Here is a 427,783-nt window from a genome sequence, read left to right on the forward strand (position 1 = left end):
TGGCTGGTGTGCACCAAGTGGCATTAATAACCAACTCAAGCCTTGATGCTACTGCAGGTCTATTCACAAAAGTGAATGATGTTGGTAAGCAAATGGGCATGACCCAACAGCAAAGCCTGAATCTAGTCAAAACCATTAATATGGCCATTCAGACCGGTGGTGGATCAGCGGCTGCATCAGAAGCCGCAATTGTCCAGTTGACACAAGCATTGCAATCAGGCGTTTTGCGTGGTGATGAGTTCAACTCCATCATGGAGCAGGCTCCGGGTATCTCAAAAGCACTTGCCCAGTCACTTGGCGTGACCACTGGTGAGCTGCGTGCAATGGCAGGAGAGGGTCAGCTATCAGCCGAGAAAGTCATCCAGGCGTTACAGAAACAATCAGCATCGATTGAAGCTGATTACAACAAGTTTCCCACAACAATTGGTAACGCTCTACAGCGTATAGCTACATCGTGGCAAATCGTCATTGGTGAAATGGATCAGGCTAATGGTTCGAGTGCTGCCGTTGCTGACGCCTTGGTTACGGTGGCTGATAATCTTGGGATTATAAAGGTATTTTTAGATGATGTTGGTTTGGGGCTTGCTTCGCTAATTGGAGGTTTGCAAGGCGGGATAGACACCAACACCATTGATGCTTTTAAGAATGCCATATCTGCTGCTTATGATGCGGTTAAAGAGTTAGCATCCCAAGTATACGAGTTTGGCTCAAGCGTTCTTGATGTTCTTGATACATCAATAACGAGCACTCTATCGGTTTTTTCCTCGTTTACAGGAGGAGTTTCGTCTGCAGGTGAGCAAGTTAGCTTCTTGGAGAGAATTTTCCAAGGGTTGGGAATTACGCTTGGTTTTGTAAGCGATGGTCTTACAGCAATTGGTATTATCCTTAAAGTGGCGACAGGCAACTTCTTTATGCTTGCCTCTGCTGCAAATAGTGTTATGGCTGCACTTACCTGGGGCGATGTAAGCAAGCAGTTCGCCGCAAATGCTGATCTGATGAAGGATAAAGCTAAAGAGTATTATGCTGAGGCTGATCGTGAAGCTCAAAATTTTCAATCCAAAGGTGTTCAGCGCTTAAATGAGGCAGCTCAAACTCAAGGACAAAAAACTGCGGAACGATTAGCTCTATCTAAGCAGGAGTTGGAGCGATTACTTTCTGATCAGCAATCAGAAGTTGATGGGAAAAAAGCCACGGAGTCCGAAAAGATAAATGCTGTTCAAGCCTATGCCGAGGCTGCTATCAAGGCCAATGGCGGTGTCATGGACGGCGTAATGCAGGCCGATCTCTTGACTAAGGGCTATATCGTCACCATTGATGAGGCTGGCAAGGTTAGTGTTCAGGCTGGCCAGAGTGCAGAACAGGCGGCTGAAAGCGCTGCTAAAAAGGAAGAAGCTCTCAAGCTGGCCAAAGAAAATGTTAAGAAAGCCGATGAGGAGTATCTTGCATACCAGAAACAGGCCGCCGTTGAACGTGCGCTTCTAGAACAACAGATTGAGCAAGCCAAGAAGACTGGCGATCTAAATGCCTTAGCCTCCGCCCAATCCTCAATTAATGCCATTAACGCTAAAGAAGCAGAGTTGGCCAATAACCGTGATTTACGTATAGCTGAATTAAATAAAGCTAATGCTGGATCTGGCCAAGTGGCGGAAACAGCTTATTCAAGAGCATCTGCCGCTGCCAAGCTGTTTGGCGTGGATCTGGATGTTTCGCTAAATAAAGTTTCTAAGTCTTTTTCTAGTTCTGGAAACGAACTGGATGGACTTAAGACTAAGTTGGGTGAGGCAGGGTATACCGGTAAACAGGCTGGTGATGTTCTTTACCAAGCATGGGAAGAGTGGCTTAGTAAGGCGAAGAGTCAAGCTGAGATTGATGCGGCAAATGCCAAGATGCGTGAGTTTGAAGCGCAGGGTGTGTTCTCAACCAAGCAGGTTGAATTGGGTATTGTTGCAATAAAGAGAGCCACCTCTGAACTACCTGATGTCTTGGATGAAACAGGAAGGGCTTTCGAGCGGCTTGGCATTAAAACCAAAGAGCAACTTCGATTGTCAGCTCAAATGGCATTGGCTGATTTTGAAACAGTACGCCAGAGTGGCCAGGCTACTCAAGCGGATCTTCAAAAGGCTTATGAAAAGACAATTCAGCTGGCGTATGCCTCGGGTGATGCTCAAAGTATTGCTGCAGCAAATGCCAAAGCTGCCTCACTAGGCTTATCGATCCAGGTAAGTGAAACCGGCCAAGTTTCAGTAAAAGCCAATAATGCTGTAGAAGAAAGCTTACACCGTGTTCGCAATGCCACAGGTAATGCTGGTGATGGCTTTGATGATCTTGGCCGTAGAGGCGTTAGAGCGGGTAACGATACTACTGAAGCGTGGGAAGAGGCTCGCAAAGCAACGGAAGCAGCTATGGCTTCTCAGGGCAAGATGAAGGCATCCAAAACCGGAACAACCGCTAAACACGGGCTTTCTGTTGAAGAAATTGAACAGAGGCTTAAGGATATTGGTTATGAAGGTGATACCAAGCAAAAAGCCAAAGAGCTCTTCCAAGATGCTGAACCAGTGGCGGGTGGTTATTACAAATCTGCTTCCAATGAGTGGGTGAAGAGAAAGTATGGGACCACTGCCTACGACAACCAAAAGGCCCTTGGTAATGCGATGTATGTTATGGAGCAGATCGAGCGGCTGGAGCAATATGTTGGTAAGAATGGTAGATCAACCGGATTTAGCAGCCTGAATGACTACGCGCCGTCCACCCCATCATCACCATCAACTAAAGACTATGGTAAGGGTGGTGATAGTGTGAATTACAACATTCAATTCGGAGGTCAAACCCTATCCCTTACAGGCGATGCAAGCCAAAAGGATGTGATGACCAGCCTTGTAAACCAATTAAAAGGTATAGCGAAATCAACATGAAGCTCATTCGCTTAGCAACATCCGAAACCGTCCCATTAGAGGACGGTTTTTTATGGTCTGATGAATTCTCCTGGAAGGCCATTGAGCAGAATCAGGCCTATGCCATGGATGGCACTTTGCATATTCAGGAAGGCAAAAAGAAGTCGGGCCGACCTATTACTTTGCAACCGGCAGATCCGCAAATGGGCTGGATCAAGCTACGTGAACTACGGACTGTTTTGGAGTGGTCCAAGCTGCAGGAAGAAAATTTCAAACTGCAGTTTGAACAACCGCATGACAACCGACAATTCACCGTCAAATTTAACCACCAGGATGGGGCTTTAGAGGCTGCACCGGTGAAAGGAATTCCAGCGGTTTCGCTGGATGATTATTTTAATGTGACCTTGCGCTTTACGGAGTTAGACGATGGCGATTGAAACCAAAGACCTGGTGATTTATGAGTCAGAACGCTCATCTGATACACCGGATGGTGGAGGAAAATATAACGGGCAGGTTGTACAGGATGGTTTGAGTAACAACCTGTTTAATGATATTTCAGAGCTGGATCGAACCATGGGCGATGTGTCCATGCGCAAGATCTTCCCGGCGGTCACGACCGAAGACACGGATCTGCTGATGGGGGCAACTGTATTTGTATCTGAGTTACCTAAAGATCCAAATGTTTCAGCACTAATTTTCGGTACTGGCAGCTGGACTGACCAGCGCAGTGCTGCACAAGGCCGTGTAGAAAATTATTTGGGCAGAGGTGGTCAGATTGCCGGCACGCCACTGGATACCCAAGGCAAGGGGATGCGTGCGCTACAGTGTGTCATGTTCCCGGAAGAAGCGGAAAGTGCCGTAGGTGACACGATTATTCTGGTTTCAAACGAGGGTAAGCAAACAGAGCATGAGCAGTTTGTGCGAATCACCAAGGTTGAAACCCGAATTGCAATCATGATCATTGAAGATAAGCCAGTACAGTACAAGATTGCCACGTATACGCTGAACGATCCCCTGGATGCTGATTATGTCGGGCTATCGGCGCGTCAATGGTATTCCGGTGCAACATCAACCACGATCATTCGTGAAAGTGTTATTGCGGATACTGGGCTTTATTATTCCAGTACTCAGCTCAAAGAGGATGCCAGCGTAGGCGAGTATACGGTACAGGCACAAAGCATGTTCACCCAGATTATCCCATCAGCCCAGACTGAAACCCCAATTCTGGATATTGATGCAGCTGCAGAAAGTACAGTTCTGGTACCAGGTCGTGATGGCACCATCACAGCAACTTTCCAGGTGAATGTCGGTGTGAATCAAAACCTGTTTATTGGTTCCAGTGTCATGCCATCCAGCATGTCATTCACTTTGGCTGGCCAATCGATTTCTGATCAGGGTGGGCTGCTGAAAAATGCACAGGGCACACAAGTTGGAACGATTGATTATCAGCGCGGCCTGATCCAGTGGACCGCAAGTGCGTCAGCCGGAACTCATAATCTGAGTATTACATTCACGCCTGCAGCGACACCAAAACAGCGTGGTCAGTCCTTTGCCATTCCAGTGACTATTGCATCACAGTCGATGAACTTCACCGGTGTTCTAGTACCAAAACCATCAGCAGGTAGTTTATCAATCTCATATATGTCGCAAGGTCGATTCTATGAATTGCATGATGATGGTTCTGGTCAGTTAAAAGGCTCAAATGCATCCTTCGGTTCGGGGATCGTAAATTATGAGACCGGTACCTGGTTATTGACTACCGGTGCGCTGCCTGATGTGGATTCAGTGATTCTGCTGCAATGGGGAACGCCTATCACCACTTTTTCCCGGGCTAATCTTGCTGTAATGCCGGCAAAATTTGAGTTTGATCTTGAACAGGAAGGCTTGGCGGCCAGCAGTGTGGTGGTAACCTGGTTGCTTGAGGGGGTGGGAAAAACAGCCACTTCAAATGCACAAGGCAAGTTCACGGGGGATGCCACCGGTGAAATCAATTATGCATCAGGGAAGGGCTTTATCACACCGAATAAACTGCCGCAGAAAAGCACTGTTTTTACGATTAACTACAGCTATGGCACATCACTAACACAGCAAAAAACCGCACTGCCTGATGTGGATCAAAAGCTGATATTTACTATTGGTACAGGAACAGCAATACAACCAAACAGCGTTGAATTTTCTATGTTCCTGCGCTCAGAAGACAGCTCGGCATCTGCATTTAATGTGATTTTTCGAGACGTACCGGTCAATGCCAGTACCGGAAATATTATCAATGAGGCGGGGGAAATTGTAGGAACGGTTGTTTATGCCACTGGCGCGGTTGAAATGACACCTAAAGTAAAACAGACCAAACTGATTCCGCAGTATGAGCCGGTATCTTACACCCTGTATGGAGCTGCTTAATGTCCTTCTTTAACCTACCCAAAACATCGGGGTATGAGCGTAGAACTGTAGAGTTGGGTGCTTATGACAGCACCCTGATCAATATTAAATATCGCGATACATCCGGAGTGAATACAGGCTTAAAAACAATAACAGCTGACAAGTTGCGTCTCGATCTAACTACGGGCTTTGATGAGCAGATTATTGCCAACTCAGCACGTTTCAAGATCGGTTCAGATACTTTTGTTGAGCAAAACGGCACGCTGTATCGCAATATCAACCCAAGCAATGGCACCGGCACTGTCGCTGGCACTATTCAGCTGGGTACAGGTATTGTGAATATTGACTCATGGAGTCCAAATGTTGACAACACTATTTCACTTGAATCACTAACCACAACCACAGACCTGCCACCAATTAACCAGGTCAGCTTCAGAACACCAGTGATCCCGATTCGCAACGGATCATTGACCGTAGTGGTTTCATCACTTGAATATGGCCAATTGACCATTCGTGCTGATGAGGATGGGGTCATTGAAACGCCTGAAGCCCATGGGTCCATCAATTACATTAATGGCTTTGTTGATATTTTCTTTTATAAAAAGACATTACTAAATGAAGACAACCGGGCGGAGGTTGAGTCCCAACCATGGTATGACATTACGCTTGAATACAATGATGTGGGTGGCAGATTTATTAATGTGCCGGTTTGGGTGGATGCATCCTCGGTACGCTATAACGCAATTGCTTATACCTATATTCCGCTGGATTCATCAATTCTGGGCTTGTCTGCCACACGCTTGCCACTAGATGGACGTGTGCCAATTTTCCGTGTCGGTATGATCGGGATTGTCAGTGCGACCAAGATGCAGGAACTACCGAGTGCAATTGCGGGTACAACCTACAATCTGAATGATCAGCGGATTTCATGGCTAGAGCTTGAAGATGCCGAGGGTATCAAGGTGCCATTTGATCTATATGCGGTCGACTATGATTATGGGCGAGTCACATTGGGTGGTGATTTCAGCCTAACTGGTCTCACTGCACCACTAAAAGCCAAATACCGTTATCAGGATATGGGTTTGATCCGTGATGTGCAGATCAGTGGCCAGATCACATTCACCAAGCCACTTACCCATAACTATGATGCTCTTGATACGATTGTTGGTTCAGCATTGGTAATTGGTGATATGCAGTCACGCTACACACGTAAATTTGTGCAGCAGTCTTGGAACAATACTTGGGCAGATGAGGCAACCGGTGGCGGCATCTCGGCAAACTACAATGATGCTCTATATCCAATCACCGTGACCAACAAAGGCGCTATTCAAGAGCGCTGGGCACTGATATTTACTGATGCAACAAACTTCCGTTGTGTCGGGGAGTATTCCGGTCAAATCGGCACCGGTAGTGTGAATATTGATTTTGCACCAATCAACCCTGTGACTGGCTTGCCGTATTTCACAGTGAAAAAAGAAGGTTGGGGTGCAGGTTGGGCAAATGGTAACGTGCTGCGCTTTAATACTGTAGCTGCAAACTTTCCTGTTTGGGTGATTCGAACCGTGAAGCAGTCTGAACCAACATTAATATCAGATCAATTCCAAATCATGCTGCGCGGTGACATTGACCGCGTGGTTTAAAAGTTAAATCAAATATGGCCGCTTCAAGCGGTCTTTTTTATGAGTAAATAAAAATGGCAATGAAACAGACACAGACTAAATTATTTGATTTTTCTGACGTGGGTTTAGATTTTTGTGCGGGCTCAAAAACCCTATTTCCTGATCGTTTTAAAAAAATGTTGGCACTGGGCTATAACGAGCAGACTGTTTCAAGCGTGACCGTGGCAGGCAATCAAGTTACATTTACTTATGGTGGCACACATGGCTATGTTGCGGATCGTGTTTTAAAAGTCAATGCGCCTGAGCTTTTAAGCATCAATGGCGGCGAGTTCGTCATTGATAATGTGACTGCAAATACGGTCACAATGACGATTGATGGTGCGCCAACTTCTATGGCGGGCAATTTTACAACCAGGGTTGCTTCGCTTGGTTGGGGGCTTGTATATGAAAATGCAAACATTCACATCTATAAATTTAAAGCATTGGATGAGTCGGATTTATATTTAAGACTGTGTTTTCAAGATCAACCTACACGACGTAATTGTATAAGTCCATGTGTTGGTAAAACGGCTGACCTAGTTGCTGGAGCTATTACAGATGCAAACGCATTAGCAGAAAACAGATCTATTATGTCCCCTGCAGATGGATTTAAATGGGATTTTCAACATACCGCAGGAACAACTGAAAATAACAACACTTATTCGCAGGGCTTTACAAGATTCGGCGGAGCAATGGTGGTTGGTAGTCTATATCATCTCTGTGTTGCGTTTAATAACGGGTCTTCCACAAACAGTGGTCAGGGTGGTGGTCGTTTATCAGCTATTCTTCCTATCGCCTCTAATTACGCTAATCTACCGATAATGCTTGGGGAAATTTACGCGGCAGCAGGCAATGGCAACATCAACTACTTGCAAAATGCCGCAGCTTATCTTGGCAATATTCAGGTTGCCTTTGATTCATCATCATCAAATAGCCCGTCCACGTTTATTCATGCACCACAGGCAGCAAGCTCTTTTATTGAGGTTGATGAGTTTAATGCAACATCCGCACAACCAATGATGCTCTTTGAGCGCGCAACAAGACAGCATCTCGGATATGTTGCTGGTGGCTGTTATTTAGCTAAGTATGCAGCAGATGGTGCGCCATCAGTAGCAAAAGCAGATAACCCCCGAATGACAATGGAGATTGATTTCAGCAACAAAGTAGTAATCTCCCCAGTCAATTTAAGTGGTACTACATCCTCGTCTGCAGTCTATTTTGCAATGCCTTTGGAGGAGATAAAAATTGCTTAAAATTAATAGAGTGTTTTTTGGTGGATATGTGCCAAATAACGAGAGGTTGTCAGACTTAGGGTATTTAAAATTTAAAACCCATCGCCCTATTATTACCATGCTGACCCCAGATCAAGGTTTTGGTCGAATTAAAGGCACAACTAAAAAATTGGGCGAAAATTACTACCCAGTACCTGTCTGCTTATTTCGCAAAGATAATAGGCAATTGATTTGGGAAACATTATCAAAGCCTGATGGTACTTATGCATTTCGCAATATTGCAGTTGGGCTGGAATGTTTTGTAGTGGCCTTCGACCCAAACGAAGAATATAACGCAGTGATTTCAGATAAGGTGGTAGCCAAATGATCCAAACCTCTTTAGCTGCCGGACTGGTCCAACTTCAGGCACTGGCAAACTTTTTAGATCAAGGTAGCGCAAATGCTACCTTTGTTTTTTATGATGATGAAAAGCCTACTGATGTGAACGTAGCTCCAAATAATAGCGCGAGACTGGTTACATTGACGCTGCCTAAGCCCTCAATCAAACAGGTACATACCGATCATATAGAACTAAATCAGACGGACGCAGCTACGGTTATAAAGTCAGGTACCGCAGCTTGGGCACGTCTATTTAACGGTGAAGGGAAAGCAGTTGCTGACTTTGCAGTTGGATCTGATATCACATTGGCCAATCCTGATCTGGTGCTGGGCAGCACACTCATGATGAATTCACTGATCCTAAGACCATCAACATAAATGAGGTGGACATGTGTCGAACTATATTCCACCCGATGGCCACCAGGTAAACCTTAACTTTAAAGATCCCGTCACAGGCTCTACCGATCTCAATTTTGGTGGTGACGGTCAAAATCTCGCTTCTTTAGATGTTGTAGTTAATACACGGATTATTGCCGAGCTTAATGCAGTAAGTGATAGTAACGACGTATTGGATGTCCAGATTAATACGGGCTTTAATGCTGAGTTTAATGCTGTTACAGGGCGGTTTGCTCAGCTAGATGTACAGTTGCAAACCGGCTTTATAGCTGAATTCGCTGCAGTCCGAATTGATCAGTATTGTGCAGTGGATGCTGTGATTCAAACTGGATTTAATGCCCAGTTTGAAGCGTTATTCGATATCAATCATCTGGTGGGTGTGTCCTGTGGCTTCGATATGCGCTACCAGAAAGCGATTGCAGCCCTAAGTACTACAGAAATACCATGGGCCAGGCCAATATTAAGAGTCTCAAATGAGGCTCTTTTTTATGATCAGGGCCTGGTGATTTCCAATCAAACTCAGCTTGGATTTGATAAAGCAGGCAGTTTAAACCGGGCTGTCAGAATACTACATGAGCAGGCGACTGGCTTAAGTAGTGACCTGATTCTAGTCTGGGAAGAAGGTGAGAAACGCTTTATTCATCAGCGTTATGTGCATGAGGAATCGATCAAGTTACGTCATAACCGGCAGACTTTCTGGCAGGAAATGATTCGCCTGCGCAAGAACGTGACTTACTCGCATGAAGTCGCCCATGTCTTTGAAAAGCGATTCTCATTTGAATGGGATAAAGGCCTTGAGATTGTCACCAGGTCAGATTTGCCATGGGATAAAGCCAAAGCGATTCATTATCGCAAGCATCCAGTTTTACCTTGGCCAAAGCCTGAGCCTGAGTCATATCAGGGTAGTACAGATTTAAATTTTATCTGTCTCTGTCATGACGTCGACTCACATGATGTTGTTTTAAATTTTGGTGCAGATGACTGTATTCCAGCACTGCCGAACAGAAACTGGTGGTATATCGTGAATACATTAACAGCCGAGCGATTGGATACCGGCGAAAAAATAAAAGTGATTGATGGCACCTACAGTACCAGCCGATCCCAATGGTGCTGGACTTACTCCATTACCGTGGCTCATACGGAAAAAGACAAGCTGCAGCCAATTGATGGGCATCCGGTGATCCTGAAAGTCATGATCAATGGTTTTGAGCATCATATTCTGCTTGAGGATCCAGAGGAGACCCGTCGCTTTGCCAGTGTCCTTTACACTTACCCAGGGCGAAGCGTTACAGCGCTGAACTCGGATAAATATGGGCCTTTACGTTCGTTTATCCAGGATAACGAACGCACATCTGTTCAACTGGTGCAAGCTGAACTAGACCGGGCTAATGCCGGCACAGTCTTGGATTGGAAACTGATTGATGAGTTAGGCTGGATCGTACCAACTGAAAGCCTGAGTTATGCAGAACTTGCGCCAATTGATGCAATAAAGCAGGTGGTTGATGCAGGTGGTGGCTTTATCTATAGTCAAAAAGCAGGGAATACACTGACGATCTCACCCCGGTACCAGAAAGGTTATTGGGAGGCGATGACGGTGGATGATTACGATATTTTGCTATCTGAAAGCCTGGTGATGCAGCAGAACATCAAGAAAAACGATGAATATATTGCTGACTTTAATGCCATTACCGTAGTGAATAGTCGAAGTGGTGAAAGTCTGAAAGTACAGCAGCGTGGTACTTCGGGTGATGTGCCTTTAGAGACAGTAACCGGTCCATTATTTAATGTGGTATCGGGTGCGAGTTATGGCAAAAATGAATTGGTCAAAGCCAATATTCAGGAGCTGCACACTTTCTCGGATATTCCGGTCAGTCAGGAAACTGGCGAGATGCTACCTGGTAAAACCATTGCCTTCAATGGCCAGTGGTGGGGCGTGATTGATGGGGTGAGTGGCAGTTTCTCGCATGAAAAGGTCAATGAAACCATTACCGTGGAGCGCATCAGTCGTGACTAATCCTTTATTTGAACTGCGGAAGCTGCTTAATCCGACTCATGCAGAATATATCGGCACTATTACCTCGGTCAATCATCCTGAATACAGAGTGCAGATCGATGGGGGGTCGGGGCCGGTACTGTGCACATCAGGCACAATCTATAATTTAGGTGCCAGAGTTTTTATTGCAAACCAAGTTATTTTGCGACCTGCGCCAAGTGGGTCCCATTCAGAAATAGAAGTCTAAACTTAACCAAACAACGGCACCTTCGGGTGCTTTTTTATTACCAAAATTTAGGGGGCGCAATGTCGAATGACTATTCAACTGATCCACCGATAGCAACGGCAGGGCAGCTTATTGCTATTTCAGACAAGATTAATGATCTCGCCAAAAGCATGGATAAGTTAGCTGAAATGCCCCAAAAGCTTGACCGCATGAATATGCAGTTAGAGCAGCTCAATAAAGAGCATCAGCAAACCCGGAATGACTTAACTCAGACCCGGGATAATCTACAAGATGATCTGGATCGGGCTAAGTCAAACTTTAAAAGCGAGATTAAACAAGTCCGAAATGAGATTGATCCGAAGTTCAAAGAAATGGATATGCAGATCAGGGTGCTAAGTGAAAGCAAAACCAAGATTGATAACACCACAAGTCTTGTGCGCTTTGGCGGTATTTTTTTGGCTGGCTTGTTTGTTGTTGCTTGGAATACGCAGACGAGCAAAACAGACACGGTAAATACTCAAACCATGGCAAATAGCCAATCCATCCAAGTCCTTGAAAAACAATCTGACCAACTTTTAAGAACGGTTGAGGAAATCCGCAACAAACTTTATGAACGAAATATGAGAGAGGAAAAATGAAACTAATCCAAGAAAGTGCACTTCAGTACTTATCCGTAAAGCTCCCACTACTGGGGGCTTTTTTAATGCTTGCAGTTTTAGCACTACAGTGGGCATTAGACTTTAATTTTATCCCTGAACAATATGCGCCTTTTATCATTGGTACTGTATTGCCAGCCCTAAGCTGGGTAGGTCGTAAAATCGCACAGCCACAATTACACAATCAGTCCTTAGGTTTTGTCACAGTTACAGCAGGGCACAGTAATACAGACCCCGGTGCAGTAAACGGCAAAGTGAAAGAAGCAGATCTGGTTGTCAACTTCCGAAATGCAGTGACTCATTATTTGCGTGAGGCTGGATTACAGGTCAAGACCGATGGCACAGGCACCAAGAACGACCCATTGTCTGCTGCGGTAAAATTAATTCAAGGCTCAAGTGTGGCGGTTGAATTCCACATGAATGCTGCAACATCAAAACAGGCCAATGGCATTGAAACGATTGCATTGCCGAAAGACAAAAAGCTTGCTCAAGACTTATCCAAAGCTGTAGCCGATGCATTGGGCAGTCGTTTACGTGGTGACAATGGCTGGATTGATCAAAGTAAATCAGCACGTGGTCGATTGGCATACGTGAATGCTGGTGGTCTGATTGTAGAGCTTGGCTTTATCTCAAATGAAGATGAACTTGCTCGATTTAATGCGCGTTACTGGCTGGCTGCTAAGGCTGTGGCTAAAGTGCTGATCGATTATGAAAGTCGTAATTAAGACTTTATTGCTGTGCCTTCTTTTACCGGGCTGCACAGCTCATTCAATTACGACGAATGTGAATGTGGGGATATGTGTTGGAGTAATTTAAAAATTACTTCAGCTTCTCACTTTGCTTAAAACGGCATACTCACTCGCACACCCATCCCAATATTCAAAACAACTATGCCAGACAGCCCAGCCCGACCTCTTATCCCACGGCTCGGCAAATTTAATGCAATGCTTGATGTAGTGCTGTTCCCATGTTTTCATTATTATTCCTTCCATCCGTCTACAATATCAGCCCAATCCTGCATCATTTTTTTGCGGTCCGCTAGATACTTGGCATGGTTATACGACGCACGGGTTTTATTTTCATCAGCATGGGCCAACTGCGTTTCAATCCACTTTTCATCATAGCCAAGTTCATTGAGCAGGGTGGATGCTGTAGCGCGAAAGTCATGTGCTGTAACGTTCTGCATAATGTACTGTAGCGCTCTATTAATTGTGGTAGCTGGCATCATCCCGCCATTATAAACACCTTCAAAAACATATTTCTTACGGCCAGTGAGCTTCTTTTGTTTAAGTAAAAGTTGATAAACCTGTTCGGACATGGGTACTACATGAGTCCTATTTTTCTTGGTTAGGCGCATGCCTTTTTTAAGCTGTTCTCGGGTCTGTTTTTCAAAAGTAATAGTCCTTTCCTCAAAATCAATAAATGACCATTGAAGTCGGCGCACCTCAATTGTGCGAAGCATGGTATAGAACAAGAATAAAATAGAATTGACCGTCGACTCAGCACCGCCATAACTATCGATCCGCGCTCTAAATACTTTCCGCTCAGCCGGGCTTAACGGTCTTGCATGCTCTACGTCTGGTCGTGCAATAACTTCACGTACTGCATAGGTCGGATCATTCTCAGCTCTTAATGTCGCAATGGCATATCTCATCACAGAGCCAATCTTCTTTCTGTTTTCAATTGCTGTGACTTCACCAGTGCCACGGTTATCCTGACCCTTAACACGTTTCACTGTATTCTGCATAATTTTCAAAACATCAGCAGAGGTCACATCTTTAATATTTTTGTGGCCAATAACTTTATAGATATCCTTTTCCATCGCCCGATGAAAAGCATCAACATAGGTTTGAGATTTATCCTTTAGTCGATCCGCAGCATATTCCTTTGCTATAACCTCAAAACTGTTTTCATCACAAAGCATGGCGGCTTTTTCTTGCTGACGATGCACAGCTGGATCAATATTGTTTGCAAGTAGTGATTTGATTTCGTCTTGCTTTTGACGAGCTTCTGCTAAGCTTACGATAGGGTATTCACCAAGACTAATCATTGATGCCTTACCTGCATAACGATAGCGTACACGCCAAAGCTTTGTACCGGTCGAACGAACCTCAATACACAGTCCGCCTTGATCAGCAATACGGTATGCTTTTTCCATTGGTTTTAGTTTTTTTAGCTTGGTATCGTTAAGCATGTGAGTAACGCAAGTGATTAAATATTGTTACTCACTATATTACTCACAAAAGCGATTAATACAATTTAATTCTATTTTATGGTATTTAAGCCGAAACGCTTGATAATAAAGACATGAGGATTTTGATTTAATGGCATTTTACGGTATTTAATTATTATGATAATTCTCGACCATTAAAAGCATGAGCTTAACCTATTGAAATTAATGCACTTAACTGTGCTAAAGTTGTCCAGATCGTACTTTATTTGCGCTTATTGCAAGCACGGGTGTGACACGACTAAATCATTGATTTCATTGTGTGAAAATAAAGCACTATTCATCATAGCAAAAAATAGCCGTATTCGGCGCAACAATTTTGCTCAATTTATTTGCTTTAAAAGCATCTGTATCAACTGAAATAAAATTTTAATCATGATTTAAAGTAATAGACTTACTTAAAGAAACTTCAGGCTGTGTATTTTTTAGGGAAAAATTGATAAGTTAAAAATAATCAGCAATATTGATCTAAAGTTTGTTGAAAAAAGCATCACTTGAATAATAGAAATTTATATAGACTATGGTGTAGAAAGTATATTTAAAGAAAATGCCTCAAAATATTCACTGAGCAACTGCATGTTGCAGATCTCTGTTTGTCTCAGACCATAAGAAAACAGTCAATTTTTTAGCAACATATGGGTGTTTTTTAAACAAATACACGAAAAAGTAGCAAATTTTATATAAAAAACTATGTTTTTAATACACTTCTATAGGTGATTGCACTATTTAGGTGCGCTAAAAAATAAAGCAGAAATAAAATAAATGAAGAATGCCTGAATATAGTGCATTTAGTTTCTCAACTAGTATAATAGTCGCAAAGTATTTTTGTCACTTCATGATTTCTTATATAGATTTCAAGATTTTATCTATACTTTGAATAGTTGGTACGGTAATTGCTTAATGACTACCAACTACTAACACGCACGTAACGAGTGCAACAAAAATTCATCGGAGCAAAATGAGCATGGCGAACAAAGTCCTTCAACTCATCCAAGAAAGTGGCGCGAAATGGGTCGATTTCCGTTTTACGGATACTAAAGGTAAAGAACAACATGTGACTTACCCAGCAGATACAATCGACGAAGATACTTTTGAAGACGGTAAAATGTTCGACGGTTCTTCAATTGCTGGTTGGAAGGGCATCGAAGCATCTGACATGATTTTACGCCCAGATGCAGAAACCGGTTTCATCGACCCGTTCTTTGCCGAGCCTACAGTTGTTGTGACTTGTGATGTGATTGAGCCTTCTACAGGTCAGGGTTATGACCGTGACCCACGTTCGATTGCTCGCCGTGCTGAAGAATACCTAAAATCAACAGGTATTGGTGATACAGCATTCTTTGGCCCAGAACCAGAATTCTTCGTATTTGACGAAGTAAAATGGGAAATCGATATGTCTGGCGCGCGCCATACATTGATCGCTGAAGAAGCGGCCTGGTCAACCAACAATGACTACGAAGGTGGTAACTCTGGTCACCGTCCACGCGTAAAAGGTGGTTACTTCCCGGTTCCTCCAGTTGATTCTTCACATGATATGCGTGCAGATATGTGTGCCAAAATTGAAGACATCATGGGCCCAGGTCGTGTAGAGGTACATCACCATGAAGTTGCATCTTGCCAGTTGGAAATTGGTGTAAGCTTCAACACCATGGTTCGTAAAGCGGACGAAGTTCAACAGTTTAAATATGCGGTTTGGAACGTTGCGCATCAATATGCGAAAACAGCAACCTTTATGCCTAAACCAATGGTTGGCGATAACGGTTCTGGTATGCACGTTCACATGTCGATCTCTAAAGATGGCAAGAACCTGTTTGCTGGTGATGAATATGCAGGCCTTTCAGAAATGGCATTGTACTTCATTGGCGGTATTATCAAACATGCGCGTTCATTGAATGCATTAACCAACCCTTCTACAAACTCGTACAAGCGTCTGGTTCCGCATTTCGAAGCACCGATTATGCTGGCTTACTCAGCGCGTAACCGTTCTGCATCTATCCGTATTCCTTACGTGTCAAGCCCGAAAGGCAAGCGTATTGAAGCTCGCTTCCCAGATCCAATGATGAACCCGTACCTCGGTTTCGCGGCATTGTTGATGGCGGGTATCGACGGTATTCAAAACAAGATTCACCCAGGTGAAGCGGCTGACAAAAACCTGTACGATCTTCCTCCTGAAGAAGAAGCGAAAATCCCGACAGTGGCGCATAGCCTGGATATGGCGCTTGAAGCACTTGAAGCAGATCATGATTACCTGCTGAAAGGTGGCGTGTTCACGAAAGACATGCTTGATGCCTATATCGAACTTAAAACTGAAGAAGTGCGTCGTTTAAACACGACCACTCACCCAGTTGAATTCGAGATGTACTACAGCCTGTAATTCTTTCAAGAATTTCCCTGTAAAAAACCCGCGCATGTCGCGGGTTTTTTCTATACTGGGTTAATATAAAGCAAAGAATGTTGAATTAGATTGTTATGGCTAAACCACGTAAAAAACATACCGGATTTTTTCCTTGGAATGATCCTAAAGACCATACACAAGGTTTTAAGTTAAATTTTTCTGAAGTTACATATTTGGAAGTAGGGCATACCATTGAAGGTTATAAACAAGCACAGTTTGTTGAACTGAAAAATCCTGAACTGGCATTTACATTTGACTATCCAAAAGAGTTTTATTTAAGCGCTGAAGGCTTAATTTTAATTAAAACACCCCAAGGCAAATTTGAAGTGATTGCTAAAGCAGATAACTGTTAAACATGACGTATTTTTCTAAAAATCAGCATACCTTGATGCCCACTATGTCTGCTGAGCTAAAACCATGGCTGTATGCCTCAGGTTCTCTGACACAGCAATTGACCGGCTTGGCGCAGGGACAATTTCATGTTGAGCCTATTCAAGAGCATTTTCAGCGTTTAAGCTTCGCCAATGCCAAATGGATGCAGATGTCACATCAGCATACTTCCTGGGTGCGGGAAAGCTATCTCTATGGTTCAGAACAGTCGCCCTGGGTGAAAGCGAAGAGTATTTTTCCAATTTTAAGCCTGCAGAAAAAAGCCCGAATCTTTCAGCATATTGGGACTAAGCCAATTGGCTGGTTCCTGTTTCAACGGACGAATCCACTTTGCCAGCGTCGGGTCATTCTTTTAGAAGAGGGTTGGACGCGTCAGAGCTGCTATACTTGGCACGGCTGTAAATTTATCGTACAAGAAACATTTTTACCGGCATTTGAACACTTTATACAAAATTCAAGGGCTTGACTTTATATGGCAACTGCACAAGCAATAACCTGGCGTGAGCGTCTTGGCGCCTATTATTATCTTTGTCGTTTTGATAAACCGATTGGTACTGAACTGGTCTTTTGGCCAACCTTGTGGGCGTTATGGATCGCGGCTCAGGGGATGCCACGCATTGAAATTTTAATTCCCATGATTTTGGGTGTGATTTTTATGCGGGCGGCGGGTTGTGCCATCAATGATTTTGCTGACCGTAAAGTCGATGCGCATGTGGAGCGTACTAAAAACCGACCACTAGCGACCGGAGTCATCAGCGCCAAAGAAGCGGTGATGGTATTTCTGGTTTTGGTGGCTGCCAGCGCCTGTCTGCTATTTTTCTTGCCGATCGAAACTTTTTACTGGTCATTTGGGGCTTTGCTGTTAGCGTTTATTTATCCTTTTATGAAACGTTATACCCATTTGCCTCAGGTATTTTTGGGTGCAGCATTTTCCTGGGCCATACCCATGGCCTATACCGCTGTTGGGCAAACACCTGATCTGACTTGCTGGTTATTGTATTTTGGTAATCTGGCCTGGACTGTGGCCTACGATACTCAATATGCGATTGCAGACCGTGAATATGATTTAAAGATTGGAGTAAAATCAACCGCAATTCTGTTTGGTCGCTATGATATTCCAATCATTAGCACCTTGCAGGCGAGCAGTATTTTATTGATAGGTGCTGCACTTTGGCTGGAAAATTTATTGATTCCATTTGGCTTGTTAGCACTTTTGCTGGTTGCTGCTGATTTTATTTACCAATGGTTTAAAACTCGCGATAAAAATCCACAGCTATGTTTTTGGGCATTCCGTCATAACCGTTGGATTGGCCTCATTATTTTTGTGGGAATATTGTTTGCTCTAAGATAATTACCGTATGTCGGATAACAACAAAAGCATCCTATAAAGGATGCTTTTTTTATGATTAATTTTGAGTGATCTCGATTAAGAGATAGGGAATAACAATAAAAGGATAGAAATATGTAGAACAGTTATAAGAAATTGATGTTAGGTGTGCTGTGTTCCTCGGTACTATTTTTATCTGCGTGTAACGATGATGATAATGATTTCTTTGTCCCGCAGCCTCAGGTTTTTCTCGGTGAACAAACGTATACCCAAGATGTTATGTCTCAAGCATCAAGTATTCGGGTTATGCGCTATAACATGCCAAATGTACAGAATAGGACTGCAGAAGCTACTGCCTTGGTAATTTATCCGCGAACACAACAACCACGAGATGGTTGGCGTGTTGTTGTCTGGGAGCACGGTACAGTAGGGAGCGGTGATAGTTGTGCACCAAGTCGAAATACTTTTAACCCACGCTTTAAAGCCATGGCTGAGAGTCTGCTTGCCAAAGGCTATGTGATTGTTGCTCCTGATTATGAAGGATTGGGTACACAGGGCATTCATCCTTATTTACATTTAGAGAGTGCGGCACAATCTGCAATTTATGCAGTGAAAGGATTTAAGCAACAGCAAGGGAATAGATTTAATGGAGCTTGGGTTTCTGTGGGTCAATCACAAGGGGGGCATGCTTCGCTTGCAACGGCAGAATTTGCAGGAAATGATCCAAACTATAAGGCAGCGGTTGCTGCGGCACCAGCCTCCAGCCTAGGTTATATTATTGGTACAGTTGCCCCACAAGCTTTAAATCGATTAGTTTTGGGCGAGGGTGCTGGTGTTGTTCCGGCAGGAACTGCCAAAGCTGTGTATTCAGAATTACTTGCTTATGCAGCATATGTGGCAGTTGGAATTAAAGCTTATGAGCCAAATTTTGTATATCAGAATATTTTTGAATCCAGTGCAAAACTGGTTGCTGAGCGTGCAGAAGGAACCACTGGTGAAAATGGCTTGTGTCTAGGCGATTTAATGACAGAGTTTAGTGCAGATATCGATCAATGGTTGCGGCAGAATCCTGGAAGAACAGTAGCTGAATATCCGGGGTTGATAGATGCTTTTGATCAAAACAGATCTGTGAAAGAATTTTTGGTGGAGAACCAACCCGCGACTAAAAAAATCAGTGTACCAGTCATGATTATTCAGGGTAAGGAAGATATGGCAGTACCTTATGATGTTACAGATGTTTTGCAAAAGAATTTGGCAGCTTTGGGTACAGACGTGACTTTCCTAGGGGTTGAGGGCGCAGGACATACTCAAGCAATTGTAGAAAAGAATGCTGAACTGGTTGCATTTATTGAAGAGCATATGCCAGCTAAGTAAAGAATAGAGTTATTAAGATCTACAAAGGAGCTTCGGCTCCTTTTTTACAGTAAAACTTTTCAAAGACTTGAGCTATGACTTTATTTTGTTATATTGAGCAGTGCAATTAAGTGAAGAAATTAAAGTAGGTTTGTTATGTCTGAGCAGCCGCAGCCCCGCAGTGTTAAAAAGCTGGTAATTTTAGGTGCGCTGGTATTATGTATACCGATATTTTTGGTGAGTATGGCTTTTCTTGCGGTAAATAGTGATGCTAAAAATCAGGAAAAATATAAACAGCAGCAGGCAGAAATGATTGCGCGCATCGAAGCGCGAGAAGCTGCGGAAAAGCTCAAAGCAGAGCAAGATACAAATTCAACCCAAGCTGCATCCGAAAGCGCAGTAACCTTACCTTAAATTATCTCAAATCTCTTTGCAGTTGTCTGATGCTTGGAATCTGAGTGTATCGAATCACGGTATAGCCTGCTGCAATCAGCATAGCATCCCGTTCAGCATCTTCCTGCTCTTTGCCAATGTGGCTGGGATCATCCAGTTCAATAATGGCCAGTACATTATAGTCACGATCAAGCACCACAAAATCTGTAACTTTACGATTGAACTGATTACGCATGTTCATCTGGTCATGCGTAATCAAGGCGCTAAAGGCAACCTGAGCCAGAATATGATGATGAGGAAAGGCTTCTTTTAGGCGTGTAAACATCCTGCTTTCAAAAGCAGTAATCACACGCTTCGGATAGAATTTTTTTTGACGGGTGAACAGATGCGGGAAGAGCAGGCAAACTAACGCAAAAGTTGCCAGGCAGCCAATCACAAAAAATATAAACTGACTCAAATTAAACACAGATCACAAATAGGGAAGAATAAAAAAAACCCACTTCGCAATGAGTGGGTTTTTTCAGAATCTTGGCTCTCCCACCTGGGCTCGAACCAGGGACCTGCGGATTAACAGTCCGTCGCTCTACCGACTGAGCTATGGGAGAATAGATTGGCTCTCCAACCTGGGCTCGAACCAGGGACCTGCGGATTAACAGTCCGTCGCTCTACCGACTGAGCTATTGGAGAATCTGACAGCGATTATAGAGAGATTTAAAAAGGGGTCAAGGCACTTTTAGAAAAAAGCCGAAGAAATTGAATCAAGTGTTTTAAAAATAGTCGAAAAGGCTTGGAGTTCAAACTGTTATGTTTATGTAAACAGTCGGAGCAGTCAGATTGTTATCAGCCTTAATTTTTATAAGTGATCTGGCTCAGAGAATATAAGGTAGCTAATTGTATATACAGATATCACTACCGATCTCAATTTAAAAAAGCAGATATAAAAAAACCCACTTCGCAATGAGTGGGTTTTTTAGAATTTTGGCTCTTCCACCTGGGTTCGAACCAGGGACCTGCGGATTAACAGTCCGTCGCTCTACCGACTGAGCTATGGAAGAATAGATGGCTCTCCAACCTGGGCTCGAACCAGGGACCTGCGGATTAACAGTCCGTCGCTCTACCGACTGAGCTATTGGAGAATCTGATCGGCATTTTAGGCAGGAAACCCAAGGTCGTCAATCAATTAATGTAAAGAAATGAATTGTTTGCTTTATAAATATTCATTTGGGGCTTAAAAATAAAAAAATCACCCGAAATGGGTGATTTTTTAGCAAAGAAATAAAGAATTATTTCTCAACACCTGCAGGCTGACCTGCATATTTCGCATTTGCATAATCCCAGTTTACTAGGCTTTCCAGGAAAGTAGAGATGTATTTAGGACGTGCATTACGGAAGTCGATGTAATAAGCATGTTCCCAAACGTCAATCGTCAATACTGCAACTTTACCGTGCGCCATTGGCGTATCAGCATTTGAAGTTTTCATGATTGACAGTTGACCGTTTACTTGGTCAGCCACTAACCAAGCCCAACCTGAACCGAACTGAGTGGTTGCAGCAGCAGCAAATTCTTCAGCAAATTTTTCGTAAGAACCGAAAGCTTCATCAATTTTTGCAGCCAAAGTACCCGTTGCTTTACCGCCACCGTTTTTAGCCATACAGTTCCAGTAGAACGTGTGGTTCCAAACTTGAGCAGCGTTATTGAAAATACCTGCTTTAGACGCATCACCAGCAGTTGCTGTAATGATTTCTTCTAGAGTTTTGCCTTCAAGCTCAGTACCAGCGATCAGGTTGTTCAGGTTAACCACATAAGTATTGTGGTGTTTGTCGTGATGGTATTCTAAAGTTTCTTTGCTGATGTGTGGAGCAAGATCTTCGTAGCCATAAGGTAATGCTGGTAAAGTAATGGTTGTCATGTTCTCAATTCCTTGCATTTAGCTGGGTTTTAACAATAAGTGGCTTTATTGTAATAGATAATCGGACCAAATGGGCATTACGTATAAATAACAATACACAATAAATCCTGAAAATATATAAATAAAGCTCGTGGAAAATGCTGTCAGCGAGAATTAAATCGGATTGTTTAATTCGTAATAAGCATACTCAATATTAAACTGTTCTGAAATCGCTTTGGCCAGGCGCTGTACACCATATTTTTCAGTGGCATGATGGCCACAGGCATAATAATGTACATTCAGTTCCTGGGCTTCATAGAAGGTGCGTTCGCTCACTTCACCAGAAATATAAGCATCACACTCTTGTAGCGCTGCTTTATGAATATAATCCTGCGCACCACCGGTACAGAAACCGACTTTATGGATTTGAGTTTTGTCCGCAGGAAGATGAATTGCATCAAAGCCAAGTTTTTCTGAAACATGGTTTTTAAAATATTCAGGACGCATCGGTTGTTTTAAATAGCCAATATTGCCAATCGGATGGCGTTCACTCGGATCCAACTGTTCGATATTTTCCAGTTCTAATAAATCTGCAATCGCCGCATTATTGCCTAAAGTTGGATGACTGTCTAAAGGCAGATGATAGCCAACCAGAGAGATATCATTTTGAATTAAGGCTTTAATTCGTTTACCGCGCATACCAGTGATCGGATAGGCTTCACCTTTCCAGAAATAGCCATGATGAACCAGCAGTAAATCTGCGCCTTGCTCAATTGCCGCTTCGATCGCACTTTGCGAAGCACTCACGGCACACAGAATTTTATTGACCTCGGATTTACCTTCGATCTGCAAGCCATTCGGTGCATAGTCCTTAAATTCACGTGCTGCCAAAGTCTGTTCACACCACTGAATAATATCATTTAAATTCGCCATAAAATTCCTGTTCGTTTAAAAACTTGCCAATATTTATCTTTATATTTAATTGTAACTAAAGCTGCACAAAACTCTGTGGAATTTTTTGTGTTTAGTTATGTATTTCGCATTACAATAGAACACAAATTACTTAGTCATCAACGAATTAAAATATTTTAGAGGATAACAACGTGCGCCGCACCTTTACATGGTTACCCTGGGTGTTACTGATTTTGGTCATTATCGGTTTTTTGGGGTGGCAACAACTACAAAAACCAAAAGCACCGGTTGCACCAGATGGTGTCAAGATGCCTGCTGAAAAAGTAGAGCCGTTGATTGATACGTCGCGCTCAGGAGGCGTGGTCTCCTATAGTGCTGCGGTGAGAGTAGCAGCGCCGGCTGTAGTCAATATCTTTACCACTCAAAAAGTCAAACAGCAGGCTCATCCTTTGCTGACCGATCCGGTCTTCCGTGAGTTTTTTGGCGATCAGTTGCCTGACCAGTATGGACAAAGTCCGAATGAGAACAGTTTAGGTTCCGGGGTGATTGTACGTCCTGATGGTTATATCCTGACCAATAATCATGTGATTGCACAGGCAGACCAGATTGTGGTGGCATTGCAGGATGGACGACGTGCTGAAGCAAAAGTTGTGGGAATGGATCCAGATACCGATCTGGCAGTGATTAAAATTGAACTGGATCAATTACCCGTGTTGCCTTTTAAATTGAGTGGCAATGAAGTCGGTGACGTCGTTTTGGCCATTGGTAACCCATTTGGTGTGGGTCAAACCGTAACGCAAGGGATTATTTCAGCAACAGGGCGTTCAGATCTGGGCATTAATACCTATGAAGACTTTGTGCAAACCGACGCTGCAATTAACCCGGGAAATTCAGGCGGAGCCTTGATCGATGTCGCAGGTAACCTGATTGGGGTGAATACGGCAATTTTCTCGCAAACTGGTGGTTCACTGGGGATTGGTTTCGCCATTCCAGCCAAAATCTGCCAGCAGGTGATGAATGCTATTCTGAAAGATGGCCGTGTCGTTCGTGGCTGGTTAGGAATCAGTTTATTACCGACAGAACGTGATGATGTACTGCAACCTAAAGAGAAAGGGGTGACTGTCGCAGAAGTGCTGGCAGATGGACCGGCAGCGAAAGCGGGCATCCAGCGTGGCGACAAAATTATGAAAGTGAATGAGGAAGAGATTAGTTCGGCTTCGCATTTGATTAATTTTGTTGCCCTGCAAAAGCCGAATAGTACCATTCAGATTGAAGTAGAGCGTGCTGGAAAAACCATGATGCTGGATGTAGTAGTGACTGAGCGTAAAGCACAAAACAGTTCTTCCCAATATATTCCACTGCCCGGTCAGTAAGTTTCTATTTAAAAAATCCCTCTGCAGAGGGATTTTTTTTGCTTGTTATTTTTTAGTTACCTGATACAAAAATGAAATACGGCTTTTGGTTTAAATCATTTAACTTGATGAAATTACATCAAAAGAGAAAATAAAAAATGACTTTTATGACGGCGGATCAGGCCAAGGTTTTATCAGATGTGGCCAATTTAAATATTGAGGTCTATAAGCCGCGTCTAGCCAAGTTAATTGAAGAAAATGCAAAACAGGGCAATACCGCAGTCATTACTGTATTTCCCAAACATTTACCTTTGGAAGATATTCGGGCTTTATCAGCCGAGTTGACTGAACTGGGCTATAACGTACGTTTTGAAGTGCTGGAGTTTTATTATAGCTTTAATGTGTACTGGCTCTAGTGTGAATCTTCATTGAACTAAGGCTTATTTTGAGCCACTATTTTATTGGATCGGTCTGATTTGATCTTATGAGTGATCGGGCTGTATGTGATCAAAGATGCGAGTTTTTATAAGTAGGTGCTCAACTCTAAAAAACCCATCAGTTTTATTTTAGAATCATTATTGTAATGTACCGAGAATCTACAATTTCTCGGTACATATTCATTTGACGGATAGGCTGAGATCAGGGTAAGCAACTAAAATCAGCTGAGCTTTATTTAGCCTAAGTAACTTATGAATCATCTGCAAAATTAAATTGTGAGCTCATTTCTAAAACGGCTCAATTTCATCTGCAACCAAATTATTCCTCATTCACCTGATATTCCTGGATCACTTCAAGTGCCGCCCGAAATGCCTCCTGAGTTGCTGGTGCACCGCAATATGGCAGGCTATGGAGTAACACTTCCTGAATTTCCTCAACCGTCGCGCCGTTGTTAAGAGCGCCCCGAACATGGCCTTTTAATTCAGTGGGGCTTTTTTGAGCCGTAAGGAAAGCAATGGTAATTAAAGAACGATATTTACGTGGCAATACACCTTCACGTTGCCAGGTTGAACCCCAGGCATGTTCATTAATCCAGTCTTGTAGAGGCTGGGTAAAAGGCACGGTATTTTCCTGTGCACGTTTGACAAAGCTTTCGCCCATGACATCAGTACGCACTTTCAGGCCATTTTCATAATCTTGTTGTGACATGGTTTACCCTCAATTTTCTTATAGCTCTAGCTTAGTGCTTTTTATGCGAAATACCATCGTGCCATAGTCGTAAAAAAGTGGCTAAAAAGCCACTTGGAAAGGTTCTAAAGTGAAATATTCAACTACATCCCACTTTGGAATTTATGACACCTTTGGTCAAAGTTTGATTTAAGGCGAAGTTGAGTGTAAAGGATCGGTTTGAACAGAAGTATCGGTTCCTGTCGCATCTGCTTTACGGATATGGGGATTCTCCAGCTCCAATACTTCCTGTAAATGCAGATCAAAGACATCTGTCAGCATGCTGTCATAACGACGTGCATTATAGTGAAGCAGTTTTTCTGCTTCTCCATCATTAATAAAGCCATGTTGCTGTGCATCTGTCACATGCTCGGCAAAGCTTAAACCTTTAAACTGACCTTTGTTTTCAGCTTTTTTAAAGCGATCCCAAAGCTGTTCAATATCCAGTAGCAAAGCGAAAGTCGATTCCATGCGTCCAGTGACATCAGTTTCATGGGTATTGTAATAGACATGCTTTTTCAATACCTGACGGAATGCGTTATCTTCCATCATGCTATTTGCAACCTGCTGTTTAAGCTGGTCTGAGGGTTTGTGTACGGGACGGCCAAATGGGAAACATAACAGTTTGATCATGCCTGCTGCTGCACCGGCCGGGAAGTTAGCAAACAGATCATAAAATGCTTCCTGCGCTGTATAGAGTGACTTTTCTATTGCAAGCTGTGCATGCAAACGTTCAGCTTCAGTCTTTTTGCTATGCTCAAAATACTTCAGAATAGAGGAGGCAATAAACAGGTGAGCATGAATATCGGCGAGACGTCCGGACAGCATTTCTTTGCGTTTGATATCGCCTGCCAGCAAACCCAGACACATGTCTGCGGTTAAGGCAAAGTTGGCGCTCAGCCGGTTAATGACCTTGTAATAAGGTCGGGTAAACTCAACTGCACTTTGAGGTGCTGTACTTGAACCACCCGTAAATGCGTAGGCAAAGGAACGGGCGGTACGGTTAAAGGTATAACCCAGATGTTTAAACAGCAAATGATCAAAAGGGTTGAGTGCTGCTGCCGGGTCTTCAGCCTGTAAGAGTTGTAATTCTTCATAGAGATAAGGATGACAGCGCATTGAACCCTGACCGAAAATCATCAGGGAACGACTGAGAATATTTGCACCTTCAACGGTAATGGAGACTGGAATCGCCTGATAATAAGGTGCCAGAAAATTACGTGGCCCCATCTGAATGGCGCGGCCACCGACCACATCCATCCCGTGATTCACCACCTTACGCATTCCCTCTGTGGCATAGTATTTGGCAATCGCTGTCATTACAGCAGGCTTGCCGCCCTGATTAAGGCCACAAGTCACCAGATAACGGAAAGCTTCCAGCATATAGGTATCACTGGCAATTTCACTATTGGCTTCCTGAACACCTTCAAACTTGCCGACTGAAATTTTAAATTGTTGACGGATTCGGGAAAAAGCCCCGACATTTAAATAAGTCATTTCTGCCGCAGAAGTAGACAGTGCCGGTAGGGAAATGCCACGACCCACAGCCAGACATTCCATCAGCATGCGCCAGCCCTTACCGGCATTTTTTACGCCACCAATAATCCAGTCCAGAGGAATAAATACATCTTTACCTTCAACTGTACCATTCATGAATGGTGGGCCGGGATTATGACGAGGACCTACTTGGACCCCTTCGTGACTGGCAGGCAGCAGGGCACAGGTAATACCATATTCAGTCTGTTCGCCCAAAAGATGATCCGGGTCATACATTTTAAAGGCCAGACCTACTACTGTTGCAATGGGTGCCAGCGTAATCCAGCGTTTGGAAAAATTCATTCGCAAGCCTAGGACTTCCTGACCTTCAAACTGGCCGTAGCAGACCACGCCAGTATCGGGAATAGCGCCTGCATCAGAGCCCGCTTCCGGACTGGTCAGGCCGAAACAGGGAATTTCTTCACCTCGCGCCAGGCCCGGCAGGTAACGGTTTTTCTGTTCCTCAGTACCATAATGCAGCAATAGTTCACCCGGGCCGAGAGAGTTCGGTACCATGCAACTCACGGCCGTGGTGAGGGAGCGAGAGGAAATCTTGCTCATCACCCGGCTTTGAGCAAAAGAACTAAATGCGCGACCACCATATTCTTTGGGAATAATCAGGCCCAAAAAACCATGCTCCTTAATATATTGCCAGACATGATCAGGCAGCGCTTTCTGCTCGTGAATTTCCCATTCATCCAGCATGCTGCACAAGGTTTCAACTTCATTGTCCAGAAAAGCCTGTTCTTCTAGCGAGAGTTTTGGATAAGGATAGCTATTAAAGGTTTCCCAGTTCGGCGCACCCATAAACAGTTCTTTTTCCCACCAGCTGGTTCCGGAGTCCAGTGCTTCACGCTCTGTCGGACTGATGCTCGGCATGGCATTGGCCAGTGCTTTATAGGCCGGTCTGGAAATAAACGACATGCGCAGAGGGTCGATTATCACCACGAGGCTGATCAGGATGAGTGGGATACCAAGAATCAGTGACCACGGACTAAGAAAGGCACAGACCACTGACACGACCATCAGCACGATTGCACCCGCACTACGCGAGAGCTGAAAATAGAAAACTGCCCATAAACTCAGTAATAGCAGTAGCACAGCGAAAATAAATGACATTGTTATATTTCTCCAGATTTATACAACACCGGCTTTGTCTGGATTTCTCGGATATTTCACCACCGTTCATTCATTTTTAGTCGTTCGAGAATCAGACAGGTTTAGCATTGGATTTGTGAGAATGATCTTTTTAAGTATGGCAACGATATGTTTAAGTCTTGCATCTATTTTGAGGTTGTTGGAAAAATAATCAATCTTCAAGTGAGAACGCGCAAAGAAATGTGAAGATAAGTAATGACTTAATCTTTATCTAAAATAAAAAATGGGGTTTAACGCTCAGTAAAATTTTAATAATGGATATTAAAAAGCCCTCTACTGGAGAGTAATGCTGATCAGTTAAAGAATTTAGAAATAGACTCTTTAACTTTTTAGTCGTTCACGATGGAGTCTTAACTTTTTAAATCAAATATTTGTAAAACATTTGTTACTTTGGTTTTGCCCAAATGAGAAGCGAAACTTCGCAAGGAAGGCATCTTGTGATCCCTCACTGCAAAACTCGTCAGCCACTATCGACTCGTCAATTTGTCATGGAAACCATCATTTTTTTAATCTTGCGGTGCAATACACCTGATGCCTCAAACAGTTGCGGATGACTTTGCTATCTATCAAATATAATACTGAATTTAAAAAAGAAAATGCCAGTCAATTGCTTAACTGACTGGCATTACTCTACTTGAGAGGGCTTTTATTTCATTGGTTTAAACAGGACTAAACTTCAATGGCCTGAACAGCAATTTTCTTGGCAGGGTCAGTTTTACGACGCACTGCTGGAACCGGTTCGCCATAGTATTGACGATCGGCAAAGTAGCTTGAACGAACCATGGGTGCTGCCCAGATATTGCGGAAGCCCAGTTTTTGGCCATGTTCGGTATAACGTTCGAATTCTTCAGGGGTCACAAAGCGATCAATCGCTGCATGTTCTTTAGAAGGCTGTAGATACTGACCAATCGTCACATAGTCCACGCCGTGTGCATGTAAATCGTCAAGCAGGGCAAGCACTTCTTCTTCGGTTTCACCAATACCGACCATCAGACCACATTTGGTTGGAATGTCCGGGCAGTATTCTTTAAACATTTTCAGCAGGTTTAAAGAGTGCTGATAGTCAGAACCTGGACGCATGGCTTTATATAAACGCGGTACAGTTTCAATATTGTGGTTAAACACATCTGGCGGGCATTCAGTCATGATGCGCAGCGCGATATCCATACGGCCACGGAAGTCCGGCACCAGAATTTCCAGTAAGGTATTTGGGCTTAGAGTACGTGCTTCTTTAATACAATCCACAAAATGCTGCGCACCGCCATCCAGTAAATCATCACGGTCTACCGAAGTGATTACCGCATATTTCAAACCCAGGTTGGCAATGGTTTCGGCCATGTGGCGCGGTTCATCTGCATCCAATGCATTTGGCCGACCATGTGCTACATCGCAAAATGGACAGCGACGGGTACAGATATCACCCATAATCATAAAGGTTGCGGTACCGCCACCAAAACATTCAGGCAGGTTTGGACAGGCTGCTTCTTCACAGACAGTATGTAGTTTTTGCTCGCGAAGCGTTGTTTTAATCCGTTGTACTTCTTCCGGCGCTGCCATCTTTACGCGAATCCAGTCCGGCTTACGTGGTGTTTCAACCGTAGGGATCACTTTTACAGGAATACGAGCGACTTTCTCTGCGCCACGAAGTTTGACACCCTGTTCAGGTTTACGGTTTTCAGACATATTCAACTTTTCCACTGTTTTTGAAGGGGGAGATGATCAAAGATAGCGCGTTTATTATAACGAACTTAGCTATAAATAGGGCAAAAAGGGGTATTCATTTAAAAAATGTTCTCATCAACCAATATATGTGAGTTAAATACACAAAATCAACAGGATTTACGTCATAATAAGCAGGTAGATTAAAGTGAATTTTTTAATTTTGAGGAGCGTTGAATGCCACGTAAAAAAGAGGTCGTTAGTGGGACTTTCGTTAAATATGATGCGGTAGTTCTAGGTTCGGGCCCTGCGGGCGAAGGCGCGGCAATGAAACTTGCCAAATCTGGTAAGCGTGTTGCAATCGTTGAGATGCGTGAACAGCTAGGTGGTAACTGTACCCATGTAGGTACCATTCCAAGTAAAGCATTGCGTCAAACGGTATCCAGTATTATCCGTTATCAACGTGATCCACTGTTTCAGAAAGTTGGGGACTGGAAACAGTTCACCATGAAGCAAGTATTGCGTCATGCGCATAAAGTGATTCAACAACAAGTAGATACACATTCACGGTTCTATGACCGTAACAAGATCGATATCTATCATGGTCGAGCCTATGTTCAGGATCAAAATACTATTTTTGTATTTAGTCCAGATGGCATTAAAGAAACCTTGATGTTTAAGCAACTGGTCATTGCCAGCGGTTCGCGTCCGTATCGCCCAGAAATTCTTGATTTTAATCATCCACGTGTATTTGATTCAGATAAAATTCTGGATCTGGACTTTTCTATCCAGAAAATCATCATTTATGGCGCAGGTGTAATTGGCTGTGAATATGCATCGATTTTCATTGGTCTTGGGCATAAAGTTGATTTAATCAATACCCAGCACAAACTGTTAAGCTATCTGGATGATGAAATTTCCGATGCGCTGTCTTATCATTTGCGTGAACAAGGTGTGCTGATTCGTCACAATGAACAGATCGACTTTTTAGAAACATTTGATGATCATGTGGTGATGCACACGCAAAGCGGCAAAAAAATTAAAGCCGATGCAATTTTGTGGTGTAACGGCCGTTCAGGTAATACCGATGGTTTAGGGCTGGAAAATGTTGGCCTGAAACCAAACAGCCGTGGTCAGTTGACGGTAAATGATCAATACCAGACTGAAGTTGAAAATATCTATGCTGCCGGTGATGTAATCGGTTGGCCGTCGCTTGCATCTGCTGCTTATGACCAAGGTCGTTGCGCGGGTGCCAATATGAGTGGTGAGCCAGACGTTGCCCCCGTTACTGATATTCCAACCGGAATTTATACCATTCCCGAGATTTCTTCGATTGGTAAAACTGAGCAGCAGTTGACTGAAGAAAAAATTCCGTATGAAGTCGGTCAGGCCTCGTTCCGTCATTTGGCGCGTGCGCAAATTACCGGTGACACTATGGGCGAATTAAAGATTTTGTTCCATCGTGAAACGCTGGAAGTTTTGGGTGTACATTGCTTCGGTAATAATGCATCTGAAATTATCCACATTGGTCAGGCGGTGATGAACAGTCCAAACAACACGATCAAGTATTTTGTAGAAACCACGTTTAACTATCCGACCATGGCGGAAGCCTACCGTGTAGCGACGCTCAATGGTATGAATCGTTTATTCTAAGCGAGATGTTTGCCTTGGATTTAAAAACCCGTAAGTGAAGGCTTGCGGGTTTTTTGTTTTAAATGCTTTAAATCAGCTAGAAGATAAAGCATTAACCAATTCAATTCGGATGAAGATAAAGTTGATTAACTTGGTTTTTAAGCAGCCATTTTTCGGCATTCTTCTGCACAACGGCGACAGGCTTCTGCACATTGCTGACAATGTTCATGTTGGTGCTGACTGCATTCCTCTGCGCAATAATCACAAGCCTTGGCACACAGCTCGCAGATTTCCTGCATAAAAGGCGATTGCTTCTGCTCCATACGCGCGCAGAGCTGACAAATATCGGCACAATCCAGACAACGCTGGATGCATTCACGCATCATTTCTACATGTTCTTCTTTTAAGCAGGCAGCTGCACAAGCAGTACAGGTGAGGGAGCAGTTCATACAGGTTTGAACACAATCTGACAAATGACTGGTATTCATCTTTTTCTCCTTAAGGCGATAAACATATTCATGACTGAATACGCTAAGCAGAAAAAGGAAAACACACTAGGTTAATTAGGTGAGAAAAAGTAAAGAATAACTTGGTTATGTAAAAGGATATACGAAAGAATCTTATATTCATCAAGCTTGAAAAATAAAATTCACTCGAGCAGAACTGGCAATATTCCAAAAATAAAACACCGTTGAGGTGGTTAGTTCCTCAATGGGGAAAGTGTATACCTCGCTGATCTAATTATTCTGGAAGGCTGGATCGTCCTTTTTTTATTATGATGTTTCTCATTAATACAGGCGACTACCGGCAAGACTGATCCGTTTGAGTAAATGGTGCTGATCGGCTGGAAAAGGACGACTGGAATGTAAAGTCTCGGAATTTTCTTGTTCATGAGCATCTAAGAAAATTGCCGATTGAAACAAAATTAAAAAAGTAATGATCGAAAGTTTATAAATAACCTTGTATTTTTATTATTCTATTGATTATGAATCATTTAAGGTATTGTGCTGTGAATTGTGTTTATTTAGCTGAGTAAATTTCAGCAGTTTAATGCGCACAAAAGGCCTGATTAAAGTATTCAAACAGCTGCGGTGTCTGGATCCATAATGCCACCGACAGAGCAAATAAAAGCAAGAGCGCCACAGCAATCGAGATTTTGAGTATGAGCATAGAATCAGTCATGCACAATTTGCTCCTCATTGACCCAGAAATGTACCAATACGCCAAAAATGCTTAAGGCAATCGACAGCATCCAGACAGCATTATAATTACCACTCAAGTCATGATTGACTCCACCAAGATAACCACCGAAAAACGAGCCGACCTGATGGGTAAAAAACACGATACCGCTGAGCATGGTCAGGTATTTCACCCCGAACATATTCGCCACAATGCCGTTGGTGAGCGGAACGGTCGATAGCCAGAGTAATCCCATAATGACACCAAAGGCATAGACTGTCCATGTGCTCAGTGGCAGCATGAGAAAGGCAGTAATTGCGATCCCGCGTAAGCCATAGAGACCCATCAACAAATGCGGTTTGGAATATTTACCCCCGAGCCAGCCTGCAGTATAGGTGCCGACCACATTAAATAGACCCACCAATGCCAGAAAAATAGTCCCTGTGGTGGCATTAAAACCGTGATCAATCAGATAACCCGGCAGGTGAATGCCAATAAATACCACCTGGAAACCGCAGACAAAAAAGCCCATAGACAGAAACCAGAAGGGTTTATGATTTTTCACTACCAGCAGAATCTGTTTAAAACTGAGGGACACTTTATTGGGTGTAGATGCTGCATTTGGATGAATATACATTGGTGCTTTCAGCATCCAGGCCAGTGGTACAATCAGGGCAATCAAAATCGCACTGACCACCAATGCTCCTGACCAACCGACATTCTGTAACAGCAACAGGGTCGAAGGCAGCATGATAAACTGGCCAAAAGATCCGGCCGCACTGGCAATACCCATCGCCAGACTGCGTTTTTCTGGTGGTGCAGCACGTCCTACAGCAGACAGTAAAACCGGGAAAGATGTTGCAGACAGGGCCAGACCTAAAATCAGGCCCACACTCAGATTTAACAGCAGTCCAGTAGAACTGACCGCCATGAGTAGCAAGCCCACGGCATAGAGTGCCCCACCTACGGCAACGACAATCTTGCTGCCATATTTATCTGCGAAGGCTCCAGTAATGGGTTGTACTGCTCCCCAGATCAGGTTTTGCATGGCAATCGCCAAGCTAAAAACATTATGTCCCCAACCAAATTCATCACTCATCGGCACCAGATAAAGACCAAATGCATGACGTACGCCCAATGACAATGCCAGAATGATAGCGGAGCCAATCAGCATAAAAATAAGCGCTTTGGAAAATGGAGTATCGGACATAGGGTGAGCATGCAGATGAAATAAGCGCTTATGGTATTCGATTCAAGCTATGGAGGCGATAAAATAAAAATTAATCAAAAGATAAATTTTTTTTATCAATATTTTAAGCTTAAAAAAACGGCCGAAGCCGTTTTCCTAAAACCTGATCTTGAAATTAGAAACGCATCCCGAATCCTGCATAGGCCAGAATAGGATTGATTTCCACATCAGCTTTTGAGCTAATCAGGGTTTGTCCGGTATTTTCATTAATTACTGTAATTTTAGATTCATTTTTCAAATGGGCATAAGATACTGAACCAACTGCAAACCATTTCTCATTGAAATCATAAGTGAAGCCCACAGTCGCTACGGGAGCAAAGGCATCGGTAGCCTCAAGATCCACTTTCATTCTGCCAGTACTGTCCTTCATTTCCAAGGAAGCACCAGCATTCTGATTAATAATATTCTGGATCATATGACCTGCAGCAACGAGATCAGATTCAATGCCTTTATCCATTTCAAGCTCATTGAAATAAGCGTACATTAAGCCTACCCCTACATAAGGTCTGAATTTATTGACCCCGGTTTTACCAAAATGATACTGGAATTCAAAAGCAGGGGTCCAGGCACGTGCTTCTGCTGCTTTGCTAGACTGGGCTAGATCTGTAATTCTAATGTCATTAGCAAGATTCAAATTACCTGCAATCCCGCCTAATGGCGTTGCCACAGCGGCAAATGGCGCATAGATTGTGCCTTTGCCCTTGATATCGACCTTGGGAGGAATGCCGGCTTTCATTTCAAACGAAATATTATCGGTAAAATAGTAGTTGGACATAATGCCTAAGGTAGTGACATCATCGGCTTCCAGACCTGTTCCTGGATTATCCCATTCTGAAAGACCATATACGTAGGAATCTCCAGAAAGGCCACTAGATACTTTACCCCCAAATGCACCAATTAGTCTGACTAATCCTTCAACCACACGGTTTGGTTTGCGGTCGGGGTCAAGGTTGTCTATGACGGTTTGCGCCTGAATATCTCCAACTTTAGATTGATAGCCTTCATTAATCGCAGTATTGACACGAACAGGCTGTGCTTTACCTTGCGGCATGACATGCAAGGCACCGACTGATACAGAAAAGCGCTTAAAGCCATCTCCATCCTGCAGACTAAAATAAGGTGAATCTGCATGTGCAACCATAGGTAAAGTGGCTAGGCCTGCCATACATGCCAGCATTGTTTTCATTGATTTGGAACTCCATGTCCACTGTGTTTATTCGTTTTTCTAGTAAATTTATTATGTGAATTTCATTAAAAAATTCAGTTATAGAACAACAGGTCAAAGGTTAACCGTTGGTTAATATTTGTATCTATCGTATATTTTATGTTTTGTGGGATTGGGTTATTTAGATCAAACTACCTGAAAAATAGCTATTTAAGTCCATTATGCCCAGCTGGCCTTAGAAAACATTTGGTCTTTTTATCAGCATGTTTTTGATTTTGTATTTGACGCTCATGTTTGAGTTGAGACAAAGCACAGGGGGGGAAGTGGTTTGAGAATTGGCTAGTTTTTTTCTGCATGACTGCAGCCAGAAAAAGAGCTGGATGAATTTATCCTAGATCATGCTACCCAGTCACCTGAGTTTTTTTGTACAATAGGCACATATATTATTGAGTGAATCATATGAGCACCCAAACGCCTCCCCAAAAAAAGCCCCTAGTTAATTTGCCTTTTCCGATCAAGCAGGCAGAACAGAATGCAGCAGAAGAAGTTCTAGAAGATTTAAGACCAAGACCGCAGCGTTATGCTGACCGTACCTGGATGCCGCCACGCGGTACTCGTCGTTCAATGGGCAAGCGCTAATTGATCCAACTTAAAAAGCTATGATGAACCATGGCTTTTTTTGTGTGTAATATTTGGCATTTAAGTCATCACAATTTTATTGGTCTATTTGTTTTCCCGCAAAATACACTCTGAATCCTATTGAATTATCCATATTCTTTATTACTTTGAGCTGCTGCATTCAAGATCTAGAACATCGCATCGACAGGGAAGCTAAACGTTCGCCTGAGCTATTGCATGGCTTCTCCCCATAAAAAAAGCCAATTCAAAAATTGGCTTTCAGTCAGATCTGGTTAGCGAATAGTTTTACGTGCTTTATTTTCCGGTTTCGGTGGCGCAATTTCTCGTACTCCTTGCCATACATCAATAAAGTCTTTTTCATTGAGATTATATAGCTCAAGTAGCGCTAAAATTACACCACCAAACAGCATGCCGCCTTCTGAATGACTCTGGAAGTCGACCAGTTTAGTATTTAGGTTATGCAGAATATCTTCAATTTCAAAGACACGTTCCCGCCCATTGCTGTCGGTTGGATAGATCTGGGTATTTAAAATAATCCTCGCCAGACTTTTTTCATTTTCGGTCAATGGCAATTCTTCAATCAGCTCATCAGTCGCAGGATTTAAAATGACTGAATCGCGAAAAATCGTATGTAGGAAGTTTGCGCTTAATTTGGGTAGAGGCTTTTCCACAAAAGGGCGGAAAGATTGCGGGAAAATGACATTGCGTGAAATGCCTTTAAACATCGGTGCAATTTCTTCGACTTTATAACCTGCGATCCCGCATCCTAAAGACGTAATAAAATATTTATTTTTAGAATGGTTTTTGGTGTAAATCTTGAAGTCATCGATATAGTGCTGGATTTGTGACAGCGGCATTTGCTGCAAATGCTCGTTCATGGTTGGAATGGCATAGCTTTGACCCGACCAGCCACGACCGACGCCCATGACTGCACCAAAATGCTCAAGCGCTGTTCTTGCTGCGCCTGCGCTATGCTGACCCGCCAGATTGCTGCCAAAAACAAACACGGTATTTTCCGGAAGGGATTTAACAATATTTTCATCGTGATAGTGGTAAGTCATAATTGTCTATTCGAGGCCATCCTGATCTTCATGTTGCCTTTGATCGGGGTTGGGGTCAAGTAAAAAGCAGGGATGGCCTGAATGTTGAAAGACTGACTAAATATGAGAATTCTCAACATATTTCTCGACTGTCATCATCTGTTGGATTTCGGTATTTTGGCTATGGAATCTGCTCCGGCAAGTCTGAAATCTGCTAAAATTCCTGATCCGCATTCGAGTTGAGACATGTAGCTGTGACTGATAAGCAACCCTTTGAATTAGTAACCAGTTATCAACCCGCAGGTGATCAGCCACAGGCCATTGAAAAGCTGGTCAAGGGTATTGAACAGGGCTTTCATGATCAGCTTTTACTGGGCGTTACCGGGTCGGGTAAGACTTATACCATGGCCAATGTAATTGCACAGACCCAGCGTCCGACCATTGTCATGGCACATAACAAAACGCTGGCTGCACAGCTTTATGGCGAATTTAAAGCATTTTTCCCGAATAACGCCGTCGAGTATTTTGTCAGTTATTATGATTATTATCAGCCGGAAGCTTATGTGCCATCTTCAGATACTTTTATCGAGAAAGATGCCGCAATTAATGACCATATTGACCAGATGCGTCTTTCCGCGACCCGATCATTATTAGAACGTCGTGATGCAATTATTGTCGCATCAGTTTCTGCAATTTATGGTTTGGGTGATCCGAATGCCTACATGAGCATGTTGCTGCATGTGGTGGAAGGCGACCGCATTGGTCGTGATGACATTATCCGCCGTCTGGTCGAAATGCAGTATTCGCGTAATGAACTGGAATTCCTGCGCGGTACTTATCGTATTCGTGGGGAAATTATCGATATTTTTCCGGCAGAATCGGATCAGGATGCCATCCGGATTGAACTGTTTGATGATGAAGTCGACTCCATCCGCTGGTTTGATCCACTGACCGGAAAAATGGTGCGCAAAGTCCCGCGGGTGACGATTTATCCCAAAAGTCACTATGTCACGCCAAAAGACAATTTATCCCGCGCGATTGAAACCATTCGGGAAGAACTCAAAGAACGACTGGTGTTCTTTCGTGAAAATGACAAATTGCTGGAAGCGCAGCGGATTGAGCAGCGTACCCGTTATGATCTGGAAATGATGCAGCAGTTGGGCTATACCAATGGCATCGAAAACTACTCGCGTCATTTGTCTGGACGTCCTTCAGGCGAGGCACCGCCAACCTTGTTCGATTATATTCCCGATGATGCCTTGCTGATTATTGATGAATCGCATGTGACTGTGCCACAAATTGGTGCCATGTATAAAGGCGACCGTTCGCGCAAAGAAAATCTGGTGAATTACGGCTTCCGTTTGCCAAGCGCGCTAGATAACCGCCCGATGAAATTTGAAGAATGGGAACGCATTGTCCCGACCACCGTTTATGTCAGCGCAACGCCAGCACGTTATGAACTGGAAAAATCGCAGCAGATTGTCGAGCAGGTGGTACGTCCGACCGGTCTGATCGATCCTGAAATTGAAATTCGTCCGGTACTGACGCAAGTCGATGATGTACTTTCAGAAATTAATCTGCGTAAAGATATCAATGAGCGGGTACTGGTCACCACCTTGACCAAGCGCATGGCAGAAGACCTGACCTCTTATTTGAAAGAGTACGGGATTAAGGTCGCTTATTTACACTCGGATATCGACACCGTTGAGCGCGTCAAGATTATTCATGAGCTGCGTACTGGCGTACACGATGTGCTGGTCGGGATTAACCTGCTGCGTGAAGGTCTGGATATGCCGGAAGTGTCACTGGTTGCGATTCTGGATGCCGATAAAGAAGGTTTCCTGCGTTCTGAGCGTTCTCTCATTCAGACTATCGGGCGTGCTGCGCGTAACCTGAAAGGGAGGGCGATTTTGTATGCAGATCGAATAACTGACTCAATGCAAAAAGCCATTGATGAGACAGATCGACGTCGTGCCAAGCAGATTCAGTTTAATGAAGAGCATGGTATTATTCCGCGTAGCGCAGTCCGTCAGGTAATCAAGGAAATTGATACCGGTGAAATATTGGATGATGATTCTATTGAATTGAAAGCTTCTGATCAGGCGCGCGCGATCAGTGCAGATGAACGACATATCATGGCAGACCCGAAAATGTTTGCGAAGCATATTAACAAGCTTGAAAAGGAAATGCTGAAAGCCTCTAAAGAGTTACAGTTTGAGCAGGCTGCACGTCTGCGTGATGAAATTTTGCGCTTAAAAGCCCAGATGTTTGATTGATTTTTTTTACATGAAGTTTTATTTCGATGACCTAAAGTCAATCATAAACCAAACATAATGTAACAAATCAAGTGCTTGGATAAGGCTATTGTAAGAACAGAAAATTTTTAAATAAATATTTTGTGAACATATAATAGGTATTTTTATGACAACTCAAAATTCTTCAGGTAATGGATTGAAGCTGGCAAAAATTGCTGTGGGTAGTGCGGTTCTTCTTGGTTTTGGCGCGGCGACGATGGCCTATGCGCAAAATGAGCCATTAGCCACTGTTGAAAAAGTAGAACTGGACCGTTATTTGGGGACTTGGTATGAAGTGGCGCGCAAGCCTTTGTCTTTTCAAAATAAATGCGATCGTGATGTCACTGCAACCTATACCTTAAATGAAAATGGCAATATTGTGGTCGATAACCGCTGTATGAAAAAAGATGGTCAGCCCACCCAATCCTTGGGTGAGGCATTTGTGCAAGATCCACCGCAAAATACCAAATTAAAAGTCAGTTTCCTGCCCGAATTTATTCGCTGGATTCCGGTCGGGCGTGGCGATTATTGGGTCTTAAAACTGGATGAGAATTATCAAACCGTTCTGGTCGGTGAGCCTAAACGTAAATACATGTGGATACTGTCACGTAATCCGCAATTAGATAAAAATGTTGTAAACGAATATTTGCAATATGCACAGTCTGTGGGTTATGACCTGAGTGATGTGATTCATACCAAACAAACGCAAAGATAGAAATATCTTCTTAATCGAAACCATGCTTAGGCATGGTTTTTTATTTTTATGAGCAAAAATATATTTCAAAGTAGGGTAGTGATTTCACTTTAAATAGATGAAGCATCAAGCTTTCTAGTGTACTAATCGTTATAATGCCGGCGAATGAAAGTAGAGTTTGACTATGTATAAAGGCATTGCGTTATCTGTATTGGCCTCGGTGGTTTTCGGGGTGCTCTATGTATTTACGCCTTTCTTGCAGCCTTTAGATAGTGAACAGACCTTTGCCTGGCGCATGCTGGCCACGATTCCGTTTTTAACTGCCTTTATGTGGTGGTCGGGTGATCTGCAACATATCAGCAGTATCTTTAAGCGGGTTTTGCAGCAACCTGCCTTGTTGATCTGGCTGCTGATCAGCTCCCTGTTATGTACCACACAATTATGGCTGTTCTTGTGGGGCCCTATCAATGGTCGTGGCCTAGAAGTCTCACTCGGCTATTTTTTGTTGCCTCTGGTGATGGTGCTGGTCGGCTGTATGCTCTATAAAGAAAAATTGTCATCATTCCAGATGGTCGCTGTCGCTTTGGCGGTATTGGGTGTGGGGCATGAGATCTGGCGAATTGGTTCAATTGCATGGGAAACGGTCTATGTGGCTTTGGCCTATCCTTTGTATTTCTTCATGCGGCGTAAATTTGCTACGGATCATCTGGGGGGCTTCTGGTGGGATCTATTTCTGATTTTGCCCGCTGCATTTTATCTGGGTTTTATTTATAGCGACTCGATGCAGCTCATGTTAAATCATTCTCATTTAATCTGGGCAGTATTGGTATTGGGTTTTTTGAGCGCACTGGGACTCGGTAGCTATATTCTCGCCAGCCGATATTTACCCTTTGTGATCTTTGGATTGTTGAGTTATCTGGAACCTGTGCTGTTGGCCTTTGCCTCGATGGCTTTGGGGGAGCGTGTGGAAGCTGGCGAGTGGCTGACTTATATTCCAATTTGGCTTGCCGTATTGGTGCTGGTGATTGAAGGAATTCTGCATCTATTTAAGCAGCGTAAACAGCAATTAGCGCTTAAAAAAAATCTGGCAAACTATCAGGATCGACTAGACTCTTAAAATTAAAAAGAGATCGAATGAATAAACAACATTTAACAAATTTCTGCTCCGTACGGGAAAACGCATGCTTTTAAAATTTTTGAATGCAAAATCATTTAGCTAATTGCAACTATTTCCCAGATTTATAGTGAATATACGTTAAAAACCACTCGTCTCGGTGAGCTTTTGATTCAAAGTTGTCTCCAATTCCATTACAATTATGGGGTTTTGAAATTTATGCCTAGATTTACAATTAATTAGAGGACGTATCTGTGAGCAAAGACACTATCGTTGCCCTACATGCAGAGCACCAAGGTCGCTGGAAAAACCGTGAAGAACTTGCGGAACGCATGATTGCCCTTGTTGGTCAGTTATATCGTGAAAAAAATATTGTAGCTACAGTTTATGGTCGCTCTTTAATTAACCGTTCTGTGATTCAGATCTTGAAAGCACACCGCCGTACTCGCGTACTCGATGTTGAACTTTCGGTTGTAAATACATTCCCAATTCTTGAAGCATTGGCGAAAGTTGAGAACATCGGTTCTGCTGAAGTTGATCTAGGTAAACTTGCTGTTGAATTTAAAGAAAAAGGCGGCGACATCGATGCATTTGTTGCAGACGCTGTTAAATCTCTAGAAGGTAATGCTGCTGCTGTAGAACATAAAGACGTAGTTCTTTATGGTTTCGGTCGTATCGGTCGTATCCTGGCACGTTTGATGATTGGTCAATCAGGTCTGGGTCGCGGTCTTAGCCTGAAAGCAATCGTGGTTCGTAAATCATCTGATGGTGATTTGGAAAAACGTGCATCTCTACTGCGTCGTGACTCGATTCATGGCCCATTTGCAGGCACGATTTCTGTAGATGAAGAAAACGAAGCAATTATTGCAAACGGTAACTTCATTAAAGTGATCTATGCGTCTAATCCTTCTGAAGTGGATTACACAGCATATGGTATTAACAATGCACTTGTAATCGACAACACTGGTAAATGGCGTGATGCTGAAGGTCTTGCTCAACACCTCAAATGCCCGGGCGCTGCTCGTGTTATTTTGACTGCACCTGGTAAAGGTGACATGAAGAATGTGGTTTACGGTGTGAACCAGGCGGACATCCTTGCTGAAGATAGCATCATCTCTGCTGCAAGCTGTACGACTAACGCAATTACTCCAACACTGAAAGTATTGCATGATAAATACACCGTGTTAAATGGTCATGTTGAAACAGTTCACTCGTTCACAAACGACCAGAACTTGATCGATAACTACCATAAAGCGGACCGTCGTGGCCGTGCTGCAACATTGAACATGGTTATTACTGAAACTGGCGCAGCGAAAGCAGTTGCTAAAGCGCTGCCAGCACTTCAAGGTAAATTGACCGGTAATTCTGTACGTGTTCCTACGCCAAATGTATCACTTGCAATTCTTAACCTGACTTTAGGTCAAGACGTTGATCGTGATGAAGTGAATGAATACATTCGTCAGATTTCAATCGGTTCGATCCTTCAAGGTCAAATCGGTTATACCAACTCGACTGAAGTGGTCTCTTCTGACTTTATTGGTTCACGCACTGCAGGTGTATTTGACGCGCAAGCAACAATCACTTCAGGCAACCGTTTAACTGCTTATGTTTGGTACGATAATGAAGTGGGTTATAGCTGCCAGGTATTACGTATTGCTGAACAAATGGGCGGCGTAAGCTATCCTAAAGTTCCTGCAGAAACAAATGCATAATTTGTTGATGTAGTTTAAAAAAGAGTCTCTATGGAGGCTCTTTTTTTATACTTATTTTTTATTGAAGTCGGGTGGATTCGATTCAATCACGAAATGTAAATCAGCTTGCTGACGAAATATTAATCTGTTAGCTTACAAAGAGTAAGTATATTAAAATCAGTAAGTAATAAAATCCCGAGATAGATTTATGACAAATTATGCAATTAGTCCGTTACTAGGGCAGGTTTTATCAACTGAATGTCCATCACGTGAAATATTGGAACATCTTGCCAATAAATGGTCGGTCTTGGTGTTGCGTTGCCTGAGTGAAGGTGTGCATCGTTTTAGTGAACTGAAACAACGGATTGAAGGGGTGAGTGAAAAGATGCTCTCCCAGACTTTAAAAGTGCTGGAACAAGATGGTTTTGTGCTCAGAACGGTTTATCCGGTTGTGCCACCAAAAGTGGAATATCAGTTGACCATTACCGGTTCACAAGCTGCAGATAAAGTGATGCAAATGATTCACTGGATTGAACGTGGTTTACCAGAAATTTTAGAAAATAAACAACGTGTTGCCAAATAGAAGCTAAATTGCTTTTGGGGTAGCAAGAGATGAAAAAGTCAGAAAATCTGTTGGCTACTTTACTGGCAGTGTATGCAATCATTTTAGTTTTATGCATTGCGATTTATGCAATCTTCAAACTTTTAGATGTTGATATTGCTTTAGCGACCAATCTCTTGCTTTGGTCAGCAACGATCTTTGCACCGCTTGCAATATTAATGACCTATACCAGTTGGCGAGAGCAGAAAGGGGTAGAAGTAATTGCTAATTATTGTAAAGGACTAGTTATTCAACTTGTTGAGCTTGAGCATCTTAGTAATCAAATATGTAATTATTTAATTTATAAACCTGATCGAAATGAAAGTATAAAAATATTGAATAAAAAATTTATATCTATATTTAATGAGCAAGAAGATGCTTTTAAATTTTTAGGTAAAGCAATATCTGATGGAGAATTAAAAGACCAAATTAGGAGATTTCAAAATCAATGTTTGCTTAACTATGTAAGATATAACGCACTGGTTGGTAGTGAAAATTTGGAACGTATCGCGAATATTACACCTCAATTAGGTAGTATTCATCGAGAACAAAATTCTAATCTTAGAACAGAGTTAATGAAGTATGTACTTTACCAAAAGGAATAAACCGATCGATTTATTCCTTTGTGAATCAAGCATTTTGCATTTTCTTAAAATCCAAGCGATCAATCATTAAAATTCCAATCGAGAAAACTAAACCTAATACTACACATCCAATCCATTCAAAGTGTTGCCAAGCATAGACTGCACCAAGCGAACCTAAAGCGGCACCACTAAAGTAAATCGTCATATAGACTGCATTAATACGTGAACGCGATTTAAGATCAATCCGATAAACCAGATTCTGATTCAAAACATGGAAGGCTGTCAGACCAAAGTAGGCCATCAGCACACCAATCGCATAGATTACAATATTGTGCTGGGCAAAATATAAGGGCAGTGTAGAGCCGAACATCAGGACAATGCATAGCTTGGCGACCAGATTTTCTCTACCTTGTCCTACGGTTTTGCCTGACCAGCTTGATGAATAAATCCCGATCACGCCCAGTAAGCCAAATAACCCAATTTCGAAATCGGTGAAATAATAAGGTGTATTGCCTAATACAAAAGTCATCGAGGTAAAGATCATCGATAAAATTCCAAAACCCAAGGCGCCCGCACAGGCACGCCGGATTAAATGTGGATTCTGACCTGCAAGGCTAAACAAAGAGCGGTAAATGTCACCAATAGTTAAGCCTGCCTGAGCTTGAGTATCGGGTAGTTTTTTCCACATGAGTGCTGCAAAGAGCAAGGTGATCACACCGCTGGATAAATACACACCTTCCCAAGACCAGTAAGTGGAAACAAAGCCGGCAAAGGTACGTGACAGAATAATTCCCATCACCAACCCACTCATCAGCTTACCCACTGTAGCAGCGCTGGATTCAGGTGGGCTAATGGTCGATGCAAAAGGAATTAAGATCTGCGCCGAGATTGCGCCAAAGGTGGCACACAAGGTAAACAGATATAACATTGATAAAGTCGTACTGAATGAAAGCAATATCTGCGAAATGGCTGCAAAGACCATCAGGTTAACGATCAGTTTGCGTTTATTCAGAAAGTCTCCCAAAGGAACCAAAAGCATTAAGCCGAGGACATAACCAATCTGTGCAATCACCACGGCAAAACCGGCCTGACTGGTACTAATGCCCAGACTTTTCTCGATTGAATAGATCAGAGGCTGGTTAAAATAGGCAGAGCCTGCACATAAGCCACATGCCATTGCCATCAATAATACAAATTGTGATGACAATGGACTGACAGATTTCCTTTCTGAATTGCTCATAGGCCCGACTCTTTTAACATTGCCTGCACTATAGGCAGTTGCACGACAAAGCAGAAATAATTAAAAACAATCAAGTGATCATTAAAAAGTATATTAAAACAAAAGCATAGAGCTTAGTTTTGAAACTTATCAAAAATTAATGGCTGTTCAATAACATGACAGGATTAAATAAGCGATCTTCATGGAATAGCATATAAATATAGTCGAGAAATTCTTTAAAATATGGCAGAATATGGGGTTTTAAAGTTTTTAGAGGATTGGCAATATGCGCTTTGTTGATGAAGCAGTCATTACCGTAGAGGCTGGCGACGGTGGCAATGGCGTAGCCAGTTTTCGCCGTGAAAAATTCGTGCCATTTGGTGGTCCAGATGGTGGTGATGGTGGTCGTGGTGGCAGTATTTATATACAGGCTGACGACAACACCAGTACGCTAGTTGATTATCGTTATACACGTAAATTCCGTGCAGAACGAGCAAAAAATGGCCGTGGGGCGAACTGTGCTGGTCGTGGCGGTGAAGACACCGTATTAAAAGTTCCAGTCGGAACAACAATTGTAGATGTTGAGTCTGGCGACATTATTGGCGATTTGATCGAAGATGGTCAACGCGTGAAAGTGGCAGCAGGCGGTGACGGTGGTTTAGGAAATACGCACTTTAAATCATCGACCAACCGTTCACCACGTAAGTGTACGCATGGTCAAAAAGGCGAATTCCGTGAAATCCGTCTGGAGCTTAAAGTTCTGGCAGATGTGGGCTTGCTGGGTATGCCAAATGCGGGTAAATCAACCTTCATTCGTGCAGTATCGGCGGCAAAACCAAAAGTGGCAGATTATCCATTTACCACCATGGTGCCAAACCTGGGTGTGGTCGATGCCGATAGTCACCGTTCATTCGTGATGGCCGATATTCCGGGTCTGATTGAAGGTGCATCTGAAGGTGCAGGTCTGGGGATTCGCTTCCTGAAGCATCTGGCACGTACCCGTATCTTGTTACACATCGTTGATGTACAACCGATTGATGGCTCAGATCCGGCACATAATGCTAAAGCAATTATGAAAGAGTTAGAAAATTTCTCCCCAACACTTTCAAAACTGCCGATCGTATTGGTGCTGAATAAAGTCGACCAATTGGCTGAAGAAACACGTGAAGAATGGTGTACTCATATTCTTGAAGAATTGCAGTGGGAAGGCCCGGTTTTTGAAACTTCTGGCTTAACCGCTGAAGGTACCAAAGACGTGGTTTACTACCTGATGGATCAGATCGAAGAGCAGCGTGAACGCGAAGCTGAAGATCAAGAATATGCAGCAGAAATGAAAGCATTCCGTGATCAGCTTGAAGCTGAAACACGTGAACAAACCATCGCTGCAAAAGAAGCGTATCGTGAGATGCGTCGTCAGCAACGTCTTGCCGGTATTCTGGGCGACGATGAAGATGATGAAGATGGCGATGATGATAGTGATGTGGAAGTGTACTACGTACGCTAATCTCTGAGAGAAGAGTCTGAGGACAAGATGATAGAAGTGGTAGATGGGCAGCGTCAGCTCAAGGGTTGTAAACGAATCGTTGTTAAAATCGGATCATCTTTACTCACAGCAAACGGACAAGGTTTAGATTTAGATGCCATCTCGCACTGGGCGGGACAAATCGCAGATCTACACAATGCAGGACACGAGATTATTCTGGTGTCTTCCGGTGCTGTGGCTGAAGGTATGGTGCGAATGAAACTTGAGAATCGACCCACCGATCTACCCAGTCTTCAGGCTTGTGCTGCCATTGGTCAGATGGGCCTGATTCATACCTGGTCAAGCGTACTGGAGAAACACCAGATTCGAACGGCGCAGGTATTATTGACCCATGATGATCTGGCAGATCGCCGCCGCTATCTCAATTCATGTGATGCTTTGCAGAACCTGATTGACTGGCGCGTGATTCCGGTGATTAATGAAAATGATACCGTTTCTACCGATGAAATCCGCTTTGGTGATAACGACACGCTGGCTGCCATGGTGGCAGGTCAGGTGCATGCCGATCTTCTGATTATCTTAACCGATCAGGAAGGTATGTTTGACTCAGATCCACGCTCGAATCCAGATGCCAAACTGTTCCATACGGTACGTGCGATGGATGAGAGCCTGTTTGAGATGGCCGGTGGTGGTGGTAAATTTGGTCGCGGCGGCATGCTGACCAAAGTTCGTGCTGCACGACTGGCGGCAAAGTCCGGTTGTCCGACCTTAATTGCAAGCGGTGATAGTGATGCTGTGCTATCTCGTCTGATGTCTGGTGAATTGTTAGGAACCTTGTTTGTGACTGACAAAGATCGGATGACCGCGCATCAGCAATGGTTGGCAGCACACCTGCAAACGGCAGGTCGTTTGGTGATTGATGATGGTGCGGTAAAGGCCATTAAAGACAATCATCGTAGCTTGTTGCCTGTCGGCGTCAAAGCGGTTGAAGGACATTTTGAGCGCGGTGATGTGGTGGAATGTGTGGATACACAAGGTCACCGAATTGCAGTCGGTCGTGTTAACTTTAGTTCGCGTTCGGCAGATATTGTACGTGGTCTGGCTTCTGATAAAGTGCATCAGGTTTTAGGTGAAGCGCGTTCACTCGAGATGATTCACCGCAATCATATGGCGATTTACTAAGTCATTCAGATTTAAATTTCAATCATAAAAAATCCCGCTTTCGAGCGGGATTTTTTATGACATCTTAATGCGATTTATTTAATCCAGCCCATCAGGATTAATGGCGCAAACAGTGACTGATGAATAGTTAAAATAAACTGCATGAGTTTATCCTGATATTTCCACCACAATGGTAATCCAGCTAAATTTACTGTTATTGCAATCAGGAATGCACCCAGCATATCCATCGGAAAATGCACACCGACATAAACACGTGACCAAGCTACTAGCCAAGCTGTCCAGATTAGAATTCTTCCCAAATCACGTTGTGATGAAAAATAACAAGATAGGGCAATCCCACTAAAAATACTCATATGATTGCTGGGAAAAGAACCTGTAGGTGCATGTTCGATCAGGGTGCGACCAATATCTATTACAAACGGACGTGGGGTATTCAGGATCGCGGACAATACCTCGCTGATCGACAAGGTAATTGCTGTAAAAATAAATGCCTTGATAATGCCAATTTTTACTTCATAACTGCCACGGAACCAGGCAATAGCAAAAATCAGCAGAAAGAGATAAACCAGATCATGCGCAATCAGGGAGGCATAGTGGATCATCCAGATCGAGGCGTGTTCAGGTACATTTAGGATATGAAGCAGGTAAAGATTCAGTTGGTCAAGAGACATGAGCAGAGAGGATTGGTACAAATGTCCGTTACTCTAAACCGGTCAAACCTCAATTCCTACCTGAGTTTGTATGAATTTGTAGCCTTGATTATTAAAGAATATTCAAATGATAGAAAACCACCCAAAAGGGTGGTTCTTAAAAATCCGAATAATATGATGAAATCTTATTTAAACTGAATCGCACCATTGGCACTCACCGTCATTTGCGATTCACCCGCAGCAACTTCCTGCTCTGGAACAGCCATATCCGCCGATGCAGCTTTCATCATGGCCATACGCGGTACAGGTTGTGGTGAATAGTTATTGGTATTCAGATTTAAGTTTACCAGTTGATAACTCGGTTTGTTCCAAGCTTGAGTCAGGGCCTGTGCGCGTTGCTGGAAGTTTTTAGAGGCTTCAATCATCAGCTCATTTTCAACTTTTTTGCGCTTTTCGTCTGAAACTTTGAAGTTAATTGACTGGGTCTGGAAGTGCTGTTGTAATTCAGCAATCAGTTGAGACGCCGCTTTAAAATCTTTCGATTCCAGACGAATCTGGGCACGTCCACGCCATTCTTTCAATTTGCGGTTATCATTGTCATAAATAGGGTAAGTGCTTTGTGCGCCCGTCTCGATTTTCACAGTTGGATATTTGCGCGCTGTGGTAATGGCCTGATTCATTAGCTGGTTAATTTGTGTAGCCAATTCAGCTGGCTGTTTGTTGGATTTTTCAATATAAAGCACGGCATGCATTTCATCATTTGAGATTTCACGACTGGCCTCTGCTGAAAGATTCACAACATTGTAATTCAGCGATTCAGCCGGAGCTGCAAATGCGCCTGTGGCCAAGGTAGATGCAAGGATAAAACTGGTAAGTGCTAAGAGACGCATGAAATTGTCCTGTTTTTCTTAAAATTGGCCATCTAAGCCGTTGTTAAAATATTAAATCTCAATTGTGATCTTTTTACGAAATATTTGTGGTAAGAGTGTTAAATTTTCTTTCATTTTACACTCTTACTTGATTTATGTTTATCGTTAATAATTAAGTGCTTAATGGTGGATTTTAAGCTTTTTTGCCTGAATGTTAGCTGTGCTACAAAAAAGCATAAAAGAACCCGCTTTTCTTTCTGCTGTCACACTGTAAGATGATCATTCAGGTTATAGGTTGGTGTGATGTTTTTTTTCGATAAAGATTAGGACAAAATGCAACTGAAAGTTGTTTATTTTCCTGAAAAATTCGGTATCATCCGCCTCCTAGTTATTTAAATACAAACTGCTAGCTAGAACCTCTTTATAAAGCGCCGAGTCAAAGGACCAAACGTCACCAGACTTATTTCTTTCACCCATATCAGAGATGGTAATTCGATATGAGCGTTACTTCTGTAAACCCTGCCACCAATTCCACAAACGAATACTACTTGACTCGCCAAAGTCAGATGGAATCGAATGTGCGTAGTTATCCACGTAAATTACCGTTAGCGATAGCGAAAGCACAAGGTTGCTGGGTTACCGATGTTGAAGGTACTGAGTACCTTGATTGTTTAGCTGGGGCAGGGACGTTGGCATTGGGCCATAATCATCCTGCAGTCATTCAAAGTATCCAGGATACAATTGCAAGCGGCTTGCCATTGCATACACTGGATTTAACTACGCCTTTAAAAGATGCTTTTACTGAAGCACTTCTTTCTTATCTTCCAGGTGGTCAAGAAGAATACTGCTTGCAGTTCTGTGGCCCATCCGGTGCAGATGCAACAGAAGCAGCCATCAAACTTGCGAAAACCTTTACCGGTCGTAGCTCGGTGATCAGCTTCTCTGGTGGCTATCACGGTATGACGCATGGTGCATTGGCCATGACCGGTAACCTGTCTGCGAAAAACGCAGTTAACGGTTTGATGCCAGGCGTTCAATTCATGCCGTATCCGCATGAATACCGTTGCCCATTGGGTCTTGGTGGTGAAGCGGGTGTTGACGCTTTAACGTATTTCTTTGAAAACTTCATTGAAGATGTAGAAAGCGGCGTGACTAAACCGGCAGCTGTGATTCTTGAAGCAATTCAAGGGGAAGGCGGTGTGGTAACTGCACCTGTGAAATGGTTGAAGAAAATCCGTGAAGTGACTGAAAAGCACAACATCGTGTTGATTCTTGATGAAGTTCAAGCGGGCTTTGCACGTTCAGGTAAAATGTTTGCCTTTGAACATGCGGGCATCGAACCTGATGTGGTGGTGATGTCTAAAGCTGTTGGTGGTAGCTTGCCGCTCGCAGTACTCGGTATTAAACGTAAGTTTGATGCTTGGCAGCCAGCAGGTCATACCGGTACGTTCCGTGGTAACCAGTTGGCAATGGGTACAGGTCTTGCAACGATCAATACCATTAAAGAACAAAACCTGGCGCAAAATGCCCAAGAACGCGGTGATTTCCTGCAAGCTGAGATTAAAAAATTAGCTGCCGAATTCCCATGTATTGGTAACGTGCGCGGTCGCGGTTTGATGATTGGTGTTGAAATTGTGGACGAGCGCCAAAAGGCAGATCACATGGGTTCTTTACCTGCTGATGGTCAGTTGGCAGCAGCGATCCAGACGGCATGTTTCAACAATAAATTATTGCTTGAGAAAGGTGGTCGTAACGGTACGGTAATTCGTTTACTTTGCCCATTGATCATCACGCATGACGAATGTGTTGAAGTGATTGCTCGCTTTAAGAAAGCAGTTGCTGAAGCTCTTGTTGCAGTTCGAGGCGCATAATTCATGGTAGATTTTGCAGAACATCGTAAAGCTTTACTTTGTAATGATGCTGCATCCATCGCTGACTACCAGTCAGCCATGGATCAAGCGACCAAAGCGGTTGCAGCATGGTTGCAAAATGACAAAATGTACACGGGTGGCAGCATTAACGAGCTGCGCAGCGCGATTGCGTTTAATCCTTCTAAACAGGGGTTGGGTGTAGAGAAATCTTTAGAGCGTATGGTTGAACTTTTTCTGAATAAAAGTTTAAAAGTTCATCATCCGCATTCGCTTGCGCATTTGCATTGTCCAACCATGGTGACCAGCCAGATTGCGGAAGTACTGATTAACGCAACCAACCAGTCAATGGACTCATGGGATCAAAGCCCGGCCGGTTCATTGATGGAAGTTCAGTTAATCGATTGGTTACGTCAAAAAGTAGGCTATGGCGCAGGTCAGGCAGGCGTATTCACCTCTGGTGGTACACAGTCTAACCTGATGGGCGTACTGCTGGCACGTGATGCTTGCATCGCGAAAAACTGGAAAGACGAAAACGGTAAGCCGTGGTCGGTTCAACGTGATGGTATTCCTGCGGATGCGATGCGTAATGTCAAAGTCATCTGTTCTGAAAATGCACATTTCTCTGTGCAAAAGAACATGGCGATGATGGGCATGGGTTTCCAGTCAGTGGTGACTGTTCCTGTCGATGAAAATGCGCGCATGGACATGGACGCACTGGAAAAAACCATGGCACACCTTCAAAACGAAGGCAAAATCGTGGCATGTGTGGTGGCAACTGCGGGTACTACCGATGCAGGTGCAATCGATCCACTGAAGAAAGTCCGTGAAATCACCAACCAATATGGCGCGTGGATGCACATCGATGCAGCTTGGGGTGGTGCTTTAATTCTGTCTAATGATCATCGCGATATGTTAGATGGTATCGAGCTGTCTGATTCGATTACGCTCGATTTCCATAAGCATTATTTCCAGACCATTTCGTGTGGCGCGTTCTTGCTGAAAGACGAAGCAAACTATCGTTTCATGCATTATGAAGCGGAGTACTTGAACTCTGCCTATGATGAAGAACATGGTGTGCCGAACCTGGTATCGAAGTCACTACAAACCACGCGTCGTTTTGATGCGTTGAAATTGTGGATGACGGTTGAAGCATTAGGCGAAGAGCTTTATGGTTCGATGATCGATCACGGTGTTGGTTTGACGCGTGATGTGGCAGATTATATTAAAGTGACTGACGGTCTGGAGCTTCTGCTTGAGCCACAATTCGCTTCTGTGCTGTTCCGTGTGGTTCCAGCGGGCTATCCGGTTGAACTTTTAGATACACTGAACCAGAACGTGGCAGATGAGCTGTTTGCACGTGGTGAAGCGAATATTGGTGTGACGAAAGTCGCTCAGGTTCAATCCTTGAAAATGACGACTTTAAGCCCGGTTGCAACGCTGGATAACGTGAAGAACTTGCTGGCACTGGTGCTTGCAGAAGCGGATCGTATCAAAGATTCAATTGCTGATGGTACTTATACGCCACCCATTGCATAAGTGATGGTGGTGTGAAAAAAGGAGATCGAAATGATCTCCTTTTTTTATTTTTGAGTCATAGAATGATCAATTCTATAGGTAGATTCATCAGAAAAATACCGAGTATATGTACTTATTTTAAGCTGTTATAAAATCGTCATCTAATTATGTAACGCTAGGGAGCAGGATTTATCCTGAGTTCAGGTTTATAAAAATTGTTACATGTCATTGGTCTAAAATTTTTTATTGAAGTGAATGACAAAAAGAACTTAATCATTGAAATCCATAAAAATTTAATCAAGAAAAAACTGCTAGATTAAAAATCACTAAATCGTAATAAAGCTGTAACTTATCTGTCATATTCTAAAATCAAAATGCAGGTATCGAAAGAAGTACAAAACTGAATAAAAAGTGGCGTACTCCAAATTTGCATAAATGAGAGAGATACTAGAATGCGCTTTACAAATATAGCTTTAGCATTGGCAATAACCGGGGCAGCTGCTGTAACGACTGCACACGCAGCTCGTGACACCATTCAAATTGCAGGTTCTTCAACTGTACTTCCATATGCCAGTATCGTGGCGGAAGAATTCGGTAATACCTTCCCACAATTCAAAACACCAGTGGTCGGTTCTGGCGGTTCGTCAGGCGGTTTGAAGCAGTTCTGTAATGGCGTGGGTGATAACACCATTGATATCGCGAACTCTTCGCGTCAAATCAAATCTACCGAGCTGGCTGAATGTAAAAAGAACGGCGTTAACCAAGTATTAGAAATCAAAATCGGTTATGACGGTATCGTATTTGCTTCAAATGCCAATAAAGCGGCTTATAAGTTGCGTCCACAGCATGTCTTCGCTGCACTTGCTGCACAACTTCCATCAAATGGGAAAATGGTCGCCAATCCGTATACACGCTGGAACCAAATTGACAAAGCACTTCCGAATGAGCCGATCACGCTGGTGATTCCTGCTTCGAATCATGGTACGCGCGAAGTGTTCCAGGAGAAAATGGTGGATGCAGGTTGTGAATCGTATGCTGCAATTAAGTCTCTAGACAAAGATGCCAAGAAAAAAGCCTGTACCACATTCCGTAAAGATGGCCGTGTAGTTGAAATTGCAGGCGACTATACCGAAACACTGGCGCGTTTGAAAACTTCTCCAAGTGCAGTCGGGGTGTTTGGCCTAGGCTTCTATGACCAGAACCGTGACCGCTTACGTGTTGCAACTGTGAACAATGTAGCACCTTCTGAAAAAACGATTTTGAATGGTGCTTATCCGGTATCACGTCCATTGTTCTTCTACGTGAAAGGCGAACACTTGAAATCGATCAAAGGCCTACCACAGTTTACTGAATACTTCCTGAACAAGAAGGTATCTGGTAAGGGCTCTAAGCTGGAAAAAGCAGGTCTGATTTCAATGTCTGATAAAGAACGCGCAGCAGTCCTTGCAAATTTCAAGGCTGGTAAAGCGGTCATTGTAAAATAATCGATGATTTTGAAATCGCTGGTGGTAGGGTCAACCTACCATCGGCTTTTTGCGATAAACAAGTTTTTTCAAACCATGAAAATTGAGAAAACAGTGGAGAATACATGAATCTGCTACTTATAGGTGTGTTATTGGCCATTATGGCCATAGCCTATCAAATCGGATTAAGTAAAAGCCGTAACTTAGCAGGTAAGGGAAGCAATTCTGCAAACTTACACTCGCGTCCCGGATATTATGGTGCACTGGTTGCACTGTGGTGTGGTATCCCTGCGTTTTTAATTTTGATTGTTTGGAATATGGTTGAGCCAAGTTTTCTGGAGCAAGTGGTACTCAACCATTTGCCGCAGGATATTTCGGCCAATCTGGATCCGGCAAGTCTGGGCGTTGTTGTTGATCGCGTTCAGGCACTTGCCTCAGGTTTCGGTGTCAGTGATACACCTGCAGCCTATGAACTGGCCGCAGCAGAACAGTTAGCTAAATTTTCGACCATTGGGACTTTTGCCAAATTGGCAGTGGTGATTTCGGCTGCACTGGCAGGTCTGGTCTGGGCCAAAAAACGTATTAGCCAGGAATTCCGCGCACGTAACCAAGTCGAGAAAATGATTAATATCGGCTTGGCATTGTGTTCGGGTGTGGCAATTCTGACCACGCTCGGGATTGTCATGTCGATGTTTGGTGAAGCGATGCGCTTCTTCAGCTTCGTCAGTCCACTGGATTTCTTCTTTGGTACCGAATGGAACCCGGGTTTTAGTACTTCTGGCAGTGCCGAGGGCAGTTACGGTTTATTGCCATTGCTGTGGGGTACGCTCATGGTCAGTGCGATCGCACTTTTGGTTGCCGTACCGGTCGGTCTGATGATTGCGATCTATCTGGCAGAATATGCATCACCGCGCTTCCGCTCTTGGGCAAAACCGACCATTGAAGTGTTGGCGGGTATTCCTACGATTGTTTATGGTGTCTTTGCCTTGATGATCATCGGTCCATTTCTTAAAGCCATGGGTGCCATGGTCGGACTCGAAATTAATGCCACCAGTGCGTTGACCGCGGGTCTGGTGATGGGCATCATGATTATTCCATTCGTATCTTCTCTATCCGATGACATTATTACCCAGGTGCCACGTGCCTTACGTGATGGTTCTCTGGGGCTAGGTGCAACCAAATCTGAAACGATCCGTCAGGTGGTTTTACCTGCAGCTTTGCCGGGTATTATTGGTGCTTTCCTGTTGGCAGCATCCCGTGCGATTGGTGAAACCATGATCGTGGTACTTGCAGCGGGGAACAGTCCGCAGCTGCATGCCAATCCACTTGAAGCCGTATCTACGGTCACCATTACCATCGTCAATCAATTAACAGGTGATACCGACTTTGCCAGTCCGCAAGCACTGGTGGCCTTTGCCCTGGGACTGACCTTATTTGTGATTACCCTAGGTTTGAACATTGTTGCACTGATCATCGTGCGTAAATATCGTGAGCAATACGACTAATGAGTACTTCAAATACAACGCCTGTGGATCAGCGTGTTGATCCATCCGTCGCTGCCGAGCTGCGTGAAAAGCGTAAGAAGACCATTCAAAGCTCTTTGGGGCGACGTCATCGTAAAGAAAAAACATTCCGTCTATTTGGTTTCTCTGCGGTATTGGCCGGTCTGTTCTTTGTGGTATTGCTCTTCGGCAGTATTTTATCCAAAGGTTTGCCTGCCTTCTGGCAAAGCAGCATGAGTTTGCCGATTCATTTCGATCCGGCCATTGTAGAGATTGGTCCAAAACCCAAGCCAGCTGCGGGAGAGTCTCCGGCGCAGTTTGAAGAGCGTATGATTGCCTGGCAAATGGATGTCGGCATGGTGGACTGGGATGCACTGATCATCAACGGCATGATCGCCAGAGACAGCAAGCTGGAAAGTCAGCGTGATGAACTGGGTTATTTATATACCAGTTCTGAGGCTTATCGCTTACGTGACATGGTCATGAATGATCCAAGTCTGGTCGGTCAAAGCACAGAGGTTAAAATTCTGGCAGATGCCAATGTCGATGTCTGGCTGGCGGGTAATATTGATCGTTCGTTACCAGCAGAACAGCAACAACTCAGTCCTGAAGTACGCCAGGTGGCGGACGAGATGAAAGCCTCAGGTGTAATCGAAAACAGTTTCAATACTAATATTTTTACCAGCCCTGACTCGCGTAGTTCACCGGCAACATCAGGTCTGGCAGGCGCTTTCCTGGGCTCACTGTTCATGATGATGATCGTGATCTTTATCTCGATTCCAATTGGGGTGGCATCTGCGATCTATCTGGAAGAGTTTGCGCCGAAAAACTGGATTACCGATATTGTCGAAGTCAACATCAACAACCTGGCAGCAGTGCCATCGATTGTGTTTGGTTTGCTGGGTGCCGCGATCTTTATTGGCTGGATGCATTTACCGCTATCGGCCCCTCTGGTCGGTGGTCTGGTGCTGAGTCTGATGACTTTGCCAACTGTCATCATCACCACACGTGCATCGCTTAAAGCGGTTCCACCTTCGATTCGTCAGGCAGCGTTGGGCTTGGGTGCTTCACGACTACAAACGGTTTTTCATCATGTCTTGCCATTGGCTTTGCCGGGTATTTTAACTGGCGCCATTATCGGAGTTGCGCAGGCATTAGGGGAAACCGCACCATTGTTATTAATCGGGATGAGTGCTTTTGTTGCCAGCGTTCCAGCCACACCATTTGATCAGTCTACAGCGTTACCTGTGCAGATTTTCTTATGGCAGGGCAATGAGTTACGTAACTTCTTTGAAGGGCGTACCGCAGCAGCAATTATTGTACTTCTGGCCATGATGATCAGCTTGAACAGTCTGGCCATCTGGTTACGTAAAAAGTTTGAAGTCCGTTGGTAATAGGGGCAGAATCATGAACACAACTGTTATTCAAAACTCCTTAAAAAAGGATCAATCCGTGAATCCACAACAGACACAATTCACTAATGATGAGGCTACACAAAAGCCAGCAACATCGTTTGTCTCCCAATTCGATACGCAAAGTAGCAGCAAAAAAGATGAAAAGTCGACAAATGTGAAACTGAGTACATCTGATGTGCATGTGTACTATGGTGAAGCGGAAGCGATTAAAGGCATTGACCTGAACATTTATGAAAATGAAGTGATTGCTTTTATTGGGCCATCAGGCTGTGGTAAGTCAACCTTTCTGCGTACCCTAAACCGCATGAATGACACCATTGACAGTTGTCGTGTGACCGGTAAAGTCATGCTGGACAATCAGGACATTTATGATCCAAACCTGGATGTGGTCTTGCTACGTGCTCAAGTCGGTATGGTATTCCAGAAGCCCAACCCGTTTCCAAAGTCTATTTTTGACAACGTTTCTTACGGCCCGAAATTACATGGTCTTGCACGTGATAAATACGATCTTGAAGAAATTGTCGAAGGCAGTTTGCGTAAAGCCGGTTTGTGGGAAGAAGTAAAAGACCGTTTGAATCAGCCGGGAACAGGTTTGTCAGGTGGTCAGCAGCAACGTTTATGTATCGCGCGTACCATCGCAGTTTCGCCTGAAGTGATTCTGATGGATGAACCATGTTCTGCGCTGGATCCAATTGCAACAGCAAAAGTAGAAGAGCTGATTTCTGAGCTTTCAACTCAATATACCATTGCGATTGTAACCCACTCCATGCAACAGGCAGCGCGTGTATCTGACCGTACTGCGTATTTCCATCTGGGTGATTTAATTGAGGTGAATGCGACCGAGAAAGTCTTTACCCAACCAGACCATCAATTGACTGAAGCTTATATTACAGGGCGTTTTGGTTAATACGATTTTAAAAATAAATCTTTTAAAACAGAATCTTAGGGTTCTGTTTTTTGTTATGTTCTATAAGTTTTTTAAAATTTATAATGATAATGCAACAGACACCTGAATTTAAAGAAAAAGCTAAACTGACGCAAATCGCGATGAAAGATATGTTTCGAAGCCTATTCGGCACAGTATATACTCATCAATATTTTGGTTTAGTGATGGTGCTGTTTAGTATCATATTAGCCTTGATTGTCCCTTATGAAGGCTTGTTCATTACTTCACAAAGTCAGGGAATGACCAACTATCATCGTTGGCTCTATGACGTGTTTGTGATCGTGAATACTTTCTTGGGCTTTGTGATTTTTTATATGTTAAAGCATCAAAAATATAATATTGAAGTTAAACAAAAATGGCGTGTTTATATTACAGCACATGCTCAATTTAAATTTCATCGTTATCTAAAAGCACAAGAGAAGGGCAAGAAACCATTAATGCATACGCGTTTTGGTGAATACTTCTTTGTGCTTATTACGATCATTTTTTTTATTGCGGTATATTCATTGATGACCCCTTCGGGGACAAGTCATCGAGGTTTTATTATATTAACCTGGTGGCCAATGAATGCTTCGATTATAGCTGTAATCTATACACTTTTATTTATTTTGTATTTTCGTTTGTTCGCGATCCATGAAATTATGAATCAATATAAATTATTGATCCGTCGTGGACATGCTTGGCAACAAGATCAATAAATACTGTTGAAAAAATCAGAATTGACCTAATCTAAGGATATAAGCCGAATTAAATAGAGAATAGATTTTTTATGTTATTTCATAGTCCGAAACTGCCCGCTGAAATCCGTGTCAGTCATTTAAATGCGCGTATCAATGAACAACGAAAAAAAATAGCGCAAACGACTGGCTCTAAACTGGAGCTTTTGCAGTTGTCACAACAGCTGTCAAAAGAAGCACGTGCACGCAAGAAAACCAATCAAAAAATCTATGTCTTGGACTTTAAAGGCGATATGGCCGCTTCTGCGGTCGAAAGTTTACGTGAAGAAATTACCCTGATTTTATCCACGGCTAAAGCGGGTCGTGACCGTGTTGTGGTGCGTTTAGAAAGCCCGGGTGGTATGGTGCATGGCTACGGTCTGGCCGCTGCTCAACTGGTACGTTTACGTGATGCCGGTTTTCACTTGACCATCTGTGTCGATAAAGTAGCGGCCAGTGGCGGTTATATGATGGCGTGTATCGCAAATGAAGTTGTGTCTGCACCATTTGCGATTGTCGGTTCGATTGGGGTGGTGGCTCAAGTGCCTAACTTTAACCGTCTGCTGAAAGACAATAAAATCGACTTTGAACTCTATACCGCAGGCCAGTACAAACGTACCGTGACCATGTTTGGTGAAAACACCGAAGAAGGGAAGGCCAAGTTTGAAGAAGAGTTACAGCAAACGCATGCTTTATTCAAACATTTCGTAGAAAAATACCGTCCGCAGCTGAATGTGGAAAAAGTGGCAACCGGTGAGCATTGGTATGGTCGTGATGCACTGGATTTAAACTTGGTAGATAAACTGCAAACTTCAGATGAATATTTACTGCACTTGCTAACGCAACATGATGTTTATTCGATCCAGACCCGCAAGAAACCAACCTTGGGTGAAAAGCTGGGTTTACAGGCAGCGCAAATTGCGGATTCATTGATTCCGACTGTAATGAATAAGGTCATGGAAAGCTTAAGCAAAGCCAATGCAAATCTGGTACAGATGCGCGATCCTAAACTCTAATTCAGTTAAAATTGAATATATATTAAAGCTCACTGCGGTGAGCTTTTTTATGCCTTAAGTTATTGTTAGTATGCTATAAAAGATCTAATTCAATGCGTCTTTTACTGGCATGCTCACCCTTATTCTTGTTTTAGGTTTTCTGACTATTGCGATCTGTCCGATAGCATGTGCATTGTACGCTGAAGCCAAGTTACAAAATGAAGATCGAAAAAAAATTTTATTTTGGCTGGGTTTTATCCCGGGCACATGTCTCTTTATTCTATATGCTGTGTTAAAGCCAGATGATCCGCCTGTTATTCCATCGAAGGCATGTGGTGTGGTGCAGTCTTATCAGGTGCATAAAACTCGAGGTGGTAAGGAGTTTGAAGGTGTGATTATTCGCTTTGATGGTGCTCAATATAGTCGCCATTTACTCTTCGATCAGCATCTAGAGAAAATGCCGAAAGCTCAAAAGGTCTGCTTTGAATATTTAGATAAGTTCAAATATGCACATTTGTCAGAATCTAAGTTTGTTCAATGGATTGAACCGACTGAAATGCAAAACATCCCTACAGCTAATCGGATAAAATAAAGCATATTTTATTGTTAGAGCAGAAACATGGCTATAGCTGAAGCATATCTTGCAACACAAAACTGTTATTTTAATTACGAGTTTGAAGAATTGAACTTGGATGATTTCCCAGAAGAATTTTCTATTTCTCTACGTGGGATGATGTATAGACATGAAATTCAATATCCTGATGCAAGCTATTTTATTTATTACAGCGAAATGTTGACGGGTAATGAACTGCAAAAAATGAAAGATGACTGGATGCAATATTGCCCACTTTCATAAGTGAAAAATATGAATGTAATGAAATAGTTGATCACAAACCTTAATTCAATAAGATTTTGATTTTAAAAGCTCACTTCGGTGGGCTTTTTTGTAAGAGCATGAGACTACCCGTAAATATCGCGCCTAATGTGGCAAGCAAGATGTCTTTATGCGCATCCCAGCTATCACCTTGCTGTCCATTATAGTTCTCCGCTTCTTCGGGAGATAAGCCAATCGCGATCAACCATTCCAGCCATTCATAGATCATGCTACTGGCCACCACAAACTGAATCACTAGCAGGAAAATGACCACAGGTTTTTGCTGCGGCAACCAGACCTGAAACAGGCGATAGAAAATGGGGTAAAGGAGTAATCCGTAGGCCAGATGAACAAAACGGTCAAACATATTGCGTGACCAATGCATGACTTCATTCAGATGAAAGCCAAAAATCTGCTCAATCCACTGGTTATAAGGCACATAGGAATACAGATAGTGTGCAGCAATCACATGAACAAACAGGAAAAGGATATATAAATTAAAACTTAAAAAATTCAGCCCAATTTTATACAGACAGACCAGCAGCATGCTGATCATGAAAACCGTGCCGGCCTGATGCAAGAGATACGCTTCCAGTTCTAAAGGACGAATACTGGCAAGCAGAATCGCCAGAATTAAAATACCCATGCTCGCATAATGCTTGGCGGAAAGTCGCTGCTCAATCATGTCGTTATGATGAAATATCGTTTTTAGAATAAAACACATTATAAATAAAAAGGCGAAGCCTGAGCTTCGCCTTTTGGTCTTATTTTAAATTAGATTTTAGCAATCAGCTCAGCCACTTGTTTGGCCTGTTCAGCAGCATTACCTGTATAAGAAGCAGGTGTCATTTCAGCTAGACGCGCACGATCAGCAGCAGGAACCGCTTCTAACTCGTTACCGTTTACGAAATCAACCATCATGTCGCGAGTCATGGCCTGACCACGAGTCAGAGCTTTTAATTTTTCGTATGGTTTTTCAACGTTGTAACGACGCATTACAGTTTGAATCGGTTCAGCCAACACTTCTTGCGCATTGTCTAAGTCTTCGTTAATGCGCGCAGCATTGAGTTCAAGTTTGCCGATCCCTTTAGCACATGCTTCGAAAGCAATTAAGCTTTGTGCAAAACCAACACCCATGTTACGCAGCACAGTAGAGTCAGTCAGGTCACGCTGCCAGCGAGAAATTGGCAGTTTTTCCCCAAGGTGTGCAAGTACAGCATTGGCAAGACCCAAGTTACCTTCAGAGTTTTCGAAGTCAATCGGGTTTACTTTATGCGGCATGGTTGAAGAACCGACTTCGCCATCTTTTAGCTTTTGCTTGAAGAAACCAAGCGAGATATAACCCCAAACATCACGGTTAAAATCGATCAGAATAGTGTTGAAACGACGCAGGGCATCAAACAGTTCAGCCATGTAGTCATGTGGCTCGATTTGCGTGGTGTACGGGTTGAAATCTAGACCCAAAGATTCTACAAATGCTTGTGAATGTGCCGGCCAGTTGATGTCTGGATAAGCAGAATAGTGCGCATTGTAGTTACCTACTGCACCATTGATTTTGCCTAGAAGTTCAACATTTTTGAACTGTTTGATTTGACGTGCAAGGCGGTAAGCCACGTTCGCCATTTCTTTACCCAACGTCGTTGGGCTTGCAGTTTGACCATGCGTACGAGACAACATTGGCTGGTCAGCATGCTTTTCAGAAAGTGCAACAACTGAATCAATGATTTGCTGCATAGATGCAACCAGTACATCACGACCGCTTTTCAGCATCAAGGCATGTGACAGGTTGTTAATATCTTCAGAAGTACATGCAAAGTGAATGAATTCACCGGCATTTTTCAATTCATCGATATTGGCAATTTTTTCTTTCAGGAAATATTCAACCGCTTTAACGTCGTGGTTGGTGGTGCGTTCGATCTCTTTGATGCGATTGGCATCATCTTCAGAGAAATTGCTTACAATCGCATCAAGCGCTGCATTAGTTTCGCCTGAAAACGCCGGAACTTCAGTAATTTCCGGATGGTTCGCAAGCGCCTGTAACCAACGCACTTCAACAGTCACACGAGCATGGATTAAACCAAACTCAGAAAGAAAGGGACGTAGAGCATCACATTTGCTCGCGTAACGTCCATCTAGTGGAGAAAGTGCAGTTAAAGCGTTCATATCGATTCCTTAGATTTTGGAATTAAACGTAAAACGAAACACGTGCAGTATCAGTTAAACCACCTGAAACTGTAAACGCGCCAGATTCTGAATATCTTTTAGCAACTTGCGTTTGCCAAATACCATGCCCCAGGAGCTGCCACCGAGCTGACGCCACAGGTGCGCCATTTGTAAACCGGTAAAGAGGGAAGCACGGATGCGGTTGGTGTGTCCGGCATCTTTAAAGGCTTCGGCATTGCCACGAACCATGATGCGCGGATTGATTGATCCCGCAGTATCGACATAGGTTTGAGCCAGATTGGCAATGATGCTGGGGTGCAGGTAATTGTTATCGAAAAAGGAAAGCTGTCTGAGAATTTTCTGTTGGGACTGTTCAATAATTTCAACAAATTTGGGATTGCTATAGACCTTCTTTTCTAATTGAAGAAGTGCCATGGCATAGCTCATTGGAAGTTTGGTGCTGGAAAGTTTTGGAATTCTGGATTTTGGCGAAGTATTGAAGGGTTGAATAATGCTGCTTTCTAATGTTTTTAAGCCTAAGGAAATATCGGCCAGTTGATTAAAAAAGTCTAGGGTCTGGGCATTTTCGTTATTGCCGGGACGAATATTGAGACTGGCTTTAATCAACTGTTCAAAATAAAAGTTACCGTTTTCACCAATACTTTGCTGACCACTCAATGCGGTCATATGGGTCAGCTGGGTGGCCTGAAACACACCCGCTAACGCCAAAGCGCGATTTTGACGAGTATTCAACGTTGTGGCTGGTTGAAATGGTAACTCCGTCATGCCGAATTCATCCTTTTATAAAATCAGGTTTAGGTGCATTGGTATGATGAATCACACCACCGCCTAAACAAACTTCACCTGAATAAAACACCACACTTTGACCTGGGGTCACTGCACGTTGTGGTTCATCAAACTCCACACGTACACCATTGGGTGATTCTGAATCTTGGTACACCGTACAGGCTTGATCAGTCTGACGGTAACGGGTTTTGGCCGAGCAACGGAAACCTGTTTCAGGAATATCCTGCTCGCCGGCCACCCAGTCAATCGCTTCACTCCAAAGCATGGTGCTTTGCATCAGTGGGTGCTCATGGCCTTGACCCACCACCAGACGATTGCCTTCGATATCTTTATGTAATACGAACCAGGCACCTTCCGCGACGCCTTTCATTCCGCCAATACCGATGCCGCCGCGTTGACCGAGCGTATAGTACATTAAGCCGTGATGATCACCAACCTCTTTACCGTCTTCCAGCACGATTTTTCCGGGTTGTGCCGGTAAATATTGCTTCAAGAAGTCATTAAATCGGCGTTCGCCAATAAAGCAGATCCCGGTCGAGTCTTTTTTCTTTGCCGTAGCAAGATCTAATTCTTCAGCGATTTTACGGACTTGCGGCTTTTCAATTTCACCGACAGGGAATAATGTCTTGTTAATTTCACGACCATGTACGGCATGCAGGAAATAGGTTTGATCCTTATTCTGATCAACACCACGTAAGAGTGGTGCGTATTCTTCACCGCGCGAATTGGTCATGGTTGCACCGCGACGACAGTAATGACCTGTGGCAATAAAGTCTGCACCCAAGTTCACCGCATGATCTAGAAAGGCACGGAATTTAATTTCTTTATTACATAAAATGTCTGGGTTTGGGGTACGGCCAGCCGCATATTCTGCTAAAAAATGCTCGAATACACGATCCCAATATTCCATGGCAAAGTTTGCGGTATGCAGTTTAATCCCGATTTTGTCGCAGACAGCCTGAGCATCGGCAAGGTCATCCATCGCCGTGCAATATTCTGTGCCGTCATCTTCTTCCCAGTTCTTCATGAAAAGACCTTCAACCTGATAACCTTGTTGAAGTAAAAGCGCAGCAGAAACAGATGAATCTACACCACCCGACATACCGACGATGACACGTTGTTGCATAGGATTAGGCATCCAAATTTGAAATTAAGGGAGAGTTTTGGTGCTCGTAAATGAGCGATAAAGGGTATTTTTGACCTGACAGGGCATCTTGCACGGCTTTAATCACCAGGGGACTACGGGCACGCGCCGATTCTTTCAGTTCGTCCAATGTCATCCAGACTGCGCCGACAATATCCGTATCTAAAGCGGCATTTGGGTCGTAGTCAGTGGATTTGGCTAAAAAGCAGAAACGAAAATAAGTACGATCCGGAAACATGGGCGGGGTATAGGTATACATCCCTAAAAGATGGGTCACTTCAACCGTATGTCCGGTCTCTTCCATGGTTTCACGAATTGCGGCTTCGATAATGGTTTCACCGCATTCCACATGACCTGCTGGCTGATTAAATACTGGGTGTGTCACAGCTTCTGTATGTTCTTCGACAAACAGGAATTTTCCGTCTTTTTCGATGACGGTTGCGACAGTGACGTGAGCAGTCCAAGCGGTCATAGAACAGCACCATGGATAAAGATGCACTATTGTATAAAATTTTGGGGTGTGTGGCTATGATGATCAGTTTTTTCTTTAAGGTGTTATCTCCTTTACATGTGAGAAATGGGAAATAAACCAAATATAATCAGTATCCCGCTCAATCAGATTATGAGTCATACATTTAATTAATCTGATTTTCTGCAGTCATTTTCAATCAATGTATCACGATAAGATTCATTCAAGTCGTGTTGCCAATGCTTAACATAAGCATCAACCCAGATGTAGCTCTCATTTTTGTCAATTTTAGTGGGTAAATATTGCTTATATTTTTGCAGAAAAACACCCATCCAACAGATTTGATTGATTTGAGCAATGTTTAAGTCTTCATCAAAACGATAAGACTTACCAATCGTTTGCTCATAGCCTCGAATCACAGCGATTTTTTCCAGTGTCGAAAATAGTAACTGTTGCGTTAATGGAGATAATTCAGATGAGGAGGCAATTTGGTACACTTTGGCATCGGACAACAATGTACCTACTATTCCTCGATTGGCATTTTTTAGTGCTTCACTATTTATGTCGGTTTGAGAGGCGAGTGAACAACTTGCCAAAAATATGAAACATAATGAACTAAGGGTTATTAATTTTTTTATACATGACATTGACTGGATCACCTAAGTATAGGCCTTGAGATTTTAATATTTGAATCATATTTGGATTGAAATCCTGTTTAAAAACATCAATAAACATATTTTTATTAATTGTAATCGGCCCTTTGTTATTTTGGATTAAAAACATATCTCTTGTAGCATCAACAATATTAATTTTATCAATCTGATTTTGTAGTTTCTTAGCTTTAATTAGAGCAGACTTTAATTGATCTTGGGTGTTTAAATAAGGAATATCTTTTACTTCATCAATGGTAAAAGTCGTAAGAAACCGAGCCTTAAACACAGCTTTTTGAAATTCAGCTACAATTTTAGGAGCTTCGCGCATCACATTTTTCATTAGATAGTTATGAAACTTTATATACATTTGAGTATGAAATGCAGGATCTGATAAATACCCTTCAGGCAAATTATTAGTATCCCATTCCATCCCAAACCTGATAGCTGTAAGTAACTCTATCTTATTTGTGATACTCGACCATTGATCTAAGCTCATCAAAAAGTTGTAAGGACGAGCAATATAGTAATTTCGTACTTTAATAACACTGTTGCATAATGGTTCTGAAAATTCACAGACTTTTTTTTCCTCTGGAAAGGCTTCCCAAATATTAGAATTTCCAGAAATGATGCGACTATAGGCAGAGGCTAATTTTGTGGTTTCCATCATTATTCCCATTTATTCATGGGTTGGGAAAAGTCAAAAACATGTAGATCGACTTGTTCGGATTTAATTCCTGTATGCAAGATTTTAGTAAAACCATCATGATCTGTAAAGCCGCTCTTTTCTTTCCCATCATTTGTTGTTAATAGATAAAAATATCCATTTACAGGTATATTGAATTTTTTATTTATGAGCTGGAACTTTAGTCCATGTTCTTCTACAGGAATAGGATTCTCTACGAAATTTTGGGTACTTGAATATAGGTTTCTTTTTTGTTGCAGAAAGGCATGTACAGTATGCTGAGAAGCTCCAACCACATGAACTTGCTTTGGCATTAAGATTGCCCCACAGCTAAAGTGATCACCTGCATAAGCCACTGCTTTCCCATCCATAATGACATGATCATGGCTTTTAATTAGTGTTGACCACATATTACATTTGGGACAAGCAAAACCATCACCAACTCTTAAGAAGGAGATCCCCATTTGGGTAATCCTGGACTGGCTTGCCATAACTATTCCACCGTGTGAAGTCGTGGAACCTTGAATGCCGAAAGGACGTGTCATCATTTAAATTCTTATTGGTATATTGTTAACATGAATAAAGATACTTTTAATAACAACGATATATTCAAAATATGAGAAACTAACTCGCTTTTATAGAAAAATTATTCATACTTTTATATTGGGTTTTTCTTGTAAGTATATATTTTTATTAAAATTGCTATAATGATAATTTATTATGTTTTAAGCATATCAGAAGCATGATGAACTTGGAATCATCATGCTGAAAATTTTGCTTTAGAGGATCTGCTTTAAATAATTTTTTTACTTGTAATTCCCCGATACCTTCACATAATTCTGCGCTGAATACGGTAAAAATGCTTTTTCTTTATCTGTCAGCGGACGCACTTTTTTCACAGGGCTGCCCACATACAAATAACCGCTTTCCAAAACCTTATTCGGTGGAACAAGCGAACCTGCACCAATCATTACATCATCTTCAACAATCACATCATCCAGAATAATCGTACCAATACCGACCAAAACACGATTGCCAATGGTACAACCATGTAATTTTACATGATGACCAATCGTGACATCCTCACCAATAATTAAAGGGGAGCCTTCAGGCTTGTCGGCTTTCTTGTGACTGACATGTAACATCGAATGATCTTGCACATTCGAGTTTTTACCAATCCGGATTGAATTGACATCACCCCGAATCACCGCAAAGGGCCAGACCGAAACATTTTCAGCTAGGACCACATCGCCGACTACAATTCCCATCGGATCGATATAACATGAAGTGTCAATCTGCGGGGTCGTGTCTAAATAAGAACGAATATTCTGGCTCATAGCGATCTGTCCGATAAATGATGAAGGATCATGTGCATAGTATAAAATAAAAAGCACCCATCTGAATGAGTGCTTTGGTCTTGGTTCAAGACTGAAATGGTCTGTTCAGACTTAGAACAAGTTGCTGAAGAACTGTTTGATATGGTCGAGCATACGCGCGAAGAAACCTGCTTCTTCAACTGCATTTAAAGCCACTAGCGGTTTTTCTGAAATGACTTTACCATCCAGAGTTGCAACATATTTACCGACAACTTGCCCCGGTTGTAATGGTGCAGTCAGTTTCGGTTGAACCACCAGCTGGGTTTTAATCGCATTGGCCTGACCTTTCGGCATGGTCACGTTAAAGTTTTCAGCAAGTCCGATTTGAACTTCATCTTCCTTACCGAACCAGACTTTGGCTTTAGCAAGTACCTGTTTAGCTGGTTGAACATTTTTGGTTTCGAAGTTTGCATAACCCCAAGCCAGCAATTCACGTGTCTGCGTTGCACGTTCCTGCATGGTGGGTGCACCAAAAATAACTGAAATCAAGCGAGTAGGGCCGCGTTTAGACGAGGTGGTCAAGCAGTACCCTGCTTCATTGGTATGACCAGTTTTTAAGCCATCTACACTTGGGTCGGTATACAGCAGGGCATTACGGTTACCTTGCTTGATGCCATTAAAGGTAAATTCTTTTTCAGCATAAATCGGATAATACTTGGAACTGTCTTTAATGATGTGCTGTGCCAGCGTTGCCATATCTTTGGCAGTCGAATAATGACCTTCAGCAGGCATACCGGTTGAATTGATAAAGCTGGTATTGGTCATGCCAATACGTTTGGCTTCCTGATTCATCATATGTGCAAAGGTACCCTCGTTCCCTGCAATATGTTCAGCCATGGCCTTAGATGCATCATTACCCGATTGAATAATAATTCCGCGCAGCATTTCAAGTGCAGTGGCCGTACCGTTTAAAGGCACATACATACATGATTCCGCGCTACTACCGCGACACCATGCTGACTCATTCATGCGAACCTGTTCATCTTCAGTGAGTTCACCGCTCAATAGTTTTTGTTCGATGATGTAGCTGGTCATCATCTTGGTCATTGAAGCAGGGGCTAATTTTTCATTTTCATTTTTTGAAGCGAGAAGTTGCCCTGTCTCATAGTCCATTAGCACGTAGGATTTATTATTCAATTCTGGTGGTGCAGATAGGACAGTTGCTGCAAAGCTAAAACTAGGAACTAATAATAATGCAGCAAGGGCAGTTTTTTGGGTCATTTCTAGTGGGTTCCTATATCTTGATGTAAGCACGAAGAGCCTAGCATTTTAGGATAAAGCTAGGCGGACTTCTATGGGAAACCCGGTCTTATTTCAAAAGTATTGTAAGTAATCGGCAGAAAAGCAGGTTAATTGTTATAGGTGGTTAATTCATTACAAATCACCTGATTTTTTTTCTTGCCAGCTTTCTTGGCATCAGATTGTGCTTCAGCCAGAATACTGCGGAAATCGTTCTGTTGAACCATCTGGTTTAAGCTTGCAACCGGATTGCGCTGACCTGGCATATATTCAGTCACCAGCTTGGTATAGCCCTGATTGAACTGTGACTTGTCCTTAACCATGCTCGGGCAGATTTCTGAAAGAACATAAATCGCAGCCAGTTCCTGCTTGGTCACTTGCTGGGTTGGCGTGACATTGATATTTTCATTGGCTGCAAATGCAGATGTTCCTAAAAGAGTCACGGCAGAAGCTACACAAAGTGTCATGGCTTGAAGTAATGGATATTTCATTAAAAAACTCAAAAAATAGATTTAGAACAATAATTTGCCTAGCTTAAACTTATTTTTGAAATTGAAAAGTGGGAAAATGTAGCGAAGCTGTAGAATTATGAAGAAATCTGTAAGAGAAAATAAGACGATGTTTACACCGTCTTATTTGAAGATTTATCTAGCTTAGCCCTGGTAATCCAGAATCTCTTCGCATACGGTTTTTTGTTCGTCAGTACTGGTTTGTTTTGCACCCTGACGAGCTTCTTCCAGTAAAGATTTATATTCGCTATCTGCCTGTAGTTTTTGATAGCTCATGCCTTTATCTGAGTAGTCTGCAAGATAAGACTGGATGAGAGTCTGAATAATGCTGTCTAATTTTGCATTTTGGCCAATCATAGCCGGGCAAACCTCAGCCATGACTTGTGCCGATGCGATGTCTTCTTTCACAATGGTATTGTTTTCGTCAACAGTCAGCTCGCTCGCCATAACTGAAGGAGAAACAGATACTGCCAGGCTTAAAGCGAAAGCACTAAATAAAGAGAATTTTTTAATCATCTTGAGCCACATATTTTAAAGATGGATGTCGAGCAGTAAATATATATAATTCCAGCACTAATACAATTAAATGTCCTAACCAGTCATTTTTTAGCGCGACGAGATTTTTCAGTGAATATTTTAGTTTCAAATGATGATGGTGTGTTTGCACCGGGTATTCAAGCATTGGCACAGGCTCTAAAACCTTTGGGGAGGATTGTTATTGTAGCGCCAGAAAGTGAGCGCAGTGGTTACTCCAGTGCTTTGACTCTGGACCGACCTTTACGCCCGATTCAGACTTCTCCCGATGTCTGGGCTGTCAATGGTACTCCGGCAGATTGTGTTTATCTGGCTATGAACGGCCTGTTTGACTTTGAATTTGATCTGGTGGTCAGCGGTATTAATAGTGGTGCCAATCTGGGGGATGATGTCTTGTATTCCGGTACAGTCGGGGCAGCCTTTGAAGGTCGCTTAAGTAAACATCCTGCTATTGCGGTGTCATTGAGTGGGCCGAATGTACGCAGCTATCAACACCCTCAGGATTATCAGCTGGCTGCCAACTGGGTACATGATTTTATTGCACGCGGTTTGCCGGTTCTTCCTGAGCGTCATATTTTTAATATCAATATTCCGGATATGGCTGAATTACAGGGTGAAAAAGTGACTTATCAAGGCCGCCGCCGTCAGTCGAAGCCCATCACCAGTCATGTTGACCCACGTGGTCGTCAGGTGTACTGGATTGGACTGTCTGGAGAAGCAGTAGCAGAACCCAAGCAAGGGTTGAGCGAGATTGACTCGGACTTCTTTGCTGTGGCCAATGGCTATGTCAGCATTACTCCGATTCAGATGGATGCCACCAACTATGAGGTTTTGCGGAATCTTCAAACACAATTGGCAGAAAATGCGTTCTCAGTGTTATAACTTTGTGAAAAACTCGCGATTGCAAGTATATTGCAGTAAAACTTTGCTAATCTTAACGGGATTTTGCAACCGTATAGATCTTAGAGAGGAAGATAATGTTCTTGGTGTTACCGAAATGTGTTGTTGCTTCGCCTGCAGCCCTGATTAAAACCCTAGTTTTATCAACCGTTGTTATTTCTACAGGAGTAATCACCGGTTGTGCAACCAAACCTCAAGTAAATAATGCGACGCGTTATGCGACAGCTCCTGATTTCTATACGGTACGTTCAGGAGATACATTGAGTGGGATCGCAGCACGTTATGGACTGAACTATATCAGTGTTGCCGAGATGAATGATATTGCTGCACCTTACCGGATTTATGTGGGACAGTCGATCCGCCTGAAAAATAATACCGTACGTCGCAGTACCAGCACGCAGGCAGTGACTCAGGCAGCCCCTATCCAGCGTCAAACGATTGCAGTACCAACACCGGCCCCAGTTACACCAGCGACCACCGTGCAGACTACACCGCGTGTGAGCACGCCGGCGCCAATGACACCCGTCTCTACTGCCGCGGGTTTAGGTTGGGTAAAACCGTCTAATGGCCCAGTTTTGCAGCAGTATAATCTGGCATCTAATATCAAAGGCACACGCTATAGCGGCAATGTCGGTGATCCGGTGTTTGCAGCAGCAGACGGGCAGGTGGTTTATGCCGCAGATGGCCTGAAAGAATATGGCAATCTGGTGTTGGTGAAGCATATTAATGGCTATATTACGGCTTATGCCCATAACAGCAAACTGGATGTAAAAAGCGGACAGAATGTAAAAGCGGGGCAAAAAATTGCAGAAATGGGTTCAACTGGTACAACGCGAACCATGCTTGAATTTCAGGTGCGCTTAGACGGCAAACCGATTAATCCAACTACAGTTTTACCAAACAATTAAATAAATAATGCAAAACGTGAATTTCGCCGTATAATACAATAAGTTGCTTTTATCAAATGATGAGGCATCTCATAAGTTTAGAGGGAAATTTATGTTAGATCAACTTCGAGCAATGGGTGTTTTTGCTTGTGTTGTAGAAAAAAACTCGTTTAGCGGTGCTGCCCGTGAATTAGGGATTACGACCAGCGCCGTGAGTCAACAAATTCGCTCATTAGAACATGATATGGAAGTGGTACTTTTAAATCGTTCAACGAGAAAGTTAAGTTTGACGGAAGCGGGACAAGCTTTTTTCTACAGTTGCCAGGAAATGCTATCTGCTGCAGAGCGCGGTAAAGTCCGAATCAATGAATTACGCGATGATCTTGTGGGTGAACTGCGCATTGTTGCTTTGCCAGAATTGTGCGCGAATCATGTGATTCCTGCACTTTCTCACTGGATGTCCGCACATCGTGGCCTGGCAGTACATCTGGAAACCAATAATCATGAGGTTGATTTGTTGGATGGGCGTATCGATATCGCCTTAAGATTTGAACAGAAAAATGATGAGCACAATCTTCAGGTGGTGCCATTGATGCAGATTGAGCAAATTCTGGTGGCGACACCGAGTTATATTAATCAGAGCACCATTATTTCACGTCCTGATGATCTTAAAAATCATGATGTGCTGCCTTTGACCCATATCAAAAATCATCAGTATTTCCAGTTTCAAAATGTCAATACTGCAGAAAAAGCCGATTTTGAATTGAAATCCCGTTTCAGTACCAATAATGGTCTGGTGGCAAAATCGATGTGCTTGCAGGGCAATGGGATTGCCAAGATTTTATATCTCGATGCGAAAAAAGACTTACTGAATGGCACTTTGGTTGAAGTTTTGCCTGAATGGCGACTTCCACCGATTACACTATATGCAGTCATGCCGAAACGTGAGCAACAACCGACAAAAATTCTTCGTTGCCTAGATACATTGAAACAATATTTTGACCAGATTTCTGGTGGGCGTATTTTACAAGCCGCATCATAAGATACAGAATATAAAAAAGCCGCTTTCAAGCGGCTTTTTTGTTTTTAAGCGCAGGGTTTAGGCCAAAAAAGCGTTGATCATTTTCACTAAACGCTCAATCAGCTGATCAGCCTGTTCCTGAGTAATGTTCAGGGTAGGCAACAGGCGAACCACATTACCGGCAGTCACATTGATGATGGTTTTGTATTCATCACGTGCAATTGCGACCAGCTCAGTACATTCTTTCGGTAATTCAATTCCGATCATCAGACCGAAACCACGCACGCTCACATTTTGATCGGCCAGTTTGTTGCGTAGCTGATCCACGATATAAGCGCCTTTTTCCGCAGCATTGGCGACGATATTTTCTTTTTGCATAATATCGAGAATGGTGTAGACCACACGTGAACCCAAAGCTGTACCACTATAAGTCGAACCATGATTACCGGCAGTTAATACACCTACACCACGACCTTGAGTCATGACGGCACCAATCGGGAAACCATTACCCAAGCCTTTGGCTGTGGTCAGTACATCAGGAATAATGCTGGTGTGCTGATAAGCAAAATATTTGCCCGTACGGCCATTCCCGGTTTGCACTTCGTCTAGCATCATCAACCAGTTGTGCTGGTTACAGATTTGACGAATCTCTTCAAGATAGCTGAAACCTTGAGGTGCGGTATTTACACCACCTTCACCCTGAATGGGCTCAACTAAAATGGCTACAATATCCGGATGATGAAGCGCTGCCTCTTCAATCGCTTCGAGATCACCAAAAGGTACACGAATAAAACCTTCGACCAGCGGGCCAAAGCCTTCCTGAACTTTTTTATTGCCTGTTGCAGAAAGGGTGGCCATGGTACGGCCATGGAAAGAACGATCCGCCACAATAATTTTGGGTGAAGCAATGCCTTGCATATGACCGAATTTACGTGCAATTTTGATTGCACCTTCATTTGATTCTGCGCCACTGTTGGAGAAGAATACTTCTTCCATGCCTGCAACTTCAGCCAGTTTCTGTGCGGCAGCGGTTTGCCAAGGCACTTCAAACAGGTTGCTGGTATGAATCAGGGTCGCTGCCTGTTCAGCAATCGCTTCGGCAATGATTGGATGTGCATGGCCCAAACCACATACTGCAATTCCGGTTAATGCATCTAAATACTCTGTACCATCTTCGGTATACAGATATGCACCTCGTCCTCGGACAAAGCTGATCGGTTGACGGCCAAATACAGGCATCAAGTGAGAAGGTTGATCAGTTTGTACCGGTGCGAGGGTAATATTATTCATGACTAACTCTTAACTGTTAGGTGGAAAGAAAAACTTATATAAGCAAAAACCCGCTCAGATTTAAAGGGTAATTGTAAATAAAATTGGAATTATTGCTTTAGACATACTGTTTTGTCTGGATTTGGGTATAATGCCAGACAGATGAGTTGAGGATTTATCAATGACTGAACAAGCACGCGATACCGAAGCGTTAATTCGTGACCAAATTGCTAAACATGCAGTACTTCTTTATATGAAAGGCACACCGCAATTTCCACAATGTGGTTTTTCTGCACGTGCAGTAGAAGCACTCAGTCAGATTGGTCGTCCGTTTGCTTATGTAAACATTCTGGAAAATCAGGACATTCGTGCGATGTTACCACAAATCGCCAACTGGCCGACATTTCCACAGCTTTGGATCAATGGTGAATTGATCGGTGGTAGCGATATCATGCTCGACATGTTCCAAAAAGGCGAATTAAAGCCTTTGGTTGAACAGTACAGTCCGGCGGCTGATGCTTAATTAAATTAAGATTTAAATCAAGCCAGATGTTAAAAAAGCGCTTCATTGAGAAGCGCTTTTTTTGTCTCTATTTTGCCTGGGGCAAGGTCAGGGTTAATCCTCTGTCGCTGCATCAGGCTTTTCAACTGTCGAAGCATTAGCTTCAACTTCAGTTTGTGGCTCGACGATTTGCTTCTTGTCTTTTTTCTTCTTCTTTTTTTTCTTTTTCTTCGGCACTTCGACCAGTTCGGCACCATCTTCAATCGCTTGCCAATAATCCAGCTGTGCCATCACTGCGGCATAGATTGAATTTTTGCTATAGCGACCTTTTTTATCCAAGGTACCGACAGGACGCGCCATCAGGATTTCCAGCGCCTGATCAATGGTATCAATCGCGTGAATATGGAACTGACCTTCTTCGACAGCAATGGTGACATCTTTACGCAGCATCAGATGCTGCATATTCTGACGTGGAATAATCACGCCTTGTTTGCCGGTCAGACCTTGCAGCTTGCAGGCATCAAAGAAACCTTCAATTTTGGCATTGACACCGCCCACTGGCTGTACTTGTCCCAACTGGTTCATAGAGCCGGTAATGGCCCAGGATTGATCAATCGGTAACTGGCTAATCGCCGAGAGCAGGGCAGACAGTTCCGCGACTGTGGCACTGTCACCATCGACCTGACCATAGCTTTGTTCAAAGGCCAGCGCAGCAGAGAAGTGCAGGGTCTGTTCACGACCAAAATGTGCTTTCAGGAAAGACGACATCAATAACACGCCTTTGGCATGCAAGGAGCCACCGAGTTCCACACTGCGCTCAATGTCGAGAATGTCACCACCCCCTTGATACACCGAAGCAGTCAGGCGTGAAGGAAGGCCAAATTCGACATCGGCATAATGAATTACCGACAAAGCATTAATCTGTCCCAGACGATGGCCACGGGTTTCGATTAGCTGTGTACCACGGGTCAGATCCTGCCAGTATAACTCACGCAAATAGCCTAAGCGATATTTACGATGATCGAGTGCAGTATTGATATGTTTTTCCGAGACCATCTTGTCACCGGCCTGAAAGGCATGATGATGCGCTTCACGAATCAGGTCACCCAAGGTCAGGGCATGTAATGATAGTGAGCTTTGGTCTTCGGCCTGACGGCTGGAATCTGTGAGCAGTGCAGCCAAAGCAGAACGGTCAAAAGGCAATAATTTATCCGATTGCACATAGTCGGCAATCAGCTGCATATAGGCCTGCTCGTTGTCGTCATTACGTTGTAATGTATCGGTAAAATCAGCACGGATTTTAAAGATGCTGCCTAGCTCCGGTTCAAGCTCTAGAATTTCATAATAAATTTCAGGCTCGGCCAGCAAGATCACTTTAATGTTCAATGGAATCGATGCCGGTTCAATTGAAATACTGCCGGTTAGCGTGATCATATGCTCAAGTGAAGACAGTTTTAAATGCCCGGATTTAAGCGCACGCTTCAAACCTTGCCATGCATAAGGCTGTTCCAGTAATTGTTCCGCTTCCAGCATCAGAAAGCCGCCATTGGCTTTATGCAACGTTCCCGGACGAATCAGGGTGAAGTCCGTGGTGATCGTGCCATTTTGGGTTAGCTGTTCCACATGGCCGAGTAAATTGTAATGTGTTGGAAAATCTTCAAAGATGACTGGCGCACCGCTATTCGGCTTGTGGGTAATAATCACGTTGGCCTGATAACGTGCCGGTACGCGGCTGAATAGTGCCGGGGTGAAATCATCCTCTTCCTGTTCCAGCACGATTTCGACATTATTGATAATATCTTCGGCATAATATTTTAGATAATGTTCCAAGCCTTGCACATGTTTGAACTTGGAGAGAATCTGTTCTACACGTGGCACCACCACCTGTTTGGCAATATCACGATTCAGAATCTGAACACGGTCGCGTGCATCATCTTCCAGATCACCCAGATGCAAACCCAGACGCTCCAGTTTTTTGTCCATATAGCGCATATTGGTCGCCAATTCGGCCCGATCCTGATTGCTCAGCGCATTCAGATCTTCCTGAGTCATTTCCTGTAATTTGTCATCAATCAGATGTACGGGAACAAAGCAGTGTTCATCGTGTCGCGAGATCAGTTTCAGATCGAGTTCTGCACCTTCTTTGGTGAGTTCGATCAGCGCCTGTTGCTGTTCATCGCCAGTTTCCTGGCGAATCATTTCAATGCGGTTGTGATAGGTTTCCGCAGTAAAACGGCGTTCGAGCTGTTTCAGAATGGTTTGCCAGCTTTGATTTAGCATGGCCTGAAATTTTGGACCTTGACCTGCGGGAAACTCCAATGCTATTGGCTGGCGCTGGTTTTGAAAGTTGTTGACGTAGACCCAGTCGTTTGGGGTTTCCATGGTTTTGGCATGCTGTTGCAGCAGGCGCTTCACCATGGTGCGTTTGCCCAAGCCAGCCGTACCCACGGCAAAAATATTATAGCCTGAATAAGGTAAGGCAATCCCGGCCTCTACCGAAGCCCGTGCGCGGTCTTGCCCCAAGAAATTATTCAGGGGCTTGATCCGTTTGGTCGACGCCGGAATTTTTTCTAGGTTTGGAATGTGCGTCAGTTGGGTGGATTTTAAGCGGGTATGCTCAAGGGTGTTGTGAATTTCGCTTTGTTCAAATGCCGAGATAAGTAAATCTGAGCGGATATTTTCTGGTGTTGTCGTATTGTTGCTGGCGATAGAAGAATTAATTTGATCGAGTCTCTGGGTCACTGTTGAAATCCAAAACGAAATATTACGTTGATAAGCGTTAAGGTATACAGATTTGCTTGGAAAATTCAAGCGAACATGTGGCTTTTGCCAGAAAATAAAAAACCGGAAATGTGATAAATATATAAATCTTGTTGAAAGATGCGCTATTACAGGATTGAATAGCAGCAATTGGTTTTTCCGCGGAAAATAATAAAGCAATGACAACACAAACGACGGGTTGGAAATCCGCATTTACAGCATTTTTAGATCGACGTGCCTTGATCATGCTGTTCTTGGGATTTTCGGCCGGTGTCCCGATTCTTCTGATTTTTTCCAGTCTGTCTTTATGGTTAGGTGAGGCCGGAATCAGCAAAAGTGCAGTCACTTTTTTTAGCTGGGCAGCATTGGGCTACTCGTTTAAATTCGTCTGGGCGCCACTCATTGATGAACTGCCAGTGCCTTTTCTGACCAAGGCTCTGGGACGCCGTCGAGCCTGGTTGCTGATTGCACAGATTCTGATTGTCTGCGCCATTTCCATTATGGCTTTTTCTGATCCGGCTTTGGGCGTAACTCATTTACAGCAAATGGCGCTGGGTGCAGTCCTGCTTGGCTTTTCTGCTGCAACGCAGGATATTGTGATTGATGCCTACCGGATTGAACTGGCGGAAACCCAGATGCAGACCGTCTTGGCTGCCACCTATAATGCCGGTTACCGGATCGGGATGATCGTGGCCGGTGCTGGTGCCTTGTTTCTGGCAGCCTATTTGGGAACAGCCAAAGGCAATTATATTTACGATGCCTGGAAATGGACTTATCTGGCCATGGCCGCGGTAATGCTGGTCGGAATTGTCACCACGCTCTGCATTCGGGAACCGCAGGTTGACCGTGTGCCTAAACATTATCTGCGCAGTGATTATTTCCGTTTAGTCGCAGTGTTTTTTGTCGCAGTGATCAGCTTTGTACTGAGCTATATCTATTCCGGCAATCTGGTCGTCAGTATTACCGAACAGTTCACCATTCAAGATACTTTTGCCTTGTTCTGCTTTGAAGCCTTACGCTTTATTGGTTCTGGTGCGATTGCCTTTGCCATTGGTGCAAGCTTGGTGAAAATGGGTGCAGTCAACAAGCAGATGGCCTATGAAACCTGGGTTAATCCGGTTGCAGACTTCTTTAGGCGCTATGGCTTAAAACTGGCATTGGTGCTGTTGTTATTGATCGGTTTTTATCGGGTTTCCGATATCATTGCCGGGGTCATTTCCAACGTCTTCTATCAGGACCTGAATTTCAGTAAAGAGCAGATTGCCGAAGCGGTCAAAGTCTATGGGGTGATTTTCTCTTTAATTGGTGGTTTTCTCGGTGGTTTACTGGCCCAGAAAATGAACATCATGAAACTGATGTTTGTCGGTGCCGTGCTGGCCTGTTCCACCAACCTGATTTTTATCGGACTGGTCAAGTCAGGTGAAAAACTGGCAGCTGTCGAAGTTAGGGTCGCTAATCAGGTTTATCAGGCAGAGACCGATGAAGTGGGTTACTGGAAGCTAGATGTACCGAGTGCTGTACTGGCGCAGAGCAAACAGCTACAAGTGTCAGCCGCTTATCTTAATGCAGATAATACCAATCAAGCGCCAGTGCAGGTCAGTATGCCGTATTTGACCGCACAACAGGGCAGTACCCAGTTACAGATCCTGCCAATTACCAGTGACAATACCCTCACCGCAGTTGAACAGGACAAGACTATTGTGGTGCGCGGCCAGTATGTCGGTAAAACACTAGAGCAGAATCAAAAAATTGTTTTGCAAATCAATGATCAGAATATTGAGGCAAAACTGGAAAGTGAAGGCGTATTTACTGCCGCGATTCCTGCGCAGCAACTGATTCAGTCACCCGCACATATTGTCAGTGCAGTCCTGATGCAAGATAGCCAGGCGCTTCAGCAAACCACACATGTTTATCAGGTCAATGATCAGCTCATCCCTGGCCAGAATCTGGATGTCGATATTCAGCCCTTGGCAGTGGTGGATGGCAACAGTTCAGATACAGTCGAAGTCAGTGGTAAGGTAATTAAACCTTATAGCGACAAGTGGCTTTATTTTGCGATTATTGTCGATAATCTGGCTGCTGGGCTGGCTGGTGCTGCGTTTATTGCATTCTTGTCGAGCTTGACCAGTGTGTCATTTACCGCTGTCCAATATGCGATTTTTAGCTCACTCATGACCCTGACCCCTAAGATTTTAGGCGGATATTCGGGTACTATAGTCACCAATATCGGTTATCCGAATTTCTTCCTGATGACCACTTTAATTGGGATTCCGATCCTGATTCTGGTGGTTTGGGTCGCAAAACTGCTCGGTGAACACCAACAACAATCTGTACAGAAGGATGATTAATATGCGCATGCTGCATACCATGTTACGTGTAGGCAATTTAGAACAATCTCTCAAGTTCTATATTGAAGTACTTGGCATGACTTTGCTTCGTAAGCGTGATTACGAAGAAGGCCGTTTTACCCTGGCTTTTGTCGGTTATGGCGATGAAGAAAATCACACCGTACTGGAACTGACGCATAACTGGGATACAGACAGCTATGAACTGGGCAATGCTTATGGTCATATTGCGATTGCAGTTGATGATGCTTACAAGGCGTGTGAAGAGATTAAAGCGCGTGGCGGTAATGTGGTGCGTGAAGCTGGCCCAATGAAAGGCGGTGTGACTGTCATTGCATTTGTAGAAGACCCAGATGGCTATAAAATCGAGCTGATCCAGCAAGACAACAATGCACGTAATAACTAAGTGTGACGTAGCGAGATATATGAAATGCATTCATGTATAGATGAAAATATTACATCAATCTGAGTGCATAGCATGGGCCCGGCATCTGTTAAGATAGCCGGGCATTTTTATATCAAACAATAAAATCTGAGGGATTATAGGGATATGCTTAAGTTCTTGGCATTGGATCGGTTTACGATACTGTTGTTTGTGATGGTTTTGCTGGCCAGTGTGCTGCCAGTTTCGGGGCAGGCGGCTGAAGTCTTTGGCTGGGTGACGACAGGCGCGATTGCCATCCTGTTTTTCCTGCACGGCGCCAAACTGTCCCGTGAAGCTGTGGTGCAAGGCATTATGCACTGGAAATTGCATACTTTAGTTTTTGCGCTAACTTTTGCCCTGTTTCCGATTCTCGGGCTTTTGGCCAAGCCGATTTTATTACCCATGCTCGGACAGGAACTGTATTGGGGCTTCCTGTTTATGTGTTTCCTGCCATCCACCGTGCAGTCCTCGATCGCCTTTACTTCAGTGGCTCATGGCAATGTCGCCGGAGCGGTATGTAGTGCCTCTTTTTCCAATCTGATTGGTATGTTTATCACCCCGGTATTGGTGGCATTTTTTATTTTAGGTCAATCTGAGCACGGGTTTGACCCAACCGCTTCGATTATCCAGATTACGCTGTTGTTATTGGTACCTTTTATCTTGGGGCAAATTTTACGTCCCTGGATTTATCCAAAAATGATGAAAATGCCAAAAATCGTCAAGTTCTTCGATCAAGGCTCAATTTTACTGGTGGTCTATGGTGCTTTTAGTAGCGCCGTAGTAGCGGGACTTTGGAATGAAGTCAGTCTCAGTACATTATTGCTGTTATTGCTAGCCTGTTCGGTGCTTTTGACCCTGGTGATGCTGTTGTCGCTGTATATCCCACGCTGGCTGGGTTTTAGTCGCGCTGACCAGAAGACGGTATTTTTCTGCGGTTCTAAAAAAACCCTGGCCAGTGGCGTGCCGATGGCACAAATTCTATTTATTGGCCAGCCACTGGGCATGATTGTCTTGCCGATCATGATTTTTCATCAGATTCAATTGATGGTTTGCGGGATTATTGCCAATGTGTGGGCCAAAGAGGCTGAGTTAGAAGCAGAAGAATAATTCGCATATTAAATTCATTTCACGTATAATAATGCCCACTTGTTGTGCTTAGCTCTGACGGTATCCGTCTCGGTGGGCCAAAAGAATGGTCTGTTGTGGTGTTGATCTGCATGAACTTTGTTCCTGCTTCCTCATTTGAGAGTGATCAATAGCGATGACAGCTAAACCTTCTTGAATCTAATGGAGTAATCGACCATGCGCGCCGATATTCACCCAAAATATGAAACTTTAGTTGCGACTTGTTCATGTGGTAACGTAATCGAAACTCGTTCAGCTGCTGGTAAAGAAACACTTTACCTAGACGTATGTTCAGCTTGCCACCCATTCTACACTGGTAAGCAAAAGAACGTTGACACTGGCGGTCGTATCGACAAGTTCAAACAACGTTTTGCTGGTATGTCACGTTCTGTTAAACGTTAATACCCAAAATAAAAGAAACGGGTCTCAAGCCCGTTTTTTTGTGCCTGCCATTTGGAAAGTAACCGCATGGCAGGCATATAACTATTTAATGCTCTTGTACATCAATCAGGTGATCGAGTTTTTTCTGGAAATAATCCCCTTGAATAAAGCGGGCATCAACATTCCAGGCATTGGCGAACAGGGTCATATCATTTAATTCGCGGACCAGAATATTCAGCGGTTTGATATCATTATAGCTGGTGATTTTTTCCTGCAGCTGCTCGACTCCAGTCTCGTTATTCAGCATCTGGGTCAAGCTGGAATGCAAGCTGACACCATCTATTTCCAGCTCACGCAGCAAATTCGGACTATACATCGATTGACCAAAATCACGCAGCGCAATCAGCGCGCCATGTTCATGCAGAACACGTAGATATTTCTGCGCATCCTGTTGATTCAGCAGAATATCTTCTTCAGAGAATTGCAGGATCAGCGGATGTCGGACTTTGCTGCGAATAATCGTAATCAGCTTGGAAATAAATTCCGGGAAGCTACGGTCTTTAAAGAGTACCGCACGGTTCAAATTCACGATTAAGGTCGCATCCGGATACTGGGTAATAAAGTTGTGCAACTGTTTACTGGCTTCAACCAGAATCCAGCGATCCAGTTTAATCGACAGCTCATCATCTTCATGCAGTTCAAGGAGTGTAGAAATATCCTGCCATTTATTCTCATAAATGAAGCCGCTGGTCACTTCATAAGTATAAAGGCGGGTATCTTCTTTATCATACAACTGCTGATATTTTAAATGGATTTCACCACGATCCAGACATTCACTCAAAGCTTTCAGGATATGAGGTGTCGCCGCAGGAATAGAGCTGACTGCTGGACTGATCGCCGCAACTGTTGGGCTTTCGATTGGTGTTTCAGCCACACTAAAATCGATCTGCGGCATTTCTAGAGATGGCTGGTTGCTCAGTGAAGCAGGAATATCCAGTACAAATTCAGGTGCTACTTCTGCTTGAGGTAAAGACGTAGAGAAGGCTCGTGCAATCAGTTCATTGCAGTGCGCTTCATCATTTAAACCCTGTTCCAGAACCACATAACCCATGCGTAAATTGAGCGGGAACGAATTTTGTCCCACTGTCACTAATTGTGGCTTGCTGAGTGCATTTAATCCGATCAGTTTGGATTCAAGAATTGCTTTGGAATCTGCCTGGAACAGACCGACAAGGACGTCATATTCCAGCTTGAATAATGGAACATGGGTTTGTTCTTTGAGGAATTCTTTAACAGCTTTGAAATATCCACTAAACGTCGTCCACTCAGACTGTAGAACTTCTGGTTCATAGGAACTTAAAGAGAAAGTTACCATGGCATTTACAGGTGCGGACTGTTTGGTTATTTCACGTTTAAGGAGCTGGAACGTACTCGGTTTTCCGGCTGGCTTCTCGGTATTGCCTGCTTGAGCCTGAGTATCAATAGTAATTTGTAGTGCATCTTCTTCAGCGCTGGATGGCAAGAATTCCAGTTTTAATGGCTTAGATGCGGCGACACGCGGATTAAGAGAGTGGATTTCAACCCGGCCTAAATCCACCTGGCCTTGAGAAATCTTTTTGAAACGTGTTTTAAAGTCGTTTAGATCAGAAGGTTGTAATAGATCTAGCAGCGGCAGGCCAATAATCTCGTCTTCACTTTGTAAGCCAAACAGTTTCAGATAGTCTGCATTGGCCTGAATATGAATCCCTTCTTGAATGGTTGCGATGGCACGATTACTATCTTCGACTAAGGATTGTGTCTGACTTTGTGCTGCTTCCAGTTCATTGAGCAAATGTTGCTGGGTCTGCGATACACGGCTAAATGACAATGCCCGAACCAGTCCCACATAAAAGCGTTCCAGGTAGTCAAAATTGAGAATGTCATAAATTCCTTTATGAATATACTGGGCATAGTGTTCAGCCTGATAGTCATCCGGTTTAAGCAAAATCATCGGCAGATGAGGCTGCTGGGAAAGACGCACCAGACTTAAGGCCTGTTCATATTTCAGATCATAAGCACGGCCAAAGATAATCAGATCCCAGTTAAAATTTAACTGTTTTTCAAAAGATTGCAAATCATCAAGCAGGACAGCATCAACCTGATAGTCATTGCTGGTCAGAAGATCACGGATTTGGTTATATCTAATTTGATTATCATCAATAATCAGTAAACGTGTTTCGGTACGTTTTAACTTTTTAGACAATAATGGATTTCTCACTTCAATGCTTCCCATAAATCATGATTTCTGCTTTCATTCATGTGCTGACCGATAAAGTTTTCTATCATTTCTTCTTCTTGATCATTCAATAATTCATAATCAAAACGGATAAAACTCTGCGTAATCAGTTGTGCTTTGGTCAGATAGATTTTTAATTCTTTCTGACCGAGGCGTAAATGAATGGTTTGTTTTTCCCTAAACATCTGTGAACCAGAGACAATCACACTGGTCGTGACCTGATCCAGTTGCGTCATTTTTACCAGCAGTGCAGGCTGATAATTGACATGATGGCGTTCGGTACGGCTATAAGCCGCGCAAGGGAATAATTCCTGAGCCAGAACTTCCAGACCAATTTCCAGACTCTTGTCGGTCGATTGCTTGATCCAGCGAATCACACCACCACGCCACTGGCGCTGTGATTTTTCCTGAACCAGAATAAATTCACCGGTTTTCAGATTGGCAGGGGTAATACCAGTCCATTTAATCCGGTAACCATTGACACTAATATCCAGAACTTCAGCACTATGAATCTGTTTGGTTTCGCGATCGAGGGCCTTGATGCTGCTAAAACCACTTGGAATGGCATTTTCCATTGAGCTGACAAAACTGCTTTCACTCTGGAAATTATAATTGGCCTCAAGTTCCAGGGTCTCGTTAAAGTTTTTACCTTTGGATAGATAAAAATGTGCCACCGTCAAGCCAAAGCAGATATTGATCTGGGCTGAATATTCATAACGTTCATGACGGCGTTCGATATTATTCGAGAGCAGATTGTAGATATGAAAATGTAGTGCAGGGGTCAGGAACAGTTTTTCATTACGCGACAGATACTGAGCATTTTTGCTTTGAGTATGGGTCAAATGTTCCATCAGATTCTGGGTGGAAATATAGAAGCTTGGCTGAAAATGTTCACCCTGATGCGAATTAAAGATCGGGGGGTGATCTTTGCTGGCATCCACCACATAGCGGGACAGTGTGGTTTCTTTCGGTAGAATCTGCACCAGTTTGGCCCAGTCAAAACTGCATAGGTACAGCCCCTGAATTTCTGCAGGGCGAATCTGATGGGTATTAAAAATATCCAGTAAAATCAGTTGAGCATAAGCATGTGCAATATTCTGGATCTCGTGCTGGGTGCCTAAAACCTGATTGATATTGCTTTGGTAGAAATTATTTTCGATTGCACATTCAAGCAGTTGATGTGCAGCCAACCATTGCCCCATATCCGGTGTGCTGTATAACATATGCTGTTGATATAACAGCAGGCTGAGCTGTTGCAAAGCATAATAAATCGACACCATACGCGCGGTTTGAATGCTTTTCTTTTTACCCAGAGAAAACAGGGAAAATTTTTGATGGGTCAGTTGATGATTACAGCGTTTGACGATATCAATATAAATTTTGGCAAAATGGCTACGCAGCAGCATGGCCAGTTCAATGATTTGATCGTTACGATCCGAAGTAATCAGCCCCTGATTGACAAAATGCTTTTCCAGACTGGTCAGAACATTTTCAAGGGTCGGATGCAAGACCTGAATCAGGTCAAAGCGCAGGGTTTCTGTGCATTTCAGCTCAGAAATTTCTAATAAGGCATTAAACAGGGATTTGGATGAATTTCCCAGTTGCAAAATTGAAATACCGGAAACCCACTCTTGCAAAGCTTTGGCAGTCGTCGGGCAAAAGCTCAGCTGATCCCGTGTGAGTTCCGTCGGTGTCTGAAAAATGTCGGACGTATGCTTGCTCATCTTTATTATTTAACTCAAAAATGTTGAAACCCCAAAAAGCGGTGTCTTATTGTTCTCGCCCGCTATTTCTCGAACCAGTTTAGGAACCAAATACCCCGGAAGGTTCGCTAAAACTTCAGTATAAATCTCATAAATGTCATCAGGTGGTAAATCAAAATGATGTGCACCTTTTACTTTATCAAGTACATGTAAATAATACGGCATCACCCCGGCATCAAACAAGCGATAGCTTAAATCTGTCAAAACCTGAGCAGAATCATTCACACCTTTTAATAAAACTGTCTGATTCAGCACAGTAATCTGTTCTTGAACCAACTGGTTCAAACGCTTGCAGGTGAAGTCATCCAGCTCCGATGCATGGTTGGAGTGTACCACCAGAATAATACGTAGCCTACTGTTTTTTAACATGCTAAGTAGCTCTTCGTCCACCCGGTTAGGGATCACAATGGGAACTCGTGAATGTATTCTTAAAAATTTGAGCTGTGGTAGAGATTCTAGCCGCTCGATCCAGAGTTGCAATTTCCGGTTGGATAAGGTCAGTGGATCACCACCGCTCAGAATCACTTCATTAATATCAGGCTGGCTTTGCAGATATTGCTTGATATTGATCCAGTCTTCATTTTTAGGCAGGTTGTCCTGATAAGGAAAATGCCGGCGGAAACAGTAACGACAATGCACGGCACAGGCACCGGTCAGCGTCAGCAAGAAACGCGATTTATATTTATGTAATACGCCGGGCTGCTGATTGGCCTGTTCTTCGCCCAAGGGATCGGTAACAAATCCCGGATAATCTTCCAGCTCCAGATGATGCGGCAGGACTTGTAACAGTAGCGGGTCTAAAGGATTGCCTGACTGTATTTTGCCGACAAAAGCACGTGGCACGCGTAATTTGAACTGTTCACTGGCCAAAATGGCACCTGAGAGCAGCTGCGCCGGTGCGAGTTGCAGCAGTTCAAGCAGTTCGTGCGGATCAGTAATCAGGTCGCTAAGCTGTGATTGCCAGTTTTGTTCTTGATATAAATAGTTTGTCATGCTGGAAGATTAACAGTAGAAGTGGGAGGGCAAGGCCAGAGGGTTGCAGTTTAACAGTTTGTCGAGAACCAGAATAATGCTGTGCGATAAAATTTGTCGTCATGACTATATGTCAAAAATGATGACAGCCGGATGGCATTTTAGCGTCCAGCAAGACATGAATAAACAAAGGATTTTCATGCCTGATGCTAACTTAGGCAGTGTGAAGGGCTGAAAGCGGAATTTTTCATTGCGGCGAGCGCCATTGCTCATTTAGAATACGTAACATTAAATGAATGTGCATGTGGCAACTTAATGTTCGTGTCAGACTTGCTAAATGACATTGCAACAGCCCTTAGCATCGATAGATTAAAGTTAGTAAGTTTGGAGTGCGCCAGTCATGGCCTATTATTCTACGAATGATTTCAAGTCAGGCCTTAAGGTTATGCTTGATGGCAACCCATGTTCAATCATGGAAAACGAATACGTAAAACCAGGTAAAGGCCAAGCTTTTAACCGCGTAAAATTACGTAACCTTAAATCAGGTAAAGTTCTGGAAAAAACTTTCAAATCAGGCGAGAACCTAGAAGCGGCTGATATCGTTGAAGTAGAAATGGAATACTTGTACAACGATGGCGAAATGTGGAACTTCATGGATCCTGTTACCTTTGAACAGATCGCAGCTGATAAAACAGCGATGAGCGAGGCTGCAAAATGGTTAAAAGACGATTCAAATGAAAAATGTACCATCATGTTGTTCAATGGCGTGCCTTTAAACGTGACTCCACCGAACTTCGTAGTACTTAAAATCGTTGAAACTGATCCAGGTGTTCGTGGTGATACTTCTGGCGGTGGCGGTAAGCCGGCGAAACTTGAAACAGGTGCTGTGGTACGTGTTCCATTATTCGTACAGCAAGAAGAAAGCGTTCGTGTAGACACCCGTACTGGTGATTATTTAGAACGTGCATAATGGTTTGAAAATAGACTATTATCGAGAGGGATGATTTAAATCATCCCTTTTTTTATGCCAAAGTCTTAGAGGAAAAGCAAAAGAACAGGCGTAAAGTCGCAAGGGAAAACAGCAGTACCTCGAACAACAACAATCACGCTGATTTGTATGCATCACAATATGAGGGATTGAATGGAAACTTTACAAAAGAAGTCGACGCTGACTTCGAAATTGATTTGGCTTTTGGTAGCCATTGTGGGTGCAGTCTCTTTTGGAGTGCTGGCACTGAGTCGGGGTGAGCATGTCAATGCAGTCTGGCTGGTACTTGCCGCCGCCTGTGTCTATAGCATTGCTTACCGTTTCTACAGTTTGTTTATCGCCACCAAAGTATTTGAGCTGAATGAACGCCGTTTAACGCCTGCGCATCGTCTGGCCGATGGTCTGGACTATGTGCCAACCAATAAAAGTGTTTTGTTTGGCCATCACTTTGCTGCAATTGCCGGTGCAGGCCCGCTGGTCGGTCCGATCCTGGCCGCGCAAATGGGTTATTTGCCCGGAACCATCTGGCTCTTGGTCGGTGTAGTACTGGCCGGTGCGGTACAGGATTTTCTGGTACTGTTTATTTCCACCCGTCGTGACGGTCGATCACTCGGTGAAATGGCCAAGCAGGAACTCGGCACCTTTGCCGGTATTATCGTCATGCTGGGTGCCTTGGGTGTAATGATTATCATCCTGGCTGTACTGGCACTGGTGGTCGTCAAAGCCTTGACCAATAGTCCGTGGGGTGTGTTCAGTATTGCTGCCACGATTCCGATTGCGATCTTTATGGGCGTGTATATGCGTTTTATCCGTCCGGGTAAAATTGCAGAAGTCTCGATTATTGGTTTTGTATTGATGATGCTCGGGATCATCTACGGTGAAAACATCGCGCAACATCCGTACTGGGGGCCGTTCTTCACACTATCGGGAACTGAGCTGACCTGGGCATTGATTATCTATGGATTTATTGCATCAGTATTGCCGGTGTGGCTGTTGCTTGCACCACGTGACTATCTATCCACTTTCTTGAAAATTGGTGTAATTGCGGGTCTGGCGATTGGTATTCTGTTTGCCATGCCTGAAATGAAACTGCCAGCGGTGACCAAGTTTATTGATGGTACAGGCCCGGTATTTGCAGGCTCCATGTTCCCATTCCTGTTTATTACCATTGCCTGTGGTGCTATTTCCGGTTTCCACGCCTTGGTCTCTTCGGGAACGACACCGAAACTGGTCAATAACGAACGCGATATCCGTGTGATCGGTTATGGCGGTATGTTGATGGAATCTTTTGTGGCGATCATGGCTTTGATCTGTGCCGCAGTTCTGGATCCGGGAATTTATTTTGCGATTAACTCGCCAGCCGCCTTACTCGGGACTACCGCAGAAAGTGCGGCAGAAGCAGTGCGTACCCTTGGTTTTGTGGTAACTCCTGAAGCCTTGACTTTATTGGCTCAAGAAGTCGGTGAAAACTCGATTCTGTCACGTACAGGTGGTGCACCGACTTTTGCGATTGGTATGGCGCATATCATCACGGAAATTTTTAATAGCCGTGAAATGATGGCGTTCTGGTATCACTTTGCGATTCTGTTTGAAGCTCTATTCATTCTGACAGCGGTAGATGCCGGTACGCGTGCCTGTCGCTTTATGGTGCAGGATACAGTCGGCATCGTGATTCCTGCGGTGAAAAACTCGCATAATTTCTTTGGTAACTTGCTGGGTACTGCGGTTGCAGTCGCAGGTTGGGGCTTCTTCGTCTATCAGGGCGTGGTCGATCCACTCGGCGGCATTAACAGCTTATGGCCGCTATTTGGTATTGGTAACCAGATTCTGGCTGCGATGGCGCTCATTCTCGGTACAGTCATTCTGTTCAAAATGAAAAAACAGAAATATGTCTGGGTCACCATTATCCCGACCGTTTTCCTGTTCATTACTTCCATGACTGCCGGCTGGCAGAAGATTTTCCACGAAAATCCGAAGATTGGTTTCCTGGCACAAGCTGATCGTTTCAATACGGCCATTGCCAATAATGAAATCCTGGCGCCGGCTAAAAGTATTGCAGAAATGCAGACTGTGGCCATGTCGAATCAGATTAATGCCGCACTTTGTGCCTTTTTTATGATCGTTGCTTTTGTGATGCTGTTCGCCGCGATTCGCGTGATTCGTCGTGCTTTAGCAGATCCGAATCCTTCTGTGCATGAAGCGGAAGCCATCTATCGCGATCCTGAAGACATTCAGCCAGCGAAAGGTCATTAAGGAGAGTCTTATGAATCTGAAATTTGCCAAAAGCGGAAAAACCATGATTTATAAAATCATCAAAATGACCGTGATGTCACAAAAGGATTTGATTCTGAATCCGAAAAACTGGTCACGTATTGCGACCTTGTGGCAACGCTTGCAGCAAAGTTTCCGCCTGATGGTTGGGGTGCCAGATTACCAGACCTATGTGGAGCATATGCGCAAGCATCATCCAGACCTGGAAGCGATGGACCCGAAAACATTTTATCGTCACTGTGTGGATTCGCGTTATCCATCGGCAGGCGGCGGGATGAAAAAGTGTCCGTGTTAATCATTGAGTAAAACAAGCGCCTTTCGGGGCGCTTTTTTATGCCTAAATATCGGTCTTAAAAATGGCCGAGCGAATGACCTCTCATTTCATTCACTCAGTTGTTTCAGAATATTCTTGATTCAAATCCAGGATAAAAATAAATCTGCATACCTTTTAAGTATGGTGTTTTAACTATCATAAATAAAATGTATACGAGGTATTAATACTCGCACTCGAAGAAAAAATGATTTCTTCTTGAACCGGTTTTTTTGCCTGTTTTCTATGTTGCCATTTTCTCCGTACTTGATAAAACCCACCTATTTTTATTTGAATTTTTGCCATTTTGTCGCGGGTATTCTCATTCAGTTACACAGATAGAGAATTGATCTTTTGGGGAAATTAAAATTTCAGTGTATGTTAATCCTAGACCGTGTTTTATTAGGAAAATTAGTGTGATCTGGGGCATGAAACAAAAGGAAAATAACGATACTGCACATCTCAATACTGTGCTTGAACAAAAGATTGCAAGTTATGCGCCCAAGATCCAGCATTTTTTTGAAGAGGTCAATGCCATCGTACTGGACAAGCAGGCCCAGACCAAGTTGGCGCTGTGCTGTCTGATTGCAGGTGGTCATGTTCTATTTGAGGATTTACCGGGTCTGGGGAAAACCACATTGGCGAGTAGTCTGGCACATCTGGCAGGGTTGAAGTTCCAGCGGATTCAATTTACCAACGATATGCTGGCCAGCGATGTCATCGGTATTAATATGTTTAACCAGAAAGAACATCAGTTCGAGTTTAAACAAGGCCCGATTTTCACCCAGATTTTACTGGCAGATGAAATTAACCGTTGTAGCCCCAAAACCCAGAGTGCCTTACTTGAAGCCATGGAAGAGGGTTATGCCACCATTGATGGCGTACGCTATGCCTTGCCAAAACCATTCTGGGTGATTGCCACACAGAACCCGCTGTTTCAAAGCGGCACTTATGCCTTGCCGGAATCGCAGCTGGATCGTTTTCTGATGCGTTTGTCTTTGGGTTATCCATCGCGTCATGCCGAGAAGCTGTTATTACAGCAGGAATCCCGTTTTGCCCTGATTGCCAGTCTGGCGCATATTTTTACTGAAGATGAAATTCTGGATCTGCAAAGTCTGGCGCATCAGGTCTTTATGAGTGAAGCGATTCAGGGATATCTGCTGGATCTGGCGGAAGAAACCCGCAAGAACCGTCATGGCCTGTCCACCCGTGGTTTATTGGCACTCAAGCGTGCAGCACAAGCGCATGCGCTGATTCAGCAACGTGCCTTTGTCACAGCGGATGACGTACAGGCCGTATTTGTGGCGGTGACTTCACATCGTCTGGGTTTGAGTGAAGCTGAAACTTTGAATGTCATGCAACAGGTTGCGGTCAGCTAAAGGAGTCCTCTCTTGGATAAAACCTGGCAAGAATGGCTGGCCAAACGCTTTCAATTTTCACAGCAGAAACAGCTCTCGCAGAAAGACGTCTTGGTATTTATTTATCAGCAGGGCTATCTGTATCTGGTGTTGATCTTGATCACCTTTGTGGCAGGGGTGAATTATGCCAACAATCTGATTTTAGGTTTCTGCTTTTTAATCAGTGCTGTGCTGTGTATCAGTTTTTATCTGACGTTTAAGCAGCTGCATGGCTTGAAGATTGAATTAATCGCGGATGAAGTGGGGCAGGTCGGACACAGTCTGAATCTGCAAATGTATTTTCAGCAGCAGCAAGTTCGACCACATTATTTGTATATTAAAGCTGGAAATCAGCTACACAAAGTTTATCTGAATGCACAGAAGCAGCAGTTTATCCTGCCATTTTATGCAGAGCAACGCGGTAAATTTGATTATCCCGTCATTCAAATATATTCGGTTTATCCTTTTGGATTGGTTCGGGCCTGGACTTATCTTTATCATCAGCATACTGCCTGGGTTGCGCCCAAAGCAGAAGTTTTTAGCGCAGAAAATAGATACCATCTGAACCGCTTTGAACCAGATATGGATGAATTTCGCGAACTGCGAAATTACCAGACTGGCGATTCCTTGCAGTCGGTATCCTGGAAGCAGTTTGCCCGAGGACAGGGCTTATATGTCAAGGTTTTTGAGCAGTATCAGGATGAACACAGTATCGAGATTCATTATGAACATATGCCGACGCAATCACATGAAGAAAAACTTGAATTTATGATGGGACTGATCGAGCAATGCGAGCAACAACAATGTGCTTATGCACTGCATTTGCCCCAAGCCGAATTGCCACAGGGTGCAGGTGAAGCGCAACTGCGTAAAGCCAAACAGTTATTGGCACAGGCCTAAGGCAGATAAAGCAATGATCAATGCAAAAATCCATACTTCGATTGTACTGACCTTGAGCCTGATTCTCATCGCCCAAATGGCATTTATTCCGGTCTTACTCAGCATTATTTTCGCCATCAGTATTCTGTGTATCTGGATTTATCTGAAACGTCAGCAGCCATTTCCTAAAATTGGCACCTTCTTGCTCACAGTTTTGGCACTGGGCAGTATTTATTTAAGTTATCAGAGCTTTATTGGTGTTGAAGCTGGAGTGGCAGTTTTATCGACATTTTTATTTGCCAAATCACTGGAAAGTAAAAACAGGCGTGACTTAATTATTTTGTTTAATTTTGCCCTGTTTGTCGCTGCCAGTTCATTTTTATACAGTCAGTCATTTGGCATGGCGATCGTGATTGTGCTGTGTTTAATCAGCTGTCTGATTGGCCTGTACCGGATTCAGACCAGCGAGTTTGAGCAGGAGCAGACCACCCAGCGTGCAGCATTACAACAGGATGCCAAGCATGTAGCGAAGTTTATCCTGTACGCCATTCCATTTTTCCTGCTGCTGTTTATTTTCTTCCCGCGTTTGCCACCACTTTGGCATATTCCCATCCCAGAAAATAAAGGCGTGACCGGTATTAGCGACAGCATGTCGCCTGGTGATATTGCTGAATTATCGCAGTCTAGTGCATTGGCTTTCCGGATTATCGGTGATGTCAGCAAACTCCCACCGCGTTCAGAGCTGTATTGGCGCGCCTTGGTACTGGATGAATATGATGGTCAACGCTGGACCAGCAGCTTCGTCAATCAGCAACCTTTAATGCGACAGCCCATGGATAGCTCGCCAGTGCCGGTTGGATGGAACTATCAATATCTGGCTGCGGATCCTTCGGTGTTCTGGATCATGGGGCTGGAAAAATCGATACCTGTAGAGCGCCGTTATTATAACCGTCAGGACTGGAGTATTGTACCGCGACGACTCACGCAACGCGTTGAACCGATTCCGCTGCAGTGGATGGGGACACAATATGATCCTCAGGCTGTAGGTCAATATCTTGCGCGAATCAATACCCAGGTACAGCGCAGATTGGATCCTCAAGCGCAGCAGCTGGCACAACGCCTATATATGCAAAGTGCTGAAGATCCACGCCGTTATGTGCAGAACGTTCTCAACTGGTATCAGCAGAATAACTTTGTTTATACCCTGAAACCGGGCCAGTTGGGACAAAACCGGATTGATGAATTTCTATTTAACTCCCGGCAAGGGTTTTGTGAGCATTATGCATCGAGTTTCGTCATGCTGATGCGTTATGTCGGGATTCCTGCACGTGTGGTGACTGGTTATCAGGGTGGGGAACTGGCACCGGATCGTAAGAGTTGGGAAGTCCGGCAACTGGATGCTCATGCCTGGACAGAAGTCTGGTTAGATCAGAAATGGCAGCGCTTTGATCCGACTGCCATGATTGCGCCGCAACGTATAGATGGCGGAATGCAAAACCTGCTGTCTCAAGATGAAAGAGTCTGGTCAAATAATTCGACCTGGACATCGCAGAATAATCAGTGGATGACCAAGATGCGGGTCTGGAGCGATTATGCCAGCTACCAGTGGCAAAGCAAGGTGGTGGGTTATAATGCAGAATCGCAACAGAACTGGCTATCAAAATTAGGTCTGAGTTCGGCTTATTCGAGTATTATCGTTTTGCTCGGCAGTATTGCACTACTGATTCTAGCCTATGGACTCAGAATTTATCTAAAAGCCCGACAGGCTCAATCCCCATTTGATCGTGCTATCCAACAGTTGAATCAATCTTTAGCTGACGATCTCAAAAAACAGCCTGCTGAAACTTTTCATCACTGGATGCAGCGTTTATCCCAACAGGTTAAGGTCGAAAATCAGTCTGCATTTATAGAGGCAATCCGGATTTTTGAAAAGTATCTTTATTCAGGAGCAGAACTTACTGATCAAGAATTGAAAAAATTCAAGGATTTGCTTAAAACTTGTGCTGACAGTTTGAAAATCAAATGAAAAGACTTGTCTTCAGTCAGAAAAATTTATAATATGCCATACATTCTAGGTGTATAGCTCAGTTGGTTAGAGCGCTACGTTGACATCGTAGAGGTCTCCAGTTCGAGTCTGGATATACCTACCAAGATTCAAAAAAGCCCATTCAAAGAATGGGCTTTTTTATGACTTAATTTTAATGTAATAAATTTAATTGTTTCATAAAGTCCAGCCTGCACTCAAAAATACAAAAAAATAGCAGGACTAAACTCTTAAAGCATATAAGGATTATGTCTGGTATTTTTTAGGTCATTTTAAAATCAAGATAAAATATATTTTATAAAAAATCTTTATTTAAACCTGACATATTTTAACTGAACTATTTAAAGTATCTAGTGTTCTGTATTCCGATCTAAAAAAATTTAAAGCATACTCCAAGGATGTTCATCTGGCTTCATTTTAACTCAGGATGCATAAGTGAAATATTCATTTATACAACAGGCTTTCACTGGCCCCGTGGATATCGTTGGGGATATTCATGGCGAGATTGCAGCACTGGAACAACTGATTCATGTATTGGGTTATGACCGGCACGGTCGTCATCCTGAACAGCGTAAACTGATTTTTGTTGGTGATCTGTGTGATCGGGGGCAGGATAGTGTCGCGGTGATCAAGCGGGTCAAACAGCTAGTAGATGAAGGCTATGCACAATGTGTCATTGGCAATCATGAATTGAACCTGTTGACCGATACTTTTCGGGAAGGCAATGGCTGGTTTTTTGGTTCACCGCATCAGGATGATCTGAAACCTTTTGATTCCATACAGGCTTCAGCCACAGACCGTAAGTGGATTCTGGATTTTTTAAATCGCTTGCCGGTGGCGCTCGAGTCTGAGCAGCTGCGTGTGGTACATGCCTGCTGGCATCAGCAATCCATTGATCGATTACGTGATTCTCATTTCAATTCGCTCAGAGAAGCCTATGCTAAATTCGTTGAGCATACAGCGCTGGATTTGCAAGCCTTAGGTATTAATGAATTAATACAGAATGAACAGCAACAATACCAACACCAGTTCAAAGACCCAGCTGCAACTTTACCTTTATTGCAACACCTCGCAGAAAAAGAGCTGCGTGAGCAGATGCATAATCCAATTCGGGTCATCACTTCAGGTGCAGAACAGATCGCGGTGCAACCCATTTACGCCGGTGGCCGATGGCGTATGATCGATCGGTTGCCATGGTGGGACAGTTATACCGATCAAATTCCAGTGATTACCGGACATTATTGGCGGAATTTTAAACCCACTGAAGAAAAAACCGGTTTACTCAAATCGATCGATGCACTGCAATGGTATGGACAACAGCAAAACGTATTTTGTGTAGACTATTCAGTGGGTAAACGATATCTCGATCGTCAACAGGGCATTGCGTTCAGACATCGGCTGGGTGCTTTAAGATTTCCAGACAATATTCTGATCTTTGAAGATGGCACCCATTACCTGGTTCAAGGGACTTAATCAGATAGAGTCTTCAGAAATTTTTCCCGGCAATTTGTTGGGATAAAAAAGCAGCCATTCAGGCTGCTATTTTTAGAAGATTGCAAGTTTATTCTGCTTCGATAATTTCATAATCATGGGTAATTTCAACGCCGCCATCCGAAAGCATTTTGCTGGCAGAGCAATACTTTTCTGCAGAAAGTTCTACGGCTTTTGCCACCTGTTTCTCTTTAATGGCTTTGCCTGTCACGACAAAATGTAAGTGAATTTTCGTGAAAACTGCCGGAATTGTATCCGCACGTTCAGCCTTTAACTCACAACGTACATCGCTAATATCCTGACGGGCTTTCTTCAAAATGGTCACAATATCAAAAGATGCACAGCCACCCAGACCGGTTAAAAGGAGTTCCATTGGACGGGGACCACGGTTTTCACCGCCATATTCCGCTGAACCATCCATAATGATGGTATGACCACTTTGAGTTTTTGCTTCAAAAGCAACATTCTCTAACCAATGAACGCTTGTTTGCATTGCAACTACCTAAAAAAAGCTATAAATTTGTCAAGTAACTGTACACTAACATAAATTGGGTTGATACGGAATTTCAATCCCACTGTGTGACAAGTTCACATTAGGTCTTGTGCGATCTATACATTATCCATATTCGGAACCGTAAGCATGACTTCAAACTTTTCACAATTGAGCACAGATGCGCTTTCTCCGGGGCAATTACCAGAATCCGTGAAAGCACTGTTAAAACGTGCATATATTAATCGTTATCCAAAACGTACTACGATCATTGATGCAGGATCAGAATCTAAATCTTTGTATTTGATTTTGAAGGGGTCTGTATCCATCATTCTTCGTGAAGATGATGATCGTGAGATTGTCGTGGCATATTTAAATCCAGGTGACTTTTTTGGGGAAATGGGTTTATTTGAGGTAAATCCACAACGTACTGCAGAAGTTCGTACACGTGATGTGTGTGAAATTGCTGAAATCACCTATGAAAATTTTCATGAAATCAGCAAGCAATATCCTGATCTGAGCTATGCGGTATTTGCTCAGCTGGTACGCCGTCTGAAAAATACCACACGTAAAGTGACTGATCTGGCATTCATTGATGTTTCAGGCCGTATTGCACGTTGCCTGATCGACTTGTCTTCTCAGCCTGAGGCGATGATTTTACCAAATGGCCGTCAGATTCGTATTACCCGTCAGGAAATTGGCCGTATTGTCGGTTGTTCCCGCGAAATGGTCGGCCGTGTACTGAAGACACTTGAAGAACAGGGTATGATTGAAACTGATGGTAAAGCCATTCTGATTTTCGATGTTTCTCTGGAGGAGCCAGAAACGGTCAGTGCCGGTGAGCTTGAAGACGAATAAGTCAAAAATAAAAAAAGCAAATCTTCTGATTTGCTTTTTTTATCCCTACTTTAAAAGCACAAATTCATTCGAACATAACAATTTGGCACAAGCTTTTTAGAAAAGATAATTTAAGTCCCCTTATCATTCCGATAGGCTATAGCGCATGTGATCGCAATAAACGACCGATAAATTTTAAGGATATTTTTTTATGCAGTTCAGACCATTGGCAGATACAGGCATTCTTTTGCCGGAAATTTGTTTGGGCACCATGACATTTGGTGAGCAAAACACACAGGAAGAGGCTTTTCAGCAACTGGATTATGCTTTGGATCAGGGAATGTATTTCTGGGATACTGCGGAAATGTATCCGGTTCCGCCGAAACCTGAAACCCAGGGTGCAACCGAGCGTATGATTGGTAACTGGATTGCCTCTCGCGGTGGCCGTGACCAACTTTTTCTGGCCTCAAAAATTGCCGGTCCTTCACAAGGCGGCAGTCATATCCGGGATGGCAGAACCCGTTTCGTTGCAGATGAAATTGCATCAGCGATTGACCAGTCCTTGGCACGTCTGCAAACCGATTATATCGATTTATATCAGCTGCACTGGCCGCAACGTCCAACCAATTTCTTTGGCAAGCTGGGCTATGGTAATGCAGAAGCGGCAGAAGATCGTGCAGTAACAGATCTGGAAGAAACCTTAACCGCTTTACATCAAGAGATTCAAAAAGGCCGCATTCGTTATATCGGCCTGTCCAATGAAACCCCATGGGGCACCATTAAATTTTTACATCTGGCTGAAAAACTCGGTTTATCTAAGTTTGTCAGTGTGCAAAATCCCTATAGCTTATTGAATCGTACTTATGAAATGGGCATGTCAGAAATTGCCAAATACGAAGGTGTAGGCCTGTTGGCTTATTCACCTTTGGCATTCGGTTATCTGACCGGTAAATTCCGTCATGGTGCGCGTCCTGCCAATGCTCGGGTTACTTTATATTCGCGCTTTAGCCGCTATAGCAATCCGGAAAGTGAATGGGCGACCGAACAATATGCACAACTGGCCGAGCAGCATGGTCTGACTTTGACGCAATTGGCTTTGGCCTTTATCAAACAGCAGTTCTTTGTAACCAGTACTATTATTGGGGCCACCAATCTGGATCAGTTAAAAGAAAATATTCAGGCCTTTGAAATCGATTTATCTGAAGACGTACTGAAAGGTATTGAAGCGATTCACTGTCAGCAGCCAAATCCGGCTCCATAATTTTTATCGTTATTTAGACGCACCCTTGATTGAGGGTGTTTTTTTATTGTTGATTACACGCTTATTTTAATGAAAAAGAGTATGGGAAAGGATCGTCAAATCCGCATAATTAAAACATCATCCATAAAAGATGCTCTTATAAAAATGAATCATGAAACTACTTTGTCCCAAACAAAAGTATGAGCGAAAGCCATACGGAAGTTGCTGAACTAATTTTTCTTTATCAGTGATAAGGCCATTAATCACCTCGAGTATTGATTCAAACTGAACAGAAACTCTCTGAAGTTCTTCATTTGGTAGAAGGGTTAGGACAGCATATGTAAGCCAATTTTGTTTTAAATTATCCCGATACAACTAAATAGCTTAATCAAGATGATGAGTTAGCGCTAGTCTTGGGGTCTCATTAAAAATTCTCTTTCGCTTACTTGAAATATGATTTGACTACACCAATATTATAATTGAAATCTGTATATTTTTTGATAATAAGTTTTTGAAAAATATACAAAAATAATTTGAAATCTGATTAATCGCACCCATATATCCATCAAGTAGAAAATTTGTTGTGAGGAATAACAAAAATGCGTTTTGAGAAATTTACCAATCGCCTGCAGCAAACCCTTTCCGATGCACAATCATTGGCCATGACTAAAGACCATAGCTCGATTGATGGGATTCATATTCTGGCCACCTTGATGGATGAAGCATCCAATGTCAGCTTGCTGCAGCAGGCCGGCGCCAATCTGCGTGAATTGCAAACCAAGCTGCAAACGGCCCTAAGTAATGCAGCAACCCTGAGCAATCCCTCCGCGGATATCAATCTCAGCCCTGAAGCGGCAAAAGTATTACATTTGGCAGACAGCTTCGCGCAAAAAGCCGGAGATGAGTTTCTATCTACAGATTGGGTACTGTTGGCGCTGGCAGAAACAGGTAACACAAAAACCTTATTAAACAGTGTTGGCCTAAAGGCAGAAACCTTAGGCCAGATCATTAATCAATTTCGAGGCGATGAAAAAGTCATGAGCAATAATCATGAAGATCAGCGTGATTCACTGAATAAGTACACCATTGATTTAACTGAACGTGCTTTGGCAGGCAAGCTTGATCCTGTGATTGGCCGTGATGATGAAATCCGCCGTACCATTCAGGTTCTGTCACGCCGCACCAAAAATAACCCGGTACTGATTGGTGAGCCGGGTGTGGGTAAAACGGCAATCGTCGAAGGTCTGGCACAGCGGATTATTAATGGTGAAGTACCTGAAGGACTGAAAGGTAAACGTGTTTTATCGCTGGACCTGGGATCTTTACTGGCCGGTGCCAAATACCGTGGTGAGTTTGAAGAACGCTTAAAAGCCGTTCTGAAAGATATTGCCAAACACGAAGGCGAAATCATCTTATTCATCGATGAGCTGCATACCTTGGTGGGTGCCGGTAAGGGTGATGGTGCGATGGACGCCGGTAACATGCTGAAACCGGCGCTGGCACGTGGCGAGCTGCGCTGTGTCGGTGCGACTACGCTGGATGAATATCGTCAGTATATTGAAAAAGATGCAGCGCTCGAGCGTCGTTTCCAGAAAGTCTTGGTGGATGAACCGAGTGTGGAAGACACCATTGCGATTCTGCGTGGTCTGAAAGACCGCTATGCAACGCATCACGGGGTACAGATTCTGGACTCTGCGATTATTGCTGCAGCGAAAATGTCACATCGTTATATCACCGATCGCCAGTTGCCGGATAAAGCCATCGACCTGATTGATGAAGCAGCATCACGCATTAAAATGGAACTCGACTCCAAACCAGAAGCTCTGGATAAACTGGAACGCCGTCTGATTCAGTTAAAAATGCAGCTGGAAGCGGTGAAAAAAGATGAAGACTCGGGTGCCAAAGCTGAGATTCAATATCTGTCTGACCAGATCGCCACGGTTGAAAAAGAATATCAGGACCTAGAAGAAATCTGGCGTGCCGACAAGGCGCTGGTCGAAGGCAATAAGGATGTACAGATCAAACTGGATCAGGCCCGTATTGCACTAGACAAGGCGCAACGTGAAGGTGATCTGGCTGAAGCAGCACGGTATCAATATGGCGTCATTCCAGAGTTACAAAAACAGCTGGAACGTATTGAAGCAGCTGAAGAAAGTGAGGCACCGAAACTGCTGCGTGACAAAGTCACCGACAATGAAATTGCCGAGGTGGTCAGTGCGGCCACCGGTATTCCTGTGGCGAAAATGTTGCAAGGTGAGCGTGACAAACTGCTGCATATGGAAGAGTTCCTGCATAACCGTGTGGTGGGGCAAGAAGAAGCCGTGGTGGCAGTATCGAATGCGGTACGCCGTTCACGTGCAGGTCTGTCAGACCCGAACCGTCCAAGTGGCTCGTTCCTGTTCCTGGGTCCAACGGGTGTGGGTAAAACAGAATTGACCAAAGCATTAGCCAACTTCTTGTTTGATAGTGACGATGCCATGATTCGTATTGATATGTCTGAATTCATGGAAAAACATTCGGTGAGCCGTTTGGTCGGTGCGCCTCCGGGCTATGTGGGTTATGAAGAAGGCGGGGTGCTGACGGAAGCGGTACGTCGTAAACCCTATAGCGTGATCTTGTTCGATGAAGTCGAAAAAGCGCATCCGGATGTGTTTAACATCTTGCTACAGGTGCTGGATGATGGTCGTTTAACTGACTCGCAAGGCCGGGTAGTGGACTTTAAAAACAGCGTGATCGTTATGACGTCGAACCTGGGTTCGCAGGATATGCGTGAACTGGGCGTTAATGCAACACGTGATGAAGTTCGTACAGTAGTGATGAATGCGGTCTCGGAACATTTCCGTCCGGAGTTTATTAACCGTATTGATGAACTGGTGGTCTTCCATGCGCTGGAAAAAGACCAGATTCGCGGTATTGCCGATATCCAGTTGAATCGCTTGCGTCAGCGCCTGGCAGAGCGTGATATGCGTCTGTCGGTAGATGACAGTGCTTTCGATCAGTTAATTGATGCCGGTTTCGATCCGCTGTATGGTGCGCGTCCGTTAAAACGTGCGATCCAGCAACGTATTGAAAATGGCCTGGCTCAAAAAATCCTTGCAGGGGAATTCCAGCCGGGTGATACGATTCTGGTCCAGGCCGAAGCGGGTGATTTAATCTTCGAGAAAATGAAAGTTAGCTAATATTGCCTGCCCTTTTAATTTTCAGAAAACCTAGCTTTGGCTAGGTTTTTTGATGGCTGACAATTCAGGTCATATCAGTAAAAAAATTGCTTAAAAGTGACAGCTATTTTTAATATTTTGTGATGAATATTATGTTTAAGTGATTTATTTGCAAAACAATTATCTTTATTTTTTAAGATTAACTATAATTTATGTTCAATAAAAATAGATAAATTCTGAGCAAAAACTATGTCGAAAATAGTATGGGGTGGAATTGGTGTCGTGGTGTTGGCGGGGGCTGTGAGCACGGGTAATTTATATGCAGATAAGAGCTTGAAAGCGCATTATCAACAAAATTTAAAACCAGCGCCGAACATTAGTGTGCAATATACTGACTACGCTATGGGGGCTCTACAAGGCACGGCCAAGTGGAGCATGAGCATTGTGCCAGACGCGTGTAATGCCAAAGAAAAATTAGTATTTAATGGTCAAGACCAAATTCAGCGTACCTGGAAAGGCTATACCATTCATTCTCAACTCGATTTAGCACAAGGACAGGGCGCATATGCTGAATTTTTTCAGCAACCTTTAAAAGTGACGACGCAAGTCAACTGGTTGGGTGTATCGACCACACAATTACAAACCCCTGTCATCGAAAAAAAAGAAGCAGGTTTATATACCAGAATTGACCCTATACAGATCAAGTTTCAGGCAAAACAGAGTCAGGGACAACATAAAATTTTAAATATGAGTTTTGATGTGCCAGAATTGTCTATTCGTGATCAGTCTGGAAATACACAACTCAAGGGTGTGCATTTTAAAACTAATCAGGCTCTGAATGCGCAGTATTTAGAACCGGGTTATTTCGAGTTCAATATTGTCAAAATGCAGCGCCAGGATGCTAAGGCAGAAGGCTCAGGACAACTGAAAGACCTGAGCTGGCGTATGGATACCCAACTGCATGAGCGTACAGTAGATGTTCAATCAAAATTTAAAATTGCCGAAATGGGCTTAAATAATGTCCCTGCGATGCAAGACTTAGAACTCAATTGGGAGCTCAAAGACTTACAGCGTCAAAAAATGCAGATATTATTTGATATTCTGCAAAAGCAAAATAACTCTTGTCTGGAAGCAGGAAATTTTGAAAAAGATGCGATACAAGCCATGCTGGCGGTGATTAATGATGGCTTCAAGTTTGAATCGAAGCAGAATCAGTTAAAGTTAGGCACAGGCAGTATTCAGGCAGATTTAGTCGGAAAAGTAATGCCAGGCCATCAAACCACCTTGGAAAGCTTGGCAAAAATGTTCCCAAATCTGTTAGAAGTGCAAACCAATATCAGTTTCAATAAACAGGTAGTAAAAACCTTCACTCATCATTATATGCGTGCCGCAGGTAAAAATATGTCCGATCAAGAGCTGGAGCAAATGCTGAGTGCGATGCAAGCTAATCAGCAAATTCAGCGAGATGGTGATGTGTTTAAACTATCCATACATTATCTGTATGGTGAAAAGAAGTTCTTAACTGCACAATAAGTTGTAAGTCGCTTTTTAACAGCGAATCTAAGAAGAAAAAGCCTGTTCAACTGAACAGGCTTTTGTTTTATCACAATCTAATACCAGTGATTACACTTTAGGATGGCCGATTTTCCAGGCACGGTGAATCTTCTGGTTACGCTTGAAATCAGGCCCAATGGTTTCTTGAGTAATTTCTTCGACATCATAGAACGCCAGAATTTCTTCATCCATCTCGAAACCACGATAGTTGTTCGAGAAGTACAGGGTACCATCGCTGGTTAAACGGTTCATGGCGCGTTTAAGCAAGGATAGATGGTCGCGCTGTACGTCAAACGTCCCGTAGAATTTTTTCGAGTTTGAGAAAGTGGGTGGATCAATAAAGATCAGCTCATATTGCTCATGACCTTCTTTGAGCCATTCAAAACAGTCAGATGCAAAGAACTGATGTTGTTCATCGGCGTGATCTACGGTTAAACCGTTCAGCACGAAGTTTTCCTTCGACCAGTTCAAATAGGTATTGGAAAGATCGACACTGGTGGTACTTGCAGCACCACCCAAGGCAGCATGTAGGCTCGCCGTAGAGGTATAGCTGTAGAGGTTCAGGAAGTGTTTGCCTTTGGCCTCACGGGCAATACGCAAACGCATTTGACGATGATCCAGGAACAGACCGGTATCCAGATAATCGGTCAGGTTAACCAGAATCTTGGCCTTACCTTCCTGTACGATAAAACGCTTCGATGCGGTACTTTGTTTGGTGTACTGGTTTTTACCTTCCTGACGTGCGCGGGTCTTGATAAAGATCGCATCACGGCCCAGACCGGTCACAGCGCGAATGGCTTGCAGTGCCAGGTTAAAACGTTTCTTGGCTTTTTCAGGGTCAATCGTTTTAGGTGGCGCATATTCTTGCACATGCAGGCGCTCACCATACAGATCCACCGCGACATTAAAATCTGGTAAATCAGCATCATACAGACGCAAACAGTGTATGCCTTCTTTGACAGCCCATTTTTTTAGTGCTTGCATATTCTTGGTCAGACGGTTGGCAAACTCCATTGCACCTTCAATCGCTTCAAATTGCTGAGGTTGCCAGTTTTCTAAAAATGGACGCACCACAGCCGCAGGTTTAACCGTACCAAAGCGGATATAGATCGGCAATTTACCATTCATCAAACGCAGGATTTGCGGATCATTAAAGGCCAGCACGTCAGCCTGTTCGACTTGAGAGGCAATCACCGCCGCTTTTTGATTCGGGAAATTCTTTTGCAGTAAAGCCGATAAACCAAGATATAAAGAACGGTTCTGCGCTTTATCACCGAGACGCTCACCATAAGGCGGGTTGGTCACGAAGAAGACTTTTTTGCCTTCAGCCTGAAAATCCGGCCAGTCATTTAAAGTACGCTCTTCGATCATGATATTGTCGAGAGCAGCTTCAAAACCTGCCGCGATGATATTTTGACGTGTCGCTTTTACAGCTTCCCAGTCTGCATCGAAGGCATAGAATTGCGGTAATGGATTTTCCATTGCCGCTTGGTGGCGTTCAGCTGCTTCAGCTTTAATGCCCATCCAGAGTTCATGGTCATGGCCATTCCAGCCATTAAAACCGAAACGACGCACCAGACCCGGCGCACGGTCGGTCAGGATCATCAGTGATTCAATAATAAAGGTACCTGAACCACACATTGGATCGACAATGATGTCTGGATTAATCTGTTTAAGTTGACCTTTTTGCAAAATCGCAGCAGCCAGATTTTCCTTGATTGGTGCATCGGTCATAAAGTGGCGATAACCACGTTTATGTAATGAATCGCCGGACAAGTCCAGGCAATAGGTATGCTCTTTCTTCCCTGCCAGAATATACATGGTAATTTCTGGCTGTTTGGTATCGATACTTGGGCGTTTACCTACAGCTTCCATGAAGGAATCTACGACACCATCTTTGGCACGCAAAGTTGCGAACTGGGTATTGACCTTGATGTCACGCTCGACATGCAAGCGAATGGCAAAGGTACTTTGTGGTGCAAAAATGAGCGACCAGTCAAAGCTGATTGCACCTTCATATAGCTCTTCTGCCACATCACGGGCATCGTGAGAAAATTCAATTTCATGGGTATGGATCGGCATGAGCACACGTGAAGCCAGACGTGACCACATGCAAATCCGATAAGCATTTTCCAGACTGCCTTTAAAGATTAAACGACCGGGAAAACGCTCAATATTCTGAACACCTAAGCCTTGTAGTTCTTCTTCTAATAAGGTTTCCAGACCATCGGCACAGGTGACCCAATAATTGCTTAAACGTGGAGAGGTATTCATATAATAGAGAGACCAAAAAAGATAAATAAAAAACTGCGCCAAGTTTACCGTATTTTTATATTGAAAGCTTTTTAAATTCTCTGAAAGGCCTTGCCGTGTACGCGTGAAAAATAATATTCACATGATAAATTGATGAACTGGTACGCATTTTGCTCTATACACAGCAAATCAGGCAGTCAGTCGGAGGAGAGCGATGGCTGCCTGATTCTGATTTTTCAATTTTATAATGGGGGTTAAAATGTTAGAGAATCAGTTACGCAACCATGACGCTTTTTCAGTGGCCACTTTAATTTATACACGTTTGAGACGTGTGTCAGGCCGGGTCGTGGATGCGCTTTATCTGGCAGAAAATCTGGACTATGCACGGCATGTGATTGAACTGGTAGAACAGACCCAAGATCCAGAGTTGCAGCGTTTAATCGAGCGTTTAAAACAGGTTTGGGATCTGCCTGTGGTTCGGCAGCAACAGTTTGAAAAATCTGCACATCTGCCACAGCAGGAGGTATTGGTCTCGGTTGAACCCGATCAGGACGATATCTACCGTGCACAGGTTGCACATCATTATATCGGTGCGCTGCGATAAAACGATGGGTGTGAATGTGCCAGACTGAAGCACCCATAATTTTGTACTGAAAGTCAGCAGGATGGAAAATGGTTAAATTATCTTATTGAAAAAATACATAGGAATTTCAATTTCTATTTTTATTATCGAGGTGGTTTTTGTACAAGTAGTCACATTGCCAACTACTCAGACTGGCCAATCTCTGTATAATATGTTGACTTAACGCATAAGGAATCTCTCATGCACTTGGCGGCATTGCATACACCGAGCCAGATTCAACTCAATAAAGAAGGTAATCTAAAACACTTCTTGACCATCGAAGGTCTTTCCAAAGAAACCCTGACAAAAATATTGGACACTGCGCAGTCCTTTTTTAATGACCAAAATCAGCTCATCACCAATAATTTGCTGGAAGGCAAAACGGTGATGAACCTGTTTTTCGAGAACTCTACCCGTACTCGCACTACTTTTGAAGCCGCTGCCAAGCGCCTTTCTGCCAACGTTCTGAATATCGATATTGCCCGTTCGAGTACCTCTAAAGGTGAAACCCTGCGTGACACCTTATGGAACCTTGAAGCGATGGCCGCCGATATTTTCGTGGTGCGTCATTCATCTTCAGGTGCGGCGCATTTTATTGCCAAAGATGTCTGTCCGACGGTGGCGATTATTAATGCCGGTGATGGCCGTCATGCGCATCCAACCCAGGCGATGCTGGACATGCTCACCATTCGCCGGGAAACCCATAAAAAATTTGAAGAGATGTCGATTGCCATTATTGGCGATATCAAACATTCACGTGTCGCGCGTTCAGATGTAGCGGCTTTGCAAACCTTAGGCTGCGAAGATATTCGGGTGATTGCACCAAATACCTTGCTGCCATACGGTTTTGAAGAATATGGTGATGGTATTCGTCTATTTAACAACATGGAAGATGGCATCAAAGATTGCGACGTGATCATTACCCTGCGTATTCAAAATGAGCGGATTGATTCTCCGGCACTGGCATCGCAAGCTGAATTCTACAAGATGTATGGCCTGAACAAAGAACGTTTAGCGATGGCAAAACCGGATTGTATCGTGATGCATCCGGGTCCAATGAACCGTGGGGTGGAGATTGACTCCAGTATTGCCGATGGACCGCAGTCGGTGATTCTGAATCAGGTGACCAATGGAATTGCGGTACGTATGGCGGTGTTGGCTTTGTCAATGCAGGGCCAGCTTCAGGAACAGGGTTTGATTGCAGCGATTGCGGGTTAAGGAATAAGTCATGACTATTGTAAAAATTGAAAATGTTCGTGTGCTCGATCCGATCCAAAACACTGATTCTGTTCAGACCGTGTATCTGGAAAATGGTAAGTTCGTTGCGGAAACGGCTGCTGTTTCTGAAACGATTGATGGTCAGGGCAAATGGTTGATGCCCACCATGGTCGATCTGTGTGCACGTTTACGGGAACCGGGTCAGCAACAACATGGCACCTTAAAATCTGAAGGTAAAGCAGCACGTGAAAATGGGATTTTGCACGTGTTTACACCACCAGATTCAAAGCCGATCGTGCAGGACAATGGCGCACTGATTCATGGTCTGGTTGAGAAAGCCATGCTGGACGGTGGTATTTATCTTGAAGTGATTGGTGCTCAAACCCAAGGCTTGCAAGGCCAGCAACCTGCCAATATGGCCGGTTTGAAAAAAGGCGGATGTACTGCGGTGTCCAATGCCAGTGCGCCTTTTGTCAATGATGACGTGGTACTACGTACCCTGGAATATGCTGCAGGTTTAGATCTGACTGTGGTGTTCTATGCAGAAGAGCCGCAAATTGCCAAAGATGGCTGTGTACATGAAGGCTTTATTGCCTCGCGTCAAGGCTTGCCGATGATTCCAGCACTTGCTGAAACCGTGGCAATTGCCAAATACCTGTTAATGATTGAAGTGACCAAAGTTCGTGCGCATTTCGGTTTATTATCTTGTGGTGCGTCAGTAGAGCTAATCCGGATTGCCAAAGAAAAAGGCTTGCCTGTCACCTGTGATGTGGCCATGCACCAATTACATCTGACCGATGCCTTAATTGACGGTTTTAATTCGCTGGCACATGTACGTCCGCCACTGCGTGCTGAACAAGACAAAGAATTGCTACGCCAAGGAGTAAAATCTGGGGTGATTGATGCGATTTGTACCCATCATGAACCGCTGAGCAGCTCTGCGAAAATGGCACCATTTGCTGAAACCCAGCCTGGCTTTAGCGCTTTTGATACTTATGTACCTTTTGGGATTCAACTGGTCAATGAAGGTTTGTTTACACCACTGGAATGGGTAGAAAAAGTGACTTTGGCTCCGGCACGTGTTGCACAAATGGCAGATCGCTGGGCAGACGAGGCGGGTTGGGTGCTGGTAGATCCAGAGCTAGAATGGACGCTGAACAAAGAAAGCATCGTGTCGCAAGGTAAAAATACCCCGCTGATCAATCAAAAAGTGCGAGCTAAAGTTTTAAAAACGTTCCTCGCTTAATAGATCCAGCTTTTATAAAAGTCAGCTTCGGCTGGCTTTTTTTGTTTTTGAATTCTGTGTCAGTAAAATGAGTACTCAACAAAAACAGTGAAACTTTATGATATTCATACAATTATTTACATTTTCAAAAAACTGGCATCGTTACACTGATTGAATATTAAACATTAGAAAAATCAAAAGAATGGTGACAATATGAATGTAGATCTGATGGAACGCTTAAAAAGCGATGTTACAGCGATTGTGCTACAAGGCGAAACCGAACATCTATTTGCCAAAGATCAGGCACTGAGTCAGTTCTATCCCATATTCTTAAGTATATTGCGTGCACGTCCTGCATGGATTGAAAGTTTAAGTCAGCAACTCAATCCAAAAATCCATGAACTGTTTAATGGAAATTCGGCACTCAAGCAGCAGTTTCTGGATCAACTTGATCAGAGCGCGCCACAAGATCAAATAGAGCAGACCCTGAATCGGGCCATTGTACCGACCCTCAATTTTTTACAGACCGAAGCCGGTGCTTCAAGTCCAGAAGCGATTAGTCATTTGCTGGAAACCCACGCCGACTCGATCCAGCGTGCATTACCTGTTTGGGCCGGATCGATTTTAGCGGCATTAGGTGTTTCTCCATTGGCGGGGCAGCATTTGAATCAGGCGCCTGAACTAGAACCAGAACATGCTGTTGTGGTACAGCAGCAGAAAAAAACCGGCTTTTTATGGCCGTTTATTATTTTTCTGATTCTGGCAGCTTTAATCCTGTTTTTTGTTCGTAGCTGTATGCAGGATGATGCTGAGGATTTGGCAAACTCCCAAACGACCCGTGCAGTTGCTGCAGCCCAACCCGCTTCTTTACAGTTGAGTACCGGCACTAATGGTGAAATTATCAGTTGTCAGTTACAGCTGAATAATCCCCAATATATGCAAATTTTGCAAACCGAGATTAAACAGATCTTTAATTATAATATTGGTTGTGGCGCGCTCAGCAGTGAGGTTTATCATTCGGAATTTATTGATCAGGATAGCATTCCTTCCGTTTTGAAACTGATTCAAGGCATGCCAAATGTCTCACTGGACTGGATTGGTAATCAGGTTGCTATACGTGCAGCGAGTAATGCAGAAGCAGAACGTCTGGCAACACAAATTCGTAATCTGGCCAAAAATGTCACTGTTGTGACTCAACAGCCGGTCAATAGGAGTGAGGCGATTCAGGCTGCCAATAGCGATGCAGAACAAGCATTGGCGAGTATCAAAACTGATCATGTTCAGGCCTTAGATGTTGCGACCGCACTAAATTTGCAGATTATTAATTTTGATAGCGCATCGACTGCCGTACCGGAAGTGAATAAATCGGTACTGGATCAGGCTGCTGCATTATTGCAGCGTGCACCGCATGTCATTCTTAAAGTCAAAGGACATACCGATGCACAGGGCAGTGAGGCTGAGAATAAAGTGCTGTCTGTGCAACGCGCGCAAGCAATTGTGGGTTATCTGATTGAAAAGGGTGTTGATCCTGCTCAGTTGCAAGCTGTAGGCATGGGAGAAGACCAGCCTGTTGAACCAAATGCAACATCTGCGGGACAGTTTCAGAACCGCCGCGTAGCTTTTGAAGTGGTTAATACTGAAACAGGTATTGTGCGTGAAGTGGATAGCGAGGGTGTTGTAGAAAAGAAAGCCAACTGAAATAATTTTCCAGATGAAAAAGGACGAATGATTCGTCCTTTTTATATGGCTTAAATTAAGAAAAGACCGGTGGACTATAGGTCAAAGTTCGGCCGAGGAACCAGAGTAAAAACAGCACCAGCGGGATATGAAAAACCAGTTGGGTCACGGTAAAACCGATCACATCTTTGGCCTTTAACTTCAGGATGCCCAGCATCGGCAACATAAAGAAAGGATTGATCAGATTAGGCAAGGCTTCGGCAGCATTATAAATCTGCACTGACCAGCCCAGATGAACTTTCAGATCATGCGCAGCCTGCATTACATAAGGGGCTTCAATAATCCATTTACCTCCACCGGAAGGAATGAAGAAACCCAGGATTGCCGAATAGAGACCCATCACGATAGCAAAGGTTTCCTGTGAAGCAATCGAAACGAAAAATTCGGCAATATAGTGTGATAGGGACAGATCGGCAGAATTCAGCGCATTGGTCATCATAAAGGCAATGCTGCCATATAAAGGAAACTGGATCAGCACACCCGAAATTGCTGGCACAGCCTTGGAAACGGCATTGAGAAAATTCCGTGGTGTGCCATGTAGTGCGACACCCAAAATCAGGAAGATAAAGTTATAGGTATTTAAACTGGAGATGGCCAGAATAGGATTGCTTTCGGAAAATTCGTTAAACATCCATACAGCACCTAGCACCACAATCAGAATACTTAAAATAGGTGAGTTTTCCAGCCAGTCGCCCGGACGTTTTGATGAAGATTCTTCCGGTTTTCCTTCTTCAATCTGAACCGGAAAATGTTCAATGGTTTTAATATGACTGCCTTTCGGCGCTGACCAGTAGGCAATGGCAATCGAGGCAATAATTAGAACCGCCGTCATGATCATGGATTGCGGCAGGAAAATCGTTTCGGTAAATGGAATGACACCGGTCAGATTGTAAATCGGTTCAGGCAGGCTGCTTTTATTGGCCTGTAATTGTGCAGCAGAGGAACTGATGCCGAGTGCCCAGGTGGCTCCCATCCCGATAATCGCTGCTGCGGCTGCAGCGCGGTAATCCATATTAAGTTCTTTACGTTGTGCCAGTGCAATCACGAGTAATGCAGTTAGAACTGTGCTCATGGCCCAGTTAATCAGGGAAATGAGCAGGCTGACTGTCGCGACCAATACAATCGCACCACGCCCTGAATGGGGCAGACATGCCATTTTTCGGATCAGAAGCTGCATTGGTTTTGAAACCGAAACCACATAACCGACCACGATCAGCATGCACATCTGCAAGGTAAAGGGAATCAGGCTCCAGAACCCGTCACCAAAGGAAATGGCAACGTCCTGTGCCGGCGCGCCAATTCCGATAGCGGCAATTGCGACAATGATGACACCGAGCAGGGCAAAAATATAAGAATCGGGAAACCATTTTTCTGACCAGTCACTGACGCGCAGGGCGAAGCGTTGTAAGATATTTTGTTCTGTTTGCATGATTAAAAACCATTTATTCTGCATTCATTTTTAAAATTAGAGTTTTCTTTGGTCGAAAAGAAACCCTTAAAATTTTTCATTTTAAGGGCCGGGAAAATCAAGCTGCTATTTTTTGTAAAGCCACACCCGTGACTTTCTGAATCTCCTCAAAACTGACCTCTGGTGCCAGCTCAACAAGTTGAATACCATCTGGAGTGACATCCAGCACACCTAAATCGGTAATGATCCGGTTGACCACAGCCTGTCCGGTAAGGGGCAGACTGCATTGCGCAACAATTTTAGGCGTGCCATCTTTGGCGCAGTGTTCCATCAACACCACGACTTTTTGTACCCCTGCGACCAGATCCATGGCACCGCCCATACCTTTGACTTTTTTGCCCGGAATCATCCAGTTGGCCAGATCGCCAGTTTCGGACACTTCCATGGCACCTAAAATGGCGATATTGACATGACCGCCACGGATCATGGCAAAGGAATCGGCACTGGAAAAGAAAGAAGCGCCCTTACGGGCAGTCACGGTCTGTTTACCGGCATTGATCAGGTCGGCATCGACGGTTTCAGCCGTTGGAAATTCGCCAATACCGAGCAAGCCATTTTCCGATTGCAGCCAGACATTGATATTTTCTGGAATGTAATTAGCAACCAGCGTTGGTAAACCAATCCCCAGGTTAACGTAGAAACCATCTTCCAGCTCTTGTGCAGCGCGCTGCGCCATTTGATTACGTGTCCAAGCCATGATCAAGCCTCCGCCTTTAAGGTCATCTGTTCAATACGTTTTTCCGGTTGAGTATTTAGGACTATCCGGTTCACATAAATACCGGGCAGATGAATGTCATCGGGATCAAGCTCACCAATCTCGACAATTTCTTCTACTTCAGCCACGGTGATTTTGCCAGCCATAGCGCAGACCGGATTAAAGTTTTGTGCAGTTTTACGGAAAATCAGATTACCGGCTTTATCAGCCTTATAGGCTTTGACCAAGGCAACATCGGCAGTCAAGGATTCTTCCAGAATATAAGACTTGCCATTAAACTCACGTACATCCTTGCCTTCAGCAATCACGGTTCCGACACCGGTGGCGGTATAAAAAGCCGGAATACCGGCACCGCCAGCACGTAATTTCTCCGCCAAGGTGCCTTGTGGGGTCAGTTCGACTTCCAGTTCGCCACTCAGGTATTGACGTTCGAATTCTTTATTCTCACCAACATAAGATGAAATCATTTTTTGAATCTGTTTGGTTTCCAGTAAAACGCCCAAACCAAAACCATCGACTCCGGCATTGTTGGAAATACAGGTCAGATTTTTGGCACCGGTCTGTTTCAATGCGGCAATCAATGCTTCCGGAATACCGCATAAACCAAAACCTCCGACTGCCAGTGTATGTCCATTCTGAACCACGCCGTCTAAAGCGGCCTCTGCACTGTCATAAACTTTATTTGACATTTTTTACCTCGATTTATTCTTGTCTTGCAGATTCCTTTTTGGTCAGGAAACTACTGATGTATATCCTTGAGGACTTGTATCGTGTCCGGGTATTGCTATTGTTAGGCACAGGCTTTTTGCCAATAGGCATTGGCATAATTGGAGGGATTATTGCGCTGCAACACCTCACTGATATTACGGCTGGCCTGCATCAGGGCATCCAGTTGAATACCGGTTTCAAAGCCCATATTCGAGAGCAGGTAATACAGGTCTTCAGTTGAAACATTGCCTGAAGCACCCTTGGCATAAGGACAGCCACCCAGACCGGCAATGGATGAATCAAATACCCGGATGCCTTGTAACAGCGACTGGTAAATATTGGCGATGGCCATGCCATAGGTATTATGGAAATGACCTGCCAAAACCTTGGTATCGATCTGAGCCAGGCAAGCATCCCAGACTTTTTGCACCCGATCCGGTGTGGCTGTACCAATGGTTTCACCCAACGACACTTCATAGCAGCCCATATCCAGCAAACGTTGGGTGACTTTGACCACCTGTTTCGGATCAATCGCACCTTCATAAGGGCAGTCCACCATACAGGACACATAACCGCGTACCCGAATATCATTGGCTTTGGCGGCCGCCATCACATCGGCAAACTTCTCCAAGCTTTCATCAATCGAGCAATTGATATTTTTGCGGGTAAAGCTTTCGGACGCTGCGGTAAAGACCGCAACTTCCTTGCAACCCACCGCCAGCGCTGCTTCAAAGCCCTTCAGGTTTGGGGTGAGTAAACTGAACTGAATATTTGGGTCTTTGGGCAAGCCGGCAAACAGCTGATCGCTGTCTGCCATTTGTGGCACCCATTTGGCTGAAACACAGGAACCGACTTCAATCGCCTGTAAACCGGTTTTCATCAGATCCAGAATCAGATTTTTCCGATCATCCAGCGTTAATGGCGTTTTTTCATTTTGCAGGCCATCGCGTGGCCCGACTTCTACAATTTTGACAAATTCGGTCATGCAACATCCTCCGTCAGTGGCTGGAACTCAAGCAGTTCATCACCGGCTTTGACCTGATCACCTTTCTGGAAATATGAACTGGCGATGATGCCGTCATGTGGTGCACGAATCGAGTATTCAATTTTCATCGCTTCCAGCGTCATCAAGACATCGTCTTTTTTGACCTTGTCATTGGCAGCGACCAGTACTTGCGTGATCACACCTGGCATTGGTGCAGTGAGGTTGTTTTCTGTCCCTTGATCATCATGCTGATCATAATCCGGCTGGATAGACTCGAATTTATGTGTCTGACCATTCTGGAACAGGGTAATGCCATGTTCAGTCTGGCTAAAGGCCAGTTTTTGCTGTTTGCCTGCCAGTTGCAAAGCTAAAGTATGTGCATCAATCAACTGACCTTGTAGCTGAATCTGCTGACCATTATAAGTGGCGATAAAACCTTGCTCTTGCGTACTGAACTGAACTTTAAGCATAATGCCATTGCGTTGTAATTGCACTGTATATGCATTTTGCTGATTCAGGCGCCAGAAAGCGTGTTGTTGCCAGACTGAGTTATTCGCAACCGGGTTTTGAGCTTGGCGTGATAATAATTCGATGAATGCAGCACTAACGATCAGTTCAGCATTGATCTCAGTCGAAGGTTTTAATAAGAACTCTTCTTCACGTTGAATCAGGCCGGTATCCAGATGGGCATTTTTAAACGAATCACACAGCACCAAACGGTCGAGGAATGCAATATTATTGCCCAAACCATCCACATGGAAATGGCCCAGGGCATGATGCATTTGCGTTAAAGCAGCTTCGCGGTTTTTGCCCCAGACAATCAGTTTGGCAATCATCGGATCATAATAGGTGCTGATTTCATCACCTTCGACAATGCCACTATCCACACGTACACAGTCATTTTGCTCTGGATAGTGTAAATAGCTGATCTGGCCAATCGCAGGAATAAAGCCTTTCTCTGGTTCTTCGGCATAGACACGTGCTTCCAGTGCATGCCCGTGGATCTGTAATTCATGCTGCTGTTTGGGTAAAGGCTCACCAAAAGCTACGCGCAGTTGCCATTCCACCAGATCCTGACCTGTAATCATTTCAGTGACCGGGTGCTCAACCTGCAAACGGGTATTCATTTCCATGAAATAGGCAGTACCATCTTGCTCGACGATAAACTCTACCGTACCGGCACCGACATAATCGACCGCACGTGCGGCATCAATCGCGGCCTGGCGCATCGCTTCAAGTTTGTCTTCTGGCATTTTTGGTGCAGGCGCTTCTTCAAGGACTTTTTGATGACGACGTTGTACCGAGCAATCACGTTCAAATAAATGCACATAATTGCCGTGGGTATCGCCAAAAACCTGTACTTCAATATGACGTGGCTGAATCACATAGCGTTCAATTAGCACATCTTCATTGCCAAAACTGGAACGCGCTTCGCTTTTACATGAAGCCAGCGAACTCAGAAAATCTTCACTGCGCTCGACCAGACGCATGCCTTTACCGCCACCGCCAGCACTGGCTTTGATTAGCACCGGATAGCCGATGCTGTCAGCCTGCTGTTTCAGGAAGTCGGCATCCTGATTGCTACCGTGATAGCCCGGGGTTAAAGGCACACCAGCTTTTTCCATCAACGCTTTAGAGGTGGCTTTGAGACCCATCGCCAAAATGGCATCGACAGGCGGGCCAATAAAGACAATATTATTGTCCTGACAGGCCAGGGCAAACTGGTCATTTTCCGACAAAAAGCCATAACCTGGGTGAATTGCTTGCGCACCGGTGTTTTTGGCCGCCTGAATAATACGTTCGATCTGTAAATAGCTTTGTGCTGCTGGCGATTCACCAATATAGATCGCTTCATCCGCCAGTTTGACATGCTGTGCCTGTGCATCGGCATCGGAGTATACGGCAACGGTGGCAATACCGAGTTTTTTTGCTGTACGAATCACACGGCAGGCAATTTCACCACGGTTGGCAATTAAAATCTTTTCAAACATCGTAGCATCCTTCTTGTTGTTATGCCGTGGTCTTGATCCAGGCCGGGCTTTGTTTGTTTAAAAATGCATTCAGTCCATTTTTCGCCTCATCTCCCTGGCGAATATGGGCAATATGCTGTGCTGTTTTAAGAAGTAAATCTTCGGTCAAAACCTGTTGGTCGACCAGTTGAATCAGTTGTTTTGAGGAATTTTGTGCAGCAGGGCCACCGAGTAACAGGGCTTCCACAATTTCATCAATTTTGCTGTCGAGCTGTTCCGGTGGAGTGACTTCATGCGCCAGTCCAATGGTTTTGGCCTGTTCCGCAGAAATTCGCTCGGCGGTCAGGAAATAACGTGAAGCCTGACGCGCACCAATCGCACGAATCACATACGGGCTGATGGTCGAAGGTGCCAGACCTAGGCGTACTTCAGAGGTGGCAAACTTGGCATCGGTGCTGGCCACGCAAATATCACAAGCTGATGCCAGACCCATACCACCGCCAAAAGCAATGCCATGCACCCGGGCGATGGTTGGCTGCTTTAAAGTCGCTAGGCTTTGCAGCATTTTCGCCAGTTTTAATGCATCTGCTTCGTTGTCTGCTTGAGAAGCCTGACCGGCCTGCTTCATCCAGTTCAGATCGGCACCAGCCGAAAAGCTTTTGCCGCGCCCTGCCAGAATCACCACACGTACATCATCACGGCTATTTAAAGACTGGAAGCAGCGATACAATTCTTCAATGACCTGAGTATTAAAGGCATTGTGCAGTTCAGCGCGATTAATCCAAACCGTTGCCACTTGATTTTGCTGTTCGAGCTGTAAAAATTGATATGTCATTTTTTTCACCTCTTACATGCGGAACACGCCAAACTTGGTCGGCTGGATTGGCGCATTCAGTGCCGCAGCTAAACTAAGACCTAACACTTCACGAGACTGGGCAGGGTCAATGACACCGTCATCCCATAAACGTGCAGAGGCATAATAAGGATGACCTTGGCGTTCGTACTGATCACGAATTGGCTGTTTAAACTGGTCTTCTTCTTCCGCAGACCAGTTAGCGCCTTTGGCTTCAATCTGATCACGTTTTAAGGTCGACAATACGCTGGAGGCCTGTTCACCGCCCATCACTGAAATACGTGAGTTTGGCCAAGTCCACATAAAGCGTGGTGAATACGCGCGGCCACACATACCATAGTTGCCGGCACCAAATGAGCCGCCAATCACCATGGTCAGTTTAGGCACATTGGCATTGGCCACAGCCATCACCAGTTTGGCGCCATTTTTGGCAATGCCTTCATTTTCATACTGGCGACCGACCATAAAGCCAGTGATATTCTGAATAAACAGCAGCGGAATATTGCGCTGACAGCAAAGTTCAATAAAATGCGCACCTTTTTGTGCAGATTCGGAAAACAGAATGCCGTTATTGGCAATAATCCCGACTGGCATACCGTATAGGCTGGCAAATCCGGTAATCAGAGTGGTACCAAATCGAGCCTTAAATTCATCAAAACGCGAACCATCGACAATCCGGGCAATCACTTCACGGACATCAAAAGGTTTACGCGAATCTGTTGGCACGATACCGTACAACTCTGAAGCATCAAACAAAGGTGCTTCCACCTGCTCAGGCAACGGATTTGGTTTTTTATTTAAATTGGCCACAATATTACGGGCAATTTCCAGGGCATGCTGGTCATTTTCAGCCAGATGATCGGCTACACCGGAGAGGCGAGTATGCACATCACCACCACCAAGGTCTTCACTGGAAACCACTTCACCGGTTGCAGCTTTGACCAGTGGCGGGCCACCGAGGAAAATGGTTCCCTGATTGCGCACAATAATAGTTTCATCCGACATGGCAGGCACATAGGCACCACCCGCCGTACAACTGCCCATCACCACAGCAATCTGGGCAATGCCTTGGCTCGACATACGCGCCTGATTATAGAAAATACGTCCGAAGTGATCACGATCCGGGAAGACTTCATCTTGTAGCGGCAAATAGGCACCGCCAGAATCGACCAGATAAATACAGGTCAAATGATTCTGCTCGGCAATTTCCTGAGCACGTAAATGTTTTTTCACGGTCAATGGATAATAAGTGCCACCTTTAACAGTCGCATCATTGGCAATAATCATGCAGGTCACGCCATTGACCTGACCAACGCCAGCGACCACGCCCGCAGCAGGCACATCGTCCTGATAGACCTGATAGGCAGCCAGTTGTCCAATTTCAATAAATGCCGTGCCAGGATCAATCAGATGATCAATACGTTCTCTGGCCAATAATTTACCGCGATCCAAATGTTTTTGACGGGCAGTTTCACCCCCACCCAAGGCAATTTTTTGGACTTTCTGTTTCAGGTCTTCGACCAGATTTTGCATCGCCGTCTGGTTGTTTTTAAATTCGTCGCTGCGAATATTAATTTTGCTCTTTAATTGATTCATGCCGAACATCCTTGTCTATTCTTGTGATTTATTTTTTAGGCAGTTTCATTAAACAGTTCGCGGCCAATCAGCATGCGGCGAATTTCTGAGGTGCCTGCGCCAATTTCATACAGTTTGGCATCGCGCCATAGACGTCCCGCAGCAAACTCGTTGATATAACCGTTGCCACCCAAGGTTTGAATGGTTTCGCCCGCCATCCAGGTGGCTTTTTCAGCTGCATATAAAATCGCACTGGCGGCATCTTTACGCAGGCTACGGCTATGCTCTGCCTTGTCACATTCTGCGCCAACTGCATAGACCAGGGCTTTACAGGCCAGCCAGGTTGAATACATGTCAGCAATTTTGCCCTGCATCAACTGGAATTCACCCAGCGCCTGACCAAACTGTTTACGGTCATGAATATACGGAATCACGGTATCCATACAGGCATCCATAATGCCGAGTGGGCCTGCACTTAAAACAGCACGTTCATAGTCCAGACCGCTCATCAGCACTTTGGTGCCATTGCCGACACCGCCGAGCACGTTTTCTTTTGGCACTGCGACATTGTCAAAAAATAGTGGATAAGTGTTTGAGCCACGCATGCCGAGTTTGTCTAGGTGCGTACCGTGACTAAACCCCGGCATATTTTTTTCAACCAGAAAAGCGGTCATGCCTTTGGCACCGGCTTGTAAATCGGTTTTTGCGTAGACCACCAGTACATCGGCATCGCCGCCATTGGTGATCCACATTTTCGAACCATTCAGCAGGTAATGATCACCTTTGTCTTCCGCTTTGAGTTTCATGCTGACCACATCGGATCCGGCATTGGGTTCGGACATGGCCAAGGCACCGACATAATCACCAGATACCAGTTTGGGCAGATAGCGCTGCTTTTGTTCTTCGCTGCCATTACGCTTAATCTGGTTTACACATAGGTTAGAATGTGCGCCATAGGACAAACCAATCGATGCTGAAGCACGGGAAATTTCCTGCATGGCAATGATGTGCGCCAGATAACCGAAATTTGAACCGCCATATTCCTCACTGACCGTCAGACCGAGCAGGCCCATCTCGCCAAATTTTTTCCAAAGGTGAGCAGGGAATTCATTGTCACGGTCCACTTGTTGAGCAATTGGAGCAATTTCCTTGGCGCAAAATGCAGCCACTGAATCACGAAGTGCAATAAGTGTTTCGTCCAAACCGAAATCCAAGCTTTGTAAATTCATTGTTCATCCATCCTGTGGTTCTATTTGTTGTATCCAAAAAAGCATTTTTGTTGTGCTTGTTATTTAACATACATCGAAAATTTAAAAAAGTGAATCAATATTCACAAAATGATTTACAATTCATTTTATCTTGTTGAGATTAATTTTATGAGTTATAAAAGATCATCATTGATGCAGGAACGAATGGAGCAAAATCGCTTGGCGATCTTGCAATCTGCTCGTGAGCTGATTACTCAAGGGGGCTTTAAAGAGGCGTCGATTCAGGCGATTGCAGAACGTGCAGGCGTTTCTACAGGCTTGGTATATCGATATTTCGAAAACAAGAATCAGATTTTGATTCAGGTTTTGTCAGAAGCAATTCGGCTTGAGATTGAGATTTTAAATCACATTGCTGCCTCGGATTTATCGCCAAAACAGAAATTGCAAAAATCTGTTACAACTTTTGTGAAGCGAGCCATGAACAGCCCACAGTTGGCGTATTCGCTGATGTTCGAACCGGTCGATCCGGAAATGGAACATGAGCGTTTTCACAGTAAACAGCTAATCAAGCAAAGCATTAAGGAAATTTTGGCTGAAGGAAAAGTCAATGGCGAGTTTGAATTTGAAGATTTAAATACCGCAGCGCTGGGTGTGGTTGGTTCCATGACCTTTGTGGTAATTGAACCTTTGAATCCATCTCGGAATATCAGGTTTGATCAAAATTATAAGGATCACTTTGTCAAACAGATTGCCGATTTTTGTGTCAACGCAGTACGTCGACAGGAGGGAGTAGCAGGAGCATAAAACACAAAAAACAGGCAGGAAGACAGGGTTGTCGTGGTCAAAAACAATTAATAGAGTTGAAAATCAGAATTACAAAGAATCAAGGAGATCGATTCAATGACACAAGTACGGTTAAGCTATGCCTACGGAACAAGCAGCCAACCCTTATTGGGCATGACAATTGGCGAAAAATTTGATCAGGCATGCGAACAGTATGCACATTCTGATGCAATCGTCAGCTTGCACCAGAATGTGCGTCTGAGCTATCAGCAGTTGCAGCAGCAAGTGAATGCTTTTGCCTGTAGTTTGCAAAAACTGGGCCTGAAAAAAGGTGACCGTCTGGCCATCTGGTCGCCGAACTGTGTGGAATGGACCATTACCCAGTTTGCTGCATTTAAGGCGGGAATTATTCTGGTGAACTTGAATCCAGCTTATAAAAGTAATGAACTGGAATATGTCTTAAACAAGGTCTCCTGTAAGGGACTGGTGATTGCAGCGCAGTTTAAAACCACTGACTATCAGGAAATTCTGACTAAAATTGCTCCTGAGCTAACACAGACTGAAAGTAAATTACTCAATGCAGAGCGTCTGCCGCATTTGAAGCATGTGATTAAAATTGATGAACAGGAACATCCGGGTCTACATCGTTTTCAGGACTTATTGGTGGAACCAAGCGCAAACGCCTTAGAAAAATTGCAGCAAATTTCGAGTGAATTGCAGTTTGATGAAACCATCAATATTCAGTTCACCTCGGGTACAACGGGGAATCCGAAAGGTACTATGTTGACCCATAACAATATTTTAAATAATGGCTATTTTGTCGGTGAAGCCATTCATTTAAGTCCAGAAGATCGGGTTTGTATTTCGGTACCACTGTTCCACTGCTTTGGTATGGTGATGGGAAATCTGGCCTGTATTACCCATGGTTCAGCCATGATTTATCCATCTGCCGTTTTCAATCCTCTGGAAACCCTCAAAGCCATTCAACAAGAAAAATGTACGGCGGCTTATGGGGTGCCGACCATGTTTATTGCCATTCTTGAGCATGAACAGTTTGATGAATTTGATCTGAGCAGTTTACGTACCGGCATTATGGCCGGCAGTCCATGTCCACAGGAAATCATGCAGCGTGTGATTGAGCGGATGCATATGTCAGATATCACCATTTGCTATGGCATGACTGAAACCGCACCGGTCAGTGCGCAAAGCTCTACCGCAGACTCTATTGAACAGCGTGTTACGACAGTCGGCCGGGTACATCCGCATCTGGAAGTGAAAATTGTCGATGAAGATGGCAAGGTGGTGCCGCGCGGACAACTCGGTGAACTCTGTGTGCGTGGTTATTCGGTGATGCTCGGTTATTGGGAAGATCAGGATAAAACTGCAGAAGTAATTGATAATGCGCGCTGGATGCATACGGGTGATATTGCTGAAATGGATGATGAAGGCTTTGTCAAAATCAAGGGGAGAATCAAGGATGTCGTCATTCGTGGCGGTGAAAACCTGTTCCCCAAAGAAATTGAAGACTTCCTTTATACCCATCCTGCGGTTTCAGATGTTCAGGTGATTGGTGTGCCAGATCATAAGTATGGTGAAGAACTCTGTGCCTGCATCATTTTGCATGAAAACGATCCGTGTACTGAAGAAACTATTCGCCAGTATTGTGCCGAGCATATCTCACACAATAAAGTGCCGCGCTATGTGCGTTTCTTCCATGAGTTCCCGATGACAGCTTCCGGTAAGGCGCAGAAGTTTAAATTACGTGAATTTATGCGTGAAGAGTTGAACTTAAAGGAAATAGCTTAAGTATTGTTTAGTTTTTGAGATTGGTGAATTCTTCAACTTTTTTATCATTAAAAAAAGTTGAAGAGAAACTATTAAGAAAAAGCGAAAGATCTGCACAGCCTCACTTAGAAAGAAAGATTTTAATTTTAACGTGTAGGCCATGCTTTGACTTTCGATGGGCTAAAAGTAAACAAAAGCCCTTTATTTTGCTGAAGGGACATCCATGTCCCTTCAGCAAAATGGCGACATTCATGTCGCCTGTCATGTGATTAGATTTAGGATAATGGTCGAAAATTTAAAACCTTTAGATGGAATCTTTATCAATATTGTAATAACTGATAAACCTAATGCTCTTTAGTCTGTTGAATGGTGTGAGGTAAAGTGAAAATATGGCAAAAAACTTCCATAGTGAACTCGTCGTCGCTAATTATGATGAGCACATCCGTAAATTGATTCCCGGCTATGAACTGGTACATCAGCAAATTGATGCCATCCTAACCACTCATTTACCCGAAATTGCCCATATATTGGTGGTTGGTTGCGGGACAGGCTATGAGCTATCTTATCTGTTGCAACGCCACCCAAACTGGACATTTACTGCAATTGATCCATCGGCGACTATGCTGGAACAGGCGCAGAAAAATATTGGGTTAGACCTGGGATCGCAGCGGATTCGTTTTATTCAGACAGATACACAAAGCTTAAATCAAGATAATCAGTTCGATGCGGCTCTAGCAATTTTGGTGGCACATTTTATTCCATCAGAAAATAAAACTGAATTTTTTCAGGATATATCCGATAGTCTTAAGACCGATGGAATCCTGTTAACCTATGACTTGATGCAACCTGAAAATAAAACTGAATTAAAAATCTTGCAAAAAATGGCACAGCAGACAGGACTCAGTATTCAACAAAGCGAAAAAATGCTTGAACGGTTACAGCAGGATTTTCATTTAATCTCTGCCCAAGATTTAGCAGCGCTTTTAACCAAAGTCGGATTTAAACATAGCAAAATTTACTGTCAAATCATGAATTATTATGGTTTTTTTATACAGAAATAAGCATAGCTAACTGAAACAGTTAACTAGAAATTTAAATATAAGATTCAAGGAAGTGTAAAAACAATGTCAGCCTACTATCGTTTCATCAACCGCGAACAGCATGCCGATGGCAGCAGCACTGCTTATTATGAATCTAATATTCATGCGCAAGGTGCATGGAATCCGCATGAGCAGCATATGGCGCCCGCGACTGGTATTATTTGTGCAGAACTGGAACAGTTTCAGCCACGTGCAGAGATGCGCATTGGCCGGGTGAGTCTGGATATCTTTGGACTGATTGCTTTTGGTGAATTTTCCATTACTACGCGCATGATTCGTCCGGGTAAAACCATCGAGCTTATTGAAGCAGAAATGTGTGCCAACGGGAAAACCTGTATTGTGGCACGTGCCTGGAAAATGATGACTTCGGATACCCGTGCGATCGCCGGTCTGGAAGATTTTCCGGTTCAGCACCCTGAAGACCTGCCGGTGTGGGAAGGGATGCGCTGCTGGCCAGGTGGTTATATTCAAAGTATTAATACCCGTGCCCATGTCGATCATCGTGCGGGCAAAGGTATCGTCTGGTTATCCAATGCCCTGGAAATGGTAGAAGGTCAGACGACCAGCGACTTTAGCCGTTTGATGGGAATGGTGGATACAGCCAATGGCGTGGTGCCGCGTCAGGATCCAAATGCGGGATGGGGCTTTCCAAATCTGGACTTGCAGATTCATTTGCATCGTTTACCTAAAGGCACATGGCTAGGACTAGAAGTGCTACAGCAATATGGTGAAGATGGCATTGGTTTAACCAGTGGAATTTTACATGATCTTCATGGGCCTTTTGGTCGCAGTGAGCAGATTTTAACCTTACGTAAATTTTAAAATCTGATTTACACAAAAGGACGAATTGCTTCGTCCTTTTTTTATTGGCATGCTGTGCGCAATTATTCAGGAAGATCAGCAGATGCGGATTAGTATTATTGGGGCAGGTCGAGTTGCCTTTCATCTTGCCCAAGGCTTAAATGGACAGCATGAGCTTGTACAAATCTATAGCCGCAGTTTTGCCAAGGCAGAACAGCTGGCATCTAAATTTAAGGCTCAGGCGATCAACGCTCCTGAATTACTGCATTCCGAAATTGATCTTTTAATCATTGCCGTCAGTGACCAATTCATTCGATCTGTCATCGAGCAGGTACATGCCTATCTTCCTGATGTGTTGATCGTACATACTTCTGGCAGTACCCACTTAAACGTTTTGCAGGATGTTCACCCACGTTCAGGCGTATTTTATCCTTTACAGACTTTTAGTCTGGAGCGTGACATCGACTGGTCAAATACGCCTTTATTTATTGAAGCGGATAATGCTGAAGATCAAGAAAAACTGCATGATCTAGCAAATAGCCTAAGCAATAGAGTCTATCACTATAGCTCTGAACAACGCTTAAGTTTGCATCTGGCCGCAGTATTTGCCTGTAATTTCAGTAATTATTGTTATGATATGGCCAAACAGATTGTAGATGCTGAGCAGGTCGATTTCAGTCTGCTGTATCCCTTAATACTAGAAACTGCCCATAAAGCCACAGAAAATGATCCAAGGCAAATGCAGACTGGCCCCGCCATGCGTGGTGATCAAAATATCCTAAATATGCATCAGCAGATGCTGGCGAATCGGCAGCGAGCAGATTTACAAAATGTCTATCAGTTGTTGAGCCAGCAAATTTTAGAACGTCATCAATAATAAATGCGCTGAATTTTTCAATCTGGATAAAAAATGGACATGGCATAAAGATGAAGGGCTGTTTTTCTTTTTAAGTTCGATTAGAGGTACAGTGCTCGTTAGTATATCTTTGATTGAAAGATAAAGTTTTTTTATAAAAAAGCGCTGAGATGTCAGCGCTTTTTTAGACCTAGATTAAGAAATTTTTTTAAAGATAAAGTCATTAATCTTGTGACCGGCTTCAATGCCGCGACGCTCAAACTTGGTTTGTGGACGCCAGTCAGGACGAGGATAGCTGTTGCCTTTACCTGCGAGGTTTTCCAGACGTGGACGTTCTTCCAAAACTTCAAGCATCCATTCTGCATATGGTTCCCAATCTGTTGCAGCATGGAAGGTGCCGCCCAGCTCCAGCTTTTGCTCAACCAGTGGCATACGTTCATGTGAAACAAAACGGCGTTTAAAATGACGTTTTTTCTGCCATGGATCAGGGAAGTAAAGCTGAACCGTATTGATACTATTGTCCGGCATTTCACGCAGCACTTGAATCGCATCGGCATCCAGTACGCGTAAGTTGGTTACGCCGGCCATACCTGCTTCATAGACACACTGCGCAATGCCTGGTACATGAACTTCAATCCCGACAAAATTACGCTCGGGATTGGCCTTGGCCATCAGCACCAGAGAACGGCCCATACCAAAACCGATTTCTACCGTTAAAGGACGCTCAGGATGTTCAAAGTGTTGACGTAAATCGCCCACCGGATATTCCAAAATTAAGTGACCATATTGTTCAAGCGCAGTACGTTGAGAGGTGTTCAGCGGCATTGAGCGGCGCATAAACGTCACGATTTCACGGTGCTCGCTTAAATTGTCCAGCTCCACGACTTGCTGGTCTAATTGATCGTTCGACATAACTTTGGCAAATCTAAAAATTCAGAATGCGGTATTTTAAGTCCTGAGCCGAGCAAGTCAAACTTTTCTCGGTATTTCTCCATAAAAATCGGCAAGATCTTCCAGATAAAATAAAAGAGCCAATTGAAGCTCTTTTATCCATCATTGTTCATCAGCTACTAAAACGGTCAATCAAGGTGCTGCTGGCTTCATTTAAACCAATCACCGTTACATCTATACCTTGGGCTTTGAACTTCTGAATCACGTTATTCAGCATATTCACTGAGGTCACATCCCAAATATGCGCATGGGTCAGATCTAGTTCAACATGTTCAAGCTTTTCTTTAAAATCAAAGAACTGATAGAACTTCTCTGAACTGCTAAAGAAAATCTGTCCAGAAATAAAGTAGCTGCGTGAATGAGCCGAATTCAAATGCGTATAGACATGTACGGTTCTTTCCAGTTTATTAATAAAGAACAGGGCAGAAAGTAGCACGCCAACAAATACACCCAGTGCCAGATTATGGGTGGCTAAAACCACCAGCACCACCGCAATCATAACCACATTAAATTCCAGCGGATGTTTATTGAATTGTTTGACTGAACCCCACTGGAAAGTGGTAAAGGCGACCATCACCATAATCGCCACCAAAGCCGCCATCGGAATATAAGCCAGCCAGTCTTTCAGAAACACCACCAGGCACAGCAAAAATACACCGGCAATCAGCGTTGATAAACGGGTTCGTGCACCGGAAGACACATTAATAATCGATTGACCGATCATGGCACAACCGGCCATGCCACCCATAAAACCACTGACAATATTGGCCATACCCTGACCACGACATTCCTGATGGCGGTCACCTTCAGTTCCGGTGACTTCATCAATTACAGTCGTGGTCATCATGCTTTCCAGCAAACCGACAGTCGCCAGCGTCAATGAATAAGGCAGTACAATTTGTAGGGTTTCCAGGTTGAGCGGAATCTCCGGCAGCAGGAACACTGGTAAGGTGTCCGGAAATTGCCCCAGATCACTCACGGTTCGCATATCTGCACCCAAGAACAGCGCCAGTCCACTCAGCACGATGATGCAAATTAGCGGAGAAGGAATGGCTTTACCAATTTTAGGCAGATAAGGAAATAGATAGATAATTGCCAGACCCATGGCAATAAACAGATAGCCCATCCCATTCATTTTTTGCATCTCGGGAAGCTGTGCGACAAAAATCAGAATTGCCAATGCATTCAAAAATCCATACACCACAGCTTGCGAAACAAAGCGCATCAACTTGGCCACTTTAAAATAACCGGCAATGACCTGAATAATTCCGGTCAGAATAGTCGCTACCAGCAGATATTGCAGTCCATGGTCTTTTACCAGCGTAATCATCAGCAGTGCCATCGCACCCGTAGCCGCTGAGATCATGGCAGGGCGGCCGCCAAAAAAAGCAATCGTCACAGCAATACAAAACGAAGCATAGAGACCGACCTGCGGATCGACGCCAGCAATTGCAGAGAAGGCAATCGACTCGGGAATTAAGGCCAGTCCAACCACCAAACCTGCGAGTACATCAGTCCGGACATTGGAAAACCATTCTTCTTTTTTAAGGCTAATCACGAAATATCATCTAAATTTGGAAAACCTGGGTATCTTAAACAGATGCGGTCAAAAATCTACAGAGATGGGCTTGAAAAAGCCGTTAATTTCCTGAATATTGAATGAGTAAATGTCCTGAGGGGCAGTTACGCTTTTTTGCAATTTACAGGTTTGATCACTTGAAAGTTTGACAGAAGCGATTTAAAACATAGAGAAGTATATAACAAGGATCAGAAATGAAGCTTTACTATTCGCCGGGTGCATGCTCACTGGCAGCTCATATTATTTTAAATGAAATTAATGTCGATTTTGATTTGGAACGTGTTGATTTAAAAACACATAAAACAGAGAAAGGTACGGATTATTACGAAATTAATCCTAAAGGCTATGTACCAGCCTTAGAAATTAATCCTGGTCTGATCCTGACAGAAAACGTAGCCATTTTACCTTTTCTGGCTCAACACGATCCAAAACAAGATCTGATTCCACCATCTGGAATGGGACGTGCCAAAGTTCTGGAATGGCTGGGTTATCTCAATTCAGAATTGCATGATGCTTATGCGGTGTTCTTTGGTGGCAAGTTATCCGATGATGAAAAGAAAAAAGCCTATGCAGAAGTCGATCGTCTATTAAGTTATATCGATAAAGCGATTGCTGAATCAGACAATGACTATCTGGTTGATGATAACTTTGGCCCAGCCGATGCTTATCTGTTTGTGTTGACCAATTGGTCGAATCATATTGAGCATGATTTAAGTCCGTATAAGAATATTATTCATATCCGCAATAAAGTCGCAGAGCGTCAGTCTGTACAGATTGCAATGCGAGATGAAGGTCTAATTCCATAAAATTTAAAAAAAAGCATAATTATTATGCTTTTTTTTTGACTTTCATTTAATAATTGCTATTGGAATAAATAAGATGAAGAGAATACTGAATTTAGTATTAAGTTTCGGTTTAACGGGAATGCTGGTTGCATGTAGTAGTGTTAAAAATCCAGAAAATGTAGCTCAAGAATATGTTACAGCAGCCTATAAAGGCGATTCAGAAAAAATGCTCTCTTATATTTATATACCTGAAAATGTTAAAGCCCAAGCAGGTTCTGAAGAAATGATTCAAGGCAAAATAAAAGCTGGCGCGGCAAAGGCTAAAGAGCAAGCTGAACGTAAAGGCGGAGTCAAAGAAATTAGTGTGGTAGACAAAAATATCGATGAAGCAAATGGAAAAGGACGGGTGACTATCGGAGTCAGCTTTAAAAATGAAGGCTCTAATTCTGTAACAGATCGAGTAAAACTTATCAAAAATGAAGATAAATGGAAAGTTGATTTATAATCGGTTTAGTTTGATTTTGGGCAGATTAGTTATTCTAATCTGCCTTTTTATTGGGTTTCCCCCCCAAGATACTATAAAGCAAGATAAACAGATTTATATGCCCGAGCACGCATTTCAAGTGGGTGATTGGATTGTTCGGGAAGGGGTGGGTTACGAAAGTTTTTTAATCAAAAAACTGAGTGGGAGTGAATACTCACATATTGGCGTGATTGCAGAAACTCAACCGAATATTTTGGTGGTGCATGCGACCACAGATGATGATCCCTCACATGTAAATCAAGTGATTCAATCAGATATCAGTGATTTTATTGACTCAAAACGAGCAAAAAAGTGGGCAGTTTATAGAGAAAGCAGTTTAGAGCCATATAAAAGAAAAGATATTGCTAGGGCCGTGACAAGGCAGGTAGGAGAGCAATTTATTTTAGGATCAAGAGGTGAGACGCATCGTTATTGCACTACGATTATTGCAGAGAAACTTCCATTGTCTTTACGTAATAAACTGGTCTGGAGCAAGATTGAATTGCCAGGCTTGCAGGGGGAGCTGCTTTTTCCTGATGCTTTATTAAAGCTTGAATCCGTCGAGCTGATTTATAAAAATAGATAATTTAGGATGAGTAAAAGCTAAATGATAGTCAAAGAATCATACAATCCTTTGACTACGATGAGATTTATTTAAAGAAATAACCAGTTTCCGGCGAGCTGGCATTGGCCATACGTTTGCGTGGCATACGGCCGGCCAGAAAAGCTTCACGGCCAGCTTCGACTGCTTTTTTCATGGCTGAGGCCATGAGTACCGGATTCTGTGCAGCCGCAATCGCCGTATTCATCAGTACACCATCACAGCCCAGTTCCATCGCAATTGCGGCATCACTTGCAGTACCAACACCGGCATCGACCAGTACAGGCACTTTGGCATTTTCTTTAATAATCGACAGGGTATGTGGATTGAGAATTCCCAAGCCCGAACCAATCAGGCTGCCCAAAGGCATAATTGCCACACAGCCCATGCTTTCCAGTTCTTGCGCCACGATTGGATCATCCGAAGTATAGACCATGATCTCAAAGCCATCGTCAATCAAGGTACGTGCAGCTTTCAGGGTTTCGGTCACATTCGGATATAAGGTCTTTTCATCGCCTAAAACTTCAAGCTTGACCAGATTATGGCCATCAAGGAGTTCGCGTGCCAGCATACAGGTGCGAACGGCACTATTGGCATCGAAACAACCTGCGGTATTTGGCAAAATGGTATATTTTTCCGGAGGAATGACTGACAGCAGATTCGGCTGATCTGGATGCTGTCCAATATTGACCCGACGAATCGCGACAGTAACAATCTCTGCGCCACTGGTTTGAATGGCTTGCTGAGTTTCATTTAAATCTTTATATTTGCCTGTGCCTACCAAAAGGCGAGACTGGAATTGGCGTGAACCAATCTGTAATAAATCTTGCATAATTGTCCCGAGTATTAGCCGCCACCGACCGCGTGAATAATTTCTATTTTGTCTGTATCGCAAATCGGCGTATCGCCTAATTTGCTTTTAGGAATAATCATTTCATTGACTTCAACTGCAAAACGCTTACCCTCAAGCGCCATACTCTGAATCAGTTCCAGCAGATTCTTGCAGTGAGTTTCCTGTTGTTCGCCATTGATATAAATCATCATTCTAGCTACCCTCCATGATTAAGTGATTTTCAGACTTATCTGGCGTATTTTAAAGCATTCCAAGCCAGAATTAACCATCCTGCAATCATTAAAGCACCACCAATTGGCGTAATTGCGCCTAATCCACGTGGTAAACCCAAGGCCATGATATACAGTGAACCAGAAAATAATAAAATACCGACCTGAATTAGCCAAAAACTCCATTGAATCGGGAGTGTCGGAATGACTTTCGCGAGCAAGGCCAGAATAAGCAAACCTAAGGCATGATAGAAAAAATAATCCGTTGCCGTTTGCCACCAGCCGAGCTGGGCTTCAGTCGCGCGCGCTTTTAAACCATGTGCACCAAAGGCACCGAGCATCACGGCAAGCGCCAAGTTGAGTGCTGAAATCGCAATCCACATTTGAATTGATCTTCCTGATAAAGTTTGCGCTCAACCTTAGCATAAATTCAAAATTCGGACATAAAAAAGCCTTCATCAAAGAAGGCTTTTTCAGATTAAATCAATAACAGAATTTGGTATTAATTGGAGGACATCGCCACTTTAATTTTTTCCATGGCATTTTTTTCGAGTTGGCGAATACGTTCCGCGGAAACGTTATATTCGGCGGCCAGCTCATGCAGGGTTGATTTCTCGTCATCTAGCCAGCGGCGCTGCAAGATATTACGTGAACGATCATCGAGCTGATCCATGGCTTCGTGCAGAGCAGAGGTACTTTGTTCCTCATAATCCTCATTTTCAATCAGACGGGCCGGATCATAACGGTTATCTTCAAGATATAAAGCCGGTGCAACATAAGTTGAACCTTCATCATCGTCATCGCCGGAAGCATCAAAAGCAGCATCATATGCCGTCAAACGGCCTTCCATCTCCAGAACTTGTTCTGGTGTGACATTTAAATCATTGGCAATCGACTGTGCTTCTGCGAGGGTCAACTTTTTCGATGATTTTTTCAGGCTACGCAGATTAAAAAACAGTTTACGTTGCGCTTTGGTGGTGGCGATTTTAACAATACGCCAGTTACGGATCACATATTCATGAATTTCCGCCTTAATCCAGTGCACAGCAAATGACACCAAACGTACGCCCATATTCGGGTCAAAACGTTTTACAGCTTTCATCAGACCCAGGTTGCCTTCCTGAATCAGGTCGCCTTGTGGCAGACCATAACCTGCATAACTGCGTGCAATATGCACCACAAAACGCAAATGTGACATGACCAGCATTTTTGCTGCATCTAAATCCTGGTCATAGTAATAGCGTTCAGCCAACTCTTTTTCTTGTTCGGCCGTTAAAATCGGAATCTGATTGACAGTGCTGATATAAGCACCGAGGTTGACCCCTGGCGCCGATAATGACAGGGGCATCAACTGATTGCGGCTGTCACTCATGTGTTCTCCTTGAAGTGCGGGATAACCCTAAACATAGGTTTTATCTTAATCCAATCTCTCCGCAAATAATGGATATTTGGGTAGAGAAATGTAAAAAAGTATACGAAACTAAGATAAACAGTTTAATTGAAAATTTTTAAGATTCAATCAAGTAGTGAAACTCTGAATCAGAAATTTTTCTTGACTCAAGCTTGAGTTGATGAATCTGGCAATAACGGCTGATATCCGTCTGACTATGTGGATCAGAGGATTTGAGCAAGAAAGTTTTCTGATTACCGGCCTTTAGTGCCCGTTTTAACATTAATAGCGGCATCGGGCAGGGTTTTCCTATGGCATCGATAAGACAATATTGCTCTGGATCTTGCGACATTAGGGTTTCATTCATATAGCAAAAAAATGACAATAAATAGTAACAAAGAAGCGTATAGAACCAAACTGCTTTAATAAAAATCACAATCTAAAAGAAGATATAAAGTCTTTTGACAATTTTCATGAAAAAAATAACTAAATCAAACAGAACATGCTAAAAAAAATCTATTAATTGTGATAAACCCATGTTAAGCTCGTTGCGTATTTGGGACTTTGAATAAACAAAGTGATTGTTTTTCACCCTATTACATAAATGGATGTAACCGGGATTTTGTTGATAGTTTTACAGAATGATTACAAGCTTAAAAATAATATTTTCAAACTTGTTTGCTCTGCTGTTTGCAACACCGGGTGGTCCTTCTTTTAGTTTCAATGAGGATTAACTTATGACAGCTGCTCGCGAACAAGGCGTAGTTAAGTGGTTTAACGATACTAAAGGCTTCGGCTTTATTCAACGTAACGGCGGTGATGACGTATTTGTTCATTTCCGTGCTATCCAAGGTGACGGCCACCGTTCACTTCGTGATGGTCAACGCGTTGAATTCAGTGTTGTTAAAGGCCAAAAAGGCTTTCAAGCTGAAGAAGTTCAACCATTAGACTAATCTTCGGATTAAGCTAAAAAGAAAACGCTCCAATATAACTTGGGGCGTTTTTTGTTTATACTATCCCCATCTTAGTGATTACCCAAGTAGAGCACCGCTTTATGTCATCTGGTTTTGAAACCTTAAATTTACATCCCAATCTAAAAAAAGCGATTGATGCTTTAGGCTTTACCACCATGACGCCTATCCAGCAGAAGGTTTTAAAATTCACGCTGGCAGGACATGATGCCATTGGCCGCGCACAGACAGGTACAGGTAAAACTGCAGCTTTTTTAATTAGTATCATGAATGATCTATTAAATAACCCAATTCAGGAGCAGCGTTATCGTGGTGAACCGCGTGCCCTGATTTTGGCACCGACCCGTGAACTGGCACTGCAAATTGAAAGCGATGCACAGGATCTGGCCAAATATGCCGGTCTCAATGTCGTGACTTTGCTGGGTGGTGTAGATTTTGACAAGCAAAAGAATCAACTAAATAAAGCACCTGTCGATATTATGGTCGCGACACCCGGTCGTTTGATCGATTTTGTCGAGCAAAAAGAAGTCTGGCTGGATCAGATTGAATTTCTGGTCATTGATGAAGCGGATCGTCTACTCGATATGGGCTTTATTCCTTCAGTGAAACGCATTGTGCGTTTTTCGCCGCGTAAGGAGCAACGTCAGACTTTAATGTTCTCTGCAACATTTAGCTATGATGTACTAAATTTGGCACAGCAATGGTTATTTGAACCGGTCACAGTTGAAATTGAACCGGAAAAGAAAACCAATGCCGATGTCGAGCAACGGGTGTATATGGTGGCTAAGGCCGATAAATATAAACTGTTGCAAGAAATCTTGCGTGATGAGCCGATTGAAAAGGTGATGATTTTCGCCAACCGTCGTGATCAGGTGCGTAAGCTTTATGATCATTTAAAACGTGATGGTTATAAGGTGGTCATGCTGTCTGGTGAGATTGCTCAAGACAAGCGTCTAAAAATGCTAGACCAGTTCAAAAATGGTAAGCACAACATTATGATTGCAACAGATGTTGCGGGTCGTGGTATTCATGTGGATGGTGTTTCACATGTGGTGAACTTCACTTTACCTGAACAGTCAGATGATTATGTACATCGTATTGGACGTACTGGCCGTGCGGGAACACGTGGTGTGAGTATTAGTTTCCTTGCCGAAGATGATGCGTTCTATCTACCAGAAATTGAGAAGGCGATTGGACAGAAATTGCCTTTAACTCGTCTGGAAGGTTATTGCTAATCCAGATTAAAAAAACCGCTCTTGAAGAGCGGTTTTTTTTATGACCATGTGATCTGGACTTATTTGGCCTGACAACGGAAAGTCAAAATGGTTTGATAGTCATCATTCTGGTTTAAACCAGTATTGGTGCCTGCGATATTCCCGAGAACGGTAGCTGCTGCCTGAATCATTTGTCCAGTCTGATCATCAACGACACCTTTTAATGCCCCGTTATAACCCGTCTTTTCATCGATAATAATCGCAGTAGCTTTCGAACCACAGGTTTTGCTGGCAGCATTAATGGCATTATTTTTAGCAGTTAGTTGATTTTTACCTAATCCGGTGACCTCAAACTGATTATTTTCTTTCTGAATTGCCAGTGAGGTTGGGTTGGAAGCGCAGGCAGTTAAAAGTAGAACTGAAGCTGCTAATCCGCTGATCGCAATTGTTTTTTTCATGATAAAATCTCGGGTGAAAACAGAATTAAGCTTATTTGAGCATAGTAAAGCGCACAGAATTTGGAGCTGTTGTATAAGTTTGGAAATTTTTAGTGTGACTCTATGCTAAAAAAGTAATTCAACTGAGTATTTCATTGATTAAAATAAAAATATTGTAATGTTCTTGAGTGATTTTTGCGGCTAAGTCGCGGTGAAGTTTATAGAGTATTACAGCTGGAATATGCTAATCTTGAAAACAGTTTTTAAGTATAGATCTACAAAGCAATGACGGAATCCGTGGTCGACATCGTTCATCAAAATATTCACCAACGTCAATCAATAGGACATTTGCTGGCACCGGCACCGAATGCAGAACAGCTGGAGCTGGCTTTTCAGGCGGCATTGACAGCACCGGATCATCATCGGTTGAAACCCACCACCTTTGTGGTGATACCTGATGCACAGCGTGAAGCATTTGGGGAGCTGTTGTCTCAGGCACTGGTCGATCTGGGTGAAACTGAAACGGCACAGATTGAACGGGTCAAGAATCATCCATTCCGTGCGCCACTATTGGTGCTGGCTTTAACGCGTTTGCAAGATCATCCTAAAGTTCCACATTTTGAACAGATTCTCAGTTCAGGTGCCGCCATACAGAATTTTCTGTTATCACTCCAGGTTCAGGGTTTCTCGACCATGTGGCGCAGTGGTGCTGTAGTCGAATCTGGCCTGTTTAAGCAGGCATTAGGAATTTCAAAAGATGATTTGGTCTCGGGTATTATTTATATTGGCACTGCAGCAAAAGCAATTCCAGCACGCGCAGAGATTCAGACCAGTAATTTTGTAAGTTATTGGAATCAGAACGGTTAATTTGCACGGTATAACAGGGTATTAAAAAATAACATGTCAGAATTAAATTTTTCAGCACTGGTCGAGCCGGTTGCAGTCGATCATAAGACCGCTTTAAGAGTCACGGTGTTGGGTGGGGGCAGTTTTGGTACCGCAATGGCCAATACTGCAGTGCGTAATGGTTGTAATACCATGATCTGGATTCGTGACGAAGCCGTTGCGGCAGATATTAATGCCACGCATATCAATAAACGTTATTTGCCCGATTTCCAGCTGGAAGAAAACTTACTGGCTGTGTCGGATCTGGAACTGGCTGTGCGTGATCGTGATATTATTTTAGTCGCGATTCCAAGTCATTCTTTTCGGGATGTCCTGCAACAAATCAAGCCTTTTATCACCTCACAAGCCGTGATTTCACTCACCAAAGGGATTGAAGCCAAAACTTTTAGCTTCATGAGTGATATTATTCGGGAAGTATTGCCAGAAGTGCCTTATGGAGTGTTGTCCGGGCCGAATCTCGCCAAGGAAATTGTGGCAGGTCAGCCGGCAGGAACCGTGATTGCCAGCGAATCTGAGCTGGTACGTTATGCCGTACAGCAAGCCTTACATAGTGCCTTGTTCCGTGTTTTTGCCAGTGATGATGTACATGGTGTAGAACTCGGTGGTGCCTTGAAAAATATCTATGCCGTCGCGATGGGGATGGCAGCCGCGTATAACGTGGGTGAAAATACCAAGAGTATGATCCTGACCCGTGCACTGGCCGAAATGAGCCGTTTTGCGGTAAAATTGGGCGCGAATCCGCTGACTTTCCTCGGGCTTTCCGGTGTGGGTGATTTATTTGCGACTTGTAGCAGTCCGCTGAGTCGTAATTATCAGGTTGGTTTTGCCTTGGGCAAAGGCAAGACTTTGGAGCAGGCTACTACTGAACTGGGTCAAACTGCAGAAGGGATCAATACCATCGTACAGGTCAAGGCGCGTTCCGAAGAACTGGATGTCTATATGCCAATTACTTCTGCCTTGTATGATGTGATTTTTGAAGGTGCACCACCACTCAGCATTGCATTGTCATTGATGAAAAACGGTCATCGCAGTGATGTGGAATTTGTCTTGCCACATCATCAAGTCTGATCTATAACACAAAGGGACTGTATGTGAATTGTCATATTGGCCAGTTATCATGCAGGCAAAAGAAAATAAGGAAACCCAATGCAACTGACTTTAGTGCGACATGGTGAGGCTGCTCCACCAGTCAATGGCAATGATAGCAAGCGTCCATTGACGGAGCGTGGTCATCAGCAGGCTGAGCAAACTGCACAGTTCTTAAAAAATATGATTAAACCTGAAGTATTTGTGGTCAGTCCCTTATTGCGTGCGCAGGAAACCCTGGCCCATCTGCAGCAGTATTTTCAAGATGTGCCGGTGGTGATCTGTAATGCGATTAAACCCGATGATGATGCCAAGGTCGCGGTTGAATGGTTGTCGCAACTGCCTTATGAATCGATTGCCGTGGTGTGTCATATGAATGTGGTGGCGCACATTTCTTCTATTTTGCTGGCGGAGTCTTTTCATCCCTATGCATTGGCAGAAGCACGTATCTATGCGCAGCCAGTCATTGCCGCGGGTTTGTCGACAACAGTTAAAAGTTTTATTCCTACATTATAAAAACCAATTAAAACGGTAGTACACAATCGATGTTGTATTTATGGATGCCTGAGGCCAATGGGGTTTGGCAATGGTCAACTGGGGAATTCTGGAATACTGCGGAAACACTTGAGCAGTTGATTCAGGAGATCCAGGCTCATCATGGCGAAGAAGCAGTAGTGTTTTTCCCGAGCCGTCATGTGCAAATTTTGCAGCAGACTTTGCCCAAGAGCCAATATAAAAAAATGGGCAATGAGGGCATCAAGTATCTGCTTGAAGAATATGTGGTGCTGCCCGTCGATGCCATGAAAGTGCTGCATCATTTTCAGCAGCCTGATCAGGTCAGTATTATGGGGGTTGCGAATTCGACCCTCGAGACCTTGCAGTATTCTCTCAACCTGATTCCCGTCAAGCTGGCGGCTTTGCTGCCAGACTTTTTGGTACTGCCAGTTCCTGAAGCCAATCAGCGGGTGATTACCCAAATTGGTGGGCGCTTGTTGGTACGAGAGGCAGAATATATCGGCCAGTCGCTGGATGATCTGAGTCTGTATCTGGATTATCAGCCCAAAGATTTGCATTATAAAGTCAGTAGTCTGAATCAGGATCAGTTAAGTAGCCTAGAAGCATTGGTCACACAGGAGCAGTTAGAATCTTTTCAGTATGTCCTTCCGGTATTGAAAAAACCTAAACAGCATGCGTTTAATGTATTGCCCAAAGCCAAATCTGAAGGTGCCATTTCCGGTTACTGGAAAGCATGCGCAGCTGTATTTCTGGGCATATTAATCTTACAGTTTAGTTATGATGCGGTGCGCTGGTATCAATATAAAAAAGTGGCAAATCAGACCGCTGCACAGGCCGTTGATCAGTTCAAGTACTGGTTTGGGCAAAATTATCCGGTCACTGAGCAGAATATCAAAAGCCAGTTTGAAGGGCAGTTGCGTCAAAGCCAGATCGCCGATACACAGGCATTACAGCTGATTAGTCGGATTGGACCAGTCTTGATGCAGAACCAGATTGTGGCACAACGGATCAATTATGATGCGTCTGTGTTGAGTATGGAGCTTAAAGCCAATTCATCAGATATGCTAAATGCATTGACCAAGCAATTGAGTCAGCAAGGCTTTAAAGTGGAGCTGGGGAATATTCAGGCCAGCGGAACAGGTGCCATTGGGCTGGTGAGGGTGCAATAATGAAAGCCATCGAAGCGCTACAAAATCGCATGGATCAATCTTTTGAAAAACTGAGGGATTATCTGGACAGTCTCTCGGCACGTGAACGGGTATTGGTGATTTTTACCACTATTTTTGTAGTTGTGGCTGCGGTCAGTTCAGCACTCTGGTATATGCATCAGGCAGCAGACACCCAGCAGAAACGTTTAAATCAGCTGAAAGATACCATTGTCTGGATGCAAAGTAATGCAGTCACCATAAAGCCTGCTGGAGACATGCAGCTGGATGCCGCAGAGAAAGTACAGCGGGTGGCACAGCAACAAGGTCTTTCGGTTGCATCCCAGCAAATAGATGGAAAAATTCAATTGGCGGTCATGCATGAAAATTATGCAGTTTTGGCAAACTTCCTGACTCAACTGGCACAAATGGGTCTAAGTGTTGAGAAAATGGAACTAAATAATGAAGCAGGACAGATTAAATTAACCGCGACCGTGCAATAAACGGTAAAAATAAAGATTTGCAAAGCATGGTTTTTTTGTCAGCCTATGCCTATAATATGCCGACTTAAAAAGCAGTAGACTTTTCTAGATATGTTGTATTCTCTAGCCCGCCCTTTGTTGTTTTCTTTAGCACCAGAGCGTGCACATGAGCTGACACTATCACTATTAAAATCATCCCATAAAATGGGCTTGATGCGTCAAAATGTTACTGCAAAACCTGTAACCTGTATGGGAATCGAATTTCCCAATCCAGTAGGGCTTGCGGCAGGTTTAGACAAAAATGGTGCTTATATTGATGCCCTTGCTGGTCAAGGTTTTGGTTTTATTGAAATTGGTACCATTACGCCGCGACCGCAAGCAGGCAACCCTCATCCGCGTTTGTTCCGTCTGCCGCAGGCCAAAGCTATTATTAACCGTATGGGCTTTAACAATGATGGCGTGGATCAGCTGGTTGAAAATGTCAAAGCGGCCAAATTTAAAGGCATTCTCGGTATCAATATCGGTAAAAACGCTGATACTCCGGTAGAAAAAGCAGTAGATGATTACCTCATCTGTTTAGAAAAAGTCTATAATTATGCTTCTTATATTACCGTCAACATTTCTTCTCCCAATACCAAAAACCTGCGCAGCCTGCAAAGTGGTGATGCACTGACCGAACTGCTGGAAACACTGAAGAAGCGTCAGCTTGAATTGGCTCAGGAATACCAGCATTATGTACCTTTGGTACTCAAAGTGGCGCCTGATCTGGATAACAGCGATATTACCTTTATTGCCAAACAGTTATTGCAATTCAAGATCGATGGCCTGATCGTGACTAATACCACACTGTCACGTGAAGGGGTGGAAGGTCTGGCGCATGCAGAGGAGGCAGGTGGTCTATCTGGCGCGCCAGTCTTTGAGAAAAGTACCGCATGTCTGGCTGCATTTGCTGCGGTATTAAAAGGACAAATTCCATTGATTGGTGTGGGTGGTATTCTTTCAGGTGTAGATGCTGCTGCCAAGAAACAGGCAGGCGCCAGCCTTGTACAAGTTTATAGTGGCCTCATCTATACCGGACCTAAACTTGTAAAAGATTGTGTAGACGCACTTTAAATCCTATGAATGCCATTGATATCTTTCTACTGATTATCTTGCTCATTGGAGGGCTCAACGGTTTGCGTCAAGGATTTATTAAAGCCTTTGCGAACTTAGTGGGATGGATCTTTGCCCTGATTGTTGCGGCAAAATATTCAACGCTACTTGCGCCGTCTATGGTTGCTCTGAGTACAGATCCAGTCGTACAAAAGATTGCGGCCTTCGCCTTTATCGTCCTGCTGATTGTAGTTCTGACCTGGATCGTTACTGCACTGTTGAACCGTATTTTAAAGAGTTTTAAACTGGGTCCTCTCAACCGTCTGGCGGGTGGTGTCTTTGGTAGCCTGAAAGGTTTGCTGATTGTCCTGATTACCATGCAGGGGATTGGCCCGTGGGTAGAAAGCTCACCGCACTGGAAACAGTCCAAGTTTATTCAAGCCTTATTGCCTTATGCGCCTTGGGCGACTCAAATGTCGAAAGAAGCCGCGAATGGCGCACTACAACATATCAAGCCTGAAGGGACATCGAAACCTTCAGCTTCATCATCTGAAACATCGTCCAAGTCTGGAGCTGCAGATGAGTCTACAAATAATCCTTTTTATTAATCCTAGCTTGTCTGCGAGGTTGCTATGTGTGGAGTAGTTGGTATAGCTGGTAAATCACCCGTTAACCAAATGTTGTTTGATGCATTAACGATGTTACAACATCGTGGACAAGATGCAGCTGGGATCGTGACATGTGATGAAGGACGTTTATTCCTGCGCAAAGATAATGGCATGGTGCGTGATGTATTTCATACCCGTCATATGCGTGCCTTGAAAGGAAATTACGGGATTGGTCATGTGCGTTATCCAACAGCCGGTTCATCGAGCAGTGCAGAAGCACAGCCATTTTATGTGAACTCGCCGTATGGAATTACCTTGGCGCATAACGGTAATTTGACCAATGCCGAAGAAATTCACGATGACCTGTTCAAAACTGACTTGCGTCATATGAACACGGATTCTGATTCAGAAGTGCTGCTAAACGTGCTAGCGCATGAATTGCAAAAACATGGCAAATTGGTGCCGACTTCGGAAGATATTTTCCATGCGGTAACACGTGTGCATGAGCGTTGTAAAGGCGCTTATGGTGTGGTAGCAATGATTACCGGACAAGGTCTGGTGGGCTTCCGTGATCCGAATGGTATCCGTCCACTGATTTACGGTTCACGTGAAACTGAACAGGGCATGGAATATATCATAGCTTCTGAATCGGTTGCGATTACTGCGCTGGGCTTCAAAGTTGAGCGTGATATTCAGCCAGGTGAAGCGGTATTTATCGATTTACAAGGTAATTTCTTTACCAAGCAATGTGCGAGCAATCCTGAATATCGTCCATGTATTTTTGAATATGTGTATTTTGCCCGTCCGGATGCCATTATTGATGGAATCTCGGTGTATAAAGCACGTCTGAAAATGGGTGAGAAGCTGGCGCAAAAAATTCTGCGCGAGTGGGGTGAAGAGCATGATATCGATGTGGTGATTCCGATTCCGGATACTTCACGTACTTCTGCATTGGAACTTGCCAATATGCTGGGTGTGAAATTCCGTGAAGGTTTCATGAAAAACCGTTATATCGGTCGTACTTTTATTATGCCAGGTCAGCAACTACGTAAAAAATCGGTACGTCAAAAACTGAACCCGGTTGAGCTTGAATTTAAGGGTAAAAACGTACTATTGGTCGATGACTCGATTGTGCGTGGTACGACCTGTAATGAAATTATCCAGATGGCACGTGATTCTGGTGCGAAAAAAGTCTTCTTTGCTTCCGCAGCACCGATGGTGAAATATCCAAACGTGTACGGTATCGATATGCCGGCAAAATCAGAGCTAATTGCCTCAGATCGTAGCGTTGAAGAAATTCGTGAAATTATTGGTGCAGACCGTTTGGTGTTCCAGGATCTGGAAGATTTAAAAGATGCAGTTCGAACCACCAAAGTGCCAGATCTGAAAGATTTTGACTGTTCGGTATTTGACGGCGTTTATGTCGCGGGTGGTATTGATGCGCAGTATCTGGATGATCTACAGCAAAAACGTAGTGACAGTGCCATGAAAGAAGGGAATTACATCGATGTGAATATCGATGCAGCTTCTGTGGATTTAACTGGCGTACGTGAAGTCTAAGCGCTTAAAATCATCATGAAAAAGCGGGAATTTCCCGCTTTTTTGTTTTATGATGAACCCATTGAAAATAATCTTAACTAGGGTTCTACATTGCGCAACGTAGGATATGATTTTATAAAAAACAAGAATATCGTATTGCCTGTAAGCTTCTGCTTGATTGCTGTGCTGTTAACTATTTTTATTATCAATACCGTTGTTGGTCTATTCGTTTTTTATGTTGATTCTACCCAGTCTATTTTCTGGCATATGCTCAGTCCTTATCTGATTGCTTTGCTGTTATGTGCCATGATGATCTCGGTCATCTATGAATTTTATCTTTTCCGGAATGGCGGTTATTCGCTGGCAAAACAGATGGGTGCGCGCCGTCTCAGCCCGATGGAAAGTATTCCTGAGGAAAGTGTGGCACTGCAAATTACCCAGCAGCTGGCCGATACCTTTTTAATTGAACCTCCGGCGGTGTATGTACTGCCCGATGAAGTTGGAGTTAATACGCTGACGGCGGGTTTTAGCCCGCGAGATACCGCGATTATTCTGACTTGGGGTGCGGTACAAACTCTGGATAAAGTCGAGCTGTATGGTTTACTCAGTCACGAATTTAATAAAATTCTGTCGGGTGAAACTGCGGAAAATACCCGCTTAAAAATTTTGTATAGCAGTTTAACCACCTTTAGCCAGTGGGGCAGCAAAATTGCCAAATCTGGTTTCTATCGAACTGGTATTCGACGTGAAAATAAGTTTGAAACCTTTTATGTCGCAATTGGCGCAGTAATCTGGCTGATTGGCAGTTTGGGGGTATTGATCACACGCTTTATTAAATATATTTCACTGGGTGGACGCACTTTTAAGAATGACCAGAAAACTCGCCGCCTGATTCAAAATGATGCCAATATCCAGACTTTACTCAGAATTCATGTGCATCATTCCGGTTCGCAAATCTATAGTGAATATGCCGAATCCATTTCCCATATGTGTTTTGCCAATTCCTTGAGTCCACAAAACTGGTTGAATATTCACCCAAATATTAATCAACGAATTTATGAATTAAATCCTGCCCTGATTCAGGATTTGCAGCTCGAGAACTTGAAGAAACTCAAGAATCAGCCTTTATTCAGTTTATTTCGTTCTCTGGAAGAAGTGGTGCCCGAGACTGCGATGAGCTGGAGTTCGCCACAGCCTCTGCCGTTGTTGCGTCTGTCGCCAATCAGTTTTGCGATTAAGGATGCGATTAAACCGCTGAATCCGGAGCTGCGGCTGAGTATGCCGCGTCCGGAGTTGCTCGAACGTGCATTGCAGACGGCGACCGGCTCGCGTGAAGTCATGGTCGCCATTTTGATGATTCGTCAATATCGTGAATTTATTCCGACTGAGGCTGAAGTGAGCCGCGCCATTGTAGATTCACTGCTGAATCTGGATGGGCGGGTGCATATTTCGATTTTCCAGCAAGCCTGCAAGAATATTGGCGGGATGCCCACCACAGTTGCACGTCAGTTTTTGATGAAACTGGCACGAATTATTCAGGAAGATGGTGAAATTGGCTTGCTTGATGCCTTATTGCTGGAATGTGTCAAATATGAACTGAATCTATTGCCCGCACATATTCCAACAGCTTTGGATGAAGTTAAGCCCCAGATTGTGCGTCTGATTGATGCCTTGTTGCATGTGCAGCAGATTAATAGCGGAAACCAGCTTGAGGTTCGCGAACGCATTTTAAACCGGATTTTGTCGGCTCGAGAATTGGACTTATACAATGAAATTTCTGATGAGCCGATTGATCTGGCGGAAATTCTGAATGATATTGCGGGACTTTTACTGCGTGAACGTCTCGGGATTTTGGGTATCGCAGAAGCCTGTTTGTGGAGCGACCGTATTGTGACTCAGGACGAACTGGATGTGATGGAACTGCTTTATTGGCGCTTGGGTTTTGAGGCAGAGCAGATTATTCAACAAATGTTGAAGAAAAACAGTTTAACCATTATGTAAAAAAGAAGACAACAATTCACAGTTTGAAACTGCATCTGTTATAACAGAGGCAGTGATTTAATTGCGTATTAAAAGTACAGTTTTTAGCAGGCAGATCGACTTTGTATTAGAATCCATCAGGATAAAAAAGAAAAGCGGAAAAAGTTCGGCAAAGTAGAGGCAATCCGGCTAAAATGTTCAGCCTGAAATTGGTGATGATGAAAAGATGATAGGGCATCAGCGTGACATACTGGCAACATTAGGAATTGATCTCTGGATTCCTAGGGACAGCGCATGTCAGCCACATCAGGTCTCGATCTGGCGTGATCAGGCTGCACCAGAATTTCACAGTGACATTGTCTTGCCTCAGTCCAAGCAGCCCGAGGTATTTACAGATCTATCAATTCCTGAGCCGGTTATTCAGCCCGAAGCTGAAGTCATGCCTGTGGTATCAGTGCCCACGCCAGTACTGGTTCAGGAACAGCGTGAAATCATACAAATTCTGCCATTTAGTTTGCAGATTTTAAGTCTGGCCCATTGCAGTATTGTGATTGATGCGACTGCAATGACTGAAGAAACCCAGAATTTATGGACGAATATCCAGCGTGCAGTGGTCAGCGAGTTTTGTGAGCTGAACTGGCCATTTCCTTGGGCCAATGTTCAGGATGGGCGCGGTGTGGACTCTTATATTCAGGGTTTTCTCGATGGGATGAGTGCCGAGAAAAATATTATTTTTTTGGGAACTGTACCTTATATTTCAAATAGTAAAATAATCCAGTTGGCTTCTTTACAGGAAATGCTAGATCAGCCAATTCTGAAAAAACGTTTATGGCAGTTTATGCAAAATAGGTCTGCCAGCTTGAAATAATATGAGTTTGGAATAAAAAATATGAAACAAAAAGTGGTTGTATTTAGTCAGATCGATGCTGATATTCAAAATAAACTTGAACAACATTATGATGTCGCTTATATACAACCCAAGTTAGGCGATGTGAACCGGCAGCTTTTGCAGGAGGTTCAGGATGCCGATGGCATGATTGGTGCAGGTCGATTGCTGAATCGTGACAATCTGGCGACTGCCACCCGGCTTAAAGTCATTTCTAGTGTCAGTGTCGGTTATGACAACTATGAACTTGATTATTTAAATGAAAAAAATATCTATCTCAGCCATACCCCGCATGTACTGACTGAAACCACGGCAGATCTGGCTTTTACATTGCTGATGTCTGCGGCACGTAAAGTGGCCTATCTGGATCACTGGACCAAACAAGGACAATGGCAGCGTACTGTTGGTGAAGCACAATTTGGTCTGGATATTTTTGGAAAAACTTTAGGTATTATCGGTCTGGGTCATATTGGAGCTGCAGTTGCACGTCGTGGTTTTTATGGTTTCAATATGAATATTTTGTACCATAACCGCCGTGAAAAACCAGAATTGGCCCAAGGCCTGAATGCACAGTATTCTGACTTAGATGAACTATTACAGCGTTCCGACTTTGTCGTTATTGCGGTTGACTTAAATGCTGATTCTAAAGCGCTGATTGCAGCGGCTGAGTTGGAAAAAATGCAACCACATGCGGTATTGGTGAATATTTCACGTGGCTCAGTCATTGATGAGCAGGCTTTAATTGACGCTTTAAAAGCCAAGCAGATTTTTGCTGCCGGTCTCGATGTCTATCAGAAAGAACCGCTAAAAGAATCAGAATTATTCCATTTGGATAATGTCGTTACCTTACCGCATGTGGGTTCGGCTACCGCCGCCACCCGTAAAAAAATGGCCGAATTGGCCTATCAGAATCTGGTGGATGCTTTAGAAGGGCGAGTGCCACGCTATGTGGTTAATCCTGAGTTTCAATAATATTAAATAACATTTTCTTGCGTATATGCCCATTTTTCAATGCTATATTCAAGGCAGCTTAGAACAATAGATTTAGAGATTTTTCATTGAAACGATTGGCGTTGGCGTGTGGCTTAACGATGTGCATGGTGACAGGGCATAGCTCTAGCCATGATTTTAATCAAGCGACTGCACACTTTTCTGTGCCTGATATTGGTACAGGCGTGGGTTTACTCGATCAGCAAAAAGAAAGAATGATCGGTGAAAAAGTCTATCGCGAAGTGCATAAGCAAATGCCAGTCATGCAGAATCCATGGCTGGAAGACCAGCTGCTGTCGGTATTTTCTCATATTCTCAGTCAGACTCAGTTACAACAGCCCATTGGTTTGCTGGTGATTAATGATCCACAAATTAATGCTTTTGCTGTGCCGGGAGGGCTGTTTGCTCTTAATGCTGGTTTAATCAATTCAGCCCGAAATATGGATGAAGTGGCGGGGGTGATGGCGCATGAAATTGCACATGTCACACAACGTCATTACAGTCGCTCTCAAGATGCTTTTAAGGGGCAGGGTTTGCTGGCATTGGCCGGAATTCTGGTCGGGGCATTGGTGGCCTCTCAGGCGGATGGTGATGCGGGTGCTGCGGTGATGATGGGTTCGCAAGCCGCGTTGATGGATAAACAGCTGACTTATAGTCGTAATCAGGAGCGTGAAGCAGACCGAATTGGCATGCAATATATGTATCGTTCGGGCTATAACCCGCATAGTATGGCTGACTTCTTCGAAGTCATGCATCGCTCGACCAGTCGCTTAAGCTTCCTGCCGGATTTCTGGTTCACCCATCCACTGACGACTGAGCGTATGAGTGAAGCACGTTTGCGTGCCAATCAGCTGCCTGCGGTCAAACCTAAGCTGAATGATCAGGACTTTGAGATTATCAAATGGTATAGCAGGGTGCTGTCTCGCCAGACCAGTGAGGAGCAGCTCAGTTTGATGAATCGGCAGAATAATTTTGCCGGTCAGCTTGCTTTGGCTGCCTACCAGATACAGCAAAGTGATTTTCAGGCCGCACAGGCTGCTTTAGATCAGGCGAAAAAGCATAACCAGATGCATCCTTTATTGGTCTTGTTTCAGACTGATATTTACTTAGGTCAGAACCAGTTGAATGCAGCGTTGAAAAGTGTGGCTTCGGCAGCGCGGATCATGCCGGAAAACCGCGCACTCAATTATAAATATGCAGAAGTCTTGATTCGTGCCCAGCAACCTGCTCAAGCTAAACAGATTGTACAAAAGTTTTTGAATGCCAATTCCCGCGATGTGAGTGGCTGGCGATTGATGCAGCTGGCGACCAATGCAGAGCCAGCATCGGCAATCAAGGCCGCCAATGTGCTGCGTTATCGTGCAGAAGTAGAATATTGGTCCGGTTATGAGGAAACCGCCATCAAGTCATTATTACATGCACAGCGTACAGCGAAAAATAATCAATCTTTATCGGCAACCATTAACCAACGCCTGAAACAGATGCAGCAGGCACGTCAATATAAAATTTAAGCCTTAGTCAGGTTTTAAGCTTTTTATATCAGGATGATATGGTCAGGATATACTGAATCGGGCTACAATCTTTTTTTAATGATCAGTGCGATTAAATCTGAAGCATGCTATGAAGAAAATATTATTGGGCATCTGTCTATTGGGGTGGAATTATGCGGTATTTGCTGCGAGTGCTGTTGAGTATGTAGATGCGGTAGAGCGTATTAATACTGACTATAAAAAGGAATCGCGTCAATTCTTGGGTGGTTTGAATCCGCAGCAACAAGGTTTTAGCACAGCACAGAATTCACATTTTTGTAGTATTGTGCAACGTTATGCCGATCGCTTATATCAGGCGGCTGACCAAAATCGTGCTTATCTGGATCGTCAGTTTCAGAAGATAACTAAACAGGATGTGATTATAGAAGTGAAATCTTCAAAAGAGATGCAATTGCTGAAACGTTATCAGGTTGACTGTTATTTGCAATAAGAATACGTTAAGAACTGTCTTTTATAAAAAGTCAGTTCAACGTTAAAGATCGAATATTAGAGAAGTGGGATTAAGCAAGTTTCGCTTTAATTTTAGCTGAAACTTGTGCAGGATCGGCGCGCCCGGCTATGAGCGGACGCAGAGAATTCATCACCTTACCCATATCTTTCATGCTAGTAGCTTCTTGCGCTGCAATCGTTTGCGCAATGATGGAATCAAGTTCTTCCTCAGTCATAGCTTCTGGTAGAAATTGAGATAACACCTCAACCTCGGCTTGTTCCTTACTAGCTAAATCTTCTCGACCAGCACCATCAAAGGCCTTGATCGATTCTTTACGTTGTTTAATTTGTTTTTCAATGACCGCAAGAACTTGAGCGTCGTCAAGTTCTTTGCGCTCATCGACTTCGATTTGCTTAATTGCCGCCTGTAGACCACGTATGACCGTCAGCTTGGACATTTCTTTTGCACGCATTGTTGCTTTCAAAACATCCGTGATTTGGTCTTTTAAAGTCGTCATTATTTAATCCAGGCAGTCAATCACAAATTAATCTTAGTAAAGGCGAGTCGTACGTACTGATTCACGTGCCAATTTCTTTTGGTAGCGTTTAACAGCAGCAGCTTTTTTGCGCTTACGTTCTTGAGTTGGTTTCTCGTAGAATTCACGCTTACGTACGTCAGCTAGAACACCCGCTTTTTCGCATGAACGTTTGAAACGACGGATAGCTACGTCTACTGGTTCGCCTTCTTTCAATTTAACTTGTGGCATGAAGAATCCTCATAAAGTTATGGATAAGATCGCAGGCCGAATGCCTGTGATCACAAGTGAAGGTCAGTATTTTACTCATTTACATCTCATACCACAAGCATATAATAGTGACTGCAATAGAATTGATACAGGTTATAGGCAGTTTAATGATCGTTTTAGGCTTGGAAACGTCGTGTGATGAAACAGGACTTGCGCTGTATGACAGCGAGTTGGGTTTACGCGGGCAGGTGCTTTATAGCCAGATTAAACTGCATGCAGAATATGGCGGTGTGGTTCCAGAGCTGGCGTCACGTGATCATGTGCGCAAGCTGATTCCTCTTTTAAATCAGCTACTGGAACAAAGTGGCGTGAAAAAATCAGAAATTGATGCCGTGGCTTATACCCGTGGGCCGGGTCTGATGGGTGCGCTCATGACTGGCGCACTGTTTGGTCGTACTTTGGCCTTTGCGCTAAATAAACCGGCGATTGGGGTGCACCATATGGAAGGCCATATGCTGGCGCCATTACTTTCTAAAACTCCACCGGAATTTCCGTTCGTGGCATTGCTGGTTTCTGGTGGTCATTCACAGTTGATGGCCGCTTATGGTATTGGCCAATATGAATTGCTTGGTGAATCGATTGACGATGCTGCCGGTGAAGCCTTTGATAAAGTCGCCAAAATGATGGGATTGCCATATCCAGGTGGTCCGAATATTTCTAAGCTTGCGGAACAAGGTGACCCTGCAGCCTTTGCTTTCCCACGTCCAATGCTGCATCAAGGCCTAGAGTTTTCATTCAGCGGTTTAAAAACTGCAGTTTCCGTTCAAATGAAAAAACTGGGTGATGAAAACCGTGATGCAGATATCGCAGCAAGTTTCCAGGAAGCGATTGTCGATACCTTGGTAAAAAAATCCGTGAAGGCATTGAAGCAGACTGGCTTAAAACGTCTGGTGATTGCAGGTGGTGTCAGTGCCAATAAACGTTTACGCGAACGTCTGGAAGCAGATTTGGCAAAAATCAAGGCAACGGTTTACTACGCTGAGCCAGCACTGTGTACCGATAATGGTGCGATGATTGCATTTGCAGGTTATCAGCGTCTGAAAGCAGGGCAGCAGGATGGCTTGGCGGTAACCACAACGCCACGTTGGCCGATGACGGAGTTAAAAAATCCTGAAGCGGTTTAAAGATAGATAGGAAAGGGGCGGAAAGCCTCTTTTTTATTGTCTTGGTTTTATTGAGTAGAAATTTTCAACAAATAATAAATTATTTTGACTCTGCCATAGTAAGTGTTTTCTTACAGATACCGTAAAATGGTTTAATCATATAGGAATCCCGCTCTATGATAGGCGGAATTAAGAATAAATTTAATTTTTTATAAAAGTGTACAAATAAAAAATATTTTTTATTTGTCTTATTTTTGATCATTTATGGTTTTAAATAAATAGAATAAAATTAAAATAGGGAGAGTGAGTGTTTTTATTGGTTATCTTCGCTTTTAAGCAAAGATTAGAGTAGTTTAAATGAATATATCTAAATATTTTTTTATTTTAGGTCTTGGTTTGTCTGCTATTGTTAGCTTTGAAACCCAAGCATACAATTATACATCAAAAGGGGTGGGTGCAGACAGAAGTAAAGCATGTAATCAAGCTGATGAGAAAATTCAACGTGGTTCGACTACTTCAGGTTGTATATGTTCAAATATTCAACAAACCTATTGGGTTTGTAAAATAAACTATGATAAGCCTAAGCCAGTTGTATATACTGCACCTCCGATTTATCAAGCACCTGCTCCTACACGACGCTCATATAATTTCAGTGCACCAGGTGTGTTATAAGTAAAAAAGGCACTATGTTTAACATAGTGCCTTTTAAACTTAAAAACCTGTTCCATTCGCTGGATCACATTTTTGCTTAAGAAATGTCATGGCATAGTTTACACGTGTCGCTATATCTTCACTTCCTAATGAAAAAATAGTGTATGGTTCATTATTTTTTAAGCGTATAGAAACAAGTTCTTTAGATTGTTTAACTTCTAAAACCTTTCCCCAATCAATTCCATTTTCGGTACTCCCTAGTCGTAAGTCAGGTCTTAGGGATACTACCGGTTCAACCATTGAACCACCATGATAAACTCTCAAAGATAAGCTATTATTATCATAATTTATTTTGCTAATACAACGATCAATAGTAGTTACGTTGGTAATTTTACTATAGCCTTCGAGTCGTGCTGATCCATCATGCTCATCAGCCATATCTGAAAAATATTTTTTTAAATCTCCAGATTGGATACCTTTGTCTGGTAATATAATCGTTAAAAATTTTTGTGCATTTGCTACAGTTTGCTCTGCTGCTATAAGTGGTGTTGTAAATAAAAAACAGCTGGACATAATAGTCAGAGACTTTAGGTAATTCATGTATAAAAAGCCAAATAAATAAATCGTTTTATTTTAAAATAAAACTCCTCTACTTTAAAGATTAGTATTTTTCTTTTTTTAGCAGTATTAGGTAATATATAAATACAACTTAAAAGCTTGATTTTTTGATTTTCAAATGAAGAAATATTTAATTTATATATCGTTCTTTACCACCACAGGTCTTTCTGCAGAATATGTAATGATTGGACCTCCTTCTGGAGAGTGGGGGCGAACCTATGGTGAAACTTATCAAAACTCGGTAAAACAAAAAGAAATTCAAAAACAGGTCGATTTGTTGGGTAAACACCGGACAGCAGAAGCTCAAAAAATGGTGGATCTTGCAGACGCAGCGCGTAAGGCAAGAGGTGAGAATACTGATTCAGTAATTAAAAATAATGATCAAAAAAAATCAGAAATTAAAAAAGAACAGTTAAGTTTAAGTGAAAAAGAAAAGGAGCTTAAACGTAAACTGGCTCAAGTCGAGAAAGAAGAGCAAGAAGCAAGAAAGAAAATTGAGTTATTACAATATCGTAATGCAGTACGTAATGGAACCAGTGTAGGTGCACTTCGTTGTGGGAGTTCAGGGCGTCCACGTGTGCATTTGGTGGGTGTAGTTGGACGTGCAACACGACCAGATCACGTGTATTCGGATTGCCGTTTGAAGCAGGTACAGTATCGTTGTCGTGGTGAAGGAAATTGGCAATTTTATACAAATAATTTATGGGTCTTAAGTAATGCATGTATTGGTATTGGTGATGACGTAATAGTAAATGTTCACTGTGATGCTGAACAAGTTGAAGTGCGACCAACACAATTTAGCTGTGATATTCACTAAGTTATATCCAGTAGCACAATATTCAGCTTTTATCTGTCAACTCATTTTATGAGGAATGGCAAATCTATGTATCATGTTTAGTTTCAAGGTTTTGATTAATAAGATATTGTTTTTCAAAGAAGTATTGGAGAATTTAAAAATAAAATGAATGATAAAGGGATCAAGAATGATTCGTCCTGCGACAATTGAAGATGTGGCAGTTATTGCACAAGCGCATGTGCAGAGCGGGCAAGAAACCTGTCAGCAGATGCTCTATCTACCTATTTTGGCGGAATATAAGCTAGATACACGGCTTGCTTTATGATTGCAGGTGCTCAAGCTCAATAACCATATTCTATTGGTTACAGAAGGAGCAGGGCATATTCAGGGCTTTATTGATGTTTCGCTAAGTGAAGCAAAAGGCATTGCCAAAATTATAGCGTTATATGTATTGAAAGCTGCATAAAAGCGTAGGATTGGTCGAGTCTTGTTTAAAGAGGCATTAAAAGATATTCACCCAATGCAATATCCATAGATTTTACTCAATGTTTATGATCAGAACCCAGTCTGTCAGTTTGATGAACATATGAGAGCAAAATGCATTACTGCTGAAGATGTTAGCAATGAAGGTAAAAATCTCAAGGTTCTACATATCTATGGGACCGCGATGCATTTGCTGATTTAGATGGTTTGATTTAGTAGATTCAGAGTAAAAATTGCATGATACACAAGATAAAAGACTCGGCTTTAAAAGTCCGAGTCAGGTATTATGGCAACAACATGGTGTTGCACTTCAAATGCGAATCTAAGAAGGCCCAAAGCGATATTTACGTTGAGCCTGATCTTTTGAATTTTCTATTGTTCCAGATTATTCAACTGAGTTGCCCCAATCCAGTGTTTCGAGAACTGATAAGCGGCACGGCCTGAGCGTTGACCGCGTGCCTGACACCAGCGCAAGGCTTCGGCTCGGGTTTCCGGGGTCAATTCCATCTCAGCCTTTTTAAGATAATGCTCTACAATTTCCAGATATAAATTCTGATCCATTGGATAAAAAGACAGCCATAAGCCGAAACGGTCAGATAGCGAAATCTTCTCTTCAATTGCTTCCTGAGGATGTAGCTCAGTATATTGCGGAACATCGACCCGGGTGACAGGCGTATTTTCATGCATAAATTCTGGCAGTAAATGGCGGCGGTTACTGGTCGCATAAATCACAAAATTACTCGAACCAGATTGCAAAGAACCATCCAAAACACTTTTTAAACTACGATAATTTTCATCTTCGGCATTAAAGGCCAGATCATCACAATAGACAATAAACTTTTCAGGACGGTCTGCAATCAGTTTTTGAATTTCCGGAAGTTCTGACAAGTCATCGCGTTCAATCTCAATCAGGCGTAAACCTTGCGCTGCGTATTCGGTCAGCAGGGCACGAACGATAGAGGATTTACCGGTGCCACGCGAACCAGTCAGCAAGACATCATTGGCAGGCAAGCCATTTAAGAACTGCAAAGTATTCTGGATGACTTTTTCTTTTTGTCGCTCAATCCCTTTTAAATCGGCCAGTTCCATCTGTCTAAGCTGATGAATGGGCTTGAGTTCACCCTGTTGCCATTTATAGGCATGTGCAGAAAAATCAGGAGCATGTTTCAGCTCGGGCAGGCTTTGCTGAAGTTGCAGCAGAACAGTCGAAAGGGTATTCAAGATATTGTCAGGTAACTCAATTTTCGCCATGATCTCAGCATTACAGATTTAAAATTATGTCTAGGATACTATCACCCTAAAATTCACAGTCAAAGCCTGAAAAGTGTGATAATTTGCTTAAAGCAGAGAATTTTCGCTATTGTTGTTATGAACAGATCGGTGCATATTTTCTACGCAGTGCAAGATGAATGAAAAATACAATATAGGGAAGAAGGCAGATGCTGTTTAAAGATTTTACTCAGGACATTAATCCACATCAGGCCTATCGTATTAAAAAACTCAAGCAGCAGCTGCAACAAGCTGAGTCCTATGAGGAATGGAAATATATTGCGCTAAAAATAGATGAAGAATCCGGGGCGCAAGAATGGAAATTCGACAATAGTTCTCCCTATTTTGATGCAGAAGTTATTGCGCATCGTTTGGGTAAATTAAGACGCTATAGACAACAGAAACGTACCCACGACCTGATGTATATTCTGCGCGAAGGTCTAAGTTACGATATCGCCAATATTGCCCATCCTTTATTGTTCACCGAAGCCTATGTCGGCACCAAAAGAATTATTGAAGATTATGTGGAGCAGGTTAGTCAGGGGCTGGCACATATCGCTTCAACAGACTGTAGCTGCTTAAATATGGAAGAAAAAATTGAATTTTTTAAAGGCTGTCAGCGTGCTTATGGTCAGCCAGCCTTGATGTTTTCCGGTGGCTCGACCTTGGGTCTGTTTCATACCGGTGTTTGTAAGGCCCTGATAGAGCAGGATTTATTGCCAAAGGTCATGTCAGGTTCAAGTGCAGGTGCCATCATGACGGCAATGCTGGGTGTATCCAAACCCTCGCAGTATGTCGATCTCTTGAAGGGACATAATTTCTTTCATGAGGCGTTTCATTTCCGAACCATGAGTGAATTGCTGAAAGGCAATGGAGGTCTGGCAGATGTCAAATATCTGAAAAAATTTCTGGTCGAAAATTTAGGCGATCTGACCTTTGAAGAAGCACTCAAAACCTCAGGTCTGCATATCAATATTGCTGTTGCCCCTTATGATTCAGCACAGGATGCCCGTATTTTAAATGCCTATACTTCTCCGGATGTGCTGGTCTGGAGTGCGGTCTTGGCCTCTTGTGCAGTCCCTATTCTGTTTCCGCCAGTACGTTTGACCAGTAAGCGTTATGATGGTGAATATACCCCTTATATGGGAGCAACACGTTGGGTCGATGGCAGTGTACGCAGTGATTTTCCACAGGAAAAAATGGCCCGGCTGTACAATATCAATTACACCATCGCCAGCCAGGTCAATCCGCATATCGTGCCATTTATGCAAGATGATGTCGCACGTTTCCGCAAAGGTACCTTAAGCTGGCCACAACGGATTGTACGCCGTCAGGGTGCGGTGATTACCAAAGGAATGATGGATTTTGCCCGGGAACATGCCGGAAGCTTGCCACCTGTACGCCGCATACTCGATCACGGCTATGGGGTGGTCGATCAGCGTTATTATGGCGATGTGAATATTGTCGGTAAATATAGCCTGCGCCACTATAGCTATATGCTGCAAAATCCACGGCCCTATCTCTTTAAAATCTTGCAGCGCGAAGGCGAACGGGCCACTTGGCCAAAAATTTCCTTAATCGAGACTCAGGAACGGGTGGGGAAAACTATTCAGCATTGTCTGGAACTGCTAAATTATCAATATACTGCTGATCCAAAGCCTGAATATATTGCAACCACTTAATTTAGATCATCTTGATACTTTCGATTTTCAACCAAGAACCAAAACCCGCAGTCTGGGTTTTGGCCGACGCCTGTATTATGCTGCGGGTCAGCCCGCATTCTGGCTAAAAACTCAAGTGTCGACTAAATCTGACAGCTCAATATCATCTCCGCATGCAGAGCTGGGCTGGCAGCAGGAGCTGAATTTTTATCAAACGCATAGCCGTTCGAGTGATCTGAACTTTTTCCTTCCCCATCAAATTATTCAACAGCCATTCACCATTCAACATGAACAATTTGAACAGGCTTTGATTCTGGTCGATGCACCAGCACATTTTCAGATCATGCCAGATCAACTTTCTGTAACGCAGATTCGACAACATTTGCTGCAAGCGGTAGAACCTTTACTCTGCCTGCAACAGCTGGGCTATTTACATGCGGATTTAAAGCGGGAGCATTTTGTTGATGCTCAGGGCAGGGTATGTCTGCTTGATTTTGAACAAGTGCAAGCTCTGGATCAGAAAGTGGATGAGCTGAATGCCACACCACGTTATATGGCACCGGAATTATTCCAAGGAAAAGCCAAAAGCTTGCAGAGCGAAGTTTATGCTTTGGGCGTGATTTTTTATGAATGGCTGAGTGGACAGCGCTTGCAGGCAACTGACTATCTGGATTGGGCGTTTTTACATTGTCAGCGCCTAAAAGTTGAGTTGCCTGAACAAATTCAGATTTTTGAAAAGTTGTTAGCGCTGATGCTAGGCAAGCAAAAACAGCATCGGTTGGCAGATTTTAAAGCGGTTAAACACTACTTAGTGACTGAAATCGAATGAGAAAAATACAATAAAATCGGGATTGTTTCTTATTTAATCAAACGAGTGTTTTTTTCTTATAAACGGCTTGTCAGCTGGAAATGATCTCTATAATATACACAGCCATTGGGGACGTGGCGAAATTGGTAGACGCACTGGATTTAGGTTCCAGCGCCGCGAGGTGTGAGAGTTCGAGTCTCTCCGTCCCCACCAATTTACTTAAGCAATTGAGTAAACTGGCCGAGTAGAGGATTGGTGTAATGGTAGCATGACGGTCTCCAAAACCGTTCGTCAAGGTTCGAGTCCTTGATCCTCTGCCAAAGTTTGAAAAAATCCAACGCTAAGTTGGTACCCCGATGGGGACGTGGCGAAATTGGTAGACGCACTGGATTTAGGTTCCAGCGCCGCGAGGTGTGAGAGTTCGAGTCTCTCCGTCCCCACCATCATATTAAAGCAAGGCTGATGCCTTGCTTTTTTATTGCCTGAAATTTATACCAGCTTTTTTAAGCTGTAAAATTTTGCTGTCTTTTACGCATAGGTTTAGTCTGTTAAAGAACGTTAGAAAACGGGTCAATGCTCAGGAAAGGGCAGAACTTCAGGAAACTTTGTTTTATTAGATGCAATAATTGATATTATCCAAGTCAGCTAAAGTCTAAATTTGAATATGTGATTCTCCTGTGGTGCGTATTGATTTGATCTGTCTCGATGAAACTAGGCGACAACAGTGCAAATAGGTCAGTATTTACACAATACTGAATTAATTGCTTAAATTTTGATATAAAAGTATTTTCCTGCTACAGAATTGCTTGTGAATCGGGTCTGATCGCTATAATATACACAGCCATGGGGATATGGCGGAATTGGTAGACGCACTGTGTTCAGGTCGCAGCGCCTTCTGGGCGTGAGAGTTCGAGTCTCTCTATCCCCACCATTATATTGAAGCAAGGCTAATGCCTTGCTTTTTTATTGCCTGAAATTTTATACAGCAATTTTCATTGATCTTATTCTTAAATCCTTATTTTGCTTGATAGAACGTGTGTGACGGAAGTTATATAAAAAGCATGGTTGCATTATTTTGAATGCCGAGGCCATAAAATATAAGGCTTGATCTGTAGTTTGTTTTTTATACATTTTGGTTTTTATGACACAAAATAAAGCTCAGACCTTTTAAAATACTGAATTTGTGGTTTCGTCTTCAAAGAGTCAAATTGTCTTGATAAATTTTATCAAAAGTAAAAAAATATAATTAACTGTTTAATTTCTAGCGGAATAGAATGTGATTGCTTGTAAAATCGCTTGTCAATGACGGTCTATCTCTATAATATACACAGCCATTGGGGACGTGGCGAAATTGGTAGACGCACTGGATTTAGGTTCCAGCGCCGCGAGGTGTGAGAGTTCGAGTCTCTCTGTCCCCACCAATTTACTTGAGCAATTGAGTAAACTGGCCGAGTAGAGGATTGGTGTAATGGTAGCATGACGGTCTCCAAAACCGTTCGTCAAGGTTCGAGTCCTTGATCCTCTGCCAAAGTTTGAAAAAATCCAACGCTAAGTTGGTACCCTGATGGGGACGTGGCGAAATTGGTAGACGCACTGGATTTAGGTTCCAGCGCCGCGAGGTGTGAGAGTTCGAGTCTCTCCGTCCCCACCATCATATTAAAGCAAGGCTGATGCCTTGCTTTTTTATTGCCTGAAATTTATTTAATCAAGATAAAAAGAAAAGTCCGTCGAAACGGACTAAAGATTGGAGAATAGAGTTGCTGAATCAGTGGAATAATTTATTTATTTTTCTGATTGAAAATAACCTGAATCAGGCTTTTAAATGATCTTCAAATTCCTCACCCAGCTGGATCGCGAGTGCATTGCCGGCCAGATCACAGGTGACCAGACCGTATTCTTTTTTGAAACTGAAACTGAAACCACGATCATCAGCCAGGGTGCGTACGGAATATCCTAATTTTTCTAACCATAGTCGAAATGCAATCAGATTTTTAGCTTTAACCACTTTTTTCACGAGATCACTCCTTCATCATTGTTCTATCTTAAATAAGGGTGAGAAATTTTGTTTTAAAGGGCAAATTCCCATATTTAATTAATTTAATCTAATTTGAATGTTTAGTGAACATCGTATGCTCGCTAAAGAAGCAGTTTATGACTTAAGTAAATGATTTTTATAATATTGAATAGGTTGTAACTAAATATTAAGTTTTTATAGCATGTAAATAAATTTAATTATACTTTAATTTCAAAGGTTTATTTTGCTATTGATCTAAATTTGAACTTTATCAACACCATAAAATGTAAGAATAGGGAATGCCGAAGCATCGGCATATTAAAGTTGCATTGATTATTTAATCGGATCATTAGCAGCTGCTGGTTTTCTGAGCTATCGTTTGAGATGCATGCCCTATACTATCAAAAATGTAATTCTTGAATTAAATACGATTGCCATGACTGAGCTGACGATTGAACACAATGTGAATCAGAAAATTGAATGGATGCAGCAACAGGGCTTAGATCCGGTTGCTGTGATGCTGGGACATGAGGACTGGTTGAATTTTACAGTGCAATCGAAAGTAGCCTATACGCCGTTTGGTAGTGCACGTCGTTATCAACCGGCCTTAGCTGGTTTGCTGCTGGTACGTGTTGACGAAATGCAGGCAGTGCGTGTCGTCACTCAAGACGAACTGGATGCTTATGCGCAAAGTCACCAGATTCTTTAATATGGATCTTTAACTCTAGAACTGATCCTTCAGGGTTCTCAAGCGCTGAAACTCTTCCACACTATCCGCACGCAGGAAAGGATTGGTTTGTAATTCATCTTCAATGCTGCTTGGCAGCGTGCACTGGCCTAACATACGCAAGCGTTCGATATGCTCGAAGCGTTCCAGAATTGCCTGATTGTCCGGTTCGACATGTTTGGCAAACTGGGCATTCGAGAGGGTGTATTCATGTGTGCAATAGACCTGCGTACGCGGCGGTAAGGCTGCCAGACGTGACAGTGAATGATACATCTGTGAATAAGTACCTTCAAAAACCCGGCCACAGCCCATGGCAAATAAAGTATCGCCACAGAACAGCACATCAATCGCATCAATGAAGTAAACGATATGGCCTAATGTATGGCCTGGTACTGCGATCACTTGAACATCTGCCCCATGAAAGCTGAACTGTTCTTCATGCTCAAGTGGATGCGTGATAAACGGAATTTTACTGAGTTCTGCACGCGGGCCATAAACAGGCAGATTTTGTCCCTGAATTAAGCCGGGCACACCGCCAATATGGTCTTTATGCCAGTGCGTTAACCAGATTTGACTTAAGGTTAAACCGTGTTCGGCACAATAATCTTGCACCAATCCTGCTTCGGTCGGGTCAATGACTGCGACCTGATGAGAAGCCGTATGTTCCAGCAACCAGATATAATTTTGCAGCGAGTTCTGGACATCAATACAGTGAATTTTAAAAGGCATCATAGCGCATCAAACCAAATGAAGATTGAGAATAAAGTAGCATAATTTCAGATGCTCTGGGCTTGCAGATATTATCTGCTCATCCGGGATAATTTTTGTTTATGTCCCATTTAAAAAATTATACGTCCGAATCATCAACGCTTACCGCCTTGCCAATGCTATAAAATTGTCCACCAGTCACATGATGAGTACTTTTCCATTCTTCACTCACTACATGATAATGTCAGTGACTGTCGCGGAAGACTGATCATCGGCATAGGCAGCAATCATCTTGCCAATAAACAGATCATGCATTTGCTGGTTATGCGGCCCGGGAATCAGCTCGCAGAGTATCCATGCAGCACAGCCTTGCCCAGAGAAATATCAAAACCAGAGAATTTAAATAACCTTAGGCCAGATGGTGCCAATTTTTCAGGTACATCATGCAGGCTCAGCCTACCCAGCCGATAGGATTTTTCTAGGAGAATACTTTGAAGATGGGGGTTGGTCATACCGCATCATTCACTATATTGATGTATTTAAGTGGCTAGATTAGTTAGATTATTAGCATATTCAAGTTCACTCTTGCAAAAAAGCTTTTAAACTAGAGATTGTGATATTGAGGACTTCAGAAAATGAAAATGTACCAGGTCGATGCGTTTACCACGGAACTGTTTAAAGGAAATCCAGCTGCGGTGATTGTGCTGGAGGACTGGCTCGAAGATGGACTGATGCAAAATATCGCCTTGGAAAATAATCTGTCTGAAACAGCTTTTGTGAAAATAATTGATGCAGAAAATTATGCTATTCGCTGGTTTACCCCGACCAAGGAGGTGGATTTTTGTGGTCATGCAACCTTGGCCAGCAGCTTTGTATTATTCAATCAATTTGGTACGGCAAAAACGATCCAGTTTCATGTGAAAGATCTGGGGATTTTTGTGGTTGATCAGGATACAGATGGCAAGATCAGAATGAACTTTCCAATTCGCCGCGCAGTAGCCGTCACAGAATATCCTGAGGCCTTAAGACAGGCATTGAGCAAACCGTTTAAGCAGGTTTATCTGAATGCACAAGGTTATATTGTCGAATATGAATCGGTACAGGATGTGCTAGATGAATCACCTGATTTTGAATTATTAAAACAATTAAATGGCAAGCGTACCGCGATTACTGCTCAGAATAACTTTTTAGATGTCGCGATTACCTCGCAAGATACACAATATGATTGTATTTCACGTTATTTTGCACCGAGTAACGGAATCAATGAAGACCCGGTCACAGGGTCTATTCACACCGGAATTGCGCCACTTTGGGCAGACAAACTGGGTAAAAATGAACTGGTCGCTTATCAGGCATCAGCGCGCGGTGGTGTACTTTATTGTGCTTTGCAAGATCAGGAACGAATTGAAATTTCGGGTTATGGCAAATTATATATGCAGGCTGAACTTTATCTTTAATCTCTGATTACATAGATATGCATGTCGTCAGGCAAGGCGGCATGTTATTTTAATGATTCAATTTAGAAAAGACTATTCAGAATAAGAATCATTCTCTAAAATGAGCGCGAATAAAAATTTACATTTAAAATCTGGATGAATAATGTTGGTACGTTATAAGAATTTAAGCTTGGCGATTTTGTTGTCGGGTTGTAGTGCGCTGAGTTTTGCACAACCTGTTTTGGTGAAAACTGAACAGAATGTGGAGGAATATCGTCTTGATAATGGTTTACGAATTATCCTGGCACCGAATGATAAAGAAAATAAAATTTTTATGAATATGGTGTATTTGACCGGTTCACTGAATGATCCTAAAGGAAAAGGTGGTCTGGCGCATCTGCTGGAACACTTGGCTTTTAAAGGCACTAAAAATGTCAAAGGTGATGAATTTCAGCGTCGGCTCGATCAATATACCTTAATGACCAATGCCAGTACCGACTATTATTCAACCAAATATACCAATGTCATTCGTCCTGAAAAAACGGCGCTCAGTGAAGTGATTTTTCTTGAAGCCGAGCGTATGGATCAGCTGGTTCTTCAGGAAAAATATGTACCGACCGAAATTGATATTGTAAAACGCGAACGCGAAATTCGTCTGGATCAGCCATTTTCAGTACTCATGGATCAGGTGTTTAAGTCGGCTTATGGCAATCAGTATTTGGGCCGTTTACCGATTGGTGATCTGAATGAGCTGCAATCCATCAATATGCAGGAATTGAACCAGTTTTACCGGAGCTGGTATGCACCGAATAATGCCTTTATGGTGATTTCAGGCAAGTTTGATAAGGCAGAAGTATTAAAGCAGATTGATAGCCATTTCAGTCCGATTCAATCGCGAAGTGTACCGGCGCAAGTGAAAGTTCCGGCTTTAAAACCTGAGCAGATTCAACAGCGTGAATTTACTGTGCAAAAGGGCAGTGATCTGGCCAAATTCAATATTTACCTGAATGGTCCGGATGAAAAGATCAAGACTGCTTTGGCTGTTTCGCCGACGCTCTATACCTTGCAACCGAGCGGGCATTTATATCAGAGCATGGTGGAAAGTGGAAAATCGACCATGGTGCAATCTAGCACCTGGTTAGATAAAGACTTTAATCTGGTGTTTATGGGCGCGATCTATGCACCCAATCATCAGCCAAAAACTGTGGAACAAAGTTTGATTCAAGGCGTAGAGCAAAGCCAGCCATTTACCGAGGCCGAATTAAACCGAGTTAAAAATCTGACCCGCAATCAGGCTGATAATATTAAAAATAGCGCGACTGCATTAGGTTCACGTTTAAGTGATTATGCCGTGGCTTATTCGGGTGACTGGAGCCAGTATTTTAAAGATCTGAATGCGATTGAAAACCTGAATGTGAGTCAGGTCAATCAGGTCTATAAAGGCTTTCTAAAACCTGAATATCGTATTTCTGGCAATATCCTGCCAACACCTGAAGATCAGAAAAAAGCGCAGGAAGTGACACAGACGGAAGCACCGAAAAAAACACTGGACCAACAGGTTGAGACTGAAGAGCCTTTAAAGGATGTCAGTGTTTATCAGGCGGAAGTGAAGCAGTATGTAGCGCAATCCAAGCAGTATTTATCTGCTAAGGACAAGCAGATTCAGCGTGGTAAGTTAAAAAATGGCATTAAATACGCGCTATTCCCAACCAATATTCGCGATGACAAGGTGTATGCCACAATTTCTCTGGATTTTGGGACTGCGCAAAGCCTGATGAATAAAGGCGAGATTCTGGATCTGACCGCGTATTTAATGCTGCGCTCATCGGAAAGCCAGAGCTTGCAGCAGATTGCTGACAAAATTATCGAAGTAGGCGGTTCAGCGACTGCCAGCCCATCGAGTAATGGCCTGAACATACAGATCAGTGCCAAAAAAGAGAAGTTTGCAGAGTTTTTCCAATATGTGGTTGATGTACTAAAAAACCCTGCATTTGAGCAAAGCCAGTTTGATTTGATCAAGGGTCAGACCTTATCCAGTCTGGATCGTCCTTATACCGAGCCAGATACAGTGTCGAGCCTGACTATGGCGCGAACCATTGAAGTGTATCAACCCGGTGACATTCGTTTCCATTTTGAACCTGAACTGGCCACCAGGCAGTTTAAAGCAGCCACTCGTGAGCAAGTGGTCGCTTTGTATCAGCAATTCTTTAAAACGCATCATGCACACATTGCAGTGACTGGGGAATTTCAGCCAAAATCTATACAGAAAATGCTGAAAAATAGTTTTGCGGACTGGAAAGCGGCACAGCCTTATGAACGCCTGAAATCAGAATATCGAAGCTATCCAGCCCAAAAAATTCATGCCTTGTCTGAACAACGTGAGTTCGGTAGTTATCAGGCATTGCTGACCTTCCCGGTGGGGGCAGACCATGCAGATGTACCTGCTTTACAAGTCTTTCGTCATATTCTGGGTGACTCTCAACTGTCTTCCCGTTTGGCTCAGGAATTACGTGAAAAAAATGCGCTGGTCTACGGTTTTAGTGCCCATGTTCAGTTTAATGAATGGGCCGATTCAGGTACTTTGGCACTGGGTGCCAATTATACCGCAGGTAAATCTGCACAGGTTTCTCAAACGGTGCATCAGGTACTCAATGAGCTGTTAACACGTGGTGTAACTGAACAGGAAGTGGAAGCGGCCAAAGCCAGCATTTTGAAAAAACGTGTCAATGCACTGGAAGATGATCGCCGTATTCACAGTATGTTGGTTCCTCAACTGGAAAAAGATCGTAAGCTGATTTACCGTGAAAAACGTGATCAGGCGATTGCCCAACTGACGAAAGCCGATATTGATGCCGTGATTAAAAAATACATCAAGCTGGATCAGTTGGTCGAAGTGATGGCTGATCAGTACGGTAAGCAAGTTAAAACATCATAGTGTTAATAAATAAAAAATCCTCTTACTTAAGGGGATTTTTTATTCTTCAATATAATTAAAAGCTCTAATTTAAGTTGCTTTTCTGGTAAGCAGGATTCTACTTAAAACGCCAGATAGCACAGCACTGGGTAAGTTCCACCAGAAAGTGGCAAAAAGAAACAGGAAAATCCCAGCTGATACTAATATTGCTCCAACAGCGATATCTTTATTAAAGGGAAGGTGAATAATATGTTGGTAATAATATGATGGGATTAAACTAGAAAAGATTGCTCAGCAAGTATAGAAAAGCCTATCTGACCCAGGACTCGTGATTATTTCCTTCCAGAACATATGTATTTTTCTTCTTTCTTTAAAAATCCAGACGCTTCTTATAATTTATAAAATGCTTTCGCATTCTCATAAAAAACTGGCTTTAACGCGTTTTCATCATAGTCCTGAACAATATCGCTAAAAGCATCAATGATATTCACGAGTGAGCTGCTGACACTGTCCATTGGAAAGTTGGAAGCAAACATCAGGCGTTCAGAACCAAAGCAATCTAAGGCATGCTGAATCAGGGGAGCTGCATGTTCCAATAATTCCTGTTTAGTTGCCAGCCGTTTCTGCTGATGAAAATCATGACCTAAAACGGGCATAAACAGGCCAGACATTTTAGTCGATACATTTTTGCACTCGGACAGTTCAGCCAGTTGATCTTGCCAACTTGAAAATATCTGGGCGCGATCTTGTTCGGTCTTGCCTGTAGCTTTGCCCACCTTGCCAAATAAGCCGGCAGGCGTACCGAGGTGATCTAGTGCGATGGGTGTTTTAGGAAAGGCTTTGGCCAGTGCAGTCACATCCGCAATCTGGCTCGAATAGACCCAGGCATCAAAACTTAAGTCTTGCTTGGCCAGTTCTTCAAATCCTTTCAGGAAGTTTTTATTACGGTAGAGATGTGGCTCATCGGTCCAGGCATGAATCCCTTTGTCTGGATGTACCGCAGCCATTTTACGAATCCCGCGAAATTTGGGAGAAGCTTCGCGATGCAATTCAATCAACTGTTTAAAGTTTTTCTGCCGCGGATCCGCCGTAGCGACAATGCCACCGAGCTGGATATTATGCTGATCAAAAGGAAGTCCGGCCACAAAACGGGTTTCATCAACCACGCCTGTACCTTTCTGATCATGCCAGCTGGCTTCAACATGCACAATTTGTTCGACTTCATAATGCCCTAGATCTTTGTTGTAGTTCGCAGGCAGATAAGGGGCGGTCAGATGCTCGGTCAGGCCAATGGTCTCAATCACATCTTTAGGTTTGAGCAGCCGCACCATTTTGTCCAGTAATTTAGGATATTTGCCAAACAGTTTTACGGCAAATGCTGCTGCGTGTGGGGTGTTGTACGGATCCCATTGGTGAATATGTGGGTCAATGATGGGAAAGGGAAGCTGCTGCATAGGATGTCTTGTTTTAGTGTATTTATTATTCAATTTATATGGGGCTAAAATCAGTTCGAAGTCAAGATGATAAATGACGACAAATAAAAAAGCCCCGAGGGGCTTTTCGTATTTTAATCAATGATCGTGCTTGTGATCATGGTTATGCTTGTTGGCATGAAACTCTTCATTGTGACGGAAACGCAAATAGTTTTCGAACTGTTCACAGTATTCATCATAGTTATCTTCCAGCATCATTTGGAATTGCTGCATAATATAAGACATCACCTGATCTTTGGCATCGCGCATTTCGTTGCCATCTTTAAAGTTATTCGCTGCCACCCAGGTATTGAAACGGGCAGTACCAAATAACATGGCTGCACTGACTTGACCGCGCTTATCACTCGGTTTTTCCTGCGAGCCTTTTTCTACACGACAAAACTCGTTGGCTTGTTGAATAAATTCATCAGCACGTTCAAAGAATGCCGCATTTAACGCTTCTTCTTCGGTTACATCGGTTGCTTCAATCTTTTGAACCATGAATTTTTCCTGACCATCATAAAATCTTAATGGCTAATTATAGGCAAAGCCTTGCAGAAACTAAACCTTTGCCTTAATCTAAAAATAGCCTAAGCATATAAAAGTGAATGCCATGCAGGATGCGATTGCAGTACAAAGTCTGAAAAGTGATATTGCCTTATTGCGCCAGAATATCTGGCCACCGGCAAATCTGGCCAATGTCGAAGGTCTGCCAATTTATTATGGAACCAAATCGCAGGTCGAAGAATATTACACCCAGTGGCTTGGTCTGATTGAAAGGGCGCAGGATCTGTTTCAACCTTTCATGGACGATGAAACCCTGGATGCTATCCATCTTCCCAGTCATTTAAACTTGCCGCTGTTTTATTTTCATGTTGACCGCATCAGGCTAAATAAAACCCGGGCCAAAGAATCTAAAACTTTCCGTGGGGTGGCCAGCCTGATTGAAAAATGCGGGCAGTTTGAACCTGAGCAGGTTGCAGCCATGCGACACTGGCTCGACAGTGACGATACCGCGGCTTTGGTGGCACACCGCGAATTTGTAGACTTACGTACTTATGTGTTTCAGCATGGTCAAAGTGAATATACACGCACCCGTTTTTATGTGAATGGTATCGTGCTGAGTGTCGAGCCACATTTTGAGCTGATCGATGCCCGTGATAAACCACGTAAGCAACGCAGTGATAGTTATAATGACCCTCTGGCCGATAATAATACCTGGAAAGTGTTTGGTAAATATCGCTAGCCCGGTTTTACCAGAAGGGTTTGGTATTTTCAGCAAACTGTTGTAAGCGAACAGCTGCCTCGGCAGATAAACGTTCTTGTTCAGCAGTCAGCCAGCCTAGCACAAACCAGGCTTTGCTATTTTGCTTGACATACGGTCTAAACAGTTCGTCTGCTACAAACAGGTCGTTATAATGCCCCAAGCTTTCCTGTAAGGGTTTTAGGGCTTTCAGATAAGTTTTTACATCCTTTTCAGGAAATAAGCTCTGTAAAAATTCTACGTTATAGCGCAAGCGTTTCACCCGTTTACGCGTGCGATGCCGCGATTCAATATCCAGTTCCTGATAGTTTTCGGCATCCTGACAAATTTGCTGATGTAACTTGCTCAAACCTTTACACAAAATTTTATGCGAAGATTTGGCTTTGCTATGCGTTTTTTCCTGACTAAAGCTGAGTAGTTGCAGTATCAAGTCCACTGTAGCTGAATGTCTGAACAGCGCGCTAATATCTGGCTGTTTTTGTCGGTGTGGTGGTAATTTTAATAAGGGTGAGCCGGCTTTTTCCAGTTGCGGAATCAGACTTTCTGCAAGGGCATCGCGATCTCGGGTAGAACCCAGTTGCTGAAAAATATCTCGCAGCTGTTCCGGCCATTCTGGCTGTACATGTTCAGTCACAGACTGGAAAATTTTAAAGGCACTGCGTAAGCGCCGGATCGCGACACGTGCCTGATGCACATGATCGCTGTTATAATGATCAGCGGCAATCGCAGTTGCATTCGGAAAAAGATGAGCCAGACAGTTGGCTACGATTTTCTTTAAAATAGTAGCAATCTGATCTTTCTGCTCAAGTTCTAATGGCAGCTGATGCTGCACAGGCAGACTTTCTTCACCCTGTAATAGGGCATAACCGCGTTCCGATTTACTCCGCGTATCCAGCCATAAATCATAACGTTGAATCCATGGCCGAATGAAATCAATCAATTCGCTCAATTGACCGGATTTTAGCTCAAATTCGACTTCATAAATATCAATGGCTTGATCCTTATGGCGAATTTCCCCTACATCAAAGGCAATCTCAATCTGGCTATTTTGATGTGTTTCGGTCAGCACATAACGCGCGACATCTGTTTCAAATTGCAGAATAAGCGGTATATCCAAATCGCCAAGCGCCTGTTTCAGGATTTTTTTTGCCGGTTTGTGTTTGCGATATAACTGAAAATCACAGCTTTCAGGTGGGCTTTTTAATGTATGTTCAAGTTCAAAACGTTCAAATTGCTGCTCAGTAGGTGCTTTCAGGGTTTGAATCCATTGCTGGTCTTCTAGACGTTGTCGCAAGGCGATTTGATTTTGTTGGAGTTGTTGTGCTTCAGTATCGAAGTAGCGCGCACATAAACGATGCCGAGTCGGCTGAAGCTTCTGGAAGTCCTGTTCAAATTGTGCACGTGACGGTGACGGAATCTGGAATTTAAGCTCTATTTCTGCCATCGGGTCATTCCTTCTCGATGTAGGTTATACAGATCAATATAGCTCAAAGATTAGCCACAGTGTGATGTGCTTCTGCAACGAAAAAAGCACGCCGTAGAGGGAGCGTGCTTTGAAATGTTCTTAAAGATATTTATTTGAGGAATTTACGGCTCACCAGGAACTGTTCTGTCGCCTCAAGCAGTTTCTGGGCATAGACTTCCTGTTTAGCAGTCAGCCAGCCTAATACAAACCAGTCACTCGCTTCCAGTTCAGTTTGCTGAATATACACTGCCGAAGAGGCCAAGGTTTGATATTCACCGGCTGCAAGTTGTGCATCATTCAGTGCTTTGCTGTACTTCTGCAAGTTTTTGACGTCATAGATTGTGGTTAAGATCGGAAAGCTGAATTTGAGTTCCTGAATCCGGCTTGCCAATTGATCCAGACTTTCAAAATTGTTAATTTCAGTCTGGTTCATCTGTTCTTGCAGCGCTTTATACTGTTGTTGCAGCGTGGTTTGTGCCGCAGTTTTTAAATCCAGAGCAGCATGTTCATCTTCAGTTAAACTAAAAGTCAATAACTCCAGATAATGATGCACATTTTGCGTTGATTTGACTAGATTGCCCAGTTTTTCCTGAGCATACAGAATATCTTTACTCAGATTTTCCGCAGTGGTTGGATTTTGCAGGAAGCTGGCCAAGCTGTTTTGCATATGCTGCAAATGTTGTAAATGCTCGAACTGCTGCTTAAAGGCAGCCATTTGATGTGCCCATTTGTCCGAAAGCTGCGGATGCCAGTCTTTAAACAGCAGTAAAGTGAGATATAGCTGATCCAGTGCCAGTTGAGCCTGCTGAATATGTTCCTGCTGTGCAACCTGAGCTGAAATCGCGGCGATATTTGGCAATAAATGTTGCATCTGCTGCGCAATCAGACTGCATAGGGTTTTACCAGCGCTGTCTTTTTTACTGATCTGGAACTCTTTGGCGAAGGTGGCCGGGCTCACGCGTTGTGAGGTGGCCAATAAATTACCAATTTCTGCCTTGCTGCGTACATCGAGCCAGAGCTGATATTTCTTGACCCATTCAAAACTGAATGCCAATAAATTGTGTATCAACCCACTTTTTAGCTCAAACTCGACTTCATGTACCTCTTGTTCAGCATTTCGGGTACGGATCTGCCCAATATCCAGACTGACTTCGATTTGTGTGTCTTGGTATTCAATTACACGCAAGGTGCGGGCAATATCGGTTTCGAATTGCAGTTGTAGCTGATCAGACTGATTGCCGAGCGCATGGCTCAGAATCGCCTGTGCTTCTGGGAACTGGGTATAAATACTTAAATCCAGTTCAGGAGATTCAGTTAATTCCCCCAGATCATGATTATGTTCAAAGCGTTCAATATGGCTTTTACCGGCAGCTTTCAGGGTTTGCACCCAGCGCGTACCTTCCAGACGCTGACGTAGTGCTACCCCGTGCTGGGCCAGTTGACGGTCGGCAGTATCATAATATTTGGCTTGAAGCTGGATCTGTTGAGACTTTTTCGGATCAAGTGCCTTGAGCAGCGCAGTGCGTCGTGCCGCAGGAATCTGGAACTTGAGTTCAACTTCAACCATAATGATTTTCCTATCTGTTTAGTACACGCCAGCATGTACTGATATTTTTCGCTTTAATGAGATGCTGAAAATTCGGCGGGCAATCGCCGCAATTATATTTTTAGATGTATGCGTGGCAGATTGTAACCAAAATCAAAATGCATGTAAGACTTGACCTGCATATAAAAATATTGAACAGGAATTTAAATATTGGCTTTGAGCTGTTAATAGGGTTGCAAAGCGAGAGGAATTGCGGCTTTGCTTGGAAAATATCTAAGAATATTCGAGCAAATCAAGAGACTGTTAATTGGCCAAAATATACGCTAAGGTAAAAGAAAACATCAGGACGATGAGAAATGAATGTACAAGTACAGCCAGAGAATACCCATGTGATCGCGCATCAACCCCAGATGCCGATTGGCAATTATCATGAGTTTTACCGCTTTTATTTGACCGAACACCGGCATATGGTCAGTCGCCGTTTACATGTCGCAGGTAGCAGTATCGGCCTATATTGTTTTACTCAAGCCATTCGTCAAGGCAAACCACGATATTTTGCTTATGGTTTGCTTTCGGGTTATGCCTGTGCCTGGATTGGCCATTTTATCTTTGAACGCAATAAACCGGCCAGTTTTAAACAGCCGGTGTATAGCTTTATTTCAGACTGGCGTATGTTTGCGGATGTCCTGCGTGGTCGTCTCAGTCTGCTTGATCGCAAATACGATAAGATTTCAAGTTAAACTCAGGTAACTTTCATCGGATTGTGTGGCTAGGGAACATGATCTTTCGATAAAAGACTTGCAAGTCGCCATTTATTATTCTATTAATTGTGTTATTGCTTATTCAGTTTGATGGAATTTGATCAAAAGTTATAGTTTACTGAATAAAACAGTTTTCCAAGCCTGGAGCGACCTTCTCCGGGCTTTTTTTATGTCTCTATTTTTTAAATAAATTTACTGACTTCGTTGCCATTATTGCGTAAATATTTATAGAACAAGTCATGCGGATCATACATAAAGAAAATGATCCTTTCTAGCTTTGAAACGTCTCCCCACAAACGTATTATTCAAAACTAGAAAGGATCGGGTGTCACCAACACAGGTATTTATTTTTCTGGTTATTTTCTGTGTCTAACGCTATTTAAGTCTCTTTGAGCTAATTGGGCCATCCCTGAAATTGGGTATTTTTTAATCTTTTTGAGTTTAATCTTAAAGAGGCTTAACAATATTGAAAATTTAAAGGTAAAAAAAACCGCTCTTAGAATTTTGCAACTTCTCCACCAAGTTATCTGCAAAATCCTAAAAGCGTTTGTCGGAGGGCGTAAGCATTAACACTTTATTATTTTTGTTATAAAGCGATTAAAACCCATATTTTATAGTCGGTATATCCCTGAAAATGGTGATATTTTAGATTTAACTGGAAAATTGCGCTAAAAAACTGCAAATCTGTTGCTACCCGGTCGCGGAAACAGCAGGACTGCGGCAATTAAACCGAGTTATGCCTATAATAGAGCCATTCTAGCAAGTGGCGAGCAAGATGCGCGGTTTATATTTAATTACCAATGATGATCCCGTAGAACTTTTATTGGCAAAACTGGAAGGCGCAATGGCCAATGGCGGCATTGCAGTATTGCAATATCGCCGTAAAAAAGTCGCCAAACAAGATCAAATTTACGAAATCGAGTATATGAAAGCCATGTGTGCTGAATATGGTGTGCTTTTTGTGATTAATGATGATCTTGAAATGGCCGTTAAATACGGGGTGGGTGTGCATTTGGGTCAGGATGACGGGTCTATTGTCGAGGCAGTTGCACGCTTGCCAAAAAATGTCTTGATTGGTCGTAGCTGTAATAACTCGCTTGAGCTGGCTGAACAGGCCATTGCCGATGGTGCAAACTATGTGGCATTTGGTGCCATCTATGCCACCGACAGTAAACCTGAAGCCGGTAATATTGGCTTGGAAACTTTAAAACTGGCCAAAGAGAAATTGAACGTGCCTTTATGTGCCATTGGCGGTTTAACGGTTGAAAATTCCAAAGAAGTCATTGAGTCAGGTGCGGATTATTGCGCCGTGATTAGTGATATATTGGGCTTGCCGATGAATGCCATTCCTGAACGTTTAGATGAATGGTCTGCGCTTTTTCAAGCTACAGCATAAAATTTTTTGATTGATTTAATTTTGAGTCGAGTGCCTTCATGAGCTTATCTCCAAAGCAAGAACAATTGTTCAAACAAGCCAATAAACATATTCCGGGTGGCGTCAACTCACCTGTACGCGCATTTAACGGCGTCGGTGGTACACCGGTCTTTATCGAAAAAGCCCAAGGCGCATATTTGTATGATGTAGACGGAAAACGTTATGTGGACTATGTCGGTTCATGGGGACCGATGATTCTGGGTCACGCCCATCCTGCGATTATTCAAGCCGTTCAACAGGCCGCAGTTGATGGCTTAAGCTTTGGTGCGCCAACAGTTCATGAAACCACGCTTGCCGATATTATTTGCGAGATCATGCCGTCGATTGAATTGGTACGTATGACCAACTCGGGCACGGAAGCCACCATGACAGCGATTCGTTTAGCGCGCGGTTATACCGGCCGTGACAAGATTGTAAAATTTGAAGGCTGCTACCATGGTCACTCAGACTCGCTTCTTGTAAAAGCAGGTTCGGGCTTGTTAACTAAAGGTGAGGGCGAAGCAACGTCTGCGGGTGTTCCAGCTGATTTTGCCAAGCATACCATCACACTTCCATACAATGACATTGCGACTTTAAAAGAATGCTTTGCCAAGTTTGGTGCTGAAATTGCCGGCGTGATTGTGGAGCCTGTGGCAGGCAACATGAATCTGGTGAAACCAATTGACGGTTTTCTGCAAGCGATTCGTGATGTTTGTGATGAGCATGGTTCAGTCTTTATCATCGATGAAGTGATGACCGGTTTCCGTGTTGGCTTAGGCGGTGCGCAGGCACATTATGGCGTAACTCCGGATTTAACCACATTGGGTAAAATTATTGGTGCAGGTCTGCCAGTCGGTGCCTTTGGCGGTAAACGTGAAGTGATGGAATGCATTGCGCCACTGGGTAAAGTGTATCAAGCAGGAACATTGTCGGGTAATCCATTGGCAATGCGTGCCGGGATTGAGATGTTCAAGCATCTTCGTGCTGAAGGTTTCTATGAAAACCTATCTGCGCAGTTGTCAAAACTTCTTGCAGGTTTACAAGCAGCAGCAGACGAGGCGGGCGTACCCTTTAAAACCCAACAGGTCGGTGGGATGTTTGGTCTGTACTTCACCGATCAGGAAGACATCACCAGCTTTGATTCGATGTTGAAATGTGATATCGATGCTTTTCGTAAATTTTTCCATGGCATGTTGAATCGGGGGGTGAATTTAGCACCTTCTGCATTCGAAGCTGGCTTCTTCTCGGCTGCACACAGCGATGAAGATATTGAATTTACCATTCAGGCTGCGATCGAGACTTTTGCTGAGATGAAAGCTTAAATTTTAATTTTTTTAAAATCCTCCCTCTTGCGAAGCGGTGCTTTTCACCTTTTTAAAGGAGGGAGTTTTATCTGTACAAATAATAAAATTTACTCCTCTTTTCCTTGCGCCATATCTGACTCAGGGTTAGGGGAGATTAAATTCTAAAATTAGGGATATTCATTCATGCAAACCAAACATTATTTGACTCTAAGTGATGCGGAATTTCTATTGGATCACGCCCATCAATATGCAATTCAGAACAGCTTCAATGTCAGTATTGCCTTAGTCGATGAAACGGGCAATTTGCTTGCGATGAAACGTATGGATGGTGCAGCACCGATGACTGCAAATCTGGCCATTGAAAAAGCCAGATGCTCGGCGATGAGTCGTCGTCCATCCAAGCTGTTTGAAGATATTATCAAAGGCGGGCAGATGGGCTTTCTGACTATGGAAAGTTTCTCGGGAATGCTGGAAGGTGGCGAACCGATTCTGTATCAAGGGCAATTAGTGGGTGCGATGGGTGTATCAGGTGTGAAATCATTTGAAGATGCAGAGATTGCGCAGGTGGCGATTAAGAAGTTTTTGGCGCAGCAGAGCTAGACATTATACGCTTGAGAATGTACTTATCTTCTCAAGTCTAAGTTAAAAATAACTATCGGATAAGATAGTGATGCTGTTGTTTAACCATTTCATTATATTCTGTCGAGTTATACAGCTCTAAACAGCTCATTAATATGGCTGGCCTTGCTTGATTTTTATATACCTCAGTTTTTGCTTTCATAGATTGGTTTATATATTCTTTCAAATTTTTATACGCGGGTTCTTCATATGCACCCTGTTGGAAATACCCGCCCATCGCTAGAGCAGCCTCAGAACTGAGGGATTGATCCTGAGCCCTCGTCAGACAATAACTAAAGCCAAAATTTTTGATATTGAGCTCATCCGCATTTGATATGGATGGAATTAAGTCTTTTGCATAACATGCACTTATCACTAGACAACTAAAAAGTACAGCAATTATTTTCATTATCTTAAATTCCAAAACAGAATATCTGTGGTTCTTAGGCTCGGTGTATCATGAATAAAGTAGCAACTATCTCCACAATCATTTCCATTCCATAAAGTGACATGTCCAGAAGCATCTCCCCAACCAGAGACTTTAAAAATAATAATTCCTTTTTTCCCTTTTAATTGTGATGATAAATCCTGGTTATTTTGAGGCTTGAAGGAGAGATCTGCAGTTCCTAAATTTTGTTCAACAAAGCTGATCATCTCGCGAACCCTAAGTAAATAAGGTTTATGATCAGCGCCTCTGACTTTATAACCTCTGGTTGACTGTTTAATTGGCATTCCGCCGTAGTTGAAAGATCTACTTAATCTTAAAGCACAAGCATTTGCGTATCCTGTAGGATTTTCTTGATATAAAGCCATAGCTTGACCTCCCACCATAGAATACACATCACTTGCTGACATTTTTACCGGATAATATTTCCATAATTCGGAAAATAAAGGTCTTTTTGCTTGTATGGTCGAAGACCGACCACCAGCCCTTGCAGTTATACTCACCATATTTAATATTCCGTATCAATTATTATAGTTTTTCCTTTAAAAATATTTTTAAGTACTCCCTTACCTTCAGTATCAATATCAAGTGAAATCGTAAATGGATGAAATGAGTTTATCTCAGAAGATTCTGGTTTTATTTCTATATCAATAGTATCTCCTCGTGCATAACCTGAAGTTTCTATATGCAAATTCAAGTCATCAAAAAATCTAGATTTTCTTTTTAGAAGAATAAGGTTATCTCCATAACTCCAATAAATATTATTAATGATCTTTTCTTCTTTTTCTTCAATGTATTTAGTAGCTGTATCTGATATTAATTGATCAATTTTACTTGAGACAATACCATTATTCATAACAGCCAAATCAGAAGTTTTTAGAAATTTTGAACCACAAGTTGATGTGTCTCCTGCCGCAACAATGCTTCTACCCAGGACGACTATAAAGCCTCGGTTAGAAGCAAGAGCTTTCGCTAGGACATTACATTTAGGACAATAATGTACCATTCCATCCAAATGCACAGCTTTTCCTTCCACCAGAAAGGAAGGGTCGCCAAAAGTAATGATTCCCCCATGATCGGTTTTACAGCCGACTGTTATTAATGCTCTCATTATTATTTGGTTATTATTTTTATTAAAGACCATAATAACATGACAATATAAAATGAAAGGTTTAGTTTAAAATTCATTTAATCAGTTTGTATATAATGACTGAATGTATCTGAATATAGATACAAGCATTTTTGCTTTTAATTTTTTAAATATAGCCCTGTTGACTTTTAAAGTATTGAGTAACCCTCAATCTGAGTTAGCATATACAGTTACGAAAAAGCCGACTGTCTGAAGCCAAAGAGTCTCCCATGCTGTACCCAATACCCAAAAAAATCCAACTTGCCCCATCTCAAGCCAAATGGCAGCTTGCATCGAACCAATCGGTTTTGGTCTTAGTCGGATTACAAAACTTGCGTATGCAACAGGGCATACAAGAAAGTGCACTCATGGCAAATTTGATTCAACTGACCAATAAAGCCAAAGCACTGGATATTCCCATTGTCGATTTATATGGTGATGACCTGATGCAGGGCATGCAACAGCTTGGTGAATATGCCTCCACGCATCCACAACTGATTTTTGCCGGGCAGGTCACACCGATGCTCAAGCAAATCTTACCGCATTTGATGAGTGTGACAGATCAAATTGGTGTGGTCGATGACGCGATCTTATTGGCCAATCAGGAACAGCATATTCAGTGGGTCGAAAATATTTCCAGTCAAGGTGTGCATCACTTAAATACTTATAGTCTGACCCGGTTGTGGGATTTAAGTGCGCCCTCAGACTATGTATTATCAACCAAAGGTATTATGTTGGCTGTGGCAGAACAGCTAGACATAGATGCTCTGGAGATTGATCCCTATGTCGATTTAAGAAATTATGGATTGGACTCTGTAGCTGTGGTGAGTTTGGTCGGTGTATGGCGTGCACATGGTGCCAATATTCGTTATGAAGATGTACGACAGCATCCGTCTTTGCATGAATTGGCAGGCTTCATTTTACAATCCTCAGGTTGATACGCTGCGATTGAGCATTTTTATGACCTAAATCGGAAATTTCATCAGCATTTACATAAAAGCGCATTGTAATTATGGGCGAAGCTTTCTATCATGGCCGCCTTGTTTTTCGCGATCAGCCTGGGATTGAACTTTGAGTAATTTTCTAACCGAACATCTGATACATCGTGATGACGATTTTATAGTCATCCACAAACCTGCAGGTTTACTCACAGTTCCCGGTAAAACAGAAGATTTACAAGATTGCCTGATTAACCGATTATTAAAAATAGAACCAAAAACCTTACTGATCCATCGACTGGATCGCGATACTTCCGGCATTCTCGTGTTTGGTCTCACAAAATGGGGACAAAAAACCATTTCCCGCCAGTTTCAGGAACGCCAGACCGACAAAACCTATCAGGCCGTGGTTGCCGGTACACTCGAAGGTGAAGGTAGCATTGAGGTGCCCGTGGTATATGACCCAAGCCGTCCGCCCTTACATATCGCAGATCCCGCACATAACAAGCCGGCCATCACGCATTGGCAGGCGATCGAACACTTTAATATTCAGGAACAAGCCGTGACTCGGGTGAAACTTACGCCAATTACCGGCCGTTCGCATCAGTTGCGTGTGCATATGCAATATCTGGGGCATCCGATTATCGGCGATACCTTATATGCGACACCTGAACAGCAACAGCTCAGCTCGCGTCTACATTTACATGCTGAACGTTTGAGTTTTTATCATCCTCAAACAGATCAGCTGGTCGAATTTTATTGTCCGGCGCCGTTCTAGGAAATACTTCTTGAATCGGCGTGAATTATGCTCACTTTTTAGTGGGCTTTATGTCAAAATACATTGCTTGAAGGTGTGAAATTTTGCTCCAATGACGTTTCGTGATTGAGCCTAATATTCATAATCTTGTACTTAAGATAAAGGTGGAAAAATTGCAGCAATTTGCTATTGGTCAACGTTGGTTATCAGATACTGAAACAGAACTCGGTTTAGGCGTTCTTATTGATGTTGATGAGCGGTCGGTTAGCATTTTATTCCCGAAAAGCGATGAAACTCGCGTCTATGCACGTAGCAATGCACCCTTATCTCGTATCGTATTTAATGTGAAAGATGAATTACAGGATCAGGAAGGAACCAAATGGATTGTAGAATCCGTGGAAGACCGCAATGGCGTGGTGCGTTATCACGTCATTCGTACCCTGGAAGATGGGACTGAAGAACGTAAATCGCTGAATGAAACCCGCATTGGTGCCACCATCCAGCTGTCCAAGCCTCTAGACCGTCTACTGGCCAGTCAGGTCGATTATAAAGAATGGTATGACTTGCGCATTGAAGCGCTGCTGATGCAGGCCAATATGCAAAGCAGTCCACTGCGCGGTTTGGTCGGTTCACGTGTCGGCCTGATTCCGCACCAGTTGTATATTGCGCATGAAGTCGGTCAGCGTTTTGCTCCGCGTGTATTACTGGCCGATGAAGTCGGTCTGGGTAAAACCATCGAAGCGGGTTTGATTATCCATCAACAGCTGAAAACTGGCCGTTCTGAACGCATCCTGATTTTAGTACCAGATTCGCTGCAATATCAGTGGATGATTGAGATGCGCCGTCGTTTCAATCTTGAGTTCTCGTTATTTGATTTGACCCGTACTGCATCAATCAAAGAGCATGATCCTGAACAAAACCCATTCCTGACCGAACAAAAAATTATTGCCTCTGTCGATTTGATGGTCGACCATGAAGATCTGCGTGAACAGGCGCTCGAAGCCGGTTTCGACTTGCTGGTGGTCGATGAAGCACATCATTTGATGTGGAGCGAAGAAGATGGCGGTAATGACCGTTATGATCTGGTCGAAGAACTGGCTGAACATACGCCGGGCGTATTGTTATTGACGGCAACACCGGAACAGCTCGGGGTAGAAAGTCACTTTGCACGCCTGCGTTTACTCGATCCGCAGCGCTTTAACTCGCTGGATCGTTTCCTGGATGAAGAAGCGCAATATCAGCACACCGCTAAAATTGCAGAAGTGTTGATGTCAAATCTGCCACTTGAAGCAGAACATTTGACTGCGATTGAGGCCTTGTTGGGTCATTCAATTGAAGATCATCCTGAGCAGCGTTTCCGTGCCATTCACGAACTTTTAGACCGTCATGGTACCGGTCGTATCCTGTTTCGTAATACGCGTGAAGCCATTCAGGGCTTCCCGGGTCGTGACTGTCAGCCGGCACCATTACCAGCACCGGAACACTGGTCGAAAGATGGTAAGTTGCGTGAGCAAATGTGGCCTGAAGAAGCCCAGCTCGATGGTGCATGGATGGAAGCCGATCCACGCGTGATGTGGCTGATGGAGCGTTTACGTACCGATCTTAAACACAAGAAAGTCTTACTGATTGCGCGTAGCGGGCCAGTGGTTGAAGCGCTGGAAAATGTACTTCGCTTACATGCCGGTATTCGTACCGCGATGTTCCATGAAGGCATGAGCTTGTTAGAGCGTGATCAGGCTGCCGCTTATTTTGCTGAAGATTCGTATGGCGCGCAGATTTTACTTTGTTCGGAAATTGGTTCAGAAGGGCGTAACTTCCAGTTTGCATCTGATTTAATTCTGTTCGATCTTCCTGCCAACCCGGACGTTTTAGAGCAGCGTATTGGCCGTTTAGATCGTATCGGTCAGGAAAACCGGATTCAGATTCATGTGCCTTATCTGGTGGGAACTGCGCAAGAACGTATGTTCCGCTGGTATAACGAAGCCTTGAATATTTTCGGCAATATTTCCCCAACTGCACAAACCTTGCAAGAAAACTTTATTGTTCGCTTGAAAGACTGTCTATTGGCAGACAAAGGTCAAGCGTTTGAAGACCTGCTGGAAGAAGTCAGCGTGCAACGTGAAGCGCTGGAAGCTGAATTGCAGGAAGGCCGTGACCGTTTGCTAGAGTACAACTCTTGCCGTCCGGTGGTAGCACAGGAAATTGTCAACGCACTTGAAGACTATGATGACAATACTACTTTGCCGATCTTCATGAAACGCTTTATGGCGTCCACGAATATTGACTTTGACGAGCAAAGTAACGGTACCGTGATCATCAAGCCAACAGATCAAATGCAGGTTCAAGGTTTGACGCTGGATGAAGAAGGCATCACTGCCACTTTCTATCGTGATCAGGCACAAATCCGCGAAGATGCGCAATACCTGACCCTGGAACATCCATTCACTGAAAGTGTGATGGAAATGATCAATACTCAAGGCTTTGGTAGCACCAACGTTGCGGTATTGAAATCTGCGGCACTGCCACAAGGTTCGGTATTGCTGGAAGTCTGGTTCAAGGTCGATGTGGTTGCACCGAAAGCATTGAACTTGCCATCAAGCCTGCCGCAACAATTGGTTCGTGTGTTATTAAGCGAGAAAGGTCAGGATCTTTCACAAAAAATTGCGCCAGAAATCCTGAAGCCGTATCTACACCATTTAGATGGCAACAGCTGCCGCCAGGTAGTGAAAGCACGTCGTGATGTGATTGAGGCACGTTATCAGCAAGCACTTGAACTGGCACGTAGTGCATTGCCAAACTTCAAGCAGCAAGCCAAAGAAGTGTATGGCAATAAATGGCAATATGAAATTGACCGTCTGACCTATCTGAAACAGTTTAATCCAAGTATCCGTGAAGATGAAATTTCACGTTTACAGAAGTTGCAGAAAGAAGGTCTCAGCCTACTGGATGGTTTATCTGTGACGCCAGAAGCCATTCAGGTGATGGTAGTCGTCAAGCCTTAAGTTTTAAGCAATTAAAAAATGCAGCTTTCGGGCTGCTTTTTTATGGCCGAAATTCGGCTTTTATATTGTTTTGGTCGGGGAATACTGGCCTGTCATTTTTCTTGTGTTTAAAATCAGTCTAACCAATAACCAGAAATAATAAACATGTCCAAAGCCTTTATTGGTCTGGGAGCCAAAACCACCCACGGTGGTATTGTGGTAGAAGGTGAGCCGTCTTTGATTATGAATGGCATCGCCGTACATTTAAATGGCATGACGCATTATTGTCCCAAATGCCAGACCATGGTCACCGCAATCTCCAGCGATTTATCTATTACTGTCAAAGGACGGGCAATGCTTATCGCAGGGGATAAGACCAGTTGCGGCGCGACTTTTCTAGCCATGCAGCATTTGACGGTATCGCAGAAATAAATCTTAAATTCGTTTAATAAAATAAGAAGAGCTGACTTCAAGGTCATGCTTTGAGCGTTTTGGCACTATCACATGACTTTTCAGATCAGTAAGCTCATCCGATGATTTCAGGATGAATACGCGCTGCGTTTGGAAAATAATGAAACAAGCCCTACATTTTACCCATGCCAATGGCATCCCTGCGGCAACCTATCAGAAATTTCTGGACTGTTTCCAGCCAGAATATGAGGTCAAAGCGATTCCCTTGATTGGCATGAAGTCGCAATATCCGATTACGCCAGACTGGCGCTATCTGGTCGATGAAGTCATTGCAGATATCGAGCAGCAATTTCCTCAGCAGCAGGTGGTGGGTCTTGGACATTCCTTTGGTGGTCTGGTGACTTTGATGGCAGCGTATCGACGTCCGGAACTGTTTTCCAAACTGTTAATTATGGATCCGCCATTTATTATTGGAAAAAACAGCGCCATGTTTGAACTGGTTAAAAAGCTGAATCTGAAAAGTATCGATCGCTATACACCTGCAGGAATTACGCTAAAACGCAAGGATCACTGGCCATCGAAACAGGCCGCAGTTGATGGACTCAGATCAAACCGCTTATTTAGCAATTTTGATGAGCAATGTTTTGCTGATTATATCGAGAGTGGCATTCAGCCAGAACCTGAACGCGGTGGGGTGACTTTGAGCATTCCAAAACAGGTAGAAGCGGAGATTTTCCGGACTGTACCGGCATGGTGGTGGCGTACGCCAAGACGACCACCTGAAGTGCCGATTCATCTGATGACTGCAGAGCAGAGCCAGTTTTATCAGCAGGGTTTGCCTCAAGGCATGCACAAGATTTATCGGATCGATTATTCAGTGGTCGAGGGCGGACATATGTTTCCGCTTGAGTATCCGGAAGAGACTGCAAAGGCGGTCAAAGCTCAACTTGTACTGTTGTAATCGTCATAAAAAAGAGACGACTGGTACCACTACTGTTCCACAATTTTAACTAGGCTATAGTTTGAATTGTATGGAGTAATAAAAGCAATTCGATAGTGTTTTTAAATATCTGATATTTATACTTGGATATTGCGCAGCCTCATCTTTCCTTTAAAAGTTTAAATGGATTTGTGCAGGCGCAACCCTACTTTGGAAAGCCCCAAAGTAGGCAAAAGTCTCTTATTACCCATACACGACGTCCTGTCGTGATAGGTAGTGTGTGGCATCCCTGCCACACGCGCGTAACTTAAAGCTAATCACTTTAACTTTGGGACAGTAATCCGTCTAGTACGTCTCTTTTTATATCATTTTACGCAAATTGGAAAATTAACGCAGCTGCGAATCTTCCAGATGGCGAGCGCCTTCCAGAATCATCCGAATCATGAGCATGGTCTGTTCGGCAATTTCCTGGCGGTCTTCAGCCGGCATGTCAATGACATTGGCCCCCATGTTAAACACCAGTTGAGTAATGGCTTTGGCGGCAATATCGGCATGTAATAACTTTCTATTATTCAGGCGTTCCAGACGAATCAAATCATCCTGCAATTCCTGCTGAAAATAATTTAACTGGCGTTCTACAGCCTGTTTATACGATTTTGAACCGGTATAACCTTCACGCAATAACAGGCTTAAATTGCCTTCATCTGCATCCAGCTGAGCAATAAAAATTTCGACCGAACTACGAATAATACTGCTTTGTCGGGAGGCTTTTAAGCGTGCTTCATGCAGAATCTGACGTAATACAATCCCGGCACGATCAATCAGCTCAATGGCCAGCTCATCAATATCTTTAAAATGACGATAGAAACTGTTTGGCGCAATACCGGCCTCACGTGCGACTTCGCGCAGGCTCAACGATGCAATACTTTTTTGTGGACCAATCAGGTTTAATGCTGCCTGAAACAGTTCTTCTTTGGTAATGGTGGCCTTGCGACCGACACTCCGTACGATAATCGGCTCATCAATGCTTTTCGATTGTAGTAGAGATGCGTCACTGCTTATTTTCATTGAAGGCTCGTTCATCAATAGGTTCATGCATGAATCGTTTGATTATAACCGAGCACGACAGGCTTGTGAAATGAATGGAAACAATACACATGTATATACAAATATATATACATGTGTATAATAATTCAAAACCTCAAGATGATGTCGATAACGATGCATGTACTCCAAAAACTTAAAATGCCGTTGAATGCACTGTCTGACAGTGTCGTCGATCAGCATGCGATTAATTTCTGGATTCAGAAACTCAATCCGATATGGTCGTTGAATCAGCCATTGGGCAAGATTGTGCACAAGGAAAATGCTGCACAGGATATGCTGAGTCTGAAAATTCAAGTGAATCGTTTATTTAAGTTTGGTAAAGCGGGGCAACACCATCCGGTCTATGTGGTGGTGAAGGGCATCCGTTATGAACGTAGCTATAGTTTGACCCATGTAGATGCCCAGCATGTGTTATTGACTGTGAAAAAAGTCCATGCCGGTAAAGTCAGCACCTGGTTTGCAGAGCAGGCGCAAGTGGGTGATGTCATCGAATTTGGTCAGCCTTATGGCGATATGACTGTGCCTCAGCAGGCGAGTCCACTGATCTTGCTTGCAGCAGGCAGCGGGATTACCCCAATGCTGAGCATGCTGGAAAGCCTGAGCAAAAAGGGTGAATTATCAACACCAGTGAGCTTGTGGTACTGGGTTAAAAAACATCAAGATGCAGCATTTAAAGCACGTTTCGAAGAACTTGCTCAGAAACATGCAAATTTCTCATTTCATGTTTATGCCACGCAAGAACAAGCTGCGGCAGCTCGTCTGAATGAAACTTATCTGACAGATTTGCAAAATCTGGAAAATAGCACGGTCTATTGCTGCGGCCCGTCAGGTTTTGTATCGACTGCAGAGCAGCTGTTTGCTTCAGCCAAAGAGTTTAAGGGTGAAGCCTTTAGCATGAGTCTGGCGGATCAATCCGATATCGGCTTTATTAATGTCACCCTGACTCAGTCGAAAAAAATTGTCAGTATTCCAAAAGGCCAGTCCATTTTGGTGAGTCTGGAACAACAAAATATCAAACCGACACATGGTTGCCGTATGGGCATTTGTAATAAATGCGCCTGCAATAAAGTGGAAGGTTCGACCAAGAATTTGGTAAACGGCGCACGAAATACTGAGCCAGGTAATCTGCTCAAAATTTGTGTTAACTCAGCGCAGACTGATCTAGTCATCGACCTATAAGCGAGTTTTATCCTATGAATATGCCAGTAAAATTTCAATATTTTAAAAATCCTAAAAACCGTGAATTATCACAAGTAGAACTCGATGAACTTGCACGTGAACTTGATGCGATCAAGCAAGAAGTGCTGGATGATTTAGGTGAAAAAGACGCGAAATATATCCGTCGTGTCTATTCAACCATCCGTTATTCATCAATTGCCGGTCGTGCGCTATTGTTTGCAGGCTGGTTCCCACCAGCATGGTTGCTAGGCACAGGTCTATTAGGCTTTGCCAAAATCATGGAAAACATGGAACTGGGTCACAATGTCATGCATGGTCAGTATGACTGGATGAATGATCCTAAAATGAATGGTCAGACCTATGAATGGGATATCGTAGGTACTTCGGATAACTGGCGTCAAACCCATAACTTTAAACATCATACTTATACCAATATTAAAGGTATGGATGATGATATCGGTTATGGTCTATTGCGTCTGTTCCCAGAACAGCGCTGGAAACCGGGTTATTTATTACAACCGATTTATGCGGTGCCATTCTGTTTGCTGTTCCAGTGGGGCGTGGCCATTCAGAACCTTGAATTGGGTAAATATTTCAAAGGTCGCAAAAGCAAAGAGCAGACCAAAGAAGAATGGCGCCCAATGCAGAACAAAATCGGTAAACAATTGTTTAAAGATTATGTGTTCTTTCCATTGATTGCAGGTCCTGCTGCTTTGCCAGTTTTGACGGGTAATATGGTGGCCAATGGTCTGCGTAATATCTGGACGTTCAGTATTATTTTCTGTGGCCACTTTACCAAAGATGTAGAGGTGTTCCCGAAATCGGTACTGCAAAATGAGAGCCGTGGTCACTGGTATATGCGCCAGATTCGTGGTTCATCTAACCTGACCGGTTCTGAAGCATTCCATATCTTGACGGGTCATTTAAGTCACCAGATTGAACATCATCTGTATCCTGATGTGCCTGCCCGTCGTTACCGCCAAATGGCGCCAAAAGTTCAGGCGGTGTGTGAAAAATATGGTTTGAACTACAACAATGCCAGTCTGGTAAAACAGTATGGCAGCGTAATCAAACGTATTGTGAAATATGCATTTCCGTTTAAGAAATAATATTTCTTAAAGCTAAAAACCACCTTATTTGAGGTGGTTTTTTTATGGATGAAGCTTATATTTAAACAAAAAAGTCTGGATGATTCAGTCATCAGATCTGCCTTAAAAGTATCATTGAGCGACAACTCATCTGTCATTTAAGTGCTTGTTAAAGATTATTATGGCGTATCAATAAAGCGGAAATTTTAAAGCCCTAATATGTCATTGAATCGGATGGTAGATTAATTTTTGGCAATTGCTGATCTTGTCCTTCCAGATAGCGTTGATGTGCCAAACTCAGCATTTCCTGATCTTCTTCGCTGTTACCATAGGCATAAATTTCAGCATAATCTTCCAGACGATATTTTTCTAAAATTCTCAGTTTCTTCTGCGCCTTACTACAATCTGGAGTCTGATAAAATCCTGTTATTTTTCCAGCTTTGATTTCAACTTCGCTACACAGTAAATCGATATTTAAATAGGTACAGACCGGTTTCAAGTATAAATCCAGTGATGCTGAAACCAGCGCGATCTCATGACCCAGTTGCTGATGTTGCCGAAGTTGCTGCAACAGTTTTGGATTAAACTTAAAGACCAGCTGCTGGGCATAGTCCTGCGCCAGTTGTAAAATTTCTTCTGCATCGCTGTCCTTAAACATGTTGCCATACAATTTTGGACGCATCGCATGGGCAGGGTACAGCTTCAGATAATAGGCCTGAATCCAGGGCAGGAGACGAATGCCGCGTCTTAAAATATGCCGTTTTTTCAAGGCATAGAAAATGAACCCGGTAAAACTGTCGTCTGTATACAGGGTGCCATCAAAATCAAATAAGGCTAGAGTTTTAGGTGTTTGATTTTGCGCATGCATGTTTGATATCGACCATCGACACGGGTGGCAAACCAGTTGGTATTGTAATCACGACTCAGTTTTGGTCCAGAAATGACCACTTCCGGCATGATTGCATACATCGGATCTTTGCCTGTTTTTTCCTGATAGAGCTTGCTGATCCCACGATAGGTCATGGTATCTTCAAAATCTTTCTCTTTTTCTTTCTTTAAATCGGCGCGGATTTGACGTTCGGTAATAATAAAATTATTTTTCGCAAATACACTAATCAGCTCACGCTCGGATTGACTCTTCTGCGAACGGATCGCGCCATCTTTGTTATAGAGTAATAAATCGCCATCCAGATCGAGTTCAGCTTCAGTTAAATCATTGAGCATGCTCTGAAAAGCGGCATTCCGGCTGGAATACATGCCCGAGTTATAGTCTGCAAAACGGTAGATCGGTTTGTCATAATCTGCAGGATACATCATCAGACGATGAATCCCGTAATATAGGCCGCCATATTGCGTATAGACATCGGAGCGTAAGGCTGCGATGTTGCCACCTTGACGTTTATATTCCTTGACATAACTAATATGCACTTGCATTGAACCCAAAGTGGTAATCGGATTCATTTTCTCGCCAATGTTCTGGCCGACCAGTTTTGCAGCACCGGTCAGTGCGCTGACATGGTAATGCTTCGACATATAGTCAAATATTTCACGATATAACTCATCTAATTCGCGTTCGGTTTTTACCCGGCGCATCTGGCTTAAATAGTTATCTTCTGGGCTTGGATGGTTCTTGAGTACTTCCTGGAAATATCCCGCAACTGTTCCACCGATTGCTTGTCCGAGTTTATCTTTGAATTTTTCTTCAAGACGATCCTGAACTTCTTTAACCGCTTTTTCTCCCAGACCTGGTACTGTAGGGTCTGCCACAAAATTGGATTCCTGATCGACCACGGCCACAATCGTGCAGACATTTTCCTTGGTTTGAGGAATACCCAACTGTTCGGTGATGTCGTAAATATCTTGTGCCCAGGACTCACGCTGATTTACCCGACTCGGAATTGCTTTACGAATATGTTCAACTTCAAGTGTCGGTTCATCATCTTTTGACCACCATGAGCCATTGCCACAGCCGGCAAGACCCAGAGAAAGTGCAAGTACAGACAATGACTTAACAGAAAAACAATCAGCAAAAGTTTTATTCATGGTGTGGTAAATTAATTGAAAAGATGAGCGAATAAGGCAGATGCAGTATACTATGCCCATCAAAAAAGTGATGAATTTATATGTATATTGGTCCATATCAACTGTCAAACAATTTGATTGTCGCCCCGATGGCAGGTGTGACTGACCGTCCGTTTAGAACCTTGTGCAAGTATTTTGGTGCAGGTCATGCGGTCAGTGAAATGATGACCTCAGACAAAACTTTGCGTATGAGCAAAAAAAGTCTTTACCGTGCCAATTTTGATGGGGAGCTGGCGCCTATCTCAGCCCAGATTGCCGGTTCAGATCCACAAGATCTCGCTGAGGCTGCGCGTTATCAGGTGGCCAATGGTGCACAAATTGTTGATATTAATATGGGCTGTCCAGCCAAAAAGGTCTGCAATCGATTAGCCGGTTCAGCCTTGCTACAGGATGAAGATTTAGTTGCCCGTATCTTGGATACTGTCGTGGCTGCGGTCGATGTGCCGGTAACTTTAAAAACCCGTCTGGGGTATTTAAATGGTCATGAAAATATCATGCGGGTGGCAAAACGTGCGGAAGATGCCGGAATTGCGGCGCTGGCTTTACATGGCCGTACCCGTGAAGATATGTATTTAAATACCGCCCGCTATTCACTCATTAAAGATGTAAAAGACATGTTGAATATTCCCGTGATTGCCAACGGAGATATTGACAGTCCTGAAAAAGCCAAATACGTACTGGATTATACCGGTGCAGATGCCATCATGATCGGACGTGCAGCACAAGGTCGTCCCTGGATTTTTCGTGAAATTGCCCATTATTTAAAAACTGGCCAATATCTGGATGCGCCGAGTATTACAGAAGTTAAGGATGTTCTATTGGGACATTTGGCTGAGCTATATGAGTTTTATGGCGAGTATTCCGGTTGCCGAATTTCCCGGAAACATATTGCCTGGTATACCAAAGGTCTGCGTTCAAGCAACGAGTTTCGTCAGGGCATGTATCAGGTAGAAAATACAGCTGATCAATATCGTGTAGTAGAAGATTATTTTAATACTTTACTTGAACATGGCTCAACCATGAGTGATGTTCAGGTCGAACAGGTCAATTTATTAGAGACCAAATGATGGCAGGCTAGTAGGAGGTAATCAAGAAATATGTTTTGTGTAGAAATACTACCTTTTTTATCTTGAGCGCGTCGATTTTAGCACGCTGTTTACACTTAAGCCGGTCAAATACATAGCACAACATTTTGTTGACTTAAACCGGACAGGACTTGGACATTGCTTACTTAAACTTGTTCTATGATGGATTCATCTAATATGAACAGGAGGTGATCCTTCTTGTTTGTAGTCATCACCAAGGGAGATCTGTAATGACAAATACCAATCGTCCAGTCACAGAATTTAGCCATAAAACGTCAACGGAATTGCCACAAGAACGCAGCGAAGGCTTAAATATAGATCCTACTGATGCCAATGCACGTCCGGATTTAAATACTCCTGAAAAAGATAATCCGAATGTGCCAGATATGAATGAAGGCAAAGATAATCTGGCTGCGACCAGTGCGGGTACAGTAGGTGGTACTGCTGTAGGGGCCGTTGCAGGTCTGGTCGGTGGTCCTCCAGGTGCAGTGGTGGGCGGCATTATCGGTGGTGTGGTTGGTGGCATTGCCGGTAATGATATTGCAACATCAGATCGCCAAAAACAGGCAGATAACTACCAGCATCCAGAAGTTCGAAGTGAGGCAGATAATTATCAGCATCCTGACCAGTTGATTGCCGAAGATAATTACTGGCGCGATGAGTATCATAATCGCCCGTATTTTAATGAAACGCGGAATACCTACAGCGATCTAGACTATGATCGTGACTATCGCGGCGCTTATCGTGTAGGTTATGAAAACCGTGCCATGTATGATCGTGATACAGATTTTGATCATGCGGAACCTGAACTACGGACCAAGTGGGAACAGGTGAAAGGTGAATCCCGCTTAAATTGGGAAGAAGCCAAGTTTGCAGTCAAAGATGCCTGGCATCGACTTACCCGCTAAGTCCGACTGAATAAAAAACCTCTCTAATTAGAGAGGTTTTTAATGTTGATAAATTTTAGAGATGTTTCATTTCCAGCACCAGCTGATTGATCAGATCGGATGCTTCCATTTCACGAATTTGTGCCACATTTGAGCCTGCCCAGAACGCGCCATAACCCTGATCACCATGCTCGGCTGCAGCAGCATGTAATTGCTTGGCCAGATCATAGGTATAAGGATAAGCCGGCACATCCAGACGTTCTGGTGTATCGACGTCCATATGCCAGTGGTTGATGATTCCACGAGCAGGGCGACCGGAAATACTGGCACTGACTTGAGTGAGTGGCTTGGAAAGCAGGGCTTTACGATAAGCCTCATTGGCATTGGACGATTTGCACTGTACAAATGCAGTGCCAAGTTGCACGGCATCGGCACCGAAATCCAGCATTTGTCTTGCCTGTTGGCCGTCCATAATCCCGCCTGCTGCCACAATCGGCAGGGAACAATGCTGTTTGATCAGTTTCACCAGATTAGAGGTTTTGACCGAAGCATCGAATTTGGTACTGAAAATTCCACGATGACCACCGGCTTCAATACCTTGGGCAATAATAATATCAATTCCGGCAGCTTCAATGGCTTTGGCTTCGGCAAAATTGGTCGCAGAAACCATGGTTAAAATTCCTGCCTGTTTTAAGGCTTGAATCTGATGCGGATGCGGAATGCCAAAATGAAAACTGACCGCCCGTGGTTTGGTTTTCAGCACCAGATTCAGGAAGTCATCATTGTCTTTAAAGCTCGGATAAATACAGTTTAAATGCTCGGGTGGCTGCGCCCCATATTCAATAAATTTATTTTTAAACTGTGCGATCCATGCCTGCGCGACAGCTTTATCTAGGGGCACACTGTCATGACAGAAAAAATTCACCTGAAAAGGGCAGTCTGTCAATTCTTGAGTTTTTAAAATCTGTTGTCGTGCTGCCTCGATACTGCTGGCTCCCAAACCGAGTGAACCCAAGCCGCCTTGATTGGACACTTCAGCTGCAAGTTCAGCTGTAGAGACACCTGCCATCGGCGCCAAGAAAATAGGATGTTTAATTCCGAGATTTTCTAATAAAGACATAGATTTGCTCCTTGTTATGTTTTTACTTTGCCCTTGAGTTCAAAATTAAGCAAATCATATTGGTTATTTTATTTTGAAATACTTAAACTTTGCTTAGCTGTCATTTACATTTCTCACGACACGCTATGTCGCTAGCCAGACAGATCAACTATAGCGCTGCAATTGAAGACTTTATAATAACATTTTGGTCAAATCTTTCTGAGCTCATGTCTGATCGTATCCGTGAAAAACTGCAAATTTTAGCCGATGCTGCCAAGTATGATGTGTCCTGTTCATCCAGTGGAAGTAATCGTAAAAATAAAGACAAAGGGGTAGGAAATACCGGCAATGGTATTTGTCATAGCTATACCGAAGATGGCCGCTGCGTTTCCTTGCTGAAAATTCTATTTTCCAATGTCTGTATTTTTGATTGCTCTTATTGTGTTTCGCGCCGTTCCAATGACGTCAAGCGAGCAGCATTTACCGTGCAGGAAGTGGTGGATTTGACCATGAACTTTTACCGCCGTAATTATATTGAAGGTCTGTTTTTAAGCTCGGGCATTTTCAAATCGGCGGATCACACCATGGAGCGGATGCTACAGGTAGTGAAAAAACTGCGACTGGAAGAAAACTTTAATGGCTATATTCATTTGAAAACCATTCCGGGTGCATCTCAGGAAATCATTACCGAAGCCGGACTATACGTAGACCGCATGAGTATTAATCTGGAAATGCCGACTGAATCCGGATTACAGAAATTTGCGCCTGAAAAAACCCATGCCGAAGTACAAAAAGATTTGGGGATTGTGCGGGATCGACTGATCCAGCTCAAAGATGAACGCAAATTGATTAAATCGGTGCCAAAATTTGTACCTGCCGGACAAACCACACAGATGGTGGTGGGCGCACACAGTGAAACTGACCAAGACATTATTTTAATGGCCGATCGGCATTACAAGGAATTTAAGCTGAAACGGGTGTATTTTTCCGGCTATATTCCGATTAATCCTGAAGAAAAAGCCTTACCGGTTGTCGGTTCAGCGCCGCCATTATTAAGAGAAAACCGTCTATATCAATCCGACTGGTTAATGCGTTTTTATGAATTTTCTGCCGATGAAATTGTCGATGACCAGCATCCGAATCTGGATCTGGATATTGATCCCAAACTCAGCTGGGCCTTGCGACATCCTGAAGCTTTTCCAGTTGATATTAACCATGCCGACTATAAAATGATTTTGCGTGTACCGGGTATTGGGGTAAGTTCGGCCAAAAAAATTGTACAGGCACGCCGTTTTGGTCAGATTCATATCGATCAGCTAAAACGCATGGGTGTGGCATATAACCGCGCACAGCATTTTATCCGCTGTGCTGATACGCCAAAATTTAAGAAAGATCAGCAATCGCATCAGATCCGTCAGCAAATTTTACAGTCTGGCCAATCTAAATATCTGCAGCAGCTTTCACCACAGCTTGGATTGGCATTCTGATGGCCTGTTACTGTTTTGATGGCAGCATGACCGGCTTGCTCAGTTGTGTATTTCGGGTTTTTGAGTTTAAGGAACTGAATGCCCGCATCACTGCCAATCCACAAGCACAAAATGGCCTGTTTGATGAATTTATTTATGTTAGCTCTAATGATGAGCATGGACAGCGGGTCTGGCAGGGGCTCAAGCAAAAAGTCTCCTCCAGCAGCTTGCGTACTTTTTACTATACTTTTCTGTCGGAACAAGAAGCAGCGTTTCAGATTCTATTTGATTTCGCGGTTTATGTATTTAAAAACCAGCGACCTGTCGATAAAGATTATGGTCATCATGCGGTTATCGGTATGTCGCAATGGGCCAAGCAAGTCGGACGGGAAAAGCACCGTATGGAGGCTTTTGTACGCTTTAAAAAGGCCAAGGATGGACTATTCCTGAGTCTGGTTAAGCCAGACTTTAATGTTCTACCGATTATTTCCCGACATTTTCAGGAGCGCTATCAGGATCAATCCTGGCTGATTTATGATGAGCTGCGCAATTACGGGATTTATTATGATTTAGAGCAGGTACATCAGGTCGAGATGAATGCTGAAGCAATTGATTCACAAATCCAGATTGGGCACAGTCAGTCATTCAGTATCGAACTGGATGATGATGAATGGTTGTATGATCAGCTCTGGAAAGATTATTTTAATAGTGTGAATATTCAGACACGTAACAATATGAAACTGCATATTCAATATGTACCGAAACGCTACTGGCGTTATATGAATGAGAAAACACTTTAAACAGTACATCTGGCATCTTTCAGGCATAATAAGCGTTTATATTTAGATTGAGTGCATAGATATGAAGGTATGGCTAACGTCATTGGCGCTGCTCATTGGATTAACAGCATGCTCGAAAGAGCCACAAAAACCGGTCGTCGATCCAGTCAAATATCAGGTTCAGACAGCGCAGGAATTGCAGCAACGTTTTGATGCACTCAATAGCCAATTGGCTCAGGATTTTCAGAAATTTAAAAAACTAGAAAGTATTGCTTTCTCACACCAGTTTCCTTTAGATGTGAACAATCTGCAAACTTTAAACCGTCATTTGGTCAGCAGTACGGCATTAAAACCAAGTAAAATTGCCTATTGCGATATGATGAATGCTTATTTTGCCGATATGTATCGTTTGGGGCATTATAATCTGGAACTGGTCGATGACATCCAATTGCCGAATGCTGCCAATGAAAATCTAAAAGACAATTTTTCGAATGCCGATCACTTCTATACTTTTATTCTGGATCGCTATACCACTTATCGTCAGGTTCAGCAGACCATGGGTTATGGTTGTAATTTAAAAGCCGCGCTTTAAATCTTAAAGATAAAAAAGCCCATCATTAAGATGGGCTTTTTAGTTTAAATAATTAACAACCTGTAATTTTTTCAGCTTGTGGTTTTTCTTCCGGGAAGAAAATTGGACGAAGTTTGACCCCAATACCATTACCGATAAAGGCAAACACCAGCCATAACCAGCCATGTAAACTGCCTGAAGCGATGCCACTGAAATACGCACCAATATTACAGCCATAAGCCAGGCGTGCACCATAGCCGAGCATGATGCCACCGACAACAGCAGCAATGAGCGAGCGTTTCGGAATGTTGAAATTCGGGGCAAACCTACCTGCCAGACTGGCTGCCAGCAAAGCACCGAGCATGATGCCAAAGTTCATCATCGAGGTAATATCAAACCACAACGACTCTGTAAGTGCTTTGGCATTGCCAGCTTTCTGCCAATAATCCCATGCAGTTACATCAACACCCACTAAAGTGGCGCCTTTTGCACCCCAAACTGCCAGGGCAGAAGTCACGCCCCAAGGACGACCTGCAAGTGCCAACGTCGCAAAGTTGAGCAGGGTCAGAATAATCCCGCCCCAAATCAGAGGCCATGGACCACGAATAAAGCGTTTCCAGCCTTGATGCTCACTGCTTGGTTCTACTTCCAGACGACCATGACGTTTCTTTTCGAAATAAACAGTCGCCGCAGCAATCAGTGCAAAAATAACAAAGCTCAGCAGCAATCCAGGCATCACCCCTAAACTCTGTACCAGAGAAATAGGTTCCAGATGCGGCAAAGCAAACCACCAGTCTAAGTGTGAGGTTGCAATCACAGAGCCGATACAGAAGAACAAGAGTGTTACCAGCATACGTGCACTACCACCACCCACGGTATACAGCGTACCCGATGCACAACCGCCACCGAGCTGCATGCCGATGCCGAAAATAAAGGCACCAATCATGACTGACATGGAAACAGGACTGACGTTACCTGTGACCGGGTTGCCAAACAATTCACCCGCACCTAAAGCGGGGAAGAATAACAATACTGCTAGAGCGAGCATAATCATTTGTGCACGCAGACCACGACCGCGACGTTCCTTGATAAAGACGCGCCAACTCGAGGTAAAACCAAATGAGGCATGGTACAGGGTCATGCCTAGCGCACCACCGATTAAAAATAACAGAGCCTGATTTAAGCCAACGATCTGATAGGCACCGATTGTACCGATTACAAGTAAAATAAAAGCCACCCAGACCGAAATATTCGACCGTTGGGAAGCAGCAGCAATGACTGACATGGGAGATTAAATTTTAAAAATAAAGGCTGGTATTCTACTGAATTTCAGCTTAAATGCAGCCCATTTTGGCCAATGAGTGAGTATTAAGTCATTCTTATAGTTGATAAGTTTTATCACTTTATCTGATTTGTGGGAGTGAATTATAAAAATAAATCTAATGGAACATCTCATTATTCTGTAATTCTCTACACTTAAGCAGCTTAAATAAATTGCAGATTTAATCGTATGGTTTTATGCCGATAGATCAGTATCGAGCATTTTTGAGTTTCTAGATTTTCAAATGAAGTACATAAAAAAGCCTGCAAATTGAATCGCAGGCTTTTTAAGCATTAAACTGAGAGCTAAAATCAGTTTTCAGCTTTTTCTCGAACATTGCCAGCACCTTCTTCAACCGCAGCTGCAGTGGCCGCAGTGGCTTTTCGTGCTACTTCAGCAGTAGCATCTGCTGCTCGAGACGTTGCAGCAGCAGCTTCGTCAGCTGCTTGAGCTGTATTTTCCGCTGCATTATCCAAGGCTCTTTCAGTGTCTACCGCAGCTTCACGGCTTGCATCTTGCATATCATGACCGGCTTGATCTGCTGCATTTTCTAAATGCTCACCTGTCGTTGCCCCGGTTTCAGGTGCTTTATCTTTGTTACAGCCGACCAAGGCAACAGTTGCCACTAAACCTAAAGCAATCATTAATTTATTCATCGAGTAATATCCCTTGTTGTTGTATAGCTGCCAACTAATTTAACAGTCATTTCTTAAAGTTTATGCTAGAAAATAGATCAAAATTTGTTGATTAACTGTAACTTTTTTCAATACTTATGCTGCTTTAACTCGCTCAGGACTTATTTAATAAGTTGTTTTAAGTGTATTAAATGAGTCAGATCCAGAAACTAAAAAATTTCTAATTTAATAAGCATTCAAGGATGATGGAGGTGAACAGGGTATATTATTAATCTTGCGATTTAAGTTGTCAGTCGTATAAAAAAGATGATTTTAAGCAATAAAATCCCAGTCATAAAAAAAGCCCGCAGGGTGCGGGCTTTTTAAAGAGAAAATTAGAGACCAGCAGAGGCTTTAAGCGCTTCCACTTTGTCGGTTTTTTCCCAAGTAAAGGCCGTATCAGAGCCTTCACGGCCAAAATGACCATAAGCCGCAGTCTGCTTATACATTGGCTGAATCAGATCCAGCATGCGGGTAATGCCATATGGGCGTAGGTCAAAGTGCTCACGAACCAAGGCAATAATCAATTCTTCAGATACTTTTGCAGTATTAAAAGTGTTGATTGAAATTGAAGTGGGTTCAGCAACACCAATTGCATAAGACACCTGGATTTCACACTTGTCTGCAAGACCAGCCGCAACGATATTTTTTGCTACATAACGCCCTGCATAGGCAGCAGAACGGTCAACCTTAGATGGATCTTTGCCAGAGAAAGCACCACCGCCATGACGCGCCATACCACCGTAGGTATCTACGATAATTTTACGACCTGTCAAACCACAGTCACCGACAGGGCCGCCAATCACGAACATACCCGTTGGGTTGATGTGGAATTTGGTCTCTGCATGGAACATATCGGCAGGAATGATTTTCTTCACGATTTCTTCAATCACAGCTTCTTTAAGATTGGCTTGTGAAATTTCAGGATCGTGTTGAGTCGACAAAACCACAGCATCTAAACGAACAGGTTTGCCATTTTCATAAGCAAAGGTCACTTGGCTTTTCGCATCTGGGCGTAACCAAGGCAAAGTTCCATTACGACGAAGCTCTGCTTGTTTTTCCATTAAGCGATGTGCATAGGTAATTGGCGCAGGCATTAAAACGTCAGTTTCACGGCTGGCATAACCAAACATCAAACCTTGGTCGCCGGCACCTTGATCTTCAGGTTTCTGACGGTCTACACCCTGAGCAATTTCAGGTGACTGTTTGCCAATCATGTTGATTACGGCACAGGTCGAACCATCAAAACCCAGATCAGAATGGTGATAACCAATACCGTTCACGGTATGGCGTACTACCGCTTCAAAATCGATATTGGCCGTCGTTGTGATTTCACCGGCAAGTACAACCGCACCTGTTTTTACAAGCGTTTCACAAGCAACCCGTGCATAAGGGTCTTCTTTTAAGATTGCATCCAAAATAGCGTCACTGATTTGGTCAGCCATTTTATCTGGATGGCCTTCGCTTACAGATTCCGAAGTAAATACAGCGTACTCGCGCATAGTCCTATCACAGTTAATTTTAAAGACCCGATATGTTACATCGAGTTGCGCTCTAGGACTAGCTTAACACGACAAAATTGGTCGAAATTGTTTCAAATTATTGTGTTTTTAATTGATTAATAGAATTAAAAAAATTGATATGTCGATTTAACCGTCATTGCTGATTTGGCAAGGAGCGACAAATTAATCCGGATTTTCCCAGATGTAGCAAAATTAAACAGTTATATTCTCGAATAAATTTTAAAAGATCGCTGATTGGAAAAATATAAAGCTAAAATCTGAGCGATTTTCAGGAAAGTGATCATTACATTAATACGCTCGCATGTGATTCAACATGATTCGACTAGCTGTATTGTGGTTGCATCGGCTTCTCTGCATATTAGGCCTAAGGTTTCACTACTGGCCGGTTAAGCATGGCCAAGATTCTTTTTGTATGGGCTTCTTGAAGTAAGGCTGTACGGAGATAAGTCATGATGTATCAAAAGGCATTTACCTTAATTGAGGTGATGATTGTACTGACGATGATAGCGATTTTAGCCACCATGGCGTTTATGAGCTATCAGGGCTATGTGGTACGTGCTCAACTGGCTGAAGTGTTTGAGCAGGCTGGCACATATCGAACTCAGTTCATTGCCTCAGGTCAGCATTGTGATGCTGGACGCGAGATTGGGGGGAATACACGATATATCGAAAAAGTGGTGATTAATGCAACATGCCGAATTGAGTTTAAGCTGCGACAGCAAGGCCTAGATGCAGCGATTCGGGGTAAATCAATTGCATTTGATGTCTATACGGGAAAATGCTTCTCGACCGATATTTATCAGCGCTATTTACCTAAAAGCTGCCAAGGGCGCTAAGCACGCTTGCTGCTTATGATTGAGCCTAAATAGATGTAAGCTTTTCATCTAAAAAATACATAGTTGATTGATCTATTGATAAGAATGAATCATCAATGCTTTCCATCATCAACGAGAAAATTATATGACACATCTCGCTTTGAACGGATGGAGCCGACTTTAGATTAAAAACGAAGTAACAGTCAATTCTAAAAAATCCAGGGTTGAAAAGCTCAATCAGACAACAATATGCTAACTATCATATCTAATAAATCCATCGCAAAAGTGACCAGAGAAAACAGAACTAGAGAGAAAAATGTGGAATAATTACCCGATAAGGAAATACAAGACTAATAAACTGATAAATGTTGTTGCTTAGTCTTTACCCCTCGCTGTTTTTTTAAGACAATAGACCATAGTTTTGAAAGTCTTTTCATCATTTCCTATTTCTGAATATTTTGGACTCTGATTTATGACAACCCCGCTTAATGAACGCCGTATTGCAAACGCAATTCGTGTATTGGCAATGGATGCTGTGCAAAAAGCAAACTCAGGACATCCAGGTGCTCCAATGGGGATGGCAGATATCGCTGATGTGGTTTGGCGTGAATTCCTGAACCACAACCCGACCAACCCGAATTGGGCTAACCGTGACCGTTTTGTATTGTCAAATGGCCATGGCTCTATGCTTCAATATGCACTGCTTCATTTAACGGGCTACGATCTTTCGATTGAAGATCTAAAAGCATTCCGTCAACTTCATTCTAAAACACCTGGTCACCCGGAATTGGGTTATGCACCCGGGATTGAAACGACGACTGGTCCTCTAGGTCAAGGGATCGCCAATGCTGTTGGTTTTGCGCTGGCTGAAAAAACCTTAGCCGCACAATTTAATAAAGATGACCTTCAGGTTGTGGATCACTTTACTTACTGCTTCCTGGGCGATGGCTGCCTGATGGAAGGTATTTCACATGAAGTGTGTTCATTGGCAGGTACCTTAGGTCTTGGTAAGTTAATTGCCTATTATGACGACAACGGTATCTCGATTGATGGTGAAGTGGAAGGCTGGTTCTCTGACGATACCGAACAACGTTTCTTGGCTTACGGCTGGCAAGTACTTAAAGTAGATGGTCATGATAGCGAAGCGCTTCGTGCTGCAACTTTAGCAGCTAAAGTTGAAACTGCTAAGCCAACCATCATTATCTGTAAAACAGTGATTGGTTTGGGTTCACCAAACAAGCAAGGTAAAGAAGACAGCCATGGTGCGCCACTCGGGCATGATGAAATTGTCTTGACGCGTGCAGCATTAGGCTGGACTGACGAAGCATTTGTTATTCCTGAAGATGTGTATGCAGCTTGGGATGCCAAAGACAAGGGCGCTAAAACTGAAGCAGCGTGGAATGAAACATTTGCTGCCTATGCTGCAAAATATCCGACTGAAGCGGCAGAGCTAAAACGCCGTATGTCAGGTGATTTGCCAGCAGACTTCGTTGCAAAAGCAGATGCCTATATCGCTGAAGTGAATGCTAAAGCTGAAACCATCGCGACACGTAAAGCAAGCCAAAATGCATTGCAAGCACTGGTTCCATTATTGCCAGAAGTGCTAGGCGGTTCTGCGGACTTGGCTGGTTCTAACCTGACGCTGTGGAAAGGTGCGCAAGGTGTACAAGACAATGCAGCAGGTAACTATGTGCATTATGGCGTGCGTGAATTCGGTATGACTGCAATCGCCAATGGTGTTGCGCTGCATGGCGGTTTTATTCCTTATGTGGCAACATTCCTGATGTTTATGGAATATGCACGTAATGCAGTACGTATGTCTGCCTTGATGAAGCAACGTGTGATTCATGTGTACACACATGACTCTATTGGTCTCGGTGAAGATGGTCCTACGCATCAGCCAATCGAGCAAATTGCATCTTTACGTGGTACACCAAACCTGAATACCTGGCGTCCATGTGACACCGTTGAAGCTGCAATTTCTTGGAAGTCTGCATTGACTCGTTCTGAGGGTCCGACAGCATTAATCTTCTCTCGTCAAAACTTAGCTTTCCAAACTCGTACTCAAACACAAATTGAGAACGCTGCGAAAGGTGGTTATGTATTGGCTGAAGAAAAAGGCGAATTAAAAGCGATTATTATTGCAACAGGTTCAGAGGTTGCTTTGGCAATGGAAGCTTATGCACAGCTTGAGGGCGTGCGTGTCGTGTCTATGCCATGTGCTGAAGAATTCATGAAGCAAGATGCAGCGTACCGTGAAGCAGTTCTTCCATCCAATATTCGTGCGCGTGTTGCGGTTGAAGCAGCGCATGTAGATTATTGGTGGAAATTCGTTGGTCTAGATGGTCGCGTAATTGGTATGAGTACTTATGGTGAATCTGCACCTGCAAAAGACTTGTTCCAGCACTTTGGTATTACCACTGAAGCCGTTGTTGCAGCAGTAAAAGAAATTACTGCTTAATCAGCCCTTTAAAAGTTTAAAATGGCGTCCCAGTTTTGGGGCGTCTTTTTGTTTTTTGGTCTTTTTAGCTCTGTTTTCATGTGACAAGAGTTGAAGAGTTCTCTTGATAATTGAATGCAAAAAGTGAGATGAACATGAGCTTGTACGAGCAAATTAGCGAAGAAATTACTCTGATGGATGCAGGCGAACAGAAATGGATCGGGCAGGATCTACCTCTTGAGGCCATGATGGCGGTTGAGTTAATGCTGCAAGAACTCGCGGAAGAAAAAGTCATCAAAGTCCGCCGTAAAAACCATGAAAAGACGACTGGCCTAAAACAGGTTGATCGTATTCTGGTTGAAAAACTGTAAAGCTAAAATACTAAAAAGTCCCTGATTGGGGCTTTTTTTATGCCAGATGATTTTTGTCTGGAAGTTGCTTATCAAAACCAGATGAGATAAAGATAAGCTTGTAACTCGCTATAGAACTCAGCATCCTATCGAAACGGCTTATATTGATGAAATAGGCAAAAGAAGTTGGTAAACATGAAAATAAATTCCCAGATTCAGATCAAATCTTTAGAGCAAATATCACAGTACCAATGGCTGCCTTTATGGCAAGAATATCAGGCTTTTTATCATGCGAAGATCTGTGATGAGGTCAGTGAAAATACCTGGGCGAAATTACACAGTACTGAGCTAGATTCGATGTATGGATTTGCTGCATTGCTTGATGAAAAAGTGGTGGGCATTGTACATGTGGTCGAGCATGACAGCAGTTGGACGCTACGACCTTATGCTTATTTGCAGGATTTATTTGTGCCTTCGCAGTATCGAGGTCAAGGTATCGCTTGCAAGTTGATTGAACAGGTTTATCAGGTGGCAGAACAGCGTAATTGTGACCGCGTTTACTGGCTCACGCATGAATCAAATCGTCAGGCACAAATGCTCTATGATAAAGTGGCCAAAAAGACCGGATTTATCCAGTACCGTATGGATTAATAATAGAAATTTAAAAAATAACTTACAAATTTATCGTTTCATCGCTGCAACAAAACGTTTTATCTTTAGAGATGTAAATATTTCTTAATTCTATACACTGAATAACATCCAAAACGAGAGATAAAAACATGAATTTCAAAACATTAGCATTAGGCTTAGCGGTTTCATCTGTAGCAACATTTTCTATTGCAAAACCAGTAACCTATACAATTGACCCGACCCATACTGCAGCCGTATTTAGCTGGGATCATTTCGGTTTTTCTACGCCATCTGGTAATTTCTCTGATATTCAGGGCAAAATCGTGGTGGACAATGAACAACCGGCAAAGTCAGCTGTGCATGTGACAATTCCAGTATCCAGTATTAATACCAACGTGACAGCTTTAGATGATCACTTAAAGAAAGCCGATTTCTTTGATGCAGCAAAATATCCAAACATCAGCTTTAAAAGTACCAAAGTAGAAACGCAGAACAAAAAGAACTTCAAAATTACTGGTGACTTAACTATTAAAGGCGTGACCAAACCTGTGGTATTGGATGCTGTTTTAAACAAACAGGCTGAACATCCAATGATGAAAGTTCCAGCAATTGGTTTCAATGCAACCACTTCATTTGACCGCTCTGCATTTGGTTTAGGAGCAAACGTACCGAGTGTGGGTGATAAAATTACTGTTCAGATTACCACTGAAGCCACTGTACCTGCGCCTACAAAGAAATAAGATTCTCTGTATGGATAGTATGAAAAAGCACCTGATTCAGGTGCTTTTTTATCGAATAAAATGACTTAGATCTAATCACGATTCAGAATCAGCAGACAGCCAAAACTGATAAAGATCCCGCCTGTAACTCCATCAATCCATTTGGCAAATTTTTGATAATAAGTCGTCATTTTCGGCATTGAAAAAATAATGGCTACAACCGTAAACCAGAGCAAACTTTCGATAAAGACCAGAGCTAAAAGAGAAGACTGTTCTGATAGTTTTGCATTAGGGCTAATCGCCAATGCAAATACGCTGCTAAAGTAAATCAGGGCTTTGGGGTTGGCCATGTTGGTGAAAAAACCTTGCAGCAATAATTTAAGATACGACGGCTGAACGATAGAAAGAGCTTCTGCTTTCGAATTTGTTAACGGTAGAGGTGTCTTAAAGCTCGACTTCAACATCAAACTGCCCAGATAGAGCAGATATAATCCACCCAATAGCATTAAGACCTGCTGTAACCAGACCATTTTCTGAAATAAAAAATGCAGGCCGCCAAGTGCACAAATTGACCAGACCAGAATGCTCAATGAAATACCGAGGGCTGCACATAAAGCATGCTTTCTGGACTGCCGGATGGCACTTTGGGTGACAAAGAAAAAGTCCGGCCCTGGACTAATCAGGGCGAAAAAATGAATCACGGCAATGCCGAATAATGCGCTCATAATGTTTCTACAGTCGAGAGGAAGAGTTTAGCCTGGAATGCATCTGAGACTAGGATACGATATTTAATTGCGCCAGATATTGCTCTAATACAGTTTGCGAGGTGGTTTCCAGTACAGGCGCAAACTGAAGATTGGCAGCGCGTAGTGCAGGAATATCAATTTTAGCCTGACTTAATTCACAGCTATGGCCAATCAGCCATTTTTCCAGACTATCACTGGCGACTTCAGGATGGAATTGTAGTGCCAGAATATTACTGCCTATACGAAAGGCCTGATTTGCATAAAGCTCAGTACTTGCCAGTAATTCAGCCTGTTCAGGTAGGTCAAAGGTATCACCGTGCCAATGTAGCACTTCAATATTTTCCAGATTTCGCAGTGGATTATTCTCGATAGCTGCAAGACTGAGCTTAGACCAGCCCATTTCTTTGCTCTGTCCTGCATAGACTTTGGCACCAAGCGCATGCGCAATCAATTGAGCACCCAGACAGATTCCTAAAGTGGGTAAATTCTTATCCAAACGTACTTTAAGCAGGTCTATTTCTGCTTGTAAGAAAGGAAAGTTTTCTGTTTCATAAACCCCAATTGGGCCACCGAGAATTACGGTTAAACCAGGATGTTCATAAGCCTTACGCAGGTCATCAATCCCGGCTTCAAAATAGCGGACACGTAGCCCCAGCTGATAAAATACATCTTCCCAAGCACCGAGGTCTTCAAAAGCGAGATGTTGGATTGCATATACAGTATCGGGGAAATGGTCCAGGTTCAGCATGGTCATTTAATCTAAAACGGGAAATATTTATTTAACGTCATTCTGTAAAAAAATAGAAGTCTTTTTAATCCCGTAATTTATGAAGCAAGATATTCTCAATCTGAATAGTGAATCCTGGTGCAGGGCTCTGAACCGGCTTTGTATCATTATGCAGCCCAATTTCATTTCCCACTAGAAAGGCAGTAGAGTAGAGGTGAATATAGAATAAAAAGACTGAGGAAGAAAAAATGCACAATATCTGTCTCTATATCGATAAAAAACGTATCAGTCCCTATGTCATGTCAGTTTACGTCGCTTTAAAAGAAAAAGGCCTGAATTTTCAGGAAAAAACGGTTGATCTAGATCAACTGGAACAACAAAGCATGGCATATCGCAGAATTTGCCCCAGTAGAAAAGTCCCTTGTCTGGTGATGGATGATTTTCATTTATTTGAATCTTGGGCGATTACAGAATATCTGGAAGATGCTTTTCCAGTGCCAGATTATCCAGCTTTATACCCCAGAGAGAGTCAGGCCAGAGCAAAATGCCGTGCAGTTCAGGCTTTAGTCAAAACTGATTTTATGGCAATCCGCCAGGCCATGCCTTCAGACTCAATCTTTGTTGCGCCTAAAGGACTTTTTATTGCATCAGCCGAAGTCTTGCAAGATATTCAGCGTTTATTGGCAGTCACAGAGAGCTTGCTCAGTGAACGCTGGCTGACTGAGCAGTGGTCAATTGCAGATTTTGATCTGGCCTTTATGCTGCATCGCCTGCTTAGCCAGCAGATTGAACTGCCTGATAAAATTCAGGTATATATCCAGCGAAATTTCCAGCGTGCTTCAGTTCAGGCGTGGCTAACAGAAAATGAAAAGCTCAAGCTTTAAGCTGCCAAAACTTATCAACTAGAGGATACAAAAAAGACTTAAATAGATAAAAATCAAGCGTAATATAAATCAGAACTGTGTGGAAAATTACGAGAAATAATGTCCTTGTTGCATCATTATTAAGGAGTGCGGGGTGGGGAATTCACATCATCATGAGCATAGTCATGTCACTGTGACTGCGAAAAATATCAAAAAATTATCGATTGCTCTGGCACTCACGACCAGTTTTTTAATTGTGGAACTTATTGCCGGCTTTTTGACGCAGAGTCTGGCCTTGCTTTCCGATGCCGCACATATGTTTACTGATGCTGCGGCACTGGCGATTGCACTGGTGGCCATCAAGATTGGGCAAAAACCGGCAGATAACAAACGCACGTTTGGCTATCAACGCTTTGAAATTCTGGCTGCCTTATTTAATGCCTTGATGCTCTTTGTGGTGGCGATTTATATTTTATTTGAAGCCTATCAACGTTTAAGCAATCCTCCAGAAATCCAGAGTCTGGGGATGATGGTTGTGGCGAGCTTAGGACTCATCATTAACCTGATTTCGATGAAAATTCTGGTGTCGAGTAGTCAGGAAAGTCTAAATATCAAAGGGGCTTATCTGGAGGTGCTGAGTGATGCATTGGGGTCAGTCGGCGTGATGATCGGGGCGCTGCTGATTTATTTTACTGGCTGGATGTGGGTAGATACACTGATTGCCGTATTGATCGGATTTTGGGTTTTGCCACGCACCTGGATTTTGCTCAAACAAAGTATCAATATTCTGCTGGAAGGAGTGCCAGATGAAATTGATATTGAAAAACTGCGTCATGATCTTTTAGCACTCGAAGGCGTACAAGATATTCATCAGCTTAAAGTCTGGGCGATTACTTCCAAAAAAGTCATGTTGACGGTACATTTGGTTGCACCGAATGTAGATTATCAGAAACTGCGTCATCAGGCTTTTGAAATGTTGAGCCATCAGCATCATATTACTGAAATGACTTTACAGATTGAGGCAGAAAATTGTCCACCGGAACAACGAGGGCATTCGACCCATCAGCACTGAAATATAATCATCTGAGCATCGCAGGGCTTAATTGTTTTTTAGAAGTGAACGGATGACATCCAAATAACTTGGTGGAGCATCGACATACTGACGCTCTCTTAACATTTGATGCATTTTCGCCAGCTTTTGATGCGGAACAGCGGCCATTAAATGATGTTCAATATGATAGTTTACATGAATCGGTGCCACAAAAGCCCGTGCCAGATAACCTGCGCGGGTTGTACGGGTATTGCTGAGGGCAGAATGACTGGTTTCCAGACCCGCATGTTCAGCCATTGCGCGAATACGGATAAATAAAGGGAATGGTGTGATATAAGCCAAAGGCCATAGCAAATACAGCTTAGGATGGCCACTGGCCCAAAGCACAGAGAAAATCGTGGCATTCGCGAGCAGCATACCTGAACTGTTTTTCAGCAGATTTTTGGCCAAATCTACCTTGCTACGATCACTACGTGGAATAGGTTTGGGATCGTTGGATACACTCCATTCCAGAAGCTCCAAATCCATCAATACCCGACCTGCCAGAAATTTAAGTCCAGATTGCCCGTTTAAGTCGCGAAAGAATTTTCGGAATAATGAGCTTTGAGTAATGGGGAAGTTTTTCACCAGGCCTAAATCCGGGTCGTCTGGTTGAGAGGTTTTAGCATGATGTTTCAAGTGATAAGGACGATATTTGCTGACCTCATTCCAGATTGGGCGTGCACACAGCCAATCGGTCAAATGTGTATTTAGCCATTTGGTTTTAAACAGGCTATGGTGTGAGGCATCGTGCATCAAAATCGCCATGGCCAGCTGACGACCTGCCAAAATCGCCAATGCCACTGCACACATTAAAACCTTTCCCCAAATGGGCAAATATTCCCAGCTATAGGCCACTGTACCGAAGGTCATCACAATCACAGCCCAAGTTGAAGCTATAGACCAAGCACCATGTAAGTCAGAAGTCGTGGTGAGTTCTTTAATTTCTTCGCGGCTAAAAAATTCGGTGACACTGAGCTTAGTGTTCATTGTTTTGCCTATAGCGTTCTTATCATTACTTTCAATATATTTGTCCTAAATATTACAGTCAATTTATTTTTGTGAATAAATATGAAATAAATTATACACCCTGATTGTTAAAATATTGCTGCCATAAAAATTGCCCCTGTTTTTCTATTTTACGAACCGCCCGCTCAAATTGTTGCCGAGCTTCGGCTTCTATCCATTCTGCAGGAAGTAGGGGATCGGCACGTAAACTAAATAAGGCAGATTTACCGAGATAGAAGGCGGTTTTTGCTGCATCAGATAAAGGCAAGCTTTGAGAGTAATCAAACCATTGATGAATGTCTTGATTCACCTCCAGATAAGTTTGATGTAAGGCTTGAACATCCCAAAGTGCACTGACATCTATTTCCTGATCTATCTCACTGACTTGAAAAAAACGTGCATCTGGATCTAATCCAAACTGGATTGCAGCCGTTTTTAATTCGGTTAAGCTCAGCATTAAGTTGTCTGGACGAATAAAAACATTCTGCTCCATTTCCTGAAAGCCATAATAACCTAGTGCTTTTTCCCGTTTGGATAATGCAGTGCGATCTACACGTCCCAAAGCACCGGTATAAACCAGTACATATTTTCCATTCCACGCGGTCGCCATTTGCATATTGGGATGCTTGTTTAAACTGATAAAAGAAGTATCAAATTTTTTTTCTAGCAATTGATACACGCCGCGCTCTACAGCTTGAATGATATTTTCCTGATTCAATCGGGCTACAGCAACTCGCAAACTATTGTGAGAAATGCTTAATAAGTCTGCTGCACATAGCATCTGTTTAATGCTGGCAGTAGAATTTTGAGACGCATATAACAAGTCTAAAACCAGATGACGGGCATTCAATTTATAAGTCATGAAATGATATCGTAATTAAAGGAATTGAAAGTTTTGAAGTTTTTTTACAATAGCACTTTGTTGTGAATAACCCAAAAAATGTCAGGGTGAAAGAGGATGAATAAGTGATTTGAGATATGCTTTTTATTAATGAATTTTTTTAAACACAATAAAAAAGCCCTTATCTTTCGATAAGGGCTTTTCGTATTCTGGAGCGGGAAAGGAGACTCGAACTCCCGACCCCAACCTTGGCAAGGTTATGCTCTACCAACTGAGCTATTCCCGCAATGAGATGAATTATAGAGAATTCCACAGCAGTGTCAACTCTCTATAAATCTGTTTGATTAATTAATCAGCACGGCGCCAAACCGTACCTTGACGGGTATCTTCAAGAACAACACCTTGATCAAGTAAAGATTGGCGGATTTCATCCGCACGCGAAAATTCTTTGGCTTTTTTGGCATCTTGACGCTGTTGAATTAAACCTTCAATTTGTTCAGGTGATAATCCTAGGGCTTCCTGACCAATATCAGATTTGAGAAATTCATCTGCATCTTGTTGTACCAGACCGAGAATATTGGTCAGATGGCGTAAAGTTGCGTAGTAGATTGCTGCCTGTTCCGCATTTTCTTCTTTCACGGCACGATTCAGTTCTTTGTTAATTTCAAACAACACTGCAATCGCTTCAGGTGTATTGAAATCATCACGCATGGCAGCATTAAAACGTTCAACCAAAGCATCATCCAAGGTTTCCACCAGATGGTCGCCATAAACCGCCTGATAGGTTTTAAATGAATGGTAGAAACGAGACAAAGTATTTTTCGCTTCTTTTAAGGCAACATCCGAATAGTTCACCGGACTGCGATAGTGTGAAGACACAATAAAGTAACGCACCACTTCCGGATGGAACTTTTCGATCACGTCGCGAATGGTGAAGAAATTGCCTAAAGACTTCGACATTTTCTCGCCATCGACATTAATGAATCCGGCATGCATCCAGTAATTCACATATTGTTCACCGGTTGCTGCTTCAGATTGTGCAATCTCATTTTCATGATGCGGGAAGGTCAAATCGGCACCGCCGCCATGAATGTCGAAATGATTGCCCAGGCAGCAGGTCGACATCGCTGAACATTCAATATGCCAACCCGGGCGGCCATTACCCCAAGGTGAAGGCCATGCAGGTTCATTTTCTTTGGCGTGTTTCCAGAGGACAAAGTCAAATGGATGTTTCTTTTGAACTTCGACATCAACACGTTCAGAAGCCCCAGCTTGCATATCTTCTAACTTGCGACCAGAAAGACGGCCATATTTGGCAAATTTCTCGACTTCAAAATAGACATCGCCATTATTAGATGGATATGCCGTGCCTTTGTCGACCAGATTGCCAATCATATCTTGCATTTGGTCAATATAGTCTGTGGCTTTAGGCGCAGCATCAGGCGGGAGACAGCCTAGTTTGGCAAAGTCTTCATTCATCGCATCAATAAAGCGGCCGGTCAACTCCGAGATACTTTCGCCATTTTCATTGGCACGTTTAATAATTTTGTCATCAATATCGGTAATATTGCGCACGTATTTGACTTTCCAGCCTTGGCTGCGCAGGAAACGGATAATATAGTCAAATGCAACCACTGTACGTGCGTGTCCAATATGACAGTAGTCATAGACGGTCATACCACAGACATACAAATCAATTTGACCTTCAACACGAGGTACGAATTCTACTTTTTTGCGTTGCTCTGAGTTATATAGAACAAATGGTTGCATAGCTGTTCAAAAGACTTCAAATAAAAGGATGAATCATCTTAACCTAAGCATAATTATTCATAAAGACAAAAGCGTAAAAAGCCTCAGATATTTAGCATAGTTAGGCAGAGATACTGATTGATAAAAAGGTGATTCTTGGACGGAAGTCAGAATATTGAGCTCAGCTTTACAGAACTAGTGTTTGCCAGGGAGATTAGGTGATATTGGGGTGAGTATGATCTCATTTGAACCCAGCTTATTAAGGAGAGAGTAGGCGTGTGTCGATAGAAAATAAAAAACAAGCATATTTTACAGCGTCAAAAATGAAGTAAATATAGAGGTGGAGATACCAGACTGCGTAAGTCACATACAATCAAGATATATTAAAAATCTGTCGAATCTTCTACATTTAGAAAGCTTGCAATTGCATAGCTATGCTAAAATTGCGAAAATTGTGCCCATCAAATGAGAGTTTTTCTCTGTCCTTAACGTAGGTAAACAGGCTTTGAATTCACAAAAAACAGCGAATCAACTCGATTTTCAGAAAGTCGCACTTGAAACACTGCGCATCGAAGAAAATGCATTACAGATTTTAGCCACACAGATTGATGGCCGTTTTAGCCGGGCCTGTGAAATTATTCTACAGTGTACTGGTCGTCTGGTAATTACCGGAATGGGCAAATCAGGTCATATTGGCCGTAAAATGGCGGCGACCTTTGCTTCGACCGGAACACCCTCATTCTTTATGCATCCGGGTGAAGCCGGTCATGGCGACTTGGGCATGCTGGTCGCGGGTGATGTGCTGATTGCGATTTCAAACTCAGGCAAGAGTGATGAGATCATGATGCTGATGCCACTCATCAAACATCTTGAAATTCCTTTAATTACCATTAGCGGCGATGAGCGTGGCCCAATGCCACAAAATGCCGATGTGGCTTTGACCCTGGGTAATATTCAGGAAGCCTGTCCGCTCGGGTTGGCACCCACCTCATCAACGACTGCCACCTTGGCCTTAGGCGATGCTTTGGCGGTGGCGTTACTGGATGCGCGTGGTTTTACTTCAGATGATTTCGCCCGCTCGCATCCCGCCGGAGCTTTGGGTAAGCGCCTGTTATTACATGTAAAACATCTGATGCGTACGGGTGATGATTTACCTAAAGTTTCACCAGATACCGCCATGAACAAAGTATTGTATGAAATTTCCAACAAACGTCTGGGATTGACCACGGTCGTAGATGCAAATGATGTCTTGCTGGGAATTTTTACCGATGGTGACTTGCGTCGTTTAATTGATAAACAGCAAGGTTTTGATGTCAATCTGGCAATTCAGGACGTGATGACCAAGAATCCGCTTACGATTTCTCAGGAAGCACGTGCAGTCGTGGCGCTGGAACGTATGAATGAACGTAAAATCAACCAGTTTGTAGTGGTTGATGAGGCCAATAAAGTGATTGGTGTGATTAGTATGCATGACCTGATTCAGGCTGGGGTAAATTAATAAATGGCATCTTATGTATTATTAGAGCAGGCACGTCATATTGCAGCACTGGTGCTTGATGTAGATGGTATTTTAAGTGATGGCTTTGTAACGCTGACCAATACTGGTGATGAAATCAAATCATTCGATATCCGCGATGGTCTGGGTATGAAACTGGTTCAGCAGGCTGGAATTAAGGTGATTATTATCACTGGCCGTAAAAGTAATATTGTCGAAAAACGGATGTCTGACCTGGGTGTGGATCTGGTCTATCAGGGCCGTGAAGATAAAGGCACAGCACTACGTGAAGCATGTGCACAGCTCAATATCGACCCTGAAGATTGCTTATATATGGGCGATGACTGGCCTGACTTATCTGCTTTTGCCATTGCTGGCATGAAAGTGACCGTACCGAATGGTCATGTCGAAGTTCGTCGCCGTGCAGACCTGGTGACTCAGGCGCTGGGTGGCCGTGGTGCAGTACGTGAAATCTGCGATATGCTGCTGATGTCCAAAGGCGTATACCAAGAGTTACTTGAAAAATATACTCGTGCGCCTTATTAATAAGTCATATCTTTTGGATTAAGTACACCGCTTATGGATACTAAAGTTTTATATATTACGGCTGTGATGATTGCCGCAATAAGTGGTGGTTATTATTATTACAGTGGCAAGGGCAATAAGCTGCAGACGGACTCCGCGCGCAGCATGACCTATTCCGCTCAAGATATTAACTTAACCCAGACAGATGAATCAGGTATGTTATCGGTTCGCGCCCAAGTGGATCGACTTGAGCAGAACCTGCAGCAACAGACCTCCAAACTGGAAAACCTGCAAGCTTCGACCTATGACAATGCTCAAGTCGATGCGACTTTCTCTGCCAAAATGGCGCATGGCTATGATGACAATACAAAAGTTGTACTCTCTCAAGAAGTGCTTGCCACCAAAATCATGCAAAATGGACAGTTAGAGTTCCGTACTGAGGAGCTGACGGCTTTTCCAAAAACACGTGAAATTGAAACTGATAAAACGGTGATCGTGGAGTCTCCACAGGCTGAATTTATCAGCCAGGGTCTTAAAGCCAATCTTAATGATGGTCAATACGAATTCTTTAATATTCGAGGAAAGTATGAACCAAATTCCTAAAGTCAAAATGATGCACACTTTCCTGAAGCGCACTGCGCTGGCGACTGTGATTGGACTTGCTTCAATCGCGGCCTTTGCCTTGCCATCTGACCGTAACCAGCCGATCACTTTACTGGCGGATCGCGCGACTTTTAATGAGCGTACTGGGGTGACGACCTATTCTGGCAATGTCATCATTGAACAGGGCACCATGAAGCTACAAGCCAATTCAATTGTGGCCAATCTGAACAATAAGCGCCAGATTAGCCTGATCACGGCTACCGGTAGCCCGACACAGTTCCAGCAAAAAGTAGATGCCTCCAAAGGTCTGACCAAAGGTCAGGCTCAGAAAATTGTCTACAATGCTGAAACCGGAATTATTACCCTGTCTGGTAATGCCTTATTGCAGCAGGATGGGGCCAGTATTCATGGTGCGACTTTAAAATATAGTATGAATAAAGGTGATGTTGAAGCGATTGGTACACCGAATAAAACCGGTTCAGCTGAAGGTCGCGTAAAAATTGTGATTCCACCATCAGCTTCACAATCCTTTCCAGGAGCACGTGATTAATGGAACAATCGCAGCAAGTTCAAACCTTGACCATCAAACATCTGGCGAAAAATTATAATAAGCGCTGGGTGGTGAAAGATGTGTCTTTTAGTATGGAAAGTGGCCAGATTGTCGGATTGCTCGGACCTAATGGTGCAGGTAAAACCACCAGCTTCTATATGGTCGTCGGTCTGGTACGTATGGATAAAGGTGAAATCTATCTGGATGATCTGGATCTTTCTGATCTGGCCATGCATGAACGGGCACGCAAGGGAATTGGCTATTTGCCGCAAGAAGCATCGATTTTCCGCAAGCTGACAATTTCACAAAATATTATGGCGATTCTGGAAACCCGCAAGGATTTGACCAAGGCTCAGCGTCAGCAACGTCTGGCGGAACTTTTGGCCGACTTTAAAATCACTCATATCAAAGATTCTTTAGGAATGAGTGTTTCCGGTGGTGAGCGACGCCGTGCCGAGATTGCTCGTGCATTGGCGGCAGATCCAAAATTTATGTTACTCGATGAGCCTTTTGCTGGTGTCGATCCGATTTCGGTTGGTGATATTAAAGATATCATCACCACTTTGAAAGATCGTGGGATTGGGGTATTGATTACCGATCATAATGTGCGTGAAACGCTGGCGATTTGTGAACATGCTTATATTGTGAGTGAGGGGGCATTGCTTGCTGAAGGTACGCCAGCTGAAATTCTGGCGAATGAGACCGTAAGAAAAGTTTATCTGGGTGATGATTTCACTGTTTAAATAATCCTGCTTTATATAAAACCCTGCATCAGACGCCAGTTGTCGGATGCAGGGTTTTTTTTGATCAAATCAAAGTGAAAAAGATTTCTTTTAAAGGGATTTGATCTATTGTTAGGCTAAAACAAGAAACATTACATAATTATGCGATTTAGGGCAGAACACTTTAAAAAAAATCAGGGGAAAACAGAATGAAAAAGAAGGAGATTAATTCTTCTTTTGCCTTTATCTGTGTCTTTGGGTCATGCAGAAAGCTCACCCCATTATTTTGCCAATCTCAAAAATGGTTTGGGTCAACTGATTGCACCCAAACCACACGGTCCGCACATACCATTGATATCACGTCGTTCGGTCATTATGCATTAGATACATCAAAAGAAGCTGAGCTGCCACAGATTACTCGTTCACAGTCAGGACAGCCAACTTTAAATCCTACGATCACAGCTGGTATTCCACAAAAAATGAATCTGGTGAGAGCCGTACACCGCGCAGTGCAGCGATGTCCTGAAATCCCCTAGAGTATTTCGACATTATCTGCGCAGGCCGCGAATATTGATATAGTGAGATCGGGTTATTATCCGTAGTTATCCGGTAGGATCGGAACGGGTGACCTCACTTCCGGTGAACGTAGACGACAAATGGTTTCTTTGAATGCCACCCAGATGCTGTATGACTTTGGCAAAATTAAAACCAATGTCAGTGTAGAAGAGGCCCGCTTGGCAGCAGATTCAGGGTATTGGATGGATTGTAGAAATTGCCAATTTACGTGCCCGTGCCGGGATCAGCAGTCAGGCTGACCCGATTCAGGCGCAGTCCAATCTGGAAGCAGCGCAATCGAATCTGACTGTACAGCGGACTCAATTAAGACAATATCCACAACGCTTGTGTACCTTGCTAGGATTTGATGTATCCACTGTTGAATGGGATTCCTTATCCGACCATCAGTCTCAAAGGCAGTCTAAGTCGGGCGATGAATGGGCGGAATCCAAATAATAATGAAGATGATGGCTTCAGTAATTCAGTCATGACTGAAGTGAGCAGTAATTTGTATCGGGGTGGTGCAACACGTTCACAGACCCGTGCCGTAAGCTATGCTGAAGAAGCTGCACGCGCACAGGTTAATACGGTCTATCTGGATGTGCTGGATCAGGTGCGCTTGATCCGCGAGCAAATTGAAAATAAACAAAAACAAATGGGAAGTTTATCCCAACGTCGAGCAACCACGGTACGCACCAAAGAGCTGTATCAAGAACAATATAAATTGGGTACCCGAACTGTAGTGGATTTGCTGAACGCCGAGCAAGCCATTCATACTGCCGCGCAGGAAATTGAATTGGCGCGCTATGACATCTATTCGGCGATTGTGCAATATATTCAGGTTACCGGCCGTACACGGGATATTTACGCGCTTAACCGTATTTCTATTCAGGGGTTTGAAGTTCAGCCATGAGTACTACAATAAATTATCAACCGTGGCTTAAAGCGGTTTTGAATATTGCCAGACATTACCGGATTGAACCTTCTGAGGAGCGGATTCGTCTGCAACTGGACTGGAACCAGCATCATGACATCGACGAGATGCTCAAAATTGTCAGCCGGCAGATTGGTTTAAATGTCCGTAAAAATAAATTTGACAGCAGCTTGCTGAATCCGTGGCGTTTGCCTTTGCTGGTGGAGTTTGAGAGTGGGGATGTGGGTGTGATTGAACGCATCGACACCCAAGCTAACGTCAGTATACAGCTCAGTGGCGATGAAGGCTTGTCTCAAAGTTTCACGGTTGAACAGTTAGAGACGGGCGTAAAGCATCTGTATGTTCTGCGTCCCGAATCTTCTGTGCCGGATGCGCGGGTGGATGAATATATCAAGCCGTTCGAGAAAAACTGGTTCTGGTCAATTGTCTTGAATGACTGGAAACGTTATATCGATGTCATGTTCGCCTCTTTAATCGCGAATATTCTGGCACTGGCCACGATTGTTTTCTCGATGAACGTGTATGACCGCGTGATTCCATCACAATCGATTCCTACCTTATGGGTTTTGGCTGGCGGTGTGCTGATTGCGGCAATTTTCGAGTTTGTTTTACGCGTCTCCCGAATCTATCTGTCAGACATTATTGGTAAACGTGCTGATCTGAAAATTTCGGATCGGGTATTTGGCCATTCTTTGCGCATCAAAAATAGTGAACGTTCCAAATCGACTGGTACCTTTATCTCGCAGATTCGGGAACTGGAAGGGGTACGCGAACTGGTCACTTCAACCACAGTGACTGCGATTGCCGACCTGTCATTTTTCTTCCTGTTCTTAGGGATTTTCTGGGTGATTGGCGGCAACCTGTTCTGGGTGATGCTGCTGGTGGTGCCACTGATGATTCTGCCTGGCATTCTGGCGCAGAAAAAACTGGCAGAACTGGCTCAGCTGGGCATGCGTGAATCTGCCATCCGTAATGCCTTGCTGGTAGAAGCCGTGCAAGGGATTGAAGATATCAAGCTGCTCAGAGCTGAAACACGCTTCCAGAATCAGTGGAACCATATGAATGAAGTTTCAGCCGATGTCAGCATGCAGCAACGTAAGATTGTGGGTTTGATGACGGCCTGGACCCAAAAAATCCAAGGCTTGACCTTTGCCATTGTGGTATTGGTCGGTGCTTTTGCGGTGATGGACGGCGAGATGACCACAGGTGCATTGGTGGCCTGTTCGATTCTGTCTTCACGAGTGCTGGCACCCATTTCACAAATTACTGGCGTGTTGGGTCGTCTGCAACAGGCCAAAGTGGCCAAAGCCGGTCTGGATGAGTTGATGAAAAAATCGGTCGATCAGCCGGATTATTCTCATTTGATTCATCGCCCAGCTCTGGATGGTCATTATGAACTCAGTGGTGTGGTATTCAAGTACGGCGAAGATGATCCAAAACCAAGCCTGATGATTCCAAAGCTTGAAATCAAACCGGGTGAAAAGATTGCGATTCTGGGCCGTAACGGTGCCGGGAAATCAACCTTGTTGCAGCTCTTGTCTGGTATGCAGACACCGTTACAGGGCAAGGTCAAGCTGGATGGTATTGACCTGACCCTGATTGATCCTTCAGATGTACGTCGTGATATGGGCTTGCTGAATCAGAACTCGCAGCTGTTTTATGGTTCGATTCGTGAAAATCTCAGCCTGGGTGCGCCCTTGGCCACCGATCAGCAAATTCTGGAAGCATTGCAAATCACCGGTGCATTCGCTTTTGTGCAGGAGAAAAAAGAAGGTCTGGATCATATCATTCTGGAAGGTGGTGTTGGTTTTTCTGGCGGTCAGCGTCAGGCGCTGTTGTTAACACGGTTATTGATCCGTCAACCGAAAATTCTACTGCTAGATGAACCTACTGCTGCGATTGATGATGTGTCAGAAAAGCAGTTGATTGATCATCTTAAAAGTTATTTGAGCCATCGTACCATGGTGGTTGCGACGCATCGCCGTGCGGTACTGGAGCTGGTGGATCGTATTATTGTGGTGAATGATGGGAAAACTGTCATGGATGGTCCACGAGATCAGATCCTGAATCAGTCACAGGGTGGCAATAAGCGGGTTGTTGGAGCAAGTGCATGAGTGAACTCAAAGAACTAAAACGTTCAAGCAAAGTCAGCTTTCAGGAACCACCTTTACCTAAATCGAGTGTCATTATCTGGATTGTCGGCATTGGTTTATTGGTATTGCTGATCTGGGCCTGGTTATTTAGCCTGGAAGAAGTCTCTACCGGTACGGGTAAAGTGATTCCATCTTCTAAAGAGCAGGTGGTTCAGTCTTTAGAAGGCGGTATTTTGACCACGCTCAATGTTAGAGAAGGTGAAATTGTAGAGCGCGGCCAAGTATTGGCTCAGCTCGACCCGACCCGTTTTGAATCCAATGTCGGTGAATCTGAATCCTTACTGATTTCATCACGTGCGACCTCAGCTCGCTTACGCGCGGAAGTGAGCGGTACGCCATTGGTATTTCCCGAAGAAGTCTTGAAATATCCAAAACTGGTGAAAGAAGAAACGGCACTGTATCAGTCACGTCGTGCCAATCTGGAGGAATCCGTGGCCGGTCTAGAACAGGCCTTGGTACTGGTACAGCAAGAACTGACGATGACTGAACCACTGGTCGCAAAAGGCGCTGCAAGTGAAGTAGAAGTGCTACGTTTAAAGCGTGAAGCCAATGATTTGCAAAACCAGATGAATGATGTGCGAAACCAGTATTTTGTGAAGGCACGTGAGGAACTGGCTAAAGCCAGTACCGATGTAGAAACCCAGCAACAGGTGGTACAGGGTAAATCGGATACCCTGAACCGGACGATTTTCAAATCACCAGTACGTGGTGTGGTCAAGGAAATTGACGTGATGACTTTGGGTGGTGTTATTCCACAAAATGGCAAATTGATGACCATCGTACCGCTGGATGAAAAATTGCTGGTCGAAGCGCGGATTTCACCACGTGATATTGCCTTTATCCGCCCAGATCAGGAAGCACTGGTCAAAATTACTGCTTATGATTATTCCATTTATGGCGGCCTGAAAGGTAAAGTGACGGTGATTTCACCAGATACCTTACGGGATGAAGTCAAGCAGGATCAGTTCTATTACCGGGTCTATATCCGCACCGAAAATGACAAACTGACCAATAAAGCTGGGCAGGAGTTTAATATCACCCCAGGTATGGTGGCCACGGTAGACATTCGCACCGGTTCAAAAACTGTCATGGATTATCTGATCAAGCCATTCAACAAGGCCAAAGAAGCCTTGCGGGAACGCTAATCTTTTCAGGCCATTGAGTCAAACAATCGAGTCAAATAGGGCCTCTCCATGGAGAGGCTTTTTATTTGTTGAAGTAAAGCAGGTATACTGCCAGGGTTCGATTTTAAAGCCTGAAGTTATGCCATATACGCTTGCCAGCCTGGTCAGTTTTGAGGAAGACATCAAAAAAAGCCGATTTCAGGCATTTGCGACCCCTGTAGAAAATGAACAGCAGGTCAAAGATTTTCTGGACGTTTATCGTGATCCAAGTACCACGCATCAATGCTGGGCCTGGAAAATTGGCCATCAGGTGCGCTTTAATGATGATGGTGAACCTTCAGGCACTGCGGGGCGCCCGATTCTCGCCACCATTGAAGGTAATGAACTGAGCAATGTACTGGTGCTGGTCAATCGCTGGTATGGCGGGATTAAACTCGGCACCGGAGGTTTGGTTCGTGCCTATGGCGGCTGCGCTGGACAATGCTTGCTGCTGGCAGACAAAATTGAACTGATTGAAAAGAAAAAAGTGCAATTTTTCTGTCAGTTTAATGAATGGGCCATTTTTCAGTATGAACTGAATCAGCAGCAAATCGATTATCAGGAAGACTATAGTGCCGAAGGCGTTCAGGTTCAGGCACAGTTGCAGAAGCATCAGATTGAAGCTTTTGCTTTAAAAATTCAGGATGTGACTCGTGGCCGTGAACAGCTCAAAATCATAGAAGAAGCGATAGATGACTGAAGCAGATCCATTACTGAAATATCGTGAGCAGCATAAACATCGCCTGAACTATATGCCTTGGCTATACTGGTCCTTAAAGGCGAAAAACCGTGGCTGGGCAGAAGCTTGGCAAAAAGAATATCAGGCTTATCTGATGGAAATGGAAACCGTCGAGATTGGTGAAAACTGTTTCATTTCGCCACTGGCACATATTTTTGCGGAACCGGGACGCAAGATCGTCATTGGCGATAATACCTTTATCGCCGCAGATTGCACCCTGCATGGCCCACTGGACATTGGCAATGAAGTGGCGATCAATCATCACTGTATTCTGGATGGTGGCCGGCTGGGGATTAAACTGCATGATCAGGTGCGTATCGCAGCGTATTGTCATCTGTATGCATTTGATCACGGTATGCAGCTAGAACAGCCAATTTATCAGCAAGCGGTACGCTCACAAGGCATCGAAATTGGCCGGGATGTCTGGCTCGGCGCACATGTCGGTATTAAAGATGGCGTTAAAATCGCAGATCAGGCCATTGTCGGAATGGACAGTATGGTCACCAAAGATGTCGAAGCACGGGCTATCGTTGCTGGGAATCCTGCAAGCTTTATTCGATACCGCAAATAAAGCTTTACACTCGGTAGATCTCTTTCATCAATCAGAAAATGATGGTTCTATTGATATTTAAATCCACGAGATATTAAAAGCCCTTTCTTCCTTTCGGATGAGAAGCAGTGCTTCGCAAGGGCATGAGCGGATTTTATAAAGACCTCTTCCTTATGCAACAGTATTGCTGACTTCCTAACAGCAAGAGGGAATTTCGCTGGTATAAATTAGAAAATGATTTTAAACGCATTTTAATGATCTGAATTTAAGTGTTTGGCCTAATGGCTGAATTATTCTTCTAATTATCGGTCAATCATATAAAAGTTAACATATTTCAATTCAAGCCTTACAGATTTTGCTGCACATTTTATAAAGCTTATGCTAAGTTAAAAATAACAAAGAAATTTTTATCATAAATAGAGAGGCTAAACATGAAACGTGTCATCGCCTGCATCGACTCTTCACCATGTATAAACGCGCTGGCAGACGCGGCTGCATGGATTGCCAAACAGACTGGACGTGAACTGGTTTTGTTACAGGTCTTGGATTATTACCCGGCCAGTTATCATCTGGGCGAAATCAGTGGGGTAATCGGGTTTGAAAGCAATGCCATGTTGCTGAAGGAATTGGCCGAGCTTGAACAAAAACAAAGCGAAATTGCCTTGGATTATAGCAATAATCTGCTGCAACATATTTCCGAGCGGATTTTAGCCGAACATGGTATTCAAACCACACATATTCAGGAAAAAGGGGATTTTCTGGAGCAAAGTTTCCAGATTCTTGAGCCGGATGATATCGCATTAATTGGATTGCTCGGTGAGCGCTCAGCTGAAAAGAATAAACCGATCGGCACCAATGTCGAGAATTTTATTCGTGGTGCCAATTGTACGGTCATGACCGTTGGGGAGCAGTTTAAACCGCCAACACGATTTATTTTTGCCTATGAATATTCTCCGACCTGTATCAAAATGATGAGACGGATTGCGGAAAGTGATCTGCTGCGTTTATTACAATGTCACCTGTTATATATTGGCGATCATGCCGAAATTTTAACTGAGCCGCTGCAATATCTGACTCAAGCGGGTCTAGATGTAGTGCCGCAATATCGCTATGGCGATGTCGCCGAGAATATTTTGACCTATCAACAGGAGATGGGTATTCAACTGATTGTTCTGGGCGCATTTAGTCACAGCAAAATCCATCAGTTTTTCCTCGGTAGTATTGCCACCACAATTTTCCGTAATTCCAAGGTGCCTTTACTGGTTGCAAAGTGAGGATTGCCTAAAAAGCAAACAAAATTAAAATTTAAACGTAAATTGTTACAGCTTGATTTAAAAATGATCAGAGTTATCCTCATATATTGTGGATAACTCTGTGGTTAATGTTTTTAAGTTAATGTTATATATAATAAATATGGCGCTGGGTAATTTTTGTTCTTCTGATTTTATTTGACAATCGCAAGTGCAAAACCATCATGTCCTTTACTGCCTACAGTCTGTAAAGCGGTACAAGACAAGATACGTGGATGATTTTGCAGCGCTTTAAACATGGCACGGATGCCTTCAATACTTGGCTTGTGATTGTCCGGATTGATAATCTCGCCTGCACGGATTACATTGTCCAGAAAAATAAGTGTACCTGAATGCGACAGATTTAAACTGAGTTCCAGATATTCCGGATAACTCTGTTTGTCTGCATCAATGAAGATAAAATCAAAAGCCTCGGTCTCTGCGGGTAGAGCTTTGAGTACATCTGCTGCACGACCACATTTCAGTTCAACAGTTTGCTTGAGCTGGGCACGGTCAATATTTTCCTGACCCATTGCCGCGTGGGTATCACGTCCTTCAATTGTCAGGATATAGCCATCATCGGGCAAAGCACGTGCCAACCACATGGTGCTGTATGCGGCAAATGTTCCGAGTTCCAGTACACGTTTACATTGATTCATCTGGATCAGCATCTGCAACAACATGCCTTGATTTGCTGCTACAGCCAGATGATCTGGCAGACCATGCGCAGCAGTATTTTCCAGAGTCTGATTCAGGATGGGATCTTCAGGAATTAAATGTGACTCAATGTAGTTGTCAATGTCTGTCCACATGTGTTGCATAGTTTTAGCACCATCAATTGCGATGGGTGCATTTTAAACTTTTCGCGGCATAGCGCAATTTATTGTGCTATAGCTGCTGTTTTTTTAGGCTATATAAAGTCTTAAATGAACTTTGTATAGCCGTTGTCATGACTTAGTAATTACACATTGAAGAATTTCGCCTCAGACTTGGCCCCCAGGTACGGTAACCTTGGGTATCGATGTGGATCTGACCAGAAGCATACATGCCGAGTCCCATATTCAGACTTTGACCATGTTGCGCCCAGAACTGGCACAGTTTGAACTTGGTATTTTCAATATAACTATAGTCTTGCGCTTGTGGATATTCTGGGCCAATACGAAAATCGATGGCAGAATTATACAGATGGCGTGAAGAATTGGCGCCACCGGCACACTGGTTTAAAGGCAGGTCACGATAGACGGAAGTGACTTCAAAATCAGTCAGGACATTGGCGGCTACTAAATATTTAAATACACGCAAGGTTGGAACCTGATTGGCCCATAATTCACGGCTTGGAATCATGTACTGTGAACGACCACATTTGGCCCAGTCTCGCGCGGTGCGCATTAATTCAAAACTGGGAATAATATTACCTACGCCATTGCGTTCCAGAAACACTTCGTACTCACGTACACGTGATAAATTATCCAGCGCAGAGACCCAGTGGGTATACAGATAAGGTACAGTTTTGGGTTGGACTTTGCGGTCGTATTGAACACGTTCTTGGGGAATATAAATCCGCTTTCCATCGGGCACGGTCTGTCCCGGTGGTTTTGTGGTCGTGGTACAACCCACAAAAACGAGAGGGATTACACACAGACTCAATAATCCCTTTGCAAAATTCTTCATTTATAGAAATCAGATATTTATAAATAGCGCCATTTTAGACTAAATATACGGAGAAATTTGGAGAATATTGCAATAAAATGTGTGGATTGAGTATAAAAAAGATCAGCATGTGCTGATCTTTTTTAACTGAAATTAATTACTTTTCAAGATATTGTAATTTGTCAGCTTTACCATTCCATTCTTCACGATCTGCTGGCTGGTCACCAATTTGTGTGATATTTGGCCATTTTTGCGACAGGTCAGCATTCAATTCAATAAATACTTCTTGGCCTTCTGGTAATTCATCTTCAGAGAAAATTGCATTCGCCGGACATTCAGGTTCGCATAAGGCACAATCGATGCACTCATCCGGGTTAATCACCAGGAAGTTAGGACCTTCATAGAAACAGTCTACAGGGCAAACTTCAACACAGTCTTGATATTTACATTTAATACAATTTTCAGTGACAACGAAGGTCATGGCGACAGCTACCTAAAAAATATGGTTCTATTTACGAATACTGTATTTTAGGCAAAAACAGGGGGAACTAACAATTCCTTTTATTGATATTTGTTATATATAGGGCTGTTAAATTTGAAAAAAGCCGGAATAGGGCTAAATTCAAGTATAAATCAGTGATAGACCCCATACGGGATGAGGTCTATGGCTCAGAGAATTACCCCGGCTGTTTGAGTAAATCTTTTAGTGCATATAATTGTGCTAAGGCTTCGCGTGGGCTCAGGTTGTCTACATCGATGTCCTCAAGTAATTCGAGAGCTGGAGATTCTTTCTCAATTTCGACAATACGTTCCACTGGCTCTACAATTTCCGGCAGTGCAAATAGATCATGTTGTAGACTCTTTGGTTTGACCAGTTGTTGCTTTTCCAGAATCTTTAAGCGGTTTTGTGCTTCTTTAATGACTGATGCCGGAATACCGGCAAGTTTCGCCACCTGTAAGCCATGACTCTGGCTGGCAGGGCCATGTTGTACCTTATGTAACAAAATCAGATTGCCATTCAGTTCTTTAGCCGTGACATGGTAGTTATCAATGCCGCTTTCTTTATCGAGTTCGGTCAGCTCAAAATAATGGGTTGCGAATAGACACAGGCATTGAATGCGTTTGCTCAGATCCAGCACACAGGCCCAGGCCAGAGACAGGCCATCATAGGTACTGGTGCCACGACCGACTTCATCCATTAGTACCAGCGACTGACTGGTGGCATGATGCAGAATTTGCGAAGTCTCGGTCATTTCCACCATAAAGGTCGATTTGCCAGTTGATAAATCATCGGCAGAACCAATACGGGTGAAAACCCGGTCAATAGGCCCTAAAGTCGCAGCTTGTGCAGGAACATAAGCCCCGCAATACGCCAGCAAGACGATCAATGCGGTCTGGCGCATAAAGGTCGATTTACCGCCCATATTGGGTCCGGTAATAATCGCCATGCGATGGGAAAAGTCCAGTCGCGTATCGTTCGGTGTAAAAGCAGTTTTGCTTAAAGCTTCCACCACCGGATGACGGCCAGCAGTGATACTTACACCGACTTCAGGGCTGAATTTTGGACGTGACCAGTTGCGTAAACGTGCCTGATGGGCAAAATTAGCAATCAGATCAATCTGGGCAATGGCGCTGCTCATCATCTGTAAATTGCCGATATCCTGACGTAGTTCATCCAGCAGCATTTCAAACAGCATTTTCTCACGGGCCAAAGCACGCGATTCGCTAGATAAGACTTTGTCTTCAAATGCTTTGAGTTCAGGCGTGATGTAGCGTTCGGCATTTTTCAGGGTTTGCCGGCGGATATAATGCTCGGGTGCCTGTTCGGCCTGTGTACGGGTCAATTCAATATAATAGCCACTGACACGATTGTAGCCAATTTTCAGTCCCGGAATGCCACTGGCTTCACGCTCTTTAATTTCCAAATCAATCAGGAACTGGCTGGCATGATCGCGAATCTGTCGCAATTCATCCAGTTCACTGTCAAAACCTTCTGCAATCACATTCCCATCACGCAGCAGGACGGGCGGATTTTCCACAATGGCGGACATCAGGCGTTGATGCAGACCATGGAAATCTCCGAGTTCTTCATTTAGCTGGATTAATAGCTCAGACTGTTGTTGACTGACAATCGGCTGTAGGGCATGGCGTAAAAATGGAATTTGCGCACAGGCCTGACGTAGTTGTACCAGATCCCGCGGTCGGGCACTGCCCAAAGCAATTCGGCTCAGGACACGTTCAATATCGCTAATTTCCTTAAGTACCAAACGTACAGGTGCTTCATGGAAACCTTGTAGCAGGGCCTGGATGGCATCTAAACGTTCATCCAGCAAGGCAGTGTCACGCAAAGGCTGCATCAGGGTGCGACTCAGCAAGCGTCCACCCATAGCCGTCTGGCAATCATTAATTAACTGAAACAGTGAAGTACCATGCTCAAATAAAGGCTCAATCAGTTCCAGATTGCGACGTGTCACTGGATCTAGGGCGATAAAGTCGGAACTCTGTTCTAGCTGAATCGAACGAATATGTGGTAAAGCGGTTTTCTGGGTTTCTTTGGCATAGTGAATCAGTGCCGCAGCGGCAGCTTTTGCCAACGGCAAATGATCAATCCCGAAACCGGAAAGTGTGCTGACGGCAAACTGGTCGCACAAGGTTTTTTGTGCATTGTTCAGGTTAAAGTCCACATTGGGACGCTTCGTCACGGAAATATCAAGTTGCTGCTTGAGTTGCTCGGTCAGCATCGGATCAGTGGTATTTTCATCCAGCAAAATTTCGCTTGGCATTAAGCGCGCCAGTTCAATCATGAGCTGGTTAAGATCATAATCCTGCTGCTGTACTTTAAATAAGCCGGCACTGAGATCGAGCAGTGCAATCCCGATCTGATTTTGCTGAATACATAAAGCCACCAGATTAGAGCTTTGATGTGCACCGAGCATGGCATCATCGGTCAGGGTGCCCGGGGTGATAATCCTTACCACGCCGCGCTCCATGGGAGCCTTACCGCGAGTGCTCTCGCCCTCACCAATCTGCTCACAGATCACCACCGTTTCGCCTTTTTTGACCAGACGGGCCAGATAGCCTTCGGCTGCATGGTAAGGCACACCTGCCATCGGGATCGGCTGACCATTGGCTTTACCGCGATGGGTCAGGGTAATGCCTAAAATTTTGGCTGCCTTGTGTGCATCTTCAAAGAACAGTTCATAAAAATCACCCATACGATAAAACATCAATGAGTGTGGATGCTGCACTTTCACCGACATGTATTGCTGCATCATGGGCGTTAAGGTAGAAAGATCAGCCATAATTTCCGAACTGGTCATTAAAAATAAATCCTTTCAACAAGAGAGAAATGCAAATACTGATAAGCAGCGTATGCACAAAAAATTAAAGCACATCTAAACAGATCTATAAAAATATTTTATCGAGGATCTGCTCAGGAGCATAGTGAATGAGGTCGCTTATCTTAGGGTGCTTTAAATCAAGATTGAAACAAGTCTATCAAATTTAATTTTTAGAAAGAAATGAAATTCCAGATGAATGTTTAAGTCATGCGACAGATCTGTCGGTCTGAGTTTTTATTCAGCATGATTTCCAATTTTAAAAAACAAACCACTGGATGTGAACATGCAGTGGTTGATTTAAATTAAGGGAATTGTTTATTCGGGATCATAAAGACCAAGGTCAGACAGGTGTAATCTGAGAATCCGGCGCAATTCCAATACAGCCTCAGGGGTTTCCTGAATGGAATGGCCACCCTTGATCACTTTACTGGATACCGCACCTTGCAAATAAGCACTTTCGTAGGAAACAATCCCATCACTCATCAGTTGAGGTTCTGTAGTATCTACGGTATTACCGATGATGGAGTGAAATTTGAAGCCGGTATAGGGCTGAATGTTTTTAGTCAGCACATTGAATTTCGAATTTTCACTCAAATCACTCGGGCCATTTTGAATCAGGTCATGTCCCAGTTCTTTGATAAATTCTTTTAATCCGATTTCGCCTTGTAAAGTATCAGCAAAGGCACCTAAAAATGCACCTGGAACCCGAATAATTTTACGCGCCAGTTTGGTATGCCAGCGATTGGCATATTCTGTGCCACGATGCGGTGTGGCCAAGAAAATCGCCCGACTAAAATTTGGAATCGGCTGCATTTGCAGGCGTGCTTGAAACAGCGGTTTATCCTTAAACTGTTCAATACGGGTATTTTGTACCAGTTTAAAAGCATCTTGGCTGATATCGGCATTGCTGACCATCAAACGGGCAATCACGCCGCCCATACTATGTCCGACCAGTACTGCATCTTTTTTAGCTGCGGCATTGTTCGCGACCTGGGCAAATCCTTGCTGAACCAGTGCATTGATTTGAAAACGGCTTTCCAGAATCGGCATGTTGGTAGAATAAAACACCTGCCAGACCTGAAAGTTTTCTCTTAGAACCGGATCACCCATAATATCGTTGGTCATACGAATCCAGGCTTCGGGGCTGCTGGCCAGACCATGGACCAATACCAGGATCTTCTTGTTCGGATTATAAGGTTCCAGCATATACAGGTGGGGCATGCTCAGACTATCATCCCGATCAATCAGGGTCAGATAGGCCAGACGCCCCAGATTGTTCTCGGCCAGCCATAAACCATAAGGTGCTGAAAAATTGGCTGCCAGAGCATATTCCTTAGAAGCGACCTTAATTTTTTCATATTTATAGGGATCATAGAGTTTCAGATGAAATTCGGAGGTCGATAAAATCTGTTCAGTACTATTGGCTGATTTAGGTACAGCGGTGATCGTGGTGGCCAGATATCGTGCTGCGTGGATATTGGGATTGATACCATTCGGATATTTGTGATTGAGTGGGTCAGTAATATATTTTTTATCTTTTTCGGATGGTTGCTGCTCCGGTAGAACCACTAAAAACTCTGAACCAAAACCGTCACGACGGGTAATTGAACGAAGCCCAGAGAAGTTCATGTTGTAGGTGGATAATAGTTGCTCAATGGGCTGGTTTTTCAGCTGCGGAAAATTTTCCAGATTAAGAGTGTATACACTTTCACCAACCTGAATCCGTTGGCCGGAACGCTTGGTTTCATAACGTTCAGCATAGCGTTGAATCAGATGAGCAATCGCCAGGTTATAAAAATCACGAATCTGAACCTGACGGTTGTCGAAAATACGGTCTTGCGGGGCACGCTCGGTTTTAAACAGGTAGGCATAACTATAACGAATGCTTTTATCCAGCATGCTGAGCTGCTGATCCAGACATTTCTGGATATTCTGTTTTTGCAGCTGTTGCTTTTCCTGAGATTGGGTCTTGCTCAAAACACTGGTGTTGCACTCGGCTGACTTGGCATTCTGTAAAGAATTGGCGAGATACAACTCACTTGCTGTAGAAAGTAATTGTTCATCTAAAATCTGGGGAATCTTTTTAAGATCCTTTACACATTCTTCGGGCTGGTCAATACAGATCTGGGCTTCACGCCCCGTCATGGACAACACATTTAGACTGGCTTCGCTCAGTTTGTCGCGCGTCAAAATACTGTCACGCTCATTGCTGAGTGTGACATTAAGTGCCTGTTCCTTAACACTGACCACCTGACAGCCGCTCAGCACGCTGGTGATGACTAAAGTGCACAGTATTAATCTTTTATTTATTTTTTCGTGCATAAAACCTTTCACTGAATTTAAGTTGTAAGTTTGGATAATGGTTTGTATTTTACTAATTTTTTCTCATAAAAATAGACCGCCGTAGCAGTCTATTTGTAATCAGAGAAAGAAGATAAATTTTGATTATGGCGTTTTAGGCGTTGCAGCAGCTGGAGCTTGATTTGCGGTTTGCAGAACTTGCCAAACATTCCAGCGACCTTGTTTCTCAATTTCCTGAATCAGACGGTCTGCCACTTCAGCTTCTTGCGGGTATTTCACTTTATAGTTTGCCAAGGTTTGAGCCGCATTTTTTTTCTGTTCCAGCGCAATATAATTATTGGCTGCAGCAAGATAGGCTTCCTGAACGCCAGCTTTCATGGCTTTGTCCAGATAAGGGATCGCTTCACGTTGACCGCCACCTTCGGACAGGCCAAAGCCGAACCAGAAGTTCACTTCAGGATCATCTTGGTTGATCTTAAGAATTCGTTGTGCATAGGTCAGGGATTTGGTGGTATAGACTGAACCCAGATCCAGATTACGTGCCATGACACTGGCTTTAAATGCACGTACCAGAACATCGAAAGAGGCATTTTCACGTGCAGCTAAAGTATCCAGCTGTTGAGTGACTTCACGCAGTTTGGCTTCAAAGCCACGACGTTCCTGACGATCGCTAAAACGTGGTGGATAATGACGTGCTTTACCTTCCACCATTTGCAGGAAATCATCAATCTCGGTGATGTCGATTTCATTGGTATTTGCCAGAGCCGCATAACGCATTGAACGTGTATTGCTGTCTACAATGGGAATAATCAGTTTATTGACATCCAAGGTTAATTGCTTGGATGGATCATTTGGATGAGTCACGACCATTTTGGTCACGGGTTGAGCCGCAGCTTTTTGCAAATGCACCTCAAACGGAGGTGGTTCATTATAATTGAATGGATTTAATGCATAAAATGGCGGACTTAATTCAGGTTCTACAAAAACCACTTGATCCACAGGTTTCTCAGCAGACTTCTGAGAGACGGTCGAACATGCAGTCATTGTGAATGCTAAACAAGCAAGTGCCAAGGGCTTAAAGGTCATAATATTCATCCATTCGTGTTATTTTTTAAAACAGCTAGTACAAAAATCACATGACCGTCAGTCTATGAAAACTCTAACGATCATGCAAGTAAATGCATGTTACAGAATTGAACGCTCTATTCAGGCTTTAGACTGACTGGTTTGAGCTTCACATTCACGGCGCGCTTCTTCCAGAATCTGTAATTCTTTTTTGCTTAAAGGCTGACCATCTTGTTGCTGTTTATTAAAGGTCGGATCCAGCAAAGAAAGACGGTTGCACAAGTTGTTCATGCGTTTTTCATTTTGCTGAATACGGTCCAGCAGAATGCGCATACCCTCCAGAATTGGATCAGACTGGTCTTCAGTTGCAGCATAGGGCTGGAAGCCGATACTTTCTGCATAATCACGACGACGGGTTTCTGCATCATCCTTCGGTTTATTTTTGGTAATAAAGCGTGCAGGGTTACCCACAGCCGTCGTGTTTTCAGGAACTGCTTTAGTCACGACCGCATTAGAACCGACCTTGGCATTTTTACCGACAGTAAATGGCCCTAAAATCTTGGCACCAGCGCCAACCACCACGCCATCTTCTAAAGTTGGATGGCGTTTGCCTTTATTCCAGGTCGTTCCACCCAAAGTCACCCCATGATAGAGGGTAACATCATCGCCAATTTCTGCAGTTTCCCCAATTACGACACCCATACCGTGATCAATAAAGAAACGACGGCCTATCTTGGCGCCCGGATGTATTTCAATACCAGTCGCAAAACGGCTAAATGAAGACAATGCACGTGCAGTTCCCTTACAGTCTTTGTTCCATAGCTCATGTGCCATGCGATGCATGATCAGCGCATGGATGCCAGGGTAAGTGGTTAAGACTTCTAAGGTATTGCGTGCTGCAGGATCGCGCGCAAAGACAGCTTGTATATCTTCTTTGAGCTGTTTTAGCATTAGATTTGATCCTCGTCCTGTGATGATATATGTGAAGATTTTTTCCACGTGCCGTTATTTAAGGCCTGAACGCGGCTGAAAATACCACGAAGTAAATGATATTCCATACGATCTAATTGTATACGTCCAAAGAGACGACGCAAGCGTAAAGGCAATAATCTTGGATTTTTTGGGTCCATAAATTCAATTTCGGCCAGCATTTTTTCCAAATGCGGATAGAACTGTTCCATCTGCGCATGATTCACCAAAGGCTCATCCCATTCCATTTCAATGCCATCAATGACTTGCATGGTTGCTTTAGCATCACGTGGTTGTTCAATCTGGCTCATGGCTGCCATGCGCATTTCATAGCAGATCACCTGAATGGCTTGAGCCACATTCAGTACGCCGTAATCGGTATTGACTGGAATGGTCAGGTGATAGTTGGCCATTGCCAGTTCTTCATTGGTCAGACCGCGGTCTTCACGGCCAAATAGAATTGCAACTTCTTGCTGCTCTTGTACCACGGCGCTCATGGCTTTTGTCGCAGCAGGGCGCACATCTAACAGCGGCCAGGGAATGGTACGGCTACGTGCGCTGGTACCGAATACAATCTGACAGTCTTTAATGGCATCTTCGAGCGTTTCTACAATCTCGATCTGCTCGATCAGGTCAGTTGCGCCTGCGGCCAGTGCATCAATATCCGGATGCGGATAGGTTTTTGGCGCCACCAGAACCAGCTTGGACAGGCCCATGGTTTTCATGGCGCGTAAAGCACTGCCGATGTTGGCAGGTAAAGTGGTATTGACCATGACAATACGCACATGGGAGAGATGTGCTGAAACAGCAGCATTGTCAATTTGACTCATGAGGATTCCAATTTAAAGGTTTTTTAAAGATCAGGATTTATGAATATTGTGGCTGGGATTCAGCCTGATACAGTTCCAGCGCATCGTCCATGCTCATGCCAGCAGGTGGTGGTGGAACATTGACCGGTTTGGCCTGTTCATAAGAAACAGCTTTGGCGGCTTTGGACTTGACCTGATATTCAATATGCAATGCTTCTTTACCAAAATAATCACGCAATTTAGCCAATAGTTCGTCCAGTGGTGCCACTTTCCAGTTGAGACCCAGATGAAGTTCAGTCGTAGCATAAGGATAGTCTAAATACAGAATTACCGGAATATGCGCTGACATGTCGATATTGGTATATGGTGTCAAAATCTGCTGCAAGTCACGACTCAGACTTTTACTGAAATGCTCGGCAGTTAGGGTGATTTTAATGCTGTTGGCACGCTTCTGGCGAATTTCATTCAGGCTAAAGGCTTTAGTAAGACGTCCCATTGGGCGGTCAAAGCCTTCACGCTCATAAATTTCACCTTCAATCACCACAACTTTATCCAGCTGGATAATCTCTTTAAAGCGGTTAAAACGTTCATGATTGGCTGAAATTTCAATACGCGCCGTACCATCATCCAGGGTCATCATCATCCGGTTCGGGAAGTTGGCAATATCCACCACCAGTCCTGCAAAGACGGTGGTGACACCACGGCGGGTCGGCGTCAGCTCATTGATCTGACTAGGTACAAAGGATTTCAGTTCATTACGATAGACATCAATCGGGTGGCCGGTGAGGTACAGGCCGAGGGTGTCTTTTTCACCTTTCAGGCGAACTTCATCCGCCCATGGCTTGACCGGTTTAGAGGGTTTGCGCTGAACTTCTTCCACTTCACCAAACAGATCCATGATGCCGGTTTCACGGTTGGAGCGCGCCTGTTCCGCAGCTTGCACCGCTTCAGGCAGTTGTGCCATCAGGTCGGCACGATCAATGCCTAAACAATCCAGCGCACCGGAGCGAATCAATGCTTCCAGGGTACGTTTATTGATTTTTTTCAGGTCAATACGATGACAGAAATCAAACAGGTCACGGAAAGGACCTTCTTGTGTACGCGCGTCAATCACTGATTGCATCGCAGCTTCACCGACACCTTTAATCGCACCCAGACCATAGACAATGGTTTGTTCATCCGTGGCATGGAACTGATACAGCGACATATTCACGGAAGGTGGTAAAACTTCCAGGTTATTCTTGCGACAGTCATCAATCAGGAATACCACGTTGTCGGTGTTCTGCATCTCCGAGGTCAACACCGCAGACAGGAATTCCGCCGGATAATGCGCTTTTAGCCATGCAGTCTGATAGGCAACCAAAGCATAGGCCGCAGCATGTGATTTGTTAAAGCCATAGCCGGCAAACTTTTCCATATAGTCGAAAATATGGTTGGCAGTGGCTTCATCAATGTCTTTTTTCGATGCACCTTCAATAAAGATCTGGCGCTGTTTGACCATCTCTTCCGGTTTTTTCTTACCCATGGCACGACGTAACAAGTCCGCGCCACCGAGGGTATAGCCGGCACAGTACTGTGCAGCCTGCATGACCTGTTCCTGATAGACCATAATCCCGTAGGTGGGTTCTAGTACGCCTTCAAGCAAGGGATGCAGATATTCAAAATCGCCTCCATGCATCCGGTGGATAAAGTCAGGAATCAGATCCATCGGGCCCGGACGGTACAGCGACACGAAGGCAATAATTTCTTCAAATTTGCTTGGGCGTGCCTCTTTCAGCATCTTCTTCATGCCCACAGATTCAAACTGGAATACCGCGGTGGTGTTGGCATTGGCAAAGACCAGATACGCATCTTTATCTTCCAGTGGAATATAGGCAATGTCTAGAGGCTTGTCAGATTTGATGCGTTTATTGATATTTTTAACCGCATCTTCAATCACGGTCAGGTTACGTAAACCCAAGAAGTCAAACTTTACCAGACCAGCAGATTCAACATCGTCTTTATCGAACTGTGCCACACGTGAACCGCCATCTGCATCACACATGACCGCAGAGAAATCGGTAATTTTGGTCGGCGAGATCACCACACCACCCGCATGTTTACCCGTATTCCGGGTAATGCCTTCCAGTTTGAGTGCCATTTCCCAGATTTCGGCTGCATCGTCGTTATCTGGATTGGAAGGGTTGGTTACAATATCTTTCAGCTGTGGTTCGGCTTCTAAGGATTCCAGCAGACTCAGGCCTAAAGGCTTGGTCGGGATCATTTTCGAGATACGATCGGCCAGACCATAAGATTTACCCAAGACACGCGCCACATCACGAATCGCACCTTTGGCCGCCATGGTACCGAAGGTGGCAATTTGCGAAACTGCATCACGGCCATAAGTACGCGCCACATAGTCAATCACGCGGTCACGACCTGCGATACAGAAATCGACGTCGAAATCGGGCATCGACACACGTTCCGGGTTCAAGAAACGTTCGAAGAGTAATTCATAACGTAGCGGATCAAGATCGGTGATTTTTAAGCTATAAGCCACCAGTGAGCCTGCACCTGAACCACGCCCAGGGCCTACTGGGACGCCGTTACTTTTCGACCACTGAATAAAGTCCATCACGATCAGAAAGTAGCCCGGAAACCCCATCGAGTTAATGATATTAATCTCGTACTCGATTCGCTCATCATAAGGCTTGCGAACTTCTGGCCAGTGTTCATCACGCTGTTCAGGTGGATACAGGAAATTCAGACGTTCTTCCAGACCTTCTTTGGACAAGTGTGCAAAGAAAGTATCAATGGTATGACCTTCAGGAATCGGATAATCCGGCAGAAAGTATTGACCCAGTCGCAATGTGACATTACAGCGTTTGGCAATGTGGTAAGTGTTCTCAATCGCAGAGGGAATATCCGAGAACAGCTCTGCCATTTCCTCTGCAGATTTAAAATATTGTTCAGGTGAATAGGTTTTAGGGCGGCGGTTATCCCCCAGTACATAACCATCGGCAATGCAGACTCGGGCTTCGTGGGCTTCATAATCATTGCGGGTCATGAAGTGCACGTCGTTATGTGCCACTACACCGATATTATATTTTTTGGCCAGTTTCACTGCTTCCAGAATAAAGTCATCTTCATCCGGACGGTTGGTGCGGGTCAGGGCGATATAAACGCGATTGCCGAATTTTTCGACCCATTCTTCCAGCAAGGGTTCCGCTTTTTGCGGATTTGAACTCATCAGCATCTTGCCGACATCGGAATGCATGCCGAGCAGGGCAATCATGTCCTCGGACTGGTTTAAAATCCATTGTTTTTGTACGCAGGGAATGTCTAATTGCTGACCACTGATAAAGCCTTCAGACACCAGTTCAGTCAGGTTACGCCAGCCTTTATTGGTCATCGCCAATAAGGTCATACGATGTTCGGCATCATTCAGGCGAATTTCAGAACCGAGGATCGGCTTGATGCCTTTGCCTAAGCATTTGCCATAGAACTTGACTGCGGCATGCAGGTTAGACAGATCCGTCAGCGCGAGGGCAGGCATCTGTTCTTTTTCGGCAGCTTTGACCAGGTCAGGTATCCGTACGATGGATTCAGTAATCGAAAATTCTGTATGAATACCAAGATGAACAAAGTGCATAGATGAGTCCCTGCTAAAACCATTAAATAGTTTAACATGGGATTTATTGTTTCAGTTTGAAAATGAGGGGAAATGCTGAACTTTTAGATTTTAATTAAATGTTGATTTGGGGCTTTGTTCATATCTATAACGAGATGGGATTGTTAACCGAAATTGAATTTCTGACTAGCGACATGGATGTCGCCAGTTGATCTGTGGCACAAGGAAGTATCATCAAGCCAACAGAAGATTTTTGTTACCTTGCATAGCAGTGCTTTCAAAAGTAAAAGAAGAATTTTAAATATTAGTAAGTTTATTCATGACATTATTTGAAAAATAGAATTTCGTTATTTTTACTTCAATTTTAACTTTGTAATATTTGTGCCTTACTTTTGACGGGGCAAAAGTAACAAAACCCCTTTGTTGATCTGATGGTACATCCCAGTACCACAGATCAACGGGCGACTTCCTGTCGCCATGGCACGTATCAAATAGTTGCAGGACTTTACTTTGAAATAATGAGAAAGGGTTCGTAAGTATTAAAAACAATAAAAACTAGATTAACGAAGTCGGGACAACCAGTCCCCCAGACTTTGTACAATCTGTACCAAAATCAATAACACAATCACCGTCATGATCACCACAGAGGTATCGAAACGCTGATAACCGTAAGAAATGGCCAGATCACCGATACCGCCGGCACCGACAGCACCCGCCATTGCTGTTGCACCAATCAAGCTGATGGTGGCAGTGGTCAGGTTCAGAATCAGTGAACTACGTGCTTCAGGTAAGACAAACTTGAAGATAATCTGCATTGGGGTTGCACCCATCGCTTGCGCAGATTCAATAATGCCTTCATTCACTTCCAGTAATGAGGTTTCAACCAAGCGACCAATATAAGGGCCGACATAAATAGTCAGTGGTACAATTGCGGCCCAAGTACCAATTGAAGTGCCGACCAAAAACTTGGTCAGCGGAATAACGGCAATCAGTAGAATAATAAATGGTAGTGAACGTAGCGCATTGACAATCGGATTGAGACCGTGATAAATCACACGATTTTGCAAGATGCCGTTAGGACGCGTCACCACTAAAGTAATTGCCTGAATAAAACCCCAGATACAGCCAAACAGCATTGCGAAGAACACCATATGAAAGGTTTCTTGCAGCGCTGTCACAAATTGATCCATCGACAGCGAGCTTTTCCAGAACGGCGCAGTAATTGTCGTCAGCCACTGTACAATTAAATCTCTCATGCCTGTACTCCTGCTTGATCTACCTGTACGCCGTTATCTTTCAGATATTGCACTGCAGCGCTAATCTCTGCGGAATCACCCAGGAGCTGAATAAACATCTGACCAATCACCGAACCATTAATTTCGGTCATGTTGGCAAACAGGATATTTAAACTGATATCAAACTGTTTAATCACGGCCTGAATCACCGTTTCCTGAGCCGAGCTGCCAAGGAATTTTAAACAATAAATACTGTGATGATTCTGGTTTTCCAGATTATTCAGAATATTGACCGGCAAATGTTGCTGAAGCACGGTTTGAATAAAATTTTTGGTGGTCGGGTGTTGCGGCTGACTGAAGATCTGTAGCGTGCTGCCGGTTTCAATCACATCACCTTTTTCCATCACAGCGACATAATCACAGACGGTTTCAATTACATCCATTTCATGAGTGACCATGACAATGGTAATACCTTGCTCTTGATTGATTTTTTTGAGTAATTGCAGAACTGATTTGGTGGTTTGTGGATCGAGTGCCGAAGTCGCTTCATCACAAAGTAAAATCTTGGGATGGTTGGCAAGGGCACGGGCAATCCCGACGCGCTGTTTTTGACCACCAGACAATTCATCCGGAAAAGCCTGCCGTTTATGTTTCAGGTCAATAAAATCTAATAATTCTTCGAGGCGTTTTTCCCGTTCAGCCTTGCTCCAGCCCAGAAGCTTCATAGGCATTTCGATATTGGCCGCCACGGTTTTGGTTTGCATTAAATTAAAATGCTGGAAAATCATGCCGATATTGGCACGTTCTTGACGCAATGTTTTGGCATCGAGTGCGGTAAAATCTGTTCCATTAATGATAATCTGACCTGAGCTTGGACGCTCAAGTAAATTAATCAGACGGATGAGGGTACTTTTACCGGCACCACTATAACCGATGATGCCAAAAATACTGCCGGTTGGAATCGATAGATTAATCTGATTCAAGGCATGCAAGGTTTGACCCTTAAGCTCATACTGTTTTGAAATATCTTTAAATTCAATCATAGTGTCAAAAACTGCATCACGGATAAAAAAACAGGCAAGAAATCGTCCTTGCCTGTTCTACAAGAGTATTATAGTACTATTTTGATTCAGTTAAATACGTCACCGGCTTGTTTACTGCAACTTTAGTGCCACCAAAATTTTCATCGACATACGCCTGAACTGCTGGCGTATGATACAAGGCACCTACTTTTTGCAGTACAGGATCCGTTTGACGATCTGCTGCAACCGCTAATACGTTTACATTCATTTTTGTGCTTTGATCAATTGGCTCATAGTAAACCGCATCTTTTAATACGTTTAAACCGCCTTCCATTGCCAGCGTATTGCCTAGCACAATCGCATCAACTTCATCTTTTACACGGACTGCAGTTGCCATTTGAATGGGTTTGATCACGATTTTTTTTGCATTTTCAGCCACATCAGCTGTTGTGCCTTTTACATTGTCAAAGCCAGCTTTTAATTTGACCAGACCTGCCGATTGTAAAAGTAATAACGCGCGTGATTCATTTGCACCGTCGTTTGGAATGGCAATGGTTGCACCTGTTTTAAACTCATTCAAAGATTTTACTTTGCTTGAGTAAATTCCCATTGGTTCTAAATAGGTGGTAGACAATGGTGCAATTTTTGCTGTATTGGCATCATTATACGCAACCATATAGGCATATGACTGGAATGCATTGACATCGATTTCTTTATTGGCAACGGCTGTGTTCATTGACACATAGTCAGTGAAATTTTTCACATCAAGTTTAATGCCGGCTGCTTTGGTTTCAGGTAATGTGGCGATATAGCGCCATACATCTGCATCTGAACCGGTCGATGCCATGGTTACGGTTTGAAGGCCATTCGCATCTTTGGCTTGTGCTGCATCATTGGCAGGCGCTTCTTGTTTGCCACACCCAGTCAAAGTTAATACAGAGGCACTCAATAAAACGCCAAGTAATTTTTTCATGAAATTTTCCTAATTTTAATCTTGCCTAGAGTATAAGCATTTTTAAATCGTGTTAAATAAGATTTTTATACGATCTAAGTATGTGTCCTGATCGTTGTTGGTGCTGGCCTTAAACTAAAAGATCCAAGCCTACAGCAATTGTTCTGGTGAACGCGATCAAGTCAGAAATGCCACAAACCTGATTGTAAATGATCTATTTTGGAGAGAAAAATAGATAGTTTATAAGCACATGAAGTAGTTTGAGCATTCTGGGATTGTCGATATCATAGCAATAAATCTATATTCGATATACTGGATAGCAAAGCCTTGTTTAGCTCTTTAATTGAATAAAAAACCAAGTTGTTTTATAAAAATATTAATTAAAACAATATTTTATTTATAGTAGGGATGTGGTTTTTAGGGGGGTGTTTAAATAGTGAGCTTTATAAGATTTTATCCAATCTAAATCATAAAAATGGATATATATGATTTATTGATGGAATCAAAGTAGCGTTGCGCTGTTCTAGACATCAGGGTGTTATCTCGATTCAGCTTCTTTGGGAAATAGCACATAACTTCATCGTCTGTGCATATTTGGATAAATGGGTCGGTGTCGGCGTCTTGCTATTAGATTTGCATAAATTTATTAGGGATGAGCATACAGTTTTTGTCAAAAATTTAGGTAATTTCAAAAGGTTGCATTGAGGGGCTTAGGTAACGCCGAGTTTAAGGAGTTATATAAAGCTTTGAATAAGTTGCATGAGGAAATCACCTATGCTTTAGATATAAAAAATTGAAGTAGATGTTCAAACTTATAACGATAAATTCCCATATTTGTATGACTATTGCCAATAATTTCTTGAAAATAAAGAAAATTATGAAAAACTAGCTAAAAATTACCTTATTGCAAAATAAGAAAACCCCGCACTCAGCGGGGTTTTTACTTAATCAAATGAATGGTTAAGCATTTTCACGAGCAATCGCACGGTAACCAATATCTTTACGGTATTGAACACCATCAAAAGTCACTTTTTGACAAAGCTCGAGCGCTTTTGCTTGCGCTTCACCAATGGTATTACCGAGTGCAGTCACACAAAGTACACGACCACCAGCCGTTACGATGTCACCATTCTCAAGTGCTTTCGTACCTGCATGGAATACTTTCGCATCTGCCATTTCTGTGTCTAAACCAGAAATTACATCACCATTGCTAGAAGTTTCTGGATAGCCTTTAGATGCAAGTACGATACCTACAGTTTTACGTTCATCCCATTCAGCTTCTTTCGGTAAATTACCGTCTAAGCCTGCTTGAACCAAATCCACTAAAGATGATTTTAAACGCATCATGATTGGTTGAGTTTCAGGGTCGCCAAAACGGCAGTTGAACTCGATCACTTTCGGTTGACCTTGTTCATCAATCATCAAGCCAGCGTACAAGAAACCAGTATAAACGTGACCGTCTTTTTTCATACCTTCAACGGTAGGACGCATCACTTCATTCATGGTTTTTTCAAATACATCCGCAGTCACAACAGGCGCAGGCGAGTAAGCACCCATACCACCCGTGTTTGGACCTTGGTCGCCTTCAAAGATACGTTTGTGATCTTGTGAAGTCGCCATAGGTAAGATGTTGTCGCCATCAATCATACAAATGAAAGATGCTTCTTCGCCTGCAAGGAATTCTTCAATTACAACGCGAGAACCTGCATCGCCAAATTTGTTGCCTGCAAGCATGTCATCGATCGCATCAAATGCTTCTTGATTGGTCATGGCAACGATCACACCTTTGCCCGCAGCAAGACCGTCGGCCTTAATGACGATCGGCGCACCATTTTTTTCAACAAATGCTTTCGCAGCATCTACTTCTGTAAATACATCGTAAAACGCAGTTGGAATGTTGTGGCGTTTTAAGAAATGTTTCGCGAAAGCTTTAGAGCCTTCAAGCTGCGCAGCAAATTGAGTTGGACCCCAAATTTTTACACCCGCTTCACGGCAAGCATCAACGACACCGTTTACCAATGGAGCTTCTGGGCCGACAATGACAAGCTCAACGGCATTGTTTTTTGCGAAATCGATAATCGCAGCATTGTCTAAAATACTTAAATTTACGTTTTCACATTTATTTTCAGTGGCTGTACCTGCGTTGCCCGGAGCAACAAAGACTTTTGCAACTTTATCGTCTTGTGCGATTTTCCATGCAAGTGCATGTTCACGACCGCCATTACCCAAAACTAAAATATTCATCTAAAAATCCCTCAAAAGAATAGAATCCCACCTTGCGAAGCCATGCTTCTCACCCTGTAAAAAAGAAGGGCTTCACGAATAAAAATGTCCCTTTATTTGTGAAAAGTCCCCCTTTTTACAAAGGGGGATTTAGGGGGATTAATAAATACGACTTTGAATCAATTAGTGACGGAAATGACGCATGCCAGTGAACACCATCGCAATACCTGCTTCGTCAGCAGCCGCAATGGTTTCTTCGTCACGCATAGAACCACCCGGCTGGATAATGCATTTGATACCCACTTTAGCGGCGTTATCAATACCATCACGGAATGGGAAGAATGCGTCAGACGCCATGACAGCACCCTCAACCACCAAGCCAGCATGTTCAGCTTTAATTGCAGCAATACGAGCAGAGTTAACACGGCTCATTTGACCTGCGCCAACACCAATGGTTTGACGGTTTTTCGCATAAACAATCGCATTAGATTTCACGTATTTTGCGACTTTCCAAGCAAAGATCATGTCATCGATTTCTTGTTCAGTCGGAGCGCGCTTGGTCACCACTTTAAGATCAGCTTTAGTAATCATGCCCAAGTCTTGATCTTGTACTAACAAGCCGCCATTCACGCGTTTGTAATCAAGTTGCGATTGACGTGCATCGATTGCTGGAAGTTCACCGCAAACTAAAACACGTACGTTTTTCTTCGCACCAGTCACTTCAAGTACGCCATCAGCAATACTTGGTGCAATGATCACTTCAACGAATTGACGCTCAACAATCGCTTGTGCAGTTGCAACGTCTAATTCACGGTTGAATGCAATGATGCCGCCAAATGCAGATTCGGGATCTGTTGCATACGCAAGGTCATAAGCCGCTTGAATGCCGTCTAAAGACACTGCAACGCCACATGGGTTTGCGTGCTTAACGATTACACAAGCAGGTTTCGCAAAAGATTTAACACATTCAAGTGCAGCGTCTGTGTCTGCAATGTTGTTATAAGAGAGTTCTTTACCTTGAAGCTGTTTCGCAGTAGAAACAGATGCTTCTGTCGCTGTGTCTTCAACGTAGAACGCAGCAGACTGGTGCGGGTTTTCGCCGTAACGAAGATCTTGAACTTTGTTCAATTGTGTATTGAAGGTACGTGCAAACTTGTCCGCTTCACCTTCTTGTTTGCCTACGCGAGCGCCAAGGTAAGATGCGATCATGCCGTCATATTGTGCAGTATGTTCAAATGCTTTTACTGCAAGGTCGAAACGAGTCGCATGCGATAAAGCGCCTTCAGCTTTAAGCTCAGCTACAACAGTGGCATAGTCAGAAGCATTCACCACGATGCCTACAGATGCATGGTTTTTTGCCGCAGCGCGAACCATGGTAGGGCCACCGATGTCGATGTTTTCAATCGCATCAGCCAGTGAACAGTTTGGTTTTGCTACAGTTGCAGCAAATGGATAAAGGTTTACAACGACTAAATCAATAGCATCAATGTTGTGTTCAGCCATCACAGCTTCGTCTAGACCACGACGAGCCAGAATACCACCATGAATTTTAGGATGTAGCGTTTTTACACGGCCGTCCATCATCTCTGGGAAACCAGTATGCTCTGAAACTTCAACTACAGCCACACTATTGTCTTTCAACAATTTGTAGGTACCACCTGTAGATAAAATTTCTACCCCTAGAGCAGCAAGTTCTTGTGCAAATTCAACAATACCAGTCTTGTCAGACACAGAGATTAAAGCGCGTTTAATAGTCATGATCTTCGTCACAGTTTTCAAGGAACAGAATAAAACAAAATCAGCAATTTACAGGTTAAAAAAAATGCCTGCGGAAGCCGCAAGCATTTTATCATTTATTCACTCATTAAACCGTGAGCTTTTAACTTTTTACGTAAAGTACCACGGTTGAGTCCGAGAATCTCGGCAGCACGTGTTTGGTTACCACGTGTATATTCTAGAACTACAGATAGAAGAGGTTTCTCCATTTCTGCTAGCACCATGTCGTATACCTGAGATGGTTGCTCGCCCTGTAGTTGCGCAAAATAATGGCGAACTGCGCGATCTACGTGGATACGTAAAGCAACATCAGATTGTGCAGTAAAAATAGGAGATTTGCTATTCATGCGAATTAATCCGAAAAACAAATATCGCTTGGGTAAAGCGATATAAAAAGTGGTCTAAAATTGAAATGAACTCCGCTTTAGATCCTAAAACTGGAGTTCTAAAACTTAATCATTGCATTGAGCCAATAGCTTGACACATCTCAACGTTTTGGTCGAAAAATAAGCGTAACAATAGTTAAAGTTTTGTTACTGACCAAAATCAAAACAAAAAAATCTGCACGATACGCAATAAATTTTATAGCGCATTAGGCAAGACTGTATTTGTTGTGAAAAAGTAGCGAGGAGTTGCAGCACATAGCTTTCGTGGCGCGTATCATACCATTGTCTAAGCAAAAGTGAGCAAGAAAACTGCATTTTTTTTAACTTTTTTTAATTTTTTAATGCTTTCTATTCAGATTAAGGGCGAATTATTTCCAAACTATAGCGATCAAAGCTTTTACGATCGACAGGAAGCTCAAATTTGAATTTAAATGGACTGTTTTTCGGGATACGTTCAATATTGACCAGACTTTCAATCAGATACTCTTTGGCAGACAGGTTATAAGTCGCAACAACTTCACCGCGCTGTTCCAGATTGATTTTTAAAATCGGTAAAGCCAGGCTACGGTCATGGAAGTTGATCAGCTCACCGCTAAATTCAGTTTTCTTGTGACTGGTTGCCTTGATCTTGACTTTATTGACCTGAATCAGCGTGTAGTATTTTTCCAGATTGGAACAATTAAACACCTCGCATACATTGTTAAAGGCCAGACTCATGATATGACTATTTTTGATGTATTGCGGATTAAACCAGAAAAACTGGAACAGCAATACGCCAAATAGCATCAGGTTCAAGATGCTCCAGCCAATATAATACATTGGCCCACGGTATATCTGTTTTTCTGCCTGATCTTCCCAGTTCATGCTCGGCAGTACCGAGATAGGTTCGGTACTGAAATAGTTCAGATTGTTTAAATAGGTTTCCAGATCGATATTTGAATGTTCAACTTTCTGATCGAAAATATATAAAAGACTGTGCGTATTTTGCTGTTGATCGCGACCATATACAGGTGGGTTATATCGAGAATAGGTTTGATCCTGAGACGCTGAGGTAGTGACCGAGTTTTGGGCTTCGGCCACCAGATGCGATAAGGCATTAAATGAAGTGGTACATTTGGGACAGCAAACCATACCCTGCGCAATGGTGAGTTGAGCAACTGTGACCTTGTAGGTGGTGGAACAGGTAGGGCAATGGGTTCGTTTGTCACTCATAAACTATTTGTAGACTCATTCATTCTTATGGCGTTTACCCGAGATACGGCACCAGTGCTCGTCTCGTTTTTCTACTTCTAATATATCAAAATAATTTGAGTAAATGCTAGTAACATCAGCAACTTGCTCTTCGATAACTCCGGCAAGTGCGAACTGTCCCTCAGATTTAATTAAAGTTGCGAACTCAGGAGCCAACATCATTAGTGGCGCAGCCAAAATATTGGCAACAAATACGTCAGCCTTGGTAGTGCCGAGTTCATCTCTAAATTCTTCTGGCAGGCCGACATAAAGTTTGTCCAGTACACCATTCAGTTCAGCATTTTGCTGGGTGGCCAGAACTGCTTGTGGGTCAATATCAGTGGCATATGCTTTTTTAGCACCTAAGAGCAGGGCAGCTACCGCGAGAATGCCTGAACCACAGCCATAATCGATGACGATTTTGTCTTTAACGTCAATTTTGCCGAGCCATTGTAAGCACAAGAATGTAGAGGCGTGGTTCCCTGTACCGAATGCCAGACCCGGATCAAGCTTGATATTGACTGCATCGGCTTCAGGTGCTTGCATCCATTCCGGTACAATCCAGTATTTTTCAGCAATCTGGATTGGCTCATACGCATCCATCCAGGTGCGTTCCCAAGCCTGATCTTCAATGAATTCGTACTTGATCGGCGCTTCTGGCATTTGCGCACCAATAAAGGTTTCTAGTGCAGCAACGTCAATTTCTTCGCCTTCTTCCTGTGCATAAATACCAGTCACAATCACTTTATTCCAGAGTGGTGTTTCGCCTGGAAGTGGTTCCAGCAAATCCTGGTTTTCAGCATCATCCAGGGTCACACTCACTGCGCCTAGTGAGCTGAGTAATGTCTCAGTATAATCGACCTGAGCTTGTTCAACCGTAATATGAATTTGTAACCACTTCACAGAAATAACCTTTATACATTTTTCAAAAAGCTATTGTAACGGAAGTTCAGACACAACGCTGCTATCTTCTTGATGCATACCCAAAATAAAAAGGATGCCGAAGCACCCTGTATAAAGCTCTATAAAGACTTATGAAACCTTAGAGAGAAGAGGTGTTCTGTCTAATGGTGCAAAGCGGTTAAGCAGTAGACCAAAAATGGCAGCAAAAATATACATGAAGATTGAATAAACCGCGGCAGGCATGGCCACAGCAGTGCTGGACATCACGGTCAGGGCAATGGTCATGGCTAATGTGCTGTTGTGAATGCCGATTTCAAAGGCACTGGCCCGTGCCTGAGCGGTATCTATATTCATTAAGCGGGGGACAAAATAGCCGATGGTCAGGCTGAAAATACAGAACAATGCCGTGGCGACACCGACCTGAGACAGATATTCGGCAATATTGGTGCGTTCACTATAGATGGCCCCGACAATAATCAGAATCAAGAATATGACTGCAAAAATACGCAGCGGTCTATTCAGTTTTTCAGTCAGGCGTGGTGCATGATGTCGAATCAGCATACCAATCGCGACAGGAATAATAATGATGCCAAACACCTGAAGAATTTTACCAAGCTGGAGTGTGATCTGCTGGCTGTCCTGCATGAAATGCATAATCGAAAAATTAACGATCAACGGTAAGGTTAAGGCTGCAATCACTGAATTAATCGCAGTCAGGGTGATGTTGAGTGCCAGATCACCTTTGAAAAGATAGCTAAACAGATTGGCCGTACTGCCGCCAGGTGAGGCAGCTAACAGCATCAGACCCACGGCAAGAAGTGGAGGCAGGGCCAAAACTTTACACAGGATAAATGCAATACCGACCAATAAGACCAGTTGGCAAAATAATGCGACTAAAACAGCTTTAGGATGTTGGGTGACCCGGGCGAAATCTTTGAGGGTAAGTTCGAGACCTAAACCCACCATAATAATCGCGAGCGCAAGCGGCAGTAAAATCGTAATAATGCCAGAATCCATCTGTCATGCTCCTTGTTAAAAATTATTTTAATACTTTTGCTTTTCTTAGGAAAAGCATACAGCTTTATCGCAGACTCAGCCAAATAAATTACAAATCCGATAAACGATTTTTATGGCGATAAGCGATATATTGGCGACTCATCATTACCCCGAAAATAGTCGCAAAACTATACATGACAATGGTGTAAATGCCGGCCGGAATTGCCATAGTGACATCGCCTAAGACCGAAATCGCAATGGTGATCGCAATCGCCGTATTATGAATGCCGATTTCAAAGGTACAGGCCCGTGCCATTTTTTCTGGAATACCCATCAGTAGCGGAATGCAATAACCAATAAACAGGCTGGAAAAACATAAAATCACAGTAGCTAAACCAATACTGGAAAAATATTCAAAGAGATTAAAACGATCTCTAAAAACGGCAAATATCAAGAGTATGCTTAAAAAACTAATTGAAACGAAGCGCATCGATTTGCTGACGGTAATGGATAAATGTGGAAATTTGGCTCGAAGCAGCATCCCGATGATCACGGGGATCAGGGTAATTAAAAACACCTGTATCATTTTTTCAACTGGAAATGTCACAGTCGAGTCGTGACTCATAAAGTATTGTAATGAGAGATTGATAATAAAGGGCAGGGTGAAAATAGAAATGATGGTATTGATGGCAGTCAGGGTGATATTCAGTGCGACATCGCCTTTATACAGATAGCTAAACAGGTTGGCGGTTGGGCCTCCTGGTGAAGCGGCCAGAAGCATTAAACCTACTGCGAGTAAAGGAGCTAAGTCCAGAATCAGGCAAATAAAGAAAGCAATACTGGTCAACAGCACGAGCTGTGTAAATAGGGCAATAAAAATGACTTTAGGATAGCGGCTTAAGCGCAGGAAATCCTTGATTTTTAATTCGAGTCCCAGCCCCATCATCATGATTGCCAATGTAATAGGCAAAAAAAAGTTAAAAAACCCCGAATCCATGAAAAATCCTTTTTATTATTGATTTTTAGATAGATTTTAAGTGTAGCGGAGCTGAATAAATAAGCAATATAAAACGGGCAAAATGTATTCACTTTGCCCGTCAAAGCTTTTACTTGAAATGTAAGCTATTTAGAGCTATGACAGCTTACATGCCTGGCTGAGTTTGCATTTGCGCATCAGGCGGAGTCTGTTGGTCATTCATTGGTTGCTACATTTGCGGCTGGCTCATTTGTGGTTGCATTGGCTGACTGTGCATTTGGGATTGTCCCTGAGGGCGTGGCGGCATAAAGCCTAAAGCACATTTACCTTTGACTTCGGTTCCATTAATGGTGGCGGTGGTCGCGCTACTATTGCCACTACAGGTACTCATGAGTTCAGCTTCATCACCTTTGATTAAAGCGTTTTTTGATGAAGCGAAAAACTGTGGCTCACAGGTTCCATTCCAGATAATGCCTCGATGAGCAAAACTGACTTGAGCACCTTGGGTTTTGCCTTTACAAACCTGTTGATACTTTTGCGCATTATAAGTGGTTTCGACCTTATCATTTGCTGAGGCTGCAAATGGCGCAAAACATAAACCACACAGAACAGTTGAGAGAAAAATATTCTTATTCATCAGTTATACCTTTGTTTGTAATGTAAGCAGTATATAGCTTAAAAAATACTCAAAATTAAACAGTGTAAATCGAGTAATTTTCTGAACTTATATGTTTAATTTATATAGTCCCTCTGCAAAGTTAAATTACAGTGCTTGATTCTTGTACAGGATGATTCATTTTTTATCTCAGGATAAATTCGACTGAATCTGTCTACTTTAGAATGAAATTTGCTATAATACTCAGCTATCCTTTTTTATCTCTCAATTACCACTATGCATTATCCTAAAGTATACGATGTCATTGTTATCGGTGGCGGTCACGCCGGTACAGAAGCAGCTCTGGCTGCAGCGCGTATGGGTCGACAGACTTTACTCTTAACTCATAACATTGAGACTTTAGGGCAGATGAGCTGTAACCCGGCCATCGGTGGTATTGGTAAATCGCACTTGGTGCGTGAAATTGATGCCTTGGGCGGTGCAATGGCACTGGCTGCCGACAAAGGCGGTATTCAGTTCCGTATTTTGAACTCGCGTAAAGGTGCAGCAGTTCGTGCAACACGTGCGCAGGCAGACCGTGTCCGTTTTAAAGCGGCAATTCGTGAAACCTTAGAGAATCAGGCGAACTTGGATATTTTCCAGCAAGCGGCTGATGACCTGATTGTTGAAGGCGATACCGTCAAAGGTGTGGTTACCCAAATGGGCATTCGTTTTGATGCCAAAACTGTGGTGTTGACTGCGGGTACATTCTTGGGCGGCGTAATTCACGTTGGTCTGGAAAAATCCAGTGGTGGTCGTGCCGGTGATCCGCCGTCGATTTCATTGGCAGCACGTTTGCGCGAATTGAATTTACCTGTGGGGCGTTTAAAAACCGGTACACCACCGCGTATCGATGCACGTTCGGTCGACTTTTCTGTAATGACACCGCAGCCGGGTGATTTCCCATCTCCAACCATGTCGTTTATGGGCGATGCGTCTATGCATCCGGAACAGGTGAACTGCTATATCACGCATACCAATGAACGTACGCATGAGATTATTCGCGGTGGTCTAGATCGCTCACCGATGTATACCGGTAAAATTGAAGGTGTAGGGCCGCGTTATTGCCCATCAATTGAAGACAAGATTCACCGTTTTGCCGATAAAGACTCGCATCAAGTATTCTTGGAACCGGAAGGTCTGGATACGCACGAGCTTTATCCAAATGGTATTTCAACTTCATTGCCATTTGATGTGCAGTTTGAGTTAGTTCGCTCAATCCGTGGTATGGAAAATGCGCATATTTTGCGTCCAGGCTACGCCATTGAATACGACTATTTCAACCCGCAAGCGTTGAAATTTACCCTTGAAACCAAAGCGATTAATAACCTGTATTTTGCTGGTCAAATTAATGGAACCACTGGTTATGAAGAAGCAGGTGCACAAGGTTTGCTGGCAGGTTTAAATGCTGCACGTCGTGCCTGGGATCAAGAGCAGTGGACACCAAAACGCGATGAAGCCTATATGGGTGTATTGGTAGATGACCTGATTACGTTAGGCACCAAAGAACCGTACCGTATGTTTACCTCACGTGCTGAATATCGTTTGATGTTACGTGAAGACAATGCTGACCAGCGTTTAACTGCGATCGGTCGTGAATTGGGTCTGGTCGATGATGCACGTTGGGCGGTTTACTGCGAAAAAATGGAAGCAGTTGAAAAAGAAACCGGTCGTTTGCAGCATCTTTGGGCGGCTCCAAACAATCCGATGGGCAAGAAATTCGTTGAGATGACTGGCGCAGATTTATCTAAAGAATGTTCAGCGATCGATCTTTTGAAACGTCCAAATATTTCATTTGCGCAAATTGCCGAGTTAACCGGTTCTGATGTATCTGCGCAGGTCGGTGATCAGATTGAAATCGCAGTGAAATATGCGGGTTATATCAACCGTCAGCATGAAGATGTGGCACAAATGAAACGTCTTGAAGAAACCCGTATTCCAGGCGACTTCGATTATGACATCGTGTCAGGTCTGTCGCGTGAAATCACGTTGAAACTGAAGGATGTACGTCCTGAAACATTGGCGCAAGCCAGCCGTATTCCGGGTGTGACGCCTGCGGCTGTTCAATTGGTGATGATTACGATTCGTAAGAATGCACAAACGAAAAAATCTGCTTAAGAATACAGTGTGAAAAAGCCCGCGCAATGCGGGCTTTTTATCGGCTGATATTTTTGTATAAGTCTCGGCTATCATTCAATTATAAATAACTACTATTTAACTAAATGCCTTATTTATAAAGATAATAAAAATTATTAAGATGTAAAAAGTCTATAAATTTTAACTTTTAGGTCTAATGGAAAGGGTATTGAGCCAAGTTGATGAACTTAAATCCGACTATTGTCGTGGTATTTCTCTGACCAGATTAGGATAAGAATAGGGGGAATAGGATCGTCAGGCTATCAAACGATTTATAGGTTATTGATGGAGATCAATCATGATACAGCCTTATAGTGAAAAATTACGAAAAATATTGACGATTTTCTTGTGCTTTTGGGTGGCATTTTTTGAGGGTTTCGATCTTCAGGCTCCTGGAATTGCAGCAAAAGGAATTGCGGCAAGCTTTGCTTTAGATCAGGTTCAGATGGGCTATGTGTTTAGTCTGGGCGTCTTTGGAATGCTCTTTGGTGCATTCTTTGGTGGATGTATCGCGGATTATTTGGGACAAAAGAAAGTCCTGATGTTGTCTGTGGCTATTTTTGGTGTGTTCATGTCGCTGACTGCAATTGCACCGAGCATCGAGGTTTTATATGCTGCGCGTTTCTTGACCGGTTTGGGTCTGGGTGCTGCAATGCCGACCATGATTTCCGTGGTTGGAGATGAAGCAACTGAAGCCAATCGCGGTAAGCTCAATAGCTTGATGTATTGTGGCCTGCCTGTCGGTGCTATTTTTGTCGCCGGTTTGGCTATGCTGCTTCCAGATATTCAATGGCAGACTTTATTTTTGATTGGTGGTTTAACGCCTTTAGCGCTTCTCCCTTTTATGGGCTTTATTCTTAAGGATCAGCCTAAAGCAGCGGTAGCGCAAAAAAGATCTGGCGAAGCTGTACCGGGCATGGTCGAGGTTTTGTTCAAGCAACAACAGTATAAAAATACAGTGCCGCTTTGGGTGGGTTTCTTTTTTACCTTGATGATCAACTATATTCTGATTAGCTGGTTGCCTAATTTGCTGATGGAACAAGGCTTGCAAAAACAGCAGGCATTTCTGGTGATGCTGGTGTTTCAGGTGGGCGCGGTGATTGGAACCTTGAGTTTGGGTTATTTGCTAGATCGTTTAAAATTGTGGCAAATGGCAGCCATTATTTACAGCGGCTTATTTGTTGCCTTGGTTTTGTTGTTCACCAGTACTTCGATTCCGCTATTAATTTTAGCCGGGGTGATGGGTGGGATCTTTTCTACAGGTGGTCAATCTATTCTGTATGGCATCTCACCGATTTTTTATTCAGGTGCAGGTAAAGTTACAGGCGTGGGCAGCGCCATTTCTTTAGGCCGTTTAGGTGCCATGACCGGTCCGTTATTAACCGGAAAAATTTTGGCATTAGGTTTGGGAACTACAGGTATCCTTATGGCAAGTTTACCTGCGGTGGTTGTATCAGCGGTAGCGGTCACGGCACTGTCACGTTATAAGGCAGCTCATAAATAAGCCAATTTTGTGCTTTTTTCGCTACTAAAAAGGAATCTACGGATTCCTTTGTTATGGCTCATATTTTAATTGAGTAAAATCGGCAGATAAAATTTGCTAAAATAGATGGATAGCAAACAGACTGATTTTTATATGCCTTACCAACTGATCGAACTCGATATTCAGGCCGCCGATAATATTGCCTGTCCACATTGCCAGCAGAACATTATTGACTGGACTGAAGAACAATATGTACAGCCATGTGAACATACTTTATTTATTGCCATGGATATTGGCTTTGAATATATGACCGATGAATTTGAGCATAGCATGCCGCGTTCGGTAGATGATCTGCATGCCAATGACGATCAGGTGAATATGTTTGATGAAATTACCGCCAGTACTTATTCAGACTATCTGATCTTAAAGTCAGACTTGGGCGCAGCAGGTTATTCGCGTTATATCGGCTTAACTGTTTAACTCATCTCAGTATAAAAAAGCACCCGAAGGTGCTTTTATAGATTAGCTTGGACTTTCGATTTCTTCTTCTACCTCATCATCGGCCGTATCCATACCGAGTTCTTTGAGCTTGCGGGTCAGCGTGTTACGGCCCCAGCCCAAAAGTTCAGCTGCATGACGTTTACGGCCACGGGTCTGTTGTAATGCAGCATTGATCAGAGTGCGTTCGAACATCGGAGTGGCAGCATCCAGAAGTTTCATTTCGCCATTTTTGAGCTTTTGCATCGCCCATTGACCCAGCAATTCATCCCAGTGCTGTGGACCCACTTGGTTTAAGTTTGGAATTGGTGAGCCTAAATCTAAATCTTGAATTGGGATTTGTTTCAGCTCAGGTGGTAGGTCTTCTGGATAGACTTCACGACCTGTGATCATCACGGTCAGCCAGCGACAGGTATTTTCAAGTTGACGCACATTACCTTGCCACGGCAGTTTTTGCATATATTCCTGGGTTTCAGGACGCAAAATTTTGGGATTAACGCCGAGTTCTTTACCAGCACGTGCCAGGAAGTGCTGCGCCAGCATCGGAATGTCTTCACTGCGATGTGCCAGTTTTGGAATGTGAATCCGAATCACATTCAGGCGGTGATACAAGTCTTCACGGAAACGGCCGTCATGTACCAGTTTTTCCAGATCCTGATGTGTCGCTGCCACGATACGCACATCGACCTTAACTGGAATATGACCGCCAACACGGTAGAACTCGCCATCGGCCAAAACACGCAATAAACGGGTTTGGGTTTCAAAAGGCATGTCGCCAATTTCATCCAGAAACAGCGTGCCGCCGTTGGCCTGTTCAAAACGACCTTGACGCTGGGTATTGGCACCGGTAAATGCACCTTTTTCGTGACCAAAAAGTTCGGTTTCGATCAGGTCTTTTGGAATAGCTGCCATATTGAGGGCAATAAAGGGCTTTGCACTACGCGGTGAATGGCGGTGCAAGGCATGTGCCACCAATTCTTTCCCTGTACCGGACTCACCATTAATGAGTACAGTAATATGCGATTGCGCTAAACGGCCGATGGCGCGAAACACTTCCTGCATGGCGGGAGATTCACCGATAATTTCAGTCGATTGAATCGGCGGGGCAACTTTTGCTGATTCTTGTTGTTGCAGCTTGGTAATATGCAAAATCGCACGATTGACCAGTGCCAGCGCTTCATCAATATCAAAAGGCTTTGGCAGATATTCAAAAGCACCAGTTTGATAACTTGATACAGCAGACTCTAGGTCTGAATGCGCCGTCATAATAATCACAGGCAGGTCAGGATAATTGTGTTTGACCTTACCCAAGAAGGTGAGTCCATCAATCCCCGGCATACGGATATCGGTCAGAATCACATCTGGTGCATCAACACTGAGTTGATCTAGTGCGGATTGTGCTTCTTCAAAGCTGGTCACGTCCAAGCCTTCTTCTTTAAAGGTTTTTTCCAGTACCCAGCGCATGGCACGATCGTCATCAATCACCCATATTTTATTTCGCGACATGATTCGACTCCCAAGGTAAATATAAGCTAAACACGGTTTTTCCAGCCACGGACTGACATTCAATCATGCCGTTATGCTGATGAATAATATTTTGAGCAATACTGAGACCCAGTCCGGTACCTTTGGCGCGACTGGTGACCAGTGGATAAAACACAGATTCGATAATGTCTTCGGGGACCCCAGGGCCATTGTCTTCAATATCAATGCGTACCACAGAGCGATGAATTGCCCCGTTAATGGTAAATAGGCGCTGAATCCGGGTTCTTAAAACCAGTTCAGGCTGGTGATCGACAAAAAACTCTTTGTTCTCGGTCATGGCCTGTACTGCATTGGCGCAAATATTCAAGATCACCTGAATCAGTTGATCACGGTCTGCCAGCACTTCAGGTAAGGACAGGTCATAATCCCGAATAATCTTGATTTTCTTTTTGCTTTGATTGGCGATGAGTGAGCGCACCCGCTCAAGTGGCTCATGTACATTTACCAGCTCATAGCTTGGCAGTTGGCGTGAACCGAGCATGGTGTCGGCCAGATTTCGGAGTCGATCGACTTCACTAATAATAATATCGGTAAATTCTTTGTATTGTGGATCATTCAGACTGCGAGCCAGAAGTTGTGTTGCCCCCCGAATTCCGCCGAGTGGATTCTTGATTTCGTGCGCGACACCACGAATCAGCTGGCGAGCCACTTGATGTTGCTGAATCAGGTTTTCTTCACGCGAAATTTTGAGCATGCGGTCGCGAGGATTGAGCTCGATTAACAACAGTGGGTGATAGGGCTTACCCAGATTTAGCTGAGAAACGGTGTAATCGACATGAATGTCCTTAAAGTTGACAATCAGTGTGGCTTCACGGCGCGTATAAGGTTGGCCTGTAGTTAAAGTGTTGTTCAGCGCTTCTTCAGTATTAAACTCATCGGTCGGATGTTGCAGAAGACCTAGTGCCGGACTTCCACTGGCGCGAAATAAGCTCACATCAAATAAGGCTTCGCAGGCAGAGTTGAGATAATAAATATTAAGATCGCGGTCTACCAATAAGATACACGTGGTCATATTGTCCACTAAAACACGATAGTCGATCGGAATAAGCTGATCCATTCGCGGTTTTTTTCCTGTATTAAAATGGCGCAATGGCATCTTCATAAAGCAATTTAATCAATTTTAAGTTCTGATTTGATGCAAGATGCACGCCAACTTTTATGACTAAAGCTTATTTATTGCGATGAAATGCAGAAATGTGCCACAGCGACACAATTCATCTTAGGTATAGCGGATTAAATTGAGGCTGTAAATCTAAAATGTTCTATTTTGGTGCGCGCGCAAATATGTTGTATATTTTATGGCGTTATTTTAGTGCATGATGCAAAGAGTCAGGTTTTCAACTATTTTTATGATGCGAAAAGACATACAATACGCGCATTCTAGTAGAGCGAAAATTCATGAAGTCCCCCAAAGTCGGTTTTGTATCTTTAGGTTGTCCTAAGGCATTGGTAGATTCTGAACGTATTTTAACCCAGTTAAAGACTGAAGGTTATGACGTCGCTTCGGATTATGACGGTGCTGATTTAGTTGTAGTAAATACCTGTGGTTTCATTGAATCCGCAGTGCAAGAATCGCTAGACGCGATTGGTGAGGCGATGAGCGCGAATGGTCGCGTTATCGTAACAGGCTGTCTAGGTAAAGACGAAGACAAGATTCGCCAGATGCATCCAAATGTCCTGAAAGTGACAGGTGCAGCGGCATATAAAGATGTTATGGATGCGGTTCATCAATACGTGCCTGAACCGCCAAAACACAATCCATTTATTGATTTAGTTCCAGAGCAAGGCATCCGCCTAACGCCTAAACATTATGCCTATTTGAAAATATCGGAAGGCTGCAACCATCGTTGTACTTTCTGTATTATTCCAAGCATGCGTGGTGATTTGGTCTCCCGTCCAGTTGGTTCTGTGCTTGAAGAAGCCGCAGCGCTGAAACGTGCCGGTGTTAAAGAAGTACTCGTTATCTCCCAGGATACTTCTGCTTACGGTCTGGACACCAAATACAAGCTGGATTTCTGGAACGGCCAGCCGGTGAAAACCAAATTCTATGACATGTGTGAAGCACTCGGTCAGTTGGGAATCTGGGTGCGTTTGCACTATGTTTATCCATATCCGCATGTCGATGCCGTGATTGACCTGATGGCTCAAGGCAAAATTCTACCTTATCTGGATATTCCATTTCAGCATGCGAGTCCAAAAATTCTCAAGCTGATGAAACGTCCTGCGCACAGTGAAAATACACTGGAGCGATTGAATATCTGGCGTGAAAAATGTCCTGATCTGGTTATCCGTTCAACATTTGTGGTGGGCTTCCCAGGTGAAACCGAAGAAGACTTCCAGATGCTGCTCGATTGGCTGAAACAAGCTCAATTGGATCGTGTAGGTTGCTTTACCTATTCACCAGTTGAAGGTGCGACAGCAAACGATTTGCCAGATCACGTTCCTGAAGAAATTAAACAAGAGCGTTATGAGCGTTTCATGCAGGTTCAGCAAGAAATCTCGGCAGCCAAACTCCAAAAACGTATTGGTCAGACCATGACCGTGCTGGTAGATGACCTGGAAGAAGAATTCCCGGTGGCAGTTGCGCGTTCTTATGCAGATGCACCTGAAATTGATGGCAATGTTTTTGTTGAAGATATCGATAAAAGCGTCATTAAGGCAGGGGATTTGCTTGAAGTCGAGATTACCGATGCAGACGAGTACGATCTGTATGCAAAACTCATTTCAGTCAAATCTGCTTAAGATTTTGAATTAAAAAAATTTAAATTGAATACTTTGGAGTTTGATGATGTTGGATTCTAAAAAGCCACGCTTTGGTCGCATCCTGTTAAAGCTTTCTGGTGAAGCACTGGCAGGCAATAAAGACATGGGAATCGATGCACAAGTGCTCGACCAGATGTCGCTTTCTATTGCGCACCTTGTGGGTTTAGGCGTACAAGTAGGTATCGTGGTTGGTGGTGGTAACCTGTACCGCGGTAGCCAGCTGCAAAAAGACGGTCTGGTTGGCCGGGTCACTGGCGACCAGATGGGTATGCTGGCAACCGTGATGAACGGTCTGGCATTACGCGATGCATTGGTACGCCGTAATATTAAAACCCGTTTGATGTCTGCACTGCCAATTGGTGCAGTGGTTGAGTCTTACTCAAGCCGTGATGCGATCCGTCACCTGACTCAGGGTGAAGTGTGTGTATTCGTGGCAGGTACAGGTAATCCATTCTTTACCACAGATACCGCAGCATGTTTGCGTGGTATTGAAATCGAATCAGATTTGATTTTGAAAGCCACTAAAGTCGATGGCGTATATAACAAAGATCCAAGCAAATATGACGATGCGGTTAAATATGACACATTGACTTTTGACCAGGTTCTGGACGAAAAGCTGGGTGTAATGGACTTAACTGCAATCTGTTTATGTCGTGATCACAATGTGCCGCTACAAGTATTCGATATGAATAAATCTGGCGCATTGCTTTCCGTTGTGATGGGTGAAAAAGAAGGGACTCACGTTACCAATTAATGACGTGAGCACCAAAGCACTTTATACTACACGCTAATTTAGTAATAACCTCTTTTCAAGAATTAAGTAAGGAAGATCATATGATTAACGATCTTAAAAAAGACAGCGAAGACCGTATGAACAAAACTCTAGAATCTCTAGAGCATGGTTTTGCAAAAGTTCGTACCGGTCGTGCGCATCCATCAATTTTAAATAACGTGATGGTTTCTTACTATGGTTCAGACGTTCCATTGAACCAGGTGGCAAACGTAGGTGTTGAAGATTCACGTACTTTGTTAATCCAGCCTTTCGAACGTTCAATGGTTTCTGCAATTGATAAAGCGATTCGTGAATCTGATTTGGGTCTGAACCCAATTACAGCAGATGCGATTCGTGTACCGATGGCTGCGTTAACTGAAGAAACGCGTCGTGACATGCAAAAAGTTGCGCGTAATGAAGCAGAAAATGCCAAAGTAGCGATCCGTAACATTCGCCGTGATGTATTGGGTGATATCAAAGCTTTGTTGAAAGAAAAAGAAATTTCTGAAGACGAAGAGCGTCGTGCTGCTGACGAAATCCAGAAAATTACCGACAAATTTGTTGCTGAAGTTGATAAGCGCTTGGCTGCGAAAGAAGCTGAATTGATGAAGGTCTAATTCATCGATGACCGTTGCTGAAGAAAATCCCCGTCTTCCGAAACATGTTGCCATCATTATGGATGGCAACAATCGTTTTGCCAAAAAAAATCAGATGCAGAAAGGTGATGGACACCGTGAAGGAAAAACGGTTCTGGATCCGATTGTTGAACACTGTAAAAAAAGAAATATCCAGGCTTTAACTGTATTTGCCTTTTCCAGTGAAAACTGGAATCGTCCACAGTTTGAAGTCGAATTGCTCATGAAGTTGCTGGTTGATACCATTCATGAACAATTACCCCGCATGGAAAAATTCAATATTGCCTTACGCTTTATCGGTGATCGCAGCCGTTTGTCCCCAGAATTACAGGGGCTTATGTTGCATGCCGAACAAAGGACTGCTAATTTCAATAGTATGACACTCACTATTGCAATCAGTTATGGTGGTATGTGGGATATGGCACAAGCTGCACAGCGAATTGCCAGCGATGTTTTAACAAATAAATTAGATCTTGATGCAATTGATACTGATGTATTTGGTCAATATGTCAGCCTCGGTGACTTACCAGCAGTTGATCTGCTGATTCGTACTGGCGGAGATTTCCGTCTGTCGAATTTTCTGTTATGGCAGGCAGCCTATGCAGAGCTTTATTTCACTGAGACGCTGTGGCCAGAATTTACCGTTGAAGAACTTGATGATGCACTTGCCGTATTTGGTGGGCGTGAACGTCGTTTCGGTAAAACATCAGAGCAGGTTCATCAGGAAAAACTTGAGAATTAATACATGTTTGAGCGGATTATAACCGCATTGGTGTTGGTAGCAGTTGTACTGAGCTGTATGTTTGCTACTGAATCACATTATCCAATGTTTGTATTGATGGTTCTTGCTGCTGGGGTTGCCGGTTATGAGTGGTTTAAACTCATGCCGCGAAAATTTAAGCAGGTCATCAAGCCCGTTGCATGGGGATATGGGGTGCTGACCGCGGCTCTATCAGCATTGGCATTGTATTTTGCTGAAGTCGCTTTGTTGTTATGGATGGCTTCTATTATTACCTGGTTACTCAGTATTTACTGGGTCAAGTCTTATCCTGAGTATGACGGCTGGTACAATACAAGCCTAAATGGCATTGGTGTAGTGCTGATTTCTGCTGCTGTCACCGCAATTTTCTCGGTTTGGCAAAGTTCACCGTGGTGGTTGATGTACCTGTTTTTACTGGTATGGGGCGCAGACAGCGGTGCGTATTTTGTTGGCCGTAAATTCGGTAGGAAAAAACTTGCACCAAATGTCAGCCCAAACAAATCTGTAGAAGGGCTGTATGGTGGTGTGATCACCTCAATGCTGATTGTGATTGCAGTTGCTTTGCTTTATCTGGAGATGACCTGGCCAGAACTTATTTTATTCCTGACCTTATCGGTGATCACGGTCTTCAGTTCAGTACTGGGAGATCTGTTTGAATCCATGATCAAACGACGTGCCGGTATTAAAGACTCGGGCCGTATTTTACCGGGTCATGGCGGGGTGCTGGATCGTATTGATTCTTTGCTTGCTGCAGCTCCAATCTTTGCGGCAGGTATTGCTGTTCTAAAACTTATTGGTGTAGATTTATAAATGTCACAAGCGGTTTGTATACTGGGTGCTACAGGTTCTATTGGTCAAAGTACTTTAAAAATCTTGCAGCGACATCCTGAAGCGTACTCGGTTTTTGCTGTAACCGCGCAAAGTCGTATTGCTGAACTGGTCAAGATTTGCCAGCAATACCGCCCTAAAGTGGCGGTGGTGCCTGCGGCAAAAGTGGATGAGTTTTCAAAACTCCTTCAGCAACATGGTCTGGCTGATATTGAAATTCTGCAAGATGAAGCCGGTTTAATTGCTGTGGCTGAACATGCGGATGTCGATATTGTCATGGCTGCCATTGTCGGTGCTGCCGGATTGTTGCCGACACTGGCTGCAGTAAAAGCAGGCAAGCGCGTACTGCTGGCCAATAAGGAAGCTTTGGTGATGTCCGGTGACCTCATGATGCAGGCTGCACGCGATCATGGTGCATTGTTGCTTCCGGTGGATTCCGAACACAATGCGATTTTCCAGTGTTTACCACAGCACTATTTTGAGGCAGAGCGTCATGGCAAGCCCAAGCTGGGTGTCTCGCAAATTTTGTTAACTGCATCTGGTGGGCCGTTTCTCAATCATAGTCTACAACAGCTTGAAGATGTGACGCCTGCACAGGCCTGCAAGCATCCCAACTGGTCAATGGGCCAAAAAATTTCGGTCGATTCAGCGACTTTAATGAATAAAGGTCTGGAATTGATCGAAGCCTGTCATTTGTTTGCAGTTCAAGAACAATTTGTTACAGTCGTGGTGCATCCACAGAGTATTATTCACTCCATGGTTCAATATGTAGATGGTTCAACTTTGGCACAAATGGGTAATCCGGATATGGGCACACCTATTGCACATGCATTGGCATGGCCTGAGCGAATCAGTACGCATGTACCACCCTTAGATCTGTTTATGCACTCGCAGCTTAACTTTCAGGAACCGGATGTGATTCGTTTTCCTGCATTAAAGTTGGCGCGTCAGGCGATGCAGAGCGGCGGGATTGCACCCACGATTTTAAATGCGGCCAATGAAATTGCAGTTGACGCATTTTTACATCAGCAAATTAGGTTTACCCAAATTCCTCAAGTGGTTGAGCATGTCCTGAATCAGATGGACAATCAGCCGGCAAATGATCTGGAGGCTATCTTGCAGGCAGATCAAATGGCACGAGGTTTATCACAGCAGTATGTTGTGAATAAAGGAAGTTAAGACATGAACGCCTTGTTTATTATTGCAGCCGCAATCCTGTTACTCGGTCCCTTAATTGCGATTCATGAGTTTGGTCACTATATTGTGGCGCGTAAACTGGGCGTTAAAGTGTTGGTCTATTCGATTGGTTTTGGACCAACGCTGTTAAAGTGGACCTCAAAAAAATCCGGCATTCAATATCAGCTATCCGCCTTACCTTTAGGCGGTTATGTGAAAATGCTGGATGAACGTGAAGGCAATGTTGCTGAAGAAGACTTGCCCAAAGCATTTAACCGTCAGCATCCCTGGAAACGGATTGCCATTGTGGCAGCGGGACCATTGATCAACCTCATTCTTGCGGTGCTGTTATTCTGGGTGCTGTTTTTACCGGCACAAGAGCAGCTGAATACCCGCGTTGGTAAAGTTTTACCAGATACGCCGGCTGCAACAGTACAAATGCAGCCGGGTGACAAAATTGTTGCTGTGGACGGGACTCCAGTCGAAACCTGGGAAAAACTGAGTTATGCGCTGGTGGATCGTGTGGGTGAAACCGGTGTAGTGTCTATTCAGGCAGAACGTGCCGGGGAAAACAAGCTGTTCCAGTTACCGATTCGGGACTATTTAAAAGACCAGAGTCAATCTCCGTTAGACAGTCTGGGCTTCTTGCCTTATCGACCGGAAATTCCGGCTGTGATTAGCAAGCTGACTGAAGATGGTGCAGCAATTCGCCAAGGCCTGAAGCAAGGTGACAAAATTCTGGCCATTGATGGTGTCCAGATGAAAGACTGGTTTGATGTGGTACAAATTGTACAGGCATCACCAGAAAAATTACTGAAGATGGATGTATTGCGCGAAAACCAGGTGGTGCAACTTGAAGTGATGCCACAGGGCAAGCGTGACAATATGGGCAATGTCACGGGTATGCTCGGTGTACAAAGTGATCCGGGTAAAATCTCGATTCCCGCAGAATATAAGCAGACCATTCACTACAATCCAGCTGAAGCACTGGTGATGGCATTTGATAAAACGGTGCACTTATCTTCGATGATTCTGAACTCGATTGTCAAAATGGTACGTGGCATGATTGGACTGGATAACTTATCTGGACCGATCACCATTGCCAAAGTCGCAGGACAAAGCGCAGAAATGGGTTGGGAAACTTTTATTTCCTTTATGGCGCTAATGAGTGTAAGTTTAGGAATATTAAATCTACTGCCGATTCCAATGCTTGATGGCGGACATCTGGTTTACTATTTTGTTGAATTAATTCGTGGTAAACCTGTTTCCGAACAAATACAATTGGTTGGACTAAAAATTGGTATGGTACTGCTCGGCAGTATGATGCTTCTGGCATTATTTAATGATTTTATGCGTTTATAACAACGTAGATGGAATAAATTAACAGCGGAAAAGACTGGCATGCAGCACACACATTTATTTATGCCTCTGGCACTCGTTAGTGCAATGGCAGTAGCACAACAAGTATATGCAGCAGATGAATTCATTGTACAAGATATAAAATTTGATGGATTAGTACGTTTAACTCCTGAGAATGTGTATGGCCTCGTGCCAATTAACAGTGGTGATCGGGTCAATGATCCGGTCATTGCCAATGCCATTCGCAGCTTGTATGCATCAGGATTATTTGATGACATCAAAGCTGTTCAGCAAGGCAATACGCTGGTTTTTCAGGTAGTGGAACGTCCGGTCATTTCGAAAATCGAACTGAAAGGCAACAAGCTGATTCCAAAGGAAGCACTTGAAGACGGCCTGAAAAAAATGGGTCTGGCTGAAGGTGAAGTGCTGAAAAAATCTGCTTTGCAGACAGTTGAAACTGAGCTTGAACAGCAATACATGCAGCAAGGTCGATATGATGCAGATGTGACGGTGACGACGACAGCACGACCGAATAACCGGGTTGAGCTGCTGATTGATTTTATTGAAGGTAAAGCTGCTAAAGTTTTTGATATCAATATTATTGGTAATACTGTTTTTAAAGAATCAGATATCAAGCAGGCATTTGCTGTTAAAGAAAGTAGCTGGAATTCAGTGATTTCACGTAATGACCGTTATGCACGTGAAAAAATGGCAGCAAGTCTTGAAGCTTTACGTGCCATGTATCTGAATAAAGGTTATATCAACTTTAATATCACCAATTCCAGTTTGAACCTGAGTGAAGATAAAAAGAATGTCTTTATTGAAGTTTCTGTAGATGAAGGTGAGCAGTTTAAATTTGGTCAAACCAAATATTTAGGTGATGCACTTTATCAAACTGAAGAGTTGCAGGCCTTACAGTTATTTAAACAGGGCGAAACTTATTCTCAGGAAAAAGTAAACGCGGTTAAGCAACTATTGCAGCGTAAGTATGGTAATGCCGGTTACTACTATGCAGAAGTGAATGTTGTTCCTCAAATTAATAATGAAACCAAGTTGGTGGATTTAAATTATTATATTAATCCAGGTCAGCAAGTTACAGTACGACGTATTAATTTTACCGGTAACACCAAAACTGGCGATGAAGTATTACGTCGTGAAATGCGCCAGATGGAAGGTGCGCTTGCCAGTAATGAAAAGATTGATCTGTCCAAAGTCCGTCTGGAACGTACTGGTTTCTTTAAAACAGTAGATATCAAACCTGCACGTATTCCAGGTTCACCCGATCAGGTAGATCTAAATGTTGCCGTTGAAGAGCAGCATTCGGGTACCAGTACTCTGGCTGTCGGTTTCTCGCAAAGTGGCGGTGTGACCTTCCAGGCAGGTTTAAGTCAAACCAACTTCCTGGGAACCGGTAATAGCGTATCGATCGACCTGTCACGTTCTGAAACCCAAGATTACTATAACCTGAGTGTGATGGACCCATACTTCACCATTGATGGTGTACGTCGCGGCTATAACATGTACTACCGTAAAACCAAGCTCGATGATAACTATAACGTCAACAACTATGTCACAGATAGTTTAGGTGGTGGAATCAACTTCGGTTATCCAATTGATGAAAACCAGAGTGTTAGCTTAGGCCTAAATGTCGACAATACTGAAGTAACGACTGGTAATGGTGTTTCCACCTATGTTCGTGATTACCTATTAGCAAATGACGGTAAGTCAATAGGCCAAAGTCCTTACTGTATCGACAATGCTGATCCTTGTAAAACTGATTTAAAATCAGACCGCTTTCAAGGTGAATTTTTAACATATAACTTAAACTTAGGCTGGTCTTACAATACTTTAAACCGTCCAATGTTTCCGACGACAGGAATGTCACATCGTGTCAATGCTGAAATAGCCTTGCCAGGTAGTGATGTTGAATATCAAAAAGTGACTTATGATGCTCAGGCTTTCTTCCCGCTAGGCAAAGATTTTGTGCTGCGCGGTTATGGGAAGTTGGGCTATGGTAATGACTTACCATTCTATAAAAACTTCTATGCTGGCGGTTTTGGTTCAGTGCGTGGTTATGAAAACAGTACTTTAGGTCCAAAATATGACAGTGTCTATGCAGAAAATGCAGGCATTAGTGACTTTGATCTAGAGGAGGTTGGTGGTAATGCATTGGTTCAGTTTGGTACTGAACTGGTACTGCCAGTGCCATTTAAAGGCGATTGGGCACGTCAGGTACGTCCAGTGATTTTTGCCGAAGGTGCACAAGTTTTCGATACAAACTGCGATGTTTCACAATCTGGTGACTTACGTCAATATTGTAAAGATAACTTCGGTTTCGATGCAGGCAATATGCGCTATAGCGTCGGTGCGGGTTTCACCTGGATTACCATGATTGGCCCATTGTCACTGAGCTATGCTTATCCGTTGAATAAGAAAGATGGTGATGAAACTAAAAACATCCAGTTCGAAATCGGCCGTACTTTCTAAGATTATTAGCTAATCCTGAATATAGATTTTGCTCATGAAGTTGCGAGGCTTTATGAGCAAATTTTTTTGAATGAGTAAGAATATGAAAAAAATGATCATGGCGATGAGCCTGGCTTTGGCAAGTGTTGCACCGTTAACTCAAGCAGCTGGTATTGGTGTGATTGACTTGGAGCGTGTTGTTGAAGGCAGTACTTATCTGAAACAGCAAAACACGGCATTTCAACAAAAAATTCAGCCACAAACCAGCAAGATTGAACAACTCAGTAAAGAGCTGGAAGCTTTGCAGCAGCGTGCTCAGTCTAATACCAAACTGAGCGATGCTGAAAAGCAGAAGATGTCTACGCAATATCAGGCCAAATTTCAGGAATTGAATCAGTTGCAACAATCTGTGCAGAATAATGTTCAAAGTTCGATTCAGCAGATTCGGACGGTATTTGATGCACGTGTAAAGCAAATTGCTGAACAATTGCGTAAAGAAAATAACCTGGATGTGGTTTTAAATAAAAATTCAGCACTTGCTTATGATGCTAAATATGATTTAACTGATAAAATGATTCAAAAGGTTAATGCAATTAAGTAATCAATGAATCATCAACAGCTTCAGTTAGCTGACCTTGCTCGCCTGGTTCAAGGCGAGTGCGTAGGTCAGGCAGATTTGCGTTTGAGCGCTTTGGCCAGTCTTGAGCATGCGACATCGCAAGATTTGGCATTCGTCAATGCAGACAAATATGTAGAGCAAGCCAATCAAAGTCGGGCGGCTGCTTTAATTGTCACGGCTGAACTGAAACAACAAATAACGTCACATCAAAACTTTATTGTTGTTGCAAATCCTTATCTGGCTTTTGCGATCCTGACCCATGTATTTGAGAAAAAAAATACCCAGCGTGGTATCGAAAGTACTGCTCAAATTCATCCTTCAGCGATCATCGCCGATGATGCGTATATTGGACACTATGTGGTGATTGGCGAGCATTGTGTTGTGGGCGCCAATACCGTGATTCAGCCTCATGTACATGTCGATAATGATGTGGAAATCGGTCAGGACTGTTTTATTGATGCGCATGTGACGCTGACGGGTGGCGCCAAAATTGGCAATCGCGTTCGTATTCATGCCAATACCGTGATTGGCAGCGAAGGTTTTGGTTTTGCACCTTATCAAGGTAAATGGCATCGTATTGCCCAGCTTGGTTCTGTGCGTATTGCTGATGATGTGCGTATCGGGTCAAACTGTAGTATAGACCGCGGTGCATTGGATGATACGATTTTGCAACAGGGTGTGATTATTGATAATCTTGTGCAAATCGCGCATAACGTCAAGATTGGTGCCAATACCGCACTCGCAGCAAAATGCGGAATCGCCGGAAGCACTACAATTGGCAAAAACTGTGTATTTGCAGGTGCGGTGGGGGTAGTAGGCCACATTAATATCGCAGATAATGTCACAATTACTGGCATGTCAATGGTGACAAAAAATATTTCTGAGGCGGGCAGTTATTCTTCTGGCACACCTATGTTGGAAAGTTTGCACTGGAAACGTGCTGCTGTGCGTTTTAAACAATTAGCAGATGTGCCATTGACCCAGGTGATGAAACGACTAGATCATATGCAATCTCAAATTGAGTCCATTGAATCAACATTTAAGTTGCGTAAATAATTATGATGACAGAGTCGAATTTGCCTACATTCACGAAACCTGAATTGCCAATGAATATTCAAAAGATTCGTGAATATTTGCCCCATCGTTATCCATTTTTATTGGTTGATCGCGTGGTCGAGATTACCGAAAATGGCATTGTTGGTTATAAAAACGTCTCAATTAATGAAGAGTTTTTGCAAGGCCATTTCCCGAATTATCCAATTATGCCGGGTGTGCTGATTGTTGAAGCACTGGCACAAATCTCGGGAATTCTGGGTTTTGTGATGAACAATGAAACACCAAGTGCGGGTTCATTGTTCCTTTTTGCCGGTGCGGAGAAGGTTAGGTTTAAAAAACAGGTGGTTGCAGGCGATCAATTGGTATTAAAAGCTGAATTGGTGATGCAAAAGCGCGGCATTTACAAATATAATTGTATTGCCACTGTAGATGGCGTCGTCGCAACAACCGCGGAAATTATGGTTTCGCATCAAAAAGTCGAGCAGGCATGAGCAATAATCCCCTTATTCATCCAACTGCCATTATTGACGCATCAGCAGTCATCGCTGCTGATGTAGAAATTGGTCCATACTGTATCATTGGGCCAAACGTCACTATTGGTGCGGGTAGCAAACTTCATTCACATGTAGTGGTGGGTGGCTATACGCGTATAGGTGAATATAATGAAATTTTCCAGTTCGCCAGTGTAGGCGAGGTTTGTCAGGATCTTAAGTATGCCGGTGAAGAAACCTGGCTTGAGATTGGCGATCACAACAAGATCCGTGAGCATTGTAGTTTGCATCGTGGTACCGTTCAGGATCAGGGTTTAACCAAGATTGGCAGTCATAATCTTCTAATGGTCAACACGCATATTGCCCATGACTGCATGGTCGGTGATCACAATATCTTTGCCAATAATGTCGGTGTGGCTGGACATGTTCATGTCGGGGATTATGTGGTCATTGGTGGAAACTCAGGGATTCATCAATTCTGCAAGATTGACTCTTATAGCATGATTGGCGGAGCATCACTGATTTTGAAAGATGTGCCGGCCTATGTGATGGTGTCAGGTAATCCTGCGCACGCTTTTGCTATGAATATTGAGGGAATGCGTCGTAAGGGCTGGTCTAAGGCCATAATTGACGGTTTGCGTACTGCCTTTAAACTGATTTATAAATCAGGTTTAACCACTCAGGAAGCAATCGAGCAGATTCGTAAAGATATCTTGCCGGAAGTTACCGAAGCACAACGTTTGATTGATTCTCTTGAACAATCCAAGCGTGGTATTGTGCGCTAAAATATTTCAAGTAAAAAAAGACACCTTTAAGGTGTCTTTTTTATTGCTGAATTAAGGGTTATCTAGAAGATTATTACTTAAAAAATTTAGCTTCTTCAGATTGCGGGTAATTACTGAGTAATTTGTTCTTGTACTGGGTGGCAATGGCCGGTTTTTGCTCGACGTCCTTGCTAATGTTATGCAGTTGATAAAGCGCACGCGAAGCACGGGTCGACTTTGGATAGCGGTCTGCCACAATGGTGTAATTGCGTTTTGCTTCTTCAAAATTTGGCGGATCGATGGCCAGATTGAATTCTGCTAACCAGAAATAGGCATTGCTGATATACACACTATTCGGATTGTTTTTAATAAAGTTCTGCATGGGTGCAATGGCTTTGGCTGCACCGCCATTTTTATAGGCATCTAAGGCTACTGTATAGGCTGCTTTGTCCAGCTCGGTGGGCTGTTGTCCGCTGCTCGCTGTATTGATCTCATTCGCATTTAAACTGGGAGAACTATCCTGTGGGTTGTCCTCCGTTGGGTTTTCTTCAGCCGGTTCAATTTTTTGCTGTAACAGTTCCAGGCGCTGATCGAGATCGGCATAGCGATTGGTCAGTTCGCTTTTCAGTTGGGCAATTTCATTTTCCTGTTCTTCCATTTTGCCGCGCAAGATCCGCAGATCACTTTCCAGTTGCTGGTTTTTTTGCATAATCTGCCAGCTGGTATTGGTTTGCACAGGTGTCGATACGCCGGCAGAACTCGCAGACTGGGTATTCATTGACGCTTGATTGGCAGTCTGGCTCAAGCCACGCGATTCAATTGGAATATTGGCAAATAGCGGTGTGGTAAAGAGTGCTGTCACTGCACACAATACGGTCTTTTTAAACATCATAAAATTTCCATAATTCTTTGTGAGATACGTATCCGCTGCTCATCTTTTAAAGAAGATCATTCATATACATTGCACACATTAAAAACGGCATTTTTAGAAATTGCAACAAGGTTTTACAAAGATCATGCGAATCTGGGTGTTGATGGATTGATTATGAAGATCGCTTGAAAATCAGCAGAAATATTAATATTGTTTTTAAAATAATCAAACGGATAGCTTGATGGATTATTTTAAGGAACAAAGCTTGCAACTTGATTAAAAATCTCTATACTCTGTTTTTGTAATGGTAGCCCTGCTGGTTACTTCGCAATTGTACTCTATGAACCCCGCCAGGACCGGAAGGTAGCAACGGTAATAGAACTATGATGTGCCGGAGCTTTGCTGGTAGGGTTGCCACCATATTTTTAAATAATAAAAACATTTTATCCCAGCCTATTAATCTCAAAGCTCACTTCTAATATCAGCTAATTTTTAATATTTTATTATCCCGATAATTCGTTCTGCTAGCGAACTGATTTTCTCATTTTAAGATCAATCTGCAAACACTTTTGTAGTGGGTCTATTAATGAATCTGAATACAAATTAATCTTCCACTTTATGGTTAATCGCCTTAATAATCGTATCCATTTCAAAACCACGGTACATCAGAAAACGGATCTGTTTGGCCTTGAGCTTCGGATCTTTAGTAACTTCCGCCCCATATTTTTTGACTTTCAGCGCATAGGCTTGCTGCACCCAGTCAGTTTCTTTCAGTTCTTCTGCGATTAAAGCCGTATCAACTTTCTTGTTTTTTAATTTCATTTTAATCTGATTGGGGCCTTTGCCTTTACGCTTTTGGCTCGACAGCATGGTTTCTGCGACACGCTGATCACTCTGATAATTCTCTCGTGATAATTCTTCAACTAATTCCAGCACTTCATCGCGATCCTCTGCATATAGGCATAGCTTCTCGATCAGTTCGGCTTTGGCATATTCCTTGCGGGTCAGTACGGCAAAGGCATACGAACGCAAACGCGAGCCAGTTAAGCCCGGTTTTTTCTTTTCATCATCAAGGGTATCAAACAGGCGCTCTTCTGAGTCGAAAGTGGGTTTTTGTTTCAATGTGTTTTGCTGGGTCGCTTGATCATCAGCATCGCCAAATTGCTGTTTTAAAGTTTCATAATCGAGCAGTTTGCTGAATTTTGCCTCTGACATCTTTCTCTCGCATTTTATCATCTACCCATAATAACAAAACGCCCCGTAGGGCGCTGTGTCGTGATGTTTAAAGACTAGGCAAATAATAGATTAGGCATCTAAAAGATCTGCTTCTTCTTTATTATCTTCTTCAGTGATCACGGCTTTGGTCAGCAGTTGCTCGCGAATCAGCTTTTCAATGGTTTGTGCCATTTCTTTATGCTCTTCCAGATAACGGATGGTATTGTTCTTACCTTGGCCAATTTTGTCGCCTTGATAAGAATACCACGCACCGGCTTTCTGCACGATTTCTTGCTGTACAGCAAGATCGATCAATTCACCTAGATGGTTCACGCCTTTGCCGTACAGAATCTGGAACAGCGCTTCTCTAAATGGAGGTGCCATTTTGTTTTTCACGACTTTGACTTTGGTTTCAGAACCAACGATCTCGTCACCTTCTTTCACCTGACCAATACGACGGATGTCTAGACGTACAGATGCATAGAACTTCAATGCGTTACCGCCAGTCGTGGTTTCCGGGCTACCGAACATGACACCAATCTTCATACGAATCTGGTTAATGAAGATCACCATACAGTTGGAACGCTTGGCATTACCGGTGATTTTACGCAGTGCCTGGCTCATCAAACGGGCTTGCAGACCCATATGCGAGTCACCCATTTCGCCTTCAATTTCCGCACGTGGCGTTAGAGCAGCTACAGAATCGACCACGATCATGTCAATTGCACCAGAGCGTACCAGCATATCTGCGATTTCAAGCGCCTGTTCACCGTGATCGGGTTGCGATACCAGCAGGTTGTCGATATCTACGCCAAGCTTACGCGCATATTGCGGATCAAGTGCATGTTCGGCATCGATAAATGCACATGTACCACCGGCTTTTTGACATTCTGCAATTGCTTGCAGGGTCATCGTGGTTTTACCTGATGATTCAGGACCATAAATCTCGACGATACGGCCCTTCGGTAGGCCACCAATACCGAGTGCGATATCCAGGGTTAAAGAACCTGTAGATACAGCTTCAACAGCCTGAACGGTATTGTCACCAAGACGCATGACTGTATTTTTACCAAACTGTTTTTCAATCTGGCTTAAGGCAGCATTAAGCGCCTTGTTTTTATTCTCATCCATCTTACAACCTCAATACGATGTCACTCAGTTAGTACTCAAGTGGATGTCTTAAATTAGAGCTTTGTTCCACAGGCGTATAGTGACAGAATTTTCCCTAGTGTTCTATCAATGTCAGCGCATGTACGACACATTCTGACGCTTGAATTTAATCGTCATTATACGACCATGACTGATCAAAACTCTGACTATTTTCATTTTTAAATTTACTGATATCCCGGCGATCTTTCTTACTTGGACGATGATCGGGACGAGCTAGATTATGCAACTTTCTTTGTGAGGTAATCAATTCCCGTCGAGCAATACTGACTTCGGTTTCTTCATACAGTTTTTGTGCCACAGGTGCGGGCCCACGAACATCGGAAAGTTCTTTCACCAGGACGGTTTTCTTGTCGATGCCTTGCTGAATCGTCAGTTCCATGCCAACACGAACTTCGCGTGATACTTTGACACGTTCACCATTGTGGTGGACTTTACCACCTTCAATTGCATGTTTGGCAATGGAACGGGTCTTGAAAAACCGTGCTGCCCAAAGCCATTTGTCTATACGCATGCCTACCGCATCTTCGGGTAAAGACGATTTACGCATATTTTTTCTCTACCTCAGCCTGATTTAAATAAGTGATTAAATCTGTTAATTGGTGCAGCATCGGATAATTGCAAGTCTCGCGTGCGACTTTGGCCGAAGAGGGTTGCTGGATACTGAGCAGGTTTTCAATCCCGTAGGCTTTGGCCCCATTCAGGACTTTTTCAGTATCATCAATAAAATAAGCATGTTGCGGATCGAAGGGATGCATGGCGTTCAAGCCTTGCCAGAATTCAACAAATTCTTTGGCGTGCCCAATCGTTTCTGAACTGACAATCACATCAAAATAATGGCTTAAATTTAAGTGATCCAATTTAAAGGCCAGTCCGGCACAATCGGCATTGGTGGCCAGCCAGATCGGGTAGCCATTCGTTTTCAGATAATCCAGTAATTCGAGACAATACGGGCGTAAAGCGACTTTGTCTTTATGTTCAATCTGCATCGCCAGAACATCAACTTCGACTTTAGCCGTCCAGAAGCGTGAGGAGTACCAGTTTAGGGTATGATTATGTTCCTGATAGAATGCGGAGAGGGTCGCCTGACTGTGTTCCATGCTACAGCCATGTGTGGCAGCATAACGCACAGGCAGCAACTCATTCCAGATGAAATCATCGTAGGCAAGATCAAGTAAAGTTCCATCCATATCGAAAATTATGGTAGGTTTTTCAGAGCATTTTGACATATTTAGGTTTTCTATGTTTAAAGCAATAGCAGCACCACAAGATCCGATGATTTTGCAGTTTGTGCCCATTTTGACACAAGCCTGTGAAATTTTGCGAGAAGAATATCAGCGTTATTGTTCTGGTGCGGCTTTTGATGTCATCCAAAAAAATGATAATTCTCCGGTAACTCAGGCAGACTTAAGGGTCAATACTTTTCTAACTCAGGCTTTGGCAGATATTTCAGACTTGCCTTTATTGTCAGAAGAAGGAAAAGAACATGAGCGTCGTTCATGGCCAGAATTCTGGTTATTAGATCCGCTAGACGGCACCAAGGAGTTTTTGCATCAGCGGCCTGAATTCACCATCAATTTGAGTTTGGTTCGTGGAAGTTTGACGACTTTTGCCATATTGGCAGTACCAGAACAGCAAATGATTTATTTCTGTGCAGAGCAGGGGCTACCTTATAAATATGACCTTCAGCGAGATACGTGGTTTGGCTATGAAGCAGCGCCAACAGACCAAAGAATTGCGATTGGTCTGAGTCAAAGTAGCCAGCAGAAACCGAAATATGTCGACTATTTACAGCATCTGGCCAAACTTACCGAATATACAGAGTTCAAAGCGGGCAGCGCCTACAAGTTTTGTATGATGCTGGAAGATCAGGTGGATATCTATCCACGTTTTCATCCGACTTCGGAATGGGACACTAGTGCTGGTCAATGTATGCTGGAACGGATTGGTGGTGGTTTGGTCGATTTAAAAGGACGGCCATTTATTTATAATCATCGCGATACCTTGCTCAATGGCGGATTTATTGCCTATAAAAATAATAATATGAAAAATATTGCATTACAGGCGGTGGCTGACATGCAGGCCGAGCATTGAGCAAAATCCTGAGCATGGTATAGTGATGATTAACTCATTACCAATCCAGTTGGCTGTCACGTGTCCCTGAAACTGCTTCCACCGAGTATGTTAAGTGCAATTGATTTATTGCCTGATGTACAGACGCCTGTCACCTTATTCACACGCCATTCGGTTCGTGAAGATGTTCCGGGTCAAGGTCTGGCAGGTTATGACCTGCAATTGACTGGTCAGGGGCGGGATCTGGCACAGGAATGGGGCGCTTATCTGGCTGATCAGACAGATCGTGTAATTCATCACTGTATTTCGAGCCCGATCCAGCGCTGTATTGATACTGCTGCGCTCATGATTGAAGGTGCGGATGCGGTTACCCCTGAGCAGAATACCCATCGTATTGAAATTATCGAACAGGGATTGCTGGTCGAGCCGGGCAGTTTTGTGCTGGATATTCAAAAAGCCGGTCCTTATTTTGCCAAGCAGGGCGCTCTCGGTTTTGTGAACAGTTTTGTGAATAATGCCTTGCCGGGGATGAAACAGCCGATTCATGGTGTGGTGGATGTGCTGGAACTGATTTATAACACCCATCCGCAAAATAAGTATGGGCTGAGTCTGGCGGTCAGTCATGACACGATTCTGGCAGCGATGATTGCCGTAATGTCCGGGCGTCAGGACATCAGCCGAGAAGACTGGCCCAAAATGATGGAAGGTCTGTTTGTCTGGTTCGAGGGCGATGTTTTTCTGGAATCAAAACTGAAATGGATCTGGCGTGGTCAGGTACATGAGCTGGATATTGCTGATTTTAAGCGTTCCCAGTAATTTTAATTCAATAGGTATTCATTTATCATAAAGGAAGCCCAATCGCAGATATGATTGGGCTTTTTACATATAGGTCTGTTTTTTTCTAAATATTGGCTTTTAAACGCTGAGGATAGGCATTGAGATCAAGCAGGTCACCTGTATCATTCAGCGGCCAAAGAGGACTATTGACTGGAACCTGTTGCTGATGAATGCGACTATATTTGTCGGCGGCGATCAGTGTTGCGATGTCATGTTCCGGAAGGCTGTAAGCTGTAACGACTTGTTGGGGATAGCGGGTGCGTATATAAAAATCTACTTCATTTTCACCCTTATATCGGGCAAAGATATATTCTACTGCGGGCAAATACACACCATAGCCTAACCAGGCATCTACGCCTTGAGATGCCTGAAGTTCAGCAGTGCCTTTCATATTGGAAATCACCCGGCCTAAAATGTCTTTTTCACCTTGGGTCTTAAAGTATTCAATATATTGCTGTTCGATTGCTAGAAACTTCTCTAAAGATGGTAAATATTTTGTAATCATGGTTTTTACTCCCTTCACAGCCAGCAAAATAGTGACAAGCTTAAAATTATAGTGATGTAAGCAATATGATTTAGAATACCATAATTTTTATATGGGATTGTATCAGAGTAAAAAATTGAAAATAAAAATGAGAAACATACAGAATCAGTTTTTAGCAGACACAAAAAAAGCCCTAAAAAGGGCTTTTTTCATTGCAACAAATTAGTTAGCTAATGCTTTAACTTGTGCGTTCAAGCGGCTCTTGTGACGAGCTGCTTTGTTTTTATGGATGATGCCTTTGTCAGCCATGCGGTCGATTACTGGAACAAGCGTTTTGTACGCTTCAGTAGCAACAGCATAGTCATTAGTGCCGATAGCAGCTAATGTACGTTTAAGATAGGTACGAACCATAGAACGCAAGCTTGCGTTGTGTTTGCGTGCTTTAACGTTTTGACGAGCACGTTTTTTAGCTTGAGCAGAGTTTGCCACTCGTGCACTCCTTGAAATAGATTGGTCTGGGCGGGCTGAAACTCAACTGAAAACCATCATCAGAGGAATTATCACCAGCCCGTAAACAAGTGCCATATTTTGATTAAACTGAGCACCGAAGTCAAGTCTTGACATGCTTTGACAACATTTTAGATGCAGAAAAATTCTAAAGAAAACGTTAGATTAGTATTCTACCTAGGAGATCGTATAAAAAATGACTAAATCGCTGATTCATCCCATCGTCATAGGTGCCACCGGTTTGGTGGGAAAACAACTCTTAAAACGTCTGCAAGACGAGCCAACTTGCCAGCATATTACTGCAGTGGTCAGAAAATATCAAAATGATCTGGATAGTTTGGATAAAGTCCAGCAATTGGTACTTGAAGATTTTCTGATGCTGAATGATCAGGATGTCAGCGAGCACAGTCACGGTTTTAGCTGTTTGGGCAGTACCATGAAACAAGCCGGATCCAAGCAGGCCTTTTATAATATTGATTATACTATTAATGCCCATTTTGCCGAATTGCTGCAACAGACTTCAGCGCATTACTTGCTGTTGAGTGCGATGGGCGCCAACTCCCAGTCTCATTTTTATTATAATCAGGTTAAAGGCCAGCTAGAAGAATATGTACAGACCTTGAGTCTGGATAAAATCAGCCTGATTCGGCCTTCATTATTAATTGGCGAACGTCCCGAGCAGCGTTTTTTGGAGGATGCCGCACAGCAGGTTTATCATAAAATATCGCGTTTTATTCCGGATAGTTTTGCGTATAAGCCAGTGACAGCCGATCAGGTGGCTCATACTATGGTCGAGGCCGCGCTAACTCAGACGGTAAAATTTGAAATTTATGATAATTTACGCATACAAAAAATGAAATGAGGGGAAAACACCGTGTCTACAGCAGCATTTGTCACCTGTGACTTGTTAGATGATCATCCAGACCTAGAGCTTCAGGTGGTGACACCTTGCCTGGACGGTAAATTTTTTAAGAGTTATGGGGCGCGCAAAACCTTTGGCGGTCAGATTGTGACAGTAAAATGTTTTGAAGATAACTCACGGGTGAAAGAGTTATTGGCCACAGATGGAACGGGCAAGGTACTGGTGGTCGATGGCGGTGCATCGATGCGCTGTGCCTTGATGGGTGACCTGATTGCGGAATCTGCGGTCAAAAATCACTGGAATGGTGTGATTATTTATGGTTGTGTGCGTGATGTCGATGCGATTGCTGAATTAGACCTTGGTGTACATGCATTGGCGGCTATTCCACAGAAGAGCAATCGCAAGGGCGTGGGTGAGGTGGATATCACCCTCTGTTTTGGTGGAGTCACGTTTAATGCTGGCGATTATGTCTATGCAGACAATAATGGCATTGTGGTCTCTAAAACAGCCTTAGTGGCTTAATTGGCCAAGTGCTACATTAAAGAATAACAACAAAACTGATCTATACCGCGAAAGACAGGATGCTTAGATTCTGTCTTTCAGTTGAATAAAACAAAAACAGGAAAATATTATGTTGGGTCATCAAATTAAAGTTGCACAAGCTTTGGCCTCTGCAGTCGCTCAAGGTGGACGTGGCATGGTCGGTACACCATTTCCGAATCAGCCTGAAAAAGCCTTAAAGCTCTATGAATATGAGGGTTCGCCATTTTGTCGCCGGGTGCGTGAAGTCATGACTTTGCTGAATCTGGATTATGAAGTCTATCCATGTCCACGGGGTGGTACTCATTTTCGTCCCGAAGTTCAGCAATTAGGCGGAAAACTCCAGTTTCCATTTCTGGTAGATGAAAATACGGGCGATCGACTTTATGAATCGCAAGATATTATTCATCATCTGTTCAAGCACTATGGCAAAACAGGCAAGACACCCAAAAAATATGCTCACTATCCCAAAATTCCGGTGGCTGCAATTGCTGGCACAGTCATCAACGGTTTACGCGGAGGAATGGTGAATCCCAAGATCAAGGATCGGCCAACACCTGAACAGTTACTAGAATTATGGGGTTTTGAGGCCAGTCCTTATACCCGGATCGTACGCGCCGTGTTGAGTGAGCTGGAAGTTCCCTTTATTTTTCACAATGTCGCCAAAGAACGCTGGCAGGATTATGGGCCAGCCAAGTTGCGCTTAAGACCGGGGAAATATGAACCACTACCAGGCGGGAAGCGTGAACATTTATTTGAAATGATGGGAAATAATATTCAGGTTCCTTATCTGGTCGATCCAAATACAGGCGTGAATATGTTTGAATCAGCTGAGATTGTAAAATATTTAAAACAGCAATACGGCGCCGCTTAAAATATTCAGCCTATTAAAACTCTAAAATTGTGCTTAAGAAATGCCATTCACTGCGTAGATGGCATTTTTTTATGCTGGTTTTAAGCAGACGGTATTTAGAATATCCCTATGAGGCTAGAAAGAAATAGCATAAAAATGAAATAAATCATGATTTTTAGAGTTTTTTTGGTTATATTTTACTCTTCAAGGTGACATAACAATAAATATAAGGGGCGTGCTTATGACAGCACTAGAGGCAGTCTTGCCAGTACCTGTATTAATCGTTGAAGATGAGTATGTCATTCAACGACGTTTAAAAATTATATTAACCAATTTGGGCTATAGCGAAGATGTTCTGCTCTTTGCCAATAATCTTAAAGAAGCATATTTCATTTTAAAACAACAGCCGATTTCACTGGCATTAGTCGATTTGGGGCTGCCGGATGGAAGTGGGATTTCGATTATTGAAAAAATTCGCGAAAATGACGCACAAACTCTGATTTTGGTGGTTTCGGCCTGGAGTACGCAGAACAGTTTATTTACCGCAATTCAGGCGGGTGCCACCGGTTATGTATTAAAAGAACGCGATGATGTGGAGGTCACTTTGGCGATCCGCAGTATTTTACGGGGTGGCGCGCCAATTGATCCTTTTATTGCGCGGGAAATTCTCAAGCAGATTTCTATACCTGCTTCATCACCACCAGTCGAACGCAACCACTCGGATGCCGAGCAGGAAGTGCTGACCCATCGGGAAAAAGAAATTCTGTCACTGGTCGCACAAGGCCTGAGTAATCGAGAGATTGCCGAGCAACTTTGTGTGTCACGTTATACCGTCGAAAGTCATATCAAGCATATTTACCGGAAACTGTCCGTCAGTCGGCGTACCAAGGCAGTCAGTACCGCACGGCATTTAGGAATTCTGTGATGCATCCAGCTCGTTCTGGAAGCAGGCAGCGACAGAGATTGCAATGGATCGGTATTTTGCTCTTTTGCTGCTGGCTGTGTCTGTTAAGTGGTATGAGTCAGGCGCAAGACCATTTTCAGGTCAATGATCTCTGTGATGTAAAGATTGACTACATTCAAAAGGTTCAGGTGCAAAATCCTAGCCAGATGCCTGCATCTGGCTGGCAAAGTGTCAGTTTACCGGATAACTGGCAGCGTAACTGGAAAGATTATCATGGTGGGGCCTGGTATAAAATTGTTTGGAACTGGTCATGCCAAGACAATATTCGTCTTGCAGAACCGATTGCCTTTTCCATTGATTATATTAATTCGGCCGGCGCCGTGTTCCTGAATGGTGATTTACTCTGGTCAGATCAACACCTGCAAGAGCCATTGTCAAAAAGTTGGAATATGCCGCGTTACTGGATTTTGCCCATCAGTGGCTTAAACAAGGGCAGTAATGAAATTCTGGTTTATGTACAGGGTTATAGTTTTCAGAACGCCGGACTGGGTAAAATTGAATTTAATAATGTGCTGGTCAATAGCCAGAAGTATTTAGGCGAAATCTGGGATCGCCGCACGCTGTTTCAGATGAATATGATTTTCTCAGCAATGATTGGGATCATCTGCTTCATTGTCTGGCAATTTCGACGTTCAGAAACCACCTTTGGCTGGCTGGCACTCAGTTCATTCCTATGGATTCTGTTTATTTCCAATGTACTGACCACAGAAAGCTTTCCGTTTCGCTCCAGCATCGCGGCCAGCAAAGCCAATATGCTTTGTTTTATTGCCTATATCCACTGTTTTAGTCTGTATTTGATCCGCTTTTTAAAACAGAGATTTAAGTATGTGGAGCGGGGATTTATCCTGATCACGCTTTTATTTGCTCTGCTGATTGTGATGAGTTCCTTGGATTATCTGGGGCAGGTACTGGGCACAGCATTTATTTTCTATGTGGGATTATTTATAAGCTGTATTATTTATGTGAGCTATCACGCACTTAAAACCCGCAATGGGGAATATCTTTTCCTGATGCTGTGTCTGTGGGGGATTTTGTTATGTGTAATCGTAGATCTGATCATTTTAAGTCAAACGGCAATTAGTGATTTTTCACCTTTATCACCCTATACCTCACCGATTATTACCCTGTTTGTGGTACTGATTATGGCCACGCGGTTGAATCGTAATGTCAGGAAAATCGAAAAATTTAATAGCCAGCTAGAACGTAAAGTCCAGCAGGTCGGCGCTGATCTGAATAAAAGCCTGAACGATAAACATCAACTGGAGCTGGATAATGTCCGCTTACAGGAGCGGATTAACTTATCGCATGAACTGCATGACGGGCTAGGAGGCTCGATTGTGCGCTCTATGATTCTGGTCGATCAGAGTACTGACAGCATTCCCAACCGACAGTTTCTTTCCATGCTGAAATTGCTCAGAGATGATCTCAGACAAATCATTGATAGTGGTTCGTCTATCGAAAATAAAGTACCGGAAACCCCACTACTCTGGATTGCCCCGGTACGTTATCGTTTTACCCAGTTGCTGGAAGAGATAAATATTGAGGTTGAATGGTTATTTCCAAAAGTCTGGCAGCGTGAACCGACCGCATTGCAATGTTTGACCCTGATTCGGGTGGTCGAAGAAAGTCTGACCAATATCATTAAGCACAGTCAGGCCAGTCAGGCGAAAGTCAGTCTGGAATATTTTCTGCCACATCAACTCACCTTAAGTATTCAGGACAATGGCGTTGGGTTTGATGCTGAAATAGTGCAAAAAAATGGTCTGAGTATTGGGATGCGCAGCATGAAAATGCGGGTCGAACGTATGGGAGGCGTGTTTCAGATTGAGTCTGAGAAAGGGCATACAGTGATTCAGGTCGTATTAGAACTCTATCAACCCTAATCTTTGCAAATAAAAAGAGGATTATTTAATCCTCTTTTTATTTGGCTTTAGCTTAGAATTAGTCTTGTTCTGCTGGCGGAACCAGCATCAGTACCGCATCATTTAATAATGCCGCGACATCTTCCAGAATATCTTCATCAGCGAAGTTTTCATCGAGCAATATGGTTTCACCGTCTGCAAGCTGCTTGAGTTTTGTGGTAAATGCCTCAGAGATCTCAATCCCTTCACCATTGGCCCAGAACAGAACATCGCCGTCTGCTTCAGTGTAGAGCAGGCGTGAAGCCGGTTCGAGCATCAGGCTATAACCCCGATCCAGTGCTTCTTCCAGATCACCTGTACCGATTTCTTCTGCTTCTGGAAGGTTCTCTGGATATTTGGGTTCTGACATTAAAGTCATAATGGCATCTTCTAAAACATTCGAATTATGCAGTTGCTGCATGATCTGTTCTTTTAGATATTCCAGCTCATTGCCGCTGACTTCACCAATGGCTCCGACCTGGTCACGAATAATATCAACCAGTGGATTGCGTAAACTTTCATTCTCAGAAAATTTATCACCAACACGGTCCATCATATCGCTCACATTTGGCATACGGAAGCCAAAGGAAAAGGTTAGACAATCATCTTCTGCAACGCCGTAATGCGCCAAACCAGGTGGCACATACAGCAAGTCGCCAGGTGCCAGAACTTCGTCAAAATTCACCTCAATTTCAGGCAATAATTTCAGTGGCTGACCCGGAACCAATGCAGTTTCGGCATCACACATTTGTCCGAGCTGCCAGCTACGATGCCCGTAGCCTTGTACCAAAAAGACATCGTAAAAATCAAAGTGCTTTCCTACAGAGCCGCCTTGAGGTGCATAAGACACCATGATGTCATCGCGGCGCCATTGCGGAATAAACGGGAACTTTTTCCACATTTCCGACAGGTCAAATGAATAATGATCTACCGCCTGAACCAAAAGTGTCCACAGCTTGGGCATTTTCTGAAAATCAGCTTTAAGTAAAGGCGAAGATTTCACGCTCCACTGATTCGGATCGCGATCTTTTTGCTTGATTAAACGCGCAGTGACATGTTCCTCAAGCGCAAGTTCCATCACGTCGTCAGGTTCAAGCAGATTGGCGATTTCAGGCATCGCATTACGCACCAGTAACGGTTTTTTTTGCCAGTATTCACTCAAAAATTGTTCAGCGGTGATTCCGCCTAAAACGTCTAAAGGTTGAGACATAGATTACAGCCTGAATTAAGGGGAGATTAAGGAACTAAAATTTTCAATTCACGAAGAATGTGACACAGCTTGATCATCGGCATGCCCATCAAAGTGGTCTGGTCTTGCCCGATCATTTTTTCAAACAGGCTGATGCCGAGGCTTTCACATTTGAAACTGCCGGCACAATGCAGTGGCTGTTCAATCGTGACATAGCGTTCAATTTCGGCTTTGGACAGTTTACGGAACTTGACTTTATAGTGCTCGACCAGCGTTCGTTCATAACCAGTAGCCTGCTGTTGCACACTGAGTGCAGTACTGAAATAGACAATCTTGTCCGAATTGGCCTGTAACTGGCGAATGGCTTTTTCAGGAGTTAAAGGTTTGCCAATAAAAATATCTGGTGCGCCTTCACGCCATGCCACCTGATCCGAACCAATCACAATCGCTTCAGGATTTTTCTCAGCAATATATTTGGCTTTCTCAAAAGCCAGCCGCTTGGCCAAATCATCTGCGTGATTTTCACCGCGAGGAGACTCATCGATATCCGGTACTAGAGAAATATAATCAATATGCAGGCGATCCATCAACTCTTTACGGGTTTGGCTGGAGGATGCCAAAATAATCTGTACAGCATTCATTAGACAGCATATTCCTCAAGAATATTTAAAGGTACATAAGACAGCACCGCTTTATGGCAGGCTTGCAGCTTGATCGGGGGGGCTTGACCTGCTTCATAGGCTTCGACCCAGCGTGTCACGCAGAGGCACCAGAAATCACCGGGTTGCAGGCCAGGGAAGTCCAGCTCTGGCAAAGGTGTGATCAGGTCATTGCCCACTTTTTGCGAGAAATTGAGAAATTCCGACGTCATCTGCGCGCATACCGTATGCTGCCCCAGATCAGTGGTCGCAGTATGGCAAAAGCCATTGCGGAAATAACCGGTAATCGGATCGAAGCAGCAGCTTGATAAAGGCTCACCTAACACGTTCAAACGGTTAAGATTTGGATCAGGATGTATCGACATAGGCACTGAATCTAAAAGAAGCTTTTTTCTATCATAACAAAACTTTGGCATTCAGAATGTTTTCTGCAAAAGATGCTAACCTTTTTCTGCATAATCATTTAAAATCGGCTGGTTTTAATATCTATAAAGTGAGCTCTACATGAACTTTCAGCGTATGACTGACCTCGATTTAGCAGGTAAACGTGTTCTGATCCGTGAAGATTTAAACGTTCCTGTTAAAAATGGTGTGATCACCAGCGATGCGCGTCTTCGTGCAGCATTGCCAACCATTCAGGCAGCAGTTGAAAAAGGCGCTGCAGTGATGGTGTATTCTCACCTTGGTCGTCCGGTTGAAGGTGAGCCTAAAGCTGAACAATCGCTTGCACCTGTAGCGGCTTACTTGACTGAAGCTTTGGGTCAAGACGTAAAATTATTGACCGACTACCTAGATGGCGTTGAGGTTCAGCCGGGTCAAGTTGTGTTACTTGAGAACTGCCGTTTTAACGTTGGTGAAAAGAAAAACAATCCTGAACTTGCTGCAAAATATGCAGCGCTGTGTGATGTATTCGTGATGGATGCATTCGGTACAGCGCACCGTGCAGAAGCATCGACTGAAGGCGTAGCGCGTTTAGCCAAAGTAGCTGCGGCAGGTCCATTGCTTGCAGCTGAACTTGATGCACTAGGCCGTGCACTTAAGACACCTGAAAAGCCAATGGTGGCAATTGTTGCTGGTTCTAAAGTATCGACTAAACTTGATGTGTTGACTTCACTGTCTGACATCTGCGATCAATTGATCGTGGGTGGTGGTATTGCCAATACTTTCCTTGCTGCGGCAGGCTATAACGTTGGTAAGTCACTGTGTGAAAAAGATCTGATCGATACTGCAAAAGCCATTGCTGCAAAAGTATCAGTGCCACTTCCAACTGACGTTGTGGTTGCCGATGCCTCTGAAATCAACTTTGAAGATTTCCTGGGTTCATTGGCTGCTGCGAAAGCAACTGTGAAAAATGTTGCCGATGTTGCTGATAACGACATGATTCTGGATGTAGGTCCAGAAACGGCGAAAGCATTTGCAGAAATCCTGAAAACCTCTAAAACCATTCTCTGGAATGGCCCGGTGGGTGTATTTGAAGTCGATCAATTCGGTGAAGGTACCAAAACTTTATCTTTAGCGATTGCTGAATCTGCCGGTTTCTCGATCGCGGGTGGTGGTGACACATTAGCTGCAATCGACAAGTACGAAGTAGCAGATAAAATTGGCTATATTTCTACGGGTGGTGGTGCATTCCTCGAATTCGTTGAAGGTAAAACCCTTCCTGCAGTTGCTGTACTCTTAGAACGTGCTTGATTGCATCTTTTAAGGTGAAAAAAAAGCTGGCGTATGCCAGCTTTTTTTATGTCTATTTTTTGACAAAGATAGATTCTCCTTCATGGCTTCGTCATGAAAATGCAATAAATCTGTCATAAGATGCAGTCATTAAATCACCAAATGATGAGATCACGTGATGAAAAAACAGTTAACTTTGGCGGCTTTATTCGCTGCATCATTGGCACTGACTGCATGTGCGAAACAGGAAAATGCACCGGTCGCTGAAACAGAAAGCTCGGCAGCAGTGGCCAATGAGACTATAACGCCAGAGCAGAAAGCAGCCATTGATGCTATTGACCAGCCAGTTTTAGATGAAAAAAATACCGATATTCCAGCTGAAATTGCCAATGCGCCAGCAGATGAAGCAACTGCAGACCAGTCAGTTACAGCGACTTCTGAGCCTGTAGCACCTTAATCCAGTGCATGTGAGATAAAATCCCTGCAAAAGCAGGGATTTTTTTTAAATAGTGTTATTTGTTGCTGAATTGAAACCTTTGAACATGTAGAATATGTGGCATTCACTGGGAGGATATTATGGCTCTTATTTCATTGCGCCAGCTCTTGGATCACGCCGGCGAACATGCTTACGGCGTACCAGCATTTAACGTAAACAACTTAGAACAAATGCGTGCAATTATGCTTGCAGCAGATGCAACCAATTCACCTGTTATCGTACAAGCATCTGCGGGTGCGCGTAAATATGCAGGCGCTCCGTTCTTGCGTCACCTGATTTTGGCTGCAATTGAAGAATGGCCACATATTCCAGTGGTAATGCACCAAGACCACGGAACCAGCCCTGACATTTGCCAACGTTCAATCCAGCTCGGCTTTTCATCAGTGATGATGGACGGCTCACTTGGTGAAGATGGCAAAACCCCAACTTCATACGAATACAACGTTGATGTGACTCGTCGTACGGTTCAGATGGCACATGCATGTGGCGTTTCTGTAGAAGGTGAGATCGGTTGTTTAGGTAGCCTTGAAACAGGTATGGCGGGTGAAGAAGATGGCGTAGGCGCAGAAGGCGTACTTGATCATTCTCAACTTCTGACTTCAGTTGAAGAAGCACGTAGTTTCGTTGCAGATACCAATGTGGATGCGCTGGCGATTGCTGTAGGTACTTCACACGGTGCGTACAAATTTACGCGTCCACCTACAGGCGATATTCTGGCGATTGACCGCATTAAAGAAATTCATGCGGCACTTCCAAATACGCATTTGGTTATGCACGGTTCAAGCTCTGTGCCACAAGAGTGGTTGGCAGTAATTAACCAGTATGGCGGCGACATCAAGGAAACTTATGGTGTTCCGGTTGAGCAGCTGGTTGAAGCGATCAAACATGGCGTGCGTAAAATCAACATCGATACTGACTTGCGTTTAGCATCTACAGGTGCAATGCGTCGTATGATGGCAGAAAAACCAAGCGAATTCGATCCTCGTAAATTCTTCAGCGCAACGGTTGATGCCATGAAGCAAATCTGTGTAGACCGTTATGAAGCATTTGGTACTGCCGGTAATGCAGACAAGATTCGCCCAATTTCTTTAGAGAAAATGGTGTCGTACTATAATAAATAATTCCCAGTGAATCATTTATAGAAAAAGCCCACAGCGAATGTGGGCTTTTTTGTAGACTGATAAAGATCAAGAATAAGAGCAGCATATGGAACTGATTTTCGCAGCAGCGCTGTGTAGCGTTGTGGTCTCAATATTATTAAAAGTCGCCAAAAACAGAGGGCTGAGTCCGATCCACATGATTAGCTGGAATTATGCCACCGCCAGCTTGTTGTGCTTTTTCTGGTTCAAGCCGGATATCCAGCATATTTCGCCAAGCCAGACACCATGGTTGCTTATTCTGGCATTGGGTATTTTACTTCCAAGTGTATTTCTGTTTCTGGCTAAAGCCTTGGAAAGCGCTGGAATTTTAAAAACAGAAATTGCCCAGCGGCTTTCTGTAGTCTTGTCACTGGCGGCGGCTTATTTTATTTTTCAGGAACAGTTTAATCAGCTGAAAATACTCGGTATTGCCCTAGGTATTGGCGCAGTGCTGTGTATTTTATTTTCACATCGGCAAGGATCAGGCCAGGGTAATCAGGGCATGTTGTATCTGGGGCTAGTCTGGGTGGGTTATGCACTGATTGATGTATTATTAAAATATACAACCAGTTTAGGTCTGCAGTTCGCCGTTGCACTCAATCTGATGTTTATTTGCGCTCTGATCATATCGATGGGCTATCTGCTGTTTAAATATAAAAGCTTGGGGTCGATACAGAATATCGGCGCTGGTCTGTTATTGGGTGTGCTGAATTTTGCCAATATTGCGTTTTATGTCAAAGCCCATATGCTGCTCAAGGATTCGCCGGCAATTGTCTTTGCTGGCATGAATATTCTGGTGGTGGTTTTGGGGGTAATTGCAGGTGTGATGTTCTTTAAAGAGCGACTCAAACCTGCAAGTGCCGCGGGTTTACTGCTAGGTCTCACTAGTGTGATTTGCCTAGCTTATGCAATGTCTGCTTGACATAAGAAGATGCAAATTCAATCGGATGTCGCAGCAGGTCGCCTGCTTCGGCCAGTCCAAGCAGTAAACCCGCCTGTTGGCAGTCAGGACAGTGCGGATAACGATGCTGTTGATCTTGGTAGTGTTGGAGATAAATTTTATCGCAATGATGGCATGCAAATTTCAGGGATTTGGAGGTAAGGAGCGACATAGATGACCTCTATTGTTATTCTATTGGATGACAATTAAATAAAGCAAAAAATAGGCCCGAACTGATATGGAAAGGGGCGCCTGGCCCCTTTTATAGCATAAGATCCTTACAGTTTGGTGAAAATGTCTTCAGCGGGTAGACGTGATTTCGGCAGTTTGGCATTGAAGTCATTTTCACTGCGATAACCCAAAGTCAGCAAGACAGAAGGAATTAAACCCTGTTCTGCGAGTTGTAATTCTTCACTAATTATCTCTTCATCAAAGCCGCCAATTGGTGTGGCATCGACACCTTCAATTCCGGCAGCCAACAGCATCTGACCGAGCGCAATAAAGGTCTGATTTTCAGCCCAGCGCTGAATGTCACCTTTTTCATTACGATAATAATGAATATAGCCTGCACGGGTGTTTTTCTGACCTTCTTTGGCCGATTCATCTTTAAAACGCCCGCTGAGATCATCGCGATTCAGTAAGTTTTCCAGATGCAGCTCATTAATATCGGCTTTGGTGCAAAATAAAATAGTATGCGAAGAATCCAGAACTTTGGGTGCATTGTAGGCATAAGTACCGATCAAGGCTTTGGCAATGCGCTGTTTGGCGGCATCATGATCGGCAATAAAAAAATGCCAAGGCTGAATATTGATCGAAGAGGGTGCCAGACGCAAAATTTCTAATAAGCGCTCGAACTGTTCTGCCGGGATTTTCTTGCTAGGATCATAGGCTTTAGTGGTATAGCGGGTTTGTGTGATCTTGAGTAAATCCATCAATGGACTCCAATCTTTTTAAATAAACAGCGAGTAGAAGTTTTAAATATATACATTTTTCACATACCCTGATTATTACAATAAAAAAGCATCAGGCAAAGCCTGTTCTGAAATGATCTTGAGTTGGATTCAAGCAAAACTTAGAGTTAAATCAGATTAAAACCCAGTTTTTGTCTATTGGCACTTTTAAGTGAGAAGCGTTTAATAAGAGACATCGCCGGCAACATGAAAATAGGTTAGCGGATGCAAGTCACCAATTATTTTAAACACAAACTGAAAACCCAGCAGCAAATCGGCTTATGGATTGGACTGGCGGATGCCTATGGCACCGAGATTGCGGCAAATGCAGGCTATGACTGGCTGCTGATTGATGGTGAGCATGCGCCCAGTGATTTGAGAACGACTTTGTCGCAACTGCAAAGTATTGCTGCTTATCCCTCGCAAGCAGTGGTACGACCGCCCATTGGTAGCGTGCAACTGATCAAGCAACTCCTCGATATCGGTGCACAGACGCTGTTGATTCCGATGGTAGAAACCGTGGAACAGGCCGAACTCATGGTCAAGGCAGTCCGTTATCCACCTGAAGGGATTCGTGGCGTTGGTGCTGCACTGGCACGTGCCACCCGCTGGAACAGCATTCCAAATTATTATCAGACTGCACATGAAGAAATCTGTCTATTAATCCAGATTGAATCGGTCACAGGACTGGAAAATCTGGATGCTATTCTTCAGATCGACGGGATTGATGGGGTATTTATTGGTGCCGTTGATCTGTCTGCCACTATGGGTTATCAAGGTGATCCGAATCATCCTGAAGTACAAAAAGCTGTAATTGATGCAATTCAGCGGATTCGTGCAGCTGGCAAGGCTGCAGGGATTTTGTCGACCCAGCATGAAGTGACGCAAAAATATATCGAACTTGGCACTGAGTTTGTTGCAGTAGGCGTTGATACCAGCGTTCTGATGAATTCATTGCGGGATTTGTTGGGAAAATATAAAACAGATATAAATGTAATTAAAACAAATACGGGATATTAATCATTTATCAGGTCTGAATGAATGGATTAGATAAGATTCTGAATGATTTTTAATCAGAACTTGTCTGCAATGATCTATTCATTCAAATCTAACAAGATGATTGTCTGTTTTTTGGCCTAACATAAGGCGTAATATGCTTCTTTCCTGAATGATGAGAAGAGCAGAACTGAACTTTTGCTGTCTGCTATTTGTTTTAATGGCCTTGTAGCAGCTGTGAATCATTTATAAAAGTGATATCTATCAAAGACAATTACCTTCATAAAATTTCTGCACAATCATTGTTTTAAAAATCAGGCAGGCATTATTTGTAATGACAATGTATGTTTGCTTTCATGAAAAATAAGGTGTATAGTGATAACACTTCGAGCGAGTATAGTTCTCGCTTTTATTATTTCTAGCTAATTGTGATTCACTTTTGGTTCAAGCCTTTGAGCTTGGATAACATCTAGTAACTACAGAATTATTATACAAATTTGGTTTTATTAATCTCTTTGTACAGTCACAAAAAGCTCATTTTATGAGTAATTATTTTGAATATTTTAAATGAATGGCATACCGCCACTGCCGTAAATGGTGGCGAAATTAATGTTAAACTGGTTCCGTTAAAGCGTAAACAAAACACTCAGGATGGTTTTATCTGGGTCGAAGTTGGAAAAATGATCCAGCTGCAAACTGGTGAAGAAATCCTGTTTAATCTTGATGGTAAAAGTTTCTATACCGGTGTAAACCAGCTTTATCGCTTGTGTTAAACAAATAGATGTCTTAAAAAAGTGGCCGATTAATATCGCCACTTTTTTAGTTTTAGGGTGTCAAAGCTTTGATTTTCCTGAATTTCTAGAATCTCTGCACGATCTTCTTTCCAGTCGCCGAGTACGATTCTTTTTTTCTGTCCTAGCTGGTGAATGGCTGCACGATGTGTATGGCCATGAATCAGAACATCTACATCTGTTAATGCCAACTCAACGGCCTGATCATTAACATCCATCACTTCATAGCTTTTAAACTGCTGCGCCTGATGACTTTGCTGACGAAAGCCATTGGCTAATTTTTTACGGAAAGACAGCGGTGTACGCTTTAATAAGCCTAGCAGAAGTGGATGCCGGATAATCTTTTTAAAGCGCTGATAAGCGATGTCATCGGTACACAGTGCATCACCATGTTCCAGGCGAAAACGTGTTCTTGCAATGTTCAGTTGGTCTATCTCAGGAAGCAGCTTTCCGCCAAATTGAGCTAAAAACTTGCTGCCGAGAACAAAATCCCGGTTGCCTGCCTGAAAATATACCTGATTGCCAGCCTGAATAAACTGTTTTAAGGCAGTGATAATTTCGTCCAGCCATGGGGCTGTATAGTCATCACCGATCCAGGCATTGAACCAGTCACCCAAAATATACAATCGGGTATTTTGATCTTGATATTCGGTCAATAAATCTAAAAACCCCCGAACAAGTCGAGGGTGATCAGGTGACAAATGTAAATCTGAGATAAACAGATAGGTCACGAATCTTTTCCTTTTATTCCTCTCTAGATCCCTCATTTATATGAGGGATTTTCCATTACACTGTTTTAAAGCATCGCTTTAAAACTCATAAAGAACGGAGAGGACGTTTTTTATTCAGAAATGATTTTTGCAGACTCAATAACTACATTTTCTAGTGGAACATCAGCGTGGTAGCCACGGTTGCCAGTACGAACGCCTTTAATTTCGTTGACAATGTCCATGCCGTCAGTCACTTTACCAAATACGGCATAACCCCAACCTTGTGCTGTTTTACCAGAATGGTTAAGGAATGCGTTGTTGCCAACGTTAATGAAGAATTGAGCAGATGCAGAATGTGGAGCTTGCGTACGCGCCATGGCAATTGTGCCCAAATCGTTAGTTAAGCCATTGTCTGCTTCATTTTCGATTGCATCACGGGTCGCTTTTTCTTTGAAGTTTTCATCCATACCACCACCCTGGATCATGAAACCATCAATTACACGGTGGAAAATTACGCCGTCATAAAAACCGTCACGCACATATTCTAAAAAGTTAGCCACTGTTTTAGGTGCTTTTTCAGCATTGAGTTCAAGAACAATACGACCTTTATTGGTGTTTAATTCGACTTGAGGAAAACTCATTGTGTAATCTCCTAATCATGGACGAGTGCCATGGTTTTTTCTGAATGAGTGAAGCATAAGCAAACTACAATCGACTAGGCAAGTAAAAACATTATTTTCTTTGTTAAAAGCATAAAAATAGTACCTTATTTATACGTTGATTTATCAAGGCATTTCAGATATTGCCCTATCAGGTACCCTATTTTGAATTGGCGTAAATTAATGATTTTACTGCTTGTACAAGCACTGATATTTTAGTTTCAGGCAACTCACCGTATTTTCATTTTTTAAAATGGGTGAATTGAAATCAAATACCCGAGTTAGCGGTTGAGAGATTATTCACCTCTAGTTAAACTAAGGAACTTTGATAATGAATATGCGTACAACCTGTGCGATTAAATATTCGTTAATCCCTTTTTAACTTTAGAAGTGAATGATTGATCATGAAGCCAAATGATGTTGTGACATCTCTGCCCGAGAACCCGACCCAAAAGAACAATGCAGTCGATTCAGTGCAGCAGCAAGAACAACAACCGGGCTTGGACTTTGTACGTCAGGTCATTACCGATGATTTAGCCGCTGGTCGTACCCAACAGATCGTCACGCGTTTTCCGCCTGAGCCAAATGGCTACTTACATATTGGCCATGTGAAAGCAATTTGCTTGAACTTTGGGATTGCTGAAGAATTCCAGGGTGTGTGTAATCTTCGTTTTGATGATACCAATCCGGATGCTGAAGAACAGGAATATGTTGATGGTATTGCCAATGATGTGAAATGGTTGGGCTTCCAGTGGGAGGGCGAGCCGCGCTATGCATCGAGCTATTTTGATCAACTTTATACATGGGCGGTTCAGCTGATTGAACAGGGTGATGCCTATGTGGATTTACAAAGCCCCGAAGACATCCGTTTAAACCGCGGTAACTTTGTCGAGCCGGGTAAGAACTCGCCACAACGTGATGCAACTGTTGCAGAGAATCTGGAACGTTTTGAGAAGATGCGTAGCGGTGAATATGCTGAAGGTCAGGCTGTTTTACGCGCTAAAATCGATATGACCTCACCGAACGTACATATGCGTGATCCGATCTTGTATCGTATCTTGCATTCAGCGCACCATCAGACGGGCGATACGTGGAAAATTTATCCAATGTACGACTATGCGCATCCATTGTCTGATGCGATTGAAGGCATTACCCACTCGCTTTGTACATTAGAGTTCCAGGATCACCGTCCGTTCTATGACTGGGTGGTGGCAAAGGTTAAATCACCATCTGTGCCACGTCAGTACGAATCTAGCCGTTTGAATGTGGATTACACTATCACCTCGAAACGTAAATTACGTAAACTGGTTGAAGGTGCTCATGTGAATGGTTGGGACGATCCACGTATGCCAACTGTAGTCGGTATGCGTCGCCGTGGTTTTACACCTGAAGGTCTGCGTGATTTCTGCCAGCGTGTCGGTGTATCGAAAGTGGATGGTAGTATTGTCGATGTCGCGATGCTGGAATATTGCATCCGCCAGTCTCTGGAAAATACCGCAGCGCGTGGTATGGCCGTGTTAAATCCACTGAAAGTGACCTTAAGCAACTTGCCAGCCGATATGGATCTGACCCATTCACGTCATCCGAACGTGGACATGGGCGAACGCGTGATTCCTTTAACCACTGAGCTGTTTATTGACCGTAAAGACTTTGAGGAAGAACCACCAAAAGGCTTTAAACGTCTGATTCCAGGTGGTGAAGTACGTTTACGTCATGCCTATGTGATCAAATGTGATGAAGTCATTAAAGATGAAAATGGTGAAGTGGTTGAGCTGAAATGTTCGATTGATCCTGAAACTTTGGGTAAGAACCCTGAAGGCCGCAAGGTGAAAGGCGTGGTTCACTGGGTATCTGCGACTAAAGGTGTGCCTGCCGAAGTCCGTATTTATGAACGTCTGTTCACTGAGTCGGATCCTGAAGTGGGTGATGACTTCCTGGCCAACCTGAACCCTGAATCATTAAAGGTGGTTCAAGCCGTGATTGAGCCGGCATTGGCGCAAGCTCAACCGGAAGATCGCTTCCAGTTTGAGCGTGAAGGTTACTTCGTTGCCGATCAATACGATCATAATAGCAAGAAACCAGTATTTAACCGTATTCTTGACTTGAAAGACAGTTTCAAGCCAGGCAAATAATCAGGTTTAAATCAGATATTAAAAGCCCAACTTCGGTTGGGCTTTTTCAATACAGCAGGGAAAATGCCATGATTGTGCGTGATAAAAACAATAGTATCGGTTTACTGTTTGCCTGGCAGGGCACAATTTTGCCTAAGGTATTGCCGGCTTTAGTCTTGGTGGTCTTTATTTCCGGCCTACTGGTCTATTTGAGTCAGGCACATTTTGTGAATCTTCCTGCCGTACCCGCAATCGGCTTTACCATTTTTGGTGTGATTCTTTCGATCTTTCTCAGCTTTAGAAATACGGCATGTTATGAGCGCTGGTGGGAAGGGCGCAAGCTCTGGGGAGCGCTAATCGCCACCACACGTCATTTATGCCGGGACAGCCATGTGCTGGATGATCAGACCCGCGAGGTCTTGTTATATCGCATGATGCTGTTTAGCCATCTGTTGCGTGACCGGCTCAGACAGCAAGTACAAAGTATTCAGCATTACCAAACAACCACGCATTTTGAAAATATGGCATTCGATCAGTTGCTCGTGCAAATCAATCCTTCACAATGGGTGCTGGAACAGATGCAAAAGGAGTTGGTTCAGCAATATAAGCAGGGCAACATCAGCGATATTATTTATAATAATTTGAATCAGCATACTGTGGCCTTGGGCAATATTCAGGCCGGTTGTGACCGGATACTGTCGACGCCATTGCCATTTTCTTATTCGGTACTGTTACATCGTGCAGTGTATTCGTTCTGTTTTATTTTACCTTTTAGTTTGCAGGCCAATCTGGGCCTGTGGACGCCGATTCTGGTCGGGTTGATTGCTTATATGCTCTTAGGCCTAGATGAGCTCAGTGCTGAGCTAGAAGAGCCTTTTGGGCTACAGGATAATGATCTGCCACTCGATTCAATGGTACGACTGGTAGAACGGGAAACCTTAAGCTCTTTGGGTAAAGGTTTACCTGAAGCGATTCAGGCCAAAAAAGGTTATTTAACCTGATCTGTTCCTTTTAATATCAAAGTTTAAACCCGAACTCAAAATTTCTTACTAACAAAAAATCATCGGCAGGCTGAGCTTTAAATTAACGATGTTTAAGATTAGTCAGGTCTGACACTTTCGTTTTAGCCTGATCTTGCAATTCACGGTATTGTTGCAAACGCAGATTGGCTTTATCTCTAAGCTTCTTCTTGATGTACAAGGCCAAGGCAAAACTCGTCGTGGTCAGGGTCAGGAACATGCTGTTCATGAAACTCATCATCGAGCTGATATAACCAATCGTGGTCAGGCGATTCATCATATAGATCACTTGCGGGCTGCTTTCTACGCCGGTAATCGCCCAAGTACACAGATGTTCGCAATTATTGATAATTAAATGATAATTATTTTCATGCATTCTGGAACGCATGCGACGCACAACTTTACGGCCTTTATATTTCGCTGAGTCATAATGTTGCACATGAATCGCTTTGCCATGACTGAATTTTTCAATAGAGGTTATTTCAATGGGGCGTTTCTTGAATAAATGTGCAAAGCCCGAATAATGAATAACACGACCACGTCCAGCGTATATCCCATGATGGGTATAACCGAAATGTTTAACCATAAGGTGCGCTCCTATGGGAAACCGTTTAGTCTGTTGCATATCAGAATTAAGCCATTTAAAAAAGCATTGTAGTTTAATAACAAGTGTACTGCCTTTTGCTAAATTAATCGACGCTTTGCTTGATTTTAGGCAGACAAGCAATAGGCGTATGCAGCAAGTGACTTGATCACCTGTATGGCAGAATTCAGATGAACATCTGTTCAGTAACACCTATAAATAGCCTAAGCTAACTTTTACATTTCAATAAAATCAGAAAAAGTGAGAGGAAGAAGTGTTCAGATTTATTACCAATTACTCAACAGAAGGCAGAAGGTTGTGTAGTCGGATTTATACAATTGAACTCTCTAAGTTTGGTTCTTCTTCAATGTAATTAAAGCGACAGATATAAAAAAAGCACCTGGTTACACAAGTGCTTTTTTTGATCAGGCTAGAGCCTTTGCCGATTACTGCAAGGGCAAGTGTTGAAGTTCATTCAGTTCCTTACGGCTATAGCCGCGTGATACAAGAACCTTTTTGATTCCGATGATGATCTCTTCATCAGTTGCTTTAGACAAAGCTTCAAGAAGCTGTTCATTTGTCTTGAAAGAGCAATCATTTTCTACACAAGCAATCTGATTCTTGTGTTCATTGTGTTGTTCCACAGAAAACAACTTTTGCCAAAAACTCATAGAGCCTTCATACAACAACCTAACATAGAGTGAAATATAGCCAATTAAATAAATAAAGCAATAGGACCTATGTGATAAAAGCAGCAGTTAGTCTTTAAAATTTCCGATTGAAGCTCAAAGAGCTAACGATATTTTTAGCTGTACAAATGATAATTTGTTATTAAGTTATTGATTTAAGATATAAAAAAAGGAATTTCGAAAAACTCCTTTTTTGTAACAAGAAAATAAATTGAAACAAATTCTTTATCTTCTTTCTAACAATACGCCCGTTTCTACATGGTGCGTATATGGAAATTGATCAAACATAGCGAATTTGCTGATTTTATGGGTTTGAGACAACTGTTTCAGATTGTCATGCAATGTGTCTGGATTGCAAGAAATGTAAATAATGCGTTGGAAGCGCTGTAATAGTTTAAGCGTTTCATCATCAATACCGGCACGCGGTGGATCGACAAATACCGTATCAAAGTCATAAGTCGCAAGATCAATATTGGCTTCTTGCAGGCGGCGGAAAACACGCTCGCCGTTGTAAGCTTGGGTGAACTCTTCTGCAGAAAGACGCGCGACCTGAATATTCTCAATCTGGTTTTGCTCAATATTCCACTCAGCCGCATAGACTGAAGATTTGGCTAACTCGGTTGCCAGAACACGGCGGAACTTGGTCGAGAGTGGCAGGGTAAAGTTACCATTACCACAATATAATTCCAGCAAATCTTGATCAGATTGCTCTGCCGCATCACATGCCCATTCCAGCATGTTTTGGCAGACTTGGGCATTCGGCTGGGTAAAGCTGCTTTCGATCTGTTTGTATTGATAGGTACGATTAAAAACAGAAAGTTCTTCCACCACATACTCATCAGACAGGACAAACTTCTGTCCACGGCTGCGGCCAATTAACTTGATATTTAACTGTTCTGCCAGTGCTTTGGCTGCCGGTTCCCAGCTTTCATCCAGTTTACGATGATAAATCAGAGAAACCAGAACCTGACCACTTAAGGTCGCCAGAAAATGTACCTCAAACAGACGTATCGATAATAACGGATCTGCTTTGAGCGCTTGCAGCAATTTAGGCATCAACTGATTGATACTGAGGTCTGCAACCGGAAATTCATCAATGCGGATGACTTTTTTCTGTTGATCTTCATTGCGCTCGAACATGGCATAGAACATGTCATCCTCAGTATGCCAGATCCGAAATTCAGCACGCATGCGGAAATATTTTTCAGGAGACTGGAATACTTCGAGGGCAGGTGGTTGATATTCGGCAAACTGAGCGCTGATGCGTTCAATTTTGGCATCGAGTTGTTGCTGATAAGATGAAGTCATATGCAGTAAGAAGTCGCAAATATTTTAAAGCGCAAATGGTAGCAAATAATTGCTGATCTGCCTAAGCCTATTGTGGCTGAGCGGCTTTAAAAACTGCATAAAAAAGACCAAACCCTCTGAGGAGAAAAATTTGGCCGTAAAGAGGAAATCATGAACAGAAAAATGCCAAGATGATTCGATTAATTTAGAGATGACTCATCGTCATCAAACTGGCATTGCCACCAGCTGCTGCCGTATTGATGCTAATGGCCCGTTCAAGCACCAATCGCTCCACCGGAATGTCATGATTGCCTGAGTTTAAATGCGTGATTCCTACAATGGGGCCTTTTCGAGCCGCAATACGCTTCTGTAAATCAATCAATTTCGCAGCATCACCATGATGTAATACAGCATCAAATTCCCCACTTTCAATGTCTTGAATCACTTTGAATCGGGCAGCAACTGCTTTTGGCATTGTTTGTAGATATTTCAGCACAAAAGTATTTTCAGCCAATACTGCAGGGCGACTGCCGACCGATAAAATGGCCAAAATTTGCTGAATCTGGTCTTGCTCGGTGTGCGCCAAAGATAGAACACTTTCACGTGGCAAGATCATGTACTGGTTTTCTTCGCCGGTTGGACCTTGCAAACTAAAGCTTTGTCCGGTCGCAATCTGGCTGGGTGCTTTTAAGGAGATTGTGGGGAAAGTTTTAGAGGCCCAAGCCTTAAATTCCTGGACTGGTTTGTGTTCAATAGGGGCTTGATCAGATCGCATGGCATAAGGCTGCGCCAGTTTCTTCTCGGAAAGCTGCTGCATTAAACGGTAGATGTAAAGCGGCCCACCAGCTTTAGGGCCAGTACCGGACAAGCCTTCACCACCGAAAGGCTGAACACCCACAACTGCACCGACGATATTACGGTTGATATACAAGTTACCGACTTCTGCTCGCGCAATCACGGTTTGTATGGTTTCATCAATACGTGTGTGTAAGCCCATGGTCAGACCATAGCCTTTGCTGTTGATCTGTTCCAATAACTGTTCCAGTTCACCATATTTATAGCTGATCAGATGCAGCACCGGACCAAAGACTTCACGCTCCAGATCGTTCAGGTTTGGAAGTTCAATCAATGTTGGCGGAATAAAGGTGCCTTGGGTTAATTCAGTCTCATCTTGGTCAAACATCAGTTGATGGACTTTGTGACCTTTGCTGCGCATCTGCTGAATATGCGTCTGAATATTTTGCTGGGCCTCAAGATCAATCACCGGACCAATATCGGTTTTTAATAAAATCGGATTGCCGACTCTTAACTGCTGCATGGCACCTTTGAGCATCGTGCGCACAGCATCCAGGTTATCTTCTTGCACACAGAGCACACGCAAAGCAGAACAACGCTGGCCGGCACTGTCATAGGCAGAATTAACCACATCAAGCACCACTTGCTCAGTTAATGCAGATGAATCGACAATCATGGCATTTTGACCGCCGGTTTCAGCAATCAGGGTCACACTTTCGCCAAACTGGTTCAGACGTTCTGCTACAGTTTTTTGCAGAATATGGGCGACCTCGGTTGAGCCGGTAAACATGATACCCTGAATGCGTGAATCTGCACTGAGCTGCGCACCAATGCTTTCACCTTGACCCGGCAAGAGCTGTAAGACGTCTTGCGGAATGCCCGCTTCCCATAAAATCTGCACCGCTTGTGCAGCAATCAGCGGGGTCTGTTCTGCCGGTTTGGCAATAACGGTATTGCCCGCGACCAGCGCTGCTGAAATCTGGCCGGTAAAAATTGCCAACGGGAAGTTCCATGGACTGATACACAGTACGGTACCCAAAGGTTGAATCTGTGTATTTTCAGCTAAATCCAACATCTGACCGGCATAGTAGCGCAAGAAATCTACCGCCTCCCGGACCTCGGCAATGGCATTGGAATAGGTTTTCCCAGCCTCACGGGACAGAATCACCATCAGTGTCAGCAAACGCTGTTCCATCAGATCCGCGGCTTTATTTAAGCAGGCTGCTCGCTCATTTTTTGGCAAATTGGCCCAGAAACCTTGTGCATTGACAGCTTGCGTTAAGGCAATTTCAGCCTGTTCCTGAGTCGCTTCATAGACTGTACCGACTACATCCTGATGTTGTGCCGGATTGATGATTTGCACTGCGTTACTTGTGTCGGTCACTGTAAACGCCGTTCCCATGGCTGCTGCCTGAAATTGTGTGTTTTTCAGGCTGGCAGCGACTTCATTTAAGGCGCTCAGCTCTGCATCATTGGCGAGATCCAGACCCGATGAGTTAATACGTGTGCCATACAGATCTTGCGGATAAGGAATATGCGGATGCTTGGCACCGATCATGACTTCCTGCTGTGCAGCTTTTAAAATCGTTTGTTGTGGATTCTCAATCAAATCTTCGATATTTAGGGTTTTGTCGGCAATCCGGTTGACAAAAGACGTATTTGCGCCATTTTCCAGCAAACGACGCACCAGATAAGCCAATAAGGTTTCATGATTGCCGACTGGCGCATAAATGCGACAAGGGACACCGAGTTTATTCGCCGATTTGTCGCCCACCACATTTTCATACAAGGGTTCGCCCATGCCATGCAGACACTGGAATTCATATTGACCCGCATAATACTGCTCAGGTTGCGCCAGTTGGTAAATCGTGGCCACCGTTTGTGCATTATGGGTGGCAAATTGCGGATAGATATAATCCGGTTCAGCCAATAATTTACGCGCACAGGCGATATAAGATAGATCGGTATGCACCTTACGAGTGAATACCGGATAGTCCGACATGCCTTCAATCTGTGCTTTCTTGATCTCGCTGTCCCAATAGGCACCTTTGACCAGACGAATCATCAGGCGTTTCTGACTACGTTTGGCCAGATCAACAATATAATCTACCACATAGAAACAGCGTTTTTGATAGGCTTGAATCACAAAGCCAATGCCTTTCCAGTCTTGTAATTGCGGCTCAAAACACAGGCGTTCAAGCAGTTGCAAGGAAATTTCCAGACGATCAGTTTCTTCGGCATCAATGTTTAAACCGATATTGTACTGTTTCGCCAAGACCGCGAGTTTAAGCATTTTTCCATACAGTTCATCATGTACCCGATCGACCTGCGCGCGCTGATAACGCGGATGCAGGGCAGAGAGTTTGATGGAAATGCCCGGGCCATCATAAACGTCTTTATCCTGCGAGGCTTGCCCGATGGCATGAATCGCTTGCTGATAATCCTGATAATAGCGTTCCGCATCCGGATCGGTCAGTGCTGCTTCACCAAGCATGTCATAGGAATAACGAAAGCCTTTTTCTTCCAGACGTTCTGCATTTTTCAGCGCCTCATCAATGGTTTCACCCGTCACAAACTGTTCGCCCATCATGCGCATGGCAACATCGACAGCCTTACGGATAATGCCGCGACCACTGCGCGCCAACATGCCGGTTAATAAACTGGACAGGCTTTTTTGCTGTGGGGTTTCCATTAATTTACCCGTCAGCATCAAGCCCCAGGCTGCGGCATTGACAAACATCAGCTGGCTTTGACCGAGATGTTCTTTCCAGTTGCCCTGATTGATCTTGTCGCGGATCAGCAGGTCACGCGTGGCTTTGTCTGGAATACGCAGCAAGGCTTCGGCCAGACACATCAGGGCAATGCCTTCCTGAGAAGATAGGGAAAATTCCTGTAATAATCCTTGTACGATGCCCGCTTTACCGCCTGAATTTTTACGTTCACGCAAGGAATGCGCCAGATCAAAGGCAAGCGCTTGAATCTTGTCACTGAGTTCGGAGGAAATTTCACTATGCAGCAAGAGTTCTTCGACGCATTCAGTTTCCGCACGGCGCCATGCAGTGTTGATACGTTGTTCGTATTCATTTTTATCTTTGAATTCGGCGATATAATTTGGCTGCTTCATGGCATCTGAACCATAGGTGGGGCTTAGTGTGGTCGGCATAGTGACATCCTGTACTGCTGCAATCAGATCTAGCGGGGCTAACGAGTTTTAATCTATAATCACAGAATATTTGACGAATATCTCACTATAGTTTTTACATTTTTTAGAGAATAATTCTAATGCAGCCTCCTTATTTAAGCCTAGACCGTATAGATATTCGTATCCTGAGTTTATTACAATCCGATGCCAAATTATCCAATATTAAACTGGCTGAACTGGTAAATTTATCGCCGACCGCGGCACTGGCGCGGGTGCAGAAACTGAGCAAAGAAGGCTATATTCTGGGCTACGAAGCCCGTCTGAATCCAAATCTGCTCAATAACGCTTTTGTGGTTTTTGTAGAGATTTTACTGGATAAAACCACACCGAATGTTTTAGATGAGTTTTCCCATGCAGTCCGGCAGATTCCAGAAATTATTGAATGTCATATGATCAGTGGCGGTTTCGATTTTGTGGTAAAAATCCGCTGCGCCAATATGGATGAATTCCGTAAAATTTCCGGGCAAATCTTATGGCAACTGCCCGGGATCAAGGAAACACGCAGTTATCCGGTGATGGAGGTGATTAAAGAAAGTCAGCAGATCCATCTAAAAATACCGGGAAAATCTAAATAATTTGTAGCGTATTAACGACTAATCTAAAAAACACAAAAGGGACTCGAAAGTCCCTTTTATTGTATTGAATATCCAGACTATTTTTTCATTTCAGCCATTTCTTTTTGATATTCAGCTTTGGCCATTTCAAAACGATGTACCACATCATCACTCGGTACCTTATCCACTAAGCTGACAATCACGATACTCAGGGTAGCCAGAATAAAACCGGGAATAATCTCGTACAGGCCGGTATCACCCATATAGTTTTTCCAGACGATTACCGTCACCGCACCGACCAGCATGCCGACAATCGCGCCGTTGAGGGTCATACGCTTCCAGAACAGAGACAAGATAATCAAGGGGCCAAATGCTGCACCAAAGCCTGCCCAGGCATAAGCCACCAGACCTAAAACCTTGCTGTTCGGATTAATCGCCAAGGCAATCGCAATTAACGCAATTACTAAAACCATAGCACGACCGACCCAGATCAGTTCTTTTTGCGAGGCATTTTTGCGCAGGAAGCTCTTGTATAAATCTTCAGTCAGGGTGGTTGAACAGACCAGAAGCTGACAGCTCAAGGTGCTCATAATCGCGGCCAGAATAGCTGCAAGTACGATGCCAGCGATCCATGGATTAAACAGGATTTTAGTCAATTCCATAAACACGGTTTCAGGGTTCTGGTTCACCACCGAGGCGAATGCTGGATTAACGGTGAAATAGGCAATCCCGATATAACCAGCTGCCACTGCGCCGCCCAGACACAGAATCATCCAGGTCATGCCAATACGGCGTGCAGCAGGAATGGTCTTCACTGAATCTGCTGCCATGAAGCGCACTAAAATATGTGGTTGACCAAAATAACCCAAACCCCAGGCCAGACTGGAAATAATCGCCACCACGCTTAAGCCTTCAAGCATACTGGACGCATGTGGACGGGCAGATTCAAGGATGACACTCACTTGCTGGCTATTGTCACCCAAGGCCAGGAAGGTAATGATCGGGGTCAGCAACAGTGCGAAGATCATCAAACCGGCCTGAAAAGTATCCGTCCAGCTGATTGCCAGAAAACCACCAATACACACATATAAAATTGTCGCCATCGCACCGATGATAAGCGCCGTGGTGTAATTCCAGCCGAACAGGCTTTCAAACAGGCGTGCACCTGCGACCATGCCCGAGGCACAATAAATTGCAAAGAACACCAGAATCACCAAGGCAGACAAGACCCGTAAAATGCGTTTGCGGTCGGAAAAACGGCTGGTGAAATAATCTGGCAGGGTCAGGGCATTATTCTGGTATTCGGTATGCGCCCGTAGACGACCTGCCACCAGTAACCAGTTTAGCCACGCTCCGATAATCAGGCCGATGGCAATCCAGGCTTCTGACAGGCCAGACAGGTAAATTGCGCCCGGAAGACCCATCAGCAGCCAGCCACTCATATCTGATGCACCTGCGGAAAGAGCTGTAACGACACTGCCCAGACTACGTCCACCTAAAATATATTCATCAAAATTGGAGGTTGCACGGTAAGCATATAAACCGATTGCAATCATGGCGATAATATAAAACATGAAGGTAATCAGGGTCGGATTTAAATAAGTCATAGGCAGGGCATCCTGTAAATATGGAAACCATCGTTCCAGATGATTTTTTGTACGGAGATCACAAGGCAGTGATTCAAGCACGGTTTAAAAATTACACTCTGTAACATTTACACAGCTTTTATGTATGTTTATTGTAAATACCAATTTAACTAGATGGAACTTAAGGAAAGTTAAGCCACTTAACACAGAGAGATAAAGTATTGGATTGAGGCAAAAGAAGCTAATTTAGAATAAGCAATTAAAATATTTAAATTTTAGCTTTTTATTTACATGATCTTACAAAACTCACAGCTTTACTGTATTGGTAATAAATATTAGCAAATTTAGGTTAAAGTCCTCCTATTCGCTCTGTATTTGTTTGCTCATATTGAGACCACACCAAATACGGTGCATCGCCAAGGTATTTTTTAGTGGACAATATGCTGCAAATCGAACCGACCCGCATTGAACGTGACTTATTGGGGGAAAAACAGATCCCATTACACAGCTATTATGGGATTCACACTTTACGTGCCATCGAAAATTTCCAGATTTCAGGATTGGCTATAGGGCAACAATCACATTTTATTCGTGCATTGGCTCAGGTCAAAAAAGCTTCGGCACAGACCAACCTGCATTTTCAAAAAATATCCGAGCAGACGAGTACTGCTATTCAAAGAGCCTGTAATGAATTGATTCAGCATCCTGAAAACTGGCAAGCGGCCTTTCCACTTGATCCTTATCAGGGCGGTGCTGGTACGTCAATTAATATGAATGCCAATGAAGTCATTGCTAATATCGCCTTAGAGATCTTGGGGCATCATAAAGGTGAGTATCACATCCTGCATCCGAATGATCATGTGAATACTTCGCAATCGACCAATGATGTCTATCCAACCGCTTTACGTTTGGCAACTTATAGCAGCCTGAATGAATTATTGGCAGTGCTGAAAGCACTGATTGACTGTTTATATACGAAGGCAGCCGAATTTCAGTATGTGATCAAGATGGGGCGTACCCAGTTGCAAGATGCCGTCCCGATGACCATGGAGCAGGAATTCCGGGCTTTTGCGACTTTATTAAAGGAAGATTTAAAACTGATTGAGCAGATGCGCCAGTTATTGCTGGAAGTCAATTTAGGTGCAACAGCGATCGGGACTGGGGTAAACACGCCGCCAGGTTATGCGACGCGAGTCGTCGAAACTTTGGCGCACCTGACGGGGCTGCCTTTAAAAGGTGCAGAAGATTATGTGGAGGCCACCAGTGATTGTGGTGTCTTTATTATCTTGTCGAGCAGTTTAAAACGCCTGGCAGTGAAACTGTCCAAAATCTGTAATGACTTGCGCTTGCTTAGCTCGGGACCACGTACAGGTCTGGCTGAAATTCGCTTACCGGAATTGCAAGCAGGCTCATCAATTATGCCGGCAAAAATCAATCCTGTGATTCCGGAAGTGGTCAATCAGATTGCCTTCCGGGTCATCGGTAATGATTTGACCATTACTATGGCAGCGGAAGCTGGGCAGTTACAACTGAATGTGATGGAACCTGTGATTGCCCTGACCATGAATGAGTCGATTCAATTGTTGACTCAAGGCATGCAAACCCTGAATCAGAAATGTATTGCTGGCATTCAGGCCAATGAAGAAATCTGTTTAAGTTCGGTCATGCGCAGTGTCGGGATTGTGACCTTACTTGAGCCGATTCTGGGGCATGCCAAATGTGATGAAATTGGTAAACAATGTATGCGTGAAAATAAAACCGTGCCGCAAGTGGTATTGGAACTCGGTTTATTAAGCGAAACACAATTAGAAGAAATCTTTGCATTTGAAAATCTGGTGTCTGAAATACCTGTAGCAGAGAGTCAGCTCGAACAGGTTTCTTGATAGCATAAATTGTCTTGAAACAGCTCAACTCAACTGATTGTTGTGATTTTGACAATTTGCCTCAAGTTCGATATGTGGATTTGAGGCATTTTCATCTAGACTAGGGTCTGAACTTTATTTGGCTAGGTAAATGGCGATGTTTGATAAAATCAGTGCATTATTTAAAACTAATAAACCGACTGCTGCACAGTTATATTTAGACGAGCAGAATATCCAGCATGTCGAAGGCACAGGTTATATCGTGGATGGCATTGACTTAAATCAGGAACTGGCCGCACGCTTAGAATATTTGTCCAATCGCCGTCTAAAACAGTTTGATGATTTAAAAGCTTTATACGACACCGCGATGCTGATCAATGAAAAGATTGATCTGGAAATTGCCCATCAGCGTTTTAATGTGACTTTGGGAAATACCGAAGAGAACCTGCTGCAATTTAAAATGATCCTCAAGAAGTTAAATGATTATTATCGTAACTTTCTGCGAGAGAAAAAATAAGTGTTAAAAGTGGCTTGAAATCGAAGCGTATGGATGTGGCAAGACTGCATAAAAATAACAAAATATCCTGAGATCATCGTGCTAGTATAAGCCTCAGGTTATTTAGACTTTAAAGCTATATCCATGTTCCAACAAGAAATTTCCCAACTCAATTTACCACAACTCAAAGCAGGCGAGAAACGCTGGTTAGGCAATCTGCAAGGTTCCTCGACGGCATTGTTGCTCAAAGAAATCGTGCAGCAGCAATCGCGTTTATTTATTGTGATTGCACGCAATAACCAGCATTTGGGTCAACTGGAAAGTGAACTGGAATTTTATGGGATTAAACCCACGATTTTTCCAGATTGGGAAATTTTGCCTTATGACCGCCTGTCTCCGCACCAGGATATTGTCTCGGAACGTCTGGCGATTTTATCCAATATGCCAAAAACTGGCGTGCTGTTACTTTCTGCCTCAACCTTGGCACAGCGTATCGCACCGACTTCATGGATTTTGGGTGAACATTTTGATATTCACGTCGGACAGAAATTCGATCTGGAACAACAGAAGAAAAAGCTGATTCAGGCCGGTTATCATCTGGTCGATACGGTTTATGATCCGGGTGAGTTTGCGGTACGCGGCAGTATCATGGATATTTATGCCTCGGGGCAGGAAGCACCGATTCGGATTGACCTGTTTGATGATGAAATTGAAAGCCTGAAATTTTTCGATTCCGAAACTCAGCGCACCACACAAAGTTTGCAACAGTTTACCGTATTGCCGGCACAGGAATTTCCGCTCAAGGAAGGCCGTGCGACGTTCCGTGACCGCTATGCCGAATTTTTCCCGACTGCCAATCCGAAGAAAAACCCGATCTATCTAGATGTGATCGAGGGCATTGTTTCACCGGGAATCGAGTTTTATTTGCCCTTGTTTTTCAGTGCTGAGGCCATGCAAGACCAAAGCTCACTTATTTCGTACTTACCAAAGAATGGCATTGTCATTACAGATCGGGCTTTAGACGAGAGTTTGACCCAATTCTGGCAAGATGTGGTGCGCCGTTATGAAGATCGCCGTCACAATGTTGATCAGCCGATCCTACCCCCAGACAGCCTGTTCTTTCAAACCAATCAGGTTCTGGAGCAGCTGAATCAATTTGCACGTATTATTGCCGCCCAAACGCCTTTTGACCAAAAAGCCGGCGTGTTGAACCTCGATACCCAGTTGCCACCACGTCTGCCTGTCGATCCAAAACGTGAAAAACCATTTATTGAAGTCAAAAAATATATCGATCAGGCCAATCATCCGGTGCTGCTGGTGGCCGAGAGTGCCGGACGCCGTGAAAGCTTAAAAGATGCGTTACGACCAAGTCTGGGTGATATTCCGACGGTTGATAACTTTGAGAGCTTTATCACCTCCCTGTATGCGATTGCGATTACCAATGCGCCTTTAGAGCGTGGTCTGGTGCTGACCGATCGTGTCAGCATTATTTCTGAAAACCAGCTCTATGAACATCGCGTGGTACAACGCCGCCGTAAACGTCAGCAGGAAGTTTCAGAAGAATTTCTGATTCGCAGTCTGACTGAACTGACCATGGGCGCGCCTGTGGTGCATATTGATTATGGAGTGGGGCGTTATGCCGGTCTGGTCACCTTAAGTATTGATGATCAGGATCATGAATTCTTGCAGCTGGATTATGCCGATGCGGCCAAAGTCTATGTGCCGGTGACCAATCTGCATTTAATCAGCCGATATAGCGGTGGTGATCCGGATCTGGCACCATTGCATAAGCTCGGGACAGATGCATGGAATAAAGCCAAACATAAAGCGCTGGAACAGATTCATGATGTTGCGGCCGAGTTGCTGCATATTCAGGCACGCCGTGTCTCTAAACCCGGCATCAGTTTTGAAATTGATCAAAGTCTGTACATGCAGTTTGCTAGTGGCTTTGCCTATGAAGAAACACTGGATCAGGCCAATGCGATTGAAGCCACGCTGCATGACATGCAACAAGCCAAACCGATGGATCGACTGGTCTGTGGTGATGTCGGCTTTGGTAAAACGGAAGTGGCGATGCGTGCTGCATTTGTTGCGGTACAGAATAACCGGCAGGTGGCGATTCTGGTGCCGACCACCTTGCTGGCACAGCAGCACTATGATTCATTCAAAGACCGCTTTGCCGATTGGCCGGTCCGGATTGAAGTGCTGTCACGTTTCGGTTCTTCCAAAGCACATACCAAGACCATTGACGACCTGATTGAAGGCAAAGTGGATATCGTGATTGGTACGCATAAAATTTTGCAGGAAAATGTCCAGTTTAAAAATCTTGGCCTGATGATTGTCGATGAAGAACATCGCTTCGGAGTACGTGACAAGGAGCGGATCAAGGCGATGCGTGCCGATGTGGATATGTTGACCCTGACAGCCACTCCAATTCCGCGTACACTAAATATGGCCTTTAGTGGCATGCGTGATCTATCGATTATTGCCACACCGCCGGCACGCCGTCTTGCGGTGAAAACCTTTGTGCAAGAACATACCGATGACACCATTAAAGAAGCGATTCTGCGTGAACTGTTGCGTGGTGGTCAGGTCTATTTCCTGCACAATGAAGTCGATACGATTGACCGTGCCGCCGAGCATATCCGTACATTGGTGCCGGAAGCGCGGGTGATTGTGGCCCACGGGCAGATGCGTGAACGTGAACTGGAGCAGGTCATGCAACAGTTCTATCATAAAGAATACAATGTTCTGGTGTGTTCGACCATTATTGAAACCGGGATTGATGTCCCGAATGCCAATACCATTTTGATTGAACGTGCAGACAAACTGGGCCTGGCACAATTACATCAGCTCCGTGGCCGAGTCGGGCGCTCGCATCATCAGGCCTATGCCTATTTAATGGTGCCGTCTTTAAAAGCCTTAAAAGGCGATGCCGAAAAACGTCTGGATGCGATCCAGCGTGCTTCGACCTTGGGGGCCGGATTTATGCTGGCCACCGAAGATCTGGAAATTCGCGGGGCAGGTGAATTACTCGGTGAACAGCAGAGCGGTTCAATGCAGGCGATTGGTTATAGCCTATATATGGAAATGCTGGAAAAAGCCACCAAAGCCATTCAAAAAGGTAAAACCCCAAACTTCGATGCACCCTTGTCATTGACCGCAGAAATTACCCTGCATATGCCAGCGCTCATTCCGGATGATTATCTCGGAGATGTGCATCAGCGTCTGTTGTTCTATAAGCGTATCAGTAATACTGATACTCAGGAAAAACTGGACAATATCCGGATGGAATTGATCGACCGTTTTGGCATACCGCCACAACCGGTCAAACAGCTCTTTGCCGTACATCAGATTCGTCTCAAAGCCGAGCAGCTTGGCATCACCAAAATTGATATTAGTGCTCAAGGTGGGCATGTGGAATTCGCGCCAGATACCCCGGTTCAGGCCATGACCATTATCCAGATGATGCAGAAACATCCAACCTATTTCCGGATGAATGGCGGGCAACGTCTTAAGGTCATGGTCATGCTGGAAGATTACCAAAAGCGGATTCAGTTTATTCAGGATTTGCTGGACAGTCTATTGAAAGAAGTGGGCTAATTTGATTTAGACTAAATCAGTTTAAAACTTCATGATACATTTCATTTTCATTGAAATTTTCAGGAATGATAAACCAGATTTTTTAATGAAATGTTCGAACAAATTCTCGTGATGCGCCTTGCAACAAATCATGAGAATTTGTCTTTAAACACATTGCTTTCAATATTCAGCTTCGGTTGGATATGTTAGTATTAGCCATCATTCTAATTTTGCATCATTTATAAAGATATGTTTAGTTTGCATCCACAACTTGCTCAAGATACTTTTTTTGTAGGCGACTTTCCTTTGTCAACATGTCGTTTGATGAATGATATGCAATTTCCCTGGCTGATCCTGATTCCACGTGTGCCGGGTGTCTCTGAATTATATGAATTGAGCCAAGCTGACCAAGAGCAGTTTTTACGTGAATCAAGCTGGTTATCAAGCCAGCTGGCACGTGTTTTCCGTGCGGATAAAATGAATGTCGCGGCATTGGGCAATATGGTTCCGCAATTGCATTTTCATCATGTGGTTCGTTATCAGAACGATGTAGCATGGCCGAAGCCTGTTTGGGGTACACCAGCTGTTCCTTATAGCAGTGAAGTATTAGCACATATGCGTCAAACACTCATGCTGGCGCTACGTGGTCAAGGCGATATGCCATTTGACTGGCGTATGGACTGATTAGCCCCAAGTATTCCGAGATCTATGAACGATTGCGGATTTCAGGGAGTGACTGAATGCAATTAGACGACTGGATTCAAAAAGAACCACAACAGTTTGAATATTTTCATCGCTTGATGGGCTATATCATGCTGTCTCTGGTTTTGGTCGTCTTTCATTACACTGAACCGGATACTCAGTATCAGCTCTTTGTTCCTGTGTTTTTATTCCTGATTTTATTGATTAGCTCGAAACTGTCGCGCTGGTTGATCTATCGCCATGATTATCGTATTCGGCGCAATGTTCTTTTTCTGATTGATGTTATTGTCATTGTAGTGGTTTTAGCCGCAGTACAGCTGGATTTGGTATTGTCCTTGCTGGGTTTGGTGGCAATACTCTATACCGCGATCAGTAATAAAATTTCATTGATGATGGCTTCTCTGGCCAGTCTGGTCGGGATCACCGTTTTTTATCTGGCCAATATTCTGGTCTTTGGTTTTGGGACTTATTTTGAACCGACAAGCAGTGAACTAACGGTTTTAGGCTTCATCTGCCTGATTACCTATTTTGGTGTCGGAAGTTTTTATCAGAGTGGTCGTGTGCAGTATATGACCCAGAAGAAAAATCATTATTTTGAACAGATGAACCGTTATATGGAATTTGCCAATCAGCTGAGTCGTTATGCGCCTGTGCAGTTGTGGCAATCCATCATGAAAGGTGAATCTGAAGCGAAAATTGAATATAAACGTAAAAAGTTAACAATTTTCTTCTCGGATATTCAAGGCTTTACAGAACTGTCTGAAACGCTTATTCCAGATGATTTAGCATTCTTGCTCAATGATTATTTGCGGCACATGACCGAAATCGCCAAAAATTATGAAGCGACTGTCGATAAATTTATGGGTGATGCCATCCTGATTTTCTTTGGTGATCCAAACTCTGAAGGCGTAGAGCAGGATGCCAAGAACTGTATGGAAATGGCGATTGCCATGCGTCAGCAAATGAAACTGCTGCGTGAGCGCTGGATTAAAATGGGTTATCCGCCACTGCATATCCGTATGGGTATTTCGACCGGTTATTGCCACGTCGGGAATTATGGTGCGACGCATCGGATGGCCTATACCATTGTAGGACGGGATGCCAATCTGGCAGCGCGCTTACAGAGTGCAGCTGAAGTGGATGAAATCCTGATTTCAGAAGATACTCATAATCTGATCAAAAATGATTATTTATGTGCGCCGAAGAAACCAATTTTCTTGAAAGGCATTAAAGCACCGGTAAGAACCTGGCAGCTAATGGAAAAATATGCATCGCAGAAAATTGAGTATCAACGTTGGTTCGACTATGAATATAAAGGCTTTCATTTACTGCTCAATCTGGACGAAGTACAAAACTTTGAATATCCAGAATTGATTCATGTACTGGAAAAAATGATTAAACGCATTGAAACTCAGCAGAAATTGACCAACTCTCAGGGCATCGTCAAGCTTAAACTTGAAGATGAAGTGATTGAGCATCTTCAACCACAAGACGAATTTGAATCACTCAAAGACTCCAAAATAATTTAATCATTCTCATAAATATAAAAAACCACGTCTAAGCGTGGTTTTTTATATGATCTTTCAAGAAAAATCTTAATGATTTTCCGAAGCGTGATTGATGGTGTATTTTGGAATTTCAATTTCCAGATCTTCATCGACCAGTGTGACCTGACAAGAAAGACGCGAATCAGGTTCCAGACCCCAAGCGCGATCCAGTAAATCTGCTTCTACATCATCCATTTCTTCGAGGCTGTCGAAGCCTTGACGTACCACAACGTGGCACGTTGTACATGCAGCTGACATATCGCAGGCATGTTCGATTTTAATGCCATTTTTGAGCAGGCTTTCGCACAGGTTGGCATTGTGTTCGACTTCAAACTCAGCACCTTCGGGGCAAATCTGCGCATGTGGAAGAACTTTAATACGTGGCATAGTCGTTACCTTAAATTAGTTTGAGTTTGACCAGTCGTCGAGTTTAGTGCCCTTAAGAGCGGCATCAATATGTTGATTCATACGTGCTGCTGCAAAAGCATCACTATGTATTTTAAGCTGTTCAACTGCAGATTCAATCGCTTTGATGTCTGAACCTTGAAGCTCGGTTTCAAGTTGTGCCTGTGCAGTTTGCAGTGCTGCCAGTTGCTCTTCAGTCAACAGAGCGGCATCTACTTTTAGTGCCTGAACCAGTGCTTCCAGCTCACGCTGGGCTTCAACTTTGGTTTCATTCAAATGACGCAGATTTTTATCTTCCTCGGCAAATTTATAACCGTCAAGCAACAGGCGCTCGGTATCTTCACCAGATAAGCCATAAGATGGCTTAATATCAATTTGCGCATGCACGCCAGATGTTGTTTCTTTGGCAGATACCGTCAACAAACCATCAGCATCGACCTGGAAAGTTACTTCGATACGTGCCTGACCGGCTGTCATTGGTGGAATGTTATGCAAGACAAAACGACCCAGACTACGACAATGTTCAACCAGATCACGTTCACCTTGAACCACATGGATCAACATGGCAGTCTGGCCATCTTGATAGGTAGTAAATTCCTGACGACGTGCTACAGGAATGGCAGTATTACGTGAAATCAGACGTTCCACCAGTCCGCCCATGGTTTCAAGACCAAGAGACAATGGGGTCACGTCTAATAACAATGAACCATCGGTTGAGTTGCCTATCAGTTGGTTTGCTGTAATCGATGCGCCAATGGCAACCACTTCATCCGGGTTAATCGTGCACAGCGGTTCTTGGCTAAATACGTCACCAACTGCTTTTTGTACGGCATAAGAACGGGTTGAGCCACCCACCAGAACCACATTTTGAATGTCATCCAGTTCAAGCTTGGCATCACGCATCACACGTTTACATACGCTGATGGTTTTGTCCAAAGCAACTTTAATGATTTCTTCAAAGGTTGGACGGTCAAGGTTTAAAACTTGATCGAGTAATTTGAGTTGAACTGAATCTGCATCAGACAAAGCTTCTTTGGCCTTACGTGCTGCCACAATAAAATGTGCATATTCAGCATCATCTAAAGTTTCGATGTTTAGCTGTTTCTTGGCCCATTTCAAAATTAAACGGTCCAGGTCATCACCACCGAGGGCAGTGTGGCCACCAGTCGCAAGCACTTCAAACACGCCTTGCGAAAAACGCAAAATCGAAACGTCGAAAGTACCGCCACCCAAGTCATAAATCACATAGTTGCGATCTGTACTCAAGTTGCTTTCCTGATCGAGGCCATAAGCCACAGCAGCAGCGGTTGGCTCATTCAATAAACGTAAAACATTCAAACCGGCAAGCTGGGCAGCATCTCGGGTTGCCTGACGCTGTGCTTCATCAAAATACGCTGGAACGGTAATCACTGCACCATTCACCGGATTTTTCAGACTTGCTTCAGCACGATCTTTGAGCTGCTTTAAAATTTCTGCAGAAATTTCAACCGGAGTTTTACGACCTTGTGCGGTTTCAAAAGCCGGCATTTCATTCGCTTCGCCGACCAAGGCATAAGGATGCTGGAATTTGATATCCGCTTGAGAGCGCCCCATGAAACGCTTGACTGAAACGATGGTATTTTTAGGATCGCTGGTAATAAAAGGCGCGGCTTCATTACCATATTGAGTCTGCTGTTCTGCATAATGCACGATAGAAGGAAGTAGCACACGACCTTGTTCGTCATTCAGCACTTTGGCTTTACCTGAAAGAACCGTGGCAACCAAAGAGTGGGTGGTGCCTAAATCGATACCAATCGCAATGCGGTGTTCATGTGGTGCACTTGATTGACCTGGTTCTGCAATTTGCAAGAGAGCCATAGTGTTACATCCTTTGCACGTTAAATATTAAAAATTAGAAATCATCATCAAGGTCAAAGCTGTCATCGTCCAGGAAGCGGTCTTCCGCCTTGTCGATATCTGCCATGACTTTAACAAAGAAGCGTAGTTTACGCACTGTATCGCGTGCTTCAGCCCAGTCTTCATCGGTATAGTCAATTTTAAACTCACGAACCAGACCGTCAATCCATTGCTGTACTTCAACTTTCAGTGAAGTTAAATCTTCAGCAGAGGTGGCATCGTCGAGTTGTTCACGAATTTCCAGAGCGTCCTGCAAGAATTCAAAATCACTGATCGATTGATCTAAGTGATAATCCTGTTTCTTGAGGGATAATAAATACGCTGCACGGCTATCGACCGCTGACAAAACTTTAAAAGCCTGATTGATATCACTTGATTTAATCAGGGCCTGATCTTTGTCTTCAGCTTTATCGGGATGATATTGTTGCTGTAACTTTAAAAATTCAGTTTTTAAAGTTGCCAAATCAATATCGAGTGCTACTGGAAGATTGAACAGCTCAAAATGATTCATGGGAGATGGGGTCCGCGATTAATGTGCAAAAATAACTGTATAAATGCAATTAAAACAGTGTGAAACACACTGTTTTAATGTCAAAAGAGAATAACTGCCGGGTTTATACAGTGAAGGATTCACCACAACCGCATTCGCCTTTTTTGTTGGGGTTGTTAAATTCAAAGCCTTCGTTCAAGCCGTTTTTAACATAGTCCATCTCCATACCTTCAAGATAAACCAGACTTTTCGGATCAATGAATACTTTAACCCCAAACTGCTCAAATGCTTGGTCATGTGTATCGACTTCGTCAACGAACTCGAGTACATAAGCCAGACCAGAACAGCCTGAAGTTTTCACACCAACGCGAATGCCTTCACCCTTACCGCGATTTTTTAAATAATTGCTGATATGAGTTGCAGCATTTTCAGTTAAATGGATCATGAAAACTCCGTTAAAATTTCAAAACGTGGAACAATTAAGCTTTAACTTTCTTGCTACGGTAGTCTTCTACAGCTGCTTTAATTGCATCTTCTGCAAGAACAGAGCAGTGTACTTTTACTGGTGGAAGTGCCAGTTCAGTTGCAATATCGATATTCTTGATTGCTTGAGCTTGATCCAAAGTTTTACCTTTGAGCCATTCAGTCACCAAAGAACTTGATGCGATTGCTGAACCACAACCATAGGTTTTAAAACGTGCTTCTTCAATTACGCCTGCATCGTTGACTTGAATCTGTAAACGCATCACGTCACCACATGCGGGTGCACCAACCATACCCGTACCAACGTTTTCAGCATTTTTATCTAAAACGCCAACATTACGAGGGTTTTCGTAATGATCAATTACTTTTTCGCTATAAGCCATGTTGCTTCTCCAAACCTCGGGGTCAGCCTTAGTATTATTAAATATGGGGGTTAAAAAACTTTTCTCAATGAGATAGCAACCGATTGGTCACTATCTCAGAATGAAGATTAGTGCTCAGCCCATTCAACTTTAGAAAGGTCGATACCTTCTTTAAACATATCCCAAAGCGGAGAAAGTTCACGTAACTTCTCAACAGCAGCTTTAGTGATACTCAATACATGGTCGATATCTTCTTCAGTGGTGTATTTACCAAAGCTGAAGCGGATCGAACTGTGTGCAAGCTCGTCTGAAAGACCCAATGCACGAAGTACATAAGAGGGTTCCAGTGTTGCAGAGGTACATGCTGAACCTGAAGATACCGCAGCATCTTTCAAGGCCATCATCAGTGATTCACCTTCAACAAAGTTGAAGCTGATATTCAAGTAGTTCGCTACGTTTTGTGTAGGATGACCATTCAAGAACACCTGTTCAAGGTCTTGTACGCCATTCCAAAGCTTGTCGCGAAGTACACGTAAGCGGGTTTGTTCAGCTTCCAGATTCTTGCCTGCAAGTTCGAATGCTTCACCCATCCCCACGATTTGATGCGTTGCCAGCGTACCTGAACGCATACCACGTTCATGACCGCCACCATGCATTTCAGCTTTAAGGCGTACACGTGGGCTACGACGTACAAACAGGGCACCAATACCTTTGGGGCCGTAGATCTTGTGCGCAGAGAAGCTCATCAGGTCTACTTTTAAAGTTGAAAGATCAATTTCAACTTTACCTGCCGCTTGTGCTGCATCGACATGGAAGAAAATTTTGTTGGCACGAGTGATTTCACCAATCGCTGCAACATCAGTAACCGTACCGATTTCGTTGTTCACCATCATCAGTGAAACCAGAATCGTATCTGGACGAATTTCTGCTTGAACCATTTCCGGAGTAATTAAACCGGTTTGCGGCTGTGGTTCAATATAGGTAATCTCAAAACCTTCAGACTCTAACTCACGGCACGTATCTAAAATTGCCTTGTGTTCGATTTTAGAGGTAATGATATGTTTACCTTTCGATGCATAGAAATGAGCCACACCTTTAAGCGCAAGGTTGTCTGATTCGGTTGCACCTGAAGTCCATACGATTTCACGTGGATCAGCTTTAATTAAATTAGCGACCTGTTCACGTGCATATTCAACTTTTTCTTCTGCTTGCCAGCCATAAGCATGTGAACGAGATGCAGCATTACCGAAGGTACCTTCGAATGTTAAACATTCCATCATACGTTCAGCAACCTGAGGATCTACCGGAGTCGTAGCTGCATAATCAAGATAAATCGGACGTTTCATGTCAAATACCTGTAACCGATAAAAGGGCTGAATCAAAGGATGCTGAATTTTGGCGTAATGACACTGTTTGTACATTGTCACGTGCAACCAGATCAGCAAGCGAGATTTTTGCTAAATAATCGGCAATGTGGTGGGAGAGTTCCTGCCATAAATCATGAGTCAAGCACATCGCACCATTCTGGCAGTTGCCTTTATGGTCACAGCGAGTCGCATCAACTGTTTCGTTTACAGCTTCGATAATTGCTAACACAGTAATTTCATCTGCATTACGTGCTAAATGGTATCCACCATTTGCTCCACGAACACTTGAAACTAAGCCATGGCGCTTGAGTTTCGCAAATAACTGCTCAAGATAGGCAACAGAAATAGTTTGACGTGCCGCAATTTCGGCGAGCGTAATCGTTTTTTCAGAAGGCTGCAAAGCTAGATCAAGTAGAGCAGTCACAGCGTAGCGACCGCGAGTGGTTAGGCGCATGATTCGATACACATGGTTAGACTAGATGTGTCGATTTTAAGAATCCCGACTAAATTAGTCAAGTTATTTTTAGTAGACCTTAGTGGGATTTAATTTTTTCATAATGAAAGATTTAGATACTGAGCCAATTATACACTAATAACGTAATCAAAAGTATGCTACTCAGGCCAAAAACAATATTAATGCGCTTTTGACGGCGTTCGATCCGTTTCAGGCGGTTTTTATACTGTTTGACTTCTACCTGCAAGGTATTGATCTTGGAACGCTGCTCTTCAATTTTCTTTAAGAGTGGTGCTATACGCTTTTTGGACGCAATAATTTCCGTTTCATCAGTGGGTGTTTCAGACAGCCAGTGTTTCCAGTCGGCTAATACTTTTGGCAAGCTGAATACGGTTAATAAATCACGAAATTCGTCTTTCAAAACCTGATGACCATCAATGCGCATACTACGAATGCTACGACGATTGCCAAAAATAAAAATTTTGATCAGATCGGGAAGTGTGGTACGCACATCCAGATCTACAATGCGACCCGGTGCTTTATGGTCAAATAAAAGACCATTTGTGGTGAATTGCACATAAAAGTCGAAATATGGAATATAGCTATTGATTTTAATCGAGATATTTTCATCTACAAACTTCTTGGCTTGTAATGCAACGACACGATCATGCTTGAGAATGAAGGTAAATATTGTTTCTAAAACAATTAACGTCATCGTAAGCAACAAATGCGGTTGATTTTGACTTTGTTGCGATTCGCTCATATACAACCAATCCTTACCTGAAATATAAAGTGAAAAAGCTTCCTGCCTGTGAAGAGATTTCAGGGTTAAATCAAATTAGACTTGAAATAAATTGCTTTGTAGAACAGTTTAGCAAATCTATCAAGTACTAAATTTGCTATTATGCAGTGATTTTGTAGAATAATTTATAATAATTGAGCAGAAAACAAACAGGAGCCGTGCACATGGACAAGTCAAAAACAGCACAAGACTCAGCTGAAGCTTTAAACCAGAAAACAATGAAAGCCAAGTCCAAATCTGCCTCGGAGCGCAAATCGGCTCTTGATTTTCGTAAATATACCAAACAGATCTGGCTGGCTGGACTGGGAGCATTTTCACGTGCCGAAGAAGAAGGCAATAAACTGTTTGACTCACTGGTCAAGGTTGGAGAAGAACTGGAGTCTAAAACTGCAGATATTGCAGATCAAACTGTAGAAAAGGTCTCAGAAAAGGCCAAAGAGTCGGTCACAGAGACCAAAGATAAAGTGGAAAAGCTGATCGACAACTCTGTTCATCACTCATTGAATCGTATAGGATTAGTCACACTCAAGGATGTACAACATTTGGAACGTTTAATCCTTCAGTTACATGCCAAAGTTGATCAGTTGACTGCGGAACAAGAAAAAATGCAGGAAGAATTGTCGAAAAAAACACAAATAAAATGACTTTATTTATTATTCAATGTTTTTTTCGCATATTTTTTGAAAAAAAAGAGGTTCTTAAGTATTGCGTTTATACCTAAAGCATTGCTATAAAGGCGTTATGGCATGTTAAACAAATTCTTGAACCTTAAATAAACGATATTAAGAGGACGTAATCTTCATGAATAAATCAGAATTAATTGATGCAATTGCAGAGAAAGGGGGATTATCTAAGGCTGACGCAGGTAAAGCTTTAGATGCTACAATTGCTTCTGTTACTGAAGCTTTAAAAGCGGGTGATACAGTTACTTTGGTCGGTTTTGGTACTTTCGGTGTAAAAGAACGTGCTGCACGTACTGGCCGTAACCCACAGACTGGCGCTACTCTTGAGATCAAAGCAAGCAAAGTGCCTAGCTTCAAAGCGGGTAAAGGCTTAAAAGACGCTGTAGCTTAAGCTTACCCAGCGATGAAACGCGCCTTCTTTGGCGCGTTTTTTATTGATAAAATAAATTGTGATGATTAACACATTCATTCAATGGGTATTTTCGGTTAAAATCCTTTGCAAATAAAATATTGGAATACTTATGGAAGCTTTTCGTAAAGTTATTAAGGGTTGGTTGGGTAAAGTTTTACTCGTTCTGTTTTTGACCCCGTTAGCGCTTGTAGGTATTGAAGGATATTTTAGCGGCGGGAGCTCTGATGCGGCAAAATCCGTGAACGGAACTGAAATATCTCAAAAAGAATTAGAGTCACTGACGAAATCATTTAAAGAACAATATCTCAGTTATGCCAATGGCGATGAAACCTTGCTGAATCAAAGCTTCATTGACCAGAAAGCCATGGATACTTTGGTTTCACGTACCTTATTGCTACAACAGGCAGAAGAATTAGGCATCAGCCTGAGTGACCAGCAAATTGTACAGATGATTGCCCAGCAGCCGACTTTCCAGCAAGATGGGAAGTTCTCTGATGCTTTATATGAGAACTATCTTAAATCAATTGGCATGACCAATCGTGCTTTAGTCGAAAGTTTGCGTAAAGATCATGCGCTGAAAATGCTGTCTTCGACATTCTTGGACTATCCACTGGTGAGTCCGGTCGAAATGCAGCAAATTGCCGATTTACAGACTGAACAGCGTCATATTCATATTTCCAGTATTAATCTGGACAGTTATAAACAAGATGTCAAAGTCAGCGATGCTGAAGTCGCTGCCTATTATGAACAGCACAAGGGATCGTTTACACAGCCGACCAGTGTCGATGTAGACTATGTGGTGTTGAAGCCAAGTGATATTCAAGCACAGGGTTTGGCAGTGACAGATGCTGAACTTCAGGAAGCGTATACAGCCTTTGTTGCGACACAAAAACAGGCAGTTAAACCAGAGGTGAAGCATATTTTGATTACGGCGGACAGTCGTAGTGATGCTGAAGCACAAAAACTGGCTGCAGAAGTGGCAGCGAAAATTAAAGCCGGTAACACTTTTGCACAGGCTGCAGCACAATATTCTGAAGATCCTGAATCCAAGTCTAAAGGCGGAGCAATTGCAGTCTATGAAACTGGCGTATTTGGTAGCACATTTGACCAGACTGTTAGCTCTTTAAAATCAGGTCAGGTCTCTGCTCCTGTGAAAACAGATTATGGCTATCATATTATTTCTGTGCAATCACCTGATGTGGCTGTGCCATCTTTTGAGTCACAAAAAGCACGTTTATCTGAAGAGGTTTTGGCTGCTAAAAAATCCAATGCATTCTCCGATACGGTGAATAGCTTGAATGATATGGTGGTGGGAAGTGATTCTCTGGAGGTTGTTACACAAGAAGTGAAAGGCGTGCAGGTTCAGAAAGCCCAAGGAGTAAAACTTTCAACCCGTGACCCAGTGTTGAGCGATGCCAACCTTAAAGTCAAACTGTTTAATGATGATGTCAAAAATGGTGATCGTAATGCTTCATCAAGCATTCAGTTGGCCAATGGTGATGTGGCCTGGATCAAGGTGCGTGACTATCATGCAGCTGGTGAACAAACACTGGCAGAAGCGAAACCGCGTGTTCAGGCTCAATTGATTGAAGACAAAGCCGCTGCTTTGGCAAAAGCAAAAATTCAGAAAGCTCTGGATGAGTTCAAAACCAAACCTGCTGCATCAGTCGCCAAAGGTGCTTTGATTTTTGAAGATGCTGGCGTGTATACCCGTGCTGAAGGTTTGCTAAAACGTGATGTACAACGTGCCGCTTTTAGTCTTCCGACACCAAAAGCAGGCCATTGGTCAGTGACCACAGCGAAAATGCCAAATGAGCTGGTCGTGGTTGCGGTATCAGAAGTAAAGAAAAACCCGGTGGATGTATTGAGTGCAGAGCAACGTAGTGAGTTGGTGAAGTTGTATCAGCAACTTCGTGGTCAGCAAGAATTTGATGACTATACGCGCTACCTGAAATCTCAGGCAAAAATCAAATAAGACGATCTTGAATAAAAAAACCAGCCTGCGGGCTGGTTTTTTATGCTCTAGCCAAATGAGGGTTTAAGCACGAATAATCAGTTCATAACCGGTATATTTACGCATATTGATTACACCGGTATCCAGAATTAAATACTGACCTTTAATACCCTGTAATTTGCCACGAATCACCGGAGTTTTATCCAGATTATGTGATTTAATCTTTTCTGGATATTGCTCGACCGGATAAATAAACTCGCGTGCCAATTCCTGCTCAAGCACTTCAATATTTTCATTAAACTCAAGATTCTGATTAAATTCTTCACGAATGCTTTGAATTTTAGGTGCAAATTCTTCTAACAGCTGTTCACGGACTTCAATCAGATTCAGTGGTTCTGCTTCACCTTTGAGCAGCTTGCGCCAGTCTGTTTTGTCTGCGACCTGCGTACCAAACATGACTTCCAATTTGCCAGAGAGGCGACGTGAGCCAACTTTCATAATCGGCAGGGCTTGGGTTGCGCCCTGATCCAGCCAGCGGGTCGGCATTTGGCTGGTACGGGTAATCCCGACCTTTAATGCACTGGAATTGGCTAGATAGACAATATGCGGTTGAAAGCAGACATTCTGGGCAAATTCATCTTCGCGGCAAGTGCCTAAATGATAATGACAGGTTTCTGGCTTCATGATGCACATATCACATGAAGCATTGGTCTTAAAACATTTAAAACAATGACCTTGCGAGAAAGATTTTGAGGTTTTATTGCCACAAGATACGCAATAAATCTTCCCCGTCCATTCAATCTCGATGTCTTGGCCTAAATTAAACGGAAGATCAATTTCTGCACGATCCAGAATTAATTTATACTCAACATTTGCCCGCTGTATCTGTTGATCAGTTACACTAAGGTCTTTGAGGCCGACATGCATTTTATGGCAAATGCCCTGAAGTTCCATAAAGATTACTCACTTAAATCATAAGGATGCAGTTATGGCTGAGCAGAATGTCATTACTTCAATGCTAGACGATTTCGCACAGGAACAGCCAATTCATACTGCTATTTGTATTGGGCAGGACTTAAGGCAAGTCCAGTTTCAGCCATCTATTCAATGGCACTATTTTAGCGTATCTGGCTTTTTAAATCTGCCTTTTCAGCAGCGTTATGACCTGGCTGTGGTAATGCTGGATACGATAGAAACCGAAAACTTGTCTGAACAGATCATGAGTCAAATCTTGGTGAAATTGCGTGATTTATTTGCTAAACGTCTGGTGGTGATCAGTCGGCTGCAAGATGAAAAACTATTGAGAGCTTTGGGGTTTACCCAGCTGATTGACAAGACCACGCACGGAGCGGATTTTGCGCTGTGGCAGTTTAATATTTTAACCTATAAGCATGTGCCCGACTGGTTTAACTCCAAGTTCTGGGCCAATCCGGAAAACTGGGATAAATTTCGCTGGTAAGCCTGTGCCTGCTTAATTGCAAATATTAACACAATCCTGCCTAGACAATATGAGAACAGACCGTATTCTGTAACTATGATGCATACAGGATATAGAGCATGACGAATCTGAGTAATATCGTGGAAATATTGGCCAAGCAGGCATTGGGTGGCGGGCAGTCTCAAAAGCGATCTTCACAGCAGGGTGGTCTGGCAGATATCCTGGGATCGGTATTGGGTCATTTGAATAAATCTCAGACTCAACAAGATCAGAGTCAACACAAGCAGAATCAGCAGAATCAAGCCGGCCAGCAGACCCGACAAAATGGTTTGGGTGCAATTTTAGGTTCAGTTCTCAGTCAGTTAGGTGGTGCAAATCGTCAAAGTACTGCTCAACCCCGTTCAGGATTGGGAGGAGGTTCGACTGGCAAAACCTTATTGATTGCTGTGCTACCTCTGGTACTGGCCTGGATTCAAAAACAGGGTGGTTTACAGGGTGCATTGGATAAGCTTAAAGGACAGGGGTTGAATAGTCAGGTTGATGACTGGGTGTCGACTGGCCCGGGTGAAAATGCCAATGTCGATCCGCAGCAGGTACAAAATCTGTTTGATGATCAGGAAATTGAAGAAGTTGCACAGCAAACTCATGCGCCTAAACAGGATGTGTATAGTGCAATTTCACAAGTCTTGCCGCAGATTATTGACTCACTTACGCCACAGGGTGAACAGACCAGTAAGCAGGAAGCCAATAATGATATTCAAAATGTCTTGAATATGGTCTCAGGGCTTCTCAAAAAATAAATTCCATCATGTAAAAATCCCGATTTGAGTCGGGATTTTTTAATGCTATGCAGACTTTAAAATCGCTAATCTAGGTTCAGGCTAAACAGCTGGTTAGAGTCACAGATTTTTTTGGCAATATAATGAGATTTTCGGGTACGAATTAAAATAATTTGCGATTGAAAACCCAGTTCACCAAACTCTGGCTCTACCTGTACATAATGCAGTTGCCCATATTCATCTCGAACCCGCGCTTGAGCAGAAAATCCAGGGCGGGCATTGCCACTTGAAATCGTTGCCAGACGGCCGAGCAAATTGACATTATTCTTTTTATATTTGGGTGGAATGACCTGATCCAGACAATGAATCATGAAAATCGTAAAAAAAGTGGCAATAATTAAAGCCGGAATAATCAGATAATAAGCCGGCAGAAACTCAAACTCCTGAGAATAGATCAGGAATTGTAAAACATAGCCAGCAAAGCTGAAATTCATCAGAAAGAAAAATACAATTAGAGTTTTGGAGAATTTGACATTCAACAGGTCTAATTGTTGAAAATTATAAGGTGAAATTTTTTGCAAAAATTTGCTGGATCTGAGTCCAAAATAGAAACCAATGGTTTTCACCACGCCAAACAAAATAATCGCCAATAAACTGAGATGAAAAGGCATCAGATTATAGTCTAGAAAAAATGCAGGCATGGTGAAGTCCGTTTTAGGTCTTATTCTGTGAGGTAAATTCCACCATCAGAATGCACGGTAATTTCTACTTTTTCAAGTGACTGACCTTGGCAAGGCCCGGAAATACATTCACCGCTTTCTACCAAAAACAGTGCACCATGCGTTGAACATTCAATAAATTCCTGATCACGATCCAAAAACTGGTTTTCCAGAAATTCCAGCTCGACTTGCAAATGCGGACACAGGTTTTGATAGGCATAAAAGGCTCCATCGCGCTGGGTAATAAAAATAATATCCCCATTCTCCAGTTCAAAAGCTCGGGCTTCACGCTCTGGAATATCTTCGGTCATACAAATTTTAAACATTAAGCACATTCCTTCTGAAAGTCTTGTAATAATGCCGTATAGTCTTCAATCGCTAAACGTGGGCCAAATTGCGAAACCACCTGACTGGAAATTAAAATCGCCAGTTCAGCCGCAGTTTTAAGACCTAGGTTGGCATTCAAGGCATACAGGAAAGCCCCGGCAAATGCATCACCGGCACCATTCGCATCTACTGCAGTAACTTTGCGGCCAGGCACTTTAAATGTATTGTCGTGATCCGAAATAAGTGCACCCTCGGCTGACAATGTAATGACAACGTGTTGACTGAGTGTTTTTAATTTAACTAGAGCCGCGTCAATATTATCGGTCTCTGTATACATCAGGGCTTCTTGCTGGTTACACAGCAACAGGTCGACACCTTCTGCAATCATTTCATCCAGACCGGCACGCGCATATTGCACCATGGCAGGATCCGATAAAGTTAAAGCAATTTTAACTCCGTTAGCGCGGGCAATTGCACGTGCCTGTTTGACGGCATGGCGTGCTGTTTCAGAAGTCGATAAATAACCTTCGATATATAGCCATTTCGCAGTATTTAGCGCACTAAAATCAATTTGTTGATCCGTGAGTTCAGCAGTAATACCTAGATAAGTATGCATGGTACGTTCAGAATCAGGACTCACCAGAACCATACAAGTTCCCGTTACACCTTCGCTGATCGACTGGATTGTGGTCTGAATGCCTGCATCATTTAAACCTTTCAGATAGATTTGCCCCAGTTCATCATTACCAACACGGCAACCATAAAATGCAGAACCGCCAAGTGCAGAAAATGCCACGGTAGTGTTGGCTGCTGAACCGCCTGAAGCCTGACCCTTATAAACTTGAGTCGCTTGAAGATTTTGATAAAGTCTGGCCTGAGTATCACCATCTGTCAGCTGCATGGTGCCTTTTTGCAAGTGATGTGCAGTTAAAAAGTCGTCAGACACTTTAAATTCTTGGTCAATCAGCGCATTACCAATTGCAAAAAGATCAACATTTGCCATGTTCAAATATCACATTAAAAATGAAAGTGCCAAGTTTACACGATTGCTTGGGATTGCTGTAGTTTGCTGAATCATTTTCAAATATTTTCCAAAAATGCTGTATTTTATTCAGTGACTATCTTTGGTCTAAGATTTGACTTATTTTTATGCACTACGTTGCTGTAGCATTGATTTAAGCATCAAATTTTATTTATAAGGATATATCGCGTTCGACATGATACTTTAAAGTCGTTCTGCGAAGATCATTCTTCACAATCATTTCAAATAGTGTGCGTATATGGATATTAAAATTGTAAAAGTTGAACAACTTCCTGACCAAGTCGAAACGCTAGCGACCCTTGCGCGTAAAGAAGGCTTAGATGTGTTGGATAAGTTAATTGAAGAATATCGCACCGGTAAAAACTGCTTTGCTCAAGCCAATGAACATTTACTGGTCGCGCATGATGGCAAAAAACTGATTGCCTGTGGTGGCCTAAACCAGCAATGGGGCGATAATGGCATTGAAGAGCGGATTGGTCGTGTGCGCCGTTTTTATGTCCATCCAAAATATCGGCTGCATGGGGTCGGTAAACAGCTTCTGGCTTATCTGGAACAGTTGGCAGCTCCGCATTATTCGGCCTTATGTCTGCAAACAGATACCCGACTGGCTGCCAGCTTCTATCAAAAACAGAATTATGTATTTGTGGAAAATAATCCAAGTTATAACTACTTCAAATATTTGATTTCGTGATCTTGCGGCTGTTGAGCCAGACTTAGCCAGTAAATTTGATGATTTAATTTTCAAATGATCAAGTTTACTTAATTCGATCAAAATCCTCGGTTTTCAACGTGAATAATTCAGATAACTAAAGCTATAATGTCCTTAGTTATTTTAATTAAAGCATTAGGAGATCGCATGACTGTAGATGTCACTGAAACCATTTCTCAAACTGTACATCCTGCGTTTCAGTTGTTACGTCAACAACATGTTGAAGCTTTAGACATTTTTGTGTCTGAATATAAACATAAAGTGACTGGTGCCACACATTATCACCTGGCGACCAATCACGATGAAAATGTCTTTCTGGTGGCGTTTCGTACCCAGCCGATGGATTCTAAAGGCGAAGCACATATTCTGGAACATACGGCACTTTGTGGTTCAGAAAAGTTCCCGGTGCGCGATCCATTCTTCCTGATGATCCGCCGTTCATTGAACACCTTCATGAATGCTTTTACTGCGGCAGACTGGACGGCTTATCCATTTGCAACGCAAAACAGCAAAGATTTTCAAAACCTGCTTGAAGTGTATATGGACGCGGCATTTGCTGCGAACCTGAATCCACTGGATTTTGCTCAGGAAGGCATTCGCATTGAACTGGAAAATGGCGAGCCAGTCTATAAAGGCGTGGTCTTTAATGAAATGAAAGGGGCGATGAGTTCGCCTTCAGACCAGCTTTATCATACGCTGGCGCATCATTTATATCCGCATACCACTTATCATTATAATTCTGGCGGTGATCCAAAAGATATTCCTGACTTAACTTACCAAGAGTTAGTCGATTTCTATAAGTCACATTATCATCCAAGTAATGCAGTCTTCATGACTTTTGGTAATCAATCTGCATTTGAACTGCAAGAACAGTTTGAAAAACTGGCATTGTCCAAATTTGAGCAAGGTCAGACCTTATATCCAACGCCTGAAACCCGTTTGACTGCACCATTGACTGTGACAGACAGCTATGCGGTCGATGCTGAAGATTTGCAGGACAAAACCTATCATGTGCTGTCATGGTTATTGCCAGAAGCCAGCGATATTAAACTGCGTTTGGGTATGCGTTTAGTCGAAGGGATTTTGCTGGAAGATTCAGCATCACCACTGCGTCATTATCTGGAAACCTGTGATTATGCACAGTCTAGTGGTCCATTTATGGGTGTGGATGATTCTAATTTTGAAATGACCTTCTACTGTGCGGTACAGGGTTCAAATCCTGAACATGCGGAAGAATTTAAAAATGGCGTGTTTAAAGTTTTAGAAGATGTCGCCTCTAAACCGGTCGATCAGAACATGGTCGATGCAATTTTGCATCAAATTGAATTGCATCAGCGTGAAATCAATGGGGATGGCACGCCTTATGGTCTGAGCCTGATTCTGAGCGGTTTGGGCAGTGCGATTCATCACCGTGATCCGGTGGAAGTCTGGGATGTGGATTCCGCGATTGCTGCGGTGAAAGAAGAACTGCAAGATCCAATGTGGTTATCCAACCTGATTCAAGAGCATCTGCTGGATAATCCGCATCGTGTACAACTGACCCTGGTTCCGGATGCGACCAAATCTGCCAAAGAAGCGGCCGATGAAAAAGCCCGTCTGGCTGAAATTGGCAAGAATCTGACCGAAGAGCAGAAAGCAGACATTATTGCCCAGACTGAAGCATTGAATGTGCGTCAGGATACACCGGATGACTTGAATTTATTGCCAAAAGTCGGTCTGGAAGATGTACCTGCGGAATTACAGATTGTTCAGGGCCAGTTACGCGAGATTATCTGTAATCAGGTCGATACGCCGTTGAACCTGTATCATGCCGGTACCAATGGTATTTATTATCAACAGGTTTTAGTGAATATTCCGGATGAAGTGGTGCAGTCGCCATACTTCAACCTGCTTTCGATCCTGATGGGCGAAGTCGGTGCGGGTGAATATGATTATCTGGAATTCCAGCAACTGCAAACTGCAGTAAGTGGCGGTCTGGGTATGGGCGCATCGCTGCGCTCTAAAGTCGATGACAAAAACAAGATCACGGCTTGGCTGACGCTGACCACCAAATCACTGGTGAATCATTTAGATGCCATTCGTCTGTTGAAAATCGGTTTTGAACAGCTACGTTTTGATGAAAAAGACCGTATTATTGAACTGTTACAACAGCGTAAAACACGTTGGCAGTCACGTGTTTCCGGTTCGGGGCATAGCTATGCGATGCAATCTGCATCTCGTCAGCACAGTGCCTTGGCATTGCGTGATTATCACAATACTGGTCTGGGTGCATTAAACTGGCTGATCGAGCTGGTCTCTAAAATTGAAAAAGATCCGGCTGAATATGATCTGCTGATTGACGAGTTAAAACGAATTCATCGTGTCTTGTTGCAAGCCCCGAAGCAGTTCCTGCTGGTGTGTGAAGAGCCGCAATCTGATAGCTTGATTGAAGAAATCCAGAATGTCTGGGACAAACTGGCGGTTGATCCTGCACCGGTTGCACTGACTCAAATCGAAAAAGTGACGCATGATCAGCATGAAGCCTGGTTAATTCAGGCCAATGTCCAGTTCTGCGCGGCTGCTTATCCGGCGGTCGAAGTGGCGCATCCTGATGCTGCTGCCTTGATGGTGCTGGCGGGTTATTTACGTAATGGCTTCCTGCACAGTGCAATCCGTGAAAAAGGTGGTGCTTATGGCGGTGGTGCCAGCTATGACGGCAATGCCTGTTCATTCCGTTTCTACAGCTACCGTGACCCGCGTCTGGCAGAAACCTTTCAGGACTTTGATGCCAGTATTCAGTGGTTACTCAATGCGCCGCAACAGCCGCATCAACTGGAAGAAGCGATTCTGGGTCTGATTGCCAGTATGGATAAACCGGGTTCACCAGCGGGCGAGGCAATCACTGCATGTTATGCCTATCTGCATCAGCGTACACCAGCATTCCGTAAGAAATTACGTGAGCGTCTGTTAAATGTCACACTGGATGATTTAAAGCGTGTTGCACAAACTTATCTGCTTGAGCAGCAGGCTACTAAGGCAGTCGTGGCGCCAGTGGCAAAACGTGAAACGCTGGAGCAGCTTGGTTTTGTAATTCAACAAGTTCTATAAATAAAAAAATGAGGATAAGGGATGGCGCTTAATTCGTTTAGGCGCTCAACTCTGCAGCTGAGCGTTGTGCTGGGCTGTACAGTTGGGACGCAAGTGAATGCGGAAGAAAAAATAGTGGTGAATAGTCCCATGCCGGCAACGGCTGAAGCCTGTGCAGCACTGGAAATCAGTGCAGAACGTCTGGCCTGTTATGATAGCTTGTTTAAAATAGCGATTATCGATAAGCCGGTGATCGTTTCTGAACGTCGTGCAGCAGTAGAAATTGCGCCTGAACCTGATAATTTAAAAGCCAGAATGGGACAAACCGTTTCTAATATTTATGCTTCTGAAGGATCAAAGCTGACACCAAATCTGTCTTTGCTGGATAGTCGCTGGGAATTGTCTCCGGAAAGTAAACTGGGTACCTGGAACATCCGTTCTTATCAGCCAATTTACCTGATGCCCGGTTTTTGGACTTCAAAGAAAAATGAATTACCCGAGAGTGAAAATCCCAACAATATAGAGACAGAGAAACAGAATCTCACCTCGACTGAAGCTAAGTTTCAACTGTCTTTAAAGACCAAGGCGGTTGAAAATATTCTGGGGAATAATGGGGATCTCTGGCTCGGTTATACTCAGTCTTCACGTTGGCAGGTCTATAACTCGGAAGAGTCACGTCCGTTTCGTGAAACCAATTATGAGCCCGAAGCAAGTTTTGTTTTGCGTACCAATTATGACCTTTTTGGTCTTAACTGGCGTATGTTGGGACTAACCATTAATCATCAGTCCAATGGCCGTTCTGACCCGTTGTCGCGTAGCTGGAACCGCGTCATGCTGAATCTGGGCTTTGAAAAAGACAATTTTGCCCTGATGGTTCGCCCTTGGTATCGCTTTGAAGAGAATCGTGACGACGATAACAATCCCGAGATCAAGAACTATATTGGACGCGGCGACATGACGGCTTTTTATCGTCATAACGAGCATGATTTTTCTTTAATGCTGCGTCATACCTTAAAAGGCGGAGATGACAATCGTGGTGCAGTCCAGTTCGACTGGTCATTCCCGATCAGTGGCCGTTTACGTGGTCAATTCCAGCTTTTTGATGGCTATGGCGAAAGTCTGATTGATTATAACCATCGTGCCACTTATGTGGGCTTGGGTGTTTCCTTAATGAACTGGTTCTAAGTTTCCAGGCTTCATCATTTTAGAATTAATATAAAAAAACCATGCTGTGGCATGGTTTTTTATTGGGTGGTTTAACCAATCTGGATTTCTGAAGGCGGATGTTTGATTCGGCTCTTTTTCGGGGTAGCAATGAAATAAGCTAAAGTCAGTGGCCCTAAACGCCCTGCAAACATTAACAGCATCAAAATAATCAAACTGGCAGGTTGCAGCTCTTCGGTTATTCCTCGGGTCAAGCCGACCGTGCAGGCTGCTGACACGGCTTCAAACAACAGATCGAGAAAGTCATGTTCAGGTTCCAGAATTAATAAACTCATAAAGCCCATCACAATTAAGGCCGCTGTAATACAGACCACGGCCAGTGCCTTAAACGTGGTTTTTTCGGGAATAGAATGATTAAACAGACGGATTTCATCTTCGCGTCTTAAAAAACTGATCACGCTAATCAATACAATAATAAACGTGCCGACTTTAATTCCGCCCGCCGTACTTAAGGAGCCGCCGCCAATAAACATCAGAAACATGGTGACGAGGGTCGATGCATCACTCATTTGCTCCATCGGTAAGCTATTAAAGCCTGAAGAGCGGGGAACAGTGGCATGGAACCAGGCATTTACGGCTTGATCGCTTAGACTCATCAGGCCCAGAGTTTGCGGATTAGAGGCTTCGAGTAGCCATAGTACAATAAACGCACTCAGATTGAGCCCCAGAATCGTCGAAAGAATGAGCTTGCTATTGGTACTTAACTTGCGCCAGCGTCTATGTTGCTTGACATCCATCAGCACCAGAAAGCCGATACCACCAATGATATACAGCATACTGATAGTAAAGGTGATCAGATACTGCCCTGAAAAGCTCATCAAGCTATTGGGAAAAAGTGAAAATCCACCATTATTGAACGCTGACACACTATAAAAGGCAGCATAAAAGAGCGCTTCACTGAACGGATATTCCCTGAGCCAGGACAAGGTCAGAATCAGCGTACCGATAGCTTCAAAAAACAGGGAATATAAAAATACCGCTTTAATGGTAAAACTGACTTTTTTCAGGCTGGTCTGGCCAATCGATTCCTGTGCCATGACTTGCTGTTTGAGCCCCATCTTGGGTGCCAGACTCATCACTGCCAGAATGGCAAAAGTCATAAAACCCAATCCACCGCATTGCAGCAGAAACATAATGACAACCTGGCCAAATACCGTATAGGCTTCACCGACATTCACTACGGACAGTCCGGTAATGGTCACCGCAGAAGTAGCCGTGAAAATGGCTTGCAACCAGCTGATATCACCCTGATGGGCAATAGGTAACATCAGTAGCAGTGAACCGATCAGGATTAATCCGAGAAAACCCAAGGCCAATAAACTCGGCGGGCTGAGATTAATGGTTCTATGTTGCTTTAAGTCAGAACTTCTCATAGCGCTTTAAAATATCTGGCGAGATGGCGTAAAGGCTCCAGTAATCCTTCAACCACAAGAATATCGCCTTCCTGCAGAATCAGGTCGGATGCGACCTGGTATTGCACCACTGATCCGCGCTTATGTAATAAGGTGGTGATTTCAGGGGCGTGCTTCATCAGCTGGTTGAGCGGCGTAGCATGATGATCGGCATGAATCTGAATTTTGACAATATAATGATCATCTTCCAGTGCCATATAACGACTGACCATTGGGTAGCTTAAAGACTGAGCCACACGCACGCCCATATCTTCTTCAGGATGAATGATTTTCTCGACATTGAGATGGGTCAGAATCATGTGATGAGATTTGGATTTGGCTTTTACCCAGATTTTTTTGACGCCCATATTTTTCAGGTGCAATACACACAAAATACTGGCTTCAATATCTTCTCCGATCGCCACGACTACGGCATCACAACGCTGTACATTCAGTTCATCCAGCACATGCTCATCGGTTGCATCGGCAATTACAGCATGGGTCAGTTGATCAGAAATATTTTCTACATATTTTTTATTCAGATCGATTCCGATCACTTCATGATTCAGACTGATCAGTTGCGTGGCCACAGTCGCACCAAAACTACCCAGCCCAATCACTGCAAATAATGCCATGAATATTGTCCTAACTATTTTTATTACATCTCAATTTTAGTGTAAGAGAATTTCGTAAAAATTGCGCTGCTATTCAGCAAGCTATGCCGAGATAAATAGTATGATCATGATTTTGAGTTGCACATAAAAAACCGCCTCGAAAGGCGGTCTATATTTTAACAATTACTTCAGGAAGCGCTGATAGCCCAGATTATTGGTAATTTCCTGATATGGATAGGTAATGGTTTCAAGGGTTTCAATCAAGCCATCCGGATTCTGCTGCGCATCGGTCGCCTCCAGACCCACCAGAACACGCCCTTCCGCAGCGCCGTGGTTACGGTAATGGAACAGGGTAATGTTATGCGTTGGGCCAAGACGTTCCAGGAACATTAATAAAGCACCAGGACGTTCTGGAAATTCCACCCGGAACAGGCGTTCATTTTCAATATCGGCATGACCACCAATCAGGTAACGAATATGCAGTTTTGCCACTTCATCATCAGACAGGTCATCGACGTCATACTGGAATTTTAGCGTTTCATAAATTTCCTGACGTTCTTTTTCACCATTTTTTAAGCTGATCCCAACAAATACTTGAGCAGCAGAGACATCACTGGCACGGTAATTAAATTCGGTAATATTGCGACCTTGCAAAGCGCGACAGAAGTTGAGGAATGAACCTTTCTGTTCTGGAATCGTCACGGCAAAAATCGCTTCTTTACGTTCACCGAGTTCGGTACGTTCGGCGATATAACGCAAACGGTCGAAGTTCATATTGGCACCGCATACAATCGACACCATATTTTTGCCTTCGATTTTATGTTCTTCGACATATTTTTTAATGCCGGCCAATGCCATAGCACCTGAGGGTTCGACAATGCTGCGGCATTCGTCATAAGTATCTTTAATGGCTGCACAAATTTCGTCGGTATTGACCAGTACCACATGTGGTTCTACGATCGGGCCAGAATTATCTGACTTTTGCAGGCGAATCACTTCAAATGGTTTTTCACCAATTTGTGCGACGGCTGTACCGTCAGCGAATAAACCCACAGAAGGTAAAATGACACGTTCATTGGCCTCTAAAGCTGCTTTTAAGCATGCCGATTCGTCATACTCCACCGGAATGACTTTGACATGCGGGGCAACATCACCCAGGTAGGCTGCCACACCTGCGATCAGGCCACCGCCACCTACCGCTACAAATACATAATCAACATCGCGCCATTGACGCAAGATTTCATTGGCAATGGTACCTTGACCCGCCATCACCAGCTCATCATCATAAGGCGGAATAAAAGTCATGCCATCTTCTTGAGCACGTTGAATTGCATATTTGTTGGCAACGTCGAATGAGTCACCATGTAAAACAACTTCACCCCCAAGGCGTTTTACCGCTTGGACTTTAATATCTGGTGTTGTTTTTGGCATTACGATAATGGCGCGAATACCCAATTTTTTACCTGATAATGCCACGCCTTGCGCATGGTTGCCTGCTGAAGCTGTGATGACACCACGTTCCAGTTGAGATTTCGGCAATTGACTAATGCGGTTATAGGCACCGCGTAGCTTGAATGAAAAAACCGGTTGTAAATCTTCACGTTTAAAGCGGATGTTATTATTGAGTCGTTCGCTAATTCGTGGTGCTGCTTCGAGTGGAGTTTCGATTGCAACATCGTAGACCGTTGCTTGTAATATTTGTCGAACCAAACGAGACAGCATGTTAATTTTCCATCTAACAGTTTAAAATAGGCGCTTATTGTAACAAACCATACGGCTTTGCGGTTCGAAAATACTGCAAAAGTCCAAAATAGTTGAGTGAAGCCATGAGTCTATATGCAACCCAAGATGAGAAAAAACAAGCAGCGGCCCGTGCTGCTCTGAAACACTTACCAAAAGGCGGCATTTTAGGCGTAGGTACCGGAAGTACGGTTAACTTTTTAATCGATTTATTGCCAGAACTTCAGTTAGAAGCGGCTGTGGCAAGTTCTGAAGCAACGGCGCAACGTCTTAAGAAGTTAGGCATTGAAGTGGTCGATATGAACTCTGTCGGCGGACTAGATGCTTATGTCGACGGCGCAGATGAAATTGATCGTCATTTACATATGATCAAAGGTGGTGGTGCAGCACTGACACGTGAAAAAATTGTGGCATCGATTGCGAAAAAATTTGTGTGTATTGTCGATGATTCAAAATGGGTCGGACAATTGGGACACGATTTCCCGCTGCCAGTTGAAGTGATTCCTATGGCACGTTCTGCGGTTGCACGTAAAATTGTCTCTTTGGGCGGTGATCCTGCATATCGTGAAGGTGTCGTGACTGACAATGGTAATGTGATTTTAGATGTGCATAATCTGAATATCTTAAATGCACTTGAGCTTGAAAAAACGCTCAACAACATTCCTGGCGTGGTCTGTAACGGAATTTTTGCGATTAATAAAGCGGACATCGCAATTGTGGCAACCAATGACGGTATTGAAGAACGTACTGCGGTTTAATCCTTTAATTTTATAAATTAAATTCCCCTAAATCTCCCTGAGCGAAGTTTTAAAGCACTGCTTTAGAACAAGTGCAAGAAGGGAGACTTTTAAAAGCCCCTCTTTGAAAAAGGAGGGTTAGGGAGGATTAAAAATAAAATCAATAAAATATGACCCCAAACCTCCCTGAAATCCAAATTACTCGAAAATTACGCGCAACACGCTTGAGACTGCGTGTAGAGCCAACGCAAATTAAATTAACTGTGCCGCAGTTTTGCACACAGCGCCAAGTTCAAGAATTTTTAAAACAATCAGAACAATGGCTGATTAAAACCTGGCAATCGCAGCAGGAAAAATTCCAAAAAATAGACCGAACGCTACCAACTGAGCTGCAGCTGTTTAATTTAAACGTACCAGTTCAGATTCATTATCAAAGCCAGAAACATAACTTTGTTTTCGATTCTGAGAAGTTACAGCTCTGTGTCAGTGATCGACATCCTGAAGAATATTTAACAGCTTTTGTCATCAGCTATGCCAAAGAACAGCTTCCCCTATATTTAAATCTTGTCTCACAGCAATGCAATCTGCCTTTTAAAAAGTGCAATATTCGCCAACCCAAAACCCGCTGGGGCAGTTGTTCTGCTCAGCATGACATTATGCTGAATAGTGCTTTGGTGCTATTTCCCGAAGAAATTACCCGTTATGTCGCGGTACATGAACTGGCACATACCCAATATTTTGATCATAGTTCACTTTTTTGGGCGGAAGTTCAGAAACATGATACAAATTTTCAACAGCATCGGAAAATGCTAAAAAATACGCCGTTGCCATATTGGTGGGAAGCTTAAAATTGAACTGAATAGAGAATGAGAGGGAAATAAAGGCTTAAAATAGCCTAAGCAATATAGATATTACTTTTCCATCTCTCTTTAATTTTGAAATTGTGTTCAGTACTTATAAAAAACCAGTAATCCCCGCTGAAACAGTTTAGAAAACCTCAACTTCCTGTCATACTACGCAGTTACGAAATGGAAACTTTGATTTGAGGTAGTGATCGTGATTACTGTTGGTATTGTCGGTGGTACAGGTTATACAGGCGTTGAATTGTTGCGTCTTTTACTACGACACCCAAATGTACAGGTGAATGTACTAACATCACGTACCGAAAATGGTCGCCGTGTAGATGACATGTTCCCAAGTTTACGCGGACATACCGATCTTCAATATTCAGATTTAAATATCGATGAACTTAAAAAATGTGATATCGTGTTTTTTGCAACGCCGCATGGTGTTGCCATGAAACATGCCGAAGCGCTTGTGGCTGCAAAGACCAAAGTCATTGACCTGGCTGCAGATTTCCGTTTACAAGATCTGCAACAGTTTGAAAAATGGTATGGCATGCAACATGCTTGTCCAGAACTGTTAAAAGACTCTGTTTACGGTTTATCTGAATTGAATCGTGAACAAATTAAACAGGCCAATGTAGTTGGAAACCCGGGTTGTTATCCAACCACGGTTCAGTTGGGTCTGGCGCCAGTATTAACATCAAGTGACGCATTAGTGAAACCTGAAAGCATTATTATTGATGCGAAATCAGGTGTGTCGGGTGCAGGTCGTAAAGCAAGCTTGGGCGGCATCTATACTGAAAATGCCGATAACTTTAAAGCCTATGGCGTAGCAGGTCACCGCCATCATCCTGAAATTGTCGAAGCTCTGGAAAATATCTCAGGTCAAAAAGATGTGTTTGATCACATTTTATTTGTTCCGCATTTGGTGCCAATGATCCGTGGTATGTTGTCGACCATCTACATCGATCTCACTGAAGCAGGACAAGCAGCAGATTTACAGGCATTGTATGAACAGTTCTATGCCAATGAAACTTTTGTCGATGTCATGCCAGCAGGCAGCTCACCAGAAACCCGTTCAGTGCGTGGTGCCAATCAGTTGCGTATAGCCTTGTACAAGCCGCAACCGACCAAGCTGGTAGTCCTGGTTGTACAGGATAACTTGGTGAAAGGTGCAGCAGGTCAGGCCGTACAAAACATGAACCTGATGTTCGGATTTGCCGAAGATGCTGGCTTAAATAATATTGGTTTATTACCATAAGAAACGTATTAGAACTTCACACACATTTAGATTTGGATTTAAATGTGTGTCTTGAATAAAGCAAACAAGAGATCAAAATGCCGAATAACGAGTCAAATACGACCATTCCTCAGGAACCAGCTGCAAAAAAATCTTTGATGAAAGGCAATACGCCCTTGGTCATTGGTGCGGCTGTATTGATCTTGAGCAGTGGTGTGCTCGGATATACCGTAGGACACCGTCAGGGTTTGACTGCGGCGGGTTATGATGCAGATGCAGAGCAACTGGTCGATGTGGTACAGACACAAAAAGCCAGTCTGGAAACATTAAATAAGAATCTGAATACTGCGGTTCAGGAGCGTGATCTGGCGGTGAGTAATGCCAATGATCTCTATCTGGCCATGACCAAGGCGCGTGATGAACAGGTGCAGGCTGAAAGTGTCGGAACCATTTATCGCGAGGTCTTACGTCAGCGTGGCGGTTTGGCTTTGGCCGTGCAAAACCTGTCGATTAAGCCTTTGCCTGAAAATGCCTTTGAATATCAGATTGATCTGGTTCAAGTTAGTCCGGGCAAAAGGCGTGCCTCCGGGAGTATTGAATTACGCTTGATTAAAGGGACTGAAATTCTGGTGGTGCCACTGGAAGACAAAAACTTTAATTTTGAAAATTATGAGCGTTTAACCGGTCGCTGGAGCATGCCAAAAGGCTTTAAGCCAGAATTTATTGAGATACGTCTCAGCGGTGCCAAACCGGTGATCCGTCGTTTTAGCTGGGAACAGGGCAAAGCAGTTGAAAATCAGTCTGCCGCCTTGTCAGAAATTCCGAAAACCGAAGCAAATGCAAATTAAGTGTGAAATATAAATCTTATGCCAAGCAATAAACGTCAAATGTGTTTAAGTGATATCAAAAATTCTTTTTATGAATCTGGAATTGTTGATTGGCATATCAGCCCGCGTTTAGCAAATGAACCTCTGGAAGGTGATGATTCTGACCTTGCTGTGCAGACTGCACCGCCAGAACTGAAACGTCCGCCCTTATATGCTGTCGTTTTAATGAACGACGACTATACCCCGATGGAATTTGTAATTGAAATTTTACAACAATACTTTGCAATGAATCTTGACCAAGCTACACAAGTAATGCTAACTGTACATTATGAAGGAAAGGGTGTAGCTGGGGTCTATCCTCGAGACATTGCGGAAACCAAAGCGAACCAAGTCAATAATTATGCTCGATCACAAGGTCATCCATTACTTTGCCAAATAGAGCCTAAAGATTAAGGGGGTTACATGCTCAGTCGTCAATTAGAAGTATCACTACGTTTGGCTGTCAGCATGGCTCGTCAAAAGAGACATGAGTTCCTGACCGTAGAACATTTATTATTAGCCTTGCTTGACAATGACTCTGCCGTAAATGCGCTTAAAGCATGTGGCGCAGACATTATCGTGTTGCGCAAGGAATTAGAAGAATACGTAGAACAGCATACCCCTAAGCTTGGTGAAAATAGTGATCAGGCACCACACCCAACAGAAAGTTTTGACCGGATCTTGCAGCGCGCGATTTTTCACGTGCAATCTAGCGGTGGTGATCGGACTGTAGAAGGTGCTGATATTCTGGTTGCGATGTATTCTGAGCGTGACTCATTTGCCGTCTATCTATTGAAACGTCATCAAATTAATCGCCTTACGCTAACTCAGTACCTGTCTCATGGTACGCGTAAAGAAGAAGTACAGGGTGAAGAAGAAATTGAAGACCTCGATGGTGAGTCTGCATCTTCAGCCAGTTCAGGTCCGCTTGAACTGTATACGACTAATCTCAATATCGAAGCGCAAAAGGGCAAGACCGATCCACTGATTGGTCGTGAAAAAGAAATTGAACGTGCCGCTCAAATTCTGTGCCGCCGCCGTAAAAATAACCCACTTCTTGTCGGTGATCCGGGGGTCGGTAAAACCTCGATTGCAGAAGGTTTGGCATGGTTGATCGTTAATGGTAAAGCGCCAAAACCACTCGAAAATGCTGAAATTTTCAGTCTGGATATTGGAGCATTGGTTGCCGGAACAAAATACCGTGGTGACTTTGAAAAACGCTTGAAACAGCTTTTAAATGCGCTGAAAAAGAAACCTGAAGCTGTGCTGTTTATTGATGAAATTCACATGATTATTGGTGCAGGCTCCAGTATGGGCAGCACCATGGATGCATCGAATCTGATCAAGCCTGCATTGGCCAATGGCACTTTACGTTGCATTGGTTCAACCACTTTTCAGGAATACCGTCAGGTCTTTGAAAAAGATCATGCTTTGTCACGCCGTTTCCAGAAAATCGATGTGAATGAGCCATCTATTTCTGAAACCATTGATATCCTACGTGGCTTGAAATCGAAGTTTGAAGATTTCCATCATGTGCAATATGACGATCAGGCATTGGTATCTGCGGTTGAACTTTCTGCGAAGTTCATCAATGACCGTTTCTTGCCAGATAAAGCCATTGACGTGATTGATGAAGCAGGTGCGCAGCGCCGTTTAAAAGCTGAACAAGATGACAGTTTGATCACGGTAGAAAACATCGAAGATATCGTGTCGAAAATTGCGCGTATACCACCAAAAACGGTCTCTAAAGATGACAAGAGCGTACTGGAAAATCTTGAGCGCGATCTGAAACGGGTGGTCTTTGGTCAGGATGAAGCGATCGAAGCTTTAGCGTCTGCCATTAAACTGTCTCGTGCCGGTTTGAAATCTCCAGATAAACCTGTGGGCAGCTTTGTTTTTGCTGGCCCAACCGGTGTCGGTAAAACCGAAGTGACCAAGCAGCTGGCTAAGCAGATGGGCGTAGAGCTGGTTCGCTTTGATATGTCCGAGTACATGGAACGCCACGCAGTGTCGCGTTTAATCGGTGCACCTCCGGGCTATGTCGGTTTTGATCAGGGTGGTTTGTTGACTGATGCGATCCATAAAAATCCACATTGTGTGCTATTGCTTGATGAGATCGAAAAAGCGCATCCAGATGTCTTTAACCTGTTATTGCAGATTATGGATCATGGTTCCTTGACTGACAATAACGGACGTAAATCGGATTTCCGTAATGTTGTCCTAGTCCTCACCACCAATATTGGTGCTGAAAGTATTTCACGTATTAGCATTGGCTTTATGGAACAGGACAATAGCAACGATAACCAGGAAGCGATGAAGAAAGCCTTCTCTCCGGAATTCCGTAACCGTCTTGACGGCGTGATTCAGTTCAAGGCATTGCCAAGCAGCATCATTGAAAATGTCGTGGATAAATTCCTGACCGAACTTCAAGCGCAACTTGATGATAAGAAAGTCATGCTGGAAGTGGATCAGAGTGCGCGTGAATGGATGTCAGAGCAAGGCTATGACCGTTTAATGGGCGCACGCCCAATGCAGCGTCTGATTCAGGAACACCTGAAAAAACCATTGGCAGAAATGATCCTGTTTGGTGAACTGGCTGAAAATGGCGGTAATGTTGCAGTGTCGGTGAAGAAAGAAAATGGTAAAGCTGTTGGCTTAAAACTTGAAGTCTTTGAAGACCAGACTGCTGAACCTGCTTAATCAATATGAAAAAATAAAACCCGTGCAAGCACGGGTTTTTTCATGCACTCATATTTTAAATCATCACATTCATTCATACAGTTCAAAAGACAAATCATGGATATTCAAATTACCAAGCTGCTCACCACTTTTTGCCTGTTTCTGGTCACGGCATTGATGGAAATTTTAGGCTGTTATTTTCCCTACCTGATTTTAAATCAGGGAAGAAGTCACTGGTTGTGGATTCCAACAGCTCTGGCTTTGGCGGCTTTCGTCTGGCTACTCACCTTGCATCCGGCTGCTTCTGGACGGATTTATGCCGCTTATGGTGGCATCTATATTTTTTCGGCGCTAATGTGGTTGCGCTTCGTTGATCAAGTCACACTGTCACGTTGGGATTTGCTTGGCGGGATGGTGGTAATACTGGGGGCACTGATTATAATTCTACAGCCGCAAGGTTTGGTGCGTTAGCAGGATATAACAGCAAACCTCATCAAAAAGAGGCAGCTATAGCGACCTCTTTGTTTTCTTGATGTTTTAATCCTGAATAAAAGCCAATATCTTATTTCTTTAGACTATTTCAATTTGCAATCTTTCTGGGAAATATCAGTTTTATAGGTTTGTGTTTGCGAGCTCAGGCTGAGCTCGACCTTGTATGGGTTTTCAATCTGATAGCGATGCTCAAAGAAAATCTCGCAATTATTGAGCAGATTATTACGGATCATTTTCATCACTTCTTTGCGGCCCAGATCTTTTTCAAATTGGCTAAAATCCGGTGTGGTGATTAAACCTTTCAATGTGGTTTTATTGGCACTTAACTGTAATTGTTCAATAATTGTATTCTGATCGATCTGTAAAGGTAAAGTTCTGGAATCTTCTGCACTGAGTACCGCGAGTAATTCATTCAGTTCAGCTTTTTTCTGAATTTTAAATTTGCTGTCAATAATATTTTTTTCTTGAAGATATTGGTCAAATTCAGAAGCATGAACGGAGAAGGTGGCACTGCTAAAACCTGCCAATAGTGCCAAGGCCCAATATTTATTTTGCATTGTATAACATCACTTTTTATTCCATTTCAATCATGATTATAAGAGCTGAGACAAAAAAAGCACCAGAGATTGGTGCTTAATTTGTGAAGATTCAGCTTTTAATTTAGTCTTTTTTCAGATTTTCATTAATCAGGAATTCAACCAGGGCTTTTTGTGCGTGCAAGCGATTTTCAGCTTCATCCCAAACCACGGCATTTTTATGGTCAAGCAAGTTTTCTGAAATTTCTTCGCCGCGGTGCGCAGGTAAGCAGTGCATAAACAAACAATCCGGATGCGCAAGATCCATCAGGCGTTCATTCACTTGATAGTCTGCAAAGGCTTTCTCACGGATTTTTTGTTCTTCTTCCTGGCCCATGCTTGCCCAAACGTCAGTCACAATCAGGTCAGCATTCACGGCTGCATCTTCCGCGGTATCGACCAGTTCAACACAATGCGCAAATTCAGACAGGAATTTTTCTTGTGGTTCATAACCTTTTGGCGCTGCAATTTTCAGATTAAAGCCCCACATGTGTGCTGCTTCAATATATGAATTACACATGTTGTTGCCATCACCGATCCAGGCAACAGTTTTACCTTCGATTGAGCCGCGTTGCTCTACATAGGTCTGCATGTCAGCAAGTAACTGGCAAGGATGGTGATCATCTGTTAAAGCATTAATCACAGGAACTTTTGAGTAAGATGCAAAACGTTCCACGATATCATGACCGAAAGTACGGATCATCACGATATCTAGCATGCTTGAGATCACGCGTGCAGAATCTTCAATCGGTTCACCGCGGCCTAACTGGGTATCGCGAGAAGACAGGAAAATTGCGCTACCACCAAATTGGCTCATGCCAGCTTCAAACGAAACACGCGTACGGGTACTCGATTTCTCAAAAATCATGCCCATCACTTTACCAACAAATGGTTGGAACACTTCATTGTTATGCTGTTTGCGCTTAAGCTCAATTGCGCGTTGCAAAATCTGGTTAAGTTCTAAAGTTGATAAATCGCGTAAGGTGAGAAAGTGACGGAGAGCCATTCGTTACTCCACAATAATTGCCGAAAAACTCGATCAACAATCAGTTGTTGGTTAGTTTAAGAAAAAATACGGAATCGGCTAATATACTATAAGCAATGAAAAATGCAAAAAAACTAGACTTTTTGATGACCGTCTAAAAAGCGATCCACACAATAACTGATGTATTTGTCGATTTCCTGATCATCTTCTTGTATGGAAATTCCCATCAGGATGCGCCATTCCAGATTACGCAAAATACCAAAATATAGCTGAGCCGAATATTGCGGATTTTCACAATGCAATAAGCCTTGTGCATCAGCCTGTTCTAAAGCAGTGGCAATCGCACTCTGGACATGTACAGGACCATGTTCATTAATATGCTGAGCCAGTTCTGGATTACGCTGACTCTGTTCCAGAACCAGACGCATAAAGGCTGAGTTTTCAGGTTGCATGATCTGATGATAAAAATTCAGCAAGGTGTGAACCAGATAACTACGAAAATCCAGTGCCATCAGTTCGATCGGAATGCTGATATCTTCAAAAAACTTGATACGACGATAATCACAGATGGCCTTAAACAAGCCTTCTTTATTGCCAAAGTACTTATAAATGGAGGCTTTGGAGCCACCTGCATGCTGAACAATATCATCGAGAGACACAGCATCATAACCCCGTTCCAGAAACAGCTCGGTTGCACTGTTCAGCAGCGCAATACAGCGCTCATGACCACGTTTGGTCTGCGGCAGGTCTTTGGCGAGCGGTTCTAGGACGAGGTCTTGCATAGGAGATAATACATCAACATGTCAATAAAGATTGAAATGCCATCATAGCAAATATATGTACATATTTCATAATTGCACCGCATAAGCGCAGTATTTGCCGGATTAGGTAAAGTAAAACTTAAAAATTTGACTAAAGTTTTAGAGTATTTGTTCTATCAGATTGTGGAATGAGCAAGTCAAATGAGTATACTCGAGTTTCAATAATTATAGCCAAGACTGTGGAAAAGGAAGATGACAGAACAAATGTCTGCAGGTCTAAGATTTAGACAAGCACTTGAAGTCGAGAAACCATTGCAAATTATGGGTACGGTAAATGCCTATGCTGCCATGATGGCCAAACAAGTCGGTTATAAAGCCATTTATTTATCAGGTGCGGGTGTCGCGAATTATTCTTATGGTTTGCCTGACCTGGGCATGACCAGTCTGGATAATGTTCTGGAAGATGTACGCAGGATTACAGAACGTGTTGATACACCTTTATTGGTCGATATCGATACCGGTTGGGGCGGCGCATTAAATATTGCCCGCACGATCAAACAGATGATTGCAGCTGGTGCAGCCGCAGTGCATATTGAAGATCAGGTGGCACAAAAGCGTTGTGGTCATCGTCCAAATAAAGAAATTGTGTCACAGCAGGAAATGGTCGATCGTATTAAAGCGGCGGTCGATGCGAAAACCGATGCAAACTTTGTGGTCATGGCGCGTACCGATGCGCTACAAAAAGAAGGCCTGCAAGCGGTGATTGATCGTGCTTGTGCCTGTGTTGAAGCGGGTGCAGATGCAATTTTTGCCGAAGCGATGACCGATATCACCATGTATCGCACCGTATGCGATGCAGTTGGTGTGCCAGTCTTGGCAAATATTACCGAATTTGGTGATACACCGTATTATACGGTAAATGAGTTGGCAGAGCAGGGGATTGGCATGGTGCTGTATCCATTATCAGCGACACGTGCCATGCAAAAGGCAGCCCTTGAAGTGATGCGTTCGGTGCGTGAACACGGCACTCAGGTGAATGTGCTGGATATTATGCAGCAACGCAAAGAACTCTACGAATTTTTAGATTATCACAGCTTCGAAGACACATTAGATAAACTGTTTAAACAGGAGAATTAAAAAAATGGCTGAAGGAAAAGTACTCACCGGCGCAGGATTGCGTGGACAAGTGGCAGGGAAAACTTCACTCTCAACTGTAGGCAAAAGTGGCGCAGGTCTGACCTATCGCGGTTATGACGTACAGGATCTGGCTGAACATTGCCAGTTTGAAGAAGTGGCTTATCTGATTTTCTTTGGCGAACTGCCAACTTCAGAGCAGTTAGTTGCCTATAAAGCCAAATTAAAATCTTTGCGCACGCTACCTCAAGCCTTAAAAGAAGTGCTAGAGCGTATTCCTGCCGATTCTCATCCGATGGATGTGATGCGTACTGGCGTGTCGATGCTGGGCAATCTTGAAACTGAACTGTCTTTTGAACAGCAACAGGATATTGCAGACCGTATTCTTGCCACTTTACCGGCAATTATCTGTTACTGGTATCGTTATAGCCATGACGGTGTGCGTATTGAAGAAAATACGGATGATGATTCAATCGGTGCACAGTTCCTGCATTTATTACGTGGCGAAAAGCCAAATGAACTGCATGAACAGGTGATGAATGTTTCTCTGATTCTATATGCAGAGCATGAATTTAATGCTTCGACCTTTACGGCGCGTGTATGTGCATCGACTTTATCTGACATGCATTCTTGTATTACCGGTGCAATCGGTTCCTTGCGTGGCCCTCTACATGGCGGTGCTAACGAAGCTGCAATGGATATGATCGAAAACTGGACTTCGCCTGAAGAAGCTGAACGTGAAATGCTGGGCATGCTGGAACGTAAAGAAAAAATTATGGGCTTCGGTCATGCGATTTATAAAGACAATGATCCGCGTAATGGCATCATCAAAATCTGGTCTGAGCGTTTAGCCAAAGATGTCGGTGATACGGTACTTTATCCGGTCTCAGTGCGCTGCGAAGAAGTGATGTGGCGTGAGAAGAAATTATTCTGTAATGCCGATTTCTTCCATGCTTCGGCTTATCACTTTATGGGCATTCCAACCAAGCTGTTTACCCCGATTTTTGTCATGTCACGTGTCACAGGTTGGGCAGCACATGTGATGGAACAGCGTGCAGACAACCGTATTATCCGTCCAAGCGCGGATTATACTGGGCCTGAACTGCGTAAAGTAGTACCGATCGCCGAGCGTTCTACAGCGGCTTAATATTTATTAATATCTTGAATAAAAAATAAGGTCTCAATCGAGACCTTATTTTTTATCGACTTAACAGGACTGGATCTTCAATGCTATAGCCTGTTTCAAAAGGAATCCCCAAATACTTGACTGTCACCAGCGTTTTATTCTGTTTAGGAACTTTATAGGCCTGGCTAATTTTTAGACCTTGCTGATAACTGACCGCTTGATGAGTCGGACTTTTTTGTGAGCCAGATTTTACTTGATATTGATAAGTCCATTTTGGCACTTTTTCTTGTGGATCGTACCAGGCAGCTGCCGTCCCTGTTGTGGTTTTTAAAATTTTAAGTTGTGGCTTTGAACTTTGAATCGGACTCAGTGGAACTAAACGTTTTTTGATTTTGGCAATGTCCTGATCAAACTTGCGACTGTCTTGGTCATAATCAATACGTTTGGTTTTTGGATTGATATATAAGGAGTTGACCTGAATCAACTGATTCGGTTTTGCGGATTTAAAATTATAATAATACAGCTGTGGCAAGCGCCCACGACCATCAAGGTAATGACGCATGACATAGAGCTTTTGCTCTTTGACTTCATAGCCTAGAATTTCAATATTTTGTGGGCCACCGACCGTAGCAAAAGCCAGACTGGGCAAGCCAAGAGGGAGCAGAAACAGCGCAGTTTTAATATTCATGGTTATTCTACCCGCAAAAAATAGATTAGCATTTGATCATGCTAATCTATCTTAAAATACAGTAGAAATAATGAAGCTTGTTGCGGCGTAATTATAAAACTAGATTAATGATTGAGTAGATTAATCATATCGTGTGCAACCACGGCAGACAGTTTATTCAGACGTTCGAGTGGAGTACCTTTCAAATAATACTGGAATTGATGCACTTGAGTACCATCATTAATTGCTACAAAAAAAGTCCCTTCCGGTTTCTCTGGTGTCGCACTACCACCGGGTTTAAGCAAACCTGTACAGGCAATAATCCAGTCTGCATCCCGGAACATCTTTTTACCCGCTTCTGCCAAGGCAACAGTAACTGGCATGGATTCGGCAGTGTAACTATTGATCAAAGTCTGGGGAATGTTTAATACCGAAGTTTTTACACCAACATCGTAGCAGACCAATCCGCCAGCCAGAATTTCGGCGCCGTCACTTTTACAGATGGAAAACTGGCTACATAGATATCCAGAGCTCGCACTTTCAATAAAGGCAATTTTTATATTTTTCTCTTCGAGTAAGTTGCAACAGGTCTTTATCATAGTCTCTATATTTTCTTTATGATCCGAGTGGTTTTAGCTTAATTTAGACAGATTTTTTCTGTCGTTCAACTCCGAGTATATTTATATTTTTATGAAAGTTAAAATTTTTCATGGATTAGTACAATTTGATACTGATTTGATCACAAAACCTGAGTGGTTAAAGCTTAGACTATTTTTTCAAATAGAGGTTTCTTCTCAAGCTGAACAGTGGTAAAAATAAAAATAAAGTGCTTAGTGAAAGTAGGGCGTTAGAATGAAAACCACAGTAAAATATGTAGTCTTAAAAAGTCTTGACTACCAATTGGGTACACCATTATTTCAGGAAGAAATTGATGCTGATGGTCAATATTTTGATCAGATTCCAAGCACGATTTCTTATCAGAATTTACAGTTCAAAGTAAAAAGCAAAGAGCTTAAACGTTTACATCTGGCTGAAGAGCAGGAAGATACCCAAACGATTATTGTTAAAGTTGTGAATATCTAAGATAAACCTTAAAGTGAATAAGCCTCTTTTTTTAAGAGGCTTATTATTTGGCTAACATTAAGTTAATAAAAGCTTTTTAAAAATAAAAAATTACCAAAATTAATATCAGTCTGATTGATAAATATCTTTTATTAAAATCAAGATAAATTGGAAACAACTTAGTCGTTATACGTGATTCAATGTTGCTTATCGTATGTTGGTTTATTAAAAAACTGTTTAGAACATTACCTTTTGCATGTTTTATTCCATTTTGAAGAATATTAATGCTTAGACTGAGTTATTGAATTTAAGCATAAATATCATAAGCATAGGTTTTTAATATATTTTACTTGATAATATATTGTTATTTTTTAAAATATTTTAAATGTCTTTTTTATATATTTTACTCAGGTTAAGTTATTCCTTTTATTGAATAATAAAAATTTCGAAACATATTATCTTTCATCATGTGTCTATTTTATTGGATAAAGTAATTTATGTTGCTTATTAATCTTGATTTCAACTACTTGGCTTACCATTTTTTACATTGAATTAATCCGTAACAGGTTATAGGTTGGAGAATTCTGAAAAATGCGTAGAGTAGATATTAAGTCGAAACTCTATCGGCTTTTAATTAATTTAAAGCAAATAGTAAGGAGTTACACCATGGCTAATAATCAACAGCAAGACCAACAGAAACAGCAACAACAGCAAAACCAACAAGGCACGCAAGATCAACAGCGTCAGCAAAACAACCAGCAAAACCCAAACCAGCAACAAAATAACCAGCAGCAACAACAGCCGCAGGGACAAAATAACCAACAACAGCGCGATCAGCAGCAACAACAGCAGCCACAGCGTAATCAGCAAAAAAACCAGCAATCTCAACAAGATCTGGAATAATCAACAGAACTAGCAGCCATAATAGAATTAACTAGCAGCGTGGGTATGATTCATAAGATCTGCCAAAACTGTAGCGTTAATTCTGTTTAAGCTGTACGTTCATAAAAAAACCGCCTGAATCAGGCGGTTTTTTTAGGGTAAAAATTTGGTTATAGACGTTAATCAGTATGAATTAACACTGGATATTGGCTTTCTGCTTATAAAAGCTTAAGGCATTGTCTAAATCTGTAAGCAGTCCTTTTTCTGTATATTCCTGAGGCATAAGTTTTAATAAAGCCGGCATATAACGAGTTTTATATTCTTTAGGATATTGTTCACAGAGTATGCGTGTTCTTTCTTCTGGACTAATACTGGAAGAATCTAGTTTGTCCAGATAAGCACTGAGTTGATTATCTGATTGTTCAAATTGGGCTTTGAGGGCTTGATCAGGTTCCGCTGAACTGTCGGCTTGCTGCTTTTGGCAGCCACTTATTGTCAGACTTATCAATAAAGTAATCAGTATACGATTTATCATGATGTCAAAATCTTGTTATTTGTCATATCAAAAATTATAGAGAGAAATAGCCAAAAAGAAAGCAGTCATCTACCAACTTTAGAAGAAGTCAAAAATTCCTGATATTCACATACAGTACAGCAACAGGGAATTTTATCCTAAAAAATGAACAAATTTATTGTTATGCATATTGATCTAAAGTGTCCATCTGTTTTCTCTTAAGCATAAAATTTAACGAATAAAATATATTTTGCCTAAATTAAAGCCATTCAATTAAGAAAAGTAACGCTTATTGCACATTTAGAAACATAGCCTCTATATATCACACACAGATTGACTGCTGGGCCAGTGATATCTTGGCTTCATTCCAAGAACTTAATGAAAATAATTAGAAAATCAGCACATTATAAAGCCTGCTTAATTTAGGAGAGTTAAGCAGGCTTTTTCTTGTTTATAAACACGGATTGCTCAATGAGAGCTTTTTACTTTAATTATTCTCTTTCACATAAGTTTTCATATACAACATAAAGCCTGAAAATTCTCTCAAGAGTGAAACATGAATAGATGGTATTTATATATCTCTTTTTATAAAAAGACAGGGCAAAGCTATGATGAGATGTATATGTGCATTTGGCATGGGCGTGATGGTAGGTTGTTGTTTTAAATCTTGCAAAGAAAAAATGTGTCATATGATGGGCAATGATCATTGTAAGAAGGATCAAAAGACTAAAAGTGAAGAGCCTGCACGAACTTAAATGCCAAAAACTTAACTTTGCTTGAATTGTGAAATGTATTCAGGCGGTTAAGTTATTACTCAGGTCGTGATCCGATTATTCCGTATCGAGTTATTGAGTCTTAAAATCAATACAAGCTTAATCACTGATTAAGCTTGTTACATTCAGGAGAAAAGCATGATCCAGTTTATATTTTGTTTATTTGGCCTTCATGGTGCGACTGAAATCAATTACACCTGTGATCATGAAGAGGTGAAAGAGTGTCGTGATTGCTTGAAAGATATTGAATAATGTTCCAATTCACCGGATGTATTAATGAAGCTCAATCCCCGTTCAATCATCACTTGGCGGGGGTTTTGTTTGTGGGTGAAATTTTTATAATAAAAATCCAAGATAACGATTGAACTCAACTGGATTTAAATGATACGGGTCACAATCTATACTTTATAAGAGTATGATTTAAATAGGATTACATGCCGATAAATGATTAAAATTGAGAACTAAAATAGTCGGATAAGAATATATTGCAAAATGCGATAATTTATATATACTAGAAATATAGCAAAATGCGATAAAATATATGCATGTGATCACCCACGCTCGAATTCTTGAAGCAACGCAAAAGTGGCCACAGGCTGGAACGGCATTAGATGGTTGGTATCGACTGATGAAGGCCAATCATCCTAAGGATTTTGCTGAAATGAAGAGACTCTTTCCCGCAGTAGATAAGGTTGGAAAGTTTCATGTATTCGATATCGGTGGAAACAAGCTTCGGCTGATTGCTGTGGTGATGTATCAGGCAAAACGCGTTTATATTCGCCATGTCTTGTCTCACCATGAATATGATAAAGGTCATTGGAAGGAAGGTTAGAATGAATGCAATGATTAAACAGGCCGTTGATCACTGGCGTTATGTTGCACCATTGCTCAGCAAGCCGGAAAATGAGGATGACTTTCATACACTAACTGAAGCCCTAGATGAGCTTTTGGACATTGTCGGTGATGATGAATCACATCCTTTAATGGGGCTTATTCATCAACTGGGTGATCTGGTTTCGGCGTATGAGCATGAACATCTACCCATGCCAGAAGGTGATGGACGAACGGCCTTGGCCTTGTTGATGGAGCAACACGGGCTTAGTCAAGCAGACTTGTCTGATGTCGCGACACAATCAGTAATTTCAGAAATATTGAATGGCAAACGTCAGCTGAATATCCGTCATATCAAGGCCTTGTCTGAGCGCTTTGATGTATCGGCAGATACTTTCTTTTAATCGATGCCCGCCTAAGCTGATATTTCCATGCTGTGCTGTCTAATCAGGTAGCGCTGCTCATTTGATTATTTAAATTTCAAGTGTCGTGAAAGGTGAGAGCGCCTCCAGAAAAGTTTGCTTTTCTAAAAAGTGAATGTGAAACATAAATAATATTGATGTTTAGGATCAGATGTCATATTTATTTCTTAATGGATCGATAAAGGAGATACACATGACCAATAAATCAGAGCAAGAATCAAATCCGCAAAAAGAATCTAATGATGATAAAGGCAATCAGGATTCGTATAAGGGCGTGAAGCCAGAGAAAAAACCCAATGCAGAACCGGAAAATCCATTGAGAGAACAAAAATAGCTCTTTCACATTTTAAAAGCCCTAACTTGCTTTAGGGCTTTTAGTTTTTCGACAACCGGTGATCTCTGGGTTTCGCTCTAAACTCATCTCTCATTTCAAAGAAAAACTCATGAGCTTGTTCATGATCGCAGCATAACCAATCATGGCGTGATTCTTCAGGAATCACAATAATCGAGCGCTTCTCGTCATCTGGATGGTGGAACTGTTTCATCAATAGGTGTTGATCGGAATTTATAGTCAGCATCGAAAATGATCTGATTTTTTCACCCTCAATGAGCACATCATCATAAATGGCTGCAACGGTAAAAGGATTGCCATCTTCACGTGAAATACCAAACCAGTGCGGTTTTCCATCGATATATTTAGGTTCATAGAAAGTATCCACGGGCACTAAAGCAAACTGGTTGTTTTTCCAGGCATGTCGAAAACTTGGCTTGGACGCTATTGTTTCAGTTCGGGCATTGTAAGTATGTCGACCATATTTTAATTCTTTCGCCCAAAAGGGAATCAGTCCGAAACGTGCAATATCTAACTCAAACCCCTCAGCACCTCGCATCATGATAGGAGCAGGTGCTAAGGGGTAAACATGTGATTTCATGTTCAATTCAAGTTGTTCTGCATGAAGGTCTAATAAAGAGAGCTGACTTTTTGAGGGGAATTCATAGTTTGAACACATGACCGACCTCTTTGCTTAGCATTCTGATCTGCGATAACAATTAAACTATAAGAATGATGACCTCAAAACAATTCGAAATCGTAAATGTAGTTGGGTCTGGAAACGGAATTTTTATGGTGAATATGAATGTAATTTTTCGCCAATGGATGAAAAATAATCTTCGATAAAATGAGCGCCCAGATTCCATTGCTATAGTTTTATTTCCAGTTTTGCCTCCTTTGCCTGAAGGAGCTATCTTTTGCGCAGAAAGGTCATGCTGCATTTTATCTTTTGTTTATTCGGTCTTCATGGTGTCACAGAAATCGAATGCCAAGCGGATGGTAAAGAAGCGAAAGTATGTCGTGACTGCTTGAAAGAAGAAAGGGTTACATAAACGGTAAGAAAAGCTTAAACATTCTTATCACTATTAATTCAGAATAGGCATTCACAATAAAACTCATAATTTTAGAGAATACAGAATGCCTAGAAATAATTATTTACCCGCTCTAGAACAAGTTTATGAGTTTTTAAAAGAACGTCCTGGCTTTAAAGAGAAAAGTGAGTTTGATAAGTCAGTAGAGTATTTTAGAACGCTGCACGAAGGAGAGCCTCAGGAATTTAAAGTCCAAGCATTCCATAACATTAGTGGTAAATTTGGAAATAAAGAAATACTGAGCATAAGTTCTGCACCTAAATTTACAGATAAAAACAGCTTCCTTAATTGGGTTGATATGCACATCAACAATTAGGCTTTGACGTTAGAACAGCTTATCCAATGGTCAGCTTTGTTATTTTCTACCCATACATTAATTAACATGGAGTACAAAAAACACTCTAAAGTGGGTTGGAAAACTACACGTTTGAATGCTAATTTTTGTATTCAAATCTGACAGTTAATGAGGTGAGCAATGAAGTTGTTGACTTTGTTTGGTGTAGGCGTAGCCGCAAGCTATTGTTATAAATCTATGAAAAATGGCAAGCTCGCTCTTTCCAGACCAAATTTTGATGAAAGTGTAAAACGATTTGTACTGCAAGAATTCGCAGCTTCGTAAGAATTAGATCTATTGGATTAAAGAGCTCATCATAGGATGGGCTTTTTTATTTCTCAGGCTTTTATGGAAAATGTTTATCTTTTGAATACAAAAAGCCTATCAGGGAGATAGGCTTCTTTTATTAATTCAACATAATATTATGAGTTTTTCTTATCCGCCTGATCTTTTTGATCATTTTGCTCTTTGGTTATAGGAGCTGGCTCTCCTTGATTCGGTTTTTGCTCTTGCTCATTTTGCTTGGGTTTGTTCTCAGTCGCATTATTAGAAAATTGATTGAAAGACGCTTTTTGAGCAGTATTTGTATTAACTAACATAAGTTTCTCAATTTTAATTGTCGAAGATTCGACTTGCCTAGAATGGTATATTAAAAGCACTTACAATGAGATGATTTAGAGATGCGAGTGTAGCGATATGTAGGATTCCGAGATTTATATCTTATTCATATTTCGGCATATTTTTGAATCATGGTGCAGGTAGATGATTTGTCTACTAAAGTGCGAAGTCAGTGGAATTATCGGATATTGCTTCGATACCTAAACTCCACAATGAGTATTTTAGTTCTAAAAATAGGCCTCTTAAATAGAGGATTGAAGATTTTAAATCAGTGGCTTAGCTATTTGGAGAGAAGATTTAAAGCGTGTTTTTATTTCAAAAGTATTCAATATTCCCGTAACTTTGCTTTATTAAGTATCAAAGGTGAATTGAAATAACTCCTTCTTAAAAATATTCCCATTTTTATCCGAGGTTGCTTTATAAAAATAGATTCATGTTTTTACGTATTGTAAATGCCTTTCAATATTGATTTTTTACTTTAGCCACATTTAGCCATAAACTTACGAAAATTTCGTGCCTTAGGGTGCACTCTACAAATTTTTTTAAAATATATTTTCTGTGGATTTGTAGACCTTTGAACAGCAAGTAAGGGCAATTCAATGCAATATGACGCAACTATTAGTATTTATAAGCCATTGAAGATGCAAGGGAATACAATCTAATGCAAGCACTTGCAATCAGTACCAGACTGGGAGGATTCTATTTTTTCTACTATGCGATTGTGGGCGCATTCATGCCGTTCTGGAGTCTGTATCTGGAAGATCAAGGCTTTAACTATCAGGAAATCGGTATTTTATCTTCTATTGCGATTCTCACTCGGTTTTTTGCGCCTTTTATTTGGGGCTGGATTGCAGATAAATCTGGTAAGCGCATGTTGCTGGTACGGATTGCCACCTGGATGGAAGCCTGTATCTGGTTGATGATGTTTATCATTCCTAACAGCTTTCAGTCAGTGGCTTTACTGATGCTGATTTTCAGCTTTTTTCAAAATGCGATTTTGGCACAATTTGAAGGCGTGACTCTATTCTGGCTCGGGGAAAAAAGAGCAGAACTTTATGGCAAAGTCCGGAAATGGGGTTCGGTTGGATTTATTATCGGTGTATTCGGCTTGGGCGCCATCTTTGAAATTATCAGCATTAGCATGCTTCCAGTTTTATTGCTGTGTATTTCATTTCTGGCTTTTCTCTGGTCTTTTAGCATTAAAGAACCTACGGCGGCGCCTACTGCACAGAAAAAGCTGGAAGCCCTCTGGCCGATTTTCAAGCGCCCGGTTGTATACAGTTTTTTTCTGATTGAACTGATCATGCTGTTTTCACATGCGCCGTTTTATAGTTTTTATAGTAATTATCTTAGTCAGGCGGGATTTAGTAGCAGTCAGATCGGACTGCTTTGGTCCATTGGGGTTATTGCCGAAATTATTATGTTTGCTTATGCTACCTTCTTTCTGACACGCTGGTCATGGCGTCATTTGGTGATACTTTGCCTGTTGATGACTGGCTTAAGATGGCTGATTGTAGGCGTATTTCCATCTGCATTTGTGGCACAATTTTTTGCCCAAACGATTCATGCCTTGAGTTTTGGTTTATTTCACATGATCGCCATGCGGGTTATTTTCCAGAATTTCTCTGCTGCACAGCAAGGCCGTGGACAGGCTTTATATAGCACCATGTGGGGCTTAGGCGTAGCAAGTGGCAGCATTCTGGCGGGCTATTATTGGGATAAAATTGGCGGAGAAACCATCTTTATGTTTGCCGCCGCATCGACTTTGTTTGGTTTGTTATTGATTTTTGGGTTGCCCAATAAAGTTGAGCAATCAAAGATATCTTCATGATGCCTCTGATGCTTAAAATTTAGATCCGAATTTTGGCGTACTGATTAACCCAAGGCTGTGCCTGTTCCAGTTGAGCAGCTAATTGCAATAGCCGGTCTTCACGGGCAAAGGGTGCAATAAACTGCGAACCGAGCGGCAGGTTTTGTTCATTCCAGTACAAGGGCACCGACATGGCCGGAAGCCCGGTAATATTGGCAAGTTGAGTAAAAGGTACCCATTTCAGGTTTTCTTTGACAATCTGATCGACCAGTTTACCTTGTGCCAGCAGATGGGCCTTACCTACACCCAATAAAGCCTTCAAAATTGGCTTCTGCCATGCAGGTGTTTTGACTTCGCCATTTTTCGGTGCGACGGTTGCGGTTGCAGGCGTCAGATACAGATCATAATCATCAAAGAAATGATTCATCTGGGTCACGTACTGGCCCCAGTTATTCAGGTTCTGGATATAATCAAGTGCGCTGGTTTTAGCTCCAAAAGCCGCCAGTGCTAAAGAGTCCAGTTCAAAATCCTTCGCTTTAGACGGGTAGCCTTTCTGGATTTCATCCAGCATAAATGAAAACTGGCTAAACCAGGTGGTAATAAAATCCTTGGCCAGTTGCATGCCATCGATGGCCGGACGGTCTTCAACCACCTCATGTCCCAAAAATTCCAGCAGTTTGGCCGTCTGTTCGATGGCTTTCACAGCATCCGGAGAGACAGGCGTGCCAATGGTAGAATGGGGATTAAAGGCAATTTTCAGTTTTTTCGGTGGTTGCTGAATCACATCCAGATAATGATGCTGTGGACGCTGAATCTTAAATAGCGAGCTGTGATCTTCACCATGCGTGGCATCCAGCATTGCAGCACTGTCCCGCACTGTTTTAGTCAGGACATGCTGAATCGCTGCACCATGCATGGCCTCACTCATTTGCGGCCCCCAGGGGGTACGGCCACGACTTGGTTTTAGACCAAACAGCCCGCAATATGAAGCGGGGATACGTATCGAACCGCCGCCATCGCCTGCACCCGCAATTGGTACAATGCCGGCAGCCACAGCAGAAGCCGAGCCACCCGATGAGCCGCCGCTATTATGTTGTAAATTCCATGGATTTTTACAGCTACCCCAGGCATCTGGTTCGGTAATCCCTTTAATGCCAAATTCAGGCGTATTGGTACGGCCAAAAGTGACAATTCCAGCTTTTTCCCAACGATTGACAATCTCGGCATTGGTTTCGGCAATATAACCGATCCGTTTTAAGCCCTGACAGCCATAAGAGGTTGGATAACCTGCATATTCCTGAAACAGGTCTTTGACCAGAAAAGGCACACCGGCAAAAGGTCCGGATAAATTCTGCTGGGTCCGTTTTAATGCATGCTCATGCATGGGAATAATAATAGCATTCAGTTCGGGATTGGCAATTGAGCTACGCTCTAAGGCAGCGGATAAAAGTTCACTGGAATGTACCTGTTTATTGGCGACCAGTTCAGCGAGTCCTAAACCGTCATATTGCAGATATTCTTCAAATTTCATAGCCATTCCCTAGCGTTCATGCTGTTTCAAGGTTGTAGATGATTTAAGCTTAAGATGCAAGTACCACCTGATTGCGCCCACGATGTTTGGCCTGATACAAGGCTTGATCTGCAATATTGATCAGGTTTTGCAGGTCTTGGGCCTGCGGTTCATTTTGATGAGTGATGCCCACACTCACGGTAATATACAGTGGCGAGCCATCTGATTGATGCATCGGGGTTTTTTCCACCAGATCACGAATTCGTTCTGCAATAAGACGTGCTTCTGATGGTTCGGTATTCCAGAGTAGTAGCACAAATTCTTCGCCACCAATCCGTGCAAACAGATCTTGAGCACGCAAATTGTTACGTACAATCTGCGCAAAGTGTTGTAAGACTTTATCACCGACATGATGGCCAAAATGATCGTTCAAGCGTTTGAAATAATCGATATCCAGCATGATGACTGAAAATTCCATCGTCTTGGCATATTGCAGTAAATATTCACCTTTCTGAAAGAAAAAATGACGATTCATGGTACGCGTTAGACTGTCGTGATTGGCCAGATACAAGACCCGTTTAAACAGCTCATTGCGGTTTTGACTAATAATACAAAGAATAAGCGGCGATAAGGCCAGCATAAACAGCCCGATCCGGAGCGAAATATAAATCGTAGAATCTGCCAAGGTGTCATGCGTTGTGGCATAAAACCGCGTCAGGCTGTAATAGGTCAGGATAATCACAAAAGCGTTGATCATGGTCATGGTAAACAGGCGATAGGTCAACGCAGCCCAGATCAGTGCAGCCAGAGGGTAGAGCATTGCACCCGGGCCTGCAAAAATATTGGTAATGATGACACAGGCCACGACTGAAGATGCAGGTAAAAAATAGCTGAAGTAATTACGTTTTTGACGACGGTTTTTAAATAAGTACTGCATGTCTTTTATTCTTGGGAATGCCAAGATTAAAGGAAGAAACACAATATAATTCACCATTTCACCGGTCCACCACAGACCAAAATCAATCCATAAATTTTCTTTGGTCATGAATGAATTGGGTAGATTGGGCAAGGTGATAACTGCAAAAGCCGCACTGGCCAGGCAGCCTGCAAAAGCGAAGATGCCAAATAAATGAACGAAGGTATAACCGGTATTATAGTATTTGTAATTAATCTTGAAATATCGAATAAAAAATATCGAAACAATAGTGCTGATCAGATTAGACAGGGTAAGAAACAGGCTTTGTAATAGGCTGTTTCCGGTGACCAGATCTGCAAACATAAAAGCACTGAATGCACCAAGCCAACCGCCCATATTGTTTAAATGTGGAAAGCGTAAGAACAGGGCTAACAAGGCAGCATTGGCCGGCCACAATAAGGCCAGGTACTCAATCGGTCTGGTTGCGATCCCAATAAAACAACAGACTAAAACAGCGAAAACACTGACAAAATAAGCATAGGTTTCATGATTTAACTGTTGTTCTGTTATTCGAGCTAATTGCAAATTTAAAATCCTATTCAAATTTCTAAGTGTGAATGATCACTTTGTTCAGTAACTAAGTTTGACCCAAAATATAATTTTATTGTTTGATTAATCTGTTATTAATACGAACTATTAAGATTCTTATATACGAAATATATACAAAAAAAGTCAGAAAAGAAATCCATGTTTTTAAACAATGTGATAAATAATTTCTGACTCTGTATTGAAATTGCGTTAGAGCGGGACACGATCCCAAAAAATATGATAATTTAGAATCAATTGTTAACAAGATGCCGGTAAATATGAAAAAAATATGTCTTAGCCTTATCTTACTCATGAGCTCACCTTGGCTAATGGCGACAGAAAATAAAAAACCAGCGAATGTTCCTGCTAAAGCTGCTGAAATCCCAAATACATTTACCGTGAAAACCCGGCCTGAAATTGTGGGGTTGTGGGGGATGGAAATTCCGGATAATAAAAAATGTATCGAATATTATAATTTTAAAAGCAATAATAATGTCGTAATTAAAAGTGGTGAAGAGTGGACTTCAGGATTATATGATTATCAGCCTGCACAGGATCCGACCGTTCAGATTCCCGCACTGATTCTTCAGGTTAAATATGATAATAATGAAAAAGACTGCTCAGGCAATCAGGTTGATCAATCCGGTGAAATTTCCCAGTATTTTGTGAAATGGCAAAATCCGTACACGATTAATTTCTGTGCCAATGACAAGGCCGAGCAATGCTTTGCCGTGCTCAGACGTGTATTACCATAAATGAATCATCAACATAAAAAAACCGCTGAATTTCAGCGGTTTTTTATAAGCTTTAAGCTTATTGAGTTTTGTCTTCAGCACCTTCTAGCTGTTTCAACAAATGTTTTTCCAGATAATGAATGTCCATCGCCTGTTTGCAGAAGTTTTTATCCTGAAGGATTAAATCTTTGTGCAAAGGAATGTTGGTTTTAACACCAGTCAAAATCATTTCTTCCAAGGCATTTCTCATGCGAGAAATAGACGTCTCACGGTCCTTGCCATGCGAAATCAGTTTGGCGATCATCGAATCATAATAGGGTGGAATGCTATAACCTGGATAAACATGTGAATCCAGGCGAATGCCCGCACCCCCTGGTGCATAAAAGTTTTCGATCTTGCCTGGTGAAGGTAAGAAGGTAGAGGGATCTTCTGCGTTAATACGGCATTCAATCGCATGCCCCAAAACCTTGACATCTTCTTGCTGGATATCGAGACCTAAACCACCCGCAATACGCAATTGCTGTTCAATAATATCAATACCCGTAACCATTTCTGTCACCGGATGTTCAACCTGAACACGCGTATTCATTTCAATAAAGAAGAATTCATCATCTTCAAACAAGAATTCGAAGGTACCCGCACCACGATATTGCATCAGCTTACATGCATTCACACAAGCTTCCAGAATGTCAGCACGTGCTTGCTCTGGCAAGTTTGGTGCTGGAGCTTCTTCCAGTACTTTTTGGTGGCGGCGCTGCAGCGAGCAGTCACGATCATACAGATGAATCGCATGGCCATTACCATCGGCGAGTACTTGTACTTCGACATGGCGTGGCTTTTGCAGGAAACGTTCCATATAGACCGTATCATCTCCAAACCACATTTCTGCATCACGCTGTGCAGCCTGAACTGATTCCAGCAGAGTATCGACATTTTCGACGATACGCATACCGCGACCGCCACCGCCAGAAGCAGCTTTGACGATCAGCGGGAAACCGATTTCTTTCGCTTCAGCCAAGGCATTGTTAGGGGTCACTGCATGGGCTGAACCTGGTACAGTCGGGACGCCGGCTTTACGCATGGCCATAATCGCAGAAACTTTGTTCCCCATTAAACGAATATGTTCAGGACGTGGACCAATAAAGATAAAACCAGAATTTTCTACGATTTCGGCAAATTCTGCATTTTCAGCGAGAAAACCATAACCAGGATGGATGGCATCTGCGCCAGTAATTTCAGCAGCTGTAATAATCGCAGGAATATTCAGATAGCTGTCACTGCTCGCACCCGGACCGATACACACGGCTTCATCACAGAAACGCAAATGCATCAGGTCTTTGTCTGCGTCAGAATAGACACCTACGGTTTTGATCCCTAAAGTTCTGCAAGCCCGGGTGATGCGTAAAGCAATTTCACCACGGTTTGCAATTAAAACTTTTTGCAACATTATAAATCCCCGGGGTGATTAAGCGCGGTAGCGGAAAAGTGGTTGGCCGAATTGAATCACTTCACCATTTTTCACTAGAATTTCTTCGATCACACCACTTTGAGTTGCTTCAATCGGGTTCATGATTTTCATGGCTTCGATAATACCTAAGGTATCACCCGCAGAAACGGTTTGACCCACTTTGACAAATGTCGCTTCGCCTGGGCTTGGTGCAGAGTAAAACACCCCAACCATTGGAGAGGTTTCAACAGCACCGCGCGGAGACTTCGCCGCAGGTACTTCAGCTGCAGGTGCAGGCATTGCAGGAACAGCCGCTGCAACCACTGGATTACGACGAGTTAATGCAATCGATTGATCGCCTTCTTTAACTTCGATCGCCTGTAAGTCAGATTCAATCATCAAGTCGATGAGTTTCTTGATTTTACGGATATCCATGAGACAGTATTCCTAATTAAGATTTTGTAGAAGATTGTATTTTTTCAATGACATAGTCGAGCGCAGCAGCATAGCCTTTTGCACCCAGACCACAGATCACGCCGATGGCTTTATCGGACAAGTACGAATGATGTCGAAATGCCTCGCGTGCATGGACGTTTGACAAATGGACTTCAATAAAAGGAATGGCGACACCAAGCAGGGCATCGCGAATCGCAACAGAGCTATGTGTCAATGCTGCCGGATTGATAATTATATATTGCACGCCGTCGAGTTGGGCTTGATGAATTCGGTCAACGATTGCGCCTTCCCAGTTGCTTTGGAAGGTATCGAGCTGTAATGTGGCCTGTTGAGCCTGAGCAGTCAGTTGCTGATTAATATCGCCAAGCGTAAGATGACCATAAACTTCTGGTTCGCGCTTTCCAAGCAAATTTAAATTCGGTCCATGAATAACCAAAATGGTCGAACTCATCCAGCATGCTCCAATTAAAAAGTATCGAGGTTTGTTTGCAAGATAGCTGCAAACTCTGCTTATTATTGCATGATTTTCTACATGACTATTTATAATTTCTTTGAATTGACGTAGAAAGCATATCCTAAACAGTGGCGCTATAATGAAAACTTTGCAGAGATTTGGCAATGTTAAAAAATTACAATTCGCAGGGTATTCAGATTGTTTTCATTGTAAACCCAATTGGCAAAAACAGTTAATATCCTTTATGTAACTGTATCTTCATGTTAAGGATCAGCTCTGCTGTTTGATCATATTTTAATCTTGCAAAAATTCATGTCTGGCCAAAACGATTAGGACATTCAATCGAGAGATCCTTGACTTGCGTGAGAGGATGACTAGCCTAACTTTGCCTTTAACCGTGCTTCCCTTAATGTCAAAATCTCATCTTGAAAAGATGGAGAAATACTTAAAAAGGCAAGATAAGACAATATGTTAATAAGCTTATTTTAATATTTTAGTCTGTGTTTTTATATGCATTTTATTACAAAATACCAGATAAAAATAAGTTACTTCAATTTAGAGATCAGTTTTATGTTCTGTTTCTAAATTTATAAAGCTGACTAAGAAACAGACATCGAATTTAAAGAGATTTATAGCGAAGGATTTGGAAAAATTTAGATTGTCGATATCTTGATGAAATGACGAATATGTTCATTTCAAAGCATTCTAAGTCGCTAGGCACAGGCGCATCTGATATCTAGATAGTGGCAAAAACACATATCTTTGTTGGTATTTTACACGCCACTCTCTTTGTAAAAAATCTCAGAAACAGCTTGTAGTCATGCATATGGAGCAGAGGTATGGGGCAAAAACATTAACTTCTTGAGCGAATATTTATATACTAAGGCGATCAGACTTGAGCCAGAAGTATTATGACACCTGCATGTAAACTCTTAAAAACTCAAAAAATTGAATATAGTATTCATGAATATGAACATGATGCCAATGCGAAAAGCTTTGGTTTAGAGGCTGCAGAAAAATTAGGATTACAAGTCGAAGAAGTCTTTAAAACGCTATTGGTAACGGATGAAAAACAGTATTTCGTTGCCGTGTTACCAGTCAATCATCAGCTTAATCTAAAAAAAGTAGCGGCAGCTTGTGGTTGCAAGAAACTGCAAATGGCAGATCCGAAACATGCCGAACGTTTAACCGGTTATCTGGTCGGTGGAATCAGTCCAATCGGACAAAAGAAGCGTTTAAAAACAGTCATTGATGTATCGGCAGAAAAGCTCAATAAAATATATGTGAGTGGCGGTAAAAGAGGCTTGGATATCGGACTGAAACCGGCTGATCTTGCCAAAGTGCTGAATGCACAGTTTGTCGATGTACTGGATGTATAAGGTCAAATTCCCCTGAAGATTTAAATGAATAGCGTTTGAAGTGATCTTTTTTTGGTCGGAAAAATCAGCAAATCATTTTATACCTTTGTATATTAGATCACGAATAAGCACAGCGGAAATGTGCGCAATAAAGAATTAAAAATAATAAAAATGATTATGCGGAGCATAAAGGATGAAAGTTCAAAATAAAAAATGGCCACAATTCTGTCTGACCTTATCTGCAATGGCGATGCTGTCTGCGTTTCCGAGTGTACAGGCCGCTTCTGCGCCTTCAGCTGCACCTGCCAATTCACAGCAGGTTTTCTTTGTCGGAAACAACTGGGATGGCACAGTGACTGTGATTCGTCCATCGGGTGATTTTGGCAAAATTGGCGTCATTAACATGATTCCTGACCGTAAAGAGCGTCTCAAAGAAATTCATTTCAATCCTATCAAGCTGATTGCCTATACCTATATTCAGGCCACAGCGGGTGAAGGTAATGATCAGTTGGTAGATGATATGTACTCGACGCCAGATGGTCAGTCCATCGTGGCATCGCGTCCAAGTTTCGCCGATGTGGTCTCTATTAATATCAAAACAGGCAAGATGAACTGGCGTACACCGGTTGAAGGTTTTCGCGCCGATCACATGGCGGTTTCGCCAGATGGTCAACGCGTGGCGGTGTCAGCATCTTCAGGCAATGTGGTACATGTCCTGGATATTCACACTGGCAAAGAGTTAGGGCGTTTTGCTACGGGTGATAAACCGCATGAAAATATCTACTTCGATGATGGTAACAAAATCCTGAACTCCGCGATTGGCAATGTTGAAACGTCAATGGATGCACAGTGGCAGGATTTCACCAAAGGAAAACGCTACATTAGCATCGCGGATGCCAATACCCATCAAGTGCTGAGAAAAATTGATTTCAGACCTGCACTCGATGCATTTGGTCGCAAGGATTTATCCAATTCAGTTCGACCAATGGTATTTAGCAAGGATGAAACGAAACTTTATGCCCAGGTTTCATTCTTTAATGGTCTGATTGAGTACGATCTGAATCAGAACAAGATTAGCCGGATCGGACAGCTCCCTGGTAGTGATAGTATCCCGAAAGACCGGACAAAATGGGTCAATGATTCGCGTCATCATGGTTTGTCAATCAGTGCTGATGGTGAAAAGCTCTGTGTTGCAGGAACCATGGATGACTATGCCACAATTGTAAATCGCAAGACGCTGACTGCGGGCAAATTGATTCCTGCCGGCAAACCCTATTGGGCAACGCGTAGTCCAGATGGTAAAAGCTGTGTGATTTCCGAAAGTGAAACCGATGTGGTGACCGTGATTGATTTTGCCACAGGGGATAAAGTGCTCAGTGTACCAGTTGGGAATCATCCACAACGTGTCCGGATCGGCTATGCACCAGTAGACTGGTCAACGCCGTAGTCGAGCAACGATACAGGCGGCGTTTTGATAAGAGCTGTCTTTATTGGGTTGAGGAGATCAAGATGAAAGATAAGACCGTTCTTTTATATCTCATCATCGGATTACTCTTGTTCGGCATTTTGGTGGCTATTGCTTACCAGATACGACAAGACATCTATCGGACTGATTTTGCCAATCAAGTCCAAGCCCATCGTGATCAGGTTGCCCGACTTGAAAAATCACCCAGCTATATGTCTCTGAGTTTTAAGAGCAATAGCCAAAATACACAGGCTGAACCAAATAATGTAGCTACAAAGCAAAGCCTATTGTTAAAGCAACAACAACAGTTATATCTAGACTTTGCTCAAATCATCAGTGCTTTAGGTCAGGGGCAACAACCAGATCCTAGACAGGTCAGTTTGCTGGTTAGTCTACAGCAGACGCTGGTAGAAGCTAAACTGGTGACTCGAGACGAGGCGAAAGCACAAATTGAGTTTCTGCTGAAAGTTCTGCCAGAAATGGATCATGAATTGCATCGGGCTTTGCGAACCTTAGAACAAATCCGAAGTTGACGAATTCAAGCCACGAAGATCTTTTATTATTTTAGATGTGAAAATTGCTTTCATAAAAAAGCCCAAATGAGAATTCAGGCGTTTAGATATAAGTATTGAAGACAGCGTACTTTTATAAACAATTCGCAGGCTTGGGTACGCCGGCCAAACGGCTTAAATGCCGCGCGACCAGACCCGTATTAAACTTTTCCTGAAGCATGGCATTGTTAATGTCAGCACTAACCGTTTTCATTAGGAATTTAATTAAGGGACGTGTGGCCGGTGAATGGCCAAACTGCTGATAGAACTGACGCACTGCTTGCAGAATTTCAAAATGCCACGGGGTTAAGTTCAGTTCCAGGTTATTGGCCAGGACTTGCGCGACTTCTTCATTCCAAATGGTGTAATCGATCAGATGACCATCTTGATCCAGTTCTAAATTCATATTTAACTCATTGATTATTTCATTGAAATACAGCGATTAAACCCGAGGCAAAGATCGGCAAAATCGGCAAAATCGAGAAGCTTGACCTGATCCGGCAAAGGCTGTGTCAAAAGCTCTGCATCATTTTCCAGCATGTAAATTTGCGGCAAATTTTGTAGAAATGAATGCTCCAGCTGTAATACGGCTTCACCCATCAGTACGATCTGATCACCTGGGGTATAAATTTGAGCGAGTTGTTTCAGAATCTGCGCCGTTGCCGCATAGTTCGATTGGATCAGATAAAGTGTGTGATTTGACATTTTATATATCCTTTATTCCTTACCAATACAGCACATGATCAAAGCCTTGAATAAACGCTGGGCTTAGCTCAATAAATTCAATCTCTTGTTCGTTCTGAGCCACAAAGGGCGAGTTCTGGTTTTTCTGTTCAATCAGAATTGGAGTCAGGTCATAAAACTCAAAACTGTCGACCATATTCGATGCCAGTTTAAAGGCATGTTGTAACTGATCAAATTGCAGTTCTGAGCGTAGAAGACTAAGGCCTGCACCTTGTAGCAGAACTTTCACTTCCGCACCAAATGTCGCCAAAACCATGGTCGCAGACAGGCTTTCATGCACTTGCAGGCTGGTCAGATTGGCTTGGGTTAATATAACAAGTACAGATTTCACACAAGATTCCTTGGAAAAGCAACACATTCTAAAAAATGGAACATCTAGAATTGAATCAGACGTTGTGAGGATTGAACAGCATCGGCAAGTTCACCTAAACCGACCAATTCAAAGGTATCCGCCAGATTATGCTGCTGAATATTGTGACGTTGAGCATTGTCCTGATCTGTAATCCCTCGCGCCAGTGCTGCACTTACACAGACCGGTAGGCGAATATTGAGTGCTTGCCAGGCATGTGTAAGATGACGTTGATCGTCGGGCACCCATTGCAGTGCATTTGCGACCGACACGCCGTCCTGATAAAAGAATACGCGGAATTCTTGGTTTTTGTTGTGTAATGCCTGCGCCAAACCAAGGGCATGCCAGGCATAAATAGAAGTTGGTGCGGAGGTAACAAGAATTAAGGTGCTCATCGAAATTCACTACAGGCTTGATCAATAGCAACAGCTTGATCTGGGCTTCATCAGAAAGTAGGTAGTATACAATGATTTTAGTGACGGGTGGATTAGGCTTTTTAGGCTCACATATTGCTTTAAGTCTGTTAGCACAAGGATTAGAGGTCATTGTGGTCGATAATTTGGCCAATGCCAATTTGCAGACGCTGGAGCGACTTGAATATATTTCCGGGATGTATGTGCCTTTTATCAAAATTGATATTCGCAATACGCCTGCATTAAACAAAGTATTTGAACAGCATTCGATTCAGGCTGTAGTACATGCTGCCAGTTTTAAGTCGCTAGAAGAATCAGTATTAAAACCCCTTGAATATTATAATGATAATGTCAGCTGTATTATGAGCTTAATGCGCGCCATGCAACGTACCGGCGTACGGCATCTGGTGCATTTATCCAGTCTGGCAGTCTATGGACAATCCGGTACGGATCTCAATGAAGATCTACCTTTTAACTATACTTATCCCAATCCCTATATTAAATCGCAACAGATGGTTGAGGAAATTATTCGGGATACTGTCAAAACAGATAACGAGTGGCGCATTGCCATCTTAAGACTATCTAATATTAGCGGCGCCTTCGAGCATGGTGTCCTAGGCGAGGCGGTGCCACCTTTACCGAAAAATATTGTGCCTTTGGCAATGCAGGTCGCTGCGCAGCAGCGCGAATATCTGGAATTACGCCGTCAGGCTTATACTGCGGATGGCACAGTAGAGCGGAGTTTTCTGCATGTGGCAGACAGTTGTGATGCGGTGATTAAATCCTTGCAGTGGCTATGGCAACAACAGGAATTAAAATGTGAAGCCTTCAATATTGCTGGAACGCTCATTTCGATACAGGATTTGTTGGATCAACTGGCAGAAGTGACCCAGTCTGTAATTAGAACAGTCGATGCCTTGCCTTATCCTCATGCAGAGCTTGACCAGCTAGGCGCGAATATTGAAAAGGCACAGCAGATTTTGCATTGGCAACCGCAGCGTTCACTGAAAAAGATGCTTGAGGATGAATGGCTATTTTATCAAAATATACTGAGAGGACAGTAAATGAGATAAGTAAAAAATATTTGATAATAATTATCATTTACATATTTAATATAATCGATTACTTTTAATTAATCTAGCAAAGTATCGTGATAGATGCTTTTAAAATCAGCGATATGTAAAAAATTGAGGTTGAACATGCAAACACGTATTGAACATGACACCATGGGCGAAGTGGCTGTACCGAGTGAGGCTTTATGGGGCGCTCAGACCCAGCGTAGCTTGCAAAACTTCAAGATCGGCAATGAACGCTTGCCACGGGCAATGATTGGTGCAATGGGACTGGTAAAAAAAGCTGCAGCCTTGACCAATGCTAAACTGGATCAGATTCCTCAAGAGCTGTCGGGCTATATTGTGGATGCAGCAGATGAGGTGATTAGCGGGCAGTGGGATAGCCAGTTTCCACTGGTGGTCTGGCAAACCGGTTCAGGCACGCAAAGTAATATGAACTGTAATGAGGTGATAGCCAATATTGCCAATCAAAAATTGGGCAATCATTTAGGTGCGCAAAAACCGGTTCATCCAAATGATCATGTCAACCGTGCCCAATCGACCAATGACTCTTTCCCGACTGCGATTCATGTCGCAGCGAGTTTGCAGATTAATCAACTTCTTATTCCAGCGCTTACCCGTCTACGTGATACCTTGCATGCAAAATCTTTAGCCTTTGCCGATATTGTCAAAATTGGCCGGACGCATTTACAGGATGCGACACCTTTAACCCTAGGTCAGGAATTTAGTGGTTATGTATCCCAACTTGATCATGGCTTGATTCGCTTACAGCAAGCTTTACTGGGTTTGTATGAATTGCCATTGGGCGGGACGGCTGTTGGTACAGGTCTAAATGCCCATCCTGATTATGCAGTTCAGGCCGCAGAAACACTGGAGAAGCTGACAGGTCTACCATTTGTCACTGCTCCGAATAAATTTGAAGCTTTGGCCGGCCGTGATGCTGCGGTATTTGCTTCAGGCGCATTAAAAACCCTTGCAGTCAGCCTAAATAAAATTGCCAACGATATTCGTTGGTTAGCCAGTGGGCCTCGTTGTGGATTTGGTGAACTGCGTATTCCTGAAAATGAGCCAGGTTCAAGCATTATGCCGGGTAAGGTCAATCCGACGCAAAGTGAAGCCATGACCATGGTGGTGGCGCAAGTGCTTGGAAATGACACCACGATTAATGTGGCAGGTGCATCGGGTAACTTTGAGCTGAATGTGTTTATGCCTGTGATTGCCTATAACTTACTGCAATCCATCCAGCTCTTGGGTGATGCCTGTAATAGTTTCAATGATCACTGCGCCGTAGGTATTGAGCCGAACCGTGACAAGATTGATCATTTCTTGCATGACTCATTAATGCTGGTCACTGCATTAAACCCGGTGATTGGTTACGAGAATGCAGCCAAGGTTGCCAAAACTGCCTATAAAGAAGCTAAAACCTTAAAGCAGGTGGCTGTTGAACTTGGTTTAGTCACGGCTGAACAGTTTGATGAGGTGGTACGTCCTGAACAGATGGTCTCACCAAATGTAAAATAAAGCGTTTAAGGCTTTTATTTTCAATCTTTCAGCCTGTTTTATCATGGAATCGTCAGCAGTGGTTTTTATCTCAGGCAGAGTTGCGTACAATAGATCTCGATGAGATTAACCACTGATGATTGTTTTATGCTTGATATTTATTTAACAGATGTTCAAAGAAAGGTGCAATTCAAGGATTATCCAGGTGAGCATCCTGTTAAATTTATTCTGAATTTTAAAAAGATTTTTCCAAGTGTCATGGAACTTCTTTTGCCGGTGCTTCCAGATGATGAAAATCTGGAAGAAATGTCTTGGGAGTCGACCAGCGGTGACTTTGAGACTTTCCAAATGTTGTTAACCGGTTGGGGCATTATTGAACTGCGTTTAAAGGCGATTAGCCAGTTTAAAGATAAAGCATTTGCGGATCGTTTGGTTAAACAAGCCCAGCAAAAGCGTAAGGACTATCAAAAGCAGCAGTCAAAACTAAGTACAGTTGAACTGGACTATCTGTTTATGCACGAAATGCATGCACTGATCGATGCAGAACTGGTTGAACTAGGTGAGAAATTCTATTTACCGACACTACGTGAGCTGTGGAAAAGTAAAGTATCAGCTCAAGTTTTGAATGCAAAATTTTAATTTAAGTTTATAGTTTTCATTGCTAAAAATTAGTCCTCCATTCTTGGGGGATTAATTTTATCTGTAGCCTAAGCTTTCCTTCATGATCGGAGATGCTTGGAAATAGCCTAAGCTATATTATTAGATTCTCTTTAACAGGGATCTTCAAAAAATAAACCTTATAAAAATAATGATTCCTAGAATTTCGCCCGAGAACAGAGCAAGATAGCCCACTATTTATCCTAAAGTATTTTCATTGGGCAGTAATTTTAACCTTTGTTTAAAAAATAGGTGAAAAGAATCAGTTTTAGCTAAAAAATATATAAAAATATCAAGCAAATAGCCTAGTAATTCTGTCTATTATTTTTTAAGGTATATAAGCTTTATTTTTAGATAAGCTAAAAGTTTAATTGATTAGCTATGCTTCACAAAAATAACTAAAGGTTCCAATTTTCCCGAAGATATATCCCAGGATTTTTAAAAATGTCGAATCAGTTTTTAGATTTAATTACTAAACGCCGTACTATTTATGCCATTGGCAAGAATATTGAACAATCTCCTGAACGTTTAACTGATTTAATTCAAACTGCAATTAAACAAAGTCCATCTGCTTTTAATTCTCAGTCTTCACGCGCCGTCATTTTATTCAACACAGAACATGAAAAGTTTTGGGGCATCGTTGCAGATAAATTAAAAAGTTATGCAAAAGATGAAGCAAGTGCAGCAAAAACCACTGCTAAAATGGCCAGCTTTGCTGCTGGTGTAGGTACGGTATTATTCTTTGAAGATCAAACAGTGGTACAAGCGTTGCAGGAGCAATTCCCGTCTTATGCGGATAACTTCCCTGTCTGGGCAGAGCATTCTACTGCGATTGCGCAATTTGCCACATGGACAGCATTACATACTGAAGGCCTAGGTGCATCTTTACAGCATTATAATCCGATAGTAGATGAGCAGGTGCATGCTGAGTGGGACATTCCAGCCAACTGGAAGCTTCGCGCACAGCTGGTCTTTGGTTCAATCGAAGGCGAAACACATGCCAAAGATTATCTTGCGGACGAAGAGCGTTTTAAAATTTTCAAATAAGCCTGAAATTCATATCTGCGCTTAAACAATTTTAAGCGCAGATATTTTAACATCTCGACGAAATCCTCATCAGCATTGCTAAAATTCAGTTAAAATAGCGTGCTAATGCAAATAAATGAGTAATATCGAATGTCGAAAAACACGCAAAATCTATCACCTTTACAAGAACTGATCGCAGAGCAAAAGTTACTTTGTGAAGAAGTAGGCTCAGCTTATGTTGAAGTCACGGGTGATGATGTTGTTGCTGTGGCCGTACATACCTTAAAGCAGGATCCGATAGTTGGTATTCGTAAAAAGCCTGAGACAGCGGAAAATATCAGCTGGTATATTTATGGCGGAGAACCTTCAAGTGAAGATGCTTTTGAAACGATGACCGTACGTGAATTACAGGACATCGCACCAGAAGTATTACCATATCTTGCTCTGGAAACAGGTTTTCGTTTCATGATTGATGCCGATGATTATGAAGATGTCTGGAAAGAAGAAATCTAAATGCTAAAAAAATCATCTTTCATTTGTGCAGGATTGTTATTCTTACTGAATAGCATGGTCTTTGCAGAACCACTTTCACAAAGTGCGTATGACCAGTTTATTTTAGAACAGACTAAAATCGTCAATGAAACCAAGCACATTTTAGATGAAGATGATCCAAAGGCCGATGCCAAAACCCAACGTCAGGCTTTCTGTAATCGACTGAAAGCCTATCAGGACATTCAAAAAGTTTCTGAAGAAAATAACAGTCTGGATATGGCGCCCATGATGGCTATGGTCGCCAAAAGTTTTCTTGATCGACAGGATCAGAGCCTGAGTAAATCAGGAATGACCACCACCGTATTCTGTAAAAATAGGGATGTTGAATAGGGCGAGTGGTACTTCTTCTCATCACGCATTAATGAAAATAAAGAGAATATTATTATTTTAATCTTGGCTGGATTTTGACCAAAAAATATCATCTTAAATAAGATGCATCTATCTGTAGGGTTTTTTGTAAAGTTAAACTAAAGTATAAACATGATTGTTACTCATTATCCCGGGGATATATCCGGGAAATAAGAAAATTGATAACTATAATTTAATAATTAAACTTTAATATTTTTCTAAGCTTTGTCGAGAGATCTTTTAATACTGCATAATATTGTTGCTTGATCATGTCACACATAAGCATTATAGAAATGACTTCATAACGAATAGCGTGAATTTTGTCTTCATACATAAATGAATGGTATTCCAAGCAGGGTAGTGAAGTTATATCTTATATTTATGCTACAAAACTAATCCTGTTGTATTTATAAAATAGCCTAAGTATTTTATATATTTTAGCAGCAGATCTCGCTGTTAATTTATTACATGCTCTAAAACGAAAAAAGGAGTGTATTTACAAATTTCTGTTATACAAAATAATGGGCTAACTTTGAAAAAGTAGTGGAAGGGTAATCTATTTGTTCTAGTATCATCCTTATTCTGAAATTAAAAATAAAATATGGGTGCGATTTCTCTTAATCCCAAGGCTATTTTAAAAATGTATTAGATCGTCTTTTATATTGATGGGGCATTTTTCTTTAATTCAAATTAATAATTAAGCTTTGAACACTTTTAATCTGATGATGAATTTAGCCTAAGCAAAATTGATCAATCTGCTATAAATAGCCTAAGCAAATTTTTTATTTTAAAAATTTGGCAATTGATTAATTTTCAATATCAACCCACTATTAACATTTAAATCAAGAAATCACGGAATTCTCAAATGATCCTTAACTATCAATTACACCATCATGAAACTTCAACAGTATCTCCAATGCTCTTTATTCATGGTTTATTTGGTAGTTTGAGTAATTTAGGAGTATTGGCTCGACATTTTTCTGAACAGAGAACCGTGATCCAAATTGATGTGCGTAATCATGGTCTTTCTGGTCATAGCTCTGATATTAACTATCAGCTCATGGCAGAAGATGTATTGGAAACTTTATCCAGTTTAAATGTTCATAAGTTTGTCGTTGTTGGACATTCTATGGGTGGGAAAATTACTATGAAACTGGCAGATTTAGCTCGTGAACAGACTGAAAAACTCATCGTGCTTGATATTACACCGATCCAATATCATGAAAGTCATCATGCTGAAATTTTTAAAGCCTTATTTGCAGTACAGCAAGCAAATGTTGCTTCACGACTGGAAGCAGCAAAAATTATGCGTAAATATATTCATGAAGAAATGGTGATTCAATTTTTATTAAAATCCTTTAATAAAGGGCAGTGGCTGTTTAATGTTCAGGCTTTATTTGATCATTATCCAGATATTATGGCTTGGGAAAAGGTCGAAAAAATTAATCGGCCAGCCTTATTTCTGCGTGGTGGTGATTCTTTTTATATCTCAAAACCAGAACATTTTGCAGCAATTAATGAACAGTTTTCTCAGGCAAAAATCGAAGTTATTGAAAATACCGGTCATTGGCTACATGGTGAAAAACCAGATGAAGTCATTAAACACATACAAGCCTTTCTTAATTAAGTAATATTTAAGGCTGTAATGTATATACTTGTAATTGACCTTCATGGATCAGTTGATGTGCCATCTCAGCAGTTTTCTTTAAACCGGGCATACGATATTCAGTATGTCCAAAATCTTTAATGGATTTCCAGCGGCCGCCCCAGGTCAAACCCACCGATTCAGCGACCTGACCATATAATTCATAACCGCGCATGGCCCAAGGATCACGTTCTGTAATGACTACTTTGCCATGCCGTTTAAAGGCAATATCTGCAGCCAATCCAAATTGATGATAACTCTGAAAGCCTTTAGCCTTGGTAATATTACTATCGGCTGCCAACGAATTTTGCCGTTCCGGACTCCGATAGCCTTCAAGTAAAACCAGCTCATAATCATGCTGTTCTTTCATGATTTTAAATACCATCAGTAAACGTTGCTTAAATCGTGGATTCATCTTACGCCATTTACGGTCTGCTGTACTGAGATCTGAATGCGTAAGCATTGCTGATCTATGAATATCTTCAAGATTTGAATTAAAGCTTTGTGCTGAAATAGCCGGATGATCTGGAAAATGCTCTTGTTGAAGGGCTTCTATAATGAGGCGGTCAGCAACTTCAGGCGGAGCTGTCAACATTTGCCCATCCAAAAGAGCATAAATTTGTGGATCAACTTTCCTTAAATATTCAGATTCAAATTTTCTGGCAGTTAAGGGCTGGGTAAAAGCGAGTAGCAAAATACTGCCAAATAATATTAATCCGGTAATCAAAATCCACCACTGCTGCACATACCAATGAGAATGCAGATGTTCAGGCGAGGCCGCCCGATAAAATTTACGTGAAAAATGTATTGCTTGAGTCAATTTCTGTTTACTTTGCGGAATGAATCTGAGAAAAACAGCCTGTATCCTTCGTCTAAATTCATAGGACAGCAGGGCGAACATTACCAAACTCATTAGGGTGAAGCTACTCAATATGATAAAAATCATAAGTGAAATACTTGATCTAGTTCAGATTCCAACCCAGTCTTTTCTTAAGCGATATAAATTGTACAACGGCGCAATTCTTTGCAAAGATTGCATTCAATTTTTCTGAAGTAAATACTTTTAAGTTTTTATTTTTATGAGCTTTCATGGTATTGATCTGAAAAATTTAATTAGGGTAAATGAATCGTAATATAAGCTTGCTCAGCAGGAGCGCTAATCAGATTCTGATATTGAGTAAAAATAGTTGTTTGTTCTGTCGATAAAGCATATTTAAAAGCGACAAAGCTGAATACTGCAAATAAAAACAGGAAAATTAAAATCCAGAAAAATGGTAATTCTCGATGAATTATATGTCTGATTTGATCGGGAAGTGCGGAAAAAGGAGAGAAGGCCGTTTTCTTAACTTTGAGATAATCAATCTGATCTCCGACTCGAGCCACCAAACTATTCAAATGTTCAATCGATTCAATCCGGTATTTTCCCTGAAAGCCTAATAATAGACAGTAATGATAAACCTCTAATACTGCCAGTCGATCCTTGTCTTTATGACGGATGTTTTCCAGATATTCAAAGAACTGATAGCCAGCCAGTTGTGAACCAAACAGACTTAATTGCAACGGGCTCAACATCCAGGAATTCTGCAAATCAAAAAAGCGCTCATCCTGTTGTGTGACAATCGTTTCGTCCAGTAAAGCACAATAGGCATATTTGGTATCTTGAATATCTTCAGCTAAAAATTGTACCTTACGTGCCTGGCTTTCAAATTGGCTGAGCATTTGCAAAACTTTCTCACGGAATAATTCTATATCAGCAGGTATGTAGTTATTTTTTATAAGAAAAATGATATAAAAACCATCATGCAATAAATCTAGCAAACTTGCCTTGTATAAGATATTGGTTTCGATAGCTTGTCTTGCTATATCGCCGATTCCGTTCTGATCCTCTTCAAACAGTGAAGAAGGATTATTTGTGATTGTATTCATTTGAATATTCATCCATTCATAACCGCAATGAGTTCAATCGCAATATCCTGAAACCCATTCGGGATATAAACACAAATTGCTTCTGAATCCAGCATACGCTGATACAGTTCATTATTTGGTTCGATCTCAAAATAATGAACACCGGATCGCACCGGAATTGCCGTAGGAACCTGCATAAGATGCTGCACTGGCACAGCAGGCAAAGCTGCAATTACACGTTGTTCAACATCGATGGTACTGCCGACCTTAAAACGGACCGGAACATGCGCAATCAGATTATGCGCTGGCATTACGCTACTCGATACAGCCAGATATAACCTGGTATTTCGGCTGATTTTGTCTGTTTCCAGACTCCCAATCCAATAGGATGGACGTGTTTCTTTTAAACTGATACTGATATAGCGATTCGAGATAATCGTATCGAGTAAATCTCTGAGAATAATATCCAGCTGATTAAAGCTGTCGTAAAGTTGATGGTGTTGATACTGTGGCAGTTGATCAATCTCATAAGCAGTCGAGAAGGTGAGTAAAGATCCAGTAAGTCGTAGCAGTTCCGCATATAGTCGTTCCGGATGAATTTGCGGATACTGCAAAATATGGTTCAAGCTTGCATGGGCTGTATTTAAGGTATTTACCAGCCAGAAAGAGACAATATCTCCCGAGCGAAATTCAATCAATTTCTGTTCATTTTCACGGTTATTGGATTGAATCGTCTTAATTTTGGCTCGAATGATATTTAAGCTTCGCTTTAAATTGTCTAGCAGATACTCACATGCCTGGATATGTAGAATGGGAGGAATAAACTTATGATTGAGAATAAAATTTCCTGAACTTTGTCTCTTGATTTGAGCAACCGGGATATATAAATAGCCATCCAGATGCTGTTGAGGTATTTGCCCGAGTTCAAATAGCTTAAATTCAGCACGACGGCGTAACAGGGTGATTTCTGCAGTCGTTGCATCGGTAAATAAGTCGTGGGTTGAGATTAACTGCGAGTGATAACGGCCAGCCTGAGTACTTTCGGCATGACTTACATTTTGTTTATTGGGTTGTAGCATCGGTAAAGCCAAATAAACCTGCATCTCTCCATGCAGGTTTAAAGCATCCAGTTGCACGGGTTCTGGTAATAAATCCTGTGCTGGTGCCTGATAAATTTCACCATCCTGCCAAATCATTTCAATTTTACTTAATGCCAGTATGTGCATATTGAACTGTGCTTCATCAAATTGGATGGACTGAATTCCATGAGCAAAAGGAAATGTCGCACGAATCATATGACTCAAACGTTGCTCATGATAAGCATCTTGTAATTGAAAATGTTGCGGTCTTAAAAATAGACCTTCGCCCCAAAGTACTTTTTCTGCTCTGAACATTTTAATATTTACCATTCATTCTTTGATTCATTATTGGTATGTACACCCAGTAATTCATGGACATGCTCTACAGGATTCTCATTTTTGATGACTTGAGCCAGCCATTCATGTAAGGGCAGCTGACTCCATTTAATTGTTTTTTGTAGCATATAGCTCACTGGGCTATGTGGTTCATTGATCTGAAAATACTGAGCAATCTCTTGTAATAACTGCATTGCCTGTTGACGATTGGCCAAATGGTTTTGGGCATGGGGCTGAAATTTATGCAGATTTGAATTTGCATGTGAGATATTCATCACAACTGCTTCCGAAGTATGAGGTTGTGGTGAGTTCACCTGATCTAATATTATTTCGGAAGGTTGCTCAAAAGTTTCGATTTTATAGATTCGCTTGATACTGGTGAATATTGCTTCGAGCTGAGAGTCTGTGGCTGCAAAACTTGGTGCATCCAGACCCAACAGTTGATCCAAAGTGGTTTTAAGTTTCTGCCACTCTGTCTGAATCTCCAAAAGATATTGATTATTTCGGCTCAGTATAGATTTGTCAGTATTTAGCAATAGTTGCTCAAAATATTCCAAGTCCTGAACAGGATCATTTTCAGAAGAATAATCCTGTTGTTTTAGCTGTATATTGCGCTGATGTAAAAGTGCTTCATATGTACTTAAACTATAAAAAGGTGCGGAGCTGACCAAAGGAATCTGTTTCATTAGTATGGGGAATTGTGCAATCAAACCTTGCAACAAACCCAAACGCTGATCAAGATTATCCTCTTCAATAACAGGATGTATCTCTAACCAGTAGCGCCTCAGACTTTGTTGGCTTAGTTCTAATCCTCGAGCAATACCTTCAAAACCATATAGATGACTCCATGCCTGAATGAGCCAAGTATATAATCGAATATCCTTGGTTTTTTCGCACAATAATTCAATTATTTTGTCATTCACAAATTGCCAATCCGCTTGTTTGGGTTCAGCGATCCAGTCACCTTGATCTAATAGGGGATCATCCCAAGTTTTGGCTTTTTTAATCGCATGAAAATCATTTGAAAATGAACAATCCACGCCACAGGACTGTTCAATAGAAATTCCTTGCAATAAATATTCAAATTTCAGTGTCATTTCTATACCCATTCTTATATTTATTTGTTTTTATTATTTATTTAATCTGATCATACAACATCAGCTGTATTGCTTTTAGAACGAGATTTTTTAACTGTTTTAATTTTTGGATCTACGCTGTAAAGGATTTCATTTTGCTGGACATCAATATGAATTAATTTAGGCAGCTTTTCTTCACTCATGGCCATAAGTATTTCTGTAGCCAAAGCAGGCAATATGGAAGCATTTAAAATATGATCAATATTACGTGCACCGCTATCAATTTCAGTACAGCGGCTGAGTAGTAGTTCAAGCACGTTTTCATTATAAGTAACTTGCATGGCATATTGCTGCTGGATGCGTTGGATAATCTTTGCCAGTTTATGCTGAATAATCCGGATTAACAGTTCATCGTGCAAAGGATAATAAGGCACGATCTGCATACGTCCTAGAAATGCCGGTTTAAATTGCTGATATAAGCTTGGTTTTAATTGATCTATCAAAGTATTGGCATCCGGCCAGTTTTCCCTAGGTTGATTTAAACAAGCCTGCATCATGGCACTGGAACCCACATTCGACGTCAGCAGAATCGTAGTGTTTTTAAAATCGATTAGTCGGCCTTCGCCATCTTCCAGCATTCCTTTGTCAAAGACCTGATAAAATAACTCCTGCACATCAGTATGCGCTTTTTCGATTTCATCCAGTAAAACTACGCTATATGGATTACGGCGCACAGCTTCCGTCAATACGCCTCCTTGACCGTAGCCGACATAACCTGGAGGCGCACCCTTTAAGGAAGATACAGTATGAGCTTCCTGATATTCCGACATATTCACCGTAATCAGATGTGACTCACCACCATATAATTCCTGCGCCAAGGCGAGGGCAGTTTCAGTTTTTCCTACACCACTTGGGCCAACTAACAAAAACACAGCTTGCGGTTTGTTCGGATCATCTAGTTGAGCTTTAGACGTTTTAATGCCTTGTACCAGCTGTTGTAATGCATCATCCTGGCCCATGACACGTTCTGATAATTTATCTTGGAGCGTTAATACTTGCTGGATCTCATTATTCATCATTTTTCCTACCGGAATTCCAGTCCAGTCTGAAATGATTTGGTTAATGATAAGCGTGTTCACACCTTCAAAGACCAATGGATCCTGAGCCTGAATCTGGGCTAAATGCCGGCGTAATGTTTTTATTTGATTCTGCTTCTCACTCTGTTCGGGTTGAGCCTGTAAGGATTTGATTTGCTGAATTAGCTCCAGTTCTTGCTGCCATTGGCATCTCAGCTGTGAAATTTCCTGTTCTAAGTTGGAAATTTTTTCTGATAATTTAATTAAACGCTCTTGATACATCAGGGGATCTTGATGCTCTTTGTGTAAAAGGCCATATTCCAGTTGAAAATTATGTAACTGTGCCTGTAAATGATCTAACTTGACCGGTTGCGAATTTTGGCTCAAAGCCACCCGTGCTGCTGCCGTATCCAAAACACTAATGGCTTTATCTGGTAATTGCCGCCCACTGATATAACGATGCGAATTACGTACCGCAGCAATAATGGCTTCATCATCAATGTGCAGCTGAAAATGTTGAGTCATGACCGGAATCATGGCCCGTAACATATTGATGGCCACTTCTTCAGTCGGTTCTTCTACTTTCACGACCTGAAAACGCCGACTAAGTGCAGCATCTTTTTCAAAATATTGTTTGTACTCAGCCCAAGTCGTTGCTGCAATGGTGCGTAGTTCACCACGTGCCAAAGCCGGTTTTAACAGATTGGCTGCATCATTCTGACCAGCCTGACCACCTGCACCAATCAAGGTATGGGCTTCATCAATAAATAAGATAATAGGATAACGACAAGACTGAACTTCCTGAATGATTTGTTTGAGTCGATTTTCAAATTCACCTTTGACACTGGCACCCGCTTGTAATAATCCAAGATCCAACATATGCAGCTCTACATTTTTAAGTGGATCAGGCACTTGATGGGTGGTAATTTTCAGTGCCAGTCCTTCTACAACGGCAGTCTTTCCTACTCCTGGCTCCCCAGTAAGAATAGGATTGTTTTGACGACGGCGCATCAGGATATCTAGCATCAAGCGGATTTCGAATTCACGACCAATCACTGGATCAATCTGGCCTAGGCGCGCTTTTTCAGTTAAATTTATTGTGTATTGATCGAGTGCTGGAGTTTTATTAAATTCTGGCTGTTGAGCGGGTGAATTTTCTTGTATGTTGCTGCAATGAATATGATCTGGGCTTTCAATACTTTGCTTACAGTGTTCTAAAAATTGGTGCTTCATGCTATCAATTGGAAATAGCTCAAATAATGCAGAGGCACGAATCGCAACTTGATATAGATGCGGTGCAGTAAGCAAAGCAACCAGTAAATGTCCACTCCGGATCATCGGATTTTTTTCTGCTGAAGCCAAAAGCCAGGCTTGTTCTAATACACGAATAATTGATTTAGCAAAGATAGGAGTGCGAGAATTCCCTTTATTCAGTTGTTGAATACTCAGACGAAGCTCATTAATCAGATTATCTTCATCAATTTTATATTTTTTCAGCAAGAACTTTATATCATTTAATTCATTTTGTTGTAGTAATTCTAAGAAAAAATGCTCAATTTCGATTTCATAATTTTGATTTTTAATGCAGGAGTTCGCCGATTTTTCAAGGCAGAGGCGCGCATGTCCGGATAATTTTGTAATCAAAATTTTTAAATTACTCATATTTTTCTCTTTTCAATATATAGCCTGATATTTTGGGAATTTATAGCTATATGATTCTTATTATTAAGTTTAATTTTTATTTATTTAAGTTTATCTATAGGCTGTCAAAATATTTTGATGCACTATTTTTGGCATATTCTACTCAAATCCAATAAAAAGTCTGCATTCATTGATCGGAATTTAGCAATTTTAGCAAATTACATAAATTTTTTAACTAAAACTCATTTTCGTATTGACTTTTTGTGATCATTTTTTGTTAAATCTACATCACGATTTTAAAATTATAAGAATAGAAAAATCATTTTTTAATATTCAAAAATAAAAAACAACAAAAAATGAGGCTCACTTTGAAAAACAATTTAAGTTTTATCGTATTGCTCATCTCAGGAATGGCACAGCTATGTTTTGCTCAAACTCACGCTGCAGAATTAAATCGATCATGTATCAAGGCCTATCCACAGGCAAAAGATGCTACTGATTTAGCACTGATCGGTTTATATCAGCAGCTATGCGACAAATCGGCGAAGAAAAATATTCCGCTACAGCATCAACTCAATACCCAAATCGCCAAGCGCTATGTCGAACTAGGATATAACCTGAAGGCATTGAATTTAATCGAGCAATTACATCAGCAGAATTACCATCATCAGGATTTGACTGATCTTGGTTTTTTGGCCGGTATTGGAATCTCTGCCGGAAGTTTAGAGCAGATGCGTAGTACAGAAGTTCGTGCTTTAAACGAATTTACCTATCCGCAAGCCAAATCACTGACTGAACATATTTATCTGGCACAACCCGCACCGAAATTTTCTGAATCTTCATCCCATATAGCGTTGAATTCGAAATCAAAACAGATAAAAACTAAGGCAAATACTACGCTAAAACAAAATGTTAATCTAAAGAAAAATAAAACATCGAGTAATAATACGAAAGTGAATACAGCAGCCATGAACAATAAGAAACCAGAAAATATAAGCACTCAAACCCATGGCCTCACTACCAATCCATTTGGATCATTAAAAAATAATTAACAAGGAAAATCATGATGGCTAAGCGTGAAAGTGTACAAAAAAAATTACAACGCATTCGGCCGCCGCGTGTGCAATTGACCTACGATGTTGAAGTCGGGGATGGCCGTGAAGTCAAAGAGTTGCCATTTGTGGTCGGAGTATTGGGAGACTTTTCAGCAGCCTCTGAACTGAAAAGCAGCAAGCTTAAAGATAAAAAATTTATCAATGTAGACCTCGAAAATATTGATGAGGTAATGCAGTCCTTAGCACCCCGTGCCAGTTTTCAGGTGGACAATAGTTTGACCGAAGAGGGCGGAAAAATTTCGGTAGATCTGATGTTCTATGCTATGGATGATTTCCTGCCGGAACAGGTAGTACAACAGGTTGAACCTTTGCGAAAACTGGTTGAAGCAAGAGAACGTTTAACTGATTTGCGCAATAAGATTTCCAATAATGAACGCCTGGAAGATTTGCTGGATGAAGTTTTAAAAAATACTGACCAAATTCAGAAAATGAGTGTGGAGGCAGACAGTGAATCATTCTAATGCTGCAATTGTCCCAGATGTATCTATTCAGGAATACTCGGTTCTGGATTCTATCGTTGAACGTAGTCGAATTGCCCGTACAGAAGAGGAACATGAACGTGCTAAAAGCCTGATTGGTGAATTGGCCAAGGAGGTTATGGCCGGTACGATTATAGTCTCTGAAAATATGACACTGGCTTTAGATAAACGTATTGCAGAAATTGATGCCTTAATTTCGACTCAGCTCAGTAAGGTTATGCATCACGAACAGTTTCAAAAAATCGAATCTACTTGGCGTGGACTATACTATTTTTGTCAGGAAACGCCATCACATTCTTTAATCAAGATTCGCATGCTGAATACCACTAAAAAAGAACTGGTTAAAGATTTTCAGAGTGCAACTGACTTTGATCAAAGTACATTATTTAAAAAAATATATGAAGAAGAATATGGTTCTTTTGGTGGAGCGCCTTATGCCACTTTAATTGGCGATTTTGAATTTGATCGCACACCGTCAGACCTGTATCTGCTAGAGCAGATTTCACATGTGGCAGCCGCCGCACATGCACCATTTATCTCTGCGGCAAGTCCTTCAATGTTTGGACTGGAAGCTTTTACCGACATCGATCGTCCACGCGATGTGTCCAAAATCTTTGAAACAGCTGAATATGTACAATGGCGTTCATTCAGAGAAAGTGACGATGCCCGTTATATGGCATTGACCATTCCGCGAGTATTAGGCCGTTTACCTTATCATCCGAAAGAAGGTACTGCGACAGCAGGCTTTAACTACGTGGAAGATGTTTCCGGTAAAAATCACAATGAATATCTCTGGATGAATGCTGCTTATGCTCTGGGTACACGGTTAACCAATGCCTTTGACATGCATGGCTGGTGTGCGGCAATTCGTGGTGTTGAAGGTGGCGGTCTGGTCGAAGGTCTACCAGTACATACATTTAAAACCAATGATGGGGAAGTCATTTTTAAATGTCCGACGGAAATTGCCATTACAGATCGTCGTGAAAAAGAACTCAGTGATCTTGGATTTATTCCGTTGGTACATTGTAAAAATACGGATTATGCTGCCTTTTTCGGCGCTCAATCTACACAAAAACCAAAGAAATATGCAAATGACCTGGCCAATGCCAATTCTGCATTATCAAGTCAAATTCAATATATTATGGCAGTTTCACGTATCGCCCATTATTTAAAAGCCATGATGCGTGACAAGGTGGGAAGCTTTGCATCAGCAGGAAATGTCGAAGCATTTCTAAATGATTGGCTGTCTCAATATGTACTCTTGGATGACGGCGCTTCACAGGAAGCCAAAGCACAGTATCCACTACGTGAGGCTTCTATCAAAGTTGTAGAAAATCCGGCAAAACCTGGACACTACAAGTCTGTGGTCTTTTTGAGACCACACTTTCAGCTAGACGAGTTGTCTGTCTCTTTGCGACTGGTCACTGAGCTGCCGCAGTCAAGCAATTAAAGCTGTTGGCAAAATTATAATAACGTTTATAACAATAGGAAAATTATTAAAAATGAAAGATATTTACGTCCAATTTCGAGGCAAATATAAAGTCGATGGTGAATCTCGTGATTCAGAACATAAAAGCTGGTTAGAAGTGAACTCTTGGTCTCACAATATTCGCCAGCCAAAATCGGCAACCTCTTCCAGTGTAGGTGGTCATACTGCAGAACGGGTTGAACATTCTGACATGATTTTTATGAAAGATCTGGATGCAACCAGCCCAAAACTTTGGGAAGCATGTTCAGCAGGTTATACCTTTGATGAAGTACAAATCGATTTTTATCGAGCGAATGGCGATAAACGCATTAAATATCTACAAATTAAATTAAAACATGTGTTGGTTTCACAAGTGACTCCAGTAGTGAATCAAGAAGGTGTTCCAACAGAAGCTTTTGGTCTGAAATATGCAGCAGTTGAATGGACTTATAATCAACAGGATATTAATGGCACGCAAAAAGGTGCAGTGACCAAGAAATGGTCATTGGCAAATAACACTGCATCTTATGCAGCATAATTTGCTCCTTTAGAGGCTGATCCTGATCAGCCTCTCTCAGAATATTTAAAATAATAAATAAAATTAGAAAATAACAATATGAATTTGGATCAGCTCCATCCTTACGGATTTAGAACAACATTATTTGACCGTCTCTTGCCTCAGAACCTAATGAGTGTACAAGGGCTTTCTTTGCAGGCCTTAAGAGAATCAGTCGCTACTGATCTGGAAGATCTATTAAATAGCCGCATGGCTAATCTGGAGGGCAGGGTTGATCGCTATGATCAGGTTAAAGGTTCCATTCTTCAATTTGGCATTATAGATTTTGTCGGTCTTTCAACGGCGAATCCACTGGATCGGGACAAAATCTGCCGTTCTATTGAGCAGTCTATTCATGTTCATGAACTACGTTTAAAACAAGTTAATGTAGAGATGCTGGTAGATGAGCAGAATATGGGAAGCTTGTGTTTGAGTATCCAAGCTTATTTAAATATTTATCCACTCTATGAGCCGGTGATTTTTGATGCTTTTCTCAACCCCACAACACAACAATACGTGATTTTGCCTAGAACATCAGCAGGTGTGCTGTGATTGAAGAATTATTACCGTATTATGAAAAACAATTACAGGAATTTGGACAACAATCACGAGAATTTGCCAAAAAATATCCGAAAATTGCTCAACGTCTTGCTCTCAATCAGGAGCAAATTGATGACCCGCATATTGAACGATTGATTCAGGCATTTTCACTCATTTCCGCCCGCATTGATAAAAAGTTACATGACAGCTACGAGGTATTCACTCGCTCTATTTTTGAGGTGATGTTTCCGCAGTATCTGAAACCTTTTCCAGCATGTTCAGTGGTCAGTTTTGAGGATTGCAATAAAATCCGACAGCTTAAAAGTAGCCAGCAGATTCCTAAAAAAACTGTACTAAAATCAAAAAGTACCCGTGGAGTACAATGCGAATATCGTACGGTAAAACAGGTTGAACTATTACCCATCGGATTAAAATCGCTCAGTTTTAAAACACATGCTTCGGCACATATTCATTTAAATCAGAACGCAACTCTAATCTTTGGTTTCGAGATTTTTAACCAGCAGCAACGACTGCTAGACCAACAAAAACTGCCGATTTATCTTGATGCAATTTCCAATCTCCCCTTGCAAGTACTGGATTGTATTTTTAAACCCGAGACCCGTTTTTCTATAAACACACAGACCCAAAAGATTGATATTGAAAATCCATTTGAGTTGCAGGGTTTTACTGAGACAGAAAGTGTATTACCAATCGATCAGCATACTCACCATGCTTATCGTTTATTAATTGAGTATTTTTGCTTTCCAGAGAAATTTAATTTTCTTGATTTGAATCTGAATTTTCTAAAAAACCTGAATATAGAAACTACAGAATTTGAATTAAAGATTCACTTTAAAATGAATCTGAATGATCAGGCAATGATCCGAAACTATTCAGAATTAAATAGCGCCAATTTCAAATTATTTGCAACTCCCATAGTGAATTTGTTCCCTAAACAGGCTGAACCACAGAAAATTGATCATCAACGCCTTGAATATTCACTCATAAGTGATATCCATCATCCTGAATATTTTCAGGTCTATGCAATCACTGAGATGAATATATTACGAGAAAAAAATGAAAAAAATCAGATGATTTTTTCAGTCTTACCTTTTTTTGCTATGAGTCATTATCATCAGGCAGATGGGCAGTTTTATTATCATCTACTCCCTGAGGACAATAATAACCGTACAGGACTAAAATATTCCATTATTTCAAAATCTTTAGAACCGCATCAAATTTCATCAGACTTTGTCAGTATCCAGTTACTATGCTGTAATCGGGATCTGCCTTATGAAAGTTACCATAAAGATCAAAACACCTTGTCTTTAAATGACAGTAGCTTGATGCGGAAGGCAACCTTAGTCAAAAGACCTAATTTACCCTATTATTTTGATCAAAAACTGCAGGAACAGTGGCGGATTATTTCGCACTTATCATTAAATAATCTATCTTTAATGCAAGGGGATGCGGTCAGCTATATTAAAGAATTACTTGAACTTTATAACTTGCCACAATCTAAAGAAAATCGCCTCATTATTAACTCAATTCAGACTGTACAATTTTCCCTGACGCAGAAACTGCGTGAGCATAAACCGTTTCCACTATTTGTACGTGGTGTCAAAGTTGAAATTCAGATTGATACCGAAATATTTCGGGGAGCTAGTCTCTATATATTTGTGCAGGTTTTAAATCATCTCTTTAATTTAAAGGTTCAGATGAATAGTTATGTAGACATGCACGTTATTGATTCAAAATCAAAACAGGAGTTATACCAATGCGTACAGCAGATTGGTGGCAAAAGGCTTCTGTAGTTGACCGGCTTTATCAGCAACCGACCAGCTTTGAATTTATTCAAGCCACGCGATTATTAAGGCATGCGCCTGAACAGAAAAACGAGCAGGAATGGAGTAAAGCCTTTCAATTTATCAGTTCACTGAATCTTAATTTTCCAGTCTCTGAAATTGAATCACTACAAACTCAAGATAAGAAAGTGCAGATAACCAATTTAATTGTTGGGCTAACTGGTATTCTGGGAGAATTGCCTTATATCTATACGGATAAAATTAAACAGGGCACACGGGCACAACGAGAAGAAAGCTTGCATTTTCTGGGATTATTCAATCATAAGCTTACTGCACAATATGTCGATGCCTGTCTGAATTATCACTTAGCCTTACGCTATGAAATTGAGCAGGAAAATCATTATCTGAACCTGCTACATGCTTTGAGTGGCTATATGAGTCAGCAGCATGAACAGCAGAATATAGATGATTATTTTGCTGAATTTTCAGGTTTGATGCAGGGTCAAAATAATACACATTATGCCTTAAACAGCGTCCTGTCCTGTATCTTTAAGTTTAACTTTCAGATCAATGAGTTCATTCCAGAAACCTTTCAGCTTAATGAACAGCAAAGAAGCTGTTTGGGAGAATCACGACCGGTTCGGCTGGGAATCAATAGTTTTTGTGGCGAAAGACTTGAGCAAATTGATGAAAAAATTGAAATTGAAATCGGCCCATTAAAACGTGAAGACTATCTGAATTTTTTATCTGAAGGGATCCATAGTGTCAAATTAAAAAAGATTCTTCAAATCTGGTGTAGCCCAACCTTATTGGTAGATCTCCGGCTGATTCTAGAAAAAGATGAATTATGTTCAGTCCAGCTCGGACAAGCGAATCCTATGGGTTTGGCAAAAGGGGCGGTATTGCTGGCCAATCAGGCGACACATAATACGCAAACGTGTTATAGCCTGATAGGAAGCCTGTCATGATCAAGCCTGTCATTCAGACTTTTGTAGGCTTATTTGTGCTTACGAGTGGTCTTGTCATTTATTACTGGAGAGACATTCAGTACGATCCATCCAATATAGAGTTGACATTGTATTTCGGTATTTTACCTTTACTACTTTGCCTGCTGTTATTTACACCTTATTTGATCTATAAAGCGCTAAAAAAGTATCAGCAAAGAAAACAAAAGCAGCAGGATCAAGCAAATTCATTGGCTCAAATACGGCAGCAAGATTCTGAAAATACAAAAGAAACCTTAAAGCCGATTGAAGATTACCCCCTTAATATTTTTTCAGCTGCGGCTTGGCACAGTTTTGGTGAAAATGCAGAAATTTTAGAGAAAATGATGCAGTTTAGTAGTCCAGAATTAGACCCCAAATTGCTGAATTATTTTGGTCTGCCGCTATTGGCATATCGTATTCATGCCATAGATTCATTGCTCGAAAAAGACCAGACTGAGCAAGGAATAATGACAAGCTTAAGTGGACGGCGGATTCAACACCTCATTCAAGATCAACTGGAGCAGCATCAGGAAAGCCTGAGCTTAATATCAAGACAGTTAAAACATTCTGCATTATTTTATGATCAGGAGCTGGCTTATCAATATCGAATGCATCCGGGATGGAGACAGAAAAATTACCAAGAAGATGAGAGTCACATTACACCTCTTACTACCGCACCAGTCGTTCGCTTAAATCGATTGAATCTTCATATTTTGTTAGCCGATCATTTGATTGATGATTGGAATGAAATATATCAGAAACAACTCTTAAGCCAGATTGAGCAGCAATATTCAATAATTCCTGCTCAGATTCATCTCCAGTTGCATTTCTTGCCAGCTGATCGTGCTTATTCCAACTGGTTGAATTTAATACAAGAGAGCGCAGGGCAATCCCATGAGGCCAGTCTTATCATCGTGGCAGATTCTGAAATTGATCAGGACTATCTCAATGATCAACTTTGGCAAAATGAACACTATATTGCGTCAGAATATGCTGCCAGCTGGTGTCTAGCTGCGCCTGAGTTAGAAATTGAAGGAATGATCCCGTTGCAAAGCCTGCAAGTAGCTAAGCATGTCACGCATTTGCAGGAATATCTGGCTCAGCATCAAGTTGATCTCTCTACTCAGCTAGAATGGCCTCAACCTTTTTTAGTCGTATTGGATGAAGTCACGCATTCCAAAAAAATGAAGAAAATACAAAAAAGTTTCGAAAATATTGACTTCGAACCAGATCATGTTGTTTATCCTAAAATTTATTTGGGGCATACGCAGCATTTAGCCACCGTTTTTGCTGCGATGTTGTCAGCACATCTAGTAGACAATGTCATTACAATAACCTATGGCCTACAACAAGAATCTACCTATTTATATTTTACCAATACAAAAAATGATCAACTCAATCAAAGCACATTAGTCGCTTAATTATTTATAAAAATTAAAATAAGAGATAACCGTGAATACACTATTTTATACAGTCTTGGGCTATGTCTGGCAGTACATTGGTAATCCTAAAGCGATGATGGCCTTATCTTTTTTAGTGGTCATTATTTCCATGAAGAATACGGTCGCTGATCGAGTCTTCTGGATTTTACTGTTGGTCTATGCTGCTATTTTAATAGGTTGGGGGATTTATGCATTTATCCAGCGTTATCGGTCTGCTAAACAGGACGAAAAAATTGCAACGGCCTTAGCTCAAAATACCGAGGCTGAAAGCAAGAATAATAAAGCAGAACTTCAGTTAATCAGTCAACAGGTCAAAGAGTCCATCCAGCTGATTCGTAAATCTAAACTGGGCGATTGCAAGGCTAATGCTGCACTCTATGAACTGCCTTGGTATATGGTGATTGGTCATCCTGAAGCAGGGAAAAGTTCTGCCATTTATCACTCAGGTCTACGCTTTCCATTTGAAGCAACCCATCAGAAAATGCGATCTGCCAGGCTCAATGGAACTCGAAACTGTAACTGGTTTTTTTCAACACAGGGTGTGTTGCTGGATACCGCTGGGCGGTATTCGGTCTATCCTGAAGACCATCCGGAATGGCTGGGATTTTTGAATATTCTCAAGAAAAATCGTGCTAAAGCCCCAGTGAATGGATTGATTGTGATGGTCAGTGTGGCCGAACTGGTCAACCAAAGTCCGGAGAAGTCTATGCAACTGGCCAAAAGTCTGCGGGCGCGTATACAGGATCTGACTGAACGTCTAGAGGTATTTGCTCCGGTTTATCTGGTATTTTCCAAGATGGATCTGATTGCCGGATTCACGGAGTTTTTTGATTGTTATCATGAGCAGGAATTTGATCAGGTTTGGGGTGCCACCTTGGCCTATGAACCAGCTTCCAGTGAAAATGCTGTTCAATTGTTTGAAAAGCATTTCAGTATTTTATATGACGGACTCAAAAATGTAAGTACGACCCACTTAACCCGTCGTCATTCGCAGCAGATATCACCCAGCGTGATGACCTTTCCTTTGGAATTTAAGAGTCTTAAACCAGTATTCAAGACCTTTATTGCAACCTTGTTTCAGGAAAATCCTTACCAATTTAAACCGGTTTTTCGTGGCTTTTATTTTACCAGTGCCTTACAGGAAGGCCAGATTGAAAGTCCAATGACAAAACAGATTGCTGAGGATTTTCATCTGATTCGCAGTGATGATGAAATTGCGCTATCCACTCCATCAACATCCCAGAATCAAGGTTATTTCCTGAAAAGCCTATTTTCTGAGGTCATCCTTAAAGATAAGCATCTGGTAAAGCAGCATATTAATCCGGCACGAAAACGTCAGCGCTTTATGGCTTTTACCGGAGCTTTACTCACAGTATCAATTGTATTGAGTATGTGGATATGGTCTTATCGCAATAACCAGCAGTTAATGGCTGAGGTTCAGGCTGACCTGAATAAGGTGGTGCTGATGCAGCAACAGTCAGGAACTGAACTGGCCACACAAATGGATGCATTATTAATCCTGCAAGCGCATTTACAACAGTTGGATCAATTTGATCAAAGGCTTCCATTCAAGTATCGTTTTGGTCTGTATCAAGGGCATCAGATCCGGGAAAAACTGCAAGCTGAATATTTGAAAGGAATTGAGCAATTAATCTTGCAGCCTACCCAGCAGAGTATTGCGGAATATCTACAACGGGTAAAACAGCATTCGGCGACTTTAAAAGAAAATCATATCAATGTACAAGTTCAGCTGGTTGCACAAGTTCAACAACTGGCCTTAGCGCCATCAGACCAAAATCCACAAGATGCCTATAATGCGCTTAAGACTTATTTGATGTTGAGCAACCGCCAATATATAGATTCAAGTCATTTGAGTGACCAGCTGACACGGTTCTGGCGAAACTGGCTTGATCAGCATCAGGGGCAGCAGCCACGTACCGAAATGTTGCAAAAGGCCGAACAATTACTCAGTTATGCCATGACCTTGACAGGTTCAAGTTCATTTCCTCTGCTTAATCCTGATACTGTTCTGGTGGAACAGACCCGTCAGGTTTTGTCAGCACTGACGACAGGCGTATCCGCACGTGACCGTGTGTATAACGAAATTAAAATGCGGGCTTCGGTACGTTTTCCAGCCTTAACCATCAAGCAGATGGTGGGGGAAAGTGCTCAAACAATAATGTTCGGAAGTTATGCCTTACCCGGTTTTTATAGCTATCAAGCCTGGAATGATTATGTACAACATGCCATAGATACGGCAGCTCAAAGCTCAACCGAAAGCAAAGACTGGGTATTGAATACCATCCAATCAGATGACCTGAGTTTCAGTGGGAGTCCGGAACAAATTCGACGCCAGCTGACTGAAATGTATAAAAAAGAATATATCAGTGAATGGCGTAAATTTTTAAATGCAATTCATTATGCCAAGACAACCGATTTTAATCAGCATACCCGTCAGATTGATATTCTGGGTGAGCCAGAAAACTCACCCATCCGCAAGGTCATTCAACGTGTAGCCCAAGAAACCAGCTGGGATAATCCTGTGGTGCAAGCTGAATTGGCAGTTCCACAAAAAGGTTTTATTGCCTGGTTTAAACGTAAAGTATTGCAACGTGATGATGTGAAACAGGCACAGAATTCTGCATCACATTTATCTCATGGCGTGATTTCTAAAGATTTTCAGTTGTTTTATCAGATTGTACGCTCGCGAGACGATCTGCAGAACCGGTCGCTGCTAGATGAGTATATGCAGTCGATGGCCAAGGTTCGAAGCCGTTTCAATGATTTAAAAAGTTCTGGCGATATTGGTCCTGCCAGCATGATCTTAGTCAAACAAACCATTGATGAGCAGAACTCTATCTTCAATATTATACAGAAATTTGTCGATGAAAAAATGTCGGTGGGAAGCAATGAGCTGGATCAACAGCTGATTAAAAAATTATTGAGTGTGCCGCTGACACGTTCCTTTGAAAGCCTGATGATTCCGGCCCAGGCTGAAATGAATAAATTATGGCAGATACAGGCCTATCAACCATTTAGTGGAAATTTGGCACAAAAATATCCGTTTAGCAGTCAGGCCAGTTTGCAGGCAAGCTCTCAGGAAATTAATCAGATTTTTGGTGAAAATGGCAGTATTGCACGTTTTGTCAAAGAGCATCTGGATCCTCTGGTGATCCGTCGCGGCTATAGTCTGACTTCAAAAACCTGGCAAGATTTAGGCATTAGTCTAAATCCTGCCTTTATTGCAAGTTTTCAGAATTATGTCGCACCGGTACATGGTCTGGCGACTGGAGAGTTAAACCATACCAATTCAAAAACCGTGAACCTCAATCAATCTAATTTTCAGTTTTATCCCTTAGAACAGTCTCACTTACTAGCGTATACCATTGATATTGATGGACAAAGAATGCTATTTGAAAATGGTGTTCAACAATGGGTGAATTTTATCTGGCCAAATCCTGGCACCATTCCGGGCGCGCGAATCACAGTAATCGATCTGGAAGGGAAGACCCATACCATATTTGATGAACCAGGTGAATATGGCATCAACCGCATGATTGATAATGCACAACGTACTCAAAAAGGCAATATTTTTGAAATGGTGTGGCGCAGCAAAGATTATCCTGAACTATTTGTGAAGACCCATTTCCGGCTGGTGAGTGGTAATAATTCAAGTTCTATCGGAGGTCAGCCAAATTATAGCAATTTGCAACTGGTAGATCAGATCGTCTCGAATAAATCGGTACGTGTGGTCGCTGCACAGCGTACTGCGGTGTCTGGACAAATAAATCAAACATCTATGCTTCCGGTAGGAAAAACAGGAGCGACGACGCCATGATCTTTTTAATCCAAAATAAATAAATAAATGTCAGATGAGCTTAACTCACGATATTAAACTATAAAAAACACATGGGGTAGAAACCTGAAATGAAAATAAAAAAAACCTGCTTAAAATTGAATTATATAAATAAAATCATAATTTTATTATCTATATGTTTAGGCGGCGGCGTACAGGCCCAATCCATTATTGTTGAAGGTGTTGTACCGAATGACAGCACACAACAGGAAATTTTGAATAAACTCTATGCAACTTATGGCCAGAAAAATGTGATAAATCGCATTCAGATCCGTCAAGTGACAGCACCAATTGGATGGTCGAATGCGGTAAATAAGGTGATTAATGATGATCTTAAAAAGGTAAAACAAGGTAAATTAACGGTCAAAGGGTCTAATATTCAGTTGATTGGTAAGGTTTTGAATCTTCATGAAATGGATATCACTACTAAAAAGTTTCAAGGTTTAATACCAGCAAATTATCATTTAAATGCACAGCTCACTGTAAATCAGGCAGAACAGCAGATTATTGATGCGGTATTAAAGAATCGCATTGTTGAATTTGAATCTGGTAGTGCGGTACTGGCAGCGTCCGGTGCAAAGATTCTGGATGAAATGGTCATAGCTTTAAATAAGGTGAGCGGAAAGAAGGTACGGATTATTGGACATACTGATAGTTCAGGTGACGCCAACAAAAATATAGTACTGAGTCAACAGCGCGCAGAAGCCGTAAAGAATTATTTAATCAGTAAAAATATAGCAGCTGAAAATTTAAGTGTTGATGGTTTAGGATCAACTCAACCTATAGCTGATAATTTAACAGCTGAAGGTCGTAAGAGAAATCGCAGGATTGAATTTGAAGTGCTTTAAAGCTTAGGTTGCTTGAGCAACATATCTATTTGTGGCTTACAGATTGATTTCGTATAATGTATATTATGTTAAATTGAGTGCATGATACTTTAAGTTCATCTATCTTCTTGTCCATAAAAGTTAATTTTGAAATTTTCAGTGGAAATTAAAGCTAATTATGAAATAAAACCCACTTTGGAAAAATTTCATTTTTAGCTTTATTGCCTTTTAGTATCAAAAGATCATTTTTTTTATAGAGGTATAACTCAACACCTCTATGAAGTTAATCTCATATTTTCTTTTCTTCAGATTAAATTTCTCATGCACTATTACGTCAGCTATTACATTTAGTGTGACCATGTTAGTTTGGCTGCTTCAACACCTTCATGTAATTTTACTGGTGTATCTTCTTGCTAATATATTTATTGACCCTGCCAAACCTGGTAAAGGCCTATCCTTATCTGAAGCATGATCTGCTAGAGATTCTAGCCCATATACATCTGGTAAATCATGAATAGTGTCTCTTTCAATGGGGTTTTCTGCTTTATCTTTATTATTTTCATAAGTTTGCAATATTGCTTCTTTTTCAAACTTTGCAATATCTAAAGCATTTTTCTGCTATTTATTAATCAGATAAATTTTTATGAATATAATAGACTTCCTTCATAAATCATTTTTCAACCAATTTAATTGTTTATCTTTCACCCAATCTAAATTGTATATGCCAGCAAGTAAATTAAACCGCAGGTTTAATCGTTTACGACGATTTCTATATACACAAGATAAAATCTTAAAACATTTCATCCTTCCAAATACATGCTCTACTTGAATTCGTCTACGACCAATCTCTTTATTTAACTTTTTTAATTCAGAATCTAGTTTTTCAGTTTTCTTTGCTTTAGATGGCATGAGGCATCCAAAACCCAATTTCTTTATCCCTAAATACCCCTTATCAACGATAAAAAAGGGCTTAAATTTTAATTTCCTCATGCTTTTTTTAAATATTTTAAAATCATGCATGCTTCCATGACTTCCACATACACTCAGTATTTCACCTGTTGTATAGTGCATAGATAGCTGAAATTTAAAGGTATGTCGCTTTTTTTTACCGCTATACCATTTCTTCTGTTTTTTTTGGACGTTGAACTAATATTTCAGTTGCATCAATCACAACAACTTCCCAATCCACTTCATCTCGATTAGGAAGTTGTTTTGGCAAGTTAAATTTTCCAGAACGGATTAAGGTATCTTCAATAACGCGTGTGATACGAATTGCACTCGTTTCAGATACACCGTAACTCATACCAAGATGGAAAAATGTTCGATATTCTCTCCAATATTCTATACATAAGAGCAAACGATCTTCCAACGGTAATTTATGTGGTCGTCCTTTACCAATATGACAAGGTAACTCCTTATTTAGCTCGGCCAACATGAGGTTAAATGTAGCCCAACTAACACCGGTAAGCCTACGAAACTTAACGCCTGATAATTTTTGAATATCTTTGAATTTCATCCAAGGATTATCCCTTGGATTAAATAATTTTGCTGATTAATTTAAGATCAAATAAATTGTACGTTTTTTGATTTATGACGGAAGTCTAATAATTATTAATTTATTCAATATATTCAGGTATTTAAATCAATACCAACTCATATCCTAAAAAGACATAAAAGCTATAATATAAATGATTGCTCAAAATTTGAGAGATAGAATGCTGTAAACCATAGGCGGTATTCTGTTCTATTAAGATTTAGACAATGGCGGCATCTAGTTTTACTTAAAATCATGTCAATCACAGCTCTATGAATAATTGATAAATCTCGAATACATTCTGTTATTAAATGTTGAGACCGAATGCATAAAGCTAGAAAGCCTCTAAGATATTTCTAAACTTTGTACAGAGAAAGGGAAAATATGAATAACTATCCTGAAACCCCTGCTTCAACTAAAACTCAAGATCATCAACCTGGTGTGCAAACCAAAATGGATCCTGCACCGGAAGTCATCAAACCGAATTATAAAAGTAGCGATAAACTTAAAGGTAAAATTGCCCTGATCACAGGTGGCGATAGCGGTATAGGCCGATCAGTCTCGGTCTTGTTTGCCCGTGAAGGTGCTGATATTGTGATTTGTTATCTGGATGAAGATCAGGATGCTCAAGATACCAAAAAGAGGAAGCCGAACGTATTGCCTGGTCTACTGTCAACAAGCAAGATGGCGGTGGCAAGAAAAGGAAAAAATCCCATTAATAATAGGAAGTTAGGGTAAAATCCTATGTTGAAAGCTCGGCGAAAAACCCTCTCATTACTGCGTATGAGAGGGTTTTTAATCTGAATCTTTAATATGTATTTTCTACGCGCTGTTGAGTCCATGCTGGCCAGAGCTTTTCCAGTGTTTGTTCAAATTCTGCATTCTCGGTTCGCCACTGCGGATTTTTGTCTTTATCAATAATCAGCGCACGAACCCCTTCAATAAAGTCGCCCTGCTCTAACCAGACATCCTGCAAGTCCCGTTCCAGTTGCATACATTTTTCTAGCGACAAATTCTGTCCGGCTTGCTGTAACTTCAGGCTGGTTTGCTTGGCCATAACCGGACGTTGCTGCAAAATTGCCAGCATTTTACTAGCCCATTCCTGATCGGTTGAATTACTTGTATGAGCAAGACTCTGTTCAATCTCCTTGAGGTTTGGATGGCCAAAATGCTGACTAATCAGATCTGCACGTTTTTGCAACTCGCTTTCTACCGGATGGGTAATGTACGCACTGATGATTTTTTGGATTTCAATCTGATTTAATACCGGTGCAGCAATCAATGCGGTTTCCAGTTCAGCAAAATTTTCACTCGGTACATGATAATCGACCAGATCCAGATATAGCGCATCACTGCTGCTGATCTGCTCCCCTGTCAACGCCATATAAATGCCTACATCATCCAGTCGGGAGAGAAAGTGGGTGGCTCCCACATCCGGGAAAAATCCAATCGCGGTTTCTGGCATGGCAAAGCGTGATTTTTCACTGCTCACTTTAATATGACAGGCTTGAGCCAGACCAAAGCCGCCGCCCAGAACATAACCATCCATCATCACGATGACAGCCTTTGGAAAATTGCGCAGTGTGCTCAGCATGCTATATTCAGTGGCAAAAAAATCCTGATATTGGGTATTGCCTGCCTGATAGCTGTCATACAGATAACGGATGTCTCCTCCGGCACAGAATGCCTTGGGACTGTTAGAATTGATCAGAATCGCTTGCACCGCTGGATCATGGCGCCACTGATCTAGTTGTGACTGAATCCCTTGAATCATCCGCAGGGTTAAGGCATTTAAATGACTGGTGCGGTCCAGGCTGATAATGCCTAAACGTCCTTGTACCCGAATCGCTAAATTATTTTCATCACTCATTTTATTTTCCTATTTTTGTTTTATTGATGGGTGAATTTGGCTGGGCGTTTTTCGACAAAAGCCTGCATGCCTTCCTTTTGATCAGCACCGGCAAAAATGGAATGGAATATCCGTCGTTCAAAGCGTAGACCTTCGGCCAGACTGACTTCAAAAGCCCGATTAATTGATTCTTTAATCATCATCACGGCCGTAAGCGACTTTTCAGCAATTTTTTCGGCAGCTTGCAGAGTTTGTTCTAGTAACTCTTCTTTGGCAAAGACACGTGCCACTAACCCACTTTGCTCGGCTTCTTGCGCGCCCATGTGACGTGCAGTCAGACACATTTCCATGGCTTTGGCTTTACCAATCGCCAAGGTTAAACGCTGGGTCCCGCCAATGCCGGGCAACACGCCTAAGGTAACTTCAGGCAAACCAAATTTTGCATTATCAGCGCAGTAAATAAAGTCGCACATCAATGCCAGCTCGCAACCACCACCCAAGGCATAGCCGCTCACTGCGGCAATTAAAGGTTTACGGCGCTGCGCAATCCGGTCGGCCAGACTAAAAAAATCGTCCAGATAAATTTGCGGAAAATTCAGATCTGCCATTTCTTTAATATCGGCACCAGCAGCAAAAGCTTTTTCCGAACCGGTAATCACGATACAACCAATTTCGGGGTCTTTTTCCAGCTGATCAAGAGCCTGATTGACCTCGACAATCAGCTGGTTATTCAGTGCATTTAACGCCTGAGGACGGTTTAAGGTAATCAGTCCAACACCGTTACGTTGTTCGAGTAAAATGGTTTGCCATTGCATGATAAAAATCCTTTTTAATTCCTTATAAACTGCGTGCAATCACCAGACGCTGAATATCGCTGGTGCCTTCATAGATCTGACAAATCCGCGCATCCCGATAGATGCGTTCAATCGGAAAATCTTTCAGATAGCCATAGCCACCAAAAATTTGTAGCGCCTTGGAACACACGCGTTCTGCCATTTCCGAAGCAAAGAGTTTGGCCATAGAGGCTTCGGTTAAACAGCTTTCACCTGCTTCCTTTTTACGTGCAGCAAAATGGACCAGTTGTCGCGCCGCTTCAATTTCGGTGGCCATGCTGGCCAGCCTGAACGAAATCGCCTGCTGTTCAAAAATCGGTTTGCCAAAGGCCACGCGATCATGTGCATAAACAGTCGCTTCTTCCAATGCAGCGCGGGCCAGACCCACTGCTTGTGCGGCAATGCCGATCCGTCCACCTTCCAGATTGGCCAAGGCAATTTTTAAGCCTTCACCTTCTGCACCGAGTCTTAAACTTTCATGAACGCGGACATCGGTTAAAGCAATCTGACAGGTATCCGAAGCATGCAGACCGAGTTTTTCTTCGACCCGAATCACTTCATAACCGGGCGTGTCGCGCGGCACTAAAAATGCACTCATGCCTTTTTTTCCCGCAGTTGGATCGGTCACGGCAAAGACAATAATCATCCCGGCATTATGACCCGAGGTAATAAACTGTTTGGCGCCATTGATAATGTAGTGATCGCCATCTTTCACGGCCCGGGTTTTAATCGCTGCAGCATCCGATCCGGTATGCGGTTCGGTCAGGGCGAAGGCACCAATCATTTGCCCTTGAGCCAAAGGTTTTAGAAACTGCTGCTTTTGCTGTTCCGTTCCAAACTTCAGAATCGGCACACACCCCACCGAGTTGTGTACGCTCATGATGGCGGACGTTGCACCATCTGCCGCTGCCACTTCTTCGAGGGCCAGTACATAAGCCAGCGTGCCTGTACCTGAACCGCCCCACTCTTCTGGAATCAGCATGCCTAAAAAACCTAGCTCACCCATTTGAGACAAGGTCTGTTTAGGAAATATGCCTTTTTGATCCCACTCGCCGGCAAAAGGTTTAATCTGTTCCTGAGCGAAGCTTTTGGCCATATCCTGAATCAGTTGTTGCTCTTCCGTAAATTGCATGGATGCTTCCTTCAATCTCTTTATTTAATATTTTTATTCAATCTGCTGGCTTTGGCTAGTTATGCGGTCTTTACCTGCTGCTTGTTGATTTCCTGATTACGCAGTAAGAAACGCTGAATCTTGCCACTCGGGGTTTTTGGCAATTCTGTGACGAATTCAATCAGGCGCGGATAGGCATGCGCAGACAAACGCTTTTTCACAAACTGGCCTAGTTCTTCTTCCAGATGAGATGAAGCTGCAAAGTTATTCGCCAGAATCACAAAGGCTTTAATCACTTCGGTACGTTCAGGATCAGGCACGCCAATGACTGCTGCTTCAATCACGGCATCATGTTCCAGCAAGGCACTTTCCACATCAAATGGCCCCACGCGATAGCCTGAGGTGGTAATGACATCATCACTACGTCCAACAAAGCTCATACTGCCATCAGCATGAATTTCCGCGGTATCACCGGTTAAATAGTAATGTCCAACAAAGGGCGATTTACGGCTTTCTTCATAACCCGAGAACCACATCATGGGTGATTGACTGATATCCACTGCCAGGACGCCCGGAACGTCAGCCGTTAATTCATGACCTTGTTCATCGACGACTGCAATCCGGTAACCCGGGCTGGCAAAGCCTGCCGAACCTGAACGGACCGGATGTTGTAGCGCATGATGATTACACACCACCATCCCGACTTCAGTCTGGCCATAATGGTCATAAATTGGCACATCCAGCACCTCTTTAAACCAGCGGATCACTTCCGGGTTTAAAGGTTCTCCAGCACTGCTGACCACGCGCAACTTGCCCCGTAGCTGTGCCATCTGTTCAGCATCTGCTGCCATCATCATGCGGTAAGCGGTCGGCGCACCGGCCAGATTGGTAATGCCATATTGCTTGACAATGTCGCAGACACTTTCGGCATTGAAACCACCCTCATAAAACAGGGTCGAGTGTCCGAGCAATAACGGGCCGGTAATCCCATAGTACAAACCATAAGCCCAGCCCGGATCAGCAATATTCCAGAAAGCATCATCTTCGGTTAGACCGATGGCATTGTGCATATAGCCAGCAAAAGCAATCAGGGCTTTAAGTGGAACTTTTAAGGGCTTGGCCGGTCCAGTGGTTCCAGAGGTAAACATCAATAAAAATGGCTCATCGATACTGAGCATTTCCAGTTCACAACCTTCAGCCTGGCGATTTAACACAGTCCAAAAACTGAGGTCCTGTGGATAACGCTCTGCCTCGGTTTCAACATGTACGGTGACGATCGTGGGACAAGCACTAAGATTGGATAGTTTCTCCCGATTCGCCAGATCAGTCACTACCAGCTTGCTTTGCGCCAGCTGAATGCGATGTTCAATAGCTTTGGGACCAAAGGCCGTAAATAAAGGTTGATACACTGCACCAATCCGCCAGGTCGCTAAAATGGTAATGATCAGCTCTGGAGTCCGCGGTAATAATCCGGAAACGCGGTCGCCTTTGCCAATGCCTTGAGATTTTAAAAAGTTGGCAAACTGGCTGGAATATTTCTTGAGTTCGCGAAAACTATACTGTTCTTTGCGGCCATCTTTACCGTACCAGTGTAAAGCAATTGCATCGGAGTCAGCATGGCGGTCGCAACATTCATAACAGGCGTTCAGCGCCTGCATCGAACCGGACAGATACTGCTTTGCCACTGCATCTAAATCAAAATTTTCAATTGTTTTTTGATAATCTAACATGTTAAACCTCAGCCTGAATTTATCGTTATTACTGACAAGGTATTGTTGATGAAGCGAATCCTTGCTCCATCTGGATATTTTAAGTTTTAAGCAGGTGGCGTGGTGTATTGATGCATGATGCTGGAAAAATCCAGATGCGCATCCCCTTCCTGACAAAGCTGTTGATAGAGTTTCTGCACCATGCTACCCAGAACCACCGGTTGGTCCACCTGTTGCGCTGCATCGACAGCCAGGCCCAAATCTTTAAGCATCAGCTGTGCTGCAAAACCATCGGTATAACCCCGTGATGACGGTGCATTGGCACAGATATCCGGCCAAGGATTATAGATTTCAGAACTCCAGCAACGTCCAGTGGAACTATTGATTACCCCGGCTAGTGCTTGCGGATCAATTCCCAGTTTGGCTCCAAGTGCCATGCCTTCTGCAACAGCAGTCATGGAAATCCCCAGAATCAGGTTATTACAGATTTTTGCAACCTGTCCTGTTCCTACAGCGCCACAATGCACCAGATTTTTGCCCATACAGTTGAGGACCGGTTTTACGGCCTCAAAGGTGGCATCGTCTGCACCCACCATAAAGGTCAAAGTTCCGTCTTTGGCGCCCAAAGTCCCGCCAGAGACTGGCGCATCACAGACGCGAATTTGCTTGGCCTGCGCTGCTGCGGCAACCTCCTGAATGGTTTGCGGGTCAATGGTACTGCTGTCGACACACAAACTGCCCGCCTGAAGCACGTTCAGAATACCGTGCTCACCGAGATAAACTTCACGTACATGCTTGGCTGCAGGTAACATGCTGACCACAATATCTGCCTGTTTTGCGGCCGCTTGTGGACTGTCACAAACGATACCACCCGCTTCGGCAAAATGCTGTAAAGCGACTTCACTCAAGTCATAACCAAAAACCTGATGCCCTGCCTTGAGCAGGTTCTGCGCCATCGAGCCACCCATGTTGCCCAAACCAATAAATGCAATCTTCATGCTGATGCTCCTTAGCGCAGGCTAATCGTGGTATTGACACCTGTGGTTTCCTGATCATCTTCAAACCAGCGGCTGGTAATGGTTTTGGTCTGGGTATAGAACTGCACTGCCTGCTTGCCATAAGGACCTAAATCCCCCAGTTTTGAACCACGCGAACCGGTAAAGCTGAAGAACGGCACAGGTACAGGAATTGGAATGTTAATACCGACCTGACCGATATCAATCTGGTGCTGGAATGTGCGTGCAGTATTGCCATTTTGGGTAAAGAGTCCAACGCCGTTACCGAATGGATTGGCATTAATCAGCTCAATCGCTTGTTCTAAAGTATCAACATGTATGATCGCCAGTACCGGACCGAAGACTTCTTCTTGATAAATGCGCATATCGGTCGTGACCTGATTAAAAATCGTTGGCCCGACAAAATTGCCTTTTTCATAACCCGGAACATTTACATCACGGCCATCCAGCAGCAGTTCAGCGTCCTGTTCAACGCCACTGTTAATTAAGTCTATGACACGGGCTTTGGCACGGGTCGAAATCACTGGCCCAACATCAGTATTCGGTTCATGCCCGGCATTCACCTTTAAGGTTTTGGTTTTAGCCACCAGTTCATCGACCCAGTGCTTGGTGTCCCCGACCATCACGGCCACCGAAAGCGCCATACAACGCTGACCGGCTGCACCAAATGCTGCACCGACCAACGCATTTAAGGTCTGTTCTTTATTGGCATCCGGCATCACCACGACATGGTTTTTCGCGCCCATCATCGACTGTACACGTTTACCGTGCTGGCCGGCCAGATTGTAGACATGCGTACCCACAGCGGTTGAACCGACAAAGGAAATGGCTTTGATGTCACGATGGGTACACAGCAGATCCACCACTTCTTTACCGCCATGCACTACATTCAGCACACCAGCAGGTACGCCTGCCTCAATTGCCAGTTCCACCAGCATCATGGTCGATAGCGGATCCTGTTCCGAGGGCTTTAAGACAAAGGTATTACCGCAGACAATCGCCATCGGGAACATCCACAGTGGAATCATCGCCGGAAAGTTAAACGGCGTAATTCCCGCACAAACACCGAGTGGTTGCTGCAAGGTATAGGTATCGACCCCACGTGCCACACCTTCAACATATTCCCCCATTTGTAGTGAACCAATAGAACAGGCATGCTCCACCACTTCTAAGCCACGCTGAATGTCACCTTCGGCATCAGCCAGGGTTTTGCCCTGTTCCGCCGTTAATACTTGGGCAATACTTTTTAAGTTAGTACGAATCAGATCCTGCAGCTTCAACATAATCCGCATACGTGCCTGAATCGGGGTTTGGCGCCAGCTGGCAAAGGCATTTTGTGCGGCAGCAATCGCGGCATTGACTTCTTCTGCAGTTGCAAATGGTACCTGACCCAAAACTTCTTGAGTGGCAGGGTTGATAATATCTTGCCAATGACTGGTTTTTGATTCGACAAATTCACCATTAATGAGGAGTTTTGCGGTGGTGAATCCGGTACTTTGCTGTGGATGATGAATGGCGTTCATGGTCGCTCCGTGCTGGTTTGTTATTGTCGTTGTGTCTGCCTTTACTGGCTGTTTTAAACGTATTATTTTTACGCTGTTTCAGTAGACTAACAAAGAACACTTTGACCACCAATAGAAATTGATGCACGATAGATGTGCAAATATGCACAGGGATTTAACAGGATGTTAAATAGAAGATGAAAGTAGATTGGGATCATTTACGTTTCTTTTTGGTTTTGGCACGTGCCAAAACGCTCACCAATGCAGCACGCTTGATTGGGGTGGAACACAGTACCGTGGCACGGCGGATTCAGGCGCTGGAAAACACCTTGGGTACTCAACTGTTTAAACGCGAAGCGACAGGGTATGAGCTGACCTCGGAAGGTCTGGCATTGGTGCCGCGTGTGGAACTGATGGAACAATCCTTTATCCAGATTGACAAACGCAACGATCCCTTGCAAGGCCGGGTGCGGATTGGTGCACCAGAAGGTTTTGGTACGGCATTTTTAGCGCGCTTACTGGCCGAGTTCTCCCAGCACTACCCTTTACTGACCATTGACCTGATTCCGGTGCCGAAAGCGATCAAACTTTCGCATCGTGAAGCCGATATTGTAATTGCGATTGACCGGCCCAAATCGGGCCCCTATATCATTACCCGTCTGTCGAATTACTGTCTAAAACTGTATGGCAGTCAGCATTATTTACAGAAAAATCCGCAAATTAAAAAACTGGAAGACCTCAAGCAGCACCGTTTTGTCGATTATATTGATGATCTGGTCTATAGCTCGGCCCTGTATTCGCTGGAACGTTTGCCGTTGCAAGTGACGGCCTGTTTTCGCAGTAACAGTATTCTGGCCCAGCAGATTGCGGTCAGTGCCGGTGCCGGACTGGCGATATTACCGAGATTTCTGGTGCATGATAAAACTGAGCTGGAAGAAGTCTTGAGTGATCAGGTGAATTTTACCCATACTTTCTGGATGCTCACGCTGGTCGATTTACAGCATGAACCAAAAATCAAACTGGTCTGGGACTTTCTGCGCAAACAGGCCGATGTCCAGCAAGAGCTGTTAATGGGCGCTTAGATTTAGATCACTTCTTTGAGCTAAACACGTATCGATACAGCAAATGAACGTATCACAACATTATTTTCCCTAGACCCTTGTTAAATTAACAGCCGATGAGTCGAATAATTTTAGAACAATTTAGGAAAATCATATGAAAATTCTGATCGTGCTGACCTCACATGACAGCTTGGGCGACACAGGCAAGAAAACCGGTTTCTGGCTGGAAGAACTGGCCGCCCCTTATTATACGTTTGTCGATGCAGGTGCTGAAGTCACCTTGGCCTCTCCCAAAGGTGGCCAGCCACCGTTAGATCCAAAAAGTAATGAAGCGGATGCCCAGACCAAAGCGACCGAGCGTTTTAAATCAGATACCTCAGCGATGCAGGATCTGTCTCAGACCCGAAAGCTGAGTGAAGTTTCGATTGCCGATTTTGATGCGGTATTTTATCCGGGTGGTCATGGACCCTTATGGGATCTGGCCGAAGACAGAGATTCAATTGCGCTGATCGAGCAAAGTTTACAGGCCAATAAACCGGTGGCTTTGGTCTGTCATGCACCCGGTGTGCTACGACATGTAAAAGGCCATAATGGTCAGCCGCTGGTCAAAGGCAAGTCCGTGACCGGTTTTAGTAATAGCGAAGAAGATGCGGTTGGCTTGACGGATATTGTACCTTTTCTGGTGGAAGACATGCTGAAAGAACATGGCGGCCAATACTCTAAAGCGGAGGATTGGCAGGTGCATGTCCAGCAAGATGGTTTATTGATTACGGGACAAAATCCGGCATCTTCTGCTGCAACCGCAAAAGCCTTACTGAAATTCGCGAAATAACAGCTAAACGCCCTCTTAATCGTTGATGTCTAAATGGAATAAAACCAATAAACTCCTGAATGGATTTTTCAGGAGTTTATGTTGAGAGAAATGAGATTTAACTGGCGGAAGCAATATGTTGAGCCAGCAGTTCCCGAAGTTTAAATTTCTGGATTTTCCCGGATGGGGTCATCGGAATTTCTTCCCAGACCTCTAAACGTTCCGGAATATACTGGATTGCCAGATTATGGGCTTTCAGGAAATCGACCAGATCCTTTAATGCCATGTGCGGCGCACCTTCTTTCAGCTTCACAATGGCACAGGCTTTTTCACCCAGTCGTTCATCTGCATAAGGAATTAAGGCCACGGTTGCCACATCTGGATGCAGATAGATCAAAGATTCAACTTCGGCCACCGGAATATTTTCACCACCGCGAATAACCACATCTTTTTTACGCCCGGCAATCCGGATATAACCCTGCTCATCTACATAAGCAATATCACCGGTATCAAACCAGTCATCCTCACTGGTTTCGTTTAAATGTGGGCGTTTCAGATAACCACCAAAATTCGAACAGCTCCGGATCATTAGCGTGCCGGATTGATGTGGTGCCAATTCCTCGCCATCATCGCCTACCACTTTGACTTCAACGCCAGGCAGCGGCAGACCGTCAGTATTAAATGAACGCTCATCATCATCTTCCGGACGAGTTGTAGTCACCGCACCACACTCGGTCATCCCCCAAGCGGAAATCACTTTCACACCGATGTTTTGACGTGCTTTTTGCACCAGCGTGCTTGGAATAGGTGCACCGGCACACAGGAATATTTTCAGACTATCTAAAGATTTGTGACTATTGAGTACCGCTTCAGACAAGTCATTTAAAAATGGTGTCGAAGCCATAGTGAAAGTCGCCTGATGCTTATGCATCAGCTCGATGGCCGTATTGACCTCCCAGACATCCAGCAATACCGCTTTGGCTTTTAACAGCACAGGCATAATCAGGCCATACATAAAACCGGTTTGATGCGCCATCGGTGATCCCATGAAAATCACATCATTCTGGTTTAAATGCAAACGCTTGGCATAAGGCACGATATTGGAAAATAAGGTATTCGCAGTATGCATCACCCCTTTGGGTTCGCCAGTGGTACCGGAGGTAAACACCAGTTGAGCAATATCATCAGCTGTGATGGTGACATCATTCAGGGTATTCAGGATTTGTGGATCTTGATCCAGTCCGTGGTTAAGCAATAAGTTTTCAAAACTGTTCTCGCCTTCACCACCGACGACAATAATCTGTTCCAGGCTCTCAATATTTTTCTGTAATTGATCGGCCAGTTTTTCATGGTCAAACTTACGAAATACTTTCGGTACGATAAAGACCTTACTTTCCGTATGTTTCAGCATGAATGAAAGCTCACGCTCTCGGAAAATCGGCATCAGCGGATTCAGGATGGCACCAATCCGGCGACACGCAATATACAATAGCGTAAACTCCCACCAATTGGGTAACTGGCAAGAAACGATATCCTGTTTCTGCACGCCTAAACGCTTCAGTCCCAAAGAGATTTTATTGGCTGTATGCAGCATTTCCCGGTAGCTAAAGCTTGTTTCAGACTGATCTTCAGTTTTATAACTGACCAAGGCCACTTTATCAGGATGTTGATGTACAGCTTCATTCAATGATTGAAGAATGGTCTTATTTAACCAATAACCTTGTTGCAACATTTTTTCCCGGCGTGGGGGTAAAAGAACCGCATCGAAATCCATTCCATAACTCCAATTTTATCATTATCTACCTGTTCTTTTGGTCAGACCGAACACTAGTCATCAACTCAAACATTGCAGATCTAAATTCTGCGATGCAGATGACACAAAATTCTATTTGAATCATCTGCACGATTGATCACGCACCCACATGATCTGTTTACATCAGGCAGGAACGGCTTTACGTCCGGCCTTTTTACGCGCAATAATGGTTTTCATGATCTGAGCTGTTCCGTCACCAATCTGGAAGCCGAGTACATCACGCATGCGCTGTTCCATCACACCACGGTCATATCCGGCATGACCAAAGGTCAATAAGCATTGATGAATCACGTCATAGGCCAGTTTTGGCCCCCACCATTTACACATTCCAGCTTCGGAAGTATGTGGCAGATGATTGTCTTTGAGCCATAAGGTTTGCAGACAGAGTAAACGCGCGGCTTCTACCTGGGTTTCATACTCGGCCAATGGATGCGATACGCCTTGAAATGCTGTTAAGGGCTGACCAAAGGCTTCACGTTGCGCCGCATATTCCCAGGCTTCAGCCAGACTGACACGTGCAACAGCCAGAACCTGTAAACCAATCAAGGCACGTGAAAAGTCAAAGCCTTGCATGACCTGCACAAAACCTTTGTTTTCATCACCTAAGCGATGATTGACCGGAACGCGAACATTATCAAAGAAGATTGAACCGCGACCAATGGCACGTTGCCCATGACAGTCAAAACGCGTGGTGCTAATGCCAGATAAATTCATGGGAACCAGGAGTGCTGTCACGCCATGCGCACCATCTTCATTGGCGCCAGTACGACCAAACACCACCGAAGCATCGGCCTGATCGGCAGCCGAAATCGAAGTCTTTTCGCCATTAATGATATATTCATCGCCGTCACGTTCGATTTTTAAACGCAGGTTGGCAGCATCTGAACCACCACGCGGCTCGGTCAAGGCAATCGAAAAAATTGCTTCACCGGCGGTCAGTTTCTTCAGCCACGGTTCAACCACTTCGGGTTGACCATGTTCCGCCAGAATCTGGCCATTTAGCGAAGCGAGCAGATTGATATAGGAAAAACTTAAATCCGCTTTGGCTACCGCTTCATGAATAATACCTGCTGCCAGGCGTCCCATGCCTTGGCCGCCATATTGTTCCGGAAGTTCCGGTGCAATAAAGCCCATCTCTCCCATTTTTTTGACCAGATCACGATCAAACACCCGACTTTGGTCGCGTTCTAAAAAACTGGGGGCAATATATTTTTGCGCAAACTTTTCAGCAGTTTCTGCTAAAAACTCTAAGTCTTCCGTGATATAAGGATTTTTAGTCATGCTATATCTTCCTTATTTATAAAATTTACGAAATTCAGGCTGGCGCTTTTCTTTGAGTGCATTGACGCCTTCACGCGATTCTTCCGTGTCGTAATACAGTTTTAGTGCATACATGCCCATACCGGCAATCCCCGCCTGATGTGCGGTATCCATATTGAAGCTACGTTTGGCAATGGCGATGGCTGTCGGACTACGCTGACAGATTTCTTCGGCCCAAGCCTGTACTTCAGCATCAAGTTGATCTGCAGGTACACATTTATTGGCAAGACCCATTGCAACCGCTTCTTGGCCTGTATAGCGACGGCACATATACCAGATTTCACGGGCTTTTTTCTCACCGACTACACGTGCTAAATACGCTGTGCCATAACCCGGATCGACTGAACCCATTTTCGGTCCCACCTGACCAAAAATGGCATTCTCTGAACAAATGGTCAGGTCACAAATAGTCGCCAAAACGTTACCGCCACCTATCGCATAACCTTGTACACGAGCGATCACCGGTTTAGGCACATCACGCATTGCGGTATGTAATTCTTCCATTGGCAAACCAATGGTGCCACGGCCATCATAGTTTCCATCATGCGCGGATTGATCCCCGCCGGTACAGAAAGCACGATCACCGGCGCCAGTCAGTACAATCGCACCCACTTCACGGTCATAGCCGGCCTTGTTTAAGGCTTTGATTAATTCATCACAGGTCGTACCACGAAAGGCATTCATTTTTTCTGGACGATTGATGGTGATCCAGGCTACACCGTTTTTCACTTCGTATAAGATATCTTCAAAAATCATTGTTATAACTTCCTGTATTTATCTATCTGACTTTATTTTTCATATTTTCTAGCAGTTTTTGCTTAACCACTCATGGTTAAACCACCCGAAACACTGAGTACTTGTCCAGTAATAAAACTGGCATCATCACTTAAAAAGAAGGCAATCGAAGAGGCTAAATCTTCAGGTTGACCTAAACGACCGAGTGGAATAGCACGAGTGAAAGCCTCACGTAATTTTTCTGGATTCGATGCACCTTCGGTGACACCTGCCAGTAAGGCTGTATCGGTTGGTCCCGGACAAATCACATTAATTTTAATGTTATGACGAGAATGTTCACGGGCCAGTGTTTTTGAGAATGAAAGCAGTCCGCCCTTACATGCAGCATAAACGGCTTCACCCGAAGAACCAACCCGCGCAGCATCAGAAGCAATGTTGACGATACTGCCAGAATTGCGCTCGACCATGCCTTTCAGAACGGCAAAGTGCATATTCAGCATGCCGACCAGATTAATCTGGATCAGCTTGTCCCATTCTTGCGGATTGGTTTTGACAAAAGGTTTGAAAATATCCCAACCGGCATTATTGACCAGTCCATCTATCGGGCCAAGCTCGGCTTCTACTTGCTGTACAGCCTGCTCGACCACATCGCGATCGGTAATATCACACTGCACCGCCAAAGCTTGATTATTGTGCTGATTAATGTCCTGAGCCAACTGTTCAGCGGCTGCAATATTCATATCAAAAATCGCAACTTTGGCACCTTCTTCCGCCAGACGGCGACAGGTTGCCGAACCAATTCCACCTGCGCCACCAGTCACGATGATTACTTTGTCCTTTAAGCCTTTCATTTAGCTCTCCTTGGTATATTTTTATCTGATTCTGATTAACTATTGTTCATATATCGCCTGTTATCACTAAAATAGGATTAGAATATTTTTATGTCAATATATTTACATAAATTAAAATTAAATATTTATTTAATCATTTAATATCAATAAATTAACTTTTTAACAGAATAAATACATTGACATATATTGACTTTGATCTTAACGTTTAGCATTAAAACACAGGCATGTGACAGCATAAAGAAAGATGTTGGAACGCCTACACAATCCAGAGAATGGAACGCTAAAAATGTAGACCATAAGCAACCTAAGCCTATATCGAACGTTTCCTCATCATAGAGCGATATAAAACGGAATTTGATTTCTAGCAGATACCTTTTAGGTATAATGCTTCTTATTTAAACGCTTTGATCAGGGTGATCTTTAAAATGAGTGATGCTCTACCAGGTAGTTATGATCAATCCTTGTACTCTGCCCACAATAGACTTTTTTTTAGACTGTTTCAGGTGGGCAATACCCTAGACCGCAAATGTTCAAATGAATTGGGGATTTCTCCTGTGCATTGGGCAGTATTGGGTGCCTTGTCTCGGCCACGAGTGCAATCCGGGATGTCCTTTTCTGACCTGACCGAATATCTTGGCGTGAGTCGTCAAAATCTGGATGCGGTTCTAAAACGGCTGGAACGCGATGGGCTGGTGCAACGCATTATTAGTGAACATGATCGACGCGCAAAGAATGTCGCCCTGACCAGCGAAGGCCTTAAAACCTGGGATAGTCTGCAAGATGATTTCTTTAATTTTTATGGACAGGCATTAAACACTTTGGCTTTTGATGATGTCATTACACTGATTCATCTTCTCAATAAAGTAAATGATGGTTTAAAAAGTATTCAGCTGCATCAACAAACAGATCAATAATAAAAAATAGAAATACGGTTTTAAAAGATGTAGATAAAAATGAGCCTGTGTCCAGGCTCATTTTTTTGCATTTAAATTAATTTAGGCCTTTTGAGGATCGTATTGACGGTCTTTGATGAAAATTCCAGATACTGCACCACATAAGAAATAGGCACCGCCCATGATCAGGAAGCCTAAACCGATTGATCTGCCACTTGCAGACAGCGTCAAGCCGGCACGTTGTAGTGCTTTTTTAATCGCTTCAATAGGGCCTGCACCTACGATGCGTGGCTCAATGCCAGCAGCTGCAGAAGACAGGATGCGAGAAAGGTTTTTAAGCCATACTGTTCCTGAACTTTTTCACTGCCGATCATCAGTGCTGCAACGCCGTCTTTGATTCCTGAGGCATTACCCGCAGTCACCACACCACCTTCAAACAGTGGTTTTAACTTGGATAATGCTTCAAATGTTGAAGATGCACGTGGATGCTCATCTTCAGTAATTTGTTTAGGTGGTAATTTGCGCCCTTGTGAAACTTCAATCGGGGTAATTTCACCTTCAAAGAAACCGGCTTCTTTCGCCGCCTGATATTTTGCCTGTGATGCAGCGGCGAAGGTATCTGCCTGTTCACGGCTAATGCCAAATTCTTCTGCAACATTGTCACCTGTTTCCGGCATGCTGTGTGCGCCAAACTGTTAACATCAGTGTTATTCCTTTAACTTTTTAATTAATGTGTAGTATGGACAAGTGGAAGGCCGAGCTGGACACGGCGACGCAACCACAGACTTGGACGGTAACGCTGATCACGGGTAATTGCAGTCATGCGATCCAGAATTTTCAGAATTTTTTCAGCACCCAGCACATCACCCCATTCAATAGGGCCATATGGATAGCCAAGGCCTAGTCTCACTGCGATATTGATATCTTCTACCGTTGCAACGCCTTGCTGGGCAATATCACAGCCGAGATTCACAATCATTGCCAAAGCACGTTGAGCCACAAAGCCGACGCTTTCCTGAATTACGCTGACGGTCATACCATCCAGATTGAAAATCGATTGGGCTGCTTTTATTAGCTCAGGTTGGGTGACAAAAGTTGGCATCAAGGTACGGTGTTTATTCAGACCATATAGCAGATCGATACACACCACTTGCTGAGGTGCCACATGATAACGAACAGCGGCTGATGTTGCATCTTCACCATAAGTGGCAATCAGGATTAAAGCCTCTGCTGAAGGTATCTCAGTTTGCTCAATCTGAATGTTGAACTGTTGCAGATATTGCTCAAGTGCCTGACGGTCTTCACTATATTCTGTGCCTAGCCAGACTGCTGGATATTGATCGAGTTTTTCAACCAATGCTGGAGCCACATCACCTACTTTGCTGCCCGAGGTGTAATCATAAAAACCTTTACCGGTTTTACGACCTAACTGCTTGGCAATAAAACGCTGACGGGTAATCACGCTTGGACGGTAACGTGCTTCTTCATAATACTGGTGATAAATCGATTCACTCACCGGATGCGAGACATCCATACCGGTCAGATCACCTAATTCAAACGGCCCCATCTTGAAACCGATTCCGTCACGGTAGATCCTGTCAATATCATAAAATGGTGTGACATTTTCATTCAGAATGGCATAGGCTTCGCTACCAAAGGCACGGCCGGCATGGTTAATGATAAACCCTGGCGTATCTTTAGCTTTGACCGGACGATGACCCATTTTTGTCGAGAGCTGGGTTAATGCTTCAATAATGTCAGCACGGGTGTTAAAGCCTTCAATCACTTCGACCACTTTCATGAGTGGTACCGGATTAAAGAAGTGATAACCGGCAACACGTTCTGGCTGCTTACAGTTGGCGGCGATTGCGCTAATCGACAATGAAGATGTATTGGATGCCAGAATCGCTTCTGGTTTTATAATTCCTTCCAGTTGCTGCATCAATTTTTGCTTGATTTCCAGATTTTCAATAATCGCTTCAACAATTAAGTCACAATCTTTCAGGTCTTCTAGCTGCTGCGCAGTCGACAGATGAGCAATATCTTCAGCGGCTTTTTCATGGCTGAATTTACCTTTATCTGCCAAGGTATTTAATGTTTTGGCCAGTTTGTCCTGTGCCTGTTCGGCTGCCCCTTCTTTGGCATCAAACAGTACAACATCATGACCAGACTGAATCGCGATCTGGGCAATACCTGCACCCATCGTGCCTACACCAATAATGCCAATTTTTTGAATCTGAATACTCATGCTTATCGTCCCTGATAATTCGGTTTACGTTTTTCAATAAAGGCCTGCATACCTTCTTTTTGATCTTCTGAAGAAAACAGCATCTGGAAAGACTTACGTTCCAGGCTAAGTCCAGCATTGAGCGGCACATCTTCGGCCAGTAATGCCACTTCCTTGATTTGTTCCAGTGCAATTGGCGGCATTTTTGCCAGACCTTCGGCCATCTTGATGGCAGTTGCAAGGGTTTCACTGTCCTCGGTCACTTGAGAGACCAGACCAATTTGATAAGCTTCCGGTGCAGGTATCAGACAACCGGTCATGATGATACGCATGGCATGAAATTTACCCACTGCACGAAATAAACGTTGAGTGCCCCCTGCCCCCGGCATCACGCCCACTTTCACTTCAGGTTGACCGAACTGGGCACTTTTTCCGGCAATAATAATGTCAGCATGCATCGCCAGTTCACAGCCACCACCCAGCGCATAACCATTGACTGCGGCAATGACAGGTTTAGAGCATTGTGCAATCGCCTGCCAGTAACGTTCGGTACGGCGCTGCATCATCTGGATGGTTTCAGCAGTGGCCAATTCTTTCAAGTCGGCACCCGCTGCAAAATCTGTTTCGCCCCCAGTGAGAATAATGGCACGGATATTTTCATCATCATTGAGTTGTAAAAAAGCAGCAGCAAGTTTCTGACGCACTTCTGTATTCAAGGCATTTTTTGCTTCAGGCCGATGAATTTTAACCATCGCCACATGCGTCGAGATTTGCTCGATTTGAACGACCTGTTCCATTAAAATCTCCATTTATTTTGTATAGCGAATTTTTCTTTTTTATAAAGCAGCTGCTTTTTCAGTAACTCAAACAGCTTTCTTGTTTAACTAGTCAATCAAGTTTTTTTAATCAAAATAGAGTAAAAGAACCTGTTTAATTTATGATTTTAAATCACTCATTTCGCACTACAGAATCAGTCTTTAAAATCAGTTCTGGTTTTTTTAATTAGATATGAGCAATAGAAAACCTGAAGATAAATTTACGTTAATAAGATATCCTGCATTCTTGAATGATTTTTTCTGCTGCACCCAACTGAAACATCAGAATCTGATCATTATTGAGTTAAAGCAAATAGAACTATCATCTCAAAAGTGCGTATAGAGTTAATATAATGACCACTATCAGGCTTACTCAAGTAGCTTTTTACAGATATGAATCACAGCAGCATCTGGCTGCCCAGAACCCATTTTAGCAGTACGTCAAAAAAACCATTTTCCGATTGTTATAAAATGTTTAAACGATCTATTCCTTGGTTGTTTGAGCATCAAATCAACGGCTTTTTATCAAAAATGCTAAAACCAGATTACACCCAAAACTGGGTTGGTTGACTAAATTAAAGCCAGCCAAAACTTACGAGCCAGCATCGCTGGCTCAATGTTGCCCTATCTTTAATTACAAAATGCTGCGATTCCGGTTTGAGCACGACCCAGAATCAAGGCATGTACATCGTGAGTACCTTCATAGGTATTCACCACTTCCAGATTGACCAGATGACGGGCTACGCCAAATTCATCAGAAATCCCGTTACCACCCATCATGTCACGTGCCAAGCGTGCAATATCCAGGGCCTTACCGCAGTTGTTGCGTTTGATCAATGATGTTCCTTCGACTGATGCAATACCTTCATCTTTCATACGACCAAAACGTAAGGCGACCTGTAAACCAAGAGCAATTTCAGTTTGCATGTCCGCCAGTTTCTTCTGGATCAGCTGATTTGCAGCGAGTGGTCGACCAAACTGTTTACGATCCATGGTGTACTGATGTGCGGTATGCCAGCAGAATTCTGCTGCCCCCATGGCACCCCAGGCAATGCCATAACGCGCACTATTCAAACAGGTAAATGGACCTTTTAGACCACGCACTTCCGGGAAGGCATTTTCTTCTGGAACAAAGACGTTATCCATCACGATTTCACCGGTGATCGAGGCACGTAAACCGACCTTGCCATGAATCGCAGGTGCAGACAGCCCTTCCCAACCTTTTTCCAGAATGAAACCGCGAATGTCACCGACATTACCCTCAGCAGAGACTTCTTTAGCCCAGACCACAAATACATCGGCTATTGGACTATTGGTAATCCACATTTTTGCGCCAGTTAAACGGTAACCACCATCGACTTTTTTGGCACGGCTAATCATGCTGCCCGGATCTGAACCATGATCTGGCTCAGTCAGACCGAAACAGCCAATATATTCACCGGTGGCCAATTTTGGTAAATACTTCTGTTTTTGCTCTTCAGAACCGAATTCGTTAATCGGCACCATTACCAGTGAACTCTGTACGCTGGCCATAGAGCGATAACCTGAATCGACACGCTCGACTTCACGCGCAATCAGACCATAGCTGACATAATTTAAACCGGCACCGCCGTACTGTTCAGGTATGGTTGGGCCCAGTAAACCAAGCTCACCCATTTCACGGAAAATAGTCGGATCGGTTTTTTCATGACGAAACTGTTCCAATACACGCGGCATCAGTTTGTCCTGACAATATGCTGCTGCCGCATCACGAATCATGCGCTCTTCTGAAGTCAGTTGTTGTTCGATTAAAAACGGGTCTTGCCAATCAAATCTAATTTTTGTCGTCATTTTAATATTTCCCTATTTTAAAATTATGTGTTTAGGCTGTTGCCTGTTTAATCATTTCACGTGCAATAATAATTTGTTGAATCTGGGTCGTTCCTTCGTATAAACGGAATAAACGCACATCACGGTAGAAACGTTCAATTGAATATTCACTGATATAACCTGCGCCACCATGGATTTGCAAGCAGCGATCAGCGACACGGCCACACATTTCAGTGGCAAACATTTTGGCGCAAGAGGCTTCCGTCGTCACATTCTGGCCGGCATCACGCTTACGTGCCGCATCCAGCACCATACATTTGGCTGCATAAATTTCAGCTTTTGAGTCGGCTAACATACCTTGAATCAGCTGAAAATTCGCAATCGGTTGGCCAAACTGTTTACGTTCAACCGCATAATTTAAGGCATCTTCCAGCATGCGTTCTGCCATACCCACGCTATAACCGGCAATATGCAAACGACCTTTGTCGAGTACGCGCATGGCCGTCTTAAAACCGATGCCTTCAACGCCACCAATCAGCTGGTCTTGATGCACACGGCAGTTGTCAAAAATCACATCACAGGTATAGGAACCATGTTGGCCCATTTTCTTGTCAATTTTGCCTAGACTCAAGCCCGGTGTGCCTGCTTCGACCAGAAATGCCGAAATACCGCTGGCACCTTTAATATCCGGATTGGTACGGGCCATGACCGTAAATGTCGTTGCACGCGGTGCATTGGTGATAAAACGTTTGGTGCCATTTAAAAGATAATAATCACCCTCTTTGACCGCACTGGCCTTTAAAGAGGCTGCATCAGAACCGGAATCTGGTTCAGTCAAACAGAAAGAGCCAATGATTTCGCCAGTTGCATAGCGTGGTAAATATTTCTGTTTTTGCTCTTCTGTTCCATCAATGATGATGCCGCTCGAACCGATGCCATTATTGGTTCCAATCAGAGAGCGAAATGCAGCCGAAGTTTGACCAAGCTCCATCGCAACCAGAATTTCCTCTTCCATGGTAATCCCGAGACCGCCGTATTCTTCAGGAATCGTCAGACCAAACAGTCCCAGTTTTTTCATCTGCTCCACAATATGTTCAGGAATAGCATTACTTTCTTCCACTTCATGCTCAAGAGGAACCAGCTCATTTTTGACAAAATCTCGAATCGTCGAGAGAAGTTGATCGAGCATTTCTGGATCGCGAATCATAGGAATCTCCATTTATATCGTCTGGGTAAATTCCTTTACCCTTTTATTTTTTGTTTCGTATTACGAAATAAATAACCATAAAATTAAGATTTCAGCAAGTGAATTCGTCAAAAAATTTATTTTTTATATAAAAACGAAATTTATCTGACTTTAAAATAGATTTAATATAAAATAATATTTCGCAATGCAAAATTATTATGTTTTTAAATTCTGATTTTTCGATGGTGTTTTTATGTGTTGAAAGCGTTCAGAACTCAATAAAACCCATTGTTTGATGAAAGGATTTATTTAAAAAGTAGACCCGCTATTTCGTGTAATTATTTACGTGTATGGCAACTTTTGGCGCACATCAGAGTAAAACTTTGTCATTATTTATCTATAATTTAATTGTTTTATTTTGTATCGTGAAATGAAGTTGCTATGATATTCCTTAATTTACTTTCTATTTCTGTAGACCATGACTAAAAATAAAACAGGTGAAATACCTAATTTTGATGAAATTCGCTTAGATCCAATCTCGCATATTCATCGCGAAAATAATCCACAGTTTATTGCCTCTATTGCCCGTGGCCTTGAGATTCTAAGATGTTTCTCTGCAACCAATCAGTTGTTGGGCAATCAAGAAATTGCACAAATGACCAATTTACCAAAACCAACTGTGGCGCGTATTACCAGCACTCTGGTTTCTTTAGGTTATTTAAAACAACTTCCAAATACGACTAAATATTTACTCGATGTCGGTGTGCTGGCTCTGGGCTATTCTGCGTTAAGCAATATCTCTGCACGAACTCAGGCTTATCCATTTATGGAAGAAATGTCACGCTATGCACAGGCGCCAGTGGCGATGGCAACACGTGACCGTCTCAATATGATTTACCTGGAAGTCGTACATACAGACACCACCTTAACCATGCGCCGTTCAGTGGGTTCAACCTTACCGATTCATTCGAGTGCCATGGGACGTGCCTGTCTGGCGGCCATGGAGGTAAAAGAACGTGAATATTTATTTGATGCCATTAAAAAAAGAAATGAAGATCAATGGACAACGATTAAACGAAATCTAGAACGCGCCATTCGCGATTATCAGGATTATGGTTATTGTTTATCCCTCGGAGACTGGGCGAAGGATGTGAACTCTGTAGCCGTTCCTTTGATTCATCCTAAACATGGTATTTTAACCTTTAACTGTGGTGCACCAAGTTACTTGTTAAATCAGGAAAAACTTGAAAATGAAATTGGACCGCGTCTGATTCATATGGTAAATAGTATTGCTATGAACCTGAATAATATATAAGGCTTTTATAAAGATCATAGGGCGATATAAATCGCCCTTTATTTTTTGATTATTCTTTAAATAGCTATTAAAAATCTTCATTTTATAAAAAGTAGGGCATCTCTTGTTGCCTGATTTTAACGTAATTTATGTATATGCAAAAAAGAGCCCATTCTGAAATGAGCTCTTTTACAGATTTTAATCTCAGCCAAAACTTGGCAGAAGTCCCTGTTTATTTCGCCACAAACTTGGCACGCGCAGCATGCAGTTTTTTATAGCTATCAATCAGGCGTAAATGACGATCCAGACCTTCAAGCTTCATACTGGTTTCGCTCAAACCATGGAAACGTACTGTGCCTTCAACTGAAGCCATAACCGCGTCCATACGTGCATCACCAAACATACGGCGGAAGTTATGTGCATAATCTTCCAGTTCCATCTCGTCATCAAGCAATACTTCAAGTACGACATTCATGCACTGGTAGAACAGGCCACGTTCAACGGTATTGGTATTGAACTGCAAGAACTGCTCAACCAGATCCTTGGCTTCTTCAAATTGTTGCAGCGCAAGATAAATTAACAATTTTAATTCTAGAATCGTTAATTGACCCCATTCGGTATTTTCATCGAATTCAACCCCGATCAAGGTTTTAATCTCGGTATAGTCATCCAGCTCACATTCTTCCAGACGCTCTACCAGCGCCTCAAGCTGTTCTTCATCCAGACGATGCAAGTTCAGGATATCTTCACGGAATGCCAAAGCCTTGTTGGTATTGTCCCAGATCAGATCTTCGACCAGATAGATTTCAGAATAGCCTGGCACCAGGATACGACAAGCCGTTGCACCTAAATGTTGATAAACCGCCATATAGGCTTCATGACCGAGCTCTTCCAGAATGCCGAATAAAGCTGCAGCTTCATCTGCATTGGAGTTTTGGCCATGGTTGGTGAAATCCCATTCCACAAATTCATGATCTGCTTTGGCACTAAAGAAACGCCAAGACACCACACCGCTTGAATCGATAAAGTGTTCAACATAGTTGTTCGGTTCAGTCACGGCATTTGAACTAAAGGTTGGTTTTGGCAGGTCATTCAGACCTTCAAAGCTACGACCTTGCAACAATTCAGTCAGGCTGCGTTCAAGTGCCACTTCAAAGTTTGGATGCGCACCAAAAGAGGCAAACACACCGCCGGTACGCGGGTTCATCAAGGTCACACACATTACCGGGAATTGACCGCCTAATGAGGCATCTTTGACCAGCACCGGGAAGCCCTGTTCCTCTAAACCTTTAATACCTTCAACGATTTTTGGATATTTCGCCAGCACCTGTTCAGGTACATCTGGTAAAGCCAGTTCACCTTCAATAATTTCACGCTTGACTGCACGTTCAAAGATTTCAGACAGACATTGCACCTGAGCTTCAGGCAAGGTATTCCCTGCACTCATCCCGTTACTCAAGTATAGATTTTCAATCAGATTCGATGGGAAATAAACCGTTTCACCGTCGGAGTGACGTACAAATGGCAGTGAACAGATACCACGTTCAGTATTGCCCGAGTTGGTGTCATAAAGATGCGTACCCAATAACTCATCTTCAGGATCATAAATTTCAAGCGTATATTCGTCTAAGACTTCCTGCGGAAGTTCGCCATTTGGACCCGGCTTAAACCATTTTTCATCCGGATAATGTACAAATTCTGCATTGGCAATGTCTTCACCCCAGAACTGGTCATTATAGAAAAAGTTACAGTTCAAGCGCTCGATGAACTCGCCCAGTGCAGATGCCAGCGCACTTTCCTTGGTTGACCCTTTACCATTGGTAAAGCACATTGGCGACTGTGCATCACGAATATGCAATGACCATACATTTGGTACGATGTTGCGCCATGATGCGATTTCAATCTTCATGCCCAGACCGGCCAGAATGGCAGACATATTGGCAATGGTTTCTTCCAAAGGCAGATCTTTGCCCGGAATGAACGTGCTGTTTGCAGAGGCCAGACTTGGCATTAACAAGGCTTGCGCATCGGCATCAATGCTTTCGACTTCTTCAATCACAAACTCAGGGCCAGTCTGGATCACTTTCTTGACCGTACAACGGTCAATCGAACGTAAAATGCCCTGGCGGTCTTTTTCTGAAATATCAGCCGGCAGCTCAACCTGAATTTTAAAAATCTGTTTATATCGGTTTTCAGGATCAACGATATTGTTTTGAGATAGGCGGATATTGTCGGTCGGAATATCCCGTGCTGCACAATATACTTTGACAAAGTAAGCTGCACAAAGTGCCGATGAGGCCAGAAAATAATCGAATGGACCGGGAGCGGAACCATCGCCTTTGTAACGAATCGGTTGATCGGCAATCACCGTGAAGTCATCAAATTTGGCTTCTTGGCGCAGATTGTCGAGATAATTGACCTTGATTTCCATGTGGACACCTAAATGTTCTTATGTGCCGCCATGGACAAATAAGATGCTGAATCTGAATGTACAAGCCGAATCACGCAGGAGAACTTGACTTAAAAATAAATCAGGGTAATAACGTAGTCATGAGACTACGGCGAACCCTTTAAGAATGGGCGCTATTATAGAGTCATTTGATGAAATTGATAACGTTTGTGAGTTTTTCCGCGATATTTTCTATAAAGCTAAGAAATAGGAACAACATGAATCAACACATTTAAAATTTGTGACGATCCATGTGTTGCTTTTAATATCGAATGAGCGCTTCTGATGTAGCTTTAAAATATGTATAGACAGATTAACAATAATTTCATCTTCTAAGCTTTAAGGCCTTAAAAATCATAGCTTAAACCGAATAAAGCCAGATTTCGCTGCTTGTCACCGTAGCGGTCATAGCCCCCCAGCAGATATTCGCCTGACACACTTAATTGAGGCAAGATTGCATAACTCAGTCCAGCAGACGCATAACGGAAGGCATGCTGTTTTTGGGTATCGCCCAGTTCTCCACCTTCATATTTGCCTTCATCATTAAAATAGCTACCTGCAGCAGTCAGACTGGCATTCACACGATCATTCAATTGATGGTTCAGATTCAGCGTATAAAAGGTATCGCCCTGATTGGCATAGGCCACATCATAAAGATAGGTCGATACGCTCGCGCCAATACTGGTTTTTTCATCCAGCATACGGCTGACATTTAAACCCAACTCATTACCGGTGGTGTTTTCGCCCCCTGGATAATAGTAGGTGGCATTCCAGAAATCCCAATCATAATGTTCCGAGCTGTGCGTATAACCGACCAGAAAATCATGCTCGAATTTATCGGTGCTATGCCCTCTGCGTCCTTGCACCTCAGCATAGGAATAACCCAATGTAGAACCCCAATAGCCCACATAAAAGTTGCCATAGGCCAAATTCAATCCTGCTTGTAGTGCAATATTATCGTCTTCCGGTGCATTGCTTAAACCGCGTGATACATATTTAGACACCACGCTCAGGTTGCCACTTGCTTGTATTTGATTGTTTTGAACGTCATTTGCAAAACTACAAATACTGGAAAATGTGACACAGCCGAAGAGCAAGGTTTGATTTAAGATTCTCATAAAATATAAAATTCTTTTTGGGTAAATTAAAAGGGCTGAAAACATGATGCAGCCCTACTTAAAGATCGATTAATATCAAAATATACAGCTTATTTTAACGCATAATTAATATAAGTTTATGCCTATTTCCACCTGTAAAATAGAAATTTCAAGCTTGGCTTGAGACTCGAGCTGCCCGATAAAACGGCGCAGTCGATGCAGCTAAAGCCGGATTTCCCCGAATATGATCTGCCAGTTTCTCGGCCATCATGATGGTAGTGGCATTCAAATTTCCGGTAATAATTAAGGGCATGATGGAAGCGTCAATGACTCTGAGACCCTGCATTTCATGTACCCGGCCATAACCGTCCACAACTGCCATATCATCCTCGCCCATTTTACAGCTAGAAGATGGGTGATATGCGGTTTCAGCATGATTACGCACAAACTCGTCAATCTGGGCATCTGTCTGTACAGCTTGACCCGGACTGATTTCTTCACCCCGATAAGGATCAAGTGCTGGCTGGTGCATAATTTCCCGGGTAATCCGGATGGCATCCCGGAATTCGCGCCAATCCTGCTCGGTACTCATATAGTTAAATAAAATACTTGGATGCTCAAACGGATCTTTGGATTTGAGTTGTATACGCCCGCGGGAGGGTGAACGCATCGAACCGACATGCGCCTGAAAACCATGCTCATGAATGGCATTGGTTCCATTATAGTTGATTGCAATCGGCAGGAAATGATACTGGATATTGGGCCACTCGAACTCGTCGGAAGAACGGATAAAGCCGCCTGCTTCAAACTGATTACTGGCGCCAATACCTGTGCCTAGAAATAACCATTCAGCACCAATCATCGGCTGGTTATACCACTTTAAGGCGGGATAGAGACTGACCGGTTTTTTACACTGGTATTGCAGGTACATTTCCAGATGATCCTGCAAGTTTTCGCCCACACCCGGCAAGTCCTGAACGACCGGAATGTCCAGACTTTTTAATAATGCGGCAGGACCCACACCTGAACGCTGCAAAATTTGCGGGGAAGCAATCGTCCCGGCACACAGCAGAACTTCTTTATCGGCAAAGACCTGAATGGGTTGTAAGGCATTTTGACCTTCAAAATATTCCACGCCAATCGCCTGCTTCTGGCTAAACAGAATTCTATTGGTCATGGCATGGGTAATAATAGTGAGATTGTCGCGCCCTTTGGCCATATCCAGATAACCGCGCGCGGTACTGGAACGGCGGCCTTGCGGAGTCACGGTACGATCCATCGGGCCAAAGCCTTCCTGCTGATAGCCATTTAAATCGTCCGTTCGTGGATAACCGGCCTGTACACCAGCTTCGATCATGGCATGAAACAGCTCATTATTATCATTTTTTGGTGTTGCGACTGAAACTGGCCCGGCATCGCCATGATAGTCATTGCCGCCAATATCGCGTGTTTCCGCCTTTTTATAATAGGGCAGACATTCTGCATAGCTCCAGTGTTCCAGACCTTTCAAGCTGGCCCACTGTTCCAGATCCATGGCATTGCCGCGGATATAACACATGCCATTAATCAGCGATGAGCCACCAAGGCCTTTACCACGTCCACATTCCATGCGGCGATTATTCATATGTGGTTCAGGATCGGTCAGATAGGCCCAGTTATAACGGCGTCCCTGTAAAGGATAAGCCAAGGCTGCCGGCATCTGGGTTCTAAAATCCAGACGATAATCCGGCCCGCCCGCCTCTAATAGCAAGACTTTGGTATCCGGATCCTCAGTCAATCGAGCAGCCAGCACATTTCCGGCCGAGCCTGCCCCGATAATAATATAATCGTAATTCATCAAGCGGAGACCTCCTTATGCGCTAAACACGGACTGGAATGGGCTCAATTCCACCTGAACCGATTTGGTCTGGGTATATTGCTGCAAAGTCACAATACCATTTTCACGTCCAACTCCTGAGTGTTTATAACCACCGACTGGCATTTCTGCTGGAGATTCGCCCCAGGTATTTATCCAGCAAATTCCGGCTTCAATCTGGTGAATGATACGATGCGCACGGGCAAGGTCAGGCGTGACAACACCCGCAGCCAGTCCGTACTCGGTCGCATTGGCACGGCGAATGACTTCCTCTTCAGAGTCATAGCTTAAAATGCTCATGACAGGCCCAAAGATCTCATGCTGGACGATACTCATATCATCCTGGCAGTCACTAAATACCGTGGGCAAGACGTAGGCACCTTTGGCCAAATCACCTTGTGTGGCACGGCCACCACCACAAAGTAATCGTGCCCCTTCGATTTTGCCCTGCTCGATAAATTTCAGTACTTTCTGCATATGCGCAAAACTAGAGACTGGCCCAAAATTGGTTTCCGGATCGAGCGGATCGCCTATACGGATATGAGGAATACGCTGCAAGATTTTTTCTTCAAAAGCCGCTTTTAAGGTATAGGGAATGAATACCCGGGTGCCGTTGGTACAGACCTGACCTGAGCTGTAAAAATTGGCCATCATGGCAATGTCAGCGGCAAGATCAAGATCGGCATCTTCACAGATAATCAGTGGGGATTTTCCACCGAGTTCCATGGTGACTTCTTTCAGACTCGAATCTGCTGCTTGTGCCATGACTTTTTTGCCCGTCGCAACACCACCAGTAAACGACACTTTGGCAATATCCTGATGCGCAGTTAAGTAACCTCCAATTTCGCCACTACCCGTCACGACATTAAACACACCATGCGGTACACCGGCTTCGGTATAAATCTCCGCCAGTTTGAGTGCGGTTAAAGGTGTTGTTTCACTGGCTTTGAAAATCATGGCATTGCCTGCTGCCAGTGCAGGTGCAGATTTCCATAGGGCAATCTGAATCGGATAGTTCCAGGCGCCAATGCCGGCCACAACACCCAAAGGTTCACGACGGGTATAAATAAATGAAGTCTCTCTCAGCGGAATTTGCTGTCCTTCGAGCGCAGGCAAGATTCCGGCATAATATTCGAGTACATCTGCACCAGTGGCAATATCTACTGTAGAGGTTTCGCTAAAGGCTTTGCCACTGTCGAGACTTTCAATACGCGCCAGTTCATCATTACGTTCGCGTAAAATAGCAACGGCTTTATTTAAAATCCGGGAGCGCTCGATCGCCGTCATTGCCGCCCAGACCTTCTGCCCTTTTTGTGCAGATTCGACGGCACGATCAATGTCTTCTTTGCTGCAGATCTGGATTTCCGCCAGGATCTCACCAGTTGCAGGGTTGATGCTTTCAAAGCTGCGATGCGATGTTGCATCGACATATTGGCCGTGAATATAAGGACGCTGTAAATGATAGGTAGTCACTGTAATTCCCTCGCCTATTTGTGTGATTTCAATTGCTGCTGGATAAACTGGCTACACAGTTCGATCGGCATTTCTGGATCAATCTCGCCACTGATCAGTGCTCCACGTAGCCAGAAACCATCAATCAGTGCAGCTAGCCCTTGTGCCGCTTTTTCTGCTTCTGATTTGGACAGCACTTTCATAAATTCGTGCTTGAGATTGGAATGTAAGCGGTAATGGTTAACCTGTTGCAACCGATGCAAGTCCGGTTGATGCAAGCTGCTCGCCCAAAATGCCAGCCAGACTTTCATAGCGGCCTTATTGGTTTGAGGTGCAGCAAAATTACCCCGTACAATGGCAAGCAAACGTTGCTCAGGTGTGGCATTCACCTGGGTCTGCATCTCTGCCACGGTTTTACCTAACTGCTGCAATAAATAACGCATTGTTGCTTCAATGAGGCCATTTTTCCCGCCAAAATAATGGCTTATGATGCCGGTCGAAACACCGGCACGTTGTGCAATCTGGCTGATTGAGGTTTCTGCAAAACCTAGTTCATTTACAGCAGCTAGGGTCGCGTCAATAAGCTGTTGACGGCGGATCGGTTGCATACCAACTTTTGGCATAAGACTAACCTGAATAACGAATCTATAAATCGGACTCATGCTGCAATAGCAGAATGAGGTAACATTAAAAAACGTTTTTTTAATTGAACGATCAATTAATAAAAATTATAGTGCCTAGCAACCTCAGATGTACAGCGCAGTTTGTTTTGGATTTGCAAATGTTTGTAATTGATTCGACTTTGACTCTTTAAGTGTCGAACCCTGTGTCAAATCGAACTGCGCTGTAAATCACATGACAATAAAACTACGGTCACAGATTTATGCAAAAGAAAACTGAACAAGTGCAGGATAGTCTGAATAAAGTGGTGTTTTATGTTTCAGCAACACTTATTCTGCTTTTTTCTCTCGTCACGATTTTATTCAATCAACAGGCCAATCTGGTCATCACCAATATTCTGAACTGGGTCAGTCGTACATTTAGCTGGTATTACCTGCTGGCTGCCACTTTGTATCTGGTGTTTATTATTTTTATTGCCTGTTCACGTTATGGGGAAATTAAATTAGGGCCTAAACATTCCAAGCCTGAATTTAGTTTATTAAGCTGGTCAGCCATGTTGTTTTCTGCCGGAATCGGGATTGACCTGATGTTCTTCTCGGTGGCGGAACCTCTCTCGCATTATATGAATCCACCCGTCGGTGAAGGCCAGACTTTCGAGGCGGCTCGCCAGTCCATGGTCTGGACCCTGTTCCACTATGGTTTAACTGGCTGGAGCATGTATGCACTGATAGGTGTGGCCCTGGGCTATTTCAGTTATCGTTATAACCTGCCACTGACCATCCGTTCAGCACTCTATCCGATTTTTGGTAAAAAGATTCATGGTCCGATTGGGCATACGGTCGATACTGCGGCAGTACTCGGCACGATTTTCGGTATTGCGACCACCTGCGGTATTGGTGTGGTCCAGCTCAATTACGGCCTGCATGTGCTGTTTGATTTACCGGAAAACCTGTGGGTACAGACCGGATTAATCGCAGTCGCGGTGATTATTACCATTATTTCTGTTGCATCCGGTGTCAATAAAGGCATCCGCGTCCTTTCAGAAATTAATATTTATGTCTCGATTGGCCTGTTACTGTTTATTTTAATGATGGGCAATACCGAATTCTTGCTGGCCGCCCTGATTCAGAACTTTGGTGACTATATCAGTCAGTTTCCAAAGCTGTCCTTAACCAGTTTTCCATTTGAGCAACCTAAAGAATGGATGAATAGCTGGACTTTGTTCTTCTGGGCCTGGTGGATTGCCTGGTCTCCTTTTGTCGGGCTGTTTCTGGCGCGTATTTCACGTGGACGAACCATCCGTGAGTTTGTCGCCGGCACCTTGATTATTCCCCTATTATTTACCCTGACCTGGTTATCTATTTTTGGTAATAGTGCACTCCATAGCGTCATGTTTGATGGCAATACTCAACTGGCGACCACAGTCCTGGAAAATCCGGCACATGGTTTCTATGACTTGCTGGCGCAATATCCTGGCTTTAGCTTTATCGCAGGGATCGCGACCATTACCGGTTTGTTGTTCTATGTCACTTCTGCGGATTCTGGCGCTTTGGTACTGGGGAATTTCACCACTAAATTTACCAATATCGAGCATGATTCACCGCGCTGGCTGAGTATTTTCTGGGCCATTGCGATTGGCTTGCTGACTTTGGCGATGCTGATGGCCAACGGTGTTACAGCCTTGCAAAACACCACCATTATTATGGGACTGCCTTTTAGCTTTGTGATTTTCTTTGTCATGGCGGGCCTGTATAAATCCCTGCGTCTGGAAGATTTCCGTCAGGCCAGTACCAGTATGAATGCGGCACCTGTGGTCGGAAACGTGGACATCTTTAACTGGAAAAAACGGCTGAGTCGGGTGATGTTACATCCAAGCCTGCCCCAGACCCGAAGCATGCTAAATGAGGTGTGCAAACCGGCTATTGAGGCTGTTGCAGCCGAACTCATCACTAAAGGTGTGCATGTTGATGTACAGGAAAAACCGGTAGAGGATGAACCGGAACTCTATCATCTGGATCTGATTATTCAGCTCGATGAAGAAGAAAATTTTGTTTATGAAATCTGGCCGGTGCGTTATGACACCCCAAACTTCAGTTCGCGCGGGAAACGTGCCAAACGTTATTACTATCGTCTGGAAAGCTATCTGTTTGAAGGTTCGCAAGGCAATGATCTGGTCGGTTATAGCAAGGAACAGGTCATTAACGACATTCTGGATAAATATGAACGTCATATGATGTATCTGCATATTAACCGTATCAGTCCGGGTACACGCCCGCTGTTTCCAGACCGTGAAAATTAATACCGTCCAAGGCCCTAGAAGGAATCGATAATGTCAGAAAGCTTACATGCCTTTGCCCTGTTCTTCTCTTTACTCAATCCATTTTTGATGAGTATTTATATGCTCGGAATTATCCGTAATTCCGAGGCCAAAGTCTTTAATATGGCATTGATTCAGGGCAGCCTGATCAGCTTTATTGTCTTTATCATTTTTGCCAAGACCGGTGAAGCCTTCTTTCAGGAAGTGCTGCATGTACGCTTTGAATCTTTCCAGATTTTTGGCGGTATCATTTTTCTGGTGATTGGTTATCGCTATGTCTTTGAAGGCGCCGATACCATTGGCGTGATGCGTGGGGCGCCTCATCATCTGGCAGGCACCATTGCCATGCCATTTATGATTGGCCCGGGCACCATTTCAGCGGCGGTGATTACCGGAATTCAGCTCAGTTTATGGCAAACCATGCTGGTGATTTTTCTTACCCTGTTTTTGACCTGCAGCCTGCTGATTCTAATGAAATATCTGCATGATCATTTACAGCATAAATACTCCAACTACATAGATTTATATGTGGATATTGTTGGCCGTGTTGCTGCGCTGCTGATCGGTACCATTGCGATAGACATGATCGTCACGGGCGTCAATGGAATTATCCAAAGTTAATGGTTGAATTAATCATATATAAAAAAGAGCGGACTAATCTCCGCTCTTTTCTTTACGCTTGTAACAGTTTCAAGTTTAAAACTTGAAAGACACACCAGCATAGGTCGAGAATCCTTCTCCTGGTGAAGAGCGTGCTTCATCCTTCCCTTGATCATTTAGGCCCGGGATGACCACAGCAGCATATTTTTCATCGGTGATATTCTTGAAATTGATCCAGGTTTTCCATGATTGGTGTTCTGGTGCATAACCGAGATCAATGCCCCAAATCTGGTAATCATCACTAAAGCGGCTATTGGCATAATCATGCGGCATTTTGGACGCATATTCGGTATTCACGCCGATATAAAAACCATTATGCATGGCATAACTGAGCTGTGCCTGATACAAATGTTTGGGAATCCCCGGCAACTGGTTTTCGCCAAACAGCGGATCATTTTTGTATTGGAAATCACTTAGTGTATAGGCCTGTTGCAAGCGTAATTCGCCATGTTTAAATTCATGCAATGGTGTATCCAAACTCAGTTCGACGCCTTGATGAATGGTTGGTGTGGCATTTGCTTCTACACTGATTCTTTCATTTTTGCTTGAACCCTCTCCATAATCCTTAATCATTTCAGACGTTAAAAGTTCATTTTTAACTTTGGAATAATAATAGCTGAGCGCCCAATCGCCAAAGCCTGATTGGCCACGTCCACCCAATTCCAATGTATTTGCAGTCTGGGTTTTTAATTGAATCGGAGCACGTACCCGACCTGAGGCAATTCCTTCATCAAAATAATAGGGAGATGACCATGCCATCGCCCAAGGATGAGCCGGTTCGATGCTGCGGCTTAAATTGGCAAACCACTGCACAGACTCATTCGGCTGATAAGTCATCCCGAGACGTGGGGCAAAATCCCACTCATACTGATTGATCTTAGGACTGGCAACTGGATAAGTCACTTCACTTTCACGATGGGCATAGACTGCTGCAAGACCCAGATCTAGGGAGAGCTGGTCATTGAGCGCCGTCTGCTGATCAAATTGCAATACATTGTCTGAACCACGATAGGTATAACGGCGCGTGACCGTATCTGCCGGATATGTTTGATTACCAATTTCTGTATTAAATCTTAAAGTTTCCGTTACACCACTGTTTGGACGATGGGTGGTACTGCGTAAGGCAATACGCCCCTGATGTTCCAGACCCAACAATTGATAGGGCTTTTCATACTGAATACGTGCAGTAATATCTTCATAATCGACATTGGTACGATAGCGACTTTCACGTAAGTCTAACGGATAATGATGATATGCCAGACTAGCAGTCAATTTTGCATCATCCTGTAAATTCCAGGTGGTGGTGTTGGCGAGCCAGGTACTGCCCGGCTGGATACGTTTGGCATCAATTCCTACAAAATTAGGATCAGCTACTTCAGGATTGTTTTTTAATTGTTCTTGCCTAATACGCCCCGGTGTCAGATGTTTGCTTTCGCGGTAACGGGCATAAAAACGGGTTTCAATGTCCGGGCTAATCTGGTAGCCGAGATTAAAAGCCAGGCCTTTGCCATCACCTTTGGCATGATCCTGAATTCCGTCAAACTGGTTACCTGTTAGCGCCAGATAATAATCCAGCTGATCCAGTTTACGGCCGGTACTGAACTGATATTTTTGATAACCATGACTGCCTGCCTCATACTTCAGTTCAGAACCATTCTGCTCGGCACCAGTCTTGCTTTTATAGTTAATCGCTCCGCCTAGCGCCAGCGCCCCCTGTTTAAAACCGTTTGCACCGCGATAGACGCCAACATGATCAATCCACCAAGGCTCTAGTAATTCATAAGCGGTGCCGCCCGGCCCGGTAAATGGAATGTCATCAATCAGCACAAAGGTACCAGAGGCATGCGCACCTGATGTCCGGTTAATACCCGAGCCACGGATAGACACTTTGGCGCCTTCATTGCCCGGGGATTGAGCATAGATACCGGGTTGCAGACGAAATACATCGGCATTATTTGCAATATGTTGATGTTCAAGCTGCTGGGCTGAAATAAAATTGGTTCCACCTGAGGTTTGCGCAAGCTCGGTCTGGTATTGCTGCTGCGGATCTGTCTGTTCAGCACTGACCACGATGGTGTTGAGTTGTTGCACAGGATGCTGGCTGCGAGATGTTTCAGCATAGACAGCACTGGAAAGAACTGAAAGGATCATCAAGCTTAGCGGTTTTTTGTTCAGCGGAATTGTTCTCGTGCTCATATCGGGTTTATACAATCCTGTATACATGATCCTAATCCTAGAGGGATTCTGGTTTTAAAAATTATGCTGTAGCATAAATGAACAATGCCGAATCAAGGCATTATTTTCTGCCAAAAAACTGACTGATCAGCGTATATTTTTTGATGTAATTTTGGTATTTTTTGATTATACAACTTGCAAGATAGCCACAACATCCTCACAAGTTCCAAGAACTTAATAATTAAGTATTTGATATTAAATAATATGCTATTTAATTCTGCACACATGTATTTCCAGTTGGCATAATGTAATACTGCGTTAAATTCATAGTGGACTAAACCAGTTACTTCATATTCAAAGCTCACTGAAATTGAGTAGCATATCGATTTGAATTAGCTCATAGCATCGTCTTGGATCGAGCCCACAGTCGTTTATATATTTTGAGAAAATTACTGAGCACTGGGTCTTGGATCTGGGCTAAAGGATAAATTTTGGATCAGACTCAACCTGACTCATATTCAAAAATTATTCACTCATTGAGCAGAAAAAGGGTGAAAACCGCGTGAACATAAAGTGATGCAAACAGCAACTGTTTCATTAAAACCTGCACATAGAATAAGCAGATATTTGGACTGAATAATATGCCAAACATTCCCGAACTTGCTGCTGACAATTCAAAAAATATAATTGAATAGCCTATTAAAGAGCTTTATTTTGTAAAATATAGGGAAAAGACCAAGAGTAATAAGATAAACAGAATCGCGGTGCAGCATTTCCAGAATGTCAGGGGATGACGCTCAATCACAGGACGTGAAACAGATTTTTTTAATTCAAGATCAGGCTGTTTCAAGTCATAGATAAATGCTGAAAGTGCCTCATAACGTTGCTCTGGACGAATTGACAGTGCTTTTTTAAAAATCGCATCCAAACCCTTGGGCAAATCCGGACGATATTCAGACAGTGAATGATAGCGTACCTTTTTTAATTTTTTTTCGGTCTTGCAGCGCGCCAGCTCTGTCCCATAAGGCAATTGCCGGGTCAATAAATAATAGCTCATCACTGCCAGTGAAAACTGATCTGATTTTACCGAGGGTGAGCGCCCTATAAAATACTCTGGTGCCATAAATGCCAACGTTCCCAAAGGCACATCTGCATGTTTAGGATTCAGTTCGACCAGCCCTCTAACTGCCGTCGATCCATAATCAATCAGTTTTACTTTCAAAGCATCAATCGGTTCAAGCAGCATGACATTTTCTGGCCGTACATCCTGATGCAGCATTTCAAGTCGATGCATGGCATTCAGTGCTTTGGCCACCTGTTCAATAATCGGAATCAGTTGTTTTAAACTTAAAGCAGTTTTTTGACGATGTAGCCATCGGTTTAAGCTTTCCCCTTGCAAGTATTCATAACTTTGAAATAAAAACTTTTTACTGCCTGTATGCGGATAGTAGTGCATCAGGTTTTCATGTTTTAAACGCTTGGATACCCAGTCTTCCAGCTGGAATTGTTCCACTGCTTTCAGGTCATCCTGCAAATCGACAGACAAGGTTTTAATGACCAGCTGAGCTTGTGTGGCTGCATCCTGCGCCAAATAGAGGCTGCTGCGATGATTTTGGTGCAGGATTTTATCAATTCGATAACCTTCAAACAGGTCGCCATGACTCAGCTGTTGCGGAAATAAAACATGGCTCTTGATATGAAAGGATTCCTCATCAGGCAACTGTTCCACTTTAATGATTTGAATGGTTAGATTATCATCACTACCCCGCTTTAAGGCCAGTTCGACTATAGACTTGGCAATGATATCCAGATGTTGTTGCTGTTGCAGCATCTCCGATATGAGCTGCATATCAATAAACTCATAGACACCATCCGTCATCAAGATAAAGAAATCATCTTCACATAATTCAAGCTGCTGATAATCGACATCGATACGATGGTCGGCACCCAGTGCACGACTTAAATAATGTTCTGTTGATGACAGGCAAACGCGGTGATCAGCCGTCAACTGTTCAATGGCTTGTATCTGAATGCGATAAATCCGGCTATCGCCTGCATGAAAGATATGTGCCCTGTTTTGTTTCAAAATCAGTGCACTAAAGGTGCAGATATAACCCCGGTCTTTATCAAAACGTCCGCGGCTTTGCTGGGTTTGTGCATACAACCAGGAATTGGTCGCACGAATGACCCGTGCTGCCGAAGTTTGGGTGCTCCATGCTTCCGAAGTCGAGTAATAATCCGATAAAAAACTGCTGACTGCAGTTTCTGCTGCAATATGACTGACATTGCTGCTGCTGATCCCGTCTGCTATTGCACAGGCAATGCCCTTACTGCTAAGCGCGTGACCTTCAGGAATATAGACCCCATGGAAATCCTGATTCTGTGCTTTGATTCCAGCGGAAGAATATTGCCCGACACTGATCTTTAATTTTTTATTCATTTTAAATACTCAAAAAGGGATCGAATTGACATTGCTGTCCCACAATTTTTCACAAGAGGAAGCTCATTTGAGCTTCCTCTTGTTTTATGGGTATTTTATCGGGTGAAAATAAAGCTTTTAAAGTTCTTCTTTCAAACAAATTCACTTGAATTATTC

At 43.1% G+C, this 427,783-nt stretch carries 392 protein-coding genes, 13 tRNA genes, 1 other RNA gene and 7 pseudogenes (1 of these 413 running past the window's edge); 227 read left to right on the forward strand and 186 right to left on the reverse strand.

Going from position 1 to position 427,783, the window contains the following annotated elements:
* The 11 genes in view from FTU45_RS00380 to FTU45_RS00425 are tightly spaced (at most 59 nt apart) and all read left to right on the forward strand, a layout consistent with a single transcriptional unit that may run on beyond the window.
* Positions 1-2,912, forward strand: the 3' portion of a protein-coding gene (locus FTU45_RS00380; RefSeq protein ID WP_180075717.1) for a tape measure protein. The gene continues 706 nt to the left of window position 1, outside the view; 2,912 of the gene's 3,618 nt are visible here — the last part of the coding sequence; the start codon falls outside the window, past its left edge; it ends in the stop codon at positions 2,910-2,912.
* Positions 2,909-3,328 carry a hypothetical protein gene (locus FTU45_RS00385; protein WP_180075718.1) on the forward strand — a complete coding sequence of 140 codons (420 nt, stop codon included), beginning with the start codon at positions 2,909-2,911 and terminating at the stop codon, positions 3,326-3,328. The genes FTU45_RS00380 and FTU45_RS00385 overlap by 4 nt, the downstream gene beginning before the upstream one ends.
* The gene (locus tag FTU45_RS00390; RefSeq protein WP_180075719.1) at positions 3,318-5,291 is read left to right on the forward strand and encodes a hypothetical protein; all 1,974 of its coding nucleotides are present in this window, start codon (positions 3,318-3,320) and stop codon (positions 5,289-5,291) included. The genes FTU45_RS00385 and FTU45_RS00390 overlap by 11 nt, the downstream gene beginning before the upstream one ends.
* Positions 5,291-6,910 carry a hypothetical protein gene (locus FTU45_RS00395; protein ID WP_180075720.1) on the forward strand — a complete coding sequence of 540 codons (1,620 nt, stop codon included), beginning with the start codon at positions 5,291-5,293 and terminating at the stop codon, positions 6,908-6,910. The genes FTU45_RS00390 and FTU45_RS00395 overlap by 1 nt, the downstream gene beginning before the upstream one ends.
* Positions 6,911-6,963: 53 nt before the next feature.
* Entirely contained in the window at positions 6,964-8,181 is a 1,218-nt protein-coding gene (locus tag FTU45_RS00400) for a hypothetical protein (protein ID WP_180075721.1), read from the forward strand.
* Positions 8,174-8,527, forward strand: coding sequence for a carboxypeptidase regulatory-like domain-containing protein (locus tag FTU45_RS00405; RefSeq protein ID WP_180075722.1), 354 nt, complete (start codon positions 8,174-8,176; stop codon positions 8,525-8,527). The genes FTU45_RS00400 and FTU45_RS00405 overlap by 8 nt, the downstream gene beginning before the upstream one ends.
* A complete protein-coding gene (locus FTU45_RS00410; RefSeq protein WP_180075723.1) occupies positions 8,524-8,916 on the forward strand; it encodes a hypothetical protein in 393 nt (130 codons plus the stop codon). The genes FTU45_RS00405 and FTU45_RS00410 overlap by 4 nt, the downstream gene beginning before the upstream one ends.
* A gap of 13 nt (positions 8,917-8,929) precedes the next feature.
* A complete protein-coding gene (locus FTU45_RS00415) occupies positions 8,930-10,948 on the forward strand; it encodes a hypothetical protein (RefSeq protein ID WP_180075724.1) in 2,019 nt (672 codons plus the stop codon).
* Positions 10,941-11,174 carry a hypothetical protein gene (locus FTU45_RS15400; RefSeq protein ID WP_373685727.1) on the forward strand — a complete coding sequence of 78 codons (234 nt, stop codon included), beginning with the start codon at positions 10,941-10,943 and terminating at the stop codon, positions 11,172-11,174. The genes FTU45_RS00415 and FTU45_RS15400 overlap by 8 nt, the downstream gene beginning before the upstream one ends.
* A 59-nt stretch (positions 11,175-11,233) precedes the next feature.
* Entirely contained in the window at positions 11,234-11,791 is a 558-nt protein-coding gene (locus tag FTU45_RS00420) for a hypothetical protein (RefSeq protein WP_180075725.1), read from the forward strand.
* Positions 11,788-12,534, forward strand: coding sequence for an N-acetylmuramoyl-L-alanine amidase (locus FTU45_RS00425; protein WP_180075726.1), 747 nt, complete (start codon positions 11,788-11,790; stop codon positions 12,532-12,534). Before FTU45_RS00420 ends, FTU45_RS00425 begins: the two co-directional genes overlap by 4 nt.
* 254 nt (positions 12,535-12,788) lie before the next feature.
* On the opposite strand, the gene FTU45_RS00430 is transcribed toward FTU45_RS00425, so the two are convergent.
* Positions 12,789-14,003, reverse strand: coding sequence for an integrase arm-type DNA-binding domain-containing protein (locus FTU45_RS00430; RefSeq protein ID WP_180075727.1), 1,215 nt, complete (start codon positions 14,001-14,003; stop codon positions 12,789-12,791).
* A gap of 994 nt (positions 14,004-14,997) precedes the next feature.
* On the opposite strand from FTU45_RS00430, the gene glnA reads away from it, so the two are divergent.
* The 6 genes from glnA to FTU45_RS00460 all read left to right on the forward strand — a co-directional run bounded on the left by glnA (position 14,998) and on the right by FTU45_RS00460 (position 19,918).
* Positions 14,998-16,413: a type I glutamate--ammonia ligase gene (gene glnA, locus FTU45_RS00435; RefSeq protein ID WP_171063330.1), complete on the forward strand. Its 1,416-nt coding sequence runs from the start codon at positions 14,998-15,000 to the stop codon at positions 16,411-16,413.
* 95 nt (positions 16,414-16,508) lie between these two features.
* Positions 16,509-16,787: a hypothetical protein gene (locus tag FTU45_RS00440; RefSeq protein ID WP_180075728.1), complete on the forward strand. Its 279-nt coding sequence runs from the start codon at positions 16,509-16,511 to the stop codon at positions 16,785-16,787.
* 35 nt (positions 16,788-16,822) lie between these two features.
* Positions 16,823-17,290 (forward strand): chorismate lyase, encoded by a 468-nt coding sequence (locus FTU45_RS00445; protein WP_034609065.1) that lies wholly within the window; start codon positions 16,823-16,825, stop codon positions 17,288-17,290.
* Between the two features lie 6 nt (positions 17,291-17,296).
* On the forward strand, positions 17,297-18,175 hold the full coding sequence (ubiA, locus tag FTU45_RS00450) for a 4-hydroxybenzoate octaprenyltransferase (RefSeq protein WP_005096418.1): 879 nt from the start codon (positions 17,297-17,299) through the stop codon (positions 18,173-18,175).
* Positions 18,176-18,310: 135 nt separating this feature from the next.
* Positions 18,311-19,525 (forward strand): alpha/beta fold hydrolase, encoded by a 1,215-nt coding sequence (locus FTU45_RS00455; protein WP_180075729.1) that lies wholly within the window; start codon positions 18,311-18,313, stop codon positions 19,523-19,525.
* A gap of 135 nt (positions 19,526-19,660) precedes the next feature.
* A complete protein-coding gene (locus FTU45_RS00460; RefSeq protein WP_005096421.1) occupies positions 19,661-19,918 on the forward strand; it encodes a hypothetical protein in 258 nt (85 codons plus the stop codon).
* Between the two features lies 1 nt (position 19,919).
* On the opposite strand, the gene FTU45_RS00465 is transcribed toward FTU45_RS00460, so the two are convergent.
* The 7 genes from FTU45_RS00465 to FTU45_RS00495 all read right to left on the reverse strand — a co-directional run bounded on the left by FTU45_RS00465 (position 19,920) and on the right by FTU45_RS00495 (position 22,719).
* Positions 19,920-20,363: a DUF2726 domain-containing protein gene (locus FTU45_RS00465; protein ID WP_005096422.1), complete on the reverse strand. Its 444-nt coding sequence runs from the start codon at positions 20,361-20,363 to the stop codon at positions 19,920-19,922.
* 63 nt (positions 20,364-20,426) lie between these two features.
* A tRNA-Asn gene (locus FTU45_RS00470) sits at positions 20,427-20,502 on the reverse strand.
* Positions 20,503-20,508: 6 nt separating this feature from the next.
* Positions 20,509-20,584 (reverse strand) — tRNA-Asn (locus tag FTU45_RS00475).
* Between the two features lie 292 nt (positions 20,585-20,876).
* Positions 20,877-20,952 (reverse strand) — tRNA-Asn (locus FTU45_RS00480).
* A gap of 5 nt (positions 20,953-20,957) precedes the next feature.
* Positions 20,958-21,033, reverse strand: a tRNA-Asn gene (locus FTU45_RS00485).
* Between the two features lie 147 nt (positions 21,034-21,180).
* Positions 21,181-21,807: a superoxide dismutase gene (locus tag FTU45_RS00490; protein WP_005096423.1), complete on the reverse strand. Its 627-nt coding sequence runs from the start codon at positions 21,805-21,807 to the stop codon at positions 21,181-21,183.
* Between the two features lie 153 nt (positions 21,808-21,960).
* Positions 21,961-22,719 carry a Nif3-like dinuclear metal center hexameric protein gene (locus FTU45_RS00495; protein ID WP_100328761.1) on the reverse strand — a complete coding sequence of 253 codons (759 nt, stop codon included), beginning with the start codon at positions 22,717-22,719 and terminating at the stop codon, positions 21,961-21,963.
* A gap of 170 nt (positions 22,720-22,889) precedes the next feature.
* Here FTU45_RS00495 and FTU45_RS00500 point away from each other — a divergent pair, with 170 nt between their 5' ends.
* Both FTU45_RS00500 and FTU45_RS00505 read left to right on the forward strand, forming a co-directional pair.
* A complete protein-coding gene (locus FTU45_RS00500; protein ID WP_005096426.1) occupies positions 22,890-24,071 on the forward strand; it encodes a trypsin-like peptidase domain-containing protein in 1,182 nt (393 codons plus the stop codon).
* 137 nt (positions 24,072-24,208) lie between these two features.
* Positions 24,209-24,466: a hypothetical protein gene (locus tag FTU45_RS00505; RefSeq protein WP_005096427.1), complete on the forward strand. Its 258-nt coding sequence runs from the start codon at positions 24,209-24,211 to the stop codon at positions 24,464-24,466.
* Between the two features lie 340 nt (positions 24,467-24,806).
* Here the strand turns inward: FTU45_RS00505 and FTU45_RS00510 are convergent, their stop codons facing one another.
* The 3 genes from FTU45_RS00510 to lipA form a co-directional block, all read right to left on the reverse strand.
* Positions 24,807-25,196, reverse strand: coding sequence for a carboxymuconolactone decarboxylase family protein (locus FTU45_RS00510; protein ID WP_005096428.1), 390 nt, complete (start codon positions 25,194-25,196; stop codon positions 24,807-24,809).
* Between the two features lie 168 nt (positions 25,197-25,364).
* Entirely contained in the window at positions 25,365-27,869 is a 2,505-nt protein-coding gene (locus FTU45_RS00515; RefSeq protein WP_180075730.1) for an acyl-CoA dehydrogenase, read from the reverse strand.
* A 708-nt stretch (positions 27,870-28,577) separates the two neighbouring features.
* The gene (lipA, locus tag FTU45_RS00520; RefSeq protein WP_180075731.1) at positions 28,578-29,591 is read right to left on the reverse strand and encodes a lipoyl synthase; all 1,014 of its coding nucleotides are present in this window, start codon (positions 29,589-29,591) and stop codon (positions 28,578-28,580) included.
* Between the two features lie 213 nt (positions 29,592-29,804).
* Here lipA and sthA point away from each other — a divergent pair, with 213 nt between their 5' ends.
* Positions 29,805-31,220: a Si-specific NAD(P)(+) transhydrogenase gene (gene sthA / locus FTU45_RS00525; protein WP_005096431.1), complete on the forward strand. Its 1,416-nt coding sequence runs from the start codon at positions 29,805-29,807 to the stop codon at positions 31,218-31,220.
* A gap of 137 nt (positions 31,221-31,357) precedes the next feature.
* Here sthA and FTU45_RS00530 read toward each other — a convergent pair whose 3' ends face one another.
* From FTU45_RS00530 to FTU45_RS00540, 5 genes and pseudogenes are all read right to left on the reverse strand, one after another.
* Positions 31,358-31,687, reverse strand: a complete 330-nt coding sequence (locus FTU45_RS00530) for a four-helix bundle copper-binding protein (RefSeq protein ID WP_180075732.1) — start codon at positions 31,685-31,687, stop codon at positions 31,358-31,360.
* A gap of 300 nt (positions 31,688-31,987) precedes the next feature.
* Positions 31,988-32,083, reverse strand: a pseudogene (locus tag FTU45_RS15405) (TauD/TfdA family dioxygenase); the annotation flags it as partial.
* 163 nt (positions 32,084-32,246) lie between these two features.
* Complete coding sequence (locus FTU45_RS15410; RefSeq protein ID WP_005096435.1) at positions 32,247-32,381, reverse strand: hypothetical protein; 135 nt, start codon at positions 32,379-32,381, stop codon at positions 32,247-32,249.
* Entirely contained in the window at positions 32,374-33,588 is a 1,215-nt protein-coding gene (locus FTU45_RS00535) for an MFS transporter (protein WP_005171778.1), read from the reverse strand. The genes FTU45_RS15410 and FTU45_RS00535 overlap by 8 nt, the downstream gene beginning before the upstream one ends.
* Positions 33,589-33,742: 154 nt before the next feature.
* Positions 33,743-34,813, reverse strand: a complete 1,071-nt coding sequence (locus FTU45_RS00540; protein ID WP_074383021.1) for an OmpW family protein — start codon at positions 34,811-34,813, stop codon at positions 33,743-33,745.
* Between the two features lie 438 nt (positions 34,814-35,251).
* Here FTU45_RS00540 and FTU45_RS00545 point away from each other — a divergent pair, with 438 nt between their 5' ends.
* Positions 35,252-35,431, forward strand: coding sequence for a hypothetical protein (locus tag FTU45_RS00545; RefSeq protein ID WP_074383020.1), 180 nt, complete (start codon positions 35,252-35,254; stop codon positions 35,429-35,431).
* Positions 35,432-35,703: 272 nt separating this feature from the next.
* Here the strand turns inward: FTU45_RS00545 and FTU45_RS00550 are convergent, their stop codons facing one another.
* Positions 35,704-36,492, reverse strand: coding sequence for a hypothetical protein (locus tag FTU45_RS00550; protein WP_180075733.1), 789 nt, complete (start codon positions 36,490-36,492; stop codon positions 35,704-35,706).
* A gap of 233 nt (positions 36,493-36,725) precedes the next feature.
* Between FTU45_RS00550 and uvrB the strand changes: the two genes are divergently transcribed.
* From uvrB to FTU45_RS15415, 6 genes are all read left to right on the forward strand, one after another.
* On the forward strand, positions 36,726-38,747 hold the full coding sequence (gene uvrB, locus FTU45_RS00555; RefSeq protein ID WP_005171773.1) for an excinuclease ABC subunit UvrB: 2,022 nt from the start codon (positions 36,726-36,728) through the stop codon (positions 38,745-38,747).
* Positions 38,748-38,892: 145 nt separating this feature from the next.
* Positions 38,893-39,480, forward strand: a complete 588-nt coding sequence (locus FTU45_RS00560; RefSeq protein ID WP_100328754.1) for a lipocalin family protein — start codon at positions 38,893-38,895, stop codon at positions 39,478-39,480.
* 163 nt (positions 39,481-39,643) lie between these two features.
* Complete coding sequence (rarD, locus tag FTU45_RS00565; RefSeq protein WP_074383018.1) at positions 39,644-40,576, forward strand: EamA family transporter RarD; 933 nt, start codon at positions 39,644-39,646, stop codon at positions 40,574-40,576.
* Between the two features lie 251 nt (positions 40,577-40,827).
* The gene (locus FTU45_RS00570) at positions 40,828-42,285 is read left to right on the forward strand and encodes a glyceraldehyde-3-phosphate dehydrogenase (protein WP_005096443.1); all 1,458 of its coding nucleotides are present in this window, start codon (positions 40,828-40,830) and stop codon (positions 42,283-42,285) included.
* A gap of 187 nt (positions 42,286-42,472) precedes the next feature.
* Entirely contained in the window at positions 42,473-42,847 is a 375-nt protein-coding gene (locus FTU45_RS00575) for a helix-turn-helix domain-containing protein (RefSeq protein ID WP_005171768.1), read from the forward strand.
* A gap of 29 nt (positions 42,848-42,876) precedes the next feature.
* The gene (locus FTU45_RS15415; protein WP_257223900.1) at positions 42,877-43,470 is read left to right on the forward strand and encodes a hypothetical protein; all 594 of its coding nucleotides are present in this window, start codon (positions 42,877-42,879) and stop codon (positions 43,468-43,470) included.
* Between the two features lie 25 nt (positions 43,471-43,495).
* Here FTU45_RS15415 and FTU45_RS00585 read toward each other — a convergent pair whose 3' ends face one another.
* Entirely contained in the window at positions 43,496-44,689 is a 1,194-nt protein-coding gene (locus FTU45_RS00585; RefSeq protein WP_180075734.1) for an MFS transporter, read from the reverse strand.
* Positions 44,690-44,954: 265 nt separating this feature from the next.
* Here FTU45_RS00585 and cgtA point away from each other — a divergent pair, with 265 nt between their 5' ends.
* A complete protein-coding gene (gene cgtA / locus FTU45_RS00590) occupies positions 44,955-46,172 on the forward strand; it encodes an Obg family GTPase CgtA (protein ID WP_005096448.1) in 1,218 nt (405 codons plus the stop codon).
* Positions 46,173-46,199: 27 nt separating this feature from the next.
* Positions 46,200-47,333 carry a glutamate 5-kinase gene (gene proB / locus FTU45_RS00595; protein ID WP_005096449.1) on the forward strand — a complete coding sequence of 378 codons (1,134 nt, stop codon included), beginning with the start codon at positions 46,200-46,202 and terminating at the stop codon, positions 47,331-47,333.
* A 74-nt stretch (positions 47,334-47,407) separates the two neighbouring features.
* Here proB and FTU45_RS00600 read toward each other — a convergent pair whose 3' ends face one another.
* Positions 47,408-48,004: a phosphatase PAP2 family protein gene (locus FTU45_RS00600; RefSeq protein ID WP_180075735.1), complete on the reverse strand. Its 597-nt coding sequence runs from the start codon at positions 48,002-48,004 to the stop codon at positions 47,408-47,410.
* A 164-nt stretch (positions 48,005-48,168) separates the two neighbouring features.
* Positions 48,169-48,873: an SIMPL domain-containing protein gene (locus FTU45_RS00605; protein ID WP_005096452.1), complete on the reverse strand. Its 705-nt coding sequence runs from the start codon at positions 48,871-48,873 to the stop codon at positions 48,169-48,171.
* A gap of 476 nt (positions 48,874-49,349) precedes the next feature.
* On the opposite strand from FTU45_RS00605, the gene FTU45_RS00610 reads away from it, so the two are divergent.
* The 10 genes from FTU45_RS00610 (at position 49,350) to FTU45_RS00655 (ending at position 60,131) form a co-directional block, all read left to right on the forward strand.
* A complete protein-coding gene (locus tag FTU45_RS00610; protein WP_005096454.1) occupies positions 49,350-50,723 on the forward strand; it encodes a diaminobutyrate--2-oxoglutarate transaminase in 1,374 nt (457 codons plus the stop codon).
* Positions 50,724-50,726: 3 nt separating this feature from the next.
* Positions 50,727-52,259, forward strand: a complete 1,533-nt coding sequence (locus FTU45_RS00615) for an aspartate aminotransferase family protein (RefSeq protein WP_005096455.1) — start codon at positions 50,727-50,729, stop codon at positions 52,257-52,259.
* A 431-nt stretch (positions 52,260-52,690) separates the two neighbouring features.
* On the forward strand, positions 52,691-53,722 hold the full coding sequence (locus tag FTU45_RS00620; RefSeq protein WP_180075736.1) for a substrate-binding domain-containing protein: 1,032 nt from the start codon (positions 52,691-52,693) through the stop codon (positions 53,720-53,722).
* Between the two features lie 104 nt (positions 53,723-53,826).
* Positions 53,827-55,206 carry a phosphate ABC transporter permease subunit PstC gene (gene pstC, locus FTU45_RS00625; RefSeq protein WP_005096457.1) on the forward strand — a complete coding sequence of 460 codons (1,380 nt, stop codon included), beginning with the start codon at positions 53,827-53,829 and terminating at the stop codon, positions 55,204-55,206.
* Positions 55,206-56,597 (forward strand): phosphate ABC transporter permease PstA, encoded by a 1,392-nt coding sequence (gene pstA / locus FTU45_RS00630; protein WP_180075737.1) that lies wholly within the window; start codon positions 55,206-55,208, stop codon positions 56,595-56,597. The genes pstC and pstA overlap by 1 nt, the downstream gene beginning before the upstream one ends.
* Before the next feature lie 13 nt (positions 56,598-56,610).
* Positions 56,611-57,525, forward strand: a complete 915-nt coding sequence (gene pstB, locus FTU45_RS00635; RefSeq protein WP_005171697.1) for a phosphate ABC transporter ATP-binding protein PstB — start codon at positions 56,611-56,613, stop codon at positions 57,523-57,525.
* A gap of 89 nt (positions 57,526-57,614) precedes the next feature.
* Positions 57,615-58,262 carry a hypothetical protein gene (locus FTU45_RS00640; protein ID WP_180075738.1) on the forward strand — a complete coding sequence of 216 codons (648 nt, stop codon included), beginning with the start codon at positions 57,615-57,617 and terminating at the stop codon, positions 58,260-58,262.
* A 71-nt stretch (positions 58,263-58,333) separates the two neighbouring features.
* Positions 58,334-59,296: a protease SohB gene (sohB, locus tag FTU45_RS00645; RefSeq protein WP_159138008.1), complete on the forward strand. Its 963-nt coding sequence runs from the start codon at positions 58,334-58,336 to the stop codon at positions 59,294-59,296.
* 109 nt (positions 59,297-59,405) lie between these two features.
* A complete protein-coding gene (locus tag FTU45_RS00650; protein ID WP_180075739.1) occupies positions 59,406-59,867 on the forward strand; it encodes a hypothetical protein in 462 nt (153 codons plus the stop codon).
* Positions 59,868-59,894: 27 nt separating this feature from the next.
* Positions 59,895-60,131, forward strand: coding sequence for a hypothetical protein (locus FTU45_RS00655; RefSeq protein WP_005096465.1), 237 nt, complete (start codon positions 59,895-59,897; stop codon positions 60,129-60,131).
* A 70-nt stretch (positions 60,132-60,201) separates the two neighbouring features.
* Here FTU45_RS00655 and FTU45_RS00660 read toward each other — a convergent pair whose 3' ends face one another.
* The 12 genes from FTU45_RS00660 to FTU45_RS00715 all read right to left on the reverse strand — a co-directional run bounded on the left by FTU45_RS00660 (position 60,202) and on the right by FTU45_RS00715 (position 69,707).
* Positions 60,202-60,834: a DUF2238 domain-containing protein gene (locus tag FTU45_RS00660; RefSeq protein ID WP_100328737.1), complete on the reverse strand. Its 633-nt coding sequence runs from the start codon at positions 60,832-60,834 to the stop codon at positions 60,202-60,204.
* An 89-nt stretch (positions 60,835-60,923) separates the two neighbouring features.
* Positions 60,924-62,312 carry an adenylosuccinate lyase gene (purB, locus tag FTU45_RS00665; protein WP_004730090.1) on the reverse strand — a complete coding sequence of 463 codons (1,389 nt, stop codon included), beginning with the start codon at positions 62,310-62,312 and terminating at the stop codon, positions 60,924-60,926.
* Positions 62,313-62,366: 54 nt separating this feature from the next.
* Complete coding sequence (hflD, locus tag FTU45_RS00670; RefSeq protein WP_005096468.1) at positions 62,367-63,098, reverse strand: high frequency lysogenization protein HflD; 732 nt, start codon at positions 63,096-63,098, stop codon at positions 62,367-62,369.
* A 7-nt stretch (positions 63,099-63,105) separates the two neighbouring features.
* The gene (gene mnmA / locus FTU45_RS00675) at positions 63,106-64,245 is read right to left on the reverse strand and encodes a tRNA 2-thiouridine(34) synthase MnmA (protein ID WP_005171681.1); all 1,140 of its coding nucleotides are present in this window, start codon (positions 64,243-64,245) and stop codon (positions 63,106-63,108) included.
* Positions 64,246-64,249: 4 nt separating this feature from the next.
* On the reverse strand, positions 64,250-64,735 hold the full coding sequence (locus FTU45_RS00680; RefSeq protein ID WP_100328733.1) for an NUDIX hydrolase: 486 nt from the start codon (positions 64,733-64,735) through the stop codon (positions 64,250-64,252).
* Positions 64,736-64,902: 167 nt separating this feature from the next.
* Complete coding sequence (locus tag FTU45_RS00685; RefSeq protein ID WP_225552801.1) at positions 64,903-65,328, reverse strand: hypothetical protein; 426 nt, start codon at positions 65,326-65,328, stop codon at positions 64,903-64,905.
* A gap of 19 nt (positions 65,329-65,347) precedes the next feature.
* Positions 65,348-66,049 carry a hypothetical protein gene (locus tag FTU45_RS00690; RefSeq protein ID WP_180000816.1) on the reverse strand — a complete coding sequence of 234 codons (702 nt, stop codon included), beginning with the start codon at positions 66,047-66,049 and terminating at the stop codon, positions 65,348-65,350.
* Positions 66,050-66,051: 2 nt separating this feature from the next.
* Positions 66,052-66,615, reverse strand: a complete 564-nt coding sequence (locus FTU45_RS00695) for a PAAR domain-containing protein (protein WP_257223908.1) — start codon at positions 66,613-66,615, stop codon at positions 66,052-66,054.
* Positions 66,616-66,873: 258 nt separating this feature from the next.
* Positions 66,874-67,404 carry a gamma carbonic anhydrase family protein gene (locus tag FTU45_RS00700; RefSeq protein ID WP_180075740.1) on the reverse strand — a complete coding sequence of 177 codons (531 nt, stop codon included), beginning with the start codon at positions 67,402-67,404 and terminating at the stop codon, positions 66,874-66,876.
* A gap of 111 nt (positions 67,405-67,515) precedes the next feature.
* Complete coding sequence (dacC, locus tag FTU45_RS00705) at positions 67,516-68,664, reverse strand: D-alanyl-D-alanine carboxypeptidase PBP5/6 (RefSeq protein ID WP_005096478.1); 1,149 nt, start codon at positions 68,662-68,664, stop codon at positions 67,516-67,518.
* Positions 68,665-68,792: 128 nt separating this feature from the next.
* On the reverse strand, positions 68,793-69,173 hold the full coding sequence (locus tag FTU45_RS00710) for an MCR_0457 family protein (RefSeq protein ID WP_159515932.1): 381 nt from the start codon (positions 69,171-69,173) through the stop codon (positions 68,793-68,795).
* 162 nt (positions 69,174-69,335) lie between these two features.
* Positions 69,336-69,707, reverse strand: a complete 372-nt coding sequence (locus tag FTU45_RS00715) for an MCR_0457 family protein (protein ID WP_005096482.1) — start codon at positions 69,705-69,707, stop codon at positions 69,336-69,338.
* Between the two features lie 111 nt (positions 69,708-69,818).
* Between FTU45_RS00715 and surE the strand changes: the two genes are divergently transcribed.
* The 3 genes from surE to FTU45_RS00730 all read left to right on the forward strand — a co-directional run bounded on the left by surE (position 69,819) and on the right by FTU45_RS00730 (position 72,554).
* A complete protein-coding gene (gene surE, locus FTU45_RS00720) occupies positions 69,819-70,607 on the forward strand; it encodes a 5'/3'-nucleotidase SurE (protein ID WP_100329817.1) in 789 nt (262 codons plus the stop codon).
* A 95-nt stretch (positions 70,608-70,702) separates the two neighbouring features.
* Positions 70,703-71,533 (forward strand): peptidoglycan DD-metalloendopeptidase family protein, encoded by an 831-nt coding sequence (locus FTU45_RS00725; protein ID WP_005096485.1) that lies wholly within the window; start codon positions 70,703-70,705, stop codon positions 71,531-71,533.
* A 91-nt stretch (positions 71,534-71,624) separates the two neighbouring features.
* The gene (locus tag FTU45_RS00730; protein ID WP_180075741.1) at positions 71,625-72,554 is read left to right on the forward strand and encodes a LysR family transcriptional regulator; all 930 of its coding nucleotides are present in this window, start codon (positions 71,625-71,627) and stop codon (positions 72,552-72,554) included.
* 57 nt (positions 72,555-72,611) lie between these two features.
* Here FTU45_RS00730 and FTU45_RS00735 read toward each other — a convergent pair whose 3' ends face one another.
* The gene (locus FTU45_RS00735; RefSeq protein ID WP_180075742.1) at positions 72,612-73,823 is read right to left on the reverse strand and encodes an aspartate aminotransferase family protein; all 1,212 of its coding nucleotides are present in this window, start codon (positions 73,821-73,823) and stop codon (positions 72,612-72,614) included.
* Positions 73,824-73,983: 160 nt separating this feature from the next.
* On the opposite strand from FTU45_RS00735, the gene grxD reads away from it, so the two are divergent.
* On the forward strand, positions 73,984-74,325 hold the full coding sequence (gene grxD / locus FTU45_RS00740; protein WP_004279738.1) for a Grx4 family monothiol glutaredoxin: 342 nt from the start codon (positions 73,984-73,986) through the stop codon (positions 74,323-74,325).
* Between the two features lie 93 nt (positions 74,326-74,418).
* Here the strand turns inward: grxD and FTU45_RS00745 are convergent, their stop codons facing one another.
* On the reverse strand, positions 74,419-77,046 hold the full coding sequence (locus FTU45_RS00745; RefSeq protein WP_180075743.1) for an ATP-binding protein: 2,628 nt from the start codon (positions 77,044-77,046) through the stop codon (positions 74,419-74,421).
* A 197-nt stretch (positions 77,047-77,243) separates the two neighbouring features.
* On the opposite strand from FTU45_RS00745, the gene FTU45_RS00750 reads away from it, so the two are divergent.
* The 4 genes from FTU45_RS00750 to rpmE all read left to right on the forward strand — a co-directional run bounded on the left by FTU45_RS00750 (position 77,244) and on the right by rpmE (position 81,360).
* Positions 77,244-79,412 carry an MFS transporter gene (locus tag FTU45_RS00750; protein WP_180075744.1) on the forward strand — a complete coding sequence of 723 codons (2,169 nt, stop codon included), beginning with the start codon at positions 77,244-77,246 and terminating at the stop codon, positions 79,410-79,412.
* Between the two features lies 1 nt (position 79,413).
* Positions 79,414-79,815: a lactoylglutathione lyase gene (gene gloA, locus FTU45_RS00755; protein ID WP_180075745.1), complete on the forward strand. Its 402-nt coding sequence runs from the start codon at positions 79,414-79,416 to the stop codon at positions 79,813-79,815.
* A 144-nt stretch (positions 79,816-79,959) separates the two neighbouring features.
* On the forward strand, positions 79,960-80,940 hold the full coding sequence (locus FTU45_RS00760) for a bile acid:sodium symporter family protein (RefSeq protein ID WP_180075746.1): 981 nt from the start codon (positions 79,960-79,962) through the stop codon (positions 80,938-80,940).
* Positions 80,941-81,135: 195 nt separating this feature from the next.
* Positions 81,136-81,360, forward strand: a complete 225-nt coding sequence (rpmE, locus tag FTU45_RS00765; RefSeq protein ID WP_005096496.1) for a 50S ribosomal protein L31 — start codon at positions 81,136-81,138, stop codon at positions 81,358-81,360.
* A gap of 85 nt (positions 81,361-81,445) precedes the next feature.
* Here the strand turns inward: rpmE and FTU45_RS00770 are convergent, their stop codons facing one another.
* The 3 genes from FTU45_RS00770 to epmB are packed head-to-tail and all read right to left on the reverse strand — an operon-like array spanning position 81,446 to position 86,370.
* Positions 81,446-83,611 carry an EAL domain-containing protein gene (locus tag FTU45_RS00770; protein ID WP_180075747.1) on the reverse strand — a complete coding sequence of 722 codons (2,166 nt, stop codon included), beginning with the start codon at positions 83,609-83,611 and terminating at the stop codon, positions 81,446-81,448.
* Positions 83,593-85,338, reverse strand: coding sequence for a GTPase (locus FTU45_RS00775; RefSeq protein WP_159515927.1), 1,746 nt, complete (start codon positions 85,336-85,338; stop codon positions 83,593-83,595). The genes FTU45_RS00770 and FTU45_RS00775 overlap by 19 nt, the downstream gene beginning before the upstream one ends.
* A gap of 9 nt (positions 85,339-85,347) precedes the next feature.
* A complete protein-coding gene (gene epmB, locus FTU45_RS00780; RefSeq protein WP_159137999.1) occupies positions 85,348-86,370 on the reverse strand; it encodes an EF-P beta-lysylation protein EpmB in 1,023 nt (340 codons plus the stop codon).
* A 379-nt stretch (positions 86,371-86,749) separates the two neighbouring features.
* Here epmB and efp point away from each other — a divergent pair, with 379 nt between their 5' ends.
* The 8 genes from efp to FTU45_RS00820 all read left to right on the forward strand — a co-directional run bounded on the left by efp (position 86,750) and on the right by FTU45_RS00820 (position 95,711).
* A complete protein-coding gene (gene efp / locus FTU45_RS00785) occupies positions 86,750-87,319 on the forward strand; it encodes an elongation factor P (RefSeq protein WP_005096501.1) in 570 nt (189 codons plus the stop codon).
* Positions 87,320-87,490: 171 nt separating this feature from the next.
* Positions 87,491-89,590, forward strand: coding sequence for a carbon starvation CstA family protein (locus FTU45_RS00790; protein ID WP_180075748.1), 2,100 nt, complete (start codon positions 87,491-87,493; stop codon positions 89,588-89,590).
* A gap of 10 nt (positions 89,591-89,600) precedes the next feature.
* Positions 89,601-89,903, forward strand: coding sequence for a YbdD/YjiX family protein (locus tag FTU45_RS00795; protein ID WP_005096505.1), 303 nt, complete (start codon positions 89,601-89,603; stop codon positions 89,901-89,903).
* Positions 89,904-90,334: 431 nt separating this feature from the next.
* Positions 90,335-91,297, forward strand: coding sequence for an AAA family ATPase (locus FTU45_RS00800; RefSeq protein ID WP_180075749.1), 963 nt, complete (start codon positions 90,335-90,337; stop codon positions 91,295-91,297).
* 12 nt (positions 91,298-91,309) lie between these two features.
* Positions 91,310-92,215 (forward strand): DUF58 domain-containing protein, encoded by a 906-nt coding sequence (locus FTU45_RS00805; RefSeq protein ID WP_005171639.1) that lies wholly within the window; start codon positions 91,310-91,312, stop codon positions 92,213-92,215.
* Between the two features lie 13 nt (positions 92,216-92,228).
* Positions 92,229-94,220 carry a DUF3488 and transglutaminase-like domain-containing protein gene (locus FTU45_RS00810; protein ID WP_180075750.1) on the forward strand — a complete coding sequence of 664 codons (1,992 nt, stop codon included), beginning with the start codon at positions 92,229-92,231 and terminating at the stop codon, positions 94,218-94,220.
* Positions 94,221-94,267: 47 nt separating this feature from the next.
* A tRNA-Val gene (locus FTU45_RS00815) sits at positions 94,268-94,344 on the forward strand.
* Between the two features lie 329 nt (positions 94,345-94,673).
* Positions 94,674-95,711, forward strand: a complete 1,038-nt coding sequence (locus tag FTU45_RS00820; RefSeq protein WP_180075751.1) for a metallophosphoesterase — start codon at positions 94,674-94,676, stop codon at positions 95,709-95,711.
* A gap of 88 nt (positions 95,712-95,799) precedes the next feature.
* Here FTU45_RS00820 and FTU45_RS00825 read toward each other — a convergent pair whose 3' ends face one another.
* A complete protein-coding gene (locus FTU45_RS00825) occupies positions 95,800-96,222 on the reverse strand; it encodes an OsmC family protein (RefSeq protein ID WP_005171632.1) in 423 nt (140 codons plus the stop codon).
* 147 nt (positions 96,223-96,369) lie between these two features.
* On the opposite strand from FTU45_RS00825, the gene crp reads away from it, so the two are divergent.
* The 4 genes from crp (at position 96,370) to FTU45_RS00845 (ending at position 102,987) form a co-directional block, all read left to right on the forward strand.
* Entirely contained in the window at positions 96,370-97,077 is a 708-nt protein-coding gene (gene crp, locus FTU45_RS00830; protein WP_005171629.1) for a cAMP-activated global transcriptional regulator CRP, read from the forward strand.
* Positions 97,078-97,267: 190 nt separating this feature from the next.
* On the forward strand, positions 97,268-98,317 hold the full coding sequence (locus tag FTU45_RS00835; protein ID WP_180075752.1) for an NADP(H)-dependent aldo-keto reductase: 1,050 nt from the start codon (positions 97,268-97,270) through the stop codon (positions 98,315-98,317).
* Between the two features lie 578 nt (positions 98,318-98,895).
* Positions 98,896-101,475, forward strand: a complete 2,580-nt coding sequence (gene clpB / locus FTU45_RS00840; RefSeq protein ID WP_180075753.1) for an ATP-dependent chaperone ClpB — start codon at positions 98,896-98,898, stop codon at positions 101,473-101,475.
* A 228-nt stretch (positions 101,476-101,703) separates the two neighbouring features.
* On the forward strand, positions 101,704-102,987 hold the full coding sequence (locus FTU45_RS00845; RefSeq protein ID WP_180075754.1) for a DUF945 family protein: 1,284 nt from the start codon (positions 101,704-101,706) through the stop codon (positions 102,985-102,987).
* Between the two features lie 90 nt (positions 102,988-103,077).
* Here FTU45_RS00845 and rlmKL read toward each other — a convergent pair whose 3' ends face one another.
* Positions 103,078-105,282 carry a bifunctional 23S rRNA (guanine(2069)-N(7))-methyltransferase RlmK/23S rRNA (guanine(2445)-N(2))-methyltransferase RlmL gene (gene rlmKL / locus FTU45_RS00850; RefSeq protein ID WP_159137941.1) on the reverse strand — a complete coding sequence of 735 codons (2,205 nt, stop codon included), beginning with the start codon at positions 105,280-105,282 and terminating at the stop codon, positions 103,078-103,080.
* 238 nt (positions 105,283-105,520) lie between these two features.
* On the opposite strand from rlmKL, the gene FTU45_RS00855 reads away from it, so the two are divergent.
* From FTU45_RS00855 to FTU45_RS00870, 4 genes are all read left to right on the forward strand, one after another.
* Positions 105,521-105,865: a hypothetical protein gene (locus FTU45_RS00855; protein WP_159137940.1), complete on the forward strand. Its 345-nt coding sequence runs from the start codon at positions 105,521-105,523 to the stop codon at positions 105,863-105,865.
* A 219-nt stretch (positions 105,866-106,084) separates the two neighbouring features.
* Positions 106,085-107,101 (forward strand): aspartate carbamoyltransferase catalytic subunit, encoded by a 1,017-nt coding sequence (locus FTU45_RS00860; protein WP_005171612.1) that lies wholly within the window; start codon positions 106,085-106,087, stop codon positions 107,099-107,101.
* 10 nt (positions 107,102-107,111) lie between these two features.
* On the forward strand, positions 107,112-108,347 hold the full coding sequence (locus FTU45_RS00865) for a dihydroorotase (RefSeq protein ID WP_100355093.1): 1,236 nt from the start codon (positions 107,112-107,114) through the stop codon (positions 108,345-108,347).
* A 192-nt stretch (positions 108,348-108,539) separates the two neighbouring features.
* Positions 108,540-110,024 (forward strand): OmpA family protein, encoded by a 1,485-nt coding sequence (locus FTU45_RS00870; RefSeq protein WP_100355092.1) that lies wholly within the window; start codon positions 108,540-108,542, stop codon positions 110,022-110,024.
* A 55-nt stretch (positions 110,025-110,079) separates the two neighbouring features.
* Here the strand turns inward: FTU45_RS00870 and FTU45_RS00875 are convergent, their stop codons facing one another.
* The 8 genes from FTU45_RS00875 to FTU45_RS00910 form a co-directional block, all read right to left on the reverse strand.
* Positions 110,080-111,492, reverse strand: a complete 1,413-nt coding sequence (locus FTU45_RS00875; protein ID WP_005096535.1) for a short-chain fatty acid transporter — start codon at positions 111,490-111,492, stop codon at positions 110,080-110,082.
* Positions 111,493-111,589: 97 nt separating this feature from the next.
* The gene (locus FTU45_RS00880; protein ID WP_005096536.1) at positions 111,590-112,228 is read right to left on the reverse strand and encodes a CoA transferase subunit B; all 639 of its coding nucleotides are present in this window, start codon (positions 112,226-112,228) and stop codon (positions 111,590-111,592) included.
* A 2-nt stretch (positions 112,229-112,230) separates the two neighbouring features.
* Positions 112,231-112,935, reverse strand: coding sequence for a CoA transferase subunit A (locus tag FTU45_RS00885; RefSeq protein WP_100535528.1), 705 nt, complete (start codon positions 112,933-112,935; stop codon positions 112,231-112,233).
* Between the two features lie 101 nt (positions 112,936-113,036).
* Complete coding sequence (locus tag FTU45_RS00890) at positions 113,037-113,939, reverse strand: hydroxymethylglutaryl-CoA lyase (protein ID WP_005171595.1); 903 nt, start codon at positions 113,937-113,939, stop codon at positions 113,037-113,039.
* Positions 113,936-115,930: an acetyl/propionyl/methylcrotonyl-CoA carboxylase subunit alpha gene (locus tag FTU45_RS00895; RefSeq protein ID WP_005096540.1), complete on the reverse strand. Its 1,995-nt coding sequence runs from the start codon at positions 115,928-115,930 to the stop codon at positions 113,936-113,938. The genes FTU45_RS00890 and FTU45_RS00895 overlap by 4 nt, the downstream gene beginning before the upstream one ends.
* A gap of 19 nt (positions 115,931-115,949) precedes the next feature.
* Complete coding sequence (locus FTU45_RS00900; RefSeq protein WP_074382975.1) at positions 115,950-116,744, reverse strand: enoyl-CoA hydratase/isomerase family protein; 795 nt, start codon at positions 116,742-116,744, stop codon at positions 115,950-115,952.
* A gap of 12 nt (positions 116,745-116,756) precedes the next feature.
* A complete protein-coding gene (locus FTU45_RS00905) occupies positions 116,757-118,358 on the reverse strand; it encodes a carboxyl transferase domain-containing protein (RefSeq protein WP_100355089.1) in 1,602 nt (533 codons plus the stop codon).
* A gap of 35 nt (positions 118,359-118,393) precedes the next feature.
* The gene (locus FTU45_RS00910; RefSeq protein WP_005096545.1) at positions 118,394-119,566 is read right to left on the reverse strand and encodes an isovaleryl-CoA dehydrogenase; all 1,173 of its coding nucleotides are present in this window, start codon (positions 119,564-119,566) and stop codon (positions 118,394-118,396) included.
* 147 nt (positions 119,567-119,713) lie between these two features.
* Here FTU45_RS00910 and FTU45_RS00915 point away from each other — a divergent pair, with 147 nt between their 5' ends.
* The 5 genes from FTU45_RS00915 (at position 119,714) to FTU45_RS00935 (ending at position 124,891) form a co-directional block, all read left to right on the forward strand.
* Positions 119,714-120,349: a TetR/AcrR family transcriptional regulator gene (locus tag FTU45_RS00915; RefSeq protein ID WP_035337915.1), complete on the forward strand. Its 636-nt coding sequence runs from the start codon at positions 119,714-119,716 to the stop codon at positions 120,347-120,349.
* A gap of 96 nt (positions 120,350-120,445) precedes the next feature.
* A complete protein-coding gene (locus FTU45_RS00920; protein WP_005171582.1) occupies positions 120,446-122,134 on the forward strand; it encodes an AMP-binding protein in 1,689 nt (562 codons plus the stop codon).
* A gap of 368 nt (positions 122,135-122,502) precedes the next feature.
* Positions 122,503-123,174 (forward strand): class I SAM-dependent methyltransferase, encoded by a 672-nt coding sequence (locus tag FTU45_RS00925; protein WP_100329794.1) that lies wholly within the window; start codon positions 122,503-122,505, stop codon positions 123,172-123,174.
* A 63-nt stretch (positions 123,175-123,237) separates the two neighbouring features.
* Complete coding sequence (locus FTU45_RS00930) at positions 123,238-124,035, forward strand: thioesterase family protein (protein ID WP_005096553.1); 798 nt, start codon at positions 123,238-123,240, stop codon at positions 124,033-124,035.
* A gap of 82 nt (positions 124,036-124,117) precedes the next feature.
* Positions 124,118-124,891, forward strand: a complete 774-nt coding sequence (locus FTU45_RS00935) for a Rossmann-like and DUF2520 domain-containing protein (protein ID WP_180075855.1) — start codon at positions 124,118-124,120, stop codon at positions 124,889-124,891.
* A 174-nt stretch (positions 124,892-125,065) separates the two neighbouring features.
* Here FTU45_RS00935 and trmB read toward each other — a convergent pair whose 3' ends face one another.
* A complete protein-coding gene (gene trmB, locus FTU45_RS00940; protein WP_100355085.1) occupies positions 125,066-125,782 on the reverse strand; it encodes a tRNA (guanosine(46)-N7)-methyltransferase TrmB in 717 nt (238 codons plus the stop codon).
* 151 nt (positions 125,783-125,933) lie between these two features.
* The gene (locus tag FTU45_RS00945; RefSeq protein ID WP_180075755.1) at positions 125,934-127,379 is read right to left on the reverse strand and encodes a SulP family inorganic anion transporter; all 1,446 of its coding nucleotides are present in this window, start codon (positions 127,377-127,379) and stop codon (positions 125,934-125,936) included.
* A gap of 215 nt (positions 127,380-127,594) precedes the next feature.
* On the opposite strand from FTU45_RS00945, the gene FTU45_RS00950 reads away from it, so the two are divergent.
* The 3 genes from FTU45_RS00950 to FTU45_RS00960 all read left to right on the forward strand — a co-directional run bounded on the left by FTU45_RS00950 (position 127,595) and on the right by FTU45_RS00960 (position 129,294).
* Positions 127,595-128,206: a glutathione binding-like protein gene (locus tag FTU45_RS00950; RefSeq protein WP_005171574.1), complete on the forward strand. Its 612-nt coding sequence runs from the start codon at positions 127,595-127,597 to the stop codon at positions 128,204-128,206.
* A gap of 73 nt (positions 128,207-128,279) precedes the next feature.
* A complete protein-coding gene (locus tag FTU45_RS00955) occupies positions 128,280-128,690 on the forward strand; it encodes a DUF4878 domain-containing protein (protein WP_100329791.1) in 411 nt (136 codons plus the stop codon).
* Between the two features lie 118 nt (positions 128,691-128,808).
* Positions 128,809-129,294, forward strand: a complete 486-nt coding sequence (locus FTU45_RS00960; protein WP_180039377.1) for a YiiX/YebB-like N1pC/P60 family cysteine hydrolase — start codon at positions 128,809-128,811, stop codon at positions 129,292-129,294.
* A gap of 64 nt (positions 129,295-129,358) precedes the next feature.
* Here the strand turns inward: FTU45_RS00960 and FTU45_RS00965 are convergent, their stop codons facing one another.
* The 5 genes from FTU45_RS00965 to FTU45_RS00985 form a co-directional block, all read right to left on the reverse strand.
* Positions 129,359-130,141 carry a thiazole synthase gene (locus tag FTU45_RS00965; protein ID WP_100329789.1) on the reverse strand — a complete coding sequence of 261 codons (783 nt, stop codon included), beginning with the start codon at positions 130,139-130,141 and terminating at the stop codon, positions 129,359-129,361.
* A gap of 14 nt (positions 130,142-130,155) precedes the next feature.
* Positions 130,156-130,353, reverse strand: coding sequence for a sulfur carrier protein ThiS (gene thiS, locus FTU45_RS00970; protein ID WP_100329788.1), 198 nt, complete (start codon positions 130,351-130,353; stop codon positions 130,156-130,158).
* Positions 130,354-130,388: 35 nt separating this feature from the next.
* Positions 130,389-130,754, reverse strand: coding sequence for a DUF423 domain-containing protein (locus tag FTU45_RS00975; RefSeq protein WP_005096565.1), 366 nt, complete (start codon positions 130,752-130,754; stop codon positions 130,389-130,391).
* Positions 130,755-130,873: 119 nt separating this feature from the next.
* Positions 130,874-131,743 carry an RNA polymerase sigma factor RpoH gene (gene rpoH, locus FTU45_RS00980; RefSeq protein ID WP_005096567.1) on the reverse strand — a complete coding sequence of 290 codons (870 nt, stop codon included), beginning with the start codon at positions 131,741-131,743 and terminating at the stop codon, positions 130,874-130,876.
* 136 nt (positions 131,744-131,879) lie between these two features.
* The gene (locus FTU45_RS00985; protein WP_225552730.1) at positions 131,880-132,113 is read right to left on the reverse strand and encodes a sulfurtransferase TusA family protein; all 234 of its coding nucleotides are present in this window, start codon (positions 132,111-132,113) and stop codon (positions 131,880-131,882) included.
* Positions 132,114-132,498: 385 nt separating this feature from the next.
* Here FTU45_RS00985 and FTU45_RS00990 point away from each other — a divergent pair, with 385 nt between their 5' ends.
* Positions 132,499-132,714, forward strand: a complete 216-nt coding sequence (locus FTU45_RS00990) for a cold-shock protein (protein ID WP_004280099.1) — start codon at positions 132,499-132,501, stop codon at positions 132,712-132,714.
* A gap of 101 nt (positions 132,715-132,815) precedes the next feature.
* On the forward strand, positions 132,816-133,967 hold the full coding sequence (gene rhlB, locus FTU45_RS00995) for an ATP-dependent RNA helicase RhlB (protein ID WP_005096570.1): 1,152 nt from the start codon (positions 132,816-132,818) through the stop codon (positions 133,965-133,967).
* Positions 133,968-134,026: 59 nt separating this feature from the next.
* On the opposite strand, the gene FTU45_RS01000 is transcribed toward rhlB, so the two are convergent.
* Positions 134,027-134,404 (reverse strand): hypothetical protein, encoded by a 378-nt coding sequence (locus tag FTU45_RS01000; protein ID WP_005096572.1) that lies wholly within the window; start codon positions 134,402-134,404, stop codon positions 134,027-134,029.
* 264 nt (positions 134,405-134,668) lie between these two features.
* On the opposite strand from FTU45_RS01000, the gene FTU45_RS01005 reads away from it, so the two are divergent.
* The 13 genes from FTU45_RS01005 (at position 134,669) to FTU45_RS01065 (ending at position 147,593) form a co-directional block, all read left to right on the forward strand.
* Positions 134,669-135,250 carry a nitroreductase family protein gene (locus FTU45_RS01005; RefSeq protein ID WP_074382970.1) on the forward strand — a complete coding sequence of 194 codons (582 nt, stop codon included), beginning with the start codon at positions 134,669-134,671 and terminating at the stop codon, positions 135,248-135,250.
* Positions 135,251-135,283: 33 nt separating this feature from the next.
* A complete protein-coding gene (locus tag FTU45_RS01010; RefSeq protein WP_074382969.1) occupies positions 135,284-136,357 on the forward strand; it encodes an NAD(P)H-dependent glycerol-3-phosphate dehydrogenase in 1,074 nt (357 codons plus the stop codon).
* A 78-nt stretch (positions 136,358-136,435) separates the two neighbouring features.
* Positions 136,436-136,891 carry a phosphohistidine phosphatase SixA gene (gene sixA, locus FTU45_RS01015; RefSeq protein ID WP_005096577.1) on the forward strand — a complete coding sequence of 152 codons (456 nt, stop codon included), beginning with the start codon at positions 136,436-136,438 and terminating at the stop codon, positions 136,889-136,891.
* Positions 136,892-136,920: 29 nt separating this feature from the next.
* A complete protein-coding gene (gspL, locus tag FTU45_RS01020) occupies positions 136,921-138,060 on the forward strand; it encodes a type II secretion system protein GspL (protein WP_180075757.1) in 1,140 nt (379 codons plus the stop codon).
* Entirely contained in the window at positions 138,060-138,539 is a 480-nt protein-coding gene (gene gspM / locus FTU45_RS01025; RefSeq protein ID WP_100355082.1) for a type II secretion system protein GspM, read from the forward strand. Before gspL ends, gspM begins: the two co-directional genes overlap by 1 nt.
* A gap of 90 nt (positions 138,540-138,629) precedes the next feature.
* Positions 138,630-139,631 carry a quinone-dependent dihydroorotate dehydrogenase gene (locus FTU45_RS01030; RefSeq protein ID WP_180075758.1) on the forward strand — a complete coding sequence of 334 codons (1,002 nt, stop codon included), beginning with the start codon at positions 138,630-138,632 and terminating at the stop codon, positions 139,629-139,631.
* 5 nt (positions 139,632-139,636) lie between these two features.
* A complete protein-coding gene (locus tag FTU45_RS01035) occupies positions 139,637-140,218 on the forward strand; it encodes a CvpA family protein (RefSeq protein ID WP_100329783.1) in 582 nt (193 codons plus the stop codon).
* 24 nt (positions 140,219-140,242) lie between these two features.
* Positions 140,243-141,778, forward strand: a complete 1,536-nt coding sequence (purF, locus tag FTU45_RS01040; protein ID WP_005096582.1) for an amidophosphoribosyltransferase — start codon at positions 140,243-140,245, stop codon at positions 141,776-141,778.
* A 90-nt stretch (positions 141,779-141,868) separates the two neighbouring features.
* On the forward strand, positions 141,869-143,758 hold the full coding sequence (locus tag FTU45_RS01045; RefSeq protein ID WP_100329782.1) for a M48 family metalloprotease: 1,890 nt from the start codon (positions 141,869-141,871) through the stop codon (positions 143,756-143,758).
* 205 nt (positions 143,759-143,963) lie between these two features.
* Positions 143,964-144,605 carry a hypothetical protein gene (locus FTU45_RS01050; protein WP_100329781.1) on the forward strand — a complete coding sequence of 214 codons (642 nt, stop codon included), beginning with the start codon at positions 143,964-143,966 and terminating at the stop codon, positions 144,603-144,605.
* Positions 144,606-144,626: 21 nt separating this feature from the next.
* Complete coding sequence (locus tag FTU45_RS01055; protein WP_180072090.1) at positions 144,627-145,595, forward strand: D-glycerate dehydrogenase; 969 nt, start codon at positions 144,627-144,629, stop codon at positions 145,593-145,595.
* Between the two features lie 86 nt (positions 145,596-145,681).
* Positions 145,682-147,124 (forward strand): M48 family metalloprotease, encoded by a 1,443-nt coding sequence (locus FTU45_RS01060; protein ID WP_218949392.1) that lies wholly within the window; start codon positions 145,682-145,684, stop codon positions 147,122-147,124.
* A gap of 109 nt (positions 147,125-147,233) precedes the next feature.
* Positions 147,234-147,593 carry a hypothetical protein gene (locus FTU45_RS01065; RefSeq protein WP_180075759.1) on the forward strand — a complete coding sequence of 120 codons (360 nt, stop codon included), beginning with the start codon at positions 147,234-147,236 and terminating at the stop codon, positions 147,591-147,593.
* A gap of 70 nt (positions 147,594-147,663) precedes the next feature.
* Here FTU45_RS01065 and FTU45_RS01070 read toward each other — a convergent pair whose 3' ends face one another.
* Positions 147,664-148,110: a GatB/YqeY domain-containing protein gene (locus tag FTU45_RS01070; RefSeq protein ID WP_004729943.1), complete on the reverse strand. Its 447-nt coding sequence runs from the start codon at positions 148,108-148,110 to the stop codon at positions 147,664-147,666.
* Between the two features lie 33 nt (positions 148,111-148,143).
* Entirely contained in the window at positions 148,144-148,359 is a 216-nt protein-coding gene (gene rpsU / locus FTU45_RS01075) for a 30S ribosomal protein S21 (RefSeq protein ID WP_001136722.1), read from the reverse strand.
* A gap of 146 nt (positions 148,360-148,505) precedes the next feature.
* Here rpsU and tsaD point away from each other — a divergent pair, with 146 nt between their 5' ends.
* Together tsaD and FTU45_RS01085 are read left to right on the forward strand one after the other, a co-directional pair.
* Positions 148,506-149,522: a tRNA (adenosine(37)-N6)-threonylcarbamoyltransferase complex transferase subunit TsaD gene (gene tsaD, locus FTU45_RS01080; RefSeq protein WP_180075760.1), complete on the forward strand. Its 1,017-nt coding sequence runs from the start codon at positions 148,506-148,508 to the stop codon at positions 149,520-149,522.
* 336 nt (positions 149,523-149,858) lie between these two features.
* Positions 149,859-150,173, forward strand: a complete 315-nt coding sequence (locus tag FTU45_RS01085) for a hypothetical protein (protein WP_141667071.1) — start codon at positions 149,859-149,861, stop codon at positions 150,171-150,173.
* Between the two features lie 39 nt (positions 150,174-150,212).
* Here FTU45_RS01085 and FTU45_RS01090 read toward each other — a convergent pair whose 3' ends face one another.
* Positions 150,213-150,752, reverse strand: coding sequence for a hypothetical protein (locus tag FTU45_RS01090; protein ID WP_074382963.1), 540 nt, complete (start codon positions 150,750-150,752; stop codon positions 150,213-150,215).
* 199 nt (positions 150,753-150,951) lie between these two features.
* Between FTU45_RS01090 and FTU45_RS01095 the strand changes: the two genes are divergently transcribed.
* Both FTU45_RS01095 and FTU45_RS01100 read left to right on the forward strand, forming a co-directional pair.
* Positions 150,952-151,587 (forward strand): hypothetical protein, encoded by a 636-nt coding sequence (locus FTU45_RS01095; RefSeq protein WP_074382962.1) that lies wholly within the window; start codon positions 150,952-150,954, stop codon positions 151,585-151,587.
* A gap of 166 nt (positions 151,588-151,753) precedes the next feature.
* A complete protein-coding gene (locus tag FTU45_RS01100; RefSeq protein WP_157797501.1) occupies positions 151,754-151,891 on the forward strand; it encodes a hypothetical protein in 138 nt (45 codons plus the stop codon).
* A gap of 530 nt (positions 151,892-152,421) precedes the next feature.
* Here the strand turns inward: FTU45_RS01100 and FTU45_RS01105 are convergent.
* Entirely contained in the window at positions 152,422-153,300 is an 879-nt protein-coding gene (locus FTU45_RS01105; RefSeq protein WP_100329777.1) for an ATP-binding protein, read from the reverse strand.
* 188 nt (positions 153,301-153,488) lie between these two features.
* On the opposite strand from FTU45_RS01105, the gene FTU45_RS01110 reads away from it, so the two are divergent.
* The 9 genes from FTU45_RS01110 (at position 153,489) to FTU45_RS01150 (ending at position 157,438) form a co-directional block, all read left to right on the forward strand.
* A complete protein-coding gene (locus FTU45_RS01110) occupies positions 153,489-155,000 on the forward strand; it encodes a DUF3336 domain-containing protein (RefSeq protein WP_074382960.1) in 1,512 nt (503 codons plus the stop codon).
* Complete coding sequence (locus FTU45_RS01115; RefSeq protein ID WP_159515899.1) at positions 154,987-155,808, forward strand: protein kinase; 822 nt, start codon at positions 154,987-154,989, stop codon at positions 155,806-155,808. Before FTU45_RS01110 ends, FTU45_RS01115 begins: the two co-directional genes overlap by 14 nt.
* Positions 155,809-155,915: 107 nt before the next feature.
* Positions 155,916-156,000 (forward strand) — tRNA-Leu (locus tag FTU45_RS01120).
* A gap of 33 nt (positions 156,001-156,033) precedes the next feature.
* Positions 156,034-156,107: transfer RNA gene (locus FTU45_RS01125), tRNA-Trp, on the forward strand.
* 38 nt (positions 156,108-156,145) lie between these two features.
* A tRNA-Leu gene (locus FTU45_RS01130) sits at positions 156,146-156,230 on the forward strand.
* A gap of 402 nt (positions 156,231-156,632) precedes the next feature.
* Positions 156,633-156,718: transfer RNA gene (locus FTU45_RS01135), tRNA-Leu, on the forward strand.
* 405 nt (positions 156,719-157,123) lie between these two features.
* Positions 157,124-157,208 (forward strand) — tRNA-Leu (locus FTU45_RS01140).
* Between the two features lie 33 nt (positions 157,209-157,241).
* A tRNA-Trp gene (locus FTU45_RS01145) sits at positions 157,242-157,315 on the forward strand.
* A 38-nt stretch (positions 157,316-157,353) separates the two neighbouring features.
* A tRNA-Leu gene (locus FTU45_RS01150) sits at positions 157,354-157,438 on the forward strand.
* Positions 157,439-157,597: 159 nt separating this feature from the next.
* Here FTU45_RS01150 and FTU45_RS01155 read toward each other — a convergent pair.
* A complete protein-coding gene (locus FTU45_RS01155; RefSeq protein ID WP_005096596.1) occupies positions 157,598-157,801 on the reverse strand; it encodes a hypothetical protein in 204 nt (67 codons plus the stop codon).
* A gap of 436 nt (positions 157,802-158,237) precedes the next feature.
* On the opposite strand from FTU45_RS01155, the gene FTU45_RS01160 reads away from it, so the two are divergent.
* Positions 158,238-158,510: a hypothetical protein gene (locus FTU45_RS01160; protein ID WP_074383176.1), complete on the forward strand. Its 273-nt coding sequence runs from the start codon at positions 158,238-158,240 to the stop codon at positions 158,508-158,510.
* Between the two features lie 15 nt (positions 158,511-158,525).
* On the opposite strand, the gene gloB is transcribed toward FTU45_RS01160, so the two are convergent.
* Together gloB and FTU45_RS15565 are read right to left on the reverse strand one after the other, a co-directional pair.
* A complete protein-coding gene (gene gloB / locus FTU45_RS01165) occupies positions 158,526-159,260 on the reverse strand; it encodes a hydroxyacylglutathione hydrolase (protein ID WP_074382958.1) in 735 nt (244 codons plus the stop codon).
* Positions 159,261-159,375: 115 nt separating this feature from the next.
* Positions 159,376-159,718: pseudogene (locus tag FTU45_RS15565) on the reverse strand (flavin reductase); the annotation flags it as partial.
* A gap of 153 nt (positions 159,719-159,871) precedes the next feature.
* Between FTU45_RS15565 and FTU45_RS01170 the strand changes: the two are divergent.
* Entirely contained in the window at positions 159,872-160,693 is an 822-nt protein-coding gene (locus tag FTU45_RS01170; protein ID WP_074382957.1) for a PhzF family phenazine biosynthesis protein, read from the forward strand.
* A 142-nt stretch (positions 160,694-160,835) separates the two neighbouring features.
* On the forward strand, positions 160,836-163,607 hold the full coding sequence (locus FTU45_RS01175; RefSeq protein ID WP_180075761.1) for a pitrilysin family protein: 2,772 nt from the start codon (positions 160,836-160,838) through the stop codon (positions 163,605-163,607).
* A gap of 368 nt (positions 163,608-163,975) precedes the next feature.
* On the opposite strand, the gene FTU45_RS01180 is transcribed toward FTU45_RS01175, so the two are convergent.
* Together FTU45_RS01180 and FTU45_RS01185 are read right to left on the reverse strand one after the other, a co-directional pair.
* Positions 163,976-165,040, reverse strand: coding sequence for an amidohydrolase (locus tag FTU45_RS01180; protein ID WP_180075762.1), 1,065 nt, complete (start codon positions 165,038-165,040; stop codon positions 163,976-163,978).
* Positions 165,041-165,157: 117 nt separating this feature from the next.
* Positions 165,158-165,559 (reverse strand): DUF3144 domain-containing protein, encoded by a 402-nt coding sequence (locus FTU45_RS01185; protein WP_005096603.1) that lies wholly within the window; start codon positions 165,557-165,559, stop codon positions 165,158-165,160.
* A 112-nt stretch (positions 165,560-165,671) separates the two neighbouring features.
* Here FTU45_RS01185 and FTU45_RS01190 point away from each other — a divergent pair, with 112 nt between their 5' ends.
* The gene (locus tag FTU45_RS01190; protein WP_100329818.1) at positions 165,672-166,304 is read left to right on the forward strand and encodes a hypothetical protein; all 633 of its coding nucleotides are present in this window, start codon (positions 165,672-165,674) and stop codon (positions 166,302-166,304) included.
* 7 nt (positions 166,305-166,311) lie between these two features.
* Here FTU45_RS01190 and FTU45_RS01195 read toward each other — a convergent pair whose 3' ends face one another.
* Entirely contained in the window at positions 166,312-167,766 is a 1,455-nt protein-coding gene (locus tag FTU45_RS01195) for a CYTH and CHAD domain-containing protein (RefSeq protein ID WP_180075763.1), read from the reverse strand.
* A 130-nt stretch (positions 167,767-167,896) separates the two neighbouring features.
* Positions 167,897-169,354, reverse strand: coding sequence for a CYTH domain-containing protein (locus FTU45_RS01200; RefSeq protein ID WP_180072562.1), 1,458 nt, complete (start codon positions 169,352-169,354; stop codon positions 167,897-167,899).
* Between the two features lie 335 nt (positions 169,355-169,689).
* On the opposite strand from FTU45_RS01200, the gene FTU45_RS01205 reads away from it, so the two are divergent.
* The 4 genes from FTU45_RS01205 (at position 169,690) to FTU45_RS01220 (ending at position 173,412) form a co-directional block, all read left to right on the forward strand.
* A complete protein-coding gene (locus FTU45_RS01205; protein ID WP_005171513.1) occupies positions 169,690-170,073 on the forward strand; it encodes a DUF962 domain-containing protein in 384 nt (127 codons plus the stop codon).
* Positions 170,074-170,869: 796 nt separating this feature from the next.
* Entirely contained in the window at positions 170,870-171,490 is a 621-nt protein-coding gene (thiE, locus tag FTU45_RS01210) for a thiamine phosphate synthase (protein ID WP_005171511.1), read from the forward strand.
* 38 nt (positions 171,491-171,528) lie between these two features.
* Positions 171,529-172,830 carry a glutamate-1-semialdehyde 2,1-aminomutase gene (hemL, locus tag FTU45_RS01215; protein WP_159515895.1) on the forward strand — a complete coding sequence of 434 codons (1,302 nt, stop codon included), beginning with the start codon at positions 171,529-171,531 and terminating at the stop codon, positions 172,828-172,830.
* Positions 172,831-172,995: 165 nt separating this feature from the next.
* A complete protein-coding gene (locus FTU45_RS01220; RefSeq protein ID WP_100355070.1) occupies positions 172,996-173,412 on the forward strand; it encodes a heme-binding protein in 417 nt (138 codons plus the stop codon).
* A 52-nt stretch (positions 173,413-173,464) separates the two neighbouring features.
* On the opposite strand, the gene FTU45_RS01225 is transcribed toward FTU45_RS01220, so the two are convergent.
* From FTU45_RS01225 to FTU45_RS01235, 3 genes are read right to left on the reverse strand one after another with little or no spacing between them, the layout of a single operon-like run.
* Positions 173,465-173,839: a hypothetical protein gene (locus FTU45_RS01225; protein ID WP_005171505.1), complete on the reverse strand. Its 375-nt coding sequence runs from the start codon at positions 173,837-173,839 to the stop codon at positions 173,465-173,467.
* Positions 173,839-174,381: a type VI secretion system amidase effector protein Tae4 gene (locus FTU45_RS01230; protein WP_005171502.1), complete on the reverse strand. Its 543-nt coding sequence runs from the start codon at positions 174,379-174,381 to the stop codon at positions 173,839-173,841. Before FTU45_RS01230 ends, FTU45_RS01225 begins: the two co-directional genes overlap by 1 nt.
* A 2-nt stretch (positions 174,382-174,383) precedes the next feature.
* Complete coding sequence (locus FTU45_RS01235; RefSeq protein ID WP_180075857.1) at positions 174,384-174,986, reverse strand: PAAR domain-containing protein; 603 nt, start codon at positions 174,984-174,986, stop codon at positions 174,384-174,386.
* A 248-nt stretch (positions 174,987-175,234) separates the two neighbouring features.
* On the opposite strand from FTU45_RS01235, the gene FTU45_RS01240 reads away from it, so the two are divergent.
* From FTU45_RS01240 to FTU45_RS01260, 5 genes are all read left to right on the forward strand, one after another.
* Positions 175,235-175,942 (forward strand): phosphopantetheine-binding protein, encoded by a 708-nt coding sequence (locus tag FTU45_RS01240; protein ID WP_180075764.1) that lies wholly within the window; start codon positions 175,235-175,237, stop codon positions 175,940-175,942.
* Positions 175,943-176,075: 133 nt separating this feature from the next.
* Positions 176,076-176,720 (forward strand): RluA family pseudouridine synthase, encoded by a 645-nt coding sequence (locus tag FTU45_RS01245; RefSeq protein WP_180075765.1) that lies wholly within the window; start codon positions 176,076-176,078, stop codon positions 176,718-176,720.
* Between the two features lie 143 nt (positions 176,721-176,863).
* On the forward strand, positions 176,864-179,701 hold the full coding sequence (gene rapA, locus FTU45_RS01250; RefSeq protein ID WP_100328729.1) for an RNA polymerase-associated protein RapA: 2,838 nt from the start codon (positions 176,864-176,866) through the stop codon (positions 179,699-179,701).
* A 144-nt stretch (positions 179,702-179,845) separates the two neighbouring features.
* A complete protein-coding gene (locus FTU45_RS01255) occupies positions 179,846-180,112 on the forward strand; it encodes a PAAR domain-containing protein (RefSeq protein ID WP_100328728.1) in 267 nt (88 codons plus the stop codon).
* A gap of 139 nt (positions 180,113-180,251) precedes the next feature.
* Positions 180,252-181,052, forward strand: a complete 801-nt coding sequence (locus FTU45_RS01260) for an alpha/beta fold hydrolase (protein WP_180075766.1) — start codon at positions 180,252-180,254, stop codon at positions 181,050-181,052.
* A 366-nt stretch (positions 181,053-181,418) separates the two neighbouring features.
* Here FTU45_RS01260 and fabR read toward each other — a convergent pair whose 3' ends face one another.
* Positions 181,419-182,099: an HTH-type transcriptional repressor FabR gene (gene fabR, locus FTU45_RS01265; RefSeq protein WP_005096625.1), complete on the reverse strand. Its 681-nt coding sequence runs from the start codon at positions 182,097-182,099 to the stop codon at positions 181,419-181,421.
* A 153-nt stretch (positions 182,100-182,252) separates the two neighbouring features.
* Between fabR and FTU45_RS01270 the strand changes: the two genes are divergently transcribed.
* A complete protein-coding gene (locus FTU45_RS01270; protein WP_034608544.1) occupies positions 182,253-183,317 on the forward strand; it encodes a flavin reductase family protein in 1,065 nt (354 codons plus the stop codon).
* Between the two features lie 14 nt (positions 183,318-183,331).
* The gene (locus tag FTU45_RS01275; RefSeq protein WP_005096627.1) at positions 183,332-184,426 is read left to right on the forward strand and encodes an acyl-CoA desaturase; all 1,095 of its coding nucleotides are present in this window, start codon (positions 183,332-183,334) and stop codon (positions 184,424-184,426) included.
* Positions 184,427-184,619: 193 nt separating this feature from the next.
* Here FTU45_RS01275 and FTU45_RS01280 read toward each other — a convergent pair whose 3' ends face one another.
* Positions 184,620-185,273 carry an HAD family hydrolase gene (locus FTU45_RS01280; RefSeq protein WP_180075767.1) on the reverse strand — a complete coding sequence of 218 codons (654 nt, stop codon included), beginning with the start codon at positions 185,271-185,273 and terminating at the stop codon, positions 184,620-184,622.
* On the reverse strand, positions 185,240-186,448 hold the full coding sequence (locus tag FTU45_RS01285; RefSeq protein WP_005096631.1) for a DUF1615 family protein: 1,209 nt from the start codon (positions 186,446-186,448) through the stop codon (positions 185,240-185,242). The genes FTU45_RS01280 and FTU45_RS01285 overlap by 34 nt, the downstream gene beginning before the upstream one ends.
* An 80-nt stretch (positions 186,449-186,528) precedes the next feature.
* Between FTU45_RS01285 and dusB the strand changes: the two genes are divergently transcribed.
* Positions 186,529-187,554 (forward strand): tRNA dihydrouridine synthase DusB, encoded by a 1,026-nt coding sequence (gene dusB / locus FTU45_RS01290; RefSeq protein ID WP_100328724.1) that lies wholly within the window; start codon positions 186,529-186,531, stop codon positions 187,552-187,554.
* A 248-nt stretch (positions 187,555-187,802) separates the two neighbouring features.
* Positions 187,803-188,480 carry a hypothetical protein gene (locus tag FTU45_RS01295; protein ID WP_180075768.1) on the forward strand — a complete coding sequence of 226 codons (678 nt, stop codon included), beginning with the start codon at positions 187,803-187,805 and terminating at the stop codon, positions 188,478-188,480.
* A 55-nt stretch (positions 188,481-188,535) separates the two neighbouring features.
* On the opposite strand, the gene FTU45_RS01300 is transcribed toward FTU45_RS01295, so the two are convergent.
* Positions 188,536-189,579 carry a nitronate monooxygenase family protein gene (locus FTU45_RS01300; RefSeq protein WP_159137864.1) on the reverse strand — a complete coding sequence of 348 codons (1,044 nt, stop codon included), beginning with the start codon at positions 189,577-189,579 and terminating at the stop codon, positions 188,536-188,538.
* A 206-nt stretch (positions 189,580-189,785) separates the two neighbouring features.
* Between FTU45_RS01300 and FTU45_RS01305 the strand changes: the two genes are divergently transcribed.
* The 3 genes from FTU45_RS01305 to FTU45_RS01315 all read left to right on the forward strand — a co-directional run bounded on the left by FTU45_RS01305 (position 189,786) and on the right by FTU45_RS01315 (position 192,395).
* Entirely contained in the window at positions 189,786-191,045 is a 1,260-nt protein-coding gene (locus FTU45_RS01305; protein ID WP_180075769.1) for a putative DNA modification/repair radical SAM protein, read from the forward strand.
* The gene (locus tag FTU45_RS01310) at positions 191,045-191,824 is read left to right on the forward strand and encodes a TIGR03915 family putative DNA repair protein (protein ID WP_180075770.1); all 780 of its coding nucleotides are present in this window, start codon (positions 191,045-191,047) and stop codon (positions 191,822-191,824) included. Before FTU45_RS01305 ends, FTU45_RS01310 begins: the two co-directional genes overlap by 1 nt.
* Positions 191,825-191,885: 61 nt before the next feature.
* The gene (locus FTU45_RS01315) at positions 191,886-192,395 is read left to right on the forward strand and encodes a hypothetical protein (RefSeq protein WP_005096639.1); all 510 of its coding nucleotides are present in this window, start codon (positions 191,886-191,888) and stop codon (positions 192,393-192,395) included.
* 52 nt (positions 192,396-192,447) lie between these two features.
* On the opposite strand, the gene FTU45_RS01320 is transcribed toward FTU45_RS01315, so the two are convergent.
* The 3 genes from FTU45_RS01320 to metK all read right to left on the reverse strand — a co-directional run bounded on the left by FTU45_RS01320 (position 192,448) and on the right by metK (position 195,871).
* Positions 192,448-193,659, reverse strand: a complete 1,212-nt coding sequence (locus FTU45_RS01320; RefSeq protein WP_180075771.1) for a YeeE/YedE family protein — start codon at positions 193,657-193,659, stop codon at positions 192,448-192,450.
* Positions 193,660-194,006: 347 nt separating this feature from the next.
* Entirely contained in the window at positions 194,007-194,351 is a 345-nt protein-coding gene (locus FTU45_RS01325) for a hypothetical protein (RefSeq protein ID WP_180075772.1), read from the reverse strand.
* A 353-nt stretch (positions 194,352-194,704) separates the two neighbouring features.
* On the reverse strand, positions 194,705-195,871 hold the full coding sequence (metK, locus tag FTU45_RS01330) for a methionine adenosyltransferase (RefSeq protein WP_005096646.1): 1,167 nt from the start codon (positions 195,869-195,871) through the stop codon (positions 194,705-194,707).
* Positions 195,872-196,344: 473 nt separating this feature from the next.
* Between metK and FTU45_RS01335 the strand changes: the two genes are divergently transcribed.
* From FTU45_RS01335 to FTU45_RS01355, 5 genes are all read left to right on the forward strand, one after another.
* On the forward strand, positions 196,345-196,728 hold the full coding sequence (locus tag FTU45_RS01335) for a prepilin-type N-terminal cleavage/methylation domain-containing protein (protein ID WP_035337922.1): 384 nt from the start codon (positions 196,345-196,347) through the stop codon (positions 196,726-196,728).
* Between the two features lie 451 nt (positions 196,729-197,179).
* Entirely contained in the window at positions 197,180-199,168 is a 1,989-nt protein-coding gene (gene tkt, locus FTU45_RS01340) for a transketolase (RefSeq protein ID WP_180075773.1), read from the forward strand.
* 134 nt (positions 199,169-199,302) lie between these two features.
* Positions 199,303-199,518, forward strand: a complete 216-nt coding sequence (locus FTU45_RS01345) for a hypothetical protein (protein ID WP_005096650.1) — start codon at positions 199,303-199,305, stop codon at positions 199,516-199,518.
* A gap of 174 nt (positions 199,519-199,692) precedes the next feature.
* A complete protein-coding gene (locus FTU45_RS01350) occupies positions 199,693-200,148 on the forward strand; it encodes a GNAT family N-acetyltransferase (RefSeq protein WP_005171309.1) in 456 nt (151 codons plus the stop codon).
* Positions 200,149-200,276: 128 nt separating this feature from the next.
* Positions 200,277-200,867 (forward strand): YceI family protein, encoded by a 591-nt coding sequence (locus FTU45_RS01355; protein ID WP_005171307.1) that lies wholly within the window; start codon positions 200,277-200,279, stop codon positions 200,865-200,867.
* 71 nt (positions 200,868-200,938) lie between these two features.
* Here FTU45_RS01355 and FTU45_RS01360 read toward each other — a convergent pair whose 3' ends face one another.
* Positions 200,939-201,571: a threonine export protein RhtC gene (locus tag FTU45_RS01360; protein WP_005096656.1), complete on the reverse strand. Its 633-nt coding sequence runs from the start codon at positions 201,569-201,571 to the stop codon at positions 200,939-200,941.
* A gap of 49 nt (positions 201,572-201,620) precedes the next feature.
* Positions 201,621-202,340 carry a glutamine amidotransferase gene (locus FTU45_RS01365; protein ID WP_074383170.1) on the reverse strand — a complete coding sequence of 240 codons (720 nt, stop codon included), beginning with the start codon at positions 202,338-202,340 and terminating at the stop codon, positions 201,621-201,623.
* 227 nt (positions 202,341-202,567) lie between these two features.
* Here FTU45_RS01365 and yfcF point away from each other — a divergent pair, with 227 nt between their 5' ends.
* The gene (yfcF, locus tag FTU45_RS01370; RefSeq protein ID WP_100355056.1) at positions 202,568-203,203 is read left to right on the forward strand and encodes a glutathione transferase; all 636 of its coding nucleotides are present in this window, start codon (positions 202,568-202,570) and stop codon (positions 203,201-203,203) included.
* Positions 203,204-203,336: 133 nt separating this feature from the next.
* Complete coding sequence (locus FTU45_RS01375) at positions 203,337-204,254, forward strand: cation diffusion facilitator family transporter (protein ID WP_005096661.1); 918 nt, start codon at positions 203,337-203,339, stop codon at positions 204,252-204,254.
* A 27-nt stretch (positions 204,255-204,281) separates the two neighbouring features.
* Here the strand turns inward: FTU45_RS01375 and FTU45_RS01380 are convergent, their stop codons facing one another.
* The 4 genes from FTU45_RS01380 to cysS form a co-directional block, all read right to left on the reverse strand.
* Positions 204,282-205,262, reverse strand: a complete 981-nt coding sequence (locus FTU45_RS01380) for a fatty acid desaturase family protein (protein WP_180075774.1) — start codon at positions 205,260-205,262, stop codon at positions 204,282-204,284.
* Positions 205,263-205,353: 91 nt separating this feature from the next.
* A complete protein-coding gene (locus tag FTU45_RS01385; protein WP_159138181.1) occupies positions 205,354-206,142 on the reverse strand; it encodes a PaaX family transcriptional regulator C-terminal domain-containing protein in 789 nt (262 codons plus the stop codon).
* Between the two features lie 189 nt (positions 206,143-206,331).
* Positions 206,332-206,407, reverse strand: a tRNA-Gly gene (locus tag FTU45_RS01390).
* A gap of 62 nt (positions 206,408-206,469) precedes the next feature.
* A complete protein-coding gene (gene cysS, locus FTU45_RS01395; protein WP_005171297.1) occupies positions 206,470-207,891 on the reverse strand; it encodes a cysteine--tRNA ligase in 1,422 nt (473 codons plus the stop codon).
* A 484-nt stretch (positions 207,892-208,375) separates the two neighbouring features.
* Here cysS and FTU45_RS01400 point away from each other — a divergent pair, with 484 nt between their 5' ends.
* The 11 genes and pseudogenes from FTU45_RS01400 to FTU45_RS01450 all read left to right on the forward strand — a co-directional run bounded on the left by FTU45_RS01400 (position 208,376) and on the right by FTU45_RS01450 (position 219,133).
* Positions 208,376-209,368, forward strand: a complete 993-nt coding sequence (locus FTU45_RS01400; RefSeq protein ID WP_071851229.1) for a KpsF/GutQ family sugar-phosphate isomerase — start codon at positions 208,376-208,378, stop codon at positions 209,366-209,368.
* 3 nt (positions 209,369-209,371) lie between these two features.
* A complete protein-coding gene (locus tag FTU45_RS01405) occupies positions 209,372-209,911 on the forward strand; it encodes an HAD family hydrolase (protein ID WP_005096667.1) in 540 nt (179 codons plus the stop codon).
* Between the two features lie 33 nt (positions 209,912-209,944).
* Entirely contained in the window at positions 209,945-210,493 is a 549-nt protein-coding gene (gene lptC / locus FTU45_RS01410) for an LPS export ABC transporter periplasmic protein LptC (protein WP_005096668.1), read from the forward strand.
* Positions 210,477-211,043 (forward strand): lipopolysaccharide transport periplasmic protein LptA, encoded by a 567-nt coding sequence (lptA, locus tag FTU45_RS01415; protein WP_180075775.1) that lies wholly within the window; start codon positions 210,477-210,479, stop codon positions 211,041-211,043. Before lptC ends, lptA begins: the two co-directional genes overlap by 17 nt.
* Entirely contained in the window at positions 211,043-211,786 is a 744-nt protein-coding gene (gene lptB, locus FTU45_RS01420) for an LPS export ABC transporter ATP-binding protein (protein WP_005096670.1), read from the forward strand. The genes lptA and lptB overlap by 1 nt, the downstream gene beginning before the upstream one ends.
* 216 nt (positions 211,787-212,002) lie before the next feature.
* Positions 212,003-213,233 (forward strand): annotated as a pseudogene (locus tag FTU45_RS01425) (TolC family protein).
* Positions 213,230-215,368 carry a type I secretion system permease/ATPase gene (locus FTU45_RS01430; RefSeq protein WP_180075776.1) on the forward strand — a complete coding sequence of 713 codons (2,139 nt, stop codon included), beginning with the start codon at positions 213,230-213,232 and terminating at the stop codon, positions 215,366-215,368. Before FTU45_RS01425 ends, FTU45_RS01430 begins: the two are co-directional and overlap by 4 nt.
* The gene (locus FTU45_RS01435; RefSeq protein WP_180075777.1) at positions 215,365-216,552 is read left to right on the forward strand and encodes an HlyD family efflux transporter periplasmic adaptor subunit; all 1,188 of its coding nucleotides are present in this window, start codon (positions 215,365-215,367) and stop codon (positions 216,550-216,552) included. Before FTU45_RS01430 ends, FTU45_RS01435 begins: the two co-directional genes overlap by 4 nt.
* Positions 216,553-216,670: 118 nt before the next feature.
* Entirely contained in the window at positions 216,671-217,270 is a 600-nt protein-coding gene (locus FTU45_RS01440) for a YigZ family protein (RefSeq protein ID WP_180075778.1), read from the forward strand.
* On the forward strand, positions 217,263-217,880 hold the full coding sequence (locus tag FTU45_RS01445; RefSeq protein ID WP_100355049.1) for an acyltransferase: 618 nt from the start codon (positions 217,263-217,265) through the stop codon (positions 217,878-217,880). Before FTU45_RS01440 ends, FTU45_RS01445 begins: the two co-directional genes overlap by 8 nt.
* A 410-nt stretch (positions 217,881-218,290) precedes the next feature.
* Entirely contained in the window at positions 218,291-219,133 is an 843-nt protein-coding gene (locus FTU45_RS01450; RefSeq protein WP_005171275.1) for a universal stress protein, read from the forward strand.
* 170 nt (positions 219,134-219,303) lie between these two features.
* Here FTU45_RS01450 and FTU45_RS01455 read toward each other — a convergent pair whose 3' ends face one another.
* From FTU45_RS01455 to FTU45_RS01550, 20 genes are all read right to left on the reverse strand, one after another.
* Complete coding sequence (locus FTU45_RS01455) at positions 219,304-219,969, reverse strand: O-methyltransferase (protein WP_005096677.1); 666 nt, start codon at positions 219,967-219,969, stop codon at positions 219,304-219,306.
* Between the two features lie 133 nt (positions 219,970-220,102).
* Positions 220,103-220,819 (reverse strand): D-Ala-D-Ala carboxypeptidase family metallohydrolase, encoded by a 717-nt coding sequence (locus FTU45_RS01460; protein WP_180075779.1) that lies wholly within the window; start codon positions 220,817-220,819, stop codon positions 220,103-220,105.
* Between the two features lie 136 nt (positions 220,820-220,955).
* On the reverse strand, positions 220,956-221,279 hold the full coding sequence (gene fdxA, locus FTU45_RS01465; protein WP_004279936.1) for a ferredoxin FdxA: 324 nt from the start codon (positions 221,277-221,279) through the stop codon (positions 220,956-220,958).
* Between the two features lie 196 nt (positions 221,280-221,475).
* A complete protein-coding gene (gene mutS, locus FTU45_RS01470) occupies positions 221,476-224,118 on the reverse strand; it encodes a DNA mismatch repair protein MutS (protein ID WP_180075780.1) in 2,643 nt (880 codons plus the stop codon).
* Positions 224,119-224,454: 336 nt separating this feature from the next.
* On the reverse strand, positions 224,455-226,461 hold the full coding sequence (locus FTU45_RS01475; RefSeq protein WP_180075781.1) for a triacylglycerol lipase: 2,007 nt from the start codon (positions 226,459-226,461) through the stop codon (positions 224,455-224,457).
* A 123-nt stretch (positions 226,462-226,584) separates the two neighbouring features.
* Positions 226,585-227,526: an ABUW_2363 family tetratricopeptide repeat lipoprotein gene (locus tag FTU45_RS01480; protein ID WP_005171266.1), complete on the reverse strand. Its 942-nt coding sequence runs from the start codon at positions 227,524-227,526 to the stop codon at positions 226,585-226,587.
* Positions 227,527-227,646: 120 nt separating this feature from the next.
* Positions 227,647-228,456 (reverse strand): serine O-acetyltransferase, encoded by an 810-nt coding sequence (gene cysE, locus FTU45_RS01485; protein WP_005096684.1) that lies wholly within the window; start codon positions 228,454-228,456, stop codon positions 227,647-227,649.
* The gene (locus tag FTU45_RS01490; protein WP_180075782.1) at positions 228,456-229,304 is read right to left on the reverse strand and encodes an RNA methyltransferase; all 849 of its coding nucleotides are present in this window, start codon (positions 229,302-229,304) and stop codon (positions 228,456-228,458) included. Before FTU45_RS01490 ends, cysE begins: the two co-directional genes overlap by 1 nt.
* Before the next feature lie 37 nt (positions 229,305-229,341).
* Positions 229,342-232,914 (reverse strand): DNA polymerase III subunit alpha, encoded by a 3,573-nt coding sequence (gene dnaE, locus FTU45_RS01495; protein ID WP_180075783.1) that lies wholly within the window; start codon positions 232,912-232,914, stop codon positions 229,342-229,344.
* Between the two features lie 539 nt (positions 232,915-233,453).
* Positions 233,454-234,149 carry a methionine ABC transporter permease gene (locus FTU45_RS01500; protein ID WP_005096687.1) on the reverse strand — a complete coding sequence of 232 codons (696 nt, stop codon included), beginning with the start codon at positions 234,147-234,149 and terminating at the stop codon, positions 233,454-233,456.
* Positions 234,146-235,171, reverse strand: coding sequence for a methionine ABC transporter ATP-binding protein (locus FTU45_RS01505; protein WP_005171261.1), 1,026 nt, complete (start codon positions 235,169-235,171; stop codon positions 234,146-234,148). The genes FTU45_RS01500 and FTU45_RS01505 overlap by 4 nt, the downstream gene beginning before the upstream one ends.
* A 76-nt stretch (positions 235,172-235,247) precedes the next feature.
* Positions 235,248-236,123: a MetQ/NlpA family ABC transporter substrate-binding protein gene (locus FTU45_RS01510; protein ID WP_180075784.1), complete on the reverse strand. Its 876-nt coding sequence runs from the start codon at positions 236,121-236,123 to the stop codon at positions 235,248-235,250.
* Between the two features lie 939 nt (positions 236,124-237,062).
* A complete protein-coding gene (gene purD / locus FTU45_RS01515) occupies positions 237,063-238,346 on the reverse strand; it encodes a phosphoribosylamine--glycine ligase (protein ID WP_180075785.1) in 1,284 nt (427 codons plus the stop codon).
* Positions 238,347-238,508: 162 nt separating this feature from the next.
* Positions 238,509-240,083, reverse strand: coding sequence for a bifunctional phosphoribosylaminoimidazolecarboxamide formyltransferase/IMP cyclohydrolase (gene purH / locus FTU45_RS01520; RefSeq protein ID WP_180075786.1), 1,575 nt, complete (start codon positions 240,081-240,083; stop codon positions 238,509-238,511).
* Positions 240,084-240,178: 95 nt separating this feature from the next.
* Positions 240,179-240,448 carry a DNA-binding transcriptional regulator Fis gene (gene fis, locus FTU45_RS01525; protein ID WP_001086304.1) on the reverse strand — a complete coding sequence of 90 codons (270 nt, stop codon included), beginning with the start codon at positions 240,446-240,448 and terminating at the stop codon, positions 240,179-240,181.
* A gap of 396 nt (positions 240,449-240,844) precedes the next feature.
* Complete coding sequence (locus FTU45_RS01530; protein WP_005171257.1) at positions 240,845-241,699, reverse strand: DUF3426 domain-containing protein; 855 nt, start codon at positions 241,697-241,699, stop codon at positions 240,845-240,847.
* A 15-nt stretch (positions 241,700-241,714) separates the two neighbouring features.
* Complete coding sequence (gene prmA, locus FTU45_RS01535) at positions 241,715-242,620, reverse strand: 50S ribosomal protein L11 methyltransferase (RefSeq protein ID WP_180075787.1); 906 nt, start codon at positions 242,618-242,620, stop codon at positions 241,715-241,717.
* 129 nt (positions 242,621-242,749) lie between these two features.
* The gene (locus tag FTU45_RS01540; protein ID WP_180075788.1) at positions 242,750-243,637 is read right to left on the reverse strand and encodes a bile acid:sodium symporter family protein; all 888 of its coding nucleotides are present in this window, start codon (positions 243,635-243,637) and stop codon (positions 242,750-242,752) included.
* 88 nt (positions 243,638-243,725) lie between these two features.
* Positions 243,726-244,613: a bile acid:sodium symporter family protein gene (locus tag FTU45_RS01545; RefSeq protein ID WP_005171255.1), complete on the reverse strand. Its 888-nt coding sequence runs from the start codon at positions 244,611-244,613 to the stop codon at positions 243,726-243,728.
* A gap of 208 nt (positions 244,614-244,821) precedes the next feature.
* Entirely contained in the window at positions 244,822-245,229 is a 408-nt protein-coding gene (locus FTU45_RS01550) for a hypothetical protein (RefSeq protein WP_180075789.1), read from the reverse strand.
* Positions 245,230-245,484: 255 nt separating this feature from the next.
* Between FTU45_RS01550 and mnmG the strand changes: the two genes are divergently transcribed.
* The 3 genes from mnmG (at position 245,485) to FTU45_RS01565 (ending at position 249,346) form a co-directional block, all read left to right on the forward strand.
* On the forward strand, positions 245,485-247,365 hold the full coding sequence (mnmG, locus tag FTU45_RS01555) for a tRNA uridine-5-carboxymethylaminomethyl(34) synthesis enzyme MnmG (RefSeq protein WP_100328704.1): 1,881 nt from the start codon (positions 245,485-245,487) through the stop codon (positions 247,363-247,365).
* A 316-nt stretch (positions 247,366-247,681) separates the two neighbouring features.
* A complete protein-coding gene (gene mhpT, locus FTU45_RS01560; protein ID WP_180075790.1) occupies positions 247,682-248,887 on the forward strand; it encodes a 3-(3-hydroxy-phenyl)propionate transporter MhpT in 1,206 nt (401 codons plus the stop codon).
* A 132-nt stretch (positions 248,888-249,019) separates the two neighbouring features.
* Positions 249,020-249,346: a hypothetical protein gene (locus FTU45_RS01565; RefSeq protein ID WP_100535160.1), complete on the forward strand. Its 327-nt coding sequence runs from the start codon at positions 249,020-249,022 to the stop codon at positions 249,344-249,346.
* A 42-nt stretch (positions 249,347-249,388) separates the two neighbouring features.
* Here FTU45_RS01565 and glnG read toward each other — a convergent pair whose 3' ends face one another.
* The gene (gene glnG / locus FTU45_RS01570) at positions 249,389-250,870 is read right to left on the reverse strand and encodes a nitrogen regulation protein NR(I) (RefSeq protein ID WP_180075791.1); all 1,482 of its coding nucleotides are present in this window, start codon (positions 250,868-250,870) and stop codon (positions 249,389-249,391) included.
* A complete protein-coding gene (glnL, locus tag FTU45_RS01575) occupies positions 250,857-251,966 on the reverse strand; it encodes a nitrogen regulation protein NR(II) (protein WP_005096702.1) in 1,110 nt (369 codons plus the stop codon). The genes glnG and glnL overlap by 14 nt, the downstream gene beginning before the upstream one ends.
* 341 nt (positions 251,967-252,307) lie before the next feature.
* On the opposite strand from glnL, the gene rimO reads away from it, so the two are divergent.
* From rimO to lpxA, 12 genes are all read left to right on the forward strand, one after another.
* Positions 252,308-253,651: a 30S ribosomal protein S12 methylthiotransferase RimO gene (gene rimO, locus FTU45_RS01580; RefSeq protein WP_005096703.1), complete on the forward strand. Its 1,344-nt coding sequence runs from the start codon at positions 252,308-252,310 to the stop codon at positions 253,649-253,651.
* 46 nt (positions 253,652-253,697) lie between these two features.
* Complete coding sequence (gene pyrH, locus FTU45_RS01585; protein WP_004279886.1) at positions 253,698-254,426, forward strand: UMP kinase; 729 nt, start codon at positions 253,698-253,700, stop codon at positions 254,424-254,426.
* Between the two features lie 80 nt (positions 254,427-254,506).
* Positions 254,507-255,061 carry a ribosome recycling factor gene (gene frr, locus FTU45_RS01590; protein ID WP_004279885.1) on the forward strand — a complete coding sequence of 185 codons (555 nt, stop codon included), beginning with the start codon at positions 254,507-254,509 and terminating at the stop codon, positions 255,059-255,061.
* A 7-nt stretch (positions 255,062-255,068) separates the two neighbouring features.
* Positions 255,069-255,821, forward strand: coding sequence for a polyprenyl diphosphate synthase (uppS, locus tag FTU45_RS01595; RefSeq protein ID WP_180075792.1), 753 nt, complete (start codon positions 255,069-255,071; stop codon positions 255,819-255,821).
* 3 nt (positions 255,822-255,824) lie between these two features.
* Positions 255,825-256,649, forward strand: a complete 825-nt coding sequence (locus FTU45_RS01600) for a phosphatidate cytidylyltransferase (protein WP_180075793.1) — start codon at positions 255,825-255,827, stop codon at positions 256,647-256,649.
* On the forward strand, positions 256,650-257,846 hold the full coding sequence (gene ispC / locus FTU45_RS01605; protein ID WP_180075794.1) for a 1-deoxy-D-xylulose-5-phosphate reductoisomerase: 1,197 nt from the start codon (positions 256,650-256,652) through the stop codon (positions 257,844-257,846).
* A gap of 3 nt (positions 257,847-257,849) precedes the next feature.
* Entirely contained in the window at positions 257,850-259,205 is a 1,356-nt protein-coding gene (gene rseP / locus FTU45_RS01610; protein WP_100355037.1) for an RIP metalloprotease RseP, read from the forward strand.
* A gap of 39 nt (positions 259,206-259,244) precedes the next feature.
* Positions 259,245-261,689 carry an outer membrane protein assembly factor BamA gene (gene bamA / locus FTU45_RS01615; RefSeq protein ID WP_180075795.1) on the forward strand — a complete coding sequence of 815 codons (2,445 nt, stop codon included), beginning with the start codon at positions 259,245-259,247 and terminating at the stop codon, positions 261,687-261,689.
* An 82-nt stretch (positions 261,690-261,771) separates the two neighbouring features.
* A complete protein-coding gene (locus FTU45_RS01620; RefSeq protein WP_005096711.1) occupies positions 261,772-262,269 on the forward strand; it encodes an OmpH family outer membrane protein in 498 nt (165 codons plus the stop codon).
* A 3-nt stretch (positions 262,270-262,272) separates the two neighbouring features.
* Positions 262,273-263,343, forward strand: a complete 1,071-nt coding sequence (gene lpxD, locus FTU45_RS01625; protein WP_180000040.1) for a UDP-3-O-(3-hydroxymyristoyl)glucosamine N-acyltransferase — start codon at positions 262,273-262,275, stop codon at positions 263,341-263,343.
* A gap of 5 nt (positions 263,344-263,348) precedes the next feature.
* On the forward strand, positions 263,349-263,834 hold the full coding sequence (gene fabZ, locus FTU45_RS01630) for a 3-hydroxyacyl-ACP dehydratase FabZ (RefSeq protein ID WP_171063349.1): 486 nt from the start codon (positions 263,349-263,351) through the stop codon (positions 263,832-263,834).
* Positions 263,831-264,619: an acyl-ACP--UDP-N-acetylglucosamine O-acyltransferase gene (lpxA, locus tag FTU45_RS01635; RefSeq protein ID WP_180075796.1), complete on the forward strand. Its 789-nt coding sequence runs from the start codon at positions 263,831-263,833 to the stop codon at positions 264,617-264,619. The genes fabZ and lpxA overlap by 4 nt, the downstream gene beginning before the upstream one ends.
* 73 nt (positions 264,620-264,692) lie before the next feature.
* Here the strand turns inward: lpxA and FTU45_RS01640 are convergent, their stop codons facing one another.
* Positions 264,693-265,490 carry a YbgF trimerization domain-containing protein gene (locus tag FTU45_RS01640; RefSeq protein ID WP_074382857.1) on the reverse strand — a complete coding sequence of 266 codons (798 nt, stop codon included), beginning with the start codon at positions 265,488-265,490 and terminating at the stop codon, positions 264,693-264,695.
* Positions 265,491-265,783: 293 nt separating this feature from the next.
* On the opposite strand from FTU45_RS01640, the gene ffs reads away from it, so the two are divergent.
* An RNA gene (gene ffs / locus FTU45_RS01645) (signal recognition particle sRNA small type) lies at positions 265,784-265,880 on the forward strand.
* Positions 265,881-266,072: 192 nt separating this feature from the next.
* Here ffs and FTU45_RS01650 read toward each other — a convergent pair.
* The 4 genes from FTU45_RS01650 to FTU45_RS01665 all read right to left on the reverse strand — a co-directional run bounded on the left by FTU45_RS01650 (position 266,073) and on the right by FTU45_RS01665 (position 269,080).
* The gene (locus FTU45_RS01650; RefSeq protein WP_180075797.1) at positions 266,073-266,684 is read right to left on the reverse strand and encodes a regulatory protein RecX; all 612 of its coding nucleotides are present in this window, start codon (positions 266,682-266,684) and stop codon (positions 266,073-266,075) included.
* A 90-nt stretch (positions 266,685-266,774) separates the two neighbouring features.
* Positions 266,775-267,815, reverse strand: a complete 1,041-nt coding sequence (recA, locus tag FTU45_RS01655) for a recombinase RecA (protein ID WP_005096717.1) — start codon at positions 267,813-267,815, stop codon at positions 266,775-266,777.
* Between the two features lie 145 nt (positions 267,816-267,960).
* Entirely contained in the window at positions 267,961-268,401 is a 441-nt protein-coding gene (locus tag FTU45_RS01660; RefSeq protein ID WP_005096718.1) for an RNA-binding S4 domain-containing protein, read from the reverse strand.
* Entirely contained in the window at positions 268,394-269,080 is a 687-nt protein-coding gene (locus tag FTU45_RS01665) for an HAD-IA family hydrolase (RefSeq protein WP_035337664.1), read from the reverse strand. The genes FTU45_RS01660 and FTU45_RS01665 overlap by 8 nt, the downstream gene beginning before the upstream one ends.
* Before the next feature lie 13 nt (positions 269,081-269,093).
* Between FTU45_RS01665 and FTU45_RS01670 the strand changes: the two genes are divergently transcribed.
* Both FTU45_RS01670 and FTU45_RS01675 read left to right on the forward strand, forming a co-directional pair.
* Complete coding sequence (locus FTU45_RS01670; protein WP_100355033.1) at positions 269,094-269,945, forward strand: 3'(2'),5'-bisphosphate nucleotidase CysQ; 852 nt, start codon at positions 269,094-269,096, stop codon at positions 269,943-269,945.
* A 60-nt stretch (positions 269,946-270,005) separates the two neighbouring features.
* Entirely contained in the window at positions 270,006-270,740 is a 735-nt protein-coding gene (locus FTU45_RS01675) for a phosphoglycerate mutase family protein (RefSeq protein ID WP_034608526.1), read from the forward strand.
* Positions 270,741-270,825: 85 nt separating this feature from the next.
* Here FTU45_RS01675 and FTU45_RS01680 read toward each other — a convergent pair whose 3' ends face one another.
* Both FTU45_RS01680 and rpsT read right to left on the reverse strand, forming a co-directional pair.
* Positions 270,826-271,266: a hypothetical protein gene (locus FTU45_RS01680; RefSeq protein ID WP_100328696.1), complete on the reverse strand. Its 441-nt coding sequence runs from the start codon at positions 271,264-271,266 to the stop codon at positions 270,826-270,828.
* Positions 271,267-271,467: 201 nt separating this feature from the next.
* Positions 271,468-271,734: a 30S ribosomal protein S20 gene (rpsT, locus tag FTU45_RS01685; RefSeq protein WP_005171172.1), complete on the reverse strand. Its 267-nt coding sequence runs from the start codon at positions 271,732-271,734 to the stop codon at positions 271,468-271,470.
* A 214-nt stretch (positions 271,735-271,948) separates the two neighbouring features.
* On the opposite strand from rpsT, the gene FTU45_RS01690 reads away from it, so the two are divergent.
* The 5 genes from FTU45_RS01690 (at position 271,949) to FTU45_RS01710 (ending at position 276,854) form a co-directional block, all read left to right on the forward strand.
* Complete coding sequence (locus tag FTU45_RS01690; RefSeq protein WP_180039795.1) at positions 271,949-272,614, forward strand: NAD(P)H-binding protein; 666 nt, start codon at positions 271,949-271,951, stop codon at positions 272,612-272,614.
* A 12-nt stretch (positions 272,615-272,626) separates the two neighbouring features.
* Complete coding sequence (rraA, locus tag FTU45_RS01695) at positions 272,627-273,136, forward strand: ribonuclease E activity regulator RraA (protein WP_180075798.1); 510 nt, start codon at positions 272,627-272,629, stop codon at positions 273,134-273,136.
* A gap of 109 nt (positions 273,137-273,245) precedes the next feature.
* The gene (locus FTU45_RS01700; RefSeq protein ID WP_074382852.1) at positions 273,246-274,028 is read left to right on the forward strand and encodes a glutathione S-transferase N-terminal domain-containing protein; all 783 of its coding nucleotides are present in this window, start codon (positions 273,246-273,248) and stop codon (positions 274,026-274,028) included.
* A gap of 220 nt (positions 274,029-274,248) precedes the next feature.
* Complete coding sequence (locus tag FTU45_RS01705; RefSeq protein WP_005096728.1) at positions 274,249-274,932, forward strand: response regulator transcription factor; 684 nt, start codon at positions 274,249-274,251, stop codon at positions 274,930-274,932.
* Complete coding sequence (locus tag FTU45_RS01710; RefSeq protein WP_180075799.1) at positions 274,932-276,854, forward strand: ATP-binding protein; 1,923 nt, start codon at positions 274,932-274,934, stop codon at positions 276,852-276,854. Before FTU45_RS01705 ends, FTU45_RS01710 begins: the two co-directional genes overlap by 1 nt.
* Positions 276,855-276,912: 58 nt before the next feature.
* Here FTU45_RS01710 and FTU45_RS01715 read toward each other — a convergent pair whose 3' ends face one another.
* From FTU45_RS01715 to FTU45_RS01725, 3 genes are read right to left on the reverse strand one after another with little or no spacing between them, the layout of a single operon-like run.
* Positions 276,913-278,082, reverse strand: coding sequence for a cupin domain-containing protein (locus FTU45_RS01715; protein ID WP_180075800.1), 1,170 nt, complete (start codon positions 278,080-278,082; stop codon positions 276,913-276,915).
* Between the two features lie 26 nt (positions 278,083-278,108).
* Complete coding sequence (locus tag FTU45_RS01720) at positions 278,109-278,702, reverse strand: nucleoside triphosphate pyrophosphatase (protein WP_074382848.1); 594 nt, start codon at positions 278,700-278,702, stop codon at positions 278,109-278,111.
* Positions 278,702-279,085, reverse strand: coding sequence for a DUF2237 family protein (locus FTU45_RS01725; RefSeq protein WP_005096732.1), 384 nt, complete (start codon positions 279,083-279,085; stop codon positions 278,702-278,704). The genes FTU45_RS01720 and FTU45_RS01725 overlap by 1 nt, the downstream gene beginning before the upstream one ends.
* 139 nt (positions 279,086-279,224) lie before the next feature.
* On the opposite strand from FTU45_RS01725, the gene FTU45_RS01730 reads away from it, so the two are divergent.
* From FTU45_RS01730 to FTU45_RS01745, 4 genes are all read left to right on the forward strand, one after another.
* Positions 279,225-280,412, forward strand: coding sequence for a phosphoglycerate kinase (locus FTU45_RS01730; protein ID WP_180000056.1), 1,188 nt, complete (start codon positions 279,225-279,227; stop codon positions 280,410-280,412).
* Positions 280,413-280,569: 157 nt separating this feature from the next.
* Positions 280,570-280,848 (forward strand): hypothetical protein, encoded by a 279-nt coding sequence (locus FTU45_RS01735; protein WP_180075801.1) that lies wholly within the window; start codon positions 280,570-280,572, stop codon positions 280,846-280,848.
* Between the two features lie 119 nt (positions 280,849-280,967).
* The gene (gene fba, locus FTU45_RS01740) at positions 280,968-282,008 is read left to right on the forward strand and encodes a class II fructose-bisphosphate aldolase (RefSeq protein WP_100535006.1); all 1,041 of its coding nucleotides are present in this window, start codon (positions 280,968-280,970) and stop codon (positions 282,006-282,008) included.
* 85 nt (positions 282,009-282,093) lie between these two features.
* Complete coding sequence (locus FTU45_RS01745) at positions 282,094-282,948, forward strand: DMT family transporter (protein ID WP_180075802.1); 855 nt, start codon at positions 282,094-282,096, stop codon at positions 282,946-282,948.
* Here FTU45_RS01745 and FTU45_RS15420 read toward each other — a convergent pair.
* Both FTU45_RS15420 and nfsB read right to left on the reverse strand, forming a co-directional pair.
* On the reverse strand, positions 282,911-283,138 hold the full coding sequence (locus FTU45_RS15420) for a hypothetical protein (RefSeq protein WP_253602642.1): 228 nt from the start codon (positions 283,136-283,138) through the stop codon (positions 282,911-282,913). The two genes, FTU45_RS01745 and FTU45_RS15420, sit on opposite strands and share 38 nt — an antisense overlap.
* Positions 283,139-283,244: 106 nt before the next feature.
* Positions 283,245-283,898 (reverse strand): oxygen-insensitive NAD(P)H nitroreductase, encoded by a 654-nt coding sequence (gene nfsB, locus FTU45_RS01755; RefSeq protein WP_180075804.1) that lies wholly within the window; start codon positions 283,896-283,898, stop codon positions 283,245-283,247.
* Between the two features lie 243 nt (positions 283,899-284,141).
* Between nfsB and hpaI the strand changes: the two genes are divergently transcribed.
* Together hpaI and FTU45_RS01765 are read left to right on the forward strand one after the other, a co-directional pair.
* Positions 284,142-284,936, forward strand: coding sequence for a 4-hydroxy-2-oxoheptanedioate aldolase (hpaI, locus tag FTU45_RS01760; protein WP_180075805.1), 795 nt, complete (start codon positions 284,142-284,144; stop codon positions 284,934-284,936).
* A 524-nt stretch (positions 284,937-285,460) separates the two neighbouring features.
* Entirely contained in the window at positions 285,461-285,685 is a 225-nt protein-coding gene (locus FTU45_RS01765; RefSeq protein WP_180075114.1) for a transposase, read from the forward strand.
* Between the two features lie 29 nt (positions 285,686-285,714).
* On the opposite strand, the gene FTU45_RS01770 is transcribed toward FTU45_RS01765, so the two are convergent.
* Both FTU45_RS01770 and FTU45_RS01775 read right to left on the reverse strand, forming a co-directional pair.
* On the reverse strand, positions 285,715-286,434 hold the full coding sequence (locus tag FTU45_RS01770; RefSeq protein WP_180075806.1) for a UDP-2,3-diacylglucosamine diphosphatase: 720 nt from the start codon (positions 286,432-286,434) through the stop codon (positions 285,715-285,717).
* 110 nt (positions 286,435-286,544) lie between these two features.
* Complete coding sequence (locus tag FTU45_RS01775) at positions 286,545-287,054, reverse strand: peptidylprolyl isomerase (protein ID WP_005171140.1); 510 nt, start codon at positions 287,052-287,054, stop codon at positions 286,545-286,547.
* Positions 287,055-287,476: 422 nt separating this feature from the next.
* On the opposite strand from FTU45_RS01775, the gene FTU45_RS01780 reads away from it, so the two are divergent.
* Together FTU45_RS01780 and FTU45_RS01785 are read left to right on the forward strand one after the other, a co-directional pair.
* Positions 287,477-289,204: a glutamine--tRNA ligase/YqeY domain fusion protein gene (locus FTU45_RS01780; protein ID WP_005171137.1), complete on the forward strand. Its 1,728-nt coding sequence runs from the start codon at positions 287,477-287,479 to the stop codon at positions 289,202-289,204.
* A 68-nt stretch (positions 289,205-289,272) separates the two neighbouring features.
* Positions 289,273-290,184, forward strand: a complete 912-nt coding sequence (locus tag FTU45_RS01785; RefSeq protein WP_005096746.1) for a bestrophin family protein — start codon at positions 289,273-289,275, stop codon at positions 290,182-290,184.
* 82 nt (positions 290,185-290,266) lie between these two features.
* Here the strand turns inward: FTU45_RS01785 and FTU45_RS01790 are convergent, their stop codons facing one another.
* The 4 genes from FTU45_RS01790 to putA all read right to left on the reverse strand — a co-directional run bounded on the left by FTU45_RS01790 (position 290,267) and on the right by putA (position 296,719).
* Positions 290,267-290,827 carry a lecithin retinol acyltransferase family protein gene (locus tag FTU45_RS01790; RefSeq protein WP_034608524.1) on the reverse strand — a complete coding sequence of 187 codons (561 nt, stop codon included), beginning with the start codon at positions 290,825-290,827 and terminating at the stop codon, positions 290,267-290,269.
* Positions 290,828-291,231: 404 nt separating this feature from the next.
* Positions 291,232-291,456: a hypothetical protein gene (locus tag FTU45_RS01795; RefSeq protein WP_005096749.1), complete on the reverse strand. Its 225-nt coding sequence runs from the start codon at positions 291,454-291,456 to the stop codon at positions 291,232-291,234.
* 243 nt (positions 291,457-291,699) lie between these two features.
* Positions 291,700-292,782 (reverse strand): tRNA (uridine(54)-C5)-methyltransferase TrmA, encoded by a 1,083-nt coding sequence (trmA, locus tag FTU45_RS01800; RefSeq protein WP_180075807.1) that lies wholly within the window; start codon positions 292,780-292,782, stop codon positions 291,700-291,702.
* Positions 292,783-292,966: 184 nt separating this feature from the next.
* Positions 292,967-296,719 carry a trifunctional transcriptional regulator/proline dehydrogenase/L-glutamate gamma-semialdehyde dehydrogenase gene (gene putA, locus FTU45_RS01805; RefSeq protein ID WP_180075808.1) on the reverse strand — a complete coding sequence of 1,251 codons (3,753 nt, stop codon included), beginning with the start codon at positions 296,717-296,719 and terminating at the stop codon, positions 292,967-292,969.
* A gap of 119 nt (positions 296,720-296,838) precedes the next feature.
* Between putA and FTU45_RS01810 the strand changes: the two genes are divergently transcribed.
* The gene (locus tag FTU45_RS01810; protein ID WP_005096755.1) at positions 296,839-297,333 is read left to right on the forward strand and encodes an Lrp/AsnC ligand binding domain-containing protein; all 495 of its coding nucleotides are present in this window, start codon (positions 296,839-296,841) and stop codon (positions 297,331-297,333) included.
* 77 nt (positions 297,334-297,410) lie between these two features.
* On the opposite strand, the gene putP is transcribed toward FTU45_RS01810, so the two are convergent.
* Entirely contained in the window at positions 297,411-298,919 is a 1,509-nt protein-coding gene (gene putP / locus FTU45_RS01815) for a sodium/proline symporter PutP (RefSeq protein WP_180075809.1), read from the reverse strand.
* A 419-nt stretch (positions 298,920-299,338) separates the two neighbouring features.
* Between putP and aspA the strand changes: the two genes are divergently transcribed.
* The 5 genes from aspA to FTU45_RS01840 all read left to right on the forward strand — a co-directional run bounded on the left by aspA (position 299,339) and on the right by FTU45_RS01840 (position 307,069).
* Entirely contained in the window at positions 299,339-300,781 is a 1,443-nt protein-coding gene (gene aspA, locus FTU45_RS01820; protein WP_074383167.1) for an aspartate ammonia-lyase, read from the forward strand.
* A 130-nt stretch (positions 300,782-300,911) separates the two neighbouring features.
* Complete coding sequence (locus FTU45_RS01825; protein ID WP_005171129.1) at positions 300,912-301,277, forward strand: hypothetical protein; 366 nt, start codon at positions 300,912-300,914, stop codon at positions 301,275-301,277.
* A 123-nt stretch (positions 301,278-301,400) separates the two neighbouring features.
* Positions 301,401-304,859, forward strand: coding sequence for a transcription-repair coupling factor (mfd, locus tag FTU45_RS01830; RefSeq protein ID WP_180075810.1), 3,459 nt, complete (start codon positions 301,401-301,403; stop codon positions 304,857-304,859).
* A gap of 228 nt (positions 304,860-305,087) precedes the next feature.
* Positions 305,088-305,522, forward strand: a complete 435-nt coding sequence (locus FTU45_RS01835; RefSeq protein ID WP_004646760.1) for an HIT domain-containing protein — start codon at positions 305,088-305,090, stop codon at positions 305,520-305,522.
* A 56-nt stretch (positions 305,523-305,578) separates the two neighbouring features.
* Positions 305,579-307,069 (forward strand): adenylate/guanylate cyclase domain-containing protein, encoded by a 1,491-nt coding sequence (locus FTU45_RS01840; protein WP_100328685.1) that lies wholly within the window; start codon positions 305,579-305,581, stop codon positions 307,067-307,069.
* Positions 307,070-307,135: 66 nt separating this feature from the next.
* Here FTU45_RS01840 and fdx read toward each other — a convergent pair whose 3' ends face one another.
* The 8 genes from fdx to FTU45_RS01880 form a co-directional block, all read right to left on the reverse strand.
* A complete protein-coding gene (fdx, locus tag FTU45_RS01845; protein WP_005171126.1) occupies positions 307,136-307,474 on the reverse strand; it encodes an ISC system 2Fe-2S type ferredoxin in 339 nt (112 codons plus the stop codon).
* 15 nt (positions 307,475-307,489) lie between these two features.
* Positions 307,490-309,349, reverse strand: a complete 1,860-nt coding sequence (gene hscA, locus FTU45_RS01850) for a Fe-S protein assembly chaperone HscA (RefSeq protein ID WP_074382839.1) — start codon at positions 309,347-309,349, stop codon at positions 307,490-307,492.
* Positions 309,350-309,383: 34 nt separating this feature from the next.
* A complete protein-coding gene (hscB, locus tag FTU45_RS01855; protein ID WP_005096765.1) occupies positions 309,384-309,899 on the reverse strand; it encodes a Fe-S protein assembly co-chaperone HscB in 516 nt (171 codons plus the stop codon).
* 103 nt (positions 309,900-310,002) lie between these two features.
* The gene (iscA, locus tag FTU45_RS01860; RefSeq protein ID WP_005096766.1) at positions 310,003-310,323 is read right to left on the reverse strand and encodes an iron-sulfur cluster assembly protein IscA; all 321 of its coding nucleotides are present in this window, start codon (positions 310,321-310,323) and stop codon (positions 310,003-310,005) included.
* Positions 310,324-310,357: 34 nt separating this feature from the next.
* Positions 310,358-310,744, reverse strand: coding sequence for a Fe-S cluster assembly scaffold IscU (iscU, locus tag FTU45_RS01865; protein WP_005096767.1), 387 nt, complete (start codon positions 310,742-310,744; stop codon positions 310,358-310,360).
* A gap of 107 nt (positions 310,745-310,851) precedes the next feature.
* Positions 310,852-312,069 (reverse strand): IscS subfamily cysteine desulfurase, encoded by a 1,218-nt coding sequence (locus FTU45_RS01870; RefSeq protein ID WP_005171123.1) that lies wholly within the window; start codon positions 312,067-312,069, stop codon positions 310,852-310,854.
* A gap of 1 nt (position 312,070) precedes the next feature.
* On the reverse strand, positions 312,071-312,544 hold the full coding sequence (locus tag FTU45_RS01875; RefSeq protein WP_005171122.1) for an Rrf2 family transcriptional regulator: 474 nt from the start codon (positions 312,542-312,544) through the stop codon (positions 312,071-312,073).
* Positions 312,545-312,656: 112 nt separating this feature from the next.
* The gene (locus FTU45_RS01880) at positions 312,657-313,307 is read right to left on the reverse strand and encodes a hypothetical protein (protein ID WP_005171121.1); all 651 of its coding nucleotides are present in this window, start codon (positions 313,305-313,307) and stop codon (positions 312,657-312,659) included.
* A 203-nt stretch (positions 313,308-313,510) separates the two neighbouring features.
* On the opposite strand from FTU45_RS01880, the gene FTU45_RS01885 reads away from it, so the two are divergent.
* The 3 genes from FTU45_RS01885 to FTU45_RS01895 all read left to right on the forward strand — a co-directional run bounded on the left by FTU45_RS01885 (position 313,511) and on the right by FTU45_RS01895 (position 316,416).
* On the forward strand, positions 313,511-313,990 hold the full coding sequence (locus FTU45_RS01885) for a phasin family protein (RefSeq protein ID WP_005096772.1): 480 nt from the start codon (positions 313,511-313,513) through the stop codon (positions 313,988-313,990).
* A gap of 157 nt (positions 313,991-314,147) precedes the next feature.
* Positions 314,148-314,420, forward strand: a complete 273-nt coding sequence (locus FTU45_RS01890; RefSeq protein WP_004786051.1) for an HU family DNA-binding protein — start codon at positions 314,148-314,150, stop codon at positions 314,418-314,420.
* Positions 314,421-314,550: 130 nt separating this feature from the next.
* On the forward strand, positions 314,551-316,416 hold the full coding sequence (locus FTU45_RS01895; RefSeq protein ID WP_005096773.1) for a SurA N-terminal domain-containing protein: 1,866 nt from the start codon (positions 314,551-314,553) through the stop codon (positions 316,414-316,416).
* 63 nt (positions 316,417-316,479) lie between these two features.
* On the opposite strand, the gene FTU45_RS01900 is transcribed toward FTU45_RS01895, so the two are convergent.
* Complete coding sequence (locus FTU45_RS01900; protein ID WP_005096774.1) at positions 316,480-317,349, reverse strand: DUF2797 domain-containing protein; 870 nt, start codon at positions 317,347-317,349, stop codon at positions 316,480-316,482.
* Between the two features lie 34 nt (positions 317,350-317,383).
* Between FTU45_RS01900 and FTU45_RS01905 the strand changes: the two genes are divergently transcribed.
* Together FTU45_RS01905 and FTU45_RS01910 are read left to right on the forward strand one after the other, a co-directional pair.
* Positions 317,384-317,854 (forward strand): DUF6231 family protein, encoded by a 471-nt coding sequence (locus tag FTU45_RS01905; RefSeq protein ID WP_074382836.1) that lies wholly within the window; start codon positions 317,384-317,386, stop codon positions 317,852-317,854.
* 98 nt (positions 317,855-317,952) lie between these two features.
* A complete protein-coding gene (locus FTU45_RS01910) occupies positions 317,953-318,633 on the forward strand; it encodes a YidB family protein (RefSeq protein ID WP_180075811.1) in 681 nt (226 codons plus the stop codon).
* Positions 318,634-318,698: 65 nt separating this feature from the next.
* Here FTU45_RS01910 and FTU45_RS01915 read toward each other — a convergent pair whose 3' ends face one another.
* Genes FTU45_RS01915 through FTU45_RS01925 form a run of 3 tightly spaced genes read right to left on the reverse strand, consistent with a single transcriptional unit; the run spans position 318,699 to position 320,661 of the window.
* Positions 318,699-319,313, reverse strand: coding sequence for an OB-fold-containig protein (locus FTU45_RS01915; RefSeq protein WP_005096777.1), 615 nt, complete (start codon positions 319,311-319,313; stop codon positions 318,699-318,701).
* A gap of 20 nt (positions 319,314-319,333) precedes the next feature.
* Positions 319,334-319,642, reverse strand: a complete 309-nt coding sequence (locus FTU45_RS01920; protein WP_171304337.1) for a Rieske (2Fe-2S) protein — start codon at positions 319,640-319,642, stop codon at positions 319,334-319,336.
* A 14-nt stretch (positions 319,643-319,656) separates the two neighbouring features.
* The gene (locus FTU45_RS01925; RefSeq protein ID WP_180075812.1) at positions 319,657-320,661 is read right to left on the reverse strand and encodes an adenosine kinase; all 1,005 of its coding nucleotides are present in this window, start codon (positions 320,659-320,661) and stop codon (positions 319,657-319,659) included.
* A gap of 277 nt (positions 320,662-320,938) precedes the next feature.
* On the opposite strand from FTU45_RS01925, the gene FTU45_RS01930 reads away from it, so the two are divergent.
* From FTU45_RS01930 to FTU45_RS01940, 3 genes are all read left to right on the forward strand, one after another.
* A complete protein-coding gene (locus FTU45_RS01930; RefSeq protein ID WP_005096782.1) occupies positions 320,939-321,391 on the forward strand; it encodes a GNAT family N-acetyltransferase in 453 nt (150 codons plus the stop codon).
* 165 nt (positions 321,392-321,556) lie between these two features.
* On the forward strand, positions 321,557-324,496 hold the full coding sequence (locus tag FTU45_RS01935) for an insulinase family protein (protein WP_180075813.1): 2,940 nt from the start codon (positions 321,557-321,559) through the stop codon (positions 324,494-324,496).
* A 21-nt stretch (positions 324,497-324,517) separates the two neighbouring features.
* A complete protein-coding gene (locus FTU45_RS01940; protein WP_100355013.1) occupies positions 324,518-325,660 on the forward strand; it encodes a phospholipase A in 1,143 nt (380 codons plus the stop codon).
* A 71-nt stretch (positions 325,661-325,731) separates the two neighbouring features.
* Here FTU45_RS01940 and FTU45_RS01945 read toward each other — a convergent pair whose 3' ends face one another.
* The 3 genes from FTU45_RS01945 to ilvA all read right to left on the reverse strand — a co-directional run bounded on the left by FTU45_RS01945 (position 325,732) and on the right by ilvA (position 329,426).
* Positions 325,732-327,072 carry a TrkH family potassium uptake protein gene (locus FTU45_RS01945; protein WP_180075814.1) on the reverse strand — a complete coding sequence of 447 codons (1,341 nt, stop codon included), beginning with the start codon at positions 327,070-327,072 and terminating at the stop codon, positions 325,732-325,734.
* Positions 327,069-327,725 (reverse strand): TrkA family potassium uptake protein, encoded by a 657-nt coding sequence (locus FTU45_RS01950; protein WP_159515796.1) that lies wholly within the window; start codon positions 327,723-327,725, stop codon positions 327,069-327,071. Before FTU45_RS01950 ends, FTU45_RS01945 begins: the two co-directional genes overlap by 4 nt.
* 162 nt (positions 327,726-327,887) lie before the next feature.
* Positions 327,888-329,426 carry a threonine ammonia-lyase, biosynthetic gene (ilvA, locus tag FTU45_RS01955; RefSeq protein ID WP_005171103.1) on the reverse strand — a complete coding sequence of 513 codons (1,539 nt, stop codon included), beginning with the start codon at positions 329,424-329,426 and terminating at the stop codon, positions 327,888-327,890.
* 104 nt (positions 329,427-329,530) lie between these two features.
* Between ilvA and rpiA the strand changes: the two genes are divergently transcribed.
* The 7 genes from rpiA to FTU45_RS01990 all read left to right on the forward strand — a co-directional run bounded on the left by rpiA (position 329,531) and on the right by FTU45_RS01990 (position 336,282).
* Positions 329,531-330,202 carry a ribose-5-phosphate isomerase RpiA gene (gene rpiA, locus FTU45_RS01960; RefSeq protein ID WP_005096791.1) on the forward strand — a complete coding sequence of 224 codons (672 nt, stop codon included), beginning with the start codon at positions 329,531-329,533 and terminating at the stop codon, positions 330,200-330,202.
* A gap of 149 nt (positions 330,203-330,351) precedes the next feature.
* On the forward strand, positions 330,352-331,029 hold the full coding sequence (locus tag FTU45_RS01965; protein ID WP_180075815.1) for a M48 family metallopeptidase: 678 nt from the start codon (positions 330,352-330,354) through the stop codon (positions 331,027-331,029).
* A gap of 202 nt (positions 331,030-331,231) precedes the next feature.
* The gene (argC, locus tag FTU45_RS01970) at positions 331,232-332,287 is read left to right on the forward strand and encodes an N-acetyl-gamma-glutamyl-phosphate reductase (protein WP_180075816.1); all 1,056 of its coding nucleotides are present in this window, start codon (positions 331,232-331,234) and stop codon (positions 332,285-332,287) included.
* Positions 332,288-332,364: 77 nt separating this feature from the next.
* Positions 332,365-333,114, forward strand: coding sequence for a DUF6776 family protein (locus tag FTU45_RS01975; protein ID WP_180075817.1), 750 nt, complete (start codon positions 332,365-332,367; stop codon positions 333,112-333,114).
* A gap of 18 nt (positions 333,115-333,132) precedes the next feature.
* Positions 333,133-333,546: an ATP-dependent Clp protease adapter ClpS gene (gene clpS, locus FTU45_RS01980; protein WP_005171093.1), complete on the forward strand. Its 414-nt coding sequence runs from the start codon at positions 333,133-333,135 to the stop codon at positions 333,544-333,546.
* A 9-nt stretch (positions 333,547-333,555) separates the two neighbouring features.
* Entirely contained in the window at positions 333,556-335,832 is a 2,277-nt protein-coding gene (clpA, locus tag FTU45_RS01985) for an ATP-dependent Clp protease ATP-binding subunit ClpA (RefSeq protein WP_005171089.1), read from the forward strand.
* Between the two features lie 96 nt (positions 335,833-335,928).
* A complete protein-coding gene (locus tag FTU45_RS01990; protein ID WP_005096798.1) occupies positions 335,929-336,282 on the forward strand; it encodes a YnfA family protein in 354 nt (117 codons plus the stop codon).
* 104 nt (positions 336,283-336,386) lie between these two features.
* Here the strand turns inward: FTU45_RS01990 and FTU45_RS01995 are convergent, their stop codons facing one another.
* From FTU45_RS01995 to FTU45_RS02005, 3 genes are all read right to left on the reverse strand, one after another.
* Positions 336,387-336,860: a hypothetical protein gene (locus FTU45_RS01995; protein WP_005171087.1), complete on the reverse strand. Its 474-nt coding sequence runs from the start codon at positions 336,858-336,860 to the stop codon at positions 336,387-336,389.
* 103 nt (positions 336,861-336,963) lie between these two features.
* Complete coding sequence (gene argF / locus FTU45_RS02000) at positions 336,964-337,884, reverse strand: ornithine carbamoyltransferase (RefSeq protein ID WP_005171086.1); 921 nt, start codon at positions 337,882-337,884, stop codon at positions 336,964-336,966.
* A gap of 113 nt (positions 337,885-337,997) precedes the next feature.
* Positions 337,998-338,645 (reverse strand): TetR/AcrR family transcriptional regulator, encoded by a 648-nt coding sequence (locus tag FTU45_RS02005; RefSeq protein WP_180075818.1) that lies wholly within the window; start codon positions 338,643-338,645, stop codon positions 337,998-338,000.
* Positions 338,646-338,876: 231 nt separating this feature from the next.
* Between FTU45_RS02005 and prpB the strand changes: the two genes are divergently transcribed.
* Together prpB and prpC are read left to right on the forward strand one after the other, a co-directional pair.
* Entirely contained in the window at positions 338,877-339,761 is an 885-nt protein-coding gene (gene prpB / locus FTU45_RS02010) for a methylisocitrate lyase (RefSeq protein ID WP_005096803.1), read from the forward strand.
* 4 nt (positions 339,762-339,765) lie between these two features.
* Positions 339,766-340,905, forward strand: a complete 1,140-nt coding sequence (prpC, locus tag FTU45_RS02015) for a 2-methylcitrate synthase (protein ID WP_005096804.1) — start codon at positions 339,766-339,768, stop codon at positions 340,903-340,905.
* 52 nt (positions 340,906-340,957) lie between these two features.
* On the opposite strand, the gene FTU45_RS02020 is transcribed toward prpC, so the two are convergent.
* A complete protein-coding gene (locus tag FTU45_RS02020) occupies positions 340,958-341,578 on the reverse strand; it encodes an aminotransferase (protein WP_220387178.1) in 621 nt (206 codons plus the stop codon).
* A gap of 98 nt (positions 341,579-341,676) precedes the next feature.
* Complete coding sequence (locus FTU45_RS02025; protein ID WP_005171076.1) at positions 341,677-342,150, reverse strand: CinA family protein; 474 nt, start codon at positions 342,148-342,150, stop codon at positions 341,677-341,679.
* Between the two features lie 253 nt (positions 342,151-342,403).
* On the opposite strand from FTU45_RS02025, the gene FTU45_RS02030 reads away from it, so the two are divergent.
* Together FTU45_RS02030 and FTU45_RS02035 are read left to right on the forward strand one after the other, a co-directional pair.
* A complete protein-coding gene (locus FTU45_RS02030) occupies positions 342,404-342,634 on the forward strand; it encodes a hypothetical protein (RefSeq protein ID WP_004280185.1) in 231 nt (76 codons plus the stop codon).
* A gap of 645 nt (positions 342,635-343,279) precedes the next feature.
* Positions 343,280-343,516 carry a hypothetical protein gene (locus tag FTU45_RS02035; RefSeq protein WP_005096808.1) on the forward strand — a complete coding sequence of 79 codons (237 nt, stop codon included), beginning with the start codon at positions 343,280-343,282 and terminating at the stop codon, positions 343,514-343,516.
* A gap of 172 nt (positions 343,517-343,688) precedes the next feature.
* On the opposite strand, the gene FTU45_RS02040 is transcribed toward FTU45_RS02035, so the two are convergent.
* Positions 343,689-344,030: a hypothetical protein gene (locus FTU45_RS02040; RefSeq protein ID WP_005096809.1), complete on the reverse strand. Its 342-nt coding sequence runs from the start codon at positions 344,028-344,030 to the stop codon at positions 343,689-343,691.
* A gap of 1,293 nt (positions 344,031-345,323) precedes the next feature.
* On the opposite strand from FTU45_RS02040, the gene FTU45_RS02045 reads away from it, so the two are divergent.
* The 3 genes from FTU45_RS02045 (at position 345,324) to FTU45_RS02055 (ending at position 346,369) form a co-directional block, all read left to right on the forward strand.
* Complete coding sequence (locus FTU45_RS02045; protein ID WP_100328667.1) at positions 345,324-345,614, forward strand: type II toxin-antitoxin system HigB family toxin; 291 nt, start codon at positions 345,324-345,326, stop codon at positions 345,612-345,614.
* 1 nt (position 345,615) lies between these two features.
* Positions 345,616-346,017, forward strand: coding sequence for a type II toxin-antitoxin system HigA family antitoxin (locus FTU45_RS02050; protein WP_005096813.1), 402 nt, complete (start codon positions 345,616-345,618; stop codon positions 346,015-346,017).
* Between the two features lie 211 nt (positions 346,018-346,228).
* On the forward strand, positions 346,229-346,369 hold the full coding sequence (locus FTU45_RS02055) for a hypothetical protein (RefSeq protein ID WP_005096816.1): 141 nt from the start codon (positions 346,229-346,231) through the stop codon (positions 346,367-346,369).
* A gap of 40 nt (positions 346,370-346,409) precedes the next feature.
* Here FTU45_RS02055 and FTU45_RS02060 read toward each other — a convergent pair whose 3' ends face one another.
* The gene (locus FTU45_RS02060) at positions 346,410-347,045 is read right to left on the reverse strand and encodes an SOS response-associated peptidase (protein WP_074382826.1); all 636 of its coding nucleotides are present in this window, start codon (positions 347,043-347,045) and stop codon (positions 346,410-346,412) included.
* A gap of 458 nt (positions 347,046-347,503) precedes the next feature.
* On the opposite strand from FTU45_RS02060, the gene FTU45_RS02065 reads away from it, so the two are divergent.
* The gene (locus FTU45_RS02065) at positions 347,504-347,773 is read left to right on the forward strand and encodes a hypothetical protein (protein WP_074382825.1); all 270 of its coding nucleotides are present in this window, start codon (positions 347,504-347,506) and stop codon (positions 347,771-347,773) included.
* A 440-nt stretch (positions 347,774-348,213) separates the two neighbouring features.
* Here FTU45_RS02065 and FTU45_RS02070 read toward each other — a convergent pair whose 3' ends face one another.
* Positions 348,214-348,390 carry a hypothetical protein gene (locus FTU45_RS02070; protein ID WP_180075819.1) on the reverse strand — a complete coding sequence of 59 codons (177 nt, stop codon included), beginning with the start codon at positions 348,388-348,390 and terminating at the stop codon, positions 348,214-348,216.
* A 680-nt stretch (positions 348,391-349,070) separates the two neighbouring features.
* Between FTU45_RS02070 and FTU45_RS02075 the strand changes: the two genes are divergently transcribed.
* Positions 349,071-350,240 carry an MFS transporter gene (locus FTU45_RS02075; RefSeq protein ID WP_180000457.1) on the forward strand — a complete coding sequence of 390 codons (1,170 nt, stop codon included), beginning with the start codon at positions 349,071-349,073 and terminating at the stop codon, positions 350,238-350,240.
* Between the two features lie 19 nt (positions 350,241-350,259).
* Here the strand turns inward: FTU45_RS02075 and FTU45_RS02080 are convergent, their stop codons facing one another.
* Both FTU45_RS02080 and FTU45_RS02085 read right to left on the reverse strand, forming a co-directional pair.
* Complete coding sequence (locus tag FTU45_RS02080; protein WP_180075820.1) at positions 350,260-351,750, reverse strand: amidase; 1,491 nt, start codon at positions 351,748-351,750, stop codon at positions 350,260-350,262.
* A 49-nt stretch (positions 351,751-351,799) separates the two neighbouring features.
* Positions 351,800-353,230 (reverse strand): diguanylate cyclase, encoded by a 1,431-nt coding sequence (locus FTU45_RS02085; protein ID WP_180075821.1) that lies wholly within the window; start codon positions 353,228-353,230, stop codon positions 351,800-351,802.
* Positions 353,231-353,544: 314 nt separating this feature from the next.
* On the opposite strand from FTU45_RS02085, the gene FTU45_RS02090 reads away from it, so the two are divergent.
* Positions 353,545-353,988, forward strand: coding sequence for a hypothetical protein (locus tag FTU45_RS02090; RefSeq protein WP_180075822.1), 444 nt, complete (start codon positions 353,545-353,547; stop codon positions 353,986-353,988).
* A gap of 58 nt (positions 353,989-354,046) precedes the next feature.
* Here FTU45_RS02090 and accC read toward each other — a convergent pair whose 3' ends face one another.
* From accC to aroQ, 3 genes are read right to left on the reverse strand one after another with little or no spacing between them, the layout of a single operon-like run.
* Positions 354,047-355,414, reverse strand: coding sequence for an acetyl-CoA carboxylase biotin carboxylase subunit (gene accC, locus FTU45_RS02095; RefSeq protein WP_180075823.1), 1,368 nt, complete (start codon positions 355,412-355,414; stop codon positions 354,047-354,049).
* Between the two features lie 18 nt (positions 355,415-355,432).
* A complete protein-coding gene (gene accB, locus FTU45_RS02100; protein WP_005096830.1) occupies positions 355,433-355,849 on the reverse strand; it encodes an acetyl-CoA carboxylase biotin carboxyl carrier protein in 417 nt (138 codons plus the stop codon).
* Between the two features lie 16 nt (positions 355,850-355,865).
* A complete protein-coding gene (gene aroQ, locus FTU45_RS02105) occupies positions 355,866-356,321 on the reverse strand; it encodes a type II 3-dehydroquinate dehydratase (RefSeq protein ID WP_180040002.1) in 456 nt (151 codons plus the stop codon).
* A 914-nt stretch (positions 356,322-357,235) separates the two neighbouring features.
* Between aroQ and ybaK the strand changes: the two genes are divergently transcribed.
* The 3 genes from ybaK to FTU45_RS02120 all read left to right on the forward strand — a co-directional run bounded on the left by ybaK (position 357,236) and on the right by FTU45_RS02120 (position 359,680).
* On the forward strand, positions 357,236-357,703 hold the full coding sequence (ybaK, locus tag FTU45_RS02110) for a Cys-tRNA(Pro) deacylase (protein WP_074382819.1): 468 nt from the start codon (positions 357,236-357,238) through the stop codon (positions 357,701-357,703).
* 172 nt (positions 357,704-357,875) lie between these two features.
* Positions 357,876-359,129, forward strand: a complete 1,254-nt coding sequence (locus FTU45_RS02115) for a YncE family protein (RefSeq protein WP_100354998.1) — start codon at positions 357,876-357,878, stop codon at positions 359,127-359,129.
* Positions 359,130-359,191: 62 nt separating this feature from the next.
* On the forward strand, positions 359,192-359,680 hold the full coding sequence (locus FTU45_RS02120; protein WP_180075824.1) for a hypothetical protein: 489 nt from the start codon (positions 359,192-359,194) through the stop codon (positions 359,678-359,680).
* Between the two features lie 112 nt (positions 359,681-359,792).
* Here FTU45_RS02120 and FTU45_RS02125 read toward each other — a convergent pair whose 3' ends face one another.
* From FTU45_RS02125 to tusD, 4 genes are read right to left on the reverse strand one after another with little or no spacing between them, the layout of a single operon-like run.
* Positions 359,793-360,104, reverse strand: coding sequence for a TusE/DsrC/DsvC family sulfur relay protein (locus FTU45_RS02125; RefSeq protein WP_005096835.1), 312 nt, complete (start codon positions 360,102-360,104; stop codon positions 359,793-359,795).
* 14 nt (positions 360,105-360,118) lie between these two features.
* Entirely contained in the window at positions 360,119-360,403 is a 285-nt protein-coding gene (locus FTU45_RS02130) for a DsrH/TusB family sulfur metabolism protein (RefSeq protein ID WP_180075825.1), read from the reverse strand.
* A 19-nt stretch (positions 360,404-360,422) separates the two neighbouring features.
* The gene (locus FTU45_RS02135; protein WP_074382816.1) at positions 360,423-360,773 is read right to left on the reverse strand and encodes a hypothetical protein; all 351 of its coding nucleotides are present in this window, start codon (positions 360,771-360,773) and stop codon (positions 360,423-360,425) included.
* A gap of 44 nt (positions 360,774-360,817) precedes the next feature.
* A complete protein-coding gene (gene tusD / locus FTU45_RS02140; RefSeq protein WP_180075826.1) occupies positions 360,818-361,186 on the reverse strand; it encodes a sulfurtransferase complex subunit TusD in 369 nt (122 codons plus the stop codon).
* 71 nt (positions 361,187-361,257) lie between these two features.
* Between tusD and FTU45_RS02145 the strand changes: the two genes are divergently transcribed.
* The 7 genes from FTU45_RS02145 (at position 361,258) to FTU45_RS02175 (ending at position 367,987) form a co-directional block, all read left to right on the forward strand.
* Positions 361,258-362,268, forward strand: coding sequence for an NAD-dependent epimerase/dehydratase family protein (locus tag FTU45_RS02145; RefSeq protein ID WP_159138133.1), 1,011 nt, complete (start codon positions 361,258-361,260; stop codon positions 362,266-362,268).
* A gap of 135 nt (positions 362,269-362,403) precedes the next feature.
* A complete protein-coding gene (gene fumC / locus FTU45_RS02150; protein WP_005171036.1) occupies positions 362,404-363,798 on the forward strand; it encodes a class II fumarate hydratase in 1,395 nt (464 codons plus the stop codon).
* 126 nt (positions 363,799-363,924) lie between these two features.
* Positions 363,925-364,416 (forward strand): hypothetical protein, encoded by a 492-nt coding sequence (locus FTU45_RS02155; RefSeq protein WP_100355114.1) that lies wholly within the window; start codon positions 363,925-363,927, stop codon positions 364,414-364,416.
* 462 nt (positions 364,417-364,878) lie between these two features.
* The gene (locus FTU45_RS02160; protein ID WP_005171034.1) at positions 364,879-365,481 is read left to right on the forward strand and encodes a nitroreductase family protein; all 603 of its coding nucleotides are present in this window, start codon (positions 364,879-364,881) and stop codon (positions 365,479-365,481) included.
* Positions 365,482-365,610: 129 nt separating this feature from the next.
* Positions 365,611-365,973 (forward strand): hypothetical protein, encoded by a 363-nt coding sequence (locus FTU45_RS02165; RefSeq protein WP_005171032.1) that lies wholly within the window; start codon positions 365,611-365,613, stop codon positions 365,971-365,973.
* The gene (locus tag FTU45_RS02170) at positions 365,974-366,342 is read left to right on the forward strand and encodes a hypothetical protein (RefSeq protein ID WP_005171030.1); all 369 of its coding nucleotides are present in this window, start codon (positions 365,974-365,976) and stop codon (positions 366,340-366,342) included. It abuts the gene before it with no gap.
* Positions 366,343-367,225: 883 nt separating this feature from the next.
* Entirely contained in the window at positions 367,226-367,987 is a 762-nt protein-coding gene (locus FTU45_RS02175; protein ID WP_180075827.1) for an alpha/beta fold hydrolase, read from the forward strand.
* 7 nt (positions 367,988-367,994) lie between these two features.
* Here the strand turns inward: FTU45_RS02175 and FTU45_RS02180 are convergent, their stop codons facing one another.
* From FTU45_RS02180 to tssH, 5 genes are all read right to left on the reverse strand, one after another.
* Positions 367,995-368,951, reverse strand: coding sequence for a M15 family metallopeptidase (locus tag FTU45_RS02180; RefSeq protein WP_180075828.1), 957 nt, complete (start codon positions 368,949-368,951; stop codon positions 367,995-367,997).
* Between the two features lie 167 nt (positions 368,952-369,118).
* Positions 369,119-369,931, reverse strand: a complete 813-nt coding sequence (locus FTU45_RS02185; protein WP_180075858.1) for a DotU family type IV/VI secretion system protein — start codon at positions 369,929-369,931, stop codon at positions 369,119-369,121.
* Between the two features lie 8 nt (positions 369,932-369,939).
* A complete protein-coding gene (tssK, locus tag FTU45_RS02190) occupies positions 369,940-371,304 on the reverse strand; it encodes a type VI secretion system baseplate subunit TssK (RefSeq protein ID WP_180075829.1) in 1,365 nt (454 codons plus the stop codon).
* Between the two features lie 8 nt (positions 371,305-371,312).
* Complete coding sequence (tssA, locus tag FTU45_RS02195) at positions 371,313-372,422, reverse strand: type VI secretion system protein TssA (protein ID WP_180075830.1); 1,110 nt, start codon at positions 372,420-372,422, stop codon at positions 371,313-371,315.
* Positions 372,423-372,472: 50 nt separating this feature from the next.
* On the reverse strand, positions 372,473-375,139 hold the full coding sequence (gene tssH, locus FTU45_RS02200) for a type VI secretion system ATPase TssH (protein ID WP_180075831.1): 2,667 nt from the start codon (positions 375,137-375,139) through the stop codon (positions 372,473-372,475).
* 347 nt (positions 375,140-375,486) lie between these two features.
* Between tssH and FTU45_RS02205 the strand changes: the two genes are divergently transcribed.
* From FTU45_RS02205 to FTU45_RS02250, 10 genes are all read left to right on the forward strand, one after another.
* Entirely contained in the window at positions 375,487-376,170 is a 684-nt protein-coding gene (locus FTU45_RS02205) for a hypothetical protein (RefSeq protein ID WP_074382808.1), read from the forward strand.
* A 14-nt stretch (positions 376,171-376,184) separates the two neighbouring features.
* Positions 376,185-376,694 (forward strand): type VI secretion system contractile sheath small subunit, encoded by a 510-nt coding sequence (tssB, locus tag FTU45_RS02210; RefSeq protein ID WP_180075859.1) that lies wholly within the window; start codon positions 376,185-376,187, stop codon positions 376,692-376,694.
* On the forward strand, positions 376,681-378,162 hold the full coding sequence (gene tssC, locus FTU45_RS02215) for a type VI secretion system contractile sheath large subunit (RefSeq protein WP_005096859.1): 1,482 nt from the start codon (positions 376,681-376,683) through the stop codon (positions 378,160-378,162). The genes tssB and tssC overlap by 14 nt, the downstream gene beginning before the upstream one ends.
* 52 nt (positions 378,163-378,214) lie before the next feature.
* Positions 378,215-378,718, forward strand: coding sequence for a type VI secretion system tube protein Hcp (locus tag FTU45_RS02220; RefSeq protein WP_005096861.1), 504 nt, complete (start codon positions 378,215-378,217; stop codon positions 378,716-378,718).
* A 78-nt stretch (positions 378,719-378,796) separates the two neighbouring features.
* Positions 378,797-379,288 carry a type VI secretion system baseplate subunit TssE gene (gene tssE / locus FTU45_RS02225; RefSeq protein ID WP_005096862.1) on the forward strand — a complete coding sequence of 164 codons (492 nt, stop codon included), beginning with the start codon at positions 378,797-378,799 and terminating at the stop codon, positions 379,286-379,288.
* Positions 379,285-381,090 (forward strand): type VI secretion system baseplate subunit TssF, encoded by a 1,806-nt coding sequence (gene tssF, locus FTU45_RS02230; protein ID WP_005096863.1) that lies wholly within the window; start codon positions 379,285-379,287, stop codon positions 381,088-381,090. The genes tssE and tssF overlap by 4 nt, the downstream gene beginning before the upstream one ends.
* Positions 381,054-382,049: a type VI secretion system baseplate subunit TssG gene (tssG, locus tag FTU45_RS02235; RefSeq protein ID WP_180075832.1), complete on the forward strand. Its 996-nt coding sequence runs from the start codon at positions 381,054-381,056 to the stop codon at positions 382,047-382,049. Before tssF ends, tssG begins: the two co-directional genes overlap by 37 nt.
* Positions 382,046-383,488, forward strand: a complete 1,443-nt coding sequence (locus FTU45_RS02240; protein ID WP_180075833.1) for a hypothetical protein — start codon at positions 382,046-382,048, stop codon at positions 383,486-383,488. The genes tssG and FTU45_RS02240 overlap by 4 nt, the downstream gene beginning before the upstream one ends.
* Before the next feature lie 31 nt (positions 383,489-383,519).
* Entirely contained in the window at positions 383,520-387,347 is a 3,828-nt protein-coding gene (gene tssM / locus FTU45_RS02245) for a type VI secretion system membrane subunit TssM (RefSeq protein ID WP_180075834.1), read from the forward strand.
* An 89-nt stretch (positions 387,348-387,436) separates the two neighbouring features.
* Positions 387,437-388,213, forward strand: coding sequence for an OmpA family protein (locus FTU45_RS02250; protein ID WP_180075835.1), 777 nt, complete (start codon positions 387,437-387,439; stop codon positions 388,211-388,213).
* 363 nt (positions 388,214-388,576) lie between these two features.
* On the opposite strand, the gene FTU45_RS02255 is transcribed toward FTU45_RS02250, so the two are convergent.
* The 3 genes and pseudogenes from FTU45_RS02255 to FTU45_RS02265 form a co-directional block, all read right to left on the reverse strand.
* On the reverse strand, positions 388,577-388,765 hold the full coding sequence (locus FTU45_RS02255) for a hypothetical protein (protein ID WP_159515784.1): 189 nt from the start codon (positions 388,763-388,765) through the stop codon (positions 388,577-388,579).
* Positions 388,766-388,855: 90 nt separating this feature from the next.
* Positions 388,856-389,266, reverse strand: a pseudogene (locus tag FTU45_RS02260) (transposase family protein); the annotation flags it as partial.
* 37 nt (positions 389,267-389,303) lie between these two features.
* On the reverse strand, positions 389,304-389,708 hold the full coding sequence (locus FTU45_RS02265) for a transposase family protein (protein WP_180075836.1): 405 nt from the start codon (positions 389,706-389,708) through the stop codon (positions 389,304-389,306).
* A 402-nt stretch (positions 389,709-390,110) separates the two neighbouring features.
* On the opposite strand from FTU45_RS02265, the pseudogene FTU45_RS02270 reads away from it, so the two are divergent.
* Positions 390,111-390,368 (forward strand): annotated as a pseudogene (locus tag FTU45_RS02270) (SDR family NAD(P)-dependent oxidoreductase); the annotation flags it as partial.
* Positions 390,359-390,445 (forward strand): annotated as a pseudogene (locus FTU45_RS15425) (hypothetical protein); the annotation flags it as partial. The pseudogenes FTU45_RS02270 and FTU45_RS15425, both read left to right, overlap by 10 nt.
* 89 nt (positions 390,446-390,534) lie before the next feature.
* Here the strand turns inward: FTU45_RS15425 and FTU45_RS02275 are convergent.
* From FTU45_RS02275 to FTU45_RS02300, 6 genes are all read right to left on the reverse strand, one after another.
* Positions 390,535-391,596, reverse strand: a complete 1,062-nt coding sequence (locus tag FTU45_RS02275; RefSeq protein ID WP_180075837.1) for an enoyl-CoA hydratase/isomerase family protein — start codon at positions 391,594-391,596, stop codon at positions 390,535-390,537.
* 20 nt (positions 391,597-391,616) lie between these two features.
* Entirely contained in the window at positions 391,617-392,390 is a 774-nt protein-coding gene (locus tag FTU45_RS02280) for an enoyl-CoA hydratase (protein WP_180075838.1), read from the reverse strand.
* A gap of 22 nt (positions 392,391-392,412) precedes the next feature.
* Positions 392,413-393,540: an acyl-CoA dehydrogenase family protein gene (locus FTU45_RS02285; RefSeq protein WP_005096876.1), complete on the reverse strand. Its 1,128-nt coding sequence runs from the start codon at positions 393,538-393,540 to the stop codon at positions 392,413-392,415.
* A 59-nt stretch (positions 393,541-393,599) separates the two neighbouring features.
* Positions 393,600-395,249 carry an AMP-binding protein gene (locus FTU45_RS02290; RefSeq protein ID WP_005096878.1) on the reverse strand — a complete coding sequence of 550 codons (1,650 nt, stop codon included), beginning with the start codon at positions 395,247-395,249 and terminating at the stop codon, positions 393,600-393,602.
* Positions 395,250-395,335: 86 nt separating this feature from the next.
* On the reverse strand, positions 395,336-396,226 hold the full coding sequence (gene mmsB / locus FTU45_RS02295) for a 3-hydroxyisobutyrate dehydrogenase (protein WP_180075839.1): 891 nt from the start codon (positions 396,224-396,226) through the stop codon (positions 395,336-395,338).
* Between the two features lie 11 nt (positions 396,227-396,237).
* Entirely contained in the window at positions 396,238-397,767 is a 1,530-nt protein-coding gene (locus FTU45_RS02300; RefSeq protein WP_005170980.1) for a CoA-acylating methylmalonate-semialdehyde dehydrogenase, read from the reverse strand.
* Positions 397,768-397,943: 176 nt separating this feature from the next.
* Between FTU45_RS02300 and FTU45_RS02305 the strand changes: the two genes are divergently transcribed.
* Both FTU45_RS02305 and FTU45_RS02310 read left to right on the forward strand, forming a co-directional pair.
* Positions 397,944-398,828 carry a LysR family transcriptional regulator gene (locus FTU45_RS02305; protein ID WP_100535098.1) on the forward strand — a complete coding sequence of 295 codons (885 nt, stop codon included), beginning with the start codon at positions 397,944-397,946 and terminating at the stop codon, positions 398,826-398,828.
* 133 nt (positions 398,829-398,961) lie between these two features.
* Positions 398,962-399,639: a type 1 glutamine amidotransferase domain-containing protein gene (locus FTU45_RS02310; RefSeq protein ID WP_100535099.1), complete on the forward strand. Its 678-nt coding sequence runs from the start codon at positions 398,962-398,964 to the stop codon at positions 399,637-399,639.
* A gap of 97 nt (positions 399,640-399,736) precedes the next feature.
* Here the strand turns inward: FTU45_RS02310 and aliA are convergent, their stop codons facing one another.
* From aliA to badH, 4 genes are all read right to left on the reverse strand, one after another.
* Complete coding sequence (gene aliA / locus FTU45_RS02315) at positions 399,737-401,392, reverse strand: cyclohexanecarboxylate-CoA ligase (RefSeq protein WP_100535100.1); 1,656 nt, start codon at positions 401,390-401,392, stop codon at positions 399,737-399,739.
* A 162-nt stretch (positions 401,393-401,554) separates the two neighbouring features.
* Complete coding sequence (gene aliB / locus FTU45_RS02320; RefSeq protein WP_180075840.1) at positions 401,555-402,712, reverse strand: cyclohexanecarboxyl-CoA dehydrogenase; 1,158 nt, start codon at positions 402,710-402,712, stop codon at positions 401,555-401,557.
* A gap of 12 nt (positions 402,713-402,724) precedes the next feature.
* The gene (badI, locus tag FTU45_RS02325; RefSeq protein WP_159138123.1) at positions 402,725-403,507 is read right to left on the reverse strand and encodes a 2-ketocyclohexanecarboxyl-CoA hydrolase; all 783 of its coding nucleotides are present in this window, start codon (positions 403,505-403,507) and stop codon (positions 402,725-402,727) included.
* A gap of 62 nt (positions 403,508-403,569) precedes the next feature.
* Positions 403,570-404,337, reverse strand: coding sequence for a 2-hydroxycyclohexanecarboxyl-CoA dehydrogenase (gene badH / locus FTU45_RS02330; protein ID WP_074382791.1), 768 nt, complete (start codon positions 404,335-404,337; stop codon positions 403,570-403,572).
* A gap of 425 nt (positions 404,338-404,762) precedes the next feature.
* Between badH and FTU45_RS02335 the strand changes: the two genes are divergently transcribed.
* The gene (locus FTU45_RS02335; RefSeq protein ID WP_180000078.1) at positions 404,763-405,251 is read left to right on the forward strand and encodes a MarR family winged helix-turn-helix transcriptional regulator; all 489 of its coding nucleotides are present in this window, start codon (positions 404,763-404,765) and stop codon (positions 405,249-405,251) included.
* 81 nt (positions 405,252-405,332) lie between these two features.
* Here the strand turns inward: FTU45_RS02335 and FTU45_RS15430 are convergent, their stop codons facing one another.
* From FTU45_RS15430 to FTU45_RS02360, 6 genes and pseudogenes are all read right to left on the reverse strand, one after another.
* Positions 405,333-405,461: a hypothetical protein gene (locus FTU45_RS15430; protein ID WP_257223936.1), complete on the reverse strand. Its 129-nt coding sequence runs from the start codon at positions 405,459-405,461 to the stop codon at positions 405,333-405,335.
* Positions 405,453-405,925: pseudogene (locus tag FTU45_RS02340) on the reverse strand (3-oxoadipyl-CoA thiolase); the annotation flags it as partial. The gene FTU45_RS15430 and the pseudogene FTU45_RS02340, both read right to left, overlap by 9 nt.
* Before the next feature lie 32 nt (positions 405,926-405,957).
* A complete protein-coding gene (locus FTU45_RS02345; protein ID WP_180075841.1) occupies positions 405,958-407,478 on the reverse strand; it encodes a 3-hydroxyacyl-CoA dehydrogenase in 1,521 nt (506 codons plus the stop codon).
* Between the two features lie 2 nt (positions 407,479-407,480).
* Positions 407,481-408,254 carry an enoyl-CoA hydratase gene (locus FTU45_RS02350; RefSeq protein WP_180075842.1) on the reverse strand — a complete coding sequence of 258 codons (774 nt, stop codon included), beginning with the start codon at positions 408,252-408,254 and terminating at the stop codon, positions 407,481-407,483.
* Positions 408,255-408,902: 648 nt separating this feature from the next.
* Positions 408,903-410,102: an acyl-CoA dehydrogenase gene (locus tag FTU45_RS02355; RefSeq protein ID WP_180075843.1), complete on the reverse strand. Its 1,200-nt coding sequence runs from the start codon at positions 410,100-410,102 to the stop codon at positions 408,903-408,905.
* 31 nt (positions 410,103-410,133) lie between these two features.
* Entirely contained in the window at positions 410,134-411,288 is a 1,155-nt protein-coding gene (locus FTU45_RS02360; protein WP_180075844.1) for an acyl-CoA dehydrogenase family protein, read from the reverse strand.
* A gap of 457 nt (positions 411,289-411,745) precedes the next feature.
* Between FTU45_RS02360 and FTU45_RS02365 the strand changes: the two genes are divergently transcribed.
* On the forward strand, positions 411,746-412,582 hold the full coding sequence (locus FTU45_RS02365) for an IclR family transcriptional regulator (protein ID WP_180075845.1): 837 nt from the start codon (positions 411,746-411,748) through the stop codon (positions 412,580-412,582).
* 211 nt (positions 412,583-412,793) lie between these two features.
* On the opposite strand, the gene FTU45_RS02370 is transcribed toward FTU45_RS02365, so the two are convergent.
* The 5 genes from FTU45_RS02370 to betI all read right to left on the reverse strand — a co-directional run bounded on the left by FTU45_RS02370 (position 412,794) and on the right by betI (position 420,037).
* Positions 412,794-414,992, reverse strand: a complete 2,199-nt coding sequence (locus tag FTU45_RS02370; RefSeq protein WP_180075846.1) for an OsmC domain/YcaO domain-containing protein — start codon at positions 414,990-414,992, stop codon at positions 412,794-412,796.
* Between the two features lie 365 nt (positions 414,993-415,357).
* A complete protein-coding gene (locus FTU45_RS02375; RefSeq protein ID WP_100535111.1) occupies positions 415,358-416,128 on the reverse strand; it encodes a hypothetical protein in 771 nt (256 codons plus the stop codon).
* Positions 416,129-416,276: 148 nt separating this feature from the next.
* Positions 416,277-417,944 carry a choline dehydrogenase gene (betA, locus tag FTU45_RS02380; RefSeq protein WP_180075847.1) on the reverse strand — a complete coding sequence of 556 codons (1,668 nt, stop codon included), beginning with the start codon at positions 417,942-417,944 and terminating at the stop codon, positions 416,277-416,279.
* A gap of 15 nt (positions 417,945-417,959) precedes the next feature.
* Positions 417,960-419,435, reverse strand: coding sequence for a betaine-aldehyde dehydrogenase (gene betB, locus FTU45_RS02385; protein WP_180075848.1), 1,476 nt, complete (start codon positions 419,433-419,435; stop codon positions 417,960-417,962).
* 14 nt (positions 419,436-419,449) lie between these two features.
* A complete protein-coding gene (gene betI, locus FTU45_RS02390; RefSeq protein WP_074382768.1) occupies positions 419,450-420,037 on the reverse strand; it encodes a transcriptional regulator BetI in 588 nt (195 codons plus the stop codon).
* Between the two features lie 260 nt (positions 420,038-420,297).
* Between betI and FTU45_RS02395 the strand changes: the two genes are divergently transcribed.
* Both FTU45_RS02395 and FTU45_RS02400 read left to right on the forward strand, forming a co-directional pair.
* Positions 420,298-422,334: a choline transporter gene (locus tag FTU45_RS02395; RefSeq protein ID WP_159138107.1), complete on the forward strand. Its 2,037-nt coding sequence runs from the start codon at positions 420,298-420,300 to the stop codon at positions 422,332-422,334.
* A 30-nt stretch (positions 422,335-422,364) separates the two neighbouring features.
* On the forward strand, positions 422,365-422,973 hold the full coding sequence (locus tag FTU45_RS02400) for a MarC family protein (RefSeq protein ID WP_100328614.1): 609 nt from the start codon (positions 422,365-422,367) through the stop codon (positions 422,971-422,973).
* A gap of 75 nt (positions 422,974-423,048) precedes the next feature.
* On the opposite strand, the gene FTU45_RS02405 is transcribed toward FTU45_RS02400, so the two are convergent.
* Positions 423,049-425,208 carry a TonB-dependent receptor domain-containing protein gene (locus FTU45_RS02405; RefSeq protein WP_180075860.1) on the reverse strand — a complete coding sequence of 720 codons (2,160 nt, stop codon included), beginning with the start codon at positions 425,206-425,208 and terminating at the stop codon, positions 423,049-423,051.
* A 688-nt stretch (positions 425,209-425,896) separates the two neighbouring features.
* Positions 425,897-427,627, reverse strand: a complete 1,731-nt coding sequence (locus tag FTU45_RS02410; protein ID WP_180075849.1) for a bifunctional protein-serine/threonine kinase/phosphatase — start codon at positions 427,625-427,627, stop codon at positions 425,897-425,899.
* Positions 427,628-427,783 lie beyond the last annotated feature (156 nt).

The organism is Acinetobacter sp. YH12106 (assembly GCF_013418995.1).
GTDB lineage: Bacteria > Pseudomonadota > Gammaproteobacteria > Pseudomonadales > Moraxellaceae > Acinetobacter > Acinetobacter pseudolwoffii.

Excerpts from the sequence above, each read along its gene's own strand:
- FTU45_RS00385 (WP_180075718.1), top strand. The coding sequence starts at position 2,909 with ATGAAGCTCATTCGCTTAGCAACATCCGAAACCGTCCCATTAGAGGAC.
- FTU45_RS00390 (WP_180075719.1), top strand. The coding sequence starts at position 3,318 with ATGGCGATTGAAACCAAAGACCTGGTGATTTATGAGTCAGAACGCTCA.
- FTU45_RS00395 (WP_180075720.1), top strand. The coding sequence starts at position 5,291 with ATGTCCTTCTTTAACCTACCCAAAACATCGGGGTATGAGCGTAGAACT.
- FTU45_RS00400 (WP_180075721.1), top strand. The coding sequence starts at position 6,964 with ATGGCAATGAAACAGACACAGACTAAATTATTTGATTTTTCTGACGTG.
- FTU45_RS00410 (WP_180075723.1), top strand. The coding sequence starts at position 8,524 with ATGATCCAAACCTCTTTAGCTGCCGGACTGGTCCAACTTCAGGCACTG.
- FTU45_RS00420 (WP_180075725.1), top strand. The coding sequence starts at position 11,234 with ATGTCGAATGACTATTCAACTGATCCACCGATAGCAACGGCAGGGCAG.
- FTU45_RS00425 (WP_180075726.1), top strand. The coding sequence starts at position 11,788 with ATGAAACTAATCCAAGAAAGTGCACTTCAGTACTTATCCGTAAAGCTC.
- FTU45_RS00430 (WP_180075727.1), bottom strand. The coding sequence starts at position 14,003 with ATGCTTAACGATACCAAGCTAAAAAAACTAAAACCAATGGAAAAAGCA.
- glnA (WP_171063330.1), top strand. The coding sequence starts at position 14,998 with ATGAGCATGGCGAACAAAGTCCTTCAACTCATCCAAGAAAGTGGCGCG.
- FTU45_RS00440 (WP_180075728.1), top strand. The coding sequence starts at position 16,509 with ATGGCTAAACCACGTAAAAAACATACCGGATTTTTTCCTTGGAATGAT.
- FTU45_RS00445 (WP_034609065.1), top strand. The coding sequence starts at position 16,823 with ATGCCCACTATGTCTGCTGAGCTAAAACCATGGCTGTATGCCTCAGGT.
- ubiA (WP_005096418.1), top strand. The coding sequence starts at position 17,297 with ATGGCAACTGCACAAGCAATAACCTGGCGTGAGCGTCTTGGCGCCTAT.
- FTU45_RS00455 (WP_180075729.1), top strand. The coding sequence starts at position 18,311 with ATGTTAGGTGTGCTGTGTTCCTCGGTACTATTTTTATCTGCGTGTAAC.
- FTU45_RS00460 (WP_005096421.1), top strand. The coding sequence starts at position 19,661 with ATGTCTGAGCAGCCGCAGCCCCGCAGTGTTAAAAAGCTGGTAATTTTA.
- FTU45_RS00490 (WP_005096423.1), bottom strand. The coding sequence starts at position 21,807 with ATGACAACCATTACTTTACCAGCATTACCTTATGGCTACGAAGATCTT.
- FTU45_RS00495 (WP_100328761.1), bottom strand. The coding sequence starts at position 22,719 with ATGGCGAATTTAAATGATATTATTCAGTGGTGTGAACAGACTTTGGCA.
- FTU45_RS00505 (WP_005096427.1), top strand. The coding sequence starts at position 24,209 with ATGACTTTTATGACGGCGGATCAGGCCAAGGTTTTATCAGATGTGGCC.
- FTU45_RS00510 (WP_005096428.1), bottom strand. The coding sequence starts at position 25,196 with ATGTCACAACAAGATTATGAAAATGGCCTGAAAGTGCGTACTGATGTC.
- FTU45_RS00515 (WP_180075730.1), bottom strand. The coding sequence starts at position 27,869 with ATGTCATTTATTTTCGCTGTGCTACTGCTATTACTGAGTTTATGGGCA.
- lipA (WP_180075731.1), bottom strand. The coding sequence starts at position 29,591 with ATGTCTGAAAACCGTAAACCTGAACAGGGTGTCAAACTTCGTGGCGCA.
- sthA (WP_005096431.1), top strand. The coding sequence starts at position 29,805 with ATGCCACGTAAAAAAGAGGTCGTTAGTGGGACTTTCGTTAAATATGAT.
- FTU45_RS00530 (WP_180075732.1), bottom strand. The coding sequence starts at position 31,687 with ATGAATACCAGTCATTTGTCAGATTGTGTTCAAACCTGTATGAACTGC.
- FTU45_RS15410 (WP_005096435.1), bottom strand. The coding sequence starts at position 32,381 with ATGACTGATTCTATGCTCATACTCAAAATCTCGATTGCTGTGGCGCTC.
- FTU45_RS00535 (WP_005171778.1), bottom strand. The coding sequence starts at position 33,588 with ATGTCCGATACTCCATTTTCCAAAGCGCTTATTTTTATGCTGATTGGC.
- FTU45_RS00540 (WP_074383021.1), bottom strand. The coding sequence starts at position 34,813 with ATGAAAACAATGCTGGCATGTATGGCAGGCCTAGCCACTTTACCTATG.
- FTU45_RS00545 (WP_074383020.1), top strand. The coding sequence starts at position 35,252 with ATGAGCACCCAAACGCCTCCCCAAAAAAAGCCCCTAGTTAATTTGCCT.
- FTU45_RS00550 (WP_180075733.1), bottom strand. The coding sequence starts at position 36,492 with ATGACTTACCACTATCACGATGAAAATATTGTTAAATCCCTTCCGGAA.
- FTU45_RS00560 (WP_100328754.1), top strand. The coding sequence starts at position 38,893 with ATGACAACTCAAAATTCTTCAGGTAATGGATTGAAGCTGGCAAAAATT.
- rarD (WP_074383018.1), top strand. The coding sequence starts at position 39,644 with ATGTATAAAGGCATTGCGTTATCTGTATTGGCCTCGGTGGTTTTCGGG.
- FTU45_RS00575 (WP_005171768.1), top strand. The coding sequence starts at position 42,473 with ATGACAAATTATGCAATTAGTCCGTTACTAGGGCAGGTTTTATCAACT.
- FTU45_RS15415 (WP_257223900.1), top strand. The coding sequence starts at position 42,877 with ATGAAAAAGTCAGAAAATCTGTTGGCTACTTTACTGGCAGTGTATGCA.
- FTU45_RS00585 (WP_180075734.1), bottom strand. The coding sequence starts at position 44,689 with ATGAGCAATTCAGAAAGGAAATCTGTCAGTCCATTGTCATCACAATTT.
- cgtA (WP_005096448.1), top strand. The coding sequence starts at position 44,955 with ATGCGCTTTGTTGATGAAGCAGTCATTACCGTAGAGGCTGGCGACGGT.
- proB (WP_005096449.1), top strand. The coding sequence starts at position 46,200 with ATGATAGAAGTGGTAGATGGGCAGCGTCAGCTCAAGGGTTGTAAACGA.
- FTU45_RS00600 (WP_180075735.1), bottom strand. The coding sequence starts at position 48,004 with ATGTCTCTTGACCAACTGAATCTTTACCTGCTTCATATCCTAAATGTA.
- FTU45_RS00605 (WP_005096452.1), bottom strand. The coding sequence starts at position 48,873 with ATGCGTCTCTTAGCACTTACCAGTTTTATCCTTGCATCTACCTTGGCC.
- FTU45_RS00610 (WP_005096454.1), top strand. The coding sequence starts at position 49,350 with ATGAGCGTTACTTCTGTAAACCCTGCCACCAATTCCACAAACGAATAC.
- FTU45_RS00615 (WP_005096455.1), top strand. The coding sequence starts at position 50,727 with ATGGTAGATTTTGCAGAACATCGTAAAGCTTTACTTTGTAATGATGCT.
- FTU45_RS00620 (WP_180075736.1), top strand. The coding sequence starts at position 52,691 with ATGCGCTTTACAAATATAGCTTTAGCATTGGCAATAACCGGGGCAGCT.
- pstC (WP_005096457.1), top strand. The coding sequence starts at position 53,827 with ATGAATCTGCTACTTATAGGTGTGTTATTGGCCATTATGGCCATAGCC.
- pstA (WP_180075737.1), top strand. The coding sequence starts at position 55,206 with ATGAGTACTTCAAATACAACGCCTGTGGATCAGCGTGTTGATCCATCC.
- pstB (WP_005171697.1), top strand. The coding sequence starts at position 56,611 with ATGAACACAACTGTTATTCAAAACTCCTTAAAAAAGGATCAATCCGTG.
- FTU45_RS00640 (WP_180075738.1), top strand. The coding sequence starts at position 57,615 with ATGCAACAGACACCTGAATTTAAAGAAAAAGCTAAACTGACGCAAATC.
- sohB (WP_159138008.1), top strand. The coding sequence starts at position 58,334 with ATGTTATTTCATAGTCCGAAACTGCCCGCTGAAATCCGTGTCAGTCAT.
- FTU45_RS00650 (WP_180075739.1), top strand. The coding sequence starts at position 59,406 with ATGCTCACCCTTATTCTTGTTTTAGGTTTTCTGACTATTGCGATCTGT.
- FTU45_RS00655 (WP_005096465.1), top strand. The coding sequence starts at position 59,895 with ATGGCTATAGCTGAAGCATATCTTGCAACACAAAACTGTTATTTTAAT.
- FTU45_RS00660 (WP_100328737.1), bottom strand. The coding sequence starts at position 60,834 with ATGATTGAGCAGCGACTTTCCGCCAAGCATTATGCGAGCATGGGTATT.
- purB (WP_004730090.1), bottom strand. The coding sequence starts at position 62,312 with ATGAACGCTTTAACTGCACTTTCTCCACTAGATGGACGTTACGCGAGC.
- hflD (WP_005096468.1), bottom strand. The coding sequence starts at position 63,098 with ATGACGGAGTTACCATTTCAACCAGCCACAACGTTGAATACTCGTCAA.
- mnmA (WP_005171681.1), bottom strand. The coding sequence starts at position 64,245 with ATGCAACAACGTGTCATCGTCGGTATGTCGGGTGGTGTAGATTCATCT.
- FTU45_RS00680 (WP_100328733.1), bottom strand. The coding sequence starts at position 64,735 with ATGACCGCTTGGACTGCTCACGTCACTGTCGCAACCGTCATCGAAAAA.
- FTU45_RS00690 (WP_180000816.1), bottom strand. The coding sequence starts at position 66,049 with ATGGAAACCACAAAATTAGCCTCTGCCTATAGTCGCATCATTTCTGGA.
- FTU45_RS00695 (WP_257223908.1), bottom strand. The coding sequence starts at position 66,615 with ATGATGACACGTCCTTTCGGCATTCAAGGTTCCACGACTTCACACGGT.
- FTU45_RS00700 (WP_180075740.1), bottom strand. The coding sequence starts at position 67,404 with ATGAGCCAGAATATTCGTTCTTATTTAGACACGACCCCGCAGATTGAC.
- dacC (WP_005096478.1), bottom strand. The coding sequence starts at position 68,664 with ATGACCCAAAAAACTGCCCTTGCTGCATTATTATTAGTTCCTAGTTTT.
- FTU45_RS00710 (WP_159515932.1), bottom strand. The coding sequence starts at position 69,173 with ATGAAATATCCATTACTTCAAGCCATGACACTTTGTGTAGCTTCTGCC.
- FTU45_RS00715 (WP_005096482.1), bottom strand. The coding sequence starts at position 69,707 with ATGATTAAAAAATTCTCTTTATTTAGTGCTTTCGCTTTAAGCCTGGCA.
- FTU45_RS00725 (WP_005096485.1), top strand. The coding sequence starts at position 70,703 with ATGTTCTTGGTGTTACCGAAATGTGTTGTTGCTTCGCCTGCAGCCCTG.
- FTU45_RS00730 (WP_180075741.1), top strand. The coding sequence starts at position 71,625 with ATGTTAGATCAACTTCGAGCAATGGGTGTTTTTGCTTGTGTTGTAGAA.
- FTU45_RS00735 (WP_180075742.1), bottom strand. The coding sequence starts at position 73,823 with ATGAATAATATTACCCTCGCACCGGTACAAACTGATCAACCTTCTCAC.
- grxD (WP_004279738.1), top strand. The coding sequence starts at position 73,984 with ATGACTGAACAAGCACGCGATACCGAAGCGTTAATTCGTGACCAAATT.
- FTU45_RS00750 (WP_180075744.1), top strand. The coding sequence starts at position 77,244 with ATGACAACACAAACGACGGGTTGGAAATCCGCATTTACAGCATTTTTA.
- gloA (WP_180075745.1), top strand. The coding sequence starts at position 79,414 with ATGCGCATGCTGCATACCATGTTACGTGTAGGCAATTTAGAACAATCT.
- FTU45_RS00760 (WP_180075746.1), top strand. The coding sequence starts at position 79,960 with ATGCTTAAGTTCTTGGCATTGGATCGGTTTACGATACTGTTGTTTGTG.
- rpmE (WP_005096496.1), top strand. The coding sequence starts at position 81,136 with ATGCGCGCCGATATTCACCCAAAATATGAAACTTTAGTTGCGACTTGT.
- FTU45_RS00770 (WP_180075747.1), bottom strand. The coding sequence starts at position 83,611 with ATGGGAAGCATTGAAGTGAGAAATCCATTATTGTCTAAAAAGTTAAAA.
- FTU45_RS00775 (WP_159515927.1), bottom strand. The coding sequence starts at position 85,338 with ATGAGCAAGCATACGTCCGACATTTTTCAGACACCGACGGAACTCACA.
- epmB (WP_159137999.1), bottom strand. The coding sequence starts at position 86,370 with ATGACAAACTATTTATATCAAGAACAAAACTGGCAATCACAGCTTAGC.
- efp (WP_005096501.1), top strand. The coding sequence starts at position 86,750 with ATGGCCTATTATTCTACGAATGATTTCAAGTCAGGCCTTAAGGTTATG.
- FTU45_RS00790 (WP_180075748.1), top strand. The coding sequence starts at position 87,491 with ATGGAAACTTTACAAAAGAAGTCGACGCTGACTTCGAAATTGATTTGG.
- FTU45_RS00795 (WP_005096505.1), top strand. The coding sequence starts at position 89,601 with ATGAATCTGAAATTTGCCAAAAGCGGAAAAACCATGATTTATAAAATC.
- FTU45_RS00810 (WP_180075750.1), top strand. The coding sequence starts at position 92,229 with ATGATCAATGCAAAAATCCATACTTCGATTGTACTGACCTTGAGCCTG.
- FTU45_RS00825 (WP_005171632.1), bottom strand. The coding sequence starts at position 96,222 with ATGCAAACAAGCGTTCATTGGTTAGAGAATGTTGCTTTTGAAGCAAAA.
- crp (WP_005171629.1), top strand. The coding sequence starts at position 96,370 with ATGACTTCAAACTTTTCACAATTGAGCACAGATGCGCTTTCTCCGGGG.
- FTU45_RS00835 (WP_180075752.1), top strand. The coding sequence starts at position 97,268 with ATGCAGTTCAGACCATTGGCAGATACAGGCATTCTTTTGCCGGAAATT.
- clpB (WP_180075753.1), top strand. The coding sequence starts at position 98,896 with ATGCGTTTTGAGAAATTTACCAATCGCCTGCAGCAAACCCTTTCCGAT.
- FTU45_RS00845 (WP_180075754.1), top strand. The coding sequence starts at position 101,704 with ATGTCGAAAATAGTATGGGGTGGAATTGGTGTCGTGGTGTTGGCGGGG.
- rlmKL (WP_159137941.1), bottom strand. The coding sequence starts at position 105,282 with ATGAATACCTCTCCACGTTTAAGCAATTATTGGGTCACCTGTGCCGAT.
- FTU45_RS00855 (WP_159137940.1), top strand. The coding sequence starts at position 105,521 with ATGTTAGAGAATCAGTTACGCAACCATGACGCTTTTTCAGTGGCCACT.
- FTU45_RS00860 (WP_005171612.1), top strand. The coding sequence starts at position 106,085 with ATGCACTTGGCGGCATTGCATACACCGAGCCAGATTCAACTCAATAAA.
- FTU45_RS00865 (WP_100355093.1), top strand. The coding sequence starts at position 107,112 with ATGACTATTGTAAAAATTGAAAATGTTCGTGTGCTCGATCCGATCCAA.
- FTU45_RS00870 (WP_100355092.1), top strand. The coding sequence starts at position 108,540 with ATGAATGTAGATCTGATGGAACGCTTAAAAAGCGATGTTACAGCGATT.
- FTU45_RS00875 (WP_005096535.1), bottom strand. The coding sequence starts at position 111,492 with ATGCAAACAGAACAAAATATCTTACAACGCTTCGCCCTGCGCGTCAGT.
- FTU45_RS00880 (WP_005096536.1), bottom strand. The coding sequence starts at position 112,228 with ATGGCTTGGACACGTAATCAAATGGCGCAGCGCGCTGCACAAGAGCTG.
- FTU45_RS00885 (WP_100535528.1), bottom strand. The coding sequence starts at position 112,935 with ATGTCAAATAAAGTTTATGACAGTGCAGAGGCCGCTTTAGACGGCGTG.
- FTU45_RS00890 (WP_005171595.1), bottom strand. The coding sequence starts at position 113,939 with ATGACCGAATTTGTCAAAATTGTAGAAGTCGGGCCACGCGATGGCCTG.
- FTU45_RS00895 (WP_005096540.1), bottom strand. The coding sequence starts at position 115,930 with ATGTTTGAAAAGATTTTAATTGCCAACCGTGGTGAAATTGCCTGCCGT.
- FTU45_RS00900 (WP_074382975.1), bottom strand. The coding sequence starts at position 116,744 with ATGACATATCAATTTTTACAGCTCGAACAGCAAAATCAAGTGGCAACG.
- FTU45_RS00905 (WP_100355089.1), bottom strand. The coding sequence starts at position 118,358 with ATGAATCAATTAAAGAGCAAAATTAATATTCGCAGCGACGAATTTAAA.
- FTU45_RS00910 (WP_005096545.1), bottom strand. The coding sequence starts at position 119,566 with ATGAATTTACAAAGCTTGGATTTCGGTTTGGACGAAACACTTATTGCA.
- FTU45_RS00915 (WP_035337915.1), top strand. The coding sequence starts at position 119,714 with ATGAGTTATAAAAGATCATCATTGATGCAGGAACGAATGGAGCAAAAT.
- FTU45_RS00920 (WP_005171582.1), top strand. The coding sequence starts at position 120,446 with ATGACACAAGTACGGTTAAGCTATGCCTACGGAACAAGCAGCCAACCC.
- FTU45_RS00925 (WP_100329794.1), top strand. The coding sequence starts at position 122,503 with ATGGCAAAAAACTTCCATAGTGAACTCGTCGTCGCTAATTATGATGAG.
- FTU45_RS00930 (WP_005096553.1), top strand. The coding sequence starts at position 123,238 with ATGTCAGCCTACTATCGTTTCATCAACCGCGAACAGCATGCCGATGGC.
- FTU45_RS00935 (WP_180075855.1), top strand. The coding sequence starts at position 124,118 with ATGCGGATTAGTATTATTGGGGCAGGTCGAGTTGCCTTTCATCTTGCC.
- trmB (WP_100355085.1), bottom strand. The coding sequence starts at position 125,782 with ATGTCGAACGATCAATTAGACCAGCAAGTCGTGGAGCTGGACAATTTA.
- FTU45_RS00950 (WP_005171574.1), top strand. The coding sequence starts at position 127,595 with ATGAAGCTTTACTATTCGCCGGGTGCATGCTCACTGGCAGCTCATATT.
- FTU45_RS00955 (WP_100329791.1), top strand. The coding sequence starts at position 128,280 with ATGAAGAGAATACTGAATTTAGTATTAAGTTTCGGTTTAACGGGAATG.
- FTU45_RS00965 (WP_100329789.1), bottom strand. The coding sequence starts at position 130,141 with ATGCAAGATTTATTACAGATTGGTTCACGCCAATTCCAGTCTCGCCTT.
- thiS (WP_100329788.1), bottom strand. The coding sequence starts at position 130,353 with ATGATGATTTATATCAATGGCGAACAACAGGAAACTCACTGCAAGAAT.
- FTU45_RS00975 (WP_005096565.1), bottom strand. The coding sequence starts at position 130,754 with ATGTGGATTGCGATTTCAGCACTCAACTTGGCGCTTGCCGTGATGCTC.
- rpoH (WP_005096567.1), bottom strand. The coding sequence starts at position 131,743 with ATGAGTGACAGCCGCAATCAGTTGATGCCCCTGTCATTATCGGCGCCA.
- FTU45_RS00985 (WP_225552730.1), bottom strand. The coding sequence starts at position 132,113 with ATGTCGCAAGATCCAGAGCAATATTGTCTTATCGATGCCATAGGAAAA.
- FTU45_RS00990 (WP_004280099.1), top strand. The coding sequence starts at position 132,499 with ATGACAGCTGCTCGCGAACAAGGCGTAGTTAAGTGGTTTAACGATACT.
- rhlB (WP_005096570.1), top strand. The coding sequence starts at position 132,816 with ATGTCATCTGGTTTTGAAACCTTAAATTTACATCCCAATCTAAAAAAA.
- FTU45_RS01000 (WP_005096572.1), bottom strand. The coding sequence starts at position 134,404 with ATGAAAAAAACAATTGCGATCAGCGGATTAGCAGCTTCAGTTCTACTT.
- FTU45_RS01005 (WP_074382970.1), top strand. The coding sequence starts at position 134,669 with ATGACGGAATCCGTGGTCGACATCGTTCATCAAAATATTCACCAACGT.
- FTU45_RS01010 (WP_074382969.1), top strand. The coding sequence starts at position 135,284 with ATGTCAGAATTAAATTTTTCAGCACTGGTCGAGCCGGTTGCAGTCGAT.
- sixA (WP_005096577.1), top strand. The coding sequence starts at position 136,436 with ATGCAACTGACTTTAGTGCGACATGGTGAGGCTGCTCCACCAGTCAAT.
- gspL (WP_180075757.1), top strand. The coding sequence starts at position 136,921 with ATGTTGTATTTATGGATGCCTGAGGCCAATGGGGTTTGGCAATGGTCA.
- gspM (WP_100355082.1), top strand. The coding sequence starts at position 138,060 with ATGAAAGCCATCGAAGCGCTACAAAATCGCATGGATCAATCTTTTGAA.
- FTU45_RS01030 (WP_180075758.1), top strand. The coding sequence starts at position 138,630 with ATGTTGTATTCTCTAGCCCGCCCTTTGTTGTTTTCTTTAGCACCAGAG.
- FTU45_RS01035 (WP_100329783.1), top strand. The coding sequence starts at position 139,637 with ATGAATGCCATTGATATCTTTCTACTGATTATCTTGCTCATTGGAGGG.
- purF (WP_005096582.1), top strand. The coding sequence starts at position 140,243 with ATGTGTGGAGTAGTTGGTATAGCTGGTAAATCACCCGTTAACCAAATG.
- FTU45_RS01050 (WP_100329781.1), top strand. The coding sequence starts at position 143,964 with ATGATAGGGCATCAGCGTGACATACTGGCAACATTAGGAATTGATCTC.
- FTU45_RS01055 (WP_180072090.1), top strand. The coding sequence starts at position 144,627 with ATGAAACAAAAAGTGGTTGTATTTAGTCAGATCGATGCTGATATTCAA.
- FTU45_RS01065 (WP_180075759.1), top strand. The coding sequence starts at position 147,234 with ATGAAGAAAATATTATTGGGCATCTGTCTATTGGGGTGGAATTATGCG.
- FTU45_RS01070 (WP_004729943.1), bottom strand. The coding sequence starts at position 148,110 with ATGACGACTTTAAAAGACCAAATCACGGATGTTTTGAAAGCAACAATG.
- rpsU (WP_001136722.1), bottom strand. The coding sequence starts at position 148,359 with ATGCCACAAGTTAAATTGAAAGAAGGCGAACCAGTAGACGTAGCTATC.
- tsaD (WP_180075760.1), top strand. The coding sequence starts at position 148,506 with ATGATCGTTTTAGGCTTGGAAACGTCGTGTGATGAAACAGGACTTGCG.
- FTU45_RS01085 (WP_141667071.1), top strand. The coding sequence starts at position 149,859 with ATGAATATATCTAAATATTTTTTTATTTTAGGTCTTGGTTTGTCTGCT.
- FTU45_RS01090 (WP_074382963.1), bottom strand. The coding sequence starts at position 150,752 with ATGAATTACCTAAAGTCTCTGACTATTATGTCCAGCTGTTTTTTATTT.
- FTU45_RS01095 (WP_074382962.1), top strand. The coding sequence starts at position 150,952 with ATGATTGGACCTCCTTCTGGAGAGTGGGGGCGAACCTATGGTGAAACT.
- FTU45_RS01100 (WP_157797501.1), top strand. The coding sequence starts at position 151,754 with ATGATTCGTCCTGCGACAATTGAAGATGTGGCAGTTATTGCACAAGCG.
- FTU45_RS01105 (WP_100329777.1), bottom strand. The coding sequence starts at position 153,300 with ATGGCGAAAATTGAGTTACCTGACAATATCTTGAATACCCTTTCGACT.
- FTU45_RS01110 (WP_074382960.1), top strand. The coding sequence starts at position 153,489 with ATGCTGTTTAAAGATTTTACTCAGGACATTAATCCACATCAGGCCTAT.
- FTU45_RS01160 (WP_074383176.1), top strand. The coding sequence starts at position 158,238 with ATGACTGAGCTGACGATTGAACACAATGTGAATCAGAAAATTGAATGG.
- gloB (WP_074382958.1), bottom strand. The coding sequence starts at position 159,260 with ATGATGCCTTTTAAAATTCACTGTATTGATGTCCAGAACTCGCTGCAA.
- FTU45_RS01170 (WP_074382957.1), top strand. The coding sequence starts at position 159,872 with ATGAAAATGTACCAGGTCGATGCGTTTACCACGGAACTGTTTAAAGGA.
- FTU45_RS01175 (WP_180075761.1), top strand. The coding sequence starts at position 160,836 with ATGTTGGTACGTTATAAGAATTTAAGCTTGGCGATTTTGTTGTCGGGT.
- FTU45_RS01180 (WP_180075762.1), bottom strand. The coding sequence starts at position 165,040 with ATGCAGCAGCTTCCCTTTCCCATCATTGACCCACATATTCACCAATGG.
- FTU45_RS01185 (WP_005096603.1), bottom strand. The coding sequence starts at position 165,559 with ATGGTTCAAAAGATTGAAGCAACCGATGTAACCGAAGAAGAAGCGTTA.
- FTU45_RS01190 (WP_100329818.1), top strand. The coding sequence starts at position 165,672 with ATGCAGGATGCGATTGCAGTACAAAGTCTGAAAAGTGATATTGCCTTA.
- FTU45_RS01195 (WP_180075763.1), bottom strand. The coding sequence starts at position 167,766 with ATGGCAGAAATAGAGCTTAAATTCCAGATTCCGTCACCGTCACGTGCA.
- FTU45_RS01200 (WP_180072562.1), bottom strand. The coding sequence starts at position 169,354 with ATGGTTGAAGTTGAACTCAAGTTCCAGATTCCTGCGGCACGACGCACT.
- FTU45_RS01205 (WP_005171513.1), top strand. The coding sequence starts at position 169,690 with ATGAATGTACAAGTACAGCCAGAGAATACCCATGTGATCGCGCATCAA.
- thiE (WP_005171511.1), top strand. The coding sequence starts at position 170,870 with ATGCGCGGTTTATATTTAATTACCAATGATGATCCCGTAGAACTTTTA.
- hemL (WP_159515895.1), top strand. The coding sequence starts at position 171,529 with ATGAGCTTATCTCCAAAGCAAGAACAATTGTTCAAACAAGCCAATAAA.
- FTU45_RS01220 (WP_100355070.1), top strand. The coding sequence starts at position 172,996 with ATGCAAACCAAACATTATTTGACTCTAAGTGATGCGGAATTTCTATTG.
- FTU45_RS01225 (WP_005171505.1), bottom strand. The coding sequence starts at position 173,839 with ATGAAAATAATTGCTGTACTTTTTAGTTGTCTAGTGATAAGTGCATGT.
- FTU45_RS01230 (WP_005171502.1), bottom strand. The coding sequence starts at position 174,381 with ATGGTGAGTATAACTGCAAGGGCTGGTGGTCGGTCTTCGACCATACAA.
- FTU45_RS01235 (WP_180075857.1), bottom strand. The coding sequence starts at position 174,986 with ATGAGAGCATTAATAACAGTCGGCTGTAAAACCGATCATGGGGGAATC.
- FTU45_RS01240 (WP_180075764.1), top strand. The coding sequence starts at position 175,235 with ATGCTGTACCCAATACCCAAAAAAATCCAACTTGCCCCATCTCAAGCC.
- FTU45_RS01255 (WP_100328728.1), top strand. The coding sequence starts at position 179,846 with ATGTCCAAAGCCTTTATTGGTCTGGGAGCCAAAACCACCCACGGTGGT.
- FTU45_RS01260 (WP_180075766.1), top strand. The coding sequence starts at position 180,252 with ATGAAACAAGCCCTACATTTTACCCATGCCAATGGCATCCCTGCGGCA.
- fabR (WP_005096625.1), bottom strand. The coding sequence starts at position 182,099 with ATGAAAATAAGCAGTGACGCATCTCTACTACAATCGAAAAGCATTGAT.
- FTU45_RS01270 (WP_034608544.1), top strand. The coding sequence starts at position 182,253 with ATGCATGTACTCCAAAAACTTAAAATGCCGTTGAATGCACTGTCTGAC.
- FTU45_RS01275 (WP_005096627.1), top strand. The coding sequence starts at position 183,332 with ATGAATATGCCAGTAAAATTTCAATATTTTAAAAATCCTAAAAACCGT.
- FTU45_RS01280 (WP_180075767.1), bottom strand. The coding sequence starts at position 185,273 with ATGCATGCGCAAAATCAAACACCTAAAACTCTAGCCTTATTTGATTTT.
- FTU45_RS01285 (WP_005096631.1), bottom strand. The coding sequence starts at position 186,448 with ATGAATAAAACTTTTGCTGATTGTTTTTCTGTTAAGTCATTGTCTGTA.
- dusB (WP_100328724.1), top strand. The coding sequence starts at position 186,529 with ATGTATATTGGTCCATATCAACTGTCAAACAATTTGATTGTCGCCCCG.
- FTU45_RS01295 (WP_180075768.1), top strand. The coding sequence starts at position 187,803 with ATGACAAATACCAATCGTCCAGTCACAGAATTTAGCCATAAAACGTCA.
- FTU45_RS01300 (WP_159137864.1), bottom strand. The coding sequence starts at position 189,579 with ATGTCTTTATTAGAAAATCTCGGAATTAAACATCCTATTTTCTTGGCG.
- FTU45_RS01305 (WP_180075769.1), top strand. The coding sequence starts at position 189,786 with ATGTCTGATCGTATCCGTGAAAAACTGCAAATTTTAGCCGATGCTGCC.
- FTU45_RS01310 (WP_180075770.1), top strand. The coding sequence starts at position 191,045 with ATGGCCTGTTACTGTTTTGATGGCAGCATGACCGGCTTGCTCAGTTGT.
- FTU45_RS01315 (WP_005096639.1), top strand. The coding sequence starts at position 191,886 with ATGAAGGTATGGCTAACGTCATTGGCGCTGCTCATTGGATTAACAGCA.
- FTU45_RS01320 (WP_180075771.1), bottom strand. The coding sequence starts at position 193,659 with ATGTCAGTCATTGCTGCTGCTTCCCAACGGTCGAATATTTCGGTCTGG.
- FTU45_RS01325 (WP_180075772.1), bottom strand. The coding sequence starts at position 194,351 with ATGAATAAATTAATGATTGCTTTAGGTTTAGTGGCAACTGTTGCCTTG.
- metK (WP_005096646.1), bottom strand. The coding sequence starts at position 195,871 with ATGCGCGAGTACGCTGTATTTACTTCGGAATCTGTAAGCGAAGGCCAT.
- FTU45_RS01335 (WP_035337922.1), top strand. The coding sequence starts at position 196,345 with ATGTATCAAAAGGCATTTACCTTAATTGAGGTGATGATTGTACTGACG.
- tkt (WP_180075773.1), top strand. The coding sequence starts at position 197,180 with ATGACAACCCCGCTTAATGAACGCCGTATTGCAAACGCAATTCGTGTA.
- FTU45_RS01345 (WP_005096650.1), top strand. The coding sequence starts at position 199,303 with ATGAGCTTGTACGAGCAAATTAGCGAAGAAATTACTCTGATGGATGCA.
- FTU45_RS01350 (WP_005171309.1), top strand. The coding sequence starts at position 199,693 with ATGAAAATAAATTCCCAGATTCAGATCAAATCTTTAGAGCAAATATCA.
- FTU45_RS01355 (WP_005171307.1), top strand. The coding sequence starts at position 200,277 with ATGAATTTCAAAACATTAGCATTAGGCTTAGCGGTTTCATCTGTAGCA.
- FTU45_RS01360 (WP_005096656.1), bottom strand. The coding sequence starts at position 201,571 with ATGAGCGCATTATTCGGCATTGCCGTGATTCATTTTTTCGCCCTGATT.
- FTU45_RS01365 (WP_074383170.1), bottom strand. The coding sequence starts at position 202,340 with ATGCTGAACCTGGACCATTTCCCCGATACTGTATATGCAATCCAACAT.
- yfcF (WP_100355056.1), top strand. The coding sequence starts at position 202,568 with ATGCACAATATCTGTCTCTATATCGATAAAAAACGTATCAGTCCCTAT.
- FTU45_RS01380 (WP_180075774.1), bottom strand. The coding sequence starts at position 205,262 with ATGAACACTAAGCTCAGTGTCACCGAATTTTTTAGCCGCGAAGAAATT.
- FTU45_RS01385 (WP_159138181.1), bottom strand. The coding sequence starts at position 206,142 with ATGACTTATAAATTGAATGCCCGTCATCTGGTTTTAGACTTGTTATAT.
- cysS (WP_005171297.1), bottom strand. The coding sequence starts at position 207,891 with ATGCAACCATTTGTTCTATATAACTCAGAGCAACGCAAAAAAGTAGAA.
- FTU45_RS01405 (WP_005096667.1), top strand. The coding sequence starts at position 209,372 with ATGGCATCTTATGTATTATTAGAGCAGGCACGTCATATTGCAGCACTG.
- lptC (WP_005096668.1), top strand. The coding sequence starts at position 209,945 with ATGGATACTAAAGTTTTATATATTACGGCTGTGATGATTGCCGCAATA.
- lptA (WP_180075775.1), top strand. The coding sequence starts at position 210,477 with ATGAACCAAATTCCTAAAGTCAAAATGATGCACACTTTCCTGAAGCGC.
- lptB (WP_005096670.1), top strand. The coding sequence starts at position 211,043 with ATGGAACAATCGCAGCAAGTTCAAACCTTGACCATCAAACATCTGGCG.
- FTU45_RS01430 (WP_180075776.1), top strand. The coding sequence starts at position 213,230 with ATGAGTACTACAATAAATTATCAACCGTGGCTTAAAGCGGTTTTGAAT.
- FTU45_RS01435 (WP_180075777.1), top strand. The coding sequence starts at position 215,365 with ATGAGTGAACTCAAAGAACTAAAACGTTCAAGCAAAGTCAGCTTTCAG.
- FTU45_RS01440 (WP_180075778.1), top strand. The coding sequence starts at position 216,671 with ATGCCATATACGCTTGCCAGCCTGGTCAGTTTTGAGGAAGACATCAAA.
- FTU45_RS01445 (WP_100355049.1), top strand. The coding sequence starts at position 217,263 with ATGACTGAAGCAGATCCATTACTGAAATATCGTGAGCAGCATAAACAT.
- FTU45_RS01450 (WP_005171275.1), top strand. The coding sequence starts at position 218,291 with ATGAAACGTGTCATCGCCTGCATCGACTCTTCACCATGTATAAACGCG.
- FTU45_RS01455 (WP_005096677.1), bottom strand. The coding sequence starts at position 219,969 with ATGCAACACATGTGGACAGACATTGACAACTACATTGAGTCACATTTA.
- FTU45_RS01460 (WP_180075779.1), bottom strand. The coding sequence starts at position 220,819 with ATGAAGAATTTTGCAAAGGGATTATTGAGTCTGTGTGTAATCCCTCTC.
- fdxA (WP_004279936.1), bottom strand. The coding sequence starts at position 221,279 with ATGACCTTCGTTGTCACTGAAAATTGTATTAAATGTAAATATCAAGAC.
- mutS (WP_180075780.1), bottom strand. The coding sequence starts at position 224,118 with ATGACCAGTTCGGAAATTATGGCTGATCTTTCTACCTTAACGCCCATG.
- FTU45_RS01475 (WP_180075781.1), bottom strand. The coding sequence starts at position 226,461 with ATGCACGAAAAAATAAATAAAAGATTAATACTGTGCACTTTAGTCATC.
- FTU45_RS01480 (WP_005171266.1), bottom strand. The coding sequence starts at position 227,526 with ATGACCTTTAAGCCCTTGGCACTTGCTTGTTTAGCATTCACAATGACT.
- cysE (WP_005096684.1), bottom strand. The coding sequence starts at position 228,456 with ATGCTAAAACAGCTCAAAGAAGATATACAAGCTGTCTTTGCGCGCGAT.
- FTU45_RS01490 (WP_180075782.1), bottom strand. The coding sequence starts at position 229,304 with ATGAGTCAAATTGACAATGCTGCTGTTTCAGCACATCTCTCCCATGTG.
- dnaE (WP_180075783.1), bottom strand. The coding sequence starts at position 232,914 with ATGCACTTTGTTCATCTTGGTATTCATACAGAATTTTCGATTACTGAA.
- FTU45_RS01500 (WP_005096687.1), bottom strand. The coding sequence starts at position 234,149 with ATGAGAGATTTAATTGTACAGTGGCTGACGACAATTACTGCGCCGTTC.
- FTU45_RS01505 (WP_005171261.1), bottom strand. The coding sequence starts at position 235,171 with ATGATTGAATTTAAAGATATTTCAAAACAGTATGAGCTTAAGGGTCAA.
- FTU45_RS01510 (WP_180075784.1), bottom strand. The coding sequence starts at position 236,123 with ATGAAAAAATTACTTGGCGTTTTATTGAGTGCCTCTGTATTAACTTTG.
- purD (WP_180075785.1), bottom strand. The coding sequence starts at position 238,346 with ATGAATATTTTAGTTTTGGGTAATGGCGGTCGTGAACATGCACTTGCA.
- purH (WP_180075786.1), bottom strand. The coding sequence starts at position 240,083 with ATGACTATTAAACGCGCTTTAATCTCTGTGTCTGACAAGACTGGTATT.
- fis (WP_001086304.1), bottom strand. The coding sequence starts at position 240,448 with ATGAATAGCAAATCTCCTATTTTTACTGCACAATCTGATGTTGCTTTA.
- FTU45_RS01530 (WP_005171257.1), bottom strand. The coding sequence starts at position 241,699 with ATGAGTGACAAACGAACCCATTGCCCTACCTGTTCCACCACCTACAAG.
- FTU45_RS01540 (WP_180075788.1), bottom strand. The coding sequence starts at position 243,637 with ATGGATTCTGGCATTATTACGATTTTACTGCCGCTTGCGCTCGCGATT.
- FTU45_RS01545 (WP_005171255.1), bottom strand. The coding sequence starts at position 244,613 with ATGGATTCGGGGTTTTTTAACTTTTTTTTGCCTATTACATTGGCAATC.
- FTU45_RS01550 (WP_180075789.1), bottom strand. The coding sequence starts at position 245,229 with ATGAATAAGAATATTTTTCTCTCAACTGTTCTGTGTGGTTTATGTTTT.
- mnmG (WP_100328704.1), top strand. The coding sequence starts at position 245,485 with ATGCATTATCCTAAAGTATACGATGTCATTGTTATCGGTGGCGGTCAC.
- mhpT (WP_180075790.1), top strand. The coding sequence starts at position 247,682 with ATGATACAGCCTTATAGTGAAAAATTACGAAAAATATTGACGATTTTC.
- FTU45_RS01565 (WP_100535160.1), top strand. The coding sequence starts at position 249,020 with ATGCCTTACCAACTGATCGAACTCGATATTCAGGCCGCCGATAATATT.
- glnG (WP_180075791.1), bottom strand. The coding sequence starts at position 250,870 with ATGTCGCGAAATAAAATATGGGTGATTGATGACGATCGTGCCATGCGC.
- glnL (WP_005096702.1), bottom strand. The coding sequence starts at position 251,966 with ATGGATCAGCTTATTCCGATCGACTATCGTGTTTTAGTGGACAATATG.
- rimO (WP_005096703.1), top strand. The coding sequence starts at position 252,308 with ATGAAGTCCCCCAAAGTCGGTTTTGTATCTTTAGGTTGTCCTAAGGCA.
- pyrH (WP_004279886.1), top strand. The coding sequence starts at position 253,698 with ATGTTGGATTCTAAAAAGCCACGCTTTGGTCGCATCCTGTTAAAGCTT.
- frr (WP_004279885.1), top strand. The coding sequence starts at position 254,507 with ATGATTAACGATCTTAAAAAAGACAGCGAAGACCGTATGAACAAAACT.
- uppS (WP_180075792.1), top strand. The coding sequence starts at position 255,069 with ATGACCGTTGCTGAAGAAAATCCCCGTCTTCCGAAACATGTTGCCATC.
- FTU45_RS01600 (WP_180075793.1), top strand. The coding sequence starts at position 255,825 with ATGTTTGAGCGGATTATAACCGCATTGGTGTTGGTAGCAGTTGTACTG.
- ispC (WP_180075794.1), top strand. The coding sequence starts at position 256,650 with ATGTCACAAGCGGTTTGTATACTGGGTGCTACAGGTTCTATTGGTCAA.
- rseP (WP_100355037.1), top strand. The coding sequence starts at position 257,850 with ATGAACGCCTTGTTTATTATTGCAGCCGCAATCCTGTTACTCGGTCCC.
- bamA (WP_180075795.1), top strand. The coding sequence starts at position 259,245 with ATGCAGCACACACATTTATTTATGCCTCTGGCACTCGTTAGTGCAATG.
- FTU45_RS01620 (WP_005096711.1), top strand. The coding sequence starts at position 261,772 with ATGAAAAAAATGATCATGGCGATGAGCCTGGCTTTGGCAAGTGTTGCA.
- lpxD (WP_180000040.1), top strand. The coding sequence starts at position 262,273 with ATGAATCATCAACAGCTTCAGTTAGCTGACCTTGCTCGCCTGGTTCAA.
- fabZ (WP_171063349.1), top strand. The coding sequence starts at position 263,349 with ATGACAGAGTCGAATTTGCCTACATTCACGAAACCTGAATTGCCAATG.
- lpxA (WP_180075796.1), top strand. The coding sequence starts at position 263,831 with ATGAGCAATAATCCCCTTATTCATCCAACTGCCATTATTGACGCATCA.
- FTU45_RS01640 (WP_074382857.1), bottom strand. The coding sequence starts at position 265,490 with ATGATGTTTAAAAAGACCGTATTGTGTGCAGTGACAGCACTCTTTACC.
- FTU45_RS01650 (WP_180075797.1), bottom strand. The coding sequence starts at position 266,684 with ATGTCAGAGGCAAAATTCAGCAAACTGCTCGATTATGAAACTTTAAAA.
- recA (WP_005096717.1), bottom strand. The coding sequence starts at position 267,815 with ATGGATGAGAATAAAAACAAGGCGCTTAATGCTGCCTTAAGCCAGATT.
- FTU45_RS01660 (WP_005096718.1), bottom strand. The coding sequence starts at position 268,401 with ATGCGTAAATCGTCTTTACCCGAAGATGCGGTAGGCATGCGTATAGAC.
- FTU45_RS01665 (WP_035337664.1), bottom strand. The coding sequence starts at position 269,080 with ATGTCAAAATGCTCTGAAAAACCTACCATAATTTTCGATATGGATGGA.
- FTU45_RS01670 (WP_100355033.1), top strand. The coding sequence starts at position 269,094 with ATGTTTAAAGCAATAGCAGCACCACAAGATCCGATGATTTTGCAGTTT.
- FTU45_RS01680 (WP_100328696.1), bottom strand. The coding sequence starts at position 271,266 with ATGATTACAAAATATTTACCATCTTTAGAGAAGTTTCTAGCAATCGAA.
- FTU45_RS01690 (WP_180039795.1), top strand. The coding sequence starts at position 271,949 with ATGACTAAATCGCTGATTCATCCCATCGTCATAGGTGCCACCGGTTTG.
- FTU45_RS01700 (WP_074382852.1), top strand. The coding sequence starts at position 273,246 with ATGTTGGGTCATCAAATTAAAGTTGCACAAGCTTTGGCCTCTGCAGTC.
- FTU45_RS01705 (WP_005096728.1), top strand. The coding sequence starts at position 274,249 with ATGACAGCACTAGAGGCAGTCTTGCCAGTACCTGTATTAATCGTTGAA.
- FTU45_RS01710 (WP_180075799.1), top strand. The coding sequence starts at position 274,932 with ATGCATCCAGCTCGTTCTGGAAGCAGGCAGCGACAGAGATTGCAATGG.
- FTU45_RS01715 (WP_180075800.1), bottom strand. The coding sequence starts at position 278,082 with ATGTCTCAACCTTTAGACGTTTTAGGCGGAATCACCGCTGAACAATTT.
- FTU45_RS01720 (WP_074382848.1), bottom strand. The coding sequence starts at position 278,702 with ATGAATGCTGTACAGATTATTTTGGCATCCTCCAGCCAAACCCGTAAA.
- FTU45_RS01725 (WP_005096732.1), bottom strand. The coding sequence starts at position 279,085 with ATGTCGATACATCCTGATCCAAATCTTAACCGTTTGAACGTGTTAGGT.
- FTU45_RS01730 (WP_180000056.1), top strand. The coding sequence starts at position 279,225 with ATGAACTTTCAGCGTATGACTGACCTCGATTTAGCAGGTAAACGTGTT.
- FTU45_RS01735 (WP_180075801.1), top strand. The coding sequence starts at position 280,570 with ATGAAAAAACAGTTAACTTTGGCGGCTTTATTCGCTGCATCATTGGCA.
- fba (WP_100535006.1), top strand. The coding sequence starts at position 280,968 with ATGGCTCTTATTTCATTGCGCCAGCTCTTGGATCACGCCGGCGAACAT.
- FTU45_RS01745 (WP_180075802.1), top strand. The coding sequence starts at position 282,094 with ATGGAACTGATTTTCGCAGCAGCGCTGTGTAGCGTTGTGGTCTCAATA.
- FTU45_RS15420 (WP_253602642.1), bottom strand. The coding sequence starts at position 283,138 with ATGTCGCTCCTTACCTCCAAATCCCTGAAATTTGCATGCCATCATTGC.
- nfsB (WP_180075804.1), bottom strand. The coding sequence starts at position 283,898 with ATGGATTTACTCAAGATCACACAAACCCGCTATACCACTAAAGCCTAT.
- hpaI (WP_180075805.1), top strand. The coding sequence starts at position 284,142 with ATGCAAGTCACCAATTATTTTAAACACAAACTGAAAACCCAGCAGCAA.
- FTU45_RS01775 (WP_005171140.1), bottom strand. The coding sequence starts at position 287,054 with ATGAGTTTTCCTCAAGTCGAATTAAACACCAATAAAGGTCGTATTGTT.
- FTU45_RS01780 (WP_005171137.1), top strand. The coding sequence starts at position 287,477 with ATGAAGCCAAATGATGTTGTGACATCTCTGCCCGAGAACCCGACCCAA.
- FTU45_RS01785 (WP_005096746.1), top strand. The coding sequence starts at position 289,273 with ATGATTGTGCGTGATAAAAACAATAGTATCGGTTTACTGTTTGCCTGG.
- FTU45_RS01790 (WP_034608524.1), bottom strand. The coding sequence starts at position 290,827 with ATGCAACAGACTAAACGGTTTCCCATAGGAGCGCACCTTATGGTTAAA.
- FTU45_RS01795 (WP_005096749.1), bottom strand. The coding sequence starts at position 291,456 with ATGAGTTTTTGGCAAAAGTTGTTTTCTGTGGAACAACACAATGAACAC.
- trmA (WP_180075807.1), bottom strand. The coding sequence starts at position 292,782 with ATGACTTCATCTTATCAGCAACAACTCGATGCCAAAATTGAACGCATC.
- putA (WP_180075808.1), bottom strand. The coding sequence starts at position 296,719 with ATGCCGACCACACTAAGCCCCACCTATGGTTCAGATGCCATGAAGCAG.
- FTU45_RS01810 (WP_005096755.1), top strand. The coding sequence starts at position 296,839 with ATGCAGCCTCCTTATTTAAGCCTAGACCGTATAGATATTCGTATCCTG.
- putP (WP_180075809.1), bottom strand. The coding sequence starts at position 298,919 with ATGACTTATTTAAATCCGACCCTGATTACCTTCATGTTTTATATTATC.
- aspA (WP_074383167.1), top strand. The coding sequence starts at position 299,339 with ATGCTGCAAATCGAACCGACCCGCATTGAACGTGACTTATTGGGGGAA.
- FTU45_RS01825 (WP_005171129.1), top strand. The coding sequence starts at position 300,912 with ATGGCGATGTTTGATAAAATCAGTGCATTATTTAAAACTAATAAACCG.
- mfd (WP_180075810.1), top strand. The coding sequence starts at position 301,401 with ATGTTCCAACAAGAAATTTCCCAACTCAATTTACCACAACTCAAAGCA.
- FTU45_RS01835 (WP_004646760.1), top strand. The coding sequence starts at position 305,088 with ATGTTTAGTTTGCATCCACAACTTGCTCAAGATACTTTTTTTGTAGGC.
- FTU45_RS01840 (WP_100328685.1), top strand. The coding sequence starts at position 305,579 with ATGCAATTAGACGACTGGATTCAAAAAGAACCACAACAGTTTGAATAT.
- fdx (WP_005171126.1), bottom strand. The coding sequence starts at position 307,474 with ATGCCACGTATTAAAGTTCTTCCACATGCGCAGATTTGCCCCGAAGGT.
- hscA (WP_074382839.1), bottom strand. The coding sequence starts at position 309,349 with ATGGCTCTCTTGCAAATTGCAGAACCAGGTCAATCAAGTGCACCACAT.
- hscB (WP_005096765.1), bottom strand. The coding sequence starts at position 309,899 with ATGAATCATTTTGAGCTGTTCAATCTTCCAGTAGCACTCGATATTGAT.
- iscA (WP_005096766.1), bottom strand. The coding sequence starts at position 310,323 with ATGATCCATTTAACTGAAAATGCTGCAACTCATATCAGCAATTATTTA.
- iscU (WP_005096767.1), bottom strand. The coding sequence starts at position 310,744 with ATGGCTTATAGCGAAAAAGTAATTGATCATTACGAAAACCCTCGTAAT.
- FTU45_RS01870 (WP_005171123.1), bottom strand. The coding sequence starts at position 312,069 with ATGAAACGTCCGATTTATCTTGATTATGCAGCTACGACTCCGGTAGAT.
- FTU45_RS01875 (WP_005171122.1), bottom strand. The coding sequence starts at position 312,544 with ATGCGCCTAACCACTCGCGGTCGCTACGCTGTGACTGCTCTACTTGAT.
- FTU45_RS01880 (WP_005171121.1), bottom strand. The coding sequence starts at position 313,307 with ATGAGCGAATCGCAACAAAGTCAAAATCAACCGCATTTGTTGCTTACG.
- FTU45_RS01885 (WP_005096772.1), top strand. The coding sequence starts at position 313,511 with ATGGACAAGTCAAAAACAGCACAAGACTCAGCTGAAGCTTTAAACCAG.
- FTU45_RS01890 (WP_004786051.1), top strand. The coding sequence starts at position 314,148 with ATGAATAAATCAGAATTAATTGATGCAATTGCAGAGAAAGGGGGATTA.
- FTU45_RS01895 (WP_005096773.1), top strand. The coding sequence starts at position 314,551 with ATGGAAGCTTTTCGTAAAGTTATTAAGGGTTGGTTGGGTAAAGTTTTA.
- FTU45_RS01900 (WP_005096774.1), bottom strand. The coding sequence starts at position 317,349 with ATGGAACTTCAGGGCATTTGCCATAAAATGCATGTCGGCCTCAAAGAC.
- FTU45_RS01905 (WP_074382836.1), top strand. The coding sequence starts at position 317,384 with ATGGCTGAGCAGAATGTCATTACTTCAATGCTAGACGATTTCGCACAG.
- FTU45_RS01910 (WP_180075811.1), top strand. The coding sequence starts at position 317,953 with ATGACGAATCTGAGTAATATCGTGGAAATATTGGCCAAGCAGGCATTG.
- FTU45_RS01915 (WP_005096777.1), bottom strand. The coding sequence starts at position 319,313 with ATGCCTGCATTTTTTCTAGACTATAATCTGATGCCTTTTCATCTCAGT.
- FTU45_RS01920 (WP_171304337.1), bottom strand. The coding sequence starts at position 319,642 with ATGACCGAAGATATTCCAGAGCGTGAAGCCCGAGCTTTTGAACTGGAG.
- FTU45_RS01925 (WP_180075812.1), bottom strand. The coding sequence starts at position 320,661 with ATGGCAAATGTTGATCTTTTTGCAATTGGTAATGCGCTGATTGACCAA.
- FTU45_RS01930 (WP_005096782.1), top strand. The coding sequence starts at position 320,939 with ATGGATATTAAAATTGTAAAAGTTGAACAACTTCCTGACCAAGTCGAA.
- FTU45_RS01935 (WP_180075813.1), top strand. The coding sequence starts at position 321,557 with ATGACTGTAGATGTCACTGAAACCATTTCTCAAACTGTACATCCTGCG.
- FTU45_RS01940 (WP_100355013.1), top strand. The coding sequence starts at position 324,518 with ATGGCGCTTAATTCGTTTAGGCGCTCAACTCTGCAGCTGAGCGTTGTG.
- FTU45_RS01945 (WP_180075814.1), bottom strand. The coding sequence starts at position 327,072 with ATGAGAAGTTCTGACTTAAAGCAACATAGAACCATTAATCTCAGCCCG.
- FTU45_RS01950 (WP_159515796.1), bottom strand. The coding sequence starts at position 327,725 with ATGGCATTATTTGCAGTGATTGGGCTGGGTAGTTTTGGTGCGACTGTG.
- ilvA (WP_005171103.1), bottom strand. The coding sequence starts at position 329,426 with ATGCTGTCTCGTTTGGTTCGACAAATATTACAAGCAACGGTCTACGAT.
- rpiA (WP_005096791.1), top strand. The coding sequence starts at position 329,531 with ATGAGTCTATATGCAACCCAAGATGAGAAAAAACAAGCAGCGGCCCGT.
- FTU45_RS01965 (WP_180075815.1), top strand. The coding sequence starts at position 330,352 with ATGACCCCAAACCTCCCTGAAATCCAAATTACTCGAAAATTACGCGCA.
- FTU45_RS01975 (WP_180075817.1), top strand. The coding sequence starts at position 332,365 with ATGCCGAATAACGAGTCAAATACGACCATTCCTCAGGAACCAGCTGCA.
- clpS (WP_005171093.1), top strand. The coding sequence starts at position 333,133 with ATGCCAAGCAATAAACGTCAAATGTGTTTAAGTGATATCAAAAATTCT.
- clpA (WP_005171089.1), top strand. The coding sequence starts at position 333,556 with ATGCTCAGTCGTCAATTAGAAGTATCACTACGTTTGGCTGTCAGCATG.
- FTU45_RS01990 (WP_005096798.1), top strand. The coding sequence starts at position 335,929 with ATGGATATTCAAATTACCAAGCTGCTCACCACTTTTTGCCTGTTTCTG.
- FTU45_RS01995 (WP_005171087.1), bottom strand. The coding sequence starts at position 336,860 with ATGCAAAATAAATATTGGGCCTTGGCACTATTGGCAGGTTTTAGCAGT.
- argF (WP_005171086.1), bottom strand. The coding sequence starts at position 337,884 with ATGGCTCTCCGTCACTTTCTCACCTTACGCGATTTATCAACTTTAGAA.
- FTU45_RS02005 (WP_180075818.1), bottom strand. The coding sequence starts at position 338,645 with ATGCAAGACCTCGTCCTAGAACCGCTCGCCAAAGACCTGCCGCAGACC.
- prpB (WP_005096803.1), top strand. The coding sequence starts at position 338,877 with ATGACAGAACAAATGTCTGCAGGTCTAAGATTTAGACAAGCACTTGAA.
- prpC (WP_005096804.1), top strand. The coding sequence starts at position 339,766 with ATGGCTGAAGGAAAAGTACTCACCGGCGCAGGATTGCGTGGACAAGTG.
- FTU45_RS02025 (WP_005171076.1), bottom strand. The coding sequence starts at position 342,150 with ATGATAAAGACCTGTTGCAACTTACTCGAAGAGAAAAATATAAAAATT.
- FTU45_RS02030 (WP_004280185.1), top strand. The coding sequence starts at position 342,404 with ATGAAAACCACAGTAAAATATGTAGTCTTAAAAAGTCTTGACTACCAA.
- FTU45_RS02035 (WP_005096808.1), top strand. The coding sequence starts at position 343,280 with ATGGCTAATAATCAACAGCAAGACCAACAGAAACAGCAACAACAGCAA.
- FTU45_RS02040 (WP_005096809.1), bottom strand. The coding sequence starts at position 344,030 with ATGATAAATCGTATACTGATTACTTTATTGATAAGTCTGACAATAAGT.
- FTU45_RS02045 (WP_100328667.1), top strand. The coding sequence starts at position 345,324 with ATGCATGTGATCACCCACGCTCGAATTCTTGAAGCAACGCAAAAGTGG.
- FTU45_RS02050 (WP_005096813.1), top strand. The coding sequence starts at position 345,616 with ATGAATGCAATGATTAAACAGGCCGTTGATCACTGGCGTTATGTTGCA.
- FTU45_RS02055 (WP_005096816.1), top strand. The coding sequence starts at position 346,229 with ATGACCAATAAATCAGAGCAAGAATCAAATCCGCAAAAAGAATCTAAT.
- FTU45_RS02060 (WP_074382826.1), bottom strand. The coding sequence starts at position 347,045 with ATGTGTTCAAACTATGAATTCCCCTCAAAAAGTCAGCTCTCTTTATTA.
- FTU45_RS02065 (WP_074382825.1), top strand. The coding sequence starts at position 347,504 with ATGCCTAGAAATAATTATTTACCCGCTCTAGAACAAGTTTATGAGTTT.
- FTU45_RS02070 (WP_180075819.1), bottom strand. The coding sequence starts at position 348,390 with ATGTTAGTTAATACAAATACTGCTCAAAAAGCGTCTTTCAATCAATTT.
- FTU45_RS02075 (WP_180000457.1), top strand. The coding sequence starts at position 349,071 with ATGCAAGCACTTGCAATCAGTACCAGACTGGGAGGATTCTATTTTTTC.
- FTU45_RS02080 (WP_180075820.1), bottom strand. The coding sequence starts at position 351,750 with ATGAAATTTGAAGAATATCTGCAATATGACGGTTTAGGACTCGCTGAA.
- FTU45_RS02090 (WP_180075822.1), top strand. The coding sequence starts at position 353,545 with ATGAGCTCACCTTGGCTAATGGCGACAGAAAATAAAAAACCAGCGAAT.
- accC (WP_180075823.1), bottom strand. The coding sequence starts at position 355,414 with ATGTTGCAAAAAGTTTTAATTGCAAACCGTGGTGAAATTGCTTTACGC.
- accB (WP_005096830.1), bottom strand. The coding sequence starts at position 355,849 with ATGGATATCCGTAAAATCAAGAAACTCATCGACTTGATGATTGAATCT.
- aroQ (WP_180040002.1), bottom strand. The coding sequence starts at position 356,321 with ATGAGTTCGACCATTTTGGTTATTCATGGACCGAATTTAAATTTGCTT.
- ybaK (WP_074382819.1), top strand. The coding sequence starts at position 357,236 with ATGACACCTGCATGTAAACTCTTAAAAACTCAAAAAATTGAATATAGT.
- FTU45_RS02115 (WP_100354998.1), top strand. The coding sequence starts at position 357,876 with ATGAAAGTTCAAAATAAAAAATGGCCACAATTCTGTCTGACCTTATCT.
- FTU45_RS02120 (WP_180075824.1), top strand. The coding sequence starts at position 359,192 with ATGAAAGATAAGACCGTTCTTTTATATCTCATCATCGGATTACTCTTG.
- FTU45_RS02125 (WP_005096835.1), bottom strand. The coding sequence starts at position 360,104 with ATGAATTTAGAACTGGATCAAGATGGTCATCTGATCGATTACACCATT.
- FTU45_RS02130 (WP_180075825.1), bottom strand. The coding sequence starts at position 360,403 with ATGTCAAATCACACACTTTATCTGATCCAATCGAACTATGCGGCAACG.
- tusD (WP_180075826.1), bottom strand. The coding sequence starts at position 361,186 with ATGAGCACCTTAATTCTTGTTACCTCCGCACCAACTTCTATTTATGCC.
- FTU45_RS02145 (WP_159138133.1), top strand. The coding sequence starts at position 361,258 with ATGATTTTAGTGACGGGTGGATTAGGCTTTTTAGGCTCACATATTGCT.
- fumC (WP_005171036.1), top strand. The coding sequence starts at position 362,404 with ATGCAAACACGTATTGAACATGACACCATGGGCGAAGTGGCTGTACCG.
- FTU45_RS02155 (WP_100355114.1), top strand. The coding sequence starts at position 363,925 with ATGCTTGATATTTATTTAACAGATGTTCAAAGAAAGGTGCAATTCAAG.
- FTU45_RS02160 (WP_005171034.1), top strand. The coding sequence starts at position 364,879 with ATGTCGAATCAGTTTTTAGATTTAATTACTAAACGCCGTACTATTTAT.
- FTU45_RS02165 (WP_005171032.1), top strand. The coding sequence starts at position 365,611 with ATGTCGAAAAACACGCAAAATCTATCACCTTTACAAGAACTGATCGCA.
- FTU45_RS02170 (WP_005171030.1), top strand. The coding sequence starts at position 365,974 with ATGCTAAAAAAATCATCTTTCATTTGTGCAGGATTGTTATTCTTACTG.
- FTU45_RS02175 (WP_180075827.1), top strand. The coding sequence starts at position 367,226 with ATGATCCTTAACTATCAATTACACCATCATGAAACTTCAACAGTATCT.
- FTU45_RS02180 (WP_180075828.1), bottom strand. The coding sequence starts at position 368,951 with ATGATTTTTATCATATTGAGTAGCTTCACCCTAATGAGTTTGGTAATG.
- FTU45_RS02185 (WP_180075858.1), bottom strand. The coding sequence starts at position 369,931 with ATGAATACAATCACAAATAATCCTTCTTCACTGTTTGAAGAGGATCAG.
- tssK (WP_180075829.1), bottom strand. The coding sequence starts at position 371,304 with ATGTTCAGAGCAGAAAAAGTACTTTGGGGCGAAGGTCTATTTTTAAGA.
- tssA (WP_180075830.1), bottom strand. The coding sequence starts at position 372,422 with ATGACACTGAAATTTGAATATTTATTGCAAGGAATTTCTATTGAACAG.
- tssH (WP_180075831.1), bottom strand. The coding sequence starts at position 375,139 with ATGAGTAATTTAAAAATTTTGATTACAAAATTATCCGGACATGCGCGC.
- tssB (WP_180075859.1), top strand. The coding sequence starts at position 376,185 with ATGGCTAAGCGTGAAAGTGTACAAAAAAAATTACAACGCATTCGGCCG.
- FTU45_RS02220 (WP_005096861.1), top strand. The coding sequence starts at position 378,215 with ATGAAAGATATTTACGTCCAATTTCGAGGCAAATATAAAGTCGATGGT.
- tssE (WP_005096862.1), top strand. The coding sequence starts at position 378,797 with ATGAATTTGGATCAGCTCCATCCTTACGGATTTAGAACAACATTATTT.
- tssG (WP_180075832.1), top strand. The coding sequence starts at position 381,054 with ATGCGTACAGCAGATTGGTGGCAAAAGGCTTCTGTAGTTGACCGGCTT.
- FTU45_RS02240 (WP_180075833.1), top strand. The coding sequence starts at position 382,046 with ATGATCAAGCCTGTCATTCAGACTTTTGTAGGCTTATTTGTGCTTACG.
- FTU45_RS02250 (WP_180075835.1), top strand. The coding sequence starts at position 387,437 with ATGAAAATAAAAAAAACCTGCTTAAAATTGAATTATATAAATAAAATC.
- FTU45_RS02265 (WP_180075836.1), bottom strand. The coding sequence starts at position 389,708 with ATGAAATTCAAAGATATTCAAAAATTATCAGGCGTTAAGTTTCGTAGG.
- FTU45_RS02275 (WP_180075837.1), bottom strand. The coding sequence starts at position 391,596 with ATGAGTGATGAAAATAATTTAGCGATTCGGGTACAAGGACGTTTAGGC.
- FTU45_RS02280 (WP_180075838.1), bottom strand. The coding sequence starts at position 392,390 with ATGCAATGGCAAACCATTTTACTCGAACAACGTAACGGTGTTGGACTG.
- FTU45_RS02285 (WP_005096876.1), bottom strand. The coding sequence starts at position 393,540 with ATGCAATTTACGGAAGAGCAACAACTGATTCAGGATATGGCCAAAAGC.
- FTU45_RS02290 (WP_005096878.1), bottom strand. The coding sequence starts at position 395,249 with ATGTTAGATTATCAAAAAACAATTGAAAATTTTGATTTAGATGCAGTG.
- mmsB (WP_180075839.1), bottom strand. The coding sequence starts at position 396,226 with ATGAAGATTGCATTTATTGGTTTGGGCAACATGGGTGGCTCGATGGCG.
- FTU45_RS02300 (WP_005170980.1), bottom strand. The coding sequence starts at position 397,767 with ATGAACGCCATTCATCATCCACAGCAAAGTACCGGATTCACCACCGCA.
- FTU45_RS02305 (WP_100535098.1), top strand. The coding sequence starts at position 397,944 with ATGAAAGTAGATTGGGATCATTTACGTTTCTTTTTGGTTTTGGCACGT.
- FTU45_RS02310 (WP_100535099.1), top strand. The coding sequence starts at position 398,962 with ATGAAAATTCTGATCGTGCTGACCTCACATGACAGCTTGGGCGACACA.
- aliA (WP_100535100.1), bottom strand. The coding sequence starts at position 401,392 with ATGGATTTCGATGCGGTTCTTTTACCCCCACGCCGGGAAAAAATGTTG.
- aliB (WP_180075840.1), bottom strand. The coding sequence starts at position 402,712 with ATGACTAAAAATCCTTATATCACGGAAGACTTAGAGTTTTTAGCAGAA.
- badI (WP_159138123.1), bottom strand. The coding sequence starts at position 403,507 with ATGATTTTTGAAGATATCTTATACGAAGTGAAAAACGGTGTAGCCTGG.
- badH (WP_074382791.1), bottom strand. The coding sequence starts at position 404,337 with ATGAAAGGCTTAAAGGACAAAGTAATCATCGTGACTGGTGGCGCAGGT.
- FTU45_RS02335 (WP_180000078.1), top strand. The coding sequence starts at position 404,763 with ATGAGTGATGCTCTACCAGGTAGTTATGATCAATCCTTGTACTCTGCC.
- FTU45_RS02345 (WP_180075841.1), bottom strand. The coding sequence starts at position 407,478 with ATGAGTATTCAGATTCAAAAAATTGGCATTATTGGTGTAGGCACGATG.
- FTU45_RS02350 (WP_180075842.1), bottom strand. The coding sequence starts at position 408,254 with ATGGAACAGGTCGTTCAAATCGAGCAAATCTCGACGCATGTGGCGATG.
- FTU45_RS02355 (WP_180075843.1), bottom strand. The coding sequence starts at position 410,102 with ATGACGACAAAAATTAGATTTGATTGGCAAGACCCGTTTTTAATCGAA.
- FTU45_RS02360 (WP_180075844.1), bottom strand. The coding sequence starts at position 411,288 with ATGATTCGCGATCCAGAAATGCTCGATCAACTTCTCTCGACGATTCGA.
- FTU45_RS02365 (WP_180075845.1), top strand. The coding sequence starts at position 411,746 with ATGACTAAAAATAAAACAGGTGAAATACCTAATTTTGATGAAATTCGC.
- FTU45_RS02370 (WP_180075846.1), bottom strand. The coding sequence starts at position 414,992 with ATGGAAATCAAGGTCAATTATCTCGACAATCTGCGCCAAGAAGCCAAA.
- FTU45_RS02375 (WP_100535111.1), bottom strand. The coding sequence starts at position 416,128 with ATGAGAATCTTAAATCAAACCTTGCTCTTCGGCTGTGTCACATTTTCC.
- betA (WP_180075847.1), bottom strand. The coding sequence starts at position 417,944 with ATGAATTACGATTATATTATTATCGGGGCAGGCTCGGCCGGAAATGTG.
- betI (WP_074382768.1), bottom strand. The coding sequence starts at position 420,037 with ATGCCAAAAGTTGGTATGCAACCGATCCGCCGTCAACAGCTTATTGAC.
- FTU45_RS02395 (WP_159138107.1), top strand. The coding sequence starts at position 420,298 with ATGCAAAAGAAAACTGAACAAGTGCAGGATAGTCTGAATAAAGTGGTG.
- FTU45_RS02400 (WP_100328614.1), top strand. The coding sequence starts at position 422,365 with ATGTCAGAAAGCTTACATGCCTTTGCCCTGTTCTTCTCTTTACTCAAT.
- FTU45_RS02405 (WP_180075860.1), bottom strand. The coding sequence starts at position 425,208 with ATGAGCACGAGAACAATTCCGCTGAACAAAAAACCGCTAAGCTTGATG.
- FTU45_RS02410 (WP_180075849.1), bottom strand. The coding sequence starts at position 427,627 with ATGAATAAAAAATTAAAGATCAGTGTCGGGCAATATTCTTCCGCTGGA.